At 65.3% G+C, this 461,373-nt stretch carries 372 protein-coding genes, 18 tRNA genes, 1 other RNA gene, 7 pseudogenes and 1 riboswitch (2 of these 399 cut by a window edge); of the genes and pseudogenes, 276 read left to right on the forward strand and 122 right to left on the reverse strand.

Annotation, left to right across the window (positions count from 1 at the left end):
• Nucleotides 1-885 carry the 3' portion of an NAD-dependent epimerase/dehydratase family protein gene (locus tag BQ7355_RS05065; RefSeq protein WP_072415215.1) on the forward strand. The gene continues 168 nt to the left of window position 1, outside the view, so only the last 885 of its 1,053 coding nucleotides appear in the window; the start codon falls outside the window, past its left edge; the stop codon is at nt 883-885.
• Nucleotides 886-2,111: 1,226 nt separating this feature from the next.
• Nucleotides 2,112-2,828: a DUF3800 domain-containing protein gene (locus BQ7355_RS05070; protein ID WP_159430444.1), complete on the forward strand. Its 717-nt coding sequence runs from the start codon at nt 2,112-2,114 to the stop codon at nt 2,826-2,828.
• Between the two features lie 658 nt (nt 2,829-3,486).
• Here BQ7355_RS05070 and BQ7355_RS05075 read toward each other — a convergent pair.
• Nucleotides 3,487-4,740, reverse strand: a complete 1,254-nt coding sequence (locus BQ7355_RS05075; protein WP_159430445.1) for a KAP family P-loop NTPase fold protein — start codon at nt 4,738-4,740, stop codon at nt 3,487-3,489.
• Nucleotides 4,741-5,142: 402 nt separating this feature from the next.
• Here BQ7355_RS05075 and BQ7355_RS09100 point away from each other — a divergent pair, with 402 nt between their 5' ends.
• The 7 genes from BQ7355_RS09100 (at nt 5,143) to BQ7355_RS05110 (ending at nt 17,660) form a co-directional block, all read left to right on the forward strand.
• A complete protein-coding gene (locus BQ7355_RS09100; RefSeq protein ID WP_143761751.1) occupies nt 5,143-5,982 on the forward strand; it encodes a hypothetical protein in 840 nt (279 codons plus the stop codon).
• Between the two features lie 1,442 nt (nt 5,983-7,424).
• Nucleotides 7,425-8,639, forward strand: a complete 1,215-nt coding sequence (locus BQ7355_RS05085; protein ID WP_072415219.1) for an AAA family ATPase — start codon at nt 7,425-7,427, stop codon at nt 8,637-8,639.
• Entirely contained in the window at nt 8,632-9,219 is a 588-nt protein-coding gene (locus tag BQ7355_RS05090; protein ID WP_072415220.1) for a hypothetical protein, read from the forward strand. The genes BQ7355_RS05085 and BQ7355_RS05090 overlap by 8 nt, the downstream gene beginning before the upstream one ends.
• A gap of 61 nt (nt 9,220-9,280) precedes the next feature.
• Nucleotides 9,281-10,210: an SGNH/GDSL hydrolase family protein gene (locus tag BQ7355_RS05095; RefSeq protein ID WP_072415221.1), complete on the forward strand. Its 930-nt coding sequence runs from the start codon at nt 9,281-9,283 to the stop codon at nt 10,208-10,210.
• Between the two features lie 328 nt (nt 10,211-10,538).
• A complete protein-coding gene (tyrS, locus tag BQ7355_RS05100) occupies nt 10,539-11,753 on the forward strand; it encodes a tyrosine--tRNA ligase (RefSeq protein WP_072415222.1) in 1,215 nt (404 codons plus the stop codon).
• Nucleotides 11,754-12,689: 936 nt separating this feature from the next.
• Entirely contained in the window at nt 12,690-15,464 is a 2,775-nt protein-coding gene (locus tag BQ7355_RS05105) for a YhgE/Pip domain-containing protein (RefSeq protein WP_072415223.1), read from the forward strand.
• Nucleotides 15,465-17,660, forward strand: a complete 2,196-nt coding sequence (locus tag BQ7355_RS05110) for a YhgE/Pip domain-containing protein (RefSeq protein WP_072415224.1) — start codon at nt 15,465-15,467, stop codon at nt 17,658-17,660.
• 329 nt (nt 17,661-17,989) lie between these two features.
• On the opposite strand, the gene BQ7355_RS05115 is transcribed toward BQ7355_RS05110, so the two are convergent.
• Nucleotides 17,990-18,703 (reverse strand): GntR family transcriptional regulator, encoded by a 714-nt coding sequence (locus BQ7355_RS05115; protein ID WP_072415225.1) that lies wholly within the window; start codon nt 18,701-18,703, stop codon nt 17,990-17,992.
• A 160-nt stretch (nt 18,704-18,863) separates the two neighbouring features.
• Between BQ7355_RS05115 and BQ7355_RS05120 the strand changes: the two genes are divergently transcribed.
• From BQ7355_RS05120 to BQ7355_RS05135, 3 genes are all read left to right on the forward strand, one after another.
• Nucleotides 18,864-19,337, forward strand: coding sequence for a PTS sugar transporter subunit IIB (locus BQ7355_RS05120; RefSeq protein WP_072415226.1), 474 nt, complete (start codon nt 18,864-18,866; stop codon nt 19,335-19,337).
• Nucleotides 19,338-19,402: 65 nt separating this feature from the next.
• On the forward strand, nt 19,403-21,022 hold the full coding sequence (locus tag BQ7355_RS08970) for a PTS system mannose/fructose/sorbose family transporter subunit IID (protein ID WP_083581580.1): 1,620 nt from the start codon (nt 19,403-19,405) through the stop codon (nt 21,020-21,022).
• Nucleotides 21,023-21,046: 24 nt separating this feature from the next.
• Nucleotides 21,047-22,099 carry an SIS domain-containing protein gene (locus tag BQ7355_RS05135; RefSeq protein WP_072415227.1) on the forward strand — a complete coding sequence of 351 codons (1,053 nt, stop codon included), beginning with the start codon at nt 21,047-21,049 and terminating at the stop codon, nt 22,097-22,099.
• 740 nt (nt 22,100-22,839) lie between these two features.
• On the opposite strand, the gene vsr is transcribed toward BQ7355_RS05135, so the two are convergent.
• Nucleotides 22,840-23,859: a DNA mismatch endonuclease Vsr gene (gene vsr / locus BQ7355_RS09365; protein ID WP_240307322.1), complete on the reverse strand. Its 1,020-nt coding sequence runs from the start codon at nt 23,857-23,859 to the stop codon at nt 22,840-22,842.
• A gap of 313 nt (nt 23,860-24,172) precedes the next feature.
• Here vsr and BQ7355_RS09175 point away from each other — a divergent pair, with 313 nt between their 5' ends.
• The 4 genes from BQ7355_RS09175 (at nt 24,173) to BQ7355_RS05160 (ending at nt 28,508) form a co-directional block, all read left to right on the forward strand.
• The gene (locus tag BQ7355_RS09175; protein WP_159430446.1) at nt 24,173-24,346 is read left to right on the forward strand and encodes a hypothetical protein; all 174 of its coding nucleotides are present in this window, start codon (nt 24,173-24,175) and stop codon (nt 24,344-24,346) included.
• A gap of 62 nt (nt 24,347-24,408) precedes the next feature.
• Nucleotides 24,409-25,314, forward strand: coding sequence for an ABC transporter ATP-binding protein (locus BQ7355_RS05150; protein WP_240307323.1), 906 nt, complete (start codon nt 24,409-24,411; stop codon nt 25,312-25,314).
• A complete protein-coding gene (locus BQ7355_RS05155) occupies nt 25,304-27,508 on the forward strand; it encodes an FtsX-like permease family protein (RefSeq protein ID WP_072415228.1) in 2,205 nt (734 codons plus the stop codon). Before BQ7355_RS05150 ends, BQ7355_RS05155 begins: the two co-directional genes overlap by 11 nt.
• 289 nt (nt 27,509-27,797) lie before the next feature.
• A complete protein-coding gene (locus tag BQ7355_RS05160; RefSeq protein WP_072415229.1) occupies nt 27,798-28,508 on the forward strand; it encodes a metallophosphoesterase in 711 nt (236 codons plus the stop codon).
• A 199-nt stretch (nt 28,509-28,707) separates the two neighbouring features.
• Here BQ7355_RS05160 and BQ7355_RS05165 read toward each other — a convergent pair whose 3' ends face one another.
• Nucleotides 28,708-29,673, reverse strand: coding sequence for a helix-turn-helix transcriptional regulator (locus tag BQ7355_RS05165; RefSeq protein ID WP_072415230.1), 966 nt, complete (start codon nt 29,671-29,673; stop codon nt 28,708-28,710).
• Nucleotides 29,674-30,375: 702 nt separating this feature from the next.
• On the opposite strand from BQ7355_RS05165, the gene ptcA reads away from it, so the two are divergent.
• The 7 genes from ptcA to BQ7355_RS05200 all read left to right on the forward strand — a co-directional run bounded on the left by ptcA (nt 30,376) and on the right by BQ7355_RS05200 (nt 41,120).
• Nucleotides 30,376-31,452 (forward strand): putrescine carbamoyltransferase, encoded by a 1,077-nt coding sequence (gene ptcA / locus BQ7355_RS05170; RefSeq protein ID WP_072415231.1) that lies wholly within the window; start codon nt 30,376-30,378, stop codon nt 31,450-31,452.
• Nucleotides 31,453-31,643: 191 nt separating this feature from the next.
• Entirely contained in the window at nt 31,644-33,074 is a 1,431-nt protein-coding gene (locus BQ7355_RS05175; protein WP_072415232.1) for an APC family permease, read from the forward strand.
• 431 nt (nt 33,075-33,505) lie between these two features.
• Nucleotides 33,506-34,711 carry an agmatine deiminase family protein gene (locus BQ7355_RS05180; RefSeq protein WP_072415233.1) on the forward strand — a complete coding sequence of 402 codons (1,206 nt, stop codon included), beginning with the start codon at nt 33,506-33,508 and terminating at the stop codon, nt 34,709-34,711.
• Between the two features lie 194 nt (nt 34,712-34,905).
• Nucleotides 34,906-36,420, forward strand: a complete 1,515-nt coding sequence (locus tag BQ7355_RS05185; RefSeq protein ID WP_072415234.1) for an MATE family efflux transporter — start codon at nt 34,906-34,908, stop codon at nt 36,418-36,420.
• Nucleotides 36,421-36,799: 379 nt separating this feature from the next.
• A complete protein-coding gene (locus tag BQ7355_RS05190; protein ID WP_072415235.1) occupies nt 36,800-37,792 on the forward strand; it encodes a helix-turn-helix domain-containing protein in 993 nt (330 codons plus the stop codon).
• 216 nt (nt 37,793-38,008) lie between these two features.
• Nucleotides 38,009-39,397, forward strand: a complete 1,389-nt coding sequence (locus tag BQ7355_RS05195; RefSeq protein WP_072415236.1) for an MATE family efflux transporter — start codon at nt 38,009-38,011, stop codon at nt 39,395-39,397.
• Nucleotides 39,398-39,482: 85 nt separating this feature from the next.
• Complete coding sequence (locus BQ7355_RS05200) at nt 39,483-41,120, forward strand: amidohydrolase (protein WP_083581584.1); 1,638 nt, start codon at nt 39,483-39,485, stop codon at nt 41,118-41,120.
• A 422-nt stretch (nt 41,121-41,542) separates the two neighbouring features.
• Here BQ7355_RS05200 and BQ7355_RS05205 read toward each other — a convergent pair whose 3' ends face one another.
• Nucleotides 41,543-41,968: a helix-turn-helix transcriptional regulator gene (locus BQ7355_RS05205; RefSeq protein ID WP_205407569.1), complete on the reverse strand. Its 426-nt coding sequence runs from the start codon at nt 41,966-41,968 to the stop codon at nt 41,543-41,545.
• A 144-nt stretch (nt 41,969-42,112) separates the two neighbouring features.
• Between BQ7355_RS05205 and BQ7355_RS05210 the strand changes: the two are divergent.
• Nucleotides 42,113-42,742 (forward strand): annotated as a pseudogene (locus tag BQ7355_RS05210) (amidohydrolase family protein); the annotation flags it as partial.
• Nucleotides 42,743-42,996: 254 nt separating this feature from the next.
• On the opposite strand, the gene BQ7355_RS05215 reads toward BQ7355_RS05210, so the two are convergent.
• Nucleotides 42,997-43,191 carry a hypothetical protein gene (locus tag BQ7355_RS05215; RefSeq protein WP_072415239.1) on the reverse strand — a complete coding sequence of 65 codons (195 nt, stop codon included), beginning with the start codon at nt 43,189-43,191 and terminating at the stop codon, nt 42,997-42,999.
• Nucleotides 43,192-43,751: 560 nt separating this feature from the next.
• Here BQ7355_RS05215 and BQ7355_RS05220 point away from each other — a divergent pair.
• The 3 genes from BQ7355_RS05220 to grcA3 all read left to right on the forward strand — a co-directional run bounded on the left by BQ7355_RS05220 (nt 43,752) and on the right by grcA3 (nt 47,061).
• On the forward strand, nt 43,752-44,192 hold the full coding sequence (locus BQ7355_RS05220) for a PTS-dependent dihydroxyacetone kinase phosphotransferase subunit DhaM (RefSeq protein WP_072415240.1): 441 nt from the start codon (nt 43,752-43,754) through the stop codon (nt 44,190-44,192).
• A 314-nt stretch (nt 44,193-44,506) separates the two neighbouring features.
• Nucleotides 44,507-46,627, forward strand: a complete 2,121-nt coding sequence (gene pflB / locus BQ7355_RS05225) for a formate C-acetyltransferase (RefSeq protein ID WP_072415241.1) — start codon at nt 44,507-44,509, stop codon at nt 46,625-46,627.
• A gap of 182 nt (nt 46,628-46,809) precedes the next feature.
• Nucleotides 46,810-47,061 (forward strand): autonomous glycyl radical cofactor GrcA3, encoded by a 252-nt coding sequence (grcA3, locus tag BQ7355_RS05230; protein ID WP_072415242.1) that lies wholly within the window; start codon nt 46,810-46,812, stop codon nt 47,059-47,061.
• Nucleotides 47,062-47,301: 240 nt separating this feature from the next.
• On the opposite strand, the gene BQ7355_RS09370 is transcribed toward grcA3, so the two are convergent.
• Both BQ7355_RS09370 and BQ7355_RS05235 read right to left on the reverse strand, forming a co-directional pair.
• On the reverse strand, nt 47,302-47,640 hold the full coding sequence (locus BQ7355_RS09370; protein WP_240307324.1) for a hypothetical protein: 339 nt from the start codon (nt 47,638-47,640) through the stop codon (nt 47,302-47,304).
• Nucleotides 47,589-48,437 (reverse strand): SLC13 family permease, encoded by an 849-nt coding sequence (locus tag BQ7355_RS05235; RefSeq protein ID WP_240307325.1) that lies wholly within the window; start codon nt 48,435-48,437, stop codon nt 47,589-47,591. The genes BQ7355_RS09370 and BQ7355_RS05235 overlap by 52 nt, the downstream gene beginning before the upstream one ends.
• Nucleotides 48,438-48,968: 531 nt before the next feature.
• On the opposite strand from BQ7355_RS05235, the gene BQ7355_RS05240 reads away from it, so the two are divergent.
• The gene (locus BQ7355_RS05240; RefSeq protein ID WP_072415243.1) at nt 48,969-50,273 is read left to right on the forward strand and encodes an O-acetylhomoserine aminocarboxypropyltransferase/cysteine synthase family protein; all 1,305 of its coding nucleotides are present in this window, start codon (nt 48,969-48,971) and stop codon (nt 50,271-50,273) included.
• Between the two features lie 183 nt (nt 50,274-50,456).
• Nucleotides 50,457-52,136: an energy-dependent translational throttle protein EttA gene (gene ettA / locus BQ7355_RS05245; protein ID WP_072415244.1), complete on the forward strand. Its 1,680-nt coding sequence runs from the start codon at nt 50,457-50,459 to the stop codon at nt 52,134-52,136.
• Nucleotides 52,137-52,492: 356 nt separating this feature from the next.
• Here the strand turns inward: ettA and BQ7355_RS05250 are convergent, their stop codons facing one another.
• Complete coding sequence (locus tag BQ7355_RS05250) at nt 52,493-54,025, reverse strand: hypothetical protein (protein ID WP_072415245.1); 1,533 nt, start codon at nt 54,023-54,025, stop codon at nt 52,493-52,495.
• A 523-nt stretch (nt 54,026-54,548) separates the two neighbouring features.
• Between BQ7355_RS05250 and BQ7355_RS05255 the strand changes: the two genes are divergently transcribed.
• Nucleotides 54,549-55,154 (forward strand): helix-turn-helix domain-containing protein, encoded by a 606-nt coding sequence (locus BQ7355_RS05255; protein WP_072415246.1) that lies wholly within the window; start codon nt 54,549-54,551, stop codon nt 55,152-55,154.
• Nucleotides 55,155-55,411: 257 nt separating this feature from the next.
• Nucleotides 55,412-56,044: a helix-turn-helix transcriptional regulator gene (locus BQ7355_RS05260; RefSeq protein WP_072415247.1), complete on the forward strand. Its 633-nt coding sequence runs from the start codon at nt 55,412-55,414 to the stop codon at nt 56,042-56,044.
• 123 nt (nt 56,045-56,167) lie between these two features.
• Here BQ7355_RS05260 and BQ7355_RS05265 read toward each other — a convergent pair whose 3' ends face one another.
• Nucleotides 56,168-56,929 carry an SDR family NAD(P)-dependent oxidoreductase gene (locus BQ7355_RS05265; RefSeq protein WP_072415248.1) on the reverse strand — a complete coding sequence of 254 codons (762 nt, stop codon included), beginning with the start codon at nt 56,927-56,929 and terminating at the stop codon, nt 56,168-56,170.
• A 352-nt stretch (nt 56,930-57,281) separates the two neighbouring features.
• On the opposite strand from BQ7355_RS05265, the gene BQ7355_RS05270 reads away from it, so the two are divergent.
• From BQ7355_RS05270 to BQ7355_RS05290, 5 genes are all read left to right on the forward strand, one after another.
• Nucleotides 57,282-58,013, forward strand: a complete 732-nt coding sequence (locus BQ7355_RS05270) for a helix-turn-helix transcriptional regulator (RefSeq protein ID WP_072415249.1) — start codon at nt 57,282-57,284, stop codon at nt 58,011-58,013.
• A 727-nt stretch (nt 58,014-58,740) separates the two neighbouring features.
• Nucleotides 58,741-59,490, forward strand: a complete 750-nt coding sequence (locus BQ7355_RS05275) for an SDR family NAD(P)-dependent oxidoreductase (RefSeq protein WP_072415250.1) — start codon at nt 58,741-58,743, stop codon at nt 59,488-59,490.
• 111 nt (nt 59,491-59,601) lie between these two features.
• Nucleotides 59,602-60,606, forward strand: a complete 1,005-nt coding sequence (locus BQ7355_RS05280; RefSeq protein WP_072415251.1) for a 2-keto-3-deoxygluconate permease — start codon at nt 59,602-59,604, stop codon at nt 60,604-60,606.
• A 923-nt stretch (nt 60,607-61,529) separates the two neighbouring features.
• The gene (gene ligA / locus BQ7355_RS05285; RefSeq protein ID WP_072415908.1) at nt 61,530-63,725 is read left to right on the forward strand and encodes an NAD-dependent DNA ligase LigA; all 2,196 of its coding nucleotides are present in this window, start codon (nt 61,530-61,532) and stop codon (nt 63,723-63,725) included.
• Between the two features lie 475 nt (nt 63,726-64,200).
• Complete coding sequence (locus BQ7355_RS05290; RefSeq protein WP_072415252.1) at nt 64,201-65,091, forward strand: formate/nitrite transporter family protein; 891 nt, start codon at nt 64,201-64,203, stop codon at nt 65,089-65,091.
• Between the two features lie 273 nt (nt 65,092-65,364).
• On the opposite strand, the gene BQ7355_RS05295 is transcribed toward BQ7355_RS05290, so the two are convergent.
• Nucleotides 65,365-65,658 (reverse strand): YbjQ family protein, encoded by a 294-nt coding sequence (locus tag BQ7355_RS05295; protein ID WP_072415253.1) that lies wholly within the window; start codon nt 65,656-65,658, stop codon nt 65,365-65,367.
• Between the two features lie 181 nt (nt 65,659-65,839).
• On the opposite strand from BQ7355_RS05295, the gene BQ7355_RS05300 reads away from it, so the two are divergent.
• The 13 genes from BQ7355_RS05300 (at nt 65,840) to BQ7355_RS05355 (ending at nt 83,600) form a co-directional block, all read left to right on the forward strand.
• Nucleotides 65,840-68,404, forward strand: a complete 2,565-nt coding sequence (locus BQ7355_RS05300) for a hypothetical protein (protein WP_143761756.1) — start codon at nt 65,840-65,842, stop codon at nt 68,402-68,404.
• A 174-nt stretch (nt 68,405-68,578) separates the two neighbouring features.
• Nucleotides 68,579-69,262 (forward strand): ATP-binding cassette domain-containing protein, encoded by a 684-nt coding sequence (locus tag BQ7355_RS05305; RefSeq protein WP_072415255.1) that lies wholly within the window; start codon nt 68,579-68,581, stop codon nt 69,260-69,262.
• A 13-nt stretch (nt 69,263-69,275) separates the two neighbouring features.
• Nucleotides 69,276-70,127, forward strand: a complete 852-nt coding sequence (locus tag BQ7355_RS05310; RefSeq protein ID WP_143761758.1) for a hypothetical protein — start codon at nt 69,276-69,278, stop codon at nt 70,125-70,127.
• Nucleotides 70,128-70,304: 177 nt separating this feature from the next.
• The gene (locus BQ7355_RS05315) at nt 70,305-72,434 is read left to right on the forward strand and encodes a hypothetical protein (protein ID WP_143761760.1); all 2,130 of its coding nucleotides are present in this window, start codon (nt 70,305-70,307) and stop codon (nt 72,432-72,434) included.
• A gap of 13 nt (nt 72,435-72,447) precedes the next feature.
• A complete protein-coding gene (locus tag BQ7355_RS05320; RefSeq protein ID WP_072415258.1) occupies nt 72,448-73,035 on the forward strand; it encodes a hypothetical protein in 588 nt (195 codons plus the stop codon).
• Nucleotides 73,036-73,056: 21 nt separating this feature from the next.
• Nucleotides 73,057-74,808 (forward strand): clostripain-related cysteine peptidase, encoded by a 1,752-nt coding sequence (locus BQ7355_RS05325; protein ID WP_072415259.1) that lies wholly within the window; start codon nt 73,057-73,059, stop codon nt 74,806-74,808.
• A 406-nt stretch (nt 74,809-75,214) separates the two neighbouring features.
• Nucleotides 75,215-75,721 (forward strand): flavin reductase family protein, encoded by a 507-nt coding sequence (locus BQ7355_RS05330; protein ID WP_072415260.1) that lies wholly within the window; start codon nt 75,215-75,217, stop codon nt 75,719-75,721.
• Nucleotides 75,722-76,028: 307 nt separating this feature from the next.
• The gene (locus tag BQ7355_RS05335; RefSeq protein WP_240307326.1) at nt 76,029-78,050 is read left to right on the forward strand and encodes an excinuclease ABC subunit UvrA; all 2,022 of its coding nucleotides are present in this window, start codon (nt 76,029-76,031) and stop codon (nt 78,048-78,050) included.
• Complete coding sequence (locus tag BQ7355_RS09375) at nt 78,029-78,484, forward strand: hypothetical protein (RefSeq protein ID WP_240307327.1); 456 nt, start codon at nt 78,029-78,031, stop codon at nt 78,482-78,484. The genes BQ7355_RS05335 and BQ7355_RS09375 overlap by 22 nt, the downstream gene beginning before the upstream one ends.
• A gap of 466 nt (nt 78,485-78,950) precedes the next feature.
• A complete protein-coding gene (locus BQ7355_RS05340; RefSeq protein ID WP_240307328.1) occupies nt 78,951-80,498 on the forward strand; it encodes an FAD-binding oxidoreductase in 1,548 nt (515 codons plus the stop codon).
• Nucleotides 80,499-80,500: 2 nt separating this feature from the next.
• Nucleotides 80,501-81,295, forward strand: coding sequence for an electron transfer flavoprotein subunit beta/FixA family protein (locus BQ7355_RS05345; RefSeq protein WP_072415262.1), 795 nt, complete (start codon nt 80,501-80,503; stop codon nt 81,293-81,295).
• On the forward strand, nt 81,295-82,503 hold the full coding sequence (locus tag BQ7355_RS05350; protein ID WP_072415263.1) for an FAD-binding protein: 1,209 nt from the start codon (nt 81,295-81,297) through the stop codon (nt 82,501-82,503). Before BQ7355_RS05345 ends, BQ7355_RS05350 begins: the two co-directional genes overlap by 1 nt.
• A gap of 212 nt (nt 82,504-82,715) precedes the next feature.
• Complete coding sequence (locus BQ7355_RS05355; RefSeq protein ID WP_072415264.1) at nt 82,716-83,600, forward strand: HD domain-containing protein; 885 nt, start codon at nt 82,716-82,718, stop codon at nt 83,598-83,600.
• A gap of 118 nt (nt 83,601-83,718) precedes the next feature.
• Here BQ7355_RS05355 and BQ7355_RS05360 read toward each other — a convergent pair whose 3' ends face one another.
• Entirely contained in the window at nt 83,719-84,342 is a 624-nt protein-coding gene (locus BQ7355_RS05360) for a sugar O-acetyltransferase (protein WP_205407570.1), read from the reverse strand.
• 229 nt (nt 84,343-84,571) lie between these two features.
• Between BQ7355_RS05360 and BQ7355_RS05365 the strand changes: the two genes are divergently transcribed.
• Nucleotides 84,572-85,093 carry a nitroreductase family protein gene (locus BQ7355_RS05365; RefSeq protein ID WP_072415265.1) on the forward strand — a complete coding sequence of 174 codons (522 nt, stop codon included), beginning with the start codon at nt 84,572-84,574 and terminating at the stop codon, nt 85,091-85,093.
• A 54-nt stretch (nt 85,094-85,147) separates the two neighbouring features.
• Here BQ7355_RS05365 and BQ7355_RS05370 read toward each other — a convergent pair whose 3' ends face one another.
• The 8 genes from BQ7355_RS05370 to allC all read right to left on the reverse strand — a co-directional run bounded on the left by BQ7355_RS05370 (nt 85,148) and on the right by allC (nt 95,297).
• Complete coding sequence (locus BQ7355_RS05370) at nt 85,148-86,104, reverse strand: 2-hydroxyacid dehydrogenase (RefSeq protein ID WP_072415266.1); 957 nt, start codon at nt 86,102-86,104, stop codon at nt 85,148-85,150.
• Between the two features lie 45 nt (nt 86,105-86,149).
• Nucleotides 86,150-87,019 carry an alpha/beta hydrolase gene (locus BQ7355_RS05375; RefSeq protein WP_072415267.1) on the reverse strand — a complete coding sequence of 290 codons (870 nt, stop codon included), beginning with the start codon at nt 87,017-87,019 and terminating at the stop codon, nt 86,150-86,152.
• Between the two features lie 9 nt (nt 87,020-87,028).
• Nucleotides 87,029-88,621: a PucR family transcriptional regulator gene (locus BQ7355_RS05380; protein WP_072415268.1), complete on the reverse strand. Its 1,593-nt coding sequence runs from the start codon at nt 88,619-88,621 to the stop codon at nt 87,029-87,031.
• A 206-nt stretch (nt 88,622-88,827) separates the two neighbouring features.
• A complete protein-coding gene (allE, locus tag BQ7355_RS05385; protein WP_072415269.1) occupies nt 88,828-89,616 on the reverse strand; it encodes a (S)-ureidoglycine aminohydrolase in 789 nt (262 codons plus the stop codon).
• A 95-nt stretch (nt 89,617-89,711) separates the two neighbouring features.
• Nucleotides 89,712-90,947 (reverse strand): MFS transporter, encoded by a 1,236-nt coding sequence (locus tag BQ7355_RS05390; protein WP_072415270.1) that lies wholly within the window; start codon nt 90,945-90,947, stop codon nt 89,712-89,714.
• An 85-nt stretch (nt 90,948-91,032) separates the two neighbouring features.
• Nucleotides 91,033-92,397, reverse strand: a complete 1,365-nt coding sequence (gene allB, locus BQ7355_RS05395) for an allantoinase AllB (protein WP_072415271.1) — start codon at nt 92,395-92,397, stop codon at nt 91,033-91,035.
• A gap of 156 nt (nt 92,398-92,553) precedes the next feature.
• A complete protein-coding gene (allW, locus tag BQ7355_RS05400; protein ID WP_072415272.1) occupies nt 92,554-94,038 on the reverse strand; it encodes an allantoin permease in 1,485 nt (494 codons plus the stop codon).
• 32 nt (nt 94,039-94,070) lie between these two features.
• Nucleotides 94,071-95,297, reverse strand: a complete 1,227-nt coding sequence (gene allC / locus BQ7355_RS05405; protein ID WP_072415273.1) for an allantoate deiminase — start codon at nt 95,295-95,297, stop codon at nt 94,071-94,073.
• 252 nt (nt 95,298-95,549) lie between these two features.
• Here allC and BQ7355_RS05410 point away from each other — a divergent pair, with 252 nt between their 5' ends.
• The 4 genes from BQ7355_RS05410 (at nt 95,550) to arcC (ending at nt 101,594) form a co-directional block, all read left to right on the forward strand.
• A complete protein-coding gene (locus BQ7355_RS05410) occupies nt 95,550-98,555 on the forward strand; it encodes a bifunctional FdrA/YlbE family protein (protein ID WP_240307329.1) in 3,006 nt (1,001 codons plus the stop codon).
• 49 nt (nt 98,556-98,604) lie between these two features.
• Nucleotides 98,605-99,405 (forward strand): oxamate carbamoyltransferase subunit AllH family protein, encoded by an 801-nt coding sequence (locus BQ7355_RS05415; protein ID WP_159430447.1) that lies wholly within the window; start codon nt 98,605-98,607, stop codon nt 99,403-99,405.
• 104 nt (nt 99,406-99,509) lie between these two features.
• The gene (allD, locus tag BQ7355_RS05420; protein ID WP_072415275.1) at nt 99,510-100,562 is read left to right on the forward strand and encodes an ureidoglycolate dehydrogenase; all 1,053 of its coding nucleotides are present in this window, start codon (nt 99,510-99,512) and stop codon (nt 100,560-100,562) included.
• 93 nt (nt 100,563-100,655) lie between these two features.
• Nucleotides 100,656-101,594 (forward strand): carbamate kinase, encoded by a 939-nt coding sequence (gene arcC / locus BQ7355_RS05425; RefSeq protein ID WP_072415276.1) that lies wholly within the window; start codon nt 100,656-100,658, stop codon nt 101,592-101,594.
• A gap of 398 nt (nt 101,595-101,992) precedes the next feature.
• On the opposite strand, the gene BQ7355_RS05430 is transcribed toward arcC, so the two are convergent.
• Together BQ7355_RS05430 and BQ7355_RS05435 are read right to left on the reverse strand one after the other, a co-directional pair.
• On the reverse strand, nt 101,993-103,096 hold the full coding sequence (locus tag BQ7355_RS05430; RefSeq protein ID WP_072415132.1) for an IS110 family RNA-guided transposase: 1,104 nt from the start codon (nt 103,094-103,096) through the stop codon (nt 101,993-101,995).
• 233 nt (nt 103,097-103,329) lie between these two features.
• Entirely contained in the window at nt 103,330-104,577 is a 1,248-nt protein-coding gene (locus BQ7355_RS05435; RefSeq protein ID WP_072415277.1) for a pyridoxal-phosphate-dependent aminotransferase family protein, read from the reverse strand.
• A gap of 443 nt (nt 104,578-105,020) precedes the next feature.
• Here BQ7355_RS05435 and BQ7355_RS05440 point away from each other — a divergent pair, with 443 nt between their 5' ends.
• From BQ7355_RS05440 to BQ7355_RS05465, 6 genes and pseudogenes are all read left to right on the forward strand, one after another.
• Complete coding sequence (locus tag BQ7355_RS05440; protein ID WP_072415278.1) at nt 105,021-105,524, forward strand: hypothetical protein; 504 nt, start codon at nt 105,021-105,023, stop codon at nt 105,522-105,524.
• 306 nt (nt 105,525-105,830) lie between these two features.
• Nucleotides 105,831-108,671, forward strand: a complete 2,841-nt coding sequence (locus BQ7355_RS05445; RefSeq protein WP_072415279.1) for a DUF4430 domain-containing protein — start codon at nt 105,831-105,833, stop codon at nt 108,669-108,671.
• A 1-nt stretch (nt 108,672) separates the two neighbouring features.
• Nucleotides 108,673-109,713 carry a DUF4430 domain-containing protein gene (locus tag BQ7355_RS05450; RefSeq protein WP_240307330.1) on the forward strand — a complete coding sequence of 347 codons (1,041 nt, stop codon included), beginning with the start codon at nt 108,673-108,675 and terminating at the stop codon, nt 109,711-109,713.
• A gap of 340 nt (nt 109,714-110,053) precedes the next feature.
• A pseudogene (locus BQ7355_RS05455) lies at nt 110,054-110,431 on the forward strand (NADPH-dependent FMN reductase); the annotation flags it as partial.
• A 214-nt stretch (nt 110,432-110,645) separates the two neighbouring features.
• A complete protein-coding gene (locus BQ7355_RS05460) occupies nt 110,646-111,527 on the forward strand; it encodes a deoxyribonuclease IV (RefSeq protein WP_072415280.1) in 882 nt (293 codons plus the stop codon).
• A gap of 184 nt (nt 111,528-111,711) precedes the next feature.
• The gene (locus BQ7355_RS05465) at nt 111,712-112,392 is read left to right on the forward strand and encodes an LOG family protein (protein ID WP_205407589.1); all 681 of its coding nucleotides are present in this window, start codon (nt 111,712-111,714) and stop codon (nt 112,390-112,392) included.
• A gap of 209 nt (nt 112,393-112,601) precedes the next feature.
• On the opposite strand, the gene BQ7355_RS05470 is transcribed toward BQ7355_RS05465, so the two are convergent.
• The 4 genes from BQ7355_RS05470 to BQ7355_RS05485 form a co-directional block, all read right to left on the reverse strand.
• On the reverse strand, nt 112,602-113,846 hold the full coding sequence (locus tag BQ7355_RS05470) for an iron-containing alcohol dehydrogenase (RefSeq protein WP_072415282.1): 1,245 nt from the start codon (nt 113,844-113,846) through the stop codon (nt 112,602-112,604).
• A 66-nt stretch (nt 113,847-113,912) separates the two neighbouring features.
• Nucleotides 113,913-114,551 carry a lactate utilization protein gene (locus BQ7355_RS05475; RefSeq protein ID WP_072415283.1) on the reverse strand — a complete coding sequence of 213 codons (639 nt, stop codon included), beginning with the start codon at nt 114,549-114,551 and terminating at the stop codon, nt 113,913-113,915.
• Between the two features lie 166 nt (nt 114,552-114,717).
• On the reverse strand, nt 114,718-115,200 hold the full coding sequence (locus BQ7355_RS05480; protein ID WP_205407571.1) for a YolD-like family protein: 483 nt from the start codon (nt 115,198-115,200) through the stop codon (nt 114,718-114,720).
• Complete coding sequence (locus tag BQ7355_RS05485) at nt 115,193-116,725, reverse strand: Y-family DNA polymerase (RefSeq protein ID WP_072415284.1); 1,533 nt, start codon at nt 116,723-116,725, stop codon at nt 115,193-115,195. Before BQ7355_RS05485 ends, BQ7355_RS05480 begins: the two co-directional genes overlap by 8 nt.
• Before the next feature lie 283 nt (nt 116,726-117,008).
• Between BQ7355_RS05485 and BQ7355_RS05490 the strand changes: the two genes are divergently transcribed.
• Entirely contained in the window at nt 117,009-117,743 is a 735-nt protein-coding gene (locus BQ7355_RS05490) for a phosphatase PAP2 family protein (protein WP_240307331.1), read from the forward strand.
• Nucleotides 117,744-118,084: 341 nt separating this feature from the next.
• On the opposite strand, the gene trpS is transcribed toward BQ7355_RS05490, so the two are convergent.
• Together trpS and BQ7355_RS05500 are read right to left on the reverse strand one after the other, a co-directional pair.
• Complete coding sequence (trpS, locus tag BQ7355_RS05495) at nt 118,085-119,134, reverse strand: tryptophan--tRNA ligase (protein ID WP_072415285.1); 1,050 nt, start codon at nt 119,132-119,134, stop codon at nt 118,085-118,087.
• A 76-nt stretch (nt 119,135-119,210) separates the two neighbouring features.
• Nucleotides 119,211-120,434, reverse strand: coding sequence for a glycosyltransferase family 4 protein (locus tag BQ7355_RS05500; protein WP_072415286.1), 1,224 nt, complete (start codon nt 120,432-120,434; stop codon nt 119,211-119,213).
• A 332-nt stretch (nt 120,435-120,766) separates the two neighbouring features.
• Here BQ7355_RS05500 and BQ7355_RS05505 point away from each other — a divergent pair, with 332 nt between their 5' ends.
• From BQ7355_RS05505 to BQ7355_RS05525, 5 genes are all read left to right on the forward strand, one after another.
• Entirely contained in the window at nt 120,767-121,672 is a 906-nt protein-coding gene (locus tag BQ7355_RS05505; RefSeq protein WP_072415914.1) for a TIGR02452 family protein, read from the forward strand.
• 272 nt (nt 121,673-121,944) lie between these two features.
• Nucleotides 121,945-123,774, forward strand: a complete 1,830-nt coding sequence (locus BQ7355_RS05510; RefSeq protein WP_072415287.1) for an NAD(P)-binding protein — start codon at nt 121,945-121,947, stop codon at nt 123,772-123,774.
• The gene (locus tag BQ7355_RS05515) at nt 123,768-125,504 is read left to right on the forward strand and encodes a [FeFe] hydrogenase, group A (RefSeq protein WP_072415288.1); all 1,737 of its coding nucleotides are present in this window, start codon (nt 123,768-123,770) and stop codon (nt 125,502-125,504) included. Before BQ7355_RS05510 ends, BQ7355_RS05515 begins: the two co-directional genes overlap by 7 nt.
• A 378-nt stretch (nt 125,505-125,882) precedes the next feature.
• Nucleotides 125,883-127,325, forward strand: a complete 1,443-nt coding sequence (locus BQ7355_RS05520) for a YfcC family protein (RefSeq protein ID WP_072415289.1) — start codon at nt 125,883-125,885, stop codon at nt 127,323-127,325.
• Nucleotides 127,326-127,599: 274 nt separating this feature from the next.
• Nucleotides 127,600-128,613, forward strand: coding sequence for a sugar-transfer associated ATP-grasp domain-containing protein (locus tag BQ7355_RS05525; protein WP_072415290.1), 1,014 nt, complete (start codon nt 127,600-127,602; stop codon nt 128,611-128,613).
• A gap of 387 nt (nt 128,614-129,000) precedes the next feature.
• Here the strand turns inward: BQ7355_RS05525 and thiD are convergent, their stop codons facing one another.
• The 4 genes from thiD to BQ7355_RS05545 form a co-directional block, all read right to left on the reverse strand.
• Complete coding sequence (thiD, locus tag BQ7355_RS09380; protein ID WP_072415291.1) at nt 129,001-130,542, reverse strand: bifunctional hydroxymethylpyrimidine kinase/phosphomethylpyrimidine kinase; 1,542 nt, start codon at nt 130,540-130,542, stop codon at nt 129,001-129,003.
• 149 nt (nt 130,543-130,691) lie between these two features.
• Nucleotides 130,692-131,531, reverse strand: coding sequence for a hydroxyethylthiazole kinase (gene thiM, locus BQ7355_RS05535; RefSeq protein WP_072415292.1), 840 nt, complete (start codon nt 131,529-131,531; stop codon nt 130,692-130,694).
• 254 nt (nt 131,532-131,785) lie between these two features.
• Complete coding sequence (gene thiC, locus BQ7355_RS05540; RefSeq protein ID WP_072415293.1) at nt 131,786-133,135, reverse strand: phosphomethylpyrimidine synthase ThiC; 1,350 nt, start codon at nt 133,133-133,135, stop codon at nt 131,786-131,788.
• A riboswitch (TPP riboswitch) is annotated at nt 133,126-133,244 on the reverse strand. It overlaps the preceding gene by 10 nt.
• A 60-nt stretch (nt 133,245-133,304) precedes the next feature.
• A complete protein-coding gene (locus BQ7355_RS05545; protein ID WP_072415294.1) occupies nt 133,305-134,195 on the reverse strand; it encodes a YaaA family protein in 891 nt (296 codons plus the stop codon).
• A 189-nt stretch (nt 134,196-134,384) separates the two neighbouring features.
• Here BQ7355_RS05545 and BQ7355_RS05550 point away from each other — a divergent pair, with 189 nt between their 5' ends.
• Nucleotides 134,385-135,440 (forward strand): hypothetical protein, encoded by a 1,056-nt coding sequence (locus BQ7355_RS05550; protein ID WP_143761764.1) that lies wholly within the window; start codon nt 134,385-134,387, stop codon nt 135,438-135,440.
• Between the two features lie 491 nt (nt 135,441-135,931).
• Here the strand turns inward: BQ7355_RS05550 and BQ7355_RS05555 are convergent, their stop codons facing one another.
• From BQ7355_RS05555 to ppk1, 3 genes are all read right to left on the reverse strand, one after another.
• Nucleotides 135,932-137,323: an aminopeptidase gene (locus tag BQ7355_RS05555; protein ID WP_072415296.1), complete on the reverse strand. Its 1,392-nt coding sequence runs from the start codon at nt 137,321-137,323 to the stop codon at nt 135,932-135,934.
• A gap of 86 nt (nt 137,324-137,409) precedes the next feature.
• Complete coding sequence (gene rlmD / locus BQ7355_RS05560; protein ID WP_072415297.1) at nt 137,410-138,723, reverse strand: 23S rRNA (uracil(1939)-C(5))-methyltransferase RlmD; 1,314 nt, start codon at nt 138,721-138,723, stop codon at nt 137,410-137,412.
• A gap of 150 nt (nt 138,724-138,873) precedes the next feature.
• Complete coding sequence (ppk1, locus tag BQ7355_RS05565) at nt 138,874-141,405, reverse strand: polyphosphate kinase 1 (protein ID WP_072415298.1); 2,532 nt, start codon at nt 141,403-141,405, stop codon at nt 138,874-138,876.
• 570 nt (nt 141,406-141,975) lie between these two features.
• Between ppk1 and arcA the strand changes: the two genes are divergently transcribed.
• The 4 genes from arcA to BQ7355_RS05585 all read left to right on the forward strand — a co-directional run bounded on the left by arcA (nt 141,976) and on the right by BQ7355_RS05585 (nt 147,312).
• Nucleotides 141,976-143,217 (forward strand): arginine deiminase, encoded by a 1,242-nt coding sequence (arcA, locus tag BQ7355_RS05570; protein WP_072415299.1) that lies wholly within the window; start codon nt 141,976-141,978, stop codon nt 143,215-143,217.
• Between the two features lie 93 nt (nt 143,218-143,310).
• Nucleotides 143,311-144,306, forward strand: a complete 996-nt coding sequence (argF, locus tag BQ7355_RS05575; protein ID WP_072415300.1) for an ornithine carbamoyltransferase — start codon at nt 143,311-143,313, stop codon at nt 144,304-144,306.
• Between the two features lie 140 nt (nt 144,307-144,446).
• Nucleotides 144,447-146,036, forward strand: a complete 1,590-nt coding sequence (locus BQ7355_RS05580) for a YfcC family protein (protein ID WP_420806549.1) — start codon at nt 144,447-144,449, stop codon at nt 146,034-146,036.
• 160 nt (nt 146,037-146,196) lie between these two features.
• Nucleotides 146,197-147,312 carry an aminotransferase gene (locus BQ7355_RS05585; RefSeq protein ID WP_072415301.1) on the forward strand — a complete coding sequence of 372 codons (1,116 nt, stop codon included), beginning with the start codon at nt 146,197-146,199 and terminating at the stop codon, nt 147,310-147,312.
• A 263-nt stretch (nt 147,313-147,575) separates the two neighbouring features.
• Here BQ7355_RS05585 and BQ7355_RS05590 read toward each other — a convergent pair whose 3' ends face one another.
• Complete coding sequence (locus BQ7355_RS05590) at nt 147,576-149,057, reverse strand: DUF1846 domain-containing protein (protein ID WP_072415302.1); 1,482 nt, start codon at nt 149,055-149,057, stop codon at nt 147,576-147,578.
• Between the two features lie 283 nt (nt 149,058-149,340).
• Between BQ7355_RS05590 and BQ7355_RS05595 the strand changes: the two genes are divergently transcribed.
• A complete protein-coding gene (locus tag BQ7355_RS05595; protein WP_072415303.1) occupies nt 149,341-149,730 on the forward strand; it encodes a Rid family detoxifying hydrolase in 390 nt (129 codons plus the stop codon).
• A gap of 180 nt (nt 149,731-149,910) precedes the next feature.
• Here the strand turns inward: BQ7355_RS05595 and pckA are convergent, their stop codons facing one another.
• The gene (pckA, locus tag BQ7355_RS05600; RefSeq protein WP_072415304.1) at nt 149,911-151,500 is read right to left on the reverse strand and encodes a phosphoenolpyruvate carboxykinase (ATP); all 1,590 of its coding nucleotides are present in this window, start codon (nt 151,498-151,500) and stop codon (nt 149,911-149,913) included.
• Nucleotides 151,501-151,841: 341 nt separating this feature from the next.
• Here pckA and BQ7355_RS05605 point away from each other — a divergent pair, with 341 nt between their 5' ends.
• The 24 genes from BQ7355_RS05605 (at nt 151,842) to BQ7355_RS05720 (ending at nt 177,265) form a co-directional block, all read left to right on the forward strand.
• A complete protein-coding gene (locus BQ7355_RS05605) occupies nt 151,842-152,771 on the forward strand; it encodes a tyrosine recombinase (RefSeq protein WP_072415305.1) in 930 nt (309 codons plus the stop codon).
• Nucleotides 152,772-153,421: 650 nt separating this feature from the next.
• Entirely contained in the window at nt 153,422-153,853 is a 432-nt protein-coding gene (locus tag BQ7355_RS05610) for a division/cell wall cluster transcriptional repressor MraZ (RefSeq protein ID WP_240307332.1), read from the forward strand.
• Nucleotides 153,854-153,876: 23 nt separating this feature from the next.
• Nucleotides 153,877-154,842, forward strand: coding sequence for a 16S rRNA (cytosine(1402)-N(4))-methyltransferase RsmH (rsmH, locus tag BQ7355_RS05615; RefSeq protein ID WP_072415306.1), 966 nt, complete (start codon nt 153,877-153,879; stop codon nt 154,840-154,842).
• 91 nt (nt 154,843-154,933) lie between these two features.
• Nucleotides 154,934-155,392, forward strand: coding sequence for a cell division protein FtsL (locus BQ7355_RS05620; protein WP_072415917.1), 459 nt, complete (start codon nt 154,934-154,936; stop codon nt 155,390-155,392).
• A 10-nt stretch (nt 155,393-155,402) separates the two neighbouring features.
• Nucleotides 155,403-157,214, forward strand: coding sequence for a peptidoglycan D,D-transpeptidase FtsI family protein (locus BQ7355_RS05625; protein WP_240307333.1), 1,812 nt, complete (start codon nt 155,403-155,405; stop codon nt 157,212-157,214).
• Nucleotides 157,215-157,322: 108 nt separating this feature from the next.
• A complete protein-coding gene (locus BQ7355_RS05630; RefSeq protein WP_072415307.1) occupies nt 157,323-158,735 on the forward strand; it encodes a UDP-N-acetylmuramoyl-tripeptide--D-alanyl-D-alanine ligase in 1,413 nt (470 codons plus the stop codon).
• A 3-nt stretch (nt 158,736-158,738) separates the two neighbouring features.
• Nucleotides 158,739-159,770, forward strand: a complete 1,032-nt coding sequence (mraY, locus tag BQ7355_RS05635) for a phospho-N-acetylmuramoyl-pentapeptide-transferase (RefSeq protein ID WP_072415919.1) — start codon at nt 158,739-158,741, stop codon at nt 159,768-159,770.
• 9 nt (nt 159,771-159,779) lie between these two features.
• On the forward strand, nt 159,780-161,189 hold the full coding sequence (gene murD, locus BQ7355_RS05640) for a UDP-N-acetylmuramoyl-L-alanine--D-glutamate ligase (RefSeq protein ID WP_072415308.1): 1,410 nt from the start codon (nt 159,780-159,782) through the stop codon (nt 161,187-161,189).
• Nucleotides 161,190-161,195: 6 nt separating this feature from the next.
• Nucleotides 161,196-162,773: an FtsW/RodA/SpoVE family cell cycle protein gene (locus tag BQ7355_RS05645; protein ID WP_072415309.1), complete on the forward strand. Its 1,578-nt coding sequence runs from the start codon at nt 161,196-161,198 to the stop codon at nt 162,771-162,773.
• A gap of 11 nt (nt 162,774-162,784) precedes the next feature.
• On the forward strand, nt 162,785-163,912 hold the full coding sequence (locus BQ7355_RS05650; RefSeq protein ID WP_072415310.1) for a UDP-N-acetylglucosamine--N-acetylmuramyl-(pentapeptide) pyrophosphoryl-undecaprenol N-acetylglucosamine transferase: 1,128 nt from the start codon (nt 162,785-162,787) through the stop codon (nt 163,910-163,912).
• Nucleotides 163,913-164,007: 95 nt separating this feature from the next.
• The gene (murC, locus tag BQ7355_RS05655) at nt 164,008-165,438 is read left to right on the forward strand and encodes a UDP-N-acetylmuramate--L-alanine ligase (RefSeq protein WP_072415311.1); all 1,431 of its coding nucleotides are present in this window, start codon (nt 164,008-164,010) and stop codon (nt 165,436-165,438) included.
• A 3-nt stretch (nt 165,439-165,441) separates the two neighbouring features.
• Entirely contained in the window at nt 165,442-166,353 is a 912-nt protein-coding gene (gene murB / locus BQ7355_RS05660) for a UDP-N-acetylmuramate dehydrogenase (RefSeq protein WP_072415312.1), read from the forward strand.
• Nucleotides 166,310-167,803, forward strand: coding sequence for a cell division protein FtsQ/DivIB (locus BQ7355_RS05665; protein WP_072415313.1), 1,494 nt, complete (start codon nt 166,310-166,312; stop codon nt 167,801-167,803). The genes murB and BQ7355_RS05665 overlap by 44 nt, the downstream gene beginning before the upstream one ends.
• Nucleotides 167,804-168,012: 209 nt before the next feature.
• A complete protein-coding gene (gene ftsZ / locus BQ7355_RS05670) occupies nt 168,013-169,149 on the forward strand; it encodes a cell division protein FtsZ (RefSeq protein ID WP_072415314.1) in 1,137 nt (378 codons plus the stop codon).
• 274 nt (nt 169,150-169,423) lie between these two features.
• Nucleotides 169,424-170,206: a purine nucleoside phosphorylase YfiH/LACC1 family protein gene (locus BQ7355_RS05675; RefSeq protein ID WP_072415315.1), complete on the forward strand. Its 783-nt coding sequence runs from the start codon at nt 169,424-169,426 to the stop codon at nt 170,204-170,206.
• Entirely contained in the window at nt 170,170-171,042 is an 873-nt protein-coding gene (locus tag BQ7355_RS05680) for a phosphate ABC transporter substrate-binding protein (RefSeq protein WP_072415316.1), read from the forward strand. The genes BQ7355_RS05675 and BQ7355_RS05680 overlap by 37 nt, the downstream gene beginning before the upstream one ends.
• A gap of 15 nt (nt 171,043-171,057) precedes the next feature.
• The gene (gene pstC / locus BQ7355_RS05685) at nt 171,058-171,978 is read left to right on the forward strand and encodes a phosphate ABC transporter permease subunit PstC (RefSeq protein WP_083581595.1); all 921 of its coding nucleotides are present in this window, start codon (nt 171,058-171,060) and stop codon (nt 171,976-171,978) included.
• Nucleotides 171,979-171,981: 3 nt separating this feature from the next.
• Complete coding sequence (gene pstA, locus BQ7355_RS05690; RefSeq protein WP_072415317.1) at nt 171,982-172,887, forward strand: phosphate ABC transporter permease PstA; 906 nt, start codon at nt 171,982-171,984, stop codon at nt 172,885-172,887.
• Between the two features lie 15 nt (nt 172,888-172,902).
• Complete coding sequence (gene pstB, locus BQ7355_RS05695; RefSeq protein WP_072415318.1) at nt 172,903-173,706, forward strand: phosphate ABC transporter ATP-binding protein PstB; 804 nt, start codon at nt 172,903-172,905, stop codon at nt 173,704-173,706.
• Nucleotides 173,707-173,773: 67 nt separating this feature from the next.
• On the forward strand, nt 173,774-174,607 hold the full coding sequence (locus tag BQ7355_RS05700; RefSeq protein ID WP_072415319.1) for a phosphate signaling complex PhoU family protein: 834 nt from the start codon (nt 173,774-173,776) through the stop codon (nt 174,605-174,607).
• Between the two features lie 107 nt (nt 174,608-174,714).
• Nucleotides 174,715-175,452: a YggS family pyridoxal phosphate-dependent enzyme gene (locus BQ7355_RS05705; protein ID WP_072415320.1), complete on the forward strand. Its 738-nt coding sequence runs from the start codon at nt 174,715-174,717 to the stop codon at nt 175,450-175,452.
• 70 nt (nt 175,453-175,522) lie between these two features.
• The gene (locus BQ7355_RS05710) at nt 175,523-176,245 is read left to right on the forward strand and encodes a cell division protein SepF (RefSeq protein WP_072415321.1); all 723 of its coding nucleotides are present in this window, start codon (nt 175,523-175,525) and stop codon (nt 176,243-176,245) included.
• Between the two features lie 9 nt (nt 176,246-176,254).
• Nucleotides 176,255-176,527, forward strand: a complete 273-nt coding sequence (locus BQ7355_RS05715; protein ID WP_072415322.1) for a YggT family protein — start codon at nt 176,255-176,257, stop codon at nt 176,525-176,527.
• A gap of 57 nt (nt 176,528-176,584) precedes the next feature.
• The gene (locus BQ7355_RS05720; RefSeq protein WP_072415323.1) at nt 176,585-177,265 is read left to right on the forward strand and encodes a DivIVA domain-containing protein; all 681 of its coding nucleotides are present in this window, start codon (nt 176,585-176,587) and stop codon (nt 177,263-177,265) included.
• Between the two features lie 326 nt (nt 177,266-177,591).
• Here BQ7355_RS05720 and BQ7355_RS05725 read toward each other — a convergent pair whose 3' ends face one another.
• The 3 genes from BQ7355_RS05725 to BQ7355_RS05735 form a co-directional block, all read right to left on the reverse strand.
• Nucleotides 177,592-178,131 (reverse strand): nitroreductase family protein, encoded by a 540-nt coding sequence (locus BQ7355_RS05725; protein WP_072415324.1) that lies wholly within the window; start codon nt 178,129-178,131, stop codon nt 177,592-177,594.
• Nucleotides 178,132-178,232: 101 nt separating this feature from the next.
• The gene (locus BQ7355_RS05730; RefSeq protein ID WP_072415325.1) at nt 178,233-178,856 is read right to left on the reverse strand and encodes a DUF47 domain-containing protein; all 624 of its coding nucleotides are present in this window, start codon (nt 178,854-178,856) and stop codon (nt 178,233-178,235) included.
• Nucleotides 178,857-178,905: 49 nt separating this feature from the next.
• Nucleotides 178,906-179,955 (reverse strand): inorganic phosphate transporter, encoded by a 1,050-nt coding sequence (locus tag BQ7355_RS05735; RefSeq protein WP_072415326.1) that lies wholly within the window; start codon nt 179,953-179,955, stop codon nt 178,906-178,908.
• 453 nt (nt 179,956-180,408) lie between these two features.
• Here BQ7355_RS05735 and BQ7355_RS05740 point away from each other — a divergent pair.
• Nucleotides 180,409-180,483: transfer RNA gene (locus BQ7355_RS05740), tRNA-Val, on the forward strand.
• Between the two features lie 630 nt (nt 180,484-181,113).
• Here BQ7355_RS05740 and BQ7355_RS05745 read toward each other — a convergent pair.
• Nucleotides 181,114-181,187 (reverse strand) — tRNA-Cys (locus BQ7355_RS05745).
• A gap of 45 nt (nt 181,188-181,232) precedes the next feature.
• A tRNA-Gly gene (locus BQ7355_RS05750) sits at nt 181,233-181,308 on the reverse strand.
• A gap of 155 nt (nt 181,309-181,463) precedes the next feature.
• On the opposite strand from BQ7355_RS05750, the gene rapZ reads away from it, so the two are divergent.
• From rapZ to BQ7355_RS05810, 12 genes are all read left to right on the forward strand, one after another.
• Entirely contained in the window at nt 181,464-182,384 is a 921-nt protein-coding gene (gene rapZ, locus BQ7355_RS05755) for an RNase adapter RapZ (RefSeq protein WP_072415327.1), read from the forward strand.
• 9 nt (nt 182,385-182,393) lie between these two features.
• Complete coding sequence (locus BQ7355_RS05760) at nt 182,394-183,458, forward strand: gluconeogenesis factor YvcK family protein (protein ID WP_072415328.1); 1,065 nt, start codon at nt 182,394-182,396, stop codon at nt 183,456-183,458.
• Nucleotides 183,459-184,391 carry a DNA-binding protein WhiA gene (gene whiA, locus BQ7355_RS05765; protein WP_072415329.1) on the forward strand — a complete coding sequence of 311 codons (933 nt, stop codon included), beginning with the start codon at nt 183,459-183,461 and terminating at the stop codon, nt 184,389-184,391.
• A gap of 183 nt (nt 184,392-184,574) precedes the next feature.
• Nucleotides 184,575-185,600, forward strand: a complete 1,026-nt coding sequence (gene gap / locus BQ7355_RS05770) for a type I glyceraldehyde-3-phosphate dehydrogenase (protein WP_072415330.1) — start codon at nt 184,575-184,577, stop codon at nt 185,598-185,600.
• Between the two features lie 135 nt (nt 185,601-185,735).
• Nucleotides 185,736-186,932 (forward strand): phosphoglycerate kinase, encoded by a 1,197-nt coding sequence (locus BQ7355_RS05775; RefSeq protein WP_072415331.1) that lies wholly within the window; start codon nt 185,736-185,738, stop codon nt 186,930-186,932.
• Nucleotides 186,922-187,692: a triose-phosphate isomerase gene (tpiA, locus tag BQ7355_RS05780; RefSeq protein WP_072415332.1), complete on the forward strand. Its 771-nt coding sequence runs from the start codon at nt 186,922-186,924 to the stop codon at nt 187,690-187,692. The genes BQ7355_RS05775 and tpiA overlap by 11 nt, the downstream gene beginning before the upstream one ends.
• Before the next feature lie 72 nt (nt 187,693-187,764).
• On the forward strand, nt 187,765-189,315 hold the full coding sequence (gene gpmI / locus BQ7355_RS05785; RefSeq protein ID WP_072415333.1) for a 2,3-bisphosphoglycerate-independent phosphoglycerate mutase: 1,551 nt from the start codon (nt 187,765-187,767) through the stop codon (nt 189,313-189,315).
• 148 nt (nt 189,316-189,463) lie between these two features.
• Nucleotides 189,464-189,718 (forward strand): preprotein translocase subunit SecG, encoded by a 255-nt coding sequence (secG, locus tag BQ7355_RS05790; protein WP_072415334.1) that lies wholly within the window; start codon nt 189,464-189,466, stop codon nt 189,716-189,718.
• Between the two features lie 504 nt (nt 189,719-190,222).
• On the forward strand, nt 190,223-191,203 hold the full coding sequence (locus tag BQ7355_RS05795; protein WP_072415335.1) for a PTS sugar transporter subunit IIB: 981 nt from the start codon (nt 190,223-190,225) through the stop codon (nt 191,201-191,203).
• Nucleotides 191,204-191,215: 12 nt separating this feature from the next.
• On the forward strand, nt 191,216-192,028 hold the full coding sequence (locus tag BQ7355_RS05800) for a PTS mannose/fructose/sorbose transporter subunit IIC (protein ID WP_072415336.1): 813 nt from the start codon (nt 191,216-191,218) through the stop codon (nt 192,026-192,028).
• A gap of 18 nt (nt 192,029-192,046) precedes the next feature.
• Nucleotides 192,047-192,964 (forward strand): PTS system mannose/fructose/sorbose family transporter subunit IID, encoded by a 918-nt coding sequence (locus BQ7355_RS05805; protein WP_072415337.1) that lies wholly within the window; start codon nt 192,047-192,049, stop codon nt 192,962-192,964.
• 176 nt (nt 192,965-193,140) lie between these two features.
• Complete coding sequence (locus BQ7355_RS05810) at nt 193,141-193,512, forward strand: DUF956 family protein (protein WP_072415338.1); 372 nt, start codon at nt 193,141-193,143, stop codon at nt 193,510-193,512.
• Between the two features lie 76 nt (nt 193,513-193,588).
• Here the strand turns inward: BQ7355_RS05810 and BQ7355_RS05815 are convergent, their stop codons facing one another.
• Nucleotides 193,589-194,299: an IS1595 family transposase gene (locus BQ7355_RS05815; RefSeq protein ID WP_143761766.1), complete on the reverse strand. Its 711-nt coding sequence runs from the start codon at nt 194,297-194,299 to the stop codon at nt 193,589-193,591.
• Nucleotides 194,300-195,441: 1,142 nt separating this feature from the next.
• Between BQ7355_RS05815 and secG (BQ7355_RS05825) the strand changes: the two genes are divergently transcribed.
• The 11 genes from secG (BQ7355_RS05825) (at nt 195,442) to BQ7355_RS05875 (ending at nt 206,210) form a co-directional block, all read left to right on the forward strand.
• Nucleotides 195,442-195,696, forward strand: a complete 255-nt coding sequence (gene secG, locus BQ7355_RS05825) for a preprotein translocase subunit SecG (protein WP_072415341.1) — start codon at nt 195,442-195,444, stop codon at nt 195,694-195,696.
• Between the two features lie 540 nt (nt 195,697-196,236).
• The gene (locus tag BQ7355_RS05830) at nt 196,237-197,928 is read left to right on the forward strand and encodes a peptide ABC transporter substrate-binding protein (protein ID WP_072415342.1); all 1,692 of its coding nucleotides are present in this window, start codon (nt 196,237-196,239) and stop codon (nt 197,926-197,928) included.
• Between the two features lie 123 nt (nt 197,929-198,051).
• The gene (locus tag BQ7355_RS05835) at nt 198,052-199,089 is read left to right on the forward strand and encodes an ABC transporter permease (protein ID WP_072415343.1); all 1,038 of its coding nucleotides are present in this window, start codon (nt 198,052-198,054) and stop codon (nt 199,087-199,089) included.
• A gap of 18 nt (nt 199,090-199,107) precedes the next feature.
• Nucleotides 199,108-200,058, forward strand: coding sequence for an ABC transporter permease (locus BQ7355_RS05840; protein ID WP_072415344.1), 951 nt, complete (start codon nt 199,108-199,110; stop codon nt 200,056-200,058).
• 3 nt (nt 200,059-200,061) lie between these two features.
• Entirely contained in the window at nt 200,062-201,192 is a 1,131-nt protein-coding gene (locus BQ7355_RS05845; protein ID WP_072415345.1) for an ABC transporter ATP-binding protein, read from the forward strand.
• On the forward strand, nt 201,193-202,221 hold the full coding sequence (locus BQ7355_RS05850) for an ABC transporter ATP-binding protein (protein ID WP_072415346.1): 1,029 nt from the start codon (nt 201,193-201,195) through the stop codon (nt 202,219-202,221).
• A 370-nt stretch (nt 202,222-202,591) separates the two neighbouring features.
• Nucleotides 202,592-202,680 (forward strand) — tRNA-Leu (locus BQ7355_RS05855).
• Nucleotides 202,681-202,774: 94 nt separating this feature from the next.
• A complete protein-coding gene (locus BQ7355_RS05860; RefSeq protein ID WP_072415347.1) occupies nt 202,775-205,126 on the forward strand; it encodes a SpoIIE family protein phosphatase in 2,352 nt (783 codons plus the stop codon).
• Nucleotides 205,127-205,184: 58 nt separating this feature from the next.
• On the forward strand, nt 205,185-205,913 hold the full coding sequence (locus tag BQ7355_RS05865) for an anti-sigma factor antagonist (RefSeq protein ID WP_072415348.1): 729 nt from the start codon (nt 205,185-205,187) through the stop codon (nt 205,911-205,913).
• A gap of 102 nt (nt 205,914-206,015) precedes the next feature.
• Nucleotides 206,016-206,091: transfer RNA gene (locus tag BQ7355_RS05870), tRNA-Gly, on the forward strand.
• Between the two features lie 45 nt (nt 206,092-206,136).
• A tRNA-Cys gene (locus BQ7355_RS05875) sits at nt 206,137-206,210 on the forward strand.
• A gap of 172 nt (nt 206,211-206,382) precedes the next feature.
• Here BQ7355_RS05875 and BQ7355_RS05880 read toward each other — a convergent pair.
• A tRNA-Arg gene (locus tag BQ7355_RS05880) sits at nt 206,383-206,459 on the reverse strand.
• A 44-nt stretch (nt 206,460-206,503) separates the two neighbouring features.
• The gene (locus BQ7355_RS05885; protein WP_072415349.1) at nt 206,504-207,361 is read right to left on the reverse strand and encodes a MurR/RpiR family transcriptional regulator; all 858 of its coding nucleotides are present in this window, start codon (nt 207,359-207,361) and stop codon (nt 206,504-206,506) included.
• A 235-nt stretch (nt 207,362-207,596) separates the two neighbouring features.
• Between BQ7355_RS05885 and BQ7355_RS05890 the strand changes: the two genes are divergently transcribed.
• The 14 genes from BQ7355_RS05890 (at nt 207,597) to BQ7355_RS05955 (ending at nt 221,286) form a co-directional block, all read left to right on the forward strand.
• Entirely contained in the window at nt 207,597-209,648 is a 2,052-nt protein-coding gene (locus BQ7355_RS05890) for a fructose-specific PTS transporter subunit EIIC (RefSeq protein WP_072415350.1), read from the forward strand.
• A 240-nt stretch (nt 209,649-209,888) separates the two neighbouring features.
• A complete protein-coding gene (locus BQ7355_RS05895) occupies nt 209,889-210,152 on the forward strand; it encodes an HPr family phosphocarrier protein (protein ID WP_072415351.1) in 264 nt (87 codons plus the stop codon).
• 116 nt (nt 210,153-210,268) lie between these two features.
• Nucleotides 210,269-211,972 (forward strand): phosphoenolpyruvate--protein phosphotransferase, encoded by a 1,704-nt coding sequence (gene ptsP / locus BQ7355_RS05900; RefSeq protein ID WP_072415352.1) that lies wholly within the window; start codon nt 210,269-210,271, stop codon nt 211,970-211,972.
• 92 nt (nt 211,973-212,064) lie between these two features.
• Entirely contained in the window at nt 212,065-212,997 is a 933-nt protein-coding gene (locus BQ7355_RS05905; protein ID WP_072415353.1) for a 1-phosphofructokinase family hexose kinase, read from the forward strand.
• Nucleotides 212,998-213,066: 69 nt separating this feature from the next.
• Complete coding sequence (locus BQ7355_RS05910) at nt 213,067-213,996, forward strand: 1-phosphofructokinase family hexose kinase (RefSeq protein WP_072415354.1); 930 nt, start codon at nt 213,067-213,069, stop codon at nt 213,994-213,996.
• Nucleotides 213,997-214,179: 183 nt separating this feature from the next.
• Nucleotides 214,180-215,613 carry a CCA tRNA nucleotidyltransferase gene (locus tag BQ7355_RS05915; RefSeq protein WP_143761768.1) on the forward strand — a complete coding sequence of 478 codons (1,434 nt, stop codon included), beginning with the start codon at nt 214,180-214,182 and terminating at the stop codon, nt 215,611-215,613.
• A 118-nt stretch (nt 215,614-215,731) separates the two neighbouring features.
• Nucleotides 215,732-217,399 (forward strand): ABC transporter substrate-binding protein, encoded by a 1,668-nt coding sequence (locus BQ7355_RS05920; protein ID WP_072415356.1) that lies wholly within the window; start codon nt 215,732-215,734, stop codon nt 217,397-217,399.
• A gap of 84 nt (nt 217,400-217,483) precedes the next feature.
• The gene (locus BQ7355_RS05925; protein WP_072415357.1) at nt 217,484-218,473 is read left to right on the forward strand and encodes an ABC transporter permease; all 990 of its coding nucleotides are present in this window, start codon (nt 217,484-217,486) and stop codon (nt 218,471-218,473) included.
• Nucleotides 218,460-219,332, forward strand: a complete 873-nt coding sequence (locus tag BQ7355_RS05930) for an ABC transporter permease (protein ID WP_240307334.1) — start codon at nt 218,460-218,462, stop codon at nt 219,330-219,332. The genes BQ7355_RS05925 and BQ7355_RS05930 overlap by 14 nt, the downstream gene beginning before the upstream one ends.
• Nucleotides 219,329-220,216, forward strand: coding sequence for an ATP-binding cassette domain-containing protein (locus tag BQ7355_RS05935; protein ID WP_072415358.1), 888 nt, complete (start codon nt 219,329-219,331; stop codon nt 220,214-220,216). Before BQ7355_RS05930 ends, BQ7355_RS05935 begins: the two co-directional genes overlap by 4 nt.
• The gene (locus BQ7355_RS05940; protein ID WP_072415359.1) at nt 220,207-220,821 is read left to right on the forward strand and encodes an ABC transporter ATP-binding protein; all 615 of its coding nucleotides are present in this window, start codon (nt 220,207-220,209) and stop codon (nt 220,819-220,821) included. Before BQ7355_RS05935 ends, BQ7355_RS05940 begins: the two co-directional genes overlap by 10 nt.
• A gap of 181 nt (nt 220,822-221,002) precedes the next feature.
• A tRNA-Gln gene (locus BQ7355_RS05945) sits at nt 221,003-221,076 on the forward strand.
• 22 nt (nt 221,077-221,098) lie between these two features.
• Nucleotides 221,099-221,175 (forward strand) — tRNA-Glu (locus BQ7355_RS05950).
• 34 nt (nt 221,176-221,209) lie between these two features.
• Nucleotides 221,210-221,286: transfer RNA gene (locus tag BQ7355_RS05955), tRNA-Glu, on the forward strand.
• A 329-nt stretch (nt 221,287-221,615) separates the two neighbouring features.
• On the opposite strand, the gene yihA is transcribed toward BQ7355_RS05955, so the two are convergent.
• Both yihA and mtnN read right to left on the reverse strand, forming a co-directional pair.
• Nucleotides 221,616-222,248 (reverse strand): ribosome biogenesis GTP-binding protein YihA/YsxC, encoded by a 633-nt coding sequence (gene yihA / locus BQ7355_RS05960; RefSeq protein WP_072415360.1) that lies wholly within the window; start codon nt 222,246-222,248, stop codon nt 221,616-221,618.
• A gap of 45 nt (nt 222,249-222,293) precedes the next feature.
• Nucleotides 222,294-223,040 carry a 5'-methylthioadenosine/S-adenosylhomocysteine nucleosidase gene (mtnN, locus tag BQ7355_RS05965; protein WP_072415361.1) on the reverse strand — a complete coding sequence of 249 codons (747 nt, stop codon included), beginning with the start codon at nt 223,038-223,040 and terminating at the stop codon, nt 222,294-222,296.
• Between the two features lie 297 nt (nt 223,041-223,337).
• Between mtnN and BQ7355_RS05970 the strand changes: the two genes are divergently transcribed.
• Nucleotides 223,338-225,428 carry a glutamine synthetase III family protein gene (locus BQ7355_RS05970; RefSeq protein ID WP_072415362.1) on the forward strand — a complete coding sequence of 697 codons (2,091 nt, stop codon included), beginning with the start codon at nt 223,338-223,340 and terminating at the stop codon, nt 225,426-225,428.
• A gap of 142 nt (nt 225,429-225,570) precedes the next feature.
• Here BQ7355_RS05970 and BQ7355_RS05975 read toward each other — a convergent pair whose 3' ends face one another.
• Entirely contained in the window at nt 225,571-227,049 is a 1,479-nt protein-coding gene (locus tag BQ7355_RS05975; protein WP_072415363.1) for a glutamate synthase subunit beta, read from the reverse strand.
• Nucleotides 227,050-227,052: 3 nt separating this feature from the next.
• On the reverse strand, nt 227,053-231,678 hold the full coding sequence (gene gltB, locus BQ7355_RS05980) for a glutamate synthase large subunit (protein ID WP_072415364.1): 4,626 nt from the start codon (nt 231,676-231,678) through the stop codon (nt 227,053-227,055).
• Nucleotides 231,679-231,870: 192 nt separating this feature from the next.
• Between gltB and BQ7355_RS05985 the strand changes: the two genes are divergently transcribed.
• From BQ7355_RS05985 to folB, 7 genes are all read left to right on the forward strand, one after another.
• Nucleotides 231,871-233,961: a glutamine synthetase III family protein gene (locus BQ7355_RS05985; RefSeq protein WP_072415365.1), complete on the forward strand. Its 2,091-nt coding sequence runs from the start codon at nt 231,871-231,873 to the stop codon at nt 233,959-233,961.
• A gap of 815 nt (nt 233,962-234,776) precedes the next feature.
• Nucleotides 234,777-236,999, forward strand: coding sequence for an anaerobic ribonucleoside-triphosphate reductase (nrdD, locus tag BQ7355_RS05990; RefSeq protein ID WP_072415366.1), 2,223 nt, complete (start codon nt 234,777-234,779; stop codon nt 236,997-236,999).
• Between the two features lie 180 nt (nt 237,000-237,179).
• Nucleotides 237,180-237,761: an anaerobic ribonucleoside-triphosphate reductase activating protein gene (gene nrdG, locus BQ7355_RS05995; protein WP_072415367.1), complete on the forward strand. Its 582-nt coding sequence runs from the start codon at nt 237,180-237,182 to the stop codon at nt 237,759-237,761.
• Nucleotides 237,762-237,857: 96 nt separating this feature from the next.
• The gene (locus tag BQ7355_RS06000) at nt 237,858-238,337 is read left to right on the forward strand and encodes a hypothetical protein (RefSeq protein WP_072415368.1); all 480 of its coding nucleotides are present in this window, start codon (nt 237,858-237,860) and stop codon (nt 238,335-238,337) included.
• A gap of 165 nt (nt 238,338-238,502) precedes the next feature.
• Nucleotides 238,503-239,060 (forward strand): GTP cyclohydrolase I FolE, encoded by a 558-nt coding sequence (gene folE / locus BQ7355_RS06005; RefSeq protein WP_072415369.1) that lies wholly within the window; start codon nt 238,503-238,505, stop codon nt 239,058-239,060.
• Between the two features lie 7 nt (nt 239,061-239,067).
• Nucleotides 239,068-239,607, forward strand: a complete 540-nt coding sequence (locus tag BQ7355_RS06010) for an HD domain-containing protein (protein ID WP_240307335.1) — start codon at nt 239,068-239,070, stop codon at nt 239,605-239,607.
• 30 nt (nt 239,608-239,637) lie between these two features.
• Nucleotides 239,638-240,132, forward strand: a complete 495-nt coding sequence (folB, locus tag BQ7355_RS06015; protein WP_072415370.1) for a dihydroneopterin aldolase — start codon at nt 239,638-239,640, stop codon at nt 240,130-240,132.
• Here folB and BQ7355_RS06020 read toward each other — a convergent pair.
• Nucleotides 240,129-240,845 carry a M48 family metallopeptidase gene (locus tag BQ7355_RS06020; protein ID WP_240307336.1) on the reverse strand — a complete coding sequence of 239 codons (717 nt, stop codon included), beginning with the start codon at nt 240,843-240,845 and terminating at the stop codon, nt 240,129-240,131. The two genes, folB and BQ7355_RS06020, sit on opposite strands and share 4 nt — an antisense overlap.
• A 167-nt stretch (nt 240,846-241,012) precedes the next feature.
• On the opposite strand from BQ7355_RS06020, the gene BQ7355_RS06025 reads away from it, so the two are divergent.
• The 3 genes from BQ7355_RS06025 to glyA all read left to right on the forward strand — a co-directional run bounded on the left by BQ7355_RS06025 (nt 241,013) and on the right by glyA (nt 244,299).
• Nucleotides 241,013-242,287 carry a uracil-xanthine permease family protein gene (locus tag BQ7355_RS06025; protein WP_072415372.1) on the forward strand — a complete coding sequence of 425 codons (1,275 nt, stop codon included), beginning with the start codon at nt 241,013-241,015 and terminating at the stop codon, nt 242,285-242,287.
• A gap of 128 nt (nt 242,288-242,415) precedes the next feature.
• Nucleotides 242,416-242,844: an FKBP-type peptidyl-prolyl cis-trans isomerase gene (locus BQ7355_RS06030; protein WP_072415373.1), complete on the forward strand. Its 429-nt coding sequence runs from the start codon at nt 242,416-242,418 to the stop codon at nt 242,842-242,844.
• A gap of 189 nt (nt 242,845-243,033) precedes the next feature.
• Nucleotides 243,034-244,299 carry a serine hydroxymethyltransferase gene (gene glyA / locus BQ7355_RS06035; RefSeq protein ID WP_338027646.1) on the forward strand — a complete coding sequence of 422 codons (1,266 nt, stop codon included), beginning with the start codon at nt 243,034-243,036 and terminating at the stop codon, nt 244,297-244,299.
• A 213-nt stretch (nt 244,300-244,512) separates the two neighbouring features.
• Here glyA and BQ7355_RS06040 read toward each other — a convergent pair whose 3' ends face one another.
• The 8 genes from BQ7355_RS06040 to BQ7355_RS09385 all read right to left on the reverse strand — a co-directional run bounded on the left by BQ7355_RS06040 (nt 244,513) and on the right by BQ7355_RS09385 (nt 252,417).
• Complete coding sequence (locus tag BQ7355_RS06040) at nt 244,513-246,408, reverse strand: heavy metal translocating P-type ATPase (protein WP_072415374.1); 1,896 nt, start codon at nt 246,406-246,408, stop codon at nt 244,513-244,515.
• Nucleotides 246,409-246,590: 182 nt separating this feature from the next.
• On the reverse strand, nt 246,591-246,809 hold the full coding sequence (locus tag BQ7355_RS06045) for a cation transporter (protein ID WP_072415375.1): 219 nt from the start codon (nt 246,807-246,809) through the stop codon (nt 246,591-246,593).
• A 182-nt stretch (nt 246,810-246,991) separates the two neighbouring features.
• Nucleotides 246,992-247,336: an ArsR/SmtB family transcription factor gene (locus tag BQ7355_RS06050; RefSeq protein WP_072415376.1), complete on the reverse strand. Its 345-nt coding sequence runs from the start codon at nt 247,334-247,336 to the stop codon at nt 246,992-246,994.
• Between the two features lie 385 nt (nt 247,337-247,721).
• Nucleotides 247,722-248,789 carry a PDDEXK family nuclease gene (locus BQ7355_RS06055; RefSeq protein WP_143761770.1) on the reverse strand — a complete coding sequence of 356 codons (1,068 nt, stop codon included), beginning with the start codon at nt 248,787-248,789 and terminating at the stop codon, nt 247,722-247,724.
• Between the two features lie 492 nt (nt 248,790-249,281).
• Nucleotides 249,282-250,106 (reverse strand): LURP-one-related family protein, encoded by an 825-nt coding sequence (locus tag BQ7355_RS06060; RefSeq protein ID WP_072415378.1) that lies wholly within the window; start codon nt 250,104-250,106, stop codon nt 249,282-249,284.
• A 220-nt stretch (nt 250,107-250,326) separates the two neighbouring features.
• The gene (gene larD, locus BQ7355_RS06065; RefSeq protein ID WP_072415379.1) at nt 250,327-251,058 is read right to left on the reverse strand and encodes a D/L-lactic acid transporter LarD; all 732 of its coding nucleotides are present in this window, start codon (nt 251,056-251,058) and stop codon (nt 250,327-250,329) included.
• 85 nt (nt 251,059-251,143) lie between these two features.
• Entirely contained in the window at nt 251,144-252,253 is a 1,110-nt protein-coding gene (gene larA / locus BQ7355_RS06070) for a nickel-dependent lactate racemase (RefSeq protein ID WP_240307378.1), read from the reverse strand.
• Nucleotides 252,217-252,417 (reverse strand): hypothetical protein, encoded by a 201-nt coding sequence (locus BQ7355_RS09385; RefSeq protein WP_240307337.1) that lies wholly within the window; start codon nt 252,415-252,417, stop codon nt 252,217-252,219. The genes larA and BQ7355_RS09385 overlap by 37 nt, the downstream gene beginning before the upstream one ends.
• 162 nt (nt 252,418-252,579) lie before the next feature.
• On the opposite strand from BQ7355_RS09385, the gene BQ7355_RS06075 reads away from it, so the two are divergent.
• Nucleotides 252,580-253,245 (forward strand): Crp/Fnr family transcriptional regulator, encoded by a 666-nt coding sequence (locus BQ7355_RS06075; RefSeq protein ID WP_072415380.1) that lies wholly within the window; start codon nt 252,580-252,582, stop codon nt 253,243-253,245.
• A 103-nt stretch (nt 253,246-253,348) separates the two neighbouring features.
• Here BQ7355_RS06075 and BQ7355_RS06080 read toward each other — a convergent pair whose 3' ends face one another.
• The gene (locus BQ7355_RS06080; protein WP_072415381.1) at nt 253,349-254,314 is read right to left on the reverse strand and encodes a 3'-5' exonuclease; all 966 of its coding nucleotides are present in this window, start codon (nt 254,312-254,314) and stop codon (nt 253,349-253,351) included.
• A gap of 199 nt (nt 254,315-254,513) precedes the next feature.
• Here BQ7355_RS06080 and BQ7355_RS06085 point away from each other — a divergent pair, with 199 nt between their 5' ends.
• Nucleotides 254,514-255,563, forward strand: coding sequence for a putative manganese transporter (locus BQ7355_RS06085; RefSeq protein WP_072415382.1), 1,050 nt, complete (start codon nt 254,514-254,516; stop codon nt 255,561-255,563).
• 316 nt (nt 255,564-255,879) lie between these two features.
• Here the strand turns inward: BQ7355_RS06085 and BQ7355_RS06090 are convergent, their stop codons facing one another.
• A complete protein-coding gene (locus BQ7355_RS06090; protein ID WP_072415383.1) occupies nt 255,880-256,392 on the reverse strand; it encodes a YaiI/YqxD family protein in 513 nt (170 codons plus the stop codon).
• Nucleotides 256,393-256,460: 68 nt separating this feature from the next.
• Nucleotides 256,461-256,973, reverse strand: a complete 513-nt coding sequence (gene mscL / locus BQ7355_RS06095; RefSeq protein WP_072415384.1) for a large conductance mechanosensitive channel protein MscL — start codon at nt 256,971-256,973, stop codon at nt 256,461-256,463.
• Between the two features lie 341 nt (nt 256,974-257,314).
• Between mscL (BQ7355_RS06095) and BQ7355_RS06100 the strand changes: the two genes are divergently transcribed.
• Nucleotides 257,315-259,213 (forward strand): site-specific DNA-methyltransferase, encoded by a 1,899-nt coding sequence (locus BQ7355_RS06100; protein ID WP_205407573.1) that lies wholly within the window; start codon nt 257,315-257,317, stop codon nt 259,211-259,213.
• A 13-nt stretch (nt 259,214-259,226) separates the two neighbouring features.
• Here the strand turns inward: BQ7355_RS06100 and BQ7355_RS06105 are convergent, their stop codons facing one another.
• The gene (locus BQ7355_RS06105) at nt 259,227-259,505 is read right to left on the reverse strand and encodes a DUF4160 domain-containing protein (protein ID WP_072415385.1); all 279 of its coding nucleotides are present in this window, start codon (nt 259,503-259,505) and stop codon (nt 259,227-259,229) included.
• Nucleotides 259,505-259,768 carry a hypothetical protein gene (locus BQ7355_RS06110; protein WP_072415386.1) on the reverse strand — a complete coding sequence of 88 codons (264 nt, stop codon included), beginning with the start codon at nt 259,766-259,768 and terminating at the stop codon, nt 259,505-259,507. Before BQ7355_RS06110 ends, BQ7355_RS06105 begins: the two co-directional genes overlap by 1 nt.
• Before the next feature lie 78 nt (nt 259,769-259,846).
• On the opposite strand from BQ7355_RS06110, the gene BQ7355_RS06115 reads away from it, so the two are divergent.
• Both BQ7355_RS06115 and BQ7355_RS06120 read left to right on the forward strand, forming a co-directional pair.
• Entirely contained in the window at nt 259,847-263,008 is a 3,162-nt protein-coding gene (locus BQ7355_RS06115) for a type III restriction-modification system endonuclease (protein WP_072415387.1), read from the forward strand.
• Between the two features lie 234 nt (nt 263,009-263,242).
• Nucleotides 263,243-263,839: a histidine phosphatase family protein gene (locus tag BQ7355_RS06120; protein ID WP_072415388.1), complete on the forward strand. Its 597-nt coding sequence runs from the start codon at nt 263,243-263,245 to the stop codon at nt 263,837-263,839.
• Nucleotides 263,840-264,454: 615 nt separating this feature from the next.
• Here BQ7355_RS06120 and BQ7355_RS06125 read toward each other — a convergent pair.
• Nucleotides 264,455-265,711 carry a DUF1015 domain-containing protein gene (locus BQ7355_RS06125; RefSeq protein ID WP_072415389.1) on the reverse strand — a complete coding sequence of 419 codons (1,257 nt, stop codon included), beginning with the start codon at nt 265,709-265,711 and terminating at the stop codon, nt 264,455-264,457.
• Nucleotides 265,712-265,961: 250 nt separating this feature from the next.
• On the opposite strand from BQ7355_RS06125, the gene BQ7355_RS06130 reads away from it, so the two are divergent.
• A complete protein-coding gene (locus tag BQ7355_RS06130; RefSeq protein WP_072415390.1) occupies nt 265,962-266,894 on the forward strand; it encodes an AEC family transporter in 933 nt (310 codons plus the stop codon).
• 80 nt (nt 266,895-266,974) lie between these two features.
• Here BQ7355_RS06130 and BQ7355_RS06135 read toward each other — a convergent pair whose 3' ends face one another.
• Together BQ7355_RS06135 and serC are read right to left on the reverse strand one after the other, a co-directional pair.
• Nucleotides 266,975-268,138 (reverse strand): phosphoglycerate dehydrogenase, encoded by a 1,164-nt coding sequence (locus BQ7355_RS06135; protein ID WP_072415391.1) that lies wholly within the window; start codon nt 268,136-268,138, stop codon nt 266,975-266,977.
• Nucleotides 268,139-268,317: 179 nt separating this feature from the next.
• On the reverse strand, nt 268,318-269,421 hold the full coding sequence (gene serC, locus BQ7355_RS06140; RefSeq protein ID WP_072415392.1) for a 3-phosphoserine/phosphohydroxythreonine transaminase: 1,104 nt from the start codon (nt 269,419-269,421) through the stop codon (nt 268,318-268,320).
• Between the two features lie 237 nt (nt 269,422-269,658).
• Between serC and BQ7355_RS06145 the strand changes: the two genes are divergently transcribed.
• A complete protein-coding gene (locus BQ7355_RS06145) occupies nt 269,659-270,492 on the forward strand; it encodes a metallophosphoesterase (protein WP_072415393.1) in 834 nt (277 codons plus the stop codon).
• 75 nt (nt 270,493-270,567) lie between these two features.
• Here BQ7355_RS06145 and BQ7355_RS06150 read toward each other — a convergent pair whose 3' ends face one another.
• Nucleotides 270,568-272,055, reverse strand: a complete 1,488-nt coding sequence (locus BQ7355_RS06150) for a lipopolysaccharide biosynthesis protein (protein ID WP_072415394.1) — start codon at nt 272,053-272,055, stop codon at nt 270,568-270,570.
• A 265-nt stretch (nt 272,056-272,320) separates the two neighbouring features.
• On the opposite strand from BQ7355_RS06150, the gene BQ7355_RS06155 reads away from it, so the two are divergent.
• The 4 genes from BQ7355_RS06155 to BQ7355_RS06170 all read left to right on the forward strand — a co-directional run bounded on the left by BQ7355_RS06155 (nt 272,321) and on the right by BQ7355_RS06170 (nt 276,011).
• The gene (locus BQ7355_RS06155; RefSeq protein WP_072415395.1) at nt 272,321-273,880 is read left to right on the forward strand and encodes an L-lactate permease; all 1,560 of its coding nucleotides are present in this window, start codon (nt 272,321-272,323) and stop codon (nt 273,878-273,880) included.
• Between the two features lie 223 nt (nt 273,881-274,103).
• Nucleotides 274,104-274,550: a MarR family winged helix-turn-helix transcriptional regulator gene (locus BQ7355_RS06160; RefSeq protein WP_072415396.1), complete on the forward strand. Its 447-nt coding sequence runs from the start codon at nt 274,104-274,106 to the stop codon at nt 274,548-274,550.
• A gap of 78 nt (nt 274,551-274,628) precedes the next feature.
• Nucleotides 274,629-275,489 (forward strand): DegV family protein, encoded by an 861-nt coding sequence (locus BQ7355_RS06165; protein ID WP_072415397.1) that lies wholly within the window; start codon nt 274,629-274,631, stop codon nt 275,487-275,489.
• 123 nt (nt 275,490-275,612) lie between these two features.
• On the forward strand, nt 275,613-276,011 hold the full coding sequence (locus tag BQ7355_RS06170; protein WP_072415398.1) for a Fur family transcriptional regulator: 399 nt from the start codon (nt 275,613-275,615) through the stop codon (nt 276,009-276,011).
• Nucleotides 276,012-276,073: 62 nt separating this feature from the next.
• Here BQ7355_RS06170 and BQ7355_RS06175 read toward each other — a convergent pair whose 3' ends face one another.
• The 3 genes from BQ7355_RS06175 to BQ7355_RS06185 all read right to left on the reverse strand — a co-directional run bounded on the left by BQ7355_RS06175 (nt 276,074) and on the right by BQ7355_RS06185 (nt 279,642).
• Nucleotides 276,074-277,165 carry a Gfo/Idh/MocA family protein gene (locus BQ7355_RS06175; protein WP_072415399.1) on the reverse strand — a complete coding sequence of 364 codons (1,092 nt, stop codon included), beginning with the start codon at nt 277,163-277,165 and terminating at the stop codon, nt 276,074-276,076.
• Nucleotides 277,166-277,217: 52 nt separating this feature from the next.
• Nucleotides 277,218-277,706, reverse strand: a complete 489-nt coding sequence (rnhA, locus tag BQ7355_RS06180; RefSeq protein WP_072415400.1) for a ribonuclease HI — start codon at nt 277,704-277,706, stop codon at nt 277,218-277,220.
• Nucleotides 277,707-277,836: 130 nt separating this feature from the next.
• Nucleotides 277,837-279,642, reverse strand: coding sequence for an ABC transporter ATP-binding protein (locus BQ7355_RS06185; protein ID WP_072415401.1), 1,806 nt, complete (start codon nt 279,640-279,642; stop codon nt 277,837-277,839).
• A 327-nt stretch (nt 279,643-279,969) separates the two neighbouring features.
• Here BQ7355_RS06185 and BQ7355_RS06190 point away from each other — a divergent pair, with 327 nt between their 5' ends.
• The 3 genes and pseudogenes from BQ7355_RS06190 (at nt 279,970) to BQ7355_RS06200 (ending at nt 284,222) form a co-directional block, all read left to right on the forward strand.
• Nucleotides 279,970-281,961: a Tat pathway signal sequence gene (locus BQ7355_RS06190; protein ID WP_072415402.1), complete on the forward strand. Its 1,992-nt coding sequence runs from the start codon at nt 279,970-279,972 to the stop codon at nt 281,959-281,961.
• A 219-nt stretch (nt 281,962-282,180) separates the two neighbouring features.
• Nucleotides 282,181-283,416 (forward strand): ABC transporter permease subunit, encoded by a 1,236-nt coding sequence (locus BQ7355_RS06195; protein ID WP_240307338.1) that lies wholly within the window; start codon nt 282,181-282,183, stop codon nt 283,414-283,416.
• A gap of 22 nt (nt 283,417-283,438) precedes the next feature.
• Nucleotides 283,439-284,222, forward strand: a pseudogene (locus BQ7355_RS06200) (amino acid ABC transporter ATP-binding protein).
• Nucleotides 284,223-284,359: 137 nt separating this feature from the next.
• On the opposite strand, the gene BQ7355_RS06205 reads toward BQ7355_RS06200, so the two are convergent.
• A complete protein-coding gene (locus tag BQ7355_RS06205) occupies nt 284,360-286,225 on the reverse strand; it encodes a hypothetical protein (protein WP_143761772.1) in 1,866 nt (621 codons plus the stop codon).
• Nucleotides 286,226-286,558: 333 nt separating this feature from the next.
• On the opposite strand from BQ7355_RS06205, the pseudogene BQ7355_RS06210 reads away from it, so the two are divergent.
• Together BQ7355_RS06210 and tgt are read left to right on the forward strand one after the other, a co-directional pair.
• A pseudogene (locus BQ7355_RS06210) lies at nt 286,559-287,235 on the forward strand (SDR family NAD(P)-dependent oxidoreductase).
• An 881-nt stretch (nt 287,236-288,116) separates the two neighbouring features.
• Nucleotides 288,117-289,256 (forward strand): tRNA guanosine(34) transglycosylase Tgt, encoded by a 1,140-nt coding sequence (gene tgt, locus BQ7355_RS06215; protein ID WP_072415926.1) that lies wholly within the window; start codon nt 288,117-288,119, stop codon nt 289,254-289,256.
• 227 nt (nt 289,257-289,483) lie between these two features.
• On the opposite strand, the gene BQ7355_RS06220 is transcribed toward tgt, so the two are convergent.
• The 9 genes from BQ7355_RS06220 to BQ7355_RS06260 form a co-directional block, all read right to left on the reverse strand.
• Nucleotides 289,484-290,722: an ABC transporter permease gene (locus tag BQ7355_RS06220; RefSeq protein WP_072415404.1), complete on the reverse strand. Its 1,239-nt coding sequence runs from the start codon at nt 290,720-290,722 to the stop codon at nt 289,484-289,486.
• Nucleotides 290,719-291,486, reverse strand: a complete 768-nt coding sequence (locus BQ7355_RS06225; protein ID WP_072415927.1) for an ABC transporter ATP-binding protein — start codon at nt 291,484-291,486, stop codon at nt 290,719-290,721. The genes BQ7355_RS06220 and BQ7355_RS06225 overlap by 4 nt, the downstream gene beginning before the upstream one ends.
• Nucleotides 291,487-291,569: 83 nt before the next feature.
• Entirely contained in the window at nt 291,570-292,961 is a 1,392-nt protein-coding gene (locus BQ7355_RS06230; protein ID WP_072415405.1) for an efflux RND transporter periplasmic adaptor subunit, read from the reverse strand.
• Nucleotides 292,962-293,149: 188 nt separating this feature from the next.
• Nucleotides 293,150-296,266, reverse strand: coding sequence for an ABC transporter permease (locus BQ7355_RS06235; RefSeq protein ID WP_072415406.1), 3,117 nt, complete (start codon nt 296,264-296,266; stop codon nt 293,150-293,152).
• A gap of 2 nt (nt 296,267-296,268) precedes the next feature.
• Nucleotides 296,269-296,949: an ABC transporter ATP-binding protein gene (locus tag BQ7355_RS06240; RefSeq protein WP_072415407.1), complete on the reverse strand. Its 681-nt coding sequence runs from the start codon at nt 296,947-296,949 to the stop codon at nt 296,269-296,271.
• A gap of 197 nt (nt 296,950-297,146) precedes the next feature.
• Nucleotides 297,147-298,244: a sensor histidine kinase gene (locus BQ7355_RS06245; RefSeq protein WP_240307339.1), complete on the reverse strand. Its 1,098-nt coding sequence runs from the start codon at nt 298,242-298,244 to the stop codon at nt 297,147-297,149.
• 8 nt (nt 298,245-298,252) lie between these two features.
• Complete coding sequence (locus BQ7355_RS06250) at nt 298,253-298,948, reverse strand: response regulator transcription factor (RefSeq protein WP_072415408.1); 696 nt, start codon at nt 298,946-298,948, stop codon at nt 298,253-298,255.
• Nucleotides 298,949-298,995: 47 nt separating this feature from the next.
• On the reverse strand, nt 298,996-300,735 hold the full coding sequence (locus BQ7355_RS06255) for a L,D-transpeptidase family protein (RefSeq protein ID WP_072415409.1): 1,740 nt from the start codon (nt 300,733-300,735) through the stop codon (nt 298,996-298,998).
• A gap of 138 nt (nt 300,736-300,873) precedes the next feature.
• Nucleotides 300,874-302,310, reverse strand: coding sequence for a radical SAM/SPASM domain-containing protein (locus BQ7355_RS06260; RefSeq protein WP_072415410.1), 1,437 nt, complete (start codon nt 302,308-302,310; stop codon nt 300,874-300,876).
• Between the two features lie 193 nt (nt 302,311-302,503).
• Here BQ7355_RS06260 and BQ7355_RS06265 point away from each other — a divergent pair, with 193 nt between their 5' ends.
• Entirely contained in the window at nt 302,504-303,202 is a 699-nt protein-coding gene (locus BQ7355_RS06265; protein WP_072415411.1) for a TetR/AcrR family transcriptional regulator, read from the forward strand.
• Between the two features lie 132 nt (nt 303,203-303,334).
• Here the strand turns inward: BQ7355_RS06265 and gltX are convergent, their stop codons facing one another.
• Nucleotides 303,335-304,810 (reverse strand): glutamate--tRNA ligase, encoded by a 1,476-nt coding sequence (gltX, locus tag BQ7355_RS06270; protein WP_072415412.1) that lies wholly within the window; start codon nt 304,808-304,810, stop codon nt 303,335-303,337.
• Between the two features lie 237 nt (nt 304,811-305,047).
• Here gltX and BQ7355_RS09390 point away from each other — a divergent pair.
• A pseudogene (locus BQ7355_RS09390) lies at nt 305,048-305,874 on the forward strand (ROK family protein).
• Nucleotides 305,875-306,007: 133 nt separating this feature from the next.
• Here BQ7355_RS09390 and BQ7355_RS06280 read toward each other — a convergent pair.
• On the reverse strand, nt 306,008-307,027 hold the full coding sequence (locus BQ7355_RS06280) for a CorA family divalent cation transporter (RefSeq protein ID WP_072415413.1): 1,020 nt from the start codon (nt 307,025-307,027) through the stop codon (nt 306,008-306,010).
• Between the two features lie 189 nt (nt 307,028-307,216).
• Between BQ7355_RS06280 and metK the strand changes: the two genes are divergently transcribed.
• The 5 genes from metK to BQ7355_RS06305 all read left to right on the forward strand — a co-directional run bounded on the left by metK (nt 307,217) and on the right by BQ7355_RS06305 (nt 314,346).
• Nucleotides 307,217-308,518: a methionine adenosyltransferase gene (gene metK / locus BQ7355_RS06285; protein WP_072415414.1), complete on the forward strand. Its 1,302-nt coding sequence runs from the start codon at nt 307,217-307,219 to the stop codon at nt 308,516-308,518.
• Between the two features lie 339 nt (nt 308,519-308,857).
• A complete protein-coding gene (gene priA, locus BQ7355_RS06290) occupies nt 308,858-311,296 on the forward strand; it encodes a replication restart helicase PriA (RefSeq protein ID WP_083581614.1) in 2,439 nt (812 codons plus the stop codon).
• Between the two features lie 94 nt (nt 311,297-311,390).
• Nucleotides 311,391-311,927 carry a peptide deformylase gene (gene def, locus BQ7355_RS06295; protein ID WP_072415415.1) on the forward strand — a complete coding sequence of 179 codons (537 nt, stop codon included), beginning with the start codon at nt 311,391-311,393 and terminating at the stop codon, nt 311,925-311,927.
• Nucleotides 311,928-312,014: 87 nt separating this feature from the next.
• On the forward strand, nt 312,015-312,938 hold the full coding sequence (gene fmt, locus BQ7355_RS06300; protein WP_072415416.1) for a methionyl-tRNA formyltransferase: 924 nt from the start codon (nt 312,015-312,017) through the stop codon (nt 312,936-312,938).
• The gene (locus tag BQ7355_RS06305; protein WP_159430448.1) at nt 312,931-314,346 is read left to right on the forward strand and encodes an RsmB/NOP family class I SAM-dependent RNA methyltransferase; all 1,416 of its coding nucleotides are present in this window, start codon (nt 312,931-312,933) and stop codon (nt 314,344-314,346) included. The genes fmt and BQ7355_RS06305 overlap by 8 nt, the downstream gene beginning before the upstream one ends.
• 135 nt (nt 314,347-314,481) lie before the next feature.
• Here the strand turns inward: BQ7355_RS06305 and BQ7355_RS06310 are convergent, their stop codons facing one another.
• The 7 genes from BQ7355_RS06310 to glgB form a co-directional block, all read right to left on the reverse strand.
• Complete coding sequence (locus tag BQ7355_RS06310; RefSeq protein ID WP_072415418.1) at nt 314,482-314,721, reverse strand: FmdB family zinc ribbon protein; 240 nt, start codon at nt 314,719-314,721, stop codon at nt 314,482-314,484.
• Between the two features lie 112 nt (nt 314,722-314,833).
• Nucleotides 314,834-318,130: a 4-alpha-glucanotransferase gene (locus BQ7355_RS06315; RefSeq protein WP_072415419.1), complete on the reverse strand. Its 3,297-nt coding sequence runs from the start codon at nt 318,128-318,130 to the stop codon at nt 314,834-314,836.
• A 158-nt stretch (nt 318,131-318,288) separates the two neighbouring features.
• On the reverse strand, nt 318,289-320,583 hold the full coding sequence (gene glgA / locus BQ7355_RS06320) for a glycogen synthase GlgA (RefSeq protein WP_083581619.1): 2,295 nt from the start codon (nt 320,581-320,583) through the stop codon (nt 318,289-318,291).
• A gap of 97 nt (nt 320,584-320,680) precedes the next feature.
• A complete protein-coding gene (gene glgD / locus BQ7355_RS06325) occupies nt 320,681-321,814 on the reverse strand; it encodes a glucose-1-phosphate adenylyltransferase subunit GlgD (protein ID WP_072415421.1) in 1,134 nt (377 codons plus the stop codon).
• A gap of 4 nt (nt 321,815-321,818) precedes the next feature.
• Nucleotides 321,819-322,964: a glucose-1-phosphate adenylyltransferase gene (locus BQ7355_RS06330; protein WP_072415422.1), complete on the reverse strand. Its 1,146-nt coding sequence runs from the start codon at nt 322,962-322,964 to the stop codon at nt 321,819-321,821.
• Nucleotides 322,965-323,053: 89 nt separating this feature from the next.
• The gene (locus tag BQ7355_RS06335; RefSeq protein ID WP_072415423.1) at nt 323,054-325,483 is read right to left on the reverse strand and encodes a glycogen/starch/alpha-glucan phosphorylase; all 2,430 of its coding nucleotides are present in this window, start codon (nt 325,481-325,483) and stop codon (nt 323,054-323,056) included.
• A gap of 22 nt (nt 325,484-325,505) precedes the next feature.
• Nucleotides 325,506-327,713: a 1,4-alpha-glucan branching protein GlgB gene (gene glgB / locus BQ7355_RS06340; RefSeq protein ID WP_072415424.1), complete on the reverse strand. Its 2,208-nt coding sequence runs from the start codon at nt 327,711-327,713 to the stop codon at nt 325,506-325,508.
• A gap of 325 nt (nt 327,714-328,038) precedes the next feature.
• Here glgB and BQ7355_RS06345 point away from each other — a divergent pair, with 325 nt between their 5' ends.
• Together BQ7355_RS06345 and BQ7355_RS06350 are read left to right on the forward strand one after the other, a co-directional pair.
• A complete protein-coding gene (locus BQ7355_RS06345) occupies nt 328,039-328,743 on the forward strand; it encodes an HAD family hydrolase (RefSeq protein WP_072415425.1) in 705 nt (234 codons plus the stop codon).
• Between the two features lie 6 nt (nt 328,744-328,749).
• Complete coding sequence (locus tag BQ7355_RS06350) at nt 328,750-329,412, forward strand: thiamine diphosphokinase (protein ID WP_072415426.1); 663 nt, start codon at nt 328,750-328,752, stop codon at nt 329,410-329,412.
• Nucleotides 329,413-329,580: 168 nt separating this feature from the next.
• Here the strand turns inward: BQ7355_RS06350 and BQ7355_RS06355 are convergent, their stop codons facing one another.
• From BQ7355_RS06355 to rnpB, 3 genes and pseudogenes are all read right to left on the reverse strand, one after another.
• On the reverse strand, nt 329,581-330,351 hold the full coding sequence (locus BQ7355_RS06355) for an aminoglycoside phosphotransferase family protein (RefSeq protein WP_072415427.1): 771 nt from the start codon (nt 330,349-330,351) through the stop codon (nt 329,581-329,583).
• An 87-nt stretch (nt 330,352-330,438) separates the two neighbouring features.
• Nucleotides 330,439-333,071, reverse strand: a pseudogene (gene adhE, locus BQ7355_RS06360) (bifunctional acetaldehyde-CoA/alcohol dehydrogenase).
• A 435-nt stretch (nt 333,072-333,506) separates the two neighbouring features.
• Nucleotides 333,507-333,871, reverse strand: an RNA gene (gene rnpB, locus BQ7355_RS06365) — RNase P RNA component class A.
• A gap of 153 nt (nt 333,872-334,024) precedes the next feature.
• Between rnpB and BQ7355_RS06370 the strand changes: the two genes are divergently transcribed.
• Nucleotides 334,025-334,663, forward strand: coding sequence for an IMPACT family protein (locus BQ7355_RS06370; protein ID WP_072415428.1), 639 nt, complete (start codon nt 334,025-334,027; stop codon nt 334,661-334,663).
• A gap of 138 nt (nt 334,664-334,801) precedes the next feature.
• On the opposite strand, the gene BQ7355_RS06375 is transcribed toward BQ7355_RS06370, so the two are convergent.
• Nucleotides 334,802-335,242, reverse strand: a complete 441-nt coding sequence (locus BQ7355_RS06375) for a C-GCAxxG-C-C family protein (protein WP_072415429.1) — start codon at nt 335,240-335,242, stop codon at nt 334,802-334,804.
• 102 nt (nt 335,243-335,344) lie between these two features.
• On the opposite strand from BQ7355_RS06375, the gene BQ7355_RS06380 reads away from it, so the two are divergent.
• Both BQ7355_RS06380 and BQ7355_RS06385 read left to right on the forward strand, forming a co-directional pair.
• Nucleotides 335,345-336,625, forward strand: a complete 1,281-nt coding sequence (locus BQ7355_RS06380; protein ID WP_072415430.1) for an O-acetylhomoserine aminocarboxypropyltransferase/cysteine synthase family protein — start codon at nt 335,345-335,347, stop codon at nt 336,623-336,625.
• Nucleotides 336,626-336,758: 133 nt separating this feature from the next.
• The gene (locus tag BQ7355_RS06385; RefSeq protein ID WP_072415431.1) at nt 336,759-337,706 is read left to right on the forward strand and encodes an alpha/beta fold hydrolase; all 948 of its coding nucleotides are present in this window, start codon (nt 336,759-336,761) and stop codon (nt 337,704-337,706) included.
• A gap of 85 nt (nt 337,707-337,791) precedes the next feature.
• Here BQ7355_RS06385 and BQ7355_RS06390 read toward each other — a convergent pair whose 3' ends face one another.
• Nucleotides 337,792-338,871, reverse strand: coding sequence for a 6-phosphofructokinase (locus BQ7355_RS06390; RefSeq protein ID WP_072415432.1), 1,080 nt, complete (start codon nt 338,869-338,871; stop codon nt 337,792-337,794).
• Between the two features lie 254 nt (nt 338,872-339,125).
• Here BQ7355_RS06390 and BQ7355_RS06395 point away from each other — a divergent pair, with 254 nt between their 5' ends.
• Both BQ7355_RS06395 and BQ7355_RS06400 read left to right on the forward strand, forming a co-directional pair.
• Nucleotides 339,126-339,707 carry a xanthine phosphoribosyltransferase gene (locus BQ7355_RS06395; protein WP_072415433.1) on the forward strand — a complete coding sequence of 194 codons (582 nt, stop codon included), beginning with the start codon at nt 339,126-339,128 and terminating at the stop codon, nt 339,705-339,707.
• A 140-nt stretch (nt 339,708-339,847) separates the two neighbouring features.
• Nucleotides 339,848-340,138, forward strand: a pseudogene (locus tag BQ7355_RS06400) (peptide chain release factor-like protein); the annotation flags it as partial.
• 42 nt (nt 340,139-340,180) lie between these two features.
• Here the strand turns inward: BQ7355_RS06400 and mscL (BQ7355_RS06405) are convergent.
• Entirely contained in the window at nt 340,181-340,645 is a 465-nt protein-coding gene (mscL, locus tag BQ7355_RS06405; protein WP_072415434.1) for a large conductance mechanosensitive channel protein MscL, read from the reverse strand.
• Nucleotides 340,646-340,914: 269 nt separating this feature from the next.
• Between mscL (BQ7355_RS06405) and BQ7355_RS06410 the strand changes: the two genes are divergently transcribed.
• Entirely contained in the window at nt 340,915-342,405 is a 1,491-nt protein-coding gene (locus BQ7355_RS06410) for an MFS transporter (protein ID WP_240307340.1), read from the forward strand.
• A 55-nt stretch (nt 342,406-342,460) separates the two neighbouring features.
• On the opposite strand, the gene BQ7355_RS06415 is transcribed toward BQ7355_RS06410, so the two are convergent.
• Both BQ7355_RS06415 and BQ7355_RS06420 read right to left on the reverse strand, forming a co-directional pair.
• Entirely contained in the window at nt 342,461-343,435 is a 975-nt protein-coding gene (locus BQ7355_RS06415) for a diacylglycerol/lipid kinase family protein (RefSeq protein ID WP_072415436.1), read from the reverse strand.
• 24 nt (nt 343,436-343,459) lie between these two features.
• Nucleotides 343,460-344,878: a chloride channel protein gene (locus BQ7355_RS06420; protein ID WP_072415437.1), complete on the reverse strand. Its 1,419-nt coding sequence runs from the start codon at nt 344,876-344,878 to the stop codon at nt 343,460-343,462.
• A 313-nt stretch (nt 344,879-345,191) separates the two neighbouring features.
• On the opposite strand from BQ7355_RS06420, the gene BQ7355_RS06425 reads away from it, so the two are divergent.
• The 3 genes from BQ7355_RS06425 (at nt 345,192) to BQ7355_RS06440 (ending at nt 346,467) form a co-directional block, all read left to right on the forward strand.
• Nucleotides 345,192-345,268: transfer RNA gene (locus BQ7355_RS06425), tRNA-Pro, on the forward strand.
• A 5-nt stretch (nt 345,269-345,273) separates the two neighbouring features.
• A tRNA-Gly gene (locus tag BQ7355_RS06430) sits at nt 345,274-345,347 on the forward strand.
• A 940-nt stretch (nt 345,348-346,287) separates the two neighbouring features.
• Nucleotides 346,288-346,467 (forward strand): hypothetical protein, encoded by a 180-nt coding sequence (locus BQ7355_RS06440; protein ID WP_072415439.1) that lies wholly within the window; start codon nt 346,288-346,290, stop codon nt 346,465-346,467.
• Between the two features lie 91 nt (nt 346,468-346,558).
• On the opposite strand, the gene BQ7355_RS06445 is transcribed toward BQ7355_RS06440, so the two are convergent.
• Entirely contained in the window at nt 346,559-347,257 is a 699-nt protein-coding gene (locus BQ7355_RS06445) for a metallophosphoesterase family protein (protein ID WP_072415440.1), read from the reverse strand.
• The gene (locus tag BQ7355_RS06450) at nt 347,254-347,829 is read right to left on the reverse strand and encodes an RNA 2'-phosphotransferase (protein WP_072415931.1); all 576 of its coding nucleotides are present in this window, start codon (nt 347,827-347,829) and stop codon (nt 347,254-347,256) included. Before BQ7355_RS06450 ends, BQ7355_RS06445 begins: the two co-directional genes overlap by 4 nt.
• 354 nt (nt 347,830-348,183) lie before the next feature.
• Here BQ7355_RS06450 and gdhA point away from each other — a divergent pair, with 354 nt between their 5' ends.
• Entirely contained in the window at nt 348,184-349,539 is a 1,356-nt protein-coding gene (gene gdhA / locus BQ7355_RS06455; protein WP_072415441.1) for an NADP-specific glutamate dehydrogenase, read from the forward strand.
• 281 nt (nt 349,540-349,820) lie between these two features.
• Here gdhA and rpmB read toward each other — a convergent pair whose 3' ends face one another.
• Nucleotides 349,821-350,009 carry a 50S ribosomal protein L28 gene (rpmB, locus tag BQ7355_RS06460; protein WP_072415442.1) on the reverse strand — a complete coding sequence of 63 codons (189 nt, stop codon included), beginning with the start codon at nt 350,007-350,009 and terminating at the stop codon, nt 349,821-349,823.
• Nucleotides 350,010-350,483: 474 nt separating this feature from the next.
• On the opposite strand from rpmB, the gene BQ7355_RS06465 reads away from it, so the two are divergent.
• The 19 genes from BQ7355_RS06465 to recN all read left to right on the forward strand — a co-directional run bounded on the left by BQ7355_RS06465 (nt 350,484) and on the right by recN (nt 366,618).
• Nucleotides 350,484-351,476, forward strand: coding sequence for a glutamate ABC transporter substrate-binding protein (locus tag BQ7355_RS06465; protein ID WP_072415443.1), 993 nt, complete (start codon nt 350,484-350,486; stop codon nt 351,474-351,476).
• A gap of 125 nt (nt 351,477-351,601) precedes the next feature.
• Nucleotides 351,602-352,261: an amino acid ABC transporter permease gene (locus BQ7355_RS06470; RefSeq protein WP_072415444.1), complete on the forward strand. Its 660-nt coding sequence runs from the start codon at nt 351,602-351,604 to the stop codon at nt 352,259-352,261.
• Nucleotides 352,258-353,088, forward strand: coding sequence for an amino acid ABC transporter permease (locus tag BQ7355_RS06475; RefSeq protein ID WP_072415445.1), 831 nt, complete (start codon nt 352,258-352,260; stop codon nt 353,086-353,088). The genes BQ7355_RS06470 and BQ7355_RS06475 overlap by 4 nt, the downstream gene beginning before the upstream one ends.
• Before the next feature lie 35 nt (nt 353,089-353,123).
• Entirely contained in the window at nt 353,124-353,882 is a 759-nt protein-coding gene (locus BQ7355_RS06480) for an amino acid ABC transporter ATP-binding protein (protein ID WP_072415446.1), read from the forward strand.
• Between the two features lie 51 nt (nt 353,883-353,933).
• On the forward strand, nt 353,934-354,716 hold the full coding sequence (locus BQ7355_RS06485; RefSeq protein WP_072415447.1) for a gamma-glutamyl-gamma-aminobutyrate hydrolase family protein: 783 nt from the start codon (nt 353,934-353,936) through the stop codon (nt 354,714-354,716).
• Between the two features lie 123 nt (nt 354,717-354,839).
• Nucleotides 354,840-355,193, forward strand: coding sequence for an Asp23/Gls24 family envelope stress response protein (locus BQ7355_RS06490; protein ID WP_205407574.1), 354 nt, complete (start codon nt 354,840-354,842; stop codon nt 355,191-355,193).
• A gap of 31 nt (nt 355,194-355,224) precedes the next feature.
• The gene (locus BQ7355_RS06495) at nt 355,225-356,889 is read left to right on the forward strand and encodes a DAK2 domain-containing protein (RefSeq protein ID WP_072415448.1); all 1,665 of its coding nucleotides are present in this window, start codon (nt 355,225-355,227) and stop codon (nt 356,887-356,889) included.
• A gap of 47 nt (nt 356,890-356,936) precedes the next feature.
• Nucleotides 356,937-359,063 carry an ATP-dependent DNA helicase RecG gene (locus BQ7355_RS06500; protein WP_072415933.1) on the forward strand — a complete coding sequence of 709 codons (2,127 nt, stop codon included), beginning with the start codon at nt 356,937-356,939 and terminating at the stop codon, nt 359,061-359,063.
• A complete protein-coding gene (locus BQ7355_RS06505) occupies nt 359,060-359,647 on the forward strand; it encodes an RsmD family RNA methyltransferase (RefSeq protein WP_072415449.1) in 588 nt (195 codons plus the stop codon). Before BQ7355_RS06500 ends, BQ7355_RS06505 begins: the two co-directional genes overlap by 4 nt.
• Before the next feature lie 33 nt (nt 359,648-359,680).
• On the forward strand, nt 359,681-360,181 hold the full coding sequence (gene coaD, locus BQ7355_RS06510) for a pantetheine-phosphate adenylyltransferase (RefSeq protein WP_072415450.1): 501 nt from the start codon (nt 359,681-359,683) through the stop codon (nt 360,179-360,181).
• Nucleotides 360,182-360,274: 93 nt separating this feature from the next.
• Nucleotides 360,275-360,772 (forward strand): ATP synthase subunit B family protein, encoded by a 498-nt coding sequence (locus BQ7355_RS06515; RefSeq protein WP_072415451.1) that lies wholly within the window; start codon nt 360,275-360,277, stop codon nt 360,770-360,772.
• The gene (locus BQ7355_RS06520) at nt 360,772-361,320 is read left to right on the forward strand and encodes a YceD family protein (protein ID WP_072415452.1); all 549 of its coding nucleotides are present in this window, start codon (nt 360,772-360,774) and stop codon (nt 361,318-361,320) included. The genes BQ7355_RS06515 and BQ7355_RS06520 overlap by 1 nt, the downstream gene beginning before the upstream one ends.
• Before the next feature lie 128 nt (nt 361,321-361,448).
• On the forward strand, nt 361,449-362,012 hold the full coding sequence (efp, locus tag BQ7355_RS06525; protein ID WP_072415453.1) for an elongation factor P: 564 nt from the start codon (nt 361,449-361,451) through the stop codon (nt 362,010-362,012).
• A 172-nt stretch (nt 362,013-362,184) separates the two neighbouring features.
• Nucleotides 362,185-362,547, forward strand: a complete 363-nt coding sequence (locus tag BQ7355_RS06530; RefSeq protein WP_072415454.1) for an Asp23/Gls24 family envelope stress response protein — start codon at nt 362,185-362,187, stop codon at nt 362,545-362,547.
• 3 nt (nt 362,548-362,550) lie between these two features.
• Nucleotides 362,551-363,096, forward strand: coding sequence for a transcription antitermination factor NusB (nusB, locus tag BQ7355_RS06535; protein ID WP_072415455.1), 546 nt, complete (start codon nt 362,551-362,553; stop codon nt 363,094-363,096).
• A gap of 3 nt (nt 363,097-363,099) precedes the next feature.
• Entirely contained in the window at nt 363,100-363,339 is a 240-nt protein-coding gene (locus tag BQ7355_RS06540; RefSeq protein WP_072415456.1) for an exodeoxyribonuclease VII small subunit, read from the forward strand.
• Between the two features lie 6 nt (nt 363,340-363,345).
• Nucleotides 363,346-364,146 (forward strand): TlyA family RNA methyltransferase, encoded by an 801-nt coding sequence (locus BQ7355_RS06545; protein ID WP_072415457.1) that lies wholly within the window; start codon nt 363,346-363,348, stop codon nt 364,144-364,146.
• On the forward strand, nt 364,143-365,003 hold the full coding sequence (locus BQ7355_RS06550) for an NAD(+)/NADH kinase (protein WP_072415458.1): 861 nt from the start codon (nt 364,143-364,145) through the stop codon (nt 365,001-365,003). The genes BQ7355_RS06545 and BQ7355_RS06550 overlap by 4 nt, the downstream gene beginning before the upstream one ends.
• Nucleotides 364,993-366,618, forward strand: coding sequence for a DNA repair protein RecN (recN, locus tag BQ7355_RS06555; RefSeq protein WP_072415459.1), 1,626 nt, complete (start codon nt 364,993-364,995; stop codon nt 366,616-366,618). The genes BQ7355_RS06550 and recN overlap by 11 nt, the downstream gene beginning before the upstream one ends.
• Before the next feature lie 119 nt (nt 366,619-366,737).
• Here recN and aroQ read toward each other — a convergent pair whose 3' ends face one another.
• From aroQ to aroF, 8 genes are all read right to left on the reverse strand, one after another.
• A complete protein-coding gene (gene aroQ / locus BQ7355_RS06560) occupies nt 366,738-367,175 on the reverse strand; it encodes a type II 3-dehydroquinate dehydratase (RefSeq protein ID WP_072415460.1) in 438 nt (145 codons plus the stop codon).
• A 25-nt stretch (nt 367,176-367,200) separates the two neighbouring features.
• Nucleotides 367,201-368,451 carry a shikimate kinase gene (locus tag BQ7355_RS06565; RefSeq protein ID WP_072415461.1) on the reverse strand — a complete coding sequence of 417 codons (1,251 nt, stop codon included), beginning with the start codon at nt 368,449-368,451 and terminating at the stop codon, nt 367,201-367,203.
• Nucleotides 368,452-368,554: 103 nt separating this feature from the next.
• Nucleotides 368,555-369,700, reverse strand: a complete 1,146-nt coding sequence (locus tag BQ7355_RS06570) for a bifunctional chorismate mutase/prephenate dehydratase (protein WP_072415462.1) — start codon at nt 369,698-369,700, stop codon at nt 368,555-368,557.
• Between the two features lie 81 nt (nt 369,701-369,781).
• Nucleotides 369,782-370,888 carry a chorismate synthase gene (gene aroC / locus BQ7355_RS06575; protein ID WP_072415463.1) on the reverse strand — a complete coding sequence of 369 codons (1,107 nt, stop codon included), beginning with the start codon at nt 370,886-370,888 and terminating at the stop codon, nt 369,782-369,784.
• Nucleotides 370,889-370,896: 8 nt separating this feature from the next.
• Entirely contained in the window at nt 370,897-372,216 is a 1,320-nt protein-coding gene (gene aroA, locus BQ7355_RS06580; protein WP_072415464.1) for a 3-phosphoshikimate 1-carboxyvinyltransferase, read from the reverse strand.
• Between the two features lie 2 nt (nt 372,217-372,218).
• Nucleotides 372,219-373,337 carry a 3-dehydroquinate synthase gene (aroB, locus tag BQ7355_RS06585; RefSeq protein WP_072415465.1) on the reverse strand — a complete coding sequence of 373 codons (1,119 nt, stop codon included), beginning with the start codon at nt 373,335-373,337 and terminating at the stop codon, nt 372,219-372,221.
• Between the two features lie 22 nt (nt 373,338-373,359).
• Entirely contained in the window at nt 373,360-374,250 is an 891-nt protein-coding gene (locus BQ7355_RS06590) for a prephenate dehydrogenase (RefSeq protein ID WP_072415466.1), read from the reverse strand.
• 11 nt (nt 374,251-374,261) lie between these two features.
• Nucleotides 374,262-375,290, reverse strand: coding sequence for a 3-deoxy-7-phosphoheptulonate synthase (aroF, locus tag BQ7355_RS06595; RefSeq protein ID WP_072415467.1), 1,029 nt, complete (start codon nt 375,288-375,290; stop codon nt 374,262-374,264).
• Nucleotides 375,291-375,582: 292 nt separating this feature from the next.
• Here aroF and BQ7355_RS06600 point away from each other — a divergent pair.
• The 19 genes from BQ7355_RS06600 (at nt 375,583) to rsfS (ending at nt 395,278) form a co-directional block, all read left to right on the forward strand.
• Nucleotides 375,583-375,659 (forward strand) — tRNA-Arg (locus BQ7355_RS06600).
• Nucleotides 375,660-375,709: 50 nt separating this feature from the next.
• On the forward strand, nt 375,710-378,448 hold the full coding sequence (locus BQ7355_RS06605) for an HAD-IC family P-type ATPase (protein WP_072415468.1): 2,739 nt from the start codon (nt 375,710-375,712) through the stop codon (nt 378,446-378,448).
• Between the two features lie 74 nt (nt 378,449-378,522).
• Nucleotides 378,523-379,626 carry a zinc ribbon domain-containing protein gene (locus BQ7355_RS06610; protein WP_072415469.1) on the forward strand — a complete coding sequence of 368 codons (1,104 nt, stop codon included), beginning with the start codon at nt 378,523-378,525 and terminating at the stop codon, nt 379,624-379,626.
• 131 nt (nt 379,627-379,757) lie between these two features.
• Complete coding sequence (locus BQ7355_RS06615) at nt 379,758-380,300, forward strand: peptidylprolyl isomerase (protein ID WP_072415470.1); 543 nt, start codon at nt 379,758-379,760, stop codon at nt 380,298-380,300.
• Nucleotides 380,301-381,638: a tetratricopeptide repeat protein gene (locus tag BQ7355_RS06620; protein ID WP_072415471.1), complete on the forward strand. Its 1,338-nt coding sequence runs from the start codon at nt 380,301-380,303 to the stop codon at nt 381,636-381,638. It begins immediately after the preceding gene.
• A 130-nt stretch (nt 381,639-381,768) separates the two neighbouring features.
• Nucleotides 381,769-382,800 carry a rod shape-determining protein gene (gene mreB, locus BQ7355_RS06625; RefSeq protein ID WP_072415472.1) on the forward strand — a complete coding sequence of 344 codons (1,032 nt, stop codon included), beginning with the start codon at nt 381,769-381,771 and terminating at the stop codon, nt 382,798-382,800.
• 82 nt (nt 382,801-382,882) lie between these two features.
• Nucleotides 382,883-383,782 carry a rod shape-determining protein MreC gene (gene mreC / locus BQ7355_RS06630; RefSeq protein WP_072415473.1) on the forward strand — a complete coding sequence of 300 codons (900 nt, stop codon included), beginning with the start codon at nt 382,883-382,885 and terminating at the stop codon, nt 383,780-383,782.
• Between the two features lie 3 nt (nt 383,783-383,785).
• On the forward strand, nt 383,786-384,328 hold the full coding sequence (mreD, locus tag BQ7355_RS06635) for a rod shape-determining protein MreD (RefSeq protein ID WP_072415474.1): 543 nt from the start codon (nt 383,786-383,788) through the stop codon (nt 384,326-384,328).
• 16 nt (nt 384,329-384,344) lie between these two features.
• Nucleotides 384,345-386,408 (forward strand): penicillin-binding protein 2, encoded by a 2,064-nt coding sequence (gene mrdA, locus BQ7355_RS06640; RefSeq protein ID WP_072415475.1) that lies wholly within the window; start codon nt 384,345-384,347, stop codon nt 386,406-386,408.
• 10 nt (nt 386,409-386,418) lie between these two features.
• Nucleotides 386,419-387,621, forward strand: a complete 1,203-nt coding sequence (locus BQ7355_RS06645) for an FtsW/RodA/SpoVE family cell cycle protein (protein ID WP_072415476.1) — start codon at nt 386,419-386,421, stop codon at nt 387,619-387,621.
• Nucleotides 387,622-387,641: 20 nt separating this feature from the next.
• Nucleotides 387,642-388,532 (forward strand): hypothetical protein, encoded by an 891-nt coding sequence (locus BQ7355_RS06650; RefSeq protein ID WP_072415477.1) that lies wholly within the window; start codon nt 387,642-387,644, stop codon nt 388,530-388,532.
• A gap of 12 nt (nt 388,533-388,544) precedes the next feature.
• Nucleotides 388,545-390,422 carry a TIGR03960 family B12-binding radical SAM protein gene (locus BQ7355_RS06655; RefSeq protein ID WP_072415478.1) on the forward strand — a complete coding sequence of 626 codons (1,878 nt, stop codon included), beginning with the start codon at nt 388,545-388,547 and terminating at the stop codon, nt 390,420-390,422.
• Entirely contained in the window at nt 390,419-391,240 is an 822-nt protein-coding gene (locus tag BQ7355_RS06660; RefSeq protein ID WP_072415479.1) for a TIGR03936 family radical SAM-associated protein, read from the forward strand. The genes BQ7355_RS06655 and BQ7355_RS06660 overlap by 4 nt, the downstream gene beginning before the upstream one ends.
• A 98-nt stretch (nt 391,241-391,338) precedes the next feature.
• Nucleotides 391,339-391,698 carry a 50S ribosomal protein L21 gene (gene rplU / locus BQ7355_RS06665; protein ID WP_072415480.1) on the forward strand — a complete coding sequence of 120 codons (360 nt, stop codon included), beginning with the start codon at nt 391,339-391,341 and terminating at the stop codon, nt 391,696-391,698.
• Nucleotides 391,699-391,731: 33 nt separating this feature from the next.
• On the forward strand, nt 391,732-391,989 hold the full coding sequence (gene rpmA, locus BQ7355_RS06670; RefSeq protein ID WP_072415481.1) for a 50S ribosomal protein L27: 258 nt from the start codon (nt 391,732-391,734) through the stop codon (nt 391,987-391,989).
• Nucleotides 391,990-392,076: 87 nt separating this feature from the next.
• Nucleotides 392,077-393,504, forward strand: a complete 1,428-nt coding sequence (gene obgE / locus BQ7355_RS06675; protein WP_083581625.1) for a GTPase ObgE — start codon at nt 392,077-392,079, stop codon at nt 393,502-393,504.
• Nucleotides 393,497-394,210: a nicotinate-nucleotide adenylyltransferase gene (gene nadD / locus BQ7355_RS06680; RefSeq protein ID WP_072415482.1), complete on the forward strand. Its 714-nt coding sequence runs from the start codon at nt 393,497-393,499 to the stop codon at nt 394,208-394,210. The genes obgE and nadD overlap by 8 nt, the downstream gene beginning before the upstream one ends.
• The gene (gene yqeK / locus BQ7355_RS06685) at nt 394,200-394,820 is read left to right on the forward strand and encodes a bis(5'-nucleosyl)-tetraphosphatase (symmetrical) YqeK (RefSeq protein WP_072415483.1); all 621 of its coding nucleotides are present in this window, start codon (nt 394,200-394,202) and stop codon (nt 394,818-394,820) included. The genes nadD and yqeK overlap by 11 nt, the downstream gene beginning before the upstream one ends.
• Nucleotides 394,821-394,822: 2 nt before the next feature.
• The gene (rsfS, locus tag BQ7355_RS06690; protein WP_083581627.1) at nt 394,823-395,278 is read left to right on the forward strand and encodes a ribosome silencing factor; all 456 of its coding nucleotides are present in this window, start codon (nt 394,823-394,825) and stop codon (nt 395,276-395,278) included.
• 53 nt (nt 395,279-395,331) lie between these two features.
• On the opposite strand, the gene dinB is transcribed toward rsfS, so the two are convergent.
• Nucleotides 395,332-396,615, reverse strand: a complete 1,284-nt coding sequence (dinB, locus tag BQ7355_RS06695) for a DNA polymerase IV (protein ID WP_072415485.1) — start codon at nt 396,613-396,615, stop codon at nt 395,332-395,334.
• Between the two features lie 224 nt (nt 396,616-396,839).
• On the opposite strand from dinB, the gene rpsP reads away from it, so the two are divergent.
• From rpsP to BQ7355_RS06970, 55 genes are all read left to right on the forward strand, one after another.
• Nucleotides 396,840-397,175, forward strand: coding sequence for a 30S ribosomal protein S16 (rpsP, locus tag BQ7355_RS06700; protein ID WP_072415486.1), 336 nt, complete (start codon nt 396,840-396,842; stop codon nt 397,173-397,175).
• A gap of 2 nt (nt 397,176-397,177) precedes the next feature.
• Nucleotides 397,178-397,483 (forward strand): KH domain-containing protein, encoded by a 306-nt coding sequence (locus tag BQ7355_RS06705; RefSeq protein WP_083581629.1) that lies wholly within the window; start codon nt 397,178-397,180, stop codon nt 397,481-397,483.
• 69 nt (nt 397,484-397,552) lie between these two features.
• A complete protein-coding gene (locus BQ7355_RS06710; RefSeq protein ID WP_240307341.1) occupies nt 397,553-398,011 on the forward strand; it encodes a ribosome maturation factor RimM in 459 nt (152 codons plus the stop codon).
• Nucleotides 398,012-398,022: 11 nt separating this feature from the next.
• Entirely contained in the window at nt 398,023-398,802 is a 780-nt protein-coding gene (trmD, locus tag BQ7355_RS06715; protein WP_072415488.1) for a tRNA (guanosine(37)-N1)-methyltransferase TrmD, read from the forward strand.
• Nucleotides 398,799-399,359, forward strand: coding sequence for a signal peptidase I (gene lepB / locus BQ7355_RS06720; RefSeq protein ID WP_072415489.1), 561 nt, complete (start codon nt 398,799-398,801; stop codon nt 399,357-399,359). Before trmD ends, lepB begins: the two co-directional genes overlap by 4 nt.
• Before the next feature lie 136 nt (nt 399,360-399,495).
• Complete coding sequence (locus BQ7355_RS06725; RefSeq protein ID WP_072415490.1) at nt 399,496-400,413, forward strand: glycine--tRNA ligase subunit alpha; 918 nt, start codon at nt 399,496-399,498, stop codon at nt 400,411-400,413.
• The gene (gene glyS / locus BQ7355_RS06730; RefSeq protein WP_072415491.1) at nt 400,414-402,507 is read left to right on the forward strand and encodes a glycine--tRNA ligase subunit beta; all 2,094 of its coding nucleotides are present in this window, start codon (nt 400,414-400,416) and stop codon (nt 402,505-402,507) included. It begins immediately after the preceding gene.
• A gap of 142 nt (nt 402,508-402,649) precedes the next feature.
• Complete coding sequence (locus BQ7355_RS06735) at nt 402,650-403,513, forward strand: pyruvate, water dikinase regulatory protein (protein WP_072415492.1); 864 nt, start codon at nt 402,650-402,652, stop codon at nt 403,511-403,513.
• 226 nt (nt 403,514-403,739) lie between these two features.
• Nucleotides 403,740-406,466: a pyruvate, phosphate dikinase gene (gene ppdK / locus BQ7355_RS06740; protein ID WP_205407575.1), complete on the forward strand. Its 2,727-nt coding sequence runs from the start codon at nt 403,740-403,742 to the stop codon at nt 406,464-406,466.
• Nucleotides 406,467-406,685: 219 nt separating this feature from the next.
• Entirely contained in the window at nt 406,686-407,027 is a 342-nt protein-coding gene (gene rplS, locus BQ7355_RS06745; RefSeq protein WP_072415494.1) for a 50S ribosomal protein L19, read from the forward strand.
• A gap of 80 nt (nt 407,028-407,107) precedes the next feature.
• On the forward strand, nt 407,108-407,896 hold the full coding sequence (locus BQ7355_RS06750; protein WP_072415495.1) for a ribonuclease HII: 789 nt from the start codon (nt 407,108-407,110) through the stop codon (nt 407,894-407,896).
• 177 nt (nt 407,897-408,073) lie between these two features.
• Nucleotides 408,074-408,559, forward strand: a complete 486-nt coding sequence (locus BQ7355_RS06755) for a YraN family protein (protein ID WP_072415496.1) — start codon at nt 408,074-408,076, stop codon at nt 408,557-408,559.
• On the forward strand, nt 408,556-410,085 hold the full coding sequence (locus BQ7355_RS06760; protein WP_072415497.1) for a YifB family Mg chelatase-like AAA ATPase: 1,530 nt from the start codon (nt 408,556-408,558) through the stop codon (nt 410,083-410,085). The genes BQ7355_RS06755 and BQ7355_RS06760 overlap by 4 nt, the downstream gene beginning before the upstream one ends.
• Entirely contained in the window at nt 410,078-411,007 is a 930-nt protein-coding gene (gene dprA / locus BQ7355_RS06765) for a DNA-processing protein DprA (protein WP_072415498.1), read from the forward strand. Before BQ7355_RS06760 ends, dprA begins: the two co-directional genes overlap by 8 nt.
• Before the next feature lie 20 nt (nt 411,008-411,027).
• Nucleotides 411,028-412,365, forward strand: coding sequence for a methylenetetrahydrofolate--tRNA-(uracil(54)-C(5))-methyltransferase (FADH(2)-oxidizing) TrmFO (gene trmFO / locus BQ7355_RS06770; RefSeq protein ID WP_072415499.1), 1,338 nt, complete (start codon nt 411,028-411,030; stop codon nt 412,363-412,365).
• Nucleotides 412,358-413,293, forward strand: a complete 936-nt coding sequence (locus tag BQ7355_RS06775) for a tyrosine recombinase XerC (protein ID WP_240307342.1) — start codon at nt 412,358-412,360, stop codon at nt 413,291-413,293. Before trmFO ends, BQ7355_RS06775 begins: the two co-directional genes overlap by 8 nt.
• A gap of 200 nt (nt 413,294-413,493) precedes the next feature.
• A complete protein-coding gene (rpsB, locus tag BQ7355_RS06780; RefSeq protein WP_072415500.1) occupies nt 413,494-414,243 on the forward strand; it encodes a 30S ribosomal protein S2 in 750 nt (249 codons plus the stop codon).
• 42 nt (nt 414,244-414,285) lie between these two features.
• Nucleotides 414,286-415,155: a translation elongation factor Ts gene (gene tsf / locus BQ7355_RS06785; RefSeq protein ID WP_072415501.1), complete on the forward strand. Its 870-nt coding sequence runs from the start codon at nt 414,286-414,288 to the stop codon at nt 415,153-415,155.
• A gap of 116 nt (nt 415,156-415,271) precedes the next feature.
• Complete coding sequence (pyrH, locus tag BQ7355_RS06790) at nt 415,272-415,994, forward strand: UMP kinase (RefSeq protein WP_072415502.1); 723 nt, start codon at nt 415,272-415,274, stop codon at nt 415,992-415,994.
• 1 nt (nt 415,995) lies between these two features.
• Nucleotides 415,996-416,529 (forward strand): ribosome recycling factor, encoded by a 534-nt coding sequence (frr, locus tag BQ7355_RS06795; RefSeq protein WP_072415503.1) that lies wholly within the window; start codon nt 415,996-415,998, stop codon nt 416,527-416,529.
• Nucleotides 416,530-416,763: 234 nt separating this feature from the next.
• On the forward strand, nt 416,764-417,552 hold the full coding sequence (locus BQ7355_RS06800; RefSeq protein WP_205407576.1) for an isoprenyl transferase: 789 nt from the start codon (nt 416,764-416,766) through the stop codon (nt 417,550-417,552).
• A 27-nt stretch (nt 417,553-417,579) separates the two neighbouring features.
• The gene (locus tag BQ7355_RS06805; protein ID WP_338027648.1) at nt 417,580-418,440 is read left to right on the forward strand and encodes a phosphatidate cytidylyltransferase; all 861 of its coding nucleotides are present in this window, start codon (nt 417,580-417,582) and stop codon (nt 418,438-418,440) included.
• Nucleotides 418,440-419,621 carry a 1-deoxy-D-xylulose-5-phosphate reductoisomerase gene (gene dxr / locus BQ7355_RS06810; protein WP_072415504.1) on the forward strand — a complete coding sequence of 394 codons (1,182 nt, stop codon included), beginning with the start codon at nt 418,440-418,442 and terminating at the stop codon, nt 419,619-419,621. Before BQ7355_RS06805 ends, dxr begins: the two co-directional genes overlap by 1 nt.
• Before the next feature lie 12 nt (nt 419,622-419,633).
• Complete coding sequence (locus BQ7355_RS06815; protein WP_072415505.1) at nt 419,634-420,983, forward strand: M50 family metallopeptidase; 1,350 nt, start codon at nt 419,634-419,636, stop codon at nt 420,981-420,983.
• 8 nt (nt 420,984-420,991) lie between these two features.
• Entirely contained in the window at nt 420,992-422,056 is a 1,065-nt protein-coding gene (ispG, locus tag BQ7355_RS06820) for a flavodoxin-dependent (E)-4-hydroxy-3-methylbut-2-enyl-diphosphate synthase (protein ID WP_072415506.1), read from the forward strand.
• Between the two features lie 65 nt (nt 422,057-422,121).
• The gene (locus tag BQ7355_RS06825) at nt 422,122-423,828 is read left to right on the forward strand and encodes a proline--tRNA ligase (RefSeq protein WP_072415938.1); all 1,707 of its coding nucleotides are present in this window, start codon (nt 422,122-422,124) and stop codon (nt 423,826-423,828) included.
• A gap of 204 nt (nt 423,829-424,032) precedes the next feature.
• A tRNA-Ala gene (locus BQ7355_RS06830) sits at nt 424,033-424,108 on the forward strand.
• A gap of 22 nt (nt 424,109-424,130) precedes the next feature.
• A tRNA-Ala gene (locus BQ7355_RS06835) sits at nt 424,131-424,206 on the forward strand.
• A 75-nt stretch (nt 424,207-424,281) separates the two neighbouring features.
• Nucleotides 424,282-424,357, forward strand: a tRNA-Ile gene (locus BQ7355_RS06840).
• A gap of 444 nt (nt 424,358-424,801) precedes the next feature.
• Nucleotides 424,802-424,876: transfer RNA gene (locus BQ7355_RS06845), tRNA-Val, on the forward strand.
• A 66-nt stretch (nt 424,877-424,942) separates the two neighbouring features.
• Nucleotides 424,943-426,946, forward strand: coding sequence for an ABC-F family ATP-binding cassette domain-containing protein (locus BQ7355_RS06850; protein ID WP_072415507.1), 2,004 nt, complete (start codon nt 424,943-424,945; stop codon nt 426,944-426,946).
• The gene (locus BQ7355_RS06855) at nt 426,933-427,229 is read left to right on the forward strand and encodes a hypothetical protein (protein WP_072415508.1); all 297 of its coding nucleotides are present in this window, start codon (nt 426,933-426,935) and stop codon (nt 427,227-427,229) included. Before BQ7355_RS06850 ends, BQ7355_RS06855 begins: the two co-directional genes overlap by 14 nt.
• Nucleotides 427,230-427,240: 11 nt before the next feature.
• On the forward strand, nt 427,241-427,909 hold the full coding sequence (locus tag BQ7355_RS06860; protein ID WP_072415509.1) for a site-2 protease family protein: 669 nt from the start codon (nt 427,241-427,243) through the stop codon (nt 427,907-427,909).
• A gap of 52 nt (nt 427,910-427,961) precedes the next feature.
• Entirely contained in the window at nt 427,962-428,762 is an 801-nt protein-coding gene (locus tag BQ7355_RS06865; RefSeq protein ID WP_072415510.1) for a segregation and condensation protein A, read from the forward strand.
• A gap of 1 nt (nt 428,763) precedes the next feature.
• Nucleotides 428,764-429,447, forward strand: coding sequence for an SMC-Scp complex subunit ScpB (gene scpB / locus BQ7355_RS06870; protein WP_072415511.1), 684 nt, complete (start codon nt 428,764-428,766; stop codon nt 429,445-429,447).
• Nucleotides 429,434-430,243, forward strand: a complete 810-nt coding sequence (locus BQ7355_RS06875; protein WP_420806551.1) for a pseudouridine synthase — start codon at nt 429,434-429,436, stop codon at nt 430,241-430,243. Before scpB ends, BQ7355_RS06875 begins: the two co-directional genes overlap by 14 nt.
• Before the next feature lie 38 nt (nt 430,244-430,281).
• Nucleotides 430,282-430,959, forward strand: a complete 678-nt coding sequence (gene cmk / locus BQ7355_RS06880) for a (d)CMP kinase (RefSeq protein WP_072415513.1) — start codon at nt 430,282-430,284, stop codon at nt 430,957-430,959.
• 1 nt (nt 430,960) lies between these two features.
• Nucleotides 430,961-431,698: a lysophospholipid acyltransferase family protein gene (locus BQ7355_RS06885; protein WP_072415514.1), complete on the forward strand. Its 738-nt coding sequence runs from the start codon at nt 430,961-430,963 to the stop codon at nt 431,696-431,698.
• A 1-nt stretch (nt 431,699) separates the two neighbouring features.
• The gene (ispH, locus tag BQ7355_RS06890) at nt 431,700-432,560 is read left to right on the forward strand and encodes a 4-hydroxy-3-methylbut-2-enyl diphosphate reductase (protein ID WP_072415515.1); all 861 of its coding nucleotides are present in this window, start codon (nt 431,700-431,702) and stop codon (nt 432,558-432,560) included.
• Nucleotides 432,557-433,966 (forward strand): DUF512 domain-containing protein, encoded by a 1,410-nt coding sequence (locus tag BQ7355_RS06895; RefSeq protein ID WP_072415516.1) that lies wholly within the window; start codon nt 432,557-432,559, stop codon nt 433,964-433,966. Before ispH ends, BQ7355_RS06895 begins: the two co-directional genes overlap by 4 nt.
• 109 nt (nt 433,967-434,075) lie before the next feature.
• Complete coding sequence (locus BQ7355_RS06900) at nt 434,076-434,543, forward strand: hypothetical protein (RefSeq protein WP_143761778.1); 468 nt, start codon at nt 434,076-434,078, stop codon at nt 434,541-434,543.
• Between the two features lie 162 nt (nt 434,544-434,705).
• A complete protein-coding gene (gene der, locus BQ7355_RS06905; protein ID WP_072415518.1) occupies nt 434,706-436,043 on the forward strand; it encodes a ribosome biogenesis GTPase Der in 1,338 nt (445 codons plus the stop codon).
• A 3-nt stretch (nt 436,044-436,046) separates the two neighbouring features.
• Nucleotides 436,047-436,745 carry a glycerol-3-phosphate 1-O-acyltransferase PlsY gene (gene plsY / locus BQ7355_RS06910; protein WP_072415519.1) on the forward strand — a complete coding sequence of 233 codons (699 nt, stop codon included), beginning with the start codon at nt 436,047-436,049 and terminating at the stop codon, nt 436,743-436,745.
• A complete protein-coding gene (locus BQ7355_RS06915; protein WP_072415520.1) occupies nt 436,742-437,746 on the forward strand; it encodes an NAD(P)H-dependent glycerol-3-phosphate dehydrogenase in 1,005 nt (334 codons plus the stop codon). Before plsY ends, BQ7355_RS06915 begins: the two co-directional genes overlap by 4 nt.
• A gap of 12 nt (nt 437,747-437,758) precedes the next feature.
• Nucleotides 437,759-438,439, forward strand: a complete 681-nt coding sequence (rpe, locus tag BQ7355_RS06920; RefSeq protein WP_072415521.1) for a ribulose-phosphate 3-epimerase — start codon at nt 437,759-437,761, stop codon at nt 438,437-438,439.
• Nucleotides 438,440-438,442: 3 nt separating this feature from the next.
• Nucleotides 438,443-439,615: a cysteine desulfurase family protein gene (locus BQ7355_RS06925; RefSeq protein ID WP_275886586.1), complete on the forward strand. Its 1,173-nt coding sequence runs from the start codon at nt 438,443-438,445 to the stop codon at nt 439,613-439,615.
• A gap of 9 nt (nt 439,616-439,624) precedes the next feature.
• Entirely contained in the window at nt 439,625-440,431 is an 807-nt protein-coding gene (locus BQ7355_RS06930) for a Nif3-like dinuclear metal center hexameric protein (RefSeq protein ID WP_072415522.1), read from the forward strand.
• Nucleotides 440,428-441,135 carry a zinc ribbon domain-containing protein gene (locus BQ7355_RS06935; protein ID WP_072415523.1) on the forward strand — a complete coding sequence of 236 codons (708 nt, stop codon included), beginning with the start codon at nt 440,428-440,430 and terminating at the stop codon, nt 441,133-441,135. The genes BQ7355_RS06930 and BQ7355_RS06935 overlap by 4 nt, the downstream gene beginning before the upstream one ends.
• Before the next feature lie 2 nt (nt 441,136-441,137).
• Nucleotides 441,138-442,328, forward strand: coding sequence for a bifunctional phosphopantothenoylcysteine decarboxylase/phosphopantothenate--cysteine ligase CoaBC (gene coaBC / locus BQ7355_RS06940; RefSeq protein ID WP_072415524.1), 1,191 nt, complete (start codon nt 441,138-441,140; stop codon nt 442,326-442,328).
• A gap of 244 nt (nt 442,329-442,572) precedes the next feature.
• Nucleotides 442,573-442,649, forward strand: a tRNA-Pro gene (locus BQ7355_RS06945).
• A gap of 168 nt (nt 442,650-442,817) precedes the next feature.
• Nucleotides 442,818-443,546, forward strand: coding sequence for a CDP-alcohol phosphatidyltransferase family protein (locus BQ7355_RS06950; protein WP_072415525.1), 729 nt, complete (start codon nt 442,818-442,820; stop codon nt 443,544-443,546).
• 66 nt (nt 443,547-443,612) lie between these two features.
• A complete protein-coding gene (locus BQ7355_RS06955) occupies nt 443,613-444,047 on the forward strand; it encodes an FHA domain-containing protein (RefSeq protein WP_083581631.1) in 435 nt (144 codons plus the stop codon).
• Entirely contained in the window at nt 444,040-444,912 is an 873-nt protein-coding gene (ftsR, locus tag BQ7355_RS06960; protein ID WP_072415526.1) for a transcriptional regulator FtsR, read from the forward strand. The genes BQ7355_RS06955 and ftsR overlap by 8 nt, the downstream gene beginning before the upstream one ends.
• 30 nt (nt 444,913-444,942) lie before the next feature.
• Entirely contained in the window at nt 444,943-445,476 is a 534-nt protein-coding gene (locus BQ7355_RS06965) for an adenine phosphoribosyltransferase (protein WP_072415527.1), read from the forward strand.
• 164 nt (nt 445,477-445,640) lie between these two features.
• Nucleotides 445,641-446,501: a DegV family protein gene (locus BQ7355_RS06970; RefSeq protein ID WP_072415528.1), complete on the forward strand. Its 861-nt coding sequence runs from the start codon at nt 445,641-445,643 to the stop codon at nt 446,499-446,501.
• A gap of 278 nt (nt 446,502-446,779) precedes the next feature.
• On the opposite strand, the gene BQ7355_RS06975 is transcribed toward BQ7355_RS06970, so the two are convergent.
• Nucleotides 446,780-447,712, reverse strand: a complete 933-nt coding sequence (locus BQ7355_RS06975; protein WP_240307343.1) for an NAD(P)/FAD-dependent oxidoreductase — start codon at nt 447,710-447,712, stop codon at nt 446,780-446,782.
• 143 nt (nt 447,713-447,855) lie between these two features.
• On the opposite strand from BQ7355_RS06975, the gene BQ7355_RS06980 reads away from it, so the two are divergent.
• Complete coding sequence (locus tag BQ7355_RS06980) at nt 447,856-449,139, forward strand: MGDG synthase family glycosyltransferase (RefSeq protein ID WP_240307344.1); 1,284 nt, start codon at nt 447,856-447,858, stop codon at nt 449,137-449,139.
• A gap of 95 nt (nt 449,140-449,234) precedes the next feature.
• On the opposite strand, the gene BQ7355_RS06985 is transcribed toward BQ7355_RS06980, so the two are convergent.
• From BQ7355_RS06985 to BQ7355_RS07000, 4 genes are all read right to left on the reverse strand, one after another.
• Nucleotides 449,235-450,548 carry an NCS2 family permease gene (locus tag BQ7355_RS06985; protein ID WP_072415531.1) on the reverse strand — a complete coding sequence of 438 codons (1,314 nt, stop codon included), beginning with the start codon at nt 450,546-450,548 and terminating at the stop codon, nt 449,235-449,237.
• Nucleotides 450,549-450,607: 59 nt separating this feature from the next.
• Nucleotides 450,608-451,051, reverse strand: a complete 444-nt coding sequence (dut, locus tag BQ7355_RS06990; RefSeq protein WP_072415532.1) for a dUTP diphosphatase — start codon at nt 451,049-451,051, stop codon at nt 450,608-450,610.
• Nucleotides 451,052-451,054: 3 nt separating this feature from the next.
• Nucleotides 451,055-451,498 (reverse strand): transcriptional regulator NrdR, encoded by a 444-nt coding sequence (gene nrdR / locus BQ7355_RS06995; RefSeq protein ID WP_072415533.1) that lies wholly within the window; start codon nt 451,496-451,498, stop codon nt 451,055-451,057.
• Between the two features lie 151 nt (nt 451,499-451,649).
• Nucleotides 451,650-452,066 carry a LysM peptidoglycan-binding domain-containing protein gene (locus BQ7355_RS07000; protein ID WP_072415534.1) on the reverse strand — a complete coding sequence of 139 codons (417 nt, stop codon included), beginning with the start codon at nt 452,064-452,066 and terminating at the stop codon, nt 451,650-451,652.
• A 158-nt stretch (nt 452,067-452,224) separates the two neighbouring features.
• Between BQ7355_RS07000 and lexA the strand changes: the two genes are divergently transcribed.
• Both lexA and BQ7355_RS07010 read left to right on the forward strand, forming a co-directional pair.
• Nucleotides 452,225-452,866 (forward strand): transcriptional repressor LexA, encoded by a 642-nt coding sequence (lexA, locus tag BQ7355_RS07005; protein WP_072415535.1) that lies wholly within the window; start codon nt 452,225-452,227, stop codon nt 452,864-452,866.
• A 4-nt stretch (nt 452,867-452,870) separates the two neighbouring features.
• The gene (locus BQ7355_RS07010; protein ID WP_240307345.1) at nt 452,871-453,599 is read left to right on the forward strand and encodes a heparan-alpha-glucosaminide N-acetyltransferase; all 729 of its coding nucleotides are present in this window, start codon (nt 452,871-452,873) and stop codon (nt 453,597-453,599) included.
• Here BQ7355_RS07010 and hflX read toward each other — a convergent pair.
• From hflX to recA, 8 genes are all read right to left on the reverse strand, one after another.
• Nucleotides 453,596-454,891, reverse strand: a complete 1,296-nt coding sequence (gene hflX / locus BQ7355_RS07015; RefSeq protein WP_072415536.1) for a GTPase HflX — start codon at nt 454,889-454,891, stop codon at nt 453,596-453,598. The two genes, BQ7355_RS07010 and hflX, sit on opposite strands and share 4 nt — an antisense overlap.
• The gene (gene miaA, locus BQ7355_RS07020) at nt 454,878-455,837 is read right to left on the reverse strand and encodes a tRNA (adenosine(37)-N6)-dimethylallyltransferase MiaA (RefSeq protein ID WP_072415537.1); all 960 of its coding nucleotides are present in this window, start codon (nt 455,835-455,837) and stop codon (nt 454,878-454,880) included. Before miaA ends, hflX begins: the two co-directional genes overlap by 14 nt.
• Nucleotides 455,834-457,192, reverse strand: a complete 1,359-nt coding sequence (miaB, locus tag BQ7355_RS07025) for a tRNA (N6-isopentenyl adenosine(37)-C2)-methylthiotransferase MiaB (protein WP_072415538.1) — start codon at nt 457,190-457,192, stop codon at nt 455,834-455,836. Before miaB ends, miaA begins: the two co-directional genes overlap by 4 nt.
• Nucleotides 457,193-457,195: 3 nt before the next feature.
• Nucleotides 457,196-457,516 carry a stage V sporulation protein S gene (locus BQ7355_RS07030; RefSeq protein WP_072415539.1) on the reverse strand — a complete coding sequence of 107 codons (321 nt, stop codon included), beginning with the start codon at nt 457,514-457,516 and terminating at the stop codon, nt 457,196-457,198.
• Nucleotides 457,517-457,593: 77 nt separating this feature from the next.
• Entirely contained in the window at nt 457,594-458,679 is a 1,086-nt protein-coding gene (locus BQ7355_RS07035) for an ATP-binding protein (RefSeq protein WP_072415540.1), read from the reverse strand.
• Nucleotides 458,680-458,684: 5 nt separating this feature from the next.
• The gene (rny, locus tag BQ7355_RS07040) at nt 458,685-460,235 is read right to left on the reverse strand and encodes a ribonuclease Y (RefSeq protein ID WP_072415541.1); all 1,551 of its coding nucleotides are present in this window, start codon (nt 460,233-460,235) and stop codon (nt 458,685-458,687) included.
• 236 nt (nt 460,236-460,471) lie between these two features.
• Nucleotides 460,472-461,143 (reverse strand): regulatory protein RecX, encoded by a 672-nt coding sequence (locus BQ7355_RS07045; protein WP_072415542.1) that lies wholly within the window; start codon nt 461,141-461,143, stop codon nt 460,472-460,474.
• A 12-nt stretch (nt 461,144-461,155) separates the two neighbouring features.
• Nucleotides 461,156-461,373, reverse strand: the end of a protein-coding gene (gene recA, locus BQ7355_RS07050; protein ID WP_072415543.1) for a recombinase RecA. The gene runs 889 nt beyond the window's last position; 218 of the gene's 1,107 nt are visible here — the last part of the coding sequence; its start codon lies beyond the right edge, outside the window; it ends in the stop codon at nt 461,156-461,158.

Raw genomic sequence — 461,373 nt, forward strand, 5'->3', positions numbered from 1 at the left:
CTGCCAATCGTGAGAACGGCAAAGAGGGCCGTCGACTGCTTCGAGGGTTGGGAGGGGCCGGGTCTGATGGATCCGTTTGTGTGCGATCTCTCCAGTGTCGATGCAGGTGAGAGGATCGACGCGGATTTTTATTTGCATGCTGGCTGTATAACCCAGTCCAAGAAAATGGTCGAGCGTCCCGTCGACGTGATGGAAACCTCTGTAAACGGGACGGGCTGGATACTGAGAAATTGCGCACGGAACGGGGCGAGGATGGTCTTCGTCTCATCGATGGAGTACTACGGAACGCTTCCCTCGGGCGTTGTCGCCGATGAATCCGCGCTTGGCTATATCGATATGCGCAGTGTTCGTAGCTGTTACCCTGAGTCAAAGCGCTTTTGCGAATGCCTTTGCAATTCGGCTGCATGCCAATATGGCGTGGACGTCTGCTGCGCCAGGTTGGCCCAAACGTTTGGGGCGGGCGTGCCATCAAGCGAGAATCGCGCATTCGCGCAGTTCGCCCGAAGTGCGATGCGCGGGGAGGACGTTGTCCTTAGAACGCTCGGGCTCTCGGAGGGGAATTACGTCAACTCGATCGATTGCGTTGCAGCCCTGTTACTTTTGCTGGCTAAGGGCGAGCGGGGGGAGGCGTACAACGTCTCCAACGAGGACTCCCATTGCACAATAAGGGAGATGGCCCGCGTCGCAATTGAGGTGCTTGGGGATTCAGCTGCCCAGCAGGTTCAATTTGATGTCGATGAGACCAATAGCTGCGGTTTCGCCCCCGATGTCCGGCTTTTTCTCGATAGCTCGAAGCTGTCTGCATTGGGTTGGTCCCCGCGCTATGACCTTAGAGGGTCTTTTTCCCAGCTTGGATCATATCTTGTCGAGCAGGATATGCTGTAGGAGTTGCATGACCGAGCTCGAGTCGTTGAGGGGAGTACATATCCCTTCGATGGTGACGTAGTTGACCTGTTCATCTACTTGTCAGAAAGTCTGAATTCGTATGTTCTGAATTATCTGGACGCTCAAAGCAGGCGGGCGAGAAGCAGGTATTGACAGTCGGGAGTCACTTCGAGTGCTTTTAAGACGCTACCTTCATTTTTAAGGCATTTGCTTTATGCCGACCTATATGTGAGATGGCCTTGCTATACGACTCGGCATATGTGACGATGCGGTTACCGAATGGGTGCGAGTCCTGCAGGTGTCAGAATGGCGAGGTTCGTACCTCGCCATTCTCGTATATAGGGGGTCCATATATGAGCGTTTGAACCTGCACATCGACGAGACCGGCAACCAGGATCTATCGGAGGACCGCCATTTCGTCGCTGTTATTCTCTATGAGCATGGCGGGGACATCGAGGGTGCCATCGCTCGCTACGAGGCGTGTTCGTTTTCAAAGGCTGACGTGCTTCCAGGCTTTCGATTCCATTGCTGCGTATTATGACAACGGCCGGGACGCCGTGAGCACTGCGCTGCATGTTGCGTTGGATTTCGTGCTCGCGAAGAACGTTGCCGACTATCGTCATGCTAACCCGAATGCCCGCAGGCTTCTTCAAGTCTCCGACTACGTATGCACGGTTCTGTGCGTCTCCGAGGGCTGCGACGCCGGCAGGAAGCCGAAAACCCACGAGCGGTTTTCGGCAATCGCCGGAGCTTCGTTCAATCATTCAAAGAGCAGCGGGCTCGAAAGGTGTTTATGTAGGTCGTTTTCCGATGCGCCGGCTGCCACCCGCTCCTCTTGTCTGATGTTTGAGCGTGACAGCGCGCCAGCCGGGGCGTGCTCCGGCCCTTTTAGTAGCGCAGTTAATACTTTGAGTAGTGATCAGAATTGGTGACGTCCACAGGAAAGGCGCCGCCATATTTGTAGAACGGTGCTAAAAAATTCCCCATGGCTCGCGTTGTCAGTTGAGGCTCCTATTCAAAAGTTCGTTGTTGAAGGAGTGAGATTGTCGCTTGAATACGTCTGCTTGCTATGGGTAGAATTGCGGTGCAGGCAGCCGGTTAGCTGGGCTGCGTACCCGAGGTGTGCGAGCGTGAGCTTAAGCGAACTATGAGTTTGCCGCCCCTTGGGCAGGAAGGGGTCGCCGATGGCGGCCCCTTCCTGTTATATCGCGGGAAGCGGGGTGATCATGAGGCTGTACGTCTACGCAGACGAGTCCGGGGCGTTCGACAAGTTTCATAACGATGTATTCGTTTATGGCGGAGTGGTGCTGCTGGGAACGGCTGCAAAAGATAATGCCGTGCGCAGGTTCTTGGCGATCGAGCGCGAGATCATTTTCGCGAGCGCCGACCACGATCCCAAAGCCGAGCTCAAGGCATCCCAGATGACTTTAAAGGAGCGAAAGAGGTCCTTCACCTCTATCGAAAGGCCGGGATGCCACCAGTACGCCGCAATCGTTGACCAGCAGGCTCTATACGACGCTATTTTCGATAGCAAGCGTCGCAAGCAGCAGTTTCTTGATTATGCTCTAAAACGTGCAGTTAAATCCGGGATAGTCGAGGCGCTTCGACTTGCCGGTGTCGCAAAAGAAGAGGTTGACTCCGTAACCGTTGTTGTCGACGAGCACTCAACCTCGACCGACGGTAGATACAATTTGCAGGAGACAACCGATGAGGAGCTGCGCCGTGGGATGTTCAACTTCAATTATCGGAAGTTCTTTCCTCCGGTTTTTGCTCACGAAATCCCGAAGGTGAAAGTCGCTTACGTCGATTCATCGAAGGTGCCGTTGATTCGCGCCGCGGATGTAACGGCGAACTGGGCCTACATGGCAGAGCGCGATCGGGCCTCGTATCCGCATGCTTACGAGATGCTGAAAAGCAGAGCGACGATCATCAGGTTGCCGTAAATAGCGGCGCGTGACGTGGTGTGGTGCCGCGTATTGTCCGGATTTGCAGGGTTCGGGGTTTTCTGGACCAGCGGACTGTTCGCCGTTGCAGTGTTTCGGAATATCATCCATGGCGCTGCCTGGGTGGATATGTGTGAGATGGGTGTGGGGAGGAGGCTGGGGACGGTACCAACTATGGGCACTCAGTTTGATTTGGATCTATTCGCATCCATTCACCTGATGACTAGAATGAACAGATGTGAATAGTAAGGTGCGAGGTATGGATTGCCTTTCGATTTTCATCAACATGTTTGCCGCTTTGGGCACTGTGATTGCTTCTTGGGCGGCGCGCACCGCCGTGGCGCTGGATGCGGAGGGCTCGCTCCCCAGGAGCCCGTGCCCGACTACGCCGACGAGAGCGTGTCCACCAAGGTCGTGAAGATCATCCAGTCCTATACGGGCATCGTGGACAAGATGGTGTGGAGGAAGCGCTAGCAATTTCGGTAACTGCATGCTGCATGCGACCGCCTTCGGACGGCTTGCCTTCGGTTGGGGGTGACCGGAGGCGGGCCATCCGGAGGCGGCTTGTGTCATGGTGAGACCATGCGAGCGATACCTGCTTTGATCAGGCTTTATTGGATGGGTGCGCTGTGTTGCCAATACTAGCTAGGTGCAGCGCTCACTCTCTTTCTATCATGGGTATCAAGCAGCCGTTCTCCACCTCATCGATCGTTTTGTATGCTGCAATCTTCTTGTCAAATTGATTAGTCCATCGTAGGGCGGCAACCGCGTCAATGAACTCATCGATGCGGTTCTCGTCATCGACCATGCTACGATAGTCGTCAGGCTTGATGCAGCGGCCAAAGGTTTCCACAAAGCAGTTCTTAATTTCTTTCGACCCTTTCACTTCCGTAGTGAAAACAGAGTAGTCTCCTTTGTTTATGAGTCGATCGTAGGCAGCTGGATTGGACACCCGTATCCCAGCCACAACGGTGTCCATAAAGCTGACGCGAAAGACAGCCTCGTTCGTGTTGTGTGCATCGTCGAGGCGAGCCAAATTCGGCTTACATATGTCGATGAGACGATTCGTTTCCCGTAGCGACATTTCGTGTGCCTCAACAATTGATTTGATGACCAAACTTGATTGGTAGCTTGGATTCATCTCCCTATGTGCCAGATAATCGTCCATATCTACCGTGCGGATTGGGACCGTAATGTCGTAGAACTTGGATAGATAACGGCTGCCGTTAAAGCCCGCACCATATTGTCCTTCGATTACGTGTGCAAGCTGTTCAGTGTTGAGGGAATACAGTACAACGACGTTATCCAGATCAAACAACGTCTTGAGCTCCTCCAAGAGCTTGCAGGCGAATCTTGGCTCACATCTGTCGAGCTCATCGACAATGAGGAGCAATTTGTCTGCGCGTTCTTTTAGGACGAGATTCACCGCTTCGGCAACTGCGCAGCGTAAGCTCGACCGCTTTTTGAATGCGTCGAGCAGGTCCTCCACTTTCATCGCCTGCGCTGTCTTATCGATTGCAGAGCCGAGCCCGGGGATGCAGCAATTGAATGTTAGTTCCATAAGGGCCTTGAGCGCCGTCTTTATCACCTTGTTGTCCGACGGCTCGCTCTCGAGGCGAACCTCGTCGGTTTCCGCAGCGAGCGTGCATGCAATTGACGCCAAGGGATCGCCCCAGTAGTCACAGCTCCAGGCGTTGTAGTAAACAGGTAGATAGTCACAATGCCACGAGGTATTGCCTTTGAATGCATTGCTGGCAATCATGTTAATTCCTGCTGGCAGCACGTCTGGGCAGGTATTGAGGTTATCAATGACGATTTTAAGGGATCTGACGAAATACGTTTTACCAGATCCCCAATCCCCATCGAGAAAGATGGACAGTCCTTTATCTATATTCATCAGCAGGCGCAGCATGTCTGCTATATCCTTATTACGATTAAGCGAGTTACTCGATATGAGCTCAAGAAGCTCATCGTCGCCAGGATTGTAGTTGGTTCGTTGCAACATTTTGTCTCCTATTCATTTGGACACGAGTGATTCATTTCTTCCCGGGAACAGCGGGCGTTAATCAAAAAGTAGGTATTTACCCCATTGAGACAACTCCGTTCGTGTTTTGGTGGTGGGGTTGGGAGTATTCGTCCGAAACTCAGCCGGCTTAGATGGAGCTCCACTCAGGTGTCATTCGTCGTCAATTATCGAGTGTCCTGAATTAATGTGAGACTAGGTGGATAATAGGCCACAGGGCTAAAAAGAGTTCCTTACGTAGGTGCTTGCTTAGAGCATTTCCATTGAATGAGTGGGCACTTCGGTGATCGTATGGCTGGAGACGGGATGAGCTGCAATAGAGGAGATTCAGAAAAACGAGCGCTCAGTCTTGTGAAGGAGGGGTTGTTTGGAACCATTAGTGCTAATGATCCCGTCTGTGATTCACGGTGTATGTTCGGCTTCAACTCAGATGAGGCTGATTGCTTTGCTGGGTTTTTGTCCTCGCTGGCGCCAAACGCAAACCTAAGCCTGTTTCCGGATTTCGTATCTCCCGATGGCTTTATCGAACATTTTCGCGTGAGTGCCTCTTCTGGCAAGGGAGGCGGCTCAAAGTATTTTGAGAGGCAGTCTGAAATCAAGAAGCAAGTTGAAGGTATGGTGGAAGAACTATATTCTTCCACGAATGAAGAAGACGGATTATTTTCGACGTTGTCGGCTGCGTATGTTCAGCCTGACGCGAAGTATTGGGACTTCGCTAACTCGTTCAAACGGTCCTGGCGTAAGCATATGGAGAGCAGGAGTAAGTATCTAGAGCAGGATGCGTCGCCGCGCCATCAGGCATTTTTGGTGGAAATGTCCCAGTTTGGCTTAGAGATGTTCGAGATCATCAATATAGATGGGCTGGATGACCGTTGCTTCGGCGATCTTTATGAACCGGAGCATTTAAACAACTATCGTTTGAGTCGCGATAGATATTTGCTGTCATGGATACTCGAAAATGCCGACGGCATCAACTATGTGATCTTTCTGAGCGCAGATAGGCTTGTCGAAGTTATCCACGTGCCGATGATACCTACCCTCATCAAGTTCCTTCGATGGGATTATTGCATCATGGGGAGCCGTGTGGTTGAAATGCACTCTGTGGGCAATGTGCTGACTACCGTGGATTGATTATCGGTTCGCATTTTGCGTGTTGAAACTAACCAACACGTCGCCGAGCTATGGGTTGGTTGCTGAGTGCCGAATCCTTGCTGATCGAGTCGAGCCGAAAAGTATTGGCGTGTCCATTTACCAGCATGTGGCACGCGCGGACATCGAAAATGACCCCTAGGTGCCGTTTGCCGGGTTCCAGCCGCGATACGATGAGGGTCGAGGTACGTTCCTCGTGGCCCCAGGGTTTCGAATAGATTGGCAGTGTGCCTACCGTCCTTGCCGGGCATGGTGCAGAAGGGTGACCGAGGACGAATCGGCTGCGGCTTCTTCGCCGTGTTCCCGGTCTTCTGTCCCTCTCGGCTGTATGGCGAGTCCGATTGCTTATTCGGAGAGGAGCGGGTGGGGCACGGGTGGCGAGGGGTGATATGGAAAGCACGAAACGGGTTCTACCTATAGCGCGCAATGCTCAGATGATTACACAGAAAGCGCGATAGCGGAAAACGGCCGTCCAGCTCGACGGCTTGCGTTTCGCAAAGGCTGCGCGAGAGTCGTTACGGGCCGCCTGCGAGGCTTAGAGTTTGCGGTGGCCTTTCGGATGCCGGTCTTGTTGTGCGGATTGCGCTGTGCAACCATGCAATAACCGAAGGAACGTTAGCTCTGTAGGCGTCAGATTAGCGAGGTCCGCATCTCGTCTTTTCGCGTACATGGGGGTTCTGGACCGAGCGCTTTAATCTCCGCGTCGACGAGGCCGGCAACCAGGATCTTTCGGAGGGCCGCTATCTCGTCGCCGTTGCCCTTTATGAGCATAGTACGTGCATCGAGGACGCCATCGCTCGATGCGAGGCGCGCTTGTTCGAGGCGGAGGGCATCCCCTATTTTTATATCTTCTTGCCTGGATAGTATCCGTAACATCGGTTACAGCCGGATCTGTTTCGAAGATTGACCTTGCGTGCGTTTCCCCGAGCTCAGTTTTGCCGACTTTTCGCAGCCGTATCGGAAGGGGCGAATGTATACGGGGGCGATGCCGCTTGCTGACCTGCGATTCTTCCGGGATAAGCGGCGGCGGACCCGGCGAAATCGGGAATCGATGGGAGGGGGTGGAAACCGCACTGACGGGCTTCGGCATGTGGGCGCCTGGGATGTTTGGCGCGAAAGCGGCCGCCGCGCCTCAAAGCCAAAAGGCCCGCCGTCCCATGCGGGAACAGCGACCTTTCTTCGTTCCCGCTTCGCGTGGAGACGCGGAAGCTATCGCTTCTACGGCAGGCGCCATCGTCATAACGGCACGCTCGCTAGGCCGATTTGACGAAATCCACAGGGCTTCTCGAGGGTGCGAGGGTTCGAGGGCGACAAAAGATGTCGAAGAGCTATAACCAGAAAAACTGGTTATAGCTCTGCTACAATGAATGTGTTGTAGCTGATTCTGGCGACCTGGAATATCGGCCTATTGAAAAGGAAGCGCCATGCGTATCGTTAAAGTTGTTGCCAAGGGACTCCCTCTTTATCGTGATGAGCAGCTGACGCTTGACTTATATGCAACCGATCGCGTTGCGAGGGGTGAAGACGGAGCTATTCACGATGTGATGCGGTTGGGAACTTCCGGTGCAATATACTCGCAAAACGTTTTGGGTTTTGTGGGCGTCAACGCGTCGGGCAAGACGTCGACCCTTAATTTGCTGGAGTTCATCGTTTCTTATTTGACAGACCGCAGAGTGTCGAGGCATCTTGCATTCGAGCAAGGGCGGCTTGGCAGGATTGGCAAAGAACTTGATCTTTCGGTGGTGTTCTGGAAAGACGGGACATTCTATCTTTTGGATTCGAGCTTGCGCTGCGAAAAGCCGGAAGGCGGAAGATCCGGTTGCGTGTACGGGGACGACTTGGTTTTTGAGGACGAAGCGCTCTGGAAGCTTGATTCGGCGTACCCGAAGCGCGCGTTCTTGGATGATCTTGAGCTATTTAAGAGCAGCGCCTCGATTCTCATTCGTAGGAACGGCGACCATAACGAGGACCCTTCTGTGCTCACAGCTGATGAGCGCGCGTACTTGGACGGTCATACGAGCATCGTGTCCCGTGTCACGGGACAGGTCGGTGAGCGCGTCTCGCGTCCGATGGGCATGCTTCCGCGGGAGGACCTCCCGGCCCCCGTCCTGCGAGCATTCGACCCGAGCATCGAGTCGCTTTCGTATGACCCCGAACTCCAGGTTTACCATTTAAAGTTTTACGGCGAAGCCGAGAGGGCGATGGGGCCTGACGCCGTAGGTGCTTTTCTTTCTCGGGGGACTATTATCGGCGCGGAGATGGTCCAGTATGCTTTAGGCAGGCTGCGAGATGGCGGCTATATGATCGTCGACGAGATTGAGACGAGCCTCAATAGGTCGCTTGTCGGCGTTGTGATAGGGCTGTTCGCGTCTCCTGCGACAAACCCTCATGGCGCGCAGCTGGTATTCACCACGCATGTGCCCGAGTTGCTTGACGAGGTGCGCCGCAAGGACGCCGTGTACGTTCTGCGGCGAGACGCGGCCTATAAGACGGAGGCCGTTAAATACTCCGACGAGGTCAAGCGCATTGAGAACAAGAAATCTGGTGCCATCCTGCGCAACAAAGTCAGGGGGTCGCTTCCCAATTATCCTGATGTTCAGGCGATGCGCCTCTATGTAAAGAGGTGTCTGGATGACTAGGGACGAGGCGCGCAGTCTTCTGCGAGGCAAGTTCGTTCTGTTTTCCGTGGAGGGCGCTGCCGAGGCGGTGGTCATGGAATCCCTCATTGCTCATGATGCCTTGGTGGTTCCTTTCGAGCGCCTGGTGTCAGACAGCGATGACCCAACTCGGTATTACACGCGTACTCGCAAGGCTCGCGACATAGCGGACAGGTATTTTAAGTCGAACTACTATTCCGATGGTGCCGATGGCCTGTTGATAGCAAGAATCGTAGACACCTCTTCGGCAAAATTCGAACTTCCGAAAAAGGTGCGCGACGACGCGACGGTTTTGAGTTTCTACACAAAACCCGAGATTGAAATGTTAGCCATTCACCGAGAGGGAGCTTTTAAGGAGTGGGGACGAGAGAGTCGTAGAAATCGCTCTCTGCGTCCGAACGAGTTTTGTAAAGCGAACCTTGGGATGAAAGATATCAAGGAGACCAACTTCCTAAGGGGATATTGGAGCGACTGCGACGAGCTTGTAAAGGCGATAAGGGAATATGCGCGCACGTCGAGTCGAGGTCGTGATGAGTTGTTTTTAGCTGACCTATTGAAGTAGGCGGCCCGGGGAGCCAATGATGTGGCGTATGGATTCAGGCAGGGAAACGGCAGGCATAGCAATGGTCAGCACGCAGCAGGGGAGCTCGGCTCCCGCATACGGTATCCGCTCCAACAGTGGGTTCTCCATCCTAGGCGATTCCATCAGCACGCTCGCGGGCGCAACGCCGCCGGGATGGCGTACGCACTACGAGGGCGAGGTTCATGTGGACGGCGTCACCGAGCCCGCCCACACCTGGTGGGGCCAGGTGATCGACCACTTCGGCGGCCATCTGGTCGCCAACGCGGCGTTCTCGGGATCGGTGGTGGAGGGCTTCGGCTTTCCCGCCGGCGACAGCCCCGAGCGCGCCGCCGCGCTCGCGGGCGCGGACGGCGAGCTGCCGGACGTCGTGCTCGTCTTCATGGGCATCAACGATTACGGCTGGGGCGGCGGGCGCAACCAGGTGATGGGGGAGAGCCTTTCGGCTTCCGCCCGCCCCGAGGGCCTGCCCGGCCCGCGCGAGGTCGCCATGGCGGTGGGGCCCGAGGCGCTCGACCGCTTCGGGCGCGCCTACGCCTCCATGCTCTCCCGCGTGCGCGCGCTCGCGCCGCAGGCGGACATCTGGTGCCTCACGCTCTCGCCTGCCACCTCGCCCAGCCCGGGGGAATCCTGCTACAAGTACAGCATCCGCGGCATCGAGCTCGCCGCGTACAACCGCGCGATCAAGCATGCCGCCGCGTCAGCCGGCGCCCATATCGCCGACATCGCGGCGTTCGGCGTCGCCTACGACGCGGTGGACGCCTGCCACCCCTCGGCGCTCGGTATGCGCCAGATCGCCGACATGGTGATCGCGCAGATGGAGGGCCTGCCTGCCGACCGTGCGCTCATCTCCTCGCTTGCCGACGCCCCGGCCGCCCGCCGCATCTGCTTCGAGCGCGATTGCGCGGGCTGTCCGCTCGGCGACGCCGACCCGCGGCGCTGGACGATCGCCTGCGCGGGCCCCCGGGGATAGGAATCGCCGGCATCCTTGCGCGGCTGCGGGGATAGGGCCTGTTGCGACGTCCGTGTTTGCGCGCGCCGCCGTGCTCGGGAGCCCGCTGCTCCGCTGCGGCTCGCTTCCGGCCCGTCTCGTCCCGTACAGGCGCATCGCGAACGGCATCGCCTTCACGGACGTCCGCCTCACGTCATGTTTGCCCGGCTTCGCCATCCGCTCAAAGGGCTACCGAACGCACCTGAAAACAGGTACACTTATGCGGTTGTATCACTGTCAAGCACCGCCTGCGGCGCGCGAGCGCGGCTCAGCACGGCGAGGGCGCTACCGAATCGTTAAGGAGACCGATATGCTGCCAGTCGATGAGCAGATGCGCATCATCACGTCGGGCGCCGCCAAGATCGTCCCCGAGGCCGACCTGCGCAAGAAGCTCGAGAAGGGCACGCCGCTCAACATCAAGCTCGGCGTCGACCCCACGAGCCCCGACCTCCATCTCGGCCACGCCGTGCCGCTGCGCAAGATGCGCCAGTTCCAGGACCTGGGCCATCGCGTGACCCTCATCATCGGCAACGGCACCGCCACCATCGGCGACCCGTCCGGCAAGAACACCACGCGCCCGCAGCTCTCCCAGGAGCAGGTGGAGGCCAACGCCGAGACCTACGTCTCCCAGGCCATGAAGATCCTCGACCCCGAGAAGACCACCATCGTCCACAACGGCGACTGGATGTTCCCCATGGGCCTGAAGGAGCTCCTCTCCATCGCCTCCAAGTTCACCGTTGCCCGCATCCTCGAGCGCGACGACTTCACCAAGCGCTACCAGTCCCAGACCCCCATCGCGCTGCACGAGTTCCTGTACCCCGTGATGCAGGCCTACGACTCCGTGAAGATCGAGGCCGACGTGGAGATGGGCGGCACCGACCAGCTCTTCAACCTGCTCGCCGGCCGCGAGCTCATGGAGAAGATGGGCATGGAGCCGCAGATCGCGCTCACCATGCCGCTGCTCGAGGGCACCGACGGCACCCGCAAGATGTCCAAGTCCTACGGCAACTACATCGGCCTCACCGATGAGCCGGCGGACATGTTCGGCAAGACCATGTCGATCCCCGACGAGATGATCGCCAAGTACTACCGCCTGGCGAGCTCCAAGACCCCCGACGAGGTCGACGCGATCGAGGCGTCGCTCGCCGACGGCACGGGCGACCCCTATCAGCTCAAGCGCGCCCTGGCCCGCGACCTCATCACCACGTACCACACCGCCGAGGACGCCGCGGCCGCCGAGACCGAGTTCGACCGCGTCTTCAAGGAGAACCAGCTGCCCGAGGACATCGCCGAGGTTTCGCTCGACCTCACCCCGGGCGAGGACGGTACCGTGTACCTGGCCGGCCTGCTGAAGGACGCCGGCCTGGCTCCGTCTGCCGGCGAGGCCCGTCGTCTCATCGACGGCGGCGGCGTCAAGATCGACGGCGAGGCCGTGGCGCCCAAGAGCTACAACATCGACGCCGCGCTGCTCAAGAGCGGCACCGTGCTGCAGGTCGGCAAGCGCAAGTTCGCCCGCCTGGCGTAACGCGCCCCGCCTCGATTTGGGGACAGGCTCTAAATTGAGGCTCTAACAGAGTTCGAATTGGTGAAGGCCGGCCCGCGGGGGTCGGCCTTCGTCGTCGTGCATTCCGGCGGGCCTATCTCCGGGTTGCGGTTAGCCTTGTTTTCGCTGCAGGCTGCCGCGCAGCCGGAGTGCGCCGCCTCGGTGCCGCTCGGACGGTCACCGCTTCCCGAGCGATCGGCGATATGCATCAAGTACGCGCTTCGGAGCATGAATTATGCATCGGTTATTCGCTGCGTTCGCCGCCGGTCGATGAAGGTGGCACAAAATGCCGTCGAGTCGGTATCGCCGCGGCGTGCTGCCGGGGTGTTCGGGGGCGGATGGTTTCCGGGAGGGTGATTCCGGGCGTTGCGAGGCGGTGCTGGAGCGGAGATACCGATACGGATGTCCCCGAACTGGTGCTGGCCGGGGCGGTCTTCAACCGGATGTCCCCCTGTATGCCGGCACCGAGTACCGACTCGAGCGCATTTCGTGCCAGACTCGACCGTCCCCGTGCCTGCCCGGCGCCGTTTCATGTCCGAGGGGTGCCCGGTCCGAGGCCCGGCCCAGGTGAGGTGCACGGATTATTCGGAGTTGATCGAATGTGACCGCAGTCCCAACGGGACTGTTCCTAAATTGAGGCGTGGACCGCGGGAGCGTGCTCTTCGCGGCGGCGAGCGCGAGCTCGCGGCTCGCGCCTCAGGCCGGCGTTTGTTCCCAACGTGGGGCGCGGGTTGATCACGCGCTTCGTGGCCCTGAAAATGTGCTCACTATGAAAAGAGTTAACGCACATCTGTCAAATAAGTATCTAACGGGGTATATTTCTTCCTCGCACGGGCGGGGGTGTGCGCAAAAGCTGCCTCGCGCTTGTCTACAATGGGATTACGAGCTCCTCCGCGTGGAACGAATGGGTGGATCGGCGTGAACAAGGCATTCCAGATTTTCAAACGCGACCTCAAACGGCTGCTGCACAACCCGGTGGCGATCATCATCACGATCGGCGTGTGCATCATCCCGTCGCTGTACGCCTGGTACAACATCGTCGCCAACTGGGATCCCTACGCCAATACGGGCAACATCAAGATCGCCGTGGCAAGCAACGATCGCGGCACGGAAAACGACCTCACCGGCGAGCTCAATGCCGGCGACGAGGTCATCGAGAAGCTGCGCGAGAACGATGACCTCGGTTGGACCTTCGTCGACGCCGACGAGGCGCGCGAGGGCGTCGAGCGGGGCGACTATTACGCCGCGATCATCATCCCCAAGGATTTCTCGCGCGACCTCACGAGCATGCTCACGGGCACCTTCACCGAGCCCAAGATCACCTACTACGTCAACGAGAAGAAGAACGCCATCGCCCCGAAGGTGACCGATACCGGCGCGGAGACCATCGAGGAGCAGGTGAACGACACGTTCGTGGCCACGGTGGCCGAGACCTTCGTTCAGCTCGCCCACGACGCCGACGCGAGCCTCACCGCCTCGGGCGACGAGGCGTCGGCGAGCCTGGTGGGCACCGTCGGCGCGGCATCGCGCGCGGTCGCGGACGTCCGCGCGACGATGGGGGACCTCACCGAGACGATCTCGGGGGCCAAGGGCGCCATCGCGTCCGCCGACAAGGCCCTCGCGGGTCTTTCCGAGCAGACGCCCTCGCTCACCCAGGCCCTTCAGCAGGGCGACGAGCTGCTCCCATCCACGCGCCAGACGGCCCGCGACTTCACCGCGTCCCTCAACACCGCGCTGTCCGACGGCACGGCCGCTCTCGGCAGCGCATCTTCCAAGGCCAACGCCGCAGTCGGTAAGATCTCGGGCACGCTCTCCTCGGTGAGCACGAGCATCTATATTTCCGGTAAGAACATCGACAACCTGATCGATCACAACAACGCCGCGATCGAGCGGCTGCAAAACGTTCCGGGCTCCGGCGACCTCGCCGGGGTCCAGGCGATCATCGACGAGCTCACGGCGCTCAACACCGAGCTCACGGGCCTGCGCGACGGCCTGTTCGCGCAGAGCGAGGCGCTCGAGAACGACGGCAGCGCGGCCAGCGCGGCCGCCGAGGCGATCGACGCCGCGGTCCAGGACGGGGTGGGCGCGGTGAACCGCATGCAGTCCACGCTCAACTCGACCACGCTGCCCCAGCTCTCGAGCGGGCTCGACGCCTTCTCCGACGTCTCGGGCGACCTGCAGGCCGTGGTGGCGGGCCTCGAGCCCACCATCGCCCAGGCGCGCGGGATGCTCGACCAGCTTTCCGCCACGCTCGATCAGGCGACCACCTCGCTCGAGCACATGGACGCGGCGCTCGAGAAGCTGGAGGAGAAGCTCTCGGCGGCATCCACCGACATTGCTGCCCTCGGCGCCTCCGAATCCATGGACCAGCTCGCCGAAGCGCTCGGCATCACGCCCGCGGAGGCGGCGGACTTCATGTCCTCGCCGGTGAAGCTCACCACCAAGGCGGTCTACCCCGTATCTAACTACGGGTCGGGTGTCGCCCCGTTCTACACCAACCTCGCCCTGTGGGTCGGCGGGTTCGTGCTGATCGCGATCTTGAAGCTCGAGGTGGACACCGAGGGCGTGGGCGCCTTCACCGCGACGCAAGGGTATTTCGGTCGCTGGATGCTGATGGTCGCGCTCGGATGCGTCCAGGCCGTCATCGTGTGCGTCGGCGACCTGGTCCTGGGCATGCAGTGCCTGCAGCCGGCGCTGTTCGTCCTCGCCGGCGTGCTGACCTCGTTCGTGTACGTGAACATCATCTACGCGCTGGCCATCGCCTTCAAGCATATCGGCAAGGCGCTTGCGGTCGTGCTCGTCATCGTGCAGATCCCCGGTTCCTCCGGCATGTACCCCATCGAGATGATGCCCGGCTTCTACCAAGCGATCCATCCGTTCCTGCCGTTCACGTACGGCATCAACGCCATGCGCGAGACGATCGGCGGCATGTACGGGATGGCGTATCTGGGCAACCTGGCCGTTCTGCTCGCCTTCCTCGCGGTGGCGTTGCTCATCGGTGTGTGGCTCCGTCCGGCGCTGCTCAACCTCAACCTCCTGTTCGACCGCCAGCTCGCTTCGACCGGCGTGATGATCTGCGAGGAGAACGACCTGCCGCGCGAGCGTTTCTCGCTGCGCTACGCCCTGCGCGCCATGCTCGACGTCGCTGGTTTCCGCGAGCAGCTGCTCGCGCGGGCCGCGCGCTTCGAGCACCGGTACCCCTATCTCATCAAGCTCGGCTTCTGCCTTGTCTTCGGCCTGCCCGTCGTGCTGTTCATCCTCACGGCGATGCTCGACCTTACGATCGACGGAAAGATCGTTATGCTCGCGCTGTGGATCGCCTCGGTCGTGCTCGCCGACGCCTACATGATCGTCGTCGAGTACATCCGGGAGAGCCTGAACGTCCAGATGCGCCTCGCCATGCTGTCCGACGAGGGGCTGCGCAAGGAGATTCGCGAACACACGGCCGTTGGTCACCGGCTGTTCGGCGGGCAGATGGGTTCCGATGCGGAGGCGGGGCCTGCCGGCCCGTCGTCCGAGCGCCACGACGCCGCGGCGACGGCGCCCCTGGGCCTCTCCGTACGCGGTGCCCATGCAGCCGGCGGCACCGATCCCTCCCTTGATGGCGAGCGGGAAGGCGGCTCTGCCGCACGGCCCGCGCGAGGGACGCATGCTAAGCGAGATGCGGAATCCGAGAAGGGCGGTGAGGCATAGATGAGAAACATCATCGAGATCTTCAAGCGCGACCTGTCGCGCATCGGGCACAGCGTAATCGGCCTCATCGTGGTCGTGGGACTCGTCATCGTGCCCGTGCTGTACGCGTGGTTCAACATTGCGGGCAGCTGGGACCCGTACGGGAACACCGGCAACCTGAAGGTCGCCGTCGCCAACGAGGACGCGGGCTACGAGAGCGACCTCATTCCCATCAAGGTGAACATCGGCGAGTCCGTCACGGCGGCCTTGCGCGAGAACGACCAGCTCGGTTGGGAGTTTATGAGCGAGGACGACGCGATCGAGGGCGTCAAGTCGGGCGCGTACTACGCTGCCGTGGTGATTCCGGAGGACTTCTCCGCAGACATGATGACGCTCTTCTCGTCGAAGGTCGAGCATTCCGAGATCGTCTACTACGAGAACCAGAAGGCGAGCGCCATCGCCCCGCGCGTCACCGACAAGGGCGCGAGCACCGTGCGCAAGCAGATCGACGAGACCTTTACCTCCACGGTGGACGACATCGGTCTCGCGGTGACCGCCGGCCTGCTCGACTATATGAACAGCGACGAGGTGCTTAACTACGTTTCGAACCTGAGCACCTCGCTCGACGAGAACATCACGGACCTGCGCGAGGCCGCCGATGAGGTCGGCTCGCTCGGGGGGCTCACCTCGTCGACTTCGAAGACGCTCACCTCTGCTTCCGACCTGCTGGGGCAGACCGGGACGACTTCCGATAGCACGGCGGCCATGCTTGCCGACGCCAAGAACGGCGTCGCCGACATCTCGGGCGCGCTTTCGGGTGCCAAGGCGGATATCGAGTCGGCGCTCTCCGAGAGCGCGGCGGGGTTCGATGCGGTGTCCTCTTCGGTGGACGCCGCCTTCGATGCGGCCGATGCGCACGTGGACGTGTGCACGGCGCAGCTCGGTGACGCCAAGGCCAAGGTCGAGGCGCAGGTCGCCAAGCTGCAGGAGGCCGCGACCGCGCTGCACGGACTGTCCGACAAGGCGGCGGCGGCTGGTCTCTCCAAGCTCGCTTTCCAGCTCGACTTCGTGGCCAACAGCCTGGGCAACGTGGCCGAGGAGGGTACGCGCGTCGCCACGCGGCTCCAGGAGGTCGCCGACGCCCTCACGAGCGGCACGTCGAGCGTCGAATCCTCGCGCGCGGAGATCCAGAAGGTCCTGGACGAGGCCAAGGAGGCCATCTCGGGCGTGAAGGGCGACTACGACACCACGCTGAAGGGCCAGGCGGATCAGCTCGCGAGCACGATCGATGGCATCGTGAGCGCCAGCTCCGGCATCTCGGCCGACCTCGACGCGAGCGTGAACGGGCTTGCGGGCACGTCGAGGTCGCTCGCCGCCGACCTTTCCGGTATCGATGCGGCGCTCGGCGACACCTCGGCCACGCTGGCCTCCGCCGCCGACACCCTGCAGCTCATCAAGGACGATCTCGACGGCGCGATCCAGAGCGGCGACCTCGCCGCCATCCGCTCGCTGATCGGCGGAGACCCGGAGGCGCTCGCCTCCGCGCTGGCCGCCCCCGTCTCGCTCGACCGCAAGGCCGTGTACCCCATCGAGAACTACGGCAGCGCCATGGCGCCCTTCTACACGGTGCTCTCGCTTTGGGTGGGCGGTGTCGTGCTCGCCGCCATGATGAAGGTCACGGTGGACGAGCAGACGTGCCGCGATCTGGTGCCCTTCCGCCTGCATGAGCTGTACTTGGGCCGCTACTGCCTGTTCTTGCTGTTGGCGCTCGCCCAGGCTACGCTCGTCTCCGCGGGCGACATCTGCTTCTTCCGGATTCAGTGCGAAAGCCCGATGCTGTTCATGCTCACCGCATGGCTTGCGTCGATCGTCTTCTCGCTGATGACCTACACGCTCACGGTCAGTTTCGGCGATATCGGCAAGGCGCTCGCCGTCGTGCTGCTGGTCATGCAGGTCGCGGGCTCCGGCGGAACGTTCCCGATCGAGATGACGGCCGACTTCTTCCAGGGCGTCTATCCGTTCCTGCCCTTCACGCATGCCATCAACGCCATGCATGCGGCGATGGCGGGCGCCTATGGGATGGAGTACTGGATCGAGATGGGCATCCTCGCGCTGTACCTGCTGCCCTCCCTGGCACTCGGCCTGCTGCTCCGCCGCCCGGTGATCCGCGCCAACAACTGGATTATCGAGAAGCTGGAGTCCACGAAGCTGATGTAGCGCCCCGTCCGCCGGGTCTCAGAAAGGGGACAGGCACCAAATTGAGGTCCTCGGTACAAGAGAGGCCCGGCTCCCGTGCAGACGGGGGTCGGGCCTCCCTACATTGCCTTGTTTCGGCTTGAATCCCGGCCCCTCAAAAAAGTGCCTGTCCCTAAATTGAGGGGCAGGGGCGCCCGTCGGGAGACCTTTGTGCAAGATGACCGCGTGCAGTATCGTCGGGGTGCGCGCCGGCTGGAAAACCCGTCGATACGCCAAGGGGGCTCTTCGTTGGCGGGGAGCCCTGCGATGCGGGCTTGCGGTGCGGCCCACGTGGCGCGGCCCGTAGCGAGTCAGTCTCGCGTGACGTAGGTGTAGATGTTTCCGTTGTAGTAGGTTTCGGTGTACTCGAACGGGACCATGAGCCCGTCTATGCGCGTGTACGTGCAGTGGGCCGAGCAGAGTAGGGCGATGTCATCCGCTTCGAGCAGGCGCTTCTGCTCGTCGGTGGGGAGCACGGCCCGGAACTCGGAGCCGCAGTATTCGCGCTCGATGCCGAGTGAGTCCAAAAACGCATAGAAGGAGCGGCTGAGGCACGCGACGTCGATGGCGGGGATCACGCTTGCCGACACGTAGTTATAGCTTATGGCGACGGGCTTGCCGTCTCCGGTCCTGAGGCGCGAGAACTCATGCACGAGGTCGTCGTCGCCCAGCGAGAGCTTGGCCTGCACCTCGGGTACGGTCTCGGCCCTGACGACGGCGTAGCTGAGCAGTTTGGACCCGGCGACCATGCCGATATCGCGCATGTCCTCGGTAAAGCTCTTGAGACTGTCGGAAGGCTTGGAGACGTGCACCGAGGCGACGAAGCTGCCCTTGCCGGGCACGCGCTTGATGTAGCCCTCCGAAGCAAGACTGTTCAGCGCCTTGTTGATGGTCATGCGCGAGTACCCGAAGTGCTCGCAGAGCTGCTCTTCGGTCATGATGCGGCTTCCTACCTCGAGCGAGCCGTCGCGAATGCCGTCCTTGATGAACGATTCGACTTGACGGTATTTTGCCTCGCGTGCCACGGTCTGCCTCCTGATGTATAGACATCAGCGGCAATAGTATACCGTTCAGAAGAAATCTTGGTAACAATGTATATACAAACAATGGTAAAGCATCCATTTGTATGTATATAATCCAGCCAAGGCAGCCATGCTGCACCATATGCTCGGGAAAGGAGTTTCCATGGTTGAATTGCTGCGCGTAGATGATCGCCTCCTGCACGGTCAGGTGGCTTACGCCTGGTCAAAGAGCATTCCGCTCAACCTCATCGTCATCGCTAACGACGCCGTCGCGGCGGATAAGGCGCGCAAGGCGACGTTCGCGCTCTCCAAGCCTGCGGGCGTGAAGCTGGTCATCTCGACGGTTGAGAAAACCGTTGCGTTCCTCAACTCCGATAAAGCGAAGGCGTACTCGATTCTCGTGCTTGTCGATTCCATGCACGACGCTCGCACCCTTGCGGAGGGTTGCGCAGACGTCGCCGCGGTCAACCTGGGCGGTCTGCGCGAGCACGGCGATTCCAAGCGCTACACCAACGCCGTGTGCCTGACGGACGCCGACCTCGACGACATCCGGGCGGTCATGGACGCTGGCAAGGAGGTGTACGCGCAGCAGGTGCCCGCGGACACCAAGGTGAGCGCCGCGACCTTTGCGAGGTAGCTGTACGCAGAAGAACCTCAATTCGGTGCCTGTCCCTAATTTGAGTTAGTAGGAAAGGAAGGATCATGACCATTTTTCAGGAAGTGCTGCTCGGTCTGATCGCCGTGTTCGGCTGGTGCGAGTACGTCGACGGCATCAACAAGTCGACCCGCCCCATCGTGATGTGCACCCTGGTCGGCCTGGTGCTGGGCGACCTGTCCCAGGGCGTCATCATCGGCGGCACGCTCGAGCTCGCCACCATGGGTATGATGGGCATCGGCATCTCGATCCCCATCAACATCACGATCGCGGGCGTCCTGGGCGCCGGCTTCGCCATCGCCGGCGGCCTGTCCGCCGAGGCCGCCGTCGCGCTCGCCATCCCCGTCGGCATCGTGTTCCGCCTGCTGGAGCATCTCGCCACCACCGGCTACGACCTGGTCGCCGCCAAGATGCTGTTCGATCATCCCGAGCGCAACACCCCGCAGCGCGTGACCAAGGCCTTCTGGCTGATCTTCGGCCTGTCATGCCTCTTCATGTTCCTGACGGTCTTCTTGAGCCTGCTCGTGGGCGCCGAGACGGTCGCTGCGGTCGCCAACGCCATCCCCGAGAACATCATGAACGCGATCGGCACCGGCACCAACCTGCTCGCCGCGCTCGGCTTCGCGATGCTGTTCAACCTCACCCGCACGCCCAAGACCATGGCGTTCTTCTTCATCGGTTTCGCGCTCGCCTCGTATCTCGGCATGCCCACCATGGCGATCGCCATCCTGGGTGCTGCCGCGGCCGCGATCGCGTTCTTCTTCGGCGACGATCGCGCCGCCGCCGGCGCCGCCGAGGACGACATCCTCGATGATTTCGACGATCTGGATGACGAGCCCGCTGCGCTCCCCGCCGCGCGCGAGCACCTGCTCGGGAAGAAGGAGCTGTCCGCCATCTTCTTCAAGTCGTTCGGTCTCGAGGGGCCGTTCATCTACTCGCGCCTGCAGGCCATCGGCTGGTGCCGTTCGATGCTTCCCGCCATCGAGAAGCTCTATGACACCGACGAGGAGCGCTGCGCCGCCGTCAACCGCCATCTGGAGTTCTTCAACTCCAACCCCGAGTTCTCGACGTTCATCATGGGCATCTCCGCTTCCATGGAGGAGCAGAACGCCGTCGAGCAGGGCTTCGACACCGCGAGCATCAACAACGTCAAGGCCGGTCTGATGGGCCCGCTCGCCGGCATCGGCGACAGCTTCTGGTGGGGCATCGTCAAGACGGTCGCCTCCGGCATCGGGTGCCAGTTCGCGATGCAGGGCAACGTGCTCGGCCCCATCCTGTTCCTGCTTGTCTTCAACATCCCGCACTGGGCCATCCGCTACATCCTGACGTTCAGGGGCTACGAACTCGGCCATCGCGTGCTCGACATGATGGCGGAAAGCGACATCATCGAGAAGATCTCGCTGTGCGCGGGCATCCTCGGCATGATGGTGATCGGTGCCATGACCTGCGACATGATCAGCGTGTCCACGCCGCTCGTCTTCAACATGGCCAACGGGGTGACGCTTGAGGTCCAGGCGGTCCTCGATGAGATCCTGCCCAATCTGCTGCCGCTGCTCACGATGCTCGGCGTCGCGGAGCTGCTCAAGCGCAAGGTGAAGGTCATCCCGCTCATCTTCGGCCTGCTCGCCTTCGGCATCGTGTTCAACCTGCTCGGAATCATCGCATAGGCGAGGGGAGACATCGTGAGAAGCATGTATACCTACATCGAGCGCACGCCCGACCTGTGCCGGAGGATCGCGGAGGGCGCCGACCGCGTGGCCGGCTTGGTGGAGCAGTTCACCGCCCGTCCCCGCACGCGTCTTCTGATCGTCGCATCGGGCTCCTCGTACAACATCGCGACGGCCGCCAAGCCGTACCTGCAGCGCGTGCTGGGCATCGAGGTCACCGTCACCTGGCCCATGAGCTACATCCTGTTCGATCACGCGCAGGCGGCGGGCATCTTCGTGCTCTGCATGTCGCAATCGGGCAAGAGCACGAACACCATCGAGGCCGTGCGCCGCGCCCGGGAGTGCGGCCAGGACGTCGCCGTGCTCACCTGCAACGGCAACGCCCCGATTCGCGAGGTGTGCGAGCACGTGTACGAGTACGGCAGCGGCGTGGAGGACTACTACGTCGCCAAGGGATTCCCCACGAGCTGCACGTTCCTGTTCGAGTTCGCCATCGCCGCCGCGCGTGCGCTTGGCACGGTCGACGGGGAGGAGGCCGAAGCCCTGCACGGCGAGCTGCTCGCCGCCATCGACGCCTCGCGCCCGCTGCTTGACGCCTCGCGCGCGTTCTTCGACCGCCATATGGGTCTGTTCGTGCGGGCGCGCCGCATCATGTGCGTCGGCATCGGCGCGGGCTACGGCGTCGCCCTCGAGGGCGCGCTCAAGCTCAACGAGATGACCGGGATCGCCGCGAACGCCTACGAGATGGAGGAGTTCGTTCACGGCCCCACCTACGAGATCCGTAAGGACCACGTGATCATGCTGGTCGATCTGGGCGATGTGGGGCATGAGCGCATGGTGCAGCTCCACGACGCCTTGGCCGAGCTCACCGACCACGTGTACGTGATCGACGCCACGGGGGCCTATACGGGCGAGCAGGTGTTCGAGCTCGGGAGCCCGGCTTCAGGCGATGTCGACGCGCTGCGCGCGGTCGTGCCGTTCCAGGTGCTCGCCGAGGGCATCTGCAGCGATCTGGACATGCTGAGCTACAACCTGAACAACTTCGACTTCGAGCAGAAGATGAAGACGAAGGCGTAGCCCGGTGATTTCCGGCGCGGAACCCCTCAGGGTCTCAGAAAGGGGACAGGCACCAAATTGAGGTCTAATTGAGGTCTCAAATTGAGGTCCTCGGCACAAGAGAAGCCCGGCTCCCGTGCAGACGGGGCCGGGCTTCTCTGCGTTGCTTTACTTCGGCTTCGGGCCGGGCGCTCAAATTGGTGCCTGTCCCTCAGCTGAGGGTGAAAAAAAGACGTTGAGTTCGAAGGGGCTCTTCGTCCTAGCGGCTGCGGGGCGCGAGCGCCTCGGACAGCCGCTCGAACGAATGCTGTAGGTTCTCCGACTGATCGGAGGAGCGGTGCGCGGGTGAGACGGGGAGGCCCATTCTCTGTGTCGGGGGGAAGGAGAAAAGGTCCGTACGCTTAGATGGCTGCGAAGTGGTGCGCGCGGCTGCTGCATGTTGGGATGTATGCATGCCGGCCTCCTCGCTCGTCCGCTCTGGCGCGCGACCTGAATGGCTGCTGTGGTGGTCGCGCTGACTGCATTATGCGCCCCCTCGCGCCGCGATACGTCTTAAGAGCTGCTTAACAGGCTTTGATGAATGCATGTCGTCGCAGGTCAGAGGCCATTTCTTGTCGTTTGAGGCGCGAAGGGGGCAAGCAGAGCTTAAGGTATGCCTAAGTATGGCGTGTGCAGCCTGTGGGCGAAGGCGCCCGCCGCGCGCCGTCCGGAAGGGCGGTGACGCGATGGGGGCCGACGCCCCGCAGGGGGCCGCGCCCGCCTCAGTGCTTCCCGGCGTCCCGCACGATCTGGACGACCTCCGCCATGCGAGCGTCGATGCGGTCGCGCTTGAGCTCGCATTCCCAGATGACGATCGGCGTCCAGCCCATCGCCTTCAGGTCGTCGAGGGCGCGCCGGTCCCGCTCCACGTTGCGGCGGAACTTCGCCTCCCAGAACTCCACGTTGCGCTTCGGGACGCTGGGGTTGCAGTGCGGGCAGCGGTGCCAGAAGCAGCCGTTGACGAAGATGGCCACGCGGCGCCCGGGAAACGCGATGTCGGGCCTGCCGGGCGCCTTGCTCCACTGGAGCCGGTAGCCGGTGAGGCCCGCATCGCGCAGCGCGCGCCGCACGAGCATCTCGGGCTTGGTGTCGGCGCGCCTGTTGCCCTTCATCGAGCGCTTGATGGCCGCCCGCCGCCGGACGAGTTCGACTTCGCTATCCGTGAGCGCCGTTGTGTCCACGCCGGCGAGCAGGTCGGCCGGGCGCTTGCGGGATCGCTTGGCGCTCCTGCGCCTTTTTCCCGAAGCCTTCGATCGGGAGGCCTGATGCCTCGCGACGTCGCGCTCGCCTGCTGCCGTCTCGTCCCCGTCAGCCGCGTCGGCCTCTGCGCTTCCCGCGCTTGCCGCAAGGGTGTGCACGAGGTCGACATCCGCCGGCATCCAGGCGAGCTCATCGAGCTCGCCTCGCCGCACCCAGCGGATGTCCTGCTGCCGATCGCGCGCCTCGGGCGTTGCGAGGGCGTCCTCATCGCTCAGACGGCAGAAGAAGCACTCCATCGAGAGATGGAAGTCGGGATAGTCGTATTCCACGGTGTAGAAGGCCTGCATGCTCGTTACAGTGAGACCGAGCTCCTCGAGAAGCTCGCGCCGGCAGGCGTCCTCGGCGGTCTCGCCGCGCTCGACCTTGCCGCCCGGGAACTCCCAGAGCCCTGCCATCTCGCCGTATCCGCGCTGCACGGCGAGCAGCTCCTCGCCCGAATTGCCGCGTCGGATGATGCCGGCGGCCACATGAATGGTTTTCACGCCCGTTTTCGACCTTTCCCGTAGGTGAACCGTCCACCAGTGTACGCACGACGCCCGCCCGCGACAAACCATGTTCCCTGGGTCCGAGTTGTCGGCCCCAATGGCTGGCCAGGCCGTACCCCTCTGGACGGGCCGCCGACTTCCGCCCCAATGGCTGCGCGCCCTTGTCGCGAGCAGCTCGTCCCCGGTACCCCGGCCCTTGGCCCTCTTAAGACCTTGCTAACCAACCTTACAAAAGCGCAAGGACGGTGTAAGGCAAATCGATGGCAGCCAAAAGCGGCTCCTGAGACTATACGGTCAGGAGGTGATTGCCATGAAGGCAACGAATGAGTACATGGATGGACGTCGACTGGGATACAGCCCGTACGACGTCGCACCGGAGCAGTCCGGGGCGGGCATGAGCGCGGTCGAGATGTTGCTCTCCCTGTTCATCATGGCCGCGCTGTCGATCGGCATGATCTGGCTCCTGTCGACGTGCAAGCACTGATCGCGCGTCGTCGGATTTCGGCATACTGCAATAGGGACACCCTGAAGAGAAACGAGACGAACATGAACGAAGCATCCCCGATCAACCCCATGGTCGCAGCGAGCGGCCGCCAGGTGGCGGCCGCCCATGCGCGCCCCGCGTCCGATGTGCCCGCGACCGGTCCGGTCCGCACGGGCGGCGCGGCGGTCGGCAGCGCCATCGGCACGCCCGTCCTGGAGGTCGTGCACCTCGAGAAGGTCTACGGCGCCCGGGGCAACGTGACGCGCGCCCTGGAGGACGTCTCCTTTACCGTGAGCAGAGGCGAGTTCGTCGGCATCATGGGCGCGTCGGGCTCCGGCAAGTCGACGCTCCTCAACTGCGTCTCCACGATCGACTCCGCCACGAGCGGAAGCGTGGTCGTGAACGGTGCGGACGTCACGCGCATGAAGGCCGCCAAGCTCGCGAAGTTCCGCCGCGAGCAGCTGGGCTTCATCTTCCAGGATTCCAACCTGCTGGACACGCTCACGGCTCGCGAGAACATCGCCCTGCCGCTCACGATCGCCCGCGTCCCTGCGCGCGAGGTGTCGGTGCGCGTCGAGGACGTCGCGATGCGCCTCAACATCTCGGCGGTGCTCGACAAGTACCCGTACCAGATGTCCGGCGGCCAGCAGCAGCGCGTCGCCGCTGCGCGCGCGCTGGTGACCGACCCGGCGCTCATCATGGCCGACGAGCCCACCGGCGCGCTCGACTCCAAGAACGCCCGCCTGCTGCTCGAGAGCTTCGAGACCATGAACCGTCAGTACCAGGCGACGGTGCTCATGGTCACGCACGACAGCTTCGCCGCCAGCTACACCAATCGCGTGCTCTTCATCCGCGACGGCAAGATCTTCACCGAGCTGCGCCGCGGCGACAGCCCGCGCCGCGCGTTTTTCGACCGCATCATGGAGGTCGTCGCGATGATGGGTGGGGAGGGCTCCGATGCTCTGTAAGCTCGCATGGGGCAACGTGCGCCGGGCGGGCAAGGACTACCTCGTCTACCTGCTCACGCTCACGTTGGCCGTCACGGTCTTCTATGCCTTCAACACCATCTCGGTCCAGGCGGGCATCGTCCTGGAGGAGGAGGGCCTGCCTGAGCTGCTCGGCGGCATCATGAGCGGCCTCACGATGTTCCTCGCCGTGGTCATGGGATTTCTCATGGTGTACGCCAACGGCTTCATCATGAAGCGCCGTAAGAAGGAGTTCGGTCTCTACCAGGTGCTCGGAATGAGCCGCGGGCAGGTCTCGCGCATCATGGCGCTCGAGACGGCAATCGTTTCCGGTGCGGCGCTCGTCTTGGGCATCGCGGCGGGCGTGGGCATCTCCCAGCTCATGACGTTCTTCACGGCGTCGCTCTTCAAAACGCAGATCCGCGACTTCCATTTCTTCTTCTCGACCCAGGCGCTGATGCTCACAGTGGGCTGCTTGGTCGCCATCTTCCTGGTGACGCTCGTCTTCAACTTGGGCGTGGTGCGCCGCGCGAAGGTGATCGACCTTATGAGCGCGAGCCGCAAGAACGAATCGATCAAGACGCGCAACCCCATCGTCTCCGCCGCGCTCTTCGTCCTCGGGGTCGCGATGATCGGCATCGCGTACTACCGCCTGCTGCGCGACGGGCTGCCCGTCGACGCCGCGCCGAGCGAGTATGATGCCGCCTTCGCCCAGTTCGCGATAACCACGGGCATCGTGGTCGCCGGCACCATCCTGTTCTTCTTCGGCCTGTCGGGCTCGCTGCTCAGGGCTCTTCAGAGCATGCGCAGCCTGTACTGGCGCGGCCTCAATATGTTCACCATGCGCCAGCTCGCGGCCAAGGTGAACACCGTGAGCTTCTCCATGGCCGTCATCTCGATGATTCTGTTCCTGGCGATAACGAGCGTGACGGGCGGCATGTCCATCGCCAACGTGATGAACACGAGCGTGGAGCGCAGCGTCATCGCCGACTACTCGCGCGCCGTCATCTACTACGGGCAGGATATGTTGAACGAGCCCGGCTTGGCGCAGGAGCGCGAGCAGGAGGGCTATCCCGTGGCGAAGCTTCCGGAGCAGCCCGTCGATATCCTGGTCGAGAGCGCCAAGAACACGGTCGACCCGCACGGGGATGCCGCGCGTCCCTTCGACCTTGCGAGCATCTTGGGCAAGCACGTGCAGATCGACGTGTACGACTCACGTCCCGTGGGCGAGGAACTGCCGTCGGTGAGCCTCAACGTTCTGGCCGATGCGGTGGACATGCCCCTTCCCAAGGGCACGAACTCGAGTGATGCGAACATGATGGGCCTTATGGTGACAAGCGAGAGCGCCTATAACCGCTATCTCGACTTCCGTGGCATGGACCGTATCGACCTGGGGGAGGACGGCTACCTCATCTTGAGCGACCTGGGAGAGTCGGTGAACAAGATCTACGACGCCGACCTGAGCCGAGGCGTGACGATCGAGCTCGGCGGCCGCACGCTGCGGCCCGCCGCCGAGAGCGTGAACGCCGATGCGAGCTCGCTGTTCAACTCCTCGATGGGGTCCAACTCGGGCACCGTCGTCGTGCCGGACGAGGTGCTCGACGCGCAGCCGCTGCCGCTCTACGCGAGCTATTTCCTGGGCGATTACAAACCCGGCCTTTCTTATGAGGAGACGGAAGGGTATGTGCGCCAGGACCGCAGCTGGGGCGACATCCTCAACGCGGACGGCACCGAGAGCGCCATCTGGGGCATGGAGGCCACGCGCGACCAGAGCTACGAGTCGACGAACTCCATGAACGGCCTCATCAGCTACCTGGCGATCTACATTGGCTTCGTGCTGGTGGTTGCCTGCGCGGCGATCCTCACGATCCAGCAGCTGTCGGCCGTGGCCGATTCCGGCAAGAACTACCGCATCCTGTCGGAGCTGGGCACCTCGAGGCGCGAGATCATGCGCTCCGTGCTGGCCCAGCAGGCGGTGTTCTTCATCTTCCCGCTGGTGATGGGCGTGGCTCATGCGCTTGTGGCGCTGAAGGTGGTCATCGACATCGTCGCGCTGTTCGGCGGCTTGTCGATCGGCGGCACAGTGGGCGTGACCTGCGCGATCTTCCTGCTGTGCTACGGAGGGTACTTCCTGGTCACCTTCCTCATGAGCAAAGGCATGGTGGACGACGCCATCCGCGCCCGTCACGGCCATTAGGGCCGGCGCGCAGAGGAAGCTTTTCGGGGCGGACCGCACGGGTCCGCCCCGTTTCGTCTCTCAAAAAGGGGGCAGGCACCAAATTGAGACTCAAAAAGGGGGCAGGCACCAAATTGAGGACCGCTCGCCTGCGCGTCCGCTTGCCGGCGCTGTCGCATCACGGGTCGCCGCGCCCGATCCGCCGCGGCGTCCGGCTGCTTGGGGTACGATGGTTCGACCGGCGGCTGCGTCCTACGACCAGGAACCTCGCGAGCGCTCCTGTCGGCACAAGAGGGAGGGGAGAGCACCGATGATCTGGTTCACGAGCGATACGCACTTTGGACACGCGAACGTGCTCAATTTCACCGACCGTCGCTGGGAGACGGTCGAGCAGATGGCGTCTGCGCTCATCGGCGTGATCAACGCGCGCGTCGCGCCCGCGGACGAGCTCTATATCCTGGGCGACTTCTCGTTTAAGATGACGGCACGGGAGGCGGCTGCGCTGCGCGACAGGATTGTCTGCCGTAAGGTTCACCTCGTGCCCGGCAATCACGACAAGGACTGGACGCACAAGGACGTGGCGGGCACCTTCATCGTGGAGCCGCCCATCGTCCGCCTGAACATCCACGGCCAGAAGATCGTGCTGTCGCATTACCCGCTCATGGACTGGCAGTCGCTTTCGCACGGCAGCTGGCACCTGCACGGGCATATCCACAGCCCGGGGGCCCTCTACAACGAGCTCAACCGTGCGCAGGGGCTCGCGCGCTACGACGTGGGGGTGGACGCCAACGGATATGCCCCGGTGTCCCTGGACGGGCTCCGCACGTGGTTCGAGGGCGTGGAGCCGCCCTCGCGCGTGCGCTGGTGGGATTGGGTCAACGGGACGGACGATCCGGGCGTCGCCGAGGTGTGCGAGCGCGTGCGCGCGGTCGTGCGCGAACCGGAGCGCGGATACGCTTCGGCGCAGGAGTCCGCCGAGGCCGCACGGGCCAACGCCGCGGCGCTGCGCGACCTCGCCTGATCCCTGCGGAGGCGGGCGTCGGCTGCTGCGGCTTCGCTTGTGGGGGGGGCATGAGGGGGCGCTTGTGCGCTTTGGGGCACCTGCGCGCCCTGCGCCGCAATCTCCCGTCTCAAAAAGGGGACAGGCACCAAATTGAGACTCAGAAAGGGGACAGGCACCGAATTGAGACGGGGGATTGCCGTTCGCGGAAGCTGGCTGCCTAGCTCTTCCAGAAGAAGAGCGTGAGCTCTTCGCGGCTCGACTTGCCGCACTTCTTCATGATGTTGTGGACATGCGCCTTCACGGTTCCCACGGCGAGGTAGAGGTCGTTGGCGATCTCCTGGTTGTTCTTGCCCAGCAGGACGAGCTTCAGGACCTCGGCTTCGCGCTTGGAGAGCTTGTGCGTCTCGCGGAAGAAGGGCATCTGCTCGTCGATATGGCGGTCCAGGTCGCCGACCTCCTCCTGCACCGGCGCCTCCTTGATGCGGATGGAAAGCACGTTGTAGGCGACGTGGACGAGGACGAACGCCATGAAGCACAGCAGCACGTTCTCGGAGAAGTTGCGTTCCGAGAGGTAGAGCGGAAGCCAGCTCACGTGAGTGTTCATGGGGGCGATGAGGATGATGTAGATATCTTCGAGCAGCACGCACGTGGTGAGGACGACCATGATCAGGAACGGGGCCTTGAGCTTGCCCAGGCGCGCCCGGTAGCGTTCGTCATTGGAGCGCAGGTAGCACCACGCGGCGTATGCGTACACGAAGAACGAGAACACCTGGCGCGTGGTGTAGTAGGCCCACTGGCGCCACGGACCCTCAGGCATGGCGACGATGATGACGATATTCGAGATGAGAAACGCCAGGACGGGCCAGAAGAAGCGCCGCTTGGATGTGCGGTCGAGGATGTCCAGGGCGATGAGCCAGATGTTCGCCTGCAGGACGGTCACAACGAAGGTGCGTTCGAACGGCATCGCGATGTCATAGTAATCGGATGCCGGGAACGCGATGTTTTGAGATATGTACTCGTTGAAGAAGATCTCGGTCATCTCGATGGCGTAGCAGGCGAAGGCGATCGCGCCATATACAAATATGCGTCGTCGGGAGCTTGCCCATGCGGCGGCGGACAGCACCGAGCAGACGATGCAGACCACTAATATGGCAAGCGTGTAGAAGAAAAAGACTGTGTTCATTGCCTTCACCGTTTCCCCGCGTCTCTCTCCCGCAACGAGCGGCGAGACCCCATGCTAGCACACGCCTGTTACAACTTGACTACCTGCGCGTGTGCAAATCCATGGAGAGCCGTTGACCGATACAATGGGACCACCGACTCATTTCTCGCGTACTCATTCCAGGAGCCGGGTTTATCGCGCGGTTGATGTGACGCTGTTGCCGGGTCCTCCTCCAACGTGCGGACGGGTGTAGACCTGGTTTATTCCAGTTGCACCGCGTGAATTTTCTTCCCTTTGGTTACAACCCCGTAAACCGCGTCTCACGTTCGCTCGGGAAACGCTACCGCTCGCCCTCGCCCCGGTCTCACCCCCGTTTGCTGCAGATGGGCGCTCGGCTCCGGTAAACGGTTGGAAAAACATACCGCTCACCGACAAGCAAGCTTCTGACCTGCGGGATTATGCCCGGTTTATTCGGGTTATGTTCCCGTGGGCGGAACTTAATCTAGCCTAAACTTCTTAAAACCGACGGTTCCCTCAATCATAGTCATAGCGGACGAGCGGACCTGCTCCGACCGAGCCGAGCCGACGCGCAGACGACGCATATACAGCTTTGAATATGCGAACGCGCGAGTCGGTGGCAACGGGGTCGCGAACCTCGGCCGCCACGACATAGGTAATTTGCTCCGGCTGAAGGATGGCCGGGGCGCCTGGTAAGGAGGCACCATGGTTAAGGACTTCATCGACACCAATGACTTCACCAAAGAGGAGATCATGGCGATCGAGGACCTCGGCATCGCTATGAAGAAGGCCATCAAGGTCGACGGTTACTATCCGCACCTGCTCCGCAACAAGAGCCTCGGCATGATCTTCCAGCAGGTCTCCACCCGCACCCGCCTGTCCTTCGAGACCGCCATGTGCGACCTCGGCGGCCACGCCCAGTTCTACGGCCCTGGCACCATCCAGCTCGGTGGCCATGAGTCCCTCGGCGACACCGCTCGCGTCATGGGCGACCTCCTCGACATCATGATGGCCCGCGTCGACCGCCACAAGGACGTCGTCGGCCTCGCCGCCGGCTCCGCCGTGCCCGTCATCAACGGCATGTCCGAGTTCAACCATCCCACCCAGGAGATGGGCGACCTTCTGACCATGCTCGAGAACCTTCCCGAGGGCAAGAAGATCGAGGACTGCACCCTGGCCTTCATCGGCGACGCCACCCAGGTCTGCCTCTCCCTCATGTTCATCTGCTCCAAAGTCGGCATGAAGTTCGTGCAGTTCGGACCCAAGGGCCACCAGATCTGCGACGGCGCCCTGCACGTCGGCACCCCTGAGGAGCGCGCCGAGTTCGGCAAGAAGCTCATGGAGATCGGCGAGGAGAACTGCAAGGTCTCCGGCGGCTCCATCGTGATCTCCGATGACATCGAGTGCATCAAGGGCGCCGACTTCATCTACACCGACGTGTGGTACGGCCTGTACGACGAGGAGGTCGAGGGCGAGAACTACATGGACGTCTTCTACCCCAAGTACCAGGTCACCATGGACATGATGAACTTCGCCGGCCCGGACTCCAAGTTCATGCACTGCCTGCCGGCCACCCGCGGCGAGGAGGTCGTCGACGAGGTCATGGACGATCCCGAGCGCTCCCTCTGCTGGGTCGAGGCCGAGAACCGCAAGCACTCCATCCGTGCCATCTTGGCTGCCCTCGGCGACCGCACTCCGCTCAACGACGAGAACGTCGAGTACTCCGCCAAGGCTGAGCTGCACGCCGCCCTCGACAAGCTCAACGAGCTCCAGGGTCGCTAAACCGCTTCCCCTCGGGGCCGCGCGCTCTCCTTTCGCGCGCGGCCCCGCGCGCGGGCGGTGGATGCTCGTCTCCTGCCGCCGGCGCATCGCGCCAGCGCTTCCGCGCACGGCGCGACCCGTGCGCCCCTCGCTTGATGCCTGGGCGGGGGAGTGCTCGGTACTGTCCGATATGACCGAGCAAAGGATTACTCATGAGCGATAGCAAGAAGAAGCTCTCCTTCTTGACCGTTATCTCCACGGTCATCTGCGTCGTCTTCGTCTGCGAAGCCGCCGCTCCTGCTGCTGCCATCGGCAACCAGCAGTTCTTCTGGTGGATCTTCCTGATCCTCACGTTCCTGCTTCCCTACGGCCTGATCGTCGCCGAGCTGGGAACCACCTACGACGGTGAGGGCGGCATCTACGACTGGGTCCGCGACGGACTCGGCGACAAGTGGGGCGCCCGCATCTCCTTCTACTACTGGGTGAACTATCCGTTCTGGATCGCGTCGCTCGCCACCATGTTCCCCGACATCCTGGGCATGGTCTTCGGCGTGTCCTTCGAGCTCCCCGTGGCGCTCGCCATCGAGCTCGCCTTCGTGTGGATCGTCTACCTGATGGGCCGCTCCAAGGCCGCTGACTCCGAGTGGGTCCTGAACGGCGGCGCGCTCATCAAGGTCGCCGTGGCCGTCATCGTCGGCGCTCTGGGCATCTGGTATGCCATGGAGAACGGCTTCGCCTCCGACATGAGCCCGCACACCTTCCTGCCCGAGCTCACCAACGTGAACGCTCTCGGCTACCTGTCCATCATCATCTTCAACTTCATGGGCTTCGAGGTCATCTGCACCATGACCGATGACATGGCCGATCCCAAGAAGGACATCCCGAAGGCCATCATCACCGGTGGTCTGGCCATCGCCGCGATCTACCTGTTCGCCGGCTTCGGCATCGGCGCCGCTGTCCCGGCCGACCAGATCGATCCGGACTACGGCATGATCTACGCCCTGCAGACCATGGTCGGTGACTCCGCCATCTTCAAGATCGTCTGCATCGCCTTCCTGATCACCCTGTTCGCCAACATGGCCGCTTGGTCCTTCGGCGTCAACTCCGTCGCCCGCTACGCCGCCGAGCACGGCAACATGCCCAAGGTCTTCGCTTCCATGATCTCCAAGGACGACATGCCAAACGGCGCCAACCTGGTGAACGCCGTCGTCGCCTCCCTCGTCCTGGCCCTGCAGCTCGTGCCTATCGAGGCCATCTCCGAGGGTATCTTCTGGATGCTCTTCGGCACCTCGGTCGTCTTCCTGCTGCTCACCTACATCCCGATGTTCCCGGCGTTCCTCAACCTGCGCAAGAACGACCCCAACCGTGAGCGCGTGTTCACCTTCCCGTTCAAGGGCGCCTTCATGAAGGTCGCCATCGCGGTGCCTTGCATCGAGCTGGTCCTGGCCATCATCGCCACGATCGTCCCGCTCTCCGCCGAGGAGGTCCCCGAGAAGGTCCCGATGCTTATCATCTTCTTCGTCCTTCTGGTCATCGGCGAGGTCGTGCGCATCTGGAGTGCCCGCGGCCGCAAGGAAGAGTACAAGGGTCTCACCCCTGAGCTCGCCGCCGAGCGCCTCGCTGCCGAGGCCGAGGAGGACTAGGGCACCCCGCTTTGGGGCTCCAACCCTCCTCACGTGTCTAAGCACGCTTCGTCGGGCTTGTCGCTCCCAAATCGGGGCGCCCTAGCCCCCTCGGGGAAGCGAACCCTCACCTCGTTCGACCCGATCTGAGGCACCCTGGCCTCCTCGGGGCGGACACGGGGCCCGAACTTCCCGCCGCATCCTGCGGCGCCCCGCGGTGCGCGACCGTAAGCGCGCATCCGGTCTCCCATTGCTACCTTCGCTTCGCACGATGGGTTACGGACATCTCGCATCGTGCGAAGTAGAGGACTCCTGGCCGTCCGGCGGGTACGGCACCACACAACCCGCCTCTCTCTTCGGTAATCCCGGGGACGGCGCGAAGCCTCGCGCCTCCCGGATCGGGCGGGTATCCGCACGCCCGAACGGATCGTTGCGATATGGAGGTATTTGCTATGCGTACGATCTATGAATCCGATTCCACCCCCAAGGCCGACGGCTTCTTCATGCCGGCGGAGTTCGCTCCGCAGGACCGCGTGTGGATGGGCTGGCCCCACCGCACCGACACCTGGGCCCACGGCGCCAAGCCGGCCCAGAAGCAGTACGCCGCCATCGCCCGCGCCATCGCCGAGTTCACCCCGGTCTACATGTGCGCCAACCAGGCCGACTACGCCAACTGCAAGACCGTCTTCGAGGATGACGAGAACGTCACCGTGCTCGAGATGACCACCGACGACGCCTGGTTCCGCGACACCGCCGCCACCTACGTCATCAACGGCAAGGGCGAGAAGCGCGCCAACCACTGGCACTTCAACGCCTACGGCGGCCTCATCGACGGCCTCTACTTCCCGTGGGACAAGGACGAGCAGATCGCCCTCAAGATGGCTGAGCTCTCCGGCTGCCGCCGCTATCGTCCCGACGACATGATCCTCGAGGGCGGCTCCATCACCGTCGACGGCGAGGGCACCCTCGTCGTGACCGACCAGTGCCTGCTGTCCCCCGGCCGCACCTGCTCCGCGGTGCTCGAGGAGGAAGAGGACCCCGAGTCCATCTGGCCCAAGTTCAAGAAGAAGTTCGAGCCCTGGAGCGAGGAGCTTCGCGCGTACATGGACGAGCACCTCAAGGATTACCTGGGTGTCGAGGAGGTCATCTGGGTCAAGGAGGGCATCGACCCCGAGGAGACCAACGGCCACATCGACGACGTCGCCACGTTCATCGCCCCGGGCGTCATGGCCTGCATCTGGACCGACGACCCCGAGTACCCGTTCTACGAGCAGTGCCATGCCGCCTACGAGACCCTCTCCAACGCGGTTGACGCCAAGGGCCGCAAGATGAAGGTCTACAAGCTCTGCATGCCCGTGAACCCGCTGTTCATGGACCAGGCCTCCTGCGACACCATCGACGCCGACGAGAACGCCGAGCCGCGCGTCCCCGACGAGCCGCTGATCGCCTCCTACATGAACTACCTCGTGACCAACCACGGCGTCATCGTCCCGCAGTACGGCGACGAGAACGACCAGCTCGCGGTTGACACCCTCCAGAAGATCTACGACGAGGTCTGGGGCGAGGGCGTGTACAAGTGCGTCGGCGTCAAGTCCGAGCAGGTCGTCTACGGCGGCGGCAACATCCACTGCATCACGCAGCAGGAGCCCTCTGCCTAAGACTTGCGCCTAAAGGATACCGACACGTTCGCGCGTGCCTGATCATCCGGTCCGGCGGGAGGCCCTGGGCGTCCCGCCGGATTTTCCTTTCGATGCCCTGCGTTCGCGGGTGCATCCCGACTTCGGCCTCCTCGCGCGCGGTCGTCGCGCCGCGGCGCCCGCGCGCGGAGGTTTAGCACGGAAAGGTTCTCGCCATGTTTCAGCGTCTAGCCGAGTATATCCGCACGTTTCGCGAGCGTGGCGAGAAGTCTTTCGAGGCTGGTCTTCGTACCGCGGACGCCGATGGCTGCCCGCAGCTCGCTGAGAGCACCGCATCGTCGCGCGCCCTCGGTACGAAGCCCATCTTCCCGCTCTTCATGCGCTACGCCGCCATCTCGCTCGTCGGCGTGATCGCCCAGATCGCCATGGTCGTTTCCGAGGGCATCGTGGTAGGCAACGGCATCGGGTCGGTCGGTTTGGCCTGCATGAGCGTGGTCATGACCTTCGAGATCGTCAACATGGCCCTTGGCAGCTCGCTCGGCCAGGGCGTCTCCGCTGTGTGCGGCAACCTGCTGGGGGCGGGCGACGAGGCCGGTGCGCGCCGCGCGTTCGGCCAGGGATTCTGGTTCACGTTCCTGCTCGCCTGCGCCGTGTCGGCGATCTTTTTCATCAACACGCCCGCCATCGTGCCGCTCATCGGCGCCACGCCCGAGATCGAGGCGGATTGCATCGCCGCCGTGCGTATCTTCATGGTGGGGTATCCGTTCTGCATTACCGGCCAGATGATCTGCCAGATGCTGCGCCAGGACGAGCGCCCCGGCTTCGCGAGCGCGATCCAGACCCTCGGATCCGTCGTTGCGGCAACCTGGCTCGTCGTCTCCGTCTTCGTGCTGAAGCTTGGCGTGGCCGGTGCTGCCGCGTACTACGCCATATCCACGGCGCTTTGGTTTCTGGGCATCCTGGGGTTCGTCTTGCCTCGACGCGACGGGACGCGCTCCGTGTTCTCGGTCCGCCTGTCCGACATCCGCGTGAGCCCGCGGCTTGTTTACGAGGTCTGCCGGTACGGCTGTCCCGTCTTCTTGGTCCAGATATCGAGCGCCATCTACGTCGCGGTCATGAACCATACGCTCGGCGCGACAGGCGATACCGAGAACGTCGCCTCGTTCGCGATCATCAACAGCTATTTCATGTACACGCTCAACATCGTCTGCATGGCGCTTGCGTACGCGCTGCAGCCGATCGCCGCCTACAACGAGGGGGCGGGCAACGACCGCAGGCTCGCGGACCTGCTCGTTGTCGCGGCTGGGGTGGAGATCGTCTGCGTCGGTATCATTTCATGCGTTACGAATGCGTTCGCGCCCCAGATGTGCCTGCTGTTCACCGGCGGGGACGCCGAGCTCGCCGCATCGAGCGCGGGGCACGTCAAGATCGTCCTGATGTTCTGTGCGTTCGGGTTCTTGGGTCAGATCATGAGCGCGTATTTCGAGAGCATCGGCGGCACGAAGCGAGCCGTGATGTTCGGCGTGCTGCGTTATGCCGTGTTCGCGGTGCCGGCGATTCTCGTTATTTCCGCATGCGGCGGCATCGAGAACGTTTGGTGGGCGCTGCCCGCCGCCGACCTTGCGACCTTTGCTCTGTCGGCGGTGATGGCGGGGGCGGAGCGCCGCCGGCTGCTCGCGTGCGCCGCTTCGGGCGTGCGCCGCGCGTCGTCGTTCCGGCTCGTGCTGTAGTGCCCGCATGGGGTCGCTGCTCGCGGGTTCCGCGGCGCGTCGCCTTGAGTCCGTGCGACGAGGAATTGCAAGGCGGAGGGCAGCCGATAGGCGTCCTCGGTTGTCTGGCGGCGACGCGAAGGGGGCCGGAAGAATCCTCTCACCCCCGAAGTGAGTGGATTTTGGCGGACTGTTTCACTAGCCGGCCGCCAGGGGTTCAATTTGACCCGAGGACCCCCAGTTGAGTACTTTATCATGGGAAAGTGTACCGGAGGCGTCCGTCATTTTCCACTCACTTCGGGGGTGAGAGCCGGGACGGACCCCCTATACGGGTCGCATGCGGTCGCTGTGGAGGATGTGGTGCCGTGCGGAAGCACGCGTGGCGGGAGGACGGGAACCGATGAATCTGCTGTTCTTCTTCTATACGGTCATGTTGATTGGCGTCGCTTTGGTCGCATGCTCGGTCTCCCTGGTCGTCTGGCTCATGACCCGGCGCAGAGACTGCGTGGTCGCTGCGCTTGGGTATGCAGTTTACGGCCTCGACCTTTCGCTCATCTTCTTTGACGAGTACGCGCGCAACAAGCACGACTATCTGGTTACGTTTGAGCAGCCGCTCACCCATCCGGTTCCCAGTCTGGTGCTGGGTCTTACCATTCTGCTGTGCCTTTGGGTTTGGGTGCTGTTGCGTACGCACGTTGAGGTGAAGCTGGATCGGATTATGACGTTCGTCGTCCCGGTCGGCGTGCTCATGCTAGTGTTCGTGCCGCGTTCCGGTGCGTCCGGGACGGTTCAGCAGTATCTGTATTGGCTTACGCGCGACATGGCGCTTCTTGCGTGTTTGGTGTTCGCCGGCGTTCGGTATCGGCTCACGGATTCTCGTGCCGTGAAGCTCGATCTCGAGCGCTCGCGCACCTTCTTCAACGTCGCCGCGGCGCTGATCCTTTGCGTCATCGTTGAGGATACGCTCATGATCTTGATCATCCATCCTCCGGCGGACAGCGTGGCGGCCGGCTCGTTCTTCTGGCATTTGCAAGAGCGCAACATCTCGGAAAACGTGCTTATGGTCGCCACGGCGGTGCAGCTTTTCCGCAGGTATCGGGAGATCTTCTCGGTCTATGCCCGGCACCCGAACGAAGGGGATTTGGGCGGGGGAGCCGTCTCGATGGATGGGGGAGACGTCGCCTCGAAGCTCGCGCTCTTCGCTGAGGCGCACAAGCTCTCCAAGCGCGAGGTCGAGGTGCTCGACCTGCTCGTGCGCGGGGCGGACGTCCAGGGAATCGCAAGCGAGCTGGTCATTTCCCCCGGCACGGTCAAAGCCCATCTGCATCGAATATATGGCAAGGTCGGCGTGAACGCGCGCGCAGACTTGCTGGATGCGTTCTGGCGGAGGTAGCTGCGTGCCCGCAGGACCGCCCATGGTCTCACCGCAGGGATCTCAGGTTCCGCGAACGGTATGTCATCGTATTACTTTCCGCAGGTAAACCATGTAAACCGGGTTAACCCGACCGCCTGCAGTCTGGTATTTCGGCGCTGAGCGCCTTCTTCATACAGTGATGTCAACGGGCACGGCCCCTGCGGTCCGTGCGAGGCAACATGAAGGAGGCATCAGATGGCGGAGGAAGTCGAGACCAGGGCAGTCGAGGAGGCGGAAGACCGCGAACTCGGCACATCGCCGGTTCCCAAGCTGTTCATCAAGTACAGCTCCATCGCGTTCATGGGCATGCTCGCCCAGATCATCATGGTCATCATCGAGGGCATCATCATGGGCAACGGGCTGGGCTCCCATGGGCTGGCCTGCGTGTCCATCATCATGTCGATCGAGCTGCTGAACGTCGCGCTCGGCAGCGCGCTCGCCGTGGGCGTGTCGACGGTCGCTGGGGCGCGCCTGGGCGCCGGCGACAAGGAGGGCGCGAGCCATGCGTTCTCCCAGGGTTTCTGGCTCACGACGGTGCTCATCGTCGTGCTCGTCGCGCTCGCCGAGCTCTTCACCCCGCAGCTCGTGGGCTTCCTGGGCGCCACGCCCGACATCTTCGACGACTCGGTGGGCGCCATCCGCGTGTTCCTGCTGTGCCTGCCGTTCTGCGTGATCGGTCAGATGCTCTGCGGCATGCTCCGCATCGATGAGAAGCCGAAAGCCGCGGCGACCATCCAGATGGTCTCCGCCGTCGTCGCGATCCTGTGGCTCGCCGCGTCGACGTTCGTGTTCAAGTTCGGCGTTACCGGCGCCGGCATCTACTACGGTCTCTCGATCGGCATCTGGTTCGCGGTCATCTACTACTTCGTGGGCGGCAAGCGCTCCGTCTTCCAGATCAAGGCATCCGATATCAAGCTCGAGCCCAAGCTCTGCCTTCAGATCATCAAGGTCGGTACGCCCCTGTTCCTGCTCCAGGCTGCAAGCTCCGTGTACACCACCGTGGTCAACAACCAGCTGGGCGTCCTTGGATCCAGCCTCGATATCGCTGCGTTCGCGGTCATCAACGGCTACGTGGTCTACATCATCATGATGGTCGTTCAGGCCATCACCTTCGGTGTCCAGCCCATCGCCGCGTACAACGCCGGCGCCAAGGCCTACGGCCGCCTCAAGGAGCTCGTCAAGACCTCGCTCGTGGTCCAGGTCGGCGTCGTGGCCGTCCTCACGGTCGCCTTGTGGTTCGGCGCCTACCCCGTGTGCCTGCTGTTCGCCGGCGATCCCGAGCTCGCGACGGTTTCCGCCGACGCCACGCGCATCGTCATCCTGCTCGGCGCCCTCGGCTGGTCGAGCCAGGTCATCTCCAGCTACTTCGAGTGCGTCGAGAAGGTCGGCATCGCAACCGTTCTCGGCATCGCCCGCTACATCGTGTTCACGATTCCCGCGGTGTACGTGCTCGGCGGCATGATGGGCGTCGAGGGCGTGTGGTGGGCGCAGCCCGTCGCCGACGTCCTGACGTTCGTATTGACCCTTGCGTTCATGGCGTACGAGATGAAGCGCCTGAACGCGCTCGAGCACGGACAGGCGTAGGTCCCGGTTCGGCGGATGGCACGCGGACAACATCTGCCGCGTGCTCCGCGGCCGGCGTTTCCATCGATTCTTAGGAGGTAATTCTATGTCTCAGGTAGTTCAGGCCGAATTGGTCCTCAAGAGCGACGCGGTGTTCACCGGGGACGGTCTTTCCCCGTTCAGGGGCGGTGTCGCGATCGCCGACGGCAAGATCGTTGCGTGCGGGGATGACCTGCACCTCGCTCCGTTCATCGGGCCCGATACCGACGTGCGCGAGTTCGGCGACAGGCTCATCATGCCGGGCATCATCGATTCCCATACGCATTTCGCGCAAGGCGCGATGACCACCGACCCCGACTTCTGCGTCAACCTCATCGACTGCACGAGTTTCGAGCAGGTGATGGAGCGCATGCGGGCCTTCGCCGAGAGCCATCCCGACAACGAATGGCTCGTGGGCGTCCAAGCCATCCAGTTCCAATGGGAGGTTCCCGAGATGCCGTCGGCGAAGATGATCGACGTCTACATCTCCGATCGCCCGGTGTTCCTCTCGCAAGTCGACATGCACACGTTCAGTGCCAACACCTGCGCCATCGAGAAGGTCGGCGTCACGCGCGACACGCCCGATCCGGTAGGCGGCAAGATCCTGAAGGATGAGAACGGCGACCTCACCGGCATCTTCTCCAACAACGCCGGCGCCCTGTTCATGGACCAGGTCTACAACCCGCCGCTGGAGCGCGCCAAGGAATCCTTTGCCAAGACGGCCCGGCGCGCGGTGTCGTACGGCATCACGTCCGTGGGCGCGGTCAACCCCACGTTCGTGAGCCTCGAGGACCCATATCGCGTGTTCGCGGACATGAACCGCGCGGGCGAGTTCCCGCTGCGCGTGTTCATGTACACCGACCTCTTCGAGGTCGAGACCATGACGCTCGACGAGATCCGCGCCAAGTACGACTTCCCCGGCTCGACCATCGAGTGGAACGGTTTCAAGCAGTTCATCGACGGCGTGTGCTCAGATCACACGGCGTGGATGCTCGACGACTACAGCAACGCGCCGGGCAACGCCGGTGAGCCCGCCGAGGATCCCGAGCATGTTCGCACGGCGATGCTCAAGGCGTGCGAGTGGGGCGTTCCGACGCGCATTCACGCCATCGGCGACCGCTCCGTGCGCTACGTACTCGACTGCTTCGAGGAGGCCGAGCGTCTCTACGGCAAGCGGGGCATTCGCCACTGCATGGAGCACGACGAGACGGTCCAGCCCGAGGACCTGCCGCGCTTCGCCCAGCTTGGGATCTCTCCGTGTATGCAGCCCTGGCACATGCTGCTCGACATGGGGGATCTCGCCAAGGACGATGCGGTCGGTCCCGACCGCGCGGCGCTCTCCTGGCCCATCCGCAGTCTGTTGGCCTCGGGTGCGAACGTGAGCCTGGGGTCCGACTTTCCGGTTGTCGGGATCGAGCCCATGGAGGAGGTTTACGGCGCGGTCTACCGTATGCTCGAGGATGGATCCAACCCCGAGGGCTGGTTCCCCGAGGAGCGCATCACCATGGCAGAGGCCCTGCGCGCCTACACGTATGGATCCGCATACGCCATGGGCGTCGAGGATCGTTTGGGTACGCTCGCCGTGGGCAAGGAGGCCGACGTATGCGTGCTGTCGCGTAACCTCTTTGAGTGCGAGCCCGCCGAGGTGCTCGACACGGTCTCCGAGCTGACCGTTTCTGGCGGAAAGATCGTCTACGAGGCCTAACGTGCATATCGGATTGGCGCCGTCGTGCGAGGGCGGTGCGTGGCGGCGCGCGTTTTTCTTGTGGGCGTAAGCTTATGAAGCGCCCGTCACCGCATCGACAGGTGCGGTGACGGGCGCTTCTTTTCATGGCGGGGGCTTTGGCCGGCGATCGCATCCTTCGATTTTGAGGCGCCGACCCGATCGTTGCCTGTCCGTTCATGGCGGGGAGGGGTCGGAAGAATCCTCTCACCCTCGAAGTGAGTGGATTTTTGCAAGCTGTCTCGCTAGCCGGCCGCCAGGGGTCCGATTTGGCCTGAGAATCCCCAGTTGATCACTTTATCATGAGAAAGTGTACCGGAGGCGCCCGTCATTTTCCACTCACTTCGGGGGTGAGAGCCGGGACGGACCCCCTATACGGGTCGCATGCGGTCGCTGTGGAGGGCCTATTCGGTGGATTTCGCCCCGATCGTTTCCGTTTGCATGCGGTCGCGCAGCTCTTCGCGCGAGGACACGCCGACCTTCTCGTAGATGTGGTGTACGTGCGTCTTGACCGTGCCGATCGAGATGGTCAGCTCCTCACCGATTTCGCGGTTCGTTCTGCCGGCGACAAGCAAGCAGAGCAGCTCCTCCTCGCGCCGCGTGAGCCCGTAGCGGTTGGCGAAGGCGATGGGCTGCAGGTCGCGCGTCGCTTGCTGCACGCCGCATGCACGTAGCGCCAGGTAAGCGATGCCGATCAGGGTAAACATCAGGCCCATAACCTCGAAGGGGATGCTTCGTGCATAGGGGGAGGGGAGCGCGAGATCGGCGATTTCCGCAAGGCAATATACCGTGCATAGGCCAAGTGCAAACCGGCTGCGTTTTTGTTCCACAAGGCCGCAGGTTCGAATGTTCTTCCAAAGCGTTCCTGCGATGGGCCATATGCGCGAGTCCGTCGGTCTCGGTCCCGATTGGTATGGTGAGCCCATCTGGCCGGAAGAGCAGTTTAAGCAGATGGTCAAGGACTTCGACGCGCCGGCCTGCAGATCCACGTGCATGCGATCGGCGACGGCGCCGTCAAGCGCACGATCGATTCCTATCTCGAGGCCATCGAGGCCAACGGCGATCGCGATCATCGCCACACCATCACGCACGTGTGCGCCATCACCGACGAGGACATCCAGCGCATGGCGGACAACGACATCATCGCCTCGCTGCAGTTCCTGTGGATGTACGGCGACCCGCTCTACGAGCTCGAGGTCTCCTACATCGGCAAGGAGCGCGCCGCCGCCATGTACCCGGTCAAGAAGATGCACGAGGCCGGCGTCCACATCACGGGCGCGTCGGATACCCCGGTGACCCCGTACGTGGTGACCGACGAGTTGGAGATCGGCATCACGCGCAACAGCCCGTTCGAGGGCGAGGAGGAGACCGACATGACCCGTTGGCCCGCCCAGGCGCTCGCGCCGTACCAGAAGATGGAGATCTACACCAAGAACTCCGCGTACCAGAACTTCATGGAGGACATGGTCGGCACCATCGAGGTCGGCAAGAAGGCTGACATCGTGGTCCTGGACAAGAACCTCCTCGATATCGACCACATGGAGATCAACGAGTCCAAGGTGCTCTACACGGTCTCCGACGGCCGCATCGTGTACAAGGGCTAACGGGCCGATTCAAGGCTCGGTGGGCCGCCAGGCTCTTCGGGTCAGGGCATAGGGCTTCCAAGAGGGCCATCCTCCCAGGCGCGCGCTTCGGCGTGCCCGCCCTCTTGTCGGGCGCGGGGAGCTCCCGGTCCGATCCGGCGCGACGGGCGGAGCGGTCGACGGCTGTGTCCACCCGATGTATGAAAAACCGCCCCGCGGCGTGTGGCGCGGGGCGGCGAGGGGGGAAGCGTGAAATCGGCGCAGGCCGGTGTTCCCTAGATCGATGCGGCGTAGGGGCGAGGCCTCCAGACGGTGTCTTCCGTCGGCTCCTTCTGGGCGGCAGCCGCCTTCTTGAGGTTCGTTCGCCAGGCGCTCGCGTAGGCGCGCTTGAGTGTACGCACGCTTTGGGTCACCTTCTGGGCGAGGTGAGGGGAGTCGTCGGTCTTGGATGCCATCTTCTTGTGGCGCATGGTGTATCAGCTCCGTTTCCTGCCGCCGGGTATCCGGCGTCTATTGAGCACCACCCTGCTTGTACCGCGCGCGTCCTCCGCTTATGCCGAACCGCCCCCATGTTCCGGGGAATCCACAATCCATACGCAAACGACGGAGACGCGGCAGGTCGGGGGACGCAGCGCGCCGGGGGCGTGCCAATGGGGACGTGCCCCTTTGGCACGCGGGTGCCGATTTTGGGTACAACCGTCCCCAAACGGATTATGGGGAAGCCTGTGTCCATTCCGAGGCGCGATTCTGGGCGCAACCTTCCCCACGGCGGCATTGGGGAAGCCCGCGCCCATTTCGGCGGTGGATTCCGGGTGCGACTGTCCCCACGGTGGCATCGGGGAAGCCGGTTCCCAGCCCGTCGCAGATTCAGGCGCGCCAAAAGGGACATACCCCTTTGGCGCGCGGGTGCCGCTTCAGGGAAGTCCGCGCCCGCCGGCGCCGTCGCCCGTGTGCGCCGACGCGTTGCCGTTTCGGCTGCATGAGAGGGCTCCGTGCGGGTACCATGGATGCTGCACGGAAAGGAAGGCCCATGATCGGCATCGTACTCGTCTCGCATACGCCCTCGCTCGCCCAGGCGACGGCGGAATTCATCGCCGCCTGCGCGCCGGACGTCCCGGTCGCGCTCGCGGGGGGCAACCGGTCGGGCGGGTTCGGTGCAAGCTACGGCAAGGTCGTCGAGGCCCTGCGCAGCTTCGATCTTGTTGGAGGGGATTCCGCGGAGCGGGCGCCCCTTCCGGATGCTTCCGTCCCGTCCCGCACGGTCGACGGCGTCATCTTGATTCCCGACCTGGGGTCCTCGGCGCTCACGTCGCGCATGGTGCTCGCCGATCGGCCCGATCCGCGCTGCGTCGTGGTGGATTGCCCCTTCGTCGAAGGCGCCTTCGAGGCGGCGGTGCAGGCCCAGGCGGGAACGTGCTTGCCTGAAATCGTCGAGTCTCTGAGGTCGGTCCGCTCATTGCGCAAGCTGTAGGCGACCCGACGGTCTTTGACGGTCCCGCCCGTCCCGCGGCGCTGTCCGGGAGAAACAGCGAAAGAGCAAGATTCGGTAAGTTTGCTCAAGTTGACTTGTAATCAGAACGTAAAAACTGTGCTATGCTCGCTACGTATTCTCGGTGAGCGGTTGAAAACGCTGTGTGGAAGGCACATTGCGACGGTCCGTATGAGAGAGACGGCTACCGTTTGCAGGCTTTGCGCACCTCAGCGCTCCTCGGGAGACACTCCCAATTGGCAGTGCGGCTCGTCTGCTCGTGTCCGCACACGACCCGCGAGGAGCGTGGTTATTCAATGCAGGAAGCATGGGAAGGCTTCAACGGAGGCAACTGGCAGATCGAGGTCGACGTCCGCGACTTCATCCAGAAGAACTACACCCCCTACGAGGGTGACGAGTCCTTCCTGGCCGGTCCGACCGAGCGCACCGTCAAGCTTTGGGACGAGGTCATGGGCCTCATGCTCAAGGAGCGCGAGCAGGGCGGCGTCCTGGATATGGACACCAAGGTCATCACCGGCATCACCAGCCACCAGGCCGGCTACATCGATGCCGAGCACCCCGAGCTCGAGACCATCGTCGGCCTCCAGACCGACAAGCCCCTGAAGCGCGCGCTGCACGTCAACGGCGGCATCCGCATCTCCATGCAGGCTGCGGCCCAGCACGGCTACGAGATCGACCCCGACGTCGTGCACGAGTACACCTACGAGCGCAAGACCCACAACGCCGGCGTCTTCGACGTCTACACCCCCGAGATGCGCGCCTGCCGCTCCGCCCACATCATCACGGGCCTGCCCGACGGCTACGGCCGCGGCCGCATCATCGGCGACTACCGCCGCGTGGCCCTCTACGGCGTCGACGCGCTGATCCGCGACAAGGAGCAGCAGAAGGCCTCCACCCCGGTCGTCATGACCGAGGAGAACATCCGCGACCGCGAGGAGCTGCAGGAGCAGATCCGCGCCCTCGGCGAGCTCAAGGAGCTCGGCCGCATCTACGGCTTCGACATCTCCCGCCCCGCCGCTAACACGCAGGAGGCCATCCAGTGGATGTACCTCGGCTACCTCGCTTCCGTCAAGGAGCAGAACGGTGCCGCCATGTCCATCGGCCGCACCTCGACCTTCATCGATATCTACGCCGAGCGCGACCTCGCTAACGGCACCTTCACCGAGGAGCAGATCCAGGAGTTCGTGGATCACTTCATCATGAAGCTGCGCATGGTCAAGTTCGCCCGCACCCCCGAGTACCAGAACCTCTTCTCCGGCGACCCGCAGTGGGTCACCGAGTCCATCGGCGGCATGGGCGTCGACGGCCGCACCCTCGTCACCAAGATGAGCTTCCGCTATCTCCACACCTTGGAGAACATGGGCACCAGCCCCGAGCCGAACCTCACCGTCCTGTGGAGCACCCGCCTGCCCAAGGGCTTCAAGGAGTTCTGCGCCAAGACCTCCATCGCGTCCTCGTCCATCCAGTACGAGAACGATGACCTCATGCGCGTCTACCACGGCGACGACTACGCGATCGCCTGCTGCGTGTCCTCCATGCGCGTCGGCAAGGAGATGCAGTTCTTCGGCGCTCGCGCCAACCTGGCCAAGTGCCTCCTCTACGCGCTCAACGGCGGCGTCGACGAGGTCTCCAAGAAGCAGGTCGGCCCGAAGTACCGCGCCGTCGAGGGCGACACGCTCGATTACGACGACGTCATGAGCAAGTACAAGGACATGATGCAGTGGCTGGCCGGCGTGTACGTCAACTCGCTGAACATCATCCACTACATGCATGACAAGTACTGCTACGAGCGCATCCAGATGGCCCTGCACGACAAGCACGTCCATCGTTGGTTCGCCACGGGCATCGCCGGCCTCTCCGTCGTTGCCGACTCCCTCTCCGCGATCAAGTACGCCAAGGTGCACCCGGTTCGCGACGAGCAGGGCGTCATCGTGGACTTCGAGATCGAGGGCGACTTCCCCAAGTACGGCAACGACGACGATCGCGTCGACGTCATCGCCCACGACATCGTGCATCAGTTCATGGAGTACATCCGCATGAACGACACGTATCGCAACTCCGTGCCCACGACCTCGGTGCTCACCATCACCTCCAACGTCGTGTACGGCAAGAAGACCGGTGCCACGCCTGACGGCCGCAAGGCCGGCGTGCCGTTCGCCCCGGGAGCCAACCCCATGCACCAGCGCGACACCCACGGCGCCATCGCCTCGCTGTCCTCCGTGTCCAAGCTCCCGTTCCGCGACGCCCAGGACGGCATCTCCAACACCTTCTCCATCGTGCCGGGCGCGCTCGGCAAGGAGGACCAGGTGTTCTTCGGCGACCTGGACCTCACCGGCGACATCCAGATCGAGAACCCCGTGGCATGCTGCGACTGCACCGACTCCTCGGCGCCCGAGGGCGCTGTCGACGGCGAGTAGCCGCAAACGGCGGACGGGCCCTCGGTGCGCTGATGGCGCGCGGGTCCGTCCCGGTGCCTCGCGGGTGCAGAAAGACACCCGCGAGGCACCATCTATAGGATATAATCCTAGTAACACTTTGCGCGGAGCGAATCGACGAGAGAGGCGAGGCTGCCCGCGCGCATCCGATCAAGGAGGCACACATGAAGGTTGCAGACGTCCCCCAGGTACAGGCCGATAACCTCGTGGGCATGCTCGATGCCTACACCGAGAAGGGTGGTCACCACCTGAACGTCAACGTGTTCAACCGCGACACGCTGCTCGACGCCCAGGCCCACCCCGAGAAGTACCCGCAGCTCACCATCCGCGTGTCCGGCTATGCGGTCAACTTCCACAACCTCACCAAGGAGCAGCAGGACGAGGTCATCTCCCGTACCTTCCACGAGGGTATGTAAGAGTCGCTTGTCCAGTTGATTCGCTGCAAGGGCGCCCGAGTGATCGGGCGTCCTTCTTCTTTTTCACGCCGGCTCCGCGCTCAGAAAGGGGACAGGCTCAAAAAGGGGACAGGCACCGAATTGAGGTCTCAATCCGAGACCCGGTTCCGCGGCGGGCGACAGGGCCCTCGCGTCAGAGGGGACGCGCCCTCTCGGCGCGACGGCGTGTCTCAGGTCTGTCAAGAAGGGGACGCCCGTCGGCTAGCCCATCAAGAACGGCGCGAGAGCAAGCAGCGGCACGAGCAGCACGATGTTCGCGGCGGTGAACCAGGCAAGGTAGCGACCTGTCCGAGCATGGGGCATCTTGGCGTAGATACGCAGCGAGATGAGGCTCGCCAGGCTGGCGACCGGCATCCCGAGGCCCCCGATGTTGGTGCCGACGAGCAGCGCACGCGCGTTGTCGGTGAATCCCGAAAGCATGATCACGGCGGGCACGTTGCTGATGACCTGGCTCGCGAGTGCGGACACCATGACCTCCCGTCTCCGGATCATGTCGCCCACGAGCGTGACCACGGGCTCGACGTGCTTAAGGTTTCCCACGAATACGAAGAAGCACACGAACGTCGCGAGCAGGCTGTAGTCGACGGCGGCGAAGACGCGCCGGTCGAGTGCGAGGCAGCCGGCGACCACGGCGACGCAGCACCCCCCCATCCGACGAGATGACCCACGCAGGCAAGGCAGATCAGGAAGAGCAGCAGGTACAGGGCGAGCAGCTTACGGTCGATGGGGGAGGGTCCGAGCTCGCGCTCCGTCGCGATGTACTCGGCGGGGACGAACAGGACGAGCGCCGCGCACGCCAGGTAGCCGACGGCGTCGAAGGGGAGCATCGTCGCGAAGAAGGTGCCCAGGTCCATCCCGAAGGCGGAGACGAGATAGATGTTCTGCGGGTTGCCGATGGGCGTGCACATGGAGCCCAGGTTGGCGGCGACGGTGAGCGCGACGACGGTCGCTATGGTGGCGCGGGGGCTCGCGCCGAGGAAGAGCGCCAGGGCGAGCGGGACGAACGTGATGAGCGCGACGTCGTTGGTCACGAGCATCGAGCTCGCGAACACGACGTTCATGAGCACGAACGCCAGGCTGCGGGCGGAGCTCACGCGGCCCATGAGCCAGTCGCGAACGCGTTCGAGGAGTCCGGCTCGTCCGAATCCCGCCACAACGGTCATGAGGCAGAACAGCAGGCCTATGGTGCGCATGTCGATGTAGCCGGCGTAGACGCCGGCGGTCTTCGGGGTGAGCGGCAGCGCGGCCATGGAGACGAGTGCCGCCAGGGCGGCGATGACCAGCACGGTCTCGGATGCGAGGAAGGACCGTATGCGCGCGAAGCGGTGTCTCGTCATGGGGATGCCTTTGCAAGAGCGTTGAACGGCATCGATGATACCGTCTTGCGCCCTGAAGCGGACAGCCCGGCGCGGCGCGCACGGAGACGGCGGGCTGTCGGCGCGCAGCCGGCATGAACGAGAGCGCTGCGGGACGGGGCCATGCGATGCGGCTCCACGGGCGTCTCGATGGACGTGAGATGCCGTGCGCCCCGGTGGGCGAGACGCGATAGCCGACGCCCTCGCCGCCATCGGGAAACAAGCTTGCAACGAAGCGGGCCGCGCGATTGACGCGTCCCCGTCCGTCACGTACCATGCTCGCCAGCAACACACCAAACAGGTAGGAAATAAAAGGGAGGTGCACACCGATGCGAATGCTGCGAATGCCGTCCTCTCGGCTGCCCATACCGCCTGCCGCATCGGCACCGCACCGCACCTCGTCGCGATCTACGCGGTGACGTCCCCAAGATGCTGCGGGCTGCGGCCGGGAGACCCGAATTCCCGATTCACCGCGCGCTCTCGTGCGCAATCACAGCCCGATAGGAGCATCTCATGAGCACGTTTACCGACACCTCAGAGCACGTCTTCGCTTTCGACACCCTGCAGCTGCATGTGGGCCAGGAGCAGCCCGATCCCGCGACCGACGCCCGCGCGGTGCCCATCTACCAGACGACCAGCTACGTGTTCCGCGATTCCCAGCATGCTGCCGACCGCTTCGGTCTGGCCGACGCCGGCAACATCTACGGACGCCTGACCAACTCCACCCAGGCGGTGCTGGAGGAGCGCGTCGCGGCGCTCGAGGGCGGTGTTGCCGCGCTCGCCGTGGCCTCGGGCGCTGCGGCCATCACGCTGACCATCCAGGCCCTTGCCCGCGCCGGTGCCCACGTGGTTGCGCAGAAGACCATCTACGGCGGTACGTACAACCTGCTCGCGCACACGCTTGCGGATTTCGGCGTCGAGACGACCTTCGTCGATATCCACGATCTTGCCGAGGTCGAAGCCGCCATCCGCCCAGAGACGACGCTCGTCTACCTCGAGACCCTGGGCAATCCCAACTCGGATATCCCCGATATCGACGCCGTCGCCGAGCTCGCGCACGCGCACGCCCTGCCTGTGGTGGTGGACAACACCTTCGGCACGCCGTATCTCATCCGGCCTCTCGAGCACGGGGCGGACGTCGTGGTGCACTCAGCCACGAAGTTCCTCGGCGGGCACGGCACGAGCCTGGGCGGCGTCATCGTGGACGGCGGAACCTTCGACTGGGCGGCGAGCGGCAAGTTCCCCCAGATAGCAGATGCCAACCCGAGCTACCACGGCGTATCGTTCGCGGATGCGGCGGGTCCTGCCGCGCTCGTCACGTATGTGCGGGCAGTCCTGCTGCGCGACGAGGGGCCGTGCATCTCGCCGTTCAACGCGTGGATTCTGCTGCAGGGCGTGGAGACGCTCTCCCTGCGCATCGAGCGCCATGTCCAAAACGCGCTGCGCGTGGTCGAGTACCTGCAGGCGAGCCCGCATGTCGCGAAGGTCAACCATCCGAGCCTGCCCGACCATCCCGATCACGAGCTGTACCTCCGCTACTTCCCGAAGGGCGCCGGATCGATCTTCACGTTCGAGATCGTGGGCGGGCAGGAGGATGCGTGGCGCTTCATCGACCGCCTCAGGGTGTTCAGCCTTCTGGCGAACGTGGCGGACGTGAAGAGCCTGGTGATCCATCCTGCGACGACGACCCATTCCCAACTGAGCGCCGAGGAGCTCGCGGAGCAGGGGATCACGCCTTCGACCATCCGCCTCTCCATCGGCACCGAGGCGGCCGACGACATCATCTGGGACCTGGATCAGGCCTTCGCCGCGCTGTAGCGGCCCGCACTCCCGCTCACCTCAATTTGGGGGCGGTTCCTAAATTGAGGCCGGGGGAGCGGCGCCCCGACCGCGGTTCGCCGCTCCCCCTACGGCAGAATTCATCGAGAATTCCTGCAGCTCATGGTTTCATGCGACAATGACCCCGTATGACTGCATATCCCCGCAAGAAACGGAGCTGCAATGGCCGAGTTCATCTACTCGATGTATCAGGCGCGCAAGGCGCACGGCGAGAAGGTCATCCTGGATGACGTCTCCCTCTCGTTCTACCCGGGCGCGAAGATCGGCGTCGTGGGCCCCAACGGCATGGGCAAGTCCACGCTGCTCAAGATCATGGCCGGCATCGAGGAGGTGTCCAACGGCGAGGCCCGACTCACCCCCGGCTACACCGTGGGCATCCTCCAGCAGGAGCCCCCGCTGGACGACGACAAGACCGTCATCGAGAACGTCCGCATGGCGTTCGGCGACATTCTCGCCAAGGTCGATCGCTTCAACAAGATCGGCGAGGAGATGTGCGACCCCGATTGCGACATGGACGCCCTCATGGCCGAGATGGGCCGCCTGCAGGACGAGATCGACGCCGCCGACGGCTGGGACATCGATTCCAAGCTCGGCGTCGCCATGGACGCGCTGCAGCTGCCCGATTCCGACATGCCGGTGAACGTGCTCTCCGGCGGCGAGCGCCGCCGCGTCGCCCTCTGCAAGCTCCTGCTCGAGGCGCCCGACCTGCTCCTGCTCGACGAGCCCACCAACCATCTGGACGCCGAGAGCGTCCTGTGGCTCGAGCACTTCCTCAAGAACTATCCCGGCGCCGTCCTCGCCGTCACCCACGACCGCTACTTCCTGGACAACGTGGCGGAGTGGATCTGCGAGGTCGACCGCGGCCACCTCTATCCGTACAAGGGCAACTACTCCACCTACCTGGAGACCAAGGCGGCGCGCATCGCCGCCCAGGGCCAGCGCGACGCCAAGCTCGCCAAGCGCATGGCCTCCGAGCTCGAGTGGGTGCGCTCCAGCCCGAAGGCCCGCCAGGCCAAGAACAAGGCCCGTCTGGCCCGTTACGAGGAGATGGAGGCCGAGGCCCGCGCGAGCCAGAAGCTCGACTACACGGACATCCGCATTCCCGTGGGCCCGCGCCTGGGCTCCAAGGTCCTCGTCGCCGAGCACCTGCACAAGGAGTTCGACGGCCGCGTGCTCATCGACGACCTGTCCTTCACCCTGCCGCGCAACGGCATCGTGGGCGTCATCGGCCCCAACGGCGTGGGCAAGACGACGCTCTTCAAGACCATCGTGGGCCTCGAGCCGCTCACGAGCGGCAGCCTGGAGATCGGCGAGACCGTCAAGATCTCCTACGTCGATCAGATGCGCGGCGGCATCGACCCCGATAAGAACCTGTGGGAGGTCGTGTCCGACGGCAACGACTACATGATCGTGGGCGAGACCGAGGTCCCGAGCCGCGCCTACGTGGCGAGCTTCGGCTTCAAGGGCCCCGACCAGCAGAAGCGCGCCGGCGTGCTCTCCGGTGGCGAGCGCAACCGCCTGAACCTCGCGCTCACGCTCAAGCAGGGCGGCAACCTGCTGCTGCTCGACGAGCCCACGAACGACCTCGACGTCGAGACCCTCTCCGCGCTCGAGAGCGCGCTGCTCGAGTTCCCGGGCTGCTCCGTGGTCATCTCCCACGACCGCATGTTCCTCGACCGCGTGGCCACGCACATCCTCGCGTGGGAGGGCACGGACGAGAACCCCGGCAACTGGTATTGGTTCGAGGGCAACTTCGAGAGCTATCAGGCCAACCGCATCGAGCGCCTGGGCGAGGACGCTGCGCGCCCGCACCGCATCCATCGCAAGCTCACCCGCGACTAAGCGGCTTGCGGCATAGATTCGCACAACGGCGGTCCCGTGCATCTTCGCGCGGGATCGCCGTCTGTTGGCGGGCTCTCGGACAAGGTGCGGGCCCACCTCAATTCGGTGCCTGTCCCCTTTTTGAGGCGGGGTCGTTTCGGCTTGGGTCGTGTGTCGCAAGGAGCTGTACCCTTGCCCGTGCTATGCTCGAAATCGACAGTCGCCACATTGAGGTGGGCGGTTTCGCTCGAAGTCGCGTCGGTTCGGGACGCATACCAAAGAGGGCGTACCTCTTTGGTATGCCATGGGCTTCCGAGCCTCAATTCGGTGCCTGTCCCCTTTTTGAGGAGGGGAAGACGGGGTCGCACGCTACGGGGCTATCCCCTCACGGAGTAGGTGAGGGACTGCACCGCCCAGTCGCTGCCGTGGCCGCCCTTGCGGCGCACCTCGACGAGCACGCTGCAGCCGTTGTCCATGGGGAGCTCGAAGGAGAACCGGGTGCGGGTGCCGCGGATCGTCCCGTCCTCACGGGCCTGTCCGTACGCGGCGCAGAGCGCATCCATGACGGAGGCGCCGAGGGGCAACGTGCCCATCGCTACGCCGAGCAGCGCCGACGGGCAGTAGACCTCGCAGGAGAAGTCTTCGGGGTACGCGGCGAGCATACGCGCGGTCGGGATGCCCGGTTGCTCGGGCGCGGGCGCCGGTGCCACGGCGGGAGCGGGTATCGGCACCGGTACCGGCGCCGGTGCCGCGGCGTGGGCGGGTACGGGCGCGGGTGCCGCTTCGGAGGGAGCGTCGCTCGCCACCGGGGAATCGGCTTCCGGGGCGGATGCCGGGGACGCGCTCGTCGATGCGGGCGCGTCCGCAGGCACCGCCGCCTCATCCGCGGCCACCGGGGACGAGGCGGCGGCGAGCCCGGGAATGGAGGAGGGGTCGCATGCAGCAGCCGTTTCCGATACGGACTGGGCGTTGCCTCGCGCGGGGGCGTCCGGCCCGTTCTCATCCCGGCCGCATGCGTCAGCGGCAGGCGACCCCGCCGCTTCCGCAGCTCCTTGCGTGTCCGCCACGGCGGCCTTGCATGCACCGGCATCGCCGGCTGCGACATTCGCTTCTGCAGGGATGCTGCCCGTCTCGTCCGCAGCGCGGGAGGCCCCGGGCGTGGATTCGAGCGTCGTGACGCCTCCGTTGGCGTTCTCGGGATCGTAGATGACGGTGAGGGAGATGGCGGGCTGGGGGGCCTCCGGCTCATGGTCGGCAGCCTGGTTCGTCATCTCTTCCGGTTGGTCGGTAGCTTCTGCCGCCGGCTGTCCTGCGGGCGCGGGGTCGTGTCCGTCGCCAACCGCCTTGGCGTCGGCAGGCTCCTCGGCGGCTTCGGCGGAGCCGGCGGGCTCGGCGTCGTCTGCGTGCTCGGTGGGCGTCGACGGCGAGGGGTCCGCGCCCTCGGGTACAGATGCCGCGTCGGGCGCCTCGGCCGCATCGGGCTCGACGGGCGCCGCCGGCGCCTCATCGACCGTTGCCGGCTCCGCGGCGGGCTGCTCGCGCTTCACGCGCTTGGGCTTCACGGGCTTGAGGGACTTGTCGGCCTTCTTGCGCTTCCACGATTTCGCGCTTCCGCCCGTGGGCTGCTTGGCCGGCGCGGCGAGCGCTTCGTCCCATGCGGGCTGGGCGATCACCGTGGCGTAGATGCGCCCGCCCTTGAACACGGTGAGCTTGATGAAGTCGTCGAGCGCCTCCAGCAGGTCGCGCGTGCTCTCGAAGCCCAGGTTCCGGGCTCCGAGCTGCTCGGCCTCGAGGGCCTCCTCGAAGTTCGGCATGAGGGTCTGCTTGCCGGCGCCGATGGCGTCGCGGAGCAGGCGGTACAGGTAGATGTGGTTGCCGGGGGAGAGCTTCGGTTGGCTGATCTTGTTCATGCTGCCTCGATTCTCGGTGTGTTTCTCGTATGCAATAGTACCATCGCCCGCGGAGGGCTCGGTTGTCTCCGGGCGCCTGGCGGGGCGGACGCGATCGGGGCGCTCCTTCGGCGCGCGGGCCAATGCGTGCCAACCTGCTCCGGTTGCAGTGCCCGCTGCGAGCCTCGTCGCCGCCCATACTGCATCCGTCCTCAGAGGCATCGCACGCGAACGGCATCTTTCTTCGGCTTGTCCGCTGCCGCTCCCTGCCGCCGGGACCTTAAAAGAGCGTAGGACCTTTTGAGGGTTGAGGCTGTGGACATTTTCCTGTGCCTGTCGCCGCCTCGTCGCAGCCCGGTGCTGTCATGCCAGTGCGGTCGGTCGACTCTCGGAAACGTGACTGTCCTTATAATTGAGATATCGCAGGTCAAGGCGGCATGACAACCAGCCTTGACATCGTTTGCGGTATGCGTGGTCCCGCGAGCGGGCATACGGGGATTGCGTAGCCTATGATGAGGCAAACCTTCGAGGGATGGAGGCCGACATGAGCATCGCGCAGACCGTGGGCGCACGCATTCGTGCATGCCGCGAGCAGGCGGGATTGACGCAAGCCGAGCTCGCCTCCGCCGCGTTCGTCACGCGGCAGTCGGTCGGCAACTGGGAGGGTGGAAAGACGCTCCCCGACGTTCAGAGCTTGCAGCTGGTCGCCCAGGCGCTGGGCACCACCGTCGACGGGCTTTTGGGCGACGAGGTCCCCGCGATCGCGCGGGAGACGATTGGGGCCCGCCGCCAGCTCACGCGGTGCCTCGCTGCGCTCGCCGTCCTGTTCGTTCTCTATCTCGTCGTGAGCGTTATCGATGTGTCGTTCCTGCGCGGCGAGCCGAACTATACGGCGCGACTTGCGTGCAACGGCATCCGGATCACCCTGGCTGCGTTCTCCATTCCCGTCGCGAGGCGCATGCGCGAGATCACGCGCGGGCGCGAGTTGGGCGACGCGGTGGAGATCATGATGTTCGTCGAGGGCTATCCTGCGGGCCAGGAGCCGCCGAATAACGTCTTCTATCGCACGATCCTTACCAACATTCCCGCGCTGTACACGCTGTTCCTCGTGGCGCTCGCGGCGGTCTACATCGCCATCGTCTACGCCTAAACCCCAGATAGGGGCCGCCTCAAAAAGGGGACAGGCACTTTTCTGAGAACGGGCGCGCGCCGCAGATTGGCGGCAGGCGCTCGTTGGAGGCTCCAATATAGGCCTCCATGTGAAATCTCGGAGCGTTCCCCCAGCTCAGGGGCATGGCAAAGACGTTCGCCATGCCCCTATTGCGACGTTCGAGCGCGGCGATGGTCTCTATGGGGTATAACTTCGCGAAAGGCTATGCCCGCCGCGCGCTTTAGGGGGTGCCGATTATGCAGAACATGAGCGTGGGTCCGCGAATACGAGAGCATCGCGAGAAGGCGGGTTTGACTCAGGCGCAGCTTGCCGAGGCGGTTTTTGCCACGCGGCAAACGGTGGGTAATTGGGAGCGCGGCGTGACGCTGCCGGACATTCATAGCCTGCGGCTGCTGGCGGACGTCTTCGGTACGACGGCGGATGGGCTGCTCGGTGGCGATGCCGCAGAGCTGGCGCGTGCTGCAGCAGACGATAGGCGGTCTCTGCTGCGTTCCTTCGTCATCGACGTTGCCTGCGTGGCGGTGCTCATCGCGCTCGCCTTGGTCCGCGTGGGGCTGCGCGATCGTGCTGGAACCGAGGCGTCCTATCAGGGATGCAACCTGGTGCTCCTCGTTATCCAGTTTGTCACCATGGCGTACACGTGGAAGGCGACGTTCAGCAGGGATCGGGTCTTGAGGGCGCGCAACCTCATGGCGGCGACGGACGTGGTGGCGTTTCTGGAGGGGCGCGCGTCGCCGGATGAGCTGCCGCGCGACTGGTTCTATCGCTGGGTTCTCGCTAAGTGGGACTGGTGGCGCTACGGGGTCACCGCCGCGTTAGCCATCGCGGCGGTGGTGCTGGTGGCGAGCGCAACGATCGCGAGCGCCTGATTCCGCTGGGCGCGCCCGCTTTGCACTGCGGCGGCGCTGCCGTAGCAGGCCGCTGCATGACGACGGGCCCCTCGAGGCGAGGGGCCCGTCGCATGGGGGTGCTTCGATTGCCGTGCGTGAGCGTTACGGCATGATGCTGTTGGCGCCGTCCGCGATGACGCTCTGGCCGGAGAAGTAGCAGGAGCCCGGACCGGCGAGGAAGGCGATGACCGGGGCGATGTCGCCCTCGGGGTCGCCGAAGCGCTTCATCGGGTTGAGGTTGACCTGCTTGGCGTACTCCTCCGGGAACTTCTCGGCCCACGCCTTGGCGGCGGGGGACTCGGCGCCGGGCAGGACGATGTTCACGCAGATGCCGTACTGGCCCCACTCCTTGGCGGCGATCTTGGTCAGGCCGCGCAGGGCCTCCTTGTTGGAGCCGTAGGCGAGCTGGCCGGCGATGCCGAACATGCCGGTGGCGGAGGCGAAGTTGATGATGCGACCCTCGTGCTGCTCCTTCATGTAGGGGAAGGCGGCCTGCATGTAGTTGAGGGAGCCGATTACGCCGGACTGCCACGCCTTGAGCATGTTGTCGTACTCGGTGTCCTCGACGGGCTGGGAGGGGACGATGGCCTGGCCGTTGTTGACGATGACGTCGATGGAGCCGTAGGTCTCGACGGCCTTCTCGACGACCTCGAAGACGCGCTCGCGGTCGGTGGAGTCGCAGGTCATGGCGAAGCCCTCGCCGCCGAGCTCGCGGATCTCGGCGATAGTGGCCTCGATGGGCTCGAGGCGACGGCCGGTGGCGATGATCTTGACGCCGCGCTTGGAGAGACACAGCGCGATGCCCTTGCCGATACCCTGGCCGGCGCCGGTGACGACGGCGACCTTCTCGTTCAGTTGCTTCATGATGAATTCCCTCTCTTGAGATCCGTTGCCGCCGAGGCCCCTCAGGCCTTCACGCGCGGTCACCGAATCACAAGTCTGCGCGGGCTCGGCTGCGCGCCTACGCCGGCTCGGGCTTTGCCGGGCGGGCGGTGAGACGTCTGTCTGCTATCGGTTTGTCAAGTTTCATTTTCCTTTGCGAGGGAGGGGGCCTGTCTTGCGCGTTTTAAAAATGCCAGGTGGATGAGGGTGTAAAAGGATTTATACGCGAGAAACCGCGGTGAAACGCACCGCGCACCGTGCTGCCGTGGGTATAGTGGTCGCAGCGGGCACCTGTGGCGTGCGCCGCGAACCCCATAGGGATGCGGAGGTTGCCATGAGCGAATCGAGCTCGGGTCTCGTTGACCGTCGGTGCGATGAGGGTGTCGTTGCTTCGTCGCGGGAGTCCGGGGAGTCCGTACAGCAGGCGGGAGATGTGCGGCGAGTCGAATCCACGGTGGGCGCGCGCATCCGATCCCTGCGCGAAGACGCGGGTATGACCCAAGGCGAGCTCGCCGCGCGCGTGTTCGTATCGCGCCAGACGGTCATCAACTGGGAGAAGGGTAAGACGTTGCCGGACGTCGAGAGCGTGAAGTTGCTCTCGGCCGTGTTCGGTATTTCGCTCGATGCGCTGCTGGACGATCGCTCCGAGGAGTATCTCGAGCAGACCGCCCGACAGCGCAGGACGATCGTGCTCGCGCTTGCGCTGAATGCGGTGCTTCTCGTCGAGGTGCTTATCGGCCTCATCGTGACGACGCTGGCGTATGAGTTTCTCCCGTGGGATCAGGCGTATACGATCAGCCGGGTCGAGAATCTGGTGCGGTTCGCCGTCCTCATTCCGGCATCGGTGTTCGCAATGAAGATGGGCCGCATCAAGCGGGAGCACGAGCTTTCCAACATGCTTGAAATCGCGGCGTTCCTTGAGGGGTATCGACCGGGCGCGAAGCCGCCGCAGACTTTTATCTGGCGCCGCCTGCTGCCTCATTGGCCATTGTTCATAGGTCTCACCTGGGGGTTTGTTGTCGCGGCGACGCTTATTCCGCTCGTTGTTCTGCGCATGGCGTCGTAGTTGACTGGATGACGCGGAGATGCGGCCGGGCGACTTCGATCAGACGATTGCGGCCGGGTGGCTTTGGCCGTGCCGCTTGACGCTTGGAGGGCGGAGGGGCTTCGCCGGCCGATCCTGTGCGTGAAGTCGTCTTCCGACAAGGCAATCCTGAACGCGGAGATTCCGATCGGCTCTACATCGCACGGTCTCTTGGTGTTGTTTGCCGCCTCCCGAAGCGATTGGCTGCGCATGGGGCACGTTTTTCGTACGGGTTCAGAGAAGGCGAAAGTATGCTGCTGGAATCGCAAATCCCTACCCGGGGTTTTATGGGTGGGCAATTCGGTCTACTAAGGGATTTCCAGAAGCAATACGAAAAACGTGGTGCATTGGTGCCCCTGGGTGCGCTCAAGGCATGGTGATCGAGCAGATGGCAGAGGTTTCGCCGTGCGTCCAGCCGTCTGGGCGCGGTAATCGTGCCGTGTGGACGAGGAACCCGAGTGCTGAGCTGAAAAATTTATTATCGTAGGACTGCGCGCAAGACCAAATCAACCAAAAAACCCACATCGGGGATAGTTTTAATCTGTATATTAAATGTTTCTCATTATGTTCTCTGTATTTATATGGGGAATTACAGTATTTGCGAAACGCGAGAGGCCGTCACCACTACGGCTGCTGGATTGACGGTTCGCCGCCAGCGATGCTCCGACTTCCCGCAGAAAGCGCACCGAAGAGGGAAGGACGGAACAGCATGGCATTTGACTTCACGGGCAAGACCGCGATTGTGACCGGAGGTACCCAGGGCATCGGACTTGAGATAGCCAAGGGCATCGTCGAGGGCGGCGGGCGCGTCGCGCTCATCGCGAGGAACGCCGCCAAGGGCGAGGCAGCGGTGGCCGAGCTGGGCGAGGGCAACAAGTTCTACCAGCTCGACGTCGCCGATGCACCCAAGGCGCGCGAGACCGTCGAACAGATCTTCAAGGACCTGCCCCAGACCAACGTCCTCATCAACTGCGCCGGCGTGATCAGCACCAAGAAGTTCGATGAGATCGACGACGCCGAGTGGCGCCGCACCATCGACATCAACCTCAACGGCACGTTCACCATGATGAGCGCCGTGTACCCGCACTTCAAGGAGGCGCACGCCGGAACGATCGTCAACGTGAGCTCCGTTGCGGGCAAGATCGGCGGAGGCCTGCTGGGCACCGCTGCCTACGCCAGCTCGAAGGCGGGCGTCAACGGTCTCACGAAGGCGGTCGCCAAGGAGGGCGGCAAGTTCGGCGTGCGCTGCAACGCCGTGTGCCCGTCGCTCACCCTAACCGATATGACCTCCATCCTCTCCGACGAGAGCTCGCAGCGCATCATCAACGGCATCCCCCTGGGCCGCGCTGCCCAGGCGAGCGAACCGGCACAGATGGTGCTCTTCTTCGCATCCGACTTGGCGAGCTTCGTTAACGGCGAGATCGGAGACTGCGACGGCGGCATCGTCCTCGACGGGTAATGCGCCAGGTGAACGGGGTGTCTTGCCGCAGGGCGCACGCCTCGCAGCTAATGTAGACAATGCGGGGCATCGGGCCGCGAGCGCACGGCCCCGCGTTTTGAGGAGTCATATATGAGTGAATCCAAAGCAGGCGAAACCAAAGAGCCCTTCTTCAGAATGTCATCGATCCCCGGTGCCAACATCTTGGTGCCGTTGCTGTTGGGATGCCTGCTCAACACGCTGTTTCCCAGTCTGTTCGAGACGCTCGGAAGCTTCACGTTGGGCATGACGCAGCAGGGCGCGAGCCCGCTCGTGGGCGCCTTTCTCCTGGTCGTGGGTACGACCATTTCGTTCAAGAGCGCGCCCGCGGCGGCTGCACGCGGCGCCATCATCATCGCGGTGAAGCAGGTCGTCGTCATCGCCGTCTCGCTGCTCATCCTGTACGTGTTCGACGACAATCTCTTCGGCATCTCCGCCATGGTGATGCTCGCCGCCTGCACCGGCGCGAACAACGCGATGTACGCCGGTCTCATGGGTACCATGGGCAACGAGGCCGAGCGCGGCGCCGTGGCCATCACCACGCTGATCGTCGGCCCTCCGGTGACCATGATCGTGCTTGGCGCTGCCGGCCAGGCACCCATCGGCTGGTCCCTCGTGGGCGCCGTGCTGCCCATCGTGGTCGGCATTATCTTGGGCAACGTCTTCCCGAGCTTCCGCAAGATGATGGCGCCCGCGCTTTCCGGCATCATCGTGCTTGTGTTCTTCGCCATGGGTTCGACTATGACCTTCGGTCAGCTCGTCAACGGCGGCCTGCCCGGCATCCTGCTCGGCGTCATCTGCTCGGTGGTCTTCGCGATTCCGACCATCCTGGTCGACCGGCTCACGGGCGGCACCGGCGTGGCGGGTGCGGCGATCTCCAGCTGCGCCGGCGCGAACGTGGCGACGCCTGCCGCTATGGCGAGCGTCAACGGGTCGCTTTACGGCGGGGCGGTGCTCGCTACGGCAACGGCTCAGGTCGCGGCCTGCGCCATCGTCACGGCCATTCTCACCCCGCTGGTCACCAGCTGGTGCTATAGGCACTTCGGGGGCGAGGGCAAGAAGACGGAAGACGGCTCGGTTTCCGTCGCGAGGGCATAGGTGCCTTCGCTGCGGGGCGTATTGCCGGGCGTCGCGTCGCCGATGTCCCGAGGGGGCGCCTCCGGTTGCTGCCGGAGGCGCCCCCTGTCTTGCTGGCTCCTCTTGGACGGTGAGGCTCTTTTGCCGGCTGCCGCGCGCGGTCGGCGTCCTTGGGTCGGTAACGCGCCCTGCTGCCGCAGGGCGCTCCTTCTTGGTTGGCGGATTTGAGCGCATGCCGTGCATCTTCTTGTGGGGCCGAATGCGGCTCCACCGGAAACGCAGGGCTTTTGCTCGTCGCTTTCGGGCACTTGCCGCCCGACCTTTTGCTTATGCATGCATAGTGAGATATGGGACAGAAATATACCTCGATTATGCATGGGTCCCGACGGCATGCAGCGAGAGTGGTCAAAAATTCGGTCGAGACAGTATCGTCCGCGATTGCTGGCGGCCCATTGGGCTCCTTCGTGTGTCCCGGGAGGCTTGTTGCGTCGCGATCTGCTGAGATTTGGCATACCGGCAAGGAATATAGCGATACACATGTCTCTCAACATGTGGCTTCCAGCGAGACGAGGGGAGTCCGATTCCATGTATACGCGCGCCCGATACTGTCTCGACCGTATTATTGACCAGGCGCGGATCACCCCGCGCGGCGTGCCGGCGGCCAGGCGCCTGCGTCAGCCTAGAGCTGCCGGTTCAGGCTGGGCGTCCGCTTCTGCTCGGAGTCGCTGGCCTCGGTTGCACGCCCGCGCTTGTTCGCAGCCGCTTCGACGGCCCGAGTTGCATCTAGCTCAATTGGCGTCGGTTCTCAAGTGTGAAGTGGTCGTTGGGCGCGGGATGGCAACTTGTCGCGGGATGGTACCCTGTATAGGCTGAAAGCAGGTACCAAGGAGGCGCACGTGGCGGAGCAGCAGAGTTTGTTCGGTGATCTGGCGGAAAACGAGCGGATGCGGGCGCAGCGGGCGTCCGCGCCCGCGCCCGTGCAGCAAGATGCCCGTGCCCGGGCGGCTGAGCGTGCGGCGGAGCTTCGCCATCTGCTCGATTATCACGCCTACCGCTACTATGCGCTGGACGCGCCGGAGATCACGGATGCGGCCTTCGACAAGCTCCTGGTCGAGCTTCAGCAGATCGAGGCGGCCTATCCCGACTTGGTGACGTCCTCCTCCTACACGCAGCGCGTGGGCGGCTTCGTGGACGTGGAACAGTTCACGCCCGTCACGCACATGGCGCGCATGTACTCCATGGATGATGCCATGAACCTGGAAGAGCTGGATGAGTGGCTCGACCGCACGGAGGCCGCGCTGGGCGCGGGCAAGGTGGCCTATACCTGCGAGCTCAAGATCGACGGCTTGGGCGTGGCGATTACCTACCAAGACGGCGCCTTCGTGCGCGCGGCGACGCGCGGCGACGGCACGACGGGCGAGGACGTCTCGCTGAACGTCCGGACCATCCACGACGTGCCCATGCACCTGTCCGAGGCGGCGCTCGCCCACATGGGCGCAGATCGTTCCGCTCCCATCGAGGTGCGCGGCGAGGTCTACATGCCCAAGGGCAGCTTCATGCGCCTCAACGACGAGGCCGACGCCGAGGGCCGCGACCCCTTCGCCAACCCGCGCAACGCAGCCGCCGGCAGCCTGCGCCAAAAGGACCCCAAGGTCACGGCGAAGCGCGACCTCGCGACCTTCATCTACGCCATCGCGGACACCGCGCCTTTGCACGTGGATTCTCAGCACGAGTTCCTCGACTGGCTGCGCAGCGCCGGGTTCTCCGTCAACCCCAACGTCGCCCGCTGCACCTCGCCGGCGGAGGTTCACGCCTTCTGCGCCGACGCGCTGGCGCACCGCAGCGACCTGGACTACGACATCGATGGCGTGGTGGTGAAAGTCGACAGCTTTACCCAGCAGGACGACCTGGGCTTCACCGCTCGCGCCCCGCGCTGGGCGATCGCCTTCAAGTTCCCGCCGGAGGAGAAGACAACCGTGCTGCGCGACATCCGCATCCAGGTGGGCCGCACCGGCGTGCTTACCCCGGTGGCGGAGTTCGACCCGGTGACCGTCGCCGGCTCTACGATCGCCCGCGCCACGCTGCACAATCTCGACGAGATCCGCCGCAAGGACGTGCGCGTGGGCGACACCATCATCGTGCACAAGGCGGGCGATGTGATCCCCGAGGTCGTGGGCCCCGTGCTGGAGAAGCGCTGGCCGGATTCGGTCGAGTGGGACATGCCCGCCGCGTGCCCCGCCTGCGGCAGCCCCGTGGTGCACGAGGACGGCGAGGTGGCGTACCGCTGCGTGTCGCTCGATTGTCCCGCGCAGCTCAAGGAACGCCTCATCCACTGGGTGAGCCGCGGCTGCATGGACGTCGACGGCGTGGGCGAGGAGCTCGTGGACAAGCTCGTCGAGGCCGGGTTGGTGCATGACGTCGCGGACTTCTACCAGCTCGATGTCGACACGCTTGCAGCGCTCGACACCGGCCGTACCTACGCGACCTCAAACGCCAAGAAGGGCGTGGTCGCGGGCGATCCCATCCCCGTGGGGCACACGATCGCGGCCAAGGCGATCGATCAGCTCAACCGCTCCAAGAGCCAGCCGCTCGGCCGCGTGCTGTTCGCCCTCGGCATTCGCCACGTGGGCAAGACGGTGGGCGAGGTGCTCGCGCAGCGCTTTCTCACCATCGATGCGCTCGTGCAGGCGAGCGAGGAGGAAATCGCGGGCTGCGAGGGTATCGGCCCCAAGATCGCGGCGAGCGTGAGGCAGTTCCTCTCCGTGCCCGAGAACCTCGAGGTGCTGCAACGCCTGCGCGATGCGGGCATGGCGCTCGAGGAGGATCTGGGCGCCGCCGCGGCGCGCGCCGCCGAGACGACGGGCGTAGATGCCGGGCTCGCCGAGTCCCAGCCGCTCGCGGGGCTCACGTTCGTCCTGACGGGCACGCTGGTCAACCGTACGCGCGACGAAGCGGGGGCTGCGCTCAAGGCGTTGGGTGCGAAGGTGACCGGTTCGGTTTCCAAGAAGACGAGCTACCTGGTGGCCGGTCCCAAGGCGGGGTCGAAGCTCACCAAGGCCGAGAGCTTGGGCGTGCCCGTCCTGGACGAGGAGCAGATGGAGCGGATCTTGGCGACCGGCGAGGTTCCGGCGGGGGAGTAGCGTCGAGCCGAGGCCGCTGCCGGTACCTCAGAAAGGGGACAGGCACCGAATTGAGGCTCTCAAAAAGGGGACAGGCACCAAATTGAGGGAAGGCTTGGCGAGTTCCCGCACCGTGGCGACCCGTTCGACGGGGGAGTGCTGCCCGGCCGGGCCTCGCGAGGGCTAAGTGCGTGTGGCGCGTGCAGCGCGAAGTGCGAAGCGCGAAAAGGGCCGAGGTTCTGCTTCACTTCAAAAAGGCCTGTCCCTCAATTGAGAGGGGGCAGCCCCCCACGCCTCAAAAAGGTGCCTGTCCCCAAATTGAGCACGGGCGGGTGGCTGAGTCGGTGGCCGCTGTGCTTCTCTACCGCTTCCGTCTCGCCAGCCGACCCGTTCTCCAACTCGTTCCTTTTCTCCGAGCCTGCCCGGCGCCCATGCTGCTCGCCCGAGCGCAATCCGGTACAATCGCTGAGGCTTATTGACGACAACGGAGGTGCCCATGGCCCACGACCCCAAGACGACCCGCGCCGTACCCGCTCACCATCTGGTCCCCGACGCGCTCACGCCCGAGCAGATCGAGTCGAAGGCCGAGCACGTCGCCATCGGCAAGGCGAACATGCCGCTCGTGAAGCTCTTCGTGCTCGCCATGTTCGCCGGTGCTTTCGTCGCCCTGGGCGCGGCGTTCTTCACCGTCGTCATGGGCGATGCGGAGATGGGGTTCGCGGTGCAGCGCGCGCTCGGCGGCCTCTGCTTCTGCCTGGGCCTGGAGCTCGTCCTGCTGTGCGGTGCCGAGCTCTTCACCGGTAACGCCCTCATGGTGCTCGGCAAGGTGTCGGGCAAGATCTCCGGCCGCGGCCTGGTGCGCAACTGGACGATCGTGTGGTGCGGCAACTTCGTGGGAGCCGTCGCGATCGCCGCGCTCATCTTCGGCTCGAACCTGCAGGCGCTCGACGGCGGGGCGGTGGGCGACGCGATGGTGTCGCTCGCGGTGGGCAAGGTGACCCCCGCCTGGCACACCCTGTTCTTCAAGGGCGTGCTGTGCAACCTGCTGGTGTGCCTGGCGGTGTGGATCGGCTTCGGCGCACGCACCACGGCCGACAAGGTGCTCGGCATCATCCTGCCCGTCGCGGCGTTCGTGGTGATGGGCTTCGAGCACTGCGTCGCGAACATGTTCTTCCTGCCCATGGGGCTTGCCGCGAAGGCCGCGGGATTCGGCACGGCGGTCGCCGGCGCGGATGCGCTCACCCCGGGCTCGCTGCTGTACAACCTCTCCGCCGCCACGCTCGGCAACATCGCGGGCGGCATCCTCATCGTGGGCGTGGGCTACTGGATCGCCTACGGCCGCGAGGCCCACAAGCACGAGGTCGAGGTCGAGGAGCTGGCGGAGTAGTCCCTCAGCGCGCCCCTCAAAAAGGGGACAGGCACCAAATTGAGGCCCGTTCGCCCGGTTGAGGCCCGCCCGTTCGATTGGGGCTCGCGCAATCGAGGTCCGTCCGGTTGAGGTGCGTCCGAGGGTCAACGCGAAGGCTGCCCTCGGTGTCGAGAGGATGCGTTCGTTTTCGATTCGCGTGCCCAAGATGCGGGAGCAGAGTGTTCTGAAAAGCAGCCGCTCCTCAATCGAGCGCTCGATGCTCAGAAAAGTGCCTGTCCCTAATTTGAGCGCTTATAAGGAGGGCGCCGTCGCTCGTGGTGAGTGACGGCGCCCTCCTGCATGCGAATCCGCACCTAGCGCTCGATGCGCCGCACCTTCACCGCGGTGCCGCTCGCGCAGGACCTCCTCGCGCGCCTGCTTCATCTCGTCCTCGTAGCCGGCGGAGCGCCCGCCGAAGACGTTGCGCAGCCCGGCGCCGATGTCACGGAACATGTTGATGCCGCTGACGGCCTCGCCGGTGACGATGCCCAGGTACTCGACGATTTCGTAGCCGTCGAGGTTGTTGGTGGTGGTGATGGTGAGCATGTGGCGTCCTTTCGCTCGCCGGTAGAACTTGCTCGCGGATATACCCAGATTCCGCCTTCCTGCCGTTGGCAAAACAAAATCAGCCACCTATCCTGCAGGGGTGCTTTAGCTAGATGATGTGCTATGTTCGTCGCAACGGGGCGCACCAGTGCCCCGGCGGGCATCAGGGGGCGAGGTCGACATGCTGCTTCGCATATTCCGAATCATCGCGCGCAGGGTTGCCTCGTGTAGGGTGCTCGTGGTTATGCTCCTGGCCCTGCAGGTGCTCTACCTGCTTCCCGTCCTGGGGTCGAGCTACCTCGATGGCTGGCAGGAGGTCGAGCGGATCGAGGTCGATAATGTCCGCTCTTACGCTTCGAGCGACGCGCTGGATGATCAGGCCTATTCCGTCGACAACGCCGTGACCGCATGGCTGGGCGAGGGCGGACGGAAGAAGGCCGCAGCGGCGGATCGGATGATCGAGCGCTACGATGCGGGCGATGCGCACGGCTACTTCGAGGCGGCTGCCGATTATTATCGCGTGACGGCCGAGGTTCAGGGCTATGCCGGATCGCAATCGCTTATTGATCGGGCGGAGGCGTACCAGGCGCTCGCCGATTCCGGGGCGAGCGACCTCTACATGGTGCCCGATCATATGCCGGCGTCGCTCTATGCCGTGTTTGGACACAAGCTGCTTCTTGCGCTCCCCGGTGCTCAGCTGCCGCTCATCTACACCGCACAGGGCGACGGGATGATGACGTATAACGGGCAGTGCGAGCTCTTGTTCTGGATGGTTCCCCTTGTGGCGGTGTGCGGGCTCGGCGCCTCTTTGCAGACTCGGGGCCGCTTGGCGACCCAAGCTCCGTGCACGCACAGGAGGCGATTGCTGCTGGGCACCCTCGCGTCGGCGTCGATCGCCCTTACGGCCCTGGTCGTCGTCTGCGCCCCCGCTCTCGTCGCGCAGATGCTGCGCGTTGGCGTCGGCGATCTCTCGTATCCCGTGCTGTTCGGCTCCGGGCCCGCGCTGGTCGTCTCGTCGGTGGGGGAGGTCCTCGCGCGCAACATCGTGCTCATGGTGCTGGTGTCGCTTGTCGTCTCGCTCGCGATGCATCTGAGCGCCTCGCTTTTTGACTCCGTCCTCCCGTCGGTCGTCCTGCTCGGATGCATGATGGCGCTTCCGCTATTCCCCGGCTACTTCGGGGAGTTCTCGCGCTACCGCGATATCGCCCCGTATCTGCCGTCCTCGTACCTGTGGACCGAGTACGCCGCGGGGTCGCTGGGTTACGGCGCGATCCCCTCGCCCCGCTTCCTCGCGGGCGTCACGTTCGGGCGGGGCTGCCTGGTGCTCGGGGCGACGGTTGCCGGCGCCGGCGCGCTGCTCGCCCTGCTGGCTCCCCTGGGGGCGCTGGTGAGCTGGGGGGACCGCGGGCCGCGGCGTCGCGGTGGTCTTCCTACGCGGAGACCCGGCGGAGCCCATGCGCGCGGTCACGGCGGCGCCCATGCGCGGCCCCGTCATGCGGCGGCCTCGGTGGAGGCGCCGGCATCGTCTTGGCTGTCGGATTTCGCGGGCTATTCGGCGGCGTTGGCACGCATGCTGCTCGCGGGCCCCGGGTTGTACGCGCTCGCGCTCATCATGGCTTCGGCGCTTGTTTTGCCGGCGGTCTTCTCAGTCGACCCGGATACATCCGAGTTCTCCCATGCGCGCTATGAGGGGAACCAGCTGAAGTCCCTTTACGGCGCCCTGTCCTCTGGCGTCTACGAAAAGGGCTCGGCGGAGGCGGGGGCGCTCGAGCGCCTTGCGGATGCGTTGAGCGGGTATGTGTACTCGGCCACGCTCCAAGAGGGCTACGAGAGCCTTGCGGAGTACGAGCGGCTGCGCCTCGAGGTGGCGGGGCTCGGGCCGGCAGGGCCGCCTGCCGAGCTGCAGATCCCCGAGGTCGATCCCGTGAGCGATCCGGTAGTCGTCGAGGGAAAGATCGCGTTGCTCGAGGGGATGGCATCGTTGGACGCCCCCGAGGTCTATGGTCTTAGCACCCTGATGCCCGGCTCCTACTACCTCTCCTTCATCTTCGGCGTTGCCCCGTTCGCGTTCTGGCTCGTTCCCGCGGTGGCGTCCGCTCTGGGCATCGCGCGTCTGCGCTGCAAGGGGGCGCTCGTGCAGCAGGCGCCGGTGTCGAGCGGGGTCGAGCTCGCTGCGGGCGTCGTGGTCGCGGGCGCCATCGCGATCGTCATGCTCGCATGCGTGATCGTGCCAGGCACCGCATGCGCGACGATGCGCCACGGCATCGGCGATTGGGGCCAGCCGGTGGTGTTCGTGCAGGGTGGCGAGGTCGTGTGCGCGACCGTTTTGTCGTCGCTGCTATCCGGAGCGGGCATGGAGATGCTCGCGAGCGGTTTCGTCGTCGCGTTCCTAGCATGCGTCGAACGCTTGACGCAGAGCTTCCGGAGCGTTTGCGTCGCCGCCGTGCTCGCGCTCGCGGCATCCGCGCTTGCCGTCCAGGCGTCGCTGCTGGCGCCCGCCGACGGCGTCGCCGCCCTCGTCTTGGGCTGGCTGCCGCTGACGTACCTCGACGTCGCCCGCGTGGTCGGGGCAGCGGGGTACACAATCGCCGCGGCGTGCGGGGCGTCGCGCCTCATCGGAGCCGCGGTGCTTGCCGCATCGATAGCCTTCCTGCTGGTGTTCGCCTGCATCGCCCCGCGTGTCTCTGCGGCCATAGCCGCCCGCGGGGCTCGGGTCAGGGATCGCTCTTGCGTCATTCGAATCTGATGGCTCCCGGTGGCGGGGCGTGCCGGCCGGGTTGGCTGCCGCGCCTCCCGGTGGGGCGTGCCGGCCGATCGGTCAGTTATCCCGCACCCTCCACGGCGATGTGGGCGTGCCGAAGATACCCGCATCGACGGGATCGGCCTGATCGAATGAACGAGCGAAATAGGGAGCAAGATCATGCTATCGGTTTCTCATCTCACGCTGTCATATCGCGGCGGCGTGCTGCTGGACGATGTCTCCTTTGGATTGGAGCCCGGCCGCATCATGGGGCTGGTCGCCCCGAACGGCTATGGAAAGACGACGCTGCTCAAGGCCATGGCGGGCATCAAGGGCGCGCGCGTCTCCGGCATCGTCGATGTCGACGGCCTTCCCGCCAACCAGGTGGCGCGCCGCCGCGCCCGCGTCTTCTACGCTCCAGGAGAAGGGACGCTGCTGTATCCCGGGATGACCGTCGCGGAGCATCTCGCCATGACGCGCAAGCTTTGGAAATCCGAGCGCGATCCCGCGGACGTGGCTCGCGCCTGCAGGATCGACGGGTTTCTCGGCAAGCGGGTTCGAGCTTGCTCGCAAGGTATGAAGCAGCAGCTCACGCTTGCCATCGCATATATGACGGGCGCGCGCTACCTGCTGCTTGATGAGCCCATGAACGCGCTCGATCCGACCAACGTGCAGCTCAACTCGCGAATTTTGCGCGGCCTCGCCCAGCGCGGCGCAGGCGTGCTCATGTCGTCGCATATCTTGGAGAACGTGGACCAGTTGAGCGATGAGATCCTGTTTGTGAGGGACGGCAAGCTGGTGATGTTCGACCCTGACGCCGGCCCCGCCCGCGCGCTCGACATCTACAACCAGCTCTACCTGTAAGGGGGCGCTCGTTATGAGTTGTAACGATGAACAGAGGGCTGTCCTGTCTCCGTCTTTGCGATACGGGGTCTGGGAGCGCCTTGCCGCTTGCGTTTTCGCGATGGCGCTCGCAGCGCTGTTGCTGACCGGCTGCTCGGCCGGGGAGGTCGATGTCCCTGCGGGGCGCGTGCTCGAGGTCGTTTCGCCCGTCACGTCCGAGGAGGTCGTCATGGTCGAGGGCGGATGCCGGCTGGTCGGCTCGCCGTCTGACGAGGCCATCGAGCTGCGTCCCCTGGAGTACAGCGACCCCAGGTTCTTCCTCGCGGACCGTCTGCCAGACGGGATGACGCGTGATGACGTCTACTATTTCGATTTGCTGGATTCCGAGTCTGACGCGGGCGGGCGCTTGCCGTGCGAGGTCAACGGGGATACGACGCTTCCTGAGGGCTCTACATATCTGGTTGTCGACGTCGATGTGCGCAGCCATGAGGACGAGAAGGTGGAGTTCTGCCTCGCGGACGCGATGTTGTGCACGTACGATTCCACGGCAGATCCGGGGCTGGAGTTCCCGGATGTGCCGAAGAACGAATACCCGCGCGTCGAGTTCGACCAGATGACGTACGGCGGGGCGGGTGCATATCGCGTGCTCGCCGGATGCGAGACGCCGGTCTGGGCGAGCGGCTACGAGCCGATGGGGCCGCGCCTGCCTGGCGAGGCGGCGGGAAACTATTGGCGCGACCTTTGGATCGATCCCGATAAGCGCTTCCAGCTCTATTACATCGTGTCCGAGGAAGACGCCCGCCGTGGCGACCTTGCATGGGTTATGAGCGCCCGGGTGGATGTTGCGGACCCGCGGGTCTACGCATACCGCGTGGAGGTCGAGTGAACACCTCATGATGCTTTTGATGCCGCCCACGTGCGACTCCCGGCACTCCATGCTGCATCCACCGCTCGCGGCGTATCTGCGCGCATCGCACTCGTTCCGAAAACACGACATTCGTTCCGCATTTCCCACAGGAGCAGCCCTGTGTCCGGATGCGCATCTAGAATAGGTCATTCAGCCATGCTGTTCCGAAACGATGGGGAGGCGGAAATGTACAGGTGCCTGGCGAAGCGCGCGCTCGCGATCGGCTTTGCCGCGATGCTCGCGGCGGGTTCGTCTGCGCTCGCGGGATGCGCCGGGGAATCACCCGAGCAGGGTTCGGCCGAGATGGGCGCGGAGGGGTTCGCCCGATCGGTGGCGATCGACGATTCGTCCAGCGTTCTCGATGCGGAGCTGGATTTCATCTACGGAAACCTTGATGAGGTCAAGCTGGGCCTCGTCCTCGAGCAGGGCGCGCTCGCCGATTCCGTCGACCCCGCGCAGCTTCGCCTCGACGGCGCGCTGTCCGGCTGGTCGGTCGCCTCGGCGAAGCGCGTGAGCGACACCGAGCTCGAGGTCATGGCGCAGCGGCCCGAGGGGCTCGCCAACAACGGCGCATCCGTCGCCTACGTCGAGCTCGCCGCCGATGCGGTGGACATCCCCGCTTCCGATGAGGAGCCCGAGATCTCGGACGCCCCCCTCGACGAGATGACACCCGCCCCCGAGGGCGCCGAGGTCATCGAGGCGGATGTGCCGGCCGACGACGCCGCGGCCGCCGAGACTGCCGCCGCCGAGGCCGAGGAGCCCCTCTACCATGCGGTCTCCATCGCTTTCGTGGACCCGTACCTCACCGTCGACTACGACGAGTCGAAGCTCGACGGTTCCAAGCTGACGCTCGCCGTCGAGGCGCACGACTATTACTTCGGCGAGGGCGTCTCCGCGGACGACTTCAGCATCGAGGGCACCGACCTCTACTCCGTCGATTCGGTGCGCCGCGATACGCCCCAGGGCCTTTCGATTGTCTTGTCCCTGCTCGATGACGCCGAGAAGTCCGATAACCCGCTGTCCGCCCTCGAGGGCGCCGCGCTCGTGCACGAGGGCAACGTCACGGGCGGCGAGGTGTCCTGCCTGCTCACCGCCGCCGAGCCCTGGGTCGACGTGGCCTTCGACTTCGAGGACGCCGACTCCGAGACGATCGGCCTCGAGGCGGAGCTCCACAACAGCGACGACGAGCTTACCGAAGGCGACGTCACGGTGACCGTCGACGACAAGGAGGTCGACGGCGTCAGGATCGAGTCCAACGGCGAGAGCGCCTACAGCATCGTCGTCCCGAGCGACGGCGTCACCGCCGACTCGGTCGTCTCCGTGGATGTCGCGCCGGTGGAGGGCGTCTTGGGCCAGCAGTCCGATCCCGCGCCGGCGAGCGAGGCCATGGCGGCCCTCGACGAGTCCACGGCGCGCGATTTCGACGTGAAGGACATCATCATCTCCGGCGGCAAGTCCGGCCTCTCCGCCCTCGCGCAGATGGGTTGGAAGCAGGTTTGCAAGGCGTATCTCGACCCAGCGCTCGGCACGAGCCTCTACGAGGTGACCAACAACGAGCTGCTCGCCGAGATCGTCAAGGTGCAGCAGCAGGTCGCCGACGTGTCCGGGCAGCTCAAGGCCCTGGCCGACGCCGTGGACATCGAGTCCAGCGAGCGCGCCATCGACGCGGCCCGCTCCTCGATCGAGAAGATCAGCTCCGCCGAGCGCTACCTGCGCGGCAAGATGGATAAGATCCAGAAGACCTCCGATCCCGCCGAGCGCGAGCGCCTCATCCTCCAGCTCAGCGAGAGCCAGCGCGACTCCAAGCGCATCGACGCGATCGCCGACGAGCTCCCCGTGCTCTACAACCGCCTCATGATGCCCAACTACTCCGGCAAGGGCGGATCCAACCTGGTCGAGATGTACGACAACCTGCTTGCGAAGTCGTACAACTGGGGCGTCCAGACCTTCCCGCTCCGCGGGAGCTTCCGCGAGAGCCTCGCGCTGGTCTGGGCCCAGGGAGCGCAGATGGTCCAGCTCGCCTACGGTGCCGACGACGACGGCGAGTACGCCGACGTGCTGGGCGAGCTCGACGAGATGACGCGCGGGGTGGACAAGCTCATCAACGAGCAGTGCAAGCTCGACGTCACGTCCTTCTACTATTACGACGGCATCGAGCAAGATCTCGTCAACGGCTTGAGGGGGGGCCGAGCCGCAGGCGCCCGACAAGACCTGGCTCATCGGGGAGATTCTCAAAGACAGCTCGCTGTACGATTCGTGCTGGGAATATACGCTCAGCGACGATGATTATGCAGAGCTTGTGTGGTATCGCGAGCAGCTGAAGACCTACGAGGAGGCGAAGGCCAGCTACGACCAGGCCCTCGCCGCCCGCGTCGCGAGCGCGTCGCAGTACTGCAACACCACGGGCAGGTGGTATCACCCGCTCTCGGCGACCGACGCCGGCAAGGGCTGGTCGCGCGCTCAGCAGCAGAACCTTTCCAACATGCAGGGCGGGAAGAGGTGGGAGGCGGAGTCTCCGTTCCGCTCCTTCACGAAGTCCGGCAGCACCTATCGCGGCGACTTCGACTGGACGTCGCGCTACATGGGCACCGAGGAGGCGAAGCAGATGGCCGCGCGCCTGCGCGGCACCGCGACGCTCAAGCAGGAGCTCAGCGACATCGGGTTCGCCTCGGCCCGCCACCTCATCACCTCCGACCGCTTCGATACGGGATGGAAGGAAGACGTGTGGAAGATGGACACGTTCGAGGTCGCCAGCGTGACGAATGCCAAGGACGCGGGCTTCACCGCCGACAAGGCCCATTTCTCCGGGCGCTACCCCGCGTACACCAACTGGCAGACCCCGCTGCAGGACATGTTCGTCCTGCAGGTCGTCACGAGGGGCAAGTAGGAGACGGGAGAGGAGGGCTCGATGCTTGCAGGTGGACCGCATAACCGTTCGCTCGGCTCGCGCAGGCCGCCCGTCCGCCGCGGGCTCCGTGCGCTGCCCGTCGCCCTCGCGGCCGCCCTCGCCGTCTTGTCGGGCGGCGCGGCGTGCGCCCGCGCCTGGCGCATCGAGGGGATCGACGCGGGCGCCATCCAGCGCTTCGAGGTTCGCGACGGCGAGCTCGAGCTGCTCGAGTCGCTCGACGCGGCCTCGATGGGGTCGGGCGATACCCTGGGCGGCTTTTTGGCGTTCTGCGCGGACGAGGCGCCGAGCGAGCGCGCGGCGGTCGTGCTGTGGAACCATGGCGGCGGCCCGCTGGGCGGCGTCTGCTTCGACGAGAACGAGGGCTACGACTCGCTCGGGATCGACGAGCTCGAGGCCGCCCTCGCCGCGGGCGCGGAGGCCCGGGGCGGCGTCCCCTACGACATCGCGGGTATGGACGCCTGCCTCATGGGTTCGGCCGAGGTCGCGGGCGCCCTCGCGGGCGAGGCGCGCTACCTGGTCGCCTCCGAGGAGCTCGAGCCCGGGGAGGGCTGGGACTACGAGGCGCTCGTGGATGCGCTCGCCGAGGGGCCCGCGCTCGACACGGAGGACGTCGCCGCCTCCATCTGCGACGCCTTCTGGGACCGCTGCGAGCGGTTCGGGACGGAGGCCTCTGCGACCCTGTCCGCGATCGACCTCTCGGCCATGGACGTGGTCGGCGAGGCGCTGGACGCGGCGATCGACGTGTACGCGGACGCCGACGAGCCGAAACGCGCCCTGTCGGCGCTTGCCGACGGCGCTCGGGCGGCCGAGGCGTTCGGCGCCGATGACGACGAGGGCGTCGAGCCGACGAACATGATCGACCTCATCGGTTTCGCGGAGGCGAACTCCCGCGACGGCGGTCCGGCGGGGGAGGCGTTCTCGGCGCTCGCCGACGCCGCGTCCGATGCCGTGGTCCATTGCGTTGCCGGCTCCGCCACGGCGGATGCGCACGGCCTGTCGTTCTACTACCCCGTCGCGTTCAGCTCCGACGAGCTTTCCGCCTACGACGAGGTCACGCCGTTTTCCGGGTACGCGGAGGGGCTCGCTCGCATGTACGGAGCGGGTTCGGCGCACGTCGAGCTCGCCGACGCGGGCTCCATCGAGGACGGGGTGCTCTATGCCCGGGCGGAGCAGGGATCGCGGTACGACCTGTACGACCTCTCGCTGGTAGTGCGCCGCATCGACGGGACCCCCTTCATGTGCGAGGACATCGACATCATCGACGACTGGGAGGCCCTGCGCTTCGGTGCGGAGCTCCCCGCCGACTGCATCGCGCTGGACGGCATGCCGCTCGATTCCCATGTGGTCGACGCCGGCTACGACGAGGGCTACATCGTCTACACCGCCCCCGTCACGGTCAACGGCGAGCCCGCCAACATCCGGTTCGCCTGGATCTGGGATGGCGAGGTCGTAGAGGACGACCTGGGGCCGAAGGAGACGGGGCATTTCCAGATCCTCGGGATCTGGGACGGAATCGATCGCGTGACGGGGCTTTCCGACCGCTACCTCGGCTCGTTCGAGAAGGGCGACGTCGTCTGCGCGCTCTCCAGCGAGACCCTCGAGCCGCGCGGGGACGAGATCGTGGTGGGCGCCGATGCCCCCGGACTGGATGAGGTTCCGCTCGAGGAGGGCGCCTACGAGTGCTGGTTCGAGTTCACCGACGTCTACGGAGGCGTCACCACCTCGGCGAAGGCCACGTACACGATCGGATAGGGGCCTCAGAAAGGGGACAGGCACCTTTCTGAGGCGGTCCGGGGCCGAGATGGGCTTTCGGCTTCCCGGCGTGCCCTGGCTTCGGGCAGCTTGGGCCCCAGAAACACGGGATGCGCCCGTTCCCTCCAGAGTCCCTCAGCTCGGAAGCGCGCCTCAGAAACGTGCCTGTCCCCTTTCTGAGGATTCCGTTCGGATGCCGGGGTGTCGATCGGTGCGCTGCGCGGGCGCGGCCGGAGGGTCATGGGGTGCGCGTCCCCTCTCCGCGTTCACCCCGTCCTTCTCGTCCACAGGCGGTGTTGCCGGGGCGCGTCGCGCCCACCGCGCGCTACGATGCGTCTCGATGACCCAATGGGCGAGAAGCCGGTCCGCATCGGTTCCGGCCGCCCGCGAAACGAGAGGAGCGCAGATGGACCTCACGGCGCTGTTCAAGATGAGCTACGGCCTGTACGTGGTGTGCGCCGACGACGGCGCGCAGCGCGCCGGCTGCATCGTCAACACGGCCACGCAGGTGACCGCCGACCCCGTCCAGATCATGGTCGCGGTGCACAAGGACAACGTGACGACGGGCGTGATCGAGCGCGCCGGCGCCTTCGCGGTGACGGTGGTCGACCGCACCGCCGACATGCCGTATATCGGCAACTTCGGGTTCCGCTCGAGCGACACGTACGACAAGTTCGGGAAGTATGAGACGCGCGTCTCGGAGGTGGGGGCGCCGTACTGCCCCGAGCACGCCTGCGCGCTCGTCGCCTGCCGCCTTGTCGAGACGGTGGACGTGGGCACGCACATGCTCTTCATCGGCGAGGCCGAGCAGATCGAGCGCCTGGCCGACACCGAGCCGCTCACCTATGCCGCCTACCATAGCGAGCTCAAGGGCAAGACTCCGCCCAAGGCGTCGTCCTACCAGGGGCAATAGCGCTTCCGTAGCCTACGGACGGTCTGCTCAATCCAGGGGCAGTCCCTAAATTGGGGTTGGGAAAAGGACGGGGTGCAGCGTCGGTCACGCGCTGCGCTCCGCCTCACGTTCGCGCGCGGCGTACGTCCTGCCGCCTCCCCGCTGTGGTTGCACCTCAACTTAGGGACCGTCCCTAATTCGAGGGGTATCCCGAACTCGAGGTCTTCCGTTTTGCACAGGACGGCTGTGTTCCCGGCTGTAGACTACGGTGAGGTCTCGACTAGGGTGAGGCCTCGGGTTCCATGCGGCTTGGGGAAGGGGCGCTCCGATGGGGAAGCAGCCGGATCATATCGTCGTGCGCGGAGCGCGCGTGCACAGCCTGAAGGACGTCGATGTCGACATTCCGCTCGGCGAGCTCGTGGGCATCGCCGGCGTCTCCGGGTCGGGCAAGAGCTCGCTCGCCCTGGGCACGCTCTACGCGGAAGGCTCGCGCCGCTACCTCGAGGCGCTGTCGACCTACACGCGCCGCCGCCTCACGCAGGCGAGCCGCGCCTCCGTCGACGAGGTGCTGTACGTCCCCGCCGCCCTCGCGCTGCACCAGCGCCCGGCCGTTCCCGGCGTGCGCTCCACGTTCGGCACGATGTCGGAGCTCAACGCCAGCCTGCGCTTGATGTTCTCGCGGCTTGCGTCGCATGCCTGCCCGGCGTGCGGCGCCTATGCGGACCCTGCACTCAACGTCGCGGCTGGCAGGCCCATCCGCTGCGCGGCATGCGGGCGCGAGTTCTGGGCGCCTTCCGCCGAGGACCTCTCCTTCAACGGGGGCGGCGCCTGCCCCACGTGCTCGGGCACGGGCATCGTGCGCACGGTGGACGAGGCGTCGCTCGTCCCCGACGAGTCGATCTCCATCGCGGACGGCGCCGTCCTTCCCTGGGGATCGCTCATGTTCGACCTCATGAAGAACGTGTGCGAGGCCATGGGCGTGCGCATCAACGTGCCGTTTTGCGAGCTCACGCCCGCCGAGCGCGAGATCGTGTTCCACGGGCCCATGGAGAGCAGGCACATTCTCTACAAAGCCAAGAAGGGCACGGATTTCGCCGAGCTCGACTTCAACTACTACAGCGCCGTGTTCACGGTGGAGAATGCGCTGGCCAAGGTGAAGGACGAGAAGGGGCTCGCCCGCGTGGCGAAGTTCCTGCGCGAGGAGCCCTGCGCCGACTGCGGAGGCTCGCGCCTTTCCGCCGCCGCCCGCGCCCCGCGCATCCGCGGCATCGGCCTCGCGGACGTCTGCGCGATGGCGCTCGACGATGCGGTGGCGTGGGTCGTGGGCGTGCCCTCCGCTCTGCCGGAGGAGCTGCGCGCCATGGCGGCCGATATCTGCGACTCGTTCGGCGATACGGCCCGGCGCCTGCTCGACCTGGGCCTGGGGTACCTCGCGCTCGACCGCGCGGGCTCCACGCTCTCCACGGGAGAGCGCCAGCGCGTCCAGCTCGCCCGCGCGGTGCGCAACCGCACCACGGGCGTGCTCTACGTGCTCGACGAGCCGTCGATCGGCCTGCATGCCGCCAACGTCGACGGGCTCATCGGCGTGATGCGCGACCTGGTGGCCGACGGCAACTCGGTCGTGGTGGTCGACCACGACACGCGGGTGCTCGAGGCGTGCGACCATCTGGTGGAGATGGGGCCGGGCGCGGGCGCGAACGGCGGCCGCGTGATCGCGCAGGGCGCCGTCGACGAGGTCGTCGGCAGCGCGGCGAGCCGCATCGCGCCCTTCCTGCATGCGGTGCCGGCGCGGGTTCGCACCCAGGTCGATCCGGATGAGCTGTTCGACCGGGGGCGCATAGCGCTTTCCACGAATCGCCTGCACACCGTGGCACCCCTCGAGGTCCAGATTCCCCGCGGCAGGCTCGTCGCGGTGACGGGGGTGTCCGGTTCGGGCAAGACGACGCTCGTGCTCGAGGAGCTGCTGCCGGCGCTTGCCGCCGCGTCCGCGGGCGCGGCCCTGCCCGCATGCCTGCGAGGCGTCGACGCGGAAGGGATCGCCCGGGCGAGCCTTATCGACGCGACGCCCATCGGCGCCAACGTGCGTTCCACCGTGGCAACCTATGCGGGCGTCCACGACGAGCTGCGCCGTGCGTTCGCACGCACCGAGGAGGCGGCGGCGCAGGGGCTCAAGCCGGGCGATTTCTCCTACAACACGGGCAGCCTGCGCTGCCCGGTCTGCGACGGCACGGGCTCCATCTCGCTCGACGTGCAGTTCCTGCCCGACGTCGAGGTTCCGTGCCCCGAGTGCCGCGGAACCCGTTACGCGCCGACGGCTCCCTCATCACCTTGCCGCAGCTCATGGCCATGAGCGTGGACGAGGCGCTCGACGCCTGCTGCGGACTCAAGAAGGTCGTGCGCAGGCTCGAGACCCTCTCCGATCTTGGCTTGGGCTATCTTTCGCTCGGTGAACCCACGCCCGCGCTCTCGGGCGGCGAGGCGCAGCGCCTCAAGCTGGCGAGCGAGATGGGGCGCGCGCAGGGCGACGCGGTGTTCGTGTTCGACGAGCCCACGATCGGGCTGCATCCGCTCGACGTGCGCACGCTGCTCACAGTGTTCGACCGCCTGGTGAGCGCCGGGGCGACCGTGGTGGTGATCGAGCACGATCTCGACATGATCCGCAACGCCGATTACGTGATCGACATGGGGCCGGGCGGCGGAGAGGACGGCGGGCGCGTGGTGTTTTCCGGCGCGCCGTCCGATCTTGCGTGCTGCGGGGCGAGCGTCACGGGCCGATACCTGTAGCGAGGCCAATCGGGGCGGTGCCCCCGATCGCTTTCTCCCGCGGGCGCCGCCACCTCAATTTGGGGACAGGCACCAAATTGAGGCATGGGCGATGGGGGGAGGTCGAGGCCCGTTTCCGGGGCCCGGTGCGCCAAAGGGGTGCGTCCCTTTTGGCACGAGGGATACGTCCCCGATGCCGCGGGCGGCGCCATGGGACGCGGCTGCCCCATTTGCCAGATGGGGGGTTCGGTCTGTTCCGGGTCTTCGGGACCCGGCGCCGCCACCTCAATTTGGTGCCTGTCCCCAAATTGAGGTTTCCGGGCCCGGCGCGCCCCCGCTATGTTTCGAAACAGATTGTTTTGAGCCCGGAAACAATCGGGCTCCATACTGTATGCACTCACTCCATCACAGTAAAGAGGTTGACATGCGGGGCATACGGGACTGGGCGCCGGAATTCGACGAATACCGGCGTGACGAATCGAGAACCATGGGCGAAGCCTCGTCCATATCGTTTCCGACCGACGAAGCGGAGCTTCGCGCCGTCCTGGCCGAGCTCGAACGCACCGCGCCGGATGCGCCCATCACGGTCCAGGGGGCCCGCACGGGCCTTGCCGCCGGCGCCGTGCCGCACGGCGGCCATGTGCTCAACCTTTCGCGGATGAACCGCTATCTCGGTCTTCGGCGTGACGAAGGGGGCGCGTTCCATCTGCGCGTCCAACCGGGCGTGGTGCTCGCCGAGCTGCGTCGCCTGCTCGCCGCCAAGGCGCTGCCGCAGGCCGGTTGGGACGCGGCGTCCCTCGCGGCGCTCGATGCCCTCTACGGCGGCCCCGCGCAGTTCTTCCCGACCGATCCTACCGAGACGTCCGCCTGCGTGGGCGGCATGGCGGCGTGCAACGCCTCGGGCGCGCGCAGCTATCGGTACGGTCCCATGCGCCCGCACGTGAGCGCCCTGCGCGTGGTGCTTGCCGACGGCGACGTGCTCGACCTGCGCCGCGGGGAGCACCGGGCTCACGGGCGCACCCTCGAGCTCGTCACGGAGGGCGGGCGCGCGCTTGCGCTCGATGTGCCCGGCTACACCATGCCGCGCACCAAGAACGCCTCGGGCTACTACGCCGAGGACGACATGGACGCCGTGGACCTCTTCATCGGGTCGGACGGCACGCTCGGCATCATCAGCGAGCTGGAGCTGGTGCTCAGCCCGGAGCCGTGCGTCACCTGGGGCATCAACTGCTTCTTCGCGAGCGAGGCCGCCGCGCTCGACTTCGTGTCGGCCGCCCGCCCCCGGCTCTCGTGCGCCGCGGCGCTCGAGTACTTCGACGGCAGCGCCCTGGGGATCCTGCGCTCCGCACGCTCGGGCTGCGCCGCGTTCGTCTCGCTCCCGGCGGTGCCCGAATCTTTCGCCGCCTGCGTGTTCGTGGAGCTCGAGTGCGACGACGAGGGGCGGGCGTACGACGAGCTGGAGTGCACGGGCGAGCTCATGCGCTCGGTGGGCGGCAGCGAAAAGGACTCCTGGGTGGCCCGCACGGACGTGGACCGCGAGCGTCAGCGCCTCTTCCGCCATGCTGTCCCCGAGAGCGTCAACATGCTCATCGACCGCCGCCGCCGCACCGCGCCCGCCATCACCAAGCTGGGTTCGGACATGTCCGTGCCGGACGAGCGCCTGCACGACGTCGTGGCCCTCTATCGCCGCACGTTGGCGGAGGCGGGTCTCGAGAGCGCGACGTGGGGCCATATCGGCAACAACCACCTGCATGTGAACGTGCTGCCGCGCGACGAGCGCGACTACGCCGCGGGCAAGGAGCTCTTCCGCTCCTGGGCGCGCGAGGTCACGGCCATGGGCGGCGCGGTCTCGGCCGAGCACGGAGTGGGCAAGATCAAGCGCGACTTCCTGCTCGCTATGTACGGTTCCGATGCTATCGACGAGATGGCGCGCCTCAAGGTCGCGCTGGACCCGCGCGGCCGCTTGGGCCGCGGCAACCTGTTCGACGAGGCGCGGCTCGATGCGGCCGTCGCCGCGATGCGGAAAGGGGAGTAGCCATGCGGATCGTCGTATGCGTGAAGGCGGTGCCCGGAAGCACCGAGGTGAAGATGGATCCCAAGACCAACACCATCGTCCGCGACGGGGGCGCGGCGGTCATCAACCCCTTCGATGCCGCGGCGCTCGAGATCGCCCTGCGGATCAAGGACAAGCTGGCGATCGAGGGGGAGCCGTGCCGCGTGACCGTGCTGTCCATGGGCATCCCGGCGACCGAGTCGCTGCTGCGCGACTGCGTGGCGCGCGGCGCCGATGCGGCCTTGCTGCTTTCCGACCGCGCCTTCGCCGGCGCGGACACCCTTGCCACGACCTATGCCCTGAGCTGCGGGATCGCACGGCTGGAAGAACCCGATCTGGTGCTGTGCGGCAAGATGGCCGTGGACGGCGATACCGCGCAGATCGGCCCGGAGCTCGCTGGGTCCCTGGGCGTGCCGTGCGCCGCGGGCGTGGCCGCGCTCGATGCGGTCGGCCTGCGTGCCGTGACGGTCGAACGCGAGGTCGACGGCGGCATGGCGACGGTCGAGGTCCCGCTGCCCGCGGTTCTTACCGTGGCGAAGGACGCCGCGCAGCTCCGTTTCGCGAGCATCGCGGGCATCCGGGCGGCCGAAGGCGCGCGCGTCGACGTGCTGACGGCCTCCGCATGCGGTGCGGATGCGGCGCGCACGGGGCTCGCGGGCTCGCCCACGCAGGTGGTGCGCTCTTTCGTTCCCGAGCGCATCGAGCGAGGCGTGACGATCGAGGGGGATGCCGCCGCCCAGGCGCGGGCCGTGGCGGAGCTGTTGGAGGCGATGGCGTGATGAGCGGACTTACGATCGATGCGGATGCCTGCGTGGGCTGCGGGCGCTGCGTGCGCGCGTGCGGCAGCGCCGGCGTGGTGGTGGAGGGCGAGCGCGGTGCGCGCCGAGCCCGCGTCACGGACGGGTGCATCCTGTGCGGGGCGTGCGTGGACGCCTGTCCCGTGGATGCGATCTCGATCGAGCGCGCCGCGGGCGATGCGGCGCTGATCGACCTTTCGGCCCACCGCGACATCTGGGTGTTTGCCCAGACGGACGCCGAGGACCGCGTGCTAGACGTTGCGTTCGAGCTGCTGGGCCGTGCGCGCGAGTTGGCTGACGAGCGCGGATGCGCCCTCGTGGCGCTGCTTGCGGAAGGGGCGGGGGATCCGGGCGCCTCGAGCGCGCGGCAGCTGGTCGCCGCCGGCGCCGACACGGTCCTGCGCTGCCGTGACGAGCGCTTCTCGTCCCGCGACGCCGGGGTTTTCGCCGAGTGGGTCTGCGCGCTCGTGCGCGAGCGCAAGCCCGAGACGGTGCTCTTCGGCGCGACGGTCTTCGGCCGCGAGCTCGCCCCGGCGGTCGCGGTGCGCCTGCAGACCGGCCTCACCGCCGACTGCACGGTGCTCGCCATCGACCCCGAGACGGGCCTGCTCCAGCAGACGCGCCCGGCCTTCGGCGGCAACCTCATGGCGACCATCGTGTGCCCCCGTCGCCGTCCCCAGATGGCGACGGTCCGTCCCGGCGTCTTCGCGGCGCCCGCGCCCGACCCGTCCCGTGCGGGCGAGGTGGTCGACGTCGAGCTCGACTGCGGCGCGGCGCCGCGGATGCGGGTGCTGTCCGTCGCGGGCTCGGCCGCCGGAGACTCGATCGCGACGGCCGAGGTGCTCGTGGTGGCGGGCCGGGGCATCGGCTCGAAGAAGCGCCTTCCGCTCGTGCGCGAGCTCGCGGAAGCCCTTGGCGCCCAGGTGGGCTGCACGCGCCCGCTGGTCGAGGCGGGTTGGCTGGAGGGTTGGCAGCAGGTCGGGCAGACCGGCGTGTCGGTGGCGCCGCGCGTGCTGCTGAGCCTGGGCGTGTCCGGCGCGATTCAGCACGTCGCCGGCATCTCGGGCGCCCAGACGGTGATCGCGGTCAACGATGACCCCGCCGCGCCGATCTTCGCGTCGGCGCAGTACAAGGTCGTGGGCGACTGCGTGTCGTTTGCCGAGGAGCTGCTGGAGCTCCTGCGCGCATAGGACCGCCCCGCCTCAAAAAGGGGACAGGCACCGAATTGAGGTCTCGAAAAGGGGACAGGCACCTTTCTGAGGTGTGGATCCGAGGTGTCCGGGACGCGCCGACGGGCGCGTCCCCAATGGCATGGCCGTATAGCGGAGGCGGGCGCGCGGCCGTCGTCGGCCGGGGCGCGGTATCATGCCGGGGAGCGAAAACCTGAACCGAGGAGGACCGGATGCCCACCGTCGACCGCGACCGCGCACGCGCGGCGTTTGAGGCCTATGTCGGGCCGTATGACATCGCGAACCCGCGCATCGCGCTCAAGGTCGCGCACACCTACCGGGTGGCCGCGATCGCCGAGCGCATCGCGGCGGCGGAAGGTTGGACCGCCGAAGACATCGACCTAGCCTGGCTGTGCGGCCTTTTGCACGATATCGGCCGCTTCGAGCAGCTCCGCCTCTGGGACACCTTTCGCGACGCCGGCTCGGCGAGCCATGCGGCCCTCGGCGAGGCGGTGCTCGCGGGGAGCGATCCGGCCGGCGTGCCCGCGAACGCCCCCGTCCTCGCGGATCCGGCGCCGGCGCACCATCCGGCGTGCCCGTTTCCGGGCTCGGGCGCGCTGCGCTCGTTCACGGACGCTTCCGCCGATGATGCCCTCATCCTCGCGTCGGTGGCGCAGCACAGCGCGTTTCGCGTCGAAGGCGGGCTCGATGGTCGCACGGTCGCGTTCTGCGACCTTGTCCGCGATGCGGACAAGGTCGACATCCTGCGGGTGAACTGCGAGAACACTCCGATGACCATCCTGGGCGCCACGGACGCCGAGTTTTTGGCCAGCAGGTTTTCGCGCGCTGCGCTGCAGGCGTTCGCCGAGCGTCGCTGCATCGCCCGCGATGAGCGCCGCGAGCCCGCCGACCAGCTGCTCGGCATGGTCTGCTTCGTGTTCGAGCTGGTGTATCCCGAGAGCCTGCGCATCGTGCGCGAACAGGGCCATCTGGACCGCCTGCTGAGGTGCCCGTTCGGGGTCTGCGAGCCGTTTGCGCATGCGGACGCGCGCGCAGCGTGGGCACGCGTCGGCCGCGAGGTGGAGGCGTGGATGGACGGGCGCCTGCGTTCCTCGTAGGGTCTGCCGCCCGCTCCGACGGCCCTGCGAACCGCGCGACGCCCTCCGGGGTCCCCGCCGGCATCGCCGCCCGGCACGTCCCTGCGACCCCGTGCCCGTTGCTCGAAGGCCTCCGGCCCTACAGCTCGCGGACCACGCGTGCAGGCACGCCGGCGACCATCACGTTCGCTGGGAAGGAGCGCGTCACCACGGCCCCCGCGGCAACGATGACGTTGTCGCCGAGCGTCACGCCGGGCAGGATCGTGGCGTGCCCGCCGATCCAGCAGTTGCTGCCTATCGTCACGGGCTCGCCCCATTCGCGGCCGCATGCGCGCTCGGCCGCATCGACCGGGTGGGTCACGGCGTAGATGCCCACCTGCGGCCCGATGAGCGTTCCGGATCCGATCTCCACGCGTGCGCAGTCCAGGATGACGCAATCCACGTTGATGAACACGTCGTCTCCGAGATGGATGTTGCATCCGTAGTCGCAGCGGAATGACGACTTCACGTTGACGTGCTCGCCCACGCCGCCCAAAAGCTCGCGCAGGATGGTGCGGCGCGTCTCGCGGTCCGCGTTGGTCGTGGCGTTGAGCGCGTCGGTGAGCTCGTAGCAGCGCCGGCGCATCGCGCGCAGCTCGGGATCATCGATGAGGTAGAGCTCGCCGGCGAGCATCTTCTCGAGCTCGGTGCGGGGACCGTGCGGCCGGTCGACGGGGGAGGAGGTGCTGCTCGGGAACTTGGGTTCGGACGTGGATACGGTCATGGCGGTGCCTTTCGGTGGCGCGGGCGTCTCTGCGTATGCGCCCATGGTACCGTGAGCGGGCAAAAGGTGGATGCCCGTCCACCGTCCATATGGCGCTCTGGTTGGCGAGCGAGCGCCACATGTCCCCTTTGGGACAAACCGTGCGCGCTCGTTCTTGCCGTATGGGATATATCGTTTGGGGATATGCCGGGTCACAATGAATGCGTTCGGCCGACGACAGGAGGTTGTGATGGCGGCATTGGATTGCTTGATGAGGCGCCGCAGCGTCCGCTCGTACACCGGTGAACCGGTGACGCGCGAGGAGCTTGAGAAGATTCTTGTGGCGGGCCTGATCGGCCCGACTGGCAAGGGCAAGAAGCCGTGGAAGTTCGTGGTGGTCACCAACCCGGAGAAGCTGGAGGCCCTCTCCTCGATGCGCCGTCCGGCACCCGGTGCGTTCAAGACGGCTGGAGCGGCTATCGCGGTGTTCGGCAACCCGTCCGTGTCCGACACATGGGTCGAGGACTGCGCCGTCGCGATGGAGAACATGCATCTGGCGGCAGATGACTTGGGGCTCGGCAGCGTATGGATCCAGGGGCGCTTGCGCGAGGCGGACGCGGGCGGTTCGGCGAGCGACCGCGCGCGTGCGGTTCTCGGCGTCGAGAGCGGCCTGGAGCTCGAGGCGGTCTTGCTGGTGGGGCGCATCGAGCATCATCCGCCGTTTCACAGTGAAGCCGATGCCGACTGGTCGTTCGTCTCATGGGACGACTGATGGCGTCGAGATGACATGGGGCAAGGTCGCTCAGCGGCCTTGCCCCATAGTTGGTTAGAGCTGGCAGATGTTCTGGCTGCGGCCCTCGGTGTAGGCGAGCACGTTCTCGAACTCGATGATTGCGCGACGCTCCATGGATTCACGCGTGAGGAAGGCCACATGGGGCGTGAAGACGCAGTTGGCGGCGTTGACAAGGGGATAGTCGGCAGGGATGGGCGGTTCCATGTCGAACACGTCGATGCCCGCGCCGGCGAGCTTGCCGGCATTGAGGGCATCGGCGAGGGCGTCGTTGTCGACGATGGCTCCCCGGGCGCAATTGATGAGGATGGCGCCGTCTTTCATCTGGGAGATTTGACCTGCACTGAAGCTCTTGCGCGTGGATTCGTTGCTCGGCAGATGCAGGCTCACGATATCCGCCTGGTTGAGCAGCGTATCGAGCGGAACCTGCTCGATGCCCGCCGCGGCGGCTTCCGGGTGCTCGTGGCGGGAGTAGCCCAGCACGCGGGCGCCCAGGGCACGGAACAGGCGCCCGGTTGCGCAGCCGATCTTGCCGCAGCCGATGATGCCGACGGTCTTTCCAAAGATTTCGGTTCCCATCAGGCCGGCGCTCGTCTCGCCCTTTCGCACGGCGCCGTCGGCGGCGACCACCTTTCGCAGCACGTCGATGGTGAGTCCGAGTGCGAGCTCGGCAACGGAGATGTCGGAATAGCCGGCGCAGTTGCGCACCTCGATCCCGCGCGCGCGGCACGCGTCGAGCGCCACATGATCGATGCCCGTGAAGGCGACTGCGATCATCTTGAGCGCGTCGGACGCCTCGATGACCTCGGCGGGATAGGGATTGTTGGCGATCATGACGATTTCGGCCCCGGCGCTGCGGCGCGTGAGCTCGTCGGCGTCGGTGGTCTTGGTATCAAAGTAGACGAACTCATGACCTGCGGCCTTGAGAGGCGCAGCCAGTTCGTCAATGGTTTTGCCGGGGATGCCCAGCGGTTCCAGCAGCGCGATGTTCATGATGGTTCCTTTCGATTGGCATGACGATTTGGGTTCGATAGGTTGTTACCGCTCAGTCGGTTCGAGCGCCTCGTCCAGGTAGGCGAGAGCGTCCCGATAGGTCTCGCTTCCGGCGGGATTCGATGTATCCCGATCGAAGTCGTGCTCCAGGTAGTACACCTGATGCATGCGGTGGCGGGGAGTCGAGCGCATGAGCGTCTTGGACTGCTTGAGCGGTACGTCGTTGTCGCCGGTGCTCGCGGTTATGAACACGGGCGGAAGCCGTGCAAGGTTTGCGGGCGACAGCGAAAGATCGCTTGCGTTCGCGTCGGTGATGCCGAGCATCTTCGCCCAAAGCCCCTGCTGGCGCGCGTGCACGTAGAGCGCGTAGCGCGTGGCTTTGGGGCCATGGAGCACGAGGGAGCCGGAAGGGCCGCAGGCGTTCACGGCCGTCGCTTCGTCCACGGCGGGAAGCGTGAGGTAATGGGCGTTCGGGGTGTTCGTGAAGGGGTCGGCGAGGTCCCAGTATCCGTAAAAATCCCAGATGGCTGAGGGTTGAAGCAGCTGCGGGTGCTCGGCCCGCATGCGATCGGCCAGCTTGAGCGCCAGATATGCACCCGCGGAGCGGCCGAAAAGCGCATATCGCGTGCAGCAAAGATCGGGCAGCACGCGCTCCACGACATGACAGAGGGCCTGGAGGGACAGGGCCAGCGAGCGCTCGAGTGCCGTTTCGGGGCAAAGCGGATAGTCCATGGCGATCAGGGTGTGCCCTGCGTCCTCGATCATCTCCATATAGGGCTCGGGCAGGTCATCGCGATCCCCGTACAGCATGCCTCCTCCGTGGTAGTACACGATGGCGCATCCTGTCGAGGCCCCTTTGGGCGCACGGATGGTCGCGTGGATCTCACCCTCCTCGATGGGTACCGTCAGGTTCACGGCGTCCTCCTATCTATCGATCAGATGGTAGATTCGCGCGCCGAGCGCGAGCTGCAACCGGTCGTCGGGATTGTGCAGGTCGATTCCCGCGAGCCTGTGGATGCGTTCGGCGCGGTAGCGGATCGTCTTCGGGTGCACGTAGAGCTGACGTGCGGTCTCTTGGTAGTTGAGGTTGTTTTCGCACAAGGCGCAGGCCGTTTTGAAGAAATCGGGGCTCTTGTCATGAAGCTCGATTACGCGCGGGTCCAAAAACCTCATGAGCTCAGATGAGTCAGTCACTTGCATGAACAGCTTGTAGATGCCTAGATCTTCGAAGCGGATGAGGCTGTTGCGGTACTGGTCCCCATCGAAGAAGCGATCGATCTCGGTGACTTCCCGCATGAGCTCCGGCAGGTTCGCCGAAGTCCCCAAGGAGGAGATGGCTCCCAGGTACGTAAACGACGGCAGCGCCGGTACGTTGCGCACGTCTTCCATGGCAGCTTTGATGCTGTCGGTGCCGAATCTTGCCTGGGGCGACTTTACGTTGTGAAGGAAGACGATGGATTTGCTCGCCTCCAGGTAAGCGATATCGGGGTAGATCATCTTGATGCAGCGGCGCGCCATGATCAGGATGTCGTCGCAACGGTCGACGGCGTTCGGGCCGTCCAGGTCGATTCTCAGCAAGAGCGCCTCGAAGTGGGGGTGCGCGCCGATGTTCAAGGACTCGAGGGCATCCTTCACGCGCTCGGCTCCGAGCGTGGGATCGGTCAGCAGCTCGCGCATCAAGTTGTTGGTTTGGAAGAAGAGTCTGCGGTCGAGGGCGCTTTGCTTGAGCACCTCCATCTGCAGCAACGACACCACGTTCTCTACCGCCATGATGTCGAGCGGGGAGAGGCGCTCGAGCGCCACGTGCAGAATCAGATAGCGGATTCTGTCGTCTGAGCTGGGTATGAGGACGGCGGTCGCATGGCGCGTGACATCGTGGTACGAGAGCTCGGCATCGAAATAGTGATGGCTTTGGTACGGATTGCCCTCGAGTTCCGTCAGGCGCGGCATGGTGAAGCGGGAGAGCTCCTGGCTCGTCGTGACGCGGCGATCCTTGGTGCTGTCGAAGAACGTTATGTCGGCATGGATGAGGCTGCGCAGCTTGAGTAGGATCTCGAGCACGGTGGGCTCGCGAAGCGCGAGGTCCATCGTCTGACGATGCAGGTCGTAGAACCGATTGAGAAGTGTGAGGTTCGAGTCCAGGAACGTGCCCAGCACATCGAGCAGCAGGCTCTCGTACTTGGTGCTCGACGGGATCTGGATAAGCGGGATCTCGTGCTTGTCGCACTGATCGATGATCTGTCTCGGCGCCTGCGCAACCAGGCGCTCGGGCTTGAAGACGATGGCGCCGATCCCGGTCCTGTCTGCCTCGTCGAAGAACGAGGAGAATGCCGCAGGGGAGAGATTCTCGAATGCGTAGAAGCTGGTGATGAGCATCTGTCCCCGTTTGCCCCATATATCGATGTCGGGCGCTTCGACGATCATGGCGGTGGAGACTTCACGTGCGAGGCCGTTTCTGCCCGCGATCACGGTGGCGCCCTCGAACGAGGGGAGCTTCAGCGCGTCGGATACGTTCATGTGGCTAGTCTCCTTTGCTCACGGTTGCCGGTCGGACGATGGCCGTTTCATTCGGTCTCGGTACCGCCCCCGATGGATGGTAGTGCAAAGGGCCCCGGGGCGCACATGGCGCCACGGGGCTGTCTGAGAATCAACAAGGGCGCGCGCTCGCGCGGCCATGCAATGAGAGGAGTGGTGCCGCGGGGCTTGGTGCGAGGCGCTTGCCGCTACAGGCGAACGTCGCGGTTGCAGTCCTTGCTGTAGATATAGGCGAAGTCCTCGTCGCGGCCGATGCCGTAGGCTGCTTGCGGACAATAGGCGCCCATATAGAGATAGTCGCCCTTCTTGACGGGAAGCCACTCGTCCTCGAGCACGTACATGCCCTCGCCCGAGAAAATGTAGGCCCCGTGCTCCTGGAAGTGGGTCTCTACGTAGCCGTGGCAGGCGCCCGGCTTGAAGGCGAGGATATGCATGTTCATGTCGAAGCCCAGGTCGGTGGCGGAGGGCAGGAAATCACAGCACTTGACATCGGTCATGCCCTCGTAGTCGACCCATTCCAGATCGTTGGAGTTGCCGATCACGGTGTGCGCCTCGTGACCCTCGATGCGGTCGTAGAGCCGCTTGTACATGAAGCCGTGGGCGTCGCCTTCACCCTTGTTCTCGAAGAAGATCTTCTTTCCCTCGGGGACGAAGATATAGCCGCCATCGGTCACGGTCTGGGTGGTCTCGCCATCGGAGACCTCGACGGTGCCGTCGAAGAAGTAGATGAAGAGTTCCTCGCCCGGCTGTCCCCAGCCCTGGGAGTTCTTGCCGCCTGCGTGCACGGTGAGCAGGTAATCGGCGAAGGTGGCGCCGAGCTTGGGCGAGCCCAGGATGGTGATGTCGCAGTTCTCGAAGCCGGGAATGACGTTCTTCACGCAGCCGTCGGGCTCGATGACGGCCCAGTTGCGCTTGACGACAGAGCGGTTCTGCAGGATGTCGTCGCGGTATCCGGTGTTGTTGTTGCGATAGCCCATGATTGCTTCCTTTCTTTTGGGCGGTTTGGGTATGAGGTGCGCGCAGGCGCGGACATGTGCCGCGTGCGCGGGAAAGGTCGAGGGGATGCGGGGCGCTAGGCGGTCTGCTTGGTCTTGGCCAGGCGATTGACCAGGAAGAACAGAAGGGTGCCCGCAAGGATGATGGCGACGGCCAGATAGAAGCCGAGGATCTTGGACCCCGTGGCATCGGAGATCGCGCCGGTCACCGCAGGAGCTATGACCGAAGACGTCATTCCGAAGAAATTAAACACACCGTACATCGTCGCTACGGATCCGCCTGAGGCGAAGCCTGAAAGCCAGGAAATGATGATTGGCTCGACGGCGAGCTTGCCAAAGAATCCGTACGCCACGATTCCGATGACGAGTAGCGTCTGGTTGCCGGTGTTGATCATGAAAGCAAGCATGGCGGCGGCTATGAGCTCGAGCGCAATGATGATGGCGACCTTGCGTTCAGGGAGCTTATCGGCGAGTCGGCTGAAGAGAAGCGCTCCGGGGATGGCCGCGAAGAACACGAGCGAGCTCGCTACGCCCACCGCCGTGCCCTCGAAACCGCGTTCGGTCTCAAGGAAGTTGGGCAACCACGTGTCAATGAGGTAGTAGGCATACATGGTGGAGAAGTACAGCACGTAGGCTGCGATCATCTGCGGCTTGAAAAGTGCCTTCACGTCGGTCTTCCCGGTGGCTGCGGGAGCTCCGGGCGTCTTGCAGGCGGCGGCCTCCTCAGGCGAGCGAACGGTGCGACTGAAGACGAAAACCATGACGAGAGCGAGGACGAGCGCGATGATGGTCATGGTCTGCCAGGGGAATGCGCCGGACCCTACGAGCGCGGATGCGCTGATGAGCCCCAGGCCCGAACCGATGGCCATGCCGGAGTTGACGATGGCGGTGGAAAGGCTCTTGCGGTCGACCGGTACGTTTTCCGCGGTGAGCGAGTAGGCGCATCCGTAGAACGTGCCGCACCCGACGCCCGCAAGGGCCGAGCCGGCATAGAGAACGGGCAGGGTGGTCGAAGCGCTCACGATGGCGGAGCCGATGGCAAAAAGCGTGAAGCCTGGAACGATCACGCGCTTTTGTCCAAACCGATCGACAAGCAAGCCTGAAGGGATCTGCATGATGACATAGCCGAGAAAGTAAAAGCTCGAGATACTGCCAAGAGCCGCGTCGGACGCTCCGCCGAAGTACTCGGAGAGGATGGAATAGACCGGTGTGAGCGCACAGCGGTAAATCCAGATGACGATCCATCCTGCGGTGAGGATGGCGACGATGCGCTTCCAGTACGTGTCCTGCTTCTGCTGCTCGCTGTTGGTCATGGGTTGAAGCCCCTTACGGTTGATGGAACAGGTGAGGGGCCCGGCACTCAAGGGTGAGCGGGCCCCGTTTTAAAGCGTGTGGGCGCTATTTGATGAACTTGCCGGGGAAGTCTTTGCAGACGCCCTCGTCCTTCGCATAGGTGGTCTCACCGCGCAGGATGGTGCGAGCGACCTGGCAGCCGATGGTGCGGCCGATGTACGGCGTGATCTTGTTTTTATACTCTAGATCTTCGGCTTGCAGCGTGTAGGGACTATTGGGCTCGATCAGGCAGAAATCAGCGTCTTTCCCGACTTCGATGCGACCTTTGTCGGTAAGGCCGAAGCGATCGGCGACGTTGGTAGACATGACCTTGGCAAAGAGGGCTGCGCTCAGACCGCGCTTCTGGACCATCTCGTCGTACATAACATCCATGCAGTTCTGGATGCCCGAGATACCGCCCCAGGCGTCAAAGGCATTCTCGGGAGCCTTGAGGTCGGGCGTGCAGGGGGAGTGGTCGGAGACAACCATGGAGATGGCGCCGTCGGCGAGCAGCTCCCACAGGGCGTCCTGCTGAGCCTTGTCGCGAATCGGGGGAGAGCACTTGGTGATGTTGCCAATGGCGTCGAGCTCATCGGTCGTGAAGTACAGGTAGTGCGGGCAGGTCTCGCAGGTGATGTCGTAGCCCTCCTGCTGAGCGGCGATAACCTCTGCCACGGCCTCTTTGCAGGTGCAGTGGCAGATGTTGACGCGGCAGCCGGTCTGCTTGGCAAAGAAGATCACGCGACGGACGGCCTCGGCCTCGGTAAACGGGGGTCGGGTGGCGACGTAATCAGAGACCTTGCCCTTGCCGGCGGCCTTTGCGAGTGCGCCGAGCTTGTTGGTGACGGGGGCGTTCTCGCAGTGGACATCGAGCACCTTGCCGGTCTTGGCGATCTGGCGCATGCCCTCCCACAGCGAGTAGTCGTCAACGTCCTCAAAGTCGCCGTTGTCGGGGATGGTGCGGTCGCCGCAGCTGGCGACGAACGCCTTGTAGCCCACGACGCCGCCCTCGGCGAGCTCCTGGATGCCGCCGTCGAGGTTGTATGGGGTCAGGCTGCCCAGAGATGCGACGTCGACGCGAAGCTTTCCGTCGCCTGCAGCCTCCTTGATCTTGAGGCGCTCTCCGTTGGTGGTGGCGGGAACCTGGTTCAGAGGCATCTCGACGATCGAGGTGATGCCGCCCTTGGCGCAGGCTGCAGTGCCGGTGAGGTAGCCCTCCCAGCCGTCGCGATAACCGCCGCCGGGGTCGGTGATATGGGCATGGCCATCGATCATGCCCGGGCTCACGACGAGGCCTGTGGCATCGATGGTCTCGGCGCCCTCAAGATCTGCGCCGATAGCGGCGATCTTGCCATCGGCAACGGCGATGTCGGTAACAGTCTCGCCGTCCTCGAGGATGACAGTGCCGCCTTTGATTACGAGATCGTACATTGTTCCTCCCTTAGGTAGGGTGTCTGCGTTCTGAGCAGACGTTGCGGAATTGACCTTTACAGGGATGTGCAGTTTGCGCGCCAACGGTACATCCCCGGAGAGGTTGAAAAGGGATTGAGTCGCTTGCTTGTCCCACGTATATGTCTCTACGGGGCCTTATTTCGTCTCGACGTTTGCCTGCGAGGTTGAGAACTTGCGAATGACGAGGTAAATAGCGAAGGCCGCGAAGAAACCGACAAACCATGAAATGCCCGAGATGAATGAGAGTGCGGGGATGATCTGTCCAGAGAGCGAGATCACGAGTGCGGCGATGGTCGCGATGTAAGCGGGGACGTTGACGCCTTGATAGGGGTTGGATCTATCCTGCTTGTCCATATCCATGTAGAGCGCGTCGAGATCGATCTTGCGCTTTGCGACGAAGTAGTAGTGGGCGATCATGACGCCGGCGACGGGACCGAGGACTGCTCCGATGGTATTGAGGAACAAGTAGATGGAACTGGAGTTCTCCATGAGCTTCCAGGGCATGATCGCGAAGCTGATGAGACTGGCGATCACGACGCCGCTGCGGTAGGTGAGCTTCTTGGGGAACAGCGCCGCCAGCTGGTAGCCCGCCGGGATGATGTTGCCCGTCGCGTTGGTGGATATGGTGGTGAGCAGGAAGACCGCGGTCGCACCGATGACAACCGGGACAGAATCCCAGGAGTCGATGACGGTCGTGATGTCCCAGTGCTGCGTGCCGGTGGCGAGGGAGGCGCCGATGAGAATGACGACGCTGCAGAAGGCGAAGACCACGTAGGCGACAAGGAGCGAAAGGGTCTGGCCGCGGCGCTGGGTTGCGGTGGACGTAGCGTTCTGCGTGAAATCCGAGACGCTGGCGCCGGGTGCGGCCCAGACGGCGATGACGGAATTGAGAATCATGAGAAAGACGTAGACAGGGTTGAAGTCCTCCGCTGGTGCGGGGTTGAAGGCAAGTATGTTGCCCAATCCGCCCGCGGCGTTGACCGCCCAGACGGTCATGCCAATCACGACGACGTAGATAAGCGGGGAAAGAATAGCGGTGAATTTGTTGAGAATTCCTCCGCCACCCAAGCCGATCGCCAGGTTCAACAACCAGAAAATGACAAATGAGATAAGCTGCGGAATGCCGATGCCCAAAACTTCCGCCCCGCCGCCAAGCTCTAGGAAACCGGGGAACAGTTTTCCCAGGATGATGGTGAGCGCAAGCGATCCTGTGTAGGTTTGCAGTCCGAACCAGGCGATGGCCGCAACGCATCCACGCAGGAACCCGGGAAGCTTCGCACCCAAGTTGCCGTAGGTCGAACGCAGGTGCATAGCGAAGGGGATGCCGTATTTCGATCCTGCTTCACCGTTGATCACCATGAAAGCCGCTACTAGCACGGCGCTGACCACAAGGGCGAACATGACCCCCATAGGGGAGAGGCCCAGGAAGAGGAACCCTCCGACGGCGGCGTAGTTGGGGATGTTGTGGACAGATCCCATCCAGAGCGTGAAATAGTTCTTGAGCCCCATGTTGCGTTTATCGGCGGTTTTGGGGAGCATGTCGTCGTTGTAGCCGCGTGCTCGGTAACGCTCGACTTCTTCAACGGTTACGCAGTGGTCGGCTGAATCGGGATTAGGCATGATGCCTCCCATCTATTCTGTGCGAGTGCCCATTAATAGGCGAGGTCATACAGGGCGGCGCCGAGCATATCGATGCCTGCCTTAAGGTCGGCCGCCTCGGTGTACTCGGCGGGATTGTGGCTGATGCCCTTCACGCTTGGGACGAAGAGCATGCCGGTCGGCACGTGAGGGGCGATGATCTGCGAATCGTGGCCGGCGCCGGAGTGCATCATGCGGTAGTTGGCGCCGGAGTCCTTGGCAACCTGCTCGATCGTGGCCACGAGCTCGGGGTCCATGGGAACGGGATCCTCGTCCATCCAGCGGTCGATTTCGATCTCGACGCCGTGCTCTGCGGCGATGCGGGCCATGTCCGTCTCGATCTGCTCGCTGAATCGCGCGAGTGTGGCCTTATCGGTGTGTCGGCAATCCATGGTGAACATCGCATCGCCGGGAACGACGTTGACCGTGTTCGGAGTGACTTCGATGTGCCCGAAGGTGAGCACCAGCGGATCGCCTTCGGCATTCGCCTTGGCAATGGACTCGGTTACGATTTGGGAGAAGACCTGAACCACGTCGTGGCGGTAGCACATGCGGGTGGTGCCGGCATGGTTGGCCTCTCCGTGCAGCCGGATGTTGTAGCGGCGCTGCCCGGTGATCGCGGTGACCACGCCTACCTTCTTTCCCTCCATCTCGAGCGTGTTGCCCTGCTCGATATGGAGCTCCAGGAAGGCCTTCACGTTGTCAAGCGGGCTGCTCGATGCGGTGCGCATGTGGAAACCGCAGGAGGCCATGGCGTCCGTGAAGGAGACCCCGTCGCTGTCGACGATGTTTGAGAGGGCGGACTCGGGCACGGTTCCCACGAGGTTCTTGCTGCCCCAGAACACGAAGGGGAAGCGACTGCCCTCTTCTTCAGCCATCGAGATGATGCGAAGGCTCTTCTTGGGCGCGCCGTATGTTTCGATGAGGTCCTTGATGGCGAGGTAGCCGCCGAAGATTCCGAGCGCACCATCGAGCTTGCCGCCTTGGACCACGGTGTCCACGTGGCTACCGCAGGCGATGACGTCATCGGTCCCATCGGTGCCTTGGTACGTGCCAACGAGATTGCCCACCTCGTCGAACTCGGCGACCATGCCCAGCTCTTCAAACTTCTGCTTGAGCGCGAGCTGGGCATCGAGCCAGTCGGGGGTGAACAGCAGGCGCGTCATGCCGCCTGCGGGGTCGGGGCCAAAGGATGCGAGCCAATCGCGAGCCGACTCCACGTCTTTCACGGAGGTACTCATATCTACACTCCTTTTGCAGTGGTTGTGGACCGAGGGCCGCTTGGCGTGATGTCCGGTCCATTTCGATGGCTTTCACGATAGTGGGCGCCAAAATACGCAACAATGTCCCCTTAGGCTAAAGAAATGTATGAAGGACTGGCAAGATGGGATAATGAAGGGATGTTTGCTACGTGCTTAACTGATGCCAGATGCTCGCTTCCGTTACGGCCATGACGTAATGGTGCGCCCCTCGAGACAAACAGAAAGTCGGCGATGCAGATGCTTTATACGGTTGTAAAGGAAAACTCGTATCAGGACTCCATCAACCTGATGCTGCTTACCAACAAGATCAACGCTATGCCGGGCGTGGCCCAGAGCCAGATCATGATGGGCACCGATGCCAACAAGGACATCTATGATGCGGCGGGCCTGCTTACGCCCGAAGCTGCCGTCGCCAGCCCTAGCGACATGGTGATCGTCGTCGAGGCGGATGACGAGAAGATCGTGGACGAGGTGCTGTCCGAGACCGAGGCGTTCCTCGACGACCTGTCCGTCAAGAAGGCGGCTGACGGCGGAAGCGCGACCGCCACGTCCTGGGAGGAGGCCGTTGCGGCGCTTCCCGATGCCAATCTGGCGCTTTTCTCCATTCCCGGCGAGTACGCCGCGCCCGAGCTCGAGCGAGCCCTCGACCTGGGCCTCAACGTGTTCTCCTTCACCGATAACGTCGCGCTCGAGGATGAGGTCCGCCTCAAGCGGAAGGCACACGAGAAGGGCCTGCTCTTCATGGGCCCCGACTGCGGCACCGGCGTGATCAGCTCCGTGCCCGTGGCGTTCACCAACGTGATCAACCCCGGCAACATCGGCATCGTCGGCGCCTCGGGCACCGGCATCCAGGAAGTCACCTGTGCCATCGACCGCATGGGCGGTGGTTGCGTGCACGCCATCGGCACCGGTGGCCGCGACCTCAACGCCAAGGTGGGCGCCGTCACCGTCAAGGACGCCATCGTGGCGCTCGAGAACCATGACGCCACCGATGTTATCTGCGTCATCTCCAAGCCGCCTGCGCCCGAGGTGCGCGACGAGGTCATCGACTTGCTCGAGAAGTGCGAGAAGCCGGTCGTCGCCATCTTCATCGGCGAGAAGCCCGAAGCGCACCTGGGCCATGTGCACCTGGCCCACACGCTCGAGGAGTGCGCGCAGATCGCCGTGGACCTGGCTGCCGGCCGTGAGGTCAAGGCTAATTACTGCGAGCCGGTCGACGTCAAGGTCGCCGAGCCCCTTTCTGAGGACAAGACCGTCGTCGGCCTGTATTCCGGCGGCACGCTTGCCGGCGAGGCCGCGATGATGATCGCCGAGGCGCTTGAGCTCGGTCATATCATCAAGGAAGACGGCTACATGCTCCGTCACGGCGGCTACGACGTCATCGACCTGGGCGACGACGTGTACACCCAGGGCCGCCCGCACCCCATGATCGACCCCGAGGTCCGCGTCAAGATGATGCGCGAGTACGCCGCCAAGCCCACCACGGGCGTCATCGTCTTCGACTGCGTGCTGGGCTATGGTTGCCACCCCGATATGGCAGCCGAGCTCGCCCCGGTCATCACCGAGTGCATCGAGACCGCGCGCTCTGACGGCCGCGAGCTCCACTTCGTGGGCACGGTCGTGGGCACCAGCCACGATCCGCAGGATTACGACCGTTCCCTCAAGCTGCTGACCGATGCCGGTGCCGTCATGGAATCGAGCAATGCCCGCGCCGTGCGCGCCGCGCTCGCCTTCAAGGGCGTCGACTACACCGAGGAGGACCGTCCGACCGTCGACTACACGGTCAAGGACGACTCACCGCTTCCCGAGCCCTCCGATGCCGTGATGGAGCTCCTCAACACCAAGCCGCGTGTGATCAACGTGGGCGTCGAGAGCTTCGTCGACCCGCTCATCACCTACGGCGCCGAGGCGGTCCAGTATGCCTGGAAGCCCATGGCGGGCGGCAACAAGCGCATGATCCATCTGCTTACCGAACTCGCCAAGCACGATGAGATCGATGAGCAGAACGGCCGCATCATCGAGCGCTTCCGCGCCTCCCAGCCGTTCCTGGTCGACGTCAAGCCCGCCGGGGAGCTTATCCCCGAGATCAACGGCAAGGTCATTCTCCATGCCGGTCCTCCGATCGAGTACAGTCATATGACCGACCCCATGCAGGGCTCCTGCGTCGGTGCCGTCCTTTTCGAGGAGTGGGCCGACAACGAGGCCGACGCCCGCAAGCTGCTCGAGAGCGGCGAGGTCACGTTCATCCCGTGCCATCACGTGCACGCCGTGGGTCCCATGGGCGGTATCACCTCGCAGAGCATGCCGCTCGTCGTGGTTGAGAACCGTGTCGACGGCACCGTGGGCTACTGCACCATGAACGAGGGCATCGGCAAGGTTCTTCGTTTCGGGGCCTACTCCGAGGAGGTCGTCAACCGACTGCGCTGGATGCGCGATGTGCTCGGCCCGGTGCTCTCCGAGGCGCTCAAGCTCAAGGACGGCGGCATCAACCTCAACGTCCTCGTGGCGAAGGCCATCACCATGGGCGACGAGTTCCACCAGCGCAACATCGCCGCCTCCCTGTGCTTCCTCAAGGAGGTCGCGCCGCTCATCACCCGCATGGAGTGGGATGCCAAGGAGAAGGAAGAGGTCATCCAGTTCCTGGCCGATACCGACCAGTTCTTCCTCAACATCATGATGGCCATGGGCAAGGCGATCGTGGACTACGTGCGCAAAGATCGAGAGGGCTGCGTGGTCACCACCATGTGCCGCAACGGCGAGAACTTCGGCGTGCGCGTCTCCGCGCTCGGCGACGAGTGGTTCTGCGCCCCCGTCAACACTCCCAACGGCCTGTACTTCACGGGTTTTGCCCCCGAGGACGCGAACCCCGATATCGGCGACTCCGCGATCACCGAGACCGTGGGAGTGGGTGCCATGGCCATGATCGCCGCGCCCGGCGTCACCCGCTTCGTCGGTGCCGGCGGCTTCGAGGACGCGCTCGCCACTTCCAACGAGATGGAGAAGATATGCGTCACGCATAACCCCGCCTGGACCATTCCCACATGGGATTTCAAGGGTACCTGCCAGGGTATCGACATCCGCAAGGTCGTCGCCACCGGTATCACGCCCCTCATCAACACCGGCATCGCCCACAAGCAGGCTGGCGTTGGCCAGATCGGTGCCGGCACCGTGCGCGCGCCGCTCGGTTGCTTCGAGAAGGCGCTCGAGGCCTACTGCGCAAGCCTGGGAATCGAGTAGCTCGATGGTCATCGATGCGCGACGGGTTTCTCCTTTTGTCGGACCGCTCTTGAGTGGGAGCCGCGCCGGTTGCGTGCAGGGGGTGTTCTCAACGAGCTTCAACGTCGAGTTCGACGGCAGGATTGTCCACGTCGGGCGCGATTCCGACCTGTTCTCCTGCACGGGGTTGTCGATCACGCAGGATGACATGGCGGCTCTTGCGCCCGGCCTCGTCGCCGGCAACATCGCGACGATTCGCGATGGCGTCTTACGCCTGTATGCCACTATGGGCGTCGTCGAGGTGGACGTTAATGGGGCGACGGTGGTTCCGTGTGCGGTTCCCCGCGTCCCCGACGAGAAAAGCGCAGGGTGGGCTGCATCTCGTCTTGCCGGGCTTCCCCTCCGCGAACGGACGGGACTTCCGAGTTCGCAGGAGACGCGCAGGGCTTTGAGCGCGCTCGCCGATTCCGGTTCCCTTCCCCATGCGGTCGAGGAGGCGGTTGCGCACCTCACCGGGCGCGGGCCGGGCCTCACGCCTTCGGGTGATGACGTGCTGCTGGGATACACCTGCTGTCGCGTCGCGTTCGGGATGGGTGATGGGTTGGCGGACCTCGTGGTGCGCAAAGCCACGGGGGCTACCACGCCGGTATCGGTTTCCTATGCCCAGGCGCTCGCGGAGGGTTTCATCAACCCCGTCTATCGAAAACTGCTTTGTGCGGCAACGGATTGTAACCAATTCGAGTTCATGGAGGCGGTCCGCATGATCGAGCGCGTCGGTCATACCTCGGGCATCGATGCCCTGCTTGGGCTCTCGCTTGGATTCTCGTACGTATGCACGCGCGCGGCCAGCCCCATCCATGAGGTCGCGTAGCCGCTTGCGCGCCGTCGCTTCTTCCTCGGCGCGCAAGGATGCACCGTGGTCCACGCGGGCGCACGCCCGCTGCTAGTAATCATTTAGACCCCAAGGAGGTCACCATGCTCGTCAAGCGCGAAGAACTCAAGTCCCTCATGAAAAACAAGTTCATGGCGGCAGGTCTGCACGAGGACCACGCCGACAAGATGGCCGAGGTGCTCACCTGGTCTTCCGAGCGCGGCCTGCACAGCCATGGAGAGGTGCGCGTCGAGTACTACACCGAGCGCATCTCCAAGGGCGGCATGACGATCGATCCGGATTGGACGTGGACCCAGACCGGTCCCTGCACCGGTATCGTCGACGGCGACAACGGCTGCGGATATCCGTTTGCCATTCTGGGCCTTGAGAAGGCCATGGAGCTTGCAAAGGAGAACGGTATCGGCGTCGTGGGCGTCAAGCGCGTCTCGCACACCGGTGCCCTGGGATACTACACCGAGATGGCCGCCAAGAACGACCTGTGCTGCCTTACTATGTGCCAGTCCGATCCGATGGTCATCCCGTACGGCGGCGCCGAGCCCTTCTACGGCACCAACCCCATCGCCTTCGGAGCCCCCACCGCCGATGAGCGCTTCGTCAACTTCGACATGGCGACAACCGTCCAGGCTTGGGGCAAGATCCTTGACGCGAAGAGCGCCGGGCGCTCCATTCCCGACGACTGGGCGGTGGATGTGGACGGCAACCCCACGACCGATCCTCATCAGGTCAACGCCCTGCGCGCCATCGCCGGCCCCAAGGGTTACGGCCTCATGATGGTCGTCGACATCCTCTCCGGTATCCTGCTGGGGGTGCCCGCCGGCAAGAACGTTTCCTCTATGTACCACGACCTTTCCGAGGGCCGCGAGCTCGGACACCTGCACATCGTCATCGACCCTTCGCGCTTCTGCGGTCTCGACGAATTCAAGCAGCACATGTCCCGCACGCTTGACGAGCTGGGCGCTGTCAAGCCCGCCACCGGCTACGACAAGGTGTACTACCCCGGCGAGCGCGCCCTTATCCGTAAGGCGAAGTGTGACGCGGCGGGCGGTATCGAGATCGTGGACGACATCTACGACTACCTGGTCTCCGACAAGCTCTATATCCACAGCTGGGACCACAAGAACCGCTTTGCCGAGTAGCGGCTTCGCACCGTGCCGCTCGCGCTTCAGGGCCGGTCGCCTTGATCGGCCCTGAAGCTTTCACAGGCTTTTACAAGAAGAAGGAGGCTATTGATGGCCGAGCGTATCGTTATCGCCCTGGGCGGCAACGCCATTCTCACCGATGACCCCACCGCGCAGGCGCAGATGAAGGCGCTGGATGTCACGTGCGACTACATCGTGCCGCTTATTGCCGCCGGCCACGAGGTCATCATCACCCATGGCAACGGGCCCCAGGTCGGCAATCTCCTGTTGCAGCAGGAAGCTGCCGATTCGCCCGAGAACCCGGCGATGCCGCTCGATACGTGCGTTGCCATGACGCAGGGTTCCATCGGGTACTGGACCATGCTCGCCATGCGTGGCGCGCTCAAGCGAGCCGGTATCAAGAAGCTCGTCCAGGTTCTTGCCATGACCGCCACCGTGAGTCCGGACGATCCTGCGTTCAAGCATCCCACCAAGCCCATCGGGCCATTTTATACCGAGGACCAGGCCCGCGAGCTTATGGCCGCCAACCCCGATGAGACCTATATCGAGGATTCCGGCCGCGGATGGCGTCGCGTGGTGCCCTCGCCGGAGCCCATGGAGCTTCCCGGCTGCGCCGGCATCGAGGCGCTCGCCGATGCGGGCATCGTGGTCATCTGCACCGGCGGCGGCGGAATTCCCGTGCTCGAGGACGACAAGGGCGTCTATGGCGTCGAAGGCGTTATCGACAAGGACCTCACGGCCGAGAAGATCGCCGAGACCGTTAACGCCGACCACCTGGTGATCTGCACCGGCGTGGACAACGTGTGCGTCGACTTCGGCAAGCCTTCGCAGCGCGCTCTCTCGACGATCTCCATCTCCGAGGCTGAGCGCTATATCGAGGAAGGTCAGTTCCCCGCCGGCTCCATGCTGCCCAAGGTGCGTGGATGCATGCGCTTCGTGCAGTCTGGCGAGGGGCGGCGCGCCACGATCACCTCGCTCGAGTGCCTGTCGAGGCTGAGCGAAGGGGCGGGTACGACCATCGTGCGCTAACTCAGGTACATACGCGGCTCGGGGACGTGCGGGCGGCGTTTGTATATAGGGCGCCCGCGGCAGACGGACAGCCGCGGGCGCCTTTTTAATATGAGTTGAACATTGTCAAGTGGCAAAAAGGCCCTGCCCTCCGCGGAGCTACCGCGGAGGGCAGGGTCCATCTATCTTCACCCGGTGGCCGCGCCGCTTGAGGGCGTGTCTGCTCGACGCACGTTCGGCACTCTAATATCCGCGGGTCGGAACCGCATCTCGTTGCTACGGCTGGGGGCCTCCGCTCGGTCGCAGTCTCGTGGCGGGCGTGGCGGTCTCCCGCCGCCCAGAAAAAGGACTGGAACGGCCTCCCAACGGCCTCGAGCGCGGCGAGCCCCCGGGGTCGGACTCCTATGGGGCCGCGGGCGCTACCGGGCCATGAGCGCTATCGCCCAGACCCAGCAGGCCATCTCGCGGGCCGTCGCGCAGTTCGCCACGCACGGCCTCTTCCCCGCCTGGGACATGGCGTCCCGCCTGTCCTGCAGGCGGCGGTTGCACTTCGCGGCGTGCCTCGACACGGCCGGCGCGACCCCGTGGCCCGGCCTCGGCTTCTTGGGGTGCCTCGTCGACATCGGGACGTGCCAGGACGCCTCGACCAGCGCGCGCCGGACGTGGCCGTTACCGGCGCGGGTGATCCCGCCGCGCGACTCCGTCTCGCCGCTCGAGCGCTCCGAGGGGGCCAGGCCGCACCACGAGGCGAACGACGGCGCGGTCGGGAACCTCGAGAAGTCGCCGGCCTCGGCGGCGAGCAGGAAGGCACTCGCGACGTCGATGCCCTTCACCAGGCAGAGCGCGTCGACGACAGGCGCCCACTCGGGGCGCGCGGCGGCCTCCTCCACCTTGCGCTCGAGCTCCCTCTTGGCCTCGGCGCAGCGCTCCACGGCGTCCATGTAGTGCTCGTAGGCGGCCGCGTCGTCGGCCTCGCCGAACTCGATCGACCTCGCCCACCTCCAGTACGCCTCGGTCCAGTTCGACCTGCGGCGCCCGGCCGGCGTCGTCTCGTCGAACACCAGGCCGTGCCTGAGCAGGAACTTGGACATGCGCTGCCTGGCGCGCTGCAGGTCGTCGCGGGCGTCCTCGAGCGCGCGGGAGAGGTCCCGGGCGGCCTCGGTGCGGTCATCGGGCACCCACACCTCGACGACGTTGCGGCAGGCGAGGAGCCTGGCCAGCCACTCGGCGTCGCGCCGGTCGTTCTTGCGGCCCCGGTCGGCCGCGGGCCGGTGCATCTTGGAGACGGCGCCCACGGCGCAGTCGACGCCGAGGGCGCGCAGGGCGCGGCACAGGTGGAAGCCGGTCGGGCCGCTCTCGTACACCGCCTTGGGCGACTCGAACCCCAGGACCCACTCGGCGACCGACGCCGGGTCGTAGCCGAACCTGGCCCGGACCACCTCGCCGGTCATGGGGTCGAAGGCGCATGCGGAGATGCTCCTCGCGTGGACGTCGAGACCGATGGCTGTGACATAATTGGACATGGCGGGCCCCTCTCCGTCGCATGTGGCGCGCGGCCACGGTTGGCGTTACGACCATTGTCGCCCGACCCACGATAGAGCTACAAGGGGAGGGGCTCCCAATGTTCAACTCATATCGTCTCGCGTCGCATGCCGAGGACGCTCTCCCTGATCGTCCCTCTGCACACACGGCGCGGGCGGACCGCCGATATGACGATCCGCCCGCGCGCCTCAGGGTCCCGCTGTCCTCGAATCCGCTATGCGGCGTACACCGCCTCGGCGGCGGCTGCTCCGGCGGCTATGTCCACCTGCGCCCCTGCGTCGAGCAGCGCCGAACCCAGGGCGAGCAGGCATGTCATAACGCAGTCTTTGCGGGCATTGGAGCCCATGATGCCCACGCGCCAGATTTTGCCCTGGAGCGGGCCGAAAGAGCTTGCGATCTCGACGGCGTAGTTTTCGAGCAGGGACGCTCGTACGGAATCGGTGACTCCGTCGGGGATCACGATGCCGACGACGTCGTTCATGCGCGTTGCCTGGTCACCGTAGAGCTCGAGGCCCATGCCGGAGACGCCGGCGGCCATGGCGGCGCCGTTCAGGCGATGGCGCTCGACGGCCTCGTCGATGCCCTCCTCGCAGATAAGGCGGAGCGTCTCGTGTGCGGCGTAAAGCATATGGGTGGCTTCGGTGTGGTGGTTGATGCGGCGCGGCCCCCAATAGTTCACAAGCTGGGGGAAGTCGAAGTAGTTGGAGCGGATGCGCTGCTCGGCGGGCAGCAGGTCGGCGGGGGAGTCGGCGATGCCCTCCTCGACCGACTCGCGCGCCTTCATGGCTTCGAACGCCGCCGGCGAGACGACGATGGGGGACATGCCCGCGGGCCCGCCCATGCATTTCTGCATGCCGGCGGTGGCGATATCGATGCCCCATTCCGCGCAGCGCAAATCGTTTCCCACGAAGGAGGCGGTGGCATCGGTCATGAGGAAAGCGCCTGCGGCATGGCAGATGTCCCCCAGACCCTCGAGCGGCTGCAGCATGGTGGTCGAGGTGTCTCCAGCGACGGTGCATACGAGCTTGGGCCGCGTCTCGTCGATGGCGGCGGCGATTTCTTCGATGGTGAAAACATGGCCCCAGTCCTTGGCGATCGTGGTCACTTCGCCGCCCACGCGCGTGGCGATCTCGGCCAACAGCAATCCGAAACGGCCTGCGGAGCATACAAGGACCTTGTCGCCCGGGGTGATGATGGACACGAGGGCGCACTCGATCGCGGCGCGCGAGGAGCCGTCGACCATGAGGGCTTCATAACCAGGCGCCTTGAAGCAGTAGCGCAGCATGTCCTGCACTTCGTTCATGATTCTGAGCATATAGGGGTCGAACTGACCGACCGTGGGGGCCGCCATGGCGGAAAGGATGCGCGGATCAACCGTGGTGGGTCCCGGAGCCATGAGCAGGCGGTGGGGCGGATTGATGCGCTGTATGCTTCGTACGTTGGAGGTTGCGGTCTGATTCATAGTCGGTCTCCCAGATTTAGGCATGTACTGACAAAAGCCTATCCCAACGAATGGTGCCGCATGGGATAAGAATAGATGCGAAATGCTGTCACAACAAGTAATTGACATCACTATTCCGTCGAGTTATATGCGCAGCTGTTTCCAGGGGGGGGTTCGTGCGACATGCCTCGATAACCGAAGATGGCGTTGACATGGCTTGCGCGGATTCCGTCATCGAGATGTCCGGTGAGGCCTTATGTTCAAATCGGGTATGCTCTCAGCGGGGATGACGCTTCGGCTCATCCCATACGCTTGGAAGGAGACCCGCCGTGCCGTCCAGCCAAACATCCGCATTGCCGGAAAACGATGCGATCCGTCCTCTCGGGGAGTCCGCGGAAGCCCCTTGCGCCCGGGCTCGATTCCGCACCGCTTCGGGGGAGCCCCTTGACGAGAAGCCCGCGCACATGACGCACCTGCTGGGCACGGCGCTGGTGAGCAAAGCGCATCCCCGCATCGTGCTGCGGGGCAAGTCGGACAGCCTTCAGGCCCAGATGCTGCTGGCGCGGCTCGCTGCGCTGGATGCCGGCGACGAGCGGACTTCGGAGGCGCTCGGGGAGCTCATCGCCTATGCGCGCGCCCTCATGGCCGCTGAGGTCGCCGATTCCGTCCCCGTGGAGCTCACCATGCTGGGCATGGATGCCGACCGTATCCACGAGGCGTCGCACGATCCCAAGCGCTGGATAGGGGTGGGGCACCTGCTGCCCGATGTGCGTATGGGCGCGGTCGCTTTGCACGTCAACGCGCTGCGGTGTGTGGCGCGCGAGGCCGAGCTCGCCTGCGTCGCGGCGTATGAGCGCGATGACGGATCGTGTGCGCGTCCCGATATGGTACAGGGCTACAACCTGTTGAGCAGCGCGTTGTACGTGCTCGAGCTGCTCGCCGCAGCGCGCTTCGAGCACCTGGGGTAATATAGGCGGATGCGGAGGCGCCTCCGTGCCCCGCTTGTGCCGGGCGCGCACGCGCCGCCGTACACAATGCATGTTGGCCCGACAGATGGTGCGGAGACGCACGGGGACGCCGCACGTGGCGTCGTCCTTGGGGGAATCGGGGTGCAAGGCCCCGGCTATACCAGTAACCGTGATTCCAGCGCACGGGAGCGCGAACTGCAGATCGGACAGCTCGCCCGCGCGGTAAAGGATGAGCCGGATCGCCTCTCTGTCTGAGATACGCCCGCGTGGCCGGGCGGGGCCCTGGAGAGAAAGGGTTTTCTAACCATGTCCAGACCTATACGGCCTGCGCTTCGCTCCGCCGGTTCCTGGCGGCGCTCGCTCGCCGCGGCACTCATCGCCGCACTGCTCGTGTGCCAGGTGCCCACGCCGGCCCTTGCGGAGATGGCCGATGCGGCCGCATCGTCCGCAGCGGCGGCGCAGCAGCAGGAGTCCGTCGTCGATGCCGCGGCATCCGGCGCCGGGCAAGACGCTGCAGCCGAAACGACGGAGGGCACCGCTGGCGATGCGGCCTCCGAAGCCGGAGGCGCCGCCGACCCTGCGACCGAATCGGTAGGGGATGGTGCGCTCGGCAGCGATTCCGCCGACACCGATACCTCCCAGGACGGCACGGATGCCGCCGAGGATCCGGCGGCGGCCGACGCCGTCGACGACGGGGGCGCCCCGTCCGCATCCGATGAGACCGCGGCCGAAGCTGGCGACCGGGACCGGGCCGTCACCGTCTCGGTCGCCGTGGTGGGCCCGGGCGCGGACGGCGTGACCGCGCGCTGGGCCGGCGCCGAAGCGCTGACGCTCGATGCCGGCTCCACCGCAGCCGATGCCTCCGAGGCGCTCTTCGAGCAGGCGGGCCTTGCGGCCGATACGGGCGTCGGCGCGTACGGCTGGTTCCTCAATTCCATCACCTCGCCCTACACGGGCGAGCAGCTGGGCTGGGATGGGGCCACGGGCCGCTACTGGCAGCTCTTCGTCGACGGCAAGCCGTCCGAGACGGGCGCCGGCGGCATCGAACTTGCCGACGGCATGGCCGTCACCTGGGCGTACTCGGCGTTCGGTGACGGCGTGCCCGAGGTGGATGCCCTCGAGGTCTCCGTCTCCGTGATCGGTCCCGACGCGAACGGCGCCGACGTGCGGTGGGCCGACGCCGCGCTGAAACTCGATGCCGGCTCCACCGCGGCCGACGCCTCCGAGGCGCTCTTCGCGCAGGCGGGCCTTGCGGCCGATGCCGGCATCGGATCGTACGGCTGGTATCTCAACTCAATCACCTCGCCCTATACCGGCGAGGCGCTGGGCTGGGACCAGCCGACCGGGCGCTACTGGCAGCTCTTCGTCAACGGGGAGCCGTCGGATACGGGTGCCGGCGGCGTGGTTCTTTCGGCGGGTGACACCGTCTGCTGGGCGTACTCCGCGTTCGGTGACGGCGTGCCCGAGACGTCTCCCGTCGTGCCCGACCCGGATGCGGAGCGGCCCGACTGGGAGAGCGCCTGGCCGGGATACGGCAGCTCCGTGCCCGAGGGTGCCGGCCTGCCCACCGGCGCGGTTTCCGAGTCCTGGGTTTCCCAGATGAAAGATCCTTCAGACTGGGCGACGAACGTCTCCGACCCGATCGTCGCGGGCGGCCGCGTCTTCGTGGCGGTCGGTTCCGAGCTGCGCCAGCTCGACCCCGCGACGGGCGAGGTGCTGCGCCGCGGCGCGCTTGCCGCCCCCATCGACTCGATCGCGCGCATGGTCTATACCGATGGCGTCGTGGTGGTGCCGCTTTCGGGCGGCCGCCTGCAGGCGCTCACGGCCGATGCGCTCACCACCGTCTGGGTGACGCCCACTCTCGCTGCCGGCGTGGCCGGCGCGCAGCAATCCTTGAGCTCGCTCACCGTGGGTGACGGCTGCGTCTACTTTGGCACCGCCGACGCCGACTGGTCGACCACCTACGGCGGCTATCTCGTGTGCGTCGACACCTCGACGGGCAAGGTGCTCTGGACGCAGCAGAACAAGGAGGCGGGATACTACTGGGCCGGCGCGGTCCGCGTCGGCGGCTTCCTCGCGATCGGTGACGACACGGGCGTCGTCCGCGTGCTTGACGCTGCGACCGGCACCGCCGTGTCCTCGCTGTCCGTGGGCGCCCGCGTGCGCTCGACGCTTGTTGCCGGCGCGGACGGCTCCACGGTCTACGCCGTCACCTACGACGGCGTGCTCCACCGTCTGGCGGTCGGCCAGGACGGCGCGATCGCCCAGACGGGCAGCGTCAAGTTCGCCAAGAGCTCCGTGGGCACCCCGACGCTCGTGGGCGGCAAGCTCTACGTGGGCGGTCAGTCCGAGGAGTACGTGCAGGTGAACAAATACACCAAGGCGTATCTCGGCGTGATGGCCGTGATCGATGCGGAGACGCTGTCCGTCGAGCGCGCGGTCTCCACCGTGGACGGCGCTCCGCTGATGGGCGACAAGAGCTCGGCCGACGTGATGGGCGCACCGGTCGTCGCGACCCGTGATGGCGAGACCTACATCTACTTCACGGCTAACTGCAAGCCGGGCGGCGTGTACCGCTACCGCGTGGGCGCCGCGTCGGCCGAGCTGGTCTACACCCCGTCCGAGGCGAATCAGAACTTCTGCATGGCCTCCATCGTCGTGGGCGACGACGGCTCGCTGTACTACGTCAACGATTCCGGCGCTCTGTTCGCGCTCGCGGGCGACGGCGTCCTCGTGCCCGAGACCCCGGAGACCCCTGAGACCCCTGAGACCCCGGAGGCGCCCGAGGTCCCGGAGACGCCTGAGGCTCCGGAGACCCCGTCGACGCCGCCTGCCGGCGAGAATCACGACGGCGGCAAGCACCAGGCCGGCGGCGCGGTCCCTGCGGGCAAGAAGCCCGTCGCCGCGCAGGCCGCGGGCAAGTCCGGCGAGACGGAGAGGGATGTTGGTGAGGAGAAGGGCGTGTCCGCAGATGAGGTGTCTGAGGACGCCTCCGGTACCCGCAAGGTGTCGGCCGCCGGCGTCGCGGTGGAGGGCTCCGTCGCTGCGTCCGGCATGAACCCGCTGGCAGTGGCCGGTGTCGTCGCGGGCGTCGCTGGCCTCGTGCTCGTCGGTGCGTACATGGCGATCGTGAGGAAGCGTGGCTAGCATGGCAGACGATATGGCAAGAGTTCCCGGTCGGCCGACGCCGGAAGGCGGCTCGCCGTCCGATACGCACCCGGAGCCCCGCCCCGTGCCGAACGGGTCCTTTGAGGCCCCCGCCGCGGGCGGGTCTCCTGCCGACGCCCCCGGTGCGGACGTCTCGGCGACCGACCGCGGGTCGTCGGCGCCATCCCCCGAAGACGCCCCCCGCGTCCCGTCCGTCCGGTTTCCCGGAACGGATGAGGGCGATGCGGGCACGGGCGCGCTCGAGGTTCCCGAAGCGCCTGCCGTTCGCCGTGCGCCCGCCGCGCTCGCCGGCGCGCTGGCGCTGGGCTGCGTCATCCTCATCGCCGTCTCCCTCGGCTTTGTGCGCCCCGCTGCGGACGGCAGCTGGTCGCTCGCGTGGGTCTTCGGTGCCTCCGGGTCCTCGTCGGTCGTCGAGATGGGCTCTGCGGAGGGCTCGACCGAGGACGCGGCCGCCGATGGCGCGGCAGACGGCGGGCAGGCAGACGGCGGGCAGGCCGAGCAGGACGCCGCCGCGCAGACCGGCGGCGCCAAGGGCGACGCCTCCTCGGATGGAGCATCTGCCGAAACCTCCGCATCCGGCACGGGCGCGGACTCGTCGGGATCGGGCGGGTCGTCGTCCGGTTCGAAGGGCGGGGGCTCTACCTCGCATGCGGGTTCGGCCGGCGGTACCTCGTCGAGCGGTGGCAACGCCTCCGCGCCCGCCCCGGATCCCGACACGGTGACCGTCACGGTGTCGGTGGATTCCTCGGCGGCGGACGGCTCGGTGTCGGGCGGCGGCACGTTCACCTTCGAGCGCGGGGCGACGGCCTACGACGCGCTGCTCGCCTGCGGCCTCACGGTGGGCGCCGAGAACTCGCCCATGGGCATCTACGTGTACTCCATCGGCGGCCTCGCCGAGAAGCAGTTCGGAGGCGGCAGCGGCTGGAACTATGCGGTCAACGGCTCCACGCCGGGCTTTTCCTGCGGGGCCTACGAGCTGTCCGACGGCGATGCCGTCAGGTGGTTCTACGTGACGGGCTGATCTGTCGGTCAGCGGTCTATGCCGCAGGTGCCATGACGTTCAAACGGGGGCGCGCGGGGAACATGGTCCCCGCGCGCCCTTCTTCATGGTGCTGGCGCTCTGAAGGAGGCGCTTCCCCTTCGGGGATGTCGGGCTGTCTGCGGCGCGGGCGGGGCGTGCCGTAGCTGCGGTTTCGACGCGCTGCCGCGTCTATGCTCATCACCCGTTGCGCACCGGGTGCCGCGATTCCGTTTCCCGCTTGATGCCGGTTTGCGTACCCTGCGCGCTCGGCCGACTAGAGCCCCGTGTTACGGGTATGCTTCGTCTAACTGTTGTAAAGCAAGTAGGAGATGATGCATCCATGTCGAACATCAAGATCGTCGCGATCGTCGGTTCGCTGCGCGAGGGTTCGTTCAACCGCGTTCTCGCCGCGGCCGCCGCGTCATCGTTGCCCGCTGCCGCCGAGATGGAGTTCCTCGATTACGGGGACGTGCCCTTCATGAACCAGGACATCGAGTTTCCCGCTCCCGATCCGGTCACGCGCGTCCGTAGGGCGGTCGAGGAGGCCGATGCGGTCTGGATCTTCACGCCGGAGTACAACTACGGCCTGCCCGCACCGCTCAAGAACGTGCTCGATTGGTTGAGCAGGCCGCTTGCGGCGGGCGACTACGCCACCCCGCGCCCGCTTACGGGCAAGCCGGTCGCCATCGCGGGCGCCGGCGGGCGCAACGCCGCCGCGGGCGCCCGCAAGGCCGCGTCCGACCTGCTCACCTACTTGGGTGCCCGTCTCGTCGGCGGGGAGGGGGAGGGTGTACGAGCCCGATGCGGAGGACCTGCGCCGCATCGGGGCGCAGGGCGAGGCGCTCATCGCCGCGCTCTGATAGGATACGGTACCGATCGCATGCGCGGGCGGGCCTGCAAGGGCCGTCCGCGCCCTCTGAAAGGACCTCTGCATGCTCGCTATCGGCTGCCATCTTTCCACCACCAAGGGCTACCGGGCCATGGGGGAGGCCGCGCTCTCCATCGGTGCGACGACCTTCGCCTTCTTCACGCGCAACCCGCGCGGCGGCAGCGCCAAGCCGCTCGACCCCGCGGACGTCTCGGCGCTCGCGCGCCTGCTGGACGAGAACGGCTTCGCGCGCCTGATCGCCCACGCCCCGTACACCTACAACCTGTGCTCGGCCAAGGAGGACGCCCGGGCGTTCGCCCTCGAGGCGATGGCCGACGACCTGCGCCGCCTCGAGATGCTGCCCGGCCACTACTACAACTTCCACCCCGGCTCGCACGTCAAGCAGGGCGCTGAGCGGGGGATCGAGCTCATCGTCGACGGCTTGTGCCAAGTCATGGCGCCCGGGCAGCGCACGGTCGTCCTGCTCGAGACCATGGCGGGCAAGGGCACGGAGGTGGGCTGCAGTTTCGAGGAGATCGCCGCGATCATCTCCGGGGTGGCAGAGCGCGCTCCCGAGCTCGCGCGCAACCTGGGCGTCTGCCTCGACACCTGCCACGTGAGCGATGCGGGTTACGATATCATCCACGACCTCGACGGGGTCCTTGCGGAGTTCGATCGCGTCGTGGGCCTCGACCGCCTGCGCGCCGTGCACATCAACGACTCGAAGAACCCGTGCGGGGCGCATAAGGATCGCCATGAGGTCATCGGGGCGGGGTACCTGGGGTCGTCGGAGCTCGGCGGCGGTGAGGACGTGCTCGCGCGCATCGTGCGCCATCCCGCCCTGCGGGATCTGCCGTTCATTCTGGAGACGCCGCACGACGACCTCGTGGGCTACGCGGGCGAGATCGCGTACCTGCGCGGCCTGGCCGAGCGGAAGGATGCGTAGGGGCCGGCGGGGCCGCGGCGCACGGATGCGGATGCCGTCCGACATGAGGCGGCGCGCAGGATGGGAGCGATAGGCGATGAAGAGAGTTGGCGCGGACGCAGCGGGCGCGGTGCCGGGCGCAGATGCGGGACACGAGGGCGATTCGGCGCCTTGGGGCAAGACCTACCGCCGAGGCCCGGTGATCATGCGCGGCAGCATGGTCCCGCAGGACACGACGTATGGGAACCTGCTGGAGCCCGAGGCGTCCACCGACTGGCTGCATATGGACCCCTGGCGCGTCATGCGCATCCAGGCGGAGTTCGTGGACGGCTTCGGCGCGCTCGCGGAGGTCGGTCCGGCCGTCGCCGTGTTCGGTTCGGCGCGCACCCCCGCAGACGACCCGATGTACGCCGCCGCCCACCGCGTCGGCTCCGAGCTCGCCGCACGCGGTCTCGCGGTCATCACTGGAGGCGGCCCGGGGATCATGGAGGCCGCCAACCGCGGCGCTGCCGAGGCGGGCGGCGTCTCGGTGGGGCTCGGCATCGAGCTGCCGTTCGAGGAGGGCCTGAACGAATGGGTCAACCTCGGCATGAGCTTCAGGTACTTCTTCGTCCGCAAGACGATGTTCGTCAAGTACTCGAGCGGTGCCATCGTGTTCCCCGGGGGCTTCGGGACCATGGACGAGCTGATGGAGCTCCTCACCCTCGTGCAGACGCATAAGGTCAAGCGGATTCCGATCGCCTTGATGGGATCGAGTTTCTGGGGCGGCCTGTTCGACTGGATCGAGGGCACCATGCGTCCAGCCGGGATGATCTCCGAGGTCGATCGCGACCTCGTGCACATTACCGACGACGTCGACGAGGCCGTGCGCCTCGTCTGCCCGTGACGCCTGCGCACCGCCCCGGCACGGCGATAGGCCGACCGTGGGCATCCGGGGCTTAAGCGGCACCTCGTCGCCCCTCGTCCGCCGGGGCGAAATGCGTCCCGATTTTCGCGCTTGTGAAAGCAGGGCCGACTCGCATCCGTTCGGGGGTGCGAGACGGCCCTGCTTTGTTTCGGTTGAGGCGCTCGGGCCGTCGTAGGGGAAGCCGGCGCCTACAGCGCGCTGCGGTAGATCGCGCGGGCGTCGTCGAGCGTGAGCTTCTTGAAGGAACCGAAAGACTCGCCGCGGTTGATGGCGAGGCCGGGCATGAGGTGCTCGATGTCGTCCTCGCTCATGCCGAACTCGGACAGCGTGCGGGGCATGCCGAGCGATACGAAGAAGTCCTGCAGTTCGTCGATCGTCGCTTCGACGGCGTCGCGGACGGCGCGCTCGGGCGTGATCTCCTCGTCGATATCCGACAGGTCGTCGACTGCGGGGTCCACCGGCTCGATGCCGAACACCTGGCTGCCGAAGGCGAGGAAGCGCTCGGGGTGCTCGCGCCAGACGTAGTGCATCCAGGCGGGGAAGATCACCGCGAGGCCCGCTCCGTGCGTGATGGAGGTGTCGAAGGCGGAAAGCTCGTGCTCGAGCCCGTGGCAGGTCCAGTCGCCGTCGCGGCCGGTGCCCGGGACGCCAAGGCCGCAGCCCGCCAGGCCGTTGTGCGCGAGCGTGCCCGCCCACATGAGGGCCGCGCGCGCGTCGTAATCCTGGGGATCATCCATGACGCGACCTGCCGCATCGATCACGGCGCGGATGATGCCGCAGGCGATGTTGTCGGTGACGTGTGCCGCCGGCTCGCCCGAGAAGAAGCGCTCCATGATGTGGGCGATCATGTCGGTGACCCCTGCGGCCGTCTGGTACGCCGGCAGGGTAAAGGTGAGCTCGGGGTCGAGGAACGAGATGACGGGACGGTTGAGATCGGTGTTGAGGCCGCACTTGAGGTGCTCCTCGTCGTTGCTGATCACGCAGGAGTTGGACCCTTCGGAACCGGAGGCGGGGATGGTCACCACGCAGGCGGTGTCGATGCGCGCGGCGGGGACGGCGCGCTTGCGGAAGAAGTCCCATACGTCGCCGTCATAGACGGCGCCCACGGCGATGGCTTTCGCGGCGTCCATGGTGGACCCGCCGCCCACGGCCAGAATCAAGTCGACGTCGTGCTCGCGCGCGAGCACGACTCCCTCGCGCACGGAGGCGATCTCCGGGTTGGGTCGGACGCCGCCGAGCTCGACGTGTCCGATGCCGCTGGCGTCAAGCGAGGCCTTCACGCGGTCGAGGGTGCCGCAGCGCACCACGGAGCCGCCGCCGTAGACGAGAAGCGCGCGCCGGTAACCTGCCGTCTCGAGCTCTGTGCCCACGCGGTCGCAGACCCCGCGGCCGAAGACGAAGCGGGTGGGGGAGTAGAAGGTGAAGTCGTTCATGGGTTCCTTTCGGTCAGAGGGAGGCGCACCGCGCCTCGCGTCGGGGTCTTTGCGCGCCTTGCGGGGCTAGAAGCCGAGGCTCTCGCCGACGAGGATGACGTGGATGCGCCCTGCGTGGCGCGAGTGCCGGGTGATGACCTCCTGGCAGCACATGCAGCCCGCGGCGTGGCAGTCCGCGCAGAATCCGGTCGCCTCGCAGGGCGTGCCCGTGTGCAGGCGCGCGGCGTTCATGGGGCAGGCGACGGCGCGGACGCGCGCCAGGCCGCTCGCGACATCGGGGACTACCTTGTTCATGCCGCAGATGACGAGCACGTGCTCCGGTCCGTGGACGAGCAGCGAGAGGCGGTCGCCGTTGCCGTCGATGTTGACGAGCTCGCCCTTCTCGGTGATGGCGTTGGAGCTCATGATGAGCCAGTCGGCGCTCGCGCGGTCGCGCCACATGGCGCGCTTCTCGTCGTCGGTGATCGCCTTCGTGCGGTCGAGCATGCGGTAGTCGCCCGCCTCGAGGGCGGCCTTGAGGCCGGATTCGGTGAAGCTCACCGAGCCGCCCCAGGTGACGGAGGATCCCGCCTCGATAAGGTCGAGCGCTGCGGCCACCGCCTCGTCTGCGGTCGCGCACCAGCGGCCCTCCATGTTCCTGAGCTTGAGGTTCTTGATGATGGTCTTGGCCTGGACGGCCCAAGCCGCCTTCCTGATCTCGTCCATATCCGCCTTCCTTCCGATATCGTTTCCATGCGAGACGATTATACGCCGCGCGTCGCGGCGACCGCCGTCCTGCGCGGTTCGGAGACATCATGCGCACGCGAGGCCGCGCGTCCGCATCGCGTGCCGCCTCGCGCTGCCGCGGGCCTCCTTCTCCGCCGAGCGCGTGCTAGGGGCGCCCTCGTCCGTGCCGCTCGATATCGCGCATGTCGTCGAAGGCGATGCAGAGCGATCCCAGGTGCAGGCGGCGAAAGGTCAGCTCTATATCGGACACGATCCCGGTCCGGGCGACGTAGCCGTCGCGGTCGTAGTAGGTGACGCGCACGAGGTCCCCCTTCTTCGTCTGCATTATCGCCCGGGAGAGCGCCACGGCCTCCTCCTCCGTGAGCTCGTGGCGCGGCTCCACGATGCGCTCCTGCTCGCGTACCAGGTCGTAGTAGCCGGTGAGCGCTGCGAAGGGCATGAACTGCGCGGCTCGGCTCGCCCGTCGCCTTCCGTCGGCGCGCGTCCGCGCCCCGTCCGCCGGGCCGTCTGCGTGCGGGCTTGTCGTGCCGGCCGGATTCGCCTCGGCCTGCGGGTCCTGCGGCACGGTCTCGAACGCGAGCGTTCCCCACGGCGTGTCGACGCGGCGCGTCTCCCGATTGCTAGGCATGGTGTCCTCCCACCTGCTCGTTGCGCTCGCGCCCCGTTGCCTCCGTGCGCAGGCTCACTCCTTTGAGAAGGGAGTTCTTCCCGTATTTGCCGTGCACGGCGATAAGGGTCCGCGCGAGCTTCCGCTCGTCTCCATCGGCCTTCGGGTCGCTGAAGAGGTCTGTCGTGGCGAAGTCCTCGGGCAGCAGGTTGCCGAAGCCGATATTGATGCGCTTGATGGGCCGGGCCGCATCCACGGTCTGCGACCAGAGCACGTCGAAATAGCCCATGAGGCGCCTGAAGGAGTTCGTGCGCTCGCCGAGCTTGCGCGAGGTCTCCGCGTACCCGTATGCGCGCCGTCCCGCCCGCGTGCGCGCCCCGTGCTCACCGCGAAAGACTTCGCCCGGCATGGCCGCCGGGGCGCCCTGGGCGGCTGCGGCGGGGCGGCGCTCGGCGGCCGGTCGCGGAGCGCGCGGCGGCAGGCTGGGCGCCGCGCGCTCCCCCGGGCCCGCGACCCGATCGGGCAGCAGGCCCTCCGTGCTCAAGCGGCGCGTGCCGCAGGCGTCGACGAACTGGGCGGTGCCCGAGGCGCCGATCCGCGCCGTCTCCCGGGCGTCGTTCGCGTACCCCACGAAGAGCGAGACCTGCCCGCACACCGCCTGCTTTTCGACGAGGTCGAGCACCGAGGCGTGGACCATCTCCCGAAGCACCGTGTAGGCCTCTTCGTAGCTGTAGGCCCGTGCGAGCACCTGCCCGCTCGTCGTGCTGGCGGCTTCTGGGCGGTACGCGTGTATCTCGGCGATGGTGCAGGGCTCGCGGCCGTGGGCGTGGTCGATGAGGTACTCCGCGTTCACCCCGAACTCCCGGTAGAGCACGCGCTCGTCGAGGGCGGCGACGCCGCGCAGGTCGTGGACGTTGAGGTGCGCCAGGCGCCGTGCGATGCCCGGGCCTATGCCCCAGATGTCGGTGATGGGTCGATGGGTCCACACCGTATCGCGAAACGCCTGCTCGTCCAGGACGCCTATGCCGTTCGGATCGTTCTTGGCGCAGATGTCGAGCGCGACCTTGGCGAGGAAGAGGTTGGGTCCGATGCCCGCCGTGGCGCAGATGCCGCACCGCCGCCTCACGGCGTCCATGAGGTTGCGGGCGAGGCCCTCGGCGCTCACGCCGTAGCGGGGGAGGTAGGCGGTGGCGTCGATGAAGCACTCGTCGATCGAGTAGACGTGGATGTCCTCGGCGCTCACGTACTCGAGGTAGATGCCGTAGATCTGCGCCGACACCTCCATGTATCGCCGCATGCGCGGCTTCGCCATGATGTAGTCGATTCCGGGGGGTATCTCGAAGACGCGGCACCGGTTGCGCACGCCCAGGCGCTTCATGGCGGGGCTGACGGCGAGGCATATGGTGCTCGTCCCGCGGTCCGGGTCCGCGACGACGAGATTCGTCGTGAACGGGTCGCGCCCTCGCTCAGCGCATTCCACGCTCGCGTAGAACGTCTTGAGGTCGATGCAGATGTACGTGCGTCGTTTCTCGTCGCGTGTCGTCATGGGCCCCTTCTTTCTCGCCAAACACGTGTTCGATGATAAAGATGAAACATATGTTCGTCAAACGCGCAGGTAGGATGAGCGGATGCGTGTAAACCCCCCAGGTCAGAACAACGGCACGGCACGCCCGTGCTAAGAAAATCGATGAATCTTGACGGATATGTGCGAGCGATGGGAGCGCATGCGCGTCTTCGTTCGCCCGCGCGGGGCCGCTAGAATGGCTCTTCGCGTCCGGCGCGCGCCCGCGTGCCCGGTGTTCCGACATGCCGAACGAAAGGGTGGAATCATGAACGACAGCGGCCATCTGAGGGGATCCGGTTCGCTTCGGGCGTATTCGCTGCGGCTCGTCGCGCTCATGCGGGCCCATCGCCGCCTCGTCGTCGCGCTGGCGGCCCTGTCGGTGTTCCTGGTGCTGCTCGCGCGCATTCTCGCCGGCGACATCATGGCGCTCGACCGCGCCGCGTACGCGTTGATCGTCGAGAACCTGCGCGCCGGTTGGCTGACGCCGATCATGGAGGGGTTCTCGGCGCTGGCGACCCCCGTCGTGCTCGTCACCCTGCTGCTCGTCATCGCTGCGTTCGCCCCCGGTGCGCGGCCGGGCTGGTGCTGCGCGCTCAACCTCGCGCTCTCCACGGTGGTGAACCTTGTGCTCAAGGCGCTGGTCGCCCGTCCCCGTCCCGAGGGGTTCCGGCTCGCGCAGGCCTCGGGCTTCAGCTTCCCCTCGGGCCACTCGATGGCCGCCATGGCGTTTTTCGGCCTCATCATCTGGTTCGTCTGGCGCTACGAGCGCAATCCCCGGATGCGCGCCGGGCTCACGGCGGCGTTCTCCTTCATCATCCTCATGATCGGCGTGAGCCGCGTCTACCTGGGCGTGCACTACGCTTCCGACGTGGTGGGCGGGTTCTGCGCCGCGCTCATCTGGCTCGCGCTCTACACCCGCATGGCCGTCCCGCTGTTCATGGGCGCGGACGGGGCGTCCCCGGATCTTTCGGAGGGCGGCGGGGAGAGCCGATCGTCGTAGGGCGCTGCGCACCTCGGCCCGTTTCTGCCCAGACCTTAAAGTAATCCCAGGATAACTTATGGAGTATCCATGGATGGGGCGGGACGGAGGGACCGGTCGGCAATAGTTCGCTATAGTTAACTTATCAACGGACGGGGCAGGCGATATATAAGAACCCTCCGGTGCGAACAGGACCGCATCCTCCCCTCTGTGCGGTCGAACGTATGGCATGAGAGGCCCGCTGGCGGATGAACCGAGCCAGCGGGCCTCTCGTTGTGTCGGGGGCCGATCCGGCCGCCCCGTTATGTTCTTCGGCGCCGCGTGCAGGCGAATGGCCTGGGCGCGCGAGCGGGCGGGGGCCCTTAGTAGACCATGCCCATCGCCTCGCGAACCTCGGCGAGCGTGGCCTCGGCCACCTCGTTGGCGCGGCGGTTGCCCTCGCGTAGCACGTCCTTGACGTAACCCATGTCCTGGACGAGCTCCTCGCGGCGGGCGCGGATGGGGGCGAAGTACTCGTTCACGCTCTCGGTGACGTACTTCTTGAGCGCGCCGGAGCCGCCCATGCCGATCTCCTCGGCGATCTCGACCTCGGAGCGGCCGGTGCAGATGGCGGCGGTGGAGAGCAGGCCGGACACGCCGGGGCGCGCCTCGGGGTCGAATGTGATCATGCGCTCGCCGTCCGTCTGGCTCTTCTTGATGCGCTTCGCGGTCTCCTCGGCGGTCATCGAGATGTTGATGGCGTTGCCGTAGGACTTGCTCATCTTGCGGCCGTCGAGGCCCGGCAGCAGCGGCGTGTCGGACAGCAGCGCGTCGACCTCGGGGAACACCTGGCCGTAGCGGTTGTTGAACTTGCGCGCGATCGTGCGGGTGAGCTCGATGTGGGGGAGCTGGTCACGGCCGACGGGGACCACGTTGCCCTTGCAGAACAGGATGTCGCAGGCCTGGTGCACGGGATAGGTGAGGAGCAGGCCGGTGAGCTCGTGGCCGGAAGCCTCCATCTCGGCCTTCACCGTGGGGTTGCGCTGCAGCAGCGCCTCGGAGACGAGCGAGAGGAAGGGCAGCATGAGCTGGTTGCATGCGGGAACCGCGGAATGCGCGTAGATCATGGTCTTGTCGGGGTCGAGGCCGCAGGCCAGGTAGTCGATGACCATGTTGTAGACGTTGTCCTGGATGTTGTCCGTGCTGTCGCGGTCGGTGATGACCTGGTAGTCGGCGATGAGCACGTTGGTGTGCACGCCCAGCTCCTGCAGCTCGACGCGGCTCTTGAGCGTGCCGAAGTAGTGCCCGAGGTGCAGGCGGCCGGTGGGGCGGTCGCCGGTGAGCATGGTGTACTTCTCGGGGTGCAGCGGGAGGTCGGCGCGGATCTGGTTGCTGCGCTCCAGGCTGACTTCGTAGCTGAGCTCGTTGGGCATGATGGCTCCTTTGTGGGTCGTCGGGTTCGAGATGGGGTGCGCGCAGGGGCTGCGCGGTCGGGTGCCGGTTGCCGGGTCAGCCCTTGCGGCCGTCTCCGGAATCGCGGTGGTGCAGGCGGTCCAGGAGCTCCTCGCGGTGTTCGTGCTGCGTCCTGGCCTCCTCCTCGAATGCGGGGTTGTCGGGCCCCACGAGTTCGTCTCCATGGGTCTTGGGGTTGTAGTGGTGTCGCAGGACCGGCTCGAACAGGTGCAGCCGAGCCGCGAAGAACGCGGAGCAGGCGAGCAGCGCGACGAAGATGACGACGCGCGTGATGACGTCCACCTGGTTGATGGCGGCGGCGCCCACGGAAAGCAGGATGCACCAGGCGTAGATGAGCAGGACGGCCTGACGCTGGTCGTAGCCCTCCTGGATCAGGCGATGGTGGATATGCCCCTTGTCGGCCTGCCCGATGCTCACGTGCGCGCGCATGCGGCGCACGATGGCGGAGAGCGTGTCGATGATCGGCACGCCGGCGACGATGAGCGGGATGATGAGCGAGGTGAGGGCGGCGGTGCGCTGGACGCTGAGTAGCGAGATGGCGCCGAGGCAGAAGCCGAGCAGCAGCGAGCCGGAGTCGCCGAGGAAGATGCTCGCGGGATGGAAGTTGTAGCGAAGGAACGCCAGGCAGGCCCCAACGAGCGCGATGGCGAGCGCTGCGGCGTCGGGGCGGTGCGCCAGCACGGCGAAGGAGAACATCGAGACGGCGGCGATGCCGGTGATGCCGCAGGCGAGCCCGTCGAGCCCGTCGATGAGGTTGATGATGTTGGTGAAGGCGACCAAGTAGACGATCGTGATGGGGTAGGCGAGCCATCCGAGCTCGATGTCGGGCCCGCCGAGCGGGTTGGAGATGGCGTGGATGACGAGGCCGCCCGACACCGCGACGACGGCCGCGAGGCCCTGCCCCGCGAGCTTGGTGCGCGGCTTGAGCTGCCAGATGTCGTCGACGGTGCCCACGGCCGTGACGATGGCGAGCGCCACGGCGAGGATCGGGTACTCGACGTCGAGGCTGGGGTGCGGCACGAGGACCGGGGGCCAGCCCCAGAACCAGGTGCCGATGAGCTGGACGGTGATGCCGACAGTGATGCCGAAGGCCACGGCGAGCCCGCCCAGGCGGGGCACCGGGCGCGTGTTGATGCGGCGCTTGGAGGGGTAGTCGACGGCGTCGAGGCGCACGGCGAGCCGGCGCACGAGCGGCGTCGTGATGAGCGTGGCGACAAAAGCCGCGAGCGCCACGCAGATGTCAGGCAGGAACAGGCCCATATGCACGAGATACCGCCGTATCTGCTGGAAGGTTCACAATCTCATCCATGATACCGGAGTTGAGGCGAAAGGGGACACACCCGCTCCTCCACCACGACGATACCAAACTCGCGCCGGCCGCCCCGGAGGGCGCCGTGCCAAAAGGGACGCACCCTTTCGGCACGCGGGCGCCGCGCAGGCGGCCCCGGAGCGCCGGGCCGCGCGCCCCTTCGGCACGGCGCCCTCCGACCGGCGCGGCGCCGGATTCCGCGGCCGCCCGTGCCGCGAGGGCCTATCATGGAACGGACGGTACCGCGCCGCGCCGCCCGCGGCGGACAAAGGGAGTGATGCTCATGGCAGACCGCAAGGACAATCCGAGGAAGGCCGCCCGCGCCCGCGAGGCGGCGGCCCACACCGAGCAGATGGCCGCCCGCTACGGCCGCGAGATCGAGGCGTGCGCCGCCGCGGCGCGCCGCGTCGAGGGCGCGCCCGCGGTCGAGGTGGAGGGCCGCGTGCCGAGCGTGCGCGTCCTCGACTCCGACGCGGTCTCCGCGATTCTGGAGAACGGCCGCGGCCGCGCCCAGTTCTGCGATCTCGCGGTCCTGGACTTCGCCTCGTTCGTCAACCCGGGCGGTGGATACGTCCGCGGCTCGATGGCCCAGGAGGAGGCGCTCTGCGCCGAGTCCTACCTCTACAACGTGCTCGAGGGCATGGGGGACTGGTACGCCGAGAACCGCCGCCGCAACCTCAACTGCGAGCTCTACCGCAACCGCGCGCTCGTGGTTCCCGCGGTGCGCTTCGCCCGCGACCGCGTGCACGCCTACGCCGACGTGATCGTCGCGGCGGCCCCCAACCTGCGCCGCGCCCGCGCCGATTACGGCGTCGCCGACGAGGTCGCCGCCGACGCGATGCGCGACCGCATCCGCTTCGCCCTTTCGCTCATAGACGCCCAGGGCCGCGAGAAGGCCGTCCTCGGCGCGTTCGGCTGCGGCGTGTTCGGGTGGGACGCGAGCGTCGTCGCCGAGATGTTCCGCGAGGAGCTCGCCGGCGGTACCCATGGGCTTTCCGAGGTCGTCTTCGCCATCCCGCACGCCCGCTACGATGACAACCTCGCCCGCTTCGAGCACGCCTTCGCAGCGTTCCCCGAGGTGAATCCCGCTTCCTACGACGACGTGGCGGCGCGGCGCGCCGAGGCCCGCGCCGCCGAGGAGGCCGCGCGCGAGGCCGAGCGGGACGACGACTGGCGGCAGTACCTGTAGCGCCCGGACGCGGGCCGTCTCGCATCCACGGGCCGTCCGATATGCGCGAGGCCCCTGGCCTTCGTGAGCCGTTCGGGCTCGCGGCGGTCAGGGGCCTCTTTGTTTGCCCCGGCGGCTTCCGCGCGGCCCCGTGCGCCGACGTCGCGCGAACCCTCGTCGCTTCGGGATGGTCCATCCGCGAACGATTCATTGCCGTCCACCGTCTTTAATGCAATCAAGTTTATGTGTTTTGCTACAAACGAGAAACCCGCTGCTGAAAGGAGAGACCCTTCATGGCACGACTTCACGTTATGGAGCGCACGCAGGCGGAAGCGGTTATGTCCGACCTGCATGACGCGTTGGGCCGGCGCCTCGCCGCGCGCTCGCTGGCCCCTTGTCCCGTCGAGTTTACCGCCGCCCTTGTCAACATGTGCGCGACGCAGAGTTGCGGCAAGTGCACGCCCTGCCGAATCGGCCTCGGCGTGCTCTCCGACCTTCTCGAGGACGTCTTGTCCAATCGCGCCGACGAGCTCACGTTGCACCATATCGAGCAGGCGGCGGAGACCATCTACCTGTCGAGCGACTGCGCCATCGGGTACGAGGCGGGATCCATGGCGCTCGCCGCCATCCGCGGGTTCCGCGACGACTTCGAGCACCACGTCCGCACCGGGTCATGCGGCTTCGGGCAGAACGACCGCGTGCCGTGCGTCGCCGGCTGCCCGGCGAACGTCGACATTCCCGGCTACATCTCGCTCGTCGAGGCGGGGCGCTTCACCGACGCCGTCCGCCTGATCCGCAAGGACAACCCGATGCCCATCGTGTGCGGCCTCGTCTGCGAGCATCCGTGCGAGATGCACTGCCGCCGCGGTATCGTGGACGACCCGCTCAACATCCTCGCCCTCAAGCGCTACGCGTGCGAGCACATGGAGCGCGACTACCGTCCCAAGATCGCCGACGCCACGGGCAGGCGCGTCGCCGTCGTGGGCGGCGGGCCCGCCGGCATCTCGTGTGCGTACTACCTTGCGCTCATGGGCCATGCGGTCACCATCTACGAGCAGCGCGCCCACTTGGGCGGCATGCTCCGCTACGGCATTCCCGACTACCGCCTGCCGCGCACCGAGCTCGATGCCGAGATCCAGTGGATCTTGGATTGCGGCATCGACGTCAAGCTCAACGCATCCGTGGACGGCGACGGGCTGCGCGCCCTGCGCGACGAGTACGATGCCGTCTACCTCGCCATCGGGGCCCATCTCGACAAGAAGCTCGGGCTCCCCGGGGAGGACGCGCGGGGAGTCGAGAGCGCGGTGGGCATGCTGCGCGCCATCGGCGACGGCGAGCTGCCCGATTTCTCCGGCGAGCGCGTCATGGTCGTGGGCGGCGGCAACGTCGCCATGGACGTCGCCCGCTCCTCGGTGCGCCTCGGCGCCAGCAAGGTCATGGTGGCGTACCGCCGCCGCATCTGCGACATGACGGCGCAGGACGCCGAGATCGCCGGCGCCCAGGCGGAAGGGTGCGAGATCTTGGAGCTCAACGCCCCGGTCCGCGTCGAATGCGATGCGGACGGCCGCGTCGCCGGGCTCGTCGTGCAGCCCCAGATCATCGGCGAGCCCCGGTGGGGGAGGCCCGCCCCGCGCGCCGCGGCGGCTCCCGAGCGCCTCGTCGCCTGCGACCGCATCGTCGTCGCGATCGGGCAGGACATCGACTCCGCGCCGTTCGAGGCGCTGGGCATCCCTTGCTCGCGCGGGAAGGTCGAGGCGGCCGAGGACGGATCCATCGAGGGCTTCGACGGACTCTATGCCGGCGGCGACTGCCAAAGCGGCCCTGCGACCGTCATCCGCGCCATCAACGCGGGCAAGGTCGCCGCTGCCAACATCGACCGCTACCTGGGCTTCGACCACAAGGTCTCGCTCGATGTCGAGCTTCCGCCCGTGCAGTTCAAGGGCAAGCGCCTCTGCGGGCGCTGCGAGCTGTCCGAGCGCGAGGCGGCCGAGCGCGTCGGCGACTTCGAGATGGTCGAGATCGGGCTCACCGAGGAGGAGGCGATGCAGGAGGCGTCCCGCTGCCTGCGCTGCGATCACTTCGGCTTCGGCGCCTATCGAGGGGGAAGGACCTTCCAATGGTAAAGCTCACGATCGACTCCCGCGAGGTCGAGGTCGCGGAACACACCACCATCCTCGACGCCGCCCGCGCGGCGGGCATCGAGATCCCGACGCTCTGCTACCTGAAGGACTTGAACGAGGTGGGCGCGTGCCGCGTGTGCGTCGTCGAGGTGGAGGGCATCGACCAGCTCGTCGCCGCGTGCAACAACTGCGTGCTCGACGGCATGGTGGTGCGCACCAACAGCCCCAAGGTGCGCATGGCGCGCAAGGTCAACGTCGAGTTCCTGCTCTCGCGGCACGACTCGGAGTGCACGAGCTGCGTGCGCTCCGGCAACTGCTCGCTGCAGTCGCTCGCCAACGACCTGGGCATCCCGCGCCTGCCGTACGCCAAGCACCTCACGCACGAGCACAGCGGCTACTCCTATCCGCTGATCCGCAACAACGACAAGTGCATCGGCTGCCTGCGCTGCATCCAGGTGTGCGAGAAGGTCCAGGCGACCGGCGTGTGGGACCTCACGAGCCGCGCCGCGCACACCGCGGTGAACGTCGCCGGCGGCATTCCGCTGCCGCAGACCGACTGCGCGCTGTGCGGGCAGTGCGTGACGCATTGCCCCACCGGCGCCCTGCGCGCCCGCGACGACACGTATCGGGTCTTCGACGCCCTCGGCGACCCGGACAAGGTCTGCGTCGTGCAGATCGCCCCCGCCGTTCGCACCGCATGGGGCGAGGCCTTCGGCCTTGCGCCCGAGGAGGCGACGGTCGAGCGCCTGGGGGCCGCGATGCGGCAGCTCGGCTTCGACTACGTGTTCGACACGAACTTCAGCGCGGACCTCACGATCATGGAGGAGGGCTCGGAGCTGCTCGAGCGTCTCGCGCACGCCGACGAGGACGGGGTGCGGTTCCCCATGTTCACCTCGTGCTGCCCGGGCTGGGTGCGCTTCGTCAAGTCGCATTACCCCGATATGGTCGATCAGGTCTCCACGTCCAAGTCTCCGCAGCAGATGTTCGGCGCCGTGGTCAAGACCGCGTTCGCCGAGCGCATCGGCGTCGAGGCGGATCGCATCTTCAGCGTCTCGATCATGCCCTGCATCGCCAAGAAGGCGGAAGCCGCGCTGCCCACGATGACGGGGGAGGGCGGCGCGCCCGACGTCGACGTCGCGCTGACGGTGCGCGAAGCGGTGCGCATGGTCAAGGCCTCGCACCTCGATGTGCGCGGGCTGCCCGAGGACCCCTTGGACGACCCGCTCGGCTACGGCACGGGCGCCGCGGTGGTGTTCGGCGCCACGGGCGGCGTCATGGACGCGGCCCTGCGCAGCGCCTATTTCCTGGCGACGGGCGAGAATCCCGACCCGGACGCCTTCCGAGACGTCCGCGGCCTGCGCGGATGGAAGGAGGCGACCTTCGATTTGGGCGGCACGCCGCTCAACGTCGCCGTGGTGCACGGCCTGGGCAACGCGCGCGACCTCATCGAGGCCCTGCGCTCAGGGGAGGCCTCATACGATTTCGTCGAGGTCATGGCCTGCCCCGGCGGCTGCGTGGGCGGGGGCGGCCAGCCCATATGCGACGGGGTCGAGCCGGCGGGCGAGCGCGGCGAGGTGCTCTGGGGCCTGGATGCCGCCTCCGAGGTGCGCTTCTCCCATGAGAACGCGCATGTCGCCGAGCTCTACGATGCGTACCTGGAGCACCCGCTCTCCGATCGCGCCGAGCGGCTGCTGCATACCGATCATCATGGCTGGAGCATGCCGATCGGATAGTCGGCGGGCGCGTGAGCGCTCCATCCGTCCGCGCGGCGGGGATGCGCGCCGCGCGGACGCGATCGGACTCGTGCGGACCTCGCGCGCCGCCTGCGGCCGTCTCGGCCTTGCGGCCCCGATCGGCTAATGTTGCCAAGGTGATCTACTTTATTGCATAAAAGAATATCTCGCGGTATGGGGTTGAGGGTGCCTTCGGGCACCCTCAACCCCATACATAGGAGCAGATTATTGCAAACCCTCGAGGACATGCGTGAATAAAAGTACTACGATTATGCATGATGTATCCGACGAGAGAAACAGGTTCCCATGTCATCAGAGCAAACGGAAGCGGCTTCGAAGCCGTCCGCGGCAGGCGCCCCGCCCGCCACGGAGAAGGTCATGATCTCCTCCTACACCATCCTGATCGTCATCACGGTCCTCGTGGGGCTGGCGACCATCGTGCTCGCCCAGTTCATGCCCGACGTCACCGCCGCGTCGGTCTCCGACATCCTCGTGTCACCCATCTCGGGCTTCCTCGACGGCATCGAGGTCTCGCTCTTCCTGCTCATCCTGGGCGGCTGCCTGGGCATCGTCAACAAGCTCGGCGCGCTCGATGCGGGCATCGCTGCGCTCGTGAAGCGCCTGCACGGGCGCGAGACCGTGCTCATCGCCGTCATCATGGCGGTGTTCGCGCTGCTCGGCTCCACGTACGGCTTCTGCGAGGAGACGATCCCGTTCTACGGCCTGCTCGCCGCGACCATGTACGCCGCGGGATTCGACACCATGGTCGCCGCCGCGACCGTGCTGCTCGGTGCCGGCGTCGGCTGCCTGGGCTCCACGGTCAACCCCTTCGCGTGCGGCGTGGCCATCGACTCGCTCGCCAGCGTGGGGCTGGAGGTCAACCAGGGGGTGGTCATCGTCCTGGGCGTCATCCTCACCGTGGTGAGCTACCTCATCTCGCTGTTCTTCATCCTGCGCTACGCCAACCGCGTGCGTCGCGACAAGGGCTCGACCATCCTGTCCCTGCAGGAGCAGCAGGCGTCCGAGGAGGCCTACGGCGAGAACGCCGAGGCCGCCGACGGCCCCGCCGTGCTCGAGTTCACCGGCAAGCGCAAGGTGGCGCTGGCCCTGTTCGGCTTCTCCTTCGCGATCATGATCTGCGGCTTCATCCCGTGGGAGGACTTCGGCGTCGACATCTTCGTCGCCGGCGGCGTATACGACGAGGCCGCCGAGACGTGGGCGACCATGCCGTGGAGCGGCCTGCTCACGGGCAACCCGCTCGGCGAGTGGTACTTCAACGACGCCTCCGTGTGGTTCTTCATCATGGCCATCGTCATCGGCATCCTGGGCGGTCTGCGCGAGAACGAGATCGTCGACGGCTTTTTGGACGGTGCCGCGGACATGATCGGCGTCGCCCTCATGGTCGGCCTGTCGCGCGCCATCTCCATTCTCATGGGCGAGACCGGGCTGGACATGGTCATCCTGAACAACGCCTCCGCCGCGCTCGAGGGCACCTCGGCCCTCGCGTTCGGCCCCATCAGCTACCTCGTGTACCTCGGCCTGTCCGTCGTCATCACCTCGACGTCGGCGCTCGCCACGATCTCGATGCCCATCCTGGGGCCGCTCGCGGCGAACCTCGGCTTCCCGCCCGAGGTCATCATCACGATCTTCTGCGCGGCCAACGGCCTGGCGAACCTCTTCTCGCCGACGGCGGTCTTCCTGCCCGGCCTGCTCCTTGCGCGCGTCCAGTACCCCACGTGGCTCAAGTGGGCGCTCGCGCCCATCGTCGCGATCGCGGTCGCGAGCGTGGTCATCTGCACCGGCGCCCTCATGGTGCTGTAGGCGCGCCCGGCCCTGCCGCCGGGCGACGAGAGGCCGTCCGGCGTCCGTCCGCCCCGCCGGTCCCCGGCATCGGTCTGCGCCCCTCGCGCGAACCCCTCGTCGCGCGAGGGGCGCCTGACCCTCCGGCCGTGCGCCTTCGCGGCTGGAGGGTACTTTTTCTATAGAAGCGGCGGGCATCGCTGCGACTCGACGCCGGCCGGCTTCACCCTGACGTAAGATTTAGCAACGAATGGACTATGTGGGCGTCGCTTGGGCGCTGAGGGATGGGGGCGCAATGGGACGTCTTGGCTATATCTTCCGATGCATCGCGCATATGGACTACGCGGCGCTGTTCGACACGGTGGGCGCGGTGCACGAGCGCAGCGGCAAGAACCGCGCGGGCCTCTTTGTCGACATCGTGAAGTGCGGCTTCAAGTTCGGAGCCGGCTACAAGGACTACCTGCTGCTCGAGTTCGAGACGATGACCGACGCCCAGCGAGCGACCTTCGTCACCCGCGGCGTCAACAACTCGATCGTGAAGATGCTGAACGATCCTGCGTACTACCACATCTTCGACAACAAGAACGAGTTCTACACCGCGTTCGCGAAGTACCTCCACCGCGCGTGGCTCGATTTCGGCCGTGCGTCCAAGGACGAGGCCTGCGCGTTTCTGGAGGGCCGCGAGCAGATCATCGCGAAGCCGCGCGACGCGGCATGCGGCGTGGGCGTGGAGAAGCTCGTCCGCGCGGACTTCGACTCGGTCGACGCTATGTACGACTACCTCGTGCGCGCTGAGGCCGACCTGATCGAGGACGTGGTCATCCAGCATCCCGACATGGCCCGCATCAATCCGGGCTCGGTGAACACCGTCCGCGTCTACACCGTGCTCTCCGACGGCGAGGCCAACGCGGTGTACGCCTGCATCCGCATGGGCAACAGCGACCGCCCCGTGGACAACATCAACGCGGGCGGCATGTACTCGCCCATCGATATGGAGACGGGCAAGATCGCCGGCCTCGCGTGCGACAAGCAGTTCAGGGTGTACGAGGCCCATCCGCGCACCGGCACCGTGCTCACGGGCTATCAGATCCCGATGTGGGACGAGGTGATCGCGATGTGCTGCGAGGCGGCGCACGTGGTGCCCCAGATGGGCTACCTGGGATGGGACGTCGCCATCACCGGGGACGGCCCGCTGTTCATCGAGGCCAACAACATGCCCGGCCACGATGCGTTCCCGCAGATGCCCACGCATGCTCCCGATAAGATCGGTTTCAAGCCGCAGCTGCAGCGTTACATCAAGGGGCTTTAGCAAAACGGGAAGCAGGCCTTCGTTTTCAGACCTACGTTGAGCGCGCCGCCATCCAAGTCGATTGGGTGACGGCGCGCTCGCGTCTTCCAAAGGGGCGAGGGCATTTTGAGGACCCGTAGCGGACCGCGCATCGAAATGCGGCCCGTGACCTCGGGTGGGGCTGCGCGCCGGAGGCGCTCAATACGGGGGCGGACGATGCAAATCCAGACGAAGCCGCGGGTTGCGCCCGCTCAATTTGGTGCCTGTCCCCATTTTGAGAGCCCTGCGTGCGGGGATGGCGCGCCTTCATGAGACCGACTTGTGCTACCGTTTTCCGCCAACGATTGCGCGCGGGCCACAGCCCCACCTCTCAATTTGGTGCCCGCCCTCTTTTTGAGGGCGGGGTGCCTAAACGGACACCTTCTGGTGCGGGCGGTAGGCCCACATGTGGTCGATGGGGCCGGAGCCGGCACCCAGGTTGAGCCCGGCCTCGAGCGCGCCCATGAGGTACGACTTCGCTGCCGCCACCGATTCTTCAAGCCCGAGACCTCTGGCGAGACCGCAGGCAATGGCCGACGAGAGCGTGCAGCCGGTGCCGTGGGTGTTTTCGGTATCGACGCGGGGGCTGCGAAGCCACGTCGTGCGAACGCCCGCACCGACGTCTGCGGTTTCAGTCGGTGGCAGGGCCAGCACGTCGTTGGCATCGTGGACGCCGTGGCCCCCTTTGACGAGCACGGCGCAGCCGAAGCAGTCGGCCAGCGCGACGGCCGCCCGCTCCTGGTCCTTCTCGTCGCGCACCTCGAAGCCTGCGAGGACCTCGGCTTCCGGCATGTTGGGCGTGATGAGGCGCGCGAGCGGCATGAGTCGATCTTCGAGTGCATGGACCGCGTCCTCGGCGATGAGGCGGGCGCCGGATGTGGCGACCATCACGGGATCCAGCACGATGTTGGCGGCGCTCCAGCGCGTGAGCGCGTCGGCGACGGCTTTGATGGCGGGCGCCGACGGGCACATGCCGATCTTTATCGCCGCGGGCGGGATGTCCTCGAATATCGCATCGATCTGTTCGGCTATGAACGTCGGCGTCGCCTCGAGCACGTTGCGGACGCCCATGGTGTTCTGCGCGGTGAGCGCGGTCACGGCCGTCTCGGCGAACAGCCCGTGGGCCGCGACGGTCTTGATATCCGCCTGGATGCCCGCACCGCCGCTCGAGTCGGAGCCGGCGATGGCGAGTACGGCGGGCAGTGCGGCGCATGCCGGGGGCAACGCCGGAAAGGCGGATTCGCCGTCGCCGAGTACCTCGTCCAGACGGGCGCGCAGCTTGCGTGCGGCGGCTTGGGCATCATCGGCCGCGAAGAGGGCCGAGACCACGGCCGCGCCGTCTACACCTGAGTTCGCGAGCACGTCGAGCGTCTCGACGCGCAGCCCGCCGATGCCCACCACGGGGATGTCCACCGCTCGGCAGATGCGCGCGAGCTCTTCGGGGGTGACATCGACGGCATCGGGCTTGGTGGGGGTGGGGATAAGCGCGCCCACGCCCAGGTAGTCGGCTCCCGCCGCCTGGGCAGCGCGCGCCTCCTCGACGGTCTGGACCGAAACGCCGATGATGGCGCCGTCACCCAGCAGCCGGCGCGCATCGGCGCAGGCGGTATCGCTTTGGCCCACGTGGACGCCGTCGGCACCCACCTCGCGTGCGATCTCGACCTCGTCGTCGATCACGAAGGGCACGCCTGCGGCATGGCAGATGGGCATGAGCTCGCGAGCGAGCGCTACGATCTCATCGTGCGTGGCGTGCTTCTCGCGCAGCTGGATGAAGGTGGCGCCGCCGGCTATGGCGTCGGCTACGAGCTCGGGCAGGGTGCGTCCGTTGAGCCAGGCCCGATCGGTCACGGCATATAGGCGCATATGCGTACGGATGTCCTGGGCGCTCCAGCGCCCGCGGCGAGGTGCCATGTACGAATCTCCTCTCGATTGCGATGCCCTCCGCGTCGGAGGGCTGCCCGAAGGGCCGTGTGGCGAGGGGGCGCCGGCACTGCCTATCGGGGACGGCAGGGCGGGCGGGTGCGTGTCCGCCCTGCCTCGGCTGCAAGGGCGCGGCTCCCCTAGAGCTCCTCCACGAGCGCTCCGGCAGCGAGCTGCTCGGCGGTCATGTTGCAGATAGCGTCGAGCAGGTAGGTGCGGAAGCTGCCGTTTCCATCGAGCTCGCCCATGCGCGAGGCCGCGATCTGGCCGGCCAGGCCCTCGCCTGCGATGGCGGCGACGACGGCCTCGAGCCTAGAGGCGGGGGTGGCCGTCACGTAGGCGCCCACGAGGCACGAGAGCACGCAGCCGGCGCCCGTCATCTTGCCCATGAGGGCAACGCCGTTGCGGATGGCAACGGCGCGATCGGCGCTCGCCACGATGTCGATGGCGCCGGTGATGGCCACGATGGCATCGAGCTTTGCCGCGAGCTCGCGTGCGAAGGCGGCGCTCTCGGCGAGATTCTCGTCGGTCACCACGTCGTCGGGGTTCACGTCGACGCCGCGCGTGGAGGAGGCGGCACCCGCGACGGCCTTGACCTCGCTCATGTTGCCGCGGATGACGGTGATGGGCAGGGTGTCGATGAGCTCGGAGGCGGTGGCGGTGCGCAGCGCCGAGGCGCCGGCGCCCACCGGATCGAGCACGATGGCGTGCTCGAGCTCGGCCGCGCGCTTGCCGGCCACGCGCATGCCCTCGATGGAGTGCTGGTTGAGCGTGCCGATGTTGAGCACGAGACCGCCGCAGATGCTCGTGATGTCGGCCACGTCCTCGGGCTCGTCGCTCATGATGGGCGAGCCGCCGCACGCCAGCAGCGCGTTGGCGCAATCGTTGACCGTCACATAGTTGGTGATGCAATGCACCAGCGGCACCGTCTCGCGAACAGCAGTGAGGGCGTCCTTAAGATCAGCAGCGGAAATAGTCATAGTAAGCAATCCTTCCATAACGAATGAAACGCTTCTGCCAGGGCGGATGCAATGCCAAGGCAGAGCATCAAGCAAGTTTTTTCTTTTAGGAACGTGGTGGCGCGTAGCCAGCCACCTCAGCCGTGGCAACGCAGGGTCGGGGAGGGGGCGGGGTGAACCCCTCGCGCGATTTCTGAGGCAAAGCCGAAGCTGAACGTGGGAGGTTCACCCCGCCCCCCCGATCCGGCCATTATCCTCAGCCACGTCGCCCGAGCCTAGTGCTCCGAGTCCAGATCGATCGTCGTCCCCTCGAGCACCTTGTTGACCGTGCGCACCGCACACATCTTGCCGCACATCGTGCAGGTGCCCTTGGTGGCCGCCGGCGATGCCTCGTAGCGCTCGCGAGCCGTCTGGGGATCGAGGGCGTACTTCCACATCTCTTCCCAGTCGAGCTTGCGCCGGGCCTGCGCCATGCGGTTATCCGCGTCGCGCGCGCCGGGGACGCCCTTGGCGATGTCGGCCGCGTGGGCCGCGATCTTGGTCGCCATGAGGCCTTCGAGCACGTCGTGGGCGTCGGGCAGGCACAGGTGCTCGGCGGGGGTCACGTAGCATAGGAAGTCCGCGCCGGCCGAGGCCGAGATGGCGCCGCCGATGGCCGCGGTGATGTGGTCGTAGCCCACGCCGATGTCGGTCACGAGCGGCCCCAGCACGTAGAAGGGGGCGTTGTGGCACAACCGCTTTTGCAGCTTGATGTTCGCTGCGATCTCGTCGATCGCCATGTGCCCGGGGCCCTCGACCATGACCTGCACGCCGGCGTCCCAGGCTCGTTTGGTGAGCTTGCCCAGCTCGATCATCTCGGCGGTCTCCATGGCGTCGTTGGCGTCGTAGAGGCAACCCGGGCGGCAGGAGTCGCCGAGCGAGATGGTCACGTCGTACTCGTGGCAGATTTTGAGGACCTCATCGTAGAACTCGTAGAAGGGGTTCTCGTTGCCGGTGACCTCCATCCAGCCAAAGAGCAGGCTGCCGCCGCGGCTCACGATGTTCATGAGGCGGCCGGTCTCCTTGAAGGTCTTCACCACCGAGCGGTTGATGCCCGCGTGCACGGTGACGAAGTCCACGCCGTCCTCGGCATGCACGCGCAGGACCTCGAGCAGGTCCTCGGCGGTGAGTTCGACCAGCGGTTTCTCCATGTAGCCGATGGCGTCGTACATGGGCACGGTACCCACCATGAGCGGACACTCGTCGATCACCTGTTGGCGGAAGGCACGGGTCTTGCCGGAGTTGGAGAGGTCCATGATGGCATCGGCGCCGCGGTTGATGGCGATGCCGACCTTCTTCCACTCCTCGGCTGCGTCGGCCTTGTCGCCCGAGATGCCGAGGTTCACGTTGACTTTGGTGGAGAGGCCCTCGCCCACGCCGCGCGGGGTGAGGCCGCGATCGATATGGCGGATGTTGGCCGGGATGGCAATGGTCCCCCGGGCCACGCGTTCGCGGATGTACTCGGGGTCGCGCCCCTCGTGCTCGGCCACGGTGCGCATCTGCGGGGTGATCTTGCCCGCGCGGGCGAAGTCCATCTGCGTGATGGGCTCGTTCGGCGGATTGCCGGCGGTGTTGATGGTGCTCATGCACTCGCTCCCTTCGTTGGCATTATCCATATCAGGTTCTTCGGGTCGGGGCGGGCGCCGCCCCCTCTCAGCTTGCCGTCTCGTCCTGCAGGCTCCCCGTGATATGCAGTTGTCGGTTCCGATTGTAAGCCCTATCCGCGCACGCGGCGCCGTCTTTCGCGCTTTTTACCTAGCGTTTCATGAAGACGAAGGTCTGACGCGGTCCGCTCTCGTTCGAAAGCTCGGGCGCGAAGCGGAACCCCATATCGAAGCGTTTGAGGTCGTCGGGGCCCTCGGCTCCCATCTCGGCCATCCAGCGCACCATCGTGCCCCGGGCCGCCTTGCTCTCGGTCGACTTCTGGACCGGCTTACCGTTGCGCAGGCTGCTTGAGAACACGCAGGTCACAATGGGTATATGATCGGCAAGATGGGGGAGTACCGCCTTGGCGTACTCGACGCTGGCGAGGTTCACGATGCAGGCGCTTCCGCGGTCGGGATCGCCTGCAGGCGGGACCTCGGGCCTCGTCGCGTCGCCAGCTTCGCGGTGGGCTGAGGGGCGGACGGCGCACGGATCGCCGCAGACGGCGCACGCCAATGCGTCGCCCCAGAAGGCGTAGAGGTTCTTGGCATCGCCCACGGCGAGCTTGGCTCCCATCTCGAGTCGATAGGGCTGCACGGCGTCGAAGGGACGCGCGCAGCCGTAGAGCCCGGACAGGATCCAGAGGTGCTCCTGCAGCCAAGCGAGCGCGCGCTCGTCCAGGACCCCGGGGGCCATGTTCTGATACTGGATTCCCACGTAGGAGAAGATCGCGGGCGCAACGAGGCGGGCGAGGGCGGGATCGTCGAGGCCCCTGGCATCCATGATGGGCGCGAAGGCGTGCAGGCGCTCGATGTTCTCGGCGAGCAGCTTGACGCTTACGCCCCAGAGCGCTTGGAGCCCCTGAGGGCCCTGGTCGCGCTCGATCGCGCGGAGCGCGCGCAGGATCTGGTCCGTCTTATCGGGGAACGGCGGGATGTCGCGCGGCGCGAACGCATCGGAGTCGGCGCGCATCTGCTTGGCAGGGGAGATGATGACTTGCATGGGGACGTCCCTTGATGGTTGCGGGGCCCTTCGGTTTCAGCTTGCGCTGCCCGGATCGCGGGCTTGATGGCTTGACGGCAATTGTATCGGTTTCCGCTGCGTTAGATCGCGCGACCGATTTCGTTAGGGCGGCGCGCGGAACTTGATGTCTTCGCCCCGCAGCTTCGAGCCTACAGGTATCGTGATGGCATGGATGTTGTGCTTTGGGGCATATCCGCATTGCGGCTGTATAGGATTCCTCCGTGGCTGAGGAGGGGCCTTGCCGCACGCTTCGCACGTGCGTACCTGCTGCATCGTCCTTCAGCCGTTGACCAGCTCGCGGTCGATCTGATCGGGCGCCCCGTCCATGTCATGGTTCGCGAACGCGCCGCCCGGTGGAGTCTTAAGCACGCGAAGTGCCATCTGTGGAGCGCCGACCTCCCTGCTGGCGCCGTGGAGGAATGCGGTCCTTATGTGTCCTGCGCCGCGCCGGAGTTCGCCCTGCTTCAGCTCGCGCCTTTCGTTCCCTATATTCATCTGTGCATGCTGCTCCATGAAGTGTGCGGCGGCTTCGCAGTCTGCGAGCTGCCCGACGCCGTTCGCGATGAGCTCCAGGCGCTCGTGGGGAAGGGCTGGCACGGCAGCGAGGGCTGGTGCCCGGTACTGGATGGTGCGGGCCGGTTAACCGACCTTTGGCAGCGGCCCGCGTGCGTTGAGGTGGGGAGCGTTGCGCGATTCGCCGAGCGCAACGCGAGCGCTCGAGGAGGTGCGCGGCTCCTGCGCGCGACGCAGGATTGCTTCGGGTGCGCCCGATCGCCTTTTGAGGTGCGCGCGGCGCTGCAGTACGGCCTTTCGCGCATGCGAGGAGGCGAGGGGAGGCACGTGCGCCTGGATGGGCGGATCGACCTATCGCGATCGGGAAGGATTCTGGCGGACCAGTCGGTATGCTACGCGGATCTGCTGGCCGAGAGCCGAGATGGCTCCAAGCAGCTGGTGATCGAATGCCAGAGCAGGCTGATTCATTCAACGGCCGAGCGGCAGCTGCTGGACTTCGATCGCCAGGTGGCGTTGCAGGCGATGGGATACGAGTATATTCCGCTTACCTATGCGCAGTTGAAGAGCGATGAGAGGCATAGGGAGATGGCGGAGCTCGTGGGCATGAAGCTTGAGGGCCGTTATCTCGAGAAGTCCGCTCTGTTGAAAGAGCGGGAGCGCTCGTTGCGCCGAGAGCTGTTTTGCGACTGGCGCCGCCTGGGCGAAGTATGAGCGGAGAAGGCGGTGCGGCATCGGTTTGATTACTTGAAACGAGGGGACGCGCGCGGATGTCCGTGCTCTCCCCCTCGAAGTGAGTGGAAAAATCGGATTCGCCCGAGTATGCGCGTCTCGCCACGGCCGTTATCTGGGGTTTTGCGAGCGAATTCAACCTAAAACCTGCGGTCTACTTTAGGGGTCCGGAAAAATCCACTCACTTCGAGGGGGAGAGCTGCGCGGCGTGCGCCCACGGGAACTCGGGAGGGCCGAATGGACGACAATCGTTCGCGTCAAACGAGGGTTCAACGGTGCGGATGCGGATATCGGCGTGTTTTGGGCGCAACCCTGCGGGTGCCTCGTCGGGATTCACGGTCGCTCGGCGGTCGTGCCGCTGTTCGCACGGCGGTCGACATACAGAAGCGGCGCCGGCCCCCGTATGGTTACGGGAGCCGGCGCCGCTTGGGTGTATCGGTGAGCGGAGCGAGCGTCGAATACGTGCGATCACGCTACGGACGGCTGATGAACGCCTTGTAGCCGCGGTAGGCCTCGTAGATGTCGGCCTTGTTGGTGGCCTCCCACAGCGCGTGCATGGAGATGACGGCCACGCCGGAGTCGATGACGTCCATGCCGTACTCGGCGAGGATGTAGGCGATCGTGCCGCCGCCGCCCGCGCCGATGCGGCCGAGCTCGCAGGTCTGGTAATCCACGCCGGCCTCGTCCATGATGTCGCGAATCAGCGCGAAGTACTCGGCGTCGGCGTCGTTGGAGCCGCCCTTGCCGCGGGAGCCGGTGTACTTGTTGAAGCACAGGCCATGGCCCATGACGGCGGCGTTCTTCTTCTCGAAGCGGTCGGCGTAGAGGTGGTCGAAGCCGGCCGACACGTCGGAGCTGAGCATGCGGGAGTTGGCGAGCGCGCGGCGGAGCGCCAGCGGGGAGTCCTCGCCGGCGAGCGCCATGATCTCGGCCACGGTGTTCTCGAAGAAGCGGCTGGTCATGCCGGAGGCGCCCACGGAGCCGATCTCCTCCTTGTCGACGAGCAGCGTGACGCTCGTGGTCTCGACCTGCTCGACGTCGAGCTGCGCCATGAGCGAGGTGTAGGCGCAGACGCGGTCGTCCTGGCCGTGGCCCAAGATCATGGAGCGGTCGAGGCCCATGTCGCGGGCGGGGCCGGCGGGCACGACCTCGATCTCGGCGGAGAGGAAGTCCTCCTCCTCGACGTCGTACTTCTCCTTGATGAGGTCGAGGAACATCTGCTTGACGGGCTCCTTGACCTCCTCGTCGCCCTCTATGACGACGGGGCGCCCGGCCACGATCACGTCGAGGTTCTCATGGTCGACGGCCTTGCCGGCGGGCTTCTCCATCTGCTCGCTCGCGAGGTGGATGAGCAGGTCGGAGATGCAGAAGACCGGATCGGCCGGGTCCTCGCCCACGGCGATGTCCACGCAGGTGCCGTCCTTCTTGCAGATGACGCCGTGGAGCGCCAGCGGGGTGGCGACCCAGTGGTAGGCCTTCACGCCGCCGTAGTAGTGCGTGTCGAGGTAGGCCATGTCGCCCGCCTCGTACAGCGGGTTCTGCTTGAGGTCCAGGCGCGGGGAGTCGATGTGGGCGCCCAGGATGTTCATGCCCTGCTCGATGGGGCGGGAGCCGAGGTTCACGAGCATGAGGGTCTTGTTGTGGCTGGCGGCGTAGACCTTGTCGCCGGCCTTGAGCTCGCGGCCCTCGGCGATCGCCGTCTCGAGGCTCACATAGCCGGCGGCCTCCGCGAGCTTGATGCTGGAGGTCACGCATTCGCGCTCGGTCTTGTTCTCGCTGATGTAGCGGCGATAGCTCTCGCAGAGCTCGTCGAGCTCGGCCAGGGCCTCGTCGTCGTATTTCTTCCAAGCGTTGGGTCGCTCCATGGGACGCGTCCTTTCTGTTGGTATGTATATGCTGCCGATATGGTAGCACGGGCAGGCGGCGCCGTAGAGGCCGCCTGCCCGTGGCCTTAGGCTCGGGTGAGGTGGGCGACGGTCTCGCAGTGGAACGTCTGCGGGAAGAGGTCCACGGGCGTGGCGGAGACCGCGCGGAAGGTGCCCTCATCGGTGAAGCGCCGGAGGTCGCGCGCGAGGGTCGCCGGATCGCAGGAGACGTACGCCACGTCGCGCGCCCCGCTGTCGGCGATGAGCTCGATAGCCCCTTCGCCCAAGCCGGATCGGGGCGGGTCCACCACGAGAACGTCGGCGCCCTCCTCGGGGAACTCGCGCACCGCGTCGCCGCCGATGACGTCGACGTTGTCCAGGCGGGCGATCTCGAGGTTGCGCCTCAGGTCGCGCACGGCGGGCCCGTAGGCCTCGACGGCGGAGACGAAGGCGCAGCGGCGCGCGAGGGGGAGGGTGAAGGTGCCCGCCCCGGAATACAGGTCGCAGGCGACCTCGTTCTCGGTGGGCGCGAGCGCCTCCATCACCAGGTCGATCAGGATCTCCGCCGCCGCCGTGTTCACCTGGAAGAACGACGGGGCGGAAAGGCGCATCTCCTCGTCGCCGATGCGCTCGGTCCACGATCCCTCGCCGCCGAGCGCTTCCACGCCGGCGACCTTGCGCGCCCGCCGGTCGCCGCGGCTCATCACGCGCACGACGCTCGTGGGCTTGAGGGCGTCGCCGAGCACGCGGGCGACCTGGGACCTCGGAAAGGATCCGGTGGGGGTCCAAAGGGCCACCTCGATAGCGCGGGTCCGACGGCTCGCGCGGATGCCGACGCGCTCGATCCCCAGGTCGCGCGAGTTGCCCATGTAGGACAGGGCCCCCGCGACCGCCTTGATCGCGCGGGGGAACTTCTTCTCGAACAGCGGGCACGCGTCGACGCGCACGATGGTCTCGGGGTCCCGTCCGTGCATGCCGAGGAAGAAGCGGTTCCCGTCATGCGACGGCGCGAGCTCGACCTTGTTGCGGTAGCCCCAGGCGTCCTTGGCGGCGCGGATGGGGCGCATCATGGACGCGAGCGACTCCTCGTCGAAGCGCCCGATGCGCGCAAGCGCGCTCCTGAGGTTCTCCTCTTTCGCCGCGCGCTGCGCTTCGGTCAAGAGGACGCCCCAGGGGCATCCGCCGCAGACCCCGATGAAGGGGCACGGCGCGTCCCCGCGCAAGGGGGAGGGCTCGAGCAGCTCGGCTACTTCGGCGCGGGCGAACGACGCCCCGTCGGACACGATGCACGCCTCGACGGTGTCGCCGGTGACGGCGCCCGACACGAAGACGGCTTTTCCGTCCTCGGCGCGGGCCAGCCCGTCCGGTCCGTACGTCATGCAGTCGATCGTGAGTTTCATGCGGCGCCTTTCTGCTCGATATCCGTCTGACCAGTGTAGCGCCCGTCCCGCGCCGGGCGAGGGGTCGCGGGCGGAACCCATGCGAAGCGCAGAGCGCCCCGGCCGCGACGGTGCGGTCCGGGGCGCCTGGGTCGTCGATGGGAGGGCGCGCTAGCGTTCGGTGCGCCCGCTGCCGAACAGCAGCGTCTTGAGGCCGAGGCCGATCAGGGCGAGGCCGCGCACCATGCGGCCGCCGCCGCGCGCGGCGAGCTCGCCGGCGGGCGCCGGGCGCGCGGTCTCGTCTTCGGGTTCGATGAGCTCGGCCCGCACCGGAGTCGCCGCAGCGGGATCGCCCGCGGCGGGTGCCGGGGCGTCGCGGGGCTCGGAAGCGGTCGAGGCGGCCTCTGCCCCCATGGGCTCTGATGCCCCCGTGCCGGCATCCTCGGCCGCCGGCACGGGGGTGGGGACGGCGGCCGTCGTGAGGGCGGCCACGGGCTCGGGCTCGGGTTCGGGTTCGGGGGCGGCCGCCGAGGATGCGGATGCGGCCGAGCCCGAGCGCGTCCGCGCGGGCGCGCCGGCGTCCTCGGCCGCCATGGCCGCCCTGCGGTACGCCATGGTGAGCAGGGTCTCCTGCGCGTTGAAATCGGGCTCGCCCTCGCGGCGAGGAACCGGTCGCCACATGCCGTCGCGGTCGAGCTCGCGCGCCTTGACGTTGTCGGAGAGCTGGATCCGCATGTACTCGATCACGCGAGAGCGCAGCTCCGCATCGAGTACGGGATAGGCGATCTCCACGCGGTGCTCGGTGTTGCGGGTCATCATGTCGGCGCTCGAGAGGTATACGGTGTCGACGTCCTCGCCGAACGCGTACACGCGCGCGTGCTCGAGGAATCTGCCGACGATGGACCGGATGCGCACGTTCTCGGTCTTGCCGGGGATGCCGGGGAGGAGGCAGGAGATGCTGCGGATCACCATCTCGACGCGGACGCCCGCGCGGCTCGCCTCGGAGATCTTGTCGATGACCTCGCGGTCGGTGAGGGAGTTGAGCTTGAAGAAGACGCGCGCCGGCACGCCCGAGCGGGCGCGGTCGATCTCGCGGTTGAGGCCGTTCATGATGAGGGGCTTGAGGCCTGCGGGGGCGACGCCGAGGTAGCGGTAGTCGCCGCGCAGGTTGCCCAGGGTGAGGTTGCGGAAGAACTGGTTCGCGTCCTCGCCGATGCCCGGGTGCGCGGTCATCAGCATGAAATCCGAGTACAGCTTCGCGGTCTTCTCGTTGAAGTTGCCGGTGCCGAGCAGCGTGATGCGCGTGAGCGCCATGCCGGTCCTATAGGTGATCTGGCAGATCTTGGAGTGGCATTTGAAGCCCTCGGAGCCGTAGATGACGGTGCAGCCCGCCTCCTCGAGCCGCTCGGCCCATTCGATGTTGTTCGCCTCGTCGAAACGGGCGCGCAGCTCCATCAGGACGGTGACCTCGCGGCCCATCTCGGCGGCGGCGATGAGCGACTCGCACAGGCGCGACTGCTTCGCCACGCGGTACAGCGTGATGCGGATCGAGAGGCATTCGTCGTCGTAGGCCGCCTCGTGCACGAGGTCGAGCAGGGTCGACATGGACTCATACGGGTAGAAGAGCAGCTTGTCGCCCTCGATGACCTGCTCGCGCATCGAGCGGCCCTCGCGGAACTCGGGGCACGGCTGCGGCGAGAAGGGGCCGAACAGCAGGCTCGCGCGCTCGTCCTCGGGGATATGGGACTCGAGGGAGAACACGTAGCCGAGGCTGAGCGGGCGCTCGACGTTCAGGCACGACCTTCCGGCAAGGCCGAGGGCGCGGCGGATGTGCTTGAGGGTCTTCCGCGCGAGGCTGCCGCGGTAGGTGAGCAGGACGGGCTGCAGGCGCAGGCGCTTCTTGAGGATGCGCTTCATGTGCTGACGGTAGTCCTCGTCCTCTTCCACGCCCTCGCCGTCCGGATCGATGTCGGCGTTGCGGGTGACGCGGATCACGGCGCTGTCCTGGGGCGCGTAGATGCCGAAGCACCCGGGCAGGCAGGCGAGGATGACGTCTTCGAGCAGGATGTAGCGCATCCCTGCGCCGGAACCGGGGACGGTGACGCAGCGGGGGAGGGAGCTCGGGACCTCGATGAGGCCGATGAGGCCCTCCTCGTCGTGCCCGGACAGCCCGCAGGCGATGTAGAGGGCTCCGTTGCGCAGGTTGGGGAAGGGGTGGCGCGGATCGATCACGAGGGGTGAGATGATGGGCGAGATATATGCCTTGAAATAGGACTCGACGAAGGTGCGGTCCTCGCCCACGAGCGCGTCGGCCTCGAGGCGCTCGAGCCCGTGCTCGGCGAGACGGGACTCGATGAGGCCGAACGCCTCGACGGACCGGCGGCAGGGCTCCACGATGGCGTTGAGAATGGCGTCGACCTGTTCCGCGGGCGTGAGGTCGCTCTTGTTGTCCCGCGGCTGGCGCTTGAGGGTGGCGAGGTCGGAGAGGCCGCCTACGCGGACCATGAAGAACTCGTCCAGGTTGGACTCGAAGATCGAGACGAACTTCAGGCGCTCGAAGAGCGGGACGGTCTCGTCGAACGCTTCGTCGAGCACGCGCTCGTCAAATCGTATCCAGGAGAGCTCGCGGTTCTGGGTGAAGCTGAAATCGTATCTCGGCGCGCCTTTCGCGCGCTGTGTCTCGTCGTGTCGCTTCGCTGCCATGCGGTCCCCGTTCTCCCTGATTCCTTTACTGTGCCCGCAGCGTGTCCGGGCGCGTCGCATTCCCATCAAATATATGCTTGCCGCCGCGCGGGCTCTTCGGTGCCGGAGGATTCTTGACCGTATGTTTACGTGCGGGCGTTCGTCGCGGATTTTGAAGTGTGAATGGTAGCATTACGCCCGCGGACGGTAGGGAGGAGGTAAGTTCTGAATATATTTCTGTGAATCCTGAATCGCGTCCTGAAGCTAATCAAGCTCGTCGAGATTCAAAACAATATACGTATATAGTATAAAAATATGCATCAATTGGAGTATGTCGAGCTGAAGCTTGCAGTTTAGACAAGACATAGTTTCAAAGTTTTCCCACGTCAAAGCGCTTTATCGTATAGAAGTACTTCATGCGGACTCTTTGACTCTATACCGTTTGCGCCCCCATTGATACCGCTCGGGGTTGCTGGTTTCACAGATACGCGATTTGGATAAAACTATGACTGTCCGTAACCGACGTCCCGTCCGCGGGGCGTAGAAATCCGGGCCGCTGTGCGGCGGCCCGCAAAAGAAAGGTAGGAGGCTATGATGAAAGGCCTGCACGTCCCGAGCGAAATTGGCCAGCTCAAAAAGGTGTGCCTGCATCGCCCCGGCGAGGAGCTCCTGAACCTGCCGCCCTTCGAGCTCGAGCGTCTTCTGTTTGACGACGTTCCGTTCCTGGAGGTCGCCCAGGAGGAGCACGACACGTTCGCTCAGATCCTTCGCGACCAGGGTGTCGAGGTCCTGTACCTCGAGAAGCTCGTCGCCGAGGTCTTCGACGCCGTCCCCGAGGCGCGCCAGGAGTTCTTGGACCAGTACATCGCCGAGGCCGGAATCAAGGGCCAGGAGATGCCCCGCGTCGTCCGCGAGAAGCTCGATTCCATCAAGGACAACCTCGAGTTCGTCCAGAAGACCATGGCCGGTCTCACCAAGGCCGAGATCGAGATGCCGCTCACCGCGTCCACCACGCTCGACTCCCTGGTGAACACGGATTCCGAGTCCGACCTCATCATCGACCCGATGCCGAACCTCTACTTCACCCGCGACCCCTTCGCGGTCATCGGCAACGGCGTCAACCTCAACCGCATGTACTCCGTCACCCGCAACCGCGAGACCCTGTACGGCAAGTACATCTTCAAGTATCACCCCGACTACAAGGACGTCTCGCTGTACTTCCGTCGCGACGCGGCCTTCCACACCGAGGGCGGCGACGTCCTCAACATCAACGAGCACACCCTGGCCGTGGGCATCTCCCAGCGCACCCAGGCTGCCGCCATCGACGTCATGGCCCAGAACATCTTCTGGAACAGCGATTCCAAGGTCGACCGCATCCTCGCCTTCGACATTCCGAACAACCGCGCCATGATGCACCTCGACACCGTCTTCACCCAGATCGACGTGGATAAGTTCACCATCCACCCGGCGATCATGGGCACCCTCAAGGTGTACGAGCTCACCCCGGGCGCCAACCCCGGCGATGTCAAGATCAAGGAGATCTCCGACACGCTCGAGCACATCCTCGAGGACGCGACCGGCGTCGATCAGGTCAAGCTGATCCCCTGCGGCGGCGGCGATCCCATCGCGGCTGCTCGCGAGCAGTGGAACGACGGCTCCAACACGCTGGCCATCGCCCCGGGCAAGATCTGCGTCTACGCCCGCAACACCGTCACCAACGATGTCCTCTACAAGGAGGGCATGGAGCTCCTGGTCGTTCCGTCCGCCGAGCTCTCCCGTGGCCGTGGCGGCCCGCGCTGCATGAGCATGCCCTTCTGGCGCGAGGACCTCTAAGCTCTAGATTATTCGGCGGCGCATCGGTCGTGATGCGCCGCCCTACTTACCGCATGTCGCATACGCGGCATCCCTCTAACGAAAGGAACCCACATGGGCGTTAACCTCTCCGGCCGCAGCTTCCTGCGTCTCCTTGACTTCACCACCGAGGAGATCGAGTACATGCTCGCTCTCGCCAAGAACTTCAAGGACCTCAAGCGCACGGGCACGCCGCACAAGTACCTCGAGGGCAAGAACATCGTCCTGCTCTTCCAGAAGACCTCCACGCGCACCCGCTGCGCCTTCGAGGTCGGCGGCATGGACCTCGGCATGGGCGTGACCTACCTCGATCCCGGCTCGTCGCAGATGGGCAAGAAGGAGTCCATCGAGGACACCGCCCGCGTTCTCGGCCGCATGTACGATGGCATCGAGTTCCGCGGCTTCGACCAGGAGGACGTCGAGGAGCTCGCCGCCAAGGCCGGCGTTCCCGTGTGGAACGGCCTCACCGACCTGTGGCACCCCACCCAGATGCTCGCCGACATCCTGACCGTCCAGGAGAACTTCAACTATGACATCAAGGGCAAGACCCTCGTCTTCATGGGCGATTGCAAGAACAACGTCGCCCGCTCCCTGATGGTCGTCTGCGCCAAGCTCGGCATGAACTTCGTGGCCTGCGGCCCCGAGGAGTGCATGCCCGCTTCCGACGTGATCGAGGCCTGCGAGCCGATCGCCGCCGAGAACGGCTGCACCATCAAGCTCACCACCGACACCAAGGAAGCCTGCACCGGCGCTCACGTCATCTACACCGACGTCTGGGTCTCCATGGGCGAGCCCGACGAGGTCTGGACCGAGCGCATCAAGCAGCTCGAGCCCTATCGCGTCACCACCGAGCTCATGGCCATGGCCGATCCTTCCGCCATCTTCCTGCACTGCCTGCCGGCGTTCCACGACACCAACACCACCACCGGTGCCGAGATCGCCGAGAAGTTCGGCGTCACCGAGATGGAGGTCGAGGACGCGGTCTTCGAGTCCAAGCAGTCCAAGGTCTTCGATGAGGCGGAGAACCGCATGCACACCATCAAGGCCATCATGTACGCGACCCTGAAGTAGCACGTCCTTCACGCCGCGGGCGGGTATCGGACTCGGGATGCCCGCCCCGGTCTGCTTCGGTGTGTCTCGCCTCTTCCCGGTGCACATCGCACGGCACGGAAGCCGGGTAGGGCGGATTTCGAGTTAAGAAAGAAAGGGGGATGAGAACCATGACCGAGACCGCGAAGAAAAAGCGTGGTATGCCTTCATCGTTCACCATTCTTCTAATCCTGCTGGCAGTCGTAGCGCTCATCACCGTCGCTGTTGCCGGCATCACGCCAGAGGTCACCGCTGCCCGCTTGGATGACTTCTTCATGGCACCCGTCCGCGGATTCGCAGACGCGCTCCCCGTATGCCTGTTCGTTATGATCCTCGGTGGCTTCCTTGGCATGATGACCGAGACCGGTGCCCTCGATAACGGCATCGCCGTCCTGGTCAAGAAGCTCAAGGGCAACGAGCTCATGATCATTCCCGTCCTGATGTTCATCTTCTCCCTCGGCGGTACCAGCTATGGTATGTGCGAGGAGACGGTGCCCTTCTACGCCCTGCTCGCCGCCACGATGATGGCCGCAGGCTTCGACCCCATGGTCGGTGCCGCGACCGTCCTGCTGGGCGCCGGCTGCGGCTGCCTGGGCTCCACGGTCAACCCCTTTGCCGTCGGCGCTGCCGTCGACGCCCTCCGCGGCGTCGGCATCGAGGTTAACCAGACCATCATCATCGGTTTGGGCGCCGTCCTCTGGCTCGTGACCACCGCGATCTCCATCGTCTTCGTGATGAGCTATGCCAAGAAGGTCAAGGCTGACAAGGGCTCGACCATCCTCTCCATGCAGGAGCTCAAGGACGCCGAGGAGGCTCACGGCGCAGCTGCCGCCGAGGTCACCAAGGACGTCAAGCTCACCGGCCGCCAGAAGGGCGTTCTGATCGCGTTCGCCTTTACCTTCGTCGTCATGATCGTCGGCTTCATCCCGCTGGCCGACCTCAACGAGGGCGTCGCTAACTTCTTCGACGCCGGCGCCGCCTCCCATGAGGAAGTCGTCGAGGTCACCGGTGACGATCTGGTCGCTGCCTACGACGATGCCAACGGCACCACCACCGTTCTCGCCGGGGACATCACCGGCGAGTCCACCGTGACCGTGACCGATTCCCTCGGCTGGTCCGCTGTGGTCACCGGCGTGCCCATCGGCGGCTGGTACTTCGATGAGGCCTCCACGTGGTTCTTCATCATGGCCATCGTGATCGGCATCATCGGCGGTCTGTCCGAGAAGCAGATCGTGAACACGTTCATCTCCGGCGCCGCCGACATGATGTCCGTCGTTCTCATCATCGCGCTCGCTCGCGGCATCTCCGTCCTCATGGCCTCCACCGGTCTGGACGTCTACGTTCTCGACATGGCTGCGAACGCGCTTGCCGGCCTTTCCGGCATCATCTTCGCCCCCATGGCGTACCTGGTGTACTTCGGCCTGTCCTTCCTGATCCCCTCGACCTCCGGTATGGCCACCGTCTCCATGCCCATCATGGGCCCTCTGGCCGCCGAGCTCGGCTTCTCGCCTGAGGTCATGGTCATGATCTTCTCCGCCGCCATCGGTGTCGTGAACCTGTTCACCCCGACCTCCGGCGCGATCATGGGCGGCCTCGCGCTCGCCAAGATCGAGTGGACCACCTGGCTCAAGTTCGCTATGAAGCTCATCGTGGTCCTCACGCTCGTCTGCATGGTCATCCTCACGATCGCCTGCGTGGTCATCGTTCCGTAGGGCCTTGCTGACTCCAGAGTCGTCTAGCCGGCCGAGTTTCAACGCGACGTTGGCTTAGACCTACCTTTCTGCCCCCTCCCGTTCCGTGCGCGGGAGGGGGTGCTTTCGTTCCATCGCGGGCGCATCGCGCGCGCTGTCGTTTCGGACGTTGGGAGTCGGTATGGATATCCCGGTTATCGGAGTCGAGGAATGGCTCAACGCGCACGAGCGCGATGCCGTATGGGACCTCGCCCAGTCGACCATAGCCTCGCTCACGATGGAGGAGCTCGCCGCCCTCGGCGGGGACGGAGACGGCCTGTTCGAGGCGCTCGGCTCCCGGGTCATGAATTACGGTTGGATCGAGGGCTCGCCTGATTTCAAGGATGCGGTCGCCTCGCTCTATGAACGCGAGATCCCACACGGGAACATCTTGCAGACCAATGGCTGCACGGGCGCGAACCTCAACGCTCTCATGGCCGTCGTGCGCCCTGAAGACCATGTCGTCGCCGAGTGGCCCACATATGCACCCCTCTACGAGATTCCGCGCGCCCTCGGTGCCGAGGTGGACTATTGGCCGATCCATGAGCATCTCGGCTGGATGCCCGATTTGAACGAACTTGAGCGCCTCGTGCGTCCCGACACGCGCCTCATCTGCCTCAACAACGCTTCGAACCCGGTCGGTGCGGTCTTGGACGGGGAGATGCTCGAGGCCGTCGCCGACATCGCTTCCCGCTCAGGCGCCTACGTCCTGTGCGACGAGGTGTACCTTCCGCTCGAGGGCGACGGGGCGTACCGGTCGATGGCCGATGTGTACGAACGGGCCATCGTGACCAACTCCGTCTCTAAGACCTATTCGGTCCCCGCCGCCCGATGCGGCTGGGTCATCGCTGACGACGACGTCTCGGATGCCATCCGTACGATGCGCGACTACACGATGATCAGCGGCGGCGTGTTCAGCGACCTGCTCGGAACGTACGTCCTGCGCCATCGCGAGCAGATCTGGGAACGAAACCGCGCCATCGTCCGGCGAAACCGCTTGCTGGTCCAAAGTTGGATCGACGGTCAGCCCCGCGTCTCGTGGATTCCGCCGCGGGGCGTCTCGACCTCCTACATCCGCCTGGACATACCTGAGGACGATGAGGCGTTCTGCCTGGGTCTTCTTGAGCGCCGCGGCGTGCTGCTGGTGCCGGGAAGCCGATTCGGCCTGCCGTGCGGGGCGCGCCTCGGGTACTGCACCCGACCGGAGGTGCTCCTTCGCGGGCTGGAGCTGCTGGGCGAGGCGCTCGCTGAGTTCTAGCCCGGGCCATGTATGCGCGGCGCCGCCCGCGGAGTCCGCCTGCGCCGCGCCGCCCCGTATTTCCGCTTGCGAACCCGCGGCATCACTTTCGCGCCGCAAGGGATGCGACCCGGATCGTCCCGAACCCTGCGGACCGGGCGGGGCGGCAGGGGAGGGCGGCGTCCGGACGGACCTGCCCCTTCATGGCGACGGGGCGGCCCTGCACGCGATGTGCGGGGCCGCCCCGTGGATGGTGCCGAATGGCCGCGGTGCCGCGCGGCGCGCTACTTGTGGTAGTACCCCGTGCGCTCGAACTTGGGCTCGCAGCACACGTTGATGCCGAGCTTCTTGAGCAGCGCCTCGTCGCTTGCCGAGATGATGACGGAGAAGAAGGCGTCGCACCCGCGGAGCTTGTCCAGACCGGAGAGCACGCGCCCCGCCACCTCGCTCGACGCGGACGTGATGGACAGCGCGATGAGCGTCTCGTCCGGGTGCAGGCGCGGGTTGTTCGAGCCGAGCTGGCGGATCTTGAGCTTGCTGATGGGCTCGATCGCGTCGTCGGAGATGACCTCGAGCTCCATGTCGACATCGGTGACGGCCTTGAGCGCGTTCATGATGAGGGAGCTTGCGGCGCCCAGGCGCGTCGAGGTCTTGCCGGTGACCACGCGGCCGTCGGAGAGCACCATGGCGCCCGCGGGCGAGCCGGTGGTCTCCTCCTTGAGCAGGGCGGCGGAGCGGGCGGGGGAGAGGTCCTTGTCCACGCCGGCCTTCTTCATGATGCTCTTGAGCTTGTCGACGAACTCCTGGCCGCAGCCGGTGCGCTTGACGTTCACGGCGGCGTCGAAGTAGCGGCGCACGATCTCCATCTTGCTGGCGTCGCGGCAGGCGTCGTCGTCGCTGATCGCGAAGCCGACCATGTTCACGCCCATGTCGGTCGGGCTCTGGTAGGGGCTCGCGCCCAAGATCTTCTCCATGAGCGCCTCGACGACGGGGAAGGCCTCGACGTCGCGGTTGTAGTTGACCGTGGTGGCGCCGTGGGCCTCGAGGTGGAACGGATCGATGATGTTGGCGTCGTCGAGATCGACGGTGGCCGCCTCGTAGGCGATGTTGACGGGATGGTTGAGCGGGAGGTTCCACACGGGGAACGTTTCGAACTTGGCGTAGCCCGCGGCGACGCCGCGCTTGTGCTCATGGTAGAGTTGGGACAGGCACGTGGCGAGCTTGCCCGATCCGGGGCCGGGCGCGGTTACGACGACCAGGGGGCGCTCCGTCTCCACGAACTCGTTCTTGCCGTAGCCCTCCTCGGAGACGATCAGGTCGATGTCGTGCGGATAGCCCTCGATGGGGTAGTGCAGCTTGCAGGCGATGCCGAGCATGGAGAGGCGGCGGCGGAACGCGTCGGCGGCGGGCTGCCCGGCGTACTGGGTGAGGACCACGCACGAGACGAGCAGGCCGTTGGAGCGGAAGATGTCGGCGAGGCGCAGGACGTCCTCGTCGTAGGTGATGCCCAGGTCGCCGCGCGCCTTGTTCTTCTCGATGTGGTTCGCGTTGATGGAGATGATGATCTCGACGTCGTCGGCGAGGCTCTTGAGCATGCGGAACTTGGTGTCGGGCTCGAAGCCGGGGAGCACGCGGCTTGCGTGGTAGTCGTCGAAGAGCTTGCCGCCGAACTCCAAGTAGAGCTTGCCGCCGAACTGGGCGATGCGCTCCTTGATGTGCTGAGCCTGAAGCTCGATGTACTTCTCGTTGTCGAAACCCTGGCGCATGGGCCGCTCCTTCGTTCGCGTGGTTCTCTCTCGCGTACATACTTCGAACGCGTAGATTGTGCCACACGCGAAGGCCCGCAGCGTCAGGTGCATAGAAACGGCTGATTTGAAGGGGCTCGGAAGATGGTGTCCTGTCGGGCGGGTGCTTCAGGCGGTGCGCGGCGTCCCCGTTGCGGGCTCGCTCCGGTGCCGCTTGAGATACCATCGAGTCGGGCGCATGCCGCCCTCTTCCCAACACGGCGATGCGGCCATCGCGCCGCGTCGGATACCCAAGGAGGTTGCCATGGACAAGAAGGCCGTCGCATCATCTCTCGCCCCCTCCGCCATCGGTCCGTATTCCCCTGGAGTGGTGGCGGGCGGCATGATCTTCCTGTCTGGCCAGATCGGCCTTGATCCGCAGGGTGAAGGCCTCGCGGTCGGCGTCGTCGCGCAGGCGGAGCAAGCCCTGTCCAATATAGGGGCATTGCTTGCCGAAGCCGGGGCGGGCTTCGAGGACGTCGTGAAGTGCACCGTCTTCCTGACCGACATCGATGATTTCTCCGCGGTCAACGATGTGTACGCATCGAGGTTTCCCAAGCCGTACCCTGCGCGCAGCGCCGTTCAGGTTGCAGCCCTGCCCGCCGGTGCCTTGGTGGAGATAGAGGTCATCGCCCGCGTGCCCTCCGCAGGGTAGTCGAGCGTTCTCGAGCGGTGGGAACCGGGGTCCGAAGCGAGGGGTCTCGTGACCATGCCCTCGATCCGGGGTGTGGCCGCGGGCTCACCTGCGGGCGCATGGAACAGCAAGACGGACGGCCGCCGTGCTCGTGCATCGGCGGCCGTCCGCGTCCACGGGGTTTTGTCGTCCTCGCGTGCCCTAGCGCTTCGTGGCGGTCAGGTCGTCAAGCGAGGTGTCGGGGTAGCGCTTCTCGAAGTTCTCCTGGAACATCCGGGCGAGTTTCGCGGCGGCCTCGTCGTAGGCCTCGGGGTCGTCCCAGGTGCGGCGCGGCTCGAGGAGCTCCGAGGGGACGCCCAGGCACTCGCGCGGGACGTCGACGTCGAAGACGTCGTCGTGGCGGTAGCCGGCGTAGTCGAGCGAGCCGTCCATGGCGGCGCGGACGAGCGCGCGGGTGTGGGACAGCGCGATGCGGTGGCCGACTCCGTACGGGCCGCCGGTCCAGCCGGTGTTGACCAGGTAGACGCGCGTGTTGTGGCGGGCGACCTTATCGCCCAGCAGGTAGGCGTACACCATGTGGTCGAGCGGCATGAACGGTTCGCCGAACAGCGCGGAGAACGTGGGCTGCGGCTCGACGATACCCACCTCGGTGCCGGCGACCTTGGAGGTGTAGCCGGTGAGGAAGTGGAACATGGCGCCCGTGCGGTCGAGGCGGGAGATCGGCGGGAGGACGCCGTAGGCGTCGGCCGTCAGGAAAAGGATGACGGAGGGCGTCTCGCCCACGCTGGGCTCGACGGCGTTGTCGATATGCGACAGCGGGTAGCCGGCGCGGGTGTTCTCGGTGATGGAGCCGTCCTCGTAGTTCGGGGCGTGCGTCTTGGGATCGAGCACCAGGTTCTCGGTGACCGACCCGAAGCGGATGGCGTCGTAGATGTCCGGCTCGCGCTCGCGGGTGAGGTCGATGCACTTCGCGTAGCAGCCGCCCTCGATGTTGAAGATGCCGCTGGGGCTCCAGCCGTGCTCGTCGTCGCCGATGAGCTTGCGACCGGGGTCGGCGGACAGCGTCGTCTTGCCGGTGCCGGACAGGCCGAAGAGCACGGCGGTCTTGCCGGTGACGGGGTCCACGTTGGCGGAGCAGTGCATGGGCAGGACGCCGTCCTCGACGGGGAGCAGGTAGCTCATCGTGGTGAAGACGCCCTTCTTGATCTCGCCGGAGTAGCCGGTGCCGGCGACGACGATGCCGCGGGTCTCGAAGTTGAGCATGACGGCGGCGTCGCCCTCGACGCCGTCGGCCTCGGGCGAGGTGGTGTAGTCGGGCGCGGCGAGCACGGTGATGTCGGGGCGCCCGAAGTTCTCGAGCTCCTCGGCGGTGGGGGTCACGAGCAGGTCGCCGATGAACAGGGCCTGGCTGGCGCGCTCGCAGACGACCATGACCTTGCGGGCGTAGGCGCGGTCGGCCCCGGCGAAGGCGCGCACGATGAACAGCTCGCGCTCGGAGAGATGTGCGGCGACGTTGGCGTAGAGGCGGTCGTAGGTCGCGACGTCGCAGGGGCGGTTCTGGGGACTCGCCCAGTTGACGTTGGCGTGCACGCTCGGGGCGTCCACGATGTAGCGGTTCTTGGGGGAGCGCCCCGTGTACTTGCCCGTCTCGACCATGAGGGAACCGGTGTCGGTGAGGACGCCCTCACCGTGGCTCACGGCGTATTCGACGAGCCGCGCGGCGCACCAGTCGACGTGCAGGCGCTCGGGGGCGCAGGCGATGCCCGCGTCTTTCAAGATGGTCTCGATCACAGCTGCCTCCTCAGGCGATGGACCGCTCGGGACGTCTGCCCCGGGCGGACGCGTTTACACGGTGCTCACTATGACATGAGGCGGGAAGCGCCGCCCCGACGATTCGGTTAAACGTTTGAGCATCTTCCGTGGGCGTATAAAAGGGCAGGTGAGGCGGCTGTCCGGGTGCCGGGGCGACCATGACGATCGGGAATCGATCGCGATGCTCCGCCCCACGGTCCCGAAGGTCTCGGCTGCCGACGATTGCGGACGCCGCCGTCCGCCCGGTGGGCTACCATGGGGCGAGACCCGATGGCGCGCCCACATGCAGCATCGGGTGCGGCGCGGATCGGAGGTGCGGTGTGTCGGAAGAGCGAAGCGCGGTGAGCCCGGCACTGGCCCGACCGGCCGAGGAGTACCTGGGGCACCTCGCCGTCGAGCGGGGGCTCGCCCCCAACACCCTCGCGGCGTACCGCCGAGACCTGGATGCGTACCTCGTGCACCTCGCCGCCCGCGGCGTTCTCGAACCGGACGGGGTGACGCGCGCCGATATCGAGGCGTTCATCATGGCCCGCACGGCGGCCGGTTACGCGGAGTCCTCCACGAATCGGGCGCTCTCGGCGGTGAAGGGCTTTCACCGTTTCATGCAGCGCGAGCAGATCTCCACGACCTCGCCGACGGCGGCGGTGCGCGTCCTGCGCACTGAGGACCGCCTGCCCGACTGCCTGTCCGTCGACGCCGTCGGGCGCCTGCTCGACCAGCCCTTTCCCGATACGCCGGCGGGCGCGCGCGACCGCATGATGCTCGAGGTCCTGTACGGGTGCGGCCTGCGGGCGAGCGAGCTCGTCGGCCTCGACCTGGATGACCTTGCGCTCGCGGACGAGTTCCTGCGCGTGCGGGGGAAGGGGTCGAAGGAGCGCCTCGTTCCCATCGTGGGGCAGGCCAAGGCATGCCTGGGGGACTATCTCGCCTCGGCGCGTCCGAGCCTGGCCGCCCATGGCCGCGGGGGCGCGTCGCCGGCAGTCGTGCTCAACTGCCGCGGGGGGAGGATCTCCCGTCAGACGGTCCACGCCGTCTGCGAGCGCGCGGGCCGCGCCGTGGGCATCGACGGGCTCCACCCCCATACGCTTCGGCACTCCTTCGCCACGCACATGCTCTCCGGCGGCGCGGACCTGCGCACGATCCAGGAGATCTTGGGGCACGCGGACATCGCGACCACGCAGGTCTACACGCACCTCGACCGCACGCAGGTGCGGGAGGTCTACCTTTCGTCCCACCCGCGCGCGCGTTAGTCGTCATCGGGCGGGCCCCGTCCGCGCCAAAAGGGACAGGCTCTCGCCAAGAGGGACGTACCCTAACGGCACGCCGAGCGTTCAGCCGTGCCATTAGGGTACGTCCCCTTTGGCACGGGGGTACGCCCCCTTCGGCGCGACCGTTGGCATGGGCGGGGCCGCCGGAAGCCGTCTCGCTTCCGGCCATGGCGCGCCGTTCGTGTCCGCGCGGGGGCGTAGCATCCGCTTGCACAACAAAATATGGTGGTTGCGCCATGCGCGGACCGGGGCCGTCCCACGGCGTCCCACCGGGAGGCCCGGGCGGTCCCCGCGCGTCGCCTCCCGGTGCCGCCATGCCGTCTACCTGCCCGTTCACGCCGACGTCACAAGCGAACGTAAATTCGCATCAACCTCAAGTTTAGGTTGAATCTTTGCACAGCCGTTTCGATGGGTGGTACGTTCCGGCCGCATCGACACAACATCTTGTGTCGATGCGGTTCTCTCGTTCTCTGGCGAGTGGTGGCATGGGTGTCCCGGTGGGGGGAAGTGGGGGAGCGTGTGGGGAAAAGTGTTGAAAAAGGTCGCTCGTCCCCATAAGATTGAATGCGTCGACACACGGGGCGGTTCCCCGCAAGCAATGCCAGCCGAGCAACCGAGGGGAGGGCGCAGCAGTGATACTGACCGGTACGTACGAGCGAAATCTCGACGCCAAAGGTCGCCTGTCCCTGCCTGCTGTCCTTCGCGACGAGATCGGCGAGCACGTCTGCGTGGTCCCCGCACCGGATGTCGATGCCCTGTACGTCTTCTCCAACGCGAACTACGAGAAGTGGGTCAAGGGCCTTTTCGAGGACCGCGGCGGCTTCAACGCCCGCGATCGTCGCGACCAGGCGCTCATGAGGTGGCTCAACGCCAGGACCGTGTCCGTGGACATGGACTCCGCGTTCCGCATCGGCCTCGCCGAGCAGCTCCGCGCTTCGAAGCATCTCGAGCGCGAGGTCACCGTGGTGGGCAACTACGACCACCTGGAGATCTGGGACCGCGCGACGTGGGAGGCCCAGTCCGCCGGATCCGACGACGACCTGGCCGAGCTCTTCTTCTCCTAGGGCGGACCGACGAAAGGACGCGCATGGCAGCGGGAACGTTGAAACCTGAATATCGGCATGAACCTGTCATGCTCAACGAGGTGCTCGATCAGCTGAAGCTCAAGCCGGGATCCTGCGTGTGCGACTGCACGCTCGGGGGCGCCGGGCACTCCCTGCGCATGGCGCGGGAGGTGGGCGACAGCGGCCTCCTCATCGGCATCGACCAGGACGACATGGCGCTCGAGGCGGCGTCGGCGCGGCTCGACGAGCACGCTCCCGACACCCCCCGCAAGCTGCTGAAAGGCAACTTCGGGGATCTGGACGAGCTCCTCGTCTCCGCCCAGGTTCCGGGCGTGGACGGCTTCCTGTTCGACCTGGGGGTCTCGAGCCCGCAACTCGATATTCCCGGAAGGGGCTTCTCGTACAACGAGGACGCCCCACTCGATATGCGCATGGATCCGGGGAACAACACCCTAAACGCAGCAGAGGTCATCAACACCTACACCGAAGCCGACCTCACCCGGATTCTTCGCGTCTACGGCGAGGAGAAGTTCGCACGGCAGATCGCGCGCGAGGTCGTGCGGCGCCGTGAGACGGCTCCCCTGCGCACTACTGGGGACTTCGTGGAGGCCATCAAGGCGGGCATACCCGCCGCGGCGCGCCGCCACGGAGGACACCCTGCGAAGCGCAGCTTCCAAGCCGTTCGCATCGAGGTCAACCACGAGCTCGACGTGCTGGAGCGCGGTCTTGAGGCCGCGGTGCGCTGGCTCAACCCGGGCGGGCGCATCTGCGTCATCTCCTACCACTCGCTGGAGGACCGCATCGTCAAGCATCTGTTCGCTGAGCTGAGCCAGGGCTGCACCTGCCCGCCGGAGATCCCGGTGTGCGTGTGCGGGCACGTGCCGACACTCAAGGTTGAAACGAGAAAACCGCTGGTCGCCACAGCCGATGAGGTTGCGGCGAACCCTCGGGCGCGATCTGCCAAGATCCGCGCGGCGCGAAGGCTCTAGCGAGCCCGCGTATCCGCCGGAGCGCGCCCCCGACTCCTTGGCATGAAACGCACTCTATTCGCACCACTTCTCTTGACGGGGGTTGCACATCGTGGCCTATTACACTTCCAACGCAGCTCGTGCATACGATATGCAGCCCTCCGCGGCTCCCGACCTCGGTTACACCGAGTCCCCGGAGCTGCTCGAGCGCCCGCGCTTCGACGTCGTGACCGGTGCCGGTCGCGAGTCCGACCAGGCCGTGAGCCCCGTCTTCACCCATGTCGTCAAGGTGTTCGTCGTCCTGGCGACGCTGTTTTGCGCCCTCGGGGCGGCGCGGGTGGGGATCGCCTCGGCGACCGCCGCCACCCTGAACGCCAACGCCGCGCTCACCTCGACGCTTGAGTCCGCCCGCGCGGAGAGCTCCGACCTCGAGGTCATGCGCTCCGTCTACGGCTCCAAGACCCGTATCCGCGAGCTCGCCGTCGAGCAGCTCGGGATGGTGGAGTCCGCCGATACCGTCACCATCGACCTCTCCGAGGCTTCCGCCGCCGCGCAGGCCTCTGCAGAGTAGGAAGGCGCACATGCCTTACGATAGCCGCGACTACGGCGGCCGCGACCGCACCGGTCGTGGCCGCGCATCCGGGCCGGGCCGCCGAACCAGGGCGTCCGGTCCTTCTTCGTTCGACGGCGCCCGCACGCGCCGCGAGCGCGACAACGGGGCGCCGCGCACCGACGACGGCAAGCTCGCCTCGAGGCGCACGATCGTGAAGGGCGGGCTCGGCGTGCTCGTGGGCGCGGGCGTCCTCAAGCTCGCGGGCCACCAGATCTTCTATCACGACGAGAACATGGCTCGCGTGGACGCGCGCCGTCTCGCCGCGCAGACCCTCTACGCCAAGCGCGGCACCCTGTACGATCGCAACGGCAACGTCCTCGCGTCGAGCGTCGAGTGCGCCAACGTGGCGGTGAATCCGCAGATCGTGAAGGACAGCGAGAAGGTCGTCGCCGCGCTCGTCGACGTCCTCGGGGTCGATGAGGACCAGACGCGCAGGGACGTGGCAGGCGACGGCACCTGGGTGTACATCAAGCGCCGCGTCGACGCCGACGACGTGGAGGCCTTGGAGAAGAAGGGGCTGTCGGGCATCGAGTTCGATCCGACCATCAAGCGCGTCTACCCGTACGGCACCCTGGCGAGCCAGGTCCTCGGAGTCGTGAACATCGACAACGAGGGCATCACGGGCCTCGAGCTGCAATACGACGAGGTCCTGACGGGCGTGAACGGTCAGATCGTGCGCGAGCGCGCCGCCGACGGCAGCTACATCGCGGGCGGGGCCTACTCGAAGGTCGCGGCCCAGGACGGATGCGACCTCGTGCTCACGCTGGACGCCAACATCCAGCGTGCGGCCGAGGACGCGCTCGCCGAGGCCGTCGAGAAGAGCGGGGCCCACTACGGCTCGGTCATCGTGACCGACCCGACGACGGGAGAGATCCTCGCCGCCTGCTCCAACCCCACGTACGACCCGACGGACCTGTCCTCCGCGCGCACCGAGGACATGAACCTGCGCGTCGTGACCGACGCGTACGAGCCCGGAAGCGTCTTCAAGGCGCTCGTGTGCGGCATGGGCATCGACCTCGGCCTCATGGACGTCGACACCACCTTCGAAGTGCCGGCGTCGGTGAAGGCGGGCGACGACGACGTGACCGACGTCGACGACCGCGACTACGGCATGACCATGACGCTGCGCGAGATCATGCGCCGCTCCTCCAACACGGGCATGGTGCTCGTCGGGCGGGAGATCGGGGCGGACAGCTTCGCCAGCTACATCGACAGCTACGGCATCGGCGCCCTGTCCGGGGTCGATTTTCCCGGTGAGAACCGCGGCATCGTCAAGGCGCGCGACGAGTACGACGGCGCGTCGGTCGCCGCCATGTCGTTCGGCCAGTCCCTTGCCGTCTCGCCCATCGAGGTGATGCGCGCGATGTCGGCCATCTCCAACGGGGGCGTCATGACCTGCCCGCATTTCCTCAAGGCGAGTCGCGGCGAGGAGGTCGACTGGTCGGAGCACGATGCGCGCGCCATCTCGAAGAACGCCGCCGCGCAGGTCGCCGACATGATGCGCACCGTCGTGGACGAGGGCACCGGCTCGGGAGGCCAGGTCGAGGGCTATGACGTGAGCGGCAAGACGGGCACCGCCCAGCGCGCGAGCGAGGAGGGCGGCTACCAGGAGGGCAGCTTCATGGCGTCGTTCATGGGGTTTGCCCCCACCGATGACCCCAAGGTCCAGGTCTACGTGACGCTCGACGGCACGTCGTACACCTCCGCCGCCGCCGCGGGGCCCTTCGCCAAGGTCATGGCCGCATCGCTCTCGGCGCTGGGCGTCTCGCCCACGCGCTAGCCGGGCGCGTCTGGAGCGGGCACACATGACCTGCACCAACGGGCGTTCGCCCCGCGCTAGAATGTACCGTTGGCATATTGCATGGAAGCGCTCAGCGAGGAGCATCGCATGATTGAGATAACCGTATCGGACATCGTCGAGGCGACGGCATCGCGCCTGGTCTGCGGAGACCCGGCGCGCACGTGTCGCGGCTGCACCATCGATTCCAGGAAGGTTGGGCGCGACGCGATCTTCGTCGCGTTCCCGGGGGAGCGAGTGGACGGCAACGCGTTCGCGGCGTCTGCCCTCGAGGCCGGCGCCGGCTGCGTCGTCATGACCGTTGACGCCCCCGAGGGGGTTCGCGCCGCCGCGGAGGAGCGGGGCGCGGCGATCGTGCGGACCGACGACCCCACCGCGTTCATGCTCGACCTCGCCTCCTGGTGGCGCGACCGCCTCGGCGCGCGCGTGGTGGGCATCACCGGATCCATCGGCAAGACGACCACCAAGGACGTGCTCACCGCCCTGCTGGCGCGGCGCTACCGCGTCCACGCGACGTCCGGAAACTTCAACAACCTCATCGGCCTGCCCCTCACCGTGCTCTCGGCGCCTCGGGACACCGAGGCCCTCGTCGTGGAGATGGGCATGGACGGCCGTGGCCAGATCGAGCGCCTGTCGCGCTGCGCGCGTCCGGACATCGCGGTCATCACGAAGGTCGGAACCTCGCATATCGGCATGCTCGGCAGCCGCGAGAACATCGCTCGCGCCAAGGCCGAGATCGTCTGCGGCATGCGCCCCGGCGGAGCGCTCGTCATGGGGGCTTCCGACGACTACTTCGCCTTTATCCGCGACGGCATCGCGGTCCCGGCGGGCATCGAGGTCGTTTCGTGCGGCTCGGGTGACGGCTGCGACGTCATGGTCTCCGCCATCGAGCTGGGCGAGGACGGCTGCCCGAGCTTCGATGTGACCTTCTCCGACGGCGCGCGCATCTCCACGCGCCTCTCCGTGCCCGGGGCCCAGGCGGTCATCAACGCCGCCTACGCCGCCGCCGTCGCGCGCCGGATGGGTATCGACCCGTCCGAGATCGACGCCGCCTTCGGTGCGCTCGAGCTCACCGCACGCCGCGTGGACGTCCGCCGCGCGGTCTCCGGCGCCCGCATCATCGACGACTCCTACAACGCCGCGCCCGAGTCGGTCGCGGCCGGGCTCGACCTGCTCTGCAGCCTCCCTTGCACGGGGTCCCGCATCGCGGTGCTCGGCGAGATGGGCGAGCTGGGGGAGGAGTCCGCGCGCCTGCACGCCCTGACGGGCGCCTACGCTGCGGCCAAGAAGCTCTCGCTTCTGGTCTGCGTGGGCGGCGAGGCCGCGCGCGCCATGGCGGGGGCCGCCCGCATGCTCGGCATGTCCGACGACGCCGTGCAGGTCATGGACGACACCGATGCGGCCATCGCCGCGCTTTCCGACGCCTTCGGGCCCGAGGACCTGGTCCTGGTCAAGGGGTCGCGCTTCGTCGGGCTCGATCGACTCGTGGAAGAGGTGTGCTAGATGATTCTCGGCAACCCGCTGTACCCCACCTATCAGGCGTTTGTCGCCGCCGGCATCTCTGCGGCCATCGCCGCGGCGCTCATGCCCCTCTGGATCCGCATCCTCAAGTACGAGGGGATCGGCCAGCAGGTCCGCGCCGACGGTCCCCAGCGCCATCTCGTCAAGCAGGGCACGCCCACCATGGGCGGCGTCGTGATCCTCGTCGCGGTCGTGCTCACCTGCGCGCTCATGGCAAAATGGACCCTGGCGCTCGTCCTCGTCGTGGGAGCGACCCTCGCCACGGGGCTGCTCGGTCTCATCGATGACGTCACGAGCGTGACCCACGGACGCTCGCTCGGCCTCACGCCCGCGGCGAAGATGGTCGGCCTCACCCTCATCTGCGTCGCCTTCTGCCTGCTCGCGGTCAACTTCTGCGACGTGCCCGCGGAGGTCCGCTTCCCGGGCGGCTTCTCGATCGACCTCTCCGTCCTCTCCACGACGTTCGAGGTCGGCGGGCGCCCCTTCACGATCCCCTGGCTGTACCTCGCGTTCACCTGGCTCCTCATCGCCGGTCTCTCCAATGCGGTCAACCTCACCGACGGCCTGGACGGCCTGGCGGGAGGCACGTCGATGATCGCCATGCTCATCATGGCCGGGATCGCGTTCATCTGCGGCGAGGCCAACCTGGCCGTGTTCTCCGCGTCCTGCGCGGGCGCCTGCCTCGGCTTCCTGTGGTTCAACTGCTATCCGGCGAGCATCTTCATGGGCGATACCGGGTCGCTTGCCCTCGGAACCGCGTTCGCCTGCATGGCGATCGTCACCAACACCGAGGTGTCGTCGCTCATCATCGGCGCGCTGTTCATCATCGAGGCCCTGTCCGTCATGATCCAGGTCGTGAGCTTCAAGCTCACCCGCAAGCGTGTCTTCCTCATGGCACCCATCCATCATCATTTCGAGAAGAAGGGCTGGGCGGAGACGAAGGTCGTCATCCGCTTCTGGATCGTTGCCGCCGCGTTCGGCGCCCTCGGCCTCGCCCTGTTCTTCCAGTTGGGATAGTGATTCCGCATGCCCTTGCCGCATAGCTTCAGCCTGCTCGTCCTCGGCCTCGGCTCGACCGGGGCCGATGTTGCCGCATGGGGGCTCTCCCATCCCGAGCGCGTGACCTCGGTCACGGTGCTCGGCGGTGCGGGCAGCGCTCCCTCCGACGTGTCCCGCTCCCTGGAGGATCGCGGGGCGACGGTGGTCTTGGGGACCGAGGAGGTCCACGGCTCCTACGATGTCTGCGTCTCGAGCCCCGGGATCTCCGAGTTCTCCTCGTTCTTCGCGTCGGCGGCCGCGGCTTCCGGCGAGATCATGGGGGAGCCCGAGTTCGCCTGGCGGCTCTCGAGCGCCCGTTGGTGCGCCGTCACGGGCACCAACGGCAAGACGACCACGACGTCCCTCATCGACCATCTGCTGCGCGGCGCCGGCCTGGGCGTCCGCGCGGTGGGGAATATCGGCACGCCGTGCATCCGCGCGGTGGATGATGCGCCGGAAGGCTCCTGGCTCGCCGCCGAGCTCTCGAGCTATCAGCTCGCGTGCACCTCCGAGCTGCATCCTCGCGTCGCGGTGCTGCTCAACATCACGCCGGACCATCTCGCCTGGCACCGTTCGCACGAGGCCTACGTCGAAGCGAAGCTTCGCGTCTTCGCCAATATGGGCGCGGACGACCTCGCGATCGTCGATGTGGAGGACCCCGGGGTCGCCGCGCACGCCGCAGATATCTTCACGTCCGGCCGCCGCGTTCTCTCGCTTGGCCTCTCGGACCCCGGCACCCCCGATGCGGCGTTTTTGCGCGACGGCGTGCTCACCGTTCGCCTCGCGGGGAAGGAGACCGCTCTGGTGCCCGCGGACGACCTGGCGATCCGGGGGTCGCACAACGTCGTGAACGCGCTCGCCGCCTCCGCCGCCGCGCTCGCCTGCGGGGCCGATGCGCCCGCGGTCCGCACGGGCCTCGCGAGCTTCAGCCCCCTCGAGCACCGAGTCGAGCCCTGCGGCGAGATCGACGGCGTGCTGTACGTGAACGATTCCAAGGCGACCAACACCGACGCGGTCGAGAAGGCGCTCACCGCCTTCCCCGGTCGCGATATGATCGTTCTTCTGGGAGGCCATGACAAGGGCACGCCCCTCGAGGGGTTCTCGGAGCGGGTCTGCGAGAGGGTCCGCGCCGCCGTGTGCTTCGGCGAGGCGGGGGAGCGCTTCCGGTGCGCCCTCGAGGAGGCCGACCGCACGGGCGACGTCGACATCGCGCTCGCCGATGACCTGCGGGACGCCGTCGACGTGGCGCGCTCGCTGGCGTGCCGTGGCGACGTCGTGCTTCTTTCCCCCGCTTGCTCGTCGTTCGACGAGTTCTCGGGGTTCGAGGAGCGCGGTCGGGCGTTTAAAGCCTATATCGAGCAGCTTCGCTGCGCTCTCGGGCGCGGCGGCGAGGCGTAGGTCCGCATGGATGCCAACGCGCGCGGCAGGCGCGCCGGCGATGCGGCCGGGTCCGGCACGCCCGTACGCGAGGCCGGCCGGGTGGCGAGGGACCACTCCGGCCTCGCCGAGAAATACATAGCGGGCGTGCCCGCGCGCATCATGCGGCCCCGACTCGTCTTCCTGGCGTGCCTCGTGGCGCTGGTCGGCTTCGGCGTGATCATGGTCTATTCCGCGAGTTCCGTCGAGGCGCTCAAGGAGGGCAACCCTTCGACGTATTACCTGTTCAGGCAGGCCCTGTTCGCCGCCGTGGGCGGCATCATCCTGATCATCACGACCAGGAGATGGTTCCCTTGGCCCCTGATCGAGGGCGATGCGCTGCGCATCGTCATCGCTGCGTTCTCCGCGCTGCTCATCTTCGTGCGCTTCTTCGGCCAGGGGGCGGGCGGCGCTACGCGCTGGGTGACGATCGCGGGTTTCACGCTGCAGCCCTCCGAGCTGCTCAAGCCCTTCCTCATCATGCGCACGGCGCAGCTGCTCGACGGCTACTACCTCGAGCGCACCCTGCCGCGCGAGACGTTCATCAGGTGCGTCGCCACCGACATCGTGATCCCGCTCGCGCTCGTGTTCTTCCAGCCGGACATGGGCTCCACCCTCATCATCTTTGGCGCCTTGTTCCTCATGGCGGTCTTCGCGGGGCTCGAGGGGCGCGTGATCGCGGCCCTCGGCGTCTTCGTGGTCCTCGCCGGGGCCCTCGCCATCTTCATCGAGCCGTACCGCCTCGAGCGCCTGAAGGTCGTGATGGATCCGTGGAGCGACCCGTATAACTCCGGGTACCAGGCGACGCTCGCCATCATGGCGTTCGCGTCGGGCGGCCTGACGGGGCGCGGCATCGGCAACTCGACGATGAAGTACAACTACCTGCCCGAGGCGCACAACGATTACATCCTCGCCATCATCGGCGAGGAGCTCGGCTTCATCGGCACGGTCCTGTTCTTCGCGCTGTTCTGCGGGCTCATCTGGTCCGCGTTCAAGATCGCCGAGCGCGCCTCGTCCAACGCGCATCGCCTCATGGCCGAGGGCGCAGCGCTCATCCTCATCCTTCAGTTCCTGGTCAACGCGCTCGGCATCATCGGCGTGATCCCGATGACGGGAAAGACGATGCCGTTCATCTCGTACGGCGGCTCCTCGCTCATCGCCTCGTTCATGCTCGCCGCGCTCGTCATGCGCGTATCCCTCGAAAGCGGCAGGTCCGCCCCGTACCGAGAGCGCCGAGACCGCCTCACCGTCATGTCCAAGGCCGATGCGGTCTCGAGCCACCTGGGGCGCTCGAGCGCCGGCGCGCCCCGCCGCCGATCCGACCGCGATCCTGCGCCTTCGGGCCGCCCCGGGTTCTCCGTGCTGGATGGGACCACCGGCGCGCCGAGCCCCGCATCGGAGCGCCCGGCCGCTCATCCGCGTGCCCGGGCGTCGTCCGTACCGCTCGCGGGGCCGCCTTCCCGTTCGGGTTACGATCGCGTGGACCTGGGCGCCGACCCCGCTGAACGGCTCAGGCCCCGAGGGCAGACGACGTCGCGCCGCGGGCGCGGCGACACACGTAGATAGGAAGTGGAACCATGACCGACAGGCTTTCCGTAGCCATCGCCGCCGGCGGCACCGCGGGGCACGTCAACCCTGCCCTCGCTCTCGCCGAAGAGCTTTCCGACCGCGGCCACGCCGTGCGCTTCTTCGGCCAGACGCGCCGCCTCGAGGGCACGCTCGTCCCCAAGGCGGGCTTCCCGTTCTTCCCGGTTGAGGTCACGGGTTTCGACCGGGAGAGGCCCTGGTCCATCGTGCCCGCGCTGCTCCACCTCGCCCGCGAGGAGCGTCGCCTCGTCTCGTCGTTCCGCGCCGATCCCTCCCTGCGGCCCGACGTCGTCGTCGGGTTCGGGGCCTATGTGGAGCTCCCGCTCGTCCGCGCCGCGACGCGTCTCGGGATCCCGGTGGTGCTTCATGAGCAGAACTCCGTCTCGGGGCTCGCCAACCGCAAGAGCGCCTCGTCCGCCGCGCTGGTCGCGATCTCGCAGCCGGGCGTCCGCGAGACGTTCGAGCGCGCGGGGGCGAAGCGGATCGAGTTCACCGGAAACCCCGTGCTGCGCTCCGTCCTTTCCGGCGACCGTGCCCGCGGCCGAGCGGCTCTCGGCATCCCCGAGGACGCCGTCTTGCTGCTTGCGTTCGGCGGGTCGCTCGGCGCCCAGCACATCAATCGGTTCATGGTCTCGATCAAGGATGAGCTGCTGTCCCGGTCGGGCGTCTACGTGCTGCACTCCTGCGGTGCTGAGGATTTCGACGCGACGCGCGACGCGCTCGCGCTCACCGCGGACGAGGCGGAGCGGTACCGCGTGCAGCCCTATATCGATGATATGGGAGACATGCTCGCCGCCTCCGACCTCGTCCTGTCGCGCGCCGGCGCCTCGTCGGTCGCCGAGATCGCCGCGCTCGCGGTCCCCTCGGTCCTCGTGCCCTATCCGCATGCGACGGCAGACCACCAGACCACGAACGCGCGCTTCCTCGTGGACTCCGGCGCCGCCGTGATGTGCGCCGACGCCGACATCGATGGCGACGGGTTCGCGCGCACCCTGCTCGGCCTGGTCGACGACGGCGCCGCCCGCGACGAGATGCGCGCGGCCGCGCGCGGACTCGCCGCATCCCGGGCTGCGTGCGCCCTCGCCGACGGCGTGGAGTCCGTTTGCGCGGGCGCCTGAGTCCGCGCGCGACGGCCCGTATTTCTCAAGCCGCTGCTCCGGTGCTACACTGGTCCATCGGCTACACGCAAATCAACTGAGCACAGGAGAGAGCCATGGCAGCACCCGAGAGCACATCGACCGCCCCCGCCTTCAAGAGCGCGCACTTCATCGGCATCGGGGGCGCCGGCATGAGCGGCATCGCGCTCGTCCTCCATGAGCGCGGCTATGCCGTAACGGGCTCAGACCTCAAGTCATCGCGCTATATCCGCCAGCTCACGCGCGCCGGCGTGGAGATCCACATCGGCCATGAGTCCCAGACCATCGACGCGATCTCGCCCGACGTCGTCGTGGTCTCCACCGCGATTCCCGAGTCCAATCCCGAGCTCATGCGCGCTCGGGAGCTCGGAATCCCCGTATGGCCGCGCGCCAAGATGCTCTCGGCGCTCGGCCAGGGCTACACGACGGTCGCCGTCGCCGGCACGCACGGCAAGACGACCACGTCCTCCATGTGCGCCACCATGCTCGACCGCATGGGGCTCGATCCGAGCTTCCTCATCGGCGGCGTCGTCGAGGGGTACGGCACCAACGGCCGCAACGGCTCCGGGGAGTTCTTCGTCGCCGAGGCCGACGAGTCCGACAGCTCCTTTCTGTTCCTCGACCCCGACGTCGTCGTCGTCACGAACGTCGAGGCGGACCATCTCGATCATTACTCGGGCATCGAGGAGATCGAGGAGACCTTCGTGAAGTTCATGTCGCTCGTCGGCGAGGACGGCACCGTGATCGTGTGCGGAGACGCGCCGCGCCTGCGCGAGCTCGCAGCCTCGTCGTCCCGTCGCGTTCTCACGTACGGGTTCGCCGAGGACAACGACGTGGTGTGCGCCCCGCGCCCCCATGTCCCCGGCACGCTCGGCAGCTCGTTCGCCGTGTCGCTGCCCGACGGCTCCGTGCGCGACGTCACCATCAAGGCGAACCCCGGCCAGCACAACATGCTGAATGCATCCGCCGCGCTCACCGTCGCGTACGCGCTCGGCCAGGACACCGCGGCGGCCGCTGAGGCCCTGTCCACATTCCAGGGCGTTCGTCGTCGCTTCACGCACGTGGGCGAGGTCGATGGCGTCACCCTGGTGGACGATTACGGCCATCATCCCACCGAGGTCGCGGCGACGCTCGAGGCGGCCTCGGCGCTCTCCTTCGACCGCGTGGTCGTGGTGTTCCAGCCGCATCGCTACTCCCGCCTCCAGGCGCTCGCGTCCGAGTTCGCCGACGCGTTCGAGCGCGCCGACGTGCTCGCCTTGATCGATGTCTTCCCGGCGGGCGAGATGCCCATCCCCGGAGTGACCTCCAAGATGCTCGGTGACCTGGTCGCCGAGCGCCATCCTGGCAAGCGCGTGTTCTATGCGTCCAGCCGCGCCGCGCTCAACGAGTTCCTGGACGGCGAGCTCAAGGATGGCGACCTGCTCATCACCATGGGCGCCGGCGACGTCACCGCCGTCGGTCCCGAGTACCTCGAGCACGTCGCCGAGCTCAAGCAGGGCGACCGGTAGCCGATGGGGCTGTTCAACGCGATCATGTCGCTGTCGGGCGCGATCGACACCGACGTCATCGAGGACGAGCGGATGGCGCGGCACACGAGCTATCGTATCGGCGGCCGTGCCGCGCTGTTCATCACCTGCCATAGCTATCACGCGCTGCGCAGGTGCGTGGACGTGCTGACCCGCGAGCGGGTGCCCTGGGTCATCGTCGGCAAGGGGTCGAACCTCCTCGTCTCCGATTCCGGCTACTCGGGAGCCGTCATCACGCTCGGCCGCGAGTTCTCCCGCACGGTTCTCGCCGAAGACGGCGTCACCTTGACGGTGGGGGCTGGCGTCATCCTTGCGCGCCTCGTCAACGAGGCGCTTACGAAGGGGCTCTCCGGCCTGGAGTTTGCCGTGGGCATTCCCGGGACCGTGGGCGGTGCCGTCTCCATGAACGCGGGCCTTCGCGACGCGTGGGTGGGCTCGCTCATCGAGGACGTGGTCACGTACAAGCCGGGGGAGGGTATCCGCCATTACGCGCACGACGACGTCGCATGGGGGTATCGCGAATGCGGGATCCCGGGCGACGAGATCATCCTCGAGGCGACCTTCCGTCTCGCTCCCGGAGAGAAGTCCGACATCCGCGCGACGATGGAGCGCCATCTGGCACGGCGCCGTCGGACCCAGCCGGTAGGGTCAGCGAGCTGCGGTTCGGTCTTTCGCAACCCGCCCGGTGGAAGTGTAGGGGCTATGGTCGAGGAATGCGGATTGAAGGGTTTTTCAGTCGGCGGCGCCGAGGTCTCGCCCGTCCACGCTAACTTTATTGTCAACAACGGCACCGCGACCGCTCGGGACGTGACCGCCGTGATCCAGCATGTGCGCAAACAGGTAAAGGAAACGTATGGCGTCGAGCTCAAACCGGAAGTCAAATTCCTCGGCTTCTAGCCAGAAGCCCACCTTCCGTCGCTCGAAGGGGGCCGCCTCCGCCGGATGCGCCCCCGCCCCTCGAACCGCCGCGCGCCCCAAGCCCGCCGCGAGGCCCTCCGTCGCGGCCCAGCCGCCCAAGGCGACAAAGAGCTCCTACACCGTCGCCGCGAAGGCCGGTGCCGCCCCCAAGCAGGCCAAGCCGAAGCGCGTCGAGCCGAAGCCGACGGCCCGCAAGGCCTCGTCCCTTGCGCCCGCGGCGCGCGCGCAAGGACCGTCCGCCCGGCGTCGGCCCGTCGCTTCGTCGAGCGACCGCGCTTTCGCGAAGGCCAACGCGCGCGTCTCGGCCAAGCGCGCGGCGCGCCCCGCGCCTTCGGTGGCGTCCGTCCTGTCGCGTCCGTCTTCCTCCGCGCCCTCGCGTCCGCATGCCGCTCCGGCCGCTTCCCCGGCGGCTTCCGCGTCTGCGGCGGAGCGTCCGTCGGCGTCGCGCGCATCGCTCAAGGGTCGCCTCGGGCTCATCGTCGCCATCGCGGCCGCGCTCGCACTCGTCACAGGCATCGGCGGCGTGGTGGCGGTCAACTCCTCGCTGTTCGCCGCGACCGATATCGAGGTCAAGGGAAGCGAGCACGTGTCCGAGGAGGATATGAACCGGCTGCTGGACGTCCCCGAGGGATCGACGCTGTTCAATATCGACGCGGACGCGCTTGCCGGGTCCCTCAAGAGGAACCCCTGGGTCGATACGGTCGACGTGCAGCGCGAGTTCCCCCATAAGCTCATCATCACGCCCAAGGAGTACGAGGTCGCGGCAGTGGTCTACATCGCCGCGGACGACATCGCGTGGGCGGTGAGCGATACCGGAACCTGGATCGCTCCCATGTCCCTGTCGGTGACGGTCGACGCCGACGGCTCGATCATCGAGTCGGCGGGGGAGGGCGCCGCGCTGCCCGCCTCGTCCGGCGGCGGCGCCGACACCGACGACGCGGATGCGGCGGATGCCGGCAGCGGAGAAGCCGACGGCACCGACGGTGCCGCGTCGGATGCGGACGCGGGCGCTGACGAGGAGGGCGCGGAAGATCCGGACGGTGAGGCGACCGGCAGCCTGACGGGGGTCGACGCCGCGCTCGCGCTCGCTCGCGATGCCGGCGCCTTGCTGCTCATCGACGTGAGCGCGGACGTGGCGCCTTCGAGCGGCGCCGAGGTGACCTCCGACGTCGTCAAGGCGGGCCTCGCCTACGCGAAGGGGTTCAGCCAGGAGTTCCTGGCGCAGATCAAGGACCTTTCCGTTCCCTCGGTCGAGGCGATCTCGGCGAACCTCGTCTCGGGCGTCGAGGTCTCGCTCGGCTCGCCCGAGGACATAGGGACGAAGGAGCAGGTCGTCACGAAGCTGCTCGCGGAGCGCTCCGGCGTAACCTACATCAACGTCCGCACGCCCGACGCCTACACGTTCAGGTCCGCCGACCTGGGCGCCTAAGCGCCGCGTCGACCGGAACGCCGTGAACGGTAGATGCGTTTACCTGCGGAATTCACAAAGTGCTTCACAACAAGTTGACTTCTACCTGCAGTTTGTGCAACCATAACGCGGTTTACCTCGACATTTAATCTTTACTTGAGGGTTAACCTTCGTGGGTTATTCGTCGTAAGGCCGCCCAGCGCATACATCGATGTTCGGAGGACCGACATATGCACGAGAACGAGATCAACAACTACCTTGCCGTCATCAAGGTTGTCGGCGTCGGCGGCGGCGGCACGAACGCCGTCAACCGCATGATCGAAGAGGGCATCCGCGGCGTCGAGTTCGTCGCGATCAACACCGATGCGCAGGCCCTCGCCATCTCCGACGCGGACATCAAGGTGCACATCGGCACCGATCTCACGCGCGGTCTGGGCGCCGGCGCCAACCCCGAGGTCGGCCGCAAGGCTGCCGACGAGTCCCGTGACGACATCGCCGAGGCGCTCGCGGGCGCCGACATGGTCTTCATCACCGCGGGCGAGGGCGGCGGCACCGGTACCGGAGCCGCTCCGATCGTCGCCGATATCGCGATGAACGACGTGGGTGCCCTGACGGTCGCCGTCGTCACCAAGCCCTTCACCTTCGAGGGCCGCAAGCGCAAGGCGTCCGCCGAGGAGGGCATCACGACCCTCTCCGAGTCCGTCGACACCATGATCGTCATCCCCAACGACAAGCTTCTCGACATCGCCGAGAAGAAGACCACCATGCTCGAGGCCTTCGCGATGGCCGACGCCGTCCTGTCCCAGGGCACCCAGGGCATCACGGACCTCATCACCGTCCCCGGCATCATCAACCTCGACTTCGCCGACGTGAAGACGATCATGAAGCAGGCCGGCACCGCCATGATGGGCATCGGTACCGCTTCGGGCGATACCCGCGCGGTCGACGCCGCCCAGCAGGCCATCTCCAGTCCGCTGCTCGAGAGCTCCATCGATGGCGCCACGCGCGTCCTGCTCTCCATCGCCGGCTCCAAGGATCTGGGTATCCAGGAGATCAACGACGCGGCCGACCTCGTTGCCAACGCCGTCGACCCCGAGGCCAACATCATCTTCGGTACGGTCGTCGACGAGTCCCTGGGCGACCAGGTGCGCATCACCGTCATCGCGACTGGCTTCTCCGACGCGAACGTCAACCGCCAGGATCAGCTGTTCGGCCAGCCGGCTCGCAAGAGCGAGGAGCCCGCTTCCCGCGCGTCCGCTCCGTCCGGCAGCGCTTCAGCGACCCGTAACGTGGGCGGCACCGAGCTCCCCAACTTCGGTAACGACCAGTTCGAGCTCCCCGATTTCCTCAAGCGCGGCAACTTCTAGTCTCGGCTACGGTCGGAAGGCCCCGCGTTCCCGATGAAAAGCGCGCTTCGCGAAGCTTTTCCTCAGGAGCGCGGGGTCTTCCTTGTGTACGGCCCGGGGCGTGCGGAGTTTGCCGCCCCGCGCCCCTGGCGGGCCGAAGGCGCGAGGCGATGTCCCTTTCGATGCGCGCGGCCCGTGCGCTGAGGTTCCGCCGCCGCGGGTTCCGCCTATCCGGCGTCTCGGTGCGGATCGCTGCGCTCATCGGCTTGTCGTGCATACATGAAGGGACGATCGCATGGAACGACGCATATTCGGAAACGGGCTCGCGCTCAACGGGTGCTGGGACGGTCCGGTGCGGTTCGCGTTCACGGAGCGCACGGGCGGGGTCTCGCTTCCCCCGTACGCCTCGCTCAACCTCGGTTCCCATGTGGGAGATGATCCCGCTGCGGTGGCCGAGAACCGCCGGCGCGTCCTCGCCTCCTTGGGCGCCGACGCCCTTCAGGAGCGCCTTCTTGTCCCCAACCAGGTCCATGGCGATACGGTCGTTTGCGTGGCCCCGTCGGACGTCGAGGACCTTGCGCGCGTCCGCGAGCGCCTCGCCGCCGGCGCGGACGCGGTCGTGTGCACGGCTCGCGACGTTCCGGTGCTTCTGTGCTATGCGGATTGCACGCCGGTCGTCGTCTGCGCGCAAGGTGGCTTCGCGGTGGTCCATTCGGGCTGGAGGGGAACGTACGCCCGGATCGCGGGAAAGGCGGCCCGCGCGCTCGCCGAGATGACGGGGGAGGACCCGTCGACGTTTTCGGCGTACATCGGCCCGCATATCCTCGGTGACGAATACGAGGTCTCGCCTGAAGTTGTACAGATGTTCTCGTTACAATTTGATAACATTAACCCGTATGGCGCACGCCTTCTCGATATGTCACGCGCCATATGTCAGTCACTTGAGGAAGCAGGAGTCCCCCGTTGCGAGATTCACGACCCTCGTCTCTCGACGACGCGCCTGAACGAGCGCTTTTTCTCCTACCGAAAGGAAAACGGAATATGCGGACGACACGCGGCTGTGGCGATGTTGCGCTGACGCGTCGCGGCCTTCTGGCCGCGGTGCTCGCGTCGGCTTCGCTGACGCTGCTCCCCGGATGCTCGGCGGCGGAATCCTCCGAGCAGATCACGGTGGCGGGTTCCACGACCTGCCTTCCTATCGCCGAGATCGCGGCGGAAGGCTTCAAGGAGGAGACGGGCGTCTCGGTGCTCGTCAGCGGGCTCGGTTCCAGCGCGGGCATCGAGGCCGTCTCGAACGGGACGGCGCACATCGCGTCCTCGTCGCGCGGCCTCAACGTCGAGGAGCAGAAGCTCGGGCTCACCACGATCCCCATCGCCCACGACGGCATCGCCGTCATCGTCAACGAGGCGAACCCCGTAGACAACCTCTCCGTCGAGGACCTGTGCGCCATCTACACCGGCGAGATCTCGAACTGGTCGGAGGTCGGCGGCCCCGAGATGGACATCCAGCTCGTCAACCGTGACGAGGCGTCCGGCACCCGCGAGGCGTTCCGTACGATCGTCATGGGCGACGCCCATTTCGACCGCCGCGCCGCGGTCCTTCCCGGTACCGGCCAGGTGCGCGACGTCGTCTCCCGTTCCGAGGGCGCGATCGGCTACATCTCGATGGGGTTCGTCGACTCCAAGTACGCGACCACGACGGTCAAGGCGCTGAGCGTCAACCATGTCGAACCGAGCGAGAAGACCATCGCGTCGGGCGGCTACCCGGTTTCACGCGACCTGTATTTCTTCGTGAAGGGCGAGCCGGCTCCCTCTGCGGCCGCCTATATCGACTACGTCCTGTCCGAGCGCATGGACGACATGATCCGCGAGGCGGGCTTCATTCCCGTCGCCCGGTCCGTATCCGAGAGCTAAGGGGCAGATCGAGCCATGAATTCCACTGATACCCAGCGCCCCGAGACCGCCTCGCGTCCCAAGCGCGAGCTCGCGCTCGTCTCGCGCAGCACCTATCTCAAGGAGCGCGCGCTCCAGTACCTGTTCTTCGCGTGTGCCTTTCTCGCCGTCGTGACCGTCGTGCTCATCTTCGCGTTCACGATGCTGCAGGCCGCTCCCGTCTTCACCGATATCGGGCTCGCGAACTTCTTCAGTCTGGACTGGGCGCCCACCGAGGGCAGGTTCGGCATCCTGTCGCTTGCCGCCGGCTCCGCGCTCGTCACGGCCGGCGCGCTCGTGCTCGGCGTTCCCCTGGGCGTGGGCACCGCCGTCTACCTCACCGAGATCGCCTCCGCGCGCGTGCGCGCTATCATCAGCCCTGCGGTCGACCTGCTTGCGGGCATCCCCTCGATCATCTACGGATTCTTCGGCATGGTCATCATCCGTCCCTTCGTGGCCGAGATCTCCGGCGGCCTCGGGTTCGGCGCCCTCACCGCGTGGCTCGTTCTCGCGATCATGATCGTGCCCACCATCACGACGCTCACCATCGATGCGCTGCGCTCCATCCCCATGGGGATCCGCGAGGCGGGCTTCGCCATGGGCGCGACCAAGTGGCAGGTCATCTACAAGGTCGTCCTGCCTGCCGCGCGCTTCGGCATCGTCGACGCGATCGTGCTCGGCATGGGCCGTGCCATCGGCGAGACCATGGCGGTGCTCATGGTCGTCGGCAACGCGCCGGTGATCCCCGACTCCGTGGCGAGCCCTATCTCGACGCTCACGAGCCAGATCGCGCTCGACATGAGCTATTCGAGCGGCCTGCACCGCACTGCCCTGTTCGGCATGGGCGTGGTGCTGTTCATCATCTCCGCATCGCTCGTGGGCATCGTCCGCATGCTCTCCAAGAAGAGGAAGGGGTAGGCCATGGCAGGAACCGGGTCGGCTCCCGAAACCCAGCTCACGTCCCGTGAGCGCATCAAGCGCGCGCTCGCCAACGGCAAGACCGGCCGCATCTCCAAGGACGCTGCGAACGCCGTCATGCTCGGCGTCTTCCGGTGCGCTGCCTATATCACCACGCTCGTGCTCGTGGCGATCATCGCGTACGTGGTCATCAACGGCGCGCCGCACATCTCTCCCGACTTCATCTTCGGTTGGCCCCAGGGCGTGAACGCCGAGGGCGGCATCTGGCCCACGATCGTTTCGACGCTCTACGTGACGGCGCTCGCGATGCTCATCTGCACGCCGATCGCCGTGCTCGCGGCGGTCTACCTCGCCGAGTACGCCAAGCAGGGCCGTCTCGTCGAGACCATCCGCTATGCCGCGGACACGCTGGCGAGCGTGCCCTCGATCGTCATGGGCCTGTTCGGGTACGCGCTGTTCGTCGAGGCGATGGGCCTCGGGCTCTCGATGGTGTCCGCCGCCTGCGCGCTCGCGCTGCTCATGCTGCCGATCGTCATGCGCACGACGGAAGAGGCCATTCGTGCCGTCCCCCGCTACATCCGCTGGGGTGCGTACGGCCTGGGCGCCACGAAGTGGCAGGTCGTCAGCAAGATCGTCCTTCCCTCCGCCTTCGGCCGCATCGCGACGGGCATCGTGCTTGCCATCGGCCGCGCCATCGGCGAGACCGCGGTCGTGCTGTACACGATGGGCCAGGCCATCAACCTGCCCATCAGCCCGCTCGATTCGGGCCGCCCCATGACGGTGCACCTGTACCTGCTCGCCAACGACGGCATCAACATGAACGCCGCCTACGGCACCGCGCTGCTGCTGATGCTCATCATCCTCGCCTTCAACCTGTTCGCGCGCTACCTCTCGCGCAAGAGCCGCTAGTCCCTAAGGAGTCTCATGTCCGTCTATCAGAACGCGCCCGCCCCCGAGGTCTCCGCGATCACCGCCGCGAACTTCGACTTCTGGTACGGCGACTTCCACGCCCTCACCGACGTGAACCTCAATATCGCCAAGAACAAGATCACCGCGTTCATCGGCCCCTCCGGCTGCGGCAAGTCCACCTTCCTGCGTTGCATGAACCGCATGAACGACCTGATCGAGGGGACCCGCTGCGAGGGCGTCATGACCCTCGACGGTGCCGATATCTACGCCGAGGGCGTCGACCCGGTCGATCTGCGCCGCCGCGTCGGCATGATCTTCCAGCAGCCGAACCCTTTTCCCAAGTCCATCTACGAGAACGTCGCTTTTGGCCCCCGACTGCAGGGCGTGACTAGCAAAAGCGACCTCGATGATATCGTCGAAGAGTCCCTCAAGCGCGCCAACCTCTGGAAAGAGGTATCCAATCAGCTCTCGAAAGACGGCTTGGCGCTCTCCGGCGGTCAGCAGCAGCGACTCTGCATCGCGCGCGTGCTGGCCGTGCAGCCGGACGTTCTCCTGATGGATGAGCCCTGCTCGGCCATCGATCCCACCTCCGTTCAGAAGGTCGAGGACCTGATGGCCGAGCTCGCGCCCGAGATGACCATCATCATCGTGACGCACAACATGCAGCAGGCCGCCCGCATCTCCGACTGCACCGCGTTCTTCTTGCAGGAGGTCGCCGGAGAGCCTGCTACACTAATCGAGTATGGTCAGACCGACGCTCTCTTCACTAGTCCGATAGACAAGCGCACGGAGGACTATATCACCGGCCGCTTCGGCTGATGCCCCGGCACCGGTGCAACGCAGGTTGCGGGTGCGGATCTGCCCCGTGCGACTGATTGGAGCTTGTATGCGTAAACTGTTCTCTCGCCAGCTGGTGGAGGCGCGTCACGAGATGCTCTCCATCTTCGAGGCCGTCGACCTGACGCTGCACGACGCCGTGCGCGCCTACGTGACCGACGACCGCGATCTGGCCAAGAAGGCCAAGGAGAAGACGTTCCAGATCGACGCGCGCTGCGCGAACCTGGAGGCGGTCTGCTACAACCTGATCGCGACCCAGAGCCCGGTCGCGAGCGACTTCCGCCTGCTTCAGACCATCATCTACATCGATTTCAACCTCCAGCGCATGTGCGACAAGGTCCGTCGCATCGCACGCGCCGCGAATCGCAAGGTCAAGAGCGATTTCGAGGTGCCCGCCGTCCTCGTCGACCTCATCGAGACCGAGGCCGAGAGCGTCTATCGCGTCATGGGCGCGAGCGTCACCGCGCTCGTCAACAACGACCTTTCCCTCGTGCTCTCCCTGTCCGATGAGGACGAGGTCGTGCACGACCTGTACCAGAAGTTCTTCCGCACGTTCAACCGCACCGAGGCGGTCGAGCTCGACGACGACGCCGCTATGGACGACTTCCGCCGCACGATCATGGTCTCCCGGTACCTCGACCGCATCGCGAACATCTCCATGGAATGCGCCTATCGCCTGGTCTTTCTGCTCACCGGCCAGCGCTGGACCGCCGCCGATCTCGCGGAGGCGGACGAGGGCGAGCTGGAAGGCATGCGCGTGCCTTCGGGTGAGGGCGTGATCCTCGATCCTGCCACCGATGCGCACTATGTTTCCTCCCTGCCGCTCGATGAGGTCGGCTCTGAGCTCAAGCGGCTCATCGAGGAGGGCCGCGAGGAAGCGTAAGGCGTCTTTCGCGTAATCGATTCGTTGCATGGGACGCGGCCGCATACGTGCGGCCGCGTCCTGCGTTACCATGGGCTCATGAGAGCGAAGTAAGGAGATGCCCCGCTATGGATGAATACACCGAGTTCTTGCGCGCCCGCCGCGCCGAGATCATCGCGCGCATGGACGCCGCGCTGCGCCGGTCCGGCAGAGGGCGGGAGGGCGTCACGCTCGTCGCCGTCTCCAAGACCGTCGACGTTGACAGCGTCCGCGACGCGATTCGCTGCGGTTACCGGGTTTTCGGCGAGAATCGTCCTCAGGAACTGGCACGCAAGATGGGTGCGCTCGCCGAGTCCGGAGAGCTCGCGGGCGTCCGCTTCGACATGATCGGCAACCTGCAGACGAACAAGGTCAACGCGGTCCTCGGCCGCGCCGAGCTCATCCATTCCATCGGCAGCACCCATCTCGCGCGCGCGGTGTCCGACCGGGCGCGTCGTCGGATCGAGTCCGGTGAGCTCGCCGTACCGGCCGACGTGCTGCTGGAGGTCAACGTCAGCGGCGAGAGCACCAAGGCGGGCTACTCGCCGGACGAGCTCCATCGCGAGCTCGATGAGGTCATGGAGCTTTCGGGTATTCGCGTCCGGGGGCTTATGACGATGGCGCCGCGCGGGGATGAAGATGTCGCGCGCCGTACGTTCGCGGGGCTTCGCGCGCTCGCGGACGAGCTTGCGGGATCCTATCCGCCGGGGACGTTCCAAGAGCTCTCCTGCGGTATGAGCGAGGATTTCGAGGTCGCGCTCGAGGAGGGTTCCACCCTCATTCGCCTAGGTCGTGTGGTGTTCGACCCGGCGTTTGCTCTACAATAAGCGAAGTTTGGGCTGCGCCCAACCTGCGCCAACCACACATTAGATGCACCACGGGCAGAGAGGTACCATCGTGAGCTTCTTAGACGATATCAAGAGCAAGATCGCCGAGCGGACCGGCTACGGCCAGGATTCCTACGGTGCCGATGAGGCGTATGGAGACGACTACTACGGCGAGTCCGAGGACTACGGGGACTCCTACGGCCAGGATGCCGGCTACGGCGCGAGCGACCCGTACGGATACGCGCAGGAGGAGTCCGGCAACGGTGTCCTCGGGCAGACCCGCCGCGGCGAGGCGGAGTCCGTCGCGGTCTACACCCGCAGCGGTCAGCTCGTCGGCGATGCGGACCGTCACGCGACCACGTACAACCCTCCCTCGCGTTCCGAATCCGGCTATCGTCCCGGCGCCTACGACACGCCTTCGAGCTATGCCCAGGCCCGCCACAGCGTGACCTCGGTGCCCTCGCCCGCGCCCGTCTCCGAGACGGCCAGCCGAGCTGCGGCCGTCATGAACGGGACCCCGCAGCTTCCTGCCTACATCCTGCGTCCCGAGAGCTACGATGACGTCGAGACCGTCGTGCGCCGCGTGCGCACCCGCCAACCGGTCGTTCTGATCTTCGCGGGCGTGCGCACCGAGGTCGCCAAACGCGTTCTCGATTTCTCGTACGGCTTCGCGTGCGGTCTCGGAGCCTCCGTGCGCGAGCTGGGCGACCGCGTGTTCATCGTCCTGCCTCAGGGTTGCGAGGTCAAGGATTCCGACCTCGACAAGCTGCGCACCGAGGGCTATCTCAAGTAATCGAGGAGTTTGATCGCTATCTACACCGTTATCCGCATTCTCTACCAGCTCGTAGACTTCTACCAGATCCTGATCCTCGTCTACTGCCTGCTCACATGGATTCCCATGCGCGCCGGCGGTTTGATGGCCGATATCGCCCAGGTTCTCGATCAGGTCTGCGGGCCCTATCTCAGCCTGTTTCGCAGGCTCATCCCGCCCATGGGCGGAATCGACTTCTCGCCGGTAATTGCAATTCTTGCGTTGAACCTCGGCATGCGACTGCTAACAGGTATACTTTTATAGGAAATCGCAGGCAGGACCATATGGTTTCGCCTCGGCGTTGTAAAGGAGTACATACATATGGCTATCACCCCCGCTGACATCCAGGCCCAGACCTTCTCTGAGGCCAAGCGCGGTTACGATCCCGGTGAGGTGGATGTCTTCCTCGAGCAGCTTTCCGCCGAGGTCGATGCGATGCTCAACAAGATCGTCGATCTCAAGAATCGCCTGACCGCCTCCGAGCAGCAGCTCGCCGAGGCTCAGGCGCAGCTCGCCCAGGCTGCCTCCGCGCCCGCTCCGGCCCCGGCTCCCGCCCCGGCCCCGGTGCCCGAGTACACCGCCAACGAGCGTCAGATCTCGGCTGCGCTCATTGCCGCTCAGCAGACGGCCGATAACATCGTCGCCGAGGCCCGTGAGAACGCCGACCGCATCCGCAACGAGGCCGATGCCAAGGCGCGCGAGGTCATCCGTCAGGCCTTGGCCGAGAAGCAGACCGAGATCGAGGAGATCGATCGCCTGAAGGCTTCCCGCGAGGAGTTTAAGAACGAGTACCTGAAGCTCATCCAGCACTTCATGGACGATGCCCAGAATTCGTTCCCCTCCGAGCTGCTCGCGTCCGCGCCCAGCGGCTCTGCGGCAGCGCCCGCGTCCGCCGACCCTGCGCCGATGGTGACGGAGCCCATGCCCGTCGTCTCCGAGCCCGCAGCCGTCGCCGACCCGTTCGCGCCGCTCGACAACTTCGGTATGGACGATCTTGACTAGCGCCTGATTGACGTTTTGCTTAGCGAGCCCGCCGCCCCTGTATCGCGGGGTCGGCGGGTTTTCTATCTTGCGCGGCCCTCTGCGTGTGCCAAGAGGGACGGGCCCGTGCCAAAAGGGACGTACCCTAACGGCACGGCGCGCCGTTAGGGTACGTCCCTTTTGGCACGCCGCATCGCGCTCGAATCTCCCGGATGGACAAAAACGGCCGCCGGCTCCCGTGTGGGACCGGCGGCCGTTCCGTCGTGCGCCGTAGGGCTGTTCGAGACGTTTGTCTAAGGGGTAGGAGGGACTGCGCCGGATCGCGGGCGAAAGCGCGTATGCCGGCGCTAGGCTTGCGCGGGGATGACGAAGTCCTCGAGCGGGATGAGGCGCTCGGCACGCTTCTCGGGAGACGCGATGACGTCGGCGGGGTGGCCGACCGTCAGCATCGAGATGGGATCTATGCCGGCGGGGAGACCGAACTCGTCGCGAGCGACCTGCGGATCGAAGAGGCATACCCAGCATGTGCCCAAGCCGAGGTCCGTGGCCTGCATCATCATCTGGTCGCATGCGATGGAGGTGTCGATCAGGGCGGCGCTCATGTTGTCATAGCGTCGGACCCAGGCATCATCCGTGACCGCGCAGATGAGGATGACGAGCGGAGCTCCGAACACGCTTCCGTCCTTCTCGAAGCGAAATGCGGCACGTGCCGCCTTCTCGCGAAGTTCCGACGTATCGCAAACGACGATGCGGGAGGGATGGTTGTTGTGCGCCGACGGCGCAATGCGGCCCGCCTCCACGATGGCATCAAGGTCTGCTTGGGACACAGGCTCATCGGTGTAGCGACGGCATGAGTAGCGCGCGCGAGCAAGTTCGCTGTAGGACATGGAGGCTTCCCTTCGCTTTACGTGTGAACAGGGCAAGGGCGCGGACATGCTGCCCGCGCCCTTACACGATACCCGATACGGATCTGCGCGATGCGCAGGCGCTAGCTGTTCTTCATCACGATGTTCTCGACGGTGTCCGCGACGAACTCGCAGGAGTCGGCGCCGTACTCGAGGAAGGAGTAGATGTCGCGCCAGGAGATGACCGTCAGCGGGTCGAGTTCGGCCGTGTGAATGTTGCGCATGGCGCGAATGAAGATGTCATCGCATTCGCTCTCGATCGTGTTCACGGTGATGACGTGCTCACGGAGGCTCTTGGAGCGCTTGAATTGAGGCAGCTCAAGCACGAGATCGTGCATCTGCTCGGTCGCGCGGACAAGTTTGGCAGACATCTCGAGGGCGTCAGGGCGCATCTGCTGCACGTTGGTGAAGTAGATACGGTGCAGGACGCCCTCGATGCGGTCGATGACGACGTCGATCGCGTTGGCGAGGGTGGCGATGTCCTCACGCTCAATGGGGGTGATGAATGCGGTGATGAGGGCGTCGTTGACCTCGTGGACGTTCTCGTCGGCCGCCTGCTCGATCTCGTGCATCTCCTCGACGGCCCGCTCGATGGTCTTGGGATCGAAGTTCCGCATGGTGTCGTCGAGCTTCTGCGCGGCCTTGCAGGCGAGCTCGGCGGACGAGGCGAAGTTGTCGTAGTAGAACGCGTCGTTCTTCTTTGCCATGATGGCTCCTTAGTGGTCGTGTGCCGATCGTGTGCGCGGCGGGGGCGCGCTAGATGAAAAGCAGGAACAGCTTCGCCATGAGGAAGCTGATGAGGCCGCATCCGGGGAACGTGAAGACCCAGGTGAGCAGCATGTTCTTCACGACGCCGAAATTGATGGCCGAAAGTCGCTTCACGGCGCCGACGCCCATGATGGCGCTGGTTTTCACGTGCGTAGTGGAGACGGGGATGCCGGTGAGGGTGGCGAGCAGCAAGCAGAGGGAGCTGGAGAGGTCGGCGGAGAATCCCTGGTACTTCTCGAGCTTCACCATGTCCATGCCGACGGACTTGATGATCTTCTCGCCGCCGACGCTGGTGCCCACGCCCATCACGACGGAGCACAGCAGCATGAGCCAGACGGGGATGAGCATGTTCTCCACGGATGGCTGGCCGTTGCAGAAGGCGACGCCCAGGAACAGGACGCCGATGAACTTCTGGCCGTCCTGCGCGCCGTGCATGAAGCTCATGCCGGCTGCGCCCGCGATCTGCGCATAGCGGAAGAAGGCGTTGGTGCGCCGCCGGTCGGCCCCGGAGAACAGGAGCGTGACGATCTTGCAGACGAGCCAGCCCATGCCGAATCCGAGGATGAGGGAGAGGAACAGACCGTAGATGACCTTGATCCACTCGTTCATGTTGACGCCGTCGGCGCCGCCGAGCGCGATCGCCGCGCCGGTGAGACCGGCGATGAGGCTGTGGCTTTCGCTCGTGGGGATGCCGAAGACGCTCGCCCCCACGGAGTAGACCACGATGGAGAAGAGGGCCGCGCACAGCGCGATGAGAGCAATCTGGGTGTCCATGCCGAAGTCGACCATATTCGAGATCGTCGAGGCGACGCTGGCGTTGATATGCGTCATGATGAACACGCCGAGGAAGTTGAAGATGGCGCTCATGATGATCGCCGCACGCGGAGGAAGGCAGCGCGTGGTGACGCAGGTGGCGATGGCGTTCGGCGCATCGGTCCAGCCGTTGACGAAGATGACGCCTAGCGTGAGGGCGACGGTCATCGCAAGAATCGGATTTGAGAGAACTTGCGATACGAAATACGAAAACGAGACGTCCACGAAACCTATCCTTTGCTCTTCGCGCGCGCACGCGATCGGTGCCCCTGCGGTCGGGAGGTGCACGTCGCACCGATATCATATGGTAGCACCTTACAGAATCGTTACCATGTCTTGATGCGCCTGCTCCCGGCTGCACGCGGCGCGCGTTCCGCGCGGAGCGCATGATCCAGTTGCGGCGAGGCGTGGCCTCGGGCAACGCGTGCGGCCCTCCGCTTGGCGATAGGCGCGCCGACCGGCTGGGAGCGAGCCGGACCCCGCGGTCTGCCGCGGGCGATCCAGGGGTTCCCGCGTGGCTGCTCGAGGGCGTCTCAGAAGAAATCCGCGTCCCTTTCAAGCTGCTGAGCTGGCACGATGATAAGAAACCGGATATGTCGCAAACTTTTTCAAAAAAGTGCTTTACAGGGTGCATGGCCTTCGATATATTATTCCTCGCGCCGAAGAGCGCAGCAGTTCGGGCGGTTAGCTCAGGGGTAGAGCACTACCTTGACACGGTAGGGGTCACAAGTTCAAATCTTGTATCGCCCACCACGAACAGTACAGGTCATCGGGAAGTCCCGGTGGCCTGTTTTGCTATCTCGAGACGTTGCGAGGCTCAAGCTCTCGGTGGTCCCTTCTTGGGGATCCACACGAGCGGGGCGTCCGATGCGATGCGTTCAGTGAGGTCGGATCGCGGGGCGCGGCGCCCCGATTCTTTCCTGGGGCCGGGAAGCGCGCCAGGGCTCTGCAGAAAGGGCGGCGCTGCGGGCGCCGGCGATCTTCGCGACGGCTCGGAGAGGGCCGGCGGCTCGCCGCCTTGTTTCGGAAACGGCTGACGCGCCGCGCTTCGATGCGCTGATCCCGATGCGGCACCGGCGAGGCGCCCGGTGCTGGATTCGGGCGACCGCGGGAAGACGGGCGCCGGCTCGATCGATGCCGGTCTGGCTTGAGCGCCCCGCCTGGAACCGCGGCCGCCTCAGGAGGTCGGCACGTTGTCGTTGAGTCCGGTCGCGGTACCTTGGGCTCGAATCGCCCGGACGCACCGGGAATCTGCGTCCCGGCCTTAGGGCCGGCTCCTCGCCGTCCGACCCGGCAGGGGTGCCGTGCGGCAGACATGGGGGAGGGGATTCGCGTTTGCGATTAAAAAACAGGGCACCCCGGAAGGGCGCCCTGAACGGTTCCTGGAGGCGAAGCCCGGATTCGAACCGGGGGTAAAGGCTTTGCAGGCCTCTGCCTTACCACTTGGCCACTTCGCCATCTATATGAAAAGAGCCGATGTGAAACCGGCTCCTTGCATGCGATGGAGCGGACAACGGGGCTCGAACCCGCGACCCCAACCTTGGCAAGGTTGTGCTCTACCAACTGAGCCATGTCCGCTTGCGAGAAAGTACTATACGTAATTCTCCGGGGTGGCGCAAGACCTTTTTCTAAAAACTTTTCGAGAGGATGCGGCTTGACCGTTCGGGAGCCGGACCGGCTCGGGCCGCGGGTATACTGGGTGACGTGAAAACGCGCGAACCAAGGAGGCAGCCATGCGAGAGGCGGATGCTATCACCACGGCCGAGCTCGCGGACCGTGTGCCCGACGTCGTCATCATCACCGGCATGTCCGGATCGGGGCGCACGCAGGCCATGCACGTGTTCGAGGACATGGGGTATTTCTGCATCGATAACTTGCCGCCGCGTCTCATCCTTCAGCTTGCCGAGCTCGTGGGGATCAACGCCGGCATCGGGCGCCACCTGGCGGTCACGTGCGATCTGCGCAGCCAGGGCCTGTTCGATGAGCTTCAGGATGCCATCTCGACCCTCGGGGACCATGAGATGTCGAGCAAGATTGTGTTCCTTGACGCCTCCGACGAGGTTCTCATCCGTCGCTACAGCGAGAACCGCCGCCGCCACCCGCTTGCGATGGCGGGGGAGTCCACCGCCGACGCCATCCAGCGAGAGCGCGTCCAGCTCTCCCATGTGCGCGATCGGGCCGATATGATCATCGACACGAGCCGCCTGCGCACCACGGCGCTTCGCGCCCGCCTGCGTCACGCCTTCTCCGAGCTGACCGACCAGCAGCTCATGGAGGTCCACGTGTTCTCCTTCGGCTTCAAGCACGGTCTGCCCGTCGAGGCGGACCTCATGATCGACGTCCGGTTCCTTCCTAACCCGTTCTACGATCCGGAGATGCGCACCATGACCGGCCTCGACCGCAAGGTGTCCGATTTCGTCCTCGAGCACCCCAAGACGCAGGAGTTCATGGAGGCGTGGCACAAGCTCTTGGATGCGGTCATGCCCGGCTATATAGCCGAGGGCAAGCCGCAGCTCTCCATAGCCATCGGGTGCACGGGCGGGCAGCACCGCAGCGTGGCCATCGCCGAGGCGACGGCCCGCTACCTCGAGCGCCAGCAGTACCATGTGAGCATCTCGCATCGCGATCTTCCGCGTGCGAACATGGCTGGGTAGGCGGGCGCCATGAACGCAAGCGCCTGCGCTCGTCCCGCCGCCGGGGCGCGACCGCTGCGCGCGGTCTCGGTCGGCGGCGGCACGGGCCAGCCGAACCTCATACGCGCCCTGCGCACCATGGGCGCGCGCATCGACTCCGTGGTCGCGATGGCAGATGACGGGGGTTCAACCGGCTTGCTGCGCGAGGCCGCCCACGTGATTCCGCCCGGGGACGTCCGGAAGTGCATCTCGGCGCTCGCCGAGGACCCGGCGTCCCCGCTGTCCCGTGCGTTCGCGCACCGCTTCCCGTATATCGACGACCACGCCCTCGGCAACCTGGTCCTCGTGGCGCTCGCCGAGGAGACGGGCTCCTTCATCGAGGGCATCCGGGCCTGCGAGCGCATCCTCGGGTGCGTGGGCCGCGTCCATCCCTCGACCCTCGAGTACGTCAGCCTATCCGGGCGCACGACCGCGGGCGAGGTCGTCCATGGGCAGGCGCAGATCTCCTACGGAGAAAGCGCCTATTCCGACGTGTGGCTCGATCCGGCGGACGCCCCCGCGAACGACGAGGCCGTTCGCGCGATCATCGAGGCCGACCTCGTCGTGCTCGGACCCGGCTCGCTGTTCACGTCCATCATCCCTAATATCCTGGTCGGCGGTATACGCGATGCGCTGCGGGCGACGAAGGCCGTGCGCGTCTTCGTGTGCCCCAAGATCGATTCGCTGGGCGAGACGAGCGGGATGAGCGCCGCGGACCATGTCGACGCTCTGCTCGCACACGGTTTAGAGGGAGCCGTCGACGCGGTGCTCGTGCACCGCGCGAGCCGTCACGAGGTCGTCTTCCCCTACGTTCGCCGCGCATGGGAGCGCGTGCCCCGGCCGACTGGCGCCGCGCCGCGCCCCGTGGTCAGCGCGGGGGCGATCGCACGGGCGAAGGATGCTCCATTCGGCCCCATAGCTGCCGACGACGAGGTGCTCGAGCGCATCGGCGCGCGCGTCCCGCGCGTGATCGTCCGCGATTTCACCGGGGACGGGTCGCCCGCCTCGCACGACCCGGCGCTGCTCGCCCGCGCCCTGAGCGAGGTGGTGGGTTAGATGTCGTTCACTGCTGAGGTTCGCGACGAGCTCTCGCGCTGCGTCCCCGCCTGCGAATACTGCAACCTTGCGACGCTTGCGGCGCTGACGCGCGTCTGCGGCACGCTGGGTGTATCCGGGTCCGGCCGCTATCGGCTCCAGGTCGCCACCGAGACGGGCGCCGTCGCGCGCACGATGATCGGCCTCACGCACCAGATGCTCAAGCTCGAGACCGAGTTCACCGTCCGCAAGAGCGTCCTGCACCGCGTGAGGAACTACCTCATCGTGCTTCCCGACCAGCCCGATCTCGAGAAGGCGCTGGTGCTGCTCGGCATCCTGGACCGGTCGGGGGGCCTGGTGCGCGGCGTGCCGCACCATGTGGTGGCGCGCGACTGCTGCCGCCTGTCCTATATACGGGGGAGCCTGATCGCGGGCGGCTTCGTCGCGGACCCGCGCGGAGACTTCCATCTGGAGATCTCGGTGCAAGGGGAGGAGTACGCCCGCGCGCTCGCCGACCTGATCGGGCAGGTGGGCGTCCCGGCCCGGGTCAACGCCCGGCGCGGCTCCTTCGCGGTGTACATCAAGAGCGCGCGCGACATTCGCCGCCTGCTCGAGATGCTGGGCGCCGCCCGGTCGGTCCGCGACATCGATGAGGCGCGCGCCATGAAGTCGGTCAAAAACGACGTGAACCGTCGCGTCAACGCGGAGCTCGCCAACCAGGGGCGCTCCGCCGCCGGCGCGCAGCGGCAGATCGAGATGATCGAGCGGCTGGAGCGCGAGGGCTTGCGCCAAAGCCTTCCGGACGCCTTGGCGGACTTCTGCGACCTCAGGGAGCGCTACCCCGACCTTTCCTTGCGCGACTTGGGCCAGATGGCGGACCCGCCCTTGTCCAAATCCGCCCTGTACCACCGCGTCCTGCGCATCGAGAAGCTGCTCGATGGGGCCGAATTTTAGCGATGAAACGCTTCACACCATATCTTACCTGCGAATTTGAAGCGAATCAACGCGGTGAAATCTATCAAATCTCACCGTTCTCGAGGTAAACGGGTCGGAAAAAAGGTATATTCAGGTCGTGGTTAGTTTGTGGGTCTCGACGGCGGGCAAAGCGCCTGCGGGGACCTAACGAAAGGAGACACAATGGCAGTAAAGGTTGCTATTAACGGCTTCGGTCGCATCGGTCGTCTGGCCTTCCGTCAGATGTTCGGCCACGAGGGCTCCGAGATCGTCGCCATCAACGACCTCACCTCTCCCGACATGCTTGCTTACCTGCTGAAGTACGACTCCACGCAGGGCAACTACTCCCGCGATCACAAGGTCGAGGCCACCGAGGACTCCATCATCGTCGACGGCAAGGAGATCAAGATCTACGCCGAGGCCGACGCCAACAACCTGCCTTGGGGCGATCTCGACGTCGACGTCGTGCTCGAGTGCACCGGCTTCTACACCTCCAAGGCCAAGGCCCAGGCCCATATCAACGCCGGCGCCAAGAAGGTCGTCATCTCCGCTCCGGCCGGCAACGACCTGCCCACCATCGTGTACAACGTGAACCACGAGGAGCTCACCGCTGAGGACAACATCATCTCCGCGGCCTCCTGCACCACCAACTGCCTCGCTCCGATGGCCAAGGGTCTGAACGACTTCGCCCCCATCGTCTCCGGCATCATGACCACCATCCACGCCTGGACCGGCGACCAGATGCCGCTCGACGGCCCGCAGCGCAAGGGCAACAAGCGCCGCGGCCGCGCCTGCGCCGTCAACATCGTCCCCAACTCCACCGGTGCCGCCAAGGCCATCGGCCTGGTTCTCCCCGAGCTCAACGGCAAGCTGATCGGCGCCGCCCAGCGCGTCCCGACGCCCACCGGCTCCCTCACCAACCTCTATGCCGTCGTTGACAAGGAGGTCACCGTCGACGAGGTCAACGCCGCTATGAAGGCGTATGCCGAGACCATCTCCGAGACCTTCGCCTACAACGAGGACGATATCGTCTCCACCGACATCATCGGCGAGACCCACGGCTCCATCTTCGACGCCACCCAGACCATGTGCAACCCGCTCGGCAACGGCCAGACCCTGGTCCAGGTTGTCTCTTGGTACGACAACGAGAACTCCTACACCTCCCAGATGGTCCGCACCATCAAGTACTTCGAGAAGTTCGTCGCCTAAGCGAGCGCCTGCTTGACGGCCTACGCTTCATAGCGTCTTGCGAGGGCGCGGCCTCTTGGCTTCATGCCCTGGGGTCGCGCCCTCGTTCTTCCTCGCGGGGCGCACCGTCCCGCGTTTCCATGAAAGGTTGTAACCATGGCTTTCACCAAGAAGACCATTCGCGACATCGATGTCGACGGCAAGCGCGTTCTCGTGCGCGTCGACTTCAACGTGCCCGTGGCCGACGGCGTGGTGGGCGACACCACCCGAATCAAGGCCGCCCTGCCGACCATCAACTACCTGGTCGAGCACAACGCCCGCGTCATCCTCATGAGCCACCTCGGCCGTCCCAAGGGCGAGGGCGCAGAGCCGCAGTTCTCCCTCGAGCCCGTCGCCGCCAAGCTCGCCGAGCTCTCCGGCCTGGATGTCACCTTCGTCGCCGATACCTACGGTGACGAGGCCGCTGCCGCCGTCGAGGCTCTCGAGCCGGGCAAGGTCCTCGTCCTCGAGAACGTCCGCTTCGACAAGCGCGAGAAGAAGAACGATCCCGAGATCGCCAAGACCCTCGCTTCCTACGGCGACGTCTTCGTGCTCGACGCCTTCGGTACCGCTCACCGCGCCCAGGGTTCCGTCGTGGGCCCCGCTGCCTATCTGCCCGCCGTCGCCGGCTTCCTGCTCGAGAAGGAGGTCTCCACGCTGAGCGGCCTCTTCGCCGAGCCGAAGCGCCCCTTCGTCGCCATCCTCGGCGGCTCCAAGGTCTCCGATAAGATCGGCGTGATCGATCGCCTGCTCGACTCCGCGGACACCGTCATCGTGGGCGGCGGCATGGCCTACACCTTCACCAAGGCCCAGGGCGGCAAGATCGGCAACTCCCTGTGCGAGGACGATTGGTGCGATCGCGCCCTCGAGATGCTCGAGAAGGCCAAGAAGAACGGCGTGCAGTTCCTGCTCCCGATCGACAACGTCGTCGCCGACGACTTCGCCAACGACGCCAACACCAAGGTTTGCGCCACCGGCGAGATCGAGGACGGCTGGGAGGGCCTGGACATCGGCCCCGAGACTGAGAAGCTCTTCGCCGACGCCATCGCCGGCGCTAAGACCGTCTTCTGGAACGGCCCCTGCGGCGTTTTCGAGATGGACACCTTCGCCCACGGCACCAAGTCCATTGCTGAGGCCATCGCTGCCAACACCGAGTGCGACTCCGTCATCGGCGGCGGCGACTCCGTCGCCGCGGTCAACAAGTTCGGCCTGGCCGACAAGATGACCTTCATCTCCACCGGCGGCGGTGCATCCATGCAGCTCGTCGAGGGCAAGCCCCTTCCCGGAGTGGAGGCGCTGAACGATGCCGAGTAACCGCACCACCCTCATCGCCGGCAACTGGAAGATGAACAACGACGTCGAGGCCGCCGCGGTCCTCGCCGGCGAGCTCGTCGAGGCCCTCGCGGGCGTCGACAACGGCGTCGAGGTCCTCGTCTGCCCGCCCACCATCGACCTCACCACGGTCGCTGCCAAGCTCGATGGCTCCGCCGTCAAGCTGGGCGCCCAGAACTGCTACTGGGAGGCTTCCGGCGCCTACACCGGCGAGTCCTCCTGCGACATGCTCAAGTCCGCCGGGTGCACCTACTGCATCATCGGCCATTCCGAGCGCCGCGACTACTTCCATGAGACCGATGAGGATCAGAACAAGAAGGCCAAGGCGCTTGTCGCCGCCGGTCTCGTTCCCGTCTTCTGCTGCGGCGAGCCGCTCGAGGTCCGCGAGGCGGGTACCTATGTCGAGCACGTCGTCGCTCAGGTGAAGGCCGGTCTTGAGGGCCTCGAGATCACCGATCCGACCCAGCTCGTCGTCGCCTACGAGCCCATCTGGGCCATCGGCACCGGCATGACCGCCACCGCCGATGACGCGCAGGAGGTCTGCGCTGCCGTCCGCGAGGCCCTCGCGGACCTGTTCGGCGCCGAGCTCGCCTCCGGCATCCGCGTGCTGTACGGCGGCTCCGCCAAGCCCGGCAACATCGCCGAACTCGTGGCCGAGCCCGACGTCGACGGAGCGCTCGTCGGCGGCGCCTCGCTCAAGGCCGCGGACTTCTCCGAGATGGTCGTCAAGGCCGCGGAGTAGCACCCGTATCCGCAAGGGGGCCGTGGCGTATTGGCGCTGCGGCCCTTCTTTTTGAATTAGGGAGAATCAAACATGGCTAATCGCCACCTTCCTGCACTTCTCGTCATCATGGACGGCTTCGGCCTGGCGCCCGCGGGTTCCAACAACGCGGTCAGCGCCGCGAGCACGCCCTTCATCGACGGGCTCTACGAGAAGTACCCCCACACCACCTTGGGCGCTTCCGGCGAGGACGTCGGCCTGCCTGACGGCCAGATGGGCAACTCCGAGGTCGGCCACCTCAACATCGGTGCCGGCCGTATCGTCTTCCAGGAGCTTTCCCGCATCAACAACGCCATCAAGGACGGCTCCCTCAAGACCAACGAGGTCTTCGTCAAGACGATGGACGATGTCGCCTCTGCGGGCAAGACGCTGCACCTCATGGGCCTCATGAGCCCCGGCGGCGTGCACTCCATGCAGAGCCACTGCGAGGCGCTCGTCTCCATGGCCGCCGAGCGCGGCGTCAAGACCGTCCGCGTCCATTGCTTCATGGACGGCCGCGACGTCGCGCCCCAGTCCGGTGCCGGCTACGTCTCCGAGCTCGCCGCGTTCCTGGCCGACCTTTCCGAGAAGGCCGGCTGCGACGCCCGCATCGCCACGGTGTCCGGCCGCTATTACGCGATGGACCGCGACAACCGCTGGGAGCGCATCCAGCGCGCCTACGACGTGCTGGTCCAGCCCTCCGACGCCGACGTCGACGCCGTCGCCGGCATCAAGGCCTATTACGAGACCGATCCGCGCGGCGATGAGTTCGTCGAGCCCTTCGCCTGCCACAACGAGGGCGTCCGCGAGGGCGACGCCGTCATCTTCTTCAACTTCCGCCCCGACCGCGCCCGTCAGATGACCCGCGCCTTCACCGATGCCGACTTCGACGGCTTCGAGCGCGAGAAGATCGCCCTGTCGCACTTCGTCACGATGACCGAGTACGACCCGTCCTTCGATGTCGAGGTCGCATTCCCCAAGTCGTTCCCCGAGAACGTGCTCGCGGACGTCATCGCCGCCAACGGCTTGAAGCAGCTCCACACCGCCGAGACCGAGAAGTACGCGCACGTGACGTTCTTCCTGAACGGCGGCATCGAGGAGCCCAAGGAGGGCGAGGAGCGCGTGCTCGTCGCTTCGCCCAAGGTCGCGACCTACGATCTCAAGCCCGAGATGAGCGCGCCCGAGGTTACCGAGAAGCTCGTCGAGGCCATCAACGAGGATCGTGCCGACTTCTATATCGTTAACTTCGCGAACTGCGACATGGTTGGCCACACCGGCGTCTTCGATGCCGCCAAAGCCGCCGTCGAGGCTGTCGACCACGCACTCTCGCAGGTCATCCCGGCTATCCAGGCCAAGGGCGGCTTCGCGCTCATCACGGCCGACCATGGCAACGCCGACCACATGTTCGATGAGGTCGACGGCGTGAAGAAGCCGTTCACCGCGCACACCACCAACCGGGTCCCGTTCATCATCGTGAGCGAGAGCGCCAAGCTCGTGGGTATCGAGGACGGACGCCTGTCCGACATCGCCCCGACGATGCTTTCGCTCGCGGGCCTCGAGCCCAGCGCGGAGATGACGGGTCGCGTCCTCGCTGTCGAGGAGTAGCCGCGCCTCTGAATCCAGGTGTTGTCTGGCCGCTCGCTCGCGTACCGCTGGCGAGCGGTTTTTGGCATGTGTCGGCTCAAAGTAGACGCATGTCTAAAAGAGTGCTATGATGAAATATTGTCTTTTGATTCTCGTGAATGATTTACTCGTGGGTCCACTTCAAATTGCCCTGTTCGCCGTTTGGGCGCTCTCCGGTCTTTTCCTTATCGCGCTTGTGCTGATGCACTCCGGTAAGGGCACCGGCGTTTCCGACATGATCGCTAGCTCGCTGTACAATTCCAGCGCTGCCACCGGCGTCATGGAGCAGAACCTCGACAAGCTGACGGTCATCGTCGCCGTCGTGTTCTCCGTGTGCGTGGTCTTCTGCATGTCCTTCTTCCCGCAGGGCATCGTCGGCCTGTAAGGCGCTTGCCCGTAATAGGGGAGAGCGCTCTAATCAAGAGAGTTGTTTTTTAAAACTCGTCTCGGTATCGAGGCGGGTTTTTATTTACATCCTCTATGTGCTTCGCATCGCGCGCTGTTCGATATTTCCTTCTAAGTGCATGGGGAACGGTATTGCTAAATGCTGACCGTAATTGATGCGATTTATTACGCAGCCACGCTCGACAACGAATAACTAACTGTCAAGAACAATTCTACTAGTGGAAATACAAAAGCGAATATCTAATTAACTATATACGTTAATCCGTTAATATAAGTGCATTAGATGGCGATAACATATACATTAATATGCAAACCGTATGCAAAAAATACAGTTGATTAACGGCTGTCCATCAACTTTTCTACAAAAATCGTCCACTAAACGATTACAAGATTAAGCTGTGGCGTACGCAAAGGTATGACCAGCCACTGCGCGCTCCAATATCCGCAAGAAGGGATTAGAGTCGGATAAAAGGAGGTTGGAGAATTGGTAGGAATTGTTATCGCTAGTCATGGCGAGCTCGCACCCGGAATCAAGCAGGCGGGCAGCATGGTGTTCGGTGACCAGCCCAACGTTGGCGCCGTGTCGCTGATGCCAAGCATGGGTCCTGACGATATCCGTGCCAAGATCGAAGAGTGCATCTCTTCGTTCGACGACCAGGATCAGGTTTTGATTTTGGCCGATCTCTGGGGTGGTACCCCGTTCAACCAGGCGAGTGCCGTGCTCGATGGCCATGAGGATTCTTGGGCTATTGTAACCGGTCTCAATCTGCCTATGTTGATCGAGGCGTATGCATCCCGCATGTCATGCGAGTCCGCGCAGGAAGTTGCCGTCGCGGTTCTCAAGACTGCCCGCGAGGGCGTTCGCATCAAACCCGAGGAGCTCGAACCCGCAGAGGAGAAGCCCGCTGCAGCCGCCGTCGCCCCCCAGGGTGCAATTCCCGAGGGCACCGTTCTTGGTGATGGTCACATCAAGTACGTGCTCTGCCGCATCGACACGCGTTTGCTCCATGGTCAGGTTGCAACCACGTGGACCAAGATGACCGGTCCGGACCGCATCATCGTGGTCTCCGATGCCGTCGCGCATGATGATTTGCGCAAATCCATGATCGAGCAGGCTGCTCCTCCGGGAGTCAAGGCTCACGTCGTGCCCATCGACAAGATGATCGCCGTTTCAAAGGATCCGCGCTTTGGCGCTACCAAGGCGATGCTTCTGTTCGAGAACCCGCAGGATCTCCTGCGTGCCATCGAGGGCGGAGTTGACATTAAGAAGGTCAACCTGGGCTCCATGGCCCACTCCGTCGGCAAGGTCGTTGTTTCCAACGCCGTCGCTATGGGCAAGGAAGACGTCGAGACCATCGAGGCTCTTATCGATAAGGGCATCGAGTTCGACGTCCGCAAGGTTCCGGCAGATTCGCCGGAGTCTATCGACGCCATGCTTAAGAAGGCTAAGGCCGAACTTGCCTAAAAGGAGGTAGAAATGTCGATTATCACGATTGCACTCATCGTCCTCGTCGCCTTCCTTGCAGGCATGGAGGGCGTTCTGGACGAGTTCCAGTTCCATCAGCCCCTGGTGGCGTGCACGCTCATCGGCCTGGTGAGCGGTCATTTGGCCGAGGGCATCATACTCGGCGGCTCCCTGCAGATGATTGCCCTTGGTTGGGCGAACATCGGTGCCGCGCAAGCGCCGGATGCGGCACTTGCTTCCGTCGCTTCCGCGATCATCATGGTGCTCGCGCTCGACGGCGGTACCGCGAACTCGACCGACGCGATCAGCACCTCGATCGCCCTGGCCGTGCCACTGTCCGTCGCAGGCCTGTTCCTTACCATGATCTGCCGCACCATCGCAATCCCCATCGTCCATGCTATGGACGCCGCGGCGGAGAAGGGTAACTTCGCCGCTATCGACGGCCTGCAGATCGCCGCTATCGCCCTGCAGGGCATCCGTATCGCCATCCCGGCGCTCGCGCTGTGCTTCGTTCCCGCTCAGGTCGTTACCGACGCCCTGAACATGATGCCTGCATGGCTCTCCGGCGGCATGGCCGTCGGCGGTGGCATGATCGCCGCCGTTGGTTACGCCATGGTCATCAACATGATGGCGACCAAGGAGGTCTGGCCGTTCTTCGCGCTTGGCTTCTGCCTCGCCGCCATCAGCCAGCTCACGCTGATCGCCCTCGGCGTCATCGGTGTCTCCCTCGCCCTTATCTACCTTGGCCTCAAGGACCTTGCCAAGAACGGTAACGGCGGCGGTTCCGGCGACCCGCTCGGCGACATCTTGAATGATTACGAGTAGGAAAGGGGGACAACGATAATGGCTGAGAAGATTACTCTCTCTAAGAAAGACCGTATGGCCGTTGCCTGGCGCCACCAATTCCTGCAGGGCTCTTGGAACTACGAGCGTATGCAGAACGGCGGCTGGTGCTATTCCATGGTCCCGGCTATCAAGAAGCTGTACTCCAATAAGGAGGACCAGGTTGCCGCGCTTAAGCGCCATATGGAGTTCTACAACACGCATCCGTACGTCTCCGCTCCGGTTATCGGCGTTACCCTGGCCCTCGAGGAGGACCGTGCTAACGGCGCCAAGGTTGAGGACGCCGCGATCCAGGGCGTTAAGGTCGGTATGATGGGCCCGCTGGCCGGCGTCGGCGACCCCGTCTTCTGGTTCACCCTTCGCCCCATTCTCGGCGCTCTGGGCGCTTCGCTGGCGCTCGGAGGCTCCATCCTGGGTCCGCTGCTGTTCTTCTTCGGCTGGAACATCATCCGCATGCTGTTCCTCTGGTACACCCAGGAGTTCGGCTACAAGGTTGGTACTGCCATCACCAAGGACCTCTCCGGCGGCCTGTTGGGCAAGATCACCGAGGGCGCTTCCATCCTCGGTATGTTCATCATCGGATCGCTGGTCCAGCGCTGGGTTTCCATTTCCTTCACCCCGGTCGTTTCCAAGGTCACCCAGCCTGCCGGTGCCTATATCGACTGGGCCAACCTGCCCGCCGGCACCGATGGTATCCGCGAGGCCCTTACGCAGTTCGCCTCGCTTGGCGCCACCGGCCTTGATGTCATCAAGACCACCACGCTTCAGGCCAACCTCGACTCCCTCATTCCGGGTCTCGCCGCTGTCTGCCTGACGCTTCTGTGCTGCCAGCTGCTCAAGAAGAAGGTTTCCCCCATCGTCATCATCCTGTGCCTGTTCGCCGTCGGTATCGGCGGACGCCTGCTCGGCATCATGTAAGTCCTCGTTCGACGTGCATGTACGGCTTTTCTGGACGATGAATCCGATAGCAGCCTGATTCTCGCATTCGCGCCCCGTGTATTCGACTTTGCGTCGCGTGCAAGGGGCGTGCTGTATTCTCTGGTACCTATGTGGTACGGTTAATTGGTTTCAGCATATCTAATGAGGGGAGTGGGATGGCTCAGTCGCAAAACAGCGTCGTGGACCTTACGATTCCCGCAACGTCCTACCATGGTCTTGCCACCTACGGCAACGTCATGATCGGCAACAAGGCCTTTGAGTTCTATAACGAGAAGAATCCCGAGGATTTCATTCAGATACCGTGGGAGCAGATCGACCACGTAGCGGGCTCCGTCATGTTTGGTGGCAAGTGGATCGCGCGCTTTGCGATCATGACCAAGAACGATGGAGACTTCTCGTTCTCTACCAAGGACAACAAGAAGACCCTGCGCGTTATGCGCGCTTATATTCCAGAGGACCATCTGGTGCGGTCGCTGAGCTTCTTCGATGTGGTCAAGCGCGGCTTCTTAAGCTTGTTCAAGCGGTAGGTAAAGCGCTTGTAAACGCATATTGTTTCTAAATGGTTTCTAACAGTCACCCAGATAGGTGATAGGGGAACGCCCCTCACCTGCGGAACCTCGCTTCGGCCATGAGCAGATGGCGGACCACCCTTGCGATCTTGGGCCACCTCTCGTCGTCGCGCTTGACCCTGAAGAAGTAGACGTAGGGGTTCAGGTAGGACTGCAGGTTCTCGGGGTCCATTCCGGTGAAGCGCCAGAGTTGGCGCTTATGCCACGAGCACAGGTTGTTCGCCAGCCCCATCGCCTCCAGGTACTCCGGGTCCCGCGCGTCCGCCCTGTAGGACTCGTCCGCAAGCACGTTCTCCCTGACGAAGGAGCTATGGGCCCTCTCGCGGCAGTGGACGAGCGTCGCGCCCTCCGCGACGTGGCCGCCGAGCGCCGCCCTGATGCGGGCGGCGGAGGGCTTGCCGTGCCCGCAGACCACCGCGACGGGCTCCTTGCGGGCGTCGATGCCCACCGCCATGCACAGCTTCTGCTTGGACAGCCCGCGCCTGCGCGCCCGCCCGTATCCCTTGGAGAGGCCCGTGTCGTCGACGTAAGTCTCGTCGACCCAGACGCGGCCCCGCAGCACGATGCGGTCCTGGTAGCCGTCGACGGCGGCGAACAGGCGGTGGCGCCACTCCCAGGCGGTGTGGTGGCTGATGCGGCAGGCCTCCGCGCAGGCGTCGAGCGGCACGGCGAACAGCGCCAGCCTGATGAAGGACACCCAGGTCGCGAGCGGCTTCTTGCAGCCCTCGAGGACCGTGCCGGTCAGCGACGTGAACCTGGCTGCCGCACGCCGGGCACCTCCACCTCCGCACCCCCGAGGGCTCGAGCCCGTCTCTCCAGGCCGGCGAGGCGCCGCACCGCGGGCAGGGAGGCGACGGGCGGAACATCTCCGCCGTCTCGGCGAGCGTGCCGAAGCCGGTCTCGCCTCGGAGCCTGCGCTCCTCGACGGCGTCGGACAGGTCCTCCAGCTCGGCGGGCGTCAGCGACCCGACGAGCCCGGCGTAGGGGTTCGCGTGCTTCATGGCGGGATCGTCCCATCCGCCCGAACGCCCACCCGGAGGGATTGTCGCCAAGCAAAGATCCGGGTGGGCGCTCGGGCACATTCTCTGTTTGGCACGCATAAGGACAGCGCGGCCCGCGGGGCCGCGCTGTCTATCACCTATCTGGGTGACTGTTAGAATTGCCTTCATTCTGCCGAAGAGGGACTGCTCCGTGCGTTTCATATCGGTAGCGTGTCAACCTATCGCATCGACGACGATTTCTGTATTGCACAGGATGGGCCGCATCTCGCCGTCGGCATCGACATCAACAGCATGGAGTTTCGTGGCCATGGATATGCAGTCCGCGCTCTTCGCCTCCTCATAGACTACCTGCTCGAGGCAGGAGAGAGAGCTGTACTGCCAAACGTGGTCCGGTAATGCGCGGATGATCAAGCTGGCTCTCAAGCTCGGTTTCGTTGAGTGCTGTCGCAAACCCGGCCTACGCGAGGTGCGCGGTCAGCGATACGACGGGTTGACGTTCGTGCTCAAGAGCTCTTGCGCCTTCGACCGTTGAGCTGCCACCTCGCGGCGGGCGGATACGCGCGCATATGTGCGAAGTGGTCCTTTCTCGGGGTGCCAGTCAGTAGCACAACTCGACAAAACTCCCGGATATCGCGAAGTTTTGTCGAGTCATGCTACCGTTTGCCGTTTGAGCCGTTCAGGGCGAGTGGATGGGGGCAAGAATGAAGGGGCGGCGATGTGGGGCTGGGGAACTTCGGAAGCCGAGGATCCCAGGCGGCCGAGCCCCGAGGCTGTCGAGGCCATGAGGGCCGCTCGTGACCTCCTCGTTTGGAGTTTCGCTGGGGAGCGGGGGAGTGTGCTACCATTACCTCCTGTCCGTCAACACCAATCAAGGAGACGCCAACCTATGGGTCCGTTCCAGATCATCCTCTTCGCCGTTTGGGCGCTGTCCACGCTCCTGCTCATCGCGCTCGTCCTCATGCATTCCGGTAAGGGCACCGGCGTGTCCGACATGATCGCCAGCTCGCTGTACAACTCCAGCGCTGCGACGGGTGTCATGGAGCAGAACCTCGACAAGCTCACGGTCATCGTCGCGGTCGTCTTCGCCGTGTGCGTCGTGCTCGCCATGTTCTTCTTCCCGCAGGGCATCGTCGGCCTGTAGGCCCTATTTTATATTCCAAGCGCTTCGGCCCCGTTCGGTTCAGTTCCGGACGGGGCATTTTGCTTGCATGCCTGGCCACCGGCAGCACTCCATGCATCGGTCAGGCCGACCGTGGGATCGTCTGCTTTCTGTCCGGATCCGTCACGATGCCCTGCGCAACGCTGCCCAACGTTTCTGAAGGGGTCTCCCGTATTTCTTTCGCGCCTTCTGAATGGACCTTTCCGTTTGCCGGCGAAATCCTACCGTCTGCATCCTGTACGGAACGTTTCCGAATCGTTTCCAAACGGTCACAACGACGAAAGAATATGCGCAAATATACAGTTCATCGATAGCAATATGCTGCGTTTATAGAGGACACGCTTTCGCAAAATAAAGAAAATGCTGAGTGATAACCAAAATCAGCACTTTATTATGCACAAGTTGGGTTAAGGTATTGCCTACGCAACGCGCCCGGTGGGCCTGCAGCCTGGGGTCGTCGGCAACCGCTGCGTGCGCTGCCCGCACTCCGGGTGGCGTGGTCAATCACCGAAGGAGGATGGCATGGCTGAATTCAAGGTCAACGAGCCCGTGATGGGTCGTCGTGCGTTCGTGGGCGGTTCGCTCGCGGCTGGTTCGCTTGCGTTCCTGGCTGCTTGCGGCCAGAAGGGCGACGGCGCCGGTTCCGGCGACGCCCCTGCGACCGATGGCGGCAAGACGCTCAACTACTACATCAACAACCCGGTCTGTATCGACCCCTATAACGTCCAGGAGGACCAGGGCACCCAGGTCGAGTTCCAGCTCTTCGATACCCTTATGCAGTTCGACTTCGAGAACAACGAGCTCAAGGGTCTCGCCGCCGAGTCCTTCGACGCCACCGAGGACGCCACCGAGTTCACCTTCCATCTGGTCGAGGGCGCCAAGTTCCACAACGGCGACCCCGTCACCGCCCAGGACTTCGTCCGCGGCTGGACCCGTCTCGTGAGCCCGAAGAGCGCCATCGCCACCGAGTACGGCCCGTCCGAGATCTCCTATCACCTCTCCGTTGTCGAGGGCTACGACGCGCTGGCCAACGGTGAGACCGACGAGTTCTCCGGCCTTTCCTGCCCGGATGACAACACCCTCGTCGTGAAGCTCTCCTCCGCCTATGCGGACTTCGCCTACATCGCCTCCCACCCGGCCCTGTCTCCGGTGCCGGCGTGCGCCGAGGAGGACGCCAAGAACTTCTACCTCGCCCCCGTGGGCAACGGTCCCTTCATGATGAAGCCCGATACCAAGTGGGAGGACGGCCAGTACATCGACATCGTCAAGTTCGACGACTACTACGGCGAGCCCGCCAAGATCGACGGCGTCCACTTCATCATCCAGAAGGACATAGAGACCGCTTACAAGGAGTTCCAGGCCGGTAACCTCGACGTCTGCGACGTTCCCGTCGCTCAGATCGAGGCTGCTCGCAAGGAGCGCGGCGAGGCCGAGTACACCATGGAGGATGGCAAGCACATGCTCCTCGGTGCCGAGCCCTCCGCGTACTACCTCGTCGTGAACAACAACGACGAGCAGTTCAAGAACCCCGATCTCCGCAAGGGCGTCTCGCTCGCCATCAACCGCGAGGCCATCTGCGAGACCCTCTTCAAGGGCACCCGCACCCCGGCCGACGGCATCATCCCTCCGGGAATCGACGGCTACACCGAGGGCGCCTGGGAGTTCTCGGCCTACGACGTCGACAAGGCCAACGAGTATCTCGACAAGGTCGCCCCGATGAGCGGCGACTCCCGTGGCATCAACGTCGTTCTTACCTACAACCAGGACGGCGGCCACAAGGAGATCATGGAGTCCGTCATCGGCGACCTCGCGAAGGTCGGCATCACCGCTGAGTCCGAGACCCCCGAGTGGTCTGCGGTTCTCGAGCAGTATACCGCCGGCACCTTCCAGTTCGGCCGTCTCGGCTGGATCGCCGACTACCCGATCATGGATAACTTCCTCTATCCGCTGTTCCACTCCGATTCCATCGGCGGCGACAACAAGTCCGGGTACAGCAACGCCGAGGTCGACAAGTTGATCGACGAGGCTCGCGCCACCACCGACGACGACGCCCGCATCGCGAAGATGAAGGAGGCCGACGCCATCATCGCGTCCGACTGCCCGGTCATCCCGCTGATGTTCTACACTCACACCCTCGTGGGCTCCGATCGTATCAAGAACCTGTATGTCGACCCGCAGAAGAAGGCCGACCTTGCGACGTGCGAGCTTGCATAACATACCTGATTTGCGCAGCTTAGCGTAACGGGCTATACTGAACGTTCGCGATAACGGGATGCCGATCAAGGCGGTCGGCATCCCGTTTAAGTTGTCCCTACGATGGGGGAGAGAAAGACAAGTATGGGTAAGTACATCATCAAGCGTGTGCTGCAATTCATCCCGGTCTTCTTGGGCGTGACGCTGATCCTGTTCGCGCTCCAGAACATCGTACCGGGCGATCCGATCAAGTTGATAGGTGGCGACAAAGCCCTGCCGCCGGCGACCGAGCTTCAGCTTCGCGTGCGTTATCACCTTGTTCAGGTCGATGAGAGCGGCAACGCTGTCCTGGACGAGAACGGTGATCCCGTTCCCGAGACCATGTGGAACCGCTACGTCTACTATATGACGGGCCTGCTCCACGGAGACCTCGGCCAGTCCTATCAGCGTAAGCTCCCGGTCACGGATATCTTCCTCCAGAAGTATCCCTACACCGTCAAGCTCGCCGCGTGCGCCATCGTGCTCGAGGCCATCATGGGCATTGGCGCCGGCATCATCTCGGCGGTCAAGCGCTACTCCTTCTGGGACATCCTCGTGACGCTCACCACATCGGTGCTCGTCGCCGTTCCCGCGTTCTGGCTGGGCATGCTGCTCCAGCTCTTCTTCGGCGTGCTTATCAAAGACTGGACGGGAGGCGCCTTCTCCCTGCCCATCTCCGGCGCAGGCGGACCGTCCTCTCAGTACCAGGATTGGGTCCACTACATCCTGCCCGCCATCACCCTTGCATCCGTCTCCACGGCGTACGCCGCGCGCATCATGCGCTCGCAGCTGCTCGACGTGATGAATCAGGACTATATTCGCACCGCCAAGGCCAAGGGCCTGTCCAACCGCGCCATCATCTGGAAGCACGCTCTCAAGAACGCGCTTATCCCCGTCGTGACCTACATCGGCGTCGACTTCGGCGCGATGCTCTCCGGCGCGATCCTCACCGAGACGGTCTTCAACTGGCCGGGCATCGGCTCCGAGATCTACCGCGCCATCTCGATGCGCGACTGGCCTCTCGTCATGGGCGGCGTCACGCTCATCGTCGTGGTCGTCATGGTCATCAACCTGCTCGTCGATGTCAGCTACGCCTTCCTCGATCCGCGTATCCGCCTCGGCGGTCCTTCGGACAAGGCTTAAAGGGGAGAGTGAACTTACGTGAACCAGACCAACAGTCCCGTCCAGCAGCAGGAAGCTGCCGCGAAGGCCGAGACCAAGAGCGCTTCTAAGGCCTCGGGCAAGTCCCGCACTCTTTGGAGCGACGCCTTCAAGCGCCTGAAGAAGAACAAGCTCGCCGTCATCGGCATCTGCTGGATCGTCTTCGTCGTGCTCGTCGCGCTCACCGCCGACCTCTGGGCCCAGCAGTGGCTCGGCTCGCCCACGGCGTCCGATTCCACCACGATGGCCACCACCTCGCTGCTGGCGCCTTGCGCTGAGCATCCCTTCGGTACCGACTCGCTGGGCCGCGACATTCTCGTGCGCGTCATCTACGGCGCCCGCGTCTCGCTGTCCGTCGGTATCCTCGCGACCGCGATCTCCACGGCCATCGGGCTGGTGATGGGTGCCCTCGCCGGTTTCTACGGCGGCATCTGGGACACCATCATCATGCGCGCCGCCGACATCTTCCTGGCGTTCCCGTACGTCCTCTTCGTCGTGTCGCTCATCGCCGTCATCGGCCGCTCGCTCACCAACGTGTTCGTGGCCATCGGTATCCTCGGTTGGCCGTCGATCGCCCGCGTCTTCCGCAGTGCGATCCTCACCGTCAAGGAGAACGACTACGTCGATGCCGCGCGCGCTATGGGCGCTTCCGACGTCCGCATCATCGCGCGTCACATCTTCCCGAACTCCGTTGCCTCCATCGTCGTCTACGCGACGATGAACATCGGCGGCGCCATCCTCACCGAGAGCTCCCTGTCGTTCCTCGGCATGGGCGTCATCCCGCCTACGCCCTCGTGGGGTTCCATGATTCAGGACGGCCAAACGTATCTCATGACTGCGCCGTGGATGATGATCATGCCCGGCCTGGCCATTCTCACGACCGTGCTCGCGTTCACCCTTCTGGGTGATGGCTTGCGAGACGCGCTCGACGTCAAGATGAAGGATGCGTAAGCGATGAAGAAGGATTCCAAGAACTACGTCGATCTGAAGACGCAGCCCATCCCCGAGGGAAGCCATCTTCTTGAGGTCGACGACCTCAAGATGTATTTCCATACCGAGGACGGTATCGTTCGCGCCGTCGACGGCGTGAGCTACACGCTCGACCGCGGTGAGACCCTCGGCGTCGTCGGCGAGTCCGGCTCCGGTAAGTCCGTGACGGCCATGACCATCATGGGCCTCATCTCGATGCCCCCGGGCAAGATCGAGGGGGGTGACGTCCGCTACCGCGGTCGCTCCATCCTCGAGATGTCCGAGGAGGAGATGCAGCATGTGCGCGGCAACGACATCGCCATGATCTTCCAGGACCCCATGACCTCCCTGAACCCCGTCTACAAGATCGGTAAGCAGGTGGGTGAGGGCCTTCGCCTCCATCGCGGCTATTCCAAGCAGGAGGCTCTTAAGCGCGCCACCGAGCTGCTCGACCTCGTGGGTATCCCCGAGCCCGAGAAGCGCGTCAACGAGTACCCGCATCAGTTCTCCGGCGGCATGCGCCAGCGCGTCATGATCGCCATGGCGCTCGCTTGCGACCCCGACATCCTGATCGCCGACGAACCCACCACGGCTCTCGATGTGACCATCCAGGCTCAGATCATCGAGCTCATGCAGGAGATGCAGGAGAAGAACGGCAACGCGATCATCATGATCACCCACGACCTCGGCGTCGTGGCCGACATGGCCGACAAGATCATGGTTATGTATGCCGGCCGCCCGGTGGAGTTCGGCACTGCCGACCAGATCTTCTACGAGAGCCGTCACCCCTACACCTGGGGTCTCATCCGCTCCATTCCGGAGCAGGCTATCGATGAGAAGAAGCCGCTCACGCCGATTCACGGCAACCCGCCTTCGCTCATGAACCTGCCCGCCGGCTGCGTGTTTGCGCCGCGTTGCCCGTATGCCACCGAGAAGTGCATGAACGAGCGTCCTGAGCGCGTCATGTCCGCCGATGGCCACTACGCCGCCTGCCATTACGCTGCGGACGAGGACTTCGTCAAGAAGAACGCACCCGACACGTCCCGCTCCCGTGGCCATATCGCCACGGGCCAGCCTGACGTGCTCGCCCCCGAGTTGATTGGAGGTCAGGCGTAAATGACCGATACCACTGAGCGTACCCCGCTTCTTAAGGTCGAGCACCTGTCCAAGGAATTCCCCGCGGAGGCCGGCATGTTTGCCAAGCGCTTCTCCAAGCGCGTCGTCTCCGCCGTGAACGATATCTCCTTCGAGATCTACCCGGGCGAGACCTTCGGCCTTGTCGGCGAGTCCGGCTGCGGTAAGTCCACCACCGGCCGTTCGATCATGCGCCTCACCAAACCCACGGCAGGCAAGGTCTTCTTCGAGGGCCGCGACATCTCCGAGATGAACAAGCATGAGCTCAAGGATATGCGCCGCGAGATGCAGTTCATCTTCCAGGATCCCTACGCGTCGCTCAATCCTCGCATGACCATCGGCGAGATCGTTTCCGAGCCGATGACCATCCACAACGTGGGCACGAAGGAAGAGCGCATGGAGACCGTGCGCGAGCTCCTCGACGTCGTCGGCCTCAATCCCGAGCACATCAACCGCTATCCGCATGAGTTCTCCGGCGGTCAGCGCCAGCGCGTCGGCATCGCCCGCGCGTTCGCGCTCAAACCGAAGCTCATCATCTGCGACGAGCCGGTTTCCGCACTCGACGTCTCCATTCAGGCGCAGGTCCTGAACCTGCTCAAGGACCTTCAGGACAAGTTCGGTACGGCGTATCTTTTCATCGCGCACGACCTGTCCGTCGTCCAGCATATTTCCGACCGCGTGGGCGTCATGTACCTCGGCAAACTTGTCGAGCTTTCCGACTGGAAGACGCTCTACACCGAGCCGCACCATCCGTACACGCAGTCCCTGCTGTCGGCCGTTCCCGTGCCCGACCCGGATATCCAGCGTACGCGCAAGCGCATCATCCTCGCCGGAGATCCTCCCTCGCCGCTCGATCCGCCGTCCGGCTGCCGGTTCCACACGCGCTGTCCGATGGCAAGCGAGCGTTGCTCGCAGGACCAGCCCTCCTTCAATGAGGTTGCCCCGGGGCATTTCTGCGCGTGCCATTACGCGGAGCCGTTCCCCATCAAGGAGAGCCATATCGATCTGTAGCGATCGTATAGGAGCCCCGGTTGTCCGGGGCTCTTTTCTATCGCGGCAAGGTCTTGCGCGCCCTTCGCCTTGGATACCCCTGTGCCGGAGAGGCGACCTCCCGGTCATCCGACCCGCATTTCGGGCTTGGGTGCACCTGCCGGGCGGGGTGGGCCATACTGCTGCATTCGTCCCAGGAAGCGGAGGCCATGCAGGTCATGGGATGGGATATAGCGCTCTCCAGACCGTCTAACCTGTAGATATCTTGTCCTGATGTCTTGATGGCACCGTATCTCAAACTTTTTTGAAAAAAGTCCTTGCACACTCCTCTGGGCCTAGGGTATTATTTTCTTCGTTGCGAGCGGCAATGAAGCCGAACACAACAGAGCATGTCGGAGTGGCGGAATTGGCAGACGCGCTAGCTTGAGGTGCTAGTGACCGATTTTGGTCATGCGGGTTCAAGTCCCGCCTCCGACACCATCGTGATGAATCAAGAGCCCCGGAAGGGGCTCTTGTCATATAGGTCGAAAGCGCTCGAGGCCCGGGTTCCTGCGCCCGGATGATCGGAGGTCCCATGGACGCTATGGCTCAGATCGAGTTCGCCGAGCTGTCCCGCGTCGTCGAGGTCACGAGCGACGCCGTCGCCGTCTGCGCCCCCGACGGCTCGATTCTCCATGCCAACCGTCAGCTGCTCGCGCTGCTTAACCGCGATCGTGCTGCCGTTATCGGCGAGGACGTCAAAGACCTCCTGTTCAGCAACGTGTTCGAGCGCGCATGCGATCACAGCTTCCCGTTCAGCCTCGATGGCTCGGATAACGAATGCATGCTGAAGCTCGCCGACGGCTCGTTCGTCCCGGTTCGCGTGCGCGCCCTCGACATGCCGCACCCGCCTGTCAAATCGATCGATTCCGCTGCCGCCGACCGCGTGCTCGTCGTTATGAAGAGCCTTGAGGAGCAGCGCGCCTACGACCGTGAGACCCAGCGCCTGCTCGCAGAGCTCAGGACGGCGAATACGCGCCTTTCCGGCACGCTGTCCGTCATCATGTCCGCAGCCGGCTCTAAAGATCTTCCCTCGTTGATCGACAGCGTGCTCAACAAGCTCGTCGACACGCTTGAGGCCGATGGGTCCACGCTCTACTTCGCCGAGAGCGGAGGCTTCAAGCTCCGCGGCGTCTCGAACGGCCTTACGCGCTCCTATGTTCCCGAATTCATACCCTACGGTGCGGGGATACCTACCTACGTGCTGCGGGAGCAGCGCGCATGCCGCCTGTCCGTCATCCCCCTGCACAGTGCCGACGGACCCGCCTCCTTCACGCTGTTCGACATCGATGCGCGCCTCGAGCGGCCCTTGCGCGTGGAGAACGTTCCTCCGTACCGCACGCTTATCGCGGTCCCCGTCTATTTCGGCACGCAGATGCTCGGAATCATCGAGCTCGGGTGGACGCGGTCCCGCATACCGCGCGAGTACGACGCACGGGTGCTCGAGGTCGTCTGCGAGTACCTGTCTATCGAGCTCGTCGGGCTGGTGAGCGCCTTGCGGTCCCAGCGCACGGAGGACCTCACGCGGTCGCTCAACAGGATTCGGGAGCAGCTGTTCGATGGGGAGGGCGAGCAGTCCGTCTTCGAGGAGGTGCGCCGCGAGATCGTCCGCATGCTCTCGTGCCGCCTGTGCTCGATCATCCCGGATGAGGCGGGGGGATACCAGATCGATTTCGAGGGGGGCAGCCGTATCGCACTGCCCCTATCGGTCGACGAGACGTTCTTTTCCACGACCGCGCCGGCGGCGCGCGTCAGCGCCGTCGAGGGTCTTCCCTTTGCGCGGCCCCAGGGCGTGTGGTCTTGCACGCCGGACGACCTCGACGCGGTGCGGCTCGTTCGCGTGGACCTGACTTCCTGGGCGGGCAACTGGCTTGCGTCCTTCGGGCTGCCGTGCCAAGGCGTGTTCATCGACCTGCGCGCCCTCGCCGGCGCCACGGAGGACGCCGGCGGCGGCAGCGCGTCGTCCGGGCCGCTCATGTTTCTGCTCCTGCGCGACGCGACCCAGGAGCCCATCGATGACCTCGAGTACGATTACCTGGTGCGCCTCGCGCACGATTACGAGATCGCCCACCAGGGTGCGCGCAAGGCCGAGTCCGAGCGCCGTATCGCGCAGACGCTGCAAGCGGGTATGCGGAGCGGCCTTGGATCCGTGCCCGGCCTGTCGAGCGACGCGCTCTATTCTTCCGCCACGCAGCAGGCGCTCGTGGGCGGGGACTTCTATACGCTCATCCGCCTGCCCGACGACCGTGCGGTCATGATCCTCGGCGACGTGTCCGGAAAGGGCGTCGAGGCCGCGTCCATGTCGGCGCTCGTCAAGACGGCGCTCACCGCGTACGCCTGGGAGGGGGCGAGCCCGCAGAGCATGGTGCGCTCGCTCAACAGCATGCTCATGGGCTTCTCGCGCGTCGAGACGTTCGCGACCATGTTCGTGGCCAAGATCGATCTGCGCAGCGGCGTCGCGGCGTATTGCTCCGCAGGGCACCCTCCCACGGTCCTCATCCGGCCCGCGGCGCCCGCAGGGGAGGGGGAGGCTCGGCCGACCGAGCTCGAGGCGCTTCCCGTGCAATCCGGTGTCGTCGGCGCCTTCGAGAACATGGTGTATCGCAACGGGGTCTTCTCGTTCGCCCCGGGCGACATCCTGTTCATGTACACGGACGGCGCCATCGAGGCTCGCGACGCCGCGGGCAACTTCTTCGGCGAGCAGCGCCTGCACGAAACGCTTATTCGCGTCGCGCCCGAAGGTGTGGAGGGGCTGTGCGCCAAGGTGCTCGCCGAGCTCGACGAGTTCTCGGGCTCCGCGCTTGATGACGATATCGCGATGGTCGCCCTGCGGTTCGACTGCGGTGCCGATTCCGTGCGGGCCCTGCGGACGGGGGGCGCGGCGTGACGGCCGGCAAGTTCGGTCTCGGTGAATACGCCGCGCTTCGAGCGGGAACCATGCTGATATGAACGAATGGAGCGACATAGCGGTTATCGCGCCCGCCGGAGACATCGACATCTCCATGCTCGATGGTCTGCGGGCGCAGGTCGACGGCCTCATCGACGGCGGGGCGAGCCGCGTGCTCGTCAACTGTCAGGCGGTCGGCTTCATCGACTCCTCCGGGATCGCCTTCCTGCTGTCGTGCGCGCGCCGCTTGGCGCGAACCGGGGGGTTGCTCTCCCTGGTCAACACGTCTCCTAATGTGACCCGCTTCATACAGATCGCGTGCCTGGCCGAGGTTCTTCATGTCACCGCCGCGGAGCGCCCGCCCGTGCCCGTTCTCGCGCCGGGCGCCATGCCGCTCTGGAGCACGAGCCTCTCGGTCCAGCCTGGGATCGAGCACCTCGGCTATTACCGCCATCGCGTCGCCGACATGCTCGCGGACGTGCGGATGGGGGAGAGCGATCGCTTCGATATGGCGCTCGCGGTGGGCGAGGCTCTCTCGAACGCATACGACCATGCCGACGATGCCTGCGGCTGCAGGCTGACGGTGACCGCGTACGCCGACCGCATCGTCGTCGAGGTGCGGGACAGCGGATGCGGCTTCGAACTCGCCGAGGGCGATGAGCCGACGGCGACGCGGGAGCGCGGTCGCGGCATCCGTCTGATGCGCATGCTCGTGGACAGCGTCGAGGTGCGTCGCCGTGTCGAGTCCCCGGGCACGCTGGTCCGCCTTATCAAGATGCTCGTGTAGGGCGCGTCAGGCCGTTGCGTGCGGCAGCGCGGAAGATGGGCAAACTTTTTTAAAATAACGCTTGCATCGGATTCGGACTTCCCATATAGTAATTCCTCGCAAGCGGACATGGCTCAGTTGGTAGAGCACAACCTTGCCAAGGTTGGGGTCGCGGGTTCGAGCCCCGTTGTCCGCTCCATCGCATGCAAGGAGCCGGTTTCACATCGGCTCTTTTCATATAGATGGCGAAGTGGCCAAGTGGTAAGGCAGAGGCCTGCAAAGCCTTTACCCCCGGTTCGAATCCGGGCTTCGCCTCCAGGAACCGTTCAGGGCGCCCTTCCGGGCGTCCTGTTTCGTTTTGCGCCTCGTGTGCTGAGCGGGCGCATCCCTCCGAGCGCGCCATAAGCGTAGGCTCGCTTTTGCGCACAAGGAACCGTCTAGGAAAAGAAAAAGCTCCAGCCACGGGGGAGTGGCTGGAGCGCATGACCGATGGTGCGCCATGGGGGATTCGAACCCTCGACCTTGAGATTAGAAGTCTCCTGCTCTATCCAACTGAGCTAATGGCGCGCGTCCAGCCGATTATAGCAAAAGGTCGATGCGGTCCACGTGCATCATTCGACGTCCTTGTCCTCTCCGATGAGCTCCTCATAGGTGCTGATGCGTTCGCGCGCGTCATCGATTTCGGGAAGCAGGAAGTTGTAGAGCACTTCGATCACGAGGATCGCTGATATCTTGGAGAACGTGAAGTCGCCGGTGGTGAGCAGGGCCTCGTGGTTCACGGTCTGAAGGACGAGGTCGGCGGCGCTCCCGAGCGGTGAGGACGGATAGCCGGTGATGACGACGCAGGTCGCCCCGGCGCTTCGGGCGGCGGACATGGTGTCGAGCAGGCGGCGGGACTTCCCTGAGTTGGATATCGCGATGAACACATCGCCGGGGCGCAGCGTGAGCGCATAGGCCTTCGCCGCCTCCGACACCTCGAAGGTGGCGCTTCTCAGCCCGAGCTGGCCGAACTTGATGCTCGCGTCGAGCGCGACCGCATGGGTGTTGCCTACGGCGGCGAGCTGGATGCAGCCCGCCGAGCGTATCGCGTCGACGCACGACCGGAGCGCCGCGGGATCGATGGCGCGGATGGTCGATTCGATCTCGCTGATCTTTGCATTCTGGATGTTGCGGAGCGACTGCTCGATATCGTCGAGCGATACCTCGCGCGTCACGCCGTCGTCGTGCGCCAGCGCGACATCGCGGGCGAGGGAGAACTGGAAGCTCCGGTAGCTGCCGAAGCCGAGTCGCTTGCAGAACCGCGACACCGTCGCCTCGGACGTCGAGCTGCTGCGGGCGAGTTGCGCCAAGGTCATGCCCGCGGCGTCGGCCTGGTTGGAGAGGATGAACTCGACGATCCTCTGCTCTGTTTCGAAGAAATCGCGCTTGCTGCTGATGAGTCCGAGCGCGCTGGGTTGCGATTTGCCCATGATGCTCCTTTGGAAGACATTGCTATGACGGGTCTCTTTCACCATACCTCAGATGTGTACCTTATTTACCTGCAAAAAGACTGATTGGTTCCATCTACCGCTTACCGGAAAGAAACTACCTTTCATATGGAACTTAAGTTGTGAAAGAAACTAACACCAAGAAGGCATGCTAGATTTTCATCATGGAACGAATGCGGCGCATGGGGCGCCGCGATTCGATAGGGAAGGGGGACGCATGGCACAGCAGTTCGACATCATTGCTGCGACCGGATGCCCGACCGGGATAGCGCATACCTTCATGGCGAAGGAAGCGCTTGAGAAAGCCGCCGCGGAGCGCGGGCTCACCATCAAGGTCGAGACCCATGGTCAGGTCGGCGTCGAGAACGGGTTGAGCGCAGGCGAGATCGCCGCGGCGCGCGCCGTGGTGGTCGCCGCCGACAAGGACGTGAGCGCCGAGCGCTTCGCCGGCAAGCCCATGGTCTCGGTCGGCGTGTCCAAAGCGCTGTCCGTCGAGGCTGCCGGCGCGCTCATCGATCGCGCCCTGGCGGCCAAGGCGGATCCCAGCGCCGTCGCAGCCCAGGCTGCCGAGGATGCGCCCGAGGAGAAGGAGTCCTTCGGCCATCAGCTCTACAAGCACCTCATGAACGGCGTCTCCCACATGCTGGTGTTCGTCGTCGCCGGCGGCGTCCTCACGGCGCTGTCGTTCCTGTGGGGCATCACCTCGTTCGATTCGACGGCGGCCGACTACAACTCTTTCGCCGCCATGCTCAAGATCATCGGCGGCATCGCGATGAACCTCATGGTTCCCGTCCTGTCCGCCTATATCGCCGAGTCCATCGGCAAGCGCCCCGCGCTCGTACCCGGCTTCGTGGCCGGCATGATCGCCATCCAGGGCCTGCCCGTCAACGCCGCGACCGGCATGATCGATGCGGGCGGCGCCGGCGTGGGCTTCGGCTTCCTCGGCGGCATCGTCGGCGGCTTCCTGTCCGGTTACGTCATCCTGCTGCTGGAGAAGGTCTTCTCCAAGCTCCCCGCCAACCTCAACGGCCTCAAGGCGATCTTCCTCTATCCGCTGTTCTCCACGCTCATCGTCGGCCTCGTGATGCTCGGCATCTCCGGTCCCATGGTCACGATCAACAACGCCATGATGGACTTCCTGCGCAGCCTGCAGCATGCCGGTGCCATTCCGCTGGGCATCGCCATCGGCTGCATGTGCGCGGTCGACATGGGCGGCCCGGTCAACAAGGCTGCCTACGTCACCGGCACCATGCTGCTCGGCGCCGGCCTCGAGGCGGGCGTGGGCACTCCCGAGTACGCCGACGGCACCGCGTTCATGGCCGCCGTCTCCGCAGCCTGCATCGTTCCGCCGCTGGTCACGAGCTTCGCCGTCATCGTCGGCAAGAAGTATTTCTCCCAGGAAGACCATGACGCCGGCATCGTCAACATCATCCTCGGCTGCACGCACATCACCGAGGGTGCCATCCCGTTCATGACCAAGAACATCTGGCCCGTCATGCCGATCATGATGCTGTCCTCCGCGCTCGCATCCGTGCTCACCCTGCTGCTCGGTGTCCACGTCCCCGCTCCCCACGGCGGCTTCCTGGTCCTGCCCGTCGTCGACGGCGGCATCCAGTGGGTGCTCGCCATCCTCGCCGGCACCGTCGTGGGCGGCATCCTGTTCACCGTCTTCAAGAAGCATGAGTGGGCTCGCGGCCAGCGGGCTTTCGAGGCCTCCCCGGCCATGCCCGCCGCGGCCGAGCGGCCCGATGCCTCCCCCGAGCCCGCCGATGCCCCCGCTCCGTCGGCGGACCCCGCCTCCGAGCCCGCCGAGGTCCAGGACTTCGTCTCTGCCGACAACGTCTTCCTCGGCCTTGATCTGGCCGGCCGCGACGACGCGCTCTCCTTCGTGAGCAACGAAGCGGTCAAGCTCGGCATCGCCGACGACGCCGACGAGCTCATGGCCGCCTTCCTCAAGCGCGAGGACGAGGGCTCGACCGGCATGATGGACGGCTTCGCCATCCCGCACGCCAAGGCCGCCACGGTCAAGCGCGCCGCCGTCGTCGTCGTGAAGGACGACGGCGGGATCGAGGGCTGGGAGTCCATGGACGGCGCCCCCGTCAACGTGGCCATCGCCCTGTTGATACCCGAGTCCCAGGCCGGGACCACCCATCTCAAGCTCCTGTCCAAGGTCGCCGAGGCGCTCATGGACGACGAGTTCCGCTCGACGGTCAAGTCTGCCGACGACGCGCAGGAGATCGCGGGAGCCATCAACGCGCGGCTCGGCTAGCATGATGTTCCCCGGGGCGCGCCCCCTGTAACCGCCACCCCCGTCGGGCCGGCCCGCACCGTGCGCGCCGGCCCGTTTTCCAGACGGGCGCCGACGGTTGCGGAAGGTGGTGGGAGCGCGTTAATTCCCCTTGCTCCGGTGTTCTCGAGCTGTATTCCCCGAGGGATGCGGTACACTAGCGGTTGTTATCGTGCGCCGCGTCCATCGAGTGCGCAGCGCTGGTCTAAAAAGGAGACATCCATGGTTTCTGAGAAGGTCACCCTCGTCAACCCGCAGGGCCTGCACATGCGTCCGGCCGGTCTGTTCGCGTCCTCCATGGGCAAGTACGCCTGCGACGTGACCATCGTCACCGCCGACAAGGAGGTCAACGGCAAGAGCCCGATGGCCCTCATGGCCGCCGGCATCCCGTGCGGCACCGAAGTCGAGGTCAAGTGCGACGGCGCCGACGAGGCCGAGGCACTCGCCTGCGCGGTCGAGCTCATCAAGAGCGGCTTGGGCGAGTAGCTCAACAGGGGGGATACGTTCACGCGTGAGCGTTAGCAGGCGTCCGCGCTCAGGGGCAGGGCGCCTGCGTTCATGTCAGTCACCCGCACGGAGGGTGCACGGAGAGAGGAATGGAAATGTATCAGGGAGTCAACGCCTCGGAGGGTATCGGCATCGGTACCGTCATGGTCGCCGTCGACCCGGACCTGTCCTTCGAGCCGCATGCCGTCGAGGACGTCGAAGCTGAGAAGGCCCGCTACCAGGCGGCGCTCGACGTCTTCTGCGCCAAGACCGAGGCCCAGGCCGAGCATATGAAGACCGCCGTGGGTGAGGCCGAGGCCGAGATCATGGCCGGACACGTCGTGCTCGCTCAGGATCCGGGCATGACCGACGCCATCATGGGCGCGATCGCCGGCGGCACCTGCGCCGAGCAGGCTCTGCAGGACACCTCGACCATGTTCGAGAACATGTTCCTGTCCATGGATGACGAGATGTTCCGTCTGCGTGCGGCCGATATCGCCGACATCCGCACCGGGATCCTCGCCGAGCTCCTCGGCGTCCAGGTCGTCGACCTGTCCGTTCTCCCCGAGAACACCATCGTCGTCGTGCACGACCTCACCCCGTCGATGACGGCCACCATCGATAAGGCCAACGTGGCGGGCATCGTCACCGAGACCGGCGGCCGCACCTCTCATTCCGCCATCATCGCCCGTGCGCTGGAGATCCCTGCGGTCCTGTCCGTGGCCAACAGCTGCTCCGCGCTGCGCAACGGCATGACTGCCGTGGTCGACGGCTCCAAGGGCGTCGTTCTTGCCGAGCCCGACGAGGCGACCCTCGCCGAGTACGCCGCCGCCGCCGAGGCGTTCGCCGCCGAGAAGGCGGCCCTCGAGGCGTTCCGCGGCAAGGAGTCCGTCACCGCCGACGGCATCAAGAAGATCGTCGCCTGCAACATCGGCAGCCCGAACGACGTGACCAACGCGCTCGAGCATGATGCCGAGGCCATCGGCCTGTTCCGCTCGGAGTTCCTGTTCATGGACGCCACTGAGCTTCCCAGCGAGGAGGAGCAGTTCCAGGCCTACCGCAAGGTCGCCACGGCCCTCAAGGGCGCACCCGTCATCATCCGCACCCTCGACGTGGGCGGCGACAAGGAGATCCCCTATCTCGACATGGAGAAGGAGGAGAACCCGTTCATGGGCTTCCGCGCCGTGCGCTACTGCCTCGAGAACGCCGATCAGTACAAGGTCCAGCTGCGCGCCCTGCTGCGCGCCGGCGCGTTCGGCGACGTGAAGATCATGGTCCCGCTCGTCACCTGCGTCGAGGAGGTCCGTGCCGTCAAGGCGCTCGTCGAGGAGTGCAAGGCCGAGCTTGAGGCCGAGGGCCTGAAGTACGATGAGAACATCGAGGTCGGCGTCATGATGGAGACGCCCGCCGCCTCCCTCATCGCCGACAAGCTCGCCGAGGAGGCCGACTTCTTCTCCATCGGCACCAACGACCTCATCGGCTACACGATGTGCGCCGACCGCGGCAACGATCACATCTCCAACCTGTACCAGGTCTACTATCCGTCCGTGCTCCGCTCGATCAAGAACATCATCGAGAGCGGCGTCCGCGCCGGCATCATGGTCGGTATGTGCGGCGAGGCCGCTGCCGACCCGCTGCTCGAGCCGCTGCTGATCTCCTTCGGCCTGGAGGAGTTCTCCATGTCCGCGCCGAGCATCCTGCGCGCCCGCAAGACCATCTCCCAGTGGACCAAGGCCGAGTGCGACGAGCTCGCCGAGAAGGCGCTCGCCTGCTCCACCGCCGCTGAGGTCAAGGAGCTGCTCGAGGCGAACGCCCGCTAATGGCTGCCTCGACGGCATAGCATCGACTCTCTCGGGCCGCTCGGCAGCGCATTCGCGCTGGCGGGCGGCCCTCGTACGAACAGGTGGTTCCTATGTTCTACACCCTCACCGCGAACCCTGCCGTGGATATGACGGTCGCTTGCGGCGGCCTCGTCCCCGACGAGAACATCCGCTCCGGGTCCGCCGACTACACTCCCAACGGCAAGGGCCTCGACGTCTCCTTCGCCCTCAAGAAGTTCGGCGTCGACTCCGTCGCCCTGGGCTTCTTCGCCGGTTTCACCGGTAAGTTCATCGTCGACGAGACCATGAACATGGGTTGCCTGTGCCGCCCGGTCTGGACTGACGGCATCACCCGCATCAACACGTACCTGAACGACGGCGAGCACGAGTACGGCATCCTCAACCCCGGCGCCCCGCTTACGCCCCAGTACGAGCAGGAGCTCTACCGCATCCTCGACACGTCCGGTGATCTCGACTGCCTGGTCGTGTCCGGTTCCGTGCCTCCGCGCGCGTCCAAGGATTTCCTCGCCAACGTCATGGACCATGCCCAGAGCCGCGGCTCCGACGTCGTCCTGGACCTCTCCAGCTCCGACCTCAAGACGCTCGCGCATAAAAAGCCGCTGCTCATCAAGCCGAATCACCACGAGATGCGCGCGATCTTCGGCGTGAAGATCGATACGGACGACGACGCTCGCCGCGCACTCGCCATGGCGCACGAGGTCGGCGTCCAGAACGTCCTGCTCACCATGGGCAGCCGCGGTTCGGCCTACTTCTCCAACGGCGAGGACATCTGGTACGCGAAGCGCCAGTTCAACATCAAGCTCGTCAGCTCCGTCTGCGCCGGCGACTGCACGCTCGCAGCCTTCCTGCTCAAGTGGTACAAGGACCGCGATAACGTCGAGGAGGCCATGAAGCTCGCGCTCGCGACCGGCGCCAACGTCGCAGAGAGCGTCGGCTTGGGCGATTTCGCGCGTGTGGACGAGTACAGCAAGCGCATTACCGTCCGCAAGCTCGACCGTCTGTAAGCGAAACCCTCGCGGGCCCCGTGCACGCCCGCCGTGCGCGGGCCCGTTCTCGTACCGTCTGGAGCCGCTATGATCTACACCCTCACCGCTAACCCCGCAATCGATTACAACATCTCCTGCGACGGGCTTTCCGCCAACACGGTCACGCGCACGCGCGATGCGGTGTACAGCCCGAACGGAAAGGGCTTGAACGTCTCGTTCGCCCTCAATCATTTCGGTGTCGATACGGCGATCCTGGGTTTCTTCGCGGGATTCTCCGGTCGATTCATCGTCGAGGGCGCTCGGGCGAAGGGCGTCGACGTCCATCCTGTCTGGACCGAGGGCATCACGCGCGTGAACGTCTTTCTCAACGCCGGACCGGATACCGAGTACAACATGGTCAACGCCGGTGCCGCCGTGTGCCCCGCCGACGAGCAGGCCATGTGCGAGCTCGTCGACTCGCTCGAGGACCTCGATTGTCTCGTCATATCGGGCTCGCTGCCTCCGTGCACGTCCGAGGACTTCCTGGCCCGTATCATCGATCGCGTTCGCGCCCGCGGCGCCGAGTTCGTGCTGGATATCTCGAGCCCGCAGCTCACCGAGCTGATCGAGCGCGAGCCGCTTCTCATCAAGCCGAACGACGACGAGCTGCGAGACATATTCGGCATCGAGGTCGATTTGGCCGACGACTCGTCCGTTCTCGCCGCCATGGCCGATCTGCACGGGCGCGGCGCCCAGAACGTCTTGTTGACGCTGGGCGGCAAGGGCGCGTATTTCAGCAACGGCGAGCATGTCTGGTACGCGCGCTGCACGGCGCCCGTGAAGGTGCTTTCCACGGTGTGCGCCGGCGACTCGACGCTTGCCGCCTTCCTGTCCGCGTGGCACGGCGACCGCGGCAACGTCGACGCCGCCCTGCGCCTCGCCATGGCGACGGGTGCCAACGTCGTCGAATGCGCGGGTCAGGGAGATTTCTCGCGAGTCGAGGAGTACCGTGCGCAAGTCGAGGTGCGTGAGCTGTAGATTCGCGCTGCTGCTGCGCTCTCGTGGCCGTTTCGCCTCCCGTCCCCGATTGGGAACGGGAGGCTTTATACTGTCTCCTCGACTCCGCATCGGCTCCGTACCCCGCGAGCCGAAGCAGCCGGGCCACGGCCCGGCGCTGCGAAGGTATACTTGAGCGCAATCATACGCATAGGGGAGTTCGAGATGGATAGGAAACGTATGCAGCGCTACGAGGGGTGCGCGTTGAACGGGATCGAGCCGGCGCCTGCCGCCCTCGAGGTCCTGTCCGCCCTCGAGGAGGCCGGCCTCGAGGCGTGGATCGTCGGCGGCTGGGTGCGGGACGCCCTGCTCGGCAACGCGGGCCACGATATCGATATCTGCTGTTCCGGCTCGTGGCGGAGCAGCGCCGCCGCTCTTGAGGCGGCGGGCATCGCGGTCATCGAGTCCGGCATCAAGTTCGGCGGCATCACCGCCGTGCTGCGCGGCGAGCGCTTCGAGGTGACGTCGTACCGCTACGACGGCTTCTACACCGACGGGCGCCACCCCGACGAGGTCAAGCTCGCATCCCGGGTGGAGGAGGACCTCGCCCGGCGCGACTTCACCGTCAACGCGATGGCATGGCACCCCGCACGCGGACTGCTCGATATCTACGGGGGCGCCGCCGACCTGGCCCGCGGCCTCATCCGTGCCGTGGGCGACGCGGCCACGCGGTTCGAGGAGGATGCGCTGCGGATGCTGAGGGCCGTTCGCTTCGCTTGCAGGCTTGATTTCTCTATCGAGGAGGCCACGGCCCGGGCCCTCGCCGCGTGCTCCCCGCTGCTCGATGCCGTCGCTCGCGAGCGCGTGGGCGTCGAGCTCGGCGGCATCCTGGTCACGCGGCATGGCGGGGACGCGCTCAGCCGTTATCCCGAGTTGATGTGCGCCGCCGTGCCGGAGCTCGCGCGCATGCGCGGGTTCGATCAGCACAGCGTCTACCATGCCTACGATGTCTACGAGCATACGGTGCGCGTGCTCACCGTGGCTGGCGAGCTGTCGCGTTTCCGCATCGACGGGGGGGATCCGCTCGCACCGCCTTCGCCGTCGCTCATGTGGGCCGCCCTCCTGCATGACGTGGGCAAGCCCTCTTGCTTCACGCAGGACGAGTCGGGGCGCGGCCATTTCTACGGGCATCCGGAGTCGGGGGAGCGCATCGCACGGGATATCTTGGGCCGCCTTGCCGTCCCGGGCGAGGTCGCTCGGGACGCCTGCCTGCTCATCCGCTATCACGACACGCCGCTGCGCGCCGAGCGGCAGGACCTGCTGCGCATGATGGGCAGAATGGCGGGCGCGGGGCGCGACACCGCGCGCCTCATGGGGGAGCTCTTCGACCTCAAGCGCGCCGACACCCTCGGCAAGGCACCCTCGTGCTTCTACTACGTGGAGGAGATCGAGCGCATGCGCGAGATGGTCCGCGAGCTTATCGCGAACGGAGAGCCGTACAGCGCCGCCACGCTCGCGCTCACGGGCCGCGACCTGATCGCGGCAGGCGTTGCGCCCGGACCCCGGATCGGACAGATGCTCTCCGCCGCGCTCGACGCGGCGATCTCCGGCGTGGTGCCCAACGAGACCGCGGCGCTGCTGTCTTGGCTCGACCTGTGAAGCACTTCTGCTGCATGCCTGCGCAGCAGGTGTTCTCGGTTGGTCCGAGCGGCCGCGAGGCGTAAGGTAAGGCGTCCGTGTTTCGAGCGCCGGAAGGCACGCGCGAGGGGAACCGTCTATGCAACCGATCAATCGATACGCCGCGTCAGCCCCGACGTCGCCTGCCCCCGCCTGCCTGACGCGTCGCGCCCTCGTCGGCGCCGCCGCGCTGGTCGGTCTCGGCGGATGCGCCGTCTTCCCTGATGCGGGCGCGGACTCCGCATCCGACGGCGTCGATCCGAACCGCACGGTGACCATCGCGATGAGCCCGGAGAGCGAGCCTGCGGCCGGTTTCGATCCGCTCGTCTCGTGGGGCTGCGGCGAGCACGTGCACGAGCCGCTCATCCAGTCCACGCTCGTGGTAACCGATGACGCCATGAACGTCACCTGCGACCTGGCCACCGAATTCCTCTGCAGCGACGACGGCCTCGTGTGGACGTTCACGATACGCGACGACGCCGTGTTCTCCGACGGCGAGCCCTGCACGGCGGAGGACGTGGCCTTCACGGTCGATCGCGTCGCCCACGGCGATACGTCCCAGGCCGACCTCTCCATGGTGGACGCCGCGGTCGCACTGGACGACCGTACCGTCGAGCTGCGGCTCTCGCGCCCGCACAACGCGCTGCTCTACACGTTGGCCGTCTTGGGGATCGTGCCCGCGCACGCGTACGGCGACGGCTACGGCTCCGCGCCGATCGGCTCCGGCCGATATCTGCTTGAGCGCTGGGACCGTGGACAGCAGGTGGTGTTGACCGCGAATCCCGGTTACTACGGCGCCGCCCCCGCCATGGAGCGCGTCGTCGTGGTGTTCATGGAGGAGGACGCGGCGCTGGCCGCCGTCCGCGCGGGCGAGGTCGACCTCGCCTACACGAGCCCGGTCCGCGCCTCGGAAGATGTCGCGGGCTACGAGCTCGTGGCGTACGACACGGTCGATTCGCGCGGCATCTCGTTGCCGACGGGCCCGGCGGGCGGCACGAAGGTCGTCGACGGGGACGTGGCGTATGACGCCGGCAATGCCGTGACGAGCGATGTCGCGGTGCGGCGCGCGATGGTCACCGGCGTCGATCGGGCCGCGTTGATCGATGAGGTGCTGAACGGTTACGGGACGGTCGCGTACAGCGTCGGGGACGGTATGCCCTGGTCGAGCGACGACATGCGCGTCGAGTGCGACGCGGGAGCCGCCCGCCGCATGCTGGAGGAGGCGGGGTGGCTGCTCGGCTCCGACGGCGTGCGCGCACGGGACGGCCTGCGCGCATCCATCGACCTGTGGTACACGGCGGGCGATTCGGCGCGCCAGGCCATCGCGCACGCGTTCGCCGACCAGATGTCCGAGCTGGGTATCGAGGTGTGCCCGCGCGGGGCGAGCTGGGACGAGATCTACCTGCACCAGTATGCCAGCCCGGTCCTGTGGGGCTGGGGCTCGAATGCCCCCATCGAGGTCTACGAGCTGCATCATTCCAAGGGTTGGGGCAATTACGCATGCTACGAGAGCGACGCCGTCGACGCCTGGCTCGATGCGGCGCTGGCCCAGCCGGAACTCACGGATTCCTATGACCTGTGGAAGCGCGCGATGTGGGACGGAACCGAGGGCGTGGCGCCGCAGGGCGCGGCGACCTGGTGCTGGCTCGCCAACGTCGATCACCTGTACTGGAAGCGCGAAGGGCTCGACGTCGCCGAGCAGAAGCCGCATCCGCATGGGCACGGATGGTCGGTCGTGAACAACGTGGATCGCTGGAGTTGGGCCTAGGGATGCTCGGCGTCCGCTTCCGCTTGTGGAATGCAGGGCGCTTCGTCCCGCGGGAGGCGCACACGAGAAAGAAGGGGAGAAGAGATGGCGCGAAACGTCCTGAGCGGTGCCGTTCGGCTGGCGTTGCTGCTGCTCGCGGTGAGCTTCGTCACCTTCACCCTGGTCGCCGTCTCGCCGGTCGACCCGGTCCAGGTGAACGTGGGGCAAGTCGCCTACCTTACGATGGGCTCGGCTCGCAGGGCCGCGCTCCATGAGCTGTGGGGAACCGATGAGCCTCTCCTTGCCCGCTACGGGTCCTGGCTTGCGGGCGCGTTGCGCGGCGACCTGGGCACGAGCCTGCGATTCAACGCCCCCGTCGCCCAGGTCCTGGGAGAGCGCCTCGCTGCGTCCGCGCTGCTGCTGGTCGCCTCCTGGATGCTCTCGGGCGCGCTCGGATTCACTTTAGGGGCCGTGGCCGCCGTGCGCCGCGCCTCGATAGCCGACCGCGCCGTCTGCGCCCTGTGCTACGTGCTCTCGGCGACACCCGCCTTCTGGCTCGCCCTCCTCGCGCTCATGGTCTTCTCGGTCGAGCTCGGATGGTTCCCGATCGGGTTCGCCGCGCCCGTCGGCGTCGGGCCCGAGGACGTCTCGTGGGCACTCCGCCTGCACCACCTTGCGCTGCCGGCGCTCATCCTCTCCCTCACGGGCATCGCCCCGGTGGCCCTCCATACGCGCGACAAGGCGATCGAGGTTCTGGAGAGCCCCTATGCGCGCTTCGCCCGTGCCCGTGGGGAGAGCGAGCGGCGCATCGTGCTGTGCCACGGGTTGCGCAACGTCGCCGCCCCGGCCCTCATGCTGCAATTCGCCTCCGTGGGGGAGGTCGTAGGCGCCTCGGTCCTCGTCGAGCAGGTGTTCTCGTATCCCGGTCTTGGCCAGGCTGCGGTCGCCGCAGGGTTAGGCGGGGATGCGCCCCTGCTCGTCGGCATCGCATTGCTCACGACCGCTCTCGTGTTCGCGGGCAACGCCCTCGCCGATATCCTGCACGGCGCGGTCGATCCTCGCGCGAAGGGGGCCGACGTCCGTGCCGCGCGCTGATCTCCCGGCGGCCGAGGGGTCCCTGCACGTCCTCCCCGCTGATACCCGACGTTTCTGCGCGCCCCGCGCGCGCCTGCTCGCCTTCTGCGCCGCGATCGCCGTCGTCATGGTGTCCGGGGCCGTCCTCTACGACTCCGCCATCTCGACGGATTTCGCCGCCGCATATCTGGCTCCCTGCTGGGAGCATCCGTTCGGTACTGATTGGATGGGGCGCGACATGCTTGCCCGCACCGTGAGCGGGCTGGCGGTGTCGCTTGCCGTGGCGCTTGTCGCCGCTGCCGCCACGTCGGTCGTGGCCCTGCTGCTCGCGCTCGTCGCGGCGCTCGGGGGCAGTTGGGCCGATGCCGCTGTGGCGTGGCTTACCGACCTGGTTCTCGGAATCCCCCATATCATCCTGCTTATCCTTATCTCGTATGCGCTGGGCCGCGGCGCGGCGGGCGTGCTCGTCGGCCTCGCGCTCACGCACTGGCCCGCGCTTTCGCGCGTGCTGCGCGCCGAGCTCGTCGAGCTGCGATCCCGGCCGTATATGGCGTGTTCGCGCGCCCTCGGCGTCTCAAGGCTGTCTCTTGCGCTGCGGCATGGGCTTCCGGCCATCTTGCCCCAGTACCTCGTGGGGCTCGTGCTGCTGCTTCCGCATGCCGTCCTCCATGAGGCTTCCATCACGTTTCTCGGGTTCGGCTTGTCTCCCGAGCAGCCTGCCATCGGCGTCATCCTTTCTGAGGCCATGGGTTATCTTTCCTCGGGGTCCTGGTGGCTTGCGGTGTTTCCCGGGCTCGCCCTGCTCGCCGCCGTGCTCGCGTTCGAACGCGCGGCGGCGTCGCTGCGTGCCCTCGTGCTGCCTGCGGAGGTGAGAAGATGAGAGGTGCCGACGACAACCTTCCCGCATCGATGGGGCCCCTGCTTTGCGTCGAGGGCCTGTATGCCGCGTACCGGGGCGATGCCGCGCGCCGCGCTGGCGATGCGGCGGACGCAGACGGCTGGGTGCTCCGCGACCTGTCGCTGAGCGTCTCGCGCGGCGAGCTGCTGGCTGTCGTGGGCGCCAGCGGAGCGGGCAAGAGCGTGCTCGCGGATGCCCTGTTGGGGCTCTTCGGGCGGGATGAGGAGGTTCACGGGACCGTCCGCTTCGAGGGGCGCCCCCTCGATGCCTCGGCGCTCGCGGCGCTGCGCGGTAAGGGGATTTCGCTCGTCCCCCAGAGCGTGTCCTGCCTCGATCCGCTCATGCGGGTGGGCGCTCAGGTGCGCGGCGTCCCCCGTGGCCTCACGAGGTCCGAGCGCTCCTGCGATCGCGCCCGCCGCGCCGCGCGGCAGCGCGCGCTGTTTGCCGCCTACGGTTTCGATCGCGCCGTCGAGGACCTCTATCCGCACGAGCTCTCGGGCGGGATGGCGCGTCGCGTGCTGTTGATGTGCGCCCTTGTCGAGGAGCCGGAGCTGCTCGTCTGCGACGAGCCCACGCCCGGCCTCGACATGGACCTCGTCGAGCGCGCGGCCCTCGACCTGCGCGCCTTCGCGGACACGGGCAAAGGCGTTCTCATGATCACGCATGATATAGAGCTGGCCCTGCGGACGGCCGATCGCATCGCGGTCTTTTACGACGGCCGGGTGGTCGAGGAGGTTCCCGTCGCTGCGTTCGAAGACCCTGCGTCTTTGAGGCATCCGTTCAGCCGGGCGCTCTGGCACGCGTTGCCCGAACACGGCATGGTGCGGCCGTCGAGGTCGAGAGAGGGGGAGGGCGCATGGCGCTGACGGCTGCGGACATCCGCTTCTCCTACGATGCTGCGGTCACCGTGCTGGACGGCGTGTCGCTTGAGGTCCGTCCTGGCGAGCGGGTGGCTCTGGTCGGCCCGTCGGGGGCGGGGAAGACCACGCTCTGCCGCGTCCTTGCGGGGCACCTTGAGCCCTGTGCGGGCCATGTGGAGGCGGACGGCGAGCCGGTGTCGATCCGCCGCACCGCAGGTCCGCTGCCGGTGCAGCTCGTGTGGCAGCATCCGGAGCAGGCGTTCGACCCGCGTCTTGCGCTCGGGGCATCCCTGAGGGAGGCCGGCGACCTCGATACCCCACAATCTCGCCGCGTGCTCGATGCCTTGGGCATCCGTGCGGACTGGCTCGTCCGCCGCCCCTGCGAGCTCTCGGGTGGGCAGCTTTCCCGCCTGTCCGTCGCGCGCGCTCTCATCGCTCGTCCGGCGTACCTCATCGCCGATGAGGTTTCCGCCATGCTCGATGCGGTGACGCAGGCCGAGCTGTGGGGAGCGCTGCTCGAGCTTCAGGGGGAGCGCGGCTTCGGCATCGTTTTGGTGTCCCATAGCGCGGCGCTTGTCGGGCACGTGGCCACCCGCATGGTGGCCCTGTAGGGTCGGAGTCGCCCGCATATGCGGGTCTCGATGCTGCTCTATGTATCTCGATATAAGCCTCTGACCTGTGCAGTCCATAGTAAATGCACAAAGTTGGGAAAAGTTAGAATTGATGCTTGCGCTATCTGGGGTCCTCACCTAATATATTTTCTCGCGCAAGGGAGCGCAGACAACAACCCGATGGGATGTCGTCTAATGGCAGGACAGCGGATTCTGGTTCCGTCAATGGGGGTTCGACTCCCTCCATCCCAGCCAGTTGCTGTTCTCCTGAGCTCACGGCCCGTTCGTCTAGCGGTTCAGGACGCCGCCCTCTCAAGGCGGAGATCACCAGTTCGAATCTGGTACGGGCTACCACGAGTCTCCGGGACACTCTGAGTCCCTTACATACGGCCCGTTCGTCTAGCGGTTCAGGACGCCGCCCTCTCAAGGCGGAGATCACCAGTTCGAATCTGGTACGGGCTACCAACAAGCACAGCGGCCTGCGGGTCGCTGTTTTGTTATGGCGAGGCCCCTTCGTCTCCAAGATGCACCGACATCCCGGTCCCCGGCGTCCGTTCGGTGCGAAGATAATCTTACATTACGCTTACGGTCTGATGATCCTGCCGGCCCGTGTATGGACGCTAGGTAGAATGGGGCGATTTTATTTCGACTGCGGCGCGAAGACATGTCAAGAAATGGACTGCATCCCCATGCCGCTCGCCGTATCCGGAGAGGGGTGCGGCGAGCGGCATGGGGATGCGGGATTGCGGTGCGCGCGGCGTTCCTGCACGCTGTCGCGTATCTAGGCGTTAAGCCTATGCGTTATCAGGAACGGACTCGGTGTCCCCGTCTTCCTCGAGGCAGGCGGATGAGATTCTGCACTTGAGCTCATCGATGCCGGCACCCGTCTGGGACGAGGTGATGAAGATCCGGTCTCCGGAAAGGCCCAGCTGCTTGCGGATGCTCGCAAGCTGCTTCATCTGCTGGCTGCGGCTGAGCTTGTCCGCCTTGGTGAGCGCGACGACGAAGTTGAAGCCGCCCTCGCGCAAGTACTCGACCATCTCGAAATCGAGCTTGCTGGGATCATGCCTGATGTCGACGAGCGAAACGATGAGGTTGAAGCTTCTCGGACTGTCCAGGAACTCGCCGATCAGGCGGGCCCAGCGGTCGCGCTCTGATTTGGAGCGCTGGGCAAACCCGTAGCCCGGCAGGTCGACGAAGTGGATGCCGTCGGCCTCGAAGAAGTTCACGTTTGCCGTCTTGCCCGGCGTGCTCGAGACCTTGACCAGGCCCTTGCGGCCGAACAGCTTGTTCATGATGGATGACTTGCCCACGTTGGAGCGGCCAACGAAGCAGACCTCGGGGCACGTCGACGCGGGGATCTGCGAGGTCTTGCCGTAGCTTGCGACGAAGTGGGCGAGGTTGTAGTTGATATCGGATTCGGCCATGGGCCCTCCTCGGTTCTCGTTCGTCCCGCGTGCGCGGGCCCGTCGTTACAGGTCGGCGATGTCTTCGTTCTCGAGCGCGCGGATGATGTCGAGCGTGACGGAGCTTGCCGTGCGGGCGTACTCGTCCAGGTCGAAGACGCGTTCGCAGAGGGCGTCGTAGGCCTCGTCGCAGTTGTCGGAGATGGCGCGCAGGACAAGGCAGGCGACCTCGTTTTTAGCGGCGACGTGGGCGACGGCCGCGCCCTCCATCTCGACGCAGTCGGCGCCGGTGGCGGCGATCGCCGCCTCGCGCATGGCAGGGCCGGTCACGAATCGGTCGCCGGTCGCGATGGTTCCCAGCAGGTAGCGGGGCGCATCGATGGGTGCGCCGTCAGCAAGGTCGACGTAGCCGTGCGCGGCGAGGACGGAGCGCGCCATGCACGCAAGGGCGGGAGTCGATGCGAATTCCTCGAGCTCCGGTGCGCTCTCTGCGATGAGGGCGGTATCGGTGTCGAGGTAGCGCAGGGTCCCGCCGACGACGACGTCGCCGATATGCAGGGCGGGGTTGAGCCCTCCGGCGATGCCCGAGAACAGGAGCGCCTCCGCCCCGTACCTGCTCACGAGGTGCTGCGCCGCGGCCGCGGCGTTCACGGTGCCCATGCCGGCGACCGTCGCCACCACGCGGACGGATCCAAGAGAGCCCTCGACCACCGTAAGGCCGGCCTCCTTACGTTCGGTGCCTTCTGCGAGCTCTGCGAAGATCTGGCGGACCTCTTTCTCGAGTGCGCCGATGACGGCGACGGTGCGTGCCATATCGCTCCAATCCGGGCGGCGATTCGATGCGCTGCGCCCTGATGTGACCTGTGGGAATCCTGTCGTACCTATCCTACCTGCTCGAGTCGATCCGTGCCGCGTCGCGCGCGACCCCACACGAATCGTCCGGGCGAAGCCGCTCGCCGCATGCAGCTATTTTGTTTTGAGCATGTTCTCTTTGGGTACGGGTCCCCCGATTGCGGTACCCTTCTCTCTAGGATATTTGATGACTGGACGCTCGCGTCGCCGATCGGTTCCGCACCTTGCCGTCGGCGCGACTTGAAGGGAGCCCACTACATGGCAGATCTCACCGAACGCTTCGGCACGATGGTCTTCTCCGAAGACGTGATGAAGCGCTGGCTGCCCAAGGACATTTACAAGAAGCTCGCCGCGACCATCGAGGAGGGCCAGCCGCTCGACCTGGACGTGGCCAACGCCGTGGCGCACGCCATGAAGGAATGGGCGCTGCTCAACGGCGCCACGCACTACGCGCACTGGTTCCAGCCGCTCTCGGGCATCACGAGCGAGAAGCACGACAGCTTCCTCGAGCCCAACCACGACGGCACGGCGATCACCAAGTTCTCGGGCAAGGCGCTCATCAAGGGCGAGTCCGACGCTTCGAGCTTCCCCAACGGCGGCCTGCGCGCCACCTTCGAGGCGCGCGGCTACACGGTGTGGGACGCTACCAGCCCCGCGTTCATCAAGGACGACGTCCTGTGCATCCCCACGGCCTTCTGCTCCTACACCGGCGAGGCGCTCGACAAGAAGACGCCGCTGCTGCGCTCCATGACGGCCCTGGACATCCAGGCGAAGCGCGTGCTCGCGCTGTTCGGCAAGCATCCGAAGAAGGTCGTCCCCAACGTGGGCGACGAGCAGGAGTACTTCCTCATCAAGAAGGACGCCTACCGACGCCGCCGCGACCTGGTCATCTGCGGCCGCACCCTCTACGGCGCCGCGCCCGCCAAGGGCCAGGAGCTGGAGGAGCACTACTTCGGCGCGATCCGGCCCACCGTCTCGGCGTACATGAAGGACCTCGACGATGAGCTCTGGGCGCTCGGCATTCCCGCGAAGACCAAGCACAACGAGGTCGCTCCGTGCCAGCACGAGCTGGCCCCGGTGTACTCCGAGCTGAACGAGGCCGTGGACAACAACCTCCTCATCATGGAGAAGATGAAGCTCATCGCGAGCCGCCACGACCTGGTGTGCCTGCTGCACGAGAAGCCCTTCGAGGGCATCAACGGATCGGGCAAGCACAACAACTGGTCGCTGGGCACCGCCGACGAGAACCTGCTGGATCCGGGCGACACGCCCGAGGAGAACCTGCAGTTCATCGTGTTCCTCACCGCGGTGATCGAGGCCGTGGACAAGTATCAGGACCTGCTGCGCGCGAGCGTCGCCAGCTGCGGCAACGACCATCGCCTGGGCGCAGATGAGGCGCCCCCGGCGATCATGTCGATCTTCTTGGGCGACCAGCTCACCGAGGTGGTCGAGATGATCATGGACGGCGAGGCTTCCGTCCACGCCACCACCGACACGCTGGATCTTGGCGCCGTGGTGCTGCCCAATCTCGAGCAGGACAACACGGACCGCAACCGCACCAGCCCTTTCGCCTTCACCAACAACAAGTTCGAGTTCCGCGCCGTGGGCTCCGAGGCGAACGTCTCCGACGCCAACATGGTGCTGGATACCGCGGTGGCACAGGCGCTGCGCGACTTCGCCGACGCCCTCGAGGGCACGCCCGCCGAGGGCTTCCATGAGGCTGCGCTCGATTACTGCGCCGAGCATCTGCGCGAGCACCGTCGCATCCTGTTCTCGGGTGACGGCTACTCCGATGCGTGGCATGCGGAGGCCGAGGAGCGCGGGCTGGTCAACCTGCCCACCACGGCCGAGGCGCTGCCGGCGTTCGTGGCGCCCAAGAACCTCGCGCTCTTCTCCGAGATGGGCGTGCTTACCGAGGCGGAGGCGGTGTGCCGCTACGAGGTCAAGCTCGAGAAGTACAACAAGCTCATGAACATCGAGGCCACCACGATGGTCCGCGAGGCGCGCCGCACGTACCGCCCGGTCATCACCGCGTACGCCACCAAGGTGGCCAAGGGCCTGGAGACCATCCGCGCCGCTGGCGCTGAGGCCGCCATGGCGTTCGAGCAGGCCACGCTGAATGAGCTGTGCTCGGGCATCACCGCGATCAACATGTCCATCGCCAAGCTCGATGAGCTGCATGCGAGGGCGGAGGGCATTGTCGACGGGCAGGCCCAGGCCGAGGTCTACGCCCACGAGGTGGTGCCCGCCATGAACGAGCTGCGCCGCGCCGTGGACGCGATGGAGGAGATCGTCGCCGCCGACTACTGGCCCGTCCCCACCTACGACGACATCCTGTTCTACGTGTAGCCCCTCAGAAAGGGGACAGGCACTTTTCTGAGGGCTCATCGCATCGAGGCTGACAGGCCCGGCACCGTTCTTGGCGGTGCCGGGCCTGTTTGCGTCTGCCTCAGAAAAGTGCCTGTCCACTTTCTGAGGTCTCGATCTGAGGCTACAGCGCGAGCTCGCGGGCGACCTCGTCTGCACAGGCCAGGGCGTCGGCGATGGCGTTGACTACCAGCGAGGAGCCGGTGCGCGCATCGCCGCAGGCGAAGACCGCGGCCCCCGGCGCGCCCTGCGTCTTGGGGACGCAACGGTGGGAAGATCCCTCCATGACGGGCAGGGGGCGTCCCTGGTCGGAGACGAGTGCGCCGAAGGCGTCGAACGTGCTCGCCTCCGGGCCGGTGAAGCCGCAGGCGATCAGCACCAGCTGCGCGGGCAGCGTGCGCTCTGTTCCCTCTAGGCGTCGGGGCTTGCCGGTGCTCCAGTCCAGATCGACCACGACGGCGCCGGTCGCGGCTCCGGATTCGTCACGTGCGATCTCGATCGTGTCGACGCCCCAAGAGCGCATCTCGCCGCCCATGAGGTCGATGGCCTCCTGCTGGCCGTAGTCCGTCTTGAGTGCGCGGGGCCATTCGGGCCACGCGTCGCCCGGGCGCGGATTCGCGGGCGGCTTCGGCAAGAACTCGAGCTGGGCGAAGGAGCGCGCGCCCTGGCGCACGGCGGTGCCCACGCAGTCGTTGCCCGTGTCTCCGCCGCCGATCACCACGACGTCCAGGCCTTTCGCGCTGATTCGGGGCTCGGCGCCGTCGAGCAGCGAGCGCGTGGCGTCCGTGAGGTAGTCCACGGCGAAGACGACGCCCGCCCCTTTCGCCCCCGCGGCGCCGATGCCGCGCGCGGCACGCGAGCCGGCGGCGATCACCACGGCGTCGAACTCGTCGAGCAGCTTGCCCGCGATCGCGGGGTTGGCGGCATCCGTCTTCAGGCGAAACTCGACGCCAAGCTCTTCCATAAGCTCGGTGCGGCGCCCGACCACGCTCTTTTCGAGCTTCATGTTGGGGATGCCGTACATCAGCAGGCCGCCCGCGCGGTCGTCGCGCTCGATGACGGCGACCTGCGCGCCGCGGCGAGCGAGCTCCCAGGCGCAGGCAAGGCCGGCGGGGCCGGATCCCACTACGGCGACGCGCGGCGCACCTTCCGGCGCGGGTTCGAAGCGGGCGGGCCCGCCATGGGCCCATTCCCAGTCCGAGATAGCGCGCTCGTTATCGTGGATGGTGGTGGGCTCGCCGTCGACCACGTTCAGGTTGCAGGCCGCCTCGCAGAGCGCGGGGCACACGCGGCTGGTGAACTCGGGAAGGGGGCTGGTGAGGGCCAGGCGCGCGGCGGCGCGGTCCCATTGGCCGCGGTACACCAGCTCGTTCCACTCGGGGATGAGGTTGTGCAGAGGGCAGCCGCTGGGGCGCGCGGCGCCGAACGAGATGCCCGTCTGGCAGAACGGCACGCCGCACTTCATGCAGCGGCCGGCCTGCGCGCGGCGCGCGTCCTCGTCCAGCTCCACGTAGAGCGGGTCGAAGTCGCGGACGCGCTGGGATACGGGGCGCAACGCGCACGCTGCGCGATCGATGTCGAGAAAGGCTCCGGGTTTACCCATGGTCTAGACCTCCTTCTGGTAGCTGGCGCCGGCGGACTGCTGCATGACGCGCTCGTATTCGATGGGAACCGCCTTGACGAAACGGTCCTTGACGGCCTCGAAGCGATAGAGCAGCTTGATGCCGCGGGGGCTCTGCGTGGCGGCGACGTGCTCTTCGAGCAGGGTGCGAATCCGGTCGAGCTCTGCGTCCGCGGGCGCGCGCAGCGCGATGCCGGCGTCGTTGATGCGGTCGGGCAGGGTGCCGTACTCGTCGTAGACGTAGGCGACGCCGCCGGTCATGCCCGCGGCGAAGTTGTGGCCGACCTCGCCCAGCACCAGCACGCACCCTCCGGTCATGTATTCGCAGCCGCAGTTGCCCACGCCTTCCACCACGGCGACGGCGCCGGAGTTTCGCACGGCGAAGCGCTGTCCGGCCAGGCCGTTGATGTAGGCGCGACCACCCGTGGCACCGATGAGCGCGACGTTGCCCACGATCACGTTCTCGTCGAACTTGTAGCTCGCGGTGGCTTTGGGGCGCACGGAGAGCGAGCCGCCGGAGAGTCCCTTGCCGAAGTAGTCGTTCGCGTCTCCCTCGACGTTCAGGGTGATGCCGGCGGGCAAGAAGGCGCCGAAGCTCTGGCCCGCGGAGCCATCGCAGTCGATGGTGATCGACCCTGCCGGGAGCCCGTCGGGGTGCGCCGCGGTGACGGCATGGCCCAGCATGGTGCCGACGCAGCGGTTGATGTTGGCGATGTCGGCGCGGAAGCGTATCGGGCGCAGGTGCTCGCGCGCCTCGGCGGTGTGGGGGATGAAGAGCGTGGCGTCCAGCGTGCGTTCGAGCTGGGAGTCGGCAGCCATCTCGGGCAGGTAGTGCGGGCACGCGGCGCCCGGCAGATGGCTGCCGAAGCTGCAGGCGGCCGGTGCCAGCACGGCGGACAGGTCGACGCGGTTCGCTTTGTCGTTGCCCGCGACCGCAACCTGGCGCAGGCACTCCACATGCCCCACCATGTCCTCGACCGTGGCGAAGCCCAGGCGCGCCATGACCCCGCGCAGCTGCTCGGCCACGAAGAGCATGAAGCGCTCGACGTGTTCGGGCTTGCCGGCAAACCCGCGGCGCAGGCGGCAGTTCTGCGTGGCGATGCCCGCGGGGCAGGTGTCCTGCTGGCAGTCGCGCTGCATGAGGCAGCCCATCGCGATGAGCGGCATGGTGGCGAAGCCGAACTCCTCGGCGCCGAGCAGGCAGGCCACGGCGACGTCCGTGCCGTCCATGAGCTTGCCGTCGGCCTCCAGCACGACGCGCGAGCGCAGGCCGTTTTGCACGAGCGTCTGCTGCGCCTCGGCCAGGCCCAGCTCGAGCGGCAGGCCCGCGTGCCAGATCGAGTCGCGCGGCGCGGCACCGGAGCCGCCGTTGTGGCCGCTGATCAAGATCTTGTTGGCGGCGCCCTTGGCCACGCCGGTGGCGATGGTGCCCACGCCCGCTTCGCTCACGAGCTTGACGCTGATGCGCGCGCCGGGGTTGGCGCACTTGAGGTCGAAGATCAGCTCGGCGAGGTCCTCGATGGAGTAGATGTCGTGGTGGGGCGGGGGAGAGATGAGGCCGATGCCGGGGGTCGAGCGGCGCACCTCGGCGATCCAGGGGTAGACCTTCTTGCCGGGCAGGTGGCCGCCCTCGCCGGGCTTGGCGCCCTGGGCCATCTTGATCTGGATCTCGGTCGCGCTGGCCAGGTAGCGGCTCGTCACGCCGAAGCGCCCGCTCGCCACCTGCTTGATGGCGGAATTCCTGGAGTCGCCGTTGGCGAGCGGCGTCTCGCGGGCGGGATCCTCGCCGCCCTCGCCGGAGTTGGAGCGGCCGTGCAGGCGGTTCATGGCGATGGCCATGCACTCGTGGGCCTCTTGGCTGATGGAGCCGTAGCTCATGGCGCCGGTGTTGAAGCGCGTGGCGATGCTGCGCGCGCTCTCCACCTCGTCGAGCGGCAGCGGCGTGCGCCCGGCGTCGTCGAAGTCCAGCAGGTCGCGCAGGCGCACGGCGCGGCCCGGGCGGTGCAGGCGCGCGCTGTAGGCCGCGAAGTCCTCGGAGCTGTCCGTGCGGACGGCGCGCTGCAGCAGGTAGATGGTCTGCGGATCGATGAGATGGTCCTCGCCGCCCAGCGGGCGCCAGCTGGTGAGGCCCAGGGAGGGCAGCTCGTCCGGGGCCGCCGAGCGCGCGACGGAAACCGCCGCGTCGAACCTGCGCTCGAGTTCGTCTTGAATCTGGGGCAGGCCGAGTCCGCCCACGCGGCTCACGGTGCCGGTGAAGTGGTGCTCGACGAGCTCGTCCGCCAGGCCGACGGCCTCGAAGATCTGAGCCGAGTGGTAGCTCTGCGCGGTGGAGATGCCCATCTTGGACATGATGCCCACCATGCCCGCGACGGCCGCGCGGTTGTAGTTGGAGATCGCCTCCTCGGCGCCCAGGGCTCGGCCGGATGCATCGGCAAGGTCCCCCTCCCGTGCCATCGCCTCGATCTGCGCGTGCGCCTCGTAGGGGAAGATGCCGCTCGCCGAGTAGCCCACCAGGGCGGAGAAATCGTGGGACGAGACGGCGTCCCCGCATTCCACGATGATGTCCGCGAAGGTGCGCAGCCCGCAGCGGATGAGGTGGTGGTGCACCGAGGACACCGCGAGCAGCGAGGGGATGGGCAGCTCGTCGGCGCCGGCGCGGTCGGACAGGGCGATGATGTTGGCGCCGCCCCGCACGGCCGCCTCGACCTGGGAGCCCAGCCGTTCCAACGCGGCCTCGAGCGCGCCGGCGCCGCTGTCGTGCGGGAACACGGCGCGGAACCGGGCGCTCTTGAAGCCCGTGTGCCGTATGGAGACGATGCTCTCGAACTGCTCGCGGGTGAGCAGCGGGGCGTCCAGGCGGATGAGCTGGCAGGTGTTGCGGCAATCTTCAAGCAGGTTGCCGTGGTTTCCCAGGTAGAGCACGGTGGAGGTGACGTGGGCCTCGCGCAGCGCGTCGATGGGCGGATTGGTGACCTGGGCGAAGAGCTGGTAGAAGTAGTCGAAGAACGAGCGCGTCTTGCTGGAGAGGCAGGCGAGCGGCGCATCGATGCCCATGGAGGCGAGCGGCACCTTGCCCGTGGTCGCCATGGGGCGCACGATCTCGTCCACGTCATCCCAGTGGATGCCCAGCTTGGTGGCGCGCACCGCCGGCGTCACGTCCGCGTCCTCCGTCGGGCCTTCCTGCGCGCGTCCGCGTTCGCGCTGTGCGCGGGCGAGGTCGTCCAGGGTGAGGGTCTCCTCGTCGATCCAGTCGCGGAACGGCTTGAGCTTGGCCATCTGGTCGCGCAGCTGGTCGTTGTAGCGCACGCGGCCCGCCTGCATGTCGACCTCGAGCATCTCGCCGGGCCCCAAGCAGCCGCTGGTCAGCACGTTCGCGGGGTCGACCTCGATGGTGCCCACCTCCGAGGAGAGCAGGAAGCGGTCGTCGCGGGTCACGTAGTAGCGCGCGGGGCGCAGGCCGTTGCGGTCGAGCGCGGCGCCCAGGGTGCGGCCGTCGGTGTAGGCGATCGCGGCGGGGCCGTCCCAGGGCTCCATGAGCATGGACTGGTAGGCGTCGTAGGCACGGCGCTCGGACGACAGCGCATCGTTGTTGTCCCAGGGCTCGGGAACCAGCAGCGAGACGGCGCGCGTCATGGGGCGCCCGTTCATGACGAGGAATTCAAGCACGTTGTCCAGGATCGCGGAATCCGAGCCCTCGCGGTTGATGATGGGCAGCACGCGCTCGAGGTCGCGCTGCAGGACGGGGGAGTACAGGTTCGGCTCGCGGGCGCGGATCCAGTTGACGTTGCCCTTGAGCGTGTTGATCTCGCCGTTGTGGATGATGAGGCGGTTGGGATGCGCGCGCTCCCAGCTCGGCGTGGTGTTGGTGGAGTAGCGCGAGTGGACGAGCGCCACGGCGGTCTTGACCGCGGCGTCGTTGAGGTCCGTGTAGAACCTGCGCATCTGCGTGGCCACGAGCATGCCCTTGTAGACGATGGTGCGGCTCGACATGGAGCACGCGTAGAAGATCTTCCCCTCAAGGGCGGGGCAGGCGTCGGCGCGCTTCTCGATGGTGCGGCGGCAGATGTAGAGCGTGCGCTCGAAGTCGTCGCCGGCGTTCACGCCCTCGGGTCTTCCCAGAAACGCCTGCATGATGGTGGGCATGCAGGCTTGCGCGGTGGACCCCAGGTCATGAGGGTCGACCGGTACCTGGCGCCAGAACAGCAGGGGCACGCCGCAGGCGGCGCAGCCCTCTTCGAAGACGCGCCTGGCGTCGGTCACGCCCTGCTCGTCTTGAGGTAGAAACAGCATCGCCACGCCGTAATCGCCCTCTTCCGGGAGGATCTGGCCGCACTTCTGGGCCTCTTTGCGAAAGAAGCGGTGCGGGACCTGGAAGAGGATGCCTGCGCCGTCGCCGGTGTTGCGCTCGAGCCCGACGCCGCCGCGGTGCTCGAGGTTGACGAGGACGGAGAGGGCGTCGTCGAGGATCTGGTGGCTCTTGTGCCCGTTGATGTTCGCGAGCGCGCCGATGCCACAGGCGTCGTGCTCGAATTCGGGGCGCCAGAGGGTGCGGGCACGCTCATCTGATCGGACGCGCCGCTCGGGCGGCTCATATGCTTGCATGGCAGTCATGGATGTGCTCCCTTTCATGTGTTCGCATGCGTGCAATCTCGGCGGCATATGGTATGTGGACGATTTTTCTATCTTTTTGCTGGGTTGTTGCCCGCTCGTTTCGAAACGCACATGCAACGAAGCGTGCGTAATCTGCAGCATGTCCTGCACGACGGGCCGCGCACGCCGCGGCCGACGAGAAGGGAGCTCGGTATGGCCGACCTCACCGCCCGCTTCGGAACCAAGGTGTTCTCCGAAGACGTCATGAAGCGCTGGCTTCCGAAAGATGTGTACAAGAAGCTCGCCGCGACCATCGAGGAGGGCGAGCCGCTCGACCTGGACGTGGCCAACGCCGTGGCGCACGCCATGAAGGAATGGGCGCTGCTCAACGGCGCCACGCACTACGCCCATTGGTTCCAGCCGCTCTCGGGCATCACGAGCGAGAAGCACGACAGCTTCCTCGAGCCCAACCACGACGGCACGGCGATCACCAAGTTCACCGGCAAGGCGCTCATCAAGGGCGAGCCGGATGCGTCGAGCTTCCCCAACGGCGGCCTGCGCGCCACCTTCGAGGCGCGCGGCTATACCGCATGGGACGCCACCAGCCCCGCGTTCATCAAGGACGAGGTCCTGTGCATCCCCACGGCGTTCTGCTCCTACACCGGCGAGGCGCTCGACAAGAAGACGCCGCTCCTGCGTTCCATGACGGCGCTCGACCGCGAAGCCAAGCGCGTGCTCGCGCTGTTCGGCAAGACGCCGAAGAAGGTCGTCCCCAGCGTGGGCGACGAGCAGGAGTACTTCCTCATCAAGAAGGACGCGTATCGCCGCCGCCGCGACCTGGTCATCTGCGGCCGCACCCTCTTCGGCGCCGCGCCCGCCAAGGGCCAGGAGCTCGAGGAGCACTACTTCGGCGCGATCCGGCCCACCGTCTCGGCGTACATGAAGGACCTCGACGATGAGCTCTGGGCGCTCGGCATTCCCGCGAAGACCAAGCACAACGAGGTCGCTCCGTGCCAGCACGAGCTCGCGCCCGTCTACTCCGAGCTCAACGAGGCCGTGGACAACAACCTCCTGACGATGGAGAAGATGAAGCTCATCGCGAGCCGCCACGACCTGGTGTGCCTGCTGCACGAGAAGCCCTTCGAGGGCATCAACGGGAGCGGCAAGCACAACAACTGGTCGCTGGGCACCGCCGACGAGAACCTGCTCGATCCGGGCGACACCCCGCTCGAGAACCTGCAGTTCATCGTGTTCCTCACCGCGGTGATCGAGGCCGTGGACAAGTATCAGGACCTGCTGCGCGCGAGCGTCGCCAGCTGCGGCAACGACCATCGCCTCGGTGCCAACGAGGCGCCCCCGGCGATCATGTCGATCTTCCTGGGCGACCAGCTCACCGAGGTCGTCGAGCTCATCATGGACGGCGAGGCGAGCGTGCACGCCACTGCCGGCGTGATCGATCTGGGCGCCGTGGTGCTGCCCGACCTGGAGCGGGACAACACCGACCGCAACCGCACCAGCCCCTTCGCCTTCACCGGCAACAAGTTCGAGTTCCGCGCCGTGGGCTCCGAGGCCAACGTGTCCGACGCCAACATGGTGCTCGACTGCGCCGTGGCGGCGTCCCTGCGCGATTTCGCCGACGCTCTCGAGGGCGTGCGCGCCGAGGACTTCCAGAAGGAGTCGCTCGCGTACTGCGCCCAGCATCTGCGCGAGCACCGCCGCATCCTGTTCTCCGGCGACGGCTACTCCGACGCCTGGCCCATCGAGGCCGAGAAGCGCGGCTTGAGCAACTTCCGCACCACGGCCGACGCTCTGCCGTCGTTCGTCGCGCCGAAGAACCTCGAGCTGTTCGAGAGCCTGGGCGTCCTGTCCCACGCCGAGGCCGTCTGTCGTTACGACTGCAAGCTCGAGAAGTACAACAAGCTCATGAACATCGAGGCCACCACGATGGTCCGCGAGGCGCGCCGCACGTACCGCCCGGTCATCACCGCGTACGCCACCAAGGTGGCCAAGGGCCTGGAGACCATCCGCGCCGCCGGCGCCGAGGCCGTGATGCAGTGCGAGCAGAACACGCTCAACAAGCTGTGCTGCGGCGTCACCGAGATCAACGAGTCCATCAAGGCGCTTGATGCCCTGCATAAGGAAGCGGAGGCCATCGAGGATGCGCAGGGGCAGGCCAACCTGTATGCGCACAAGGTCGCTCCCGCGATGGAGCGCCTGCGCCGCGCCGTGGACGCGATGGAGGAGATCGTCGCCGCCGACTACTGGCCCGTCCCCACCTACGACGACATCCTGTTCTACGTGTAGCCCGCTCAGAAAGGGGACGGCTCAGAAAGGGGACAGGCACTTTTCTGAGCTGCTCTCAATTTAGGGACAGGCACCGAATTGAGGTGCTGAGGAGATGCCGGATTCCGTGCCCCGCCCTCCCGTACGGGAAGGCGGGGCACTTCCTTATCGGCCTCGGTGACGGGCGTGCCAGAGGGGTACGTCCCCTTTGGCACGGCGGCAGGCTAGGGGAGGACGAGCCCCGGCAGGCCTGCACGGCTTCATCCTCAATTCGGGGACGGGCGCCAATGTGAGACGGGGAAAACGTGCCCCGGTTCTCAACTCGGTGCCTGTCCCCTTTCTGAGGGGCGGCGCGGGCGGCTCCTCGTGCTTCTCGGGGACACAAGATGTGGCTTCCTGTCCGTTTTCTTCCCGTGCGACCGTTTGCGGAATTGTTTGTGGAGCACGGTAAAACCACATCGCGCAATCGTCCGCACGATACGCGCAGGTCGGGGAAGTGCGCGCGGCGAGGCACTTTCGATAGCGCGCCGCCCAGTAAAGGAATCTGTCGTTGACTCATATTGTTTGACCTGCGGAAACACAACATATAGTGAATGTCGTACAAAGATTCACAAGATTTTGTAACTGTTTTTCGTCTATAGTAGATAGCACTACAAGCGGGGCGCACCCGTCCGGTGGAGCAATCCGCCGCGGCGTCGCGGCCCGTGACGTTTGAGCGACGCAGCGTACCGTCAGTCCATGCGGCGGGCACCCCGATCCGGTGCTCGTCGTTTTGTCCTCACGGCGCGATATGGTTCACAGTACGACGGATTACAGAGGAGCGGAGCGGAGTATCCATGAAGATCATCAAGCGCAGCGGCACCGAGGTCGATTTCGACATCTCCAAGATCGCCACCGCTATCCGTGGCGCCAACCGCGAGGTCAAAGAGGAGGAGCGCCTCACCGAGCGCCAGGTCGTCTATGCGTCCCAGAACGTGGCGGATCGCGTCGAGGCTGCGGGCCATACCGTCTCCGTCGAGGAGATCCAGGACATGGTCGAGGATGAGATCATGGCGCTCGACCACTACGAGGTCGCTCGCCGCTACATCATCTACCGCTACGTCCAGAGCCTCAAGCGCACGAAGAACACCACGGACGATAAGATCCTGTCCCTCATCGAGTGCAACAACGAAGAGGTCAAGCAGGAGAATTCCAACAAGAATCCCACGGTCAACTCCGTGCAGCGCGACTACATGGCGGGCGAGGTCTCCAAGGACCTCACCCAGCGCGTCCTGCTGCCGGCCGAGGTGGTGGACGCCCACAACAAGGGCCTTATCCACTTCCACGACTCCGATTACTTCGCGCAGCACATGCACAACTGCGACCTCGTCAACCTCGACGACATGCTGCAGAACGGCACGGTCATCTCCGGAACGCTCATCGAGCGCCCGCACAGCTTCTCCACCGCCTGCAACATCGCCACGCAGATCATCGCCCAGGTGGCTTCCTGCCAGTACGGCGGGCAGTCCATCTCGCTCACGCACCTCGCCCCGTTCGTCGAGGTCAGCCGCCAGAAGATTCGCCGCCAGGTGAACGCCGAGCTCGCCGAGCTGGGGGTCGCCGCCGACGAGGAGAAGATCTCCTCGGTGGTCGAGGACCGCCTGCGCGACGAGATCCGTCGCGGCGTTCAGACCATCCAGTACCAGGTCGTCACCCTCATGACCACCAACGGCCAGGCGCCGTTCGTCACGGTGTTCATGTATCTCAACGAGGCTCGCTCCGAGGCCGAGAAGCGCGATCTGGCCATGATCATCGAGGAGACGCTGCGCCAGCGCTACGAGGGCGTCAAGAACGAGGCGGGCGTGTGGATCACCCCTGCGTTCCCCAAGCTCATCTACGTGCTCGAGGAGGACAACGTCGCCGAGGGAACCCCGTACTTCTACCTCACCAAGCTCGCCGCCAAATGCACTGCCAAGCGCATGGTGCCCGACTACATCTCTGAGAAGAAGATGCGCGAGTACAAGCTCTCGAAGGGCGAGACGGTGGGCAACGGCGACTGCTACACCTGCATGGGCTGCCGCAGCTTCCTCACCCCGGACCGCTCGGGCAACGGCTACGACAACATCGCCAACGCGCTCAACTACGAGCCGGGCAAGCCCAAGTACTACGGTCGCTTCAACCAGGGCGTCGTCACCATCAACCTTCCGGATGTCGCGCTTTCCTCCCATCAGGACATGGACCGGTTCTGGGAGATCTTCGACGAGCGCCTGGACCTTTGCCACCGAGCCCTGCGTTGCCGTCACGAGCGCCTGCTCGGCACGTTGTCCGACGCCGCCCCCATCCTGTGGCAGTACGGTGCGCTCGCGCGCCTCAAGAAGGGCGAGAAGATCGATAAGCTGCTCTTCGGCGGCTACTCGACCATCAGCCTCGGCTACGCCGGCCTGTACGAGTGCGTGAAGTACATGACGGGCGCGAGCCACACCGACGATGCAGGCACTCCCTTCGCCATGGCGGTCATGCAGCACATGAACGACAAGTGCGCGGAGTGGAAGGCGGCCGAGAACATCGATTACTCGATCTACGGCACGCCGCTCGAGTCCACCACGTACAAGTTCGCCAAGTGCCTGCAGCGCCGTTTCGGCATCATCCCCGGGGTCACGGACAAGGGCTACATCACCAACAGCTACCACGTCCACGTGTCCGAGGAGATCGACGCCTTCGACAAGCTGAAGTTCGAGAGCCAGTTCCAGCGCCTGTCGCCCGGCGGCGCCATCTCGTACGTCGAGGTCCCCAACATGCAGGACAACCTCAAGGCCGTCATCCGCGTCATGCAGTACATCTACGACAACATCATGTACGCGGAGCTCAACACCAAGAGCGACTACTGCCAGGTCTGCGGATACGACGGCGAGATCAAGATCGTCGAGGACGACGGCAAGCTGGTCTGGGAGTGCCCGCATTGCGGCAACCGCGACCAGGAGACGCTGAACGTCGCGCGCCGGACCTGCGGCTACATCGGTACGCAGTTCTGGAACCAGGGCCGCACCGAGGAGATCCGCGATCGCGTGCTGCATCTGTAGGGTTCGGTCCCGGCGGGGCTGCCCGGGCGCATGCCATCCGCTGCTCGGGCAGTTCTGCTCACGACGAAGGCCCCACCGGGGCCTTCTGTTCGTGCGGAACTCGCGACGGATGGCATGCGCTCGGGCAGCCCCTGCCCTCATCCTGCAGGTAGCGGAGTAGAAAGATGTGGGGGGACGGTTATGAATTATGCGGAGATCAAGCATTCGGACATCGCCAACGGCGAGGGCGTGCGCACCACGCTGTTCGTGAGCGGGTGCCGTCGGCACTGCCCGCACTGCTTCAACGAGTCGGCGTGGAATTTCGCCGCCGGCGAGCCCTTTACCGATGAGGTCGCCCAGGCGGTTGCGGACAGCATCGCCCCGGCCTATGTGGACGGCATCACCCTCTTGGGCGGGGAGCCCATGGAGCCGGAGAACCAGGAGGGGCTGGTCGGTTTCCTCGAGGACCTGCGCCGCCGCTATCCGCGCGGAGGCGGGAAGACCGTTTGGTGCTACACCGGCGACACGCTCGATGAACTCATGCCCGGCGGCCCGCATCGCACCGATGTGACCGACCGCCTGCTCGACTGCATCGACATCCTGGTCGACGGCGCCTTCGTGCAGGAGCTCCACGACATCACGCTGAGGTTTCGCGGCTCTTCCAACCAGCGCGTGATCGATCTCAACGCCACGCGCGACCGCGCCTCGCGCGAGGGCGTCTCGCTCGCCGAGGCGGTTTGCCTGTGGGAAGACGACCCCGTGTTCTCGACGCACAGCATGTAGGGTTGTGGCGGGAAGCGCTTTTTGACAGGCCTCGAAGCGGCTTTTTGCTGATATGCCGAAGCCGCAGCAAATCTCTACGGGCGAAGGCGGCTTTCTATGGTGCAGGACGATTCCAAGACCCGTGTTAAGCGGCATGTGCTCGTCGGGTTCCTTGCTCTGCTCGCTGTCGCCGCGGCGGTATGCGCCCTGCGCGCCGAGAAGACGATCGACGCGCTGTATGCCGGCGCTCGCACCGGCTTCACGCCTTACGGCTCGTACCGCGCCATCCCCCGACACACCGTCGGAGCCGACTATTCCGGCAACCTCACGATCTTCGACCCGAGTGAGGCGAAGGATCCGGATGGCGAGCCGCTTTCCCGGACGCCGTGGACGTACGTCGCCGTGTACGAAGACCGCAGCCAGGACAAGTTTCTGAATGGGTTTCTTGAGGAGACCGATGATCCCAACAGGTACAACCTGGTCGATAGCGCCGAGGGTCCGGTCGGCACGTTGCGGCTCTCCTATAAGGACGATCGGGGGCGGGCCGTCGGGTATCTGGAGATCGATGGCGACCGGATGGGGCTGATGGGGAGCTGAGCGGCAGAGGCACGACGGGCGCCTCGGTTGCCGTGCCGCAACGCGCGGCGCGCAGTGCGGGAGAACGGTCGGTGTGCGTGCGGCCGCATCGCTTGACGCGTGATACGATAGCAACCAATATCTGCATGCCGTCTACGGGCGCAATGGTGGGAAAGCGGGAGAGCCGTGGTAGATCAGGACAAGGTGAGGCGGGCTGTCGAGCTGCTGCTCGAGGGCATCGGCGAGGACGTGGAGCGCGCGGGGCTCGTCGAGACCCCGGACCGCGTCGCGCGCATGTACACGGAGCTCATGGCCGGCCACGGCGCGAGCGCGTCCGAGCATCTCTCCAAGACGTTCGCCGTGCCTTCCGACGATCTGGTCATCGAGCGCGACATCACGTTCTACTCCCTGTGCGAGCATCATCTCCTGCCGTTCTACGGAACGGTCGCCGTGGGCTATGTGCCCCGAGGCCGCGTCGCGGGGTTGTCCAAGCTCGCCCGCACCGTCGAGGTGTTCGCCCGCAGGCTCCAGCTTCAAGAGCAGCTGACCTCCCAGATCGCGGACGCCCTTATGGACGAGCTGGGCTGCGCCGGCTCCATTGTCCATATCGAGGCCGAGCACATGTGCATGACGATGCGCGGCGTCCAGAAGCCGGGCACGAAGACCGTCACGCTCGCGCGCCGCGGCGTCTTCGAGTCCGATCCCGCGCTCGAGGAGCGCTTCTTCCGCATGCTTCGGGCGTGAGCGCGCCGTGAGCATCCCTGAGGTCGCCGCGCTGTTCCCGGCGATGCCCCGCGCCGCCGCTGTGCTGCGCGACAGCCGCTTCGCCGCCTCGATCGATGCCGTGGAGGGCTCCGAGCGCGACCGCGTCTGGTGCCGCCACGGCCTCGACCACCTGCTGGACGTGGCGCGCCTGGCCCATATCTCCAATCTCGAGTTCGGTTGCGGCATTCCGCGCGACGTCGTCTACGCCGCCGCCCTGCTCCACGACATCGGTCGTTCCGTGCAGTATGCGACAGGGGAGCACCATGATGCCGCCGGCGCCCGTATCGCCGGCGAGATTCTGGGTACGGTAGATGCCGACTACCGTTTTTCGGCTGAAGAGCGTGCGGCGATCGTGGCCGCCGTGGCGGGTCATCGCGGGCTCGACGGATCAGGCGAGACCGGTCTGGACGCGCTGCCGCGCCTGATCGCCGTCGCGGACAAGGCGAGCCGGCCCTGCTACGCGTGCAGAGCCCGAACGAGCTGCTATTGGCCGGAAGAGAAGAAGAACCTGGAGCTCAACGCCTGACGCGTCGCTCCGGAGAGAGGAGCGCACGAGATGAGCACGAAGCACCTGCCCGAGAACGCGACGAGGACCGAGGGTGCCGAGCTCGCCCGCAGAGAGGCTGGGGTTCCTGCCACCCGGACCGCCTTGGCCCATGTCGAGGACGACCTGGCGCATGCCGACAAGATCTGCATCGAGGGTCTCGAGGTCTGGGCGAACCACGGGGTGTACCCCGAGGAGACCGCGCTCGGCCAGAAGTTCGTCGTGTCGCTGACCGTCTATGCCGACACGTCGCGCGCGGGCGCGACCGATGACCTGGACGCATCCATCGATTACGGCGCCGTGGCGCATGACGTCGACGCCTTTCTGCGTGACAACACGTACAAGCTGATCGAGGCTGCCGCCGAGGGCGTGGCGGCGCTCGTGCTGCGCCGGTATCCCGCTGCCCTGGGCGTCCGTGTCCGCCTGGAGAAGCCTTGGGCCCCGGTCGGCCTTCCGCTCGCCACCGTCGCCGTGGAGATCGAGCGCACCCGGGCCGCGATCCGCTAGGGGAGCATGCCCGGAGCGTGCGCGCTGCGCGCCGGCGTGATGCCGGCGACTTCGGATGGTGGCCGTTTGAGCAGCGCCGCCGCCGTGCGGTTGTCGGGGCAGTAGATATCGAGCAGGGCATGGAACCGCGCGTTGTGGCTCGGCTCCATCAGATGACAGAGCTCGTGGGCGATCACGAAGTCGAGGCACGCCGGCGGGTACGCCGCGAGCTTCGCGTTGATGCGGATGCTCCGCCGCTCCGGCGTGCATGAGCCCCAGCGCGTCTTCATGTTGCGAACGGACCAGGAAGAGGCGGAAACGCCCATGGCCTGCTCCCATCGCCCCGTTTGGCGCTCGAGGGCGCTTGCGGTTTCGCGCCGGTAGAGCGCATCGAGCCTGTGTTCGAATTCGGTTCGGCAAAGGTCGTCGAGCGGGCCCGTCCATGCGAGACGGGAGGCGGTGTCGACGACTTCCCCCCATAGCGGGATGAGCGGCGGCGCGGGCGCGTCCGCCGCCGGCGCGCCGCCGGCTCGCGCGACGTGCCGTGCGATCCAGCCCGCCCGTCGTTGGACGAACGCCTCAATGTCTTGCCACGGAACGCGGTGGGGGACGCTCGCCGAGACCGATCCGTCCGGGTGCACGCGAAGGTTGAGGTTCTTGACGTTGGCCCGGCGCACCGCGACGGGAACCTCGAGTCCGTCGATATGCAGGATGATGGCGGTCGTCTTCGGCACGCGTCGAGTTCCCTTCGAGGCTTTGGGCATACGGGGCTCGCGACGCCTGCTCGCGAAGCGCTTGGGGCCCGGTCAGAAACGTCACTAGGATACCCCGGTTCGGGCTGCGCGTAGGCGGCGGACACGGTACGATGGTTCGGACGTGTTCCCAATCGAAAGGATCGCCCATGAGCCATCGCGAGCGCGAGGTCATCGGCGTCGATGACCGGGTCTCCCCGGCGCGCGCCATCCCGCTCGGCATCCAGCACATGATGAGCATGTTCGGTTCCACGGTGCTCGTCCCCGTGCTGACCGGCCTCGACCCCAACGTCGCCATCATGTGCTCGGGTATCGGCACCATCTGCTACGTACTCGTCACCGGCAACAAGATCCCCAGCTACCTCGGCAGCTCGTTCGCCTTCATCAGCCCCATCCTCGCGGTGGGCGCCACGCGCGGACTCGACGCCGCCATGTCCGGCGTGATCGTCGCGGGTGCGGTGTTCTTCGCGGTCGCGGGAATCATCAAGCTGGTCGGAACGGGGTGGCTCGACCGTCTGCTGCCGCCTGTGCTTGTGGCCTCGGTCATGGTGGTCATCGGCGTGGGCCTGTCCGCCACCGCCGCCAACATGGCGTTCATGGGCACCGACGCCGCGGGCGCCTCGGTGTTCAACCCGCAGGGCGCCTTGGTCGCCGCCGTCACGCTGCTCGCGGCGGTGATCTTCTCCGGCCGCGGCGGCATCGTCGGCACGGTGCCGGTGCTGCTCGCCATCATCGTGGGCTATGCGGTCGCCGTGGCGTTCGGCATGGTGGACTTCGCGCCCATCGCCGAGGCCGCGTGGATCGGCCTGCCCGGCATCAGCTTCCCTAAGTTCGACATGGGGGCCATCGCGCTCATCGCGCCGGTCGCCGTGGTCACGGTCATCGAGCATATCGGCCACCTGCTCGCCGTGGGCGAGATCGTCGACAAGGACTACCGCCCGCTGCTGCCGCGCTCCCTTGCGGGCGACGGGCTGTCCACCATGATCTCGGGCTTCCTCGGCGGTCCTCCCACCACCACCTATGCCGAGAACATCGGCGTCATGAGCGTCACGCGCGTCTACTCCACGCAGATCTTCTGGTACGCCGGTGGCTTCGCGCTCATCGTCGGCGGCCTGTGCCCCAAGCTCGCCGCGCTCATCAACTCCATTCCCAGCCCGGTCATGGGCGGCGTGTGCTTGCTGCTGTTCGGCCTCATCGCCTCCAACGGTCTGCGCATGCTCGTTTCGAACGGCGTTGACTTCGACGTCAACCGCAACCTCATGATCGCCTCCGTCGTCATCATCCTGGGCGTCGGCATGGAGACCTCGGGCATCGCCATCCCGCTGGGCGACTACACCCTGCCCGGTATGGCGACCTCCACGCTCGTGGGCATCGTCTTGAACCTGGTGCTCCCGCCGGAGAAGAAGGGCGAGCCGGAGGCATAAGCCGCGCCGCGCTCGGGTATAGTGGTGCAGCATGCCGGCAATCGATCCTGCGAATCGCGCCGGCGGTCACGTAAGGTATGTGTGCGCCCGTGCAGGGCGGGCGACCCATCGATAGAAAGAGGATGCACATGTCCAACCAGGGTAAGACGGTCAAGGCCCACTACCGCGGCACGCTCGACGACGGCACCCAGTTCGATTCCAGCTACGATCGCGGCGAGCCCATCGAGTTCGTCGCCGGCGCCGGCCAGATGATCAAGGGCTTCGACGCCGCCGTGCTCGACATGGAGGTGGGCGAGAAGAAGACCGTCCACATCCCTGCGGCCGAGGCCTACGGCGAGCGCTCCGAGGACATGATCCTCTTCTTCCCGGCTTCCGAGGTGCCCGATTTCGACAAGATCCAGGTGGGCATGAAGCTCTTCCTCCAGGGCCCCGGCGGCATGCCCGTGCCCGTGACGGTCGTCGAGGTCACGCCCGAAGGCGTCAAGCTCGACGCCAACCACGAGCTCGCCGGCTGCGACCTCAACTTCGATATCGAGCTCGTCGAGGTCGCGGAGTAACCCGTTTCCCCACATCGCGCCATGTATCGGATGTCCGGGCCTTGAGCTTGGGCATCCGGTTTTTTTATACCGTTCTCCGTCAGCATTGCCGCCGCTCGGATACATGCGGGCATGCCTTCCCGCATGGCTGGGTACCATGAAACGCAACTGACACTGCGTGTGCAGCATATCAAAGAGATCGGAGAGACCGTGCGCGCTTTGGATGTCGAGATTCTGCAGGATGCCGATCCGCAGGTCGCTCGTGCGCTCGATGCCGAGCTCGCTCGCGAGCGCGGCACGATCGAGCTCATCGCGTCGGAGAACTTCACGAGCCCTGCGGTACTCGAGGCGGTGGGCAGCGTGCTGACCAACAAGTACGCGGAAGGGTATCCTCGACGACGGTATTACGGCGGGTGCGAGGAGGTGGACGTGGTGGAAGACCTCGCGCGCGACCGGGCATGCGCCCTGTTCGGCTGCGAATTCGCCAACGTTCAGCCGCATTGCGGGGCCAACGCCAATCTCGCCGCCTACGCCGCGCTGCTCGAGCCGGGCGATACGGTGCTGGGCATGAGTCTCGACCAAGGCGGTCACCTCACCCACGGGAGCCCGGCGAACTTCTCGGGTAAGCTGTACCGTTTCGTGCCCTATGGCCTCGATCCGGAATCCGAGACGATCGATTACGACGAGGTCGCTCGCCTGGCCGAACGGGAGCGCCCCAAGCTGGTGGTCGCCGGGGCGTCCGCGTATCCCCGTGTCATCGATTTCGAGCGCCTCGCCGCCATCGCGCACGGCGTGGGCGCGCGCCTCATGGTGGACATGGCGCACATCGCGGGGCTGGTCGCCACGGGGGCGCACCCCTCGCCCTTTCCATATGCGGACGTCGTGACCTCGACGAGCCATAAAACCCTGCGCGGCCCGCGCGGCGGCTTCATCCTCACCAACGATGCCGAGCTGGCCCGCGCCATCGACTCCGCGGTGTTCCCCGGTACCCAGGGCGGCCCGCTCATGCACGTCATCGCCGGAAAGGCCGTCGCCTTCGGCGAGGCGGCGCGCCCTGAGTTCGCGGCGTATATCGATCGCGTCGTGGCCAACGCCTCCGCGCTCGGGGAGGGGCTGGTCGATGGCGGCCTGCGCCTGGTGTCCGGTGGGACGGACAACCATCTGTGCCTGGTGGATCTTACGGCTGCAGACGTGACGGGCAAGGATGCCGAGCTCCTGCTCGAGGCGGTTGGGCTGACGGTCAACAAAAACTCCATACCGGGGGAGCCGAGGTCGCCGTTCGTGACCAGCGGCATTCGCGTGGGATCCGCCGCCGCGACGACGCGCGGTTTCACGGCCGAGGAGTTCCGCGAGATCGGAACGCTCATCGCTCGCGTGGTGTTCTCGCCTGCACGCGCGACCGAGCGCATGCGCGTGCGCAAGCGCGTGGAGAGCCTGCTTGAGGTGCATCCGCTGTATCCCATGTTGGGCCGATAGCCCCATGGCTGCATATCGGGCTTTAGGTCCGGTGCCCCTGCTGCCGCGTCGCCGCGGCAGCCCGAATCGCGCGCCTACGCTGCCACGGGCCGTGAAGGAAAGGCCCCCAGCTCGCATATCCCCCGTGCGCGATCGCTTGGAAGCGGCGAAGCTGAGAGCGGGGAGGGATATGCAGCTGGGGGACCGGGGGAACGGACGATCTAGACTAGACGCCTAGACGCGCATCGCGCGCATGGCGTTCAGGATCGCGATGACCGCCACGCCCACGTCGCCGAAGACGGCGAGCCACATGTTGGCGATGCCGAGCGCTGCGAGCACCAGGATCAAGACCTTGACGCCGATCGCGAACACGATGTTCTGGTGCACGATGCACATGGTCTTGCGCGCGACGCCGATGGCGCGGGCGATGTTGCTCGGCTTGTCGTCCATGAGGACGATGTCGGCGGCCTCGATGGCGGCGTCCGACCCCATCGCGCCCATGGCGATACCGACGTCGGCGCGGGTGAGGACCGGTGCGTCGTTGATGCCGTCGCCCACGAAGGCGAGGTTGCCGCGTGCCGTGTCGAGGATGCGCTCGACCTGTTCGACCTTGTCGCCGGGCAAGAGCTGCGCGTGGTACTCGTCCAGGTCGAGCTTGGAGGCCACGGCGCGCGCCACCTCTTCGCGGTCCCCGGTGAGCATGACGCAGCGCTCGACGCCCGCGGCGTGCAGGTCGCGGATGGCTTGCTCGGCGTCGTCTTTCACCACGTCGGCGATCACGATGTGGCCGACGTACGCACCGTCGATGGCGACGTGCAGGATCGTGCCGGTGAGCTCGCAGTCGTGCCAGTCCGTGCCGTGGGCTGCCATGAGCTTGTCGTTGCCCACGAGCACGACGTGCTCGTCGACGGTTGCCGCCACGCCGTGCCCGGATTCCTCGGCAGCCTGCGCGATGCGCGCCTGGTCGATGCTGCCGCTGTAGGCCTCCTTGATGGAGATGGCGATGGGATGGTCGGAGAACGCCTCGGCGTGCGCCGCCATGGACAGCACGTAATCGGGGTCGACGCCATCTTGGGCATGGATGGCCACCACGTTGAAGGTGCCCGAAGTGAGGGTGCCGGTCTTGTCGAACACCACCGTGTCGACTTGTGCGAGCGCTTCGAGGTAGTTGGAGCCCTTCACCAGGATGCCCAGGCGGCTTGCGCCGCCGATGCCGCCGAAGAAGGACAACGGCACGGAGATGACGAGCGCGCAGGGGCAGCTCACCACGAGGAAGGTGAGGCCGCGCAGGATCCAGTCGGCCCAGGCGCCCATGCCGATGAGCGGGGGCACCACGGCTATGGCGAGCGCCGCGAAGGTGACGATGGGCGTATAGACGCGGGCGAAGCGCGTGATGAAGTTCTCCGTGTGGGCCTTCTTCTCGCTCGCGTTCTCGACCAACTCGAGGATGCGGCTCACCGTGGAGGCGCCGAAGGGCTTGGTGGTGCGTACGCGAAGGACGCCGGTCATGTTGATGCACCCGGAGATGACCTCGCCGCCTGCCTCGACGTGGCGCGGGACGGACTCACCGGTGAGCGCCGCGGTATCGAGCTGCGAGGCGCCGTCGATGACGATACCGTCGATCGGCACGCGTTCACCCGGTTTGATCACGATGATGTCGCCCATGGCCACCTCGTCGGGATCGACCTGCACGAGCTCCCCGTCGCGCTCGATGTTGGCGTAATCCGGCGCGATATCCATCATGGCGGCGATGGACTTGCGGCTCTTGCCCACGGCGTAGCTCTGGAACAGTTCACCTACCTGGTAGAAGAGCATGACGGCGGCACCTTCGGCCATATGCGGCTCGGTGTCGGGGAAGAAGATCATCGCGAACGCGCCGATGGTCGCGACCGTCATGAGGAAGCTCTCGTCGAAGGCCTCGCCGCGGCGGATGTTGCGCCAGGCTTTCTGCAGAACGTCGTGGCCGGCGATAAGGTAGGGGATGAGGTAGAGGGCAAAGCTCGCGTAGAGCGCGCCAGGCTTGCCGAATACGGCTGCGAGCACGCCGAACTCGTCGAGCGCCATGACGGCGAAGAAGATCGCGAGCGCGAGAAGGATGCGCTTGAGCCACTTCTTTTGTTTCTTGTTCATGTTGAGGATAGCTCCAATCGGCGATGCCGCCAGCATATGGGGTGGGGGTACGACCGGTTATCCGGCGTCGCTACGAATGGGATAAGGCATGTCGGGACAGGACGAGCTCGCTGAGATTGCTGAGCCTAGCGAGGCTGAGTGAAGAGTTCGTCCCGTCCCGGTCGATGGGATCGAGTCGTGTGCTAGCGCAGAATCTCGCAGTCGGGCTCAATCTCGGCTGTGAGCTTCACCACGGCATCGAGCACGGCGTCGAAGTTGTCGTCGTCGGCCTCGAGGGTGAGCTTCTGGGTGAGGAAGTTGATCTTGGCGCCCTGAACGCCGTCGAGCTTCTTGATGGCGTCCTCGAGCTTGCCGGCGCACACGGCGCAGTCGATCTCGTCGAGCTTGAAAACCTTACGCATGATGGTTCCTTTCTGGCTGCCCCACAGTTTGGGACTGGCGCTTTTTGTGACCTACTTCCGGGACGCTCTTGTTCTATGGGGTGTGTATCGGCGAAGGCCGTTGGCTGAACGGCTGATAAGCGCATGAGCGCTTGCTCGATACCTCAATTCAGTGCTTGCCCCTAAATTGAGGTTTGGCGGAGTCACTCGCAGATGTGCGTGAGTCCCTGGTCGAGGATGGTCAGAACGTGGTCGTCTGCCAGTGAGTAGTGGATGTTGCGTCCGTCGCGGCGGAACTTTACCAGGTGCGCCTGCTTGAGGATGCGCAGCTGATGGGATACCGCGGATTGAGATGCTCCGAGGCTCTCGGCGATCTCGTTGACGCTCAGTTCGTCGGTCATGAGCGCATACAGGATCTTGATGCGCGTGGTGTCGCTGAACACCTTGAACAGGTCGGCAAGGTCGTAGAGCAGCTCGTCTTCGGGCATGGCATCGGTTTCACGGCTGAAGCCGTTCGGCGCTTCGTCTCGTTCTTCGGAAACCGTCATTTCTTCTCCTCTCATATGAACATATGCTCATACATACCTTACCCTTGATTATATGAACGTGTGCTCACATGTCAAGAAGAAGGCCCTTTCTTGGGATTGAATCCATTTAAAAGGTTGGGTGCAGCGACGGGGGTCGGGTGCGGCCCACGATCGCCGCGCGTTGTTGCTGCGAGAGACGGGGTATCGTTGACACGATTGCGCATGTGACGCGTTTTTCGTACGCCTTCGAGAAGGCTCGAAGTATATCGCGTGCTCTAGCTGATAAATATGCAGGTAGATGAAATACTATGAACAAGGTATACAATATACTTTCGCCAAAGCGTACGAAAAACGTGCTACATCGTCATGTGCACCTGCATGTTCATGTGCATGGGAGCGGCTTGAGTCATGAGTCGCAGAAAGGCCAGGGGCCAAACAGTCTCTCCCGCATTAGGGCTTGGCGTTGCGCCGTTTGGAAAGACGGCGGGCGCTTGGTGATATGCAGGAGGTCTGCGAGATGTTTTGCCAGCAGCTGAAAACGTGCCTCGTCGGCAATCTGCTTGTACGTTATGCGAACAACCTGATAGCCCATCTGCTCGAGGGCCAACGCCCGATCATCGTCTGCCTGAGCGCTCGCGATCGAATCATGAACGATCGCGCCTTGGCATTCGAGGATAACGGCCGGATGCTCGCGGGTTTTTTCCCAAACGATATCGCCGTATACGGTGTGCTTCCCGCAGATGCGCCTTGCGTCGTTGTCGAGCGCGATGGGTAGGTTGTTTTGAAGGCCGCTCAGGCCTTCGCCTCCGAGTTTTCTAGGTGCTCCCAGCAGTATGGACGCCTTGGCTTCAAATGGAGAGGCGACGCAGCCCGTTACGTAGCGCATCGCGCGCCGCAGGCGACGCGCGCCGCGAGCGCTCGTGTCAAGTTCGAGAAACTCCATGATGTTGTCGAGAGCCATGAGGGGAGGTCGGCTCCATAGGTCGTTGCGCTCTTTTGACCCGGTGTCGACCACCTGCCACTCATCGAGTCCGTTTAGCTGATCTTTGCTGACTGAGCACTCGATTTCTCGCGCAAGCCTTGGATCCATTGCCGAGCTGGTAAACGTGCCTGCGAACTCGTAGATGAGCAACGCCAGCTCGATGGGATCGAGTTTTCCCGCAAGCATAAGAAGAGTGAACAAAGGCGAGGTGACTGAAACGCCAAATGGGGTGTCGACGATGCCGTCTGGCGGGATGCGCTTTGTCCTGAAGTGCTGGTGGACAAGTGTGGAGGTGAGCCTTTCACCTCCTAGGCTGAGCGCATGGATGGGAATGCCAAGTATGCTTGATGCGACCAGGTCCTCGTGCAGCTTCGACCTTCCATAAGGTGTGTCGAAATCGCATATTTCCGGCAAGGCATACAGATAGCGTGGAGGTGTCCGATAGTACCTCAGGGCCGATATGTCGCATAAGATCTTTTCCATGCTCGACAAGGTATCGTCCGTTTTGCGAACGCACAATCAGGCACTCGAGGTATCACGCAATATCTATAAGAATGTAGTAAACATATGAAGTACGTTACATTATGTTAAATATATGTTTGATTGGCGAAAGAGCTATCGGGATGAGGCACGGTGAGGCGCATCGGTATGAGCGGCGGGTCCCAGGCATCCTGCTTTGCGGCGCCGAAATTGCGCCGGGCTCCGACATCGGCTTGACTTGCTCGGGCGTCCCTTGCTCATGGGTGGTGTTTTTCGTATCGATTCTTGAATGTGCAAAGTACACGATACACTTGAACCAATAAAAGTGCAGGTCAAGCAATTGCATCAAAGTTGGTATACAAAGCGTTCCTGAGAAGTAATACGAAAAACGCGACACATAAGACACTGCTGCGACGGTCGGGAGCAATTTACCCCAAATTGCCTGCTTAACGCTGACGGGCAAGGGGCATCGGGGTGAAGAATCCTGGCCCGAATGGCGTTGGTTCATCGTGAAGGCATCTTTCTTCGGGCTGAGCCGCGAACCCACACTTGGTCGTAGTTGCGCAGCATCATGATGGTGAGGACGATGCCGAGCGCGAGTGGGGCGGTCTCGTCGTTCGCGAGCTCAATGCCGTAGGCGACGCGGTTGTTCGCGGGCCTGACATGCACGGATGCGATCTGAGTGCCTTCACGTTGTATGGCGAAATCGTCTCCCATGAGGTTGCCGCTCACGGTGATGCCCTCGCCTTCGAAGCGGATGACATCCTTGAAGCCGTTGTCCATGCGCACTTCCTGACTAAGCTGGACACGCTTGAACCCTTCTATGCGCACTTGGTAGACGGGACGGTAAAGGGCGCGTTTGCGTGCGATGCTGCCAACGCGTCGCCCGTTCTCGTCAACGATGAAGTAGAGGCTGCGGCTGAAAAACGATGCCACGCGCACCAGGCGGAAGGCGAGCGCGCCGGCATCGGTGATGTCCGTGCTCTCGAATTTTCCGTATACGCTGCTGCCGATTGCGTTGAGGTCGAAGAGGCTGAGCTTTGGCTCGGCGCTTTCAGGGTCGCTTTGCATCAGGGGGCCGGCAAGCAGGATGTGGCGCCGGTCGCGCGCGACCGCCTGAGCCATGACCTTGTCGTCGCCCTTGACCATCTCGTCGACGGAGACCCCGAAGAGGGCGCTCATGAGGACCAGGCTCTGTATATCCGGCGTCGTCGCGCCGGTCTCCCAGTTGCACACGGTGTTGCGAGAGACCCAGATCGCCTCGGCAAGATCGGCCTGCGACATACCGAGCGCGTTGCGACCCCGCTTGATCTGTTCTGAGAGCATCATCTCTGCTCCTTCCATGGGACTCAGGGAAACGATGGAAGAACGCTTGCAAGCCCTTCGTTACCCATGAGTGTAGGGAAGGATGCGCCATGTGTCTGCACAATTCCTTGTGCAGACACGGCGACCTGTTCTAATGAGATAAGTCTGGGCGCTCGTCGAGAGCGGGGCATGGCGTTTCGCCGCGGCGCGCCTGCTTGTCCGACATGTGTGCGGGGGCTATGGGCTAGAACGCCAGTCCGAGCACGAGCGTGCTGAACAGCGCCGCCGCGATGGCGCCGACGAACGGAGCGAGCCCCGGCACCACCAGGCCGTAGAGCCAGTTGTTATCGGTTTTGTCCCGAATGGGCAGCAGCTGGTAGGCGATCCGCGGGCCGAGGTCGCGCGCCTGGTTTATCGCGAAGCCGGTCACGCCGCCCAGGCCCATGCCCACGGCCCAGACGAGCAGGCCCACGCCGATGCCCAACGCGAGCGGGTTCTCTCCTGCATGGGCGGCGATGCACAGGATGCCGGTCAGGAACACGAAGGTGTCGAACGCCTCGATCAAGAAGTTGCGGACCAGGTTGTAGGACTCGGGCGTCGGGTTGGTCGAGAAGATGTTGCGGATCGCGACAGGGTCGACCTCGCCTTCGGAGGCGTGGAAGTCGTCGGCGTAGATGAGCCATGCGATGCAGGCGCCTGCGATGCCGCCGAGCACCTCGGCGACGGCGTAGGGCACCACGCTGCTCCAGGGAATGAGCCCGACGATCGCTTGGCAGAGCGCCATGGCCGGGTTCATGCATACGCCACCGAAGATGAACAGGCAGACGCTGATGCCGAACGACCAGGTGGTGATCGCAAACATGTGGCCCGAGTCGCGGTATTTGCTGCCCTTGAGCGTGATGTCGCAGCGGACGCCGGCGCCGAAGGCGATCATGAGCGCCGCCGAGGCGAATTCGGCGAAGAGGTTGTTGATCATGGGGGTCCTTTCGGTGAGAGGGTGTAGAGCCGTTGCAACCGCGGTGCGCTATATCGGAAGCAATGCTGTCCGGCGTGTCTCGGCGTCAGCGCTGGACGACGACGCCGAGGTCGTCGGGGATGATGGCGAACCGCGCATCCGGTCCCTTGAAGTCGAAGGCCAGCTGAACGGCCTCGTCGACGGAGACTGCGGGCGTCATGTGCATGGCGCGGATCATCTCGTGGTCGCACAGGTCGGTCACGAGGATCACGGGGTGGTGCGCCAGGATGCGTGCGAAGATCTGCGCGGTCCACTGGTCCGGCAGCGTCTGGTCCTTGGGGCGGTCGATGCAGGCCTGCTCGAACTCGGCCGGGTCGCTTCCGGCGATGCTGTCGAAGAACCCCTCGCCGCCGTGCCCGTCCGCGCATCCGGCGACAGCGATGATGACGCCGCCGTCGCCCAGCGTCGCCTCGGCGGCGGTCATGCCCTTCACGACCTTGTAGATGTTCTGGTCGAGCGGGTAGCCGCCGTTCGTTGTGATCGCGACGTCGCAATCTACGGCTCGAACACCGGCGAGTTCGCGTACGAAGGAGCATCCCGCCTCGTGCGCCGCGTGGATGTCGCCCGCGAAGGCACCGATGACGCGGTGCTCCCCGTCGAGCACAACGTTCAGGATGAAGGCGAGCCCGGCCATCTCGGCGGCCGCCATCATGTCCGCGTGCACGCGGTTTCCCTCGAGCACGCCGGCGCGCGACCGCGCATCGTGCACGAACTGCCCGTTGTGGTTGTACATGATCGTCTTGTACGATTCCACGCCGGGTAGGACCGACTTGGGCGATCCCGAGAAGCCCGCGAAGAAATGCGGTTCGATGAACCCTTCGGTGACGAGCAGGTCCGCTTCGGCTGCGATACGGTTGATGATGCAGGCGCCGCCCGAGGGCAGCGTGCCCACCTCGACCATCGCTGCGTCGTCGGTGGCGACGTGCATCACGATCTCCTCTTCGGCGACGATGCGCTCGCCGTACTTGTCAACGAGCTCCTCGTGCGTGGACGCGCGGTGCATTCCGGTCGCCACGAGGATTCGCACGCGCGCCTCGGGCGCCGCCGCATGGACGCGCCGCAGCAGGATGGGCATCGTCACGCGGGACGGAACGGGCCTGGTGTGGTCTGAGCTGATGATCACGATATCGCGCTTGCCGCGGCAGAGCTCGTCCAGACGCGGGGTTCCGTACGGGCCGTCGAGCGCCGCTCGATAAGCCCTTCCTGCTCGGCATCGGGCTCGTAGTCACCCTGCCTGCCGGCGAGCACGCCGGCCACGTTGCGCTCGGGCAGCCGTACGCGCAGCCGCTTCCGGTCATACGGCACATCCATCTCGAACATGTGCGCCTCCTTTCTTTCGCGCCCTTTCGTTCGGGCACTGGGAGACTATGTGTCTGTCGCCGAGATGTGGCGATACCGGATGCTGTTGCCAATTGCCACAGCCGCGCGTCGGTAGTGGTCTATCGTCGAGTGCTCACAGGAGAGCCGGCAAGAGGGGATACGATGGAGCAGGGCGATTATCTCGTGCGGTATCTGAGGGGCAAAGGCGTGCCCGAGCAGCGAAAATCGCGTCACGAGTACCTGTCGTACTACGGGTTGGACCAGGCGTATGTGTACGTTCTCGTATCGGGCGTGGTCAAGGCGAGCGTGACGCTTCGCGAAGGCGAGCACTTCAACATCTTCTACATACAAGGCCCAAGTCCCGTGTCCCTGCTTCGCGACGAGGTGAGCAGCCGGGCCAAGTCCCCCTATAGCGTGCGGGTGGAATCCGAGGAAGCCGTCTACATGGCGGTCCCGCGCATAGCGTTTTGGGAGTACGTGAACGAGGACACGCGCCTGCTCGCCTACATGAAGGACTATTACCGCGCGAGCTTGGACGAGGCGCTGTACCGCATGCGCTATCTCACGATGAACGGGAAGGTCCGCGCAGTCGGGGGCTTCCTCTACGATATGTGCCGGAGGTTCGGAGAGGCGGGGCGCGGGGGCACCTCGATTTCGCTCGATATCGCCAACGAGGACATCGCGCGCTTCTGCGGCATCTCGTCGCGCACGAGCGTCAACCGCATCTTCCGCGGCTTTCGCGAGCGGGGGATCGTGTCGACGTGCAGGGGAGAGGGGCGTATCGTCGTGCGCAAGCCGTCGAGCCTCGAGCGCTATGTGATGGACTGACGGGGCCTTCGGCTTTCCCGTCGTGTTCGGCCGGCTCGGGGCGTCTTGCGCATTCGGATGCGATGCGCAGCGAACGGGGCCCCGTGGGGCCCCGTCGGCGTTCCTACTCCTTGAACATGTTCTTCCCGTTGAATTCGGCCTGGACGGTGCGCAGCATGAGGTCCGTGTCGTCGAGGCCCAGGTGCAGCTCGTTCTCGTCCGCGGCGAGCGTGCCGCGGCGGCGCGCCCAGTTCTGCAGGCTCGCCGGCGCGCTCTCGCGCGGCAGGGTGCGCACCTCGCCGTCGACGGAGCGGCAGATGTGGCGCGAGTCGATCACGATGATCTTGCCCGCACGGCGCGCCTCGGCGTAGCCGGGGAGGTGCAGCATGAACCAGCTGTCCTCGAATGCGGCGTTGTGCGCCATGATGGGATAGCGCTTCATGAGGCGGAGCAGCTCCTTGTGCAGTTTCGCGTCCGTGCGGAACGGCGTCTTGCCCTCGAGGTCGGCCCACTGTATGTGGTGGATGTCCGCCAGCGGCACGCCCGCCTCGCGGTACATCTCGGGGATGCCGCAGTAGAAGGCCTGCGGGTCGTGCGGCACGGCGTCGCTCTTGAGCTCCATGATCTCCCAGCCGACGTTGATGATGTAGCCGCGCTCCGGAGCGCGGCCGGTGGTCTCGATGTCGATGCCGAGCACCGTTCCCTTGATGGGCTTGCGCACGTAGGCGACGGAGTAGGCGTCGCGGTCGCCGCGGACCTCGCGCGCGACGGCGCTGGCCGCGCGGCCCTGCATCTTGCCGATGGCGGCGCACAGGTCTGCGTCGGAGAGGTTGCGGGCGAGCAGCGGGCTGGAGAGGTTGCGCAGGCGCGCCTCGCCGATCTGGTCGCACAGCTCGCGGTTGCGGTCGGCCAGGTCGAGAATGACGTCGAAGCCGAAGCCGGGCTCGTCGTTGGAGCGCCATTCGTCGATGAGAGCCTTGATGGCCTCCTCGCCGCGCTGGCGCTCGGATTCCATGGCGTCGTAGTCGCCGTAGATGAACATGGGGATAAAGGGCTGCATCGAGTACTCGAGTGCCTGCTGAGCGTTCATGTGTGTACCTTTCGAACCTTTTCCGTCAGCGGGTAAAATAGTTACCCAAAGAAAACTTCTGAGAGTATACTAGCATCTTCACCCGACACGCCGACGGTCTGCAAGCCGTTCGGGCAAACCCTACGGGATTTGCTCAAACATCCTGCATGCGCGGCCAGGCGTCCATCGAAGCAATCCGACCGGTTAGGAGCACCCCGTCGTGGAGTTCATCGTTCATATCGTCGAGCACGCGCTCGAAGATACCGTCGCGCTCATTCCGTTCCTGTTCATCACGTATCTTGCGCTCGAGGCCCTGGAGCACGCCGCGGGCGGGCGCGCTAACGACGCGGTGCGCCGTGCCGGCGGCGCGGGGCCGGTCGTGGGCGCGCTGTTGGGCGTGGTCCCCCAATGCGGATTCTCGGCCATGGCGGCCACGCTGTACGCCGGGCGCGTGGTGACGCTCGGCACCCTCGTGGCGGTGTTCCTCTCAACTTCCGACGAGATGCTGCCCATGCTCGTCGCGGAGCGCATCGACGCTGGGCAGCTGATCGCGATTCTTGGCGGCAAGGTGGCGATCGCGCTGGTCACAGGCATCGTCGTGGATCTTGCTATCCGCGCTTTGCGGCATAACGCGCGCGTGCACGCCCTGCTGCGTCGAACGGTGCTGGGGGTGCGGCGCGACGGCGTGGAGACCGATGTCGTCGAGCAGATGGCGGAGGGAGGCGAGGACGCCGAGCATATCTGCCGACTATGCGAGCAAGACCACTGCGGATGCGGTCACGACCACCACCATGAGCACACGCACGGCTGCGGCCACGGAGCGCACGATCACGGGCACGAAAGGCATGACCATCACGACGGGTCCGGCGGCGGCAAGGTCCGCGCGATCCTTCTGAGCGCTCTGTCACACACCGTGCAGGTGACGGTCTTCATCCTGCTGGTCTCCATGGCGCTCGTCGCGGTGCTCGAAACGGTGGGGGAGGGGGCGCTCGAGGCGTTCCTCTCGGGCAACCCGCTGCTCGCGGTCTTCGCTTCGGCGCTGGTGGGGCTCGTGCCCAACTGCGCGGCGAGCGTCGTCATCACGCAGCTTTATCTTGAGGGCGTGCTGTCGTTCGCACCGCTCATGGCGGGCCTGCTCACCTCTGCCGGCGTGGGGTACCTGGTGCTGTTCCGGACCAACCGCCATCCGCGCGAGAACATCGTGATCGTGGTCGGGATCTATTGCATCGCCGCGCTGTGGGGGCTTGTCCTCGCCGCGTTGGGGCTGTGACGGCGCTGGCTTGAGCCGATTCCGAATGCCGGCTTCGGCTGCGCTGTGGGGGATGGAGCGAGTTTGAGGGCCGGTTTCGGTTGAGACCCGCCTTTCCGTTGGGGGACGCGTCCCGGCTCGGCGGCTCGCCTTCGGTTGGCGGGCTTGTGCCGGCGACCCTTGCCGTCTGGCAGCCGGTTTGAATTTAGAGTCCTACGGATGAGGCCTCGGTACCGGAAGCGGTGCCGAGGCCTTGTTTGCATTTGGGCGCGTGGGTGTGGGCGCGTGAACGGCACGGCACCCGCTTCGAGTCCTTACTTCGCGCTTGAGGTCGCGCTTAGCGGTTCAGCGCTTCGTTTAGAAGCTGCACGAGGTTGCGGCGGAAGCGCTCCCGGTCGTCATCGGTGAACGCGGCGGGACCCTGGGTGCGACCGCCCGCACGGCGCACCTTTTTCTCTTCATGCCGAATGAACAGCTGCATATCGATGGTGGCCTTGCTGTACACGTGCCCGCGCATGCCGATGGCCGCCGCGCCGCGCCCCAGCACCATGCTGGCGAGGCCGATGTCCTGTGTTACCACCACGTCGTTCGGCTGCAGGCGCTCGACGATCGCGAAGTCGGCGCTGTCGGACCCGCACGAGACGTCGAGCGTATCCGCCCAGAACCCGGGGTGCGTGGCGTCGCGGCCGCGAGCGTGCTCGGGATCGCGCGGGTCGTCCCGCCGGATGCGCCGGGCAAGGTTTTGCGTGGAGTTGCCGGCGATCAGCACGGGGATGCGTGCCGAGCGCGCGCAGGCGAGGGCCTCGCGGGTGACGGGGCATGCGTCGGCATCGATGATGAGGGTGGGCATGGGGATCTCCTTATGAGGTTGCATCTATATAGGCTTGCGCAGTTCAAGGGGCTTCCGGAGGGCTCTTATCATGAACGTGCGCACGTCCCGCTCGTGTCTACATCCAGCGGCCCTTCTGCGTCGTTGCGGTAGCCGGCGAGCTTGCTCGTGCAATGGGGGCAGCGCGTGGCCGCCTCGTCGATCTGCTGGCGGCAGAAGGGGCAGACGCGCGGTTCGGGCGCGGCCTCCTCTGTCGCGCCCTTGGCGAGTCCCGCCTTGGGCGCTGCGGCCTCCTTGATCTCGTTGAGCTTGTTGAGGGCTTTCACGATGGCGAACACGGCGGCGGCGGTGATGAGGAAGTTGATGATAGCGCTGATGAAGGCGCTGAAGTTCACGACGTTTCCGTTGAGGTCGAGCGCGAGACCGGGGACCTCGGTGCCGCCGCCCGTGACGAACGAGATGAGCGGCTGGATAACGTCGCCCACGAGCGAGTTGACCACGGCGGTGAACCCTCCGCCGATGATGACGCCGACGGCCAGGTCCATCACGTTGCCGCGGTTGATGAACTCCTGGAATTCCTTGGCGATGTTCCTGAATGCCATTTGGGGCTCCTTTCGTGTGGCGCGCGGCCATGCGGCGGTATTAGTTGTCTCGGTAAGACCACTATAGGCAAGTTCGGGTGGGTTGAAGACGTGTATCGGCTTGCTGTGCGGCCGTCCTGATCGCCGGAAGCGTAGGGGCGTCTCTGGTTGCCTGGGTGTTCTATCGCCGATACAATCGGGGTTGCAAATTCATATCACGAGGAGTCGTCTATGCTGAACCCCGAAGAGAATTTCGGGGGGGGGTCGTTCAATGCGGCTCTTCCCTTGAGAAGGTAGACCTGCGGACGGCGGATATCGCCGCGGAGAACGTTGCCAAGCTGGCGGAGCTGTTTCCGGATATCGTGACCGAGGTGTTGGACGAGGACGGCAGCGTACGTCATAGCATTGACGTCGAGGCGCTCAAGGCTCACGTGGGCGATATCGCCGAGGACAAGCGCGAGCGCTACCAGTTCACCTGGCCCGGCAAGCAGAAGGCCCGCGCCGAGGCGATTCGCCCTATCGACAAGACCATGCGCCCCTGCGTGGATGAGAGCGTTAACTGGGACACCACGGAGAACCTCTACATCGAGGGCGATAACCTCGACGCCCTGAAGATCCTGCGCGAGACCTACGCCGGCAAGATCAAGATGATCTACATCGATCCGCCGTATAACACCGGTCATGACTTCGTGTACAACGACACTTTTGCCCACACTGCCGAGGAGGAGCGTGCCGAGAGCGGTGCCTTCGACGAGGATGGTAACGTCCTCGATGCCGCTTACAAGGTGAATAACGAGTCCAACGGTAAGTTCCACTCCGACTGGTGCTCGATGATGTACCCCCGGCTTGTGTTGGCAAGGGATCTGCTGAGCGAGGATGGCGTCATCTTCATTTCGATTGATGACAACGAAGTGTGGAATGCCAAAAGAATCATGGATGAGGTCTTTGGCCAAGGGTTCTTTATTTCCTGTATTGCTGCTCTCAATAATCCAAGGGGCAGAAATCAAGACAAATACGTTGCAACCTGCCATGAGTCTTTGCTTATTTTTTCGAAACGAAGTCTTGAACCGGGCGCGGTTTCAATTCGAAAAACCGATGAGGAAGTGGCTGCCGATTATCCAGAAATCGAAAACGGCAGAAGATACCGACTGCTTGAGTTGAGGAACACTCACCGTTCGTTTGGGAAGTTTAACAGGCCCAATTTATACTACCCGCTTTATGTCTCTGAGAACGGGCTTGTGTCCATTGATGATGACCCGGATTTAATTCCTGTTTATCCAATATGGCCCGATGGCTTTGAGGGTTGTTGGACGTGGGGCAAGGAGAAGTCGCGGCAGGAAATTTCAGATTTGGTCGCGCGTCAAGTCGGTGATTGCTGGAAAATATATCGGAAGGCCTGGGCTACTTCCGATGACGGTAAAAATGTATTCAAGCAGGTAAAATCACTTTGGTCGGATTTGGAGATAACGACCGATAAGGGCCAGGCAGATTTTAATTCCCTGTTTGATGCGAAGGACAAACTTTTCCAGTCGCCAAAATCTGTTGCACTTTTGTCTAGATGTATTCAAATGGGAGGTTTGGACAGTTCTATCGTTCTCGACTTCTTTTCCGGCTCGGCCACGACTGCTCACGCTGTTATGCAGCTCAACGCCGAGGACGGCGGTAGCCGCAAGTTCATCATGGTGCAGCTGCCCGAGGTGTGCGACGAGAAGTCCGAGGCCGCCAAAGCCGGCTACAAGAACATCTGCGAGATTGGCAAGGAGCGCATCCGCCGCGCGGGTGCCAAGATCGCATCCGAGGTGGAGGAGTCCAACGCGCAGCTTAAGCTCGGCGAGGAGCCTAAGCGCGTGCCTGATATCGGCTTCCGTGTGCTCAAGATCGACTCGTCCAACTTCGAAGATGTCCAGCGCACGCCCGACACGCTGTGCCAAGACGCGCTCTTCAGCCTAGCGGACAACGTCAAGCCCGGTCGCACGCCGGAGGATATCCTCTTCCAGCTGTTTCCCAAGCTGGAGATCCCCTACACCGCGCGCATCGACTCGTTCGACATCTGCGGCAAGACCGTCTACTCCGTGGACGACGACACGCTGGTTGCGTGCTTCGACTGCGAGGTGCCCGAGGACGTTGTTCGTGCTATGGCGCAGCGCGAGCCCGCGTGGGCGGTTCTGCGGGACGCGTCCTTCACGGGCGACGACGCGCTGGCCAACTTCGAGGAGATCTTCAAGACGTTAAGCCCCGAGACCAAGACCCGGGTGGTGTAAGGGGGTGTCGAATCTAATCGATGAAGTGAAGGTTCTCGGAGCCGAACGTCTCGCACCAAGCCTTGCAGATGCGCTGATGATTCAGCGTGATGGCCTTGGCAAGCTTATTCAGATCCTTGGACGGAATGTCGCTCGTGTTGCTTGCGAGCTGGCATCCGCCATCGGAGAGCAGCCAGAATTTCGTGGCGTTTTTCTCCGGGCGCTTGACCGTTACATGAATATGAACGGGCTCGGCATCTTCCCCGGTCCAGAAGTAGAGAAGGTACCGGCCAAAAGTAAAAACTTGCGGCATTACGCGGTCAGCCTCTCATCGTACGGGGCTTCGGAAAGCTCGAAGATGAGGGGCGCGTTGTCGCGGAGGAACTCTTTGAGGTCGGAGAGCTCATCGTCCGTGAAGCCGTCTACGCCCGTCCAACGGTATACGGGCATGAGGCAGTGCGCCTCGTCAAATCCACCGTCACGAGGGCGCTCTACGGCAATTCTGATGGTGCCGTCGTCTTGAAGGTTCGAATAGGCGATACAAGTTCCGTCGGGAAACTCAGCGTAATTCCACATGTACTTTGACCTCCACTTTGCTCTTCGTTCATCAAGTTCATTGTACCCAACGGGTTCAACAGGCAGATTGGCTCTTTCATGGAATTCAAGTTTACCGTCCTCGATTACCAGACGCGTGCGGCCGATGCCGTGGTGAAGGTCTTCGACGGCCAGCCAAAGATCGAGGCGCAGTCCTACCTGCGCGATGTGGGTACGGGCTCCGTCGACAAGCGCGGCCAGGGGACGCTCGGCATCATCGACTCCGCCGACGGTGCAGTGACCGATGACGGCTCGGGCTTTCGCAACGCCCCGCTGCGCCTGTCCGGCTCCGACTTGCTCGACAACGTGAAGAAGTCCCAGCGCAAGAACGGCGTCCCCGTCTCCGCCGAGCTGCACCACGACCTGGGCGCTGTGGAGCTCGACGTGGAGATGGAGACGGGTACCGGTAAGACCTACGTCTACACCGAGACCATGTTCGAGCTCAACGCGCGCTACGGCTGGTCCAAGTTCATCATCGTGGTGCCGAGCGTCGCCATCCGCGAGGGCGTGGCCAAGTCGCTCCAGATTACGGCCAAGCACTTCCACGAGCGCTACGGCAAGCAGCTGTGGGCCTTCGTGTACAACTCGAGTCGCTTAAACGAGATCGATTCTTTCGCCAGCCGTGCAGACATCTCCGTCATGGTCATCAACATGCAGGCGTTCAACGCCTTCGACGCGTCCAAGAACAAGGAGGGCCGCGGCGGCGACAAGACGGCGCGCATCATGTTCTCCGAGCGCGACGACTTCGGCAGCCGACGTCCCATCGACGTGCTCTCCGCCACCAACCCCATCCTCATCATCGACGAGCCGCAGAAGATGGGTAAGAAGACGGGTGCCACGCGCAAGGCCATGCAGCAGTTCAACCCGCCGTTTTCCCTCAACTACTCCGCCACGCACAAGGAGCGCCACAACGCGGTGTTCGCCCTCGATCCGCTGGATGCCTACAACGAGCGCCTGGTCAAGCGCATCGAGGTCAAGGGCATCGAGATGGTGGGTATGCGCGGTACGGACGGCTACGTGTACCTGCAGGACATCCATGTGAGCCCCACGCGGCCCCCGCGCGCGGTGATCGAGTTCACCCAGCAGCTCAAAAGCGGCTCGCTCAAGCGCACGACGCGCACCTTCGATGAGCTGGACAACATCTACCAAGCCTCGGGCGAGCTCGAGACCTACGCGCACGGCTACCGCATCTTGCGCATCGTGCCGGACCAGAACGGCCAGACCGGCTATGTGGAGTTCGACAACCACGAGCGGCTCTATCGCGGCCAGGTGGCCAACGATGCTGCAGAGGAGGATCTGCGCCGCATCCAGATTCGCGAGACCATCGCGTCGCACCTGCAAAAGGAGGAGGTGCTGTTCCGCCAGGGGATCAAGTGCCTCTCGCTCTTCTTTATCGACGAGGTGGCCAAGTACCGCGTGTATAACGAGGACGGCAACGAGGGCGTGGGGGAGTACGGCCGCATCTTCGAGGAGGAGTACGCTCGCGCCATCGCCGAGCGCACGGCTGCGCCCACGCTCGACGACGCGTACGACCCGGCGTACCTGCGCTACCTGCGGAGCTTCGATGCGCATGAGGTCCACAAGGGATACTTCTCCATCGACAAGAAGGGGCGGGCATGCAACAGCAAGCTCAAGCGCGGCAGCGAGTTCGCCGAGGGCGAGGACGCCGTGGCCGCCTACGACCTCATCCTCAAGAACAAGGAGCGCTTGCTCTCCTTTGAGGAGCCGTGCCGGTTCATCTTCTCGCACTCCGCCTTGCGCGAGGGCTGGGACAACCCCAACGTGTTCCAGATCTGCACGCTCAAGAGCTCAGGAGACTCCGATATCTCCAAGCGCCAGGAGGTCGGCCGCGGCCTGCGCCTGTGCGTGGACCAAAACGGCACGCGCCAGGATGCGGCGCTGCTGGGGCGCGACGGCGTGCATGCGGTCAACCTGCTCACGGTGATCGCCTCGGAGGGATACGACAGCTTTGTGAAGTCCCTGCAGACCGAGACCGCCAACGAGCTGCGCGAGCGCCCGCGCCGGGTGGAGCACAAGCTGTTCGAGGGCGCGGTGGTGAGCGACGGTGCGACCGAGTACACCCTTACCGCGGCCGACGCCGACGACATCATGTATGCCCTGGTGCGCGGCGGCTTCGTGGATGCGCATGGCAAGCTCACGGATGCCTTCAGCGAGGGCTGCATGGAGCATTTGCCCGACGGCAGCATCCCCGAGCATCTGGATGGCTTCTTGCCGCAGATCGAGCGCATCGTGCGCAGCGCGGAGGATTCGAGCATCAAGATTCAAAACGGCTTCGAGGTCAAGGTTGCTGCGAACAAGCTCAACGATAACTTCCATAAGCGGGAGTTCCAGCAGCTGTGGGCGCGCATCAACCATAAGCATGCCTACACGGTGGAGTTCGATTCCGAGGAGCTGCGTCGAAACGCCGTGGCAAACATCAACGCCAACCTCTCCGTGTCGACACCCCGCTATAGGCTCAAGCAGGGTTTGCAACGCGCTGAGGCGACGCGCGAGCAACTCGAGGGCTCTGATGGCTTTACCGGTGCCGTGTCGCACGCGCTCGCAGTCGATGCCGGCGCCGTGTCGAATGTGGCGTATGACCTGGTGGGCGAGGTGGCCGATCATGCGCGTATCACGCGCAGTAGCGCGGCGAGCATCCTGGCGGGCATCGCGCCGGATCGGTTCGCCATGTTCCGCGTGAATCCCGAGGAATTCATCGTCAAGACGGCTACTCTCATCGTTGACGAGAAGGCGCGCATGGTGGTGGAGCACATTCGCTACAACCGCGTGGCGGGCGAGTACGACGCCGCGGAGATTTTTGCCGAGGACATGCCCGAGGGCTTGTCGCGAGCGCTGCTCACTTCGAGCAAGGGCGTGCAGGACTGGACGGTCCTCGACAGCGATATCGAGCGGAAGTTCGCCCGGGACCTCGAGGAGTCGGCCGACGTGTGCGCCTTCGCGCACCTACCGCGCTCGTTTAAGATTCCCACGCCGGTCGGTGACTACGCGCCCGACTGGGCCATCGCCTTCAACGAGGGATCGGTGAAGCATATCTTCTTCGTGGCGGAGACCAAGGGGTCGCTGCAGTCCCTCAACCTCAAGGGAGTCGAGAAGGCGAAGATCAGGTGCGCTCGCAAGCTCTTTGAGCAGCTGGGCGAGGACGACGTGCGCTACGACTTCGTGAGCGCCTACGAGGAGTTGATGGACAAGGTGATGCGGTAGAACATTGGAGTGCTTCGTTGGGATTGAAATCCAACGGGCAACATCTCTCCCTCTATCCTAGGAGCAGCGCCTTGTGTTTGCGACTCAATCAAGGGGCAAGGGAGTCCGAAGGCCCATGCTCATCTATAGTTCCTTGTCACCATTTCACGAACGTCTCGTTGCCCCTTTGGGGTGTTACAATTCTCCGGTCGGTCGTTTGGCCGAAGTAAAGTCCAATACAGGGAGGCAGGCACCGTGCCGCAAGAGTTCTATCTCGTCCGCCATGGGCAGACGATGTTCAACGAGAAGCGCGTGATCCAGGGTTGGTGTGATGCTCCGCTCACCGAGCTCGGGCGTGAACAGGCCGCTCGAATCGGTCGGTACTTTGCCCTGCGGGGCATAACGTTTGACGCTGCCTTCACCTCTACGCTCACGCGTACGCAGCAGACGATCGAGTACATCGTAGACATGCCGTACGAGCGCATTGAGGGCCTGCGCGAATGGGGATTCGGTGCCTTCGAGGGCGAGCGCGTGAGCCTTATGCCGGCGTTCCCTTGGGGAGATTTCTTCGTGCCCTACGGCGGTGAGGCGCAGCTCGATGTTCGGGAGCGCGTCTGCACGGCGATGGAGGAGATCATGGGGCGCGTGCAGGGCGAGCGCGTGCTGGCGGTCAGCCACGGCTCCGCTTGCCGCGAGTTCCTTACGCGCTGGGCGCCCGACCGCGGATACGGTCACGGGCATGTTCCCGGCAATTGCAGCATCATGCGGTTCGTGTATGAAGATGGCGCCTTTGCGCTTCAAGATGTGCTCGAGCAGGTTGATATCGCCGCCGCCCTGGGCGAGGAGCTGTAGGCCATCCCTTTCGCTGAAGGGTCTGTCGGATGTGGATCCGAGGTGCGGATCGAACATTATTCGCGACCCGTTGTGTCCATGGAGCCTGCGTGTCCGGCCAGAATGTGCATAGAGGTGCGCGTAAAGGTTGCCTACGATTGGATACCCGCACGCGGGCGTGCAAGTTGGTGCCTGATGGGATGCTATCGCGGGCTCACCCTTGAAAAGCTACACCTAATGACAAAAGGGTATTATAAATAAACGAAATTGGCTGAGGGTGGCATGGAATAGCGCCGAGTCGGTATCGAGTGCCCCTCCATCACGTTATAGAGCAATATAAAACATTGTGCTAACCGCCATCTGACTCTAGTTGTGCGGCAGATTGCCCGTGTGGAGCGCGATGCAAGGCGTTAGAGCTCGCCCCGGTACCGACTCGACGCAATTTCATGCCACCTTCGCCGCTTCACACTAAAATATAACCCACCCCAGGCGGATCGAGAGGGGATTTTTGGGAAAACGATGGGTCCAGCAGGCGACGCTGGACCCATCACGGCTTGTCCGCATGGTCGCATCCGACGCGATGGCGGGTTGGGACCGCAACAGCTAGACCGCTGTGCGGTCAACGAACATCATTCGCTACCGCTTGGGGGCGATGCGGTGAATGAACAGGCCGCTGCGGAGCTTGGGCTCGAACCACGTGGACTTGGGGGGCATGAGCAGGTCGGCGTCGGCGACGTCGAGCAGCTGCCCGACGGAGGTCGCGCACATGGAGAACGCGACGCCGTCTGTGCCTGCGCGGCGCTCGAGCTCCTCGGTCCCGCGGATTCCGCCGACGAAGTCGATGCGTGCGTCGTTGCGCACGTCGCCGATGCCCAGGATCGGCTCGAGCACATGTTTTTGCAACAAGGTCACGTCGAGCACGGCCACGGGGTCGACGGCGCCGCGCACCAGGTCTTCCGAGGCGTCCAGCGTATACCACGTACCCTCGCAATACATTCCCATGCGGCCGGGGGCTTGCGGCTCGACCGGCCCGTCGGCGCGCTCGACGGCAAATCCTGCCTGGCGGACGCGCTCGCATAGTTCGTTTGCCGTCATGCCGCGGCGGTCCGCAACGACGCGGTTGTAGGGAAGGATGGTGAGCTGGCTCGCGGGGAACAGCACGGCGAGGAAGAAGTTGAAGGGCTCCTTGCCGGTGAAGGTGCCCGCTGCGCGAGCGGCGTCCCGTTGCTCTCGGGCGACCCGCATGGCGCTCGCCGTGCGGTGGTGCCCGTCGGCGATGTAGGCGCACGGAACCTGGTCGAGCATGGCGCCGATGGCCTCGACGGCCTCGGCGCGCACGACCTCCCAGACGCGCTGGCGCACGCCCTCGCCGTCGGTGAAGTCGTAGAGCGGCGAAGCGGTCTTGGCGGCTTCGATGATCATATCGAGCACGGGCTGGTCGCGATACGTGAGGAAGATGGGGCCCGTTTGGCATCCGATCGCGCGGATGTGCTCGATACGGTCGCGCTCCTTGTCTTCGCGGGTGAGCTCGTGACGCTTGATGATGCCCTGCTCGTACTCGTCAACCGAGCACACGCACGTGATGCCGGTCTGAACACGGCCCTGCCAAGAGAGCTCGTAGATATAGTAGGCGCGGTTTCCGTCCTCGATGTACACGCCGTCATCGATGCGTCGCCTCAAGAGCTCCGCGCCGCGCCTGTAGACCTCGGGCGCGTACATGTCCTGCTCGGGGCCGAACTGCGTTTCGGGCCGATCGATGTTGAGGAACGAGAGCGGATGGGCCTCCGCGTACGCCGCTGCCTCGGCGCGGTCGAAGACGTCGTAGGGTAGGGCGGCGACATCGGCCGCATGCTCGGGAACGGGTCGTATACAGGGAAAGGGCAATGCCTTCATGCGGGGGTCCTCTCTTCGGGGTCCTGGGTTCGCGCATATCCATTGTACGCGCGTCGCGTCGCGCGGTCGGCGGGGGGGCCGCGCTGTCGCGCGGACGCAACAAAGGCCGCATGCCCGCTCGCCGGCCTCGAATCGCCCTCGCCGTCATGGAGCCTGACGGCCCGTCGTCGCATCGGCTCGAATCACTGCATGCCGCCGCGGAGTGCTACCATGCTGGGGTTCACCAAGACGAGAGGATACGGACGCGCGCATGAGTTTTATCGACACCGCCCTGCAGATGCTGGTCCTGGCGATCCCGATGGCTATCGGGTTCCTCGCCAACCGGCTTGCCCTCATGGGGGGAGAATTCGACGGAAGGCTCTCGCGTTTGGTGATTAACGTCACGCTGCCCTGCATGATCCTCGTCTCGGTCGATGGGCGCGAGCTTCCCGCTCCCGCCGAGCTCGCCGCGCTGCTCGGGCTATCTGCCGCCGGCTACCTCATCGCGGTCGCCATCGCGCTCGCGGCCCCTCGTCTGCTGCGCGCCCCCGCCGCGTCGCGCGGTGCCTTGGGCTTCATCATCGCCTTCGGGAACGTCGGGTTCATCGGTTTCCCGGTGCTTTCCGCGATACTCGGCCCCGGAGCGGTCCTCTATGCCGCGATCGCGAACATCCCCTGGTTCATCCTGTCGAGCAGCCTCGGCGTGCTCATGATCTCGGGGATCCCTGAGGGCGACGCGCGCTCCGTGCTTCGCGCGTGCGCCCGTCGCGCGGCCACGCCCATGCTCTTCGCGAGCGTGGTGGTGCTCGCCTTCGCGCTGTGCGGGGTCAGCGAGCTCGGTGTGCTGGGGGAGGGCCTGACCACGTGCGGTGCCTTCACCACGCCCGCGGCGCTGCTGATCTCCGGCAGCGCGCTGGCGAAGTACTCGGTGCGCGAGATGGTCACGAGCCCGCGCGCATACGCCGTCGCGACACTGCGGCTTCTCGGTGTTCCGTTGGCGCTGTGGGTCGTGTTGGGCCCATTCGTCCCCTCGCCGTTCATCCTCGCGATCATCGTGCTCGGCCAGGCCATGCCAGCGGCCACCAACGGCATCCTGTACTGCCTCATGTACGAGGTCGATCCCAAGCCCATGACGCAGGGCATGTTCCTGTCCGTGATCGGCTCGATCGTCACCATACCGCTGCTCGCCATGCTCGTGCTTTAGACGGGTCCGCCGCCCGGCTCGACGGAGTCCGGGCGGCGGACCCGACCGCATCTTCCGACGCCGCGCCGGCGCGGGGCGCGCTACTTGATCACGCGCACGCGGTACATCGAGGGGATGGCCTTCAGCGCCTCGATGGTGGTCGTATCGAGGTGCTCGTCGGTGTCGAACATCGTGTACGCGTTCTCGCCGGCGCTCTCGTTCACCATGCGCTGGACGTTGGCGTTGTCTTTCGCCAGGATGGCCGTGATCTGGCCGATCATGTTGGGCACGTTGGCGTGCAGGCAGGCGATGCGGCTCGCCGCGCGGGCTTTGCCCATGGAGCAGGCAGGGTAGTTGACGGCGTGCGCGATGTTGCCGTTCTCCAGGTAGTCCTTGAGCTCGGAGATCGCCATGTCCGCGCAGTTGGCCTCGGCCTCGACGGTGCCGGCGCCGGAATGGGTGGTGATGAAGGTGTTGGGCATCCTCACCGTCTTGGGCGTGGCGAAGTCGCAGGCGAACCAGGAGAGCTTCCGTTCGCGCAGCGCGGCGTCCACGGCGTCCTCGTCGATGATGGATTCGCGCGCGAAGTTGATGAGCACCGCTTCGGGCGCGAGCAGCGAGAGCTGCTCGGTGGAGATCATGCCGATGGTATCGGCCTTGGCGGGCACGTGCAGGGTGAGGTAGTCGCATCCGCGGCAGAGGTCCTCGAGGGTGCCGACGCGCTGCACCTCGCGGTTCAGCGCCCATGCGTGCTCGACGGAGATGAACGGGTCGTAGCCGAAGACGTCCATGCCGAGCTCGACGCAGGCGTTCGCCACCTTGGAGCCCACGTTGCCGAGGCCCACGACACCCACGCGCTTGCCGCGCAGCTCATGGCCCACGAAGGCCTTCTTGGCCTTCTCCGCGGACGCCATGATGTCGGGGTCGTCCGCGTTGGCGCGCACCCACTGCATGGCCTGCACGATGCCGCGGCTCGACATGATCATCATGGCGAGCACGATCTCCTTCACGGCGTTGGAGTTGGCGCCCGGGGAGTTGAACACCACGACGCCGCGGCGCGCGTACTCCTCGACGGGGATGTTGTTCACGCCGGCGCCGCAGCGGCCGATGGCGCGGATGCCCTCGGGCAGCTCGTAGCCGTGCAGGTCGGTGGACCGCATGAGGATGGCGTCTGCGTCCTCGGTGCGGTCCACGAGCTCGTAGCCGGCGCCGAAGTTCACGGCGCCGTCCTTGGTGATGTCGTCGATGGTCTTGATGTATCGCATGATGGTCCTCGTTTCCCCTATCGGGTGGATGGTGGGGCCCGGTGCCCGGACGGTCCTGCGCACGCGGAGGGCCCGCTGGGCTCTCCTTTGCGTGCGGAACTCGCGGCGGACTTCACCATCCACCCGAGCGCTCGGCCCTCAATGTAGTCGAACAAAAGATGGCGGGGGCTCGTGCGCCCCTAGATAGATCGCGGGGCGGTGCGCTCGAAGTCGCGCATGCAGGCGGCCAGGGCCTCGACGGATTCCATGCTCACGGCGTTGTAGATGCTGGCACGCATGCCGCCCGCGACACGATGGCCCTTGATGTTGACGATCCCGCGCTCCTCGGCGTATGCGATGAATGCGGCATCGAGCTCAGGGCTGTGCGTGCGGAACGTGACGTTTGCGATGGAGCGCGAGTCGCGCTGCGCGGTGCCGCGGAACAGGTCGCTCGCGTCGATGAGGTCGTACAGCAGGGAGGCCTTCGCCGCGTTGCGCTCGCGCATGGTGGAGAGCCCGCCGAGCTCCTCGACCCAGCGGAACACCTTTCCGCACACGTAGATGCCGAACGTGTTGGGCGTGTTGTACATGGATCCCTTCTCGGCTTCGAGGCGATAGTCGAGGTAGCTGGGGCAGCATGGCAGGGCCGGGCCGTCGGCGATGAGGTCCTCGCGGACGATGACCACCGTCACGCCCGCGGCGCCGGCGTTCTTCTGGGCGCCCGCGTAGACGAGCCCGTAGCGCTCGACGTCGAGCGGCTGCGAGAGAAAGCAGCTCGAGACGTCCGATACGAGCGGGGCGCTCCCGCACTCCGGGAGCTCGTGGTACTGCGTGCCGAAGATAGTGTTGTTTTCGCAGATGTAGACGTAGTCGAGCTCGCCTGTGCGCGCCCGCTCCGTAACGGGTGCGAGGTCGGGAATGCGGTCGAACCCGGTATCTGCGCTCGTGGCGAGCAACTCGGCCGTACCGTAACGCCGGGCTTCCTGCCAGGCCCTGTTCGCGAAGTTGCCCGAGACGACGTAGCCGGCGCGCCCCGTGCGCATCAGGTTCATCGGTATGCCGGCGAACTGCAGCGTCGCGCCTCCCTGCAGGAAGAGCACGCGATAGGCGTCGGGGATGGCGAGAAGGCGCCGAAGCGTAGCCTCGGCGTCGTCGATGATCGTGCGGTAGGCGGCCGAGCGGTGGCTCATCTCCATGACCGACATGCCGGTATCGCCGTACTCGAGCAGCTCGTCCCGGATCTCGGCGAGGACGCTTACGGGAAGTGCTGCCGGTCCGGCTGAGAAATTGTGCACGCGTGCCATGGCTTGAGCCGCCTCCATCTGTCTGACGAGCGAAGTTTCGATTACTCTAGCAAAATAAAGTATCTGTTCGCTGGGCCCGTTTGCGGGAATTCATTATGAAACACAGTTCGCATAGATTGCGGACGCGCGAGACCTTCTCCATTCCCGTCGTCGTCGCGCGCATGTGAAGATCCTCGCCATGCGCACGTGATGCCGCTACAATAACGTTCAACTTGACGTTGAAAGATGGGAGTCGCGATGGCGACATATGTGGTCTCGGATATCCATGGGTACGCGCGCGCTCTCGACCGCGTGCTCGGGCTCGCCTCCCCGGGGGCGGGCGACCTCGTGTGCGTCCTGGGCGACATGGTCGACCGCGGCCCGGACCCGCTGGGCGTCGTGCGCATCGTGCGGTCCCTTCCGTCCTGCCGGGTCCTCATGGGAAACCACGAGCGCATCATGCTCGACACGCTTGCGAGCGGCGACGCCACGGACATGCTCGGATGGGAGCGCAACGGGGGCTCCACCACGCTGGCCGGGCTGTCCGGACTCACCGACGAGGCGTACGGTGAGCTGCTCGCGTGGGTGGAGCGCCTTCCGCTCTTCGATACCGTCACGGTGGGCGGCCGCGTGCACATCCTGGTCCATGCGGGTATCGATGCGTCCGCCCTGCGCGCCGCGCTCGCCGAGCTCGGTCACGACGGGGCCGCGGGGTACGGCGACGTGTCGGAGGGCGCGCTGCGCGCGGCGCTCGCGCTCCAGAGCCCCGAAACCCTTCTGTGGACGCGTGGTCCGTTCTGGGAGGAGCCCACGGGCCTGATCGGCCCGGACGGCCGGGGTCCGCGCGTCATCTCCGGGCATACGCCCTCGGTTCTGCTCGGGCGTTACGCCTCGCGCGCCGTCGGGCCCGTGCTGGACGGCGACGAGCGTGCGCTCATGGTCGAGGTGGGGGCCTGCTTCGACTCCTTCGGCGTCGCCGACCGTATCGACATCGATGCATCCGCCGCCGCGGGTGCCCCGTTCGGGCAGGTGGGCATTATGAGGCTCGACGACCTGCGCTGCTGGTACGCCCCGGTCGGGGAGGGCGCGTAGGGCGCCAGCCGTCCGGCGCTTGCGGTCTCGGGCTCTTGCCGGCAAGGTTCGAGGCCGCTGCGGCGTGCTGCGGCGTCAGGCGAACGGGTCGAGTGCGCGGGCGATGTCGCGACGCATGTGGACATAGCGCCAGAGCAGCAATCCGAGCAGCAGGGACATCACGGCGAGATAGCTCACCACCGCGCCCGTGAGGCCGAAGAGCCAGACAAGCGGGTAGGGAAGGATGGCCGACGCGGCGAAGGCGATGAGGTACAGCCGGATGATTTCGTGCTGGCGCCGCAAGACCGTCACGATCGCGTAGAGAAACTCGATACCCGCCGTGACGCCGCCCGCGATGACCATGAGCAGGGCGAGGCCCGCGAAGCGCTCGAAGTCCATCCCGTACATGAAGCTCATGAGCTCGAGCCCGATGAGCCTCATGAATGCCCCGGAGACCACGGTGATGCCCACGACGACGGCGAGCATGGCCGCCACGATCAGGCTGAAGGTGCGGCGCCTCCGCGGGTTCGCCCAGATGGAGGCGAGGCGCACGAGCTGGGGCTTGTAGATGAATCCGCTGGCGAGCAGAATGCCCTGCGCGGGGAAGTAGAGCGCGTTGAAATAGAGCTGGTTCTCGTAGGCGAGCGAGCCTTCCATCGCGAACTTGGGCATGGACTCGATCAGGTTGAACAGGAAGAGCGCGGCGGCGAGCGGCAGGCACTGCCCGAGCAGCCCGAGCACCTCTCCGATGGCCGCCGGTCGGGACTTATCCGTCTCGAGCAGCGCCAGCGGGGCGGTGAGCAGCACGAAGCTCGCCACGGCGGCGACCGCCATCGCCACGGAGGCCACCGGCAGGCTGCGGGAGACGAACAGCAGGGCGCTGAACGAGACGATCGCCGCCACCGAGCGCACGGCCTGGCTGATGCCGGCCAGATAGAGCTTGTCGGCCTGCTGCAGGCGCCCCTCGTAGACGTCGGCGATGCCGTCGACCGCCTTGTAGACGAACACGCCCATGCAGATGGTCGTCATGGTTCCGTCGTAGGACCGCAGGCTGCAGTAGAGGCCGCCGGCGAGCAGCGCGAGGGCGCCGGTGATCCAGCGGTTCACCTGATACGAGGCGAACGAGTGCGTCTCCTCCAGGTCGGACACCTGGAAGGTACGCACGCCGTAGCTCGCGGCGATCATGATGAGCGTGCCCACGACGAACGCCATGGAGAACATGCCGGCGCCCTCGGCTCCGGCAAGTTGCGTCGCCACGACGGTCAGGGCGGGGAATACGCATCCCCAGACGCTCGTGCCCACGGTGTTCCAGATGTAGTCGCGCACGGGCATGCCGTCGTCGTACTCGGCGTCCTGATCGGACAAGGAGCCTTCGCCCAGCGAGGCGAGCAGGCGCGACCACCACATGTCGACGAGGCGCGCAAGCGGTCCGGGGCGGTGGGGCCGTTCGCGCCGCCGGCTCTCGACCGGCGCGCTCACGGGAACGGAGCCCTCGGGGGCGGCGCGAAAGCGCGGCCGGGAGCCGCTGGGGGCACGGTGCGCCTCCAGGCGGTCGCGGAGGGTGTCTAGGGGCGATGTGCTCACGGTATGCCTCGATCCTCGATAGCGTTCACGCCAGTATACCCGCCTTGCGCGGGACGGCTCAGTCGCTTTGCGCATCGCGGGCGAGCCCGTGACGGCTCGTTGGTCGGTCCCATGTATTACGATGTGCGCCGTTGTGCAGCTCTCGTGCGCAACTGTGTAAACTATTCGATACAGGCATATGCCTTTAGAAAATTTCTTCCGTCTCGTTGCGGGCTGCATGGGCTGCGCGGCGGAGGTCCGTCTTCAGGGGGAGAGGAGACCGGGCATGAACCCGATCGCATTCGTCTTGGCGCTGGCGCCCATCCTATGGCTGGTCGTCATGCTGCTCGTATTCAGGTGGCCGGCATGGAAGGCGGCGATCGGATCGTTCGTCATCTCCTGCGCGCTCGCCATGGCGTGGTGGGGCATGCCCGCCGGGCAGGTGGCGACCGCGAGCCTCGAGGGCTTCCTCATGGCGCTGTGGCCCATCGTGCTCGTCATCATCGCCGCCGTGTTCACGTACAACCTGTGCGTGAGCACCGGCGCCATGGACGTGATCGGGCAGATGATCACCTCCATCTCCAGCGACCGCCGTATCCTGGCCCTGCTCATCGCATGGTGCTTCGGCGGGTTCATGGAGGGCATGGCCGGCTTCGGGACCGCCGTTGCCATCCCCGCGGGCATGCTCGCGGGCCTCGGGTTCGCGCCCATTCCCGCCGTGCTCATGTGCCTGCTCGCCAACGGCGTCCCCACGCCGTACGGCTCGATCGGCATTCCCACGGTCTCGCTCGCCGGGCTCGTCGGCCTCGACGCCGCTCGCCTCGCCTCGGTCCAGATGCTTCAGCTCGCCCCGTTCTTCCTCGTCGCGCCGTTCCTCATCGTGCTCGTGGCGGGCTCGGGCTCCGAGGGCCGCGCGACGGTCTCCGAGCGCCTGCGCGGCGTCGCAGGCATCGCGCTCGCGTCGGGGGCATCGTTCGTCGCCGCCGCGCTCGCGGTCGCGACCTTTGTCGGTCCCGAGCTCGCGGTCGTGGTGGGCAGCATCTGCTCGCTCGGCGTCACGGCCCTGCTCGGACGCCGCGCGGAGGCTTCCGGTCACCTGGACGCGCGCTTTCACGCCGCGTGCGCGACGGGCGAGCCGCTCACCGCGCGCCGCGCCCTCACGGCGTGGTCCTGCTTCATCCTCATCTTCGTGTTCCTGATGGGCACGTCCAAGCTGCTGCCTGCCGTCAATGCGTATCTCGTGCGGTTCTCGACCACGGTGTCCGTCTACTCCGGTCCCGACCCCGCGACGCTCACGTTTTCCTGGGTCAACACCCCGGGCGTCTGGATCTTCATCGCCGCGCTGATCGGAGGCGCCATCCAGGGCGCCCGCCCTGCGCAGATGGCTTCCGTCCTCGTCGCGACGGTGAAGCAGATGGCCCCGACCGTGATCACGATGCTCTCCGTGCTGGGGTGTGCGAAGGTCATGGGGTATTCGGGCATGATCTCCGACATCTCCGCGTTCTGCATCGCGGTCGCGGGCGGCCTCTTCCCGGTCGTTGCCCCCTGGATCGGCATGGTCGGCGCCTTCGTCACGGGGTCCGGCACCAGCTCGGGCATGCTGTTCGGGCCGATCCAGCAGCAGGCGGCGGACGCGCTGGGCTGCGACGCGTACTGGATGGTCGCGCTCAACTCCCTCGGCGTCGCGGCCGGCAAGATGCTGTCTCCGCAGACCCTTGCGATCGGCCTCGCCGCGGTGCGGGTCTCGGGCAAGGACGCCGAGCTGCTGCGCGCGGTGCTGCCTTACGTGCTCGGGTTCCTCGTCGCGATGTCCGGCATCGGCATCGGCGGCGCGCTGCTCCTGTAGCGCCGGACCCGCCCTCCTGTCTCGTCGGGAGATGCGCCGCTTTGGGTGAGGCCTCAGCCTCCCATGGCCCGATGGCGGCCATGGGAGGCTGTTTCTTTGCCATGGCCCGGCCGGGGCGCGCTTTCGCGCGCGCCGCATGTGGTCCCCGCATGAAGGTGTTGACGTGATAACATTTAGCTCCATACTGTTAACACGTTAACAAGAGTGCGAAGACGGGAGATACATGGAGGCCGTGCGCTTCGAGGATTTCGTCGGCATCGTCAACGCCCTGCACAAGGAGATCGAGCGGATCAAGACGGCCGAGGCGGCGCGCCTGGGACTCAAGGGCGCCGACGTCATGTGCCTCTACTATCTCGTCAAGAGCCCGGACGGCATGACCGGTTCCGAGCTCGCGCGCGCCTGCGATGTAAGCCGCGCCGCGGTGTCCAGGACGCTTTCGCATCTCGCATCCGAGGGCATCGTCGAGCTCGACGACGGTTCCGAAGGTTCGCGCTACCGGGCGCTCGTGCGCCTCACCGAGCACGGCCGCCAGGTCACCGTCCCGCTGCTCGACATCATCTGCGAGGTCGTCGGCGAGGCGGGGCACGCGTTCGAGGAGTGCGACCGAGAGCGGGTGTACGACGTCCTCAACGAGACGTTGGGCCGCCTTCGCCGCCTTTCTCGCACCTGAGCCTCCCAACGTCTTTGGGCGGGGATCCCCCCCCGTAATGACCGATGCCCCGCGCATCCGTGAGAACAAGGAGTTCACATGTCCGTCCGCATCATCGCCGATTCCGCCTGCGACCTGCCCTCGAGCTTCCATTCTGCGCTCACCGTCCTGCCCCTTACCGTCGCCTTCGGGTCGGATATCTACCGAGACGGCGTGGATATCACGACCGACCGGTTCTACGAGATGCTCGTCGAGGGCGACGTGCTGCCCACCACGAGCCAGGTGACGCCCTATGAGTTCGGGGAGGCCTTCCGCGACGCCGTCGAAGCGGGGGATGAGGTCGTGGCCGTCACCGTCTCGGGCGACCTGTCCGGCACCTACGCGTCTGCGCTCGCCGCCGTCGAGGGGATGGATACGGTCCACGTCGTCGACAGCCGTAACGTCACCGTGGGCGAGCACATTCTCGTGCGCTACGCCCTCAGCCTGGTCGACGAGGGCCTTGACGCCGCGCAGATCGCCGCTCGGCTCACGGAGCGCCGCGACGATATCCGCGTGGTCGCGCTGCTCGACACCCTCGAGTACCTGCGTCGCGGCGGGCGCGTCCCCGCCGCGGTCGGCGTCATCGGCGAGATGCTCGCCATCAAGCCGGTCGTGGCCGTGCGCGCGGGCCTGGTGGAGGTCATCGGCCGCGCCCGCGGGTCCAAGAACGGCCGCAACCTGCTCAAGAAGGAGATCGACGAGTGCGGTGCCGTGGACTTCCGCATGCCGTTCTGCCTCGGCTACTCCGGCCTGTCCGACAGCCTGCTGCGCAAGTACGTCGAGGACCAGCGCGAGCTGTGGGAGGGCAAGATCGACCCCGAGCAGATTCCCGTGTGCCACGTGGGCTCCACGATCGGCACGCATGTGGGTCCCGGCGCCATCGCCGCGGCGTTTTTCACCCGCCCCGCACGCCAGGACTAACGATGTGAAGCGCCCGCCCGCGCGGGCGCTTCTGTGCTGATTCGGCGCATGCGGTCGTAGCGCTTGCCAGGACTCCCGCTTTCTGCTCAAATGATGCAAAGTGAGTAGCATAAGGAGGTTGTCATGGCCGTACAACGCAGGAACACCCGGCAGCGCGCCCTCGTTCTGGAGGCCGTGCGCGGACGCTGCGACCATCCCCGTGCCGAGGATATCTACCGCGACGTGTCCGCTGCGGACCCGCGCGTGAGCCGTGGCACCGTCTACCGCAACCTCCGCCTGCTTCAGGAGCAGGGCGAGATCATGTGCATCAAGGCGCCGGGGGGAGACCGCTTCGATCTGCGCTGCGACGCACACTGCCATGTGATCTGCACCGCGTGCGGCTCGGTCGCGGATACCTCGACGCCCTATGATGCGCTGATGGACGGCGCGGTCGAAGACGAGACCGGCTTCGCGGTGAGCTGTCACACCACGCTGTTCGAGGGGGTCTGCCCATCCTGCCGCGCGCTGGCTCAGGGCGCATAGGGCGATTCCTCGTGCCGATCGCGTTCGGGCGGGCGCCTCTCGGGGCACCCGCCCGTCTTCGTCTACGCCGCGTCCGCGGGAAACGTCACGCCGATCTGGCGGCGGATCTCGTCCATGAGCTCGAGTGCCGTGATGGAGAGGTCTTGCAGCTGTCCGAGCGTCCCCAGCGGGCCGCAGGGCGCGGACTCGATGTCCCCGCCCTCCCGCACGGCCTCGACGGCGCCGAGGAAGTCGGAGAGCTCGTAGCACATGCTGTTGGCCACATGGGGGAGCTCGATGCGTTCGGTCCGCTCGGCTACGCCGGCGGCGGAGTACTTGGCGTCCTGCCGTCCCGCGTTTCCTCGGTAGTCTATGCGCGCCGCGGTGGGGATCGAGATGCTGTCAAGCGTGAGCGTCGCGCGCTCTCCCTCGATCTGCGTGGAGGCGAAGTCCTGGGTGATCTTGGACCAATGCACCGAGGCGGTGAAGCCGTCGTAGCTCAGCAATGCGTCTCCGGCGCCATCGATGGGGCCATGGGTGAGCGGACGGGTGCTGGGGTCGAGCAGCGCCGCCGAGGCCGCGATTACCCGCGGCTTTCCGAAGAGGGCGAGCGCCGGCTCGATGCAGTAGACGCCGATATCCATGAGCGCGCCGCTGGCGAGCCCGCAGTCGAAGATGTTGCTCGGGCGGCCGCCGAGGATGTCGTCGTAGCGGGACGAGTACTTGCCGAAGCGGATGCAGGCGCGACGGATGGGGCCAAGCTCGCTGAAGAGCTCGTGGGCCCGGGCGAAGGCGGGGTCGTGCAGGGGGCGCATGGCCTCGAGGGCCACGACGCCGGCCGCGCGCGACGCAGAAAACACCTCGCGGGCCTCGCGGGCGCAGGCGCAGACGGGCTTCTCGATGAGGACGTGCTTGCCCGCGGCGATGCATGCGAGCGCCTGCTCGGCGTGGCAGGCGTTGGGGGACCCGAGGTAGACGGCATCGATATCGGGCGCGGACGCAGCCTGCTCGACGGTCGGGAACGCGCGCTCGCCGCCATGCTCGGCTGTGAAGCGCGCCCCGCGCTCGGCATCGCGCGAGACGGTTCCGACGAACGTGGCGCCGGGGTGCTCGTGGATGACCTCGATGACGTTATCGGTGATCGGGCTCGTGCCCACGGTGGCGAAGCGGATCATGGTTGTCCCCCGTTTATTTCGAAGCGTTCGTGCGTGCGCGCGTCTTCTGACCTTACTCGATATCGGCGTCGGTGAACCCGGTGTCATCGATGAGCGGGCCGTTGTCGGCCGCCGAGGTCGCGAGCTCGTCGCAGCGCTCGTTCATGGCGTGCCCGGCGTGTCCGCGCACCCAGACATAGGTCACGCGATGGGGCTCCATGGCGGCGAGCAGGCGCTTCCAGAGGTCCGGGTTCTTCACCGGCTTCTTCGCCGCCGTCTTCCAGCCGCGCTTCTTCCAGCCGTCGACCCAGTGCTTGTTGAAGGCGTTGACAACGTATTGGGAATCGGAGTGGACCTCGACCTCGCAGGGCCTGTTGAGCCGTTCGAGGGCGGCGATGACGCCCATCAGCTCCATACGGTTGTTGGTGGTGCGCGCGTAGCCGCGCGAGAGCTCGAGCGTGTGCTCCGTCCCCGAGGGGGCCGTATATCGGAGCACGGCGCCGTAGCCGCCTCGGCCGGGGTTGCCACGCGAGGCGCCGTCGGTGTAGATGGTGACCTTCAACGGGTTCCTTTCCTTCGATGCGCGCGCGGCCCCGCGCCGCCGCGGTCGCTTGCGTTTCGCGCCGGGGACGGGCGCGCGGGCCTACCAGTATACGGCGTACGGCCCCGGCCGCGCGGCGCGGCGCGGACGTCTACTCTGATTCCAGGAATGCGCCGGTCTGGCGGTTCCAGAGCGCGGCGTACTCGCCGCCGGCTGCCGCGAGCTCGGCATGCGTGCCGTCCTCGACGATCTCGCCGTCGGCGAGCACCACGATGCGGTCGAGCGCGGCGACGGTGGACAGGCGGTGCGCGACCACGATGGAGGTGCGCCCGCGCATGAGGTTCTCGAGTGCATCCTGCACGAGCGCCTCGCTCTCGGAGTCGAGCGCGCTCGTCGCCTCGTCGAGCACGAGGATCGGCGCATCGGTGAGGATGGCGCGCGCGATCGCCACGCGCTGGCGCTGGCCTCCGGAGAGCTTCACGCCGCGCTCGCCCACGAGGGTGTCGAGGCCTGCGGGCAGGCGTTCGATGAACTCGAGCGCGTTGGCGAGCTCGGCGGCGCGGCGGATCTCGTCCTCGGTCGCGTCGGGGCGCCCGTAGGCGATGTTCTCGCGGATGGAGCGGTGGAACAGCAGCGCCTCCTGCGGCACGTAGGCGATCTGGCGGCGCAGACTCTGCTGGGCGCAGGCGGAGATATCCTGTCCGTCCACGTACACGCGGCCGTCCTGCACGTCGGACAGGCGCAGGAGCAGCTTGGTGAGGGTCGTCTTGCCCGACCCCGAGCGACCGACGAGGCCCACGCGCTGGCCGGCCGGAATGTGCAGGTTGAGGTCGGAGAACACGCGGTCGCCCTCGACGGCATCCGAATAGGCGAAGCCCAGATGCTCGAAATCGATGGCGCCCTCGCGCACCGCGAGGTCCGGGGCGCCCGGCGCGTCCTCCACCAGGCGCGGCTCGTCGAGGATGCGGGCCATCTCGCTCGCGTCGCCGATGGCGCGGTTCATGCGCTGCATCATGGAGTTGATGTAGTTGAAGCGCATGGAGAGCTGGTAGGTGTAGGAGAACATCATGACGAGCATGCCGCTCGAGATGCCAAACCAGGCATTGCCGCCGGCCACGAAGATCGAGACGACGAGCATGATGACGGTGATGATGCCGCTCGTGGTGAAGCCGCGCTGCATGGTGGCGCGCATGGAGCGGCTTTCGGCGCGCATGGCGTCGAGGTCCGCCTCGTCGAACAGGTCCTTCTCGTAATCCTCCCGCCCGCAGGTCTTGACGGCCAGGATGTTCGTTACGGCGTCCGAGAGGACGCCGGAGAGGTGATTCTGCGCCTTGGCGGTGGCGGCGGAGAGCGGAAGGATGCGCCGGTACATGCGCGTGGCGACGATCACGTACACCACGAGCATGACCGCGAGCGCCGCGGCGTAGGCGGGAACGGCGGGGGCGAGCGCGATGAACGTGCAGGCGGTGCTCGCGATGGTGGGGATGAGCGAGTAGACCACCACGTCGACCATCTGCGTGTAGCCGCTCATGAACTTGCTCGTCTGGCTCACGAGCGCTCCGCCGAAGCGGCTCGTGTGAAAGGTCATGGATTGGTTGGAGAGCGTGTCGAAGCACAGGCGCGCCAGATGGTAGTTACCGTTGATCTGCAGCTTGTAGACGGCGTAGTCCTGCAGCTTGGAGCAGGCCTGGCCCACGAGGTTCACCAGCAGCAGCGCCAGGATGTAGGGGCCGAAGACCTCCCATACCCGGTCCGCCGCGACGGGGGAGGCCTGGACGCGGTCGATGATGAGGCCCATCACCCAGGTGTTCACAAAGATGAGCAGCGCCACGTAGGCGACGGAGGTGAACACCGCCAGGAAGGTCGCACCGGGCTTCATGCGCGTGACCTCCCAGAACCGACGCAGCGTGCGCTGCACCGCGGGCTTCTCGAGTTTCTGTACGTTGCGCTGGGACATGCGGGGCTCCTTGCGTGTTCTTTGCGCGGCGGCTTCCGACGGGCGGCGCCGACCCGTGCGCACGGTGTCTGCAAAAGGTTATCCCTTGAAGTCGGTTTCAGGTCAAGCGCTTTCAGGCATCCTCGGCCCCCGGCGTCCGCTGCGCGTGCGCCCATCATGGGCGCCGGCACGGTTCGCTGGCGAGGCGAGCGCGGCCTCGGTGGTCGAGGGCTTCTCGGCGCACGCGCCGGCGACAGGTGGCCGCCATCCGTCTCCGTTCGCGTTGGAAGGCCGCTGAATCGGGTATCATCCCTCACGTTGTCTACCTACGGAAGGATTGATATCCCGATGAACCATGATGAGCTCCTTGAGATGCTGAGGCGCGCCGGCGTCGAGGTGCCGGGTGGAGATGGTCCGATTGATGTCGAGGCCGAGGTCGAGGAGGTGCCGGCGGACGGCCCCTCCGATGAGCCGGGTTCCGCTGCTCCCAAGTCCGGGTCCGCGCGCGTGCGCAAGCGCGCCGCGCACGCGAAGCGGGAGAAGGGCCGTCGCCCGAAGCGGGCCCCGCACGTCGACATCCCCGTCCCGCCCTTCATGGAGCGCCTGGCGCAGTGGAGCCGCAGGGCGCTTGCGGTCGCGGTCGCGCTGCTGCTCGTCGCGGCAGCGGTGAGCTACTGGTGGTTCCATCCCGCGCTCAACCTTCAAAGCCCACGCGTGTGGAGCTGGATCATCGTGGTCGCGCTCGCCGCCGCGGTCGTCCTCAAGGTCCTCTCCCTGCGCTCCGAGCGCCATGCCGTGCTCTTCGGCCGCCTCGCCCTGCTCCCCGTGGGCATCATCGGGCTTTTCTTCCTGGGCGTCCTGGCGGGCCAGCCGTTCATGCCCGGCAACGCCGAGCGCTACGCGACGGTGCTCAACACCACCGAAGGCGACTTCGCCCAGGATATCGAGGAAGTCGACTACGATGACGTGCCCGTCATCGATCGCGACTCCGCGCAGCTGCTCGGTTCGCGCGCCATGGGTTCCATCCCGGAGTTCGTGAGCCAGTTCGAGATCAGCCCCGCGTACAGCCAGATCAACTACCATGGGCGCCCGGTGCGCGTGAGCCCGCTCACCTACGCGGGCCTCTTCAAGTGGCTGAGCCACCGCTCCGACGGCATCCCCGCCTACGTCCTCGTGGACATGGTGACGCAGAAGGCCGAGGTCGTGCGCCTCGAGAACCCTATCCGCTATTCGGAAAGCGAGCCGCTCGCACGCAACATCGACCGGTACGTGCAGCTCAAGTACCCCACCTACATGTTCGACCAGAAGAGCTTCGAGCTCGACGAGGACGGTACGCCCTGGTGGGTCTTCCCCGTCCAGAAGCGCACGATAGGCCTGTTCGAGGGCACGACGATCCAGCGGGTCGTGCTCGTGAACGCATGCACCGGCGAGACGGCGGATTACGCCATCGGGGACTGCCCCGCGTGGGTCGACCGCGCCTATCCCAGCGACCTGCTCATCCAGCAGTACAACTGGAGCGGGGCCTACAAAAACGGCTGGCTCAACTCCTGGCTCGGCCAGCAGGGCGTGGTGCACACCACCCAGGGGACCGATGGCGAGCTCGGGTACAACTACCTGGCCCAAGGCGACGATATCTACCTGTACACGGGCGTGAGCTCGGTGACGGCCGACAGCTCCAACGTCGGGTTCATCCTGGTGAACCAGCGCACGGGCGAGTCCCACTACTATCCGGTCGCGGGTGCGACCGAGGACTCCGCCCAGGCGAGCGCGGAAGGCCAGGTCCAGAACCTCAAGTACCGGGCGACCTATCCGCTGCTGCTCAACGTGGGCGGTCAGCCCACCTACTTCATGGCGCTTAAAGACGATGCCGGCCTGGTGAAGATGTACGCCATGATCAACGTCGAGCATTACCAGAGCGTCGCGACCGGCAGCACCGTCGCCGCGACCCAGGAGGACTACGTCCAGATGCTTGCGACGTCCGGCGCGCTGAGCGAGGAGGAGGCGGCGGCATCCGGCGCCGAGGTCGAGGTACGGGGCGCCATCGCGAGCATCGCGCAGGCGGTGATCGACGGCAACTCGCATTTCTACCTCACGCTCGAGGGCGATCAGGCGATCTACGACGTAGCCTTGCCCGGTCTGGTCGATATCGTCCGCTACCGCGTGGGGGATGCGATCACGTTGGGGTATGCGCCCGCGAGCGGCGGCGAGGACGATGCGGAGGCGGGCGCGTCCGATGTTCGCCGCGTCGTATCCCTCGAGGGCTCCCGTGCGCAGAGCCAGGATTCTGAGGGCGACCCGGCAGCGGAGACGACTGCGGCGGGGGAGGACGGCACCGCTTAGCGCACGGCGCACATCCGCCATCGGGGTCTCACTCGGCACGTCTTCGCTATGGCGATCCTGCATGCGCCCGCCGTGCGAGGATCGGCGCGCGGCAGGTCACGGCCGGCCCGGCACCATCGCCGGGCCGGTTTTTTGTGCGCAGGCGCCCCCTGCATTCCGTGCGCTTTGCCGCAACTTGCCTCGTTTGCATGCATGCCGACGAGGGCCACGGCGCTCGAGGTGGAAAAGCTCACCTGCCGCCCCAACGCGGATACGGGAAGCGACGTTTTGGGCGGCTCCGAAACGCGTATCACCTGGGAGGTCCAGTCGGGTGCGGACGAGGCGCTCGCGGGCCTTTCCCTGACGGTTCCCGAGGGTACGACGTACGAGACGGAGGATCTGCGCCTGACGATGCTTTCGGGCGAGGACCTCATGGAGCGCACGTTCATCGAGCCCAAGATCGAGCAGGACGGGGAGACCCTCCGCCTGACGTTCGACGAACCGGCTCCGGCGGGGCGGTTCTTCCGCCTCGAGGTCTATGGCGTCGTGTTTCCGGCATCCGGCGGCTCGATGCAGTGCGCGGGCACCTATACGCTTGCGGACGGGTCCGAGCATGAGGTTGACGGCATTCCCGTCGTCGACGTGATGGCGGTCACCCCCTTCGATCAGTTCAAAACGTACCTCGAGGAGCAGCCGTGGGTCCAGGCGTGGAACTCTAACACGTTCCTGCGCCTGTTCCTGAACCCCGTCCTGATCGTGAGCAGCCTGCCGATCATCTTCACGGGCTTTCTGATGTCGCTCGCGATCGTGCTCGTGGCGTTCCCCCTTGCGATGCCGTTCGGATTCATGTTCGCGCTCATGCGCATCTCCAAGTCGCGCATCCTGCGCGGTATCGCGGCCGTCTACGTCAACCTCATCCGCGGCACGCCGGCATTCCTGCAGATCTATATCGCGTTCTTCGGTTTGCCGTTGGCGGGCGTCAACATCGACAACTATGCGCTCGGTGTGATCGTGATGGCGATGAACTCCGCGGCCTACCTGTGCGAGATCTTCCGCGCGGGCATCCAGTCCATCCCCGCGGGCCAGTCCGAGGCGGCGCGTTCGCTCGGCATGAGCGCTGCGCAGACCATGGTGTCCATCATCATCCCGCAGACCTTCCGCAACGTGATTCCCACGCTGACGAGTGAGTTCATCCTGCTGTACAAGGACACCTCCCTGCTTGCCGCCGTCGGCGTCATGGAGATTGTCATGTACGCCAAGACCATCGTCGCCACGACCGGCTCCATCACGCCGTATGTTGTCGCGGCCCTGTTCTACCTGGTGGTGACCTTGCCGTTGGCGCGCGTCGTCAGCCTGCTCGAGGCCCGGCTGACGGGCGCCACGGCGGGCACGAACGCCGGCCCCGTCACCAAGCGCCCCGCGAAGAGCGCGGGGACCGTTGTGTCCACGCCGCCCGACCATATCGCCGGCCTCTAGTCGTGGGTGAGGAGAGTTTGCTATGACCGATATGAAGGAAGCCGAGACGGCGAAACCCGTTGCAGCAAGCCAGGAGGCCCCTGTCGTTCAGATCCGCGGCCTCGAGAAGGCGTACGGAGACAACGTCGTGCTGAGGGGGATCGACCTCGACGTGCATCGCGGCGAGGTCGTCGTGGTGCTGGGGCCCTCGGGCTCGGGCAAGTCTACGATGCTGCGTTGCGTCAATCTGCTCGAGACCCCCCACGGCGGGATCGATCGTGGTCGAGGGCGTCGATATAACCAAGAAGGGCGTGGACATCAACAAGGTCCGCTCGACGCTCGGCATGGTGTTTCAGCAGTTCAATCTGTTTCCGCACCTTTCTGCCAAGCGAAACGTGATGATCGCCCAGCAGAAGGTGCACAAGCGGAGCCGTGAAGAGGCCGAGCGGATCGCCGTCGAGGAGCACACCAAGGTGGGGCTCGCCGACCGCGTCGACTTCATGCCGGCGCAGCTTTCCGGCGGCCAGCAGCAGCGCGTGGCCATCGCTCGCGCTCTGGCCATGAACCCGCACGTCATGCTGTTCGACGAGGCGACGAGCGCCCTTGATCCCGAGCTTGTGCGCGACGTGCTCGGCGTCATGCGCGACCTGGTGCACGACGGCATGACGATGATCGTGGTGACGCACGAGATGCAATTCGCGCGTGACGTCGCGGACCGCGTCATCTTCATGGACGGCGGCGTGATCGTCGAGCAGGGTACGCCCGATGAGGTCTTCGACCACCCCAGCTCGGATCGCACGAAAGATTTCCTGGGGCATATCTCATAGAGGTTACCGTTTGCCGCGAAGACCTGCGGCGATGCCCGCATCGTTCCGTTCCTTCATGAAGCAACGCCTCCGTCCGGTCGGACGGAGGCGTTATCGTCGCGTATCGATGGGGAGATGCATGGAGGGCGTCGCGAGCGCTACGCGAAGAGCGCCGACCAGATCAAGATGACGATGAGCACGACCGTGAGGGCGGCTCCCACGGTCAAGCCGAGCTTCATGCGCGATGCCCGGGTCCGGTCGCGCACGGACTGCTCGGCTTCGGCGAGTTGCGCCACCTGGTCCTGCGTCTCGAGGGCCTCGGCCCGATCGGCGGCGAGGGAGGCGGCGATGCGTTCCGTCACCTCGGGGTGCGCATGGATGTCGCGCGCCTGCTCGATCGAGGCGTCGGCGTCCGCCGCCTCCGCATCAGCCGCGGCTTCGGCCTCTTCGCGCTGCTTGCGGGCGCGCTCGAGGTCGCGCAGGGAGTCTTTGAGCTCGCGCTGGCGCGCGGCCGACTCCTTGCGCGCCGTCTCGAGCGCGTCGCGCGCCGCAGCGGTCTCGTCGGAGACCGCGCGGAACTCGGCCTTGGCCTCATCGATCGGCTCTTTGGCCTGGTCGTACACGGTCTGGGCCGCATCGAGCGTCCGCTCCACCTCTTCGCGGATGCGGGGCAGCTCGTCATTGGCCCTTCTCAGCCCTTCGACCGCGTCCGAGATCTCGTTCGCGAGCTCCCCCTCGCGCACGCTGTACACCGCCGAGTTGGCGGACGGGTTGCGCTGGAGCTCGGCGTATTCGGCGCGCAGGGCGCCAAGGCGGTCCTCCGCTGCGTGGACGGCGTGCTCGGCTGCCTCCACGGCGGTCTTGCGGTCCTCGCGCGCCTTGTCGAGCGCGCGCTCGGCATCGGTGAGACGGCGTTTCATGCGCACAGCGGACTCGCGTGCGGATTCCTCGTGCGCCTCGGCGGAATCGAGTGCCGCCTTGAGCCGCTTCTCGGCGGCGGCATCGGCGTCCTTCATCTGGTCGAGCGCCTGCTTGGACTCCGTGATGCGTGCCTCAAGGGCGCTGCGCTCGGACTGCGCCTGGGCCTTCCGCCTGAGGGCCCCCATCTTGCGCTCGTTCTGCTCGGCGACGATATCGGCGAAGCGGGCGGTGACGTCCTGCCGGTACGCAAGCTCACGGCTCTGCTCTTCGATGCGCTGGGCGAGCTCCTCGAGCGTACCGCGAGCCTCCGCATGGGCGCGCTTGGCAGCGCTCACCTCGCGGACGGCGCCGACGCCATGGGCGATGAGATTTCCAACCGAGGACGCCGCCTCGGTCGCGGCCGCGGCCAGGTTGCGGGAGGGCGCGGGCTGGGGCTCGGCGGCGCTTCGGGCGGCTTCGAGAATCTCGGGGGGGACCGATGCATCGGGACCGCCGTCAATGACCTCGAAGCCCTGGGGCAAGGGCTCGGGATCGTCGCCGAAGTTCTCGTATTCCTCGCGGGTGAGGAAGCGCGGCATGGAGCCCGGGTCGGTCTCGTTGCGACCGCAGCCGGAGGCCCCGTCGTGCCCGGGGTCTCCGTCGGGCTGGGGTTCCGGTTGGATGGCAGGGGCCTCGGCCGTTTCGTCGCCGTATGCCTCGGGCTCGTTGGGATCGATGCGGTCTTCACCATGCGCGCCCGGAGGGTTTTCGCAGGAGGCTTGCGGCGCGTCCGCGCCGACCGCTGCGGACTCGTCCTCATCGTTGGGCCGTTCCGTGTCGAAGGTGTCCTGCGAGACGGAACCCTCGTCCGCGGAGGCCTGCTGCTCGATGCGGCCCGATTCCGGTGCGTCTGCAGGGCCTGCCGCGTGCTCCGCCTGATCGATCGCGTCCTCGCTGTCGAGCGGCTCGGTGCCGCGCGCATCGTTCGACGGCTCGGGACGGGCCGCTTCGCTATCGATGCGCGGGGCGCCGTTCTCGCTCTGGACGCCATCGGTGGCGGCGTTTGATGACGGGACCTCGTTGATCGGCTCGGCCGCACCCGGCAACGTCTGCTCCCCATCCATGGCATCCTCCGCTTCGTACCGCATGCGGACGTCTTGCGCCCGCGATTCGTTTGCGCTCTCCATCATATACCCCAGCGAAGACGGATGCCGAGATTCTGCCTCCATTCATCGTCAATACCATGGTCGCGGTTTGGGGCCTCGGAGGGATGGGTTCGTTCGGCACAAGCAATTTCAATGCGTGCGCGCATGCGCGCGAGAAAGGGGTAGGCCAGGGGATACTTCACAGGCAAGACCGTCATCGTCACCGGCGGTGGCAAGGCATCGCTTCAGGACGGGTTCGCAGGTTCCATCGGGTACGGCATCGACATCGCCTTCGCCAAGGAGGGCGCGAACCTGGTTATCACCGGGCGCAACATGGCCAAGCTCGAGGCTGCCAAGGAATCGCTCGAGGCCGCGTACGGCATCGAGGTCCTTCCCGTCCAGGCCGACGTCTCGGCGGGCCAGGACAACGAGACCGTCGTGCAGCGCGTCGTCGACGAGGCGGTCGCGAGGTTCGGGCGCATCGACGCCCTCGTGAACAACGCGCAAGCCTCCGCCTCGGGCGTCGCCATCGCCGAGCACACCATGGAGCAGTTCGACCTGGCCCTGTACTCATGCCTGTATGCCACTTTCTGTACATGCAGAAGTGCTATCCGCACCTCAAGGAGACACGTGGCTCCGTCGTGAACTTCGCATCCGGTGCCGGTCTGTTCGGCAACTACGGCCAGTGCTCGTATGCGGCGGCGAAGGAGGGCATCCGCGGACTCACCCGCGTCGCCGCCAACGAATGGGGCGTCGATGGCATCAACGTCAACATCGTGTGCCCGCTCGCCTGGACCGCCCAGCTGGAGAACTTCCAGAACGCCTACCCCGAGGCGTTCGAGGCGAACGTCCACATGCCGCCGGCGGGCCATTACGGCGATGTCGAGACCGAGATCGGACGCGTCGTCGTCCAGCTCTGCGGGCCCGATTTCAAGTATATGAACGGTGAGACCCTCACGCTGGAGGGCGGCATGGGCCTGTGTCCGTAGGCTTTTCGGGTGCCATGGCTCGGGGTTCACGGGCAGTGTGCCGCATGCGTGGGCGGTAACCCGTTTTGCCCGTTTCGGTCCGAGGCATCGAGAGGTCCAGGACTGTGCAGGGGATGTGCCCGTCCGGCCGCGCGTCGGGCGGGCCTTTCGTCTCTCTTGTATGTCGTCAGCTTGGGAAGCGGATCAAATAGGGGAGGGCATGGTGCTGCGGCGGCCGATGCAGCCCTTATCAAGCCCGCTCTGAGGATCGTGCTCTAGCCGAGGGGTTTGTTGAATAAGAAGAATACATAACCCCCCTGCGTTTCTGGACAAAACTGTCAGAAAATGACGATGGCATGCGGAGCAACGGGGTTATCTTAACGGTATCGCAGTGTATAGATGAACATACGTCGTTTAAATGCAAGGATAAAGCGGCTCTTTTACGCCCGCATAATTGAATTTCCAATTATGAGCACTCTCGCATCGTCACTATCTGGCAAATCTGTCCAAATTATGAGGGGGTTACTAGAAAAAGCATATATACAGACCCCTCAATCCCATGATTTCGCGGTGCGCTTGGGGTGCTGAGGCGATTTCCATCGGCGCGCGGAAGGCCGACTCCCCGATCCAGAGGCCGCGCGCCGCCCATGATGATTCCGAGGCGAAAGCGGCATGCCGAGGGGCGGGGAGGGGTTGCGGGTTGTCGATCCAGGTGCGACATCCGGGGCGATCGGGGAGGGCACCTCTCGGTGCGCCGTCGAACCTGCCGACTTTTTATGCTGCTTGAATCGGGCGATGCGCATCGGGTGGCACCCGATAGTAGAATAGACGGCTGATCGTTCACGGTGCCGCGGATGCGCATCGGTCGCGCGCCGGACGCCGAGATGTTGAGGAGCCGCTTCATGGACCAATCCCTGTTCACCTACGATATCGTCGCCGAGGACCCCAAGACGCATGCGCGCGCGGGCATCCTGCATACGCCGCATGGCGACATCGAGACCCCGATCTTCATGCCCGTCGGCACGCGGGCCACGGTCAAGGGCGTGCCCTGGGAGACGGTTCGCGACCTCGGCGCGCAGATCGTGCTCTCCAACACGTACCATCTCGCCATGCGTCCGGGCGCAGACCTGATCGAGGAGATGGGCGGCCTGCATTCCTTCATGAACTGGCACGGTCCCATCCTCACCGATTCGGGCGGGTTCCAGGTCTTCTCGCATAACGATGCGGTCAAGCTCTCCAACGAGGGCGTACGCTTCATCGCGACCGACTACGACGGCAGCCACGTCTTCTGGACGCCCGAGGACAACATGGCGATCGCCCAGAAGCTCGGCAGCGACATCTGCATGCAGCTCGACCAGTGCCCGGGCTACCCCGCCGAGAAGAGCTACGTCGCCCGCGCCGTCGAGCTCTCCAGCATGTGGGCCGAGCGCTGCTACAAGGCCCATACGCGCCCCGACCAGGCGCTGTTCGGCATCGTTCAGGGCGGCATGCACATGGACCTGCGGCTTCGCTCCCTTAAGCACCTCGAGGAGCTCGGCGACTTTCCGGGCTACGGCATCGGGGGCTACTCGGTGGGCGAGGACCACGAGACCATGTTCGAGACGCTCGCGCCGCTCGTCTCCGAGCACATGCCGCGCCATAAGCCGCGTTACCTCATGGGTGTCGGCAACCCGACGACGCTCGTGCGCGGCGTGGGATACGGTATCGATATGTTCGACTGCGTGCTGCCTACGCGCACGGGCCGCATGGGCACGGCGTTTTCCAGCGAGGGTCGCCTCAACTTCCGCAACGCCCGGTTCGCGCGGGACGCAGGCCCGATCGACCCGACCTGCACCTGCCCGGTCTGCACGGGCGGCTACAGCCGTGCGCATATCCGCCACATGGTGACCACCAAGGAGATGCTCGGCGGCATCCTGCTGTCGATCCACAACATCTACTACCTGCTCGACCTCATGCGCCGCGCCCGTGCGGCCATCATCGAGGGCACCTACGGGGACTTCATCTCGTCCTGGATGGCGAGCCCCGCTTCGCAGGATTACTGATCCGTCTGCCTTTCCGGCTTACCGCCGGCGACGTTCCGCGCGGCCGCGAATGGGCGGTTTCGGCTTCACATCTCGCCCTATATGGAAACGCGCCGCCCCGTCTCGGTTCGAGAGACGGGGCGGCGCTGTCGTAACGCGGGCCGTAGGTGCGTGGTGCCGCACCGGCGGCCCGATATCGCCCTTGGCGTCCGGCGGGGCCGGAGGCGAGCCTCGCTGGCGGATTGCGGCTACTGGTAGCGTAGGCATTCGACGGGATCGAGCCTCGCCGCGCGCCGCGCAGGATAGAACCCGAACAGCACGCCGATGGCGACGGAGATCCCTACGGCGAGCGCGACCGTGACGAACGAGAACGCGGGCGCGAACGTCACGCTTCCCCCGTTGGCGGATAGCGACTGGAGAAGTCCCATGTTGGTCACGACGATCGCGATGCCCCAGGCGACGAGATATCCCATCACGGTGCCGATGATGCCCCCGAGCACGCAGATCGCGATCGACTCCATGAGGAACTGGCGCGTGATGTCGCGGCCGCGCGCCCCGAGCGCGCGCCGGACGCCGATTTCGCGAATGCGCTCGGTCACGTTGGTGAGCATCATGTTCATGATGCCGATGCCGCCCACCAAAAGGGAGATGCCGGCAACGGCGCCCGTGATGAGCTGGAACGCCATGGTGAAGCTCTTAAGCGAGTCGATCTGGGCCTTCATGCTGTAGACCCAGATGTAGTCGTCGATCTCGTCCTCGGGGACGCGCTGCGTCTTCGCGAGGGCGCCCTTGATGTCGCTCACGGCGGTCTCGACGTCGACGCCCTCCCGCACGAAGGCGATCGCCTGGTCGAAGGATCCCTGCGGAAGCCATGAGAGTCCCCGCGCCACGGTCTTGACGGGCATGATCAGGTTCATGTAGGAGTCGTTGCCCACCCCTCCGCTCGCGGCGTCGGCCACGCCCACGATGGTGTAGCTTTCGTTGCCGACCTTGACCTGCTTGCCGATCACGTCTGCGTCGGGCTTGCTGAAGTAGGTCTTGACGCCGCCGCGCTCGATGATGGCGACCCGTGCCCCGCTCGCCTCTTCCTGGGCGTTGAACAGGCGCCCCTCGGTGAGCTTCACCTGCCCGGTCATCTCGAGCATGTGCGCCGAGGTCCCCGTGACGGAGATGGAGATCTGGCGGTCGTCCACGTTGGTCTCGCCGAAGCCCGAGAGGGTGCCCTCGATGAACTCGATGGAGCCGACCAGCTTGCCGAGCTTCTCGATATCGGTCTCCCTGAGCGGGCTCGACGTCCCGATCTGCACCATGCGGGCTGCATTGAGGCCGAGGCCGGAGAGCAGCGTCTGCTGGACGCCGCCGATGAGCGAGGTCATGGCGATCACCGCGGCGATGCCGATCACGATGCCGAGGACCGTGAGGAGCGTGCGTCCGCGGTTCGCCTCGAGTGCGCGGAGCGCCTCGCGCAACAGGTCGCGTACGTTCATCGCGCATCTCCTTTCATGGCGCGGGCGATCGGGATCCCCGCTGTTGGCTGGTTGCCGCCGATGACGCTCGGCGCGCTTTGGGCCTCGCGGTACAGGCGCCCGTCGCGAATGGTCACGCGGCGGTCCGCCTCGGCGGCCACGTCCGCGTCGTGCGTGATGAGCACGATGGTCTTCCCCTGCCGCTTGAGCGTGTGGAAGGTGTCGAGCACCATGCGCCCCGTCACGGAGTCCAGGTTGCCGGTGGGCTCGTCCGCCAGGATGATCGCCGGGTCGTTCACGAGCGCGCGGGCGATGGCGACGCGCTGCATCTGGCCGCCCGACAGCTCATTCGTCCGGTGGTCGTAGTGGTCGACCGGCAGCCCCGTCGCGCGCAGCGCGTGGACGGCTCGGCGTTCGCGGTCCGCGCGGGCGACGTCGGTGTAGGCGAGCGGGAGCATCACGTTGTCGAGCACCGTCATGCGGGGCAGCAGGTTGAAGCTCTGGAAGACGAATCCGATGCGCGTGGCGCGTATCTCGGCGAGCTCGTCGTCGTCGAGCTGCGCGAGATCGAGTCCCTCGAGCAGATAGGTGCCGCTCGTGGGCGTATCGAGGCACCCCAGGATGTTCATGAGGGTCGACTTTCCCGATCCGGAGGGGCCCACGATGGCGAGGAACTCTCCGGGCATCACGGTGAGCGAGATGTCGTGGAGGATGTGGGCAAGGCCCGCTTCGGTCTCGAAGATCCTGTGGATGTGGCGGATATCGATGACGGGCCTGGCGTTCAAGCCCGGTGCGCCCGCCGATGCCCCTGTGAAGGGCGGTGCCGCCGGGCCGGGAGGCACCGCGCCCAAGATGTCGGGAAGCATGCCTACACCGCCATGTCCATGTCGATGTCGGCAGACCCGGACGCATCGTCCATGGCACCCGTGCCGTCGTCGCCGAGGTCCGCGCCGGAGATCACGAGCGTCTCGTCGCCGGTGAGCGGGGAGCTCGCCATGTCGGGGTTGGAGTCGGCGGCCGCATCGGCGGGGCGTCCCACGACGGCGAAGTCGTCGTTCTGCGCGACGACCTGCACGTCGACGCGCTCGTGTGCACCCGTCTCGGGGTCGGTCTCCACCACGACGTAGTAGTGCTCCCCGTCGTCGCTCATGAGGGCGATGGAGGGCACCATGACCACGTCGTCCAGGCGTTCGGTGGTGATCTGGACGCTGGCGGTCATGCCCGGCTTCAGGCGCGGGTCGGGAGCCTCGATGAGGATGTCCACGGCGAACTGGACGGAGCCCTCGGCTCCGTACATGCTGCCCGCGCCGTCTCCGGTCGCGGTCGAGGCGATGCCCGTGACCTTGCCTGAAAGAACGAGGTCCTCGAAGGCGGGGAACGTGATGGAGGCCTGCTGATCGACAGCGATCTTCGAGATGTCCTCTTCTCCCACCTGGATCGTGACTTTCATCTGGGACAGGTCGGCTACCTGCATGAGCGGCTGGCCGTTATCCATGGCCGCAGCGACGGGCGCGCCGACCTTGGCGTTCATGGTTATCACGTTGCCCGTGATGGGTGAGGTCACGGTACGCTGCCCCGCGGCGGCGACCGCGGTGTCGTAAGCGGCCGTCGCGGCCTCGACTTCCAGGGCCGCGGCGTCGACGGCGTCCTGGGAGTACACGGTGGTCTCCTGCCCGGACTCGGGGTCGATCGCGGCCTCGCCGCGCTTGGCTGCGGCGAGGGCGGCCCTGGCCGTCTTGAGCGCGCGCTCGGCCTCCGTCACGGCGCGGTCGAGTTCGTCGTTCTTGATTATCATCAGCACGTCGCCCTTGTTGACCGCTTGGCCGGCGACGACGCGAACCTCTGCGATGGTGCCGCTGGTCTCGGGCGCGATCACGGTGCTCGAGACCGCCTCGAGCGTGCCGGAGGCGTCGATGGTCGTGCTGTACTCGCCGCGCAGGGCGAAATCGGTCACGACGCCGGTGCTCTCCGCGGGCTTGGGGGAGAGGAGCGACACGGCGACGGCGCCGACCGCCAGGACGCCGACGACGACGCCTGCGGCGATGCCGCGGCGGATGAGCTTCTTCTTGCGGCGTGCGGCGCGCCGCGCCTTGAGGGCGGCATAGGCTTCGGCGTCGGACCCCTCCAGGGGGAACGTCGCCTCCTCTCCCGCAGCCGCGTTCGGGGCTTCGGGGGAGATGAGGGGGATGGCGTCGGGCTTGACGGCGGGTATGACGGCTGTGGGCTTATCGGGTCCAACGGGGTCCTGCTCGATGGTCATGGCGCTCCTTGCTGTAGGGGTAGCGGACGTCAGCATCGGTTATAGCGCATGGCGGGGCGGCCGTGCGGAAGGTGACGGATGCGTCATGCTCGCCGCCGCCTGCCCACCGCAGGGCACCGCTCGCCTCGACATTCGAAGACGTTCGCGCAGACGATGCCCTGCGCTTGCGAAGCAGGCCGCGGCGGCGTCTAGGCGGCGTCCTCGCGCAGGACGGCGACGATCGAGCCCATCCGGCTCCTGCGCAGCGCGTACCGGGTCGAGAGCGCGAGCACGCCCGCCACGAGGCAGACGGCGGCCGTCGTCCATCCGAGCGGGATGGAGAAGGCGAGCCCCTCGAAGCTCAGCCGCATGGCCTGATAGATCAAAAACGTCACGCCCGCTCCGAGCGCCAGTCCGATCGCGAGCCCGCGCCACGCGAACGATGCGCACTCGAGGGCGATCATCTTCCAGAACGCGCGGTCTTCCATGCCCATGCTCTTGAGCGTGGCGAATTCGCGCCGGCGCAGGATGATGGAACTCGTGAGCGTGTTGAACACGTTGGCCACGGCGATGGCTGCGGTGATGGCGATGAAGCAGGCGATGAAGAGCTGGACGGTCTCGGCCATGAGCCGCGTGGTGCGGACGTTCTCGGCGTTGTTGGACAGATGGGTGCGGTACCACGCGCTCCCGCTGAGGTCGCCCGCGATGATGGAGCTCATCTCCGTCGCCGCGTCGCGCGCGTTCTCGGCGGCAAAGGAGAGATAGGCGTAGAGCGTGTTGCCGTATGCGCTCTCTTCGGAATGGAAGGCGAAGGGGGCGGCGAGCGAGCCGTCTTCGATGTCGGTGACGACGTCCTCGGTGCCCGCGGCGAGCGCGGGAAGCGCCCACGCGGGCAGTACGAGCGTGGGCCAGATCGAGGCGTAGGCGGCGATGGGGGCGGGGAAGGTCGTCACGATCGCATCCACGGGCAGGTCGTACGAATCAAGGAGCACGTCGGAGAGGGGTCGGTCGAACGTCTGGTATATCGGGTTCCCGTCCTCGTCGTAGCGCTCGATCCCCTCGCTTCCATATCCTTCGTAGTGCGCGATCGGCACACCCTGCTCGTCGACGTCGATCTCGGTGAACATGCCGTTCTCCATGGACGCGATGTGCGTGAAAAGGCGTGCGGTGCCCGTGGATTCGAAGAGGTCGTGCACGGTGTAGCGCTCGCCGTTTCTCGCTTGCGTCCCGTTGAGTGCGACGGCGACGGGGCTGTCGGGGCTGTCGTACCGGGCGCGGGGAAGGTCGTTGGCATCGAGGATTTCCCGCCAGGAGGTCTCGTCCACGAACAGCACGGACAGGGGCGCGTAGACGATGCCGTCGGAGGTCATGCCGCGGTCGGGCATGGCGTATTGGCCGCTTTGCCCGGACAGCTCGTCGTAGTCGACCATCCCCGTCTCGAAGCATCCGTACAGGGAGGCTATCAACATGTAGCCCTCGCCCCGCGCGCCCGCGACGCGCGCGAGCTTTCGATAGGCGGTATCGATATCCGCGAGGCCGTCCGCCGCCGTTTCGTCTGGCTGGAGCAGCCGGTTGAGCGCGACCTCGATATCGCTGCCGCCGCTGTCCACCGCCTGCGTGAGGTAGCCGAGGTAATGGGAGATGCTGCCCGAGATGATGATGAGGGCGACCGACACGGCAAGCGACGCCACGGCCACGCGGCCCTTTGGGGCGGCGCGCGTGAGGTTGCGGTGCGCGAGCAGGGCGGGCACGCCGCCGACACGCAGGCGGTGCGCGTCGAGGAGGCGGCAGCGCGGCAACATGTTCCGTCGCCCCGCGCGACCTTCCGCGCGTTCGCGGCGGGCGGGCCGTACGTCGCGGTTCGCACGGATGGCGTCCACGGCCGAGACGCGGCTCGCGCGCCATGCGGGGATGGCGGCGCTGATGAGCACCGTCACGAGCGCGAGCAGCGCGGAGACGACGAGCGCCGCGGGCTCGACGGAGATGGCGGTGAGCCCCGACCCCTCGAACGCCTGCTGGTCGATGAGCATGCCGACGCCCTCGCCCGCGACGTTGAACACGACGAAGGTCCCCGCGAGCCCGATGGCGAGGCCTGCGGGGATGCCGAGCGCAGAAAGCATGAGCGCCTCGGCGTAGACCGTGCGGCGCAGCTGCCGCCTGCTGGCGCCGAGGGAGGATAGAAGGCCGAACTGCCGGGTGCGCTCGGAGACGGCGATGGCGAACGCGTTGTAGATGAGGGACACCGAGGCGACGACGACCACCGCGGACAGGATCGCAGCGATCATATAGAGGGTTCCCCAGATCGACCGGTCGTCCACCATGCCCTGATAGCGCAGCAGGCTGTCGTGGGTGTACACGGCGGCCTGATCGTCCCCTTCGGCTGCTGCGGGCTGTTCCCGCTCGATGCCGTGGTGCCCGGACGTCGCGCTCGCGTAGTCGGCCGTGAATTCGTCGATCCCGCTGCGGGTCGTGAGGTCGGTGGCGACATAGGCGCTCGTCTGGAGGGCGGGCATGCCGGGCGCGCAGACGAATCCCAGGTAGCCGGGCCCCGACGAACCCCATTGATCGTATGTGCCGTCGTCTTCTGGAGCATGGAACCCCACGACCGTGTAGGAGGCGGGGGCTCCGGGGTCTTTCAGGTATTCGGTGATGACGTCGCCCCGGGCGCTCGTTGCCGTGTAGAGGGGCTCGTTGTAGAGGCAGGGCACCTGGCTGCCCGTCTCGGGGTCGACGAACACGCGCTGACCGAGGGCGAGCTCGATGGTGCTCCCGAGCTCGAGCGTGCCGTCCCAGCTCGCGCAAGGCGCCGTGTCGTCGAGGCCTGTGGAGGGCAGGCCTTCGTAGAGCCAGCCCCCGGTCTCGACGGACTGTCCTTTGAGGTCGAGGTTGAGCACGATCTCGCCCGGCGCGCGGGGGCCGCGTCCGCAGGCGATGTGGGGCAGCGGGCGTAAGCCGGCGACGGCCGCGGAGGTGGGCCACTCCTGTACGCTCAGGTAGCGGCCCCAGTAGCCCTCGAAGCTTTCGGGCATGAGGGCGTCGCCGTGGTGCACGCGCTCGTAGAGCTGCGAGACGCGGGGGTCTTCGCGCAGGCGCTCGAGGCCCGCGGCGTCAAGGTTCGCGAATTCGACCTGCCATGCCCCTTCGGTCATGATCTCGGCTTTGAGCAGACCGGAGTAGAGTGTGGCGACGCTCGTGAAGATGGCGGTGATGAGCGCGCACGACAACGCGATGCCGATGATCGACACGACGGTCCGCGTTCGGTTGAGCTTGAGGGAACGGGCGGCGAGGCGTCGGAACACGCCGCCGCGGCCGTCGAGGGCGGTCATGTTCAAGCCCTCCGCTCGTCGCGGACGATGCGGCCGTCCTCGATGGCTATCACGCGGTCGGCCATGAGCGCGATGTCCTCGTCGTGCGTGATCACGATGAGCGTCTGCTTGAGCTGCCGGTTGGAGGAGCGCAGCAGCGCCATGATCTCGGCGGAGTTCTTGGTATCCAGGTTGCCCGTGGGCTCGTCGGCGAGGATGACGGCGGGCGCGTTCATGAGCGCGCGGCCGATGGCGACGCGCTGCTGCTGGCCGCCGGAGAGCTGATTGGGGAGGTGGTGTTCGCGGCCGGTGAGCCCGAGCGTCTGGATGAGGGAGGCGAGGCGGTCCTCGTTGACGGCGCGCCCGTCCATGAGGACGGGTAGGGTCATGTTCTCGACGACGTCGAGGACGGGGATGAGGTTGTAGAACTGGTAGACGAGGCCCACCTCGCGCCTGCGGAAGACGGCGAGCTCCTCGTCGCTGCGCGCGAAGATGTCCTGTCCCTGCAGGCGCACCGTTCCCGATGTCGGGCGGTCGACGCCGCCCATGAGATGCATGAGCGTGGACTTCCCGGAGCCCGAGCTCCCCACGATCACGACGAACTCGCCCGCATCGACGGTGAAGCTCACGTCGTCGAGCGCGGTGACGGCGGTGGGGCCCGTTCCGTAGACGCGGGTGAGATGCTCGATGGTGAGGATGTTCATGCGCGCCCTTCCGACGATGCTTGTCCTGCCTACGATACTGGACGCACGGGCTTGCCGCTTCGTGACCGCAAGATGACGGTTTGGTCATCCGCCCGTGCGCCCGCGTGCCAAAAGGGACGTACCCTAATGGCACGGCTAAACGTTCGGTATGCCATTAGGGTACGTCCCTTTTGGCACGCGGGCGCCGGGGAAGGGTGTTAGACCACGGTCTTGAAGAACGTCATCTCGAACGCGGCGCCCGTGCGGCTCCCTTTCTCGTCGACGGCGTTCTCGGCGGTCAGCGCGCCGCCCTGAGCGGTAACGAGGCTGCGCGCGAGCGCAAGGCCGATTCCGACGCCGGCGGGGTTGACCTGGGCCTGCTGGGTCTCTTCGGCGGCGCCCCGATAGAAGCGCTCGAAGATATGGGGGAGGTCCGCCTCGTCGATGCCGGGCCCGCTGTCCTGGACGCGGATACGGCAGGCGAGGGCGTCCTCTGTGACCGAAAGGCGCACCGAACCCCCGGCGGGGGTGTGCTCCATGCAGTTCTTGAGGATGTTACCGAGCGCCTCGACGCTCCACGCGAGGTCCCCCTTGTAGCCCGCGCCCTCCTGCACATGGGGCTCGAAGGCGACATCGGCGATGTCGTAGGCGATCGCGAGGGGCTCGAACGCCCGGCGGACGAGCTCGGCCGCATCGACGGGCGCATGGACGAGCCGTATGGCACCGGCGTCGATGCGGGCAAGCTTGAGGAGCGCGGCGACGAGGTCTTCCAAGCGTGCCTGGAGGTTCTGCACGAGGCGGACGCGCTGCGCTATGTCGGCGGTCTCCGGCGTCTCGCCGGCGCGCGTGCGGATGAGCTCCAGCGACAGCGCTATCGAGGTGAGCGGCGTCTTGAGCTGATGCGATATGTCGGCGAGCGAGTCGGAGAGCGCGTGCTTCTCGCGCTCGAGCTCGTCGACGGTGAGGTTGAGGCGGCATACGACTTTGTCCAGCTCGCACGCGAGGATGGCGAGCTCGCCTTCCTCCATCGATCGAAACTCGATGGTACGGTCGCCGGAGAGCGTTCGGTCGAGGCGAGACGACAGCTCGGCGAGCTTGCGGTAGCGCATGCTCGTGTCGATGAGGAACAGGGCGATGAGCGCTGCAGACACGACGGCGACGGTCCCGCAGGCGATGCCGCGCACCCGAGCAAGATTCTCGGAGCCCAGATCGGGGAGCGCGCTCGGAAGCGCGAGGAACAGGACTCCGACCGCCGCGCAGGCGAGCAGCGCGGATGCTGCGAGGGCCCGACGAACCTCCTTGTTTCTCAGCAGCATGGCCGCACCTAGCCCAGGGCCTTGTAACCGAGGCCGCGCACCGTCTGGATCAGACGGGGGTCGCTCGGGTCCTTCTCGATCTTGTCGCGCAGGCGCTTGATGTACACGGAGAGGGTGTTCTCCTCGATGTAGGTGCCCGCATCGTCCCATAGCGCGTCGCGCATCATCTCGCGCGTGACCAGCCGGCCGGGGTTGGTTGCGAAGAGCAGCAGGAGGCGGTACTCGAGCGCGGAGAGGACGATCTCGCGTCCCGCGCGTTCGACGTGGGCGCGGTCGGTGTCCACGGTGAGGTCGCCGAAGCGGACGATGCGCTGGGAGGGCTGGGTGCGCCGGATGGTCGAGGTTACGCGCGCGAGCAGCTCGCGGGGCCTGAAGGGTTTGGGGATGTAGTCGTCCGCCCCGAGTTCGAGGCCAGCAACGGTGTTGCCCTCGTCATCGAATGCGGTGAGGAAGATCACGGGAACCTGGGGCGCGACGCGCTTGATGGCGGCGCACACCGAGAACCCGCTGCCCTCGGCGAGCGTGATATCCAGGAGCACGAGCTGGTACGGGGACGAGCCGTCGAGCTTACCTCCGAGGGCGCGCCTGATCGCGGCTTCCTGGGTCGCCGCGGTGTCCACGCAGTAGCCCTCCTTGGTGAGCAGTTCCGTGAGGGATGCGATGATGATCGGGTCGTCTTCGACCAGGAGGATGCGGTGGGGCATGGGTGAACCTTCCTTAGCCTTCCTTGGTGCCGGTCGCTCGCGGCGCGTCAGCTGTGCGTGATGACGCAGACGCCGACATGCAGCAGCTCATGGAGCTCCGCGGCCTTCTCGGGCGGCAGGTTCACGCATCCGTGGCTCCCCACGCGCGTGTAGGCGGTGGGATCGGAGAAGCTCGAGGCCGCCTGCCAGGAAGCGTCGTGGAGGCCGACGGCGCCACCGATGAACGACATCCAGTAGTCGACGGGCGTCTTGTAGTCCGGCTCGCCGTCCTTGTTCTCGTCGGCGCCCACGAGCAGCGCCCCGCCGCTGTTGGAGTTGATGAAGTAGATGCCCTCGGGCGTCTGGTTGTTGTGGTTGGGGTTGCCGGTGATGCAGCCCGATTCCCAGATGAGGTTGTCGTTCGCATCGTAGTAGCGCACGTGCTGCTCGGTGAGGTCGACGTCGACGTAGGCGCTCCAATCGCGCGCCCCCACGCCGGCGTAGAGGTCGGCCGTCTGCTTGGTGGGCACTTCGATGGTGCCCGTCTGCTTCTCCGCCACGGCCGTCTGGATGAGCTCGGCGAGCGCCGCCTCGTCGCTGATCCAGCCGTAGGTCCCGCCAGAGACGGTGACCGTCTTGCCGTCGGGGCGCGTGTAGGTGCGCTGGCTTCCGGCGGTGTCGAGCTTGGAGACCGCGAGATCTCGGATCCATGCCGCGAGCGCCTCGTGGTCGAGCGTGGGCGAGAGCTGCTCGTCGAAGGTGATCCACTGGGTCATCGTGGCGCCGTCGAGCGTGCCGACCGTCTGGCCGCCCATGGTGAGGTCGACGTCCACGCCAATGATCTGGTTGGCGGCGTCGCAGGCGGCCTGGAGCTCTTCGTCGCTGGCGCCGCCCGCGAGCGGTTCATAGGCGGATTCGTCGATCTGGGCGGTGTCGGACGCGCGCTCGACCGCATCGGCGCAGGCGCTGATGACGGCGTCCTTGTCGAGGCGCTGGTTGCTGCGGGCCGTCGCGACGGTGAACGTGCCGCTTTCCGCGTCGTAGGCGCCCGCGGCGTCGAACGTGCCCGCTCGGCCCTCGTTGAATGCGTCGACGGCAGCCCCGATCGTGGCGGCGAGGTCCTCTTCGTCGAAGGTCGCGCGGACGGATCCGTTCTCGTCCTGCTCGGCGGACGCGAGGGAGCGCACGAGGCGGACGGGCCAGATAAGGGGCTCGTTGGAAGAGATCACCGACTGCGCCTCGGCGGGGGCGTCGATGGAAAACGAACCCTCTGCGGGCGCCCAGGACGCCTGGAAGCCCAGCCCGGTCACCTTGAGCTCGTAAGCGCCCAGCGCGCGCTCCACGGCGGAAGCCGCATCCGATGCCCCCATGAGGGAGACGTCGGCGCCGGCGATGCGCGTGCCGGGATAGCAGATGTTGGAGAACGCCGCCACGCCGCCGACATAGGCGATCGCGATCGCGGCGGCGGTCGCTCCGAGAGCGATCTTCGCGCCTCGCCCGGGGCGATCCGATGCGCTCCGGGCGCCCGCGTGGCGCGCGGCGCCTTCGGGCTGCCGGAGCGCATCGGCGGCGCCGCGCGGACGGCCGGGCGATGTTGTTTCCGCTGCGGGGGAAGCATGGCGCCGAGCAGGGAGCACGCGTGTCGCCGAGGCGTCGGATGCCGGACGCTGCGCATTCGCTGCGCCCGGCTGCCTCGTTGCATCGATGGCGGGAACGCGCCGCGGGTTTACGGCGCCGTTCGCGCCGTAGCGCCCGGTGACGGGACGCGGGGGCTGGATGTTGCGGTTGCTCTCTGAGGGGTTGGACATATACGTGCATCCTCGCTGGGTCTCAATCTCGGAGCGAAAGTCCGGGACATAGGTGGTTCGGTAAGGATTATACGTATCTGCGAGGACAAATGCCGGTCGTGCGCATCTTTCACAATCTTGTCCCGAGGGCGGTTTTCATCAAAGGCCGTTTTGGTAGCCGCGGTGGCCCAGATGCTGGAACTTTGACAAGTCGGAATCGGCCATGCCCTGGGTGGGATCGTTCGCGCGCTTGTCGTGCATGGGGTCGTTCTCGTCGTTCCACAGCCGTTCGGCTACGGGTTTCCATGCGCGCGCGGCCGGCGCGGTCTTGTCGCGCAGCTGCCCTGGGGTCTCCGGCTCGATGAGGTCGGTTGGGCGGGCCCCCGTTTGCGCCACGAGCTCCGGCAGGATGTCGGGGTTCTCCAGCATGGGGCAGGGCATGAGGTGGTTCTTGTTGAAGGGCTGGCCGTCGTGATAGGCCATGAATAGGGGCGAGCGAAGCGCGTCGAGGAGGCTCGCCTCGTGGATGTTGGCATTGCTGTAGTGGATGAACACGCAGGGCTCGACGTCGCCCGCGGCGTTGATGTGCAGGTAGCGCCTTCCGCCCGCGATGCAGCCGCCCACGTACTCTCCGTCGTTTTGGAAATCGAGTGTGAACAGCGGCTTCCTTTCGCGCATCGCTCGCACAAACCGGTACATCTTCTCGCGTTGCTCGGGCGTGGGGATGAGCTCGGGGCCGGCTGCGCTGCCCACCGGCATGTAGTGGAAGTACCAGCAGAACAGGGCTCCCTTGTCGATCATCCAGTCGATGTTCTCCTCGGTCGCCACGGCGTCCGCGTTCGCACGGGTCCAGCAGCAGGAGATGCCGAACGGGAGCCTGCGTTCGCGCAGCAGGTCCATGGCGCGCTCGATCTTGGCGTACGTGCCCTCGCCGCGACGGGCGTCGGTGGTCGCCTCGTTGCCTTCCGCCGAGATGGCCGGCACGAAGTTCGCCACGCGGATCATCTCGTCGCAGAAGGCCTCATCTATCAGCGTCGCGTTCGTGAAGCACAAAAACGCGCAGTCCGGGTGCGCCTCGCAGATGCGGATGAGGTCGCCCTTGCGGACCAGCGGTTCACCTCCCGTATAGATATAGATGTGGCATCCGAGCTCCTTTCCTTGCCGCACGATGGAATCGATGTCCTCGTATGAGAGGTTGAGCGCATGGCCGTATTCGGCCGCCCAGCATCCCGTGCAGCGAAGGTTGCAGGCGCTCGTGGGGTCGAGCAGAATCGCCCAGGGTATGTTGCATTCGTACCGCTCGCGAGCCTTTTCCTGCTCGGGCCATGCCAGAATGTTGCCGTCCACGATGAGCGTTTTGAGCAAGCGGGAGCGCATTTCCGGATTGAGGTCGAACACCTTCATGATCAGGTCGTACCAGTTGCTGCGGTCCTTGATGACATGCGAGAAGGCCGCCCGCTGCGCGGGGAACACCGAAGCGGGGACGAGCCGGTCTATGAGCGCCATGATGGAGTCGAGATGCTCTTCGGGGTTCTCGTCGAGATAATCGATAAGCTTGTTGAGCGCCGCGCGCTCCGCCGCCTGCGTCAGTGCCATGACGTTCCTTTCGCCGGTTGGCGCGTCCCTCCCGCTGAGCTGGGGCGATGGGGCGCGCATCTTCTAACGTTGGCTTGATACTACCCATATGAGTGATAATCTACATCTGACGAATAATTTATATGTCTGTTCAACGAAGACGGGCATCGTGGGGACTAATCGACATCGGATACGGTGTTGACGAGGAGGAAAGATGCATCAGGGTGAGGCGGGGAGGCCGTTCGATCGCCGTGTGGCGCGATCGAGGCGCGCGATCATGGGGGCGTTCGAGCAGCTGCTGTTTGAGCGTCCGTTCGAGAAGATCACGGTTTCGGCGATCGCGCAGCGTGCGGACGTCGACCGCAAGACGTTCTACCAGCATTTCGGAACGATCGACGGATTGCTCTCCGCTCTGGCCGAACGCTGCGTCCAGCAGATCGTCGAGGCGATGGATGAGGAGCTCGACGTCCGTGCGGGGGAAGGGGGTCCGGAGCCGGATGGGGCGGAAGCGCCCTATGCTTCAGGGGGCTCTCCGCGCTCTGATGACGGGCCTCGCGAGATCACCGCCTTCTTCACTGCCGTGAATCGCGTGCTGAGCGTCAACTTCGAGGTCAACCGCAGGCTCGTCGAGTGCATGTCGACGGAGAACATCGTCGAGCGCATTCGAGAGCCGCTGCTGGATAAGCTGTGTGATCGCCACGGCTCCGTGATGGAGCTCGATGGGAGGGAGCTCGGTCATGCCGCGGACTTCATGTTGGGGGGATTGGTGTCGGTATATCGCACATGGGTGCTGAAAGAGGACCGGGAGCCGATCGAGTGCGTCTCCCATCGCATGGAGATACTGCTCGCCGGGTCGCTCCGAGCTTTGCTCGAGGAGGCAGGGGCCAGGTCCGGAGCCGCAGGGGGCGTCTGACCGCACGGCGCGGAATCGCCGGGCGCCCTGCGCTGCAACGGCCGCGTCCGGCGGATGGAATGGGATCTGTAAACGTAGGGCCGGCTCACACCCTCTCGCGCAGGGGAATGTGAGCCGGCCCGGGCAGGTTGGCTAGAGCGCCATCGGGCGGGCGCGGTCGATGCGGGCGAGGCAGTCGTCGCGACCGATGAGCGCCATCGTCTCGCCGAGCGGCGGGCTCACCATGTTGCCGCATTCGGCGACGCGGACGGCGCCGAATGCGAGGCGCTTTTTCACATCGAGCGTCTCGGGCAGGGGCTCAAGGGCGGCGTCGATGGCCTCGGCCGTCCAATCCTCTACCGCCTCCAGCGCGGCACGCGCGGCGTCGAGCACGGCGCCCATGCCCTCCTTGGCGAGGCCCTTTGCCACGGACTTCTCGTCGTACTCAAGGGTCGCGGCGGTCTTGAACACCGGTGCCGCGACGGCGGCGGCGTCGGCGGGCATCTTGGTGCGCGGGCGCACGATGGCGGCTAGGGCGTCGACCCAGGTCTCGTCGGCCTCGAAGCCCTCGTCGATGAGGCCTGCCTCGAGCAGCTCGGGAAGCATGATCTCGTCGGCGAACGTCGCGTCGTCCATCGCGCTGATGTACTCGGCGTTCATCCAATCGAGCTTCTTGGGGTCGAAGGTCGCCGGGTTCTTGGAGATGCGATCGAGGCTGAACTGACTCGCCAGCACGTCGCGCGGGATGACCGTGGTCTCGCCGTCGAGCGACCAGCCGAGCAGCGCCAGGTAGTTCACGAAGGCGTCGGACAGGTAGCCGGCGTCGCGGTACTCCTCAACGGAGGTGGCACCATGGCGCTTGGAGAGCTTCTTGCCGTCGGCGCCCAGGATCATGGAGATGTGGGCGAAGGTGGGGACGGGCGCGCCCATGGCCTCGTAGACCATGACCTGGCGCGGGGTGTTGGAGAGGTGGTCGTCGCCTCGGATGACGTGGGTGATGCCCATGAGCGCGTCGTCCACGACGGTCGCGAAGTTGTACGTGGGGGTGCCGTCGGAGCGGAAGATCACGAAGTCGTCGAGCTCCTTGGCGTCGAAGACGACCTCGCCGTGGACGGCGTCGTTGACCACGACGTTGCCGCGTCCTTCAGGCACCTTGATGCGCAGGACGTAGGGCTCGCCGGCGTCGATGCGGGCCTGGGCCTCCTCGGGCGAGAGGTCGCGGCAGCGGCGCTGGTAGCCCTGGAAGGGATCCTTGCGGGCCTGGGCCGCCTCGCGGTCTTGGCTAAGCTGCTCGGGCGTGCAGAAGCAGGGGTACGCCTTGCCCTCGGCGAGCAGGCGCTCGGCGGTCTGCTTGTAGAGGTCCAGGCGCTCGGTCTGCGCGTAGGGACCGAAGTCGCCGCCGACCTCGGGGCCCTCGTCCCAGTCGAGACCCAGCCACCGCATGGCGCGCAGGATGATCTGGGTGTTCTCGTCGGTGGAGCGCGTGGGGTCGGTGTCGTCGATGCGCAGGATGAAGGTGCCGCCGTTGGCGCGGGCGAACGCCCAGTTATAGATCGCCGTGCGGGCACCGCCGATGTGCAGCTTGCCGGTGGGCGAGGGCGCGAAGCGGACGCGGACGTTAGAGGTCATGTACGGCTCCTCTGCAATACGGATACCAGTTGAACGACCTGCATTATACATGCATCCCGCCGCCGCATGCCCCGCTGCGGGCGCACCTGCTAGGATGGACACACAAGTTCGACTTCGCGCCGCCGCAGCGCGAGCGGGCGTCGCGGGGCGACGCATGAGAGGGGAGAGCGACATGAGGCTTGCGGTGTTCGACGTCGGGGGCACGGCATCAAGTATGCGGCGATGACGGACGGAGAGATGGACGGCAAGGGCGAGGTCCCCACGCCGGCCACGTGCTCGGGTGATTTCCTGGCCGCCATCGAGGGCGTGCTCGACGCCCTGCATGCCGAGGGGGACATAGAGGGCGTCGCCCTGTCGCTGCCCGGCGTCATCGACGCCGAGCGGGGGCTCGTCGTCACGAGCGGCGCGCTGCCGTGCAACGACGGCGCCCGCGCGAGCGCGTGGGAGGAGCGCTGGGGTGTGCCGGTGCGCATCGACAACGACGCGCGCTGCGCCACGATGGCTGAGCTCTCCTGCGGCAATCTCGTGGGCGTCGAGACGCGCGCGGTGTTGGCGTTCGGCACGGGCGTGGGCGGCGGCATCGTGGTCGGGGCCGCGTCCACACCGGACGCAACCTCTATGCGGGGGAGCTCGGCATGATGTTCGACCGCCCCGCGCGGCGCGGCACGGCGCTCGCGGACGAGGGGTCGCTGTCCGTCCAAGCCTCGACCATCGGGCTGTGCCGCCGCGTGGCGGAGGCGAAGGGCATCGCGCGCTGCGACGGTCGCGAGGTGTTCTCGTGGATCGAGGCAGCCGACGAGGTCGCCTCGCGGGTGTTCGCCGAGGTGTGCGACGTCATCGCCGTGCACATCCACAACCTGCAGCGCGCCCTCGACCCCGAGCGCGTGTGCCTGGGCGGCGGCGTGAGCAGGAATCCGCTGTTCGTCGAAGGGGTCCGCGCGGCGCATCGGCGCTTCAACGAGGGGCTGAGCTACGCCTTCCCTGAGGTCGAGATCATGCCGTGCCGTTTCTTTAACGATGCGAACCTCATCGGCGCCTACCAGAACTTCCTCGCGCGCCGCTAGCGGCTGCGCGTGCGGGCGCCGCGCATTTATGGGGGCTCGCGCGCTGGACGGGAAGGACCGGCGTCCGGTGTCGCGCACCGTCCGGGCGCACACCGCATGCGTCCTCGTCTCGCCCCACCCGGGCGCGCCTATCTCACAGCCATTTCTTCCACTTGAAGAACGCCAGCTCGGCCGCGATGATGACGAGGCTCAGCGCGATGACCGTGGCGTACCCGTACTCCCAGCTCAGCTCGGGCATGTTCGAGAAGTTCATGCCGTACCACCCCGTGATGGTGGTGATGGGCACGAAGATGGACGCCACGACGGTGAGGTAGAGATTCGTGGCGTCGCGGCGGGCGTCGGCCCGCGCGTCCTTGAGCTCGATGAGCTGCACGCAGTATTCGCGCAGGTACTGGGCTTTCGCGGACAGGCGCTGCGCCCGCTGGGACAGCGTGTTGAACAGCCGCCGATCGGTGCGGGGGAGCAGCCCGTCGTCGTCCTGCGCGATGGTGCTGGCAAGCTCGTCGAGCTGCTGGTAGGCGCCGTTCAGGCGCATGAGCTCCCTGCGGCGGCGCAGGATGCGGCCGTCCTCGCCGCGCAGGCGGCTCGGCGCGGCGATGATGCGCTCCTCGATGTCGGACAGCTCGCCCTCGACGTCGACGAGGCGCAGGAAGTCCTCGCGGATGAGATGGCGCAGCAGCTCGTAGAGGGCGCGCGGGGCCGACGGGTACGACGAGAGGTCGTCGGTGAGGGCGCCCTCGGCCGTGCCGGAGTGCGCGCCGTCGATGTCGAGCAGCGCGAGGCGGGCGGCGTCGAGGCAAAAGCCGAAGCGCACGCGCTTGCGCGTGGCGCCCGGGGCCTCGGGCAGGTAGACGGAGCCGGCGAAGCACCCCGCGTACGCCTCGGCGAACGTCGAGTGGCTCGTGGCGAGCTCGCGCAGGGTGCGCAGGACGTCCTTGTCCTCGATGCCGAGGCCGTCGACCTCGCCCAAGTCGATGACCTCGATGCGCGCCGCGGCAGCCTCGCGTCCGCTTCTGCGTCCGCCCTTGCGCCCGCTTTCGTCCTCGGAGCCGCCGCCCTTCGCGGCCCGCCGCCCGCGCGGTGCCTCGTCCGCATGCAGCATCGCGTCGATGCGCTCGATGTCCCGCTCGAGGTCGCGGTGCGTCGTGTCCATGTCCTGCCGTCCTCCCTGTCGTCCTGTGGCGCTTGTACCCGTTTTGCCGCGCGCGTCCCATCGGTGCATGTGCAGCTTTGGCAGAGCCTGCGCGCACGCCCGCCCCGGCACCGCGCCGGGCGCTACAATTACCCAGCACACCCGGCGGAATGGTAACGGTCGCCGGGTGCAACACGGAAAGGGGCTTATATGCTAGATCAGATTCGTTCCACCCAAGATGCGAAAACCATGCGGCGTCCCGGGTCGGGCTCGTTCGTGTTCACCTCCGAGTCGGTGACCGAGGGCCATCCCGACAAGATCGCGGACCAGATCTCCGACGCCGTGCTCGACGCCATCCTGGCCAAGGAGGCCGAGCTCGAGGCCAAGGGCTACGTGGCGCCCAACGGCCAGCCCGCCAAACTCGAGAACGTCCGGTGCGCCTGCGAGACCTTCGTCACCACCGGCACCGTGATCGTCGCCGGCGAGATTCGCACCGAAGCCTACATCGACGTTCAGAACATCGCACGCGAGGTCATCCGCCGCATCGGGTACGACCGCGCCAAGTTCGGCTTTGACTGCGACACCTGCGGCGTGCTCAACCTTATCCATGAGCAGAGTCCCGACATCGCGCAGGGCGTGGACGAGTCCTTCGACGCCCAGGCCGGCCGCACTACCGACCCGCTCGACCTCATCGGCGCGGGCGACCAAGGCATGATGTTCGGCTACGCGTCCAACGAGACGCCCACGTTCATGCCCATGCCCCACTACCTGTCCAGCCGCCTGGCGGAGTGCTTGGCCGCGGTGCGCCACGATGGCATATGTCCGTACCTGCGTCCCGACGGAAAGACCCAGGTCACCGTTCGTTACGAAGGTGGGCGTCCCGTCGCGGTGGAGACCATCGTCATCTCCGCGCAGCATGCACCCGAGATCGAGGACATGTCCGTCATCGAGGCCGACATGCGCGAGCACGTAATCTCACCCGTTATGGAGGCCGCTGGCATTTCGTGGGAGGGTGCGACCCTCTACGTTAACCCCACTGGTCGCTTCGTGGTGGGCGGCCCCATGGGCGACACCGGCCTCACCGGCCGCAAGATCATCGTCGACACCTACGGCGGGTACGGCCGCCACGGCGGCGGCGCCTTCTCCGGCAAGGACTGCACGAAGGTCGACCGCTCCGCCGCCTACGCCGCGCGCTGGGTCGCCAAGAACGTGGTCGCCGCCGGCCTCGCCGACCGCTGCGAGGTGGAGCTCGCTTACGCCATCGGCGTCGCGCACCCGCTTTCCATCATGGTCGACACCTTCGGTACGTCCAAGGTCGACGAACAGGTCATCGAGGACGCCGTCAAGGCCGTCTTCGATCTGCGCCCCGGCGCCATCATCCGCGATCTCGACCTGCGTCGTCCGATTTTCGAGAAGACGGCCGCCTACGGTCACTTCGGGCGCGAGGACGTCGACTTCACGTGGGAGCGCTGCGACCGCGTGGACGAGCTTCGCGCCGCTTGCGGCCTCTAGGCATCCGTCCGACAGTTCCTGCAGGCGGTTGCGCCCGTCTGCCGCGCAATGGATCGAAGAGGGCCCTGCACGGGCCCTCTTCTTGTATTCGCGCAGCACGGCGGGCCCCGCTCATCCGTGCGTTCCGGATACGGGCTCTCGGCCCCATGCTTGGCTCCACTGGGGACGCGCCCGCCGTTCGCGACGCGACCGGAGCCGTACCGCCCGCGACCGCGAGCCGTGCACGGTTCCTGCCGCGCGTGGCATCCAGATGGTTTTACGGTGCGCACGCGCGCACGGCCGCATCGGCTCCTGTGCGTGGGCTACTGTTTGGGCTGACGATTCGATTGGGGGGATGACATGGTGGCAGGCGCCGGCTCCGGCCGCCAGGACGCGCTGTTTGAGGACGCAGTTGCGGGGTGCGCCCCGGACGTCCGCGCGGACGCGCTCGCGGGGTTCGCCTCGGTGGTGCTCGACATCCCGACCCGATCGCTGAGCGAGCCGTTCGCTTACGCTGTCCCCGAGCCGCTCGGGCATGCAGCCGCGGTGGGCTCCACTGTTCTGGTGACATTCGGGAGCCGCCCTGCTGTCGGGTACGTCATCGCGCGCTCCGAAGCGCTTGGCCAGCTGAGCGGCGCGGAGGCGCTCGATCCGGCCCGCGTCCGCCCCATCCGCTCGGTCCTGGCCCCGCCCGCGTTCGACGGGCCGTCTGCCGACATCGCCCTGTGGATGGCGCGCGAGTACGTCGCGTCTCCCTCCGAGTGCCTGCGCCTGTTTCTGCCTCCCGGCGCAGCGCCGCGGCTCAAGCGCGGTGAGGACGGGGCGTATCGGCTGGACCGACCGCAGGCGAAGCCGGCGAGCGCGCGATGGGTCTCGCTCACCGAGGAGGGGCGCTCGTTCGTTCCCGATGCCCGTGCGCGCCGCCAGCGCCAGCTCGTCGAGGCGCTCGCGTGCGGTCCGGTGACCACGCGCGAGCTCAACGTGCTCTATACCGACATGTCCGCCGCCATCCGCGCGCTCGAGCGGCGCGGCGTCGTGCGGGTCGAGGAGCGTCGTGCGTGGCGCGGCCTGGATGACGGCACGACGCTCTCTTCGGCGCAGTCCGTCCCCCCAGCCGAGCTCACGCGAGGCCAGCGCGAAGCGCTCGCCGCGATCGACGAGGAGCTCGAGCTCCGGCGCGGCGGGGTCGTCCTGGTCGACGGCGTAACGGGCTCGGGAAAGACGGAGGTCTACCTGTCCGCCATCGAGCGCGTGCTCGCCCGCGGCGAGGGGGCGTGCGTGCTTGTTCCCGAGATCTCGCTGACAGCCCAGACCGTCGGCAGGTTCCGCACGCGATTCGGCTCCCGGGTCGCCGTCTTCCATTCCCGGCTTTCCGCCGGCGAGCGCCTCGATCAGTGGGACATGGTGCGAACTGGGGCCGCGCGCGTCGTCGTGGGCGCGCGCTCCGCGCTATTCTGCCCGCTCGAGAACCCCGGGATCATCATCATCGACGAGGAGCACGAGCAATCTTACAAGCAGGGGTCGAGCCCCCGCTACCATGCGCGCGAGGTGGCGTGCGAGATGGCGCGTCGCCGGGGGATACCGGTGGTGCTCGGGTCGGCGACCCCGTCGGCGGAGGCTCGGTTCCGCGCTGCGTCCGGATCGTTTCGCGGTCAGCCTTGGCGGCTCGTGTCTATGCCCGAGCGTCCGGGCGGGGCCCGGCTTCCGAGCGTCATCGTCTCGGACCTGCGGCGCGAGTTTTCCGGCGGGAGCCGCTCGATGTTCTCCCGTGAGCTCTACGACGGGCTCATGGAGGTCGTCGAGCGACGCGAGAAGGCCGTCATCCTGCACAACCGCCGCGGGTTCGCGCCGTTTCTCATGTGCCGCGAGTGCGGATGCGTTCCCACGTGCCGGCATTGCTCGACGGCGCTCACCTACCACGAGCGGACGCACAGCCTCGAATGCCATACCTGCGGAGCGAGCTACCGCGTCCGTCCGTATCCGGAGCCGGGTTCCGCGTGCCCGAAGTGCGGCAGCCGGTACCTGGCGAAGATGGGTCTCGGTACGCAACAGGTCGAGGACGCCCTGCGCGCCTTGCTTCCGGACGACGTCGCGGTCATTCGCATGGATGCGGACTCGACGCGCGGGAAGGACGGCCATAAGAAGCTCCTGGAGGAGTTTGACGCGGCAGAGTGCGCCGTGCTGCTGGGCACGCAGATGATCGCCAAGGGGCTCGACTTCCCCGAGGTCACGCTCGCGGCCGTCGTCATGGCGGACTATGCGCTGAAGATGCCGGACTTCCGCGCCGGCGAGCGCGCGTTCGACCTTCTCGAGCAGCTCGCGGGCAGGTCCGGCAGGGGAGAACGGCCGGGCAGCGTTATCATCCAAACCTACCTTCCGCACGACCCGGTCATCCGGGCGGTCAGCGCGCACGACCGCTCGGTGTTTTGCGACTACGACGCCGCCCAGCGCTCCGAGGCGCTCTATCCGCCCTATGTGCGGCTCGCGCGCGTCGTGGCCACGGGCAGGCGCGAGGACGACGTGCGCGCCTATCTACGGACGCTGGTCCAGGCGCTGCGACCCGACCTCGCTGCGTCCGCGGGGAAGGCCGGCGACGCCATCGACTCGTCGTTGCCGCAGGTGCTCGGACCCGTACCCTGCGTCATCGAGCGCGCGAACGACCGGTTCCGGCATCACTTCCTGATCAAGGCCGCCTTGGATTTCGACCTTTCCGCCCCGCTGGCGCGTGCGCTCGCCGGCCATCCCGCCCCTATCGGCGTCAGCGTGTCGGTCGATGTGGACCCCTACGACCTTATGTAGCCGAGCGGTCATGCGCGCTCGGGGCGGCCGAGCGGGTAATATAGACCGAGAGAGAACACACGCGCCGCAGGGTGCTCGCGAAAGGAATCTTGTAATGGAAATCAACGGTATCGTGCTGTCCCCCGATCCCCGTCTTCGTCAGGAGTGCGCCCGCATCGAGGAGATCACGCCCGAACTCCGCGCGCTCGTCGATCGCATGAAGCGCCAGATGTTCGAGAACGGCGGATGCGGCCTCGCCGCCCCGCAGGTGGGCGAGCTCATCCAGCTCGCCATCATCGACACCGAGTACACCGATGAGAGCGATTACGACCCCTTCGTGCTCATCAACCCGACGATCGTCGAGGCGTCCGACACCCTGCGCCCGTTCTCCGAGGGCTGTCTGTCGATCCCTGGCATCAACTGCGAGATAAGCCGTCCCGACCGCGTGGTCGTGGAGGCGAACGACCTCGACGGCAACCTCATGCGCTATGAGGCCGCCGGCGATCTTCTCTGCGTCTGCCTGCAGCACGAGATCGACCACCTGCACGGCAAGACGATGTTCGAGCGCCTGTCACCGATGGCCCGCATGCGCGCGATGCGCTCCTATCAGGATGCGCTGTCGCGCGGTGCCGTCCCCGGCGAGACCGACTAGGTGCCGTACCCGTTGGCTCCGCGCACGGCGCGCCAAGCGCGCGATCGCCCGCTCGCGGGGCAGCTTCGCTCAGGGAAGGAACCCTCTATGCGTATCGTTTTCATGGGAACGCCCTCGTTTGCGGTCCCCTTGCTTCGCAAACTCGCCCGCGAGCACGACGTCGCGCTCGTCTGCACGCGCCCCGACGCGGTCAGGAGCCGCGGCAAGAAGCTCGAGCCCTCTCCGGTCAAGACGGCGGCCCTCGAGCTCGGACTTCCCGTGCTCGAGGCCAACCGCATGACGCCCGAGGTGCAGGACCGGCTGCGCGCCGTGGAGGCCGACGTCTTCTGCGTCGCCGCATACGGCTGCATCCTTCCGGACCCCGTTCTCACCATGGCTCCGCTGGGCTGCGTGAACGTCCACGCGTCGCTGCTGCCCCGCTGGCGCGGTGCGGCGCCGATCCAGCGCTCCATCCTTGAAGGCGATGCCGAGACCGGTGTATCCATCATGCGCATCGGCCACGGCGTCGACACGGGCGCCTATTGCGCCCAGGCGTCCTGCGCCGTCGCCGGAAAGACCGCCGACGAGCTCACTTCTGAACTCGCGGAGCTCGGGGGCGATCTGCTCGTCGAGACCCTGCCCGCCCTCGCCGACGGCACGGCCGTCTGGACCGAGCAGGACGAGGCGCTCGTGACGCATGCCGCGAAGATCTCCAAGGCCGAGCTTCGACTCGATCCCGCTGCGAGCGCGACCGACAACGTGCGTCGCGTGCTCGCATCCTCGGATGCCGCACCGGCGCGCTGCGAGATCGCCGGCAGGCCCGCGCGCGTCACTGCTGCCGCATGTGGAGCGGGGTGCCCGGACGTCGCCCCCGGCGAGCTCGTCGTACAGGCCGGGCGGGTGTTCATGGGCTGCGCCGACGGCTCCCTTGAGCTTCTCTCCGTCAAGCCCGACGGCAAACGCGAGATGGACGCCAAGTCCTGGGCTGCCGGTCAGCGCGGGGAGCGCGGTGCCTGGGGTCGTCTTGAGTAAGGCGGCCCATCTGTCCCGCGGGCGCCGCGCCGCTTTCCGGATCCTCTCGTCTGCCCGTGAGCGCGACCGGTATGCGCGCGAGCTCGCTTCCGAAGTCTGCGCCGCCATGGGGCTCGAGGCGCGGGACGCCGCCTTCGCGCGCAGGCTCGCCCTGGGCGCGACGGCGGCGTGCGGCTGTTTGGACGATGCCCTCGACCGCGTGCTCGACGATCCGCGCGCCCTCGATCCTGAGGTGCGCGACGCGCTGCGCATCGGTGCGTATGAGCTGCTGTATCTCAAGACGCCGCCCCAGGTTGCGGTCAGCCAGGGGGTCGAGCTGGCGCGCGCGGCATCGCGCGGGGCTGCTGGACTTGCCAACGCCGTGTTGCGGCGCGTGGCGGAGGATTCCGTCGCGTTCCTCGATGCGGGCGACGTTCCCGAGCGGCACCGCATCGCGGTCTCCCGCGCTCGGCGCGCCGGTCTTCCCACATGGCTCGTGCGCAGGATCGTCGATTCGCTGGGGGATGAGCGCGCGGACGCCACGCTTGCGTCGCAATTCGAGCCCGCGCCCATCGCGGTGCAGGTCAACCCGTTGCGCGCCGAGGGCGCTGCCGTCTCGCTGCGCGGGGACGGCGCCCGTCCGTTGGGGCTGCCCGGTTCTTTTGCCGTCGAGCGCGTGGCCGAGCTCGTGCGCTCGGGCGCGTTCGCGCGCGCGGATGTCGTCGCGTCCGACTACCATGCGCAGCTGATCGCCGCCGCCGCCGTGCGTCCGGGGTCATGCCTGGAGGTGGGTGCCGGCCGTGGAACCAAGACGTTCATGATGATGGCGCACGCCCGCCGCCGCGAGGTGGACCGCGTCCATATCGCTCTCGATCTGTACGAGGGGAAGTGCCGCGCGAACGAGCAGCGCGTCGCATGCTCCGGACTGGGTTCGATCAAGGCGGTTTCAGGCGACGCCACCGACCTGGACGCATGCCTGTCGGGCATCGATGCGGAGGCGGGCCGCCCCGTCCTGTTCGATACCGTGTTCGTGGACGCCCCGTGTTCGGGGACGGGCACCATGCGCCGGCACGGCGAGATTCCCTGGCGCCTTGCTCCCCAGGCGTGCGATGTCGAGCTGCCCGGCCTGCAGCTCGCGATGCTGCGCGAGGCCGCCGGCCGCGTCGCTGCGGGAGGCGAGCTCGTCTACGCCACGTGCTCGGTGCTTCGTGCGGAGAACCAGGGTGCGGTGGATGCGTTTCTCGCTTCGCCGGAGGGGGAGGGCTTCGCGCTCGCCCCGCTTTCCGGTGCGTTGCGCGGCGCGGGTCCCGCTTATGGCGCTGCCGTCTGGGACCTTGCCGCGTGCGAGGATGAGCGTGGGCTCTTCCAATCCCTTCCCGTCTGCGGCGGTTTCGATGGCCATTTCTGCGCACGCTTCGTGCGCGTGTAGGCCGAGGCCGGACCCGTCGTCGCTCGGACAGCTCGGTATCGACTCGATTCATGGAAGGACCCGGTAGCGGCCTATGTCCGTTACCGGGTCCTCTTGCATCGACGGGGCCGTCGGGATGCGACTTTGTCCCTTGCGCTACGCGTTCGGGCAACTCTCGCACCCGCACCCGCCGCTGGTGGCCTCCGTGCAGGAGCCGCCTCCGCGCTGGTCGGTGTTGTAGAAGCCGCTGCCTTCGAACTTGATGCCGCTCGCGCTGAAGACCTTCTCCGACGCCCCGCCGCAAGCGGGGCACACGACCTCGGGACGCTCGGTCATCCCGTGCTCGACCTCGAAGATGTTGCCGCAGCCCGTGCAGCGATAGTCGTAACGTGCCATCTTGCTTCCTTCTCGCTCATGAGCGCCCCCGGACCGCCTTGCGGGCGGGGGGCGCTCGTTCAAACCGTTCCTACTCTACCCGAATTCGGGCGCTCGGTGCGCGGCGCGCGGATCAAGATGCGATCGAGCGTCCGGTCTCCATGAGCATATGCGCGACCGCGTCGACGGCGTCCTCGATATCGTCGGCGTCGGCCTGCCAGGACCAGTTGCGCTCTGCGACGCCGGGAACGTTCATGCGCGCCTCGTCACCCAGCATGAGAAGGTCCTGCAGCTGCATCATCACGACGTTTGCCGCGCTCTCGAGCGCATGCCGGACGATCTCGATACCCAGGTAGCGTGCACCGGGAACGGTTCCGTCGGAGCAGAACGCGCGCTGGCAGAAGCCCACGAGCGTCGACGTGTCGTGCGTCGAGGTGTAGAGCACCTTTTCCTTGTGCGTGCAGATCTGCTGGCGGATGTCGTTGTCAGCGAACTCGAGGACGTCCATGCCGGGGAATCCGCAGCTTGCGCAGAGCGCGCGGACGCCAGGGGTCAAAAGGCCAAGGTCCTCTGCGATGAGCGGCAAGGGGCCGAACTCCTCGTAGGCCCGCTCGAACAGCTCGATCCCTGGGCCGGGCAGCCAGCGTCCCTTCGTTCCGTCCTCGCCCGCGGGGATGCCGAAGTAGTTGTGGAATCCCAGGAAATGGTCGAGGCGAACCTGGTCGTACAGCGAGAACGAGCGCTTGAGGCGCGCGAGCCACCATACGTAGCCGTCACGTCGCATTTCGTCCCAGCGATAGGTGGGGTTGCCCCATACCTGGCCGGTTGCGGAGAAGCGGTCGGGCGGGACGCCCGCGACCTCGTAGGGCATGCCGTCACGTCCGAGCGAGAACATCGTCGGCTCGCTCCAGGCGTCGGCCGAGTCGTCGGAGACGTACATCGGGATGTCGCCGATGACCTGGATGCCGTGCGCGTGTGCGTAATCGAGCAGATCGCGCCATTCGGTCTCGAAGCGGAACTGGGCGAAGGCGTGGAACTGGGCACGCCGCGCGAACCGCTCGTCGGCGAATACCGCGACATCGTAACGGCGCAGCTCTTCAGGCCACTCATGGCGCGATGAGCCCTTGAAGTGGTCCTTCACCGCCATGAAGGCGCAGTAGGGGTCGAGCCAGCTCTCGTTCTCGAGTGCGAACTCGAAGAACGCCTTGGACTGGAACCCTCCGTGCGTGCGGAACGCGGCAAAGTCGTGGTTCAGCGTGCGCGCGTCCTCCTCGAGCAGGGAGATGTTGCCGGCGAACGCGGAGGGGCCGGCATAGGGCGACCCGTACGAATCGGTGGGGTTGACGGGTAGCACCTGCCAGTACCGTACGCCCATGCGGGCGAGCTGGTCGACGAAGCGCCGCGCGGGGGCGCCGAGGGTTCCGGGTCGTCCCGACCTGTTGGGAATCGAGGTGATGTGGCACAGCACGCCGGCACCTGGCTCCATGGGCTTCTGGAGGCGCCGCTCGCGCTGGGAGTACACGACCGAGCTGCCGAGCGGCCACAGCCGGACCTCGGCGCAGCCGTCGGCTCCGCGCTCGAGCTCTGTACCGGAGATGACATCGACGGCGTAAGGGTTCTCGACGGGAAGGCGCACGGTGCGCGTGTTGGAGAGGCTGCGGTTGAGGAGGAGCGAAGCCATCTCGCCCGACGCGCCGCGGCGCCTCAGGCAGAGGACGTCGTCGTTGAGCGCGCTCGCCTCGAAGGTGCCCTCGGTGAGGAAAGGCAGGGCGCGCCGGAGCATGATGGCGTTGCGCACCATCGTCAGCATGTCGCGGTCGCGAATATCCTCGAGCTCGGGCAGGGCGCGGCGGTTGCCGGGATCGGAGAGCCCCTCGAGGGCGAACTCGTCGCCGTAGTAGATGGAGGGGACGCCGGGAACCGTCATCTGCATGAGCGTCGCGAGCCAGAAACGGCCCTTCGCAAGCCCCATCGAGTTCTCGTCCAGGCGGAAGCGGCCGCGCTCGGCCTCGTGCACCTGCGACTCGTCGGGACCTCCGCCGAGCACGGAGGCGATGCGGGGTTTGTCATGGCTGCCGAGCAGGTTGAGGGCGCAGGCGAGCGCCTCGGGCGGATAGTTCTCGCGCAGGCACTCGAGGCGCTCCGCCGCCTCGTAGGCGGTCTCGCCGTAGACGAGGAAGCCCAGGATGGCGTCGCGGAGCGGGTAGTTCATGGCGGAATCGAGCTCGTCGCCCAGCAGGTATCTGCGGAGCTTGCCGTAGCTCGACTTGTTGGAGGCGTCCTCCCAGACCTCGCCGAGCAGCAGGCCGTCGGGAACCTCTTCGAGGACGGAGCGCTTGATGTCCGCGATGAGGCCGTCCGACAGCTCGTCGGCGACATCGAGGCGCCATCCCCGCGCTCCTGCACGCAACCAGGTCCTGATGACGCCGTCCTCGCCGAGCAGAAGCTCGCGTACGCGAGCGGAGTTCTCGTTCAGGTCGGGCATGTTGGTGATGCCCCACCAGCAGTCGTAGGTCCCGTCGTCCTTGAACAGGTACGCGTCGCGCCAGGGGGAATCCTCGGACTGCCATGCTCCGACTTCGGGATAGTTGCCGTAGCGGTTGAAGTAGCGGGAATCGTCACCGGTGTGGTTGAACACGCCGTCGAGGATGATGGAAATGCCGTGTTCGCGGGCGTCTGAGCAAAGCCGCTCGAAATCCTCCTTCGTGCCGAGCATCGGATCGATGCGCAAGTAGTCCCCCGTGTCGTAGCGGTGGTTGCTTTGGGCCTCGAAGATGGGGTTGAGGTAGATGGCCGTGACGCCCATCTCCTGGAGCCGATCCAGGTCAAGACGGATGCCCTCGAGCGACCCTCCGTAGAAATCCCAGGTTCGTATGGCTCCCGTCTCGTCGCGTTCGTAGACGGGAGGCGTGTTCCAGTCCTCGACGATGCGCTTTCCGGGGCCGCGTCGGTCCCGGGCCAGGGCCGCCTCGCAGCGCTCGCGCCAGCCCGGATCGCGGCGGTAGCGGTCGGGGAAGATCTGATAGACGATACCGTGCTCGTACCATGAGGGGCGTTGCGCGCGATGGCGGTAGACCGTGATCTGGAATGAGGGGACCTCGGGGTAGTCGTAGGTAACCGAGAGGCCTCCGGTGCGACCCTGGCGCGCTCCGACGTAATGCATGCGCCCGGCGGTGTCTTTGACGTGGAAGCAGTACCAGACGAGCTCCTGCTCGGCGCAGTCGATGGTCGCCGAGAGCGTGGCGTCGTCGGTCGCGTCCATGGGAACGAAGCGCTCGCCCTCACCGTCGACCCAGATGCGGACGCGCGCCTCGAGGGCATGGGCGTCCGCATCTTCGACGTGAAGCGCGAGGCGCACGGCGGTACCGACCACGACCGCTCCAAAGGGGGTGCGGAAATCAGGACGGCGGCTGTTGTGCAAAAGGTTCATGATGGCAAGTCCGTTTATCGTTCAGGTCCGTGTCGCGGATGCGAGTATCACCTGATAAGTATAGGGGAGATGCATCGGATGTGCTCAGGTCCATGCATAAGGAGGCGGGGAGGCCGCAAGTGGGCCTCCCCGCCTCCGTGCCCGGGATGGAGGGCGGTCTATTTCGTCTTGCGGCTGGCTCCGCGGCGGACGTGGGGGACGCGCTTGTCGATCGTGGCACTCGGGGCTTCGGGCGCCGCATCGGAGACTTTGGCCGCAGCGGGGGCGGCGGCTGTCTTCGCCGCGGCCTTGGGCGCGGCAGGAGCCTTCTGGGCCGCGGGGGGCTTCGGTGCGCTTGCGGTGGCGGAGTCGGCCGCCTTCTTCGCCGTGGCCGCCGCACGGCGAGGCTTGGCCGCGGGCTTGGCCGCCGCCTTGGCCGCGGGCTTGACGGCCTCAGCCTCGGCGACCGGCTTGTCGGCCGAATCGGTCGCGCCGGCCGCTGTCTTCGCTTCGGTCGTGCGGGCGGTCGCAGCCTTCTTCGCGGCAGGGCGTTTCGCGGGCGCTATCTTCACGGGCTCCGCCTCGGCGCCCTGGGCGGCGGGGGCTGCGGTGCCGTCCTCGGTTGCCTTGGGCGCGCGCTTTGAGGGAGTTTTCCTCGCGGGCGCCTTCTTGGCGGGCGCGGTGTCGGCTTCCTCCGCGGGCTTGGTGGCGCGGGCGGTCTTGCGCGCCGTCGGCTTCTTCGGTTCGGCGGCATCTTCGACGCCTGCGGGTTCGGCAGCCGCGGGCGCCGCGACCTTCCTCGTGCGCGTCCGCTTGGGGGCAGGGGCCTTTTCACCGGCCTCTTCCGTGCTCTTCTGAGCCTTGGTCCTGGCTGGCGTCTTCGCTGCGGTCTTGGTTGCAGTCTTGGTTGCGGTCTTGCGCGGGCGCGCGGGCTTCTTCGCCGGCTTCGCGGCGGCTTCCGCCGCTGCCGCCTGCTCGGCGAGCAGCGCCTCGACGCCGGGTCGCATGTCAGGCCGCAGGTCGAGATAGAGGTTCATGTAGTCGCCGGCCGAACGCGTCCAGCTGAAATCAGCCTCCATGGCCTGCGTGACGAGCGCATCCCAGGCGGCGCGGTCGTCCCAGAACAGACGGGCGGCGCGGAACACCGCGTCTCCCATCTCATCGCCATTGAAGTGCGTGAAGGAGAAGCCCGTGCCCTCGCCGGTGTACTGGTTGTAGGGGGTGACGGTGTCCCTCAGGCCACCGGTCTCTCGAACGATGGGCAGCGTGCCGTAGCGCATGGCGATGATCTGGGAAAGACCGCAGGGCTCGAAGAGCGACGGCATGAGGAACATGTCCGCGGCGGCGTACATGCGCTGGGACAGCGCGGGGTCGAACTGGATGCGCGCGGCCATCTGGCCCGGATAAGTGCGCTCGAAATAGCGAAGCGCCTCCTCGTAGTCGTAATCGCCGGTTCCCAGGATCGCCACCTGGACGCCGCCGGAGAGGATGCGGTCGAGTGCGTAGGTGACGAGGTCCATGCCTTTCTGGCGCGTGAGCCTGGTGACCATGACCATGAGCGGGCGGTCGTCGCGGACCTCGAGCCCGAGCTCGCGCTGGAGGGCGGCCTTGCAGGCGGCCTTCCCAGAGCGGTCGGCGACGGTGTAGGTCGCCTCGATGCGCGGATCGCTGGCGGGGTCGTTGCGCACGACGTCGATACCGTTCAGGATTCCGTGCAGGATGTCGCGGCGGCGGCGGAGAGCCCCGTCCAGGCCCTCGCCGTACTCGGGCGTGCAGATCTCGGCGGCGTAGGTGGGGGAGACGGTTCCGATGGCGTCGGAGTAGTTGATGGCCCCGAGCATGTAGTTGATGGAACGGTCGTCGCAGCGGAGCTGCCGAACCGCCGGCTCGATATGCGACAGGCCGAGGACGTCGCCGAGCAGCATGTCGGTGAACTGGCCCTGGAAGGCGATGTTGTGGATGGAGAAGACGCACTTGACGTTTTCGTAGACGGGCAAGCCCTGATAGAACTCGCGCAGGAACACGGGCGCGAGCGCGGTGTGCCAGTCGTTGCAGTGGAGGATGTCGCACGTAAAGCCGTCGGGAAGGTACTGCAGGCTCTCGCAAACCGCCTTGGAGAAGTAGGCGAAGCGCTCCCCGTCGTCGAAGAAGCCGTACGGGTAGCTGCGACCGAAGTAGCGCTCGTTGTCGATGAAGATGTAGGTGACCCCGTCGTGGACGAGGCGCTCGAGCCCACAGTACTCGTTGCGCCAGCCGAGGGGCACGTAGAACTCCCCGACGTGCTCCATCTGGGCCTTGTACTCATCGGCAATCGTGGCGTACTTCGGGACCATGACGATGACGTCGGCCCCGGCGGCGTTGAGGGCTGAGGGCAGCGAGCCGGCGACGTCGCCGAGTCCGCCGGTCTTCACGAAGGGCGCCGCCTCTGCGCTGGCGAAGACGACACCCAGGCGATGCGGTGTGGTGTCTGGCATGTGAAGTCCTTTCACGGTGGATATGAGGAAAGCCGGCGCCGTCGCTACCGGGGGCGGTGCGACGGCGCCGGCTGCGTTCGCGGCGTTGCCGCTGCGGCTAGTCGATGATGACCGTCTTCTTGGCGATCACGGGCGCTTTGGCGACCACCAGGGTCGCATCGGGCGTTCCGCGGAGCTCGGTGCTCGCCGGGACGACGTTGTTCTTGTCGATGATGGCGTTCTCGACGCGCGCTCCGGACTTGATCACGACGCCCTGCATCACGATGCTGTTCGTGACGCTCGCTCCATGCTCGACCACGACGCCGCGCGAAAGGATCGAGTTGCGGACGGTGCCCTTGATGGCGCAGCCTGCGGAGATGAGCGAGTTGCAGACGACGCTGCCGTTGGTGTACTTCGCCGGGGGAGCGTCATGGGCCTTGGTGAGAATCGGGCGGTCGGGGCAGAAGAGCTTATCGTTGAGAGCCGGGTTAAGCAGATCCATCGAGCGCTGGAAGTAGGACTCCTCGTCGAAGATTCCGAGCGACAGGCCCTTGAACTCGTAGCTGCATACATCGATGCGGCCGAATTCGGGCTCGAGCGCATGGAACAGGTCGAGGTAATCCATCGCACCGCAGCGGTCGATGATCTGGAGCAGCACCTCGCGGTTGATGATGGCGCAATCAAGGAACTTGTTGTCCCCGTAGCAGCATCCGGGGTGCAGGGCCTTCACGCGGCCGGCCTCGCCGATCTCGAGCGAGGTGACGTCCTCGTCATGGGCGCGCTCGGCCTTGGTGTAGACCATGGTCGCGTGGGCGCCGGAGCGCTCGTGGGCCTCGATGATCTCGGCGAGATCGAGGTTGTAGATGATGTTGCAGCCCATCATGACGACATAGGGCTTGTCGGAGCGCTGGAACAGCATCTTGTTGGAGATGATGTCGCGGAGCAGGAAGCACATGCCCTCCTTGGAGGACCCGAAGGCGTTGCCGGGCAGCATGAACAGGCCGCCCTTCTTGCGGTCGAGCATCCAGTCGCGCCCGCTGCTCAGATGATCGATAAGGGCGCGGTAGTTGCCCGGCATGACGATGCCGACGGTCTTGATGCCGGCGTTCGCCATGTTGGAGAGCGGGAAGTCGACGAGGCGATAGCGACCGAAGATCGGCAGCGCCGCGAAGGGGCGCTCGTCGAGCAGCTTGGTGCGGGTGCGGCAGGTATAGTTCGCGGTAATGTAACCGAGGGCCTTACGGTTGATCATCGGTTCATTCCCCCTTCCCGATGACGACGTCGTTTCCGACGACGGCGGTGTCCTTCGTGGCGTCGACGCTTCCGAGCTTCACGCCCTCTTCGACGACGGAGTTCTCTCCCAGGATGGCCCGCACGACGTGCGCGCCGGCCTTCACGCGCGCTCCCGGCAGGAGCACGGAGTCCTCGACCACGGCGCGCTCGTCGACGACGGCGTCCGTGGAGAGGATGGAGTGCCGCACGGTGCCGAACACCTTGCAGCCGTTGGAGATCAGGCAGTCGTCGACGCGAGCCTCGGGCCCGATGTAGTGCGGGGGCCGGGTCGTGATGTTGCTCATGATCGGGAAGCTCTTGTCGTAGAGATCGAACTCGGGGTTCTCGCCGAGGAGGTCCATGGACGTCTCGTGGAAGCTCGAGATGGTGCCGACGTCCTTCCAGAAGCCGTGGAACTCGTAGCAGTACAGGCGCCCGTCGTTCTCAAGGAGCTTGGGGATGATGTCCTTGCCGAAGTCGTGGCTGCTGCGGGCGTCCAGCGCGTCCTCCTCGAGCGCGTTCAGCAGGACGTCCGTGCTGAAGATGTAGATGCCCATGGACGCCAGGTTGGAATCGGGCTTCTCCGGCTTCTCGGTGAACTTGACGATGCGGTCGTCATCGTCCTTGGTGATGATGCCGAAGCGGCTCGCCTCCTCCCAGGGCACGGGCATGACGGAGACGGTGAGATCGGCGCCGTGCTCGATATGGCTCTTGAGCATCTTGCGGTAGTCCATGCGGTACAGGTGGTCGCCCGAGAGGATCAGGACGTACGCCGGGTCGTGCTCGCGGATATAGCCGATGTTCTGCGTCACCGCGTCCGCGGTCCCCGCGTACCAGCTTCCGCCCTCCTGCGTGGCGTAGGGGGGCAGGATGGAGACGCCCGCCCCGCGCTCGTCCAGATCCCAGGCCTCACCGGATCCGACGTAGTTGTTCAGCAGGTACGGGCGGTACTGCGTGAGCACGCCGACGGTATCGATCCCCGAGTTGGAGCAGTTCGAGAGCGAAAAGTCGATAATCCTGAACTTTCCGCCGAAGCTGACGGCCGGTTTGGCGATCTTGGAGGTGAGCGCCCCCAATCTGCTTCCCTGTCCTCCTGCGAGGAGCATCGCGATGCATTCTTTCTTGCTCATCGAATTCTCCCTTGTGTCCGTGCTTCAATACTGTGCTCAAGGGTGTCCTCGGTCCGCGCCGCGGGCGCCCGTGGTGCCATGGCTTTGCGCTAGGCGTGCCAGATCTCGTCTCGGTACTGGCGGATGGTGCGGTCCGAGGAGAAGTGCCCCGAGTTCGCGATGTTGGCGAGCGCCATGCGCTGCCAGGCGCGCGTGTCGTCGTAGCTTGCGGTCAGCTCGGTCCACGCGCTCATGTAGTCCGCGAAGTCCGCGAGCACGAAGTCGTAGTCGTTGTTGTTCATGAGCTCGGCGTGGATGGACTCGAAGTTGCCCGACAGACGGCTGTAGGTGCCGTCGGTGAGGTGGGCGACGACGCGTCCGATGCCGTCGCGGTCGGCGTTGACCACGTCCCATGCGAAGTAGTTGCCGGAGCGCAGGGCCTCGACCTCCTCGACCTCCATGCCGAAGATCTTCTCGTTCTCGCGCCCGGCGAGCTCTGCGATCTCGATGTTGGCCCCGTCGAGCGTCCCCAGCGTGATCGCGCCGTTCATCATGAGCTTCATGTTCGAGGTGCCGGAAGCCTCCTTGCCCGCTGTGGAGATCTGCTCGGAGATCTCGGTCGCGGGATAGATGAGCTGCGCGTTGGAGACGGCGAAGTTGGGGATGAACACGACCTTGATCGTGTCGTTGACGCGGTCGTCGCTGTTGATGACGTCCGCTACGGAGTTGATCAGGCGAATGACCTCCTTGGCGAACGTGTAGGCGCTGGCGGCCTTGCCCGAGAAGATGAAGGTCGTCTTATGGGGTTTGAAGGAGGGGTCGTCCAGCATGCGGTCGTACAGGTACATGACCTTGAAGATGTTCAGCAGCTGGCGCTTGTACGCATGGAAGCGCTTGACCTGCACGTCGAAGATGGAATCGACGTCGACGGTCACGCCGCAGGTACGCTCGATGTATGCGGCGAGCCGCTCCTTGTTCGCGCGCTTGGACGCGGCGAGGCCGTCGAGGAAGGCCTCATCGTCGGCGAAGGCCTCGAGCTTCTTGAGCTCCGCGGCGTCGCGGTACCAGCCGTCGCCGATGCGCTCGGTGATGAGCGCGGAGAGCGACGGGTTGGCGTTGCCCAGGAAACGGCGCGGCGAGATGCCGTTGGTCTTGTTGTTGAACTTCTCCGGCATGAGCTCGTAGAAGTCGCGCAGCGTCTCGCGCTCGAGGATTTCGGTGTGCAGCTGGGCGACGCCGTTGACGGAGTGGCTGCAGATGACGGAGAGGTTGGCCATGCGGACCTGGCCGTCCCACAGGATGGCGGTATTGCGCATCTTCTCCTGCCAGCCCTCGATATCGCGGGGGAAGGACTCCATGTAGCGGCGGTTGATCTCGTCGATGATCATGTAGACGCGCGGCAGGAGGCGGCGGAACGTGTCGATGGGCCACTTCTCGAGCGCTTCGGGAAGGACGGTGTGGTTCGTGTAGGAGACCGAGCGGGTGACGAGGTCCCATGCGGTGTCCCAGTCCAGGCCCTCCTCGTCCATGAACAGGCGCATCAGCTCGGCGCCGCACATGGCCGGATGGGTATCGTTGGTGTGGATGGCTACCAGGTCGGGGAAGCGATTCCAGGCATCGGGGCCGTTGTCGAACTTGAAGGTGCGCAGGATCGAGGTGAGGCCCGCCGAGACGAACAGATACTCCTGCTTGAGGCGCAGTATGCGCCCGTGCTCGCCCGCGTCGTTGGGGTACAGGATCTCCGAGATGGCCTCGGCGTCGGTGCGGAACTTGTTGGCCCGGGCATAGTCTCCCGCGTTGAACGCATCGAGGTCGAAGTCGGCTCCGGCGGGCTGGGCACTCCAGAGCCGCAGGCGGTTGACGGTCTTGCTGCCGTAGCCGACGATCGGGACGTCGTAGGGGATGGCGGCGACGAGCTCCCCGCCCTCGGTGGTGAAGGAGAAGGTTCCGTCCGCATCCTCGTGGCGCACGACATCGCCCCCGAAGCGCACGAGCACGCGGCTCTCGGGGTGCGCGGTCTCCCACGGATAGCCTTTCTCGAGCCAGTTGTCGGTCACCTCGACCTGCCGGCCGTCGACGATCTTCTGGCGGAACAGCCCGTAGCGGTAGCGCATGCCGTTGCCGAACCCGAGGATGCCCTCGCTCGCCATGGAGTCGAGGAAGCAGGCGGCGAGGCGCCCCAGACCCCCGTTGCCAAGGCCGGGGTCGACCTCTTCGCAGAGCAGCTCGTCGAGGGAGATGCCCATCTCGGAGAGGCCCTGCTCGACAAGGTCGCGCACGCCGTAGTTCAGAAGGTAGTTATCGAGGAGCGGACCGATGAGGAACTCAAGGGAGAAGTAGTAGACCTTCTTCCTGTCGCTGCGGCCGTTCTCGGAGTCGCACTCGGCGAACTGCCGGTTGGCGCGCGTGGCGATCAGCTTGGCGAGCGCGCGGTACTGCTCGGCGCCATGCGCGGAGGCGATGTCCTTTCCCACCTCGGCCATGATCATGGCCCGGTAGGCCTCCTTGAACTCGTCGGTCGTCTCGAATAGCTTGCTCATTGATGCGTTCTCCTTATGGGTGCTAGTTGTCGGATTTCGACGCTCGGGAGGATGCGGCGCCGCCCGATGCCTTCGTGCCGCGCGGCTTGGTCTTGGTCGAGGGCTTGCGCGCAGAGGCCTTCTTGGTCGGAGCCGCCGCTTCGGCGGCCTTCTTCTCTGCCGCCGCGCCCCGCTTCGACGCCGCGCGCTTGGCCTTGGGCTTTGCCTTGGGCCTGTTCTTGCTCGGTCCGCGCCGCTTCAGGATGATGCCGGCGAGCGGCGGGATGGTGAGCTCGATGGAGTTCTCCCGGCCGTGCATGGGCTCCTCGACGCTCGAGATGAGCTTGCGGTTGCCCTTGCCCGATCCGCCGAAGGCGACGTCGTCGGAGTTGAAGATCTCGGCCCAGGCCCCCTCGCGCGGCACGCCTATGCGATAGGTCTGGTAGTAGGCGGGGTTGAAGTTGATGACGACGATGAGGTCGTCGGAGGCCTTCTTGCCATGGCGCACGTAGGAGATGATGGACTGCTCCGTGTTGTCCGCGTCGATCCACTCGAACCCTTCGGGCGCGTAGGCGTACTCGTAGAGCGCCGGCTCGGAGGTGTACAGGTGGTTGAGCGCCCGGATGAACTCCCGGTGCTTCGCGTGCGTCTCGTGCTCCTCCGCGAGGAACCATTGGATGGATTCGTAGTAGCGCCATTCGATGAACTGAGCGATCTCGTTGCCCATGAAGTTGAGCTTGGCGCCGGGGTGGGTCATCTGCCAGAAGGCGAGTGTGCGGAGCCCCGCGAACTGGCGCCACCAGTCGCCCGGCATGCGCCCGATGAGGGAGCACTTGCCGTGGACGACCTCGTCGTGCGAGAGGGGTAGGATGTAGTTCTCGCTGTAGGCGTACATGAGCGAGAACGTGAGCAGCCCGTGGTTGCCCGGCCTCCAGGGGAAGTCGGTCTGCATGTAGTGCAGCGTGTCGTTCATCCAGCCCATGTCCCACTTGTAGTGGAAGCTGAGGCCGCCGTCCTCGGCGGGATAGGTGACGAGGGGCCAGGCGGTGGACTCCTCGGCCATCATCATGACATCGGGGAAGGCGCGTTCGACGGTCGTGTTGACCTGGCGTATGAACGCGGAGGCATCCAGGTCCTCCTCGGTTCCGTACTCGTTGAACTTCTTGTCGGCGGGATTGTCCACGCCGAAGTTGAGGTACAGCATGCTTGAGACGCCGTCCATGCGGATGCCGTCCGCGTGGAACATGTCGATCCAGAACAGCGCGTTGGAGACAAGGAAGCTCCTGACCTCACCGCGGCTGAAGTCGAACTTATGCGTACCCCAGTTGGGATGGATCTCGCGCTCGTAGAGCATATGGCCGTTGAACGTCGCGAGCCCCTGGGAGTCGGCGCAGAAGCCGCCCGGCACCCAGTCGAGGATCACGCCGATGCCGGCGGCATGGCAGGCATCGACGAAATGCATGAGCTGCTTGGGTTCGCCGTAGCGCGCCGTCGCCGCGTAGTACCCGGTGTCCTGGTAGCCCCAGGAGCCGTCGAAGGGGTGCTCCTGGACGGGCAGGACCTCGATATGGGTGTAGCCCATGTCGCGGACGTATTCGACGAGCTCGACGGAGAGCTCGTCGTAGGTGTAGTAGGTGCCGCGCTGCGCGGGGAACTGGTCCATGGGGCCGGGCCAGGTGCCGTCTTCACGGGGCTCGCCCTGGGGTTCGTCCCCGTGGCGCTTCCAGCTTCCAAGATGAACTTCGTAGATGTTGAGCGGCCGCTCCATGTGCGGCGTCTGCGAGCGGTCGGCGAGCCAGGCGGAGTCCTGCCAGGAATAGCCGTTGATGTCCATGAGGCGTGACGCGGTGCCCGGTGCGACCTCGGACCAGAACGCATAGGGGTCCGCCTTGTAGAGGACCTCGCCGTCCTCGGTCGAGATTGCGTACTTGTAGAGCGCGCCCTGTTCCAGGCCGGGCACGAACGCCTGCCACAGCGCGCTGGAGAGCACGGGCTCCATGGGCGTGGCGCCGGCGTTCCATCCGTTGAAGTCGCCGACGACGCTGACGCCCGCAACCTCGGGCGCCCATACGCAGAAGCGCCAGCCCGCGATGCCGTCTTGAACATCGGGGTGAGCGCCCATCTTTTCCCAGCTGCGGTTCCAGGTCCCGCATGAGAAGAGATGGATGTCGTCTTCGGTGATGATGAGGCAGGGCTGTTGCTCGGTGGCAGGGTCGGCTGCGTTGGAGACGGATTCACGTGCGGGTTTCACTCGTACTTCCAATCACTGCGGGCTTGGGTGAAGCCGGGTTCTGGTAGACAAACAGGGCCCACGTCCCGGCATCACACATGTCGGCACATGGGGCCATATAAAACATAGCACTTAGGCATCCGTTCGTCGTGCGGCAGCTGGTTCGGGGTCCATTTTGACCATCCGGCGATGGATGGAGGATATATGTACTCTTTTATGATAAGGTGAATGTTTGATGTGCGGCGAAGCTGCGCCGCCGTGCGCAACCGACGGCAGAGACCCCGATCCGCCTTCTGGCGCTCCTGTACCCATCCGGTGCCGCGCGCACCCCTTCTGAAAGGCGCTTATGTCTACTCAAGACGATGCGACCCCCCGTGCATGCATCTTCGATTGCGACGGTACGCTCCTGCGCTCCATGGGCATGTGGCTGGATGCCGAGCCCGCGGTTCTCGCCACGTACGGCTACGAGACCACGTCCGACGACTTCCATGAGTTCGAGCCGCTCTCCGTCGCGGACGCTTGCGAGGGCTATCACCGCAAATGGGGTGTTGGAAAAGACGGTTCCGAAGTCTATGATCGCCTGATGGGGATCCTGGGTGACGGCTACCGCACGAAGGTCACCTGCCGCGAGGGCGTTCCGGCTTTCATCGAGGAGCTCGACCGCGCCGGCGTTCCCATGGCGATCGCCACGTCGACGCCCGCCCCGCTCGTCCGCAACGGGCTTGCCGCCAACGGCCTCGACCGGTATTTCGACATCATCGTCACGACGGCCGACGCAGGCGCCTCCAAGGATCATCCCGATGTCTACGATCTCGCCCTCGAGCGCCTGTGCTCATCTCGCGGCATCGCGGTTCCCCCGCGCGAGAGCGTCTGGGTGTTCGAAGACGCCGTGTTCGGTCTCATCAGCTCCGGTGCGGCCGGTTACCGCCGTGTGGGCATCTACGACGTCGAGGGCCGTCAGACGCGCGAGGACGTCTTTGCGAACTGCGAGATCGGCGTCGATGAATTCTCCGAGCTCTCGCTCGCGACGCTGCGCGCGTACGGGGATTAGACCCGTATGCGCGTCCTGATCGTCGGAGGGTCTCCGGAACCCTGCTCCCCAGAAACCCTTTGCGCGGCGGCGTCCGGGTGCGATGCCGTCGTCGCCGTCGACCGCGGTCTCGATGCCCTCCGTGCCGCCTGCCTGCCCTGCGACCTGTTCTGCGGCGACGCCGACTCGGTGAGCGCCGAGGGTGCGGCGCTCGTCGCGCGGGCGGAAGGGGAGGGTCTCGCTTCCGCCCCGTTCGACGTAGAGCGGTACAACCCGCATAAGGACTTCACCGACCTGTCCCTTGCGTTGCGCGCCGTCCGCGAGCGCTGGGGTGCATGCGCGGTCAGGGCGACCTGCCTGACCGGCGGGGCCCCCGATCACTTCCTTGCCGCCCTCGGTCGCTTGACGGATTGGGACGGCTCGGTCGAGCTGTTCGAGGATGCCTTTTTGGGGCGGGTGCTCCGCGACGGGGACAGGTGGGCCATCGAGGACGCGACCGGCTGCAGGTTCTCGTTTGTGCCCCTCTCTTCCGAGGCGGAGGTGAGCGAGCGCGGCATGCGCTGGGAGCTCGACCGCCGTCGCTGCTCGCTCCTGGAGGACTTAGGGATATCCAACGTCATCGAGTCGGATCTCGCGGTCATCGAATGCCATGAGGGCGCCGTGGGGGCCTGGGTGTTCCGGATGGCCTGATCGGCGTCGTTTGCATTTCGGCCCCATACGGGTTCGGGCCCCGCGCGATCATCCCGCGCGGGGCCCGAACCCGTATGGGGGCAGGAACGCCGACCGCCCGCCTGCGCGTCGGCGCCCTTGAGGGCGGTCGGCAGGCGGGCGGTTCGTATCAAGCCCGGCTATGCGGCCTTACTGGTAATCGACCACGTCGATCCAGCTCATGAGGAACTCGTCGTTCGCTCCGCCGCGCTTGCGCGCCAGCTCGGAGGCGGCGACGATCGACATGTAGCTGCGGACGACCTGCATCGGCATGTCCGCGCGCTCGCAGTACATCTCGAGATAGGCGTCGGCCTGCTGCTTGTCGCTCAGGGCGAAGAGCAAATAGGTCATGGCCACGTCGGCGGCAGGGGAGCCCTGGGTGGCGTGCGCCCAGTCGCAGACGTAGAGCTGGCCGTCCTCGGCGACGATGACGTTGGTGGGGTTGAAGTCACCATGGCAGACGTTGAACTGCTTCGTCATGCCGTCCAGGCGCTCGAGGAGGTTGTAGCGGGTCGTGGCGTTGATCTGGTCGAGACCGTTGATCATGCGCGCGTACTTGTCGCGCTGACGGTTGAGCAGCGGGGCCTGATACCCGTGGATCTCGATCTGCAGGTCCACGAACTGCTCGAGATACTCGTAGAAGCGAGCGGGCTCGGCTTCCATCTTCTCGGCGAGCGTGACGCCCGCGACCTTGCTGGTCTTGAGGGCCCAGCCGTGCCCGGCGTCCTCGACCTGGGCGACCTCGAGGGCCTTCGGGGAGCGGATGCCGGTCTCGTTGATGCGCGCGAGGTTCAGCGCCTCGTTGAACACGTCGGAGACGGGCTTGTTCTCGTTGAACACCTTGATGATGGAGTCGCCGAGGTCGTAGACGACCTTGTTTCCGCGACGAGCGAGCTCGACCTTGGTTTCCGGAAGGTTCATGGCGATCGTCCTTTCTGGGTTGCTACCCGATGGGGCCCGGCAGCCTTAAGGCGTCGGCTGCCGGGCGCTGCATACGTTCGCGCGACGCTACAGGACGGCGTAGTCCTGCGGCTCGCGGCCATAGAAGGCATCGAGGTACAGCTCGCGGATCTCGCTCATGAGCGGGTAGCGCGGGTTGGCGCCGGTGCACTGGTCGTTGAAGGCCTGCTCGGTCATCTCGTCGAGCGTCTCAAGGAAGTAGGCCTCGTCGACGCCGTAGTCGGCGATGGTCCTCTTGACGCCGATGGTCTCCTTGAGCTCCTCGAGCTTGGCGCAGAAGTTCTCGAACACCTCGGCGTCGTCCTTGCCCTGGATGCCGCAGTAGCGGGCCATCTCGGCGTACGCGGCGAGCGCGTTGGGGTACGGGTACTGGGAGAAGGTGCCCATCTTGACCGGGGCCTCGGCGGCGTTGTAGCGCATGACGCGGGTCAGGATGACCGCGTTGGCGATGCCGTGGGGCAGGTGATGGAAGGCGCCGAGCTTGTGGGCCATGGAGTGGTTGAGGCCCAGGAACGCGTTGGCGAAAGCCATGCCGGCCATGCAGGAGGCGTTGTGCATCTCCTCGCGGGCGTGCGGATCGGCGGCGCCGTTCTCATAGGAGCTCGGCAGGTTGTCGAAGACGAGCTTCGCGGCCTTCATGGACAGGCCCTTGGTGTAGTCGGAGGCCATGATGGAGACATAGGACTCGATCGCGTGCGTCATGACGTCGATGCCGGAGGCGGCGGTGAGGCCGCGCGGCGCGGTCATGGCGTTGTCGACGTCGACGATCGCCATGTTGGGCAGCAGCGCGTAGTCGGCGAGCGGCCACTTGATGCCGGTCTCCTTGTCGGTGATGATGGCGAACGGGGTGCACTCGGAGCCGGTGCCCGAAGAGGTGGGGACGGCCACGAAGTAGGCCTTCTCGCCCATCTTGGGGAAGGTGTAGACGCGCTTGCGGATGTCCATGAAGTCCATGGCCATGTCCTCGAAGTTCGCCTCGGGGTGCTCGTACATGACCCACATGATCTTGCCTGCGTCCATGGCGGAGCCGCCGCCGACGGCGATGATCACGTCGGGCTCGAACAGGCGCATCTGCTCGGCGCCGCGACGGGCGCACTGGAGCGAGGGGTCGGGCTCGACGTCGTAGAAGCAGTCGTGCGCGATGCCCATCTCATCGAGCTTGGCCTCGATGGCGCGGGTGTTGCCGTTCTTGAAGAGGAACTGGTCGGTGACGATGAAGGCGCGCTTCTTGCCCATGACGGTGCCGAGCTCGTCGAGCGCGACGGGCGTGGAGCCCTTCTTGAAGTAGACCTTCTCCGGAGCCCTGAACCAGAGCATGTTCTCGCGGCGCTCGGCCACGGTCTTGACGTTGATCAAGTGCTTCACCCCAACGTTCTCGGAAACGGAGTTGCCGCCCCAGGAGCCGCAGCCCAGCGTGAGGGACGGCTTCATGCCGAAGTTGTACAGATCGCCGATGCCGCCCTGGGAGGACGGGGTGTTGATGACGATGCGGCAGGCCTTCATCGTGTTCTCGAACAGGGCGATCTTCTCGGCCTGGGCGGGATGCACGTAGAGCGACGCGGTGTGGCCCGGGCCGCCGGCGAGCACGAGGTGCTCGGCCTTGTCCACGGCCTCCTGGAAGCTGGCGGCGCGGTACATGGCGAGGACGGGGGAGAGCTTCTCGTGGGAGAATTCCTCCTTCTCGGGGTCGGTCGAGGTCACCTCGGTGATGAGGATCTTGGTCTTCGCGGGGACCTCGATGCCGGCGAGCTCGGCGATCTTGGCGGCGGGCATGCCCGGGATGCGGTGGTCGAGCGCACCGTTCTTGAACATGGCCTCGCGCAGGGCCTCCATCTCGGCGCCCTTCTTCACGAAGTAGCAGCCGCGGCGTGCGAACTCGGCCTTGACCTCGTCGTAGACGCTGTCCAGCACGGTCACGGACTGCTCGGAGGCGCAGATCATGCCGTTGTCGAAGGTCTTGGAGTGGATGATGGAGTTGACGGCGAGCTTGATGTCCGCGGTGTCGTCGAGGACGACCGGCGTGTTGCCGGCGCCGACGCCGAGCGCGGGCTTGCCGGAGGAGTACGCGGCCTTGACCATGCCGGGGCCGCCGGTTGCCAGGATGATGTCGACGTCGCGCATGACCATGTTGGTGAGGTCGATGGACGGAACGTCGACCCAGCCGATGATCTCCTCGGGGGCGCCGGCCTTGACGGCGGCGTCGAGCACGAGCTTGGCCGCGGCGATGGTGCACTTGGCGGCCGCCGGGTGCGGGGAGATGATGATGGCGTTGCGGGTCTTCAGGCAGATGAGGGTCTTGAAGATCGCGGTGGAGGTGGGGTTGGTGGGACGATGCCGATGGGCTCGGCGATCTTGGTGATGCCGTACGCCTCGTCGCGCTCGAGCACGCCGCAGGTCTTGGTGTCCTTGTAGGCGTTGTAGATGTACTCGGCAGCGTAGTGGTTCTTGATGATCTTGTCCTCAAGAACGCCGCGGCCCGTCTCCTCGACCGCCATCTTGGCGAGAGGGATGCGCGCCTTGTTGGCTGCGAGGGCCGCCTCGTAGAAGATCTTGTCGACCTGCTCCTGGGAGAAGGTTGCGAAGACCTTCTGGGCCTCGCGCATGCGCGCGAGCTTCGCCTCGAGGGATTCGATGGAATCCACGATAGCGGGGGCGGCTTCAACCGTTGGCTTTTTTGCCATGCTGAGCTCCTTTTCATCGGTGCCTGCCTTCGCCCTGGATTCTATCTAACGCCCGCCTGATTGGGGGTGAACGGTAGACATTTAACGGTGAACGGTAGTAATGAAACGCTTCAGAGTCGATTATTTTGGAGAATTGTGTCCTGCTGATGTAGGAGATAGGTCTGAAATATGTTGCTGAATTAGACAGAATTAGCACGTAAACGAAGTATCTGCTGTAAATCAAGTCGTTGTAAGCGTGATGAAAAGTGAAACGTTTCAAATAACTCTATTCAATCGGATGCGGTATCTGATGCTCGCCCGAGTCGGGTGCTCGGCTGGTGCGCGGGCGACGTGCGATGCGTGCGCGGGCGAGCGAGGGCGCGGACCCGCGGCATCCGCCCTGGGCGTGCGCCCGGGCGATACGGTGCATCTATTGCGTTGGAAGCGTTGAAAGCGATGCGAAGCGGGCCGATAAGCCGGGTTCTGTCACGGACGATCATTTATCTTGTCTGCACGTTGCCGCGCAGCTCCTCGCACGCTACCCGAGCGCGGGCCGGGCCGGCCCATGGCGCTCCTATTCGCGCTTGCTCCGGAAGGGGCTTGCCAAGCCGCCGTGTCACCACGACGCTGGTGGTCTCTTACACCACCGTTTCAGCTTTTCTCTCACCCGCCGAAGGCGGGCAGCGGGAGTCTTCTTTTCTGCGGCGCTATCCGTCGGGTCGCCCCGCCTGGCCGTTAGCCAGCTTCCTGCCCTGTGGAGCCCGGACTTTCCTCACGCCCATCGCGTGCGCAATGGGTCGCGTGATCGTCTGGCCCGCTTCGCAATGAGATATTGTACCATGTGGCCGGAGGTCTTGCGAGCGGGCGTGTGCACGGCCCGCGCGCAACGTCGGCCCGGGGCCGGCGCGATCTCGGGCCGTTATCTGGTTATGCACGGGGTCCCGCGCTGGAGCGGGTCCGGTTGTGGGGGAGCTATGGCTGAGAGCTATTTCACGATGCGCGCGGGCGTCGAGGCCACAGGTGAGTTCGTTGACCGCAAGAGCAGGTTCATCGCGCAGCTGGTGCATGTCGAATCCGCCGATGAGGCCCAGGCGCACCAGGCCGCGATGCGCGCCAGGCACTACGACGCACGGCATAACGTCCCCGCGTTTATCCTCGTCGACGGAACGGAGCGCGCGAGCGACGACGGGGAGCCCCAGCGCACGAGCGGCATGCCCGCGCTCGAGGTCCTGCGGGGCGCGGGCCTCAAGGACGTGTGCTGCGTCACGACGCGGTACTTCGGGGGGACCCTGCTGGGGCCGGGAGGCCTGGTGCGCGCCTACACCGCCGCCGCCCAGGCCGCCGTCCAGGCGGCGCGCGATGCGGGCGATATCGTCGAGATGACGAGCGTGGTGCCCGTGGACGTCGCCGTCCCGTACCCTCAGTATGAGCAGGCGCTGCGCCTGGTCGGCGACACGGGCGGTAAGGTCGTCTCGACCGACTACACCGACGAGGTCCTCATCCATGCCGCGTATCGCGAGGGAGACGAGAGCGCCCTTGTCCCAAAGCTGCGCGAGCTCATGGCGGGCCGCGAGCAGGTCGTGGTGGGGACGCCGGGCTTCACCGAATTCTGATACGTCGAGCGGGGCCTGCCGCCTTGGAGCGGAGGGCAGGGCTGCGCGATGGCGCCATGGCCGCATGCGGCCGCCATGGCGGAAGAACCCCCGAAATGGCGGCGGACCTGCATCGCGTGTATCGGGGCTCCGGGGGCGCTATGCGGTGAGGATGTCGATCGCCAGGTCGATGGCGTCGTCGATGCAGCCGGCGCAGCTGCGCAGGGGGCCCGCTTCGGAGCCGACGCCCTTGAGCTCGCGGCAGACGGTCGACCCGTTCTTGGAGCGGAACGACTCGCAGTACGCGCGCGCGAGCCGGTACGTCGCCCCCTTGCTGCCCGGCGCGTCGAAGCCCGAGCTCCCCGCCTGGCCGAGCGCCATGATCCCGCCCGATATGGCGCCGCAGGTTTCGGTCATGCCGCCCATGCCCGCGCCGAAGCCCTCGGCGAGGTCGAAGGCGACCTCGGGGTCGAGCTGCAATGCGGGGGCGAGCGCGCAGATCACCGATTGCGCGCAGTTGAACCCGCGCGCATGGAACGCGGCGGCGGCCTCTTTCACCGCGTCGCGGTCGAGCGAGATTTCATCTTTGTTGATTGCCATGGTTCTCCTAACGGATGCGTTGTCGACGGTTTACCATCTTAGCGGTATAGATGACGCCGCGCGTCCGCGAAACGCGCGCCATGCAAGCAAAGGAGTTCACCTATGGCCGAGCATCTCGGAACGACCTGCGTCCAGGGCGGTTACCGTCCTGGCGACGCGGAGCCCCGCCAGGTCCCCATCTACCAGTCGACCACGTGGAAGTACGACACCTCCGAGCACATGGGGAGGCTGTTCGACCTTGAGGAGTCGGGCTACTTCTACACGCGTCTGCAGAACCCTACCAACGACGCCGTCGCCGCCAAGATCTGCGAGCTCGAGGGCGGCACCGCGGCCATGCTGACGAGTTCCGGCCAGGCGGCGAACTTCTTCGCGGTCTTCAACATCGCGGGGGCCGGCGATCACGTCGTGGCGAGCTCCGCCATCTACGGCGGTACGTACAACCTGCTTGCGCACACCATGAAGCGCATGGGGCTCGAGTGCACCTTCGTGGCTCCCGATGCGAGCGACGATGAGCTCGAGGCTGCGTTCCGGCCCAACACGAAGGCGGTGTTCGGCGAGACCATCGCCAACCCGGCGCTCGCCGTGCTCGACATCGAGCGCTTCGCCAAGGCGGCCCACGCCCACGGCGTGCCCCTGATCGTGGACAACACCTTCCCCACGCCCGTGAACTGCCGTCCGATCGAGTGGGGGGCCGATATCGTCACGCATTCCACCACCAAGTACATGGACGGCCACGGCGCCGCCGTGGGCGGCGCCATCGTCGACTCCGGTAACTTCGACTGGATGGCCCATGCCGAGAAGTTCCCCGGACTCACCACGCCCGACGAAACGTATCACGGCGTGACGTATGCCGAGAAGTTCGGCCAGGGCGGCGCGTTCATCACGAAGGCGACGGCTCAGCTCATGCGCGACTTCGGCTGCATCCAGAGCCCGCAGAACGCCTTCCTGCTCAACCTCGGCCTCGAGAGCCTGCATGTCCGCATGCCGCAGCACTGCAAGAACGGCCAGGCCATGGCTGAGTTCCTCGCCGGCCATCCGGCGGTCCGCTTCGTGCGCTATCCCGGCCTTCCCGGCGACGACTGCTACGACCTCGCTCAGAAGTACCTGCCGAACGGCTCCTGCGGCGTGGTGAGCTTCGGCTTCAAGGGCGGGCGCGCCGCCGCCGAGCAGTTCATGAAGAGCCTGAAGATCGCCCAGATCGCCACGCATGTGGCCGATGCGCGCACCTGCTGCCTGCACCCGGCGAACGCGACGCACCGCCAGATGAACGACGCCGAGCTCGAGGCCTGCGGCATCGCTCCGGATATGGTGCGCCTCTCGTGCGGCATCGAGTCCACCGAGGACCTGATCGCCGACGTCGCCCAGGCGCTCGACACGCTGTAGGCCTATACCTACCGCACGCTGCGCGGCGGCGCCCCTCTACGGGGTGCCGCCGTTTTTCATGGGCGCCAACGGGTAGAAGAGGGATTGCGCGCCTCGGCGCCCATATGTCTGAAGTCGACCGGAAGGGCTCACCATGAAGACCACGACCCTGACGTACCCCAGCCGCGATGGCGCCTCGACGGTGCGCTCACTGCTGTGGGAGCAGGATGGCGGATCGTCTCCGCGCGGCATCGTGCAGATCGTCCACGGCATGTCCGAGCATATCGAACGCTATCGCCCGTTTGCCGAGAGCCTGTGCGACGCGGGGTACGCCGTCTGCGCGAACGACCACATCGGCCACGGCGCGACGGCATTCCGTGAAGCCGATCTGGGCCATATGCCCTTGGACTCAGGCGAGGATATCCTGATCTCCGACGTGCATGCGCTCCGGGGGCTCGTCTCCGGGCGCTTCGCGGACGATACGGGGGCCGCGGTGCCCTACGTCGTGTTCGGCCATTCCATGGGGAGCTTCATCACCCGCGTGTACCTCACCCGCCACGCGTTCGGCGTCCGCGCGGCCGTCCTTTGCGGAACGGGCCACCAGCCGCGCGCCTTGTCCGGCGCGGGCAGGGTGCTCACGCGCGCTCTGGGGCGGTCGCGCGGCGAGCGCTACGTGAGCCCTCTGGTGGACGGCCTGGGCGTCGGCGCATACGCCAAGGCGATCGAGGGCGCGCGCACGGAATCCGATTGGATCTGCACCGATCCGGCGGTTGTCGATGCCTACCGGGCGGATCCGCGCTGCGGCCAGGCCTTCACCGTGGGCGCGTATCACACCTTGAGCACGCTGGTATCGCACGCCACGGACGCGCGCCTCGCCGCGCGCATCCCCCGGTCGCTGCCGCTGCTGTTCATCGCCGGCGACGCCGATCCGGTGGGGGAGTGCGGGGCGGGCGTCCATCGCGCAGCCGAGCAGTACCGCTCGGCGGGGATGGAGCGCGTCGACGAGGTTCTCTACGAGGGGATGCGCCACGAGATCTTGAACGAGCCGGGTCGCGCCGACGTCTACGCCGACGTCATCGCCTGGCTGGAGGACGTCCTATAGGGGAGGATGTGGATGTCTGGATACCCGGTCTTACGCGCAAGGCCCGTTTGTCGCTCACGTGCGGCAAACGGGCCTTCTCGGTACCTTATGCGTCTCCGAAGCTTATGCCGAGGGCGCGGGCTTCGCGCACGAGGTCGCACGCGGGGTCGACGCGCTTGAGCTTGCCGGCTACCTCTTCCAGGGGTATGCGCTTCATGGCTCCGTCGACGTATCCGATCATGCAGCCGAAGGCGCCGTCGAGGCAGGCGAGGGCGGCCTCGACGCCGCACTGCGTGGCGAAGACGCGATCCTGGGCGTCCGGCGCCCCGCCGCGCTGCGTGTGGCCCGGGATCGCGACGCGGGTCTCGCGGCCGCTGCGCCGCTCGACTTCGTTCGCGATATCGTAGACGATCGAGGGCGAGGTGCGTGCCGCGACCCGCTTCTTGTACTCCTTCTTGGACAGCGCGGCCTCTTCGCGCGAGAGGGCGCCCTCGGCGGCCACGATGATCGTGAAGCGCGCGCCCGAGTCCATCCTGCGCTCGATCGCCGCGATGACGTTGTCCATGTCATAGGGGATCTCGGGGATGAGGCAGACGTCCGCGCCGCCGGCGACCGCGGAGTACAGGGGGATCCAGCCGACCTTGTGCCCCATGATCTCGATGACGAAGACCCGGCCGTGGCTGCTGGCGGTCGTGTGGATGTCGTCGATGCACTTGGTGGCGATCTCCACGGCGCTCGTGAAGCCGAAGGTCATGTCCGTGCCCCAGGTGTCGTTGTCGATGGTCTTGGGAAGCGCGATGACGTTCAGCCCTTCCTGGGCGAGTCGGTTCGCCGTCTTGGTCGACCCGTTGCCGCCGAGCATGAACAGGCAGTCGAGCCCGAGGTCCCGATAGGTGGAGATCATCGCGGGGACCTTGTCGACCCCATCGGCCCCGGGGACGTCGAGGAGCTTGAACGGGGTGCGGCTCGTGCCGAGGATGGTGCCGCCGCGGGTGAGGATGCCGCTGAAATCGCGCGGCGTCATGCGCCGGTACCTGCCGTAGATCAGGCCCTGGTATCCGTCCTCGAATCCGTAGAACTCTACCGGCTCGGCGCTGGTGTTGACGAGCGCTTTGACGATGCCGCGCATGGTGGCGTTGAGCGCCTGGCAGTCGCCGCCGCTCGTGAGAAGTCCGACACGAAGCATGGGTTCCCCTCAAGATCGTTGTTCGCAAGGTTCGCTCGACGAAAGTGAGCATAGTCGAGTGTATCGCAACGGGCGACCCGTCCCCGGCCGTGCTTCCAACGGTTACCGTTCGCTTATGTGGCGTGCGAGCTCGCGGTGCGCGGCGGCCGCCGCACCATCTTGCGGCACGCGGCTCCCATGCACGCCGTCATGGTATCCTAACCCAAATAGTTCGATGGTGCGCCCGCGAGGCGAACAGGGCAGAGGAGTTGGCTATGAAAGAGCTCGAGGACCGCATCCGCCGCGACGGCATCGTGAAGGGTGGCGTTCTCAAGGTCGATGCGTTCCTGAACCACCAGTGCGATGTGGAGCTCTTCGACGCCATGGGCGCCGAATGGGCCCGTCTGTTCGAGGGCGCGCCCATCAACAAGATCCTCACCATCGAGGCGAGCGGCATCGGCATCGCATGCATCGCCGCGCGTCATTTCGGTAACGCTCCCGTGGTGTTCGCGAAGAAGGCGCAGTCCATCAATCTCGACGGCGAGCAGTACTCGACGACGATCTACTCCTTCACGAAGCAGCGCGAGTTTCCCGTCATCGTCGGCAGGCGCTTCCTGTCCCCGGACGACCACATCCTGATCATCGACGACTTCCTGGCGAACGGCTGCGCGCTCGAGGGCCTCATCGCCCTGTGCGAGAGCGCCGGAGCGACGGTCGAGGGCATCGGCATCGGCGTGGAGAAGGGCTTCCAGGGCGGAGGCGACAAGCTTCGCGCCGCCGGGTATCGCGTGGAGAGCCTCGCCCGCATCGCGGCTATGGACGCCGAGACCGGCGAGATCGCGTTCGTCGAGGCGTAAGGCCCATGTCGTCCGCGCAGTCGCCTCGCCGCCGTGCCCCGCACGAGGGGTCCGGCGCGCCGCGCATCACCCGTGCCGAGTACGCCCGGCTGGCTCGTATGGCTCCGTCGGAGATCGAACGGGAATGCGAGCTGCGCGCGTTTCGCGCCACGGGTCCCGGCGGCCAGGGGGTCAACACGACGGACTCCGCCGTGCGCCTGCGTCATATCCCAACGGGAATCGTGGTCGTCTCGCGTGCGTCGAGGAGCCAGCACCGCAACCGCGTCGCGTGCCTGGAGAAGCTTCGACGCGAATTCGTGCGCCGCTCGAAGACCCCCGCCGCGCGCGTCGAGGCGAGCGTTCCCGTCTCCCAGAAGCGCCGGCGCCTCGAGGCGAAGCGCATCCAATCGAAGAAGAAGGCGCTGCGCCGGCGCGCAGAGCTCGATTCGTGAGGGGTGCGCGGGCGCAGCGGGCGACCGGGGGAGGATACGGGGCTAGTCGCCCAGTTCGCTCGTGCAATGCGGGCAGCGCGTCGCCCTGATGTCGATCTCCGACATGCAGAACGGACACGTCTTGGTCGTGGGCGCTTCGTCCCCGCCGCCTTCTTCGTGACGGCCCGCCATCGCGAGCGCTTTCTCCGCAGCGGCCCTGCTCGCGTCGTTGAGCCCGTTCACGGCTTTGATGATGGCGAAGACGGCCGCGGCGGTGATGAGGAAGTTGATGACCGCCGAGATCAGGGCCCCGAAGTCCACGACGTTGCCGTTCAGGTCGAGGGAGAGGCCGGGGATCTCCGCGCCTCCTCCCGTGATGAAGGATATGAGGGGCCGGACGACGTTGTCGACGAGCGCGTTGACGACGCCGGTGAACGCGCCGCCGATGATGACTCCGACGGCGAGGTCCATGACGTTGCCGCGGTCGATGAACTCCTTGAACTCCTTGAGCACGCTGCGTGCGGCCATGACGCCTCCTGTCGTCGCGGGTGTGCCGGTGCTCTCGAGTATACAGGTACCGTCATCGGCACGTTTCCATCGTCCGGGCTTTGGCGCGCGTCCCTGCGAACCTTTGACGAACGCCGTTTCGCATGCGACAATGCTCCGCTGGAGCAGACGGCGGCCGTGACGTGGCCCGCTCTGCCGCGGGAACGATAGCGCGGACGCTTCAGGCCGGGACGCATCGTCCGGCGCCTGGGCGCTCCTTCACCTTTCAAGATCAAATATCGAGGTGCTTCGTGAGCCAGTCTCAGCGAATGGTCGACGCAGTCGAGGGCAACACGCATGGAAAGAGCAAGTGGGCGATCCTGTTTACGGTCCTGGTGATGACGTTTATGGCGACGCTGGACTCCAGCATCGTCAACGTCGCGCTGCCGGTGATGCAGAAGGAGCTTGCGGTGGGGCTCGACCAGATACAATGGGTCTCGTCCGTGTACCTGCTGACGACGTGCGCGCTGCTCCTGGTGTTCGGCAGGTTGGGAGATATCTTCGGCAAGGTGCTGGTGTTCCAGGTGGGCGTGGCGGCGTTCTCCCTGGAATCGCTTTTGTGCGGCATGGCCGTGACGCTGCCCGCCCTCGTTGCCGCCCGCGCCGTGCAGGGGGCCGGCGGCGCGGCCGCCATGGCCAACAACATGGGGATCATCACCGAGTCGTTCCCCGCCCGCGAACGCGGGCGCGCCCTGGGCATCCTCGCAAGCTTCGTGGCGCTGGGCATGATGTGCGGCCCCGTGCTGGGGGGATTCATCGTCTCGGTGCTTCCCTGGGAGTTCATCTTCCTCATCAACGTGCCCGTCGGCGTCGTGTCGCTCGTCGTCGGCCTGAAGACGCTGCCCCGCGTCCGGCCCGAGCGGGGCCGGAGCCTGGACGTCGTCGGTTCGCTGCTGATCGTGCCGGGCATCATGCTGACGTTCTTCGCGCTCACATCCCTGCAGGCGGGCGCCTCGCCTGCCCTGGTCGCGATGCTCGCGGCCGGCGTCGCGCTGCTGGTGCTCTTCGCGCTCGTCGAGCGCCGTGCGCAGGATCCCCTGGTGGTGCTCGAGGTCTTCTCCCAGCGCTCGTTCCTGGTCAACGTCGCGTGCCTGTTCATCTCCTTCGTCGCGATCGGCGTCTACGAGCTGATGACCCCGTTCTACCTGCAGGACGCGCGCGGCTTCTCCCCGACGCTTGCCGGCTTGGTGTTTTGCGTGATCTCGCTGGCCAACGCCGTCTCGGGCCCCATCTCGGGTGCCGTGTCCGACCGCATCGGGTGCGAGCTGCCCACGTGCGTCGGCATGTTGCTGTTCGCGGTGGGCCTCGTCCTCGTGGGGTTGTTCGGCGTCGACACGGGCCTGCCCTGCATCCTTGCATGCCTCGCGCTCGCCTCGCTCGGAACCTCCATCTTCCAGTCGCCCAACAACTCACTGATCATGGGCTCGCTTCCGCCCGAGGCACTGGGGTTCGGCGGCAGCGTCTCCGCCCTTGCGCGCTATCTGGGTATGGCCGTGGGCATCTCCGCCTCGACCTCGCTTCTGTACGGCCAGATGAGCGTCGCCGCCGGCGAGAGCGTGACGTCCTATGTCGCCGGGCGCCCGGATATCTTCCTGTATGGCTATCGCTGGGTCTACGGCGTGACGGCCGTCTTGGTCGCCGTGGGATTCGCCCTGACGCTTGCGCGCCTTGTGCTCAAGCGCGCGCGGCGCGCGGGCGGGACTGAGCATGCCGCACCCGTGCGCGGCTCGGCGCGCGGCTGACTCGGTGCGGCCCGGTGCGCGCGGGCCGCTGCATCGACGAGCGCCCCGCGGGGCGTCAGGGTAGCGGGGCGAGCACGCGCATCGCGTGCGGGACGACCTCGATGCTCAGGCTGCGGGCCGAAAGCCGCTCACCGTCGACCTGGATGGGGTAGCTGTCTTCTGCAAGGGTGAGGTCGATGCGCCGCGCACGCATCGTGTGCACGTGCTTGCTGGCCGTGTGCGCGCCGTTTTTGGCCGAGAGGAACACGGGCAGGGCCACCGCGCGGGGGACGGGCCCCGTCGCGTAGCAGATGTCCAGCTCCCCGTCGGAGATGTCCGCATCGGGGCAGATCCTGAAGCCCGAACCGTACGTCGCGCCGTTCTGGACGGCGAAGATGATGGTCTCGAGTGATCGAGGGGTCTTGCCATCGATTCTGACGGTGGACGCGAAAGTGCGGTATCCGGAGCCGAACGTCTTGAGCCCGCTCGCCAGGTACAGGGGCGTCCCGGTGAGCTTCGTGTTCCGGCGCATCGCGTGCGTGTCTATCGCTATGGCCGCGTCGAGTCCGAACGATACGGTCTCGAGCGCGTACTCGACTGACGCGGAGCCGGGCGCGCCGCCCGCCGCGCCATACGCCACGCGCAGGATGTCGCAGGGTTTCGGGGCGCCCTGAAGAAGCGGGGAGAAGTCCGTTCCGGAAACGTCGGCGACGTCGGTGAGGCCGAGCGACCTCGCGAAATCGTTGCCGGACCCCACGGGCACGACGCCGAGGGTCGGTCGCGCTCCGGGCTCGATGCGCATGAGGCCGTTGGCGACTTCGTGGACGACGCCGTCTCCGCCGAGGGCGAGCACGGTGTCGAATCCTGACGCCGCTGCGGCGAGCTCGGTCGCATGGCGGGGCAGTTCGGTGCGCTTCACGTGGAAGGCGCTCGCGTCATGGCTGCAGAGAGCGAGGAATCGCCTGAGGCGGTCGGCGGCCGCAGCGGCTTTTCCCGACTGCGCGACGGGGTTGACGATGATGAGCGTGCGTCCGAGTTCGATGGGGTGCATGGCGGCTCCCGGGATACAGGTGGGTTACGCTTGGCCGCCGGGCGCCTCGTCGGCGTCTGCGGCCTGGTGGTGCCGCGCGATGGCGGCCTCGAGGGTGTCCCCGGTGTCGGGGGCGAGCGAGCGTCGCTTGGGCGTCACGATGCGCTGGGCGGGGTACACGCCGCGGTGGCCCTCGACGAGGTAGCTGACGAAGGCGACGATGACGAAATAGGGCGCGCCGGCGCCGCCGAACATGTCGATGGCGAGCATGATGGTGGTTATGGGCACGTTTAGGGCAGCCCCGAACATCCCCAGCATGCCGAGGGCCGCCATGAAGCTCGGGTCGAAACCGATGACGGGCCCGATCCATCCGCCCAGGGACGCTCCGATGGCGAACAGCGGGGTGACCTCACCGCCCTGGAACCCCGCGCCCAGGGTGAGCGCCGTGCATACGAGCTTGGCGACGGGGTCCAGCGGGGACGTGCGTCCCTCGAAGCCCGCCTCCACGAGCCAGGAGGAAAGGCCGGCGTAGCGCTGCCAGGAGAACGCGAAGCAGACCGCGCAGAGCGCAAGCGATCCCACGAGTGCAGCCACCAGGTAGTTTTTGATGCGCGTCCCGTACAGCCGCTTGACGCCGCGGATGGCGAGGGAGAACAGGCGAGCGACGATCCCGAAGACGCAGGCGCACGCCACGACCAGGGCGACGGACGCGGCGTCCATCGGGGGGACGGAGGCGATGCGGAAGGATTCGCGCGCGACGCCGAGGGCGTCGGCGACGGCGTAGCCCGTGAAGGACGCGATGAGGCAGTAGATCCCGGCACTGTAGTTCAGCTTCCCGACCGTGCACACCTCCATGCCGAAGAAGGCGCCGGCGAGCGGGGTGCCGAAGACGCCGCCGAAAGCGGCGGACACCCCGGCGAGCATGAGGTCCTGGCGGGTGCGCGCGCTTTTGACGCCGAACCGCTCGGCGACGTTGCTCGCGATCGTTCCGCCGATCTGCACCGCCGTGCCCTCGCGTCCCGCGGAGCCTCCGACCAGATGCGTCGCGACCGAGCACGCGAAGGTCAGGAAGGCCATCCGGGCATGGATGGGCGTCCCTCCGAGCGCGCTGTCGATGACGAGGTTGTTTCCGCGGGCGGACCTGAGCCCATGGTTGCGGTACACCCAGGCCGTGCCGACGCCGACGGCGGGCAGGAGCAGCAGGAGCCATCCGTGCCGCCCTCGGACGCCCGTGACGATCTCCAGCGAGGTGAGGAACGCCCATGCGGCGAAACCCATCGCGACGGAGATGACGAGCGTGAGCGCGAGGGTCGTGAGGCTGGCGCGCATGTTGCCGGCATTGCGGCGCGTGTCGGCGGCGAGCGTGCGCTCCGCGCTCTGAAGCTCATAGGAGAGCGCGGCGAGGACGCCCTCTCCGTGACGGTCGTCGGAATGATCGGATTCGATGTCCTGCGTTGCTGCCATGGGTTCCCTTCATATCGCGTGCGCGACCATTATACGGCCACGGCGAGAAGGGCGCTTCGGCGTCCATGCTCGTCTGGGGGAAGCGAGTCTTGGGGCCCGGGGCGTTAGACGTTTCCTTCTAAACGGAATCAGGCTTCCCCAACGTGCGTTTGGGGATAGCAGGTAATGGCCTAGGACAATCGTTCCTCTGTACGGCTCTCGTTTTGTCGTGATGGGGAAATGGGCGAAGAGCTGACCAGGAGGATGTGTTCGAGCGAGAGGGACTGGTTGTCAGGGATTCGTTTTCCCTTTATACTATGCCTTCGTGGACGCACGGGACGTGGCGCAGTTTGGTAGCGCGCCTGCTTTGGGAGCAGGATGTCGCAGGTTCAAATCCTGTCGTCCCGACCACATACGCGGGCGTAGTTCATCGGTAGAACCTCAGCCTTCCAAGCTGATGAGGCGGGTTCGACTCCCGTCGCCCGCTCCAGAGAAAGACGCAGGTCAGAGTGGTTGAAATTCTGGCCTGCTTTAATTTTTCCACCTTATGGGAAATGCTGATGGGAAATCTATGGGAAATATTTCCCACGATACAAACGCGGTAAGGGCAATCCCGAACTATCGAAAGTAATTGGTGCTACCATCGAAGGCGGGCGGCATCCGTTGCGGCGAAGTTTGGCCGCTCCGTAAAAAACGTTAACAGCGCATGGAAGTGGCCGTGTCCGTTTAACGGATGCGGCTATTTTTTTCTAGGGATGTCCAGTCCTAGCCGAATAGCCGCGAGTACGAGGGCGATAAGTGCAATTGCATCTGAAAGAGTCATAGGCTTTGCTCCCTTCGAAGCGCGGCCCCGCCCGTCTCTGATGGGAGCGCACTTGCTCCCCGTCTGCCTTATGCGGTTGTGAAGGTGTGCGCCTCGGGGGGCCTCCTTGGCTTGATTGCATTATGCACAAACGAACGTTAGAGCAAATACATATCTGTTATGATTCGGTAATGATGAAAGGGGAATCAAAGTGCAGGTCAACGATATTATCTCAGCGCTTCTTGCAAGGACCAGCAAGACGCAAGAGCAAGTCAGCACAGAGCTTGGCAGGGCGAAAGCGTGGGCATCCGTGGTCAAGTCCACCAAGCGAACGCCGCGCCTTGACACGGTGGCCGACATAGCGGACGCATGCGACATTGACATTTGTCTCATAGATCGAGAGACCGGCGCCGTTGTGGCGACCGTCACCCCGCCGCGCCGCGCCCAAGCGGATTAGCGCATCGACATACGACTCGCACCGGTCCGCTCCGTGATGGTGCGGCCTTTTTTCATGCCTGAAACAACCTGAAATGTGTGCACTCATCAAATCTAAGCGCAACTAACTTAGATATGGTGAGTGTGCGCCGGACCAGCGGACCCCGGGGGATGGAAATATGAGGATCGCCAAGTGCTCGCGGTCGAGGGCCACTACAAGACCGAGCTCGTGCGCGATGCCTACGACGAGACCGTCGTGGTCACCCCGGCGTGGGACGAGAAGGTGCTGGTCAAGGCCGCCTGGACCGAGACCATCAAGCACGAGGCCGAGTACAAGACCGTCCACCACCCGGCCGAGTACGGGTGGATCTAGGTGCATCCCAGCCTGGGCGAATCATCAGGGGGCCGGCGCGCAGGGACGTGAACCCCTGCGCGCCGGCCCTTCCCCTATCGCGGCGTCTGCCCTAGCCGACGCCCGCGCCGAGCGGCACGATGCGCTCGAACAGCGCCGTGTGCCGCGCATTGACGTCCCTGTCTCGATGGAAGTGGCCGTAGTACCAGCGCTTGAAGTCGAGTTTTCGGTCGACCTCATCGAGAAACGCGGTCAGGGCCTCGTCTTCAAGGCCCGGAGTCGGCGTGGCGGGGAAAAGCGTGCTGGCGAGGATGGATCTGGGACACGTGTGCGTCACGACGTAGTCGACCTTCCAGTCGCGCGCAGACAGGTTTGCCCGCGCCTCATCGAAGTTGCGCTCGGTCGGGATCTCCTGCGGCCACCAGGTGGCGAAGGGAATCCGAAGGGCTCGGTCGATGCTGGCCGCGCCGCCGAGCGTGAAGATGCGCACCCCGTCGATCTCGTAGACCTCGGAGCGCATGAGGCGACGGATGGGGGAGTGCGGGGAGAGCCGTTGGACTGCGCCGCCGCACCATGGCTCCACGCGCCGTCCCGACCAGTGATCGTAGCGCTCGTGGTTCCCGTCGACGAACAGGATCGTGTAGGGCCTGGACTCCAGCCAGGCTATCTCGGCGCACTCGTCGGCTGAGTAGTCCCAGGGGTAGCCGAAATCTCCCGTCACGATCAGGTGGTCGCCCGGTCCCCCTTCCTCCCAGGCCTCGAGCCTGTCCAACCCCATGGGGCCGTGCAGGTCTCCCGTGATGTAGATCAAGGCTTCTCCCTTCCGCCCGACGGGTCGGCGATCGCCGTCCTGAGGTATCGCGGCGCTATCGGGCCGGTGAGCCAGACGCCGTTGCGCGACAGGTAGAACCCTTGGCCCTCCGCGGCCAAGGTCGCGGCATCGACCTCGAGCACCACCGGCTTCCCGTGGCGGGAGCCCACGTTGACGGCGGTCCCGTAGTCGGGAGACAGGTGGACGTAAAGCCTGCTCATGGGCTTCAGCCCCTCGCGCATGATGGCGTCGAGCGACCGTCTGGCGGTCCCGTGGTACAGGGTCGCCGGCGGCGTTTGGCGCTCTAGCCCCACGTCGACCGGGACGGAGTGGCCCTGTCGCGCGCGCACGCGTTCATGCTGCCCATCGAACTCATAGCGGCCCTTGGGGTCGGTCGCGACGATATGCTCCAGGATCTCTCGAGAGAACTCCACCTGGCCGTCCATGCTGCGTATGAGGGGGCCGACGCGCGCCCAACCGTGTTCGTCGAGCTCAACCCCCAGCTCAGCGGGTCTGTGCCGGAGCGTGCGGGCAAGGAGCCTGCTCGCGCGCACGTGCCTCTCATCGGTCATGCCGGCCATCCTCTCTCGATGCGGGCCTCTTGTCGCCATGGTAGCGTGCGCCTGCCGTCTCGTTGGGGGGGCGTGCGCTTCCATTTGGCCTGGCGCCAGCGGCCCTTCTGCATGGAACGTAGCGCGCGCCATGTGAGACGGGCTCGTGGTTCTCGTCGGTGCTGCGCACGTCGGCGCGGTACTGGTTCCAATCGGGGCTCGCGCCTGAAAGGCTCGCGCGTTTCTCATGTGTTACGGGTGTTGCCGCTTCGTTTCCACCGAGTGCATGGGTAGAACAGCGGAGCGCCTGAATTATGATAGAGCGTGGTCAAACGCAGGCATGCCGTCTGCGCGCATTGGTAAGGAGCATACATTATGAGCTATACCGAGAGGGTCATCGCGGAGCTGCACGAGCGCTACTCCGATCAGCCCGAGTTCATCCAGGCCGCCGACGAGGTCCTCTCCTCCATCGCGCCGGCTGTCGACGCCAACCCCGCCTACGAGGAGGCTTCGCTCCTCGAGCGCCTCGTCGAGCCCGAGCGCGTCATCATGTTCCGCGTCCCCTGGGTGGACGACGCGGGGAAGTGCCGGGTCAACCGCGGCTACCGCGTCGAGTTCAACTCCGCTATCGGGCCTTACAAGGGCGGCCTGCGCTTCAACCCCACGGTAACGCTCGGCATGCTCAAGTTCCTCGGCTTCGAGCAGATCTTCAAGAACTCCCTCACCACGCTCCCCATGGGCGGCGGCAAGGGCGGCTCGGATTTCGATCCTAAGGGCAAGTCCAACAACGAGATCATGCGCTTCTGCCAGTCCTTCATGACCGAGCTCTCCCGCCATATCGGCCCTGACACCGATGTCCCGGCGGGCGATCTGGGCGTGGGCGGCCGCGAGATCGGCTACATGTTCGGCCAGTACAAGCGCCTGCGCAACGAGTGGTCCGGCGTGCTCACCGGCAAGGGCCTGTCCTTCGGCGGCTCCCTGGCGCGCACCGAGGCGACCGGTTACGGCCTCGTCTACTTTGTCGACGAGTACCTCAAGTGCCACGGCGAGAGCTTCGAGGGCAAGAAGGTCGTCGTCCACGGCTCCGGCAACGTCGCGATCTACGCGATCCAGAAGGTCTCCCAGCTGGGCGGCATCGTCATCGCCGCCTCCGACACCAAGGGGTGGATCGAGGACCCGGCGGGCATCGACTACAAGATCCTCGAGGACATCTACAACAAGAAGCGCTCCGGCCACGACCAGGGCGTGAGCCTCGCGCTGTATGCCGATGCCCGCCCCGATGCCGTGTGGCACGAGGGCGACGGCCGCGGCGTCTGGCAGCTTTCGTGCGACATCGCGCTTCCCTGCGCACGCGAGAACACGCTGCTGCTCGAGGACGCGCAGGCGCTCGTCGCGAACGGCTGCAAGGTGGTCGGCGAGGGTGCGAACATGCCGACGACGACCGATGCCACCAACTACCTGATCGAGCACGGCGTCGCCTTCATGCCCGGCAAGGCCGCCAACGCCGGCGGCGTCGCGACCTCCGGCCTCGAGATGAGCCAGAACGCCGAGCACCTCTCGTGGACGTTCGAGGAGGTCGACTCCAAGCTCGAGGGCATCATGCGCGGCATCTACCATGCGTGCGATGACGCGGCGACTGAGTACGGCTTCGAGGGCAACTACATGGTCGGCGCCAACATCGCCGGCTTCAAGAAGGTGGCGGACGCCATGATGGCCCAGGGCGTCTGCTAGGGCCGTTCTGGCTCCATGCGCGGATCGTCTGGCGCTGATCGTTCGGTTTTGCGTCGATGCGGGAGTCCCAGCCCTGGGGCTCCCGTTTTTTCAAGCTGGTTGGGGCATGCGCCTGGGGATGCGGTGCGCATGCGGTCGGTGATGGCGTGCGCGGCGCGTTCGCTTCAGGTCCGATATATAGCTTCAAGTCCGATATATAAAAACAGGGCCCTCGAAAGGGCCCTGCAGGTTTGTGGTGTACCGGCAAATACGGTTCACGCGATATGTGCCGCGAAGGAAGCTTAGGAGCGGGCGACCTTGCCGGACTTGAGGCAGGTGGTGCACACGTTCATCTTGCGACGGGTGCCGTTCACGACAACGTAGACACGCTGGATGTTCGGACGGAACTTACGGATGGAGACGCGGTGAGAGTGGCTGATGGAGCGACCAGCAACGGGGTGCTTACCGCAGATTTCGCAAACTTTGGACATGTCTTTACCCTCCTTGGGCGGCTTGTTGTTGATGCCGCGTGAACAAACAGCAATGAACTATACCATAGAAACCCGCCCATGTGCGGAATCTACACATAGTGCGGGAGGTTTGCACGCATATGGAGCAGCAGGCGCGTGCAGCGCGGGGAACAGTATAGAAAAGCGCAGGTCGTATGTGAAGTGAGACCGTGCGTCGTTCAAGAAAAACTTTACGAGGAGCGTTCGCGTCCAGCGGTTTCGCGCGGCCAGGCTGCTCGGTGGTGCGCTGAGGCGGTGCGCCCGTGCGCTTCGGGCGCATGCCCCGGTTGCCGTCGGCGGATCGATGGGGGTGCGTTCGACAGTTGTGGAGGGTTTGAGGGCGCCGTCGCGGGCATAACGTTAAAACGTCGTGTCGCGTTTCACATGACCCTCCGGTCCCATATAATCCATACCAACTGGCTCGGATATTGTGCCCAACAAGAAAGGAACGTCCCCATGACGAAGGATACCCTCATGGATTCCATCACCCTCACCCGCCGCCAGGCTCTGGCCGGCGTCGCGGCCCTCGGCGCCGTGAGCGCCCTCGGCCTCTCCGCCTGCAGCGACGAGCCGGCGCCTGCCGGTTCGGCCGCGTCTGACGACGCGGCCGAGGAGACCGTCACCAAGATCGACGCCGATGCCTACGACGCCCTCGTCGCCGAAGGCCCCGTCGCCGACGACGCGGCCGTGTCCGCGAGCGCGTGGGCGTCGGCCGTCAAGAAGACGGGCGTCCTGCGCGTCGGCGGCGTTCAGACCTCCGCGCTGTTCTCCCTCATGGACGAGACCGACGGCAAGCTCCGCGGCTTCGACGCCGGCCTGTTCCAGCTGCTTACCCGCTATATCCTGGGCGACGAGTCCAAGTACGAGTTCACGCAGGTCACCTCGGACACCCGTGAGTCCGTCCTCACCAACGACCAGGTCGACACCGTGTTCGCGACCTACTCGATCACCGACGAGCGCAAGAAGCTCATCTCCTTCGCGGGCCCCTACTACACCACGCAGCAGGGCACCCTGGTCATGGCCGGCAACAGCGACATCGCCGGCGTCGAGGACCTCGATGGCAAGAACGTCGCCGCCCAGTCCGGCTCGACCGGCCCGAGCGTGCTGGAGGAGTACGCGCCCAAGGCGACCGTCCAGGAGTTCAAGACCGACGAGGAGGCGCGCAGCGCGCTCGAGCAGGGTCGCGTCGACGCCTACGTCATCGACCAGACTATGCTGCTGTCCGATATGGCCAAGCGTCCCGGCAAGTACCAGCTCGCCGGAGATCCCTTCGGCCCGGTCGATCCCTACGGCATCGGCATGCCCCTGGACTCCGACGGCGTCGCCTTCGTGAACGACTTCCTCGCCGCCATCGAGGACTCCGGCCTCTGGGCCGATCTCTGGCAGGTCTCCATCGGTGATCGCGCGGAGATCGCCGAGGCCCCCGAGCCCCCTGCGATCGGCGCGTAGCGCACCCGCGCGCATGGCCCTTTGCGCGCCCGGCCCGCATCGCGGGTCCGGGCGCGCACTCGTATTCCGTTGATGCGGGCGCTCGGCGCCCGCGCGTTCCGTACCGTGTCTGCAAGGAGGTGGCCATGGGACTCGTCGAGCTTCTGTCGACCTACGGTCAAGACTATGCGACGGCGCTGTTCACGACGTGGTGGATGACGGCCGTCTCGTTCGCCGTCGTCATGGTGCTCTCGGTCGGGATCACCGTGCTCCGCGTCTGCCCGCTTCGCCCCCTGCGCGCCGTGGGCGATCTCTACGTGCAGGTCTTTCGCAACATCCCCGGCGTCGCGCTGCTCATCATCGTCGTGTACGCGCTGCCCAACCTACGCGTGGTGCTCGACTACCGCACCTGCGTCATCGTTACGACGGTCCTCATGGGCTCCGCCTTCGGCTCGGAGAACTTTATGAGCGGCATCAACACGATCGGGGTCGGGCAGATCGAGGCGGCGCGGTCCATCGGTCTGCGGTTCTCGCAGATCATGTCCCGGATCGTCATCCCTCAGGCGCTCCGTTCCGCGGTCCTGCCCATGACGAACCTTCTGATCGCCGTCATGCTCACGACGTCGCTCGGCTCGCAGGTGCCCTTGTCGCCCCAGGAGCTGACCGGCATTGTCTCCTATATCAACACTCGCGCGACCGGAGGCATCCTTGCGTTCCTCATCGCCGCCCTGGGCTACGTCGGCACCGCTGCCGTGATCGGGCTGGTGGGGAACCGCATCGACCGGAAGGTGAGGATCTTGCGATGAGCGCTCGAAACAACCGTGCCTCCATCCGCGATGCCCTGTACGAGGCTCCGGGACCGCGCACGCGGCGGCGCATGCACGTCGCGACCGCCGTCTCCGCCGTGCTGGTCCTCATGGGCATCGCCGCCATCGTTCGCCAGTTCTACGTCACCGGACAGCTTGCGCCCCGCTATTGGTCGTTCTTGACCCGTCCGACCACGTGGGCCTTCCTGCTGCAGGGTTTCCGCGGGACCGTCTCGGTCGCGCTCGTCGCGGGCGCCATCGCGCTCGTGCTCGGCCTGCTGCTGATGCTCGGCCGGATGAGCTCGATCCGCGCGCTCTCCGCCGCCTGCCGAGGCGTCATCGACTTCTTCCGCGGCGTGCCGAGCCTTCTGCTCATCTATTTCTTCTTCCTCGTCGTCCCGCAGTACGGCATCAAGCTCTCGAGCTTCTGGATGATCACCCTGCCCGTCGCGCTCGCGGCGTCGGGCGTGCTGGCCGAGGTGCTGCGAGCGGGCGTCAACGCGGTACCCGCCGGGCAGGTCGAGGCCGCCCGGTCGATCGGCATGCGCCCTGCGCAGATCATGCGCACCGTCATCCTGCCGCAGGCCGTCCACTTCGTCATCCCGTCTTTGATCTCGCAGCTCGTGGTCGTGGTCAAGGACACCACGGTGGCCTACGTGGTGAGCTACCCCGACCTCATGCAGAACGCGCGCGTCCTCATCACGAACTACGACGCCCTCGTGTCGATGTACCTCACGGTCGCGCTCGTCTACATCCTGCTCAATTACGCCATCAACAAGCTTTCCGGGATCGTCGCGCGCCGCATGGGCGTCACGATCGTCCGCTAGCCCGCACGCACCGCACTCATACGACTGGAGACGACATGACCCAGCACACCGAACAAGACACCCCCGTCATCGAGCTTCGCCATGTGGACAAGCACTTCGGCGACCTGCATGTCCTGCGCGACATCAACCTTTCCGTCGCCCGCGGCGAGGTCCTCGTCGTCATCGGGCCGTCCGGTTCCGGCAAGTCCACGATGTGCCGCACGATCAACCGCCTCGAGACCATCGACTCCGGCGAGGTGCTCATCGAGGGCGTGCCGCTGCCGGAGGAGGGGCGCGAGCTCGCCGCCATGCGCGCCGAGCTCGGCATGGTGTTCCAGAGCTTCAACCTGTTCGCGCACAAGACGATCCTCGAGAACGTCACGCTCGGCCCGATAGAGGTTCTGGGGCAGGACAGGGCTTCCGCGGAGAAGACCGCCCGCGAGCTGCTCGCGCGCGTGGGCGTGGCGGAGCAGGCCGACAAAGTCCCCGCGCAGCTCTCCGGCGGCCAGCAGCAACGCGTCGCCATCGCGCGCTCGCTCGCCATGCGCCCGAAGGCGATGATGTTCGACGAGCCCACGAGCGCTCTCGACCCCGAGATGATCAACGAGGTCCTCGACGTCATGGTCGAGCTCGCTCGGGGCGGCATGACGATGGTCGTCGTCACCCACGAGATGGGCTTCGCGCGCCGCGTCGCCGACCGCGTGGTGTTCATGGCCGACGGGCGCATCGTCGAGGAGGGTACCCCCGATGAGTTCTTCGACCACCCCAAGACCGATCGCGCGCGCGAGTTCCTCGATTCGATCAAGGGCCACTGACGGGCCCTCGTCCTTTCGTTCCCGCAGCGTATTTCGATACTGGAGCAGCCCATGCCTTTCGATATCCCGCCCGTCACGACCGATCCGGCCGACCGCCCGCTCATCCTCATCGCCCCGAGGCTCGAGCAGTGCCGCCCGTGCCTCAAGATGCCCGAGCAGCTCGCCCCCGAGGAATCCGGGGCGACGGTGTTCCTCGACGCGATCCTCGCTGCGGGCGGCATCCCGCTCATGATGGCCCTCACCGAGGACCAGGACGTCATCGAGCGGTACGTCGCCATGGCTGACGGTGTCGCCATTCCCGGCGGGCAGGATGTCGATCCGGCGCTCTGGGGCGTGAGCGAACCCTACGACCGCGCGCTGCTGTGTCCCGAGCGCGACGATTTCGAGGTCCGCCTCATCCGCGCCGCGCTCGCTGCGCACAAGCCCCTGCTCGCGACCTGCCGCGGGATGCAGATCCTCAACGTCGCCCTCGGCGGGACGCTGTGCATGGACGTCCCTTCGCGCCCCGTCCCCGACGGCATGGCGCACTGGCGCCATGCGCCCATCCTGCTCGATCCCGCCCACGCCGTGCTCATCGAGCGCGGCAGCCTCCTTGCCCGCATCAACGGGCTGCGCGACTCCATCCAGGTCAACTCCAGCCATCACTGCTGCGTCGAGGACCTGGGCGAGGGCGTGGTCATGACGGCGATGGCGACCGACGGCGTCCCCGAGGCCATCGAGCTGCCCGCGGAGTCGTTCTGCCTGGGCGTGCAGTGGCACCCGGAGTACACGTGGCGCACGCTTGAAAGCGACTACCTGCTGTGGAAGGCCTTCATCGACGCGGCCTCCCGGTAGGCGTGCGGGCCCGGACGGACCCGCCCCGTATGTCTATTTTTGTTGCACGCGGCATCCCGGTTGTAGAATGGGAGAACGATTGCTTCCATATCCGATGCGCATGCATCCAGGAAGGAGATTACCGTGTGTGATACCATCGCCGGCACCCTGAGCGTCTCCAACGACGTGATCGCGGATATCGCCGGATACGCCGCCATGTCCTGCTACGGTGTCGTGGGCATGGCCGAGCAGGAGCAGGGCGCGGGCGCGGTCCGCATCCTGCCGAGCGACCGCCTGCGCAAGGGCGTCCTCGTCAGCTCCGAGGACGGCAGGCTCGTCCTCGACCTCCACATCGTTCTCGAGGCGGGCGTGAACATGAAGTCCGTGTGCGAGAACCTTTCCAGTTCCGTCGCGTTCACCTGCGCCGAGATCGCGCAGCTCGATCCCGCGAACCTGAAGATCGCCATCCACATCGACGCGTTGAAGTCGCGCGCCTAGGGCAGTCCGAGTACTTGGAGATACATTCAACATGATCGCTAAAACCATCCGCACGTGCTTCCCGATCGCGGCGAAGGCCGTCGCCGACAAGGCCGAGGACATCAACAAGCTCAACGTGTTTCCCGTTCCCGACGGCGATACGGGCACCAACATGTCGCTCACGCTCGCTTCCGTCGTCAAGGAGCTCACGGCGCTTCCCGCGGACGCGACGATGGAGGACATCGCCGCCGCCATCACGCACGGCTCCCTGATGGGCGCGCGCGGCAACTCGGGCGTCATTACCAGCCAGATCCTGCGCGGCGTCGCCGAGGGCCTCGTGGACGCCTCCGAGCCCGTCGGCTCCGATGACATCGCCCGCGCCTTCCGCCGCGCGGTCAAGGTCGCCTTCCAGGCTGTTCGCAAGCCCATCGAGGGCACCATCCTCACGGTCCTGCGCGACGTCTCCACCAAGGCCGACGAGTGCGAGAAGAAGAAGCTCTCCGCCGCCGATGCGCTCGATGCCATCGTGGTCGAGGCCTATCAGTCCGTCGCCCGCACGCCCGACCTGCTGCCGGTGCTCAAGGAGAACGGCGTCGTCGACTCCGGCGCCTTCGGATTCGCCATCTTCATGGAGAATTTCGTCGTCGCCGCCCTCGGCCGCACCTCTAAGGTCGAGGGCTTCTCGGCCACGTTCGACGCCGACGCGGACTCCGCTCGCGCCGGGGCGCTCGACCGCGTGAAGATCGAGGCCAACGACGACTGGGAGGGCTCGGAGTTCCGCTACTGCAACGAGTTCCTGTTCAAGGCCGAGCGCCGCTTCGACGAGGACGAGGCCCTGCGGTTCCTCGCCTCCATGGGCGACTGCGAGCTGCTCGTCGGCGCGTACCCGGACTACAAGGTCCACGTCCACTCAAACACCCCCAACCTCGTGCTCGAGCACATGCTTCAGTTCGGACAGGTCTACGAGGTCTTCATCCACAACATGGACCTCGAGGTCGCCGAGCGCACCGCCAAGATCCACGCCGACCAGGAGGCTGCGTCCGAGCCCGCGAAGCCCCTCGGCTTCGTGGCGGTCGCCGCCGGCTCCGGCGAGGCGGACATCCTCGTCTCCATGGGCGTCGACGTGGTCGTCTCCGGCGGCCAGACCATGAACCCCAGCACGGCCGACCTGCTCGAGGCCGTCGAGCGCGTCAACGCCGAGGCCGTCGTCATCCTGCCGAACAACGGTAATATCCGCATGGCCGCCGAGGCCGCCGCGAGCGCCTGCACCGACAAGCGCGTCGCCGTCGTCCCGACCAAGACGGTGCCCCAGGCGTTCTCCGCGCTCTTCGCCGTCATGCCCGATGCGGAGCTCGACGATGTCGTCGAGGCCATGACCGATGCCGTCCGCGAGGTTCGCGACGGCGAGGTCACCTGCGCGGTCCGCGACTCCAAGGCATCCGACGACACCCCGATCCACGCCGGTGACGTCATGGGCATCATCGACGGGTCCATCGACATCGTCGGCTCCGACGTCAAGCAGGTCACGCTCGACTGCATCGCCCGCATGCAGGACGAGGAGGAGGGCGATACCCTCACCATCCTCGCGGGCTCCGATCTGAGCGATGAGGACTTCGCCGACATCATCGACGCGATCGAGCAGGCTCAGCCCGACCTCGAGGTCGACGCGCACCGCGGCGAGCAGCCGTTGTACCCGGTCATCTTCTCTATCGAATAGGCGCTGACGTGGCGCCGCGCATCGCAGCACCTGCCGTGTCGGCGCGCATGTCGCGGGCCGACGTCCTGCACGAGGACGTCTCCCGCCTCAAATACGTATCTGGCGCACGCGAGGAGGCCCTTCGCAGGCTCGGTATCGAGTCGGTGGGGGACCTCCTCTGCCATATACCGCGGCGCTACCTCGATTTCACCCATGCGGTGACCATCGAGTCGGCACCCATCGGCTCGGTCTCCACGATCGTGGGCACGGTCGACCGCGTGTCGGAGAAGCGCCCGCGCCCCCGTCTCGTCATCACCGAGGTCTTCCTCGTCGACGAAACGGGCGTGCTGCAGGTCGCGTTTTTCAAGCAGCCGTGGCTGTCGCGCGACATCAAGCGCGGCGACAGGCTTGCCGTCATGGGCAAGGTCGAGTTCGCCTGCGGATTCAAGCAGATGTCCGCCCCTCTCTTCGAGCGGCTGGATGCGAACCGGGCCGCAGGCATCGTTCCGGTCCATCCCGTGTCGGAGGGCATCAGCGTCGCCTGGATGCGCCGCATCGCTTCCGTCGCCATCGGTCTCTCGCTCGGCGCGCCCGATCCGCTTCCCGCGCCCTTGAGGGCGCGCCGCCGCCTCATGAGTTCGTCCATGTCCCTCAGGGCCATCCACTTCCCGACCTCGATGGGGGAGCGCGAGCTCGCGCGCCGACGCCTTGCCTACGAGGAGACGCTCGTTCTCCAGCTCGGCCTGCGGCTGCGCAACGACTCCAACCTTCTCGGGGTGCCCGCGGTCGGGCACACGCCCGGCGGGCACGTGGCCGCGCTCCGGTCGGCGCTCCCGTTCCGGCTCTCCGAGGAGCAGGACGCTGCCGTCGCTCAGATTCTTCGCGACATGCGCGACGGCGGTCGCATCATGAATCGGCTGCTTCTGGGCGATGTGGGCACCGGCAAGACCGCCGTGGCGTCTTTCGCGCTCGCCTGTGCGGCGGATACCGGCACCCAGGCGTGCGTCATGGCTCCGACGGGGATCCTGGCGCAGCAGTACGCCGTCAAGGTGGCGCCGGTGCTCGAGGGCATCGGCGTCTCGTGCGCCCTGCTCACGGGCGCCACCCCGGCCGTCGAGCGCGCACGGCTGCTCGAGCGTCTGGCTGCCGGTGACATCGACGTCCTGTTCGGCACGCACGCGGTCCTCACCGAGGACGTCGTCTTTCCCCACCTGTCGCTGGTCGTCATCGACGAGCAGCATCGGTTCGGGGTCGGGCAGCGGAACGTGCTGCGCGCCAAGGGGCCCGGCGCCGACCTGCTCGTGATGTCCGCCACGCCCATCCCGCGCACGCTTGCGCTCTCGCTGTACGGCGACCTCGATTCCAGCGTCATCCGCCATCGTCCCGTTCCCGGCGCGGGCGTCACCACGCGCGTCCTCAACGAGGGGAACCGCGATATCGCCTACGGCGCGATCAGGGAGGCGATCGGGGCGGGGCAGCGCGCGTACGTCGTCTGCCCGCTCGTCGCCGATCGAGACGATGCCGAAGAGCTCGAGGACGTGCCCGCTCCCGGCCAGGACGGCGCCCCGCGCGCGCCGCTGCACAGCGTCGAGGGCGAGCTCGCCCATCTTGAGATCGTTTTTCCCGAGGCTTGCGTCGCAGCGCTCCATGGGCGGATGTCCGCCGTCGAGAAGGACGCGACGATCGAGGCGTTCCGTCAGGGCGCGATCGATATCCTCGTCTCCACCACCGTGGTGGAGGTCGGTGTCGACGTGCCCGAGGCGACCGTCATGCTCATCGAGAACGGTGAGCGTTTCGGGCTCGCCACCCTCCATCAGCTCCGGGGGCGCGTCGGGCGCGGGGCGCGTGCCGGCACGTGCTACGTCATCGCCCAGGGGGCGGGGCGCGCTCGTCGCAAGACGCCCTCGATGGAGCGGCTCGAGGCGCTCGAGGCCACTTCGGATGGATTCGAGCTCGCCGAGATGGACCTGCGCCTCCGCCACGAGGGCGAGATCCTCGGTTTGCGCCAGCACGGCGCCATGTCGCTTCGATTTGTTGACCTCGACGCCGATACGGACATAATTGAGAGCGCACATGACGACGCGATCGAGATCCTGGCGCACGAGGCGACGCTTTCCGCCCCCGCGCTGATGCCGCTCAGGCACTGCGTCATCGATCGGTACGGAGACGTCTTCAAGGAGGTCAGCGGAGGATGAGGGTGATCGCTGGGGAATGGCGCGGGCGCAAGCTCGCCGAGCCGCGCGGACGCGAGATCACGCGGCCCACGACGGACCGCGTGCGCGAGGCGTGCGCCTCGATGGTCGAGTCCGCCCTCGACGGCGGTATCGAGGGGTCTCGCGTGCTCGACGCCTTCGCGGGCTCGGGGGCGCTGGGAATCGAGATGCTCTCGCGCGGGGCGTCCTTCGCCTCGTTCTTCGATATCGACCGCTCCGCCGCCGCGCTCGTCCGCCGCAACCTGGAGGGCGTGGGGTGCGATCGCGGCCGCTACCGGGTTTCCTGCGCGGACATCCTCGCCACCGCCGCGCGCGGGCGCGTCCTCGGGGCCCCGTTCGACCTCGTTTTGATCGATGCCCCGTATGCGCTCGGGCCCGAGCCGGCGTGCTCGCTTCTCGAATCGCTCGCCGCGTCGGGCGCGATCGGACCCGGTGCTCTGGCCCTGGTCGAGCGCTCGGCGTCTCAGGACCAGGCGCGCCCCGCGGGCTTCGTCATCGAGCGCGAGAAGCGCTACGGACTTACGAGCGTCGATCTGCTCCGCCTGCACCCCGCCGCGCAGGACTAAGTATCCCATCGACCTCATTCGAGGAGACCCTCCATGGAACGCATCATCGAGCACGCGCTCGTGCCCGGAACCTTCGACCCCATCACCTTCGGCCATATCGATGTCGTGCGCCGCGCCGCGCGCATGTTCCCGCGCGTCACCGTCGCCGTCGCCGCGTCGATCGGAAAGAACGGGGTCGGTACGGCGTTCACGCTCGATGAGCGCGTCGAGCTTGCCCGTGCTGCCCTGGCCGGCATCCCGGGCGTCGAGATCGCGCCGTTCACGGGGCTTCTCGTCGACTTCGCGCGCGAGGTCGACGCGGGCGCCGTCGTCAAGGGGCTGCGCGCCATGACGGACTTCGAGTACGAGCTGCAGCAGGCCGACCTCAACTACCGCCTGGACAGCGAACTCGAGAGCGTGTTCATCATGAGCGCCCCTCAGCTCGGATACCTATCCTCTTCGGTCGTGCGCCAGATCGCCTCGCTCGGCGGAGACGTCTCCGCCTTCGTGCCCCCCGTCGTCATCGAGGCGCTGCGCGTGCGTTACGCCCGTTGATGTGCTCTTCGCGCATGCATGGCCCCGTGGAGGCCTGCGTTAGGTCTGTGTTAGTATGTACGGTTGACTATGCAGCCGATGAAAGGAGACGTGATGGCTGGCGATATCTTTCCCGGCGAGCGAATCGTGAGCCTGGTCGATGAGCTCGAGGGGATGATCGAGGAGGCCAAGACTCCCTTCGGCAAGACCGCGCAGTTCAAGCTCATCGAGACGGATGCCTTCTACGCCATCCTTGATGAGATCCGCATGAGCTACCCCGAGGAATGGCAGAAGTCCCGCCGCATCCTCAAGGAGCGCGACGAGCTCATGGCGAGCGCCACGGCGCAGGCCGATTCCATCATCGCGGACGCTCAGCAGCAGGCTCTCACCATCGCCGGCGAGGCCGAGATCGTTCGCCTAGCCCAGCAGCAGGCCGATGATATCCGCGACCGCGCGCAGCAGTACGAGCGCGAGACCCGCTATGCCGCCGAGGACTACGCCGAGCAGGTCTTCACGCACCTCGAGGAGAACCTGAAGTCGCTCACCTCGACCGTCGCGCGCTGCCGCCAGCAGCTCAACGAGGGTGCGAACGGCCAGAACGGGTCTTGGTAATGGATGCCATCGCGCCGGTCGTCGTCGACCTTTCCTGCGCCCTCGAGAATCCGGGCGACTCGCTTCCCGTCACCGGCAAGCTCGAGCTCGAGGGCTATTCGAGTGGCGACAAGGCCTATACCCTCGATGACGGCATCTCCTACGACGTGGTGCTCACGCATGCCGGCGACGGCGTCCTCGCGACCGGCATCGTCCGCGCCCGCGCGGCCGGCGCCTGCGATCGCTGCCTCGAATCCGCGACGTTCGACATCGCCGGCGAGATCGAGGAGTACTTCCTTTTCGAGGAGCCCGAGGACCCCGAGGAATTCGAAGACGGGTTCGAGCTCGTCGGTCCCGAGCGGACGATCGACCTGTCCGGCGCCATTTCCGACGCCGTCGTCATGGACACCCCGTTCGTCCTGCTCTGTCGGCCCGATTGCGCGGGCCTGTGCCCGCAGTGCGGGGCGAACCTCAACGAGGGCGACTGCGGTTGCGCCGCCGCTTCGGAGCAGGCCTGGGTCGACAGCGATGAAAACCCGTTCGCCGCGCTCAAGAACCTCAACCTGTAAGCTCTCTGCGCTCGGCGCGGTTTTCGCCATGAATTCCGTCGCGCCGGGCGTGCGCGCATGCAGCGCGCGTATAATTTGTTCGTTCTACGTACCGGGCGCTACCCGGATCTGATTGAGAAAGGCGTCACATGGCTTCCATCACCACCGCTGACTTCAAGAACGGCCTCGGCCTCCGCATCAAGGACAAGATCTGCACCATCGTCGAGTTCCAGCACGTCAAGCCGGGCAAGGGCGGCGCGTTCGTCCGCTACAAGACTCGTGACATCAAGACCGGTCGCGTCGTCGAGCAGACCTGCAACGCCGGCTCCAAGTTCGAGAGCGTGCAGCTCACGACCACCGAGATGCAGTACCTCTACAACGATGGCGATAACTACTACTTCATGAACATGGAGACCTACGACCAGATTCCCGTTTCCACCGATTTCATCGGCGACAACGAGAAGTGGCTCAAGGAGAACGACATCTGCCAGCTCCTGTACGCCGACGACGAGCTCATGGGCGTGAACCCGCCGATGTTCATCGAGGCCGAGATCACCGAGACCGACCCGGGCTTCAAGGGCGACACCGTCCAGGGCGGCACCAAGCCCGCGACCATCGAGACTGGCGCCGTGGTCCAGGTCCCGATGTACCTCAACGTCGGCGAGACCATCAAGATCGACACGCGCGACGGCAAGTTCGTTTCCCGCGTGTAGCGCGAGGCTCATCGAACGCATGGCGTGGGGGCGGGGAGACTCGCCCCCTTTGCATTTGAGATAGGGGTCGCGTGCATTAGCTGTGATGCGCGCCCTCCCTATATGCTTTCGTGTAAACTGAATCCATGTCTGGGTATGGTCCCGGTACCTTCTGAAAGAGATGGGTGAATCCATGACTCAAGAGATCAAGATCGACGGCCTGGCTATCGCTCCCGCCGTCCTTTCCTCTATCGTTTCGCGTGCCGCCGAGGAGGTCGAGGGCATCGCCTCCGTGGGGCCGCACGACCTGGCGACCAACCTCGTCTCCATGCTGAGCTCCCGCAGCGCCACGTCCTCGGTTCCCGAGGTCGAGGCCATCGTCGAGGACGGCAGCCTGCACATCACGGTGCGCCTGACCGTCTTCTTCGGGTATCCGTTCAAGAAGCTTGCCGACAACGTCCGCGTCGCCGTGGTCAAGGCGATCGATGCCCAGGTCGGCGTTCCCGTCTCCGCGGTCGATGTCTGCATCGACGGCCTTGTCTTCCCGAAGGAGTAATGCGTGAGCCTTAAAGTCGATCGCGGCCGTACCCGCGCGCGCAGCCAGGCGCTCCAGATCCTGTTCCAGGCTGAGGCGCTCGACCTTCCCGTCGACGAGGTCCTCGCCGGCGACTACCTGCTTTCCAAGGGCCCGCTCATGGAGTATGCGGAGCAGCTCGCCCGCGGCTGCTACGCCAAGCTCGATACCGTCGATTCCTGCCTTGCGGCCGTTTCTGAGAACTGGAGCCTCTACCGCATGCCGGCCGCGGACCGCGCCCTGCTGCGCATCGCCGTCTACGAGATGCGCTGCGACGATACCGATGACAAGATCGAGGATGCCGTCGTCATCAACGAGGCTGTCGAGCTCGCCAAGGCCTTCGGCACCGACGATTCCTCTCGTTTCGTCAACGGCGTGCTGGGCCGCATCGCCCGTGCGGAAAAGCTGCCCCAGGCCGCGCCGCGCGCGAGCGAGGAGGACGCGGTCGAGACTATCGCCGATCAGTCGGCCGTCGATGACGCCGCCTGCGGCGACGAGCCCCTGGAGCCTGTCGACGAGACCGAGGAGTAGGCGATGGCCGAGTCCACCGTCCACACGTTTGACGACATTACCGAGCGCCTTGACGAGATCGTCGCGACCGTCCGCTCGAAGGACACCTCGCTCGAGCGGAGTCTCGACTTATTCGACGAGGCCATAAAGCTCGGGTCCAAGGCGGTCGATATGGTCGATTCCTTCGATCTCTCCCCGCGTGAGGCCGAGCAGCTCGATCAGGCGGAAGCGGAGGCTGCGGCTACCGCCTCCGCTGCGGAATGACGCGCTATGAAACGACGTCGTCTCGATGAAGAACTCGTTGCGCAGGGCATCTGTCCGGACTCGGACGATGCCCTGCGCATATGCATGGCGGGACTCGTCTCGTATCGCGGGGAGCGGCTCACGTCCCCTGCGGTCAAGGTCCCTGTTGGATCCGAGCTTCACGTCAAGAACAGAATCCCCTACGTCGGGCGCGGCGGCTTCAAGCTCGCCGGGGCGCTCGATGCCTTCGGCGTCGACCCTTCCGGGCTTGGGTGCCTTGATATCGGGTGCTCGACGGGAGGGTTCACGGATTGCCTGCTGCAACGCGGGGCGGCGCGCGTGCTATCTGTCGACGTGGGCAGGGCCCAGTTCGATTGGCGTCTGCGCAACGATGCGCGCGTGACCCTTCTCGAGCGCACGAACATCGTCTCCGTTCCCGAGATGGGATACGCGCGCACGATCGATCTCGCGGTGTGCGACGTATCCTTCACGAGCATATCCGTCATCCTCCCCGCGACGATCGAGCTGCTGGGTCCTCGAGGCCGCTTCGTCACGCTCGTGAAGCCTCAGTTCGAAGCTCGTCCGGAGGAGGTGGGCGAGGGCGGCGTCGTATCCGACCCCGCTGTCCACGCCCGCGTTATGCGCCAGGCTATCCACCTGTTTGACGACTCGGGGCTCGATCCCATCGACATCTGCGCTTCGCCCATCAAGGGCGCCAAGGGCAATCGCGAGTTCTTCCTGTACGGCATCAAGCGGATGGTTGATGAGGCGCCGTCCGTTCCATCAGATCACGTCGAGCGCCTCATCGCTCGGGCAGGTGCGCTATGAAGGTCTTTCTGGTCCCCAACTACTACAAGTCCGAGGCGGTCCAGAGCGGTCTGACCCTGGAGCTGTGGCTGTCGCGGCAGGGCTATGAGGTCGCCTGGGCTTCCGACCAGCGCTCGAGCATCCAGTCCGTTCCGGATATCGACGGAAGCGACCTGGTGATCTCCTTAGGCGGCGACGGTACGCTCCTACGCGCCGCCCGCATCGTCGATGAGCGCGAGATACCGATCCTCGGCTTGTCCTATGGGCACATCGGTTTTCTCACGGCTGCGGGGCCCGAGGACCATGACATCCTCTCCGTGGTGTCCGATGCGCTTGCAGGGGAGATGCACGTCAGCCGGCGCGCCACGCTCTCGTGCGAGATCGAATACACCGATGCGGACGGGCGCGCCGGCTCTATGGTCGCTCGCGCGCTCAACGATGTCGCGCTCACGCGTGGCCCGCTCTCCGATATGATCGAGCTTGACATTTCGGTATCGGGGCACCATATCGATCGCCTCAGGGGCGATGGATTCGTCATATCCACCGCGACGGGCTCGACGGGATATGCGCTCTCCGGCGGCGGGCCGATCGTCACCCCGGATTACACGGGCCTCATCTGTGTGCCCATCGCCCCGCATACCATCCAGGCCCGTGCGTTTCTGACCTCCCCGTCCGATGTCGTCGAGCTCATGCTCTCCGATGACCGGCCTTCCGTGCCCGCTCTTGCCGTCGACGGGCAGTTCTTGTGCACCGATGCGACCGTCACGCACGTCACCGCGCGTCGCGGCGATGCCGACGTGCTGCTTCTCGACTACGGCCCCGAGAGTTTCTATAATTCCGTCTCCCGCGTATTCTACGGGGTGCGCAATGCTCGATGAGATCCATGTTTCCAACGTCGCGCTCATTCGCGATGCGCACCTGGTCCCCTCGCCGCGCCTCACGGTCCTCACCGGCGAGACGGGTGCGGGCAAAACCGCGTTGCTTTCGGCGCTGAAGCTGCTGATGGGGGAGCGTGCCGACGCTTCGCTGGTGCGCGAGGGCGCCGAGGCCGCGATGGTCGAGGGCCGCTTGTATGAATCCGCTCGGGACAGCGATGGGTTTTGCGCTCAGCGCCGAGTGAGCGCCGATGGGCGCAGTCGTGTCCGAATCGACGGCTCCATGGCGAGCGTGCGCGAGCTTTCGGAGCGCGTGGGCCGACATATCGATCTTTGCGGCCAGCACGAACATCAGCGCCTGCTCGACGCTTCGGAACACGTCGCGCTCGTCGACGCATGGGCGTCCGCTTCGATTTCGGCGCCCCTCGAGGCGTACCGTTCGTGTCTCAAGGAGGCGCGTGCGGCTGCCCGCGAGCTCGAGCACGTCGAGGAGGCGTCGCGTGCGCAGGGATCCCGCGTCGAGGAGGCGCGGTTCGTATGCGCCCGCATCGACGAGGTCGCGCCGGTCGCCGGCGAGTACGAGGAGCTCGAGAAGCTGTTGCCGCGCAGCGAGCATGCCGAGTCCCTCGCTCGGTGCGCCCACGAGGCCCAGGAGATGCTCTCCGGCGAAGGCGGCGCGCTCGACGGGCTCAACGCGGCGATCTACGAACTGTCCCGTCTGGGTTCGGTCGATCCCGCCCTCGCAGGGTTCTCCGACACGCTCGCGGAGGCCTCGATCACCCTCGAGGACGTCGCTTCCGATCTCAGGAGATATCGCGACGCCATCGATTTCGACCCGACTGAGCTGGAGCGTCTTCAGGAGCGGTTCGCCTCGCTCAAGGGGCTGTGCCGCCAGTGGGGCCCCACCATGGACGACGTCTTTGCGAAACGGGACGAGGCGCGCGAGCTGCTGAGCCTCGTCGACGACGGGGAGGAGCGGGTCGCGCGCGCTCGTTCGGAGCGCGACGCGGCCGAGTCCCGGCTCGCCTCCGCGGCGCGCGCCCTCACGCGCGCGCGGGATGCCGCGGCCCCTCGGTTCTGCCGCGAGGTGGTGCGTCAGATGGCGCGTCTTGAGATGGGGCGCGCCGAGATCGTCTGGGAATCCCGTCCGCTTCCGCGCGAGAAATGGGGCGTCGACGGGCCTGCTTCGTGCGAGCTGCTCTACCGGTCCGGCGCCGGCTTGACGCCGCGCCCGTTGCGGCGCATCGCCTCGGGCGGTGAGCTCTCGCGCGTTCTTCTGGCCGTGAAGGTCGTGCTGGGTGGCGCCGACGGCGTGGAGACGCTCGTGTTCGACGAGGTCGACGCTGGTGTCGGCGGAGCCACCGCCCGCGCGCTGGCGGGCGTGCTCGCCGATCTTGCGCGGTCGCATCAGGTTATCGTCGTCACGCATCTTCCGCAGGTCGCGGTCGTGGGGGACGTTCACTACGTGGTGCGCAAGTCCGATGGTGATGTGCCCGAGACGCAGCTTCTCGCCGTGGAGGGCGATGAGCGCGTCGAGGAGATCGCCCGTATGCTGTCGGGGGACACCGGTTCCGCGTCGCTCGAGCACGCGCGCCAGCTGCTGGGTGAGCGCCGGTAGCTTGGGGGAGGGCAAAAGGGCCCGCCCGATAGCAAGACGAGCGAGCGCTATGGAAGGGGTGGGCCCCATGCGATCGAGTGCATGGGGCCCACCCCTTCGATGCGATCGGTGCGGAGCGGCTATGCCTCAAGATGCTCGGCGAGCATCCTGATTGCGTGCGCGTACCCTTGAAGCCCTTCTCCCGCCACGCGCGCGAAGCATGCCATGCCGGCATAGCTCGTCTGTCGGAACGGCTCGCGGCTGTCGACGTCGGATATGTGTACCTCGACCGCGGGCAGGCCGACCGCCTTGAGGGCATCGAGGATCGCGATGCTCGTATGGGTGTACGCTGCCGGGTTGATGACGATGCCGTCGTAGACGCCTCTGGCTTCCTGGATGGCATCCACCAGGTCTCCCTCATGGTTGGACTGAAAAACGCCTACGGTCTCGAAACCGGCCTCCGCCCCTGCCGCGTGGCAGAGGTCCTCGAGGTCGTCGTAGGTCTGCGTTCCGTATATGCCCGGTTCACGGATCCCCAGCATGTTGAGGTTGGGACCGTTGAGCACCAAGACGTTCATGGGTTCTCCTTGTTCCGTACGGCGGTTAGGCGATTTCAGCCGCATCGAGGGTGCGTACGGCCTCCCGTGCGGTCGCGTCAGCGGATTCGCGGGATGTCACGATGATGTCCGCCCACGACCGGTACAGCGGCATACGGCGCTCGGCGAGTGCCTCGACGCCGTCGCGCTGCGACAGCGGGCGACCTGCCTTCGAGAGCTCGGCGATCGGCCGGTCGAGCATCACGATGATGGAGTTCTGGCGCAGCAAGTCGTAGTTCTCCGGTTGGGTGACGACGCCGCCTCCGCATGAGATGACCTGGCCGCTTCGCGCCGCGATCTGTGCCAGGCAGTCGCTTTCCGCGCGCCGGAACGCCTCCTCGCCCGCATCGACGATATAGTCGGAGCAGGAGCAGCTGAGGCGCTGCTCGAGTTCCCAATCGATATCGACGTGGGGGCGGTCGAGGCGCGCGGCGATTTGCTGTCCCACGCGGGTCTTTCCGGATCCGGGCATGCCGATGAGCGCAATGTTGCGCTCAGAGCGAGCGAGAGACGAGGTGACCTCTGCGATCCGTTCGCGGCCGACCGTGCGCCCGGTGTAGCGCTCTACCGCTTGGGCGGCTTGGGCGACAAGCATGAGCAGGCCGCCGACGTTGGGGATTCCCAGGCGGTCCGCCTCCATCATGAGTGCGGTGCGCGCCGGGTTGTACACGATGTCGACGAGCCCCTCGAGACGGGGCAGCGCGGTGAGGCTGCAGGGGGCCTTGGGGCAGGCGGGGAACATGCCCACGGGGGTGCAGTTGACGGCGAGGGCGGCGTCCGCATGCTCGTCGAGATTCTTGTAGGTGTGCTTGCCGCTGCGATCGATGGACACGGCCCGCATGCCGAGGTCGGTGAGGACCATCATCGCCGTCGAGCCCGCGCCTCCGCTTCCGCCGAAGACGACGGCCTTCTTGCCCGCGAGTTCGAGTCCGAGGGATTCGACGAGCACCTTGAACCCGTAGTAGTCGGTGTTGTCGCCGCGTAGCCGCCCGTCCGGCAGGCGCACGACGGTGTTGATGTTGCCCATGCGCTCGGCGACCGGGGACAGCTCGTCCATATAGGCCACGAGGTCGCGCTTGTAGGGGATCGTGACATTGAACCCCTCCCACTCGCCGGAGCGCACGAACGACTCGAGCTCTTCGGGCTCCCGCTCGAACTTGCGGTAATCGAGGCCCGCGAGCTCGCGGTAGATGGTGGGCGTGTAGCTGTGCCCCAGCACGCGTCCGAGGACGCCGTAGGGTCTGGTCGTCGCCGTCATGTTGTCACCTTTCTTTCCGATGGGGCGTTTCGTCTGATATTCGTGACCGCAGGGCCTCGGAGCGATGCGGCCCCGCATGAGTGCCGGTGCGTGCGCCCGGGTTCTAAAGGACCTCGACATAGCTGCCGAAGTAGGTGAAGTCCGTGCAGACGTCCGCAAGGGAATCGAGCAGCTGGGCAAATTTTGGGCTGACGGCGGGGCAAGCGAGGTCGAAATAGAACGTGAACTCGAAGTCGCTGCCGGGAACCGGTCGGCTCTCAAGTTTGACGAGATCGATGTGAAGGGCGTAGATGCGCTCGAGGACGCGGTAGAGCGCGCCGGGCTCGCTCTTGAGCTTGAGCTGGATGGACGAGCGGTCGGCTCCGGGGTAGATGGCGGGCTCGCGTGCGATCACGACGAAGCGCGTGTAGTTCGCATCGGAGTCCTGGACGCCGCGGGCGAGGACCGACAGGCCGTACACGTTGGCGCACGCGAGCGATGAGAGGGCGGCGATATCGGTCCGACTCGAGCTCGCGACGAGCTCGGCGGCGCGGGCGGTGTTCTCGCACACCGTGGTCGCGACCCCAAGGCGCTCGAGGTACCCGGCGCACTGGTTGAGCGCCTGGTTGTGGGAGACGACCTCTCGGATGTCATTCAGGCGAACTCCGGGGCGGGCGAGCAGGTTGTGGGAGATCTTGAGTCTCAGGGAGCGCACGATCGAGCATCCGTGGGCTCCAAGCAGGTCGTAGACGGCGTTGACGGACCCTGCGGTCGAGTTCTCGATGGGAAGCACGCCGAACTCGACGTCACCGTTCGCGACGGCTCGAAACACGCCTTGAAACGTCGGGGCGAAGGTTATCTCGGGCACGTCGAAGAGCTTGGATGCGGCGATCTGGCTGTACGCCCCCTCGACGCCTTGGCAGCACACGGTCGCGACGGCGGGGAAGGCCGTCTCGAGCGGCAGAAAGGACGCGCGCATGCGGCGAGAGGGCGCATCGGGCCTCCTGCTGTTGATCATCTTGAGCTGCGCGGCCTTATTCATGCTCATGAGCAGGGAAAACAGGGAGACGGCCTGGTCCTCGAGGCCTTCTGGCGCGCGCCGGGCAACGTCGGCGAGCACCTGCCGCTCACGGGCGGGGTCGAAGATGGCCTTGCCGGTTTCAAGCTTGCTGGCGGCGACGTCGGAGGCGAGCTCCATGCGCCGTGCGAACAGGTCGAGCAGCTGTTCGTCGATGGCATCGATTTCGGTTCGGACTTCGGTGAGATCCATGCTGGCTCCTTTTTGCGTACGTCTCCGGATGCGCCACGGACGCGGCGCGCGGGCGGGGCGCCATATGGGAATGGTGCGGTATCAGGCCCACGATGCGGTGCCCTCGGATTCCAAGAGCGCGTCGAGCAGGGCGAGGGCGCAGGCCGCCTCTGCGACGGGGACGGCACGGGGGACGATGCAGGGGTCGTGCCGTCCCCGAACGACGAGCTCGGCGTCTTCGCCGCGTTCGATGTCGACGCTCATCTGGGGCTTACCGATGCTGGGCGTCGGCTTCACGGCCATGCGCCAAACGACCGGCAGGCCGTCCGTGATACCGCCGAGGATGCCGCCCGCGTTGTTGCTCTGCGGTCGCGGCACGGCGTCTTCCATGCGGTAGGGATCGTTGTTCTGCGACCCCAGCAAGCGGGCGGCGGCGAATCCTACGCCGAACTCGACGCCCTTGACGGCGGGAATCCCGAATGCGATGCGTGCGATTCGGTTCTCGATGCCGTCGAACATGGGGTCGCCCAGGCCGGCCGGCACCCCGTAGGCCACGCATTCGATGACGCCCCCCACGCTGTCGAGGTCGCCTTTCGCCGCCATGATACGCGAGCGCATCCGCGTTGCCGCCGCCGCGCTCACGCACGGAAGCGGGTTGGCGAGGATGGCGGCGAGCTCGACCTCGTTGGGCTTCATGGGGTCGAGCGGGGTGTCGGCGATACCCTCCGGTCCGAGAAGCGCGATGTGGGCGGCGATGCGCAGCCCACGCGTCTCGAGCGCCTGCAGGGCGATGCCCCCGGCGACGCACAGGGGCGCGGTGAGGCGCCCGGAGAAGTGCCCGCCGCCGGCGACGTCCTGGTGGCCGCGGTACTTCACCTGCGCCGGCCAATCGGCGTGGCCGGGCCGGGGCTTGCGGCGCAGCTCGTCGTAGTCCTGGCTTCGCGTGTTGCCGTTGCGTATGATGGCGGCGATGGGCGCCCCGTTGGTGAGCCCATCGGTGATGCCCGCGATGAATTCCGGGGCGTCGGCCTCCCGGCGCGCGGTCGAGGTCTCGTCGCGGCCCGGCGCGCGCCGGGCGAGAAAGCCCTGGAGCCGATCGAGGTCTACGGGGATGCCGGCCGGGACGCCGTCGAGCGAGCAGCCGATGGCGGGGGAGTGCGACTGGCCGAAGATGGAGAAGCGCAGCGCGTTGCCGTAGGTGGAAGCCATGGACGCCCCTATTCCTCGAAGAGCTCGACGTCTCCGCCGAGCATGCGGTAATGGTCGAAGAAGTCCGGATATGACTTCTGCACCGCCTCGGCCCCGTGGATGAGGACCGGGCCGTCGCAGCGAATGGCGGCGACGGAGGCCATCATGGCGATACGGTGGTCGTTATGGGAGTCGACGGTGCCGCCCGCGAGACGTTCGACGCCGTGGATCACGAGGCTGTCCCCGCAGGTCCGAATATTGGCACCGAGGTTGGAAAGCTCGGATGCAGTCGTGGCGAGCCGGTCGGATTCCTTGATGCGCAGGCGCGCGCAGTCCGATATCACCGTCGTTCCCTGCGCCACCGCGGCGACCGCGGAGATGACGGGGACGAGGTCGGGCACGTCCTGTGCGCTCAGGGTGAATGCGGAGAGGTGGTCGGGCTGAACCCGGGCGGCGCCGGAGGCGCGCACGACGCGTGCCCCGAAGCGCGACAGGGCGGCCATGACGTTGCGGTCCCCTTGAGCGGAGTTGAGGGACACGCCGGTCACCTGGACGGGTTCCTCTCCGAGCGCCCCCGCGCAGAGCCAAAACGCCGCGTTGGACCAGTCTCCCTCGACCTCGACGGTGCCCGGGGTGCGCAGCGCGGCGTCGGGGATCCGGTAGCGGGTGACCTCCTCGATGCCGTCGGGCCCGATCCCGCGCTCGCAGGCCACGTCGACGCCGAAGGTCTTGAGCGCCTGCACGGTGAGGTTGACGTAGGGTCGGCTTTCCAGCCTGCCGTGCACCTCGATCTCGCTTGCGGCGGGCAGGAGCGGCAGGGCGAGCATGAGGCCCGAGACGAACTGAGAGCTCACGTTGCCGGGCAGCACGAAGCGGCCCGGGCGAAGGCGACCGGAGGTCTGAAGCGGGAACGAGCCCAAGCCGGACAGGGCGCAGCCGGCCGCCATGAGCTCGCCGTCGAGCGGGTTGAGGGGACGTTCGCCCAGGCGCGGCGCCCCGGTGAAGGTCGCCTGGGCGCCGAGCGCGCAGGCGACGGGAAGCATGAACCGCAGCGTGCTGCCCGATTCCCCGCAGTCGAGCGTGGTCCCCTGGAAGGCCTTGAGGATGCCGAGCTCCATGCTCTTGGGAACCGGATGGACCAAGAAGCCGTCGTCAAGCGTCTCGATGCGTGCGCCGAGCGCGGTGAGGCAGCGCCTGGTCGCATCGATATCGGCGCAGGTGGTATTGCATACGACGCGTGTCGCGCCGTTGCTCAGCGCGGCGCAGATGAGGAGCCGGTGGGCGACCGATTTCGATGCGATCGCGGGCACGGTCCCCGCGAGGGGCCGAGGGTTGATGCGCGCAAGCATGGTTAGTCCTCCTTGGTGGACGGAGATGAGAGCTGGCGGGTGCAGGCGAGCCCCACCTCGAGGATGCGGCGGAATTCGTCGAGCGGCGTCCGCGCGAGCGCGGCGCCGCCGACCTCGCGCGGGATGACGAGCTCGATGGCGTCGCCCGTGCGCTTCTTGTCATGCAGGGCCTCGGCGAAAACGGACTCGGCGTCGACGTGGAACGCCAGGGACAGCCCGTGCGCCTCGAGTAGCGCTGCGAGGCGGGCCGGAACGTCCTCCGCGAGCGCCCCTGCCGTCACGGCCGAGGAAGCGATGGCGACCATGCCGATGGCGACGCAGGTGCCGTGCCCCAGGCGATAGCCCTCCGCCGCCTCGACGCCGTGGCCGATGCTGTGACCGAAGTTCAACAGCTTCCGGAGGCCCCCTTCGCGCTCGTCCGCTTCGACGACGGCGCGCTTGATGTCGATGTTGCGCGCTACGAGCCAGGCGACGCGGGCGAGGTCGCGCTTGAGGAGTTCCGGCGTGAGCGGCGTGGACTCGAGCTCGCCGAACAAGTCGGCGTCGGCGATCATCGCGTGCTTGACGACCTCGCCGCAGCCGTCGGCGAACTGGGCGTCGGTGAGGGTGCCCAGGCAGCCGACGTCGGCGAGCACCGCGCGCGGCTGCCAGAACGCGCCGGCGAGGTTCTTGCCTGCGGCGAGGTCGATGGCGGTCTTGCCGCCCACGGAGGAGTCGACCATGGCAAGCAGCGTGGTGGGGATTTGGATGAAGTCGATGCCGCGCATGTAGGTCGCGGCGACGAACCCGGCGACGTCCCCCACGACCCCGCCGCCCAGGGCGACGATGAGGTCCGCGCGGTCGAGCTCCTCGACGGCGGCCCGTTCGAGCAGGTCGATGTAGGTTCCGGCGCGCTTATGCTCCTCGCCGGCTGGGAAGGTCGCGACGGCGCAGCGGTACCCCGCCGCCTCGAGCGACTCGCTCACGGGCGCGGCGTAGAGCGGGCCGACGTTGTCGTCCGTGATGATGAGCGCGCGGGCGCCCCGGTTGACTTCACGCGCTATCTCGCCGGTCTTCTCCAGCAGGAAGGTGCCGATGAGCATCCGATAGGGTCGCGAGGCGTTGACGTCTATGGTGTACATGGGGCTCCTATCGCCGATGGTCTCAACGCGCCTGGGCGTCGTCGAGGGCGCGCTTGATGCGGTCGCCCTCCGCGAGGAGCATGCGCAGCCCCTCCTCGTCGCGCGCATCGAGTGCGTCGCGGTATGCGGAGAGCGCGTCGATGATGTGGCCGATCTCGAAGCTCAGGAGCTCCGCGTTATCGCACATCAGCTCCGCCCACATGCCCGGGTTGAGGTGGGCGACGCGCGTGAGGTCCCGGTAGCTGCCCGCGGAGAAGCCGTGGTGCTGGCGTGCCGTCGGGCTTTTGACGTAGGCGTTTGAGACGACGTGCGCGAGCTGGCTCGTGAAGGCGATGACGCGGTCGTGCTCCTCGGGCGTGGTGACGCTGAAGGTGCCGAAGCCCGCGGGGGCGAGGAACGCATGGACGCGGTCCAGGAGCCTCAGGCGGCGCACGTCGTCGCATGCGGGCGGCACGAGGACGACGGGCGCTCCGCGGAACAGGTCGGCCCGCGCCCACGCAAAGCCGGAGTTCTCGGTTCCCGCCATGGGGTGGGCCCCGACGAAGTCGAAGCCGTGCTGCTCCGCCAAGGGGAACGCCTGGGCGCACACGGTCCCTTTGACGCCGGCGGTGTCGATGACGACGGGGCCGGCGCCCGCGCGAGCGGCCGCCCCGAGCGCCTCCGCGTGCGCGCGCAGCCATGCGATGCACGCCCCGGGGTAGGCCGAGAGGATGACGAGGTCGCAGGATGAGATCGTGTCGTCGGTCAGGCGCCCGGACGCGACGTCGATCAGCGCGATGGCGAGCGTGTCGGCGTCGACGTCGTGGGCGAGCACGGTCCACCCGGCATCGCGGTACGCGCGCGCGAAGCTCCCGCCGATAAGACCCAGGCCGACGATTCCCACAGTGCGCGTGGGCCTCGATGCGTTGTCCATCGCCTCTCCCCCTACGCGCGGTCGTCGCCGGATGGGGCGACGACGGATCGGATGGCGCGGATGCGCTCCATCGTGCGGTCGAACTGGTCGGGCGTGAGTGCCTGGGCGCCATCGGACCATGCGTGCTCCGGGTCGTCGTGCACCTCGATCTCCAGGCCGTCGGCCCCGGCCGCGCACGCGGCGAGCGCCATGGGCTCGACATACCGGGTGTAGCCGGTCGCGTGGCTGGGATCGGCCACGACGGGGAGGTGGCTGAGGTAGTGCAGGACGGGGACCGCGTTGAGGTCGAAGGTGTTGCGCGTGCGCGTCTCGAAGGTGCGTATGCCGCGCTCGCACAGGATGACGTTGTCGTTGCCCTCGCTCATGATGTACTCGGCCGCCATCAGAAGCTCGTCGATCGTGCCGGACATGCCGCGCTTGAGCAGGACCGGGGTGCGCGTCCTTCCGACCTCTTTGAGCAGGGGGAAGTTCTGGGCGTTGCGTGCTCCGACCTGCATCACCTCGATGCGGTGGTCGATGAACGTCTGGACGTCGCGCGGGTCCATGATCTCGGTGACGATGGGCATATCGAGTTCGTCGGCCGCCTCGCGCAGCAGCGACAGTCCCTCCGGACCCATGCCCTGGTAGGCGTACGGCGAGGCGCGTGGCTTGTACGCGCCGCCGCGCAGCATCGTGGCGCCCGCGGCGCGCACGCGGCGGGCGATGCGGACGAGGTTGTCGCCCTCGACGGAGCAGGGACCCGCGATGACCTGGAAGTGCCCTCCGCCGATCTTGACGCCATGGCCGCAGTCGACGACCGTGTCGGCCGGGTGGAACTTCCGGTTTGCCTTCTTGAAGGGCTCGGAGACGCGCTGGACCCGTTCGACGATATCCATCGATTCGAGGAGGAACGGGTCGATCCGCGTGGTGTCGCCGACCAGCCCGATGATGGTCTCGTTCTCGCCGTGGCTCACATGGGTCTCGAGGCCCTTGTCCTGGATCCAGGAGATCAGGCTCTCCACGGCCTCGCGGGGCGCGCTCTTGCGCAGGATGGCGATCATATCCGCTCCTCGGTTCGCTCGATCGAATGCTTGGGTGCATGAAGTGTATACCATCGCGGAGACGGCCCGGGCGCTCTCGCAACATTAACAATACGGCTCTCTCGATGGGCCTCCTTCGAGCGGCGTCCGTCCCCGCCCTTCTTGTTCGCCGCCGCGCCCATCTCGCCGTGAGCGTGCTGACCGGCGAGGCGGTCCGGTCGCCCCGGCGGGATTGCGCGCCGTTTCGCGTTTCTATGAGATTCAAATTGATCGACCGACAGCCGGCCGCGTTGGGTATAATCGGTACCGCTGCGCGCCATTAGCTCAGTGGATTAGAGCGTCTGCCTCCGGAGCAGAAGGCCGTAGGTTCGAACCCTATATGGCGCACCACTCGTTCCATTTAAGCCCCTGAACGGGGCTTTTTTCATATGGAGGTATCCATGGCGTCGGAATTCGACAGTCCGGTCCCCGTGAACCTTGACGGCCTGACGACGGCAGAGGTCGAGCAGCGTATCGCCGAGGGCAAGATCAACATCAACACCGAGCTCAAGACCAAATCCGTCCGCGAGCTCGTGATCGAGAACACCTGCACCCTTTTCAACCTCATCAACCTCGTGCTGGCCGTCCTCGTCGTCTTCACCGGGTCGATCAAGAACCTCACCTTCCTGGGGATCGTCGTGCTCAACACGGGCATCGGCATCGTGCAGGCGCTGCGCTCTAAACGCATGGTCGACAAGCTCACGCTGCTCACCTCCAAGCGCGCGCAGGTCCTTCGCGACGGCGCGCCGGTGGAGCTCGACCTCGACCAGATCGTCCTCGACGACATCGTGCGGCTCGGCCGCGGCGACCAGGTTCCCGCCGACTCCGTCGTCGTGGACGGCGAGGCCCAGGTCAACGAGAGCCTGCTGACCGGCGAGAGCGACCTCATCCGCAAGCGCCCCGGCAGCGAGCTCATGAGCGGGAGCTTCATCGACTCCGGCACGGTGCTCGCCCGCGTGCGGCGCGTCGGCGCCGACAACTACGTCGCCCGCATCAACAAGGAGGCCAAATACGTCAAGAAGGTCAATTCCGAGATCATGGAGGCGCTGAACGCGATCGTGCGCTTCGCCAGCATCATCATGCTGCCCCTCGGGCTCGCGCTGTTCGCCTCCAGCGTCCATGAGGGGTATGCCGCCTGGGCCGCCGGCGAAGGCGGCGGCGCCTCGGTCGCGGCGTGGCTGCTCGGCGGGCATGCGGCCTGGGAGCAGGTCCGCGCCGCGACGCTTTCCACGGTGGGGGCCCTGCTGGGCATGATCCCCCAGGGGCTCGTCCTGCTCACCTCATCGGTCCTCGCCATCGCGACGATTCGCCTCGCTCGCCGCAAGGTGCTCGCCCAGCAGCTGTACTGCATCGAGACGCTCGCTCGCGTCGACGTGCTGTGCCTCGACAAGACCGGCACGATCACCTCGGGCCGCATGGAGGTCGAGGGGACGTATCCCATCGCGCTCTCCGGCGGCGAGGGCGAGGCCCGTTGCGGCGTGGCGTCCGACGTGGCGGCGCTCGACCTCGCCCTCGCGGGCATCGCGCGTGCCACGGCGGGCGATGCGAACGAGACCTGCAAGGCGCTGCTCGCCCACTACGAGGGATCCCCGGCGGGGGAGGGCCGCATCGTGCGCGCCATCCCGTTCTCGTCTGATAAGAAGTGGAGCGGGGCCGAGACGGAGCACGGCTCCTTCGTCATGGGCGCGGCGCAGTTCGTCCTCACGCCCGAGGTCTTCGCCGAGTACGAGCAGCGCGTCGCGGAGCTCGCCGACACCTGCCGCGTGCTCGTCGCGGCGGAGGTGGACGGATTCACGCCCGAGGGCGACATCCTCGGCGTGCCGCGTCCCTTGGGCTTCGTCACCATTCGGGACGAAATCCGGGCCAGCGCGGCGGAGACCATCGGGTTCTTCAGGGAGCAGGGCGTCACCCTGAACGTCATCTCGGGCGACGACCCGCGCACCGTGTCCTCGATCGCGCGCGTCGTGGGCATCCCGGGAGCCGGTGCCTACGTGGACGCCACGACGCTCGACACCCCCTCTAAGATCGATGCCGCCGCGGGCCGTTACCACGTCTTCGGACGCGTCACCCCGCAGCAGAAGCGCGAGCTTGTGGTCGCGCTCAAGAGGCGCGGGCACACGGTCGCCATGACGGGCGACGGCGTCAACGACGTGCTCGCGCTCAAGGAGGCCGACTGCTCCGTCGCCATGGCGGCCGGTTCGGACGCCGCTCGCAACGTCGCCGAGATCGTGCTCGTCGACAACGACTTCGCGTCCATGCCCGCCGTCGTCGCCGAGGGGCGCCGCTCGATCAACAACCTCCAGCGATCCGCCGCCCTGTTCCTCACCAAGACGCTGTTCTCCATGGGGCTCGCGGCCATGTGCATCTTCTTTCCGCCCTATCCGTTCCAGCCCATCACGATGACGCTCATCAACTTCTTCTGCATCGGGTTCCCGAGCTTCGTGCTGGCGCTCGAGCCCAACCGGGCGCGCGTGGAGGGCCGCTTCCTGACGAACGTGCTCAAGCGGTCCTGTCCCGCCTCCATCGCGGTCCTCGTCGCCTGCGCGCTCTGCATGGCCGCCGCGGCGCGGCTCCATCTCGCCGCTGCCGACCTCTCCACGATGTGCGTCGTCGCCACGGGCGCCGTCGGCTTCGCCCTGATCGCGCGCATCTCCGTGCCCTTCACGCCGCTTCGCATCGCGGTGCTCGCCTTCGTCGCGTGCGGTCTCGTCGGCGGGGTTCTCGTCATGCCCGAGTTCCTTTCCATCGCCCCGCTCGGCGGGGTTTCGGCGCTCGTCGCGACGGCGGTCGCACTCGTGGGCACGACCGCATTTCTGCTGCTGGCGCGACGCGTCGACGCCCATGCCCCCGCGCGCACGGCGCGCGCGACGGGATTCGGCCGCGGCGTGCGCATGAGCGGCCGCGCGGGATCCAAGCGCGTCACCCCGTCCGCGTCGGCGCCGAGGCGGTGGATGGCGTCTATCGCCTCGGCGCTTGACGCCCGGCGCGACGAGCGGGCCCTTGACCGCGCCCGCGCCGAGGCGCAGCGCGCCGTGACGGGGTCGCGGGGCGGGTCGTACCGCCGTGTGGTCAAGGAGCCCGGCGGCATCAAGGTGTCGATGAAAAAAAATCGCCGCCGCGCGAAGGGCTCCGATAGCTGAGCGCGGTTTGCTATGATGAGACGCGCCTTGTGCGATTGAGCCGCACCGGTAGGTGCTTAGGAAACGAGGATGTCGTGATCTGCCCCCATTGCCTCAAGACCATCGATGCAAACGAGACGTTCTGCCCGCATTGCCATGCGTTCGTGGGCGACTCCTCATATAGCGAATTCGTGTTCTGCGACGGCTGCGGGGCGCGTCTGTCCTCCCATGACCGCACCTGCCCCAAATGCGGCAGGCCGGCCCCCGGCATCCTCTCGACCGAATCGGCCTCGGCGGACCTCGCGGCGGGGAAGACGGCCAGCTTCCCGCGGCTTTCGGCTCCCTCGTTCGACGAGGAGGCCGCACCTTCCTCGGTGGCCCGCGCCCTCGACGACGCAGCCGATCCGAGCGAGACGAACATACTGGACCTCGACGAGCTCGATCGTGCCCAGGCCGTCGGTTCGCCCAAGGGCCGCTCCGAATCCAAGCCCGCCCCGCACGATCCGTACCATTCCGACAAGCCTTCTCGCAAGGGACTGGTCATCGGGCTCGCGGCCGTGCTGCTCATCGCCGCGGGTGCGTATCTCGTGGTCCGCGATCCCTTGGGCGTCATGCCCGGCGCATACGAGTGGTTCGATCGCGCCGCCGCCGATGCCTTCCCGAGCCGCCAGCAGGCGGAGGATTCGAATGGGGGCGGTGCCGACGAGGAGCCCGCTTCGACGGACGGGGAGTCCGAGTCGGCGGAGACCGTCCTCACCGACGACGAGGTCTACGCCGCCCTGTCCCGTGCCTACCAGCAGATCGAGTCCTATGACGCCGACGAAGCCTTCGGCGAGGTGATCGATTCCTTCAACGGCTTCTATCTCTCCAAGAGCCTGCAGGAGCGCACGGAGCGCTCCGCCTCCGCGTTCTCGCTGCGCGATCAGATCGATCAGACCATCGCCGACCTCGAGGGTCTCCGCGCACCCGAGGACACGGTGTACGCCGAGGACATCCAGCATATGATCCAGCTCGCACAGTGGATGCGGGGGCGCGTCGATCAGATCTGCGCCTCCTGGGAGGTCTCGCTCTCGGTTCCCGACGGGGAGTCGCTCAAACCGTATCAGGACGAGATCCTCGCTCCGATGCGCCGCGCGGGGAGTTCCGACCTCGACAACTTCGACGCGCACTTCCTTGAGTGGGAGCCCGAGCGGAAGTAGGGCCCGGCGGGCATGCGGCGCCCCGTCTTCCGCCATGTCGTTCGTTTCGCCTATGCGATACGTGTGAACCACTGCGCAACTTGCTAGAATAAGCAGGATGTTGATTTCTGCTGAATCGAAGGGGTTGCCATATGTTCCCACAGGATCTGTACACGCCCGAGTTCTCCGTCTCCGGCGACGAGGTCGCGGTCATCGAGACCTCGAAGGGCACCATCCGCGTCGAGCTCGACGGCGACGGCGCCCCCATCCACGTCGCAAACTTCTGCGAGCTCGCGACCATGGGCTTCTATGACGGCCTCAAGTTCCACCGTTTTGTCCCCGGCTTTGTCATCCAGGGCGGGGACCCCAACACTCGCGACATGGAACCGGCGGATGTCGCCGCTGGCCTCATGGGGCCCGACGGCCGTCCCGGCACCGGTGGGCCCGGCTACTGCATCAAGGGCGAGTTCCTCACCAATCCCCGCAACAGCCATGAAGACGGCGCGCTCGCCATGGCGCGCTCCATGAACCCGGATTCCGCCGGCTCCCAGTTCTATTTCTGCCTCGGTGCGCAGCACAACCTCGATTCCGGCTACACGGTCTTCGGCCAGACGGTCGAGGGCTTCGACGTCATCTCCGAGCTCCGCGCCGGCGACGTCATCGAGCACGTCTCCATCGTCCATAAGGAGCAGTAAGTGAACGCACAGTATTTCGATCGCGCGCGCGCGGCGTACCGCGCCGGTGATTTCGCGGCCGCGGCCCAGATGTTCAACGTGGCCAAGGAGCCCGGCGAGGTGTGCGGCGAGGCCGATCACTTCCGAGGCAACTCGCTCATGAAGCTCGGCATGTTCGCCGAGGCGGCCGAGGCGTACGCCCAGGCGCTCGCCGACCCGTCGTACGGAAAATACGGCGCGCTTCTCACCAACCAGGGCAAGGCGTATGCCGCCGCCGGCGACCTCCAGGCCGCGGCCGACTCGTTCTCGCGCGCAGCGCAGGACACGTCGTACGCGACGCCTTATAAAGCGTACCTCGGGCTGGGCAACGCCCTGCTCGCCCTCGGGAACGTCGCCGATGCCGGCGTCGCGTTCCGTGCGGCGGCGATCGACGGCACGAACCCCGCCCCCGCCTCCGCCCTCGCGAGCCTCGGCGACTGCTTCGTGCGCCTGGGCCGTCCCGGCGATGCCGTCGAATCCTACCTCACGGCGCTCGACTACGTCGGTCCGCATGACGACCCGCGCTCCATCAACGCCGGCCTCGGGTGCGCCTACGCGGCGGCCAACCGCCATGCCGATGCCGTCGATGCCTTCGGCCGCGCGACCGCGGACGGCATCTACCAGCTGACCCCCGACCAGGCGACCGTTCTCGCGACGGCCCAGGACGTCCTGGCCGCCCAGGGCTCGATGGCCCCCGCCCCGGTCACGGGCGGAATGGCCGCGGTCGATCCCCTCGACCCGCTGGGGCAGTCGGGCGCCTTCATGCCCGACCCCTCCGACACGGGCTTCTTCACGCTGACCGAGAACGAGATGATCCAGCAGGACAAGAAGGAGTCCCGCACGCGGCGCCGCAAGCGCCACACCGGGCTCAAGGTGTTCATCACCATCCTCGTGGTGCTTATTCTCGCCGCCGCCGGACTCGGCTTCGCCTACACCCGCGGCGCGGGCGTTCCTTCGCAGCAGCAGGCGGTCGAGGGCCTGTTCGCCGCCGTCACCGCCGGTGACGACGAGGCCGCCGCGTCCTGCCTGGCGCCCGGCCTGTCTGATGACGCGCGCGCGCTCATCCTCTCGTCCATCCCGTCCGACGCGACGCCCACGATCTCCGGTCTCGACCGCGGCATGACCCGTTCCGAGGCGACGGTCACCGTCCAGCTTTCCCTGGGCGGCACCCAGACGTATGACATCGTGTTCGCGCGGACCTCCAACCATATCGGTTGGGCGGTCGAGAGCGTGAGCATCGATTTGGGCGACTCCGAAGGCAGCGCATCCGATGCGTCGCCCGATGCAACGACCCCTCAGGACGCCGGCAGTGCCGCCTAGCCTGATGTAGCTTTCCTGCGCCCGCGCCCGCGCGGCTCGCCACGCGGGCGCGATGCAATAGACTTCGTATGCGCGACCATCGCGCCCCCCTTTCGATTCACGAACCTTTGGAGCGGTTTTGTTTTCTTTGATGGACATGTTCTTCGGCCAGTACGGCGGCGATCTCGCCATCGACCTGGGCACCGCGAACACGCTCGTGTCCGTCCGCGGCAAGGGCATCGTCATCCGCGAGCCCTCCGTGGTCGCCATCGACAAAAACGATGAACGCATCCTCGCCGTCGGCATCGACGCGAAGCGCATGCTCGGACGCACGCCGGGCAACATCGTCGCCGTCCGCCCGCTGAAAGACGGCGTCATCGCCGATTTCGACGTCACGGAAGCGATGCTTCGCTACTTCATCGACAAGGCCAGCGAGAAGCGGTATCCCTGGACCCCGCGTCCTCGCGTCGTCGTCTGCGTGCCCTCCGGGGTGACGAGCGTCGAGAAGCGCGCCGTGTTCGAGGCGACCATCTCTGCCGGGGCCCGTCAGGCGTATCTCATCGAGGAACCCATGGCGGCGGCGATCGGCGCCGACCTCCCCGTCGAGGAGCCCACGGGCTCCATGGTCGTCGATATCGGCGGCGGCACCACCGAGGTCGCCGTCATCGCGATGGGCGGTATCGTCGTCTCGCAGTCGATCCGTATCGCTGGCGACGAGTTCGACCAGGCGATTCTCTCGCATGTGCGCGATGCCTACAACCTCGCGATCGGCGAGCGCACCGCCGAGGACATCAAGATCAAGGTCGGATCTGCCGTCCCGCTCAAGGATGAGCTCGACGTCGAGGTCAACGGTCGCGACGTCATCTCCGGTCTTCCCAAGACCGTGCGCATCGAGAGCGAGGAGATTCGCCGCGCGCTCAACAAGCCGCTCGACGAGATGACGAAGGCCGTGAAGGAGGCGCTCGATGCGACCCCGCCCGACCTCGCCTCCGATCTCATGTACTACGGCATCCTGCTGACCGGCGGCGGCGCCATGCTGCGCGGTCTGGACGTTCGCCTGCGCGACGAGACGGGCGTCGCGGTCAACGTGAGCCCCACTGCGCTCGACAACGTCGTCAACGGATGCGCCCGCGTTCTCGAGGCCAACGCGTTCGACGGCGGCTTCGTCCAGAGCAACGCGTAATCGAGCGGAAGGACCCCATCGTTTGGCTCGCAACGGCAAGTACCCATCAGCACATCTGAATAGCAAGCGGCAATCAACGGGAATGCGCCCGTTGATTGCTTTAAGCCTCGTCTCCGTCCTGATCCTTACGTTCTACATTCGTGAGGGGGACGCGGGTCCCGTGCACACCGCGCGCAGCGTCGTCACCACGGCGACGAGCCCCGCGCGCTTCGCAGGGTCCCTCGTCGCCGCGCCGTTCAACGCGCTGGGCAACGTGGCCGCCAACCTCACGGCCTCCCAGGAGACCCTTGCCGAGCTGCGCGAGCAGAACGAGGAGCTTACCGCGCGCGTCGCCGAGCTTTCCGAATCCGCCAAGACCGCCGAGCGCCTCGAGGACCTTCTGGGGCTTCAATCCACCTACAGCCTCGAGTCCACCGCCGCGCGCATCATCGGCGGCTCTTCGGACGCTTGGACCCATACCGTCACCATCAACAAGGGAACGGCCGACGGCCTCGCGCTCGGTATGCCGGTTTGCAACTCGAACGGGGTCATCGGTCAGATCGTCGAGTGCGCCCTCAACGTCTCCACCGTCCTGCTCGTGAACGACGAGACCTCCGGGGTGTCCGCGATGATCCAGTCCTCGCGCGCCCAGGGCATGCTCCAAGGCCAGCCCGACGGCTCGCTTCGCCTCAACTACGTCCCTGCAGACGCCGTAGTCGAGGTGGGCGATATCGTGATCACCTCGGGTATCGGCGGCGTGTTCCCCAAGGGCCTTCCCCTCGGGACCGTCAGCTCCGTCGACAAGAGCGCCAACGACGTGTACTACACCATCACGGTTCGCTCTCAGGCGTCCGCCGAGAACAACGAGGAGGTCCTGGTGATCACCTCCCTCACCACCGACCAGTCCGCGAGCGACACCGACATCCAAGCCGCGAATTCGTCGCCCGCGGGAGAAACCACGGCGAAAGACGATGGTTCCAGCGACGCGAACGGGGAGGGGTAGCCCATGCGACTGCACGAAACAGGCGCCTCTTCGCGCACGTATGCCGCCATGGCGATCGTCGCCTGCCTTCTTCAAGTGGGAATCGCCCCGCAGATCTCCCTGTTCGGGGGGACGTTCAACTTCATGGTGGTGCTCGCCGTCTCCCTCGCGCTGACGCGCGAGGTGCACGCCTCCGTGGTCTGCGGGTTTCTCTGCGGTCTGTTTTTCGACTTGACCTCAGCCGTCCCCGTCGGGCTCATGGCGCTGGTCCTGACCATCGGGTCGTTCGCCGTGGCCACCATGGCGCACGGCATGGCCCCCGGCATGACGGTCGAGGGGGTGCGCCTCGCCATCGCTTCCGTCGTCGTCGTCAACATCGTCTACGCCGTCTTCCTCTACGTGCTCGGCGTGCAGTCCGACCTGATGTGGGCGTTGGGCCACGGGGTTTCCGGCGCCGTGCTCGATTCGCTCGCCTGCCTGCCGTTCATCGCGGCGGGCGGCGGCTCGGCGCCGACGCGGGGGTTCACCGCCCGTTCCGGCGGGTCACGTCTCAAGGGTTTGAAGTAAAGGGGGTGCAGGCGGTTTGGACGCCAAGCTGGTAGTCATCATCGCCGGCATCATCCTTGTCGTGGCGATCCTCGCGTCGCTCGCGATCCTTCGGGGTTCTTCCGGTCGATTCACCTACGACACGCAGGGCGGGACGCGCCCGCGCGCAACCGAGGGCGAGGGCAACACGCAGGGCGTCGCGGTGAAGGGAAGGTTCACGGGCCTCGCCTTCGCGGCGGCCGGCGTCTTCGCCGCCATCACCGCGAAGCTCTGGAGCATGCAGATGGTCTCTTCTGACCATTACGAGGAGCTGTCCCGGCAGAATCAGACGCGCACGGTCACGACGCCTGCGCCCCGGGGTCGCATCCTCGACCGCAACGGGGTGCCGCTCGTCACGAATCGCGCCTCGCTCACGGTCGCGGCGTATCGCGACCTCGCCGATGACGCCGTGCTCGTCCGGCACCTCGCCAACGTCCTCGGCATGCCCTACATCGCCGTCAAGCGGAACATCCAGGACTACAACCAGAGCGCCCAGAGCCTCCATACGGTCGCGACGGACGTGCGCCGCTCCACGGTCGCCTACATCCAGGAGCATGCGAGCGATTTCTCCGGCGTCCAGGTGGTCGAGCGAACGCAGCGCCAGTACCCTTACGGCACCCTTGCCGGCCATGTCCTCGGCTATACCGGAACCATCACCTCCGAGCAGCTCGAGGCGCGCATCGAGGCGCTTGAGGAGGGCACCGCCGACGCGCGCGCCGGACAGATCCAGTACGAGTCAGGCGACATCGTGGGCCAATCCGGCGTGGAGATCCAGTACGAAAGCCTCCTGCAGGGCATTCGCGGCGAGCAGACCGTGCAGGTCGACGTCTACGGCAACGTTACGGGGTCGACGTCTTCGGTCCCCCCTGAGCCCGGCAGCGACATCAAGCTCACGCTCGATCTCAAGATCCAGCAGGCGTGCGAGGACGGCCTCGCCCACGCCATGAGCGCCGGGCAGAGCCAGGGGTACGCTGAGGCAAAAAAGGGCGCCTGCGTCTGCATGGACGTCACGAACGGCGAGATCCTGGGCATGGCGAGCGCCCCCGTCTTCGATCCGTCCGTCTTCATCGGAGGCGTCTCCAACGACGCGTGGGCCGCGCTTTCGAGCGAGGAGAGCGGATACCCCATGATCAACCGAGCGATCGCGGGCCAATACATGTCCGCCTCCACCATCAAGCCGCTCTCGGCGCTCGCCGCCCTTAAATACGGGGTGTACACGGAGGGGCAGACCACGGTCTGCACGGGCTGGTGGACCGGGATGGGCGAGGCGAACGGCAAGTACTGCTGGGACCACGCGGGGCACGGCACCATGAACCTCCAGACGGGCATCACGATGTCCTGCGACCCGGTGTTCTACGACATCGGCAAGGCGTTCTTCTACGACGAGAAGAATCCGGAGGGCCTGCAGGAGGTGTATCGCGGATGGGGGCTCGGCTCGACTACGGGCGTCGACCTTCCGAGCGAGGCGGCGGGCCGCGTCCCGGACGCCGAGTGGAAGTCCGAGTTCTTCTCCGACTGGGAGGACGCCGACCGCTCGTGGAACGGCGGAGACATGTGCAACATCGCCATCGGGCAGGGCGACATCCTCGTGACGCCGCTGCAGATGGCGTGCGTCTATGCGGGAATCGCGAACGGAGGTCCCGAGTACGTCCCCCATGTGTTCCTATCCGCCGTGGGCAGGGACGGCACCGGAGATGCCGCCTCATACGAGACGCGCAAGCGGCTTGAAGGCACCTTCGGAAAGAAATCCGATATCGATCTCGTGAAGCGCGGCCTGTACGGCGTCATCTACGAGGAGTCCGCAAGCCAGGCCGCGCACTTCACCAACCTCGACGTCACCGTCGAGGGCAAATCGGGAACGGGCCAGAAGAGCGGCGAGGACGACTACTCCTGGTTCGTCGCCTACGCTCCGGCCGAAGATCCCAAGTACGTGGTCGCCGCCTTGGTCGAGCAGGGCGGATTCGGCTCCACGAGCGCGATCCATGCGGTGCGCGACGTGCTGGGGGCCATCTACGATCAGCCCGACACGGCCGGCGACACCGCCGGCGACGGCGCGCGATAGGAGGGTGAGCATGTCTGCAAAGTCAAGGAACGCCTCGAGCGATGCGCTCGAGCGCGTGAACAAGCGGATCGGCCAAGCCCGCGGGTCCTTCAAGAACGTCGTGAACATCCCCGTCCTCGTCGCGTCCGTCGCGTTGATCGCGTACGGTGCGCTCGTCATCTGGACCGCATCGCTTTCGATCAGCGCGGCGTCGTTCTCCCGTCATCTGCTCGGCGTCGGCCTGGGTGCGATTCTCGCGCTCTTCTGCTGGAGCAGGGACTGGCGCGGCCTGTCCGGACTCTCCACGGCCCTCCTCGTGCTCGACCTCGCCATCATCTTCTCCCCGTACATCCCCGGGCTCTCCTATAACGCCAAGGGCATGACGGGTTGGATCGAGATTCCGGGCATTCACCTCACGTTCCAGCCGGTCGAGCTCGCCAAGATCGTGACCGTGTTTCTGGTGGGCGGCCTCGGGGCCCAGTACAACGGGCATATCGATTCCGTGCGCGACTACGTGAAGCTGTGCGGGATGCTCGCGGTCCCGTTCTGCGCCGTGGTCGCGGCGGGCGACCTGGGCAGCGGCCTTGTGGTCTTCTGCTCCGGCGCCCTCATCATCATGATGAGCGGTCCCAAGAAGGAATGGGTCCTTTCGACCATTGCCGTGCTCATCGGCCTCGTTGCGCTCCTGCTCGCCGCGGATTCGGTGGTGGACAGCATCGTCGGGCACGATACCCTCATCAAGCAGTACCAGATGAACCGCCTGCTCGTCTTTCTGGACCCGTCCTCGGACACGACCGGCGCCGCGTACAACCTGCAGCAGTCCATGATCGCTGTGGGATCCGGGGGTTTTTTCGGCAAGGGCATCGGCGCCGCCACGCAGGCTGCTGAGGGATTTCTGCCCGAGGCGCATACCGACTTCGTGTTCGCCCTGCTGTCCGAGGAGTTCGGGTTCGCCGGCGCCATGGTGCTGCTCGCGCTCTACGCGCTGCTCATCTTCTCGACGATTCGCATCGCGTATCGATCCGATTCGCAGTTTCTGCGGCTCGTCGCCGTCGGCATCGTGGGCATCTGGTTGTTCCAGATTCTCGAGAACATCGGCATGTGCATCGGACTCATGCCGATCACCGGCATCCCGCTTCCGTTTATCAGCTTCGGTTCCAGTTCCATGTTGATGCAGATGGCCAACGTGGGCATCGTCCAGTCGATCTGGCGCTGCCGCGCGAAGGCCTCCTAGCCAGAGAGGAGGGGAGTGCCGTGCGCATTCCGTTCGATACCTTGTTCGGGGCCGCCAAGATGGGAGCCTCGTCGCTTCACGAGGGCGCCGCCCCCGTCCGTGTGGCCGTGCTCGTGGACGCCGGGGCCTCGCGGCAGCAGGCGGCGTGGCTCCGCGAGGCCCTCGTGCCGCAAACCGTGACGGCGCTTGTCCGCGTCGCCGCCCTTGACGACGGGGATCCGGAGATCAAACCCGACACCGATCTTGCCATCGTGTTGGCGGGAACCTCGGGCAGGCTTGAGGCCGCTGTCAGGTCCGTGCTCATCGCGGGGGTCCCCTGCATGGTCGTCGCGGAGTCCGCGGTCGCGGCGCCTTTCGCGTGCGGCGATGCCCCCATGCTCGGTCTCGTCACATCCCAGGACCGCACGGCGATGCTGCAGGGCATCGCGCGCTGGGTCGTCGCGCGAAGCGACAAGCGCATCGCCTTCGCCGCGGCATTCCCGTTCATGCGTATCGCCGCCGCCGCGCGTGCCGTGAGGTCCGCCTCTCTCACGAACATGGCCACCGGGGCCCTCGTGTTCGTTCCCGGGGCCGACTTTCCCGCCATGACGCTCGTGCAGGCCGGGATGCTGCTCGAGTTGGCGTCGATCTTCGGTAAGCCGATCCGCCCGGAGCGCGCGTACGAGCTCGCCGCGCTCGGCTGCTGCGCCCTCGCGTTCCGTGCGGCCGCGCGGGCGGCGTGCGGCGCGCTCCCTCGATGGTCCTTCGCCATCAAGGCGCTCGTCGCGGGTGCCGGAACCCTCGGAGTCGGCCGAGCGCTCGTCGCGTTCTATGAACGGGACTTCGATTACGCGCCCCTCAACGAGTTCATCGGCGGCGCCTTCGCGCGCATCCGCGACATCGCAGTCCCCGATCCCGTTCCCACCGTCTAAGGAGGACGCACCGTGCGCCTTGCCTACGAAGACCGCTTCAGCGAGCTCGAGCCGCTGCTCGCCCGCGTCGAAAAACCGAGTCGTTACATCGATCACGAATGGGGGACCAAATCGGACCCCGCGGCACCGTTCCGCGTCTGCCTCATCTATCCAGACGTCTACGAGGTCGGCTTGCCCAACCAGGGAATCGCCATCCTCTATGCGGTTCTCAACCAGCAGGAGGGCATCTCCTGCGAGCGGGGGTATGTGCCCTGGATCGACATGGCCGACGCCATGCGCGCCGCGCACGTGCCGTTGCTGTCGCTCGAGGGAGCGGCTCCGGTCGCGTCGTTCGACATCGTGGGCTTTCACGTGCCCCACGAGATGGCGGTGACCAATTACCTTGAGGCGCTGGACCTCGCGGGCATACCCCTGCTTTCCGCCGACCGCGCCGAGGACGATCCCATCGTCATCGCCGGTGGCCCGTCCGTCTACAACCCCGAGCCCGTCGCCTGCTTCTTCGATGCGATCATGATCGGCGAGGGCGAGGAGCAGATCGTCGAGGCGTCTCGCTGCGTCGAGCGCATGCGCGCCAGCGGCGCGTCCCGCATCGACATACTCCGGGCGCTCGCCCACGTCGGCGGCGCGTACGTGCCCGCGCTGTACGAGGTCAGCCATGAGGGCCCGTGCACCGAGCACGGCTTCACGGTTCCCCGGGCGGGGGAGGACGTCCCCGATGTCGTCTACAAGCGCGTGGTGCGGGACTTCGGTGCGACCGACCCCGTCCCGCAGAGCATCGTGCCCTATGCGCAGCTCGTCCACGACCGCCTTTCGATCGAGGTGCTGCGCGGCTGCGCCCGCGGATGTCGTTTCTGCCAGGCCGGCATGACGTACCGCCCCGTCCGCGAGCGCACGCCCGACCAGATCGTGGGGGCCGTCACCCGCGGGCTTTCCGAGATGGGTTACGAGGAGGTGTCGCTCACGTCGCTCTCCACGACCGACCACTCCTGCTGCGCCCCGATTCTCTCGCGCCTCAACCGCCGGCTCGCCGACACGGGCACCCGCGTGTCCATCCCCTCGCAGCGGCTCGATTCCTTCGGCGTCGACATGGCGCTCTCCGTGGCGGGAGAGAAAAAGGGCGGCCTCACCTTCGCGCCCGAGGCGGGCAGCCAGCGGCTGCGCGACGTCATCAACAAGAACGTGACCGAGGACGATCTCGAGCGCGCGACGCGCGCGGCTTTCGAGGCGGGGTGGCGGCGCGTCAAGCTCTATTTCATGATGGGCCTTCCCGGTGAGACGGATGACGACATCCGCGCCATCGCCGAGCTCGCCGACAGGACGTACGAGCTCGCACGCGAGATCGTGCCCAAGGGCCAGCGCGGCGGCATCTCCGTCTCCGTCTCCGTCTCCGTGTTCATCCCGAAGGCCGCGACGCCGTTCCAGTGGTGCGCCCAGACTCCCGACGAGGAGGTCAAGCGCAGGCAGCAGCTGCTCATCCACAGCGTGCGCAACCGCGCCGTGCGCGTCCACTACCACGATGCCGACACCTCCCTCATCGAGGCCGTGCTTTCCCGCGGCGGGCGCGACCTGTCCGGCGTCATCATGGGCGCCTGGCGGCGCGGAGCGCGCTTCGATGCCTGGACCGAGCAGTTCGACCTCGCGCGCTGGGAGGATGCCGCGCGCGAGGAGGGCATCGACCTGCGTGCGGTCGCGCAGACGCCCTTCGAGCTCGAGGCGCGCCTTCCGTGGGAGCACGTCAGCCCCGGTGTGTCCCGCGGCTTCCTGCTGCGCGAGTGGCGCCGCGCGATGAAGGCCGAGACCACGCCCGACTGCACCCGAACCTCGTGCACGGGATGCGGCATCTGCCCGACCCTGCACGCCGAGAACGTCCTGGTAGGTGATCGCAAATGACCGAGACCACGGCTTCGCGGCTCTTCCGGCTGCGCACGTCCTATGTCAAGCACGGGCGGCTCGCCTATCTGGGTCACCTCGAGCTCATCCACACGATCGAGCGCATCGTCCGGCGAGCCGGCCTTCCGTTCGCCGTCACGCAGGGGTTCTCTCCGCACATGCGCGTCGGATTCACGTCGGCGCTACCGGTGGGAACCTCCTCCGACGCGGAGTATTACGACCTGTTCATGACCGATTACGTCCCCGCTCCCGCCGCGCTCGATGCCCTGAGAGCATCTTCCCCGGCCGACCTGGCTCCGATCGCGTCCGGCTATCTTGACGTGCGCGCACCGGCCCTGACCGCTGAGATCACGCGGGCACTGTACCGGATCGATCTAGACCTTGCGGTCCGCCTCGATGTCGACGCGGACCGCCTCGAGCGCGATGTCTCCCGCCTGCTCGAGCAGGGGCGAATTCCGTACATGCGCGGCAAGAAGGAAAAGGAGCTCGACCTCGCGGGGAACCTCGTCTCCTTCGCCGCCTCGCAGGTGAGCCGCGGCCGCCTGGCCCTCGAGCTCGATACGCGCATAAGCAACGAGGGGGGTCTTCGTCCCGAGATCCTGCTCGCGGCGCTCGACCGCCTGTGGGCGCCTGCGGGATCGGATTTTGAAGGTCCTATCGTTTCTCGAGGAATCCAAGACTTCGAGCGCATTCCGCGCTATTCTGTTTGTCGGACTGCCCAGTATGCAGAGGATGCTGACGGATCCCTCTTGAGTCCGCTGCGTACCGACGAGCCTTCTCCTGCTCCCAAATCGGTCTCGTCTGTGCCGTCCTTGTGAAGCGGTGGAATCTGCGTCGATATTTCCTGTTGACGCTGCATTTTTCTGCTGCTAGGATATTCGACTGTTGCACTAACTGATGCATGAAGGGCAAAACAATGTACGCAATCGTTTCAACCGGCGGCAAGCAGTATAAGGTCGCCACTGATGATGTTCTGAACGTCGAGAAGATCGAGGGCGAGGTCGGCACCAAGGTCGAGCTGCCCGTTCTCTTCCTCAACGACGGCAAGAAGATCATCACGGATCCTGCCAAGCTTGCAAAGGCTAAGGTCACTGCTGAGATCGTCGAGCAGTTCAAGGGCGAGAAGCAGCTTGTCTTCAAGTTCCACAAGCGTAAGCGCTACAGCCGTCTCAAGGGTCATCGTCAGCAGCTTACCCGTCTGAAGATCACCAAGGTCCAGGCTACTTCCCGCGCCAAGAAGGCCGCTGCGGCCTCCGAGGCTCCTGCGGCTGAGTAACTCGCGAGAACTGCAAGAAAGTAGGTAACACTCATGGCACACAAAAAAGGTCTCGGCTCGTCCCGTAACGGCCGCGATTCCCGTGGTCAGCGTCTCGGCACCAAGCGTTTTGCCGGCCAGACCGTGACCACCGGCACCGTCCTCGTCCGTCAGCGCGGCACCCATATCCACCCGGGCGACAATGTTGGCCGCGGCAAGGACGACACCCTCTTCGCGCTGGTCGACGGCACCGTCGAGTTCACGAAGGGCGTCAAGCACCGCGTGCACGTTCGTCCGCTGGCCAACGCCTAAGCGCACCCTTCATCTTTCGCATCTTTGCATCTTTGGGAGACCCTTGGCCGCTTGCTGAGGGTCTCCTTTCTTTCTTAAGGAGGCACCGTGTCACAATTCACCGACATCTGCCGCATCAACGTGAAGGGCGGAGACGGCGGCGCCGGGTGCATGTCGTTCCGTCGCGAGGCGTACGTTCCCAAGGGAGGTCCCGACGGCGGCGACGGCGGGCGCGGCGGAAATGTGGTCATACAGGCCTCCGCCCAACTCTCCTCGCTCGTCGATTACCGCTTCAAGCATCATTTTCGCGCCGAGCGCGGGACGCACGGCCAAGGCGCTCGCCGCGACGGCAAGTGCGGCGAAGACCTGATTCTCAAGGTGCCTATGGGCACGGTCGTCCGCGAGCTGGATGTCGAGACCCAGGAGGTTCTGTACGACATCGCCGACCTCACGCACGATGGCGAGCGCGTCATCGTCGCCCCGGGCGGCACGGGCGGCCGCGGCAACACGCATTTCGTGACCCCGACGCGCCGCGCCCCCACCTTCGCCGAGAAGGGCGAGCCCGCCGACGAGCACTGGATCGAGCTCGAGATGAAGCTCATGGCGGATGCGGCGCTCGTCGGCATGCCCAGCGTGGGCAAGTCGTCCCTCATCGCCCGCATGAGCGCGGCCCGTCCCAAGATCGCCGATTACCCGTTCACCACGCTCGTCCCCAATCTCGGCATGGTTCGCGCCGGGGACTACTCCTATGTCGTCGCAGACGTTCCGGGGCTCATCGAGGGCGCCGCGGAGGGCCGCGGGCTCGGTCATCAGTTCCTGCGTCACATCGAGCGCACGGCCCTGATCCTTCACGTCGTCGACATCACGGGCGGCTACGAGGGCCGCGACCCCATCGAGGACTACCGGGTCATCAACGATGAGCTTCGTGCGTACGCCTCAGAGCTCGCCGATCGGCCCCAGATCGTCGTCGCGAACAAGTGCGATGCGAGCGGCATGACTCAGCGCGTGGCGGAGCTCAAGCGGGCTGCGCTCGAAGACGGTCACGAGTTCTTCGCGGTGTCGGCTCTCACCGGCGCCGGCCTCAACACCTTGATGCTGGCCTGCGGAGAGCGCGTCAGCCGCTTACGCGAGGACCTTGCTTCCGATGACGTCGACACCGCGTTGCTGGATGAGGAGTGGGAGCGCCGTCGCCGCGAGCGCGACCGCGCGTTCTCCGTCGTGTCCGAGGGTCCCGGCATCTGGCGCGTTTTGGGCCGTGGCGTTGAGCGCCTCTGCGTCCAGACGGACTGGGAGAACGAGGATGCCGTCATCTACCTTCAGCATCGGTTGACCCACATCGGTGTCGACGACGCGCTCGAGCGCGCCGGCTGCGTCGCGGGCGATGAAGTCCGCATCACCGGCTATTCGTTCGCGTACGAGGGGGCCGAGGAGTACGTCTACGAGCAGGAGCTCATCGACGGAGCCCCCGAACCGTCCGTTGAGGACCCCGATGAGACGGATGTCGCCTCGATAGGGGGAGCCGCGCACGATGAGTGACGCTTCGCGTGCCGTCAAGCTTCCCTCCCTAGATCCTGCTGCCGGTCGAATCATGCGGCTCGGGATCATGGGGGGGACGTTCGACCCCATCCACTACGGGCACCTGGCCGTCGCCGAGCAGGCTCGTGAGGCGCTTCGGCTCGACCTCGTGCTGTTTATGCCGGCGGGGTCCCCGGCTTTCAAGCAGGACGCCCGGGTCTCGGATGCCGAGGACCGGTACGCCATGACGGTTCTCGCCACCGCGGCCAACCCCGCCTTCTATGCGAGCCGGTTCGAGATCGATCGTCCCGGCGTCACGTATACCGTGGACACCCTGAGGGCGCTGCGTGCGCATTACCCCGCTTCCGTCGAGCTGTTCTTCATCACGGGCGCCGATGCCATCCTCGACCTCTTGACATGGCACGATGCCGCCGACATGGCGCGGCTCGCGACGTTCATCGCCGCGACCCGGCCTGGTTACGACATCGTTCAGGCCCAGCGGCGCGTCGAAGCGAGCGGGGTCGGCTTCGATGTCCGCTACATCGAGATTCCCGCGCTCGCGATCAGCTCGACCAATATTCGAGATCGCGTCCGCGGCGGGAAGAGCGTGCGATATCTGACGAGCGAGTCGGTCATCGGCTACATCCAGAAAAACGGCCTCTATCGCCCGGGGCCGGACGCCTTCGGAACCGATGCGCTCGAGGAAGGGGAGCAACATGGACGCTAAGTTCTCGATCGATGACCCGGAGGCGTACCTCGCGCGCATCCGCGAGCTGCTCGATGTGCGCATGCGCGACAACCTCCGTCGCCGCAACCACACGCTCGGCGTCGCGCGAACCGCAGCCGAGCTCGCCGAGACCTACGGGGTCGACCCGTTTCTCGCCGAGGCCGCCGGCCTCCTGCACGACTGGGACAAGGTTCTGCCCGATGGGGAGCTCATGGCCCGCGCCGCTCAGTACGGCATCCGCGTCGCGGGTTCCCCGATCCATGCGGTTCCGTTGCTTCACGGTCCCGTCGCCGCACACGAGCTGCCCGAGCTGTTTCCCGAGCTTCCCGCCCCCGTCTTTCAGGCCGTCGCGCGCCACACGGTCGGCGCGACGGACATGACGCCGCTCGACATGGTCGTCTTCATCGCGGACGCCATAGAGCCGATGCGGTGCGGGGCGTACGCCGATGACCTCCGGGCCCGTGTCGGCGCCTGCGATCTCCAACGCCTGTTTTTCGACTGCTTCACTCAGGGTCTCGTCTACGTCATGCAAACGGGTCGGTACCTGTATCCGACCGCCCTCGACATCTACAACTCGTACGCGCTCTCCTGCGCGGGAAAGAAAGGATGAACATGTCCGAATCCAACGACGTTCTCGACATCGAAACCATGGCCGACCGCGACGCCGTCATGCCCGTATCCTCGGACCGGACCGCCGCCAGCCTGTCGAGCAATGGGATAGACGCCCGTTTCGTGGCGGAATGTGCCGCGCATGCGGTCTCGGATAAGCAGTGCGGTGACATCGTCGTCCTCGATCTGACCGAGCTCTCCGATGTCTGCGACTATTTCGTGATCGCCACCGCCAACAACTCCCGTCAGGCGGATGCGTCCGTCGATGAGGTCGAGGAGCGCGTCGCGGATGCCTGCGGTGAGCATCCTTTCTCTATCGAGGGCAGGGACAAGGGCGATTGGATCCTCATGGACTACGGATCGGTCCTCGTGCATGTGTTCACCCCGGAGCAACGCGAGTTCTACCGCCTCGATAAGCTGTGGGGCGATGACCCCGTGCTCGACCTCGATCTGGACTAGCCGCCATGAGCCCGCTTCGCGCCGCGTTCGGCCGGCGCGAAGCGGGCTTTCGCTTATGGGTTCGAAGGGTACTTGTCGCGTCGAATGAGGTCCTCATCGAACCGGGCGGCGCGCCCGTACCCTACGGCGCCCGCTCCGAAACGGGCGCGGATGCCGTCCACGGCGACCGAAAGGTCGCGTAATTCCGTCGTCTCCGCCCCGCGTTCATCCAGATCGCTGAACAGGTCCGCCTGAACGCCCGCGGCGTGGTCGAATCCTGATGCGGCGACTCCCGCGAGGCGCACGGTGACCCCGGGTGACCATATCGTATCGAGCAATTCCGACAGCACCGGGGCCATCGCATGCTCGTCATCGGTCGGATGGGCAAGGGTTCTCTGCGCGGAGCGGCCCTCGCCGAACGTGTACTTCAGCTTGACGCAGATGCATCCGGCGGTGAGCCCCTGGGCCCTCAGCCGCGCGCCGACGGACTCGGCGAGCAGGGCGAGCGCCGCCTCTATGTCCGAGCGCTCGGTCAGGTCCTGCGGAAAGGTGCGCTCGTTGCTGACCGATTTGACCTCGCGGGGCGAGGCGGCGGTGCGGACCTTCGAGCGCTCGCGTCCCGAAGCGCGAAGTCGCGCTTCCTCCGCATGGGAGCCGAAAACCGCTGCCAGCGCTTCCGGAGGTGCCGTCGCCAGCTCCCCGAGCGTTCGAATGCGCATGCGGGCGAGGGCGGCCTCTGCGCGCCCGCCGATCCCGCTCATGGCCCTCACCGGAAGCGGGGCGAGGAACGTGCGCTCGCAGCCTGGGGGAACGACCGTGAGGCCGCGGGGCTTCTGCTGCTCGCTGGCGATCTTCGCGACGGTCTTGTTGCAGCCGAGCCCGATCGAGCAGGTGATTCCGAGCTCGGCCACGCGGGCCATGATACGGCGGCAGATCTCCACCGGGCCCTCGTCTGCAAATCGACCCGGCGTGATGTCGATGAACGCCTCGTCGATGGACACCCGATCGACATAGGGGGTCTCGTCTTCGAGTATCACCATGACGCGCGCGCTCAGCTCGCGGTACCTGTCGAACCGACCGCGCGTCCATATGGCTTGGGGGCACAGGCGGCGCGCCTGCGAGCTCGGCATGGCCGAGCGGACGCCGAAGCGTCGGGCTTCATACGATGCGGTCGAGACGACGCCGCGGCGCTCCGGGTCGCCACCGACGATCACGGGCTTCCCGCGCCACTCCGGATGGTCGAGCTGCTCAACGCTTGCGAAAAAGGCGTCGAGATCGACGAGTGCGATGGCTGGGCCGCACCAGCGCCCCAGCAGCGCATCCGCGCCGCATGCCGCGTCGTTGCCCCGTGCGCCCATGGCTCTCCTTTCAGATGCGTATATATGTTCGATTGTACGACACGGTTCCCGCGCATATACGGTGAAGGGCTTGCATTTTGTCCATACGTGCGTAAGATATGGAATGCTTTCGACCATACCGAAGAAGTTCTTCTCACGGCTTCACCTGCTCCGGTCTAAGGCGTATCATTATTAACTGTTTGTCTGTTGTTGCAGCATGTGCTGCGTAGTTGGAGGAGTTTGCATTGGCAGTCAAGATCCGCCTCGCTCGTCACGGTTCCCACAAGCGTCCGTACTACCGCGTCGTCGTCGCTAATTCCCGTTCGCCCCGCGACGGTCGTTTCATCGAGGAGGTCGGCCGCTACAACCCGCTGACCACCCCCAAGACCATCAACCTCGACCTTGAGAAGATCTCCGAGTGGCAGGCCAAGGGCGCTCAGCTCACCGATGCCGTCGCTGCGCTCGTCAAGGCCGCCAACGAGGGTGAGAAGGCTGCCGAGGCCCCCAAGAAGTCCAAGAAGCAGCTTGCCCGTGAGGCCGCCGAGGCTGAGGCAGCTGCCGCTGAGGCTAGCGAGGAGTAGCTTTGACCGCTGGGCTCTCCGAGAGCGTCGAAGATACCCTGGAGGTCGCGGACGGGACGGAGCTCGTTTCCGATCGCATCGCCGATCTTGTCGAGTACCTTGTCGTCAACATCGTCGACGATGTTGACGCGGTGAGTCTCGAGGTTATCGACAGCGAGTCTTCGTCGGCCATCGAGGTTTCCGTCGCCGCCGATGATGTCGCTAAGGTCATCGGCCGGCACGGGCGCACGATCAAGGCCATCAGAACGCTCGCCCGCGCCCTGGCCGCACGGTTGGGAACGTCCGTTGAGATCGAGGTTCTGGGGTAACTCTTGTCGACCGATTTCAGGAATATAGCACGTGTGGTCAGGCCGCACGGCACGAAGGGGGAGGTCATCGTGGCTGAGCTGCGAGGCCTTCCTTTTTATCTCCATGAGGGCATGGAGGTCGCCTTGACTCCGCCCGCGCTCGATCGCGACCGGTTCTGCCTCGTCGAGGAGGTCAAGAACTGCGGCGGGGAGATGCTCGTCTCCTTCTCATGCGCCCATTCACTCCATGATGCCGAATCCATATCCGGCACGACGGTGCTCGCCTGCACCGAGGATCTCGATGCCAGCCGGCTCGACGCCTCCGTGGACGAGCTGATCGGTCGTGCCGTCGTGGATGCCCGGTTCGGGTCGCTCGGCGTCATCGGGGAGGTCATGCTCACTCCGGCCAACGATGTCTGGGTCGTGGACGGCGCTCGGTACGGAGAGGTCCTCGTCCCCGTCATCGAGCAGGTCGTCGAGTCCGTCCCCGCCGAAGGCCCCATCTCCGTTCGCCTCATGGACGGCTTGATCGATCCGTCTCTGCTGTAAGGGGGAGCACCGTGATCATCGAGACCCTCTCCGTGTTTCCGGAGATGTTCGAGCCCGTCATGTCGACGTCCATACTCGGCCGCGCCCGCCGGGCGGGGCTGTTCGAGTTTCAAGCCCATGATCTGCGCGACTGGACTCACGATAGGCACCGCACCGTGGACGACGAGCCCTATGGTGGGGGAGCGGGCATGCTCATGAAGGTCGAGCCGCTCGTCACCGCGATCGAGGACCTGGCTTCGCGCGGGCCCGCGCCCCGCGTCGTGTTCTTCACGCCGTGCGGCGAGCCGTTCACCCAGATGGTCGCCGAGCGCCTCGTCGAGCAGGAGCGCATCCTGTTCGTCTGCGGCCGGTATGAGGGCATGGACGAGCGCGCGTACGATCTCGCCGATGAGCGCCTGTCCATCGGCGACTACATCTTGACGGGTGGCGAGCTGCCCGCGATGGTCGTGGCCGACGCCGTCGTCCGCCTGATCCCCGGCGCCTTGGGAGACGACATGTCCAACAAGGACGAGTCGTTCGCGACGGGCGACGATGGGGGCCTTCTGGAATACGCCCAGTACACGCGCCCCGCGGAGTTCCGGGGCAAGTCGGTTCCCGCAGTCCTGCTTTCGGGCGACCACGCCAAGGTTGACGCCTGGCGCCGTGCGAACGCCATCGAGCGAACGTGCCGGTGGAGGCCCGACCTCATCGCGCGCGCGGGTCTAGACGAGGAGGAGCGCGTCCGTGCCGATGCGCTTATCGAGGCGATGCACGGGCCGTATGGCCCATGCGAGACGGGAGGTCGGCTATGAGCTACGAGCGCTCTGGTTTCATCCGCAGCGCACTGGAGTGGATCGCGGTCTTCGCCGTCGCGCTCGGCGTCGTCTTGCTCGTGCGCACGTTTGTCATCGAGCCCTATGTGGTCCCCACCGGCTCCATGGAGTCCACGATTCAGGTGGGCGACCAGCTGCTTGCCCAGAAGGTCACGACCCTGCTCGGTATCGATCCCTCGGCGGGCGATATCGTGGTCTTCGATAATCCCGAGGCGGGAAGCGAGCACGAGGTGCTGATCAAGCGCGTCGTCGCCACGGCCGGGCAGACGGTCGACTTTTCCGACGGCAGCCTCCTTGTCGACGGCGAGCCCGTCACGGAACCCTATGCGCAGGGGCTCACGCAGGCGCTGCCGGTCCAAGCCGACGACGTGAGCATCGCCTATCCCTACACGGTGCCCGAGGGGTGCGTATGGGTGATGGGGGACAACCGCGAGAACTCCGCCGACTCCCGGTATTTCGGTCCCGTCTCCTGCGACTCGGTCATCGGGGTCGCCGTCGTGAGGTACTGGCCCCTCACGCGCATGGGCGGACTGTGAGACGGGGCTCTCGCGCCGGGACGTTGCACGCCTCGCGTTACTTATAGGCAATTTGTTCAGCCCGCGGCGCGCATCGTCCGCGGGCTGCTACTATTACGAACTATATGTCCACACGATTGAGGGGGAGCGGCTCAGGATGAATCCGAACGCATTGACCTTCCAAGACATGATCCTCAAGCTCGAGGCCTACTGGGCGGGTCACGGCTGCACGGTCATGCAGCCCTACGATTCCGAGGTCGGCGCGGGGACCTTCCATACCGCGACGCTGCTGCGCAGTCTCGGCAAGCAGCCCTGGCGCGCCTGCTATCCGCAGCCCTGTCGCCGTCCCGCCGACGGCCGCTACGGCGAGAACCCCAACCGCCTGCAGCATTACTATCAGTTCCAGGTGCTCATCAAGCCGAGCCCCGAGAACTCTCAGGAGCTCTACCTGGATTCGCTCGCCGCCATCGGGCTCGACCCCGCTTTGCACGACGTGCGCTTCGTCGAGGACGACTGGGAGAGCCCCACGCTCGGCGCATGGGGTTTGGGCTGGGAGGTCTGGCTCGACGGCATGGAGGTCACGCAGTTCACGTACTTCCAGCAGGTCGGTGGTATCGAGTGCGATCCCGTCCCCGTCGAGATCACCTACGGGCTCGAGCGCATCGCCATGTACGCCCAGGGGGTGACGAGCGTCTACGACCTCGTCTGGAGCTATCTGCCCGACGGGACCCCGATGACCTACGGCGACGTCTTCCTCGAGAACGAGCGCGAGTTCTCCGCCTACAACTTCGAGGTCGCCAACGTCGACATGATGCGCGGCAAGTTCGATGATTTCGAGGCCGAGTGCCATGCCTGCCTCGATGCCAAGCTCCCGCTGCCCGCATACGACTGCGTCATGAAGTGCAGCCATAGCTTCAACGTCCTGGATGCCCGCGGGGCCCTCTCCGCGACCGAGCGCGCTGCCTACATCCTGCGCGTCCGCACGCTCGCCAAGGCCTGCTGCGAGTGCTATCTCGCCGAGGTCGCCGGTGATGATGCTTCGCACGTCGATGCCCAGATGGGGGAGGTGGCCTAAATGGCGAGCACCCGTACGTTCCTGTTCGAGCTCGGTGTCGAGGAGATGCCCTCCGCGCCGCTGAACAACGCCGTCAAGCAGATCGAGGCGCTTATGGCCAAGGGGCTTGACGAGTCCGGCCTCGCGCACGGCGCGGTCCGCGTCCTGTCTTCCCCCCGTCGACTCGCCGCGTTGGTGCAGGACGTCACCGAGTCGACCGAGGAGATCCATTCGGTCATGCGCGGCCCTTCCGCGAAGATCGCCTTCGACGCGGACGGCAACCCCACCAAGGCCGCCGAGGGCTTCGCCCGCAGGTACGGCCTTACCGCGGCGGATCTCGTCCTCCGCGAGGACGCTGACGGCGCGGAATACGTCTTTGCCGAGCAGAACGCTCCCTCCGAGCCCGCGCTTCCCATCCTCACCCGCGTGAGCGAGGAGCTGATCGGAGCCATCCAGTGGCCGAATTACCGCAGCCAGCGCTGGGGGTCCGAGCACGAGTCCTTCGTGCGCCCGGTCCGCTGGATCTGCTCGCTGTTCGGCGACGAGGTCGTGCCCGTCTCCTTTGCCGGCGTCGTGAGCGGCAACGTGACGCGCGGGCATCGCGTGCTCTCCCCGGGCGAGCACGTCGTCCCCGACGCCGATGGCTACGAGGCCGTGCTCGAATCCGTGCATGTCCTGTCGGCCGAGCGCCGCGCGCAGGTCATACGCGACGGCATCGCCCGCGTCGAGGCCGACCTCGGCGTGCGCGTGGACACCCCGGCAAAGATCTTCGACGAGGTCGTGAACCTTTGCGAGTGGCCGACCGTCCTGGTCGGCAACTTCGATGAGGAGTTCCTCGCCGTGCCCTCCGAGATCATCTGCGAGTCCATGCTCTCGAACCAGCGCTATTTCCCGACCTACGGCGCGGACGGCAAGCTGACGCGCGCCTTCGTCGTCGTGTCCAACGCCGATCCCGCGGTGAGCGAGACCGTCATCGACGGCAACGAGCGCGTCGTTCGCGCCCGCCTCTATGACGCCAAGTTCTTCTACGACGAGGATCTCAAGGTCGACCTGGAGGACTTCCGCGAGCGCCTCGCTTCCGTTGGCTTCCAGCAGAAGCTCGGATCGGTGCTCCAGAAATCCGACCGCATGGAGGATCTCGCCCTCGCCATCGCGCGCGAGGCGCATGTGGGTGCGAGTTCCGCGTCCGACGCCCAGCGCGCCGCGCACCTCGCCAAGGCTGACCTGGTGTCCTCCGCCGTCGTCGAGTTCACGAATCAGCAGGGCGTCATGGGCGGCTATTACGCCGCCGCGGCCGGCGAGGCGCCCGAGGTCGCGGCCGCCATTCGCGACCATTATCGCCCCCGCTTCGCCGGCGACGAGCTGCCCGAGGGAATCGCTGGCTGCATCGTGGCCGTGGCCGACAAGCTCGACACCATCGCGGGCATGTTTGCCATCGGCGAGCCGCCGACCGGTTCCAAGGATCCGTTCGCCCTTCGTCGCTCCGCCATCGGTGTGCTCAACATCCTGCGCGATCGTCTCGGGTGCGGCTACGAGCCCCTCGTGCGCGCCGCGCTCGACGCGTACGCCGAGCAGGGCCTGGAGTTCGATTCGGACGTCGTCGCTGAGGCCGTGTGCGCGTTCATCAAGGGTCGCATGGAGCAGATGGCTCGCGACGAGAAGGTGCCCTCGGATGTCGTCGCAGCCGTTTCCGCCGGCTCTGTGACCATTCCTGCCGATTACCTCGCCCTCGCGCGTGCGCTCGACGGAGCGCGTACGCACGATCGCGCATCGTTCGAGAACCTTGCTACCGCCTATGCGCGCGCCTCGCATCTCGCGGACGCATCTCTCGGCACCTCGGTCGACCGAGCGCTTATGGGCGCTGCGGAGTCCGCGCTTCTCGAGGCCGTGGATAAGGCCGAGGGCGCCGTCGCCTCCTCGCTCGCCTCGAAGGACTTCTCCGGGGTCATCGAAGCCCTGGCTTCGCTCCGCGAGCCCATCGATGCGTTCTTCGACGACGTCATGGTCATGGACGAGGACGTCTCGCTCCGCGAGAATCGACTGCGCCTGCTCAACCGCTTCGAGTCCGTCTTCGCCGGTATCGCAAACATCGGTGAGCTTGCCAAGAAGAAGTAGGCCCTCTTCACATCGTTGCCGTCTGGCCCCGCCGTCTCGCCCACACAGCGAGCAGGCGGGGCCTTCTCGTCGCATGCATCGAGCCGGATTATGGCACACTATGGCCCATGGCCAACGTTCCCTGCATGCCGGAGGTGCACCTATGGCGCCGCAATCCAACGAGCTTCAGCCCACCGTGCTGATCATTTCCGATTCGCTCGGCGACACCGCGTGCGAAGTCGTCCTCGCAGCGGCCGGACAGTTCGAGGAGGGCTCCATTCGAATCGCGCGCCTCCCCAAGGTGGAGCGAGTTCAGCAGGTCGTTGATTATCTCGCCCCGCGTATCGAGGAGGGCGAGCGCATCGCGGTCTTCCATACCATCGTGACCGAGGTTCTGCGCTCCGAGGTCGTTGATGCCCTGCTCGACCTGCGCGTCCCCGCTGTTGATCTCATGGGTCCAGCGATGTACATCCTGTCGTATCTCACGGGCCGTCATCCTTCGGGCATCCCGGGCACCATCCACCGCACGGATGACGCCTACTTCCGAAGGATCGATGCGATGGAGTACTTCGTCGAGCACGATGACGGGCGCGGGGCAGACGATCTCTCGCACGCCGACATCGTTCTTCTCGGCGTCTCGCGAACCTCCAAGACGCCGCTCTCCATGTATCTGGCCTTCCATGGCTACAAGGTCGCCAACATTCCGCTTGCCCACGGCATGGAGCCGCCCGCCTCGCTGTACGACGTCGATCCCATGCGGCTGTTCGGCCTCCTCTCCACGACGGATGTGATCGCCGATATTCGCGACAGGAGGCTCGGCGACGATATGGCGCGCGCGGTCGCCGGCTCCTATGCCGACCCGTTGGCCATCGAACTCGAGATGGATGAGGCGCGAGCCCTCATGAAGCGCTTGGGGTGCTTCATCGTGCGCACCGACAAAAAGGCGGTTGAGGAGGCGGGGGCCGAAATCATCGCGCATCTCGAGGAGATGCAGGCTCTACGTGCATCGCGGCATGCCGGGGCTTAGCTCGTGCAACCCTGCTTCATGCTGCGAAACCGAAACGTAGTGGTATCACCATAGCAATACCACACATGCGAAGATGGCTTGAAGCTTTGACACAAAACCAAACAACTTTTGATATCTTGCGTTTTGTGAGCGTTTAGACGCGTACTATTCCCCTTGTCCGGAATCGTCGCATTCCGGATCGGAATATCGTTATTCGCATCCGCTGGGATGCGGAAGGGGGAGTATCTTGAACGTTCAGCGCGTGTACCGGTTCGGTACAGACGAGCACGGAGCCGATGTGACCGAAGGTTCATCGAGTATGAATTACATCCTGGGCGGCAAGGGCGCGAACCTTGCCGAGATGGCCCGCATCGGGCTGCCCGTGCCTCCTGGGTTCACCATCACCTGCCAGACGTGCGTAGAGTACTCCGGTGCCGGCAACGTATGGCCCGAGGGGGTTCTCGACGAGATCGCCGCGGCTCAGGCCGACCTCGAGCGCCGCATGGGCAAGCGGCTCGGAGACGCGGACGATCCGCTTCTGGTCTCGGTGCGCTCCGGCGCCCCGTTCTCCATGCCCGGCATGATGGACACCGTCCTGAACCTCGGCCTCAACGACGAGTCCGTCCAGGGCCTCATCGCCCAGACGGGCAACGACCGCTTCGCGTGGGACTCCTACCGCCGTTTCATCCAGATGTTCTCCGACGTCGTGCTTGGCGTCGATGCGGACCTGTTCGAGAACGCCATCGCCTCCAAGAAGGTCGTCGCGGGCGTGCGCAGCGACTCCGACCTCACTGCAGCCGACCTGCGCGAGCTCGTCGAGGAATTCAAGGGCATCTTCGCGGATAGCGTCGACGCCGAGGCCCACCCCGAGCTCGTCGTCGACGGCGCCGTACGCTTCCCGAGCGACCCCTCGCTCCAGCTCCGCCTCGCCATCCAGGCCGTATTCGGCAGCTGGATGAACGAGCGCGCCTGCCTGTACCGCAAGCAGAACGGCATTCCGGACGATCTCGGCACGGCTGTCAACGTTCAGGTCATGGTGTTCGGAAACAAGGGCGACACCTCCGCCACGGGCGTCGCGTTCACTCGCAACCCCGCTGACGGAACGCACGAGTTCTACGGCGACTTCCTGGTCAACGCGCAGGGCGAGGACGTGGTGGCGGGCATCCGCAACACCGAGCCCATCGCGGACCTGAAGACGAAGCCGGGCCTCGAGGAGGCCGGAGCCTCCCTCGAGCGCGTGTTCGGAGTCCTCGAGAGCCATTACCGCGACATGTGCGACATCGAGTTCACCATCGAGCAGGGACGGCTCTGGATGCTCCAGACCCGCGTGGGCAAGCGTACCGCCACGGCCGCGCTCAAGATCGCGATCGATATGGAATCCGAGGGTCTGATCTCCCGCGAGGAAGCCGTCCGCCGCATCGACCCCAAGCAGCTCGACCAGCTCCTGCATCCCCAGTTCGACGCCTCCGCCGAATACGATGTGCTCGCGCGCGGCCTGAACGCGAGCCCCGGAGCGGCCGTCGGCGAGGTCGTCTTCAGCTCCGATGACGCCGTCGCCCGTTCGGCCGAGGGGCACAAGGTCGTCCTCGTGCGCTGGGAGACGAACCCCGATGACCTCAAGGGCATGGTCGCCGCGGAGGGCATCCTGACCAGCCATGGCGGAAAGACGAGCCATGCCGCCGTGATCGCGCGCGGAATGGGCACGCCCTGCGTGTGCGGAGTCGAGTCCTTCCGCATCGATGCGGCGGCCAAGGAGGTCCGCATCGAGGGTAGCGACGTCGTCCTGCATGAAGGCGATGTCATCTCTATCGACGGTGCGACGGGGATCGTCGTCGCGGGCGCCGTGCCCCTGGTCACGGCCGAACTCACCGGCGCCCTCGAGACCATCCTCAGCTGGGCGGACGAGATCCGCCTCGACGAGTCCTGCGGCCGGGCGCGCCACGTCCGCGTGAACGCGGACAATCCCGCCGATGCGGAGCTGGCGCTCGAGTTCGGAGCCGAGGCCATCGGCCTGTGCCGCACCGAGCACATGTTCCTCGGCGAGCGCAAGTCCATCATCCAGTCGTTCATCCTGTCCGACGACGTCGAGGAACGCGAGCGCGCCGTCCAGGAGCTGCTGCGCGTCCAGACCGAGGACTTCGTCGAGATGCAGCGGACCATGAGCGGGCGCTCGATGGTCATCCGCCTCATCGACCCGCCGCTCCACGAGTTCCTCGACGACCCGCGCGAGCTCGAGGTCGAGATCGCCCGCCGCGAAGCCGCAGGGGAGGACGTGTCCGCCCTGCGCGCACGGCTCGCGCGCATCGACGTCATGGCCGAGTCGAACCCGATGCTCGGCCTGCGCGGCGTCCGGCTGTCCATCGTCTTCCCCGAGCTCCCGCTCATGCAGGTGCGCGCCATCGCGACCGCGGCCGCGCGCCTCAAGCTCGAGGGATTCGATCCCCGGCCCGAGGTCATGGTCCCGCTCGTCGCCATCACCGCCGAGTGCGTCCAGACGCGCGAGGTCGTCGAGCGCGTCATAGCGGAGGTCGCGGCCGAGCACGGCGTTGCTCTCGACATCCCGGTGGGCACCATGGTCGAGCTTCCGCGCGCATGCATCGTCGCCGACGAGATCGCCCGCCACGCCGATTTCTTCTGCTTCGGCACCAACGACCTGACCCAGACGGCGTTCGGCTTCTCCCGCGATGACGCTGAGTCCAAGTTTATCCCCATCTACCTGCACAAGAAGGTTCTTGAGGCGAATCCCTTCGAGACTATCGACGATGCCGTCCTCGAACTCGTCAAGATGGCGGTCGACAAGGGCCGTGCCGAGAACCCCGGGATGCACTTCGGCGTCTGCGGGGAGCACGGCGGCGACCCCGCCTCCATCGTCAAGTTCTTCAACGTGGCGGACGTCGACTATGTGAGCTGCTCGCCGTATCGCGTGCCCGTCGCCCGTCTCGCCGCCGCCCAGGCGAAGCTCGCGGCCAAGTAGCCCGATCCGGTCGGCCTCCCTCTCCCGATGCGCGTCGGCTCTTCGGTGCCGTCGCGCATCGTCGCTGTTATATGGGGTTTTGGGGATGCCGTGACGGTATTTCGGCGTTACGTGATACGGTCTTGCGCCCGCCGGCGACCCGTGTATAATTTCGATTGTTTGTTCAACCCATGTGCCGGCGCGAGCGTGCGGCACCTCTGGTAAGAGTAAGGATCGAAAATGGACTACATCCGCGCAATCGAGCGTCAGCAGATCCGTGAGGACATCCCGCAGGTCCTCGTCGGTGACAACGTCAAGGTGCACTATCGCATCAAGGAGGGTGACCGCGAGCGCATCCAGGTCTTCCAGGGCGACGTCATCCGCATGAGCGGCGGCTCTTCCCGCGAGACCTTCACCGTCCGCAAGCTTTCCTTCGGCATCGGCGTCGAGCGCACCTTCCCGCTCCACAGCCCGAAGATCGCCAAGCTCGAGGTCGTGCGCCACGGTAAGGTTCGCCGCGCCAAGCTGTACTACCTCCGCGACAAGGTCGGCAAGGCCGCTCGCATTCCCGAGAAGCGCTAGGGTTCTCTCGACACGCACGTGGAACGAACACAGGGGCCGTCCCGTCTGGGGCGGCCCTTCTTGATGGACAGGAGAAGGCCATGGCGAACATGACGAGCAGCGTATCCGCCTCGCGCATCGCCGCTGAACTCGGCAGCGCGCCTTTGGACGAAATCGAGGCCCTGGTCGAGCGGTACTTCGAAGATCCGCGCGTGCAGGTTGCCAAAGCCTGCGAGCGCGCTCTCAGGAGGCTTGAGCGCGAGCGCGCGGAGCGGGACCGCGTGGACGCGATGTACCGGACGATGGCCGAGCTCGGAGGGCCGGGAGTCGTCGTGGGGGTCGACGAAGTCGGGCGCGGGTCGGTCGCCGGACCCCTGACGGTGTGCGCGGTCTGCCTTCCCGATGAGCCCCGCATCTGGGGCGTCAACGACTCCAAGCAGCTGTCCCCGCAGAGGCGCTGTCTGCTCGCCGCGCGAATCGCCGAGGTCGCCACGGCGATCGGCATATGCCATATCCCGGCGTCGCGCATCGACGAGATGGGGATGGCGCGCTCGCTTCGTGCGGCGGTGGCGGGGGCCGTTTCGGATACCGGGCTTGATCCCGATTGCGTCCTCATGGACGGCAACCCGCTCGGCGCCGTGCCGCATGAGCGCAACGTCGTCCATGGAGACGCCAAGGTGGCATGCATCGCGGCGGCCTCCATCGTGGCCAAGGTGACTCGAGACGAGCTCATGGTCGAGCTCGATTCCGAATATCCCGGGTACCATCTGGCCCAATCGAAGGGCTACGCTTCGCCCGAGCACATAGCCGCCATCCGCGAGCACGGGCTTTCCCCTGTCCATCGCGCGAGTTTTTGCGGAAATTTCCTGGAGACGGCCACGCTGTTCTAGGGCACCGGCGTCGATCCGGGCGCTGGTTGCCTGCGCCCGCGCTCGCCCGACCTGCTCCTGTTCGCCGCCCGTTCGGCATGCGCCCGCTTCGTCGCGCATCGCTGTCGGCTTTCGCGTCATATCTGTTTGCGTCCCGCCCGCATACTCCCGATCCATACCCGATGGAAAGGAGTCGATATGGCCAAGAGAAGCAAGGCGAAGCGCGAGCGCATCGAGCGCGAACGGGAGCGGGCGCGGCGCATCCTGGAGGAGGGCATCGACGATCCCGGCGCAATCGAATCGCTCAGCTCGAAGGAGCTCGGCCGCCTCGGGGAATGCGTCGCGCAATGCTATCTTCAGGACCGGGGCTATGAGCTGCTCGAAACCGGATACACCTGTCCGGAGGGCGAAGCCGACCTCATCGTCGTCGATCCCGATACCGGCGAAGTGGTGCTCGTCGAGGTCAAATCGCGCCGCGCCCGCAGCGATGCGCCGTTCTATCCCGAGGAGGCCGTCGACGAGCGCAAGCAGCGCAGGTATGCTCGGATCGCCGCCCATTACGCGATGACCCATGTTCCCGTGCTCTCGATGCGGTTCGACGTCGTGGCCGTGACGTTCTGCTCCAGCAGCTGCGTCGGTGTCGCCCATCTCTGCGGCGCGTTCGAATGGGATTCCGAGCGATGAGCGCCTCTTCGCGCCGCTCGGCCTTCTCGGTGCACGCGGCCTGCATTCGCGGCGTGGAGGCGCATCCGGTAACGGTCGAGGTTTCCATGTCGGATGGAATTCCCGGCATTGCTATCGTCGGCATGGCCGGGACGGCCGTTCTCGAGGCGCGCCAGCGTATCCGGTGCGCCCTGCGCGCGGCAGGTTACGAGCTTCCCCGGCAAAGCATCACGGTGAACCTCGCGCCGGCGGACATGAGGAAGACGGGCTCGGGCCTCGATCTTCCCATAGCCGTCGCGATCTTGGCGATTTCTGCGCAGATACCCGCGGCCGGCCTTGATGGCTGCCTGTTCGCCGGGGAGCTCGCCCTCGACGGCTCGGTGGCTCCGGTGTTCGGGGAGGTGGCGTACCAGGTGCTCGCCCGGGACAGCCGTCTGGCCCTCGTTACCTCTCGTGACGGCGAGCACGTGCTCTCGATGGATGTGTCGATCCGCGGCATCTCGACGATATCCTCGCTGCGCGCGGGCATCGAGCGCGCAGCCGGTGACCTGCCGGCCGCGCTCGCCCCCTCGCTGCCTGCAGTCGATCTCGATTACGGGGATGTCGTGGGGCAGGAGGTGGCAAAGCGCGCAATGGTGCTTGCCGCTGCCGGAGAGCTCGGATTGCTTATGTCCGGGGCTCCGGGGTCGGGCAAGACCATGCTTGCCCGGCGCATGACGACGATCCTGCCGCCCATCGACCCGCATACCCAGCAGGATGCGCTTCGCATCCATTCGGTTGCCCGCGCGCCCGTCGACGGCCTGCTTGCGGGAAGGCGCCCGTTTCGCAGCCCCCACCACAGCATCTCCTCGGCGGGGCTCGTCGGAGGCGGACGGCCCGTGGGGCCCGGCGAGGTCTCCCTCGCTCACGGGGGCGTCCTGTTCCTTGACGAGCTGGCCGAGTTTCCCTCGGGCGTCCTCCAGATGCTCAGGCAGCCCATCGAGCAGGGGGTCGTCCACATCGTGCGCGCGGAGGGATCGTTCGAGTTTCCCTGCCGCTTCCAGCTTGTCGCCGCGAGCAATCCCTGTCCGTGCGGAAATCTCGGAGACCCTGACGTGCCCTGCACGTGCGGCGTCGGCGCCATCGAGCGCTATCGAGCAAAGCTTTCCGGGCCGCTCGCAGACCGAATCGACATCTCGATCGACATCGCGCGCCCGGATCCCAAACTGATCGTGGACGGCGCCGAGGGCATGACGTCAGCCGAGATGCAGGCGCTCGTGGAACGAGCCCGCGCCTTTCGCGCGGACCGCGTCCGGGTATCGGGGGAGTCGCCGCAGGGGACGGACTCGGAGCACGGAGAATCGGTGATCGACGGGTTCGGCCTCGACGAGCAAGCCGTCTCGGCGCTTCTTGCTCACGCGCGGACGGGCCATTTGACCGGGCGGGGCATCGTGCGCCTCTGCCGAGTCGCCCGCACCGTCGCGGACGTGGCCGAATCGATGTCCGTGCGTGCGGTTCATGTCCTGGAGGCGGCCATGTTTTCAGGGAGGTGCGGCAGCCATGACTGATCGCGGAAAGCACGTTCTTCGCCGAGACGACCGGCTGTACCCCCGTTTCCTGTCCGAGGTGCCCGATGCTCCCGAGCGCCTGTACGTCTGGGGCGATCCTGCCGTCCTTTCGACCCCGTGCCTCGCCGTCATAGGGTCGAGAAAGGCGACCCCGTACGGCATTGCGGCCGCCCAGCTCGTGGCGACCTGCGCGGCGGAGTCCGGCGTATGCGTCGTTTCCGGAGGCGCCATGGGGTGCGACCAGGCTGCCGGGCACGCCGCCCTGCGGGCGGGCGGCGTGCATATCGCGGTGCTCGGCTGCGGAGCGGACGTGGTCTACCCGAAGTCAAGCGCGGCCTTGCTGAGCCGGTGCGCGGAGTCCGGCGGGGCTGTCGTCTCGCTCGATCCTTGGGGAACCCCTCCGCGGCGCTACGCGTTCCCCCGCCGCAACCGCGTGATAGCCGGGCTGTCCCGTGCCGTGTGCATCGTGGAGGCGGCGCTTCCATCGGGCACGTTCTCGACGGCCGAGGCGGCCATGGATTACGGGCGCGAGGTGCTGGCCGTTCCCGGATCCATCTGGTCTCCGCATTCTCGCGGGTCGAACAGGCTCATAGCCGACGGTGCATGCGGGCTTGTCGACGAGGAGTCCATCGAGGTCGCTGTCTCCAGGATCTTCGGGACCCTAAGGTTTCAGCGCGTCGTGCCGGGAGGGCCCTCGGACATCGGGAAACGGGAGCTCGCGGTCCTCGATGCGCTGATCGCGAACCCGATGAGGGCGGAGTCGGTCGCGGCGTTTCTGAAGGCCTCTCCGCTTGAGGCCCTTACCGTCCTGTCCTCTATGCAGGCGTCGGGCTTGGTGGAGCGGCTGCCTGATGGAGCCTTCGCCGCATCCGTGCGGACGCTTCACGCGCGGTCCGCAATCATGCACAATGTAGGGTCGTAAAACTTAAGACGGGAGGACCGATGGAAACAGATATCGTCGATGTCGTCGGAGCCGGACTAGCCGGTTGCGAGTGCGTATGCCAGCTTGCCGACCGCGGCGTGCGCGTGCGTCTGCACGAGATGCGGCCCCAGACCCTGTCGCCCGCGCACCATACGGGCCATATGGCCGAGCTCGTATGCTCCAACTCGTTCAAGTCGACGCGCGCCGATTCCGCTGCGGGTCTGCTCAAGAACGAGTTGAGGCGAATGGGTTCCGTGCTCGTATCGTGCGCCGAGCGCGCCCAGGTGCCCGCCGGAGGAGCGCTCGCCGTGGATCGCGACGAGTTCTCGCGTTTCGTCGAGCGTGAGGTCTCGTCTCGCCCGGGCATCGAGGTCGTTCGGGGCGAGGTTACCGGTATTCCCGACGGGCACGTCGTCATCGCTGCGGGGCCGCTGTGCTCTCCCGCGCTCTCAGCGCGCGTCCTCGAGCTTGTCGGCGGGGAGGCGCTCTCCTTCTACGATGCCGCGGCCCCCATCGTGGACGCCGAGTCCCTGGATCGGTCCGTCCTGTTTTGCCAGTCCCGCTACGGCGAGGAGGGGACGGGGGACTATCTGAACGCACCGCTCGATCGCGAGGAATATACGGCGTTCATCGACGCGCTCGTCAGTGCCGACCGTGTCGTGTTGAAGGATTTCGAATCCGGCGATCTGTTCCAGGCGTGCCAGCCGGCCGAAGAGGTCGCCCGCAAAGGCCCGGACGCCATCCGCTTCGGCGCCATGAAGCCCATCGGCCTCACGGACCCCCGTACCGGACGCCGTCCATGGGCCGCCGTTCAGCTTCGTGCGGAGAACGCGGACCGTACGGCGTACAACCTCGTGGGGTTCCAGACGAACCTTACGTTCGGCGAGCAGCGCCGCGTGTTCCGCATGATTCCCGGTCTGGAGAACGCCGAGTTCTTCCGCTATGGCGTGATGCACCGCAACACCTTCGTCGATGCGCCCCGCGTCCTTGACGGCACGTTCCGCGTGCCGGGCACGAAGGTTCGCCTTGCGGGCCAGATCACGGGAACCGAGGGGTATACCGAAGCCATCGCCTCCGGTCTCGTTGCCGCGCTCAACACCTACGCCGACCTTACGGGTGCCGGGGCGCTTGAGCTGCCGCGGACGGGGGCGTTCGGCTCGCTCGTCGCGTATGCAACCGACCCCGCAACAGTCGACTACCAGCCCATGCACGTCAACTTCGGTATCGTTCCGGCGCTGGAGGACGGCAGGCGCAGGTCCAAGCGCGACCGTTATGCGGCCTATGCCCAGCGCGCGCTGACGGACCTGGATGCCTATATCGCATCGCGGCCTGAGCTGTTCTCGGTCCATCGTGGCTGATGCGACGAGGGGCGATGCCACCGACGCCTTCGAGGCCATCGATGGGTTCGTGGTATATATCGCCCGGGTTGAGGGGCTCTCCCCTGAGACGGTCCGGGCTTACGGGTCCCATCTCGAGGCTTTCGGGACGTGGTGCTGCCGCGCATGCGACGGATTCCTCTGCTCTGACGTCAGGGGGCTGCGTTCATATCTGGCTGAACTTCGGTCGACGGGTCTTTCGGCCTCATCTCTGTCGGCGCACCTTTCCGCCATCCGATCCCTCTATCGATGGGCGTCGCTCGATGGCCTGGTCGATGTGGATCCCGCCGGGGCGCTCCTCAGCCCGAAGCGGTCGAAACCGCTGCCGCGGACCCTCGATGCGCATCAAGTCGAGCTGCTCATCGCGACGCCCGATACATCGTGCGCCGAGGGGGCGCGTGACCGTGCCCTGCTCGAGCTCCTGTATGCGAGCGGGGCTCGTATCTCCGAGGCTGCCGGCTTGACGGTCGATTCCATCGATTTTTCCGACCGGAGCGTCCGCCTGTTCGGAAAGGGGAGGAAGGAGCGCATCGTTCCCCTGTACCGGCACGCCCTCGATGCCGTCTCTCGGTATCTCGACGGGCCGAGGGACGAGCTCCTTGCACGCGCACCGCGCCCGGCCGGTGGGATGACGCACGCCCTCTTCATCTCCGGAAGGGGTAGGCCCATGGACGCCGGCGCGCTTCGCTACCGGTTCAAGAAGATCGTCGCGGCATGCGGGCTCCCTGCCGACACGACGCCCCATACGATGCGGCACACGTTCGCCACGGACCTCATCGAGGGCGGTGCGGACCTCCGGAGCGTCCAGGAGCTGCTTGGCCATGCGAGCCTATCCACCACGCAGCTGTACACCCATCTGGCCCCGGAGGCCATGAAGCGCGCCGTGTCGGGCGCTCATCCGCGTGCATGACCCCATAACCTGCACATATCGTATTTATCTCTTGGAATCGGCTTCGGATGCTGGTAACATAACGACTGTTGCGGACTCGCAACGTTTCTATCACACACGCGCGGCGACCGGAGGGCCGTGGTGCTCGGGTGGCATGGTAGCTCGTACCCGGGTGGCCCGTCGGAATGACCCAGCGCGGAGGCAAACCACAGGAGGTTACCATGGCTACCAAGATCAATATCCGCACCCTTCTCGAGGCAGGCTGCCACTTCGGTCACCAGACCCGTCGCTGGAACCCCAAGATGCGTCCGTTCATCTTCGGTGAGCGCAACGGCATCTACATCCTCGACCTCAAGCAGACCATCGTCGAGGCCGACTCCGCCTACACCTTCCTCAAGAACACCTGCGCCCACGGCGGCAAGGTCCTGTTCGTCGGCACCAAGAAGCAGGCTCAGGAGGCCGTCAAGAACGCTGCCGAGCGCGCCGGCATGCCCTACATCAACCAGCGTTGGCTCGGCGGCATGCTGACCAACTTCGTCACCATCCGCTCCCGCATGAACCGCATGGAGGAGCTCGAGGCTATGGTGGCCGACGGTTCCATGGCTCTTCGCGGCAAGAAGGAGCAGGCCGTCCTGGGCAAGGAGCTCGCCAAGCTCCAGACCAACCTCGGCGGCGCCCGCGACATGAAGGCGCTGCCCGCCGCGCTCCTCGTCATCGACACCAAGCGCGAGGAGAACGCCATCAAGGAGGCGCAGCGCCTCGGTATCCCCGTCGTCGCCCTCATCGACACCAACTCCGACCCCGACGAGGTCGAGTACGGCATCCCCTGCAACGATGACGCCATCTCCGCCGTCTCCCTTATGTGCGAGCTCTTCGCCGACGCCTGCCTCGCCGGTACCGGCAAGGAGCAGATCTCCGAGGCCGAGATGGCCGCTCCGGCCGCCGAGGCCACCGAGGCCGTTTCCGAGTAGCCCGTCCGCTCATCCGTACCGTTTCATTTGAAAGGAACGAACATGGCTCAGATCACCGCCGCTATGGTCAAGCAGCTCCGCGAGATGACCGACTCCCCGATGATGGAGTGCAAGAAGGCCCTCGTCGCCGCTGACGGCGACATGGACGCCGCTGTCGACGTTCTCCGCAAGAACGGCCTCGCCGCCGCCGCCAAGAAGGCCGGCCGCGAGACCAACGAGGGCGCCGTCGCCGCGTACGTCTCCGAGGACGGCACCCAGGGCGCTCTCGCCGAGGTCGCCTGCGAGACCGACTTCGTGGCATCCAACCCCAAGTTCACCGGCTTTGTCGCCAAGGTCGCCGAGGCCGCTTGCGCCAACGAGCCTGCTGACGTCGATGCCCTCAAGGCGCTTGAGATCGACGGCGAGACGGTTGACGCCGGCCTCACCGAGCTCATCCACGTCATCGGCGAGAACATGAAGATCGCCCGCTTCGCGGTCCGCAAGCCCGCTTCCGGTGCCGTCTCCAGCTACATCCACATGGGCGGCAAGATCGGCGTTCTGGTCGAGTTCTCCTTCGAGAAGCCCGAGACCGCTTCCGCCGAGGCCTTCAAGTCCTTCGCCCACGACGTCGCCATGCAGGTCGCTGCCACCGCTCCGATCGCTGCCGTCCGCGAGGACGTCGCCCAGGACGTCATCGATCACGAGATCGAGATCTACAAGGCCCAGGCTGCCGAGTCCGGTAAGCCCGAGGCCATTCAGGAGAAGATGGCCCATGGCCGTCTCGAGAAGTTCTTCAAGGGCTTCGTCCTGAACGAGCAGGAGTTCATCAAGGATTCCAGCCTCACCATCAAGGCATACGCCGAGCAGGTTTCCAAGGAGGTCGGCGACACCGTCAAGGTCGTCGTGTTCGACCGTCTGGTCTGCGGCGAGTAGCGGACCTTTCGCATGTGCTGCGAGCGGGCTATGGGTTTGTTCCCGTAGCCCGCTTTTGTATGAGAATGCACGGTCATGCTGCTAAAATGAATGAAGTCTGCAACTAAGGAGGAACTGTGTCCGACTACCTCTATAACCGTGTGCTTCTGAAGCTGTCCGGCGAGGCCCTGATGGGGGAGGGCGGCTACGGTATCGACCCGTCCGTCACCGCGCGCCTCGCGACCCAGATCAAGACCCTTCATGACGAGGGGGTTCAGGTCGGTATCGTCGTCGGCGGCGGCAATATCTTCCGCGGCCTTGCTGGATCCGCCAAGGGCATGGATCGCGCCCAGGCCGACTACATGGGCATGCTCGCGACCATCATGAACGCCCTTGCGCTCCAGGACGCCTTCGAGCATGCCGGCGCCCCCTGCCGCGTGATGAGCGCCATCCAGATGAACGAGGTGTGCGAGCCGTATATCCGCCGCCGCGCCATCCATCATCTCGAGAAGGGCAACATCGTCATCTTCGCTGCCGGTTCCGGAAACCCGTACTTCACCACCGATACCGCCGCCGCCCTTCGCGCATGCGAGATCGGTGCCGAATGCCTCCTCAAGGCAACGAAGGTGGACGGCGTCTACGATAAGGACCCGGTCAAGAACGACGATGCCGTCCGTTTCGACACGATCACGCACCATGAGGTCCTCGTGCGCGGTCTCCAGGTCATGGATTCCACTGCCGCCGCGCTCTGCCAGGACAACCGTATGCCCATCATCGTCCTCAACATCGAGGGTGATGACAATATCAAGCGCGCTCTTTGCGGAGAGCCCGTCGGCACCGTCGTCGTACAGGAGGACTAGTATGTCTGATATCACCGCCCATATGGACAAGGCCATCGAGAGCCTCAAGCACAACTTCGGCAAGATCCGCACCGGTCGCGCCAACGCCAACATCCTGTCCGACATCACCGTCGACTATTACGGCGTTGCGACCCCCATCACGCAGGTTGCGGCCGTCAAGGCTCCCGAGGCGCACATGCTTGTCGTCGAGCCCTGGGACAAGGCACTCGTCAACGCCATCGTCAAGGCGATTTCCGCTTCCGACCTCGGTATCACCCCGAGCAGCGACGGCATGGTCATTCGCCTTCCGTTCCCGGCTCCCACCGAGGAGCGTCGTCGCGAGCTTGTCAAGGAGTGCCGAGAGCTTGCCGAGCACGCGAAGGTGGCTATCCGCAACGTTCGTCGCGATGCGAACAACAAGCTCGAGCGCGACGAGGAGCTCACCGAGGACGATGTCCGCCGCGAGCAGGCACGCGTGCAGAAGCACACCGACACCTATGTCGCCATGATCGACGATCTGCTCAAGGCCAAAGAGGCCGAGGTGATGGAGATCTAATCCGACCGAGCATCGGCGCCGTGTGCTGCAACCGCCCTCTCGTTCTATCGAGGGGGCGGTTGTTCATAATCAGCTGCACAGGTGAAACCTACGCTTTGTAGCTGTTGTGGTATCCGCTGCGGTAATTTCGCCTCCCGTTTCATTCGTGCGATACTGCAATCTGGTCGATTTTGGCTCAACGCGCCTTGCGCCGTCGATCGCTTCGATTCACGAGATCCCAGGAGTTCTGATACCGTGCAGTACGACGCCGACAAGCTTATGGAGTATTTCTCCGAAGCCCCCGCAGATATCGATATGGCCGAGCTGGATATGGAGCGCATACCGCACCATATCTCTTGCATCATGGACGGCAACGGTCGCTGGGCCACCTCGCGCGGGCTCGCTCGCACCGAAGGCCATAAGGCGGGTATTGTATCCCTGCGCGAGATCATCACGGCCTGCGTTCGCCTCGGCGTCGACGTCATGAGCGCCTACGCGTTCTCCACCGAGAACTGGAATCGCCCCCAGCACGAGGTCAACGTGCTCATGCATCTGTTTGCCAAGACCTTCATCGATGAGCTGCCGCTGCTCAAGCGCGAAAACGTTCGCGTCGTCTTCCTAGGCGATATCGATGCACTGCCCAAGAAGACCCGCGACGTCTTCGAGTACGGCCTCAAGGAATGCGCCGGACATACCGGCATGGTCCTGGCGCTCGCGGTCAACTACGGTGGTCGAGCCGAGATCGTCCGCGCCGCCCGCGATATAGCGCGCAGCGTCGCCGACGGTTCGCTCGATATCGACGACATCGATGAATCCGCCGTCGCGGAGCGCTTGTATACCTCCGGGCTGCCCGACCCCGAGCTCGTCATTCGAACTTCAGGGGAGATCCGCGTCTCCAACTACCTGCTGTGGCAGATCGCCTATGCGGAGTTCTATATCACGGATACGTATTGGCCAGATTTCGATCGGTGGGGACTTGTTCGCGCGATTCTCTCGTTCCAGGGGCGCGATCGTCGATTCGGCGGTCTTTCCGCAGCCAAATAAGCATCTGAGTTCGTTCTAGGAGCCGTCTTGGACACCAAAGACACCAACGTTGCCGCGCCGAGCGCGAAAAGCGCGTCGAGCCGCCTGCATTCCTTTATCGTTCGCGCGGGATTCGGCCTGATCTACGCCGGGCTGTTCATCGCGTGCCTTGCGCTCGGCACGATTCCCACCGCCGTGTTCATTTCCGCCATGAGCTGGTTGTGCTGCTATGAGTTCTTCAGGATGGTCAGGCTCGACGGCAAGGTCCCCAATGAGTTCTTGGGTCTCGTGGCGGCGGTTCTGTTTCCGCTCTCGGTGCTTGTCGATGCGGTCTGGCTCACGGTCCTCAACTTCTTGCTCGTGCTTTCCCTCGGGCTCTGGTATGTCTGGAGCCCTCGGACGCGCATGGCCGACGTCGCCGTGACCGCGTTCGGCCCCATATATACCGGGTATATGCTCTCGGCCGTCGTCCTGCTCCGCGAGGCCGTGCCCGGTTTCGAGGGCGCCCTGCTTTCCATCGGCGTGTGCGCATCGCTTTGGATCAGCGACTCTTTCGCCTACATGGTCGGAAGTCGGCTCGGCAAGCACAAGATGGCCCCTAAGATCTCTCCCAACAAGAGCTGGGAGGGCTTCGTCGGCGGCCTTATCGGCTCTGTGCTCATCTGGGTGATCCTCTGGGCCACCGGCCTGTACGGCTTCGATCTGTGGTTCGCGGCGGTTGCCGGCGTCGCCGTCGGCGTCATGGGCGTTTTCGGCGACTTGATCGAGAGCAGGATCAAGCGCGGCGTCGGTGTCAAGGACTCGGGCCATCTGATTCCTGGGCACGGAGGCATGCTCGATCGCTCCGATTCGCTTATCTTCGGGTGCATCACTGCGTATCTATTGCTGCATATCGGAGGTGTCCTGTAATGCCCCAAGATCATTCTGCGCCGCGTCTCCGTGTCGCGATCCTCGGCTGCACGGGGTCTATCGGTGCGCAGGCGCTAGACGTCTGTCGGCGGCACCCCGACGAGCTCGAGGTCGTCGCGCTCAGCGCGCATTCCCGCACCGCGGAGCTCGTCGCGAATGCGCGCGAGTTCGGGATTCGTCGGGCGGTCGTGACCGACCCGGCTCACGCGTCGGACCCCGTCCTCAACGAACTGCCTGTTATCTGCGCGCTCTCGACGGGAAAGGAGGGCGTGCTCGACCTGGTTCGGCATGACGATGTCGATTGCGTCCTCAATGCCATCGTCGGCTCGGCCGGACTCGAGGCGAGCCATGCCGCCCTCTGCGCCGGAAAGCGCCTTGCCCTTGCCAACAAGGAGTCGCTCGTCGTCGGCGGCGACCTGCTCATGCCTCTCGCCGCGCCAGGCCAGCTGCTCCCCGTCGACTCCGAGCACAACGCCATCTTCCAATGCCTGATGGGCGATAACACGCGTGACGTCCACTGCATCTGGCTCACCTGCTCGGGCGGCCCCTTCTTCGGTCGCACCGAGACCGACCTTGCGAGCGTTACCGTGCACGATGCCCTTGCGCATCCCACCTGGAACATGGGGGCCAAGATCACCATCGACTCCGCGACGCTCATGAACAAGGGCCTTGAGCGCATCGAGGCCATGCATCTGTTCGGGGTGCCGCTGGATGACATCCGCGTGCTCATCCAGCGTCAATCCAAGATCCACTCCATGGTCGAATTCGTCGATGGGTCGGTCATCGCGCATCTCGGCGCATCCGACATGCGCATCCCGATCCAATTCGCCCTGTCGTATCCCGAGCGCTGGTCCACCCCGGCGCCCCGCGTCGATTTTCGCCAGCTCGGCTCTTTGGAGTTTGCGGCTCCCGACCCAGACGCGTTCTCCTGCCTCGCGCTCGCCGAGCGCGCCGGCAGGGAAGGGCGGACGCTGCCGTGCGTCCTCAACGCGGCGAATGAGGTCGCGGTCGATGCCTTTCTGCATGAACGCTGCTCCTTCGTCGATATCGCCCGCGTCGTGGAAGCGACGATGGATGCGCATCGCATCGAGGACGTCGAGTCGATCCAGCAGCTCCGCGCCATCGATATATGGGCCCGGGAGCGCGCCCGCTATGCGCTGTCCTCTCTCGGCTGCGCATAAGGGGGTGCTGCCGTGCTGTCAGTCGTCTCAACGGTATTCTGGGGCCTGATCACACTTTCTGTGCTCGTCTTTATCCATGAGGGCGGACATTTTCTCGCCGCGCGCGCCTGCGGCGTCCGCGTCACCGAGTTTTTCCTCGGTCTTCCGTGCCGATTTCGCCTCGAGAGGCAATCGCGAGGCTGCGGTACCGTATTCGGCGTAACGCCCCTTCTTCTGGGCGGTTACGCCGCTATCGCCGGCATGGATCCGGACGTCACGCCCCATGCGGCATCCGTGCTCGGGTACGTCCACCGTCACGGGTTCGCAGAAGTCGACAGGATGGCCGAGGATCTCGGCCTCGATGTCGATGACGTGCTTCTGTCCTGCGGCGAGCTGCTGTCCATGGGTTCGATCGCGGGCGCTCCCGCCAACGGGCAGCCGAACGATTCCGCGTATCTGCCCATGCGCTACGCGTCCGTCCCCCGCGACCGCTCCGGAAACACCGTCCTCGACGGTCGGGCCTTCATGAGGGCGGAGGCATCCGAGCAGGGCGAGCCCTGGGTTTCCGATATGTCGGACGATCAGTTCTTGGCGCACGAGCGTTCCCGCACCTATCAGGGCGTGGGATTCGCGAGGCGTGCGTTCATGCTGCTTGCCGGAATCGCGGTCAACGTGCTGTGCGGCATGCTGCTGCTCATGAGCGTCTACAGCATCGTGGGCGTGCAGGCCGTATCCGATGTCAACGTTCTCGGCTCGGTCGAAGAAGGCTCTCCCGCATGGGACTCCGGTCTTCGGGCGGGCGACCGGGTGCTGGCGATCGGTGATACCGAGACGCCGACGTGGTCCGACATGCTCGACGCCATCGCGCTCGCCGATCCTTCGGGATCGATCGCATTCACCTATGAACGCTCCGGTGAACGTGCGACGGTCTCCGTTCAGCCGGGTGATGACGGAATGGTCGGCGTCGGCGCGACGCTCACGACGGTCCGTCTCGCCCCCTGGGAGTCGCTGCAGGTCTCGTGGGCCTACGTCGTCCAGACGGTGCAGGGCGTCCTGAGGCTCCTGCAGCCCGCCCATACGATGGAGGTGCTCGACAGCTCGACTTCGGTTGTGGGCATTTCGGTCATGTCCGCTCAAGCCGCGGCTGCGGGCCCTGCCGCCTACCTGTCGCTTGCCGGGCTTATCTCCCTATCGCTCGGTTTCATGAACCTGTTGCCCATCCCTCCGCTGGACGGCGGCAAGCTCGTCATCGAGGCTGTTCAGGCCGTCGCGCGTCGACCTGTTCCCGTCAAGATTCAGAATCTCGTTTCCTATCTCGGCATCGCGCTCTTCGGGTTGATGTTCTTCTATATGCTGCGGGCCGATATCCTTCGTTTGCTGTAGGAGGCGCCATGAGTACCGTGAATGCTCGAGACCTCACCTGTCCGGTACACGTCGGCGGGGTGCAGATTGGCGGCGGTGCGCCCGTCGCCGTTCAGTCCATGACGTGTACGCCGACATCGGACCCCGACGCCACGCTCGCCCAGGTGCGCGCGCTTGCGGAGGCGGGGTGCGACCTTGTCCGCGTCACCGTTCCCACGAAGGAGTCGCTCGACTCCTTCGCACGCATCTGCGATGAATCCCCAGTCCCCATCGTCGCCGACATCCACTTCGATTATCGACTTGCCATCGGAGCCGTGCGCGTCGGCGCCTCAAAGCTTCGCATCAATCCCGGGAACATCGGGGATTGGTCTCGCGTCGATGCGGTCATCGACGCGGCGGGGGAGGCCGGTGCCGCGATTCGGATCGGCGTCAACGCCGGATCGCTCGATGACCGCATCGCGGCTCGGGACGACCTGACGCAGCCAGAGAAGCTCGTGGCCTCGTCCCTCGAATTCGTCGATCATTTCGAGTCCCGCGGATTTACCGACATCGTTTTGTCCGCGAAGGCCCATAGCGTACCCACCACCCTCGAGACGTACCGCGCGCTCTCGCGTGAGCTACCCCGCGTCCCCCTCCACCTGGGCGTGACCGAGGCCGGTACGGTCCGGCAGGGGACCATCAAGAGCGCCGTCGCCCTCGGGATCCTGCTTTCGGAAGGCATCGGGGACACCATGCGGGTGTCGTTGACCGCCGACCCCGTCGAGGAACCCCCGGTATGCTGGGGCATCCTCTCCGCCCTGGGCCTGAGGCGTCGAGGCCCCGAGCTCGTGAGCTGTCCGACCTGCGGCAGAACCCAGGTCGACCTCATCGGGTTGGCCGAACGGGTGGGGGAGCGTTTACGCGGCTGCGACAAGCCCATCTCCGTCGCGGTCATGGGGTGCGTCGTGAACGGTCCGGGAGAAGCCTCCGACGCCGACGTCGGCGTCGCGTGCGGCCGGGGCGTCGGCATGGTCTTCCGTCATGGAGCGGTCGTGCGCAAGGTACCCGAATCCGAAATCGTTGACGCGCTCATGGAAGAAATCGAGAAGCTCTAACCTGCTATCATTGTTACATTTGAAGTTTTGACCACAAGGAGGTCGCCGTGTCGAAGACCTGCGCCATGAAAATGTCCAGCCTCTACGCGCCCACCCTGAAGGAGGATCCCGCCGAGGCCGAGCTCGCCAGCCATCGACTGCTGCTGCGCGCCGGCATGATCCGCAAGCAGGCGGCGGGCCTGTACAGCTACCTCCCGCTTGCTTGGCGCTCCCTGAAGAAGATCGAGGATATCGTGCGCGATGAGATGGACTCTGCGGGTGCTCAGGAGCTCCTGATGCCCATGGTCGTCGATGGCGGCCTTTGGCACGAGAGCGGTCGCTGGAACGCCTATGGTCCTGAGCTCATGCGCATGAAGGACCGCCATGACCGCGAGTTCGTGCTCGGCCCGACGCATGAGGAGACCATTACCGATCTGGTCAAGAACGAACTGCGCTCCTACAAGCAGCTTCCCGTGAACCTCTACCAGATCCAGGACAAGTTCCGCGATGAGATGCGCCCTCGCTTCGGCTTGATGCGCGGCCGCGAGTTCATCATGAAGGACGGCTACTCGTTCTCCGCCACCCAGGAGAGCCTGCAGGAGATTTACGACGATATGAAGGATGCGTACGCCCGCATCTGCGAGCGTTGCGGATTGAAGGCTCTTCCCGTCGTCGCCGATTCGGGGCAGATCGGCGGCGATACCTCCGTCGAGTTCATGGCGCTCGCCGATGCCGGCGAGGCCAGCCTGGTATATTGCGAGGCCTGCGGGTTTGCCGCCGATGACGAAGCCGCCGCCACCACGATCGTCGTTACCGAGGGTCCCGGCGACGGTACGCTTCAGAAGGTTCATACGCCCGGCCTGGGAACCATCGAAGCGGTCGCGGAGTTCTTCGGCTTCCCCGAGAACGGGACGCGCAAGTCCTTGGCGCTCGTCGCGGAGGACGGCACCAAGGTCGTCGCGATCGTGCCGGGCGATCACGAGCTGAACGAGTGCAAGGCTGAGAAGCTGTTTGGCGAATACCACATGATGAGCGAGGAGGAGCTCCAGGAGGCAGGGCTGTTCAAGGGGTTCATCGGCCCCGTGAACCTTCCCGACGGCATCCGCCTGGTCGTCGACGAGTCGTTGCGCGAGTCCCGTAGCTGGGCATGCGGCGCCAACGAGGTCGACTACCACTTCACCGGCGCATGCCCCGACCGTGATTTCACGGTCGATCAGTGGGCGGACCTCGTAACCGTCCACGAGGGCGATGCGTGCCCGCATTGCGGACGTCCGCTCAAGGGCGCCCGCGGCATCGAGGTCTCCCAGGTGTTCCAGCTCGGTACGAAGTATTCCGAGGCCATGGGGGCCACCTTTGCCGATGAGAACGGCGAGGAGAAGCCCTTCATCATGGGATGCTACGGCGTGGGCGTGTCGCGTACGCTCGCGGCCGTCGTCGAGCAGCATAATGACGAGCACGGTATCATCTGGCCCGTCTCCATCGCGCCGTATGAGGTGTCGATCATCCCGCTCGACCCGAAGATGGATGACTGCGCGGCCGCATGCTCCAGCATCGCCGATGCTCTGTGCGAAGCCGGCATCGAGGTCGTGATCGACGACCGCGATGAGCGCCCTGGCGTCAAATTTGCCGACAACGACCTCATGGGCTTCCCGTATCAGGTCATCATCGGTAAGCGCGGACTTAAGAACGGCACGGTCGAGCTGAAGGACCGTGCGACGGGCGAGCGTGAGGACGTGGCCGTCGAGTCTGTTGCCGCGAAGGTCGCCGAGCTCGTTGTTGGCCAGCGTCGATAGCACCTTCTGCATATTCACTAAAGATGCGCTTCGGTGGGCACCGGGGCGCATCTTTTTGCATCACGCTTGAATCGACGATGTGTCAGGCTTTGCTCATATGCTGTTCTACCTGGGAGTTCTTTGTTCGATATTCGCCACTCCAAAATCTTTGAAAAAGTGCTTGCATGACCCTGGATCTTCCCGTATAGTACTTTGTCGTTGCAAGGGGGCGTAGCTCAGCTGGGAGAGCGCTTGACTGGCAGTCAAGAGGTCAGGGGTTCGATCCCCCTCGTCTCCACCACTTGCTTCATTCTTCTCTTCATGGGGGCGTAGCTCAGCTGGGAGAGCGCTTGACTGGCAGTCAAGAGGTCAGGGGTTCGATCCCCCTCGTCTCCACCATAAGATTTAGGGCCTCCGGGAAACCGGAGGCCTTTTTCTACGGATAGAGGAAGTGCCGCGCGTGGCAACCACATCGGGCTCTTGGCGCAACGGTTAGCGCAGGGGACTCATAATCCCTGGGTTCTGGGTTCGAATCCCGGAGGGCCCACCAGAGATTCAGAAGGCCGGACCACGTGTCTGACCTTTTTCTTTTTTGCATAACGCTCAGTTCTGTATCTTCTTGTGTCTGGACGTTTCGGGAAGCAGCTTGTTGACCTCTTGGGCGGCCATCTCCGCAGCGGCGATGTCGGGCCGCTTATAGTGCTATGTAATCGGTTCTGAGGTCCGTGTGCCCGTGGAGGCGCGACACGAGCGTGTCGGGGAGACCTGCAGCCTGCATCAGCGTCTCGAAGGCGTGCGGAGCATCTCGGGCGGGATGCGCCGAAACCCGAGTTCCGCGCACGCTCCGTTCCATCTGTCGTGCAGCCCGAACCAGTCGAGATCGACGATTCCGGACCCCGCCCACGACTGAATGAGCGCGAGATCCTTCATAATCTGAAAAAACTGTTGCGTCTCTCCTCGCTCGCGTGGTAGTATTCTCCTTGCTGAAAAGCACGGGCGATTGGCTCAGGGGTAGAGCATATCCTTCACACGGATGGGGTCACAAGTTCGAATCTTGTATCGCCCACCATCACATTCGAAAGGCTCCAGGTCACTGGGGCCTTTTTGCTATGCAGAGACGTCTGATTGGTTTGCCATGATTCTTCTCGTCGACAAGATCGAAAAGTCATTCGGTGCGCGCACGCTCTTCTCCGGGGCCTCGTTCCAAATCAATCCGGGGGAGCGCTATGCGCTCGTCGGTCCCAACGGCGCGGGAAAGACCACGATGCTCAAGATTATCATGGGGCTCGATTCCCCGGATGCGGGCGCGGTCACGTATGCCAAGGACGTCAACGTGGGCTACCTCGAGCAGGAGACCAAGCTTGCGAGCGACTCCACCATCATCCGCGAGGTCATGGATGCCGCCCTGGAGATTCGCTCCCTCGGAGACCGCGCCGAGGAGCTCCAGCTCGCCATCGCCGAAGGCGCGCCGGACGCCGACCTTGATGCGCTTCTCGAAGAGTACGGTCATGTCCAGGACCGCTTCGAGCGGCTGGGCGGATACGAGCTCGAAAGCAACGCCCGGCAGATCCTCACCGGCCTCGGATTCTCCGTCGACGATTTCGATCGCCCGTGCTCCGAGTTCTCCGGTGGCTGGCAGATGCGCATCGCGCTTGCTAAGCTCTTCCTTCGCCGCCCGGACCTGTTGCTGCTCGACGAGCCCACCAACCATCTCGATCTCGAGAGCGTCCAGTGGCTGCGCGGGTTCATCTCCTCGTATGAGGGGGCGGTCCTCATCGTATCCCATGACCGCGCGTTCATGGATGCCTGCGTGGACCATGTGGCCGCCCTCGAGAACCGTCGCGTCACCACCTACACGGGCAACTACTCCTCGTATCTCAAGCAGCGCGAGGACAACCTCGAGCAGATGCGCGCCAAGCGCGCGGCCCAGGAGCGCGAGATCGCACACATGCAGGTCTTCGTCGACAAGTTCCGCTACAAGCCGACCAAGGCCGCACAGGCCCAGGAGCGCATGAGGCGCATCGAGCAGATCAAAAGCGAGCTCGTAATCCTTCCCGAGGGGCACAAGCATGTCGAGTTCAAGTTCCCCGACCCGCCGCGTTCCGGCGACTTGGTCGCGGCGCTCGAGCACGTCTCCAAGGCTTACGATGACAAGGTCGTCTACGAAAACCTCGATCTCAAGCTCTACCGCGGCGAGCACGTAGCGCTCGTGGGGCCCAACGGCGCGGGTAAATCCACATTGCTCAAGATGCTGGCAGGAGTTGAGGCGCCCACGACGGGAATCCGGGAGCTCGGCACGCATGTCGGCGTCGCCTACTACGCCCAGCATCAGCTCGAGGGCCTCCGGGAGTCCAACACGGTGCTCCAGGAGATCGATTCCGTCGCCCCCACCTGGACCGTCCCGCAGCAGCGCAGCCTCCTCGGCGCCTTCCTGTTCACCGGCGAGGACGTCGACAAGCGCGTCGGCGTCCTATCGGGCGGCGAGCGCGCGCGCCTTGCCCTCGCCAAGATGCTCGTCGCCCCCGAGGCGCTGCTCTGTCTCGACGAGCCCACCAACCATCTCGATATTGACTCTGTCGACATGCTCGAGAGCGCCCTGCGCAACTTCCCCGGGACGCTGGTCCTCATCAGTCACGACGAGCACCTCGTCCGCTCCGTCGCGAATCGCGTCGTGGACATCCGGGACGGCAAGATGACGGTCTATGACGGCGATTACGATTACTATCTTTTCAAGCGAGAGGATCTGGCGCAGCGCGCGGCCGAGCGCGCCGCCGTTCCTGCGCGTCCCGTCGAGCGCGTCGCGCAGGAACGGCGCGTCGAGGCCGAGGTGCGCGAGGGCGGCAAGAAGACGCGCGAGCAACGCCGCGCCGAGGCCGAGGCGCGGGCGGCTCTCAACCGGAAGCTCAAGAAGACGAAAGATCGCCTGAAGCGCGTCGAGCGCGAACTGGAATCCAAGCGCGCCCGCTACGATGAGCTCATGGCCCTCATGGCTTCTGAGGCTCTCTATGCCGACCAGGACGCCTTCTCGTCCGCTCTCGGGGAGTACAACGAGCTCAAGCAGCAGCTGCCCGTTCTCGAGGACGAATGGCTCGACCTTTCCACCACGATCGAGGAGGAGACGGAACGTGGACTCGCGTAAGGCGGCGGCCATCTCCCTGGCCGTCCTCAGCGTCGCCTTCCGGATCGCCGGGATCCTCATGGCTGCCCTCACGGCGATGCTGTGCTTTCCCGGCGTCTCCGCTCGGCTCAACCTCGTCGGATTCGTCATCGATCTGTCGAGGTCCCTTCCCGATCCCATCTCCGGCTACGGACTCGTCACCTCGCCGTTCGGTGGGGTGTTTCGCCTCGATTTCGCTCTTGTTGCCTGCTTTCTGCTTGTTCTTGACTACATCTGCCAGCGCGCATCCCGCGCTCTCCGATAGGAGCCGTTCCCGTGGACCTTACCTACCTGCTCTCCAGCGCCCTTGCCGTCATCGGAGGCATCGTCATCCATGAGAGCGCGCACGCGCTCGCCGCTTACGTGCTGGGCGATCGCACGGCGCGCTCGCGCGGACGCGTATCGCTCAACCCCCTTGCGCACATCGACCCCTTCGGAACCGTCTTGCTCCCGCTGCTCATGATGGCGGCGGGCGGCCCGGTGTTCGCCTTCGCGAAGCCCGTCCCTGTATACCTGGGAAACCTGAAGCACCCCAAGCGCGACGAGGTGCTCGTGTCGTTCGCTGGCCCCGCGTCCAATCTGCTTCTCGCCTTCATAGCCGCACTCGTCCTCAAGGGCCTCGTCGGCCTTCCCGCCGCAGGCGGCTCCAACATGGCCGGTTCCGTCGCCTATTTTTGCCTGACCTGCATTTCCGTCAATCTCTCCCTTGCGTTTTTCAACCTCATCCCCCTGCCGCCGCTCGACGGATCGTCGATCCTCGTCCCGTTTCTTCGCGGTCGCGCGCTGTCTGGGTACTATCAGATTCAGTCCATGGCGATGCCCATCCTGATCGTCGTCCTCTACCTTCTTCCCTCCGTGCTCCATATAGACCTGGTCGGAATCTATTTCGCGTTCACGGTGGACCCTCTGTTCAGCGCGCTCGTGAGGTTCGCGCTCGGCGCGTAGTGCGCTAGACTGGAAGATCGATGCACCGACGGCACGAGAGCTGAGGGGGAAGATGTCATACCGTATCTCGACGCAGGCCTATTCGGGTCCGTTCGATCTTCTTCTCCAGCTCGTAAGCAGGCAGAAGGTCGATATCGGATCCATCTCCATCACGGAGGTATCCGAGCAATACCTGGCTGAGGTCGAACGGCTCGAGGCGCTCGACCTCGATGTCGCCAGCGACTTCCTTCTGGTGGCCGCGACGCTGTTGGACATCAAGGCCGCATCGCTCGTGCCGGACGAGAAGCCGCGGCCCTCGGTCGACGATGAGGACCTCGACGAGCTCGCCGATCTCGACGGCGACGCGCTGAGGGAAGTCCTCATCGCACGACTTATCGCGTACAAGCAGTTCAGGAGCGCTGCCGCTGCGCTCGGTTCCCGCATGGAAGCCGAAAGCAGGATGCATCCCCGCGTCGCGGGGCCCGACCCTGAGTTTCTGAACCTCATGCCCGACTACCTCGCCGGCATCACGCTGCGCGGGCTCGCCGTCATCTGCGCCGACCTCGACGGCAGGAGGGAGACGTTCCTGCTCGAGGCCGAGCACGTGGCGCCCCATCGCGTTCCCCTTGAGCTCACGGTCGCCTCGGTCGACCGCGTCACCATCTCCCGCCCGCACCTCACGTTCGATGAGCTGCTGGACGGCGATTCCACGACCGAGCAGCTCGTGGCGACCTTTCTCGCCATTCTCGAACTTGCGAAGCGCGGCTCGGTCACGTTGAGCCAGAATGAGAACTTCGGAACCATCGCGATCGACCGCGTCGAGGGCGCGGCGGAATACCGCCCCGGTGACGCGCTCACCATCGAGGAGGCCTGATATGATCGAATTGCAACCATTGGACGCCTCGTCGCTCAAGGGCGCCCTGGAGGCGCTCTTGCTCGTCTCGAGCGATCCCGTGAGCGCGGCGGCGCTCGGCTCGGCCCTCGAGATCGCCCCGGGCGAGGCGGCATCGCTCCTCGCCGAGCTTAAAGTCGAGTACGAGGAGGCGAACCGTGGATTTCAGCTCCGCGAGGTTGCGGGAGGCTGGAGGCTGTTCACCCATCCGGCGTATCACGACCAGGTCGAGGCTTTCGTCTTGTCCTGGGACACCCAGCGCCTCTCGCAGGCGGCCTTGGAGACGCTCGCCGTTGTTGCGTACCACCAGCCCGTCACGCGCGAGATGGTCAAGGGCATCCGCGGCGTCAACTCCGATGGCGTCATCTCCTCCCTCGTCGACAAGGGGCTTATCCGCGAAGTCGGGCGGGATGCCCAGCGCGGCGGTGCCATCATCTACGGAACCACCTCGGCGTTTCTCGAGAAGTTCGGGTTGCGCAGCACGAAAGACCTGCCCGACCTCGAGCAGTTCGCGCCGGATGAGCAGTCTCGCCAGTTCATCCGGGAGCGTTTGAGCGGGCGCTCCATCCAGTCAACGCTCGAAGAGGCCGAGGAGGACCTCGAGGAGGAGCGGGACCTGCTCGAGGTCGACGAGGATGCCACGGAGCGCGGTGATGCGGATGTGTAGCGCTCCCATGCCGCCCCGCGACCCGGGGACCGGGGAGCTGATCGTCCCCATGCGCCTCCAGCGGTTCCTCGCCCGCGCCGGCGTCGCAAGCAGGCGCGGGTCGGAGGACCTCATGACGGCCGGTCGCGTCACCGTCAACGGCACCGTCGCCTCCGGACTCGGATGCAAGGTCGATCCGTCCCGCGACGAGGTTCGCGTCGACGGAAACCTCGTCACCTGGGGGAGTGCGCCGGTGACGCTCGTGCTCAATAAGCCGGCAGGGTACCTCACCTCGATGAGCGACCCGTTCGGGCGGCCGTGCGTATCCGGGCTCGTGCCCTGCGACCGGTACCCCGGGCTCTTTCCAGTCGGGCGCCTTGACCTCGATACCACGGGGTTGCTCGTCTTCAGCACTGACGGCGACCTGGGCCAAAGGCTCCTGCATCCCTCTCGGCATGTATGGAAAACCTACTGGGCGCTCTGCGACGGGCACGTGCGCGACCGTGAGCTGGAGGAGCTGCGACAGGGCATCGTGCTCGATGACGGCCCCTGCCAGCCCGCCCGCTGCCGGATCCTCGACCCAAGCGAGGTCTCCGGTATCTGGCGCCCGCGCCTTCCCGAGTTCAGCACTCCTGTTGAGGTGCGCATTCGCGAAGGTCGCAAGAACCAGGTCAAGCGCATGCTCGGACGCATCCATCATCCGGTGATTCGCCTGCATCGCGTTCAGTTCGGCGCGTTGCGCCTGGAAGGTTTGGAGCCAGGGGAGTGGCGTGTTCTCGATGATGACGAGATAGCGCTGCTGCAGGTACAGGAATAACGAACGGGGCCCGTGCCCCGCTTATGAAAGGTCTTCCCATGATCGTTGCCATCGACGGCCCCGCGGGGTCTGGTAAGTCCACCGTCGCGAACCGCATCGCAGCGGAGCTCTCGCTGAGCAAGCTCGACACCGGCGCCATGTTCCGCACGGTCGCGTTCGTCGCGCATGCGCGCGGCATCGACCTCGACGACGAGGATGCCGTGTGCGGGCTCGCGGGCTCGCTCGCGATTCGCTTCCAGGATGCGCCCCAGGGCCCAAGGGTCCTTGCCGACGGCAGGGACGTCAGCGCCCAGATCCGCACCCCCGAGGTCGACCGCATCGTCTCCAAGGTCTCCGCCTATCCGGGCGTGCGCCGCGCGCTCCTCGCCTGCCAGCGCTCGTTTGCCGAAGGGCGCGACGTGGTAGCTGAGGGCAGGGATATCGGCACCGTCGTCTTCCCCGATGCGCAGGTCAAGGTGTTTCTCACCGCCGACCCGCGCGAGCGCGCACGCCGGCGCGTCCTTCAGCGCCATGGGGGCGAATCCCTCGCTCCCGAGCAGTTCGAACGCGAGGTCGCGGAGACGCTTGCCGACATCGAGCGCCGCGATCAGATCGATTCGCACCGGGCGTCCGCGCCTCTTCGCGCCGCCGACGATGCCGTGAGGATCGATTCCACATCCCACTCCATCGACGAGATCGTCGCCATGATCGTCGACCTCATCAAGGCAAGGAGCTGACATGGCCGCATCTGGGCACGCCCCCTCCGCCATCGAGTCGAGCTACGACACGCCCATGCGCGACTTCCCCCTGTACCGCCGGGCCCTCTACAACTTCGTTCTGGCCGTCCTCTTCGTCTTCTCCAAGCTCATGTGGAGATGGAAGGTCGAGGATGCAGGGAAGTTGGTCCCGGAAGGGAAGACGGGGTCCGTCATCATCTGCAACCACACCTCCATGGCCGAGGTGCTCCCGCTCGTGACCCATATCTGGGCCTCGGGCAGGCGCGTCAGGCCCATCTACAAGTCGGAATTCGATTCGATCGCGATCGCGCGCTGGGCGTTTCCCTGCGTCGCGGGGGGCATCCCCGTCGATCGGGGAACGGGCGACGTTCGCATGCTCCGGGCCGCCCAGCACGCGCTGCAGCGCGGCGAGGACATTCTGATCTTCCCTGAGGGAACGCGCGTGCGCTCTGACGACCAGCCGGTCGAGGTGCACAGCGGGTTCGCGCTCATCGCCCAGATGGGGAAGGCTCCCATCGTTCCCATGGCCGTATGCGGCTTTAGGGACATAACGCCCGCGGGGAAGAAGCTCATGCGCCCCAAGAAATGCTGGATCCGCGTCGGCGACGCCGTCAGCGCATCCGATGCTCCGGGCGATCTCAAGCGCCGCGACCGCGCGCGATGGGTCGAGGACGAAGCCCTCAGGCGCATGTTCGCACTCCGCGACCAGCTCCGCGACGAGCATCCCGGGAGGTTCTGATATGGCAGCGTTTTGCGTCGAAGTCGCCGATAGGGCGGGGGTCTGCTACGGCGTCGAGCGCGCCCTGCGCATGGCGCGCGACGCCGGCCTCGCCGCCACGGGCCGCGTGCACACCCTGGGCCCCCTCATCCACAACCCGATCGTCGTGCAGGACCTTGCGGCTTCCGGTGTCGAGGTGGCCGATTCCCTCGATGACGTTGAAAGCGGCACGGTTATCGTGCGCGCCCATGGCGTCGTCCCCGAAATCGTGCGAGAAGCGAGCGACCGCGGCCTCGAGGTCCTCGATGCCACTTGCCCGTACGTAAAGAAGGTGCATCGCGCGGCCGAGCGGCTCGTTTCGGAGGGCTACCGCCTCATCATCGTCGGCGAGCCCGGCCACCCCGAGGTGGAAGGGATCTTGGGGCACGCCGGCCCCGGCGCGGTCGTCGTTTCCGATCCCGCCGAGCTCCCCACGATGGAGATCGGCGGCAAAGTCGGCGTCGTCGTGCAGACCACCCAGACCGCAGAGGCGCTTTCCGCCGTGGTCGCCGCGCTTGCGGCTCGAACAGGCGAGCTTCGGGTCATCAACACCATCTGCGCGGCCACGCAGGAGCGCCAGGACAGCGCTGCGAAGCTCGCATCCCGCGTCGACGCGATGGTCGTCGTGGGCGGCAAGAACTCCGGCAACACGCGACGTCTCGCCGAGATCTGCCGGGATCGCTGCCCTGCGACGTTTCATATCGAGGACGCGGCCGAGCTTGAGAGCTCTTGGTTCGCCCATGCGCGCGTCGTCGGTCTCACCGCCGGCGCCTCGACTCCGCCCGAGCATATCGACCGTGCCGTCGAGGCCCTCCGGTCGATCGGGGAGGGACTGGAGGCATGACGGAGCGCACGCATCCCACCGTCGCATCCTACGCCTCCTCGGTCGCACCATATGCGCCCTCGAGGCATCCCGACAGCGACGGCGCCCTCGTGGTGTCCGTTTTACCTGAGTCCCCTGCAGACGACATCGGCATCGTGCCCGGTATGCGCGTCACGCACGTCAACGGAAAGCCCCTGACGGATATGATCGTCTGGCTCTGGGAGATGGACGGCGAGTCGGCCGAGCTCACCGTGTACGACCCGCGCGACGGGGTTACCGAGACCGCCGCCATCGAGCGCTTCGCCGGCGAGGATTGGGGCGTGGACTTCGACGGGGCCGTATTCGACGGCATGCGCACCTGCGTCAACGCGTGCCTGTTCTGCTTCATGAACATGCTTCCGAAGGAAAGCCGTTCGTCGCTTTCCATTCGAGACGACGACTACCGTCTCAGTTTCCTGCAGGGCAACTTCGTCACGCTGACGAACATGTCGGATCGAGAGGTCAGCGACGTCATCGAGAAGATGCTGTCCCCGATGAACGTCTCCCTGCACGCCGTGAGCCCCGAGGTACGCCGCCGCCTGATCGGGCGCAACGCCGCCCGCGGGATGGAGGTGCTCGAGCGCCTTCTCGAAGCCGGAATCGAGGTGCATGCCCAGATCGTCTTGTGCCCCGGCCTGAACGACGGTGACGAACTGCGGGCGACGCTTGATTACGTAGAGGCCCATCCGGGCATCACCAGCCTCGCGATCGTCCCTTTGGGATTCACGAAGCACCAGTCGCGCTTCACGTCCTCTTACTCGGACGATGTTGAGGCGTCGCGCGCGGTCGTGGACCTTATCGCGCCGTATCAGGAGCGGGCGCGAAGGACGCGCGGGCATACCGTGTTCCAACTCGGGGACGAGTTTTACGTCGATGCCGACATGGAGGTTCCCCCCGCCGAGACGTATGACGGATTCCCGCAGTTCTACGATGGCATCGGCATGCTGAGAAGCTTCATCGATGACGTCGAGCGCCTACGGACCGAATGCGCAGACGACCTCGAGGAAGTTCATGCGGCGCTGCTGGACGACCGCACCGATGCGCTGCTCGTGTGCGGCAGGGCGGCGCGCGGCGCGTTCCAGACGTTTTGCGAGGCGCTCGGCGGCGATGTCGTCTCGCCGTCCCCGATCGATAACCGCTATTTCGGCGGAAACGTCAACGTGACCGGCCTTACGTGCGCCTGCGACCTTTTCGCGCAGCTTTCGCCCGACCTGTCGGCGAAGCTCGTGGTGCTCCCCGACGTGATGTTCAACTACGACGGCGTCACCCTCGACGGCGTCCATCGGGACGAGATCGTCCGCGAGCTCGAGAGCCGTGGGGGGAGCGTCGCGATCTCGACCCCGGACCCCCGGCAGCTCCTTGACGCGCTGCGGCGTGCTTTGCGCTGACGCCTCCTCGGCGAACCGCGCATTGACCCCGCCCCATGCTCCCGATAGGCTGGTACATGCCCTCCGGCATATCCTAACGATATGCAGCGTGTATTTCGAAAGGCTCACCATGAAACGTTTCAAGTTCGTATCCGCTCTCATCGCGAGCTCCCTTGTCCTCGCACTGGTGACGGGCTGTACGGCCAGCACAACCTCCTCGCTGACCTTCGACGTGAGCACCGGGGATTCCGTCACCGTCGCCCTCGACACATCCGGCGGCCACAAGCTCGTCGAGGAAGATGGCGACTTCATCGTTCAACAGGATGGCAAGACGATCCTCCAGGGTTCGTTCCTCACGCAGGAGGGATATGATGAGCAGGAGGCGGCCATCGACAGCGAGTCCGTTGAGGTCATCGAGGAGGCCGATGTCGACGGCAACCCCTACGTGTTCTACGAGTACACCGAGGACGGCACCGTCAACGAGCTGTTCCTCCTGTGGATCGACGGGTCTCATACCGGTGTACTGCTTGGCGGCCAGTCGGGTGCCGAGGCCTCGCAGAAGGCATTCGACGCCCTCACGTTTTCCCTTGACTCCTAGTCTTGCTGCATTCGACCTGCGCTTTCGAGGGGCGGCCATCGCGGCCGCCCCTCTTTGTCGCCAGCTGAGGTTTGGACACACCATGATGGCTCATCCGGCATAAGTGGGCACCCCTGGCGCATGGTATCCTTGATGTATATGTACCTACATGAGGAGCTTTGCATGTCAAAACCCATCGTCGCCGTGGTCGGCCGCCCCAACGTGGGAAAGTCCACGCTCGTCAACCGTCTTGCCCAGACCTCCGATGCCATCGTGCACGAGAGCCGTGGCGTCACCCGAGATCGCAGCTATTTCGATGCCGAATGGAACGGCAGGGCCTTCACCCTCATCGACACCGGCGGCATCGAGCCTATGAAGAGCGATGACGTCTTCTCCGCCTCCATTCGCGACCAGGCCCTGGCAGGTGCCGAGGAGGCCGACGTCATCCTTCTCGTCGTCGATGGTTCGGTCGGCGTCACCGAGGAGGACGAGAGCGTGGCGCGCATGATCAAGCGCGTACGCAAGCCCACGTTTTTGCTTGTGAACAAGCTCGACAACCCTGCACGCGAGGACGAGCGCCTGTGGGAGTTCTACTCCCTCGGAATCGGCGATCCGGTACCCATCTCGGCCGTGCACGGTCATGGAACCGGAGACCTGCTCGACGATGTCGTCGCTCTCTTCCCCGACGATGACGGTCTCGAAGAGGTGGATGACGGCTCACTCTCGGTCGCCATCATCGGCAGGCCCAATGCGGGCAAATCGTCCCTTTTCAACAAGATCATCGGAACCGAGCGCTCCATCGTCTCCGACGTCGCGGGCACTACACGCGACGCGATCGACACGGTCGTCGAGCGTGACGGGCGCCGGTACCGCCTCGTCGACACCGCGGGCATCCGGAAGAAGAGCACGGTGTACGAGAACATCGAATACTATTCGATGGTTCGCGGCCTGCGCGCCATCGACCGAGCAGATGTCGCCCTGCTCGTGATCGATTCCAGCACCGGCATGACCGAACAGGACCAGAAGGTCGCCAACCTCGCGATCGAGCGCGGCTGCGCGCTCGTCATCCTGCTGAACAAGTGGGACCTCCTTCCCGACGACCATGCGCGCGAACATGTCATGGAAACCGTCGCGCGGCGCCTGACGCTCGCCCCATGGGCAAGCTACCTGCGCATCTCCGCCCTGACCGGCCGTTCGGTCGAGAAGATCTGGAAGTACATCGACGCCGCGGCCGAGGCGCGCGCCGCCAAGGTATCCACGAGCAGCCTCAACAGGCTGCTCACCGAGATGCGCGAATTCGGCCACACCGTCGTCGACGGCAAGCGCCGCCTCCGCATGCACTACGTCACCCAGACGGGAACCAAGCCGCCTACCTTTACCTTCTTTGTGAACCACACCGACCTGGTCTCCGACAGCTATCGCCGCTACGTAGAGAATCGCCTGCGCAAGGCGTTCGGCTTCGAGGGCACGCCCATTCGCCTGCGCTTTCGCAGCAAGGACACCAAGCCCAAGGAGGAGTAGGGGATGGCACCGACTTCCTTCGAGCCGTGGCTGTGGACCTGCGCATGCTGCCTGGTTTCGTACCTGGTCTGCGGGATCCCCTTTGGCAAGATCATCGCGGCAAAGCTCGCTCACGTCGATCTCCAGCGGGTCGGATCGGGTAACATCGGGACCACCAACGCGCTGCGCGCCGGGGGCCCCAAAGTCGCCGTCCTCACGCTTCTGTGCGATGTCCTCAAGGGCACCGCGTGCGTGATCGCCGGGCGTGCTGCGATCGCATCGTTCGGCTTCGGCTTCGCTCCGAGCATCATGGACCCCGGCTCCGCTGGTGACGTACTGCTCGCTCTCGTAGCGCTGAGCGCGCTCTACGGGCACATCTTTTCCCCATACCTCAAGTTCAAGGGCGGGAAGGGCATTGCCACGGGTGTAGGCATCCTATTCGGGTTCTGCTGGCCGCTCGCGCTCGTCCACCTGGCCGTCTTTATCGTTATCGTCGCGATCACCAGGCTCGTGTCGCTCGGTTCCGTCGTCACCGCCGCCATCGTCCCGGTCACGGTGTACCTGGCGTTCCCGCAGATCAGCCTTTCCGCGCTCGCCATCTGGGCGATTCTCGGATGGACGGTCGTCTGGGCCCACCGCTCCAACATCTCCCGCCTGCGGGCGGGCAGCGAATCGAAGCTCTCGTTCACCAAGCGGGTAGACAAGATGGATGATGCGTCATGACCATAGCGCTTATTGGTTCGGGCTCGTGGGGCACGGCGGTCGCCGGACTTGCCGCCCCCCACGCCGACGTCTGCATGTGGGCGCACAGCGCGCTGTGCGCAGAGGGCATCAACAGGGACCATCGCAACCCGCGGTACCTCGAGGACTATAGGCTTCCCGACAACGTGCAGGCGACCTGCGACCTCGAGCGCGCGCTCGAGGGGGCGGACGGCGCGATCTTCGCCGTTCCGTCCTCGCATTTGCGGGCCGTCGCGCACGAGGCTTCTCATTACATGCCCTCCAACCTGCCGATCCTGTGCCTCACAAAAGGGATCGAGTGCGGCACGGGGCTGCTCATGTCCGAGATTATCGGTGAGGAATGCGGGCATCCCGAACGCATCGCCGTGCTTTCCGGTCCCAACCACGCCGAAGAGGTCTGCCGTGGCGGCCTTTCGGCCGCCGTCATCGCGTCGGAAGACACTCAGGTCGCCCAGTTCTTCAAGGACAACTTGATCTCCCAGGCGTTCCGCATCTATATCACCAACGATGTCGTGGGCGTCGAGACCTGCGGCGCCGTGAAGAACATCATCGCCGTCACCTGCGGCATCGCTTCGGGGGTCGGTCTGGGCGACAACACACTCGCCCTGATCATGACCCGCGGCCTCGCCGAGATCAGCCGCCTCGTACATGCTCGAGGCGGTGACGCGATGACCTGCATGGGGCTTGCGGGCATGGGGGACCTGGTGGCGACCTGCACGTCCGAGCACTCGCGCAATCGAACATTCGGCATCGCCTTCTCCCAAGGCGAGTCCCTCGAGGCCTATCAGCAGCGAACTCATATGGTCGTCGAGGGCGCCGTGGCCGCCGTAAGCGCGACGGAGCTCGCGCGCAGCCTCGGTGTGGACGCCCCCATCACGTTTGCCCTCAACGATGCGCTGTGGAACGGGCTGTCTATTCATGAGGCACTCACCTCACTCGTTGACCGTATCCCCTCCGAAGAGTTCTATGGCATGGACGACTAGAAAGGCCTCTGAATGAGCAACGCCGTGAAGATCTCCCCCTCCATCATGTCTGCCGACCTCGCGTATCTCGCACGCGACCTCCACGCGGTGCGCAACGCCGATTACATCCATATCGATGTCATCGACGGCCAGTTCGCGCCCAACTTGACCTACGGCGTCCCGGTTGTCGCCGCATGCAAGCGCGCGACCGATGTGCCCCTCGACGTCCACCTCATGATCGACAACCCCGATGACCATGCCGACTGGTTCGTCGATGCCGGGGCCGACCTGATCACGTTCCATATCGAGGCCGCCCGGCACGCCCATCGGCTCCTCGCCCATCTGCATGACCGCGGGGTCAAGGCCGGCGTCGTCCTTAACCCGGCTACGCCGGTCTGCATGCTCGAGAGCATCATCGAAGACGTCGACGTCGTCATGCTCATGAGCGTGAATCCGGGTTTCGGAGGCCAATCCTTCATCGAGGGAACGTATGCCAAGCTGAATCAGCTCGTCGCGCTGTGTAGGGAGCATGACGTGCACCCGCTCATCGAGCTCGACGGCGGCGTCTCGGTCTCCAATGCCGCCGAGGTGGCGGCTGCCGGAGCCGATCTCCTTGTCGCCGGGTCCGCGGTGTTCGGAGCCGCCGATCCCCATCGGGCCGTCGCAGAGCTGCGCGCCCTTGCCGAATCCGGACTCTCGAAGGCGGGTGCGTAGCGCGTGTCCGCATCCGCTTCCGCAACGGTTCCCGTCAACCTCGATTACGCCGCGTCCACGCCCATGCGCTCCGTGGCCATCGAGGCGCAGGCCGATTACGACCGTTCCGATATCGCTGGCGCCAATCCCAACTCGCTCCACGCCCTCGGCCGCCGCGCCGCGCTTGCACTCGAAGGCGCACGACGCGACATCGCCGCTTCCCTCGGCTCTCGCGTCCGCAGCCACGAGATCGTCTTCACGGGAGGCGGGACCGAGGCGAATCACCTCGCTCTGCTCGGCATCGCGGAGGGCGTTCGTGTTCGGGACCGCCGCCGCAACCGGGTCGTTGTCTCAGCGATCGAGCACGATTCCATCTTGGACAACCTGGGGCTTCTCCGCGATGCCGGCTTCGACGTGACGACCGTGAGGCCCGATTCAAGCGGCGTGGTCTCTCCCGATACCCTAGCCCGCGTGATCGACGAAGGCGTCGCGCTCGTTTCCGTCATGCTCGCGAACAACGAGACGGGGGTCATCCAGCCCGTCGCCGATCTTGCCCGCGTGGCGCACGCCGCAGGGGCCCGCTTCCACATGGACGCCATCCAGGGCTATCTCCATATCCCTATCGATGTGGACGAGCTCGGCGTCGACGCGCTCACCCTCGCCGGGCACAAGGTCGGCGCCCCTGTTTCCATCGGAGCGCTGTACCTCAGATCGCGCACCCCGCTTCGCCCGCAGCTGTTCGGCGGCGGCCAGGAGTCCGGCCGGCGCCCGGGCACCCAGGACGTTCGCTCTGCACTTGCCCTTTCCGCCGTGGCTCGTATGCTGGCCCCTACGGTCGAGCAGGACCGCATCCGCCTGCAGCAGCATGCCGACGCGTTGTATCGACGCCTGTGCGAGCACCCTTCCATCGTCGCGACGATGGGGGACTGGGAGCATGTCGACCGATTGCCCGGACTCGTCTCCGTCGCCGTCTTGGGAGCAGACTCCGAGGAGCTTATCCTGCAGCTCGACGCTCGCGGATTCGCCGTCTCCGCCGGCTCGGCCTGCTCATCCGGATCCAACGACGCAAGCCATGTGCTCACGGCGATGGGACTGCCGAAGGACCGTGCACTCGGCGCCCTGCGGATCTCATTCGACGATCGCGTCGACGCACGCGACCTCGATCGCTTCGCGGACGCGCTCCTGGGATTGCTTTAGGGGGTCACTATGACAGTCGATGATCTCCTGGTCGCTCTGGAGCAACGGTTCCCGGCATCGGATGCCGAGGCTTGGGACCACGTCGGCCTCTCCGTCGGAGATCCGGGATCCAGCATCTCGGGCATCTGCGTTGCGCTCGATGCGACCACGGACAACGTTCTTGCGGCTTGCGAGCACGGGGCCAACGTGCTTCTTACGCATCATCCCGTCTACATCAAAGCGCCCGCGTCATTTCGCCCGGCGTGCTCCTTGCAGCCCTCGTCCTCGTCCGCTCTTTTCGAAGCGGCGCGCAGGGGAGTAAGCATCGTTTCGCTTCACACCAATCTCGATCGATCGCGCGAGGCCCGCGATCGCCTTCCATCTTTGGTCGGCATGGCGGCCGAAAGCTCTTTGGAGTATCCGGATGATCCCGAGCGGCACGGCTTGGGCGCGCTGGTGCGTACCGAGGATAGGACCTTGCGCGAGGTCTCGCTTGCGTGCGCCCGCGCATTTCGCTGCGAACCGCGCGTATGGGGGGCGCTCGACCGCTCGGTCGGGCGCGTCGCCTTCCTCGGAGGCTCCTTGGGAGACTTTGGCGAGCTTGCCATCTTGTCCTCCGCGGACGCGGTCGTCTGCGGCGAAGCGGGATACCACGTATGTCAAGACTTGTGCGCCCGAGGCGTCGGCATCATCCTGCTCGGCCATGACCGCTCCGAGGAGCCGTTCGTGGATATCTTGAAGGAAGCATGCGTCTCCGCCGGATATGACGGGGGCCGTATCAGTACAATAGTCCGTCCGCGTCAATGGAATACGTTACGAGATGAGGAGCTCGCATGAGTGTAGCGACCGACCTATTTGAACTGCAGGACCTTGAGCTTTCCTGCACCCGCATGCGCGAAGAGCTTGCCAGCATGCCCCAAATCGCAGAGCTCGCGAAGAAGCGTCGCGCGCACCAGAAGCTCAAAGCCGATGCGACCAAGCTCTTCGCTGCCCGCAAGGACGAGGAGACCTTTATCGCCGACCTCGACGCGGAGGCGCAGCAGGCCGAAGAGCGCCTCGCCGCTGTCCGCCGCAACACCGACATGTCCGACTATCGCGACATCCAGGAGCTTGAGCTGGCGATGTCCGACCACGCCAAGAAACTCGACAAGGTCGCGTTCGACCGCGCCGCGCACGAGAAGAAGCTTGCGGAACTCCGTGAGAAGGAGAACTATCTGGCAAGCTATATCAAGAAGTTCGAAGACGCTCTGATCGCCGACGCCAAGGCCGCACGCGATGCCGCCGAGGGCCTCCAAAACGATATCGCCGAATCCGAGCGTCGCATCGAGCGTATTTCGGCGCGTCTCCCGCAAGACGTTCTTCAGGGGTACCGCGCGGCGTCCAAACGGTTCGGCGGCCTGGCCGTGGAGCGTCTCGAGGGATCCGTCCCCAGCATCTGCCGCATGGCCCTGCAGGAGTCTTCCATGGCCGAGCTTCGTCGTGCCGACGGCATCGCAGAATGCCCGTACTGCCACCGCATGCTCGTGCTGGATGGCGAGTAGCCGTGGCCCAGCGCAAGAATCCCTGCGTCCTCCTCTGCGTCACTGGCTGCATCGCCGCCTACAAGTCGTGCGAGATCGTGCGCCTGCTCCAGAAAGAGGGCATGCGCGTCAAGGTGCTTATGACCGAACACGCCGCCCGATTCGTCGGCCCCACGACCTTCAGGGCGCTGACGCACGAGAAGGTCGCCATCGACCTGTTCGATGACCCCGAGGACCCCATACACCATATCTCGCTGGCCCAAGAGGCCGACGTCGTGCTCATCGCGCCCGCGACCGCCAACATCATCGCCAAGATGGCCCAAGGCATCGCCGACGACCTCATGTCCACCACGTTGCTCGCCACCAAGGCCCCTGTAGTAGTTGCCCCAGCCATGAACAACGGCATGTGGACGGCGAGCGCGACGCAGGAGAACATGGAAACGCTTCGGCGTCGCGGTGTTCGTGTCGTGGGCCCCGGTACGGGCTATCTGGCATGCGGGGATGTTGCCGAAGGGCGTCTGACGGATCTATCCGAGATCGTGGAGGCGACGGTCTCCTCATTGGATCCTGACGTCGTCTCCGGTCCGTTAAGCGGATCCTCGATACTTGTCACCGCGGGTCCCACCCATGAGCCCATCGATCCCGTGCGTTTTATCGGCAACAGGTCTTCGGGCAAGATGGGAATCGAGCTCGCGCGCGCCGCCCGCAATGCGGGGGCCCGCGTCACGCTGGTCTTGGGTCCCTGCGACATCATTCCGCCTGCGGGCGTAAAGACCGTTCATGTCGAGACGGCGCACGAGATGCTCGAGGCTTCGCTCGACGCCTTCGCACGGTGCACGCACGCGATCTGCGCCGCCGCCGTTGCGGACTACACGCCCTCCCGTCCTGCGAACCATAAGCTCAAAAAGACCCTTGAGCCCCTCGACGTGCTCGAACTCAAGGAGACCGTCGATATCCTGGCTGAGCTCTCGCGCGTAAAAGGCGATCGCCGCGTCATCGGGTTCGCCGCCGAGACCGATGAGGTCTGCGACTACGCGATGCGGAAGCTGGAACGCAAAGGGTGCGATGCCATCGTTGCCAACGATGTGAGCAGGGCAGATTCAGGGTTCGGGCGCGACACCAACAAGGCGTGGTGGGTCACCTCCTCCGGCATCGAGGAGTTTCCGCTGCTCACCAAAAAGGCGCTCGCCGAACGCATCGTTTCGAAGCTGTAAGGGACATGCGCTTGCCTCATGTTGAGCCGGGGCGCCGAATGTCGTCGGCATCCCGGCTGTCTGCAGTTCCGGAGAGCGATCGATCGAATCGAAGCGAGCTGCCCTGCGTCAGGCAGACCTATCTTCGCATCGCGTCGTCACAACGGTGCTTTCGACGCTCGCAAAAGTTTTTCAAAAAAATCTCTTGCATCAATCCGCAGAGTTGAGTAAAGTATACCTTGCTGTCAGCGAGACAGCGACATAACGGGACGTGGCGCAGCTTGGTAGCGCACTTGACTGGGGGTCAAGGGGTCGCTGGTTCGAATCCAGTCGTCCCGACCAGATTTTAGCAGGTCGGAAGGTATTCCTTCCGACTTTTTTATTCTTAATGAACGCCTGTTTATACTGCAATTGCGCTTCTTTGCATGAGTGCCAGGATAGGCACTCCAAGATTGGGTATCATTTCCAAAGTTGTCCGGTGCGCTGTGCGCATGGCCATAAAGGATTCACGTGGGTCTCAAGAAAAAGATCAAGAAGGAGCTTATCGGCACATCCGACTATCCTTCTAACAAGATTTTCACCATCTCGAACTTCATCACGTTCACGCGACTCGTGCTTACGTTCGTGTTTCTCTACCTCTTCATCTCGAATGAGAACCGCTACGTCGCGCTTGTCATCTACGCCATCGCCGCATCGACCGATTGGCTTGACGGTCAGATCGCCCGCATGACCAAGACGGTCAGCTGGCTTGGAAAGATGATGGATCCCGTCGTCGACCGATGCCTGCTGTTCACCGGTGTCGTCGGGCTTGTCGGCAAGGGAGAGCTCCCCGTCTGGGTGTGCATCGCCATCATCGGGCGAGACGTCTACCTCGCTTTGGGCAATCTCATCGTGCGCCGCTACCATCGCAGGCCCATCGATGTCGTCTATACCGGAAAGATCGCCACGGCCTTGTTGATGAGCGGCTTCACGCTCATGCTTCTCGGCCTGCCCGTTCTTGACGGCCTTGGTTTCGTACCGAGCGCGATCACCTGGCTTCCCGGCCTTAACGGCGACTCAGCGCCCCTGGGCATCTTCTTCGTATACGTGGGCGTCGTCTTCTCGCTGCTGACGGGCGTTATCTATACGGCGAAGGGGATCATAGCCATACACAATGCCCGGCTGCACCCCGAGGATGAAGACGAGGACTTCCTCAATCCCGAAGTCGATGATGAAGAAGCGATCGGCCCCGTCGCCTAATTCGCCTCGACTGGGGTAAGATAAACCTGTTACACGCACGTTCCTCAACCATGCGAGGAGATTCATATGTCTGATGCCATGCACACCGGTTCCGTCGACGGCCAGCCCGCCGATTCCACTCGCGTCTTTCGTATGCCGGTAGATGATGTCACCGTTCCCGACCTGATGAAAAGCGCACCGATCACGACACCGGTGCTCACCATCATCAAGGGGCCCCAGACCGGCAACACCTTCGAGCTCGAGGGCGCGGAGACCAGCGTGGGGCGCGATCCCTCGAACGGAATCTTCCTGAATGACATGACGGTCTCCCGTGCACACGCCAAGATCGTTCGAAATGCCGCGGGCGTTCTGATCGAAGACCTCGGCTCGCTCAACGGTACTTGGGTTGACGGCGCTATCGTCAACTCCGCACCGCTTCATGATGGCTCTTCCGTTCAAATCGGTACGTTCACGCTGATCTACCATGAGAACGCTGCGGAGCGCATCGAAACTGGTGAGTAGCTTGGCTGAGCGCAACTACCTCAGCATCGGTCAGGTCGTTAACTTTCTGCGCGGGGCGTATCCGGACCTCTCGAACTCCAAGATCAGATTCCTTGAAGATGAGGGTTTGATCACCCCGCATCGTACCCCTAAGGGCTATCGGCAGTATTCCAAAGAAGATGTCGACAGGCTCGAGGTCATTCTGCATCTTCAGAAGACGCGTTACATGCCGCTCAACGTTATCAAGCAGAAGCTTGATAACGCGACAGATCTGTCTACGCTCGCTTTCGAAGTCGGATTGCTCTCCGATCTTCCCATGAAAGCCGAGCCGAAAGAGACCAAGCAAAAGCTCCATCCTATCGAGGACATCCCCGATCTTCTCGGTGTAGAGATATCCTTCATTCGGGCCCTTGCCGACAACGACCTCATTCGCATCGTTCGAAGTCCTCAGAATCGCGATCTTGTCGACGGCCGCGACTTCGAGATCATTCGCCTATGCTCTGAGCTCAATCGGTTCCATATCGAGCCGCGCAATCTCCGCCAGTACGTCTCCGCTGCCAATCGAGAGTCGGCTATGTTCGAGCAGGTTCTCATCGGCATGCTCGGCATGGACAGCTCGGATGACGAGCGCGACGCCAAGCTCGAGCGCGCCTTCAATAAGCTACACGATTTGACGGACGGCGTCCGCACGGCGCTTCTCAAGAATCGCGTCTTCGAATCCCTCAATGCCGTGGTTGACGACGCCGATCTCGATACGATCGACGACGAGATCAACCGGGCCGAGAAGGCGCAGCTCAAGCCTCACAGGCCTACACAGGAGTCGCTTCCCGTCGAATCGCGTCCCGTGTCTTCGTCTAAAGCCGCATCGCGCAAACGTATCCGCTAGAACACCGTCACATACAACCAAGGAGCCCCCATGGCCGTTTTCGACTACGCATCTCGCATCATCGATATTCCCGACTATCCGGAGCCGGGAGTCATCTTCAAAGACATCACGCCGTTGTTCAGCGACGCTCGGGGTATGGCAGCTATGATCGAAGATATCGCCGGGCATTTTGCAGATCAGGGCATCACTAAGGTCGTAGGCCCCGAGGCTCGAGGATTCATGGTAGGTGTACCGGTCGCATATAAACTTGGCGCCGGATTCATCCCGGCCCGAAAGCCCGGCAAGCTTCCGCGCGAAACTCGCTCCGTTACATACGAGTTGGAGTACGGTACGGACTCCCTCGAGATTCATGTCGACGCCATTCAGCCCGGCGACAAGGTGCTTATCGTTGATGACCTTGTGGCCACGGGCGGTACGGCAGCAGCGACCGCCTGTCTTGTGCAGGAGATGGGCGCTGAGTTTGCCGGATTTGCCTGCATCCTCGAGCTCTCTTTCCTCAATCCGCGCAAAACGCTCGCGGAGGCCGGAGACCATGAGCTTTACAGCTTGATCAAGGTGGAGTAAGCGTACACGCAGTTACCCACGAGCACCCGGCGCGCATCCAGGGCGAGCCGGGTGCTTTTTTCTTTTGGCACGCGGACCGCATATCCTCGAACCCTACGATATTGCAGTTCGACCGTTTCGGACACAGGTCTATACTTGTGTGAACGAAGAAGGGAAGGACCGACATGAGCTTTGCTATCGTTGCCGATTCAAGCTGCAACTTGAAGGGCTGGAAGCCCGCCGCCCCGGACACCGAGTTCATCTCCGTTCCCCTGTCCATACATGCCGGTGCATACGACTTCGTCGATGACGATGCGCTCGATATCAACGAGATGCTCAAATGCGTGGAAGGGGAGAAGGGCGGTTCGTCGACCTCTTGCCCCAGCGTTGGATCGTGGGCAGATGCCTTTAGGGCTGCGGACAATGTCATCGCGATCACGATTTCGTCCAAACTTTCTGGTAGCTATGATTCGGCTTTGACCGCACGTGATCTTGTACTTTCCGATGACGCTGCGTCATCACGCCGTATTCGCGTTTTGGACTCTCGGGCAGCTGGCGGCAAGCTCGAAGTTATCGTCACGCTATTAGATAGGTACCTTATTGATAATCCCGACGATTTTACAGGAGCCGTTTCGTTTGTAGAGGACCTCGAGAAGCACTCCATGGTGCTCTATTCCTTGAGCAGCTACGACAATCTCGTCAAGAGCGGCCGCATGCCGCGTGTTGCAGGCCAGGTCGCCTCGATGCTCAGCATTCGGATTCTCGGAACCGCAAGCGACGAGGGCACCATTCAGGTCGTAGGACCCACGCGCGGCGAGAAGAAGACGTATCGAAAGATTTGCGACACCATGGCATCAGACGGTTATGCTGGCGGGCTGGTGTACATCGACCACGTCTTGAACGAAGATGGCGCTCGTGATTTAGCGAAGGCAATTGTAAACACCTGGCCGAATGCAGATGTGCACGTGCTGCCGTGTCGTGGCCTATGCTCTCATTATGCAGAGCCCGCGGGCCTCATTATCGGATACGAATGGCAGAATCGATAACATGCTCATCGAGTGCGCGCAGCGTGCTTGTGAAGCGATCGAAGCGGTGTAAACTGATTCCTCCATCAACCTCCTTCAGATACAAGTAGACAAAAGTAGATACAAGTAGATGAGCCGATCTCACAGACACGCGAGACCGGCTCATCTACGTACTTCACTACCTACTTTACATAACATATATTATCGCGAGAACTAATAATTATAAGGTAGGTGGATCGCTCCGTCAGCACATTCAAGTTGATGCTCGACCCACAACCCTATGTACACGAAAGCCGAGGTTAGGAATTTGCCGTCAAGGACTGAATGTACACGTAAGCTGCCGTTGCCGCTATGGCACCATCAGAAGCCGCGGTGATCACCTGACGCAAAGGCTTCGAGCGCATATCGCCAGCGCAGAACAAGCCAGGGGTATCAGTGGACATGGAATCATCCGTGATCACGCCACCATCCGGACCGAACGTGACATATGGACGAACAAGTTCGACGACAGGGTCATTGCCTGTAAAGACGAAAACTCCCGCACTGCCTTCATCGAACGTTTCGACATAGCACTCCTTCGTGTCGTTATGCTCAAAGGTGATCGATCCGATGAAGCGCTCCCCCGTCACCTCGACAATACTAGTTAGGTACCTAACCTCAACATTATCTCGAGCAAGGAGTAAGTCGACGCGACCTCGTGAAGCTCGAAATTCGTCGCGTCTCACGAGCATGACGACACGCTTTGCAATGTTTGAAAGGAAGAGCCCCTCCTCGCACGCAGAATTGCCCCCACCGACCACGTACACGGTCTTGTTGCGGTAAAACATGCCATCGCAGGTTGCACAATACGAGATGCCCCGACCGCGAAACGAGTTCTCCCCTTTGAATCCAGCGGGACGAGGGACGGCACCGCTGGCAACGATTACGGTGCGAGCCATCAAGGTATTTCCGTTGACGTCGACCTCAAAGCCCGGCTCGCCCTTACGGATCTGCTCGATAGCTCCATATTCAAATGACGCACCGGCGGCTTCCGCATGCGCGCGCATGCGCTCGCCGAGCTCAACGCCGCCGATATCGGGCAGACCGGGATAGTTGTCGACGAGGTGAGACGTTGCGATCTGACCTCCAGGTATGCCACGCTCTACAACAAGGACATTCAAGCTTGCACGTGCCGCGTAGAGACCGGCAGTGCTTCCAGCCGGACCAGCGCCGATAACGATGGAATCGTACATTGAGGAATCCATGAGACCTCCAATCATATGGTATTTAGCTTCTACCCTTTATTATGTCGGCTGAATCTTGATAGCGGTGTCGACTTTGTGACGTACCCTGGGTGCCGTAAAATGTTTCCAACCTAACGACTTACGGAGGACAAGTGACCACCGAACCAAAGGCTGGAACCCATATGCAATCAAGCGACTCCTTATCAGGAAGCGCTGCTCCGGAACCCGTCATCACCATCGTGCACGCCTCGGTCGGCTCCGGCCACAAGGCCGCCGCGAACGCAGTGGCAGAAGCCGTTGAGCGTATGCGAGGGACGGATGGCGTCCCTCAGAACATCCGCATCGATGTTCTGGATATACTCGATTACGGACGCATCAAGTTTGACGGAAACAAGACTGCTGCCGCATTCACGGGCGCAACTCGCCCTATCTACGATATCACCTGGCGCTACACCCTGACGGGTCGGTTGCTTTGGGGAGGCGGCACCGCCTGGTCGCGCGTCATGTTTCCAGCATTTACGGAATACGTTCGCACTCATAATCCAATTGCATTAATCTGCACCCATATCACAGCCGCTAACGTGGCGGTGGGCGCACGCATGATCACCGGACAGGATTATCCAGTCGTCTGCATTCCGACAGATTACGAAATCGAAGGCTGGTGGCCTCACCTGGACACAGACCTGTTCTGCGTCGCGACGGAGTTTATGGCCGAGACCCTTCGACCGCGCAAGGTTAGAGAATCCAACATACTCATCACCGGCATACCCGTTCGAGGAGGATTCGAATTCTGCGAATCAAAAGAGGAAAGCAGAAAGCGCTTCGGCCTTCCGCTCGACAAAAAGATCGTTCTCATCATGGCGGGAGCGAGCCTGCCGCAGCCCTATGTGCGGTTCAGGGCCGCGATAGAGCAGACCCTCCCCTATCTTCGCAGCTTTGATGATATGCATTTCGCATTCTTGCCGGGTAAAGACAAAGACTATGCCGAAAAGCTCAAACGCACGTTCAGCGGCATGAAGCTTGAAAATGTCTGTGTGCTCGATTACGTCGAGGACATGGCATCCCTTATGCATGCAAGCGATGTGGCGGTGCTCAAATCCGGCGGACTTGCCGTCACCGAGTGCATCTGCGCGCGACTTCCCATGATCTTGCTGGGGAAGTCGTACGGCCAAGAAAAAGCCAACACGGTCATGTTCACCGGCATAGGGGCGAGTATGCACGCAACGACAGCGCGTGAGCTCATCATCACCCTCAAACACCTCGACAATAACCCGGCGTCACTTGACGCGATGCTCATCAATGGCGATACGCTTCGCAAGCCTCATGCCGCGGAGGATATCGTGCGCGCGACCATGCGGCGAGCCCAGGAGCCTTGCAAGCACAGGCGTCGACTCATTAAGTTCTATATCGGCGGCAAGCCCGCACATATTCGTTAGCCTTACCGCACCGGCTCGCAACCAAGATATCCATGAAAAAATGGGCTCGCGCACATAAACGCGAGCCCATTTTGCAAGATGGTGCTAAATCAATCTTAGAGCATCAAGAAGTAGAGCAGGAATGCGATCGAGGCGACCCACATGAGCGGGCGGATCTTCTTGAACTGACCGGTCACGGTGGCAACCACGACATAGGCGATGAAACCAAGGCCGATGCCGTTGGAGATCGAGTACGTGAACGGGATGCCTGCGATGATCATGAAGGTCGGGAAGCCCTCAAGGATGTCGCTCCAGTCGATGTCGACCACGTCGCTCATCATCAAGAAGCCTACGTACACGAGGGCACCGCAGGTAGCAGCCGAGCTGATGCAGCTGATCACGGGCGAGAAGAACGCCGCAAGCAAGAACAGGATGCCGGCGAACACTGACGTGAGACCGGAGCGACCGCCGTCGGCGGCACCGGAGGCAGACTCGACGAACGTAGTAATGGAAGAGGCGCCGAGCGCACCGCCGGCGATGGCGGCAACGGAGTCGACGATGAGAATAGGCTTGATGTCCTCGACTTTGCCGTCGTGAGTGAGGAACTCGCCCTGCTTGGCGACAGCCATGGCGGTACCCATGGTGTCGAAGAAGTCGCTCATCATGAGCGAGAAGGCGAACAGCAGTAGAGAGGGGGTGGTGATGGCCTTAACGACTCCCATGACGCCGTCAGCATCGGCCTGGAAGGGGGCGCCGAACGTGGTGAAGTCGAGCGGGGCGACGATGCTCGAGGGTGCGGCGGTGACGCCCAGGGGGATACCACAGACGGCGGCGATGAGGATGCCCCAAAGCAGGGCGCCCTTGACGTTCATGGAAGAGAGCACGACGGTCGCGACGATGGAGATGAGACCGACCAGGAACACGGGGTCGGTGACGGCGCCGAGGCTGACCATGGTGGCCTCGTTGGCAACGATGATGCCACCGTCCTTCAGGCCGATCATGGCAATAAAGAGGCCCAGACCGATGGAAATGCCGTGACGAAGGGACACGGGAATGGCGTCCATGATGGCCTCGCGAAGACCGCAGAGAACAAGCAGCAGGATCGCGATACCCTCGACGAAAATGATCGCCATGGCGGTCTGCCAGCCGAGGCCCATGCCGCCGCAAAGCGTGTAGGCCACGATAGAGTTAATGCCCATACCGGAGGCGCAGGCGAGCGGGCGGTTAGAGAAGATGCCCATAGCGATAGTCATGATACCCGCGCCGATGCAGGTAGCGGTGACGGCGGCGGAAACGGGAACGCCACCCGCCTCGAGAATCAGCGGATTCACGACGATGATGTACGCCATAGCGAGAAACGTCGTGAGGCCGGCGCGCAGCTCAGTCGAAACAGACGAGTTGCGCTCTCCCAGCTTAAAGAACGAATCCATAATCTCCCCTTTTCAAAAGTACAGGACGCGCAGGGTGCGCGCTATGCTCTCGGTACGGATTACTCCGTACCGCTGGAACCGAAACCACCGGTGCCGCGATCGGTCTCATCGAGCTCGCCGACTTCGACAAGCTCAACCACCGGGACGCGTTGGATAACGAGCTGGGCGATGCGCTCGCCGCGCTCGATATGGATCGTACGCTCCGGATCGAGATTCACGGCGATGATCTTAAGCTCGCCCCGGTAATGGGCGTCGATAAGGCCGGGCGTGTTTGCAATGGAAAGTCCCTGCTTCAAGGCCATGCCGCTACGAGGCTGCACGAAGCCGGCGTACCCATCGGGTATCGCGATGGCGAGGCCCGTAGGAATAAGCGCCCGGCGGTGCGGAGCGATCTCAGCAGATTCGGAAGCCCTCAGGTCGAGGCCGGCGTCACCCGCATACGCGTATGTAGGAAGGGCAACATCGGGATCGAGCCGCTTGATGCGAACAGTTATATCAGCCATGAATTACCTCAGCTTATCGAGCTCCGAAAGGAACTCCTCGATGTTCTGGAAATCACGGTACACGGAGGCGAAGCGGATGTAGGCGACCTTATCGATTTTCTCGAGTCGCTTGAGGACCATATCGCCCAACTCGTGAGAGGTGACAGCGGTAAGGGTGCGAGACCGAAGCTCGCGCTCGATGTCATCGATAAGTCCGTTAAGCGTGGCCAGATCGATATCTCGCTTGGAAGTTGCGCGCATGAGCCCTACAAGAAGCTTATTGCGGTCGAATGCCTGGGAAGAGCCGTCGCTCTTCATGACCTCGATAGGATCCTCGCAACGCTCGAACGTGGTGAAGCGATATCCGCACGAGCGGCATTCGCGACGACGCTTGATGGCGTTCGTCGCGTCCTGCATACGGGAGTCGATAACCCTGGTATCTCCCCCACCGCATTTGGGACAGCGCATCGGCACCCCCTCTTAACACAACAACTGAACAAGAATACCACGAATCCGGCGAATGAGTTGAGTTCATCCGTAATCGAGCTGACTAAGAAATACTCAAGCTGAATAAGGAGACGTCATAGCATCGAAGAGGAGGAGCGCACCTCGGGCAATCTCACTCGACGGCAACGTACAGCTCCTGTCCCGGAACGAGTGCGGCGTGCTCAAGATGGTTCCAGCGCTTCATGAGACGAACGGTATCGCCCGTCGTCATGCCGGGCACGGGATGACGCTCCGCCAGGCTCCAAAGAGAATCGCCGGAATCCACAATGACCCGCTGGGTCTCGGTACCCGCAAGCGCATGCTCGAACGTCACACGACCGAGCACCGAGGGGATGACGGAAAACACCAGGACGCAGGTTGCCACAACAAGAGCGAGCGCGCGGAAGGACGCGAGCGGCGCCGCGGTACGCACGGCACGGGAATGATCCCGTGCCCGTCCACGACCGCCCTGGACCACCGTGAATGTAGGGGCATCATCGAAAGCGGTGTCAAGCGCAAGGTTTCCATCAATCATCTTCACTGCATGCATATGGGCTCCCCTCTTCGAAACGTATCGAGATAGGTATACCGGTCCGTATGGACAAAAATGGTATGGCGCGAGAACGGATGTTCGTATATGATTATGTTCGAACAGTTGTTCCTGTCAAGCGAAATTCGAACAGATGTTTGCAATAGAGAGGAGAGCCCATGGCACGCAAGGTGACCAAACGCCAGCAGGAGATCTATGACTTCATTCGTTCGTATCAGCTGGAAAAGGGGTATCCGCCCAGCGTGCGAGAGATGGCGGCCGCAGTCGGACTATCCTCCCCCTCCACCGTTCATGCCCATCTCGCCGCCCTCGAGGAGCACGGCCTGATCCGTCGCGATGCGACAAAGCCCCGAGCACTCGAGGTCTTCAATCAAGACGGAAGCTCCGCAAAACCTGTTGAACCGGTAGCAGCCCCTTCGGAACGAGGGACGGTCTCCCTCCCCCTTGTCGGCCGGGTGGCAGCCGGTATGCCCATCCTCGCCGAGCAGAACATCGAGGAGACGCTCACGCTTCCCACGGAAATCGTAAGCGACACGAGCTCCTTCATCCTCGAAGTCCACGGCAACTCGATGGTCAACGCCGGGATCTTCAACGGCGACTACATCGTTGTCAAGGAGCAGAGAAGCGCGATGAACGGCGAGGTCGTCGTCGCTATGATCGACGGTGAAGCCACCGTCAAAACGTTTTACAAAGAACGCGGACGCGTTCGGCTGCAGCCTGAAAACGACGCCATGGAACCGATCTACGCAACGAATCCGGTGATCCTCGGTAAAGTTGTCGCGCTTCTCAGGCGCCTGTAGAACCATGGCTCAGCCCACCTCCGAGCAGCCTCGCGTGCGCCTGTCCGCGCTCGACACGCTTCGCGGTTTCACCATCCTTTCCATGATTGCCTTCCATGCGTGCTACGACGCCGCGTACATCTATGGATTCAGTTTGCCTTGGTTTGCCGGCACGCCCCTGCAGGCAATCTGGCGCTCCTCCATCAGCTGGACGTTTTTATTCCTTGCCGGATGGATGGTTAGCCAATCGCGCAATAACGTCAAGCGCGCCGCCAAGTACGGCGCGCTTGCCTTGGCCATATGGATTGCGACCTCCGTGGCGGCGGTCGATACTCCCATATCGTTCGGCATCATGTACTGCATGGCCGCCTCGACCGCCCTTGCCGCCATCGCGGTCCCAGCGGTTCGACGCTGCGAGCATCCGCTGCTCATGATGGCGGTCAGTCTTTCCCTGTTTATGCTGACGTCACCGTTGCCGTGCTCCGTATATCCCTTAGAGGGCATGGCATGGCTCGGATTTCCCGGGCTAACGTTCTCGTCGGGCGACTACTATCCGCTCATTCCTTACGGTTTCATGTACGCAGCAGGCGTTTTCGCCTCGTGCACGCACACAAGAAGCAATCAGTCAGAAAGTCCGGAATGGCTCAGAAAAGACTGGTTTCCGCCTCTCACGGTACTTGGACGACACGCCTTGGCGTGCTATGTCGTTCACCAACCGGTGCTACTCATAGCATTTGAATTCATCGTCGGCTAACGATCGGTTACTTCATAGCGCCTGATACGGCCGACGATGCGCTCAGGAACCCTCGCGACGACATCTGCTCCATCAGAGCGGTAATCAAGGGCGATGACGTCACCATACGTACGCAGCAAATTCAGCAGATCGCCTTGCGCGTAGGGGATCATCAAGCTCATGAGCGTATCGGAGCGAGTAGCTTCCGTGGACAGGCGATCGAGCAAGCTCTCAAGTCCCCAAGAGGTCGCAGCCGAGAATAGAACCGCATCGGGATGCCGGGCCTGAAGATAGCTGCGCTGCTCGGAATCGAGCATGTCCACTTTGTTATACAACGTGATCGCTGGGCGCTCACCGGCACCGATCTCGCATAGAACGCGATCTACTGCTTCGATATGCCTATCGGCATCGTCATCAGCGGCGTCGATCACCTTGATGATGAGATCGGCGGACAGCACTTCAGAGAGTGTTGACTTGAACGCCTCGACAAGACCGTGCGGCAGCTTCTGGATGAAACCGACCGTATCGGTAATCGTGAGCCGTCTGCCACCGGGAAGCGAGAGCGTCCGCGTTGTCGGATCAAGGGTCGCAAAGAGCTTGTCGGCAGATTCCACATTCGCCGCTGTGAGTGCATTAAGGATGCTGGATTTCCCAGCGTTCGTATAGCCGGCAAGGGCTACGCGAAACGCAAGGGATTCGGATCGCGACCTCGATTGAACCTCGCGGCGTCGCTCGACGGTTTTCAACTCGCGTCGCAAAGAGGAGATCTTGTCGCGAATAAGACGACGGTCAATTTCAAGCTGACTTTCTCCCTGGCCGAATCGGCTTCCGATTCCGCCACGCGTCTGCTCCTTAGCAAGATGGCTCCACATACCGCGCAGACGAGGTAATAGATATTGAAGTTGTGCGAGCTGGACCTGAAGCCGGCCTTCTCTCGAGCGAGCTCGGAGGCCGAAGATGTCGAGGATCAACGCGGTGCGGTCGATAATCTTCACGGACCGGCCAACGCTTTTCTCGAGAAACGACTGCTGAGAAGGGGTCAAGTCGTCATCGAAGACCACGACATCCGCATCAAGACGCTCAACCAAAGCCTCGAGTTCCTCGACCTTGCCCGAACCGATGAAAGACCTGGGCACTGGACGATCGAGGCGTTGTGTCAAACGACCTACGCATTCAGCACCCGCGGATTCAACGAGACGTTCGAGCTCATCGAGGGAGCGCTCGGTTGGCCAAATAGAGTTGCGCCACTCAATTCCAACGAGAACGGCGCGCTCCGAAACAGGAGCGGTGGAGATGAAGCTAGCAGCCGACATGGTCGTCCTCTAGAACACGTTGAATGAGACCAGCAGCCTCAGAAACAGAGAGGCGATCCATATCAAGCCATTGAATCCTGGAATCCCGTCTAAACCAGGAAAGCTGACGCTTTGCGTAGCGCCGCGACCTGAGCTTGACCGTCTCGACGGATTCGGAGAGCGTGCAGCGCCCCTCAAGGCAATCAATGATTTCTTTGTATCCTATCGCCTGACGCGACGTGAGCGCATCGCCCTGACCCCGTTCGAGAAGCGAACGAACCTCATCGACGAGACCCTGTTCGAGCATCCTATCGACTCGGCGGTCGATGCGCCCATACAGTCGTTCGCGATCCATGCTCAGCGCGAACTGAACCGAACGGTAATGCGCCCGCGGGCGCGAGAAACCGGAGACCTGCTGAGCATAGGACACGCCTTCATCGAGCATCTCCAGAGCACGAATAACCCTGCGGCTGTTATGGGGATGGATGAGCGCGGCGCTCTCGCTGTCCCGTTCGCGCAGCAGCGCGTACAGACCATCATCACCCAGTTGTTCATGAAGCTCGGTATAAACACGACGGCTCGAGCTATCCACCTCTCCGGCGGGAAACTCCATTTCATCAAGCACGGCGCGAACATACAGCCCCGTGCCTCCACAAAGTATGGAAAGTAGGCCGGAAGCTAGCTGATCATCGATCAGGCGACGAGCGTCCCTTTGAAACAATGCGGCTGAATACGGCTCATCGACATCGACGACGTCGACCATGTGCAATGGAACCAGACGTTCATCCACAGGGGTCTTGGCGGTACCGATATCCATCCCCCGATACACCTGCATCGCATCGGCAGAGATGACAGAGGTGTGCATGCGACGTGCGAGCTCGTCGGCAACAGCGCTCTTCCCGACAGCAGTCGGCCCCAATATGGCTACAACGGGACCGGGGAGCGCCGCCTCAAGAGAATCAATCATCTCATGTCGCCCACGATGGAGCCCGAGAGATACCAGGTCTTGGCAGTATCGACCTCGACATCGACGATACGGCCGAGCAGCTCCGCAGGATTTGCGCCGGCAGGAACAGGAGCATGGACCGTCTGGTTTTTGGGGCTCTTGCCCTGAAGCATGCCGGGATCCTTCTTGGAGGTGCCCTCGATCAACATGGGAACCTTCGTATGAAGGTCCTTCTGATTGAAGTCGTATGCAGTGCCCTCAACGACCTTGACGAGCCTGTTGAAGCGCTCGAGGATCACTTCGCGCGGCGTGTCATCGGGCATCTCGGCTGCAGGCGTGCCGGCACGCTTCGAATAGATGAAGGTGAATGCCTGGGCGTACCGAGCCTCTTGGGCCAAGGAGATCGTCTGCTCGAAGTCTTCTTCCGTCTCACCCGGAAAACCGACGATGATATCAGTAGACAGGGCGATATCCGGAATCCGGCCACGGACGCGCTCGATCAGATCAAGATAGTGCTCGCGCGTGTACTTGCGATTCATAAGCTTAAGAATGCGGTTGGAGCCGGACTGAACAGCAAGATGGAGCTGCGGCATGACTGAAGGAACTTCAGCCATGGCATCGATCGTTTCGGGAAGAAGATCCTTGGGGTGAGAGGAAGTGAAGAAGATGCGCTCAACCCCGGTCTCGCCGACGGCGCGCAGAAGTTCGGCGAAGCGTGGAGAGCCAAAGCTATCACGTCCGTAGGAGTTTACATTTTGACCAAGCAGCGTGATCTCGCGCACACCAGCCCGTACAAGCCCGGTGACCTCGTCGACGATCTGTTCAAACGAACGGCTCTTCTCGCGTCCGCGCACATATGGAACGATGCAGTACGAACAGAAGTTGTTGCATCCGGTCATGATGGGCACCCAGGCATGGTAGCTGGTGGCACGATGCCAGGGCATATCCGTAGCGACCCCGGTATCCCCCTCGATGCAACGCACGCGGCTGCCACCGCTCTCGAACACGTCGGCAATGAGATCACCGACGTGCGCGATGGAATCGGTGCCGAAGACGACGTCGACGTTGTCAAGATTCTTGAGCAGGCCCTCACCGTCGCGTTGCGCGATGCAGCCGCCGACGGCTACGACACGTCGACCGGATGGGGGCGCAGGAAGACTTTTGCAAGAGGAGCACTGGCCGTACAGGCGCGTATCTGCAGCCTCGCGGACGCAGCACGTCATGAAGATGACGATATCGGCGTCCTCGGGACCAGAAACCTCCAGGCACCCGAGAGAATCAAGAAGACCGCTGACGCGCTCAGAGTCATGAAGATTCATCTGGCAGCCGAATGTGCGGATGAAATACGTCTTGCCGTTGAGAATGGAATTCTGCATAACCTACCCGACTCGAAGATTATCGTCGGCGATATCGAACGCATCACCGGAATGGGCTGAAATCGAATGAACATAGACGGAAAGCCTGATAGCCGTGCGGCTCTCGCCGTTGATGAGGATATCGGAGAATACCGGTGCGCACGAGATGTCGAAACCCGTCGGAATGAGAAAACCGCGAGCTATGGCCACGGCTTTAATGGCCTGGTTGACGGCACCCGCCCCGACGCATTGGATGTTAACGGGAACGCCGTCTTTAACCATGCCCGCAATTGCGCCGGCAACGGAAGCGGGCGAAGATTTGCTCGATACCTTCAGGAATTCCATGAGTACCATTTCTCCAGCGTGTGTAGTGCATTTAATCTGCTCAAAACAATATCCTATGGGATAGAGGAGGGCAAGCGTCAGTCATCTTTGCCGATATCAAAGCTGATCGTTATGCGATCACGCGTAACACGAACCTTGGGCTCAGAAGGACAGCTGAGGTAATATCGGTCAGCAAGATCGGAAAAGCTCTTTTCAACCGATCGAGTGAATCGATCGAGGTCTTCGGATGAGATCTTCAGACCGCGGCGATCGCGAACAAGATCGACGGAGACGGGCTTGCGCGAAGTCGCGCCGCGCTCACGAAGCAACCGCGAGGACACGCTCTTAAGGGGCTGAAGAGCACCCGACAAGATGCGGTGGGCGGTCCGCTCGGAAACGTCGATGCCGATGCTGTGGGCGATGGCGATAAAATCAGACGCATCGGCAGCATACCCGAGTCGGTCGATGACGGGCAGCTCCTCGGGGTCGTCGGTGAAAAGATACGTACTCGCCTCGACCGATGATGAGGCATGCGCATAAAGCGTCGCGGCGATCTCGGTAGGCGAACCGAGATAGACATCGCATCCATGCAGCTCTTCGAGGGCAAACTCGCATGCCGTGCGAATGATGTTGTGCGGACCTTTGGTGCAGACCACCACACCGTCGTCCCCACGCGCCGCCGACGGCCACGTCGACTGATCGGTGCGCTCAGAGAGAGACGAGGTGTCCGCGACCACTCGAAACGAACTACCGAGTTGCATGCCGGATGCCACAACTTGAGCGACCATGCAGTTTTGACGAATCGAGAACAGAGCCATGCCGCGACCGTGAACGCCCCATCGATCCATTTTGATGGTCTCGAGTTTCGAGGTCACACGCGCATCGAAGATGCGTTCGCGCATATCCTCGGGAACACCTGAGCCGTTATCAAAGAAGAGGAGGGTGCGCACACCCTCCTCTTTCTGCATGGCGACATAGATCTTGGAGGCACCGGCGTCACGAGCGTTGCGCAGCATCTCGATAACGACATCTTCAACATGCTGAATATCGTGCTTCGCTTGGCGCCGCTCGGCCTCCGAGACACGAAGCTTGACGAAGCCCTCACCAAGATTCTCCTCGACACGGAGGTTTCCCTCACCTGTCATGGAGGCGATGAACGAGATGAGCTCACGCGAATCGCCCATAGCGGCTACTTGGCGATATCGACGGCGCGACTCTCGCGAATGACCACAACGCGCACCTGACCGGGATACTCCATCTCGTTCTCGATCTGCTGAGCGATGTCATGCGCCAGAACCGTGGACTGGGCATCAGAGATCTTGTCAGGCTGAACCATGACATGGACCTCACGACCGGCCTGCATGGCATAGGTACGCTCGACGCCGTCATGAGAATTAGCGATCTCCTCGAGCTTCTCAAGGCGCTTGATGTAATTCTCGGCGGACTCGCGACGGGCGCCCGGACGGGATGCAGAAATGGCATCGCCGGCCTGAACGAGAACTGCAAGAACGGTATTAGGATCGACGTCGCCGTGATGGGCCTCGATAGCATGGACGATAACGGGCTTCTCGCCGTAACGACGGGCAAGATCGGCACCGATGACGGCATGGGGACCCTCGACATCATGGTCGATGGCCTTTCCGAGGTCATGAAGCAGGCCGGCACGCTTGGCGGTCATGACGTCGACACCAAGCTCGGCGGCCATGATTCCGCACAGCTCGGAAACCTCGAGCGAATGCTGCAGGACGTTCTGCCCGAAGGAGGTACGATAGCGCAGAGCGCCCAGGGTTCTGACGATCTCAGGATGCAGGTCATGGATCCCCGTATCGAAGGCGGCCTGTTCGCCCGCCTCGCGAACGCGCTGGTTAACGAGATCGGCGGCCTTGTGGTACATCTCCTCGATGCGCGCCGGATGGATACGGCCATCTGCGATGAGGTTCTCCAGCGCAACGCGAGCGGTCTCGCGACGAACCGGATCGAAACTGGACAGCACGACCGTCTCGGGCGTATCGTCGATGACGAGATTGACGCCGGAAACCTGCTCGAACGTACGGATATTGCGGCCTTCGCGTCCGATGATGCGACCTTTGAGGTCATCCGAGGGAATATGGACCGAAGTGACGGTGACCTCAGCGGTATGGTCGGCGGCGCAACGCTGGATGGCGAGGGAGATGATCTCCTGAGCAGTCTTGTGGCACTCGGCGCGAACCTGCTGCTCGGACTCACGGATGATGGCGGCGGCCTCATGGGTGACCTCACCGCGGACCTTGTCGAGAAGCTCATGATGCGCATCGTCGCGCGTCAGCTCAGAGATGCGCTCGAGCTCGGAAGTCTGCCTCGACATGAGTTCATCAAGTTCGCGAGAACGCTTATCGAGCTGTCCGGCCTGGCTGGAAAGCTGGTGCTCGCGCTTATCGAGCGCCTCGTTGCGACGATCGAGACTCTCTTCGCGCTGCATAACGCGGTTCTCAAGAGAGCGAAGCTCGCGCTTGCGCTGCTTCTCCTCGGCCTCGGCGGCCTGCTTGCCCTGGATGATCTCCTCCTTGGCCTCGAGCAGCGCCTCTTTCTTAAGGGTTTCTGCCGTCCGCTTGGCATCGCCGATAACCTGCTCGGCCTCCGCATGAGCCGACTGAATCTTCGAGTCGGCCTCACGGAGGCTGCCGTTCTTGGCGCTGCGCATGGCGAACACGGCAGCGGCGGCCCCGATCAGGAGGCCAACGATACCGAAGACGAATTCCATGCTGTGTTCTCCTTTGTAGTATTCAGACAAAACGGCACGCCGCGAAGGACGTGCTCGACATTTGCTAGGGTATGGTCACCCAATATGAAAGTGAAACTATCTAAATTCAATCTCATCGATGATGAGCGCATATCACATAACAAATGACATGTTAATCCTACGTTTACATAGTACTTCTGTCAAACACCGCGCACGATAAACAGGTTCAAGTGCAACGGGGCGGCAAGCCCTGGAACCTATGCCTCCACGTTCGCCTCCAGAATTTGCGAAACGGCTCGACGGGCAACGGAGCCGTCGAATCCCCGATTCAACAGATGCCGCACCAGTCGTTCGAAGGCCTTGGTGTCCGGAACGCGCTTTCGGCGCAATACGTCTAACGCGAGCTCGAATTCTCTTCCGTCGGGGAAAAACCTCTCGGGATACCCCTCGATCGAAGAGATGTCGATACCTTTCAACTTCAATTCGGCTGCAATCTTACGGGGACCCCAGCCTCGACGAATGCGCTCCTCGATGAAATAGCCCGCAAACCGACGATCGTCCACGAATCTATGGGACCGGGCACGATCGAGAGCAGAAGCTATCTCTTGCTCCCTGAATCCATACAGCCGAAGCTTGCGGTGCAGCTCGGCCTCGGCATGGTCGCGACGCGATAGCATCTCAGTCGCCATAGCGAAGGCGACGCGCTCTTCGAGCGCATGCACGGCATCGAACGCAGCGTCCTCTTCCATCGGGAGAGGGATGGGATCCTCGCGCAGCAAACGACCGACTCGCGTGGGAACGACGATCTCGCGTATGCGTCCATCCTCAAGCTCGACCGATACGGCTGCCATGGGCTTTCTGCCGAACGAGGCCGCCCGGGCACGGGCGGCCTCGTTCGGAAGATCGACATGAAACGATATGACGTCCATGGTCGCAGGCCACTACATGACGTCGGAAGACGAATCTCCCATTAGGGCCGCATCAACAGCCTCGCCCGTAGGCTCGTCTTCAAAATCAAGTCCGCACGCAACGCGCACGCGGTGCTCTATCTCCTCAGAAAGCGGCGGATTGGTGCGCAGGAACTCCTTTGCGGCCTCGCGACCTTGCCCCAAGCGATCTTCACCATAGGTGTACCACGAACCGGCCTTCTTGACGATTC

This window comes from Collinsella phocaeensis (assembly GCF_900119895.1).
Classification (GTDB): Bacteria; Actinomycetota; Coriobacteriia; order Coriobacteriales; family Coriobacteriaceae; genus Collinsella; species Collinsella phocaeensis.

Coding starts and splice junctions, on each gene's coding strand:
- BQ7355_RS05070 (WP_159430444.1), top strand. CDS start 2,112: ATGAGGCTGTACGTCTACGCAGACGAGTCCGGGGCGTTCGACAAGTTT.
- BQ7355_RS05075 (WP_159430445.1), bottom strand. CDS start 4,740: ATGCTGCGCCTGCTGATGAATATAGATAAAGGACTGTCCATCTTTCTC.
- BQ7355_RS09100 (WP_143761751.1), top strand. CDS start 5,143: ATGGCTGGAGACGGGATGAGCTGCAATAGAGGAGATTCAGAAAAACGA.
- BQ7355_RS05085 (WP_072415219.1), top strand. CDS start 7,425: ATGCGTATCGTTAAAGTTGTTGCCAAGGGACTCCCTCTTTATCGTGAT.
- BQ7355_RS05090 (WP_072415220.1), top strand. CDS start 8,632: ATGACTAGGGACGAGGCGCGCAGTCTTCTGCGAGGCAAGTTCGTTCTG.
- BQ7355_RS05095 (WP_072415221.1), top strand. CDS start 9,281: ATGGTCAGCACGCAGCAGGGGAGCTCGGCTCCCGCATACGGTATCCGC.
- tyrS (WP_072415222.1), top strand. CDS start 10,539: ATGCTGCCAGTCGATGAGCAGATGCGCATCATCACGTCGGGCGCCGCC.
- BQ7355_RS05110 (WP_072415224.1), top strand. CDS start 15,465: ATGAGAAACATCATCGAGATCTTCAAGCGCGACCTGTCGCGCATCGGG.
- BQ7355_RS05120 (WP_072415226.1), top strand. CDS start 18,864: ATGGTTGAATTGCTGCGCGTAGATGATCGCCTCCTGCACGGTCAGGTG.
- BQ7355_RS08970 (WP_083581580.1), top strand. CDS start 19,403: ATGACCATTTTTCAGGAAGTGCTGCTCGGTCTGATCGCCGTGTTCGGC.
- BQ7355_RS05135 (WP_072415227.1), top strand. CDS start 21,047: ATGTATACCTACATCGAGCGCACGCCCGACCTGTGCCGGAGGATCGCG.
- BQ7355_RS09175 (WP_159430446.1), top strand. CDS start 24,173: ATGAAGGCAACGAATGAGTACATGGATGGACGTCGACTGGGATACAGC.
- BQ7355_RS05150 (WP_240307323.1), top strand. CDS start 24,409: ATGAACGAAGCATCCCCGATCAACCCCATGGTCGCAGCGAGCGGCCGC.
- BQ7355_RS05155 (WP_072415228.1), top strand. CDS start 25,304: ATGCTCTGTAAGCTCGCATGGGGCAACGTGCGCCGGGCGGGCAAGGAC.
- BQ7355_RS05160 (WP_072415229.1), top strand. CDS start 27,798: ATGATCTGGTTCACGAGCGATACGCACTTTGGACACGCGAACGTGCTC.
- BQ7355_RS05165 (WP_072415230.1), bottom strand. CDS start 29,673: ATGAACACAGTCTTTTTCTTCTACACGCTTGCCATATTAGTGGTCTGC.
- ptcA (WP_072415231.1), top strand. CDS start 30,376: ATGGTTAAGGACTTCATCGACACCAATGACTTCACCAAAGAGGAGATC.
- BQ7355_RS05175 (WP_072415232.1), top strand. CDS start 31,644: ATGAGCGATAGCAAGAAGAAGCTCTCCTTCTTGACCGTTATCTCCACG.
- BQ7355_RS05180 (WP_072415233.1), top strand. CDS start 33,506: ATGCGTACGATCTATGAATCCGATTCCACCCCCAAGGCCGACGGCTTC.
- BQ7355_RS05185 (WP_072415234.1), top strand. CDS start 34,906: ATGTTTCAGCGTCTAGCCGAGTATATCCGCACGTTTCGCGAGCGTGGC.
- BQ7355_RS05190 (WP_072415235.1), top strand. CDS start 36,800: ATGAATCTGCTGTTCTTCTTCTATACGGTCATGTTGATTGGCGTCGCT.
- BQ7355_RS05195 (WP_072415236.1), top strand. CDS start 38,009: ATGGCGGAGGAAGTCGAGACCAGGGCAGTCGAGGAGGCGGAAGACCGC.
- BQ7355_RS05200 (WP_083581584.1), top strand. CDS start 39,483: ATGTCTCAGGTAGTTCAGGCCGAATTGGTCCTCAAGAGCGACGCGGTG.
- BQ7355_RS05215 (WP_072415239.1), bottom strand. CDS start 43,191: ATGCGCCACAAGAAGATGGCATCCAAGACCGACGACTCCCCTCACCTC.
- BQ7355_RS05220 (WP_072415240.1), top strand. CDS start 43,752: ATGATCGGCATCGTACTCGTCTCGCATACGCCCTCGCTCGCCCAGGCG.
- pflB (WP_072415241.1), top strand. CDS start 44,507: ATGCAGGAAGCATGGGAAGGCTTCAACGGAGGCAACTGGCAGATCGAG.
- grcA3 (WP_072415242.1), top strand. CDS start 46,810: ATGAAGGTTGCAGACGTCCCCCAGGTACAGGCCGATAACCTCGTGGGC.
- BQ7355_RS05235 (WP_240307325.1), bottom strand. CDS start 48,437: ATGACGAGACACCGCTTCGCGCGCATACGGTCCTTCCTCGCATCCGAG.
- BQ7355_RS05240 (WP_072415243.1), top strand. CDS start 48,969: ATGAGCACGTTTACCGACACCTCAGAGCACGTCTTCGCTTTCGACACC.
- ettA (WP_072415244.1), top strand. CDS start 50,457: ATGGCCGAGTTCATCTACTCGATGTATCAGGCGCGCAAGGCGCACGGC.
- BQ7355_RS05250 (WP_072415245.1), bottom strand. CDS start 54,025: ATGAACAAGATCAGCCAACCGAAGCTCTCCCCCGGCAACCACATCTAC.
- BQ7355_RS05255 (WP_072415246.1), top strand. CDS start 54,549: ATGAGCATCGCGCAGACCGTGGGCGCACGCATTCGTGCATGCCGCGAG.
- BQ7355_RS05260 (WP_072415247.1), top strand. CDS start 55,412: ATGCAGAACATGAGCGTGGGTCCGCGAATACGAGAGCATCGCGAGAAG.
- BQ7355_RS05265 (WP_072415248.1), bottom strand. CDS start 56,929: ATGAAGCAACTGAACGAGAAGGTCGCCGTCGTCACCGGCGCCGGCCAG.
- BQ7355_RS05270 (WP_072415249.1), top strand. CDS start 57,282: ATGAGCGAATCGAGCTCGGGTCTCGTTGACCGTCGGTGCGATGAGGGT.
- BQ7355_RS05275 (WP_072415250.1), top strand. CDS start 58,741: ATGGCATTTGACTTCACGGGCAAGACCGCGATTGTGACCGGAGGTACC.
- BQ7355_RS05280 (WP_072415251.1), top strand. CDS start 59,602: ATGAGTGAATCCAAAGCAGGCGAAACCAAAGAGCCCTTCTTCAGAATG.
- ligA (WP_072415908.1), top strand. CDS start 61,530: ATGCGGGCGCAGCGGGCGTCCGCGCCCGCGCCCGTGCAGCAAGATGCC.
- BQ7355_RS05290 (WP_072415252.1), top strand. CDS start 64,201: ATGGCCCACGACCCCAAGACGACCCGCGCCGTACCCGCTCACCATCTG.
- BQ7355_RS05295 (WP_072415253.1), bottom strand. CDS start 65,658: ATGCTCACCATCACCACCACCAACAACCTCGACGGCTACGAAATCGTC.
- BQ7355_RS05300 (WP_143761756.1), top strand. CDS start 65,840: ATGCTGCTTCGCATATTCCGAATCATCGCGCGCAGGGTTGCCTCGTGT.
- BQ7355_RS05305 (WP_072415255.1), top strand. CDS start 68,579: ATGCTATCGGTTTCTCATCTCACGCTGTCATATCGCGGCGGCGTGCTG.
- BQ7355_RS05310 (WP_143761758.1), top strand. CDS start 69,276: ATGAGTTGTAACGATGAACAGAGGGCTGTCCTGTCTCCGTCTTTGCGA.
- BQ7355_RS05315 (WP_143761760.1), top strand. CDS start 70,305: ATGCTGTTCCGAAACGATGGGGAGGCGGAAATGTACAGGTGCCTGGCG.
- BQ7355_RS05325 (WP_072415259.1), top strand. CDS start 73,057: ATGCTTGCAGGTGGACCGCATAACCGTTCGCTCGGCTCGCGCAGGCCG.
- BQ7355_RS05330 (WP_072415260.1), top strand. CDS start 75,215: ATGGACCTCACGGCGCTGTTCAAGATGAGCTACGGCCTGTACGTGGTG.
- BQ7355_RS05335 (WP_240307326.1), top strand. CDS start 76,029: ATGGGGAAGCAGCCGGATCATATCGTCGTGCGCGGAGCGCGCGTGCAC.
- BQ7355_RS05340 (WP_240307328.1), top strand. CDS start 78,951: ATGGGCGAAGCCTCGTCCATATCGTTTCCGACCGACGAAGCGGAGCTT.
- BQ7355_RS05345 (WP_072415262.1), top strand. CDS start 80,501: ATGCGGATCGTCGTATGCGTGAAGGCGGTGCCCGGAAGCACCGAGGTG.
- BQ7355_RS05350 (WP_072415263.1), top strand. CDS start 81,295: ATGAGCGGACTTACGATCGATGCGGATGCCTGCGTGGGCTGCGGGCGC.
- BQ7355_RS05355 (WP_072415264.1), top strand. CDS start 82,716: ATGCCCACCGTCGACCGCGACCGCGCACGCGCGGCGTTTGAGGCCTAT.
- BQ7355_RS05360 (WP_205407570.1), bottom strand. CDS start 84,342: ATGACCGTATCCACGTCCGAACCCAAGTTCCCGAGCAGCACCTCCTCC.
- BQ7355_RS05365 (WP_072415265.1), top strand. CDS start 84,572: ATGGCGGCATTGGATTGCTTGATGAGGCGCCGCAGCGTCCGCTCGTAC.
- BQ7355_RS05370 (WP_072415266.1), bottom strand. CDS start 86,104: ATGAACATCGCGCTGCTGGAACCGCTGGGCATCCCCGGCAAAACCATT.
- BQ7355_RS05380 (WP_072415268.1), bottom strand. CDS start 88,621: ATGAACGTATCCGACGCGCTGAAGCTCCCCTCGTTCGAGGGCGCCACC.
- allE (WP_072415269.1), bottom strand. CDS start 89,616: ATGGGCTATCGCAACAACAACACCGGATACCGCGACGACATCCTGCAG.
- BQ7355_RS05390 (WP_072415270.1), bottom strand. CDS start 90,947: ATGACCAACAGCGAGCAGCAGAAGCAGGACACGTACTGGAAGCGCATC.
- allB (WP_072415271.1), bottom strand. CDS start 92,397: ATGTACGATCTCGTAATCAAAGGCGGCACTGTCATCCTCGAGGACGGC.
- allW (WP_072415272.1), bottom strand. CDS start 94,038: ATGCCTAATCCCGATTCAGCCGACCACTGCGTAACCGTTGAAGAAGTC.
- allC (WP_072415273.1), bottom strand. CDS start 95,297: ATGAGTACCTCCGTGAAAGACGTGGAGTCGGCTCGCGATTGGCTCGCA.
- BQ7355_RS05410 (WP_240307329.1), top strand. CDS start 95,550: ATGCAGATGCTTTATACGGTTGTAAAGGAAAACTCGTATCAGGACTCC.
- allD (WP_072415275.1), top strand. CDS start 99,510: ATGCTCGTCAAGCGCGAAGAACTCAAGTCCCTCATGAAAAACAAGTTC.
- arcC (WP_072415276.1), top strand. CDS start 100,656: ATGGCCGAGCGTATCGTTATCGCCCTGGGCGGCAACGCCATTCTCACC.
- BQ7355_RS05430 (WP_072415132.1), bottom strand. CDS start 103,096: ATGTCCAATTATGTCACAGCCATCGGTCTCGACGTCCACGCGAGGAGC.
- BQ7355_RS05435 (WP_072415277.1), bottom strand. CDS start 104,577: ATGAATCAGACCGCAACCTCCAACGTACGAAGCATACAGCGCATCAAT.
- BQ7355_RS05440 (WP_072415278.1), top strand. CDS start 105,021: ATGACGCACCTGCTGGGCACGGCGCTGGTGAGCAAAGCGCATCCCCGC.
- BQ7355_RS05445 (WP_072415279.1), top strand. CDS start 105,831: ATGTCCAGACCTATACGGCCTGCGCTTCGCTCCGCCGGTTCCTGGCGG.
- BQ7355_RS05450 (WP_240307330.1), top strand. CDS start 108,673: ATGGCAGACGATATGGCAAGAGTTCCCGGTCGGCCGACGCCGGAAGGC.
- BQ7355_RS05460 (WP_072415280.1), top strand. CDS start 110,646: ATGCTCGCTATCGGCTGCCATCTTTCCACCACCAAGGGCTACCGGGCC.
- BQ7355_RS05465 (WP_205407589.1), top strand. CDS start 111,712: ATGCGCGGCAGCATGGTCCCGCAGGACACGACGTATGGGAACCTGCTG.
- BQ7355_RS05470 (WP_072415282.1), bottom strand. CDS start 113,846: ATGAACGACTTCACCTTCTACTCCCCCACCCGCTTCGTCTTCGGCCGC.
- BQ7355_RS05475 (WP_072415283.1), bottom strand. CDS start 114,551: ATGGACGAGATCAGGAAGGCGGCTTGGGCCGTCCAGGCCAAGACCATC.
- BQ7355_RS05480 (WP_205407571.1), bottom strand. CDS start 115,200: ATGCCTAGCAATCGGGAGACGCGCCGCGTCGACACGCCGTGGGGAACG.
- BQ7355_RS05485 (WP_072415284.1), bottom strand. CDS start 116,725: ATGACGACACGCGACGAGAAACGACGCACGTACATCTGCATCGACCTC.
- BQ7355_RS05490 (WP_240307331.1), top strand. CDS start 117,009: ATGAACGACAGCGGCCATCTGAGGGGATCCGGTTCGCTTCGGGCGTAT.
- trpS (WP_072415285.1), bottom strand. CDS start 119,134: ATGCCCAACGAGCTCAGCTACGAAGTCAGCCTGGAGCGCAGCAACCAG.
- BQ7355_RS05500 (WP_072415286.1), bottom strand. CDS start 120,434: ATGGGCCTGTTCCTGCCTGACATCTGCGTGGCGCTCGCGGCTTTTGTC.
- BQ7355_RS05505 (WP_072415914.1), top strand. CDS start 120,767: ATGGCAGACCGCAAGGACAATCCGAGGAAGGCCGCCCGCGCCCGCGAG.
- BQ7355_RS05510 (WP_072415287.1), top strand. CDS start 121,945: ATGGCACGACTTCACGTTATGGAGCGCACGCAGGCGGAAGCGGTTATG.
- BQ7355_RS05515 (WP_072415288.1), top strand. CDS start 123,768: ATGGTAAAGCTCACGATCGACTCCCGCGAGGTCGAGGTCGCGGAACAC.
- BQ7355_RS05520 (WP_072415289.1), top strand. CDS start 125,883: ATGATCTCCTCCTACACCATCCTGATCGTCATCACGGTCCTCGTGGGG.
- BQ7355_RS05525 (WP_072415290.1), top strand. CDS start 127,600: ATGGGACGTCTTGGCTATATCTTCCGATGCATCGCGCATATGGACTAC.
- thiD (WP_072415291.1), bottom strand. CDS start 130,542: ATGGCACCTCGCCGCGGGCGCTGGAGCGCCCAGGACATCCGTACGCAT.
- thiM (WP_072415292.1), bottom strand. CDS start 131,531: ATGACTATTTCCGCTGCTGATCTTAAGGACGCCCTCACTGCTGTTCGC.
- thiC (WP_072415293.1), bottom strand. CDS start 133,135: ATGAGCACCATCAACACCGCCGGCAATCCGCCGAACGAGCCCATCACG.
- BQ7355_RS05545 (WP_072415294.1), bottom strand. CDS start 134,195: ATGCAAGTCATCATCTCCCCTGCCAAGCAGATGCGCGCCGACTCCGAT.
- BQ7355_RS05550 (WP_143761764.1), top strand. CDS start 134,385: ATGGATGTTGTGCTTTGGGGCATATCCGCATTGCGGCTGTATAGGATT.
- BQ7355_RS05555 (WP_072415296.1), bottom strand. CDS start 137,323: ATGGAGCGACCCAACGCTTGGAAGAAATACGACGACGAGGCCCTGGCC.
- rlmD (WP_072415297.1), bottom strand. CDS start 138,723: ATGAAACTCACGATCGACTGCATGACGTACGGACCGGACGGGCTGGCC.
- ppk1 (WP_072415298.1), bottom strand. CDS start 141,405: ATGGCAGCGAAGCGACACGACGAGACACAGCGCGCGAAAGGCGCGCCG.
- arcA (WP_072415299.1), top strand. CDS start 141,976: ATGATGAAAGGCCTGCACGTCCCGAGCGAAATTGGCCAGCTCAAAAAG.
- argF (WP_072415300.1), top strand. CDS start 143,311: ATGGGCGTTAACCTCTCCGGCCGCAGCTTCCTGCGTCTCCTTGACTTC.
- BQ7355_RS05580 (WP_420806549.1), top strand. CDS start 144,447: ATGAGAACCATGACCGAGACCGCGAAGAAAAAGCGTGGTATGCCTTCA.
- BQ7355_RS05585 (WP_072415301.1), top strand. CDS start 146,197: ATGGATATCCCGGTTATCGGAGTCGAGGAATGGCTCAACGCGCACGAG.
- BQ7355_RS05590 (WP_072415302.1), bottom strand. CDS start 149,057: ATGCGCCAGGGTTTCGACAACGAGAAGTACATCGAGCTTCAGGCTCAG.
- BQ7355_RS05595 (WP_072415303.1), top strand. CDS start 149,341: ATGGACAAGAAGGCCGTCGCATCATCTCTCGCCCCCTCCGCCATCGGT.
- rsmH (WP_072415306.1), top strand. CDS start 153,877: ATGGCAGCGGGAACGTTGAAACCTGAATATCGGCATGAACCTGTCATG.
- BQ7355_RS05625 (WP_240307333.1), top strand. CDS start 155,403: ATGCCTTACGATAGCCGCGACTACGGCGGCCGCGACCGCACCGGTCGT.
- BQ7355_RS05630 (WP_072415307.1), top strand. CDS start 157,323: ATGATTGAGATAACCGTATCGGACATCGTCGAGGCGACGGCATCGCGC.
- murD (WP_072415308.1), top strand. CDS start 159,780: ATGCCCTTGCCGCATAGCTTCAGCCTGCTCGTCCTCGGCCTCGGCTCG.
- BQ7355_RS05645 (WP_072415309.1), top strand. CDS start 161,196: ATGGATGCCAACGCGCGCGGCAGGCGCGCCGGCGATGCGGCCGGGTCC.
- BQ7355_RS05650 (WP_072415310.1), top strand. CDS start 162,785: ATGACCGACAGGCTTTCCGTAGCCATCGCCGCCGGCGGCACCGCGGGG.
- murC (WP_072415311.1), top strand. CDS start 164,008: ATGGCAGCACCCGAGAGCACATCGACCGCCCCCGCCTTCAAGAGCGCG.
- murB (WP_072415312.1), top strand. CDS start 165,442: ATGGGGCTGTTCAACGCGATCATGTCGCTGTCGGGCGCGATCGACACC.
- BQ7355_RS05665 (WP_072415313.1), top strand. CDS start 166,310: ATGGCGTCGAGCTCAAACCGGAAGTCAAATTCCTCGGCTTCTAGCCAG.
- ftsZ (WP_072415314.1), top strand. CDS start 168,013: ATGCACGAGAACGAGATCAACAACTACCTTGCCGTCATCAAGGTTGTC.
- BQ7355_RS05675 (WP_072415315.1), top strand. CDS start 169,424: ATGGAACGACGCATATTCGGAAACGGGCTCGCGCTCAACGGGTGCTGG.
- BQ7355_RS05680 (WP_072415316.1), top strand. CDS start 170,170: ATGCGGACGACACGCGGCTGTGGCGATGTTGCGCTGACGCGTCGCGGC.
- pstC (WP_083581595.1), top strand. CDS start 171,058: ATGAATTCCACTGATACCCAGCGCCCCGAGACCGCCTCGCGTCCCAAG.
- pstA (WP_072415317.1), top strand. CDS start 171,982: ATGGCAGGAACCGGGTCGGCTCCCGAAACCCAGCTCACGTCCCGTGAG.
- pstB (WP_072415318.1), top strand. CDS start 172,903: ATGTCCGTCTATCAGAACGCGCCCGCCCCCGAGGTCTCCGCGATCACC.
- BQ7355_RS05700 (WP_072415319.1), top strand. CDS start 173,774: ATGCGTAAACTGTTCTCTCGCCAGCTGGTGGAGGCGCGTCACGAGATG.
- BQ7355_RS05705 (WP_072415320.1), top strand. CDS start 174,715: ATGGATGAATACACCGAGTTCTTGCGCGCCCGCCGCGCCGAGATCATC.
- BQ7355_RS05720 (WP_072415323.1), top strand. CDS start 176,585: ATGGCTATCACCCCCGCTGACATCCAGGCCCAGACCTTCTCTGAGGCC.
- BQ7355_RS05725 (WP_072415324.1), bottom strand. CDS start 178,131: ATGTCCTACAGCGAACTTGCTCGCGCGCGCTACTCATGCCGTCGCTAC.
- BQ7355_RS05730 (WP_072415325.1), bottom strand. CDS start 178,856: ATGGCAAAGAAGAACGACGCGTTCTACTACGACAACTTCGCCTCGTCC.
- rapZ (WP_072415327.1), top strand. CDS start 181,464: ATGCGAGAGGCGGATGCTATCACCACGGCCGAGCTCGCGGACCGTGTG.
- BQ7355_RS05760 (WP_072415328.1), top strand. CDS start 182,394: ATGAACGCAAGCGCCTGCGCTCGTCCCGCCGCCGGGGCGCGACCGCTG.
- whiA (WP_072415329.1), top strand. CDS start 183,459: ATGTCGTTCACTGCTGAGGTTCGCGACGAGCTCTCGCGCTGCGTCCCC.
- gap (WP_072415330.1), top strand. CDS start 184,575: ATGGCAGTAAAGGTTGCTATTAACGGCTTCGGTCGCATCGGTCGTCTG.
- BQ7355_RS05775 (WP_072415331.1), top strand. CDS start 185,736: ATGGCTTTCACCAAGAAGACCATTCGCGACATCGATGTCGACGGCAAG.
- tpiA (WP_072415332.1), top strand. CDS start 186,922: ATGCCGAGTAACCGCACCACCCTCATCGCCGGCAACTGGAAGATGAAC.
- gpmI (WP_072415333.1), top strand. CDS start 187,765: ATGGCTAATCGCCACCTTCCTGCACTTCTCGTCATCATGGACGGCTTC.
- BQ7355_RS05800 (WP_072415336.1), top strand. CDS start 191,216: ATGTCGATTATCACGATTGCACTCATCGTCCTCGTCGCCTTCCTTGCA.
- BQ7355_RS05805 (WP_072415337.1), top strand. CDS start 192,047: ATGGCTGAGAAGATTACTCTCTCTAAGAAAGACCGTATGGCCGTTGCC.
- BQ7355_RS05810 (WP_072415338.1), top strand. CDS start 193,141: ATGGCTCAGTCGCAAAACAGCGTCGTGGACCTTACGATTCCCGCAACG.
- secG (WP_072415341.1), top strand. CDS start 195,442: ATGGGTCCGTTCCAGATCATCCTCTTCGCCGTTTGGGCGCTGTCCACG.
- BQ7355_RS05830 (WP_072415342.1), top strand. CDS start 196,237: ATGGCTGAATTCAAGGTCAACGAGCCCGTGATGGGTCGTCGTGCGTTC.
- BQ7355_RS05835 (WP_072415343.1), top strand. CDS start 198,052: ATGGGTAAGTACATCATCAAGCGTGTGCTGCAATTCATCCCGGTCTTC.
- BQ7355_RS05845 (WP_072415345.1), top strand. CDS start 200,062: ATGAAGAAGGATTCCAAGAACTACGTCGATCTGAAGACGCAGCCCATC.
- BQ7355_RS05850 (WP_072415346.1), top strand. CDS start 201,193: ATGACCGATACCACTGAGCGTACCCCGCTTCTTAAGGTCGAGCACCTG.
- BQ7355_RS05860 (WP_072415347.1), top strand. CDS start 202,775: ATGGACGCTATGGCTCAGATCGAGTTCGCCGAGCTGTCCCGCGTCGTC.
- BQ7355_RS05865 (WP_072415348.1), top strand. CDS start 205,185: ATGAACGAATGGAGCGACATAGCGGTTATCGCGCCCGCCGGAGACATC.
- BQ7355_RS05885 (WP_072415349.1), bottom strand. CDS start 207,361: ATGGGCAAATCGCAACCCAGCGCGCTCGGACTCATCAGCAGCAAGCGC.
- BQ7355_RS05890 (WP_072415350.1), top strand. CDS start 207,597: ATGGCACAGCAGTTCGACATCATTGCTGCGACCGGATGCCCGACCGGG.
- BQ7355_RS05895 (WP_072415351.1), top strand. CDS start 209,889: ATGGTTTCTGAGAAGGTCACCCTCGTCAACCCGCAGGGCCTGCACATG.
- ptsP (WP_072415352.1), top strand. CDS start 210,269: ATGTATCAGGGAGTCAACGCCTCGGAGGGTATCGGCATCGGTACCGTC.
- BQ7355_RS05905 (WP_072415353.1), top strand. CDS start 212,065: ATGTTCTACACCCTCACCGCGAACCCTGCCGTGGATATGACGGTCGCT.
- BQ7355_RS05910 (WP_072415354.1), top strand. CDS start 213,067: ATGATCTACACCCTCACCGCTAACCCCGCAATCGATTACAACATCTCC.
- BQ7355_RS05915 (WP_143761768.1), top strand. CDS start 214,180: ATGGATAGGAAACGTATGCAGCGCTACGAGGGGTGCGCGTTGAACGGG.
- BQ7355_RS05920 (WP_072415356.1), top strand. CDS start 215,732: ATGCAACCGATCAATCGATACGCCGCGTCAGCCCCGACGTCGCCTGCC.
- BQ7355_RS05925 (WP_072415357.1), top strand. CDS start 217,484: ATGGCGCGAAACGTCCTGAGCGGTGCCGTTCGGCTGGCGTTGCTGCTG.
- BQ7355_RS05935 (WP_072415358.1), top strand. CDS start 219,329: ATGAGAGGTGCCGACGACAACCTTCCCGCATCGATGGGGCCCCTGCTT.
- BQ7355_RS05940 (WP_072415359.1), top strand. CDS start 220,207: ATGGCGCTGACGGCTGCGGACATCCGCTTCTCCTACGATGCTGCGGTC.
- yihA (WP_072415360.1), bottom strand. CDS start 222,248: ATGGCCGAATCCGATATCAACTACAACCTCGCCCACTTCGTCGCAAGC.
- mtnN (WP_072415361.1), bottom strand. CDS start 223,040: ATGGCACGCACCGTCGCCGTCATCGGCGCACTCGAGAAAGAGGTCCGC.
- BQ7355_RS05970 (WP_072415362.1), top strand. CDS start 223,338: ATGGCAGATCTCACCGAACGCTTCGGCACGATGGTCTTCTCCGAAGAC.
- BQ7355_RS05975 (WP_072415363.1), bottom strand. CDS start 227,049: ATGGGTAAACCCGGAGCCTTTCTCGACATCGATCGCGCAGCGTGCGCG.
- gltB (WP_072415364.1), bottom strand. CDS start 231,678: ATGACTGCCATGCAAGCATATGAGCCGCCCGAGCGGCGCGTCCGATCA.
- BQ7355_RS05985 (WP_072415365.1), top strand. CDS start 231,871: ATGGCCGACCTCACCGCCCGCTTCGGAACCAAGGTGTTCTCCGAAGAC.
- nrdD (WP_072415366.1), top strand. CDS start 234,777: ATGAAGATCATCAAGCGCAGCGGCACCGAGGTCGATTTCGACATCTCC.
- nrdG (WP_072415367.1), top strand. CDS start 237,180: ATGAATTATGCGGAGATCAAGCATTCGGACATCGCCAACGGCGAGGGC.
- BQ7355_RS06000 (WP_072415368.1), top strand. CDS start 237,858: ATGGTGCAGGACGATTCCAAGACCCGTGTTAAGCGGCATGTGCTCGTC.
- folB (WP_072415370.1), top strand. CDS start 239,638: ATGAGCACGAAGCACCTGCCCGAGAACGCGACGAGGACCGAGGGTGCC.
- BQ7355_RS06025 (WP_072415372.1), top strand. CDS start 241,013: ATGAGCCATCGCGAGCGCGAGGTCATCGGCGTCGATGACCGGGTCTCC.
- BQ7355_RS06030 (WP_072415373.1), top strand. CDS start 242,416: ATGTCCAACCAGGGTAAGACGGTCAAGGCCCACTACCGCGGCACGCTC.
- BQ7355_RS06040 (WP_072415374.1), bottom strand. CDS start 246,408: ATGAACAAGAAACAAAAGAAGTGGCTCAAGCGCATCCTTCTCGCGCTC.
- BQ7355_RS06045 (WP_072415375.1), bottom strand. CDS start 246,809: ATGCGTAAGGTTTTCAAGCTCGACGAGATCGACTGCGCCGTGTGCGCC.
- BQ7355_RS06050 (WP_072415376.1), bottom strand. CDS start 247,336: ATGACGGTTTCCGAAGAACGAGACGAAGCGCCGAACGGCTTCAGCCGT.
- BQ7355_RS06060 (WP_072415378.1), bottom strand. CDS start 250,106: ATGATGCTCTCAGAACAGATCAAGCGGGGTCGCAACGCGCTCGGTATG.
- larD (WP_072415379.1), bottom strand. CDS start 251,058: ATGATCAACAACCTCTTCGCCGAATTCGCCTCGGCGGCGCTCATGATC.
- BQ7355_RS09385 (WP_240307337.1), bottom strand. CDS start 252,417: ATGTTCGAGATGGATGTGCCGTATGACCGGAAGCGGCTGCGCGTACGG.
- BQ7355_RS06075 (WP_072415380.1), top strand. CDS start 252,580: ATGGAGCAGGGCGATTATCTCGTGCGGTATCTGAGGGGCAAAGGCGTG.
- BQ7355_RS06080 (WP_072415381.1), bottom strand. CDS start 254,314: ATGAACGCTCAGCAGGCACTCGAGTACTCGATGCAGCCCTTTATCCCC.
- BQ7355_RS06090 (WP_072415383.1), bottom strand. CDS start 256,392: ATGCCCACCCTCATCATCGATGCCGACGCATGCCCCGTCACCCGCGAG.
- mscL (WP_072415384.1), bottom strand. CDS start 256,973: ATGGCATTCAGGAACATCGCCAAGGAATTCCAGGAGTTCATCAACCGC.
- BQ7355_RS06105 (WP_072415385.1), bottom strand. CDS start 259,505: ATGCCGCAAGTTTTTACTTTTGGCCGGTACCTTCTCTACTTCTGGACC.
- BQ7355_RS06110 (WP_072415386.1), bottom strand. CDS start 259,768: ATGTGGAATTACGCTGAGTTTCCCGACGGAACTTGTATCGCCTATTCG.
- BQ7355_RS06115 (WP_072415387.1), top strand. CDS start 259,847: ATGGAATTCAAGTTTACCGTCCTCGATTACCAGACGCGTGCGGCCGAT.
- BQ7355_RS06125 (WP_072415389.1), bottom strand. CDS start 265,711: ATGAAGGCATTGCCCTTTCCCTGTATACGACCCGTTCCCGAGCATGCG.
- BQ7355_RS06130 (WP_072415390.1), top strand. CDS start 265,962: ATGAGTTTTATCGACACCGCCCTGCAGATGCTGGTCCTGGCGATCCCG.
- BQ7355_RS06135 (WP_072415391.1), bottom strand. CDS start 268,138: ATGCGATACATCAAGACCATCGACGACATCACCAAGGACGGCGCCGTG.
- serC (WP_072415392.1), bottom strand. CDS start 269,421: ATGGCACGCGTGCACAATTTCTCAGCCGGACCGGCAGCACTTCCCGTA.
- BQ7355_RS06145 (WP_072415393.1), top strand. CDS start 269,659: ATGGCGACATATGTGGTCTCGGATATCCATGGGTACGCGCGCGCTCTC.
- BQ7355_RS06155 (WP_072415395.1), top strand. CDS start 272,321: ATGAACCCGATCGCATTCGTCTTGGCGCTGGCGCCCATCCTATGGCTG.
- BQ7355_RS06160 (WP_072415396.1), top strand. CDS start 274,104: ATGGAGGCCGTGCGCTTCGAGGATTTCGTCGGCATCGTCAACGCCCTG.
- BQ7355_RS06165 (WP_072415397.1), top strand. CDS start 274,629: ATGTCCGTCCGCATCATCGCCGATTCCGCCTGCGACCTGCCCTCGAGC.
- BQ7355_RS06170 (WP_072415398.1), top strand. CDS start 275,613: ATGGCCGTACAACGCAGGAACACCCGGCAGCGCGCCCTCGTTCTGGAG.
- BQ7355_RS06175 (WP_072415399.1), bottom strand. CDS start 277,165: ATGATCCGCTTCGCCACCGTGGGCACGAGCCCGATCACCGATAACGTC.
- BQ7355_RS06185 (WP_072415401.1), bottom strand. CDS start 279,642: ATGTCCCAGCGCAACGTACAGAAACTCGAGAAGCCCGCGGTGCAGCGC.
- BQ7355_RS06190 (WP_072415402.1), top strand. CDS start 279,970: ATGAACCATGATGAGCTCCTTGAGATGCTGAGGCGCGCCGGCGTCGAG.
- BQ7355_RS06205 (WP_143761772.1), bottom strand. CDS start 286,225: ATGGATGGGGAGCAGACGTTGCCGGGTGCGGCCGAGCCGATCAACGAG.
- tgt (WP_072415926.1), top strand. CDS start 288,117: ATGGACCAATCCCTGTTCACCTACGATATCGTCGCCGAGGACCCCAAG.
- BQ7355_RS06220 (WP_072415404.1), bottom strand. CDS start 290,722: ATGAACGTACGCGACCTGTTGCGCGAGGCGCTCCGCGCACTCGAGGCG.
- BQ7355_RS06230 (WP_072415405.1), bottom strand. CDS start 292,961: ATGACCATCGAGCAGGACCCCGTTGGACCCGATAAGCCCACAGCCGTC.
- BQ7355_RS06235 (WP_072415406.1), bottom strand. CDS start 296,266: ATGACCGCCCTCGACGGCCGCGGCGGCGTGTTCCGACGCCTCGCCGCC.
- BQ7355_RS06240 (WP_072415407.1), bottom strand. CDS start 296,949: ATGAACATCCTCACCATCGAGCATCTCACCCGCGTCTACGGAACGGGC.
- BQ7355_RS06245 (WP_240307339.1), bottom strand. CDS start 298,244: ATGCTGCTGAGAAACAAGGAGGTTCGTCGGGCCCTCGCAGCATCCGCG.
- BQ7355_RS06250 (WP_072415408.1), bottom strand. CDS start 298,948: ATGCCCCACCGCATCCTCCTGGTCGAAGACGACCCGATCATCATCGCA.
- BQ7355_RS06255 (WP_072415409.1), bottom strand. CDS start 300,735: ATGTCCAACCCCTCAGAGAGCAACCGCAACATCCAGCCCCCGCGTCCC.
- BQ7355_RS06260 (WP_072415410.1), bottom strand. CDS start 302,310: ATGGCACTGACGCAGGCGGCGGAGCGCGCGGCGCTCAACAAGCTTATC.
- BQ7355_RS06265 (WP_072415411.1), top strand. CDS start 302,504: ATGCATCAGGGTGAGGCGGGGAGGCCGTTCGATCGCCGTGTGGCGCGA.
- gltX (WP_072415412.1), bottom strand. CDS start 304,810: ATGACCTCTAACGTCCGCGTCCGCTTCGCGCCCTCGCCCACCGGCAAG.
- BQ7355_RS06280 (WP_072415413.1), bottom strand. CDS start 307,027: ATGGACACGACGCACCGCGACCTCGAGCGGGACATCGAGCGCATCGAC.
- metK (WP_072415414.1), top strand. CDS start 307,217: ATGCTAGATCAGATTCGTTCCACCCAAGATGCGAAAACCATGCGGCGT.
- priA (WP_083581614.1), top strand. CDS start 308,858: ATGGTGGCAGGCGCCGGCTCCGGCCGCCAGGACGCGCTGTTTGAGGAC.
- def (WP_072415415.1), top strand. CDS start 311,391: ATGGAAATCAACGGTATCGTGCTGTCCCCCGATCCCCGTCTTCGTCAG.
- fmt (WP_072415416.1), top strand. CDS start 312,015: ATGCGTATCGTTTTCATGGGAACGCCCTCGTTTGCGGTCCCCTTGCTT.
- BQ7355_RS06310 (WP_072415418.1), bottom strand. CDS start 314,721: ATGGCACGTTACGACTATCGCTGCACGGGCTGCGGCAACATCTTCGAG.
- BQ7355_RS06315 (WP_072415419.1), bottom strand. CDS start 318,130: ATGAACCTTTTGCACAACAGCCGCCGTCCTGATTTCCGCACCCCCTTT.
- glgA (WP_083581619.1), bottom strand. CDS start 320,583: ATGCCAGACACCACACCGCATCGCCTGGGTGTCGTCTTCGCCAGCGCA.
- glgD (WP_072415421.1), bottom strand. CDS start 321,814: ATGATCAACCGTAAGGCCCTCGGTTACATTACCGCGAACTATACCTGC.
- BQ7355_RS06330 (WP_072415422.1), bottom strand. CDS start 322,964: ATGAGCAAGAAAGAATGCATCGCGATGCTCCTCGCAGGAGGACAGGGA.
- BQ7355_RS06335 (WP_072415423.1), bottom strand. CDS start 325,483: ATGAGCAAGCTATTCGAGACGACCGACGAGTTCAAGGAGGCCTACCGG.
- BQ7355_RS06345 (WP_072415425.1), top strand. CDS start 328,039: ATGTCTACTCAAGACGATGCGACCCCCCGTGCATGCATCTTCGATTGC.
- BQ7355_RS06350 (WP_072415426.1), top strand. CDS start 328,750: ATGCGCGTCCTGATCGTCGGAGGGTCTCCGGAACCCTGCTCCCCAGAA.
- BQ7355_RS06355 (WP_072415427.1), bottom strand. CDS start 330,351: ATGAACCTTCCGGAAACCAAGGTCGAGCTCGCTCGTCGCGGAAACAAG.
- BQ7355_RS06370 (WP_072415428.1), top strand. CDS start 334,025: ATGGCTGAGAGCTATTTCACGATGCGCGCGGGCGTCGAGGCCACAGGT.
- BQ7355_RS06375 (WP_072415429.1), bottom strand. CDS start 335,242: ATGGCAATCAACAAAGATGAAATCTCGCTCGACCGCGACGCGGTGAAA.
- BQ7355_RS06380 (WP_072415430.1), top strand. CDS start 335,345: ATGGCCGAGCATCTCGGAACGACCTGCGTCCAGGGCGGTTACCGTCCT.
- BQ7355_RS06385 (WP_072415431.1), top strand. CDS start 336,759: ATGAAGACCACGACCCTGACGTACCCCAGCCGCGATGGCGCCTCGACG.
- BQ7355_RS06390 (WP_072415432.1), bottom strand. CDS start 338,871: ATGCTTCGTGTCGGACTTCTCACGAGCGGCGGCGACTGCCAGGCGCTC.
- BQ7355_RS06395 (WP_072415433.1), top strand. CDS start 339,126: ATGAAAGAGCTCGAGGACCGCATCCGCCGCGACGGCATCGTGAAGGGT.
- mscL (WP_072415434.1), bottom strand. CDS start 340,645: ATGGCCGCACGCAGCGTGCTCAAGGAGTTCAAGGAGTTCATCGACCGC.
- BQ7355_RS06415 (WP_072415436.1), bottom strand. CDS start 343,435: ATGCACCCCATCGAACTCGGACGCACGCTCATCATCGTCAACCCCGTC.
- BQ7355_RS06420 (WP_072415437.1), bottom strand. CDS start 344,878: ATGGCAGCAACGCAGGACATCGAATCCGATCATTCCGACGACCGTCAC.
- BQ7355_RS06450 (WP_072415931.1), bottom strand. CDS start 347,829: ATGACCGATGAGAGGCACGTGCGCGCGAGCAGGCTCCTTGCCCGCACG.
- gdhA (WP_072415441.1), top strand. CDS start 348,184: ATGAGCTATACCGAGAGGGTCATCGCGGAGCTGCACGAGCGCTACTCC.
- rpmB (WP_072415442.1), bottom strand. CDS start 350,009: ATGTCCAAAGTTTGCGAAATCTGCGGTAAGCACCCCGTTGCTGGTCGC.
- BQ7355_RS06465 (WP_072415443.1), top strand. CDS start 350,484: ATGACGAAGGATACCCTCATGGATTCCATCACCCTCACCCGCCGCCAG.
- BQ7355_RS06470 (WP_072415444.1), top strand. CDS start 351,602: ATGGGACTCGTCGAGCTTCTGTCGACCTACGGTCAAGACTATGCGACG.
- BQ7355_RS06475 (WP_072415445.1), top strand. CDS start 352,258: ATGAGCGCTCGAAACAACCGTGCCTCCATCCGCGATGCCCTGTACGAG.
- BQ7355_RS06480 (WP_072415446.1), top strand. CDS start 353,124: ATGACCCAGCACACCGAACAAGACACCCCCGTCATCGAGCTTCGCCAT.
- BQ7355_RS06485 (WP_072415447.1), top strand. CDS start 353,934: ATGCCTTTCGATATCCCGCCCGTCACGACCGATCCGGCCGACCGCCCG.
- BQ7355_RS06495 (WP_072415448.1), top strand. CDS start 355,225: ATGATCGCTAAAACCATCCGCACGTGCTTCCCGATCGCGGCGAAGGCC.
- BQ7355_RS06500 (WP_072415933.1), top strand. CDS start 356,937: ATGTCGCGGGCCGACGTCCTGCACGAGGACGTCTCCCGCCTCAAATAC.
- BQ7355_RS06505 (WP_072415449.1), top strand. CDS start 359,060: ATGAGGGTGATCGCTGGGGAATGGCGCGGGCGCAAGCTCGCCGAGCCG.
- coaD (WP_072415450.1), top strand. CDS start 359,681: ATGGAACGCATCATCGAGCACGCGCTCGTGCCCGGAACCTTCGACCCC.
- BQ7355_RS06515 (WP_072415451.1), top strand. CDS start 360,275: ATGGCTGGCGATATCTTTCCCGGCGAGCGAATCGTGAGCCTGGTCGAT.
- BQ7355_RS06520 (WP_072415452.1), top strand. CDS start 360,772: ATGGATGCCATCGCGCCGGTCGTCGTCGACCTTTCCTGCGCCCTCGAG.
- efp (WP_072415453.1), top strand. CDS start 361,449: ATGGCTTCCATCACCACCGCTGACTTCAAGAACGGCCTCGGCCTCCGC.
- BQ7355_RS06530 (WP_072415454.1), top strand. CDS start 362,185: ATGACTCAAGAGATCAAGATCGACGGCCTGGCTATCGCTCCCGCCGTC.
- BQ7355_RS06540 (WP_072415456.1), top strand. CDS start 363,100: ATGGCCGAGTCCACCGTCCACACGTTTGACGACATTACCGAGCGCCTT.
- BQ7355_RS06545 (WP_072415457.1), top strand. CDS start 363,346: ATGAAACGACGTCGTCTCGATGAAGAACTCGTTGCGCAGGGCATCTGT.
- BQ7355_RS06550 (WP_072415458.1), top strand. CDS start 364,143: ATGAAGGTCTTTCTGGTCCCCAACTACTACAAGTCCGAGGCGGTCCAG.
- recN (WP_072415459.1), top strand. CDS start 364,993: ATGCTCGATGAGATCCATGTTTCCAACGTCGCGCTCATTCGCGATGCG.
- aroQ (WP_072415460.1), bottom strand. CDS start 367,175: ATGAACGTCTTGGTGCTCAACGGTCCCAACCTCAACATGCTGGGGATC.
- BQ7355_RS06565 (WP_072415461.1), bottom strand. CDS start 368,451: ATGACGGCGACGACCAGACCCTACGGCGTCCTCGGACGCGTGCTGGGG.
- BQ7355_RS06570 (WP_072415462.1), bottom strand. CDS start 369,700: ATGGATCTCACCGAAGTCCGAACCGAAATCGATGCCATCGACGAACAG.
- aroC (WP_072415463.1), bottom strand. CDS start 370,888: ATGGCTTCCACCTACGGCAACGCGCTGCGCTTCTCCATCTTCGGCCAG.
- aroA (WP_072415464.1), bottom strand. CDS start 372,216: ATGCTTGCGCGCATCAACCCTCGGCCCCTCGCGGGGACCGTGCCCGCG.
- aroB (WP_072415465.1), bottom strand. CDS start 373,337: ATGTACACCATAGACGTCAACGCCTCGCGACCCTATCGGATGCTCATC.
- BQ7355_RS06590 (WP_072415466.1), bottom strand. CDS start 374,250: ATGGACAACGCATCGAGGCCCACGCGCACTGTGGGAATCGTCGGCCTG.
- aroF (WP_072415467.1), bottom strand. CDS start 375,290: ATGATCGCCATCCTGCGCAAGAGCGCGCCCCGCGAGGCCGTGGAGAGC.
- BQ7355_RS06605 (WP_072415468.1), top strand. CDS start 375,710: ATGGCGTCGGAATTCGACAGTCCGGTCCCCGTGAACCTTGACGGCCTG.
- BQ7355_RS06615 (WP_072415470.1), top strand. CDS start 379,758: ATGTTCCCACAGGATCTGTACACGCCCGAGTTCTCCGTCTCCGGCGAC.
- mreB (WP_072415472.1), top strand. CDS start 381,769: ATGGACATGTTCTTCGGCCAGTACGGCGGCGATCTCGCCATCGACCTG.
- mreC (WP_072415473.1), top strand. CDS start 382,883: ATGCGCCCGTTGATTGCTTTAAGCCTCGTCTCCGTCCTGATCCTTACG.
- mreD (WP_072415474.1), top strand. CDS start 383,786: ATGCGACTGCACGAAACAGGCGCCTCTTCGCGCACGTATGCCGCCATG.
- BQ7355_RS06645 (WP_072415476.1), top strand. CDS start 386,419: ATGTCTGCAAAGTCAAGGAACGCCTCGAGCGATGCGCTCGAGCGCGTG.
- BQ7355_RS06660 (WP_072415479.1), top strand. CDS start 390,419: ATGACCGAGACCACGGCTTCGCGGCTCTTCCGGCTGCGCACGTCCTAT.
- rplU (WP_072415480.1), top strand. CDS start 391,339: ATGTACGCAATCGTTTCAACCGGCGGCAAGCAGTATAAGGTCGCCACT.
- rpmA (WP_072415481.1), top strand. CDS start 391,732: ATGGCACACAAAAAAGGTCTCGGCTCGTCCCGTAACGGCCGCGATTCC.
- nadD (WP_072415482.1), top strand. CDS start 393,497: ATGAGTGACGCTTCGCGTGCCGTCAAGCTTCCCTCCCTAGATCCTGCT.
- yqeK (WP_072415483.1), top strand. CDS start 394,200: ATGGACGCTAAGTTCTCGATCGATGACCCGGAGGCGTACCTCGCGCGC.
- rsfS (WP_083581627.1), top strand. CDS start 394,823: ATGTCCGAATCCAACGACGTTCTCGACATCGAAACCATGGCCGACCGC.
- dinB (WP_072415485.1), bottom strand. CDS start 396,615: ATGGGCGCACGGGGCAACGACGCGGCATGCGGCGCGGATGCGCTGCTG.
- lepB (WP_072415489.1), top strand. CDS start 398,799: ATGAGCTACGAGCGCTCTGGTTTCATCCGCAGCGCACTGGAGTGGATC.
- BQ7355_RS06725 (WP_072415490.1), top strand. CDS start 399,496: ATGAATCCGAACGCATTGACCTTCCAAGACATGATCCTCAAGCTCGAG.
- glyS (WP_072415491.1), top strand. CDS start 400,414: ATGGCGAGCACCCGTACGTTCCTGTTCGAGCTCGGTGTCGAGGAGATG.
- BQ7355_RS06735 (WP_072415492.1), top strand. CDS start 402,650: ATGGCGCCGCAATCCAACGAGCTTCAGCCCACCGTGCTGATCATTTCC.
- rplS (WP_072415494.1), top strand. CDS start 406,686: ATGGACTACATCCGCGCAATCGAGCGTCAGCAGATCCGTGAGGACATC.
- BQ7355_RS06750 (WP_072415495.1), top strand. CDS start 407,108: ATGGCGAACATGACGAGCAGCGTATCCGCCTCGCGCATCGCCGCTGAA.
- BQ7355_RS06755 (WP_072415496.1), top strand. CDS start 408,074: ATGGCCAAGAGAAGCAAGGCGAAGCGCGAGCGCATCGAGCGCGAACGG.
- BQ7355_RS06760 (WP_072415497.1), top strand. CDS start 408,556: ATGAGCGCCTCTTCGCGCCGCTCGGCCTTCTCGGTGCACGCGGCCTGC.
- dprA (WP_072415498.1), top strand. CDS start 410,078: ATGACTGATCGCGGAAAGCACGTTCTTCGCCGAGACGACCGGCTGTAC.
- trmFO (WP_072415499.1), top strand. CDS start 411,028: ATGGAAACAGATATCGTCGATGTCGTCGGAGCCGGACTAGCCGGTTGC.
- rpsB (WP_072415500.1), top strand. CDS start 413,494: ATGGCTACCAAGATCAATATCCGCACCCTTCTCGAGGCAGGCTGCCAC.
- tsf (WP_072415501.1), top strand. CDS start 414,286: ATGGCTCAGATCACCGCCGCTATGGTCAAGCAGCTCCGCGAGATGACC.
- frr (WP_072415503.1), top strand. CDS start 415,996: ATGTCTGATATCACCGCCCATATGGACAAGGCCATCGAGAGCCTCAAG.
- dxr (WP_072415504.1), top strand. CDS start 418,440: ATGCCCCAAGATCATTCTGCGCCGCGTCTCCGTGTCGCGATCCTCGGC.
- ispG (WP_072415506.1), top strand. CDS start 420,992: ATGAGTACCGTGAATGCTCGAGACCTCACCTGTCCGGTACACGTCGGC.
- BQ7355_RS06825 (WP_072415938.1), top strand. CDS start 422,122: ATGAAAATGTCCAGCCTCTACGCGCCCACCCTGAAGGAGGATCCCGCC.
- BQ7355_RS06850 (WP_072415507.1), top strand. CDS start 424,943: ATGATTCTTCTCGTCGACAAGATCGAAAAGTCATTCGGTGCGCGCACG.
- BQ7355_RS06865 (WP_072415510.1), top strand. CDS start 427,962: ATGTCATACCGTATCTCGACGCAGGCCTATTCGGGTCCGTTCGATCTT.
- scpB (WP_072415511.1), top strand. CDS start 428,764: ATGATCGAATTGCAACCATTGGACGCCTCGTCGCTCAAGGGCGCCCTG.
- BQ7355_RS06875 (WP_420806551.1), top strand. CDS start 429,434: ATGCGGATGTGTAGCGCTCCCATGCCGCCCCGCGACCCGGGGACCGGG.
- cmk (WP_072415513.1), top strand. CDS start 430,282: ATGATCGTTGCCATCGACGGCCCCGCGGGGTCTGGTAAGTCCACCGTC.
- BQ7355_RS06885 (WP_072415514.1), top strand. CDS start 430,961: ATGGCCGCATCTGGGCACGCCCCCTCCGCCATCGAGTCGAGCTACGAC.
- ispH (WP_072415515.1), top strand. CDS start 431,700: ATGGCAGCGTTTTGCGTCGAAGTCGCCGATAGGGCGGGGGTCTGCTAC.
- BQ7355_RS06895 (WP_072415516.1), top strand. CDS start 432,557: ATGACGGAGCGCACGCATCCCACCGTCGCATCCTACGCCTCCTCGGTC.
- BQ7355_RS06900 (WP_143761778.1), top strand. CDS start 434,076: ATGAAACGTTTCAAGTTCGTATCCGCTCTCATCGCGAGCTCCCTTGTC.
- der (WP_072415518.1), top strand. CDS start 434,706: ATGTCAAAACCCATCGTCGCCGTGGTCGGCCGCCCCAACGTGGGAAAG.
- plsY (WP_072415519.1), top strand. CDS start 436,047: ATGGCACCGACTTCCTTCGAGCCGTGGCTGTGGACCTGCGCATGCTGC.
- BQ7355_RS06915 (WP_072415520.1), top strand. CDS start 436,742: ATGACCATAGCGCTTATTGGTTCGGGCTCGTGGGGCACGGCGGTCGCC.
- rpe (WP_072415521.1), top strand. CDS start 437,759: ATGAGCAACGCCGTGAAGATCTCCCCCTCCATCATGTCTGCCGACCTC.
- BQ7355_RS06930 (WP_072415522.1), top strand. CDS start 439,625: ATGACAGTCGATGATCTCCTGGTCGCTCTGGAGCAACGGTTCCCGGCA.
- BQ7355_RS06935 (WP_072415523.1), top strand. CDS start 440,428: ATGAGTGTAGCGACCGACCTATTTGAACTGCAGGACCTTGAGCTTTCC.
- BQ7355_RS06955 (WP_083581631.1), top strand. CDS start 443,613: ATGTCTGATGCCATGCACACCGGTTCCGTCGACGGCCAGCCCGCCGAT.
- BQ7355_RS06965 (WP_072415527.1), top strand. CDS start 444,943: ATGGCCGTTTTCGACTACGCATCTCGCATCATCGATATTCCCGACTAT.
- BQ7355_RS06970 (WP_072415528.1), top strand. CDS start 445,641: ATGAGCTTTGCTATCGTTGCCGATTCAAGCTGCAACTTGAAGGGCTGG.
- BQ7355_RS06975 (WP_240307343.1), bottom strand. CDS start 447,712: ATGTACGATTCCATCGTTATCGGCGCTGGTCCGGCTGGAAGCACTGCC.
- BQ7355_RS06985 (WP_072415531.1), bottom strand. CDS start 450,548: ATGGATTCGTTCTTTAAGCTGGGAGAGCGCAACTCGTCTGTTTCGACT.
- dut (WP_072415532.1), bottom strand. CDS start 451,051: ATGGCTGATATAACTGTTCGCATCAAGCGGCTCGATCCCGATGTTGCC.
- nrdR (WP_072415533.1), bottom strand. CDS start 451,498: ATGCGCTGTCCCAAATGCGGTGGGGGAGATACCAGGGTTATCGACTCC.
- BQ7355_RS07000 (WP_072415534.1), bottom strand. CDS start 452,066: ATGCATGCAGTGAAGATGATTGATGGAAACCTTGCGCTTGACACCGCT.
- lexA (WP_072415535.1), top strand. CDS start 452,225: ATGGCACGCAAGGTGACCAAACGCCAGCAGGAGATCTATGACTTCATT.
- BQ7355_RS07010 (WP_240307345.1), top strand. CDS start 452,871: ATGGCTCAGCCCACCTCCGAGCAGCCTCGCGTGCGCCTGTCCGCGCTC.
- hflX (WP_072415536.1), bottom strand. CDS start 454,891: ATGTCGGCTGCTAGCTTCATCTCCACCGCTCCTGTTTCGGAGCGCGCC.
- miaA (WP_072415537.1), bottom strand. CDS start 455,837: ATGATTGATTCTCTTGAGGCGGCGCTCCCCGGTCCCGTTGTAGCCATA.
- miaB (WP_072415538.1), bottom strand. CDS start 457,192: ATGCAGAATTCCATTCTCAACGGCAAGACGTATTTCATCCGCACATTC.
- BQ7355_RS07030 (WP_072415539.1), bottom strand. CDS start 457,516: ATGGAATTCCTGAAGGTATCGAGCAAATCTTCGCCCGCTTCCGTTGCC.
- BQ7355_RS07035 (WP_072415540.1), bottom strand. CDS start 458,679: ATGGGCGATTCGCGTGAGCTCATCTCGTTCATCGCCTCCATGACAGGT.
- rny (WP_072415541.1), bottom strand. CDS start 460,235: ATGGAATTCGTCTTCGGTATCGTTGGCCTCCTGATCGGGGCCGCCGCT.
- BQ7355_RS07045 (WP_072415542.1), bottom strand. CDS start 461,143: ATGGACGTCATATCGTTTCATGTCGATCTTCCGAACGAGGCCGCCCGT.